The sequence below is a fragment of the Lysobacter helvus genome, assembly GCF_018406645.1.
GTDB lineage: Bacteria > Pseudomonadota > Gammaproteobacteria > Xanthomonadales > Xanthomonadaceae > Noviluteimonas > Noviluteimonas caseinilytica.
Genome location: NZ_AP024546.1, coordinates 1,399,257 through 1,844,719, shown reverse-complemented (window position 1 = coordinate 1,844,719; position 445,463 = coordinate 1,399,257). Strand labels below are relative to the sequence as shown.

422 protein-coding genes, 6 tRNA genes, 6 rRNA genes, 1 other RNA gene, 7 pseudogenes and 4 riboswitches (2 of these 446 cut by a window edge) are annotated in these 445,463 nt (G+C 67.7%); of the genes and pseudogenes, 201 read left to right on the top strand and 241 right to left on the bottom strand.

The features are described 5' to 3' along the window. The 4 genes from LYSHEL_RS09005 to LYSHEL_RS08990 form a co-directional block, all read right to left on the bottom strand. Positions 1-810, bottom strand: partial view of a sensor histidine kinase gene (locus LYSHEL_RS09005; protein ID WP_213433636.1) — the 5' portion only. 513 nt of this gene lie to the left of the window's left edge; 810 of the gene's 1,323 nt are visible here — the first part of the coding sequence; its start codon is at positions 808-810; its stop codon lies off the left edge, out of view. Then, positions 797-1,480, bottom strand: coding sequence for a response regulator transcription factor (locus LYSHEL_RS09000; RefSeq protein WP_213433634.1), 684 nt, complete (start codon positions 1,478-1,480; stop codon positions 797-799). The genes LYSHEL_RS09005 and LYSHEL_RS09000 overlap by 14 nt, the downstream gene beginning before the upstream one ends. A gap of 325 nt (positions 1,481-1,805) precedes the next feature. Then, entirely contained in the window at positions 1,806-2,723 is a 918-nt protein-coding gene (gene rimK / locus LYSHEL_RS08995) for a 30S ribosomal protein S6--L-glutamate ligase (RefSeq protein WP_213433632.1), read from the bottom strand. 10 nt (positions 2,724-2,733) lie between these two features. Next, positions 2,734-3,213, bottom strand: coding sequence for an ATP-dependent zinc protease family protein (locus LYSHEL_RS08990; protein WP_213433630.1), 480 nt, complete (start codon positions 3,211-3,213; stop codon positions 2,734-2,736). A 137-nt stretch (positions 3,214-3,350) separates the two neighbouring features. On the opposite strand from LYSHEL_RS08990, the gene LYSHEL_RS08985 reads away from it, so the two are divergent. Further along, positions 3,351-3,424 (top strand) — tRNA-Gly (locus LYSHEL_RS08985). A 72-nt stretch (positions 3,425-3,496) separates the two neighbouring features. On the opposite strand, the gene LYSHEL_RS08980 is transcribed toward LYSHEL_RS08985, so the two are convergent. Then, on the bottom strand, positions 3,497-5,332 hold the full coding sequence (locus tag LYSHEL_RS08980; RefSeq protein WP_213433628.1) for an autotransporter domain-containing protein: 1,836 nt from the start codon (positions 5,330-5,332) through the stop codon (positions 3,497-3,499). A gap of 160 nt (positions 5,333-5,492) precedes the next feature. On the opposite strand from LYSHEL_RS08980, the gene thiS reads away from it, so the two are divergent. From thiS to LYSHEL_RS08960, 4 genes are all read left to right on the top strand, one after another. After that, positions 5,493-5,693 carry a sulfur carrier protein ThiS gene (thiS, locus tag LYSHEL_RS08975; protein WP_213433626.1) on the top strand — a complete coding sequence of 67 codons (201 nt, stop codon included), beginning with the start codon at positions 5,493-5,495 and terminating at the stop codon, positions 5,691-5,693. A 39-nt stretch (positions 5,694-5,732) separates the two neighbouring features. Next, positions 5,733-5,823, bottom strand: a riboswitch (cyclic di-GMP riboswitch). A 217-nt stretch (positions 5,824-6,040) separates the two neighbouring features. After that, entirely contained in the window at positions 6,041-6,844 is an 804-nt protein-coding gene (locus tag LYSHEL_RS08970) for a thiazole synthase (RefSeq protein WP_213433624.1), read from the top strand. After that, positions 6,844-7,578, top strand: coding sequence for a tRNA (guanosine(46)-N7)-methyltransferase TrmB (gene trmB, locus LYSHEL_RS08965; protein ID WP_213433622.1), 735 nt, complete (start codon positions 6,844-6,846; stop codon positions 7,576-7,578). Before LYSHEL_RS08970 ends, trmB begins: the two co-directional genes overlap by 1 nt. A gap of 14 nt (positions 7,579-7,592) precedes the next feature. Continuing rightward, on the top strand, positions 7,593-9,419 hold the full coding sequence (locus LYSHEL_RS08960) for an SLC13 family permease (RefSeq protein WP_213437736.1): 1,827 nt from the start codon (positions 7,593-7,595) through the stop codon (positions 9,417-9,419). Here the strand turns inward: LYSHEL_RS08960 and LYSHEL_RS08955 are convergent. After that, on the bottom strand, positions 9,409-9,750 hold the full coding sequence (locus tag LYSHEL_RS08955) for a Rieske (2Fe-2S) protein (RefSeq protein WP_244858493.1): 342 nt from the start codon (positions 9,748-9,750) through the stop codon (positions 9,409-9,411). The two genes, LYSHEL_RS08960 and LYSHEL_RS08955, sit on opposite strands and share 11 nt — an antisense overlap. Positions 9,751-9,854: 104 nt before the next feature. On the opposite strand from LYSHEL_RS08955, the gene LYSHEL_RS08950 reads away from it, so the two are divergent. The 4 genes from LYSHEL_RS08950 (at position 9,855) to LYSHEL_RS08935 (ending at position 12,775) form a co-directional block, all read left to right on the top strand. After that, positions 9,855-10,136, top strand: a complete 282-nt coding sequence (locus LYSHEL_RS08950) for a hypothetical protein (RefSeq protein ID WP_213433618.1) — start codon at positions 9,855-9,857, stop codon at positions 10,134-10,136. Then, entirely contained in the window at positions 10,133-10,804 is a 672-nt protein-coding gene (locus tag LYSHEL_RS08945) for a fumarylacetoacetate hydrolase family protein (RefSeq protein ID WP_213433616.1), read from the top strand. The genes LYSHEL_RS08950 and LYSHEL_RS08945 overlap by 4 nt, the downstream gene beginning before the upstream one ends. A 41-nt stretch (positions 10,805-10,845) precedes the next feature. Then, positions 10,846-11,250, top strand: coding sequence for a large conductance mechanosensitive channel protein MscL (gene mscL, locus LYSHEL_RS08940; protein ID WP_213433614.1), 405 nt, complete (start codon positions 10,846-10,848; stop codon positions 11,248-11,250). Between the two features lie 94 nt (positions 11,251-11,344). Further along, complete coding sequence (locus tag LYSHEL_RS08935) at positions 11,345-12,775, top strand: M28 family peptidase (RefSeq protein ID WP_213433612.1); 1,431 nt, start codon at positions 11,345-11,347, stop codon at positions 12,773-12,775. 791 nt (positions 12,776-13,566) lie between these two features. On the opposite strand, the gene LYSHEL_RS08930 is transcribed toward LYSHEL_RS08935, so the two are convergent. Genes LYSHEL_RS08930 through nudE form a run of 4 tightly spaced genes read right to left on the bottom strand, consistent with a single transcriptional unit; the run spans position 13,567 to position 16,053 of the window. Next, a complete protein-coding gene (locus LYSHEL_RS08930) occupies positions 13,567-13,884 on the bottom strand; it encodes an Mpo1-like protein (RefSeq protein WP_213433611.1) in 318 nt (105 codons plus the stop codon). Next, positions 13,881-14,702 carry a nucleoside triphosphate pyrophosphohydrolase gene (mazG, locus tag LYSHEL_RS08925; protein WP_244858492.1) on the bottom strand — a complete coding sequence of 274 codons (822 nt, stop codon included), beginning with the start codon at positions 14,700-14,702 and terminating at the stop codon, positions 13,881-13,883. Before mazG ends, LYSHEL_RS08930 begins: the two co-directional genes overlap by 4 nt. Beyond that, the gene (gene cysQ / locus LYSHEL_RS08920; RefSeq protein WP_244858491.1) at positions 14,699-15,502 is read right to left on the bottom strand and encodes a 3'(2'),5'-bisphosphate nucleotidase CysQ; all 804 of its coding nucleotides are present in this window, start codon (positions 15,500-15,502) and stop codon (positions 14,699-14,701) included. The genes mazG and cysQ overlap by 4 nt, the downstream gene beginning before the upstream one ends. Next, positions 15,499-16,053 (bottom strand): ADP compounds hydrolase NudE, encoded by a 555-nt coding sequence (gene nudE, locus LYSHEL_RS08915; protein ID WP_213433608.1) that lies wholly within the window; start codon positions 16,051-16,053, stop codon positions 15,499-15,501. Before nudE ends, cysQ begins: the two co-directional genes overlap by 4 nt. 17 nt (positions 16,054-16,070) lie before the next feature. Here nudE and bioA point away from each other — a divergent pair, with 17 nt between their 5' ends. Next, on the top strand, positions 16,071-17,477 hold the full coding sequence (gene bioA / locus LYSHEL_RS08910) for an adenosylmethionine--8-amino-7-oxononanoate transaminase (RefSeq protein ID WP_213433606.1): 1,407 nt from the start codon (positions 16,071-16,073) through the stop codon (positions 17,475-17,477). Further along, entirely contained in the window at positions 17,477-18,211 is a 735-nt protein-coding gene (locus LYSHEL_RS08905; RefSeq protein WP_213433604.1) for a 16S rRNA (uracil(1498)-N(3))-methyltransferase, read from the top strand. The genes bioA and LYSHEL_RS08905 overlap by 1 nt, the downstream gene beginning before the upstream one ends. An 8-nt stretch (positions 18,212-18,219) precedes the next feature. Here the strand turns inward: LYSHEL_RS08905 and LYSHEL_RS08900 are convergent, their stop codons facing one another. The 3 genes from LYSHEL_RS08900 to gap form a co-directional block, all read right to left on the bottom strand. Next, positions 18,220-19,410, bottom strand: a complete 1,191-nt coding sequence (locus tag LYSHEL_RS08900) for a BaiN/RdsA family NAD(P)/FAD-dependent oxidoreductase (RefSeq protein ID WP_213433602.1) — start codon at positions 19,408-19,410, stop codon at positions 18,220-18,222. 59 nt (positions 19,411-19,469) lie between these two features. Next, entirely contained in the window at positions 19,470-21,110 is a 1,641-nt protein-coding gene (locus LYSHEL_RS08895; RefSeq protein WP_213433600.1) for a sensor domain-containing diguanylate cyclase, read from the bottom strand. Positions 21,111-21,380: 270 nt separating this feature from the next. Then, positions 21,381-22,385: a type I glyceraldehyde-3-phosphate dehydrogenase gene (gene gap, locus LYSHEL_RS08890; protein ID WP_213433598.1), complete on the bottom strand. Its 1,005-nt coding sequence runs from the start codon at positions 22,383-22,385 to the stop codon at positions 21,381-21,383. A 63-nt stretch (positions 22,386-22,448) separates the two neighbouring features. Between gap and LYSHEL_RS08885 the strand changes: the two genes are divergently transcribed. Genes LYSHEL_RS08885 through LYSHEL_RS08860 form a run of 6 tightly spaced genes read left to right on the top strand, consistent with a single transcriptional unit; the run spans position 22,449 to position 26,762 of the window. Further along, positions 22,449-23,339, top strand: a complete 891-nt coding sequence (locus LYSHEL_RS08885) for a S1/P1 nuclease (protein ID WP_213433596.1) — start codon at positions 22,449-22,451, stop codon at positions 23,337-23,339. Between the two features lie 9 nt (positions 23,340-23,348). Then, a complete protein-coding gene (locus LYSHEL_RS08880) occupies positions 23,349-24,212 on the top strand; it encodes an MBL fold metallo-hydrolase (protein ID WP_213433594.1) in 864 nt (287 codons plus the stop codon). Between the two features lie 3 nt (positions 24,213-24,215). Continuing rightward, positions 24,216-24,665 carry a molybdopterin-binding protein gene (locus LYSHEL_RS08875; protein WP_213433592.1) on the top strand — a complete coding sequence of 150 codons (450 nt, stop codon included), beginning with the start codon at positions 24,216-24,218 and terminating at the stop codon, positions 24,663-24,665. Between the two features lie 11 nt (positions 24,666-24,676). Continuing rightward, entirely contained in the window at positions 24,677-25,438 is a 762-nt protein-coding gene (modA, locus tag LYSHEL_RS08870; RefSeq protein WP_213437732.1) for a molybdate ABC transporter substrate-binding protein, read from the top strand. Positions 25,439-25,440: 2 nt separating this feature from the next. Continuing rightward, complete coding sequence (gene modB, locus LYSHEL_RS08865) at positions 25,441-26,133, top strand: molybdate ABC transporter permease subunit (protein ID WP_213433590.1); 693 nt, start codon at positions 25,441-25,443, stop codon at positions 26,131-26,133. After that, positions 26,130-26,762 carry an ATP-binding cassette domain-containing protein gene (locus tag LYSHEL_RS08860; protein WP_213433588.1) on the top strand — a complete coding sequence of 211 codons (633 nt, stop codon included), beginning with the start codon at positions 26,130-26,132 and terminating at the stop codon, positions 26,760-26,762. The genes modB and LYSHEL_RS08860 overlap by 4 nt, the downstream gene beginning before the upstream one ends. A gap of 3 nt (positions 26,763-26,765) precedes the next feature. Here LYSHEL_RS08860 and tkt read toward each other — a convergent pair whose 3' ends face one another. The 13 genes from tkt to LYSHEL_RS08795 form a co-directional block, all read right to left on the bottom strand. Continuing rightward, positions 26,766-28,757 carry a transketolase gene (tkt, locus tag LYSHEL_RS08855; protein ID WP_213437730.1) on the bottom strand — a complete coding sequence of 664 codons (1,992 nt, stop codon included), beginning with the start codon at positions 28,755-28,757 and terminating at the stop codon, positions 26,766-26,768. A 67-nt stretch (positions 28,758-28,824) separates the two neighbouring features. Then, a complete protein-coding gene (locus LYSHEL_RS08850; protein ID WP_213433581.1) occupies positions 28,825-30,132 on the bottom strand; it encodes a dicarboxylate/amino acid:cation symporter in 1,308 nt (435 codons plus the stop codon). Between the two features lie 68 nt (positions 30,133-30,200). After that, positions 30,201-31,850: a BatD family protein gene (locus tag LYSHEL_RS08845; protein ID WP_213433579.1), complete on the bottom strand. Its 1,650-nt coding sequence runs from the start codon at positions 31,848-31,850 to the stop codon at positions 30,201-30,203. Continuing rightward, positions 31,847-33,622, bottom strand: a complete 1,776-nt coding sequence (locus LYSHEL_RS08840; protein ID WP_213433577.1) for a VWA domain-containing protein — start codon at positions 33,620-33,622, stop codon at positions 31,847-31,849. Before LYSHEL_RS08840 ends, LYSHEL_RS08845 begins: the two co-directional genes overlap by 4 nt. Then, complete coding sequence (locus tag LYSHEL_RS08835; RefSeq protein ID WP_213433574.1) at positions 33,619-34,647, bottom strand: vWA domain-containing protein; 1,029 nt, start codon at positions 34,645-34,647, stop codon at positions 33,619-33,621. Before LYSHEL_RS08835 ends, LYSHEL_RS08840 begins: the two co-directional genes overlap by 4 nt. Then, complete coding sequence (locus tag LYSHEL_RS08830) at positions 34,644-35,096, bottom strand: DUF4381 domain-containing protein (RefSeq protein WP_213433573.1); 453 nt, start codon at positions 35,094-35,096, stop codon at positions 34,644-34,646. Before LYSHEL_RS08830 ends, LYSHEL_RS08835 begins: the two co-directional genes overlap by 4 nt. A gap of 7 nt (positions 35,097-35,103) precedes the next feature. After that, the gene (locus LYSHEL_RS08825; protein WP_213433572.1) at positions 35,104-36,027 is read right to left on the bottom strand and encodes a DUF58 domain-containing protein; all 924 of its coding nucleotides are present in this window, start codon (positions 36,025-36,027) and stop codon (positions 35,104-35,106) included. A gap of 18 nt (positions 36,028-36,045) precedes the next feature. Then, positions 36,046-37,038 carry an AAA family ATPase gene (locus LYSHEL_RS08820; protein ID WP_213433570.1) on the bottom strand — a complete coding sequence of 331 codons (993 nt, stop codon included), beginning with the start codon at positions 37,036-37,038 and terminating at the stop codon, positions 36,046-36,048. A 152-nt stretch (positions 37,039-37,190) separates the two neighbouring features. Beyond that, positions 37,191-39,152 carry a type IV pilus secretin PilQ gene (locus LYSHEL_RS08815; protein WP_213433568.1) on the bottom strand — a complete coding sequence of 654 codons (1,962 nt, stop codon included), beginning with the start codon at positions 39,150-39,152 and terminating at the stop codon, positions 37,191-37,193. A gap of 11 nt (positions 39,153-39,163) precedes the next feature. After that, positions 39,164-39,697 (bottom strand): pilus assembly protein PilP, encoded by a 534-nt coding sequence (locus tag LYSHEL_RS08810; RefSeq protein ID WP_213433566.1) that lies wholly within the window; start codon positions 39,695-39,697, stop codon positions 39,164-39,166. A gap of 1 nt (position 39,698) precedes the next feature. Then, positions 39,699-40,370: a type IV pilus inner membrane component PilO gene (locus LYSHEL_RS08805; protein ID WP_213433564.1), complete on the bottom strand. Its 672-nt coding sequence runs from the start codon at positions 40,368-40,370 to the stop codon at positions 39,699-39,701. Further along, positions 40,367-41,098 carry a PilN domain-containing protein gene (locus LYSHEL_RS08800; RefSeq protein ID WP_213433562.1) on the bottom strand — a complete coding sequence of 244 codons (732 nt, stop codon included), beginning with the start codon at positions 41,096-41,098 and terminating at the stop codon, positions 40,367-40,369. The genes LYSHEL_RS08805 and LYSHEL_RS08800 overlap by 4 nt, the downstream gene beginning before the upstream one ends. Further along, positions 41,098-42,156, bottom strand: coding sequence for a pilus assembly protein PilM (locus tag LYSHEL_RS08795; RefSeq protein ID WP_213433560.1), 1,059 nt, complete (start codon positions 42,154-42,156; stop codon positions 41,098-41,100). The genes LYSHEL_RS08800 and LYSHEL_RS08795 overlap by 1 nt, the downstream gene beginning before the upstream one ends. A 233-nt stretch (positions 42,157-42,389) precedes the next feature. Here LYSHEL_RS08795 and LYSHEL_RS08790 point away from each other — a divergent pair, with 233 nt between their 5' ends. Continuing rightward, positions 42,390-44,888: a penicillin-binding protein 1A gene (locus tag LYSHEL_RS08790; protein WP_213433558.1), complete on the top strand. Its 2,499-nt coding sequence runs from the start codon at positions 42,390-42,392 to the stop codon at positions 44,886-44,888. 61 nt (positions 44,889-44,949) lie between these two features. Beyond that, complete coding sequence (locus LYSHEL_RS08785) at positions 44,950-45,597, top strand: hypothetical protein (protein WP_213433556.1); 648 nt, start codon at positions 44,950-44,952, stop codon at positions 45,595-45,597. Positions 45,598-45,660: 63 nt separating this feature from the next. Here LYSHEL_RS08785 and LYSHEL_RS08780 read toward each other — a convergent pair whose 3' ends face one another. The 9 genes from LYSHEL_RS08780 to LYSHEL_RS08740 form a co-directional block, all read right to left on the bottom strand. Next, the gene (locus tag LYSHEL_RS08780; RefSeq protein WP_213433555.1) at positions 45,661-46,950 is read right to left on the bottom strand and encodes a citrate synthase; all 1,290 of its coding nucleotides are present in this window, start codon (positions 46,948-46,950) and stop codon (positions 45,661-45,663) included. Between the two features lie 254 nt (positions 46,951-47,204). Further along, positions 47,205-47,450 (bottom strand): type B 50S ribosomal protein L31, encoded by a 246-nt coding sequence (locus tag LYSHEL_RS08775; protein ID WP_213433554.1) that lies wholly within the window; start codon positions 47,448-47,450, stop codon positions 47,205-47,207. A 111-nt stretch (positions 47,451-47,561) separates the two neighbouring features. Beyond that, entirely contained in the window at positions 47,562-48,497 is a 936-nt protein-coding gene (locus LYSHEL_RS08770; protein WP_213433553.1) for a nucleoside hydrolase, read from the bottom strand. Positions 48,498-48,517: 20 nt separating this feature from the next. Continuing rightward, a complete protein-coding gene (recG, locus tag LYSHEL_RS08765; RefSeq protein ID WP_244858490.1) occupies positions 48,518-50,626 on the bottom strand; it encodes an ATP-dependent DNA helicase RecG in 2,109 nt (702 codons plus the stop codon). 19 nt (positions 50,627-50,645) lie between these two features. Further along, positions 50,646-51,029, bottom strand: a complete 384-nt coding sequence (locus tag LYSHEL_RS08760; RefSeq protein ID WP_213433551.1) for a RidA family protein — start codon at positions 51,027-51,029, stop codon at positions 50,646-50,648. Between the two features lie 45 nt (positions 51,030-51,074). After that, a complete protein-coding gene (locus LYSHEL_RS08755) occupies positions 51,075-53,264 on the bottom strand; it encodes a RelA/SpoT family protein (RefSeq protein ID WP_213433550.1) in 2,190 nt (729 codons plus the stop codon). 102 nt (positions 53,265-53,366) lie between these two features. Continuing rightward, entirely contained in the window at positions 53,367-53,666 is a 300-nt protein-coding gene (rpoZ, locus tag LYSHEL_RS08750; RefSeq protein WP_213433549.1) for a DNA-directed RNA polymerase subunit omega, read from the bottom strand. A 98-nt stretch (positions 53,667-53,764) separates the two neighbouring features. Further along, positions 53,765-54,391, bottom strand: coding sequence for a guanylate kinase (gene gmk / locus LYSHEL_RS08745; RefSeq protein ID WP_213433547.1), 627 nt, complete (start codon positions 54,389-54,391; stop codon positions 53,765-53,767). Positions 54,392-54,396: 5 nt separating this feature from the next. Beyond that, complete coding sequence (locus LYSHEL_RS08740) at positions 54,397-55,257, bottom strand: YicC/YloC family endoribonuclease (RefSeq protein ID WP_213433545.1); 861 nt, start codon at positions 55,255-55,257, stop codon at positions 54,397-54,399. 68 nt (positions 55,258-55,325) lie between these two features. Between LYSHEL_RS08740 and rph the strand changes: the two genes are divergently transcribed. The 6 genes from rph to pepQ all read left to right on the top strand — a co-directional run bounded on the left by rph (position 55,326) and on the right by pepQ (position 62,181). Beyond that, positions 55,326-56,060: a ribonuclease PH gene (gene rph / locus LYSHEL_RS08735; RefSeq protein ID WP_213433543.1), complete on the top strand. Its 735-nt coding sequence runs from the start codon at positions 55,326-55,328 to the stop codon at positions 56,058-56,060. After that, positions 56,057-56,656 (top strand): RdgB/HAM1 family non-canonical purine NTP pyrophosphatase, encoded by a 600-nt coding sequence (rdgB, locus tag LYSHEL_RS16010; protein ID WP_244858489.1) that lies wholly within the window; start codon positions 56,057-56,059, stop codon positions 56,654-56,656. Before rph ends, rdgB begins: the two co-directional genes overlap by 4 nt. Positions 56,657-56,663: 7 nt before the next feature. Then, a complete protein-coding gene (hemW, locus tag LYSHEL_RS08730; protein ID WP_244858487.1) occupies positions 56,664-57,824 on the top strand; it encodes a radical SAM family heme chaperone HemW in 1,161 nt (386 codons plus the stop codon). A gap of 99 nt (positions 57,825-57,923) precedes the next feature. Beyond that, positions 57,924-60,452, top strand: a complete 2,529-nt coding sequence (locus LYSHEL_RS08725; RefSeq protein WP_213433538.1) for a DUF1631 family protein — start codon at positions 57,924-57,926, stop codon at positions 60,450-60,452. Further along, a complete protein-coding gene (locus tag LYSHEL_RS08720; protein ID WP_213433536.1) occupies positions 60,449-60,799 on the top strand; it encodes a PilZ domain-containing protein in 351 nt (116 codons plus the stop codon). Before LYSHEL_RS08725 ends, LYSHEL_RS08720 begins: the two co-directional genes overlap by 4 nt. A 59-nt stretch (positions 60,800-60,858) precedes the next feature. Continuing rightward, positions 60,859-62,181 carry a Xaa-Pro dipeptidase gene (gene pepQ / locus LYSHEL_RS08715; RefSeq protein WP_213433534.1) on the top strand — a complete coding sequence of 441 codons (1,323 nt, stop codon included), beginning with the start codon at positions 60,859-60,861 and terminating at the stop codon, positions 62,179-62,181. A gap of 645 nt (positions 62,182-62,826) precedes the next feature. Here the strand turns inward: pepQ and LYSHEL_RS08710 are convergent. Next, entirely contained in the window at positions 62,827-64,164 is a 1,338-nt protein-coding gene (locus tag LYSHEL_RS08710; RefSeq protein WP_213433532.1) for an aminopeptidase P N-terminal domain-containing protein, read from the bottom strand. 1 nt (position 64,165) lies between these two features. Beyond that, entirely contained in the window at positions 64,166-64,714 is a 549-nt protein-coding gene (locus tag LYSHEL_RS08705; RefSeq protein WP_213433529.1) for a UPF0149 family protein, read from the bottom strand. 73 nt (positions 64,715-64,787) lie between these two features. Here LYSHEL_RS08705 and LYSHEL_RS08700 point away from each other — a divergent pair, with 73 nt between their 5' ends. From LYSHEL_RS08700 to LYSHEL_RS08655, 10 genes are all read left to right on the top strand, one after another. Next, complete coding sequence (locus tag LYSHEL_RS08700; protein WP_213433527.1) at positions 64,788-69,392, top strand: EAL domain-containing protein; 4,605 nt, start codon at positions 64,788-64,790, stop codon at positions 69,390-69,392. Positions 69,393-69,436: 44 nt separating this feature from the next. Next, complete coding sequence (locus tag LYSHEL_RS08695) at positions 69,437-69,658, top strand: TIGR02449 family protein (protein WP_213433525.1); 222 nt, start codon at positions 69,437-69,439, stop codon at positions 69,656-69,658. Continuing rightward, positions 69,655-69,963 carry a cell division protein ZapA gene (locus tag LYSHEL_RS08690; protein WP_213433523.1) on the top strand — a complete coding sequence of 103 codons (309 nt, stop codon included), beginning with the start codon at positions 69,655-69,657 and terminating at the stop codon, positions 69,961-69,963. The genes LYSHEL_RS08695 and LYSHEL_RS08690 overlap by 4 nt, the downstream gene beginning before the upstream one ends. Positions 69,964-70,102: 139 nt before the next feature. Further along, positions 70,103-70,286: non-coding RNA, 6S RNA (gene ssrS, locus LYSHEL_RS08685), on the top strand. Positions 70,287-70,295: 9 nt separating this feature from the next. Then, positions 70,296-70,892: a 5-formyltetrahydrofolate cyclo-ligase gene (locus tag LYSHEL_RS08680; protein WP_213433521.1), complete on the top strand. Its 597-nt coding sequence runs from the start codon at positions 70,296-70,298 to the stop codon at positions 70,890-70,892. Between the two features lies 1 nt (position 70,893). Further along, positions 70,894-71,370 (top strand): EVE domain-containing protein, encoded by a 477-nt coding sequence (locus LYSHEL_RS08675; protein WP_213433519.1) that lies wholly within the window; start codon positions 70,894-70,896, stop codon positions 71,368-71,370. Continuing rightward, on the top strand, positions 71,367-72,014 hold the full coding sequence (rpiA, locus tag LYSHEL_RS08670) for a ribose-5-phosphate isomerase RpiA (RefSeq protein ID WP_213433517.1): 648 nt from the start codon (positions 71,367-71,369) through the stop codon (positions 72,012-72,014). Before LYSHEL_RS08675 ends, rpiA begins: the two co-directional genes overlap by 4 nt. 145 nt (positions 72,015-72,159) lie before the next feature. Beyond that, entirely contained in the window at positions 72,160-72,789 is a 630-nt protein-coding gene (gene imuA / locus LYSHEL_RS08665; protein ID WP_213433512.1) for a translesion DNA synthesis-associated protein ImuA, read from the top strand. A 9-nt stretch (positions 72,790-72,798) separates the two neighbouring features. Continuing rightward, positions 72,799-74,205 (top strand): Y-family DNA polymerase, encoded by a 1,407-nt coding sequence (locus LYSHEL_RS08660; RefSeq protein ID WP_213433511.1) that lies wholly within the window; start codon positions 72,799-72,801, stop codon positions 74,203-74,205. Then, positions 74,202-77,318, top strand: a complete 3,117-nt coding sequence (locus LYSHEL_RS08655; RefSeq protein ID WP_213433510.1) for an error-prone DNA polymerase — start codon at positions 74,202-74,204, stop codon at positions 77,316-77,318. The genes LYSHEL_RS08660 and LYSHEL_RS08655 overlap by 4 nt, the downstream gene beginning before the upstream one ends. Before the next feature lie 133 nt (positions 77,319-77,451). On the opposite strand, the gene rrf (LYSHEL_RS08650) is transcribed toward LYSHEL_RS08655, so the two are convergent. The 5 genes from rrf (LYSHEL_RS08650) to LYSHEL_RS08630 form a co-directional block, all read right to left on the bottom strand. Continuing rightward, positions 77,452-77,564: ribosomal RNA gene (gene rrf / locus LYSHEL_RS08650) — 5S ribosomal RNA — on the bottom strand. 158 nt (positions 77,565-77,722) lie between these two features. Then, positions 77,723-80,601: ribosomal RNA gene (locus LYSHEL_RS08645) — 23S ribosomal RNA — on the bottom strand. Between the two features lie 218 nt (positions 80,602-80,819). Then, positions 80,820-80,896, bottom strand: a tRNA-Ile gene (locus LYSHEL_RS08640). A 22-nt stretch (positions 80,897-80,918) separates the two neighbouring features. Then, positions 80,919-80,994: transfer RNA gene (locus LYSHEL_RS08635), tRNA-Ala, on the bottom strand. Positions 80,995-81,067: 73 nt separating this feature from the next. Next, positions 81,068-82,612: ribosomal RNA gene (locus tag LYSHEL_RS08630) — 16S ribosomal RNA — on the bottom strand. The 16S, 23S and 5S rRNA genes sit together here with 2 tRNA genes alongside, the layout of an rRNA operon. 468 nt (positions 82,613-83,080) lie before the next feature. On the opposite strand from LYSHEL_RS08630, the gene LYSHEL_RS08625 reads away from it, so the two are divergent. Beyond that, a complete protein-coding gene (locus LYSHEL_RS08625) occupies positions 83,081-83,524 on the top strand; it encodes a DUF192 domain-containing protein (RefSeq protein WP_213433509.1) in 444 nt (147 codons plus the stop codon). A gap of 47 nt (positions 83,525-83,571) precedes the next feature. Further along, positions 83,572-84,417: a SirB1 family protein gene (locus LYSHEL_RS08620; protein ID WP_213433508.1), complete on the top strand. Its 846-nt coding sequence runs from the start codon at positions 83,572-83,574 to the stop codon at positions 84,415-84,417. A gap of 16 nt (positions 84,418-84,433) precedes the next feature. On the opposite strand, the gene LYSHEL_RS08615 is transcribed toward LYSHEL_RS08620, so the two are convergent. Then, positions 84,434-84,622 (bottom strand): rubredoxin, encoded by a 189-nt coding sequence (locus LYSHEL_RS08615; protein WP_213433507.1) that lies wholly within the window; start codon positions 84,620-84,622, stop codon positions 84,434-84,436. A gap of 82 nt (positions 84,623-84,704) precedes the next feature. Between LYSHEL_RS08615 and thiE the strand changes: the two genes are divergently transcribed. The 3 genes from thiE to LYSHEL_RS08600 are packed head-to-tail and all read left to right on the top strand — an operon-like array spanning position 84,705 to position 87,234. Beyond that, on the top strand, positions 84,705-85,343 hold the full coding sequence (gene thiE, locus LYSHEL_RS08610; RefSeq protein ID WP_213433506.1) for a thiamine phosphate synthase: 639 nt from the start codon (positions 84,705-84,707) through the stop codon (positions 85,341-85,343). After that, positions 85,343-86,626: a glutamate-1-semialdehyde 2,1-aminomutase gene (gene hemL, locus LYSHEL_RS08605; RefSeq protein WP_213433505.1), complete on the top strand. Its 1,284-nt coding sequence runs from the start codon at positions 85,343-85,345 to the stop codon at positions 86,624-86,626. Before thiE ends, hemL begins: the two co-directional genes overlap by 1 nt. Then, on the top strand, positions 86,623-87,234 hold the full coding sequence (locus LYSHEL_RS08600; protein WP_213433504.1) for an HAD-IA family hydrolase: 612 nt from the start codon (positions 86,623-86,625) through the stop codon (positions 87,232-87,234). Before hemL ends, LYSHEL_RS08600 begins: the two co-directional genes overlap by 4 nt. Positions 87,235-87,238: 4 nt before the next feature. Here LYSHEL_RS08600 and LYSHEL_RS08595 read toward each other — a convergent pair whose 3' ends face one another. Together LYSHEL_RS08595 and LYSHEL_RS08590 are read right to left on the bottom strand one after the other, a co-directional pair. Then, on the bottom strand, positions 87,239-87,658 hold the full coding sequence (locus LYSHEL_RS08595) for a VOC family protein (RefSeq protein WP_213433503.1): 420 nt from the start codon (positions 87,656-87,658) through the stop codon (positions 87,239-87,241). Positions 87,659-87,667: 9 nt separating this feature from the next. Further along, entirely contained in the window at positions 87,668-88,483 is an 816-nt protein-coding gene (locus tag LYSHEL_RS08590; RefSeq protein WP_213433502.1) for an SDR family oxidoreductase, read from the bottom strand. A 41-nt stretch (positions 88,484-88,524) separates the two neighbouring features. On the opposite strand from LYSHEL_RS08590, the gene LYSHEL_RS08585 reads away from it, so the two are divergent. Beyond that, on the top strand, positions 88,525-90,507 hold the full coding sequence (locus LYSHEL_RS08585; RefSeq protein ID WP_213433501.1) for a bifunctional DedA family/phosphatase PAP2 family protein: 1,983 nt from the start codon (positions 88,525-88,527) through the stop codon (positions 90,505-90,507). 4 nt (positions 90,508-90,511) lie between these two features. Here LYSHEL_RS08585 and LYSHEL_RS08580 read toward each other — a convergent pair whose 3' ends face one another. The 3 genes from LYSHEL_RS08580 to LYSHEL_RS08570 form a co-directional block, all read right to left on the bottom strand. After that, positions 90,512-91,096, bottom strand: coding sequence for an LON peptidase substrate-binding domain-containing protein (locus LYSHEL_RS08580; protein WP_213433500.1), 585 nt, complete (start codon positions 91,094-91,096; stop codon positions 90,512-90,514). Positions 91,097-91,109: 13 nt separating this feature from the next. Beyond that, on the bottom strand, positions 91,110-92,435 hold the full coding sequence (mpl, locus tag LYSHEL_RS08575; RefSeq protein ID WP_213437726.1) for a UDP-N-acetylmuramate:L-alanyl-gamma-D-glutamyl-meso-diaminopimelate ligase: 1,326 nt from the start codon (positions 92,433-92,435) through the stop codon (positions 91,110-91,112). Positions 92,436-92,505: 70 nt separating this feature from the next. Continuing rightward, positions 92,506-93,084 carry an adenylate kinase gene (locus tag LYSHEL_RS08570; protein ID WP_213433499.1) on the bottom strand — a complete coding sequence of 193 codons (579 nt, stop codon included), beginning with the start codon at positions 93,082-93,084 and terminating at the stop codon, positions 92,506-92,508. Between the two features lie 129 nt (positions 93,085-93,213). Here LYSHEL_RS08570 and LYSHEL_RS08565 point away from each other — a divergent pair, with 129 nt between their 5' ends. Both LYSHEL_RS08565 and LYSHEL_RS08560 read left to right on the top strand, forming a co-directional pair. Further along, entirely contained in the window at positions 93,214-94,464 is a 1,251-nt protein-coding gene (locus LYSHEL_RS08565; protein WP_213433498.1) for a 6-phosphofructokinase, read from the top strand. A 233-nt stretch (positions 94,465-94,697) separates the two neighbouring features. Further along, positions 94,698-95,147, top strand: a complete 450-nt coding sequence (locus LYSHEL_RS08560) for a hypothetical protein (RefSeq protein WP_213433496.1) — start codon at positions 94,698-94,700, stop codon at positions 95,145-95,147. A 4-nt stretch (positions 95,148-95,151) separates the two neighbouring features. Here LYSHEL_RS08560 and LYSHEL_RS08555 read toward each other — a convergent pair whose 3' ends face one another. Beyond that, complete coding sequence (locus tag LYSHEL_RS08555) at positions 95,152-95,661, bottom strand: hypothetical protein (RefSeq protein WP_213433494.1); 510 nt, start codon at positions 95,659-95,661, stop codon at positions 95,152-95,154. Between the two features lie 223 nt (positions 95,662-95,884). Here LYSHEL_RS08555 and LYSHEL_RS08550 point away from each other — a divergent pair, with 223 nt between their 5' ends. Then, the gene (locus tag LYSHEL_RS08550; RefSeq protein WP_213433492.1) at positions 95,885-97,948 is read left to right on the top strand and encodes a sodium-translocating pyrophosphatase; all 2,064 of its coding nucleotides are present in this window, start codon (positions 95,885-95,887) and stop codon (positions 97,946-97,948) included. A gap of 589 nt (positions 97,949-98,537) precedes the next feature. Here the strand turns inward: LYSHEL_RS08550 and LYSHEL_RS08545 are convergent. Genes LYSHEL_RS08545 through LYSHEL_RS08535 form a run of 3 tightly spaced genes read right to left on the bottom strand, consistent with a single transcriptional unit; the run spans position 98,538 to position 100,077 of the window. After that, positions 98,538-98,996, bottom strand: a complete 459-nt coding sequence (locus LYSHEL_RS08545; RefSeq protein ID WP_213433490.1) for a DUF2231 domain-containing protein — start codon at positions 98,994-98,996, stop codon at positions 98,538-98,540. Next, entirely contained in the window at positions 98,993-99,337 is a 345-nt protein-coding gene (locus LYSHEL_RS08540) for a hypothetical protein (RefSeq protein ID WP_213433489.1), read from the bottom strand. Before LYSHEL_RS08540 ends, LYSHEL_RS08545 begins: the two co-directional genes overlap by 4 nt. A gap of 44 nt (positions 99,338-99,381) precedes the next feature. Then, on the bottom strand, positions 99,382-100,077 hold the full coding sequence (locus tag LYSHEL_RS08535; protein WP_213433487.1) for an RNA polymerase sigma factor: 696 nt from the start codon (positions 100,075-100,077) through the stop codon (positions 99,382-99,384). Positions 100,078-100,202: 125 nt separating this feature from the next. Here LYSHEL_RS08535 and ppa point away from each other — a divergent pair, with 125 nt between their 5' ends. Continuing rightward, positions 100,203-100,751, top strand: a complete 549-nt coding sequence (gene ppa / locus LYSHEL_RS08530) for an inorganic diphosphatase (RefSeq protein ID WP_213433485.1) — start codon at positions 100,203-100,205, stop codon at positions 100,749-100,751. 36 nt (positions 100,752-100,787) lie between these two features. Here ppa and LYSHEL_RS08525 read toward each other — a convergent pair whose 3' ends face one another. From LYSHEL_RS08525 to thiC, 3 genes are read right to left on the bottom strand one after another with little or no spacing between them, the layout of a single operon-like run. Beyond that, positions 100,788-101,771: an aspartyl/asparaginyl beta-hydroxylase domain-containing protein gene (locus LYSHEL_RS08525; protein ID WP_213433483.1), complete on the bottom strand. Its 984-nt coding sequence runs from the start codon at positions 101,769-101,771 to the stop codon at positions 100,788-100,790. Further along, a complete protein-coding gene (locus LYSHEL_RS08520; RefSeq protein ID WP_213433481.1) occupies positions 101,771-102,433 on the bottom strand; it encodes an ion channel in 663 nt (220 codons plus the stop codon). Before LYSHEL_RS08520 ends, LYSHEL_RS08525 begins: the two co-directional genes overlap by 1 nt. 42 nt (positions 102,434-102,475) lie before the next feature. Continuing rightward, entirely contained in the window at positions 102,476-104,353 is a 1,878-nt protein-coding gene (gene thiC / locus LYSHEL_RS08515; RefSeq protein ID WP_213433480.1) for a phosphomethylpyrimidine synthase ThiC, read from the bottom strand. 52 nt (positions 104,354-104,405) lie between these two features. Continuing rightward, positions 104,406-104,501: riboswitch (TPP riboswitch) on the bottom strand. Positions 104,502-104,561: 60 nt separating this feature from the next. Here thiC and LYSHEL_RS08510 point away from each other — a divergent pair. Further along, on the top strand, positions 104,562-105,503 hold the full coding sequence (locus LYSHEL_RS08510) for a homoserine kinase (RefSeq protein WP_213433479.1): 942 nt from the start codon (positions 104,562-104,564) through the stop codon (positions 105,501-105,503). Here LYSHEL_RS08510 and LYSHEL_RS08505 read toward each other — a convergent pair. The 3 genes from LYSHEL_RS08505 to LYSHEL_RS08495 form a co-directional block, all read right to left on the bottom strand. Next, positions 105,475-106,146, bottom strand: coding sequence for a Mov34/MPN/PAD-1 family protein (locus LYSHEL_RS08505; protein WP_213433478.1), 672 nt, complete (start codon positions 106,144-106,146; stop codon positions 105,475-105,477). The genes LYSHEL_RS08510 and LYSHEL_RS08505 overlap by 29 nt on opposite strands. A gap of 110 nt (positions 106,147-106,256) precedes the next feature. Continuing rightward, the gene (locus LYSHEL_RS08500) at positions 106,257-109,319 is read right to left on the bottom strand and encodes an efflux RND transporter permease subunit (protein WP_213433477.1); all 3,063 of its coding nucleotides are present in this window, start codon (positions 109,317-109,319) and stop codon (positions 106,257-106,259) included. 1 nt (position 109,320) lies between these two features. After that, positions 109,321-110,442 carry an efflux RND transporter periplasmic adaptor subunit gene (locus tag LYSHEL_RS08495; RefSeq protein ID WP_407075181.1) on the bottom strand — a complete coding sequence of 374 codons (1,122 nt, stop codon included), beginning with the start codon at positions 110,440-110,442 and terminating at the stop codon, positions 109,321-109,323. Between the two features lie 143 nt (positions 110,443-110,585). Here LYSHEL_RS08495 and LYSHEL_RS08490 point away from each other — a divergent pair, with 143 nt between their 5' ends. From LYSHEL_RS08490 to LYSHEL_RS08480, 3 genes are all read left to right on the top strand, one after another. Then, positions 110,586-111,269, top strand: coding sequence for a TetR/AcrR family transcriptional regulator (locus LYSHEL_RS08490; RefSeq protein WP_213433475.1), 684 nt, complete (start codon positions 110,586-110,588; stop codon positions 111,267-111,269). A gap of 118 nt (positions 111,270-111,387) precedes the next feature. Further along, positions 111,388-112,044, top strand: a complete 657-nt coding sequence (locus tag LYSHEL_RS08485) for a protein-L-isoaspartate O-methyltransferase family protein (protein WP_213433474.1) — start codon at positions 111,388-111,390, stop codon at positions 112,042-112,044. A gap of 39 nt (positions 112,045-112,083) precedes the next feature. Continuing rightward, positions 112,084-113,484 (top strand): TolC family outer membrane protein, encoded by a 1,401-nt coding sequence (locus LYSHEL_RS08480; RefSeq protein WP_213433473.1) that lies wholly within the window; start codon positions 112,084-112,086, stop codon positions 113,482-113,484. 57 nt (positions 113,485-113,541) lie between these two features. Here the strand turns inward: LYSHEL_RS08480 and waaA are convergent, their stop codons facing one another. Next, positions 113,542-114,846 carry a lipid IV(A) 3-deoxy-D-manno-octulosonic acid transferase gene (gene waaA / locus LYSHEL_RS08475; RefSeq protein WP_213433472.1) on the bottom strand — a complete coding sequence of 435 codons (1,305 nt, stop codon included), beginning with the start codon at positions 114,844-114,846 and terminating at the stop codon, positions 113,542-113,544. A 43-nt stretch (positions 114,847-114,889) separates the two neighbouring features. Here waaA and lpxL point away from each other — a divergent pair, with 43 nt between their 5' ends. Next, entirely contained in the window at positions 114,890-115,816 is a 927-nt protein-coding gene (lpxL, locus tag LYSHEL_RS08470; protein ID WP_213433471.1) for an LpxL/LpxP family Kdo(2)-lipid IV(A) lauroyl/palmitoleoyl acyltransferase, read from the top strand. Here lpxL and LYSHEL_RS08465 read toward each other — a convergent pair. Genes LYSHEL_RS08465 through LYSHEL_RS08435 form a run of 7 tightly spaced genes read right to left on the bottom strand, consistent with a single transcriptional unit; the run spans position 115,804 to position 121,220 of the window. Beyond that, positions 115,804-116,571, bottom strand: coding sequence for a glycosyltransferase family 2 protein (locus LYSHEL_RS08465; protein ID WP_213433470.1), 768 nt, complete (start codon positions 116,569-116,571; stop codon positions 115,804-115,806). The genes lpxL and LYSHEL_RS08465 overlap by 13 nt on opposite strands. After that, positions 116,568-117,917 carry an O-antigen ligase family protein gene (locus LYSHEL_RS08460; RefSeq protein WP_213437724.1) on the bottom strand — a complete coding sequence of 450 codons (1,350 nt, stop codon included), beginning with the start codon at positions 117,915-117,917 and terminating at the stop codon, positions 116,568-116,570. The genes LYSHEL_RS08465 and LYSHEL_RS08460 overlap by 4 nt, the downstream gene beginning before the upstream one ends. After that, a complete protein-coding gene (locus LYSHEL_RS08455; protein ID WP_213433468.1) occupies positions 117,892-119,010 on the bottom strand; it encodes a glycosyltransferase in 1,119 nt (372 codons plus the stop codon). Before LYSHEL_RS08455 ends, LYSHEL_RS08460 begins: the two co-directional genes overlap by 26 nt. Positions 119,011-119,026: 16 nt before the next feature. Beyond that, positions 119,027-119,245, bottom strand: a complete 219-nt coding sequence (locus LYSHEL_RS08450; RefSeq protein WP_213433466.1) for a zinc-finger domain-containing protein — start codon at positions 119,243-119,245, stop codon at positions 119,027-119,029. Positions 119,246-119,293: 48 nt separating this feature from the next. Next, on the bottom strand, positions 119,294-120,004 hold the full coding sequence (locus LYSHEL_RS08445; protein ID WP_213433464.1) for a pirin family protein: 711 nt from the start codon (positions 120,002-120,004) through the stop codon (positions 119,294-119,296). Then, complete coding sequence (locus tag LYSHEL_RS08440) at positions 120,001-120,594, bottom strand: YceI family protein (RefSeq protein ID WP_213433462.1); 594 nt, start codon at positions 120,592-120,594, stop codon at positions 120,001-120,003. Before LYSHEL_RS08440 ends, LYSHEL_RS08445 begins: the two co-directional genes overlap by 4 nt. 23 nt (positions 120,595-120,617) lie before the next feature. Then, a complete protein-coding gene (locus LYSHEL_RS08435) occupies positions 120,618-121,220 on the bottom strand; it encodes a malonic semialdehyde reductase (protein ID WP_213433460.1) in 603 nt (200 codons plus the stop codon). Positions 121,221-121,312: 92 nt separating this feature from the next. Between LYSHEL_RS08435 and LYSHEL_RS08430 the strand changes: the two genes are divergently transcribed. After that, complete coding sequence (locus tag LYSHEL_RS08430; protein ID WP_213433459.1) at positions 121,313-122,296, top strand: mitochondrial fission ELM1 family protein; 984 nt, start codon at positions 121,313-121,315, stop codon at positions 122,294-122,296. Here the strand turns inward: LYSHEL_RS08430 and glnE are convergent. The 3 genes and pseudogenes from glnE to LYSHEL_RS16110 form a co-directional block, all read right to left on the bottom strand. Then, positions 122,293-125,070: a bifunctional [glutamate--ammonia ligase]-adenylyl-L-tyrosine phosphorylase/[glutamate--ammonia-ligase] adenylyltransferase gene (gene glnE, locus LYSHEL_RS08425; protein WP_213433457.1), complete on the bottom strand. Its 2,778-nt coding sequence runs from the start codon at positions 125,068-125,070 to the stop codon at positions 122,293-122,295. The two genes, LYSHEL_RS08430 and glnE, sit on opposite strands and share 4 nt — an antisense overlap. 149 nt (positions 125,071-125,219) lie before the next feature. Further along, positions 125,220-126,410 carry a flavin monoamine oxidase family protein gene (locus LYSHEL_RS08420; protein ID WP_244858485.1) on the bottom strand — a complete coding sequence of 397 codons (1,191 nt, stop codon included), beginning with the start codon at positions 126,408-126,410 and terminating at the stop codon, positions 125,220-125,222. A gap of 37 nt (positions 126,411-126,447) precedes the next feature. Next, positions 126,448-126,573 (bottom strand): annotated as a pseudogene (locus tag LYSHEL_RS16110) (FAD-dependent oxidoreductase); the annotation flags it as partial. Here LYSHEL_RS16110 and LYSHEL_RS16105 point away from each other — a divergent pair. Further along, the gene (locus tag LYSHEL_RS16105; protein WP_341868559.1) at positions 126,512-126,748 is read left to right on the top strand and encodes a hypothetical protein; all 237 of its coding nucleotides are present in this window, start codon (positions 126,512-126,514) and stop codon (positions 126,746-126,748) included. The pseudogene LYSHEL_RS16110 and the gene LYSHEL_RS16105 overlap by 62 nt on opposite strands. A 155-nt stretch (positions 126,749-126,903) precedes the next feature. On the opposite strand, the gene LYSHEL_RS08415 is transcribed toward LYSHEL_RS16105, so the two are convergent. The 4 genes from LYSHEL_RS08415 to LYSHEL_RS08400 all read right to left on the bottom strand — a co-directional run bounded on the left by LYSHEL_RS08415 (position 126,904) and on the right by LYSHEL_RS08400 (position 130,147). Beyond that, on the bottom strand, positions 126,904-127,545 hold the full coding sequence (locus tag LYSHEL_RS08415) for a TorF family putative porin (RefSeq protein WP_213433455.1): 642 nt from the start codon (positions 127,543-127,545) through the stop codon (positions 126,904-126,906). Between the two features lie 87 nt (positions 127,546-127,632). After that, positions 127,633-128,895, bottom strand: coding sequence for a S8 family peptidase (locus tag LYSHEL_RS08410; RefSeq protein WP_213433453.1), 1,263 nt, complete (start codon positions 128,893-128,895; stop codon positions 127,633-127,635). Next, positions 128,895-129,566 carry a zf-HC2 domain-containing protein gene (locus LYSHEL_RS08405; RefSeq protein ID WP_213433451.1) on the bottom strand — a complete coding sequence of 224 codons (672 nt, stop codon included), beginning with the start codon at positions 129,564-129,566 and terminating at the stop codon, positions 128,895-128,897. The genes LYSHEL_RS08410 and LYSHEL_RS08405 overlap by 1 nt, the downstream gene beginning before the upstream one ends. Beyond that, positions 129,563-130,147, bottom strand: a complete 585-nt coding sequence (locus tag LYSHEL_RS08400) for an RNA polymerase sigma factor (protein WP_213433449.1) — start codon at positions 130,145-130,147, stop codon at positions 129,563-129,565. Before LYSHEL_RS08400 ends, LYSHEL_RS08405 begins: the two co-directional genes overlap by 4 nt. A 216-nt stretch (positions 130,148-130,363) precedes the next feature. Between LYSHEL_RS08400 and LYSHEL_RS08395 the strand changes: the two genes are divergently transcribed. Then, positions 130,364-131,461 (top strand): TIGR03118 family protein, encoded by a 1,098-nt coding sequence (locus tag LYSHEL_RS08395; RefSeq protein ID WP_213433447.1) that lies wholly within the window; start codon positions 130,364-130,366, stop codon positions 131,459-131,461. 135 nt (positions 131,462-131,596) lie between these two features. On the opposite strand, the gene groL is transcribed toward LYSHEL_RS08395, so the two are convergent. Continuing rightward, complete coding sequence (gene groL / locus LYSHEL_RS08390; protein ID WP_213433445.1) at positions 131,597-133,234, bottom strand: chaperonin GroEL; 1,638 nt, start codon at positions 133,232-133,234, stop codon at positions 131,597-131,599. Positions 133,235-133,290: 56 nt separating this feature from the next. Beyond that, positions 133,291-133,578: a co-chaperone GroES gene (gene groES, locus LYSHEL_RS08385; protein ID WP_213433443.1), complete on the bottom strand. Its 288-nt coding sequence runs from the start codon at positions 133,576-133,578 to the stop codon at positions 133,291-133,293. 601 nt (positions 133,579-134,179) lie between these two features. On the opposite strand from groES, the gene LYSHEL_RS08380 reads away from it, so the two are divergent. The 15 genes and pseudogenes from LYSHEL_RS08380 to purD all read left to right on the top strand — a co-directional run bounded on the left by LYSHEL_RS08380 (position 134,180) and on the right by purD (position 148,354). Beyond that, positions 134,180-134,563, top strand: a complete 384-nt coding sequence (locus LYSHEL_RS08380) for a helix-turn-helix transcriptional regulator (RefSeq protein WP_244858483.1) — start codon at positions 134,180-134,182, stop codon at positions 134,561-134,563. Positions 134,564-134,642: 79 nt separating this feature from the next. Beyond that, on the top strand, positions 134,643-134,954 hold the full coding sequence (cutA, locus tag LYSHEL_RS08375; protein ID WP_213433440.1) for a divalent-cation tolerance protein CutA: 312 nt from the start codon (positions 134,643-134,645) through the stop codon (positions 134,952-134,954). After that, a complete protein-coding gene (locus LYSHEL_RS08370) occupies positions 134,951-137,155 on the top strand; it encodes a protein-disulfide reductase DsbD (protein WP_213433438.1) in 2,205 nt (734 codons plus the stop codon). The genes cutA and LYSHEL_RS08370 overlap by 4 nt, the downstream gene beginning before the upstream one ends. Further along, positions 137,155-137,751, top strand: a complete 597-nt coding sequence (locus LYSHEL_RS08365; protein ID WP_213433437.1) for a TlpA family protein disulfide reductase — start codon at positions 137,155-137,157, stop codon at positions 137,749-137,751. The genes LYSHEL_RS08370 and LYSHEL_RS08365 overlap by 1 nt, the downstream gene beginning before the upstream one ends. 118 nt (positions 137,752-137,869) lie before the next feature. Continuing rightward, complete coding sequence (aroQ, locus tag LYSHEL_RS08360) at positions 137,870-138,310, top strand: type II 3-dehydroquinate dehydratase (protein ID WP_213433436.1); 441 nt, start codon at positions 137,870-137,872, stop codon at positions 138,308-138,310. 58 nt (positions 138,311-138,368) lie between these two features. Continuing rightward, the gene (gene accB, locus LYSHEL_RS08355; protein WP_213433434.1) at positions 138,369-138,842 is read left to right on the top strand and encodes an acetyl-CoA carboxylase biotin carboxyl carrier protein; all 474 of its coding nucleotides are present in this window, start codon (positions 138,369-138,371) and stop codon (positions 138,840-138,842) included. 10 nt (positions 138,843-138,852) lie between these two features. Then, positions 138,853-140,220 (top strand): acetyl-CoA carboxylase biotin carboxylase subunit, encoded by a 1,368-nt coding sequence (gene accC, locus LYSHEL_RS08350; RefSeq protein WP_213433432.1) that lies wholly within the window; start codon positions 138,853-138,855, stop codon positions 140,218-140,220. A gap of 18 nt (positions 140,221-140,238) precedes the next feature. Beyond that, positions 140,239-140,940 (top strand): hypothetical protein, encoded by a 702-nt coding sequence (locus LYSHEL_RS08345; protein ID WP_213433431.1) that lies wholly within the window; start codon positions 140,239-140,241, stop codon positions 140,938-140,940. 119 nt (positions 140,941-141,059) lie between these two features. Then, positions 141,060-142,361 carry a hypothetical protein gene (locus tag LYSHEL_RS08340; RefSeq protein ID WP_213433429.1) on the top strand — a complete coding sequence of 434 codons (1,302 nt, stop codon included), beginning with the start codon at positions 141,060-141,062 and terminating at the stop codon, positions 142,359-142,361. A 42-nt stretch (positions 142,362-142,403) separates the two neighbouring features. Beyond that, positions 142,404-143,324, top strand: coding sequence for a 50S ribosomal protein L11 methyltransferase (prmA, locus tag LYSHEL_RS08335; protein WP_213433427.1), 921 nt, complete (start codon positions 142,404-142,406; stop codon positions 143,322-143,324). Between the two features lie 855 nt (positions 143,325-144,179). Beyond that, a pseudogene (locus LYSHEL_RS16145) lies at positions 144,180-144,284 on the top strand (hypothetical protein); the annotation flags it as partial. A gap of 173 nt (positions 144,285-144,457) precedes the next feature. Further along, positions 144,458-144,997, top strand: a complete 540-nt coding sequence (locus tag LYSHEL_RS16140) for a DUF3426 domain-containing protein (RefSeq protein WP_407075180.1) — start codon at positions 144,458-144,460, stop codon at positions 144,995-144,997. A gap of 97 nt (positions 144,998-145,094) precedes the next feature. Further along, positions 145,095-145,367 carry a DNA-binding transcriptional regulator Fis gene (gene fis / locus LYSHEL_RS08325; RefSeq protein WP_213437722.1) on the top strand — a complete coding sequence of 91 codons (273 nt, stop codon included), beginning with the start codon at positions 145,095-145,097 and terminating at the stop codon, positions 145,365-145,367. Positions 145,368-145,449: 82 nt separating this feature from the next. Continuing rightward, positions 145,450-147,021: a bifunctional phosphoribosylaminoimidazolecarboxamide formyltransferase/IMP cyclohydrolase gene (gene purH / locus LYSHEL_RS08320; RefSeq protein WP_213433424.1), complete on the top strand. Its 1,572-nt coding sequence runs from the start codon at positions 145,450-145,452 to the stop codon at positions 147,019-147,021. Between the two features lie 28 nt (positions 147,022-147,049). After that, a complete protein-coding gene (gene purD / locus LYSHEL_RS08315; protein ID WP_213433423.1) occupies positions 147,050-148,354 on the top strand; it encodes a phosphoribosylamine--glycine ligase in 1,305 nt (434 codons plus the stop codon). Positions 148,355-148,360: 6 nt separating this feature from the next. On the opposite strand, the gene LYSHEL_RS08310 is transcribed toward purD, so the two are convergent. Further along, the gene (locus LYSHEL_RS08310; protein ID WP_213433421.1) at positions 148,361-148,675 is read right to left on the bottom strand and encodes a helix-turn-helix domain-containing protein; all 315 of its coding nucleotides are present in this window, start codon (positions 148,673-148,675) and stop codon (positions 148,361-148,363) included. A gap of 14 nt (positions 148,676-148,689) precedes the next feature. Further along, complete coding sequence (locus tag LYSHEL_RS08305) at positions 148,690-149,022, bottom strand: type II toxin-antitoxin system RelE/ParE family toxin (RefSeq protein ID WP_244858481.1); 333 nt, start codon at positions 149,020-149,022, stop codon at positions 148,690-148,692. 238 nt (positions 149,023-149,260) lie between these two features. Here LYSHEL_RS08305 and LYSHEL_RS08300 point away from each other — a divergent pair, with 238 nt between their 5' ends. Beyond that, the gene (locus tag LYSHEL_RS08300) at positions 149,261-149,464 is read left to right on the top strand and encodes a hypothetical protein (RefSeq protein WP_213433419.1); all 204 of its coding nucleotides are present in this window, start codon (positions 149,261-149,263) and stop codon (positions 149,462-149,464) included. A gap of 9 nt (positions 149,465-149,473) precedes the next feature. Here the strand turns inward: LYSHEL_RS08300 and LYSHEL_RS08295 are convergent, their stop codons facing one another. Both LYSHEL_RS08295 and LYSHEL_RS08290 read right to left on the bottom strand, forming a co-directional pair. After that, positions 149,474-151,312 (bottom strand): MFS transporter, encoded by a 1,839-nt coding sequence (locus LYSHEL_RS08295; RefSeq protein WP_213433417.1) that lies wholly within the window; start codon positions 151,310-151,312, stop codon positions 149,474-149,476. Between the two features lie 28 nt (positions 151,313-151,340). Further along, positions 151,341-152,792, bottom strand: coding sequence for a hypothetical protein (locus LYSHEL_RS08290; RefSeq protein WP_213433415.1), 1,452 nt, complete (start codon positions 152,790-152,792; stop codon positions 151,341-151,343). Positions 152,793-152,881: 89 nt separating this feature from the next. On the opposite strand from LYSHEL_RS08290, the gene LYSHEL_RS08285 reads away from it, so the two are divergent. Next, positions 152,882-153,271 carry a hypothetical protein gene (locus LYSHEL_RS08285; RefSeq protein WP_213433413.1) on the top strand — a complete coding sequence of 130 codons (390 nt, stop codon included), beginning with the start codon at positions 152,882-152,884 and terminating at the stop codon, positions 153,269-153,271. 22 nt (positions 153,272-153,293) lie between these two features. Here LYSHEL_RS08285 and LYSHEL_RS08280 read toward each other — a convergent pair whose 3' ends face one another. The 5 genes from LYSHEL_RS08280 to LYSHEL_RS08260 all read right to left on the bottom strand — a co-directional run bounded on the left by LYSHEL_RS08280 (position 153,294) and on the right by LYSHEL_RS08260 (position 156,785). Next, positions 153,294-154,208: a cobalamin biosynthesis protein gene (locus tag LYSHEL_RS08280; RefSeq protein ID WP_213433411.1), complete on the bottom strand. Its 915-nt coding sequence runs from the start codon at positions 154,206-154,208 to the stop codon at positions 153,294-153,296. Positions 154,209-154,270: 62 nt separating this feature from the next. After that, positions 154,271-155,179, bottom strand: coding sequence for an NAD(+) diphosphatase (gene nudC / locus LYSHEL_RS08275; protein ID WP_213433409.1), 909 nt, complete (start codon positions 155,177-155,179; stop codon positions 154,271-154,273). A gap of 57 nt (positions 155,180-155,236) precedes the next feature. After that, positions 155,237-155,599 (bottom strand): iron-sulfur cluster insertion protein ErpA, encoded by a 363-nt coding sequence (erpA, locus tag LYSHEL_RS08270; RefSeq protein WP_213433407.1) that lies wholly within the window; start codon positions 155,597-155,599, stop codon positions 155,237-155,239. Positions 155,600-155,631: 32 nt separating this feature from the next. Further along, positions 155,632-156,060: a bactofilin family protein gene (locus tag LYSHEL_RS08265; RefSeq protein ID WP_213433405.1), complete on the bottom strand. Its 429-nt coding sequence runs from the start codon at positions 156,058-156,060 to the stop codon at positions 155,632-155,634. Next, entirely contained in the window at positions 156,060-156,785 is a 726-nt protein-coding gene (locus tag LYSHEL_RS08260) for a DUF6776 family protein (RefSeq protein WP_213433404.1), read from the bottom strand. The genes LYSHEL_RS08265 and LYSHEL_RS08260 overlap by 1 nt, the downstream gene beginning before the upstream one ends. Positions 156,786-156,883: 98 nt before the next feature. Between LYSHEL_RS08260 and LYSHEL_RS08255 the strand changes: the two genes are divergently transcribed. The 3 genes from LYSHEL_RS08255 to LYSHEL_RS08245 all read left to right on the top strand — a co-directional run bounded on the left by LYSHEL_RS08255 (position 156,884) and on the right by LYSHEL_RS08245 (position 162,243). Beyond that, positions 156,884-157,489 carry a DUF4126 domain-containing protein gene (locus tag LYSHEL_RS08255; protein WP_213433402.1) on the top strand — a complete coding sequence of 202 codons (606 nt, stop codon included), beginning with the start codon at positions 156,884-156,886 and terminating at the stop codon, positions 157,487-157,489. Positions 157,490-157,594: 105 nt separating this feature from the next. Continuing rightward, positions 157,595-159,742, top strand: a complete 2,148-nt coding sequence (locus tag LYSHEL_RS08250; RefSeq protein WP_244858478.1) for an EAL domain-containing protein — start codon at positions 157,595-157,597, stop codon at positions 159,740-159,742. Then, the gene (locus LYSHEL_RS08245) at positions 159,742-162,243 is read left to right on the top strand and encodes a hybrid sensor histidine kinase/response regulator (protein WP_244858477.1); all 2,502 of its coding nucleotides are present in this window, start codon (positions 159,742-159,744) and stop codon (positions 162,241-162,243) included. Before LYSHEL_RS08250 ends, LYSHEL_RS08245 begins: the two co-directional genes overlap by 1 nt. Before the next feature lie 18 nt (positions 162,244-162,261). Here the strand turns inward: LYSHEL_RS08245 and bfr are convergent, their stop codons facing one another. The 3 genes from bfr to LYSHEL_RS08230 all read right to left on the bottom strand — a co-directional run bounded on the left by bfr (position 162,262) and on the right by LYSHEL_RS08230 (position 163,718). Then, a complete protein-coding gene (gene bfr / locus LYSHEL_RS08240) occupies positions 162,262-162,732 on the bottom strand; it encodes a bacterioferritin (protein ID WP_213433401.1) in 471 nt (156 codons plus the stop codon). A gap of 115 nt (positions 162,733-162,847) precedes the next feature. After that, positions 162,848-163,051, bottom strand: coding sequence for a (2Fe-2S)-binding protein (locus LYSHEL_RS08235; protein ID WP_213433400.1), 204 nt, complete (start codon positions 163,049-163,051; stop codon positions 162,848-162,850). Between the two features lie 58 nt (positions 163,052-163,109). Further along, complete coding sequence (locus LYSHEL_RS08230; protein ID WP_213433399.1) at positions 163,110-163,718, bottom strand: RNA pyrophosphohydrolase; 609 nt, start codon at positions 163,716-163,718, stop codon at positions 163,110-163,112. 153 nt (positions 163,719-163,871) lie between these two features. Here LYSHEL_RS08230 and LYSHEL_RS08225 point away from each other — a divergent pair. Together LYSHEL_RS08225 and queD are read left to right on the top strand one after the other, a co-directional pair. Next, positions 163,872-163,948: transfer RNA gene (locus tag LYSHEL_RS08225), tRNA-Met, on the top strand. Positions 163,949-164,197: 249 nt separating this feature from the next. Next, entirely contained in the window at positions 164,198-164,551 is a 354-nt protein-coding gene (gene queD, locus LYSHEL_RS08220) for a 6-carboxytetrahydropterin synthase QueD (protein WP_213433397.1), read from the top strand. Between the two features lie 4 nt (positions 164,552-164,555). Here queD and LYSHEL_RS08215 read toward each other — a convergent pair whose 3' ends face one another. Next, positions 164,556-165,152: an RES family NAD+ phosphorylase gene (locus LYSHEL_RS08215; protein WP_213433395.1), complete on the bottom strand. Its 597-nt coding sequence runs from the start codon at positions 165,150-165,152 to the stop codon at positions 164,556-164,558. A 154-nt stretch (positions 165,153-165,306) separates the two neighbouring features. Here LYSHEL_RS08215 and LYSHEL_RS08210 point away from each other — a divergent pair, with 154 nt between their 5' ends. After that, a complete protein-coding gene (locus LYSHEL_RS08210) occupies positions 165,307-166,320 on the top strand; it encodes a CorA family divalent cation transporter (protein ID WP_213433393.1) in 1,014 nt (337 codons plus the stop codon). A 54-nt stretch (positions 166,321-166,374) separates the two neighbouring features. Here the strand turns inward: LYSHEL_RS08210 and LYSHEL_RS08205 are convergent, their stop codons facing one another. Beyond that, positions 166,375-166,692: a KGG domain-containing protein gene (locus tag LYSHEL_RS08205; protein ID WP_213433392.1), complete on the bottom strand. Its 318-nt coding sequence runs from the start codon at positions 166,690-166,692 to the stop codon at positions 166,375-166,377. Positions 166,693-166,739: 47 nt separating this feature from the next. Further along, the gene (locus tag LYSHEL_RS08200; protein ID WP_213433390.1) at positions 166,740-167,414 is read right to left on the bottom strand and encodes a DUF4142 domain-containing protein; all 675 of its coding nucleotides are present in this window, start codon (positions 167,412-167,414) and stop codon (positions 166,740-166,742) included. Positions 167,415-167,582: 168 nt separating this feature from the next. Here LYSHEL_RS08200 and LYSHEL_RS08195 point away from each other — a divergent pair, with 168 nt between their 5' ends. After that, positions 167,583-168,956, top strand: a complete 1,374-nt coding sequence (locus LYSHEL_RS08195; RefSeq protein ID WP_213433388.1) for a sigma-54-dependent transcriptional regulator — start codon at positions 167,583-167,585, stop codon at positions 168,954-168,956. Positions 168,957-168,995: 39 nt separating this feature from the next. Here LYSHEL_RS08195 and LYSHEL_RS08190 read toward each other — a convergent pair whose 3' ends face one another. After that, positions 168,996-169,742, bottom strand: coding sequence for a BON domain-containing protein (locus tag LYSHEL_RS08190; RefSeq protein ID WP_213433386.1), 747 nt, complete (start codon positions 169,740-169,742; stop codon positions 168,996-168,998). Positions 169,743-170,096: 354 nt separating this feature from the next. Between LYSHEL_RS08190 and LYSHEL_RS08185 the strand changes: the two genes are divergently transcribed. From LYSHEL_RS08185 to LYSHEL_RS08170, 4 genes are all read left to right on the top strand, one after another. Next, positions 170,097-175,508, top strand: a complete 5,412-nt coding sequence (locus LYSHEL_RS08185; RefSeq protein WP_213433384.1) for a HAMP domain-containing protein — start codon at positions 170,097-170,099, stop codon at positions 175,506-175,508. Between the two features lie 20 nt (positions 175,509-175,528). Continuing rightward, a complete protein-coding gene (locus LYSHEL_RS08180; protein ID WP_213433382.1) occupies positions 175,529-177,220 on the top strand; it encodes a response regulator in 1,692 nt (563 codons plus the stop codon). An 11-nt stretch (positions 177,221-177,231) separates the two neighbouring features. Beyond that, entirely contained in the window at positions 177,232-177,885 is a 654-nt protein-coding gene (locus LYSHEL_RS08175; RefSeq protein WP_213433380.1) for a sensor histidine kinase, read from the top strand. Between the two features lie 85 nt (positions 177,886-177,970). Beyond that, positions 177,971-178,153: a hypothetical protein gene (locus LYSHEL_RS08170; RefSeq protein ID WP_213433378.1), complete on the top strand. Its 183-nt coding sequence runs from the start codon at positions 177,971-177,973 to the stop codon at positions 178,151-178,153. A gap of 3 nt (positions 178,154-178,156) precedes the next feature. On the opposite strand, the gene ligD is transcribed toward LYSHEL_RS08170, so the two are convergent. Both ligD and ku read right to left on the bottom strand, forming a co-directional pair. After that, positions 178,157-179,029 carry a non-homologous end-joining DNA ligase gene (gene ligD / locus LYSHEL_RS08165; protein ID WP_213433375.1) on the bottom strand — a complete coding sequence of 291 codons (873 nt, stop codon included), beginning with the start codon at positions 179,027-179,029 and terminating at the stop codon, positions 178,157-178,159. Positions 179,030-179,032: 3 nt separating this feature from the next. Next, positions 179,033-179,935 (bottom strand): non-homologous end joining protein Ku, encoded by a 903-nt coding sequence (ku, locus tag LYSHEL_RS08160; protein WP_213433373.1) that lies wholly within the window; start codon positions 179,933-179,935, stop codon positions 179,033-179,035. Positions 179,936-180,148: 213 nt separating this feature from the next. Here ku and LYSHEL_RS08155 point away from each other — a divergent pair, with 213 nt between their 5' ends. Further along, complete coding sequence (locus LYSHEL_RS08155; RefSeq protein WP_213433371.1) at positions 180,149-180,544, top strand: phasin family protein; 396 nt, start codon at positions 180,149-180,151, stop codon at positions 180,542-180,544. Between the two features lie 78 nt (positions 180,545-180,622). Here LYSHEL_RS08155 and LYSHEL_RS08150 read toward each other — a convergent pair whose 3' ends face one another. The 4 genes from LYSHEL_RS08150 to LYSHEL_RS08135 form a co-directional block, all read right to left on the bottom strand. After that, the gene (locus LYSHEL_RS08150) at positions 180,623-183,760 is read right to left on the bottom strand and encodes a multidrug efflux RND transporter permease subunit (RefSeq protein WP_213433370.1); all 3,138 of its coding nucleotides are present in this window, start codon (positions 183,758-183,760) and stop codon (positions 180,623-180,625) included. A gap of 6 nt (positions 183,761-183,766) precedes the next feature. Further along, positions 183,767-184,936, bottom strand: coding sequence for an efflux RND transporter periplasmic adaptor subunit (locus tag LYSHEL_RS08145; RefSeq protein WP_213433369.1), 1,170 nt, complete (start codon positions 184,934-184,936; stop codon positions 183,767-183,769). Between the two features lie 185 nt (positions 184,937-185,121). Beyond that, positions 185,122-185,805, bottom strand: coding sequence for a dethiobiotin synthase (bioD, locus tag LYSHEL_RS08140; protein ID WP_213433368.1), 684 nt, complete (start codon positions 185,803-185,805; stop codon positions 185,122-185,124). Beyond that, on the bottom strand, positions 185,802-186,536 hold the full coding sequence (locus LYSHEL_RS08135; protein WP_213433367.1) for a TMEM175 family protein: 735 nt from the start codon (positions 186,534-186,536) through the stop codon (positions 185,802-185,804). Before LYSHEL_RS08135 ends, bioD begins: the two co-directional genes overlap by 4 nt. Before the next feature lie 75 nt (positions 186,537-186,611). Here LYSHEL_RS08135 and LYSHEL_RS08130 point away from each other — a divergent pair, with 75 nt between their 5' ends. From LYSHEL_RS08130 to LYSHEL_RS08105, 6 genes are all read left to right on the top strand, one after another. Next, positions 186,612-187,094 carry a GAF domain-containing protein gene (locus tag LYSHEL_RS08130; RefSeq protein WP_213433366.1) on the top strand — a complete coding sequence of 161 codons (483 nt, stop codon included), beginning with the start codon at positions 186,612-186,614 and terminating at the stop codon, positions 187,092-187,094. Further along, complete coding sequence (locus LYSHEL_RS08125) at positions 187,091-187,468, top strand: TfoX/Sxy family protein (RefSeq protein WP_213433364.1); 378 nt, start codon at positions 187,091-187,093, stop codon at positions 187,466-187,468. Before LYSHEL_RS08130 ends, LYSHEL_RS08125 begins: the two co-directional genes overlap by 4 nt. A gap of 31 nt (positions 187,469-187,499) precedes the next feature. Next, positions 187,500-187,742: riboswitch (cobalamin riboswitch) on the top strand. A 140-nt stretch (positions 187,743-187,882) separates the two neighbouring features. Next, on the top strand, positions 187,883-189,772 hold the full coding sequence (btuB, locus tag LYSHEL_RS08120) for a TonB-dependent vitamin B12 receptor (protein WP_213433362.1): 1,890 nt from the start codon (positions 187,883-187,885) through the stop codon (positions 189,770-189,772). A 234-nt stretch (positions 189,773-190,006) separates the two neighbouring features. After that, complete coding sequence (locus tag LYSHEL_RS08115; protein ID WP_213433360.1) at positions 190,007-190,735, top strand: hypothetical protein; 729 nt, start codon at positions 190,007-190,009, stop codon at positions 190,733-190,735. A gap of 59 nt (positions 190,736-190,794) precedes the next feature. Then, positions 190,795-191,832: a hypothetical protein gene (locus tag LYSHEL_RS08110; protein WP_213433358.1), complete on the top strand. Its 1,038-nt coding sequence runs from the start codon at positions 190,795-190,797 to the stop codon at positions 191,830-191,832. 4 nt (positions 191,833-191,836) lie between these two features. Further along, positions 191,837-194,161, top strand: coding sequence for a lanthionine synthetase LanC family protein (locus LYSHEL_RS08105; RefSeq protein ID WP_213433356.1), 2,325 nt, complete (start codon positions 191,837-191,839; stop codon positions 194,159-194,161). A 15-nt stretch (positions 194,162-194,176) separates the two neighbouring features. On the opposite strand, the gene glmS is transcribed toward LYSHEL_RS08105, so the two are convergent. Further along, entirely contained in the window at positions 194,177-196,015 is a 1,839-nt protein-coding gene (glmS, locus tag LYSHEL_RS08100; protein ID WP_213433354.1) for a glutamine--fructose-6-phosphate transaminase (isomerizing), read from the bottom strand. 201 nt (positions 196,016-196,216) lie between these two features. Here glmS and LYSHEL_RS08095 point away from each other — a divergent pair, with 201 nt between their 5' ends. The 6 genes from LYSHEL_RS08095 (at position 196,217) to LYSHEL_RS08070 (ending at position 203,679) form a co-directional block, all read left to right on the top strand. Next, complete coding sequence (locus tag LYSHEL_RS08095; RefSeq protein ID WP_213433352.1) at positions 196,217-197,515, top strand: efflux RND transporter periplasmic adaptor subunit; 1,299 nt, start codon at positions 196,217-196,219, stop codon at positions 197,513-197,515. Between the two features lie 78 nt (positions 197,516-197,593). Beyond that, on the top strand, positions 197,594-198,310 hold the full coding sequence (locus tag LYSHEL_RS08090) for an ABC transporter ATP-binding protein (RefSeq protein WP_213433350.1): 717 nt from the start codon (positions 197,594-197,596) through the stop codon (positions 198,308-198,310). 12 nt (positions 198,311-198,322) lie between these two features. Continuing rightward, entirely contained in the window at positions 198,323-199,642 is a 1,320-nt protein-coding gene (locus LYSHEL_RS08085) for an ABC transporter permease (RefSeq protein ID WP_213433348.1), read from the top strand. A gap of 11 nt (positions 199,643-199,653) precedes the next feature. Continuing rightward, the gene (locus LYSHEL_RS08080; RefSeq protein ID WP_213433346.1) at positions 199,654-200,883 is read left to right on the top strand and encodes an ABC transporter permease; all 1,230 of its coding nucleotides are present in this window, start codon (positions 199,654-199,656) and stop codon (positions 200,881-200,883) included. A gap of 83 nt (positions 200,884-200,966) precedes the next feature. Beyond that, positions 200,967-202,310: a sigma-54-dependent transcriptional regulator gene (locus tag LYSHEL_RS08075; RefSeq protein ID WP_213433344.1), complete on the top strand. Its 1,344-nt coding sequence runs from the start codon at positions 200,967-200,969 to the stop codon at positions 202,308-202,310. A 109-nt stretch (positions 202,311-202,419) separates the two neighbouring features. Beyond that, positions 202,420-203,679 carry a sensor histidine kinase gene (locus LYSHEL_RS08070; RefSeq protein ID WP_213437714.1) on the top strand — a complete coding sequence of 420 codons (1,260 nt, stop codon included), beginning with the start codon at positions 202,420-202,422 and terminating at the stop codon, positions 203,677-203,679. 4 nt (positions 203,680-203,683) lie between these two features. On the opposite strand, the gene glmU is transcribed toward LYSHEL_RS08070, so the two are convergent. Further along, positions 203,684-205,057 carry a bifunctional UDP-N-acetylglucosamine diphosphorylase/glucosamine-1-phosphate N-acetyltransferase GlmU gene (glmU, locus tag LYSHEL_RS08065; RefSeq protein ID WP_213433342.1) on the bottom strand — a complete coding sequence of 458 codons (1,374 nt, stop codon included), beginning with the start codon at positions 205,055-205,057 and terminating at the stop codon, positions 203,684-203,686. Positions 205,058-205,152: 95 nt separating this feature from the next. On the opposite strand from glmU, the gene LYSHEL_RS08060 reads away from it, so the two are divergent. Next, entirely contained in the window at positions 205,153-205,536 is a 384-nt protein-coding gene (locus LYSHEL_RS08060; RefSeq protein WP_213433340.1) for a GtrA family protein, read from the top strand. Between the two features lie 62 nt (positions 205,537-205,598). Here the strand turns inward: LYSHEL_RS08060 and LYSHEL_RS08055 are convergent, their stop codons facing one another. The 12 genes from LYSHEL_RS08055 to LYSHEL_RS08000 all read right to left on the bottom strand — a co-directional run bounded on the left by LYSHEL_RS08055 (position 205,599) and on the right by LYSHEL_RS08000 (position 217,190). Further along, positions 205,599-206,024 carry a F0F1 ATP synthase subunit epsilon gene (locus tag LYSHEL_RS08055; protein ID WP_213433338.1) on the bottom strand — a complete coding sequence of 142 codons (426 nt, stop codon included), beginning with the start codon at positions 206,022-206,024 and terminating at the stop codon, positions 205,599-205,601. A gap of 37 nt (positions 206,025-206,061) precedes the next feature. Next, positions 206,062-207,462: a F0F1 ATP synthase subunit beta gene (gene atpD / locus LYSHEL_RS08050; protein ID WP_213433337.1), complete on the bottom strand. Its 1,401-nt coding sequence runs from the start codon at positions 207,460-207,462 to the stop codon at positions 206,062-206,064. Between the two features lie 51 nt (positions 207,463-207,513). Continuing rightward, entirely contained in the window at positions 207,514-208,377 is an 864-nt protein-coding gene (gene atpG, locus LYSHEL_RS08045; protein ID WP_213433336.1) for a F0F1 ATP synthase subunit gamma, read from the bottom strand. A 29-nt stretch (positions 208,378-208,406) separates the two neighbouring features. Next, complete coding sequence (gene atpA / locus LYSHEL_RS08040) at positions 208,407-209,957, bottom strand: F0F1 ATP synthase subunit alpha (protein ID WP_213437445.1); 1,551 nt, start codon at positions 209,955-209,957, stop codon at positions 208,407-208,409. A gap of 49 nt (positions 209,958-210,006) precedes the next feature. After that, a complete protein-coding gene (locus tag LYSHEL_RS08035) occupies positions 210,007-210,543 on the bottom strand; it encodes a F0F1 ATP synthase subunit delta (RefSeq protein ID WP_213437444.1) in 537 nt (178 codons plus the stop codon). 10 nt (positions 210,544-210,553) lie between these two features. After that, positions 210,554-211,027: a F0F1 ATP synthase subunit B gene (locus LYSHEL_RS08030; RefSeq protein ID WP_213437442.1), complete on the bottom strand. Its 474-nt coding sequence runs from the start codon at positions 211,025-211,027 to the stop codon at positions 210,554-210,556. Positions 211,028-211,115: 88 nt separating this feature from the next. Continuing rightward, positions 211,116-211,385 carry a F0F1 ATP synthase subunit C gene (atpE, locus tag LYSHEL_RS08025; protein ID WP_213437440.1) on the bottom strand — a complete coding sequence of 90 codons (270 nt, stop codon included), beginning with the start codon at positions 211,383-211,385 and terminating at the stop codon, positions 211,116-211,118. Positions 211,386-211,464: 79 nt separating this feature from the next. After that, positions 211,465-212,292 carry a F0F1 ATP synthase subunit A gene (gene atpB, locus LYSHEL_RS08020; protein ID WP_213437438.1) on the bottom strand — a complete coding sequence of 276 codons (828 nt, stop codon included), beginning with the start codon at positions 212,290-212,292 and terminating at the stop codon, positions 211,465-211,467. A 10-nt stretch (positions 212,293-212,302) separates the two neighbouring features. Continuing rightward, on the bottom strand, positions 212,303-212,671 hold the full coding sequence (locus tag LYSHEL_RS08015) for an ATP synthase subunit I (RefSeq protein WP_213437436.1): 369 nt from the start codon (positions 212,669-212,671) through the stop codon (positions 212,303-212,305). Between the two features lie 291 nt (positions 212,672-212,962). Beyond that, positions 212,963-214,780 (bottom strand): dihydrolipoyl dehydrogenase, encoded by a 1,818-nt coding sequence (lpdA, locus tag LYSHEL_RS08010; protein WP_213437434.1) that lies wholly within the window; start codon positions 214,778-214,780, stop codon positions 212,963-212,965. Between the two features lie 40 nt (positions 214,781-214,820). Beyond that, a complete protein-coding gene (locus LYSHEL_RS08005) occupies positions 214,821-216,263 on the bottom strand; it encodes a dihydrolipoyllysine-residue acetyltransferase (RefSeq protein ID WP_213437432.1) in 1,443 nt (480 codons plus the stop codon). Positions 216,264-216,425: 162 nt separating this feature from the next. Then, positions 216,426-217,190, bottom strand: coding sequence for a DUF2884 family protein (locus LYSHEL_RS08000; RefSeq protein ID WP_213437712.1), 765 nt, complete (start codon positions 217,188-217,190; stop codon positions 216,426-216,428). 179 nt (positions 217,191-217,369) lie between these two features. Between LYSHEL_RS08000 and LYSHEL_RS07995 the strand changes: the two genes are divergently transcribed. Both LYSHEL_RS07995 and LYSHEL_RS07990 read left to right on the top strand, forming a co-directional pair. Further along, positions 217,370-217,624 (top strand): hypothetical protein, encoded by a 255-nt coding sequence (locus LYSHEL_RS07995; protein ID WP_213437431.1) that lies wholly within the window; start codon positions 217,370-217,372, stop codon positions 217,622-217,624. Positions 217,625-217,822: 198 nt separating this feature from the next. Then, complete coding sequence (locus LYSHEL_RS07990; RefSeq protein ID WP_213437429.1) at positions 217,823-218,464, top strand: OmpW/AlkL family protein; 642 nt, start codon at positions 217,823-217,825, stop codon at positions 218,462-218,464. 50 nt (positions 218,465-218,514) lie between these two features. Here the strand turns inward: LYSHEL_RS07990 and LYSHEL_RS07985 are convergent, their stop codons facing one another. Then, the gene (locus tag LYSHEL_RS07985) at positions 218,515-219,408 is read right to left on the bottom strand and encodes a DMT family transporter (RefSeq protein ID WP_244858708.1); all 894 of its coding nucleotides are present in this window, start codon (positions 219,406-219,408) and stop codon (positions 218,515-218,517) included. 77 nt (positions 219,409-219,485) lie between these two features. Here LYSHEL_RS07985 and LYSHEL_RS07980 point away from each other — a divergent pair, with 77 nt between their 5' ends. Then, positions 219,486-220,229 (top strand): DNA-formamidopyrimidine glycosylase family protein, encoded by a 744-nt coding sequence (locus LYSHEL_RS07980; RefSeq protein WP_213437427.1) that lies wholly within the window; start codon positions 219,486-219,488, stop codon positions 220,227-220,229. Between the two features lie 10 nt (positions 220,230-220,239). Continuing rightward, entirely contained in the window at positions 220,240-220,791 is a 552-nt protein-coding gene (locus tag LYSHEL_RS07975; protein WP_213437425.1) for a DUF1415 domain-containing protein, read from the top strand. Here LYSHEL_RS07975 and LYSHEL_RS07970 read toward each other — a convergent pair. The 4 genes from LYSHEL_RS07970 to LYSHEL_RS07955 are packed head-to-tail and all read right to left on the bottom strand — an operon-like array spanning position 220,788 to position 223,618. Continuing rightward, positions 220,788-221,489 (bottom strand): pseudouridine synthase, encoded by a 702-nt coding sequence (locus LYSHEL_RS07970; RefSeq protein ID WP_213437423.1) that lies wholly within the window; start codon positions 221,487-221,489, stop codon positions 220,788-220,790. The two genes, LYSHEL_RS07975 and LYSHEL_RS07970, sit on opposite strands and share 4 nt — an antisense overlap. Next, positions 221,486-222,529, bottom strand: a complete 1,044-nt coding sequence (locus LYSHEL_RS07965; RefSeq protein WP_213437421.1) for a class I SAM-dependent methyltransferase — start codon at positions 222,527-222,529, stop codon at positions 221,486-221,488. The genes LYSHEL_RS07970 and LYSHEL_RS07965 overlap by 4 nt, the downstream gene beginning before the upstream one ends. Positions 222,530-222,539: 10 nt before the next feature. Continuing rightward, on the bottom strand, positions 222,540-222,986 hold the full coding sequence (locus LYSHEL_RS07960) for a hypothetical protein (RefSeq protein WP_213437419.1): 447 nt from the start codon (positions 222,984-222,986) through the stop codon (positions 222,540-222,542). Then, a complete protein-coding gene (locus LYSHEL_RS07955; RefSeq protein ID WP_213437417.1) occupies positions 222,983-223,618 on the bottom strand; it encodes an RNA polymerase sigma factor in 636 nt (211 codons plus the stop codon). The genes LYSHEL_RS07960 and LYSHEL_RS07955 overlap by 4 nt, the downstream gene beginning before the upstream one ends. Before the next feature lie 192 nt (positions 223,619-223,810). Here LYSHEL_RS07955 and LYSHEL_RS07950 point away from each other — a divergent pair, with 192 nt between their 5' ends. After that, positions 223,811-224,140: a DUF6249 domain-containing protein gene (locus tag LYSHEL_RS07950; RefSeq protein ID WP_213437415.1), complete on the top strand. Its 330-nt coding sequence runs from the start codon at positions 223,811-223,813 to the stop codon at positions 224,138-224,140. Positions 224,141-224,251: 111 nt separating this feature from the next. Then, positions 224,252-224,509 carry a hypothetical protein gene (locus LYSHEL_RS07945; protein ID WP_213437413.1) on the top strand — a complete coding sequence of 86 codons (258 nt, stop codon included), beginning with the start codon at positions 224,252-224,254 and terminating at the stop codon, positions 224,507-224,509. A 25-nt stretch (positions 224,510-224,534) separates the two neighbouring features. On the opposite strand, the gene LYSHEL_RS07940 is transcribed toward LYSHEL_RS07945, so the two are convergent. Continuing rightward, a complete protein-coding gene (locus tag LYSHEL_RS07940) occupies positions 224,535-225,854 on the bottom strand; it encodes a PQQ-dependent sugar dehydrogenase (RefSeq protein WP_213437708.1) in 1,320 nt (439 codons plus the stop codon). A 203-nt stretch (positions 225,855-226,057) separates the two neighbouring features. Between LYSHEL_RS07940 and LYSHEL_RS07935 the strand changes: the two genes are divergently transcribed. Further along, positions 226,058-226,198 (top strand): hypothetical protein, encoded by a 141-nt coding sequence (locus LYSHEL_RS07935; protein ID WP_213437411.1) that lies wholly within the window; start codon positions 226,058-226,060, stop codon positions 226,196-226,198. 16 nt (positions 226,199-226,214) lie between these two features. Here LYSHEL_RS07935 and LYSHEL_RS07930 read toward each other — a convergent pair whose 3' ends face one another. From LYSHEL_RS07930 to LYSHEL_RS07915, 4 genes are all read right to left on the bottom strand, one after another. After that, positions 226,215-227,420: an EAL domain-containing protein gene (locus tag LYSHEL_RS07930; protein WP_213437409.1), complete on the bottom strand. Its 1,206-nt coding sequence runs from the start codon at positions 227,418-227,420 to the stop codon at positions 226,215-226,217. 126 nt (positions 227,421-227,546) lie between these two features. Next, positions 227,547-227,849: a carboxypeptidase-like regulatory domain-containing protein gene (locus LYSHEL_RS07925; RefSeq protein WP_213437407.1), complete on the bottom strand. Its 303-nt coding sequence runs from the start codon at positions 227,847-227,849 to the stop codon at positions 227,547-227,549. A 94-nt stretch (positions 227,850-227,943) separates the two neighbouring features. Continuing rightward, entirely contained in the window at positions 227,944-228,750 is an 807-nt protein-coding gene (locus tag LYSHEL_RS07920; RefSeq protein WP_213437405.1) for an NRDE family protein, read from the bottom strand. Between the two features lies 1 nt (position 228,751). After that, a complete protein-coding gene (locus LYSHEL_RS07915) occupies positions 228,752-230,683 on the bottom strand; it encodes an ABCB family ABC transporter ATP-binding protein/permease (RefSeq protein WP_213437403.1) in 1,932 nt (643 codons plus the stop codon). A gap of 57 nt (positions 230,684-230,740) precedes the next feature. Between LYSHEL_RS07915 and LYSHEL_RS07910 the strand changes: the two genes are divergently transcribed. The 3 genes from LYSHEL_RS07910 to LYSHEL_RS07900 all read left to right on the top strand — a co-directional run bounded on the left by LYSHEL_RS07910 (position 230,741) and on the right by LYSHEL_RS07900 (position 232,689). After that, positions 230,741-231,025 carry a DUF4031 domain-containing protein gene (locus LYSHEL_RS07910; RefSeq protein WP_213437401.1) on the top strand — a complete coding sequence of 95 codons (285 nt, stop codon included), beginning with the start codon at positions 230,741-230,743 and terminating at the stop codon, positions 231,023-231,025. A 38-nt stretch (positions 231,026-231,063) separates the two neighbouring features. Then, positions 231,064-231,327, top strand: a complete 264-nt coding sequence (locus LYSHEL_RS07905; RefSeq protein WP_213437399.1) for a DUF3297 family protein — start codon at positions 231,064-231,066, stop codon at positions 231,325-231,327. Between the two features lie 108 nt (positions 231,328-231,435). Continuing rightward, entirely contained in the window at positions 231,436-232,689 is a 1,254-nt protein-coding gene (locus tag LYSHEL_RS07900; protein WP_213437397.1) for a PilT/PilU family type 4a pilus ATPase, read from the top strand. Here LYSHEL_RS07900 and LYSHEL_RS07895 read toward each other — a convergent pair whose 3' ends face one another. Then, entirely contained in the window at positions 232,690-232,848 is a 159-nt protein-coding gene (locus LYSHEL_RS07895) for a hypothetical protein (protein WP_213437395.1), read from the bottom strand. An 84-nt stretch (positions 232,849-232,932) separates the two neighbouring features. Here LYSHEL_RS07895 and LYSHEL_RS07890 point away from each other — a divergent pair, with 84 nt between their 5' ends. From LYSHEL_RS07890 to LYSHEL_RS07880, 3 genes are read left to right on the top strand one after another with little or no spacing between them, the layout of a single operon-like run. After that, positions 232,933-233,313, top strand: a complete 381-nt coding sequence (locus LYSHEL_RS07890) for a YciI family protein (RefSeq protein WP_213437393.1) — start codon at positions 232,933-232,935, stop codon at positions 233,311-233,313. Further along, a complete protein-coding gene (locus LYSHEL_RS07885) occupies positions 233,310-233,750 on the top strand; it encodes a helix-turn-helix transcriptional regulator (RefSeq protein ID WP_244858706.1) in 441 nt (146 codons plus the stop codon). Before LYSHEL_RS07890 ends, LYSHEL_RS07885 begins: the two co-directional genes overlap by 4 nt. A 32-nt stretch (positions 233,751-233,782) precedes the next feature. Beyond that, positions 233,783-234,193: a VOC family protein gene (locus LYSHEL_RS07880; RefSeq protein WP_213437391.1), complete on the top strand. Its 411-nt coding sequence runs from the start codon at positions 233,783-233,785 to the stop codon at positions 234,191-234,193. Positions 234,194-234,433: 240 nt separating this feature from the next. Here LYSHEL_RS07880 and LYSHEL_RS07875 read toward each other — a convergent pair whose 3' ends face one another. The 4 genes from LYSHEL_RS07875 to LYSHEL_RS07860 form a co-directional block, all read right to left on the bottom strand. Further along, a complete protein-coding gene (locus tag LYSHEL_RS07875) occupies positions 234,434-235,195 on the bottom strand; it encodes an ABC transporter permease (RefSeq protein WP_213437389.1) in 762 nt (253 codons plus the stop codon). Beyond that, complete coding sequence (locus LYSHEL_RS07870; RefSeq protein ID WP_213437387.1) at positions 235,192-236,145, bottom strand: ABC transporter ATP-binding protein; 954 nt, start codon at positions 236,143-236,145, stop codon at positions 235,192-235,194. Before LYSHEL_RS07870 ends, LYSHEL_RS07875 begins: the two co-directional genes overlap by 4 nt. Before the next feature lie 86 nt (positions 236,146-236,231). Beyond that, complete coding sequence (locus LYSHEL_RS07865; protein ID WP_213437385.1) at positions 236,232-237,359, bottom strand: GGDEF domain-containing protein; 1,128 nt, start codon at positions 237,357-237,359, stop codon at positions 236,232-236,234. Between the two features lie 80 nt (positions 237,360-237,439). After that, complete coding sequence (locus LYSHEL_RS07860) at positions 237,440-237,919, bottom strand: PepSY domain-containing protein (RefSeq protein ID WP_213437383.1); 480 nt, start codon at positions 237,917-237,919, stop codon at positions 237,440-237,442. 152 nt (positions 237,920-238,071) lie between these two features. On the opposite strand from LYSHEL_RS07860, the gene LYSHEL_RS07855 reads away from it, so the two are divergent. From LYSHEL_RS07855 to LYSHEL_RS07845, 3 genes are all read left to right on the top strand, one after another. Next, positions 238,072-238,770 (top strand): glycosyltransferase, encoded by a 699-nt coding sequence (locus LYSHEL_RS07855; protein ID WP_213437381.1) that lies wholly within the window; start codon positions 238,072-238,074, stop codon positions 238,768-238,770. Between the two features lie 129 nt (positions 238,771-238,899). Then, positions 238,900-239,133, top strand: a complete 234-nt coding sequence (locus tag LYSHEL_RS07850; protein WP_213437379.1) for a hypothetical protein — start codon at positions 238,900-238,902, stop codon at positions 239,131-239,133. Positions 239,134-239,185: 52 nt separating this feature from the next. After that, the gene (locus tag LYSHEL_RS07845; protein WP_213437377.1) at positions 239,186-239,734 is read left to right on the top strand and encodes a DUF3016 domain-containing protein; all 549 of its coding nucleotides are present in this window, start codon (positions 239,186-239,188) and stop codon (positions 239,732-239,734) included. 9 nt (positions 239,735-239,743) lie between these two features. Here the strand turns inward: LYSHEL_RS07845 and LYSHEL_RS07840 are convergent, their stop codons facing one another. After that, positions 239,744-241,672: a PAS domain-containing hybrid sensor histidine kinase/response regulator gene (locus LYSHEL_RS07840; protein WP_213437375.1), complete on the bottom strand. Its 1,929-nt coding sequence runs from the start codon at positions 241,670-241,672 to the stop codon at positions 239,744-239,746. Between the two features lie 177 nt (positions 241,673-241,849). Beyond that, a complete protein-coding gene (locus LYSHEL_RS07835; RefSeq protein ID WP_213437373.1) occupies positions 241,850-242,431 on the bottom strand; it encodes an EF-hand domain-containing protein in 582 nt (193 codons plus the stop codon). A 183-nt stretch (positions 242,432-242,614) separates the two neighbouring features. Between LYSHEL_RS07835 and LYSHEL_RS07830 the strand changes: the two genes are divergently transcribed. Beyond that, a complete protein-coding gene (locus LYSHEL_RS07830; protein ID WP_213437371.1) occupies positions 242,615-243,382 on the top strand; it encodes a hypothetical protein in 768 nt (255 codons plus the stop codon). A 1-nt stretch (position 243,383) separates the two neighbouring features. Here the strand turns inward: LYSHEL_RS07830 and LYSHEL_RS07825 are convergent, their stop codons facing one another. Further along, a complete protein-coding gene (locus tag LYSHEL_RS07825; protein WP_213437369.1) occupies positions 243,384-243,854 on the bottom strand; it encodes a hypothetical protein in 471 nt (156 codons plus the stop codon). An 11-nt stretch (positions 243,855-243,865) separates the two neighbouring features. Next, positions 243,866-244,258, bottom strand: coding sequence for a hypothetical protein (locus tag LYSHEL_RS07820; protein ID WP_213437368.1), 393 nt, complete (start codon positions 244,256-244,258; stop codon positions 243,866-243,868). An 82-nt stretch (positions 244,259-244,340) separates the two neighbouring features. Between LYSHEL_RS07820 and LYSHEL_RS07815 the strand changes: the two genes are divergently transcribed. Genes LYSHEL_RS07815 through pdeM form a run of 4 tightly spaced genes read left to right on the top strand, consistent with a single transcriptional unit; the run spans position 244,341 to position 250,069 of the window. Beyond that, complete coding sequence (locus tag LYSHEL_RS07815; protein ID WP_213437366.1) at positions 244,341-245,342, top strand: ligase-associated DNA damage response exonuclease; 1,002 nt, start codon at positions 244,341-244,343, stop codon at positions 245,340-245,342. Continuing rightward, positions 245,342-246,946 (top strand): ATP-dependent DNA ligase, encoded by a 1,605-nt coding sequence (locus LYSHEL_RS07810; protein WP_213437364.1) that lies wholly within the window; start codon positions 245,342-245,344, stop codon positions 246,944-246,946. Before LYSHEL_RS07815 ends, LYSHEL_RS07810 begins: the two co-directional genes overlap by 1 nt. Positions 246,947-246,981: 35 nt before the next feature. Then, entirely contained in the window at positions 246,982-249,438 is a 2,457-nt protein-coding gene (locus tag LYSHEL_RS07805) for a ligase-associated DNA damage response DEXH box helicase (protein ID WP_213437362.1), read from the top strand. Further along, the gene (gene pdeM / locus LYSHEL_RS07800; RefSeq protein WP_213437360.1) at positions 249,431-250,069 is read left to right on the top strand and encodes a ligase-associated DNA damage response endonuclease PdeM; all 639 of its coding nucleotides are present in this window, start codon (positions 249,431-249,433) and stop codon (positions 250,067-250,069) included. The genes LYSHEL_RS07805 and pdeM overlap by 8 nt, the downstream gene beginning before the upstream one ends. Positions 250,070-250,188: 119 nt before the next feature. On the opposite strand, the gene LYSHEL_RS07795 is transcribed toward pdeM, so the two are convergent. The 4 genes from LYSHEL_RS07795 to LYSHEL_RS07780 all read right to left on the bottom strand — a co-directional run bounded on the left by LYSHEL_RS07795 (position 250,189) and on the right by LYSHEL_RS07780 (position 253,500). After that, positions 250,189-250,926, bottom strand: a complete 738-nt coding sequence (locus LYSHEL_RS07795; RefSeq protein WP_213437358.1) for a DUF3800 domain-containing protein — start codon at positions 250,924-250,926, stop codon at positions 250,189-250,191. A gap of 116 nt (positions 250,927-251,042) precedes the next feature. Next, complete coding sequence (locus LYSHEL_RS07790; RefSeq protein ID WP_213437356.1) at positions 251,043-251,378, bottom strand: PilZ domain-containing protein; 336 nt, start codon at positions 251,376-251,378, stop codon at positions 251,043-251,045. A 45-nt stretch (positions 251,379-251,423) separates the two neighbouring features. Continuing rightward, complete coding sequence (locus tag LYSHEL_RS07785; RefSeq protein WP_213437349.1) at positions 251,424-252,113, bottom strand: PIN domain-containing protein; 690 nt, start codon at positions 252,111-252,113, stop codon at positions 251,424-251,426. Between the two features lie 100 nt (positions 252,114-252,213). Next, positions 252,214-253,500 carry an aminopeptidase gene (locus LYSHEL_RS07780; protein WP_213437347.1) on the bottom strand — a complete coding sequence of 429 codons (1,287 nt, stop codon included), beginning with the start codon at positions 253,498-253,500 and terminating at the stop codon, positions 252,214-252,216. Between the two features lie 133 nt (positions 253,501-253,633). Between LYSHEL_RS07780 and LYSHEL_RS07775 the strand changes: the two genes are divergently transcribed. Together LYSHEL_RS07775 and LYSHEL_RS07770 are read left to right on the top strand one after the other, a co-directional pair. After that, positions 253,634-254,233 (top strand): DNA-3-methyladenine glycosylase, encoded by a 600-nt coding sequence (locus tag LYSHEL_RS07775; protein WP_213437345.1) that lies wholly within the window; start codon positions 253,634-253,636, stop codon positions 254,231-254,233. A 35-nt stretch (positions 254,234-254,268) separates the two neighbouring features. After that, positions 254,269-255,162: a DUF1570 domain-containing protein gene (locus LYSHEL_RS07770; RefSeq protein ID WP_244858735.1), complete on the top strand. Its 894-nt coding sequence runs from the start codon at positions 254,269-254,271 to the stop codon at positions 255,160-255,162. On the opposite strand, the gene ltaE is transcribed toward LYSHEL_RS07770, so the two are convergent. From ltaE to LYSHEL_RS07745, 5 genes are all read right to left on the bottom strand, one after another. Then, positions 255,163-256,173, bottom strand: a complete 1,011-nt coding sequence (ltaE, locus tag LYSHEL_RS07765; protein WP_213437340.1) for a low-specificity L-threonine aldolase — start codon at positions 256,171-256,173, stop codon at positions 255,163-255,165. Then, complete coding sequence (locus LYSHEL_RS07760; protein ID WP_213437338.1) at positions 256,170-256,508, bottom strand: helix-turn-helix domain-containing protein; 339 nt, start codon at positions 256,506-256,508, stop codon at positions 256,170-256,172. Before LYSHEL_RS07760 ends, ltaE begins: the two co-directional genes overlap by 4 nt. A 41-nt stretch (positions 256,509-256,549) precedes the next feature. Next, on the bottom strand, positions 256,550-256,846 hold the full coding sequence (locus LYSHEL_RS07755; RefSeq protein ID WP_213437336.1) for a type II toxin-antitoxin system RelE/ParE family toxin: 297 nt from the start codon (positions 256,844-256,846) through the stop codon (positions 256,550-256,552). Positions 256,847-257,051: 205 nt separating this feature from the next. Beyond that, positions 257,052-257,642, bottom strand: coding sequence for a hypothetical protein (locus LYSHEL_RS07750; RefSeq protein ID WP_213437334.1), 591 nt, complete (start codon positions 257,640-257,642; stop codon positions 257,052-257,054). 23 nt (positions 257,643-257,665) lie between these two features. Further along, on the bottom strand, positions 257,666-257,938 hold the full coding sequence (locus tag LYSHEL_RS07745) for a DUF4242 domain-containing protein (protein WP_213437332.1): 273 nt from the start codon (positions 257,936-257,938) through the stop codon (positions 257,666-257,668). A 165-nt stretch (positions 257,939-258,103) separates the two neighbouring features. Here LYSHEL_RS07745 and LYSHEL_RS07740 point away from each other — a divergent pair, with 165 nt between their 5' ends. Both LYSHEL_RS07740 and LYSHEL_RS07735 read left to right on the top strand, forming a co-directional pair. Continuing rightward, the gene (locus tag LYSHEL_RS07740) at positions 258,104-258,640 is read left to right on the top strand and encodes a DUF6630 family protein (RefSeq protein ID WP_213437330.1); all 537 of its coding nucleotides are present in this window, start codon (positions 258,104-258,106) and stop codon (positions 258,638-258,640) included. Continuing rightward, positions 258,637-259,398 carry a hypothetical protein gene (locus tag LYSHEL_RS07735; protein ID WP_213437328.1) on the top strand — a complete coding sequence of 254 codons (762 nt, stop codon included), beginning with the start codon at positions 258,637-258,639 and terminating at the stop codon, positions 259,396-259,398. Before LYSHEL_RS07740 ends, LYSHEL_RS07735 begins: the two co-directional genes overlap by 4 nt. A gap of 10 nt (positions 259,399-259,408) precedes the next feature. Here the strand turns inward: LYSHEL_RS07735 and LYSHEL_RS07730 are convergent, their stop codons facing one another. Both LYSHEL_RS07730 and LYSHEL_RS07725 read right to left on the bottom strand, forming a co-directional pair. Next, positions 259,409-260,938 (bottom strand): metallophosphoesterase, encoded by a 1,530-nt coding sequence (locus tag LYSHEL_RS07730; RefSeq protein WP_213437326.1) that lies wholly within the window; start codon positions 260,936-260,938, stop codon positions 259,409-259,411. A 170-nt stretch (positions 260,939-261,108) separates the two neighbouring features. Next, on the bottom strand, positions 261,109-261,630 hold the full coding sequence (locus tag LYSHEL_RS07725; protein WP_213437324.1) for a hemerythrin domain-containing protein: 522 nt from the start codon (positions 261,628-261,630) through the stop codon (positions 261,109-261,111). A 155-nt stretch (positions 261,631-261,785) separates the two neighbouring features. Here LYSHEL_RS07725 and LYSHEL_RS07720 point away from each other — a divergent pair, with 155 nt between their 5' ends. From LYSHEL_RS07720 to LYSHEL_RS07710, 3 genes are read left to right on the top strand one after another with little or no spacing between them, the layout of a single operon-like run. Next, on the top strand, positions 261,786-263,288 hold the full coding sequence (locus LYSHEL_RS07720) for a glycosyltransferase family 39 protein (RefSeq protein ID WP_213437322.1): 1,503 nt from the start codon (positions 261,786-261,788) through the stop codon (positions 263,286-263,288). Next, entirely contained in the window at positions 263,285-264,022 is a 738-nt protein-coding gene (locus LYSHEL_RS07715) for a phosphatase PAP2 family protein (protein WP_213437320.1), read from the top strand. The genes LYSHEL_RS07720 and LYSHEL_RS07715 overlap by 4 nt, the downstream gene beginning before the upstream one ends. Positions 264,023-264,054: 32 nt before the next feature. Further along, a complete protein-coding gene (locus LYSHEL_RS07710; protein WP_213437318.1) occupies positions 264,055-264,453 on the top strand; it encodes a hypothetical protein in 399 nt (132 codons plus the stop codon). Here LYSHEL_RS07710 and LYSHEL_RS07705 read toward each other — a convergent pair whose 3' ends face one another. Both LYSHEL_RS07705 and LYSHEL_RS07700 read right to left on the bottom strand, forming a co-directional pair. Further along, positions 264,454-265,011 carry a YaeQ family protein gene (locus tag LYSHEL_RS07705; RefSeq protein ID WP_213437316.1) on the bottom strand — a complete coding sequence of 186 codons (558 nt, stop codon included), beginning with the start codon at positions 265,009-265,011 and terminating at the stop codon, positions 264,454-264,456. It abuts the gene before it with no gap. A 542-nt stretch (positions 265,012-265,553) separates the two neighbouring features. Next, entirely contained in the window at positions 265,554-265,796 is a 243-nt protein-coding gene (locus LYSHEL_RS07700) for an XAC0095 family protein (protein WP_213437314.1), read from the bottom strand. Between the two features lie 724 nt (positions 265,797-266,520). On the opposite strand from LYSHEL_RS07700, the gene LYSHEL_RS07695 reads away from it, so the two are divergent. The 3 genes from LYSHEL_RS07695 to LYSHEL_RS07685 all read left to right on the top strand — a co-directional run bounded on the left by LYSHEL_RS07695 (position 266,521) and on the right by LYSHEL_RS07685 (position 269,503). Continuing rightward, entirely contained in the window at positions 266,521-267,414 is an 894-nt protein-coding gene (locus LYSHEL_RS07695; protein ID WP_213437312.1) for a nuclease-related domain-containing protein, read from the top strand. A 74-nt stretch (positions 267,415-267,488) separates the two neighbouring features. Further along, positions 267,489-268,628 (top strand): DNA/RNA helicase domain-containing protein, encoded by a 1,140-nt coding sequence (locus tag LYSHEL_RS16100; RefSeq protein WP_213437310.1) that lies wholly within the window; start codon positions 267,489-267,491, stop codon positions 268,626-268,628. Further along, on the top strand, positions 268,517-269,503 hold the full coding sequence (locus tag LYSHEL_RS07685) for a DNA/RNA helicase domain-containing protein (protein ID WP_213437308.1): 987 nt from the start codon (positions 268,517-268,519) through the stop codon (positions 269,501-269,503). The genes LYSHEL_RS16100 and LYSHEL_RS07685 overlap by 112 nt, the downstream gene beginning before the upstream one ends. Before the next feature lies 1 nt (position 269,504). Here the strand turns inward: LYSHEL_RS07685 and LYSHEL_RS07680 are convergent, their stop codons facing one another. Continuing rightward, positions 269,505-269,912 (bottom strand): hypothetical protein, encoded by a 408-nt coding sequence (locus tag LYSHEL_RS07680; protein WP_213437306.1) that lies wholly within the window; start codon positions 269,910-269,912, stop codon positions 269,505-269,507. A gap of 227 nt (positions 269,913-270,139) precedes the next feature. Between LYSHEL_RS07680 and LYSHEL_RS07675 the strand changes: the two genes are divergently transcribed. Both LYSHEL_RS07675 and LYSHEL_RS07670 read left to right on the top strand, forming a co-directional pair. After that, positions 270,140-270,526: a lysozyme inhibitor LprI family protein gene (locus tag LYSHEL_RS07675; RefSeq protein ID WP_213437305.1), complete on the top strand. Its 387-nt coding sequence runs from the start codon at positions 270,140-270,142 to the stop codon at positions 270,524-270,526. Positions 270,527-270,575: 49 nt separating this feature from the next. After that, the gene (locus LYSHEL_RS07670) at positions 270,576-270,716 is read left to right on the top strand and encodes a hypothetical protein (protein WP_213437303.1); all 141 of its coding nucleotides are present in this window, start codon (positions 270,576-270,578) and stop codon (positions 270,714-270,716) included. 34 nt (positions 270,717-270,750) lie between these two features. Here LYSHEL_RS07670 and LYSHEL_RS07665 read toward each other — a convergent pair whose 3' ends face one another. The 3 genes and pseudogenes from LYSHEL_RS07665 to LYSHEL_RS07655 all read right to left on the bottom strand — a co-directional run. After that, positions 270,751-271,275, bottom strand: coding sequence for an NMCC_0638 family (lipo)protein (locus LYSHEL_RS07665; protein WP_213437301.1), 525 nt, complete (start codon positions 271,273-271,275; stop codon positions 270,751-270,753). 69 nt (positions 271,276-271,344) lie between these two features. Continuing rightward, the gene (locus LYSHEL_RS07660) at positions 271,345-272,031 is read right to left on the bottom strand and encodes a response regulator (protein WP_213437299.1); all 687 of its coding nucleotides are present in this window, start codon (positions 272,029-272,031) and stop codon (positions 271,345-271,347) included. Then, a pseudogene (locus LYSHEL_RS07655) lies at positions 272,028-273,407 on the bottom strand (sensor histidine kinase); the annotation flags it as partial. The gene LYSHEL_RS07660 and the pseudogene LYSHEL_RS07655, both read right to left, overlap by 4 nt. 158 nt (positions 273,408-273,565) lie before the next feature. Here LYSHEL_RS07655 and LYSHEL_RS07650 point away from each other — a divergent pair. Together LYSHEL_RS07650 and LYSHEL_RS07645 are read left to right on the top strand one after the other, a co-directional pair. After that, a complete protein-coding gene (locus tag LYSHEL_RS07650; RefSeq protein WP_244858705.1) occupies positions 273,566-274,276 on the top strand; it encodes a TorF family putative porin in 711 nt (236 codons plus the stop codon). A gap of 12 nt (positions 274,277-274,288) precedes the next feature. Beyond that, positions 274,289-276,199, top strand: coding sequence for a potassium transporter Kup (locus LYSHEL_RS07645; RefSeq protein WP_213437293.1), 1,911 nt, complete (start codon positions 274,289-274,291; stop codon positions 276,197-276,199). Between the two features lie 4 nt (positions 276,200-276,203). On the opposite strand, the gene LYSHEL_RS07640 is transcribed toward LYSHEL_RS07645, so the two are convergent. From LYSHEL_RS07640 to LYSHEL_RS07625, 4 genes are read right to left on the bottom strand one after another with little or no spacing between them, the layout of a single operon-like run. After that, complete coding sequence (locus LYSHEL_RS07640; RefSeq protein WP_213437291.1) at positions 276,204-276,584, bottom strand: response regulator; 381 nt, start codon at positions 276,582-276,584, stop codon at positions 276,204-276,206. A 37-nt stretch (positions 276,585-276,621) separates the two neighbouring features. Next, positions 276,622-277,389, bottom strand: a complete 768-nt coding sequence (locus LYSHEL_RS07635) for a hypothetical protein (protein WP_213437289.1) — start codon at positions 277,387-277,389, stop codon at positions 276,622-276,624. Between the two features lie 17 nt (positions 277,390-277,406). Next, positions 277,407-278,207, bottom strand: coding sequence for a copper resistance protein B (locus tag LYSHEL_RS07630; protein WP_213437287.1), 801 nt, complete (start codon positions 278,205-278,207; stop codon positions 277,407-277,409). After that, positions 278,204-279,979, bottom strand: coding sequence for a copper resistance system multicopper oxidase (locus LYSHEL_RS07625; protein WP_407075169.1), 1,776 nt, complete (start codon positions 279,977-279,979; stop codon positions 278,204-278,206). The genes LYSHEL_RS07630 and LYSHEL_RS07625 overlap by 4 nt, the downstream gene beginning before the upstream one ends. 121 nt (positions 279,980-280,100) lie before the next feature. On the opposite strand from LYSHEL_RS07625, the gene LYSHEL_RS07620 reads away from it, so the two are divergent. After that, positions 280,101-280,472 carry a hypothetical protein gene (locus LYSHEL_RS07620; protein WP_213437285.1) on the top strand — a complete coding sequence of 124 codons (372 nt, stop codon included), beginning with the start codon at positions 280,101-280,103 and terminating at the stop codon, positions 280,470-280,472. A gap of 28 nt (positions 280,473-280,500) precedes the next feature. After that, complete coding sequence (locus tag LYSHEL_RS07615) at positions 280,501-280,806, top strand: hypothetical protein (RefSeq protein WP_213437283.1); 306 nt, start codon at positions 280,501-280,503, stop codon at positions 280,804-280,806. On the opposite strand, the gene LYSHEL_RS07610 is transcribed toward LYSHEL_RS07615, so the two are convergent. Both LYSHEL_RS07610 and LYSHEL_RS07605 read right to left on the bottom strand, forming a co-directional pair. After that, positions 280,803-281,297, bottom strand: coding sequence for an EF-hand domain-containing protein (locus tag LYSHEL_RS07610; protein WP_213437702.1), 495 nt, complete (start codon positions 281,295-281,297; stop codon positions 280,803-280,805). The two genes, LYSHEL_RS07615 and LYSHEL_RS07610, sit on opposite strands and share 4 nt — an antisense overlap. A 72-nt stretch (positions 281,298-281,369) precedes the next feature. Continuing rightward, positions 281,370-281,642, bottom strand: a complete 273-nt coding sequence (locus LYSHEL_RS07605) for a DUF3892 domain-containing protein (RefSeq protein ID WP_213437281.1) — start codon at positions 281,640-281,642, stop codon at positions 281,370-281,372. 108 nt (positions 281,643-281,750) lie between these two features. Here LYSHEL_RS07605 and hxpB point away from each other — a divergent pair, with 108 nt between their 5' ends. Together hxpB and LYSHEL_RS07595 are read left to right on the top strand one after the other, a co-directional pair. After that, positions 281,751-282,413 carry a hexitol phosphatase HxpB gene (gene hxpB / locus LYSHEL_RS07600; protein ID WP_213437279.1) on the top strand — a complete coding sequence of 221 codons (663 nt, stop codon included), beginning with the start codon at positions 281,751-281,753 and terminating at the stop codon, positions 282,411-282,413. A gap of 63 nt (positions 282,414-282,476) precedes the next feature. Then, positions 282,477-282,890: a hypothetical protein gene (locus tag LYSHEL_RS07595; protein ID WP_213437277.1), complete on the top strand. Its 414-nt coding sequence runs from the start codon at positions 282,477-282,479 to the stop codon at positions 282,888-282,890. Positions 282,891-282,908: 18 nt separating this feature from the next. Here the strand turns inward: LYSHEL_RS07595 and LYSHEL_RS07590 are convergent, their stop codons facing one another. After that, positions 282,909-283,238, bottom strand: a complete 330-nt coding sequence (locus LYSHEL_RS07590) for a hypothetical protein (protein WP_213437275.1) — start codon at positions 283,236-283,238, stop codon at positions 282,909-282,911. Between the two features lie 164 nt (positions 283,239-283,402). On the opposite strand from LYSHEL_RS07590, the gene LYSHEL_RS07585 reads away from it, so the two are divergent. From LYSHEL_RS07585 to LYSHEL_RS07560, 6 genes are all read left to right on the top strand, one after another. Further along, positions 283,403-285,217: a hypothetical protein gene (locus LYSHEL_RS07585; protein ID WP_213437273.1), complete on the top strand. Its 1,815-nt coding sequence runs from the start codon at positions 283,403-283,405 to the stop codon at positions 285,215-285,217. An 89-nt stretch (positions 285,218-285,306) separates the two neighbouring features. After that, entirely contained in the window at positions 285,307-285,786 is a 480-nt protein-coding gene (locus tag LYSHEL_RS07580; protein ID WP_213437271.1) for a hypothetical protein, read from the top strand. A 99-nt stretch (positions 285,787-285,885) separates the two neighbouring features. Beyond that, positions 285,886-286,359 (top strand): hypothetical protein, encoded by a 474-nt coding sequence (locus LYSHEL_RS07575; RefSeq protein ID WP_213437269.1) that lies wholly within the window; start codon positions 285,886-285,888, stop codon positions 286,357-286,359. Positions 286,360-286,470: 111 nt separating this feature from the next. Further along, the gene (locus LYSHEL_RS07570; protein WP_213437267.1) at positions 286,471-286,818 is read left to right on the top strand and encodes a hypothetical protein; all 348 of its coding nucleotides are present in this window, start codon (positions 286,471-286,473) and stop codon (positions 286,816-286,818) included. Positions 286,819-286,884: 66 nt separating this feature from the next. Then, a complete protein-coding gene (locus LYSHEL_RS07565) occupies positions 286,885-287,175 on the top strand; it encodes a hypothetical protein (RefSeq protein WP_213437265.1) in 291 nt (96 codons plus the stop codon). A gap of 17 nt (positions 287,176-287,192) precedes the next feature. Then, positions 287,193-287,417 (top strand): hypothetical protein, encoded by a 225-nt coding sequence (locus LYSHEL_RS07560; RefSeq protein WP_213437263.1) that lies wholly within the window; start codon positions 287,193-287,195, stop codon positions 287,415-287,417. Here the strand turns inward: LYSHEL_RS07560 and LYSHEL_RS07555 are convergent. From LYSHEL_RS07555 to aceE, 6 genes are all read right to left on the bottom strand, one after another. Further along, positions 287,384-287,656 (bottom strand): hypothetical protein, encoded by a 273-nt coding sequence (locus tag LYSHEL_RS07555; RefSeq protein ID WP_213437261.1) that lies wholly within the window; start codon positions 287,654-287,656, stop codon positions 287,384-287,386. The two genes, LYSHEL_RS07560 and LYSHEL_RS07555, sit on opposite strands and share 34 nt — an antisense overlap. A 93-nt stretch (positions 287,657-287,749) precedes the next feature. Beyond that, complete coding sequence (locus LYSHEL_RS07550; RefSeq protein WP_213437259.1) at positions 287,750-288,667, bottom strand: VOC family protein; 918 nt, start codon at positions 288,665-288,667, stop codon at positions 287,750-287,752. A 108-nt stretch (positions 288,668-288,775) separates the two neighbouring features. Then, complete coding sequence (locus LYSHEL_RS07545) at positions 288,776-289,981, bottom strand: phosphorylase family protein (protein WP_213437257.1); 1,206 nt, start codon at positions 289,979-289,981, stop codon at positions 288,776-288,778. Beyond that, a complete protein-coding gene (locus tag LYSHEL_RS07540) occupies positions 289,978-290,451 on the bottom strand; it encodes a hypothetical protein (RefSeq protein ID WP_213437255.1) in 474 nt (157 codons plus the stop codon). The genes LYSHEL_RS07545 and LYSHEL_RS07540 overlap by 4 nt, the downstream gene beginning before the upstream one ends. Continuing rightward, the gene (locus tag LYSHEL_RS07535) at positions 290,432-293,926 is read right to left on the bottom strand and encodes a hypothetical protein (protein WP_213437253.1); all 3,495 of its coding nucleotides are present in this window, start codon (positions 293,924-293,926) and stop codon (positions 290,432-290,434) included. The genes LYSHEL_RS07540 and LYSHEL_RS07535 overlap by 20 nt, the downstream gene beginning before the upstream one ends. 30 nt (positions 293,927-293,956) lie before the next feature. Next, the gene (aceE, locus tag LYSHEL_RS07530; protein WP_213437251.1) at positions 293,957-296,644 is read right to left on the bottom strand and encodes a pyruvate dehydrogenase (acetyl-transferring), homodimeric type; all 2,688 of its coding nucleotides are present in this window, start codon (positions 296,642-296,644) and stop codon (positions 293,957-293,959) included. 137 nt (positions 296,645-296,781) lie between these two features. Between aceE and LYSHEL_RS07525 the strand changes: the two genes are divergently transcribed. Then, positions 296,782-297,789, top strand: a complete 1,008-nt coding sequence (locus tag LYSHEL_RS07525) for a glycosyltransferase (protein WP_213437249.1) — start codon at positions 296,782-296,784, stop codon at positions 297,787-297,789. Here the strand turns inward: LYSHEL_RS07525 and LYSHEL_RS07520 are convergent. Beyond that, the gene (locus tag LYSHEL_RS07520) at positions 297,760-299,445 is read right to left on the bottom strand and encodes a glycosyltransferase family 2 protein (RefSeq protein ID WP_213437247.1); all 1,686 of its coding nucleotides are present in this window, start codon (positions 299,443-299,445) and stop codon (positions 297,760-297,762) included. The two genes, LYSHEL_RS07525 and LYSHEL_RS07520, sit on opposite strands and share 30 nt — an antisense overlap. A gap of 21 nt (positions 299,446-299,466) precedes the next feature. Next, a complete protein-coding gene (locus LYSHEL_RS07515; RefSeq protein ID WP_213437245.1) occupies positions 299,467-299,991 on the bottom strand; it encodes a hypothetical protein in 525 nt (174 codons plus the stop codon). Between the two features lie 279 nt (positions 299,992-300,270). Between LYSHEL_RS07515 and LYSHEL_RS07510 the strand changes: the two genes are divergently transcribed. Then, positions 300,271-301,338, top strand: a complete 1,068-nt coding sequence (locus LYSHEL_RS07510; RefSeq protein ID WP_213437243.1) for a glycosyltransferase — start codon at positions 300,271-300,273, stop codon at positions 301,336-301,338. Here LYSHEL_RS07510 and LYSHEL_RS07505 read toward each other — a convergent pair whose 3' ends face one another. Both LYSHEL_RS07505 and LYSHEL_RS07500 read right to left on the bottom strand, forming a co-directional pair. After that, entirely contained in the window at positions 301,339-302,316 is a 978-nt protein-coding gene (locus LYSHEL_RS07505; RefSeq protein WP_213437241.1) for a glycosyltransferase, read from the bottom strand. Beyond that, the gene (locus tag LYSHEL_RS07500) at positions 302,316-304,628 is read right to left on the bottom strand and encodes an NADP-dependent malic enzyme (RefSeq protein ID WP_213437239.1); all 2,313 of its coding nucleotides are present in this window, start codon (positions 304,626-304,628) and stop codon (positions 302,316-302,318) included. The genes LYSHEL_RS07505 and LYSHEL_RS07500 overlap by 1 nt, the downstream gene beginning before the upstream one ends. Positions 304,629-304,681: 53 nt before the next feature. Here LYSHEL_RS07500 and LYSHEL_RS07495 point away from each other — a divergent pair, with 53 nt between their 5' ends. Then, positions 304,682-306,019: a hypothetical protein gene (locus LYSHEL_RS07495; RefSeq protein ID WP_213437237.1), complete on the top strand. Its 1,338-nt coding sequence runs from the start codon at positions 304,682-304,684 to the stop codon at positions 306,017-306,019. Here the strand turns inward: LYSHEL_RS07495 and LYSHEL_RS07490 are convergent. After that, a complete protein-coding gene (locus tag LYSHEL_RS07490; protein ID WP_213437235.1) occupies positions 305,985-307,250 on the bottom strand; it encodes a flavohemoglobin expression-modulating QEGLA motif protein in 1,266 nt (421 codons plus the stop codon). The genes LYSHEL_RS07495 and LYSHEL_RS07490 overlap by 35 nt on opposite strands. A gap of 5 nt (positions 307,251-307,255) precedes the next feature. Then, complete coding sequence (rsgA, locus tag LYSHEL_RS07485) at positions 307,256-308,359, bottom strand: ribosome small subunit-dependent GTPase A (RefSeq protein WP_244858704.1); 1,104 nt, start codon at positions 308,357-308,359, stop codon at positions 307,256-307,258. A gap of 88 nt (positions 308,360-308,447) precedes the next feature. On the opposite strand from rsgA, the gene LYSHEL_RS07480 reads away from it, so the two are divergent. Genes LYSHEL_RS07480 through LYSHEL_RS07470 form a run of 3 tightly spaced genes read left to right on the top strand, consistent with a single transcriptional unit; the run spans position 308,448 to position 311,019 of the window. After that, positions 308,448-309,698 (top strand): aminotransferase class I/II-fold pyridoxal phosphate-dependent enzyme, encoded by a 1,251-nt coding sequence (locus tag LYSHEL_RS07480; protein WP_213437233.1) that lies wholly within the window; start codon positions 308,448-308,450, stop codon positions 309,696-309,698. After that, positions 309,695-310,339 carry an SGNH/GDSL hydrolase family protein gene (locus tag LYSHEL_RS07475; RefSeq protein WP_213437231.1) on the top strand — a complete coding sequence of 215 codons (645 nt, stop codon included), beginning with the start codon at positions 309,695-309,697 and terminating at the stop codon, positions 310,337-310,339. The genes LYSHEL_RS07480 and LYSHEL_RS07475 overlap by 4 nt, the downstream gene beginning before the upstream one ends. An 11-nt stretch (positions 310,340-310,350) precedes the next feature. Further along, positions 310,351-311,019, top strand: a complete 669-nt coding sequence (locus LYSHEL_RS07470; RefSeq protein WP_213437698.1) for a class I SAM-dependent methyltransferase — start codon at positions 310,351-310,353, stop codon at positions 311,017-311,019. Here the strand turns inward: LYSHEL_RS07470 and LYSHEL_RS07465 are convergent. Further along, positions 311,016-311,807: a polysaccharide deacetylase family protein gene (locus LYSHEL_RS07465; RefSeq protein WP_213437229.1), complete on the bottom strand. Its 792-nt coding sequence runs from the start codon at positions 311,805-311,807 to the stop codon at positions 311,016-311,018. The two genes, LYSHEL_RS07470 and LYSHEL_RS07465, sit on opposite strands and share 4 nt — an antisense overlap. Positions 311,808-311,961: 154 nt before the next feature. Between LYSHEL_RS07465 and grxD the strand changes: the two genes are divergently transcribed. The 3 genes from grxD to LYSHEL_RS07450 all read left to right on the top strand — a co-directional run bounded on the left by grxD (position 311,962) and on the right by LYSHEL_RS07450 (position 313,841). After that, positions 311,962-312,885: a Grx4 family monothiol glutaredoxin gene (gene grxD / locus LYSHEL_RS07460; protein ID WP_213437227.1), complete on the top strand. Its 924-nt coding sequence runs from the start codon at positions 311,962-311,964 to the stop codon at positions 312,883-312,885. Positions 312,886-312,901: 16 nt separating this feature from the next. Continuing rightward, positions 312,902-313,177 carry a DUF2277 domain-containing protein gene (locus LYSHEL_RS07455; protein WP_213437225.1) on the top strand — a complete coding sequence of 92 codons (276 nt, stop codon included), beginning with the start codon at positions 312,902-312,904 and terminating at the stop codon, positions 313,175-313,177. Positions 313,178-313,325: 148 nt separating this feature from the next. Beyond that, a complete protein-coding gene (locus LYSHEL_RS07450; RefSeq protein ID WP_213437223.1) occupies positions 313,326-313,841 on the top strand; it encodes a PEGA domain-containing protein in 516 nt (171 codons plus the stop codon). A gap of 36 nt (positions 313,842-313,877) precedes the next feature. Here LYSHEL_RS07450 and LYSHEL_RS07445 read toward each other — a convergent pair whose 3' ends face one another. From LYSHEL_RS07445 to LYSHEL_RS07430, 4 genes are read right to left on the bottom strand one after another with little or no spacing between them, the layout of a single operon-like run. Continuing rightward, entirely contained in the window at positions 313,878-314,051 is a 174-nt protein-coding gene (locus tag LYSHEL_RS07445; RefSeq protein ID WP_213437221.1) for a hypothetical protein, read from the bottom strand. Further along, positions 314,048-314,425: a hypothetical protein gene (locus tag LYSHEL_RS07440; RefSeq protein ID WP_213437219.1), complete on the bottom strand. Its 378-nt coding sequence runs from the start codon at positions 314,423-314,425 to the stop codon at positions 314,048-314,050. Before LYSHEL_RS07440 ends, LYSHEL_RS07445 begins: the two co-directional genes overlap by 4 nt. Positions 314,426-314,443: 18 nt before the next feature. Beyond that, positions 314,444-314,980, bottom strand: coding sequence for a DUF924 family protein (locus LYSHEL_RS07435; RefSeq protein WP_213437217.1), 537 nt, complete (start codon positions 314,978-314,980; stop codon positions 314,444-314,446). An 8-nt stretch (positions 314,981-314,988) separates the two neighbouring features. Then, positions 314,989-315,765, bottom strand: a complete 777-nt coding sequence (locus tag LYSHEL_RS07430) for an AMP nucleosidase (RefSeq protein ID WP_213437215.1) — start codon at positions 315,763-315,765, stop codon at positions 314,989-314,991. Positions 315,766-315,869: 104 nt separating this feature from the next. Between LYSHEL_RS07430 and LYSHEL_RS07425 the strand changes: the two genes are divergently transcribed. The 6 genes from LYSHEL_RS07425 to LYSHEL_RS07400 all read left to right on the top strand — a co-directional run bounded on the left by LYSHEL_RS07425 (position 315,870) and on the right by LYSHEL_RS07400 (position 321,089). Continuing rightward, on the top strand, positions 315,870-317,288 hold the full coding sequence (locus LYSHEL_RS07425; protein WP_213437213.1) for an amidohydrolase: 1,419 nt from the start codon (positions 315,870-315,872) through the stop codon (positions 317,286-317,288). After that, positions 317,285-318,568 (top strand): amidohydrolase family protein, encoded by a 1,284-nt coding sequence (locus LYSHEL_RS07420; RefSeq protein WP_213437211.1) that lies wholly within the window; start codon positions 317,285-317,287, stop codon positions 318,566-318,568. The genes LYSHEL_RS07425 and LYSHEL_RS07420 overlap by 4 nt, the downstream gene beginning before the upstream one ends. 73 nt (positions 318,569-318,641) lie before the next feature. Further along, positions 318,642-319,037, top strand: a complete 396-nt coding sequence (locus LYSHEL_RS07415; protein WP_213437209.1) for a DUF1761 domain-containing protein — start codon at positions 318,642-318,644, stop codon at positions 319,035-319,037. Further along, positions 319,037-319,672, top strand: coding sequence for a 2-hydroxychromene-2-carboxylate isomerase (locus LYSHEL_RS07410; protein WP_213437201.1), 636 nt, complete (start codon positions 319,037-319,039; stop codon positions 319,670-319,672). Before LYSHEL_RS07415 ends, LYSHEL_RS07410 begins: the two co-directional genes overlap by 1 nt. Before the next feature lie 63 nt (positions 319,673-319,735). Next, positions 319,736-320,680: a DegV family protein gene (locus LYSHEL_RS07405; RefSeq protein WP_213437199.1), complete on the top strand. Its 945-nt coding sequence runs from the start codon at positions 319,736-319,738 to the stop codon at positions 320,678-320,680. Between the two features lie 70 nt (positions 320,681-320,750). Continuing rightward, on the top strand, positions 320,751-321,089 hold the full coding sequence (locus tag LYSHEL_RS07400; RefSeq protein WP_213437197.1) for a hypothetical protein: 339 nt from the start codon (positions 320,751-320,753) through the stop codon (positions 321,087-321,089). A gap of 8 nt (positions 321,090-321,097) precedes the next feature. Here LYSHEL_RS07400 and LYSHEL_RS07395 read toward each other — a convergent pair whose 3' ends face one another. Further along, on the bottom strand, positions 321,098-321,763 hold the full coding sequence (locus LYSHEL_RS07395; protein ID WP_213437195.1) for a helix-turn-helix transcriptional regulator: 666 nt from the start codon (positions 321,761-321,763) through the stop codon (positions 321,098-321,100). A 255-nt stretch (positions 321,764-322,018) separates the two neighbouring features. Here LYSHEL_RS07395 and LYSHEL_RS07390 point away from each other — a divergent pair, with 255 nt between their 5' ends. Beyond that, positions 322,019-322,711 (top strand): Dph6-related ATP pyrophosphatase, encoded by a 693-nt coding sequence (locus LYSHEL_RS07390; RefSeq protein WP_213437193.1) that lies wholly within the window; start codon positions 322,019-322,021, stop codon positions 322,709-322,711. A 156-nt stretch (positions 322,712-322,867) separates the two neighbouring features. Further along, on the top strand, positions 322,868-324,805 hold the full coding sequence (locus LYSHEL_RS07385; protein ID WP_213437192.1) for a hypothetical protein: 1,938 nt from the start codon (positions 322,868-322,870) through the stop codon (positions 324,803-324,805). 82 nt (positions 324,806-324,887) lie between these two features. Here LYSHEL_RS07385 and LYSHEL_RS07380 read toward each other — a convergent pair whose 3' ends face one another. The 3 genes from LYSHEL_RS07380 to LYSHEL_RS07370 all read right to left on the bottom strand — a co-directional run bounded on the left by LYSHEL_RS07380 (position 324,888) and on the right by LYSHEL_RS07370 (position 328,095). After that, a complete protein-coding gene (locus LYSHEL_RS07380; RefSeq protein WP_213437190.1) occupies positions 324,888-326,024 on the bottom strand; it encodes a M12 family metallo-peptidase in 1,137 nt (378 codons plus the stop codon). A gap of 134 nt (positions 326,025-326,158) precedes the next feature. Further along, positions 326,159-326,986, bottom strand: a complete 828-nt coding sequence (gene fghA / locus LYSHEL_RS07375; protein WP_213437188.1) for an S-formylglutathione hydrolase — start codon at positions 326,984-326,986, stop codon at positions 326,159-326,161. Next, positions 326,986-328,095, bottom strand: a complete 1,110-nt coding sequence (locus LYSHEL_RS07370; RefSeq protein WP_213437186.1) for an S-(hydroxymethyl)glutathione dehydrogenase/class III alcohol dehydrogenase — start codon at positions 328,093-328,095, stop codon at positions 326,986-326,988. The genes fghA and LYSHEL_RS07370 overlap by 1 nt, the downstream gene beginning before the upstream one ends. Before the next feature lie 109 nt (positions 328,096-328,204). On the opposite strand from LYSHEL_RS07370, the gene LYSHEL_RS07365 reads away from it, so the two are divergent. Continuing rightward, on the top strand, positions 328,205-329,854 hold the full coding sequence (locus LYSHEL_RS07365) for a hypothetical protein (protein WP_213437184.1): 1,650 nt from the start codon (positions 328,205-328,207) through the stop codon (positions 329,852-329,854). A 63-nt stretch (positions 329,855-329,917) separates the two neighbouring features. Here the strand turns inward: LYSHEL_RS07365 and LYSHEL_RS07360 are convergent, their stop codons facing one another. Further along, positions 329,918-331,294 (bottom strand): glutamate--cysteine ligase, encoded by a 1,377-nt coding sequence (locus tag LYSHEL_RS07360; protein ID WP_213437182.1) that lies wholly within the window; start codon positions 331,292-331,294, stop codon positions 329,918-329,920. 212 nt (positions 331,295-331,506) lie between these two features. Next, positions 331,507-332,106: a ribosome biogenesis GTP-binding protein YihA/YsxC gene (yihA, locus tag LYSHEL_RS07355; protein ID WP_213437180.1), complete on the bottom strand. Its 600-nt coding sequence runs from the start codon at positions 332,104-332,106 to the stop codon at positions 331,507-331,509. A 153-nt stretch (positions 332,107-332,259) separates the two neighbouring features. On the opposite strand from yihA, the gene LYSHEL_RS07350 reads away from it, so the two are divergent. From LYSHEL_RS07350 to LYSHEL_RS07325, 6 genes are all read left to right on the top strand, one after another. Further along, positions 332,260-333,024, top strand: coding sequence for a c-type cytochrome (locus tag LYSHEL_RS07350; protein WP_213437178.1), 765 nt, complete (start codon positions 332,260-332,262; stop codon positions 333,022-333,024). A 134-nt stretch (positions 333,025-333,158) separates the two neighbouring features. Next, entirely contained in the window at positions 333,159-333,788 is a 630-nt protein-coding gene (locus LYSHEL_RS07345) for a thiol:disulfide interchange protein DsbA/DsbL (protein ID WP_213437176.1), read from the top strand. Between the two features lie 41 nt (positions 333,789-333,829). Then, positions 333,830-334,663 carry a thiol:disulfide interchange protein DsbA/DsbL gene (locus LYSHEL_RS07340; protein WP_213437174.1) on the top strand — a complete coding sequence of 278 codons (834 nt, stop codon included), beginning with the start codon at positions 333,830-333,832 and terminating at the stop codon, positions 334,661-334,663. A 32-nt stretch (positions 334,664-334,695) separates the two neighbouring features. Beyond that, the gene (locus tag LYSHEL_RS07335; RefSeq protein ID WP_213437696.1) at positions 334,696-335,433 is read left to right on the top strand and encodes an endonuclease/exonuclease/phosphatase family protein; all 738 of its coding nucleotides are present in this window, start codon (positions 334,696-334,698) and stop codon (positions 335,431-335,433) included. 43 nt (positions 335,434-335,476) lie between these two features. Then, a complete protein-coding gene (locus LYSHEL_RS07330) occupies positions 335,477-337,507 on the top strand; it encodes a lytic transglycosylase domain-containing protein (protein ID WP_213437172.1) in 2,031 nt (676 codons plus the stop codon). Between the two features lie 43 nt (positions 337,508-337,550). Then, on the top strand, positions 337,551-338,792 hold the full coding sequence (locus LYSHEL_RS07325) for a multifunctional CCA addition/repair protein (RefSeq protein WP_213437170.1): 1,242 nt from the start codon (positions 337,551-337,553) through the stop codon (positions 338,790-338,792). On the opposite strand, the gene LYSHEL_RS07320 is transcribed toward LYSHEL_RS07325, so the two are convergent. Together LYSHEL_RS07320 and LYSHEL_RS07315 are read right to left on the bottom strand one after the other, a co-directional pair. Beyond that, complete coding sequence (locus LYSHEL_RS07320) at positions 338,769-339,176, bottom strand: VanZ family protein (protein WP_407075168.1); 408 nt, start codon at positions 339,174-339,176, stop codon at positions 338,769-338,771. The genes LYSHEL_RS07325 and LYSHEL_RS07320 overlap by 24 nt on opposite strands. Next, on the bottom strand, positions 339,173-340,366 hold the full coding sequence (locus LYSHEL_RS07315; protein ID WP_213437168.1) for a class I SAM-dependent methyltransferase: 1,194 nt from the start codon (positions 340,364-340,366) through the stop codon (positions 339,173-339,175). The genes LYSHEL_RS07320 and LYSHEL_RS07315 overlap by 4 nt, the downstream gene beginning before the upstream one ends. Positions 340,367-340,423: 57 nt before the next feature. On the opposite strand from LYSHEL_RS07315, the gene LYSHEL_RS07310 reads away from it, so the two are divergent. Next, positions 340,424-341,164 (top strand): pteridine reductase, encoded by a 741-nt coding sequence (locus LYSHEL_RS07310; protein ID WP_213437166.1) that lies wholly within the window; start codon positions 340,424-340,426, stop codon positions 341,162-341,164. On the opposite strand, the gene folK is transcribed toward LYSHEL_RS07310, so the two are convergent. The 3 genes from folK to tsaD are packed head-to-tail and all read right to left on the bottom strand — an operon-like array spanning position 341,161 to position 343,039. After that, complete coding sequence (gene folK, locus LYSHEL_RS07305) at positions 341,161-341,646, bottom strand: 2-amino-4-hydroxy-6-hydroxymethyldihydropteridine diphosphokinase (protein ID WP_213437164.1); 486 nt, start codon at positions 341,644-341,646, stop codon at positions 341,161-341,163. The genes LYSHEL_RS07310 and folK overlap by 4 nt on opposite strands. Beyond that, complete coding sequence (folB, locus tag LYSHEL_RS07300; RefSeq protein WP_213437162.1) at positions 341,643-341,999, bottom strand: dihydroneopterin aldolase; 357 nt, start codon at positions 341,997-341,999, stop codon at positions 341,643-341,645. The genes folK and folB overlap by 4 nt, the downstream gene beginning before the upstream one ends. Continuing rightward, positions 341,996-343,039, bottom strand: a complete 1,044-nt coding sequence (gene tsaD / locus LYSHEL_RS07295; RefSeq protein WP_213437160.1) for a tRNA (adenosine(37)-N6)-threonylcarbamoyltransferase complex transferase subunit TsaD — start codon at positions 343,037-343,039, stop codon at positions 341,996-341,998. The genes folB and tsaD overlap by 4 nt, the downstream gene beginning before the upstream one ends. A gap of 115 nt (positions 343,040-343,154) precedes the next feature. On the opposite strand from tsaD, the gene rpsU reads away from it, so the two are divergent. From rpsU to dnaG, 3 genes are all read left to right on the top strand, one after another. Then, positions 343,155-343,370, top strand: a complete 216-nt coding sequence (rpsU, locus tag LYSHEL_RS07290; RefSeq protein WP_182823286.1) for a 30S ribosomal protein S21 — start codon at positions 343,155-343,157, stop codon at positions 343,368-343,370. 109 nt (positions 343,371-343,479) lie between these two features. Next, entirely contained in the window at positions 343,480-343,929 is a 450-nt protein-coding gene (locus LYSHEL_RS07285; protein WP_213437158.1) for a GatB/YqeY domain-containing protein, read from the top strand. A gap of 48 nt (positions 343,930-343,977) precedes the next feature. Then, positions 343,978-345,741 carry a DNA primase gene (gene dnaG / locus LYSHEL_RS07280; RefSeq protein WP_213437156.1) on the top strand — a complete coding sequence of 588 codons (1,764 nt, stop codon included), beginning with the start codon at positions 343,978-343,980 and terminating at the stop codon, positions 345,739-345,741. Between the two features lie 254 nt (positions 345,742-345,995). On the opposite strand, the gene cyoE is transcribed toward dnaG, so the two are convergent. From cyoE to LYSHEL_RS07260, 4 genes are read right to left on the bottom strand one after another with little or no spacing between them, the layout of a single operon-like run. Beyond that, positions 345,996-346,901: a heme o synthase gene (gene cyoE / locus LYSHEL_RS07275; protein ID WP_213437154.1), complete on the bottom strand. Its 906-nt coding sequence runs from the start codon at positions 346,899-346,901 to the stop codon at positions 345,996-345,998. A 6-nt stretch (positions 346,902-346,907) separates the two neighbouring features. Next, positions 346,908-348,059, bottom strand: a complete 1,152-nt coding sequence (locus LYSHEL_RS07270; protein WP_213437152.1) for a COX15/CtaA family protein — start codon at positions 348,057-348,059, stop codon at positions 346,908-346,910. 1 nt (position 348,060) lies between these two features. Beyond that, positions 348,061-348,648, bottom strand: a complete 588-nt coding sequence (locus LYSHEL_RS07265; protein WP_213437150.1) for a hypothetical protein — start codon at positions 348,646-348,648, stop codon at positions 348,061-348,063. Beyond that, a complete protein-coding gene (locus LYSHEL_RS07260) occupies positions 348,645-349,370 on the bottom strand; it encodes an SURF1 family protein (protein WP_213437148.1) in 726 nt (241 codons plus the stop codon). The genes LYSHEL_RS07265 and LYSHEL_RS07260 overlap by 4 nt, the downstream gene beginning before the upstream one ends. A 57-nt stretch (positions 349,371-349,427) precedes the next feature. Here LYSHEL_RS07260 and LYSHEL_RS07255 point away from each other — a divergent pair, with 57 nt between their 5' ends. Next, positions 349,428-349,652, top strand: a complete 225-nt coding sequence (locus LYSHEL_RS07255) for a twin transmembrane helix small protein (RefSeq protein WP_213437146.1) — start codon at positions 349,428-349,430, stop codon at positions 349,650-349,652. Positions 349,653-349,740: 88 nt separating this feature from the next. On the opposite strand, the gene LYSHEL_RS07250 is transcribed toward LYSHEL_RS07255, so the two are convergent. From LYSHEL_RS07250 to LYSHEL_RS07225, 6 genes are all read right to left on the bottom strand, one after another. Beyond that, a complete protein-coding gene (locus LYSHEL_RS07250) occupies positions 349,741-350,628 on the bottom strand; it encodes a cytochrome c oxidase subunit 3 (RefSeq protein WP_213437144.1) in 888 nt (295 codons plus the stop codon). Between the two features lie 25 nt (positions 350,629-350,653). Then, positions 350,654-351,196 (bottom strand): cytochrome c oxidase assembly protein, encoded by a 543-nt coding sequence (locus LYSHEL_RS07245; protein ID WP_244858731.1) that lies wholly within the window; start codon positions 351,194-351,196, stop codon positions 350,654-350,656. Positions 351,197-351,246: 50 nt separating this feature from the next. Then, complete coding sequence (locus tag LYSHEL_RS07240) at positions 351,247-351,387, bottom strand: hypothetical protein (RefSeq protein WP_213437901.1); 141 nt, start codon at positions 351,385-351,387, stop codon at positions 351,247-351,249. Positions 351,388-351,411: 24 nt separating this feature from the next. Further along, complete coding sequence (gene ctaD, locus LYSHEL_RS07235) at positions 351,412-353,037, bottom strand: cytochrome c oxidase subunit I (protein WP_213437140.1); 1,626 nt, start codon at positions 353,035-353,037, stop codon at positions 351,412-351,414. Positions 353,038-353,085: 48 nt separating this feature from the next. Further along, positions 353,086-354,027, bottom strand: a complete 942-nt coding sequence (gene coxB, locus LYSHEL_RS07230) for a cytochrome c oxidase subunit II (RefSeq protein WP_213437685.1) — start codon at positions 354,025-354,027, stop codon at positions 353,086-353,088. Positions 354,028-354,124: 97 nt separating this feature from the next. Next, on the bottom strand, positions 354,125-354,604 hold the full coding sequence (locus tag LYSHEL_RS07225; protein WP_213437138.1) for a DUF2244 domain-containing protein: 480 nt from the start codon (positions 354,602-354,604) through the stop codon (positions 354,125-354,127). Positions 354,605-354,752: 148 nt separating this feature from the next. Here LYSHEL_RS07225 and putA point away from each other — a divergent pair, with 148 nt between their 5' ends. Then, positions 354,753-357,971: a bifunctional proline dehydrogenase/L-glutamate gamma-semialdehyde dehydrogenase PutA gene (putA, locus tag LYSHEL_RS07220; RefSeq protein WP_213437136.1), complete on the top strand. Its 3,219-nt coding sequence runs from the start codon at positions 354,753-354,755 to the stop codon at positions 357,969-357,971. A gap of 178 nt (positions 357,972-358,149) precedes the next feature. Here the strand turns inward: putA and LYSHEL_RS07215 are convergent, their stop codons facing one another. Further along, positions 358,150-359,541: an OmpP1/FadL family transporter gene (locus LYSHEL_RS07215; RefSeq protein WP_213437134.1), complete on the bottom strand. Its 1,392-nt coding sequence runs from the start codon at positions 359,539-359,541 to the stop codon at positions 358,150-358,152. A gap of 190 nt (positions 359,542-359,731) precedes the next feature. Between LYSHEL_RS07215 and LYSHEL_RS07210 the strand changes: the two genes are divergently transcribed. Then, complete coding sequence (locus tag LYSHEL_RS07210; RefSeq protein WP_213437132.1) at positions 359,732-360,424, top strand: rhomboid family intramembrane serine protease; 693 nt, start codon at positions 359,732-359,734, stop codon at positions 360,422-360,424. 46 nt (positions 360,425-360,470) lie between these two features. Further along, positions 360,471-360,791, top strand: a complete 321-nt coding sequence (locus LYSHEL_RS07205) for a DUF1820 family protein (RefSeq protein ID WP_213437130.1) — start codon at positions 360,471-360,473, stop codon at positions 360,789-360,791. Here the strand turns inward: LYSHEL_RS07205 and LYSHEL_RS07200 are convergent. The 3 genes and pseudogenes from LYSHEL_RS07200 to gpmI form a co-directional block, all read right to left on the bottom strand. Beyond that, a pseudogene (locus LYSHEL_RS07200) lies at positions 360,697-362,228 on the bottom strand (S41 family peptidase); the annotation flags it as partial. The gene LYSHEL_RS07205 and the pseudogene LYSHEL_RS07200 overlap by 95 nt on opposite strands. Before the next feature lie 89 nt (positions 362,229-362,317). Further along, the gene (locus LYSHEL_RS07195; protein WP_213437122.1) at positions 362,318-363,541 is read right to left on the bottom strand and encodes a murein hydrolase activator EnvC family protein; all 1,224 of its coding nucleotides are present in this window, start codon (positions 363,539-363,541) and stop codon (positions 362,318-362,320) included. Beyond that, on the bottom strand, positions 363,538-365,079 hold the full coding sequence (gpmI, locus tag LYSHEL_RS07190) for a 2,3-bisphosphoglycerate-independent phosphoglycerate mutase (protein WP_213437120.1): 1,542 nt from the start codon (positions 365,077-365,079) through the stop codon (positions 363,538-363,540). Before gpmI ends, LYSHEL_RS07195 begins: the two co-directional genes overlap by 4 nt. Before the next feature lie 105 nt (positions 365,080-365,184). On the opposite strand from gpmI, the gene LYSHEL_RS07185 reads away from it, so the two are divergent. From LYSHEL_RS07185 to LYSHEL_RS07170, 4 genes are all read left to right on the top strand, one after another. Beyond that, a complete protein-coding gene (locus tag LYSHEL_RS07185; RefSeq protein ID WP_213437118.1) occupies positions 365,185-365,850 on the top strand; it encodes a DUF4097 family beta strand repeat-containing protein in 666 nt (221 codons plus the stop codon). 101 nt (positions 365,851-365,951) lie between these two features. After that, the gene (locus LYSHEL_RS07180; RefSeq protein WP_213437116.1) at positions 365,952-367,649 is read left to right on the top strand and encodes a M28 family metallopeptidase; all 1,698 of its coding nucleotides are present in this window, start codon (positions 365,952-365,954) and stop codon (positions 367,647-367,649) included. An 85-nt stretch (positions 367,650-367,734) separates the two neighbouring features. Beyond that, on the top strand, positions 367,735-368,142 hold the full coding sequence (locus tag LYSHEL_RS07175; RefSeq protein ID WP_213437114.1) for an MAPEG family protein: 408 nt from the start codon (positions 367,735-367,737) through the stop codon (positions 368,140-368,142). An 86-nt stretch (positions 368,143-368,228) separates the two neighbouring features. Further along, a complete protein-coding gene (locus LYSHEL_RS07170; RefSeq protein ID WP_213437683.1) occupies positions 368,229-368,873 on the top strand; it encodes a 2OG-Fe dioxygenase family protein in 645 nt (214 codons plus the stop codon). Positions 368,874-368,975: 102 nt separating this feature from the next. Here the strand turns inward: LYSHEL_RS07170 and rrf (LYSHEL_RS07165) are convergent. From rrf (LYSHEL_RS07165) to tyrS, 6 genes are all read right to left on the bottom strand, one after another. After that, positions 368,976-369,088, bottom strand: a 5S ribosomal RNA gene (gene rrf / locus LYSHEL_RS07165). A gap of 158 nt (positions 369,089-369,246) precedes the next feature. Beyond that, a 23S ribosomal RNA gene (locus tag LYSHEL_RS07160) occupies positions 369,247-372,125 on the bottom strand. A gap of 218 nt (positions 372,126-372,343) precedes the next feature. Beyond that, positions 372,344-372,420 (bottom strand) — tRNA-Ile (locus tag LYSHEL_RS07155). A 22-nt stretch (positions 372,421-372,442) separates the two neighbouring features. Next, a tRNA-Ala gene (locus LYSHEL_RS07150) sits at positions 372,443-372,518 on the bottom strand. Between the two features lie 73 nt (positions 372,519-372,591). Continuing rightward, positions 372,592-374,136, bottom strand: a 16S ribosomal RNA gene (locus LYSHEL_RS07145). Positions 374,137-374,599: 463 nt separating this feature from the next. Beyond that, complete coding sequence (tyrS, locus tag LYSHEL_RS07140) at positions 374,600-375,814, bottom strand: tyrosine--tRNA ligase (RefSeq protein ID WP_213437675.1); 1,215 nt, start codon at positions 375,812-375,814, stop codon at positions 374,600-374,602. 195 nt (positions 375,815-376,009) lie between these two features. Between tyrS and LYSHEL_RS07135 the strand changes: the two genes are divergently transcribed. Continuing rightward, positions 376,010-377,437, top strand: a complete 1,428-nt coding sequence (locus LYSHEL_RS07135; protein ID WP_213437112.1) for a peptidoglycan DD-metalloendopeptidase family protein — start codon at positions 376,010-376,012, stop codon at positions 377,435-377,437. Positions 377,438-377,494: 57 nt separating this feature from the next. After that, a complete protein-coding gene (locus LYSHEL_RS07130; RefSeq protein WP_213437110.1) occupies positions 377,495-378,613 on the top strand; it encodes an anhydro-N-acetylmuramic acid kinase in 1,119 nt (372 codons plus the stop codon). A gap of 94 nt (positions 378,614-378,707) precedes the next feature. Here the strand turns inward: LYSHEL_RS07130 and LYSHEL_RS07125 are convergent. From LYSHEL_RS07125 to LYSHEL_RS07115, 3 genes and pseudogenes are all read right to left on the bottom strand, one after another. Then, positions 378,708-378,914 (bottom strand): annotated as a pseudogene (locus tag LYSHEL_RS07125) (hypothetical protein); the annotation flags it as partial. Positions 378,915-378,999: 85 nt separating this feature from the next. Further along, positions 379,000-380,298, bottom strand: a complete 1,299-nt coding sequence (locus tag LYSHEL_RS07120; protein ID WP_244858703.1) for an AmpG family muropeptide MFS transporter — start codon at positions 380,296-380,298, stop codon at positions 379,000-379,002. Beyond that, the gene (locus LYSHEL_RS07115) at positions 380,295-381,068 is read right to left on the bottom strand and encodes an exodeoxyribonuclease III (protein ID WP_213437108.1); all 774 of its coding nucleotides are present in this window, start codon (positions 381,066-381,068) and stop codon (positions 380,295-380,297) included. Before LYSHEL_RS07115 ends, LYSHEL_RS07120 begins: the two co-directional genes overlap by 4 nt. Positions 381,069-381,178: 110 nt before the next feature. Between LYSHEL_RS07115 and pyrE the strand changes: the two genes are divergently transcribed. Continuing rightward, a complete protein-coding gene (gene pyrE / locus LYSHEL_RS07110; protein WP_213437106.1) occupies positions 381,179-381,835 on the top strand; it encodes an orotate phosphoribosyltransferase in 657 nt (218 codons plus the stop codon). A 21-nt stretch (positions 381,836-381,856) separates the two neighbouring features. Beyond that, positions 381,857-382,543, top strand: coding sequence for a hypothetical protein (locus tag LYSHEL_RS07105; protein ID WP_213437104.1), 687 nt, complete (start codon positions 381,857-381,859; stop codon positions 382,541-382,543). Positions 382,544-382,579: 36 nt separating this feature from the next. Here the strand turns inward: LYSHEL_RS07105 and LYSHEL_RS07100 are convergent, their stop codons facing one another. The 3 genes and pseudogenes from LYSHEL_RS07100 to coaBC all read right to left on the bottom strand — a co-directional run bounded on the left by LYSHEL_RS07100 (position 382,580) and on the right by coaBC (position 386,618). Next, the gene (locus LYSHEL_RS07100; RefSeq protein WP_244858702.1) at positions 382,580-384,913 is read right to left on the bottom strand and encodes a phosphomannomutase/phosphoglucomutase; all 2,334 of its coding nucleotides are present in this window, start codon (positions 384,911-384,913) and stop codon (positions 382,580-382,582) included. A gap of 24 nt (positions 384,914-384,937) precedes the next feature. Next, positions 384,938-385,402, bottom strand: coding sequence for a dUTP diphosphatase (dut, locus tag LYSHEL_RS07095; RefSeq protein WP_213437102.1), 465 nt, complete (start codon positions 385,400-385,402; stop codon positions 384,938-384,940). A gap of 5 nt (positions 385,403-385,407) precedes the next feature. Beyond that, positions 385,408-386,618, bottom strand: a pseudogene (gene coaBC, locus LYSHEL_RS07090) (bifunctional phosphopantothenoylcysteine decarboxylase/phosphopantothenate--cysteine ligase CoaBC). Positions 386,619-386,728: 110 nt separating this feature from the next. Here coaBC and radC point away from each other — a divergent pair. Genes radC through LYSHEL_RS07065 form a run of 5 tightly spaced genes read left to right on the top strand, consistent with a single transcriptional unit; the run spans position 386,729 to position 391,226 of the window. After that, positions 386,729-387,403, top strand: a complete 675-nt coding sequence (radC, locus tag LYSHEL_RS07085; protein ID WP_213437100.1) for a RadC family protein — start codon at positions 386,729-386,731, stop codon at positions 387,401-387,403. Between the two features lie 48 nt (positions 387,404-387,451). Continuing rightward, positions 387,452-389,143 (top strand): arginine--tRNA ligase, encoded by a 1,692-nt coding sequence (argS, locus tag LYSHEL_RS07080; RefSeq protein WP_213437098.1) that lies wholly within the window; start codon positions 387,452-387,454, stop codon positions 389,141-389,143. Further along, a complete protein-coding gene (locus LYSHEL_RS07075) occupies positions 389,143-389,880 on the top strand; it encodes an SPOR domain-containing protein (RefSeq protein WP_213437096.1) in 738 nt (245 codons plus the stop codon). The genes argS and LYSHEL_RS07075 overlap by 1 nt, the downstream gene beginning before the upstream one ends. Positions 389,881-389,896: 16 nt before the next feature. Then, a complete protein-coding gene (locus LYSHEL_RS07070; RefSeq protein WP_213437094.1) occupies positions 389,897-390,460 on the top strand; it encodes a methyltransferase family protein in 564 nt (187 codons plus the stop codon). A 7-nt stretch (positions 390,461-390,467) separates the two neighbouring features. Further along, entirely contained in the window at positions 390,468-391,226 is a 759-nt protein-coding gene (locus LYSHEL_RS07065; protein ID WP_213437092.1) for an SDR family NAD(P)-dependent oxidoreductase, read from the top strand. An 86-nt stretch (positions 391,227-391,312) separates the two neighbouring features. Here the strand turns inward: LYSHEL_RS07065 and speA are convergent, their stop codons facing one another. After that, positions 391,313-393,199 carry an arginine decarboxylase gene (gene speA / locus LYSHEL_RS07060; RefSeq protein ID WP_213437090.1) on the bottom strand — a complete coding sequence of 629 codons (1,887 nt, stop codon included), beginning with the start codon at positions 393,197-393,199 and terminating at the stop codon, positions 391,313-391,315. Between the two features lie 119 nt (positions 393,200-393,318). Here speA and speE point away from each other — a divergent pair, with 119 nt between their 5' ends. Beyond that, positions 393,319-394,167 (top strand): polyamine aminopropyltransferase, encoded by an 849-nt coding sequence (gene speE / locus LYSHEL_RS07055; protein WP_213437088.1) that lies wholly within the window; start codon positions 393,319-393,321, stop codon positions 394,165-394,167. Between the two features lie 4 nt (positions 394,168-394,171). Here the strand turns inward: speE and LYSHEL_RS07050 are convergent, their stop codons facing one another. Further along, positions 394,172-394,510, bottom strand: a complete 339-nt coding sequence (locus LYSHEL_RS07050) for a P-II family nitrogen regulator (protein ID WP_213437086.1) — start codon at positions 394,508-394,510, stop codon at positions 394,172-394,174. 159 nt (positions 394,511-394,669) lie between these two features. Here LYSHEL_RS07050 and ubiK point away from each other — a divergent pair, with 159 nt between their 5' ends. The 3 genes from ubiK (at position 394,670) to LYSHEL_RS07035 (ending at position 396,906) form a co-directional block, all read left to right on the top strand. After that, a complete protein-coding gene (gene ubiK, locus LYSHEL_RS07045) occupies positions 394,670-394,936 on the top strand; it encodes a ubiquinone biosynthesis accessory factor UbiK (RefSeq protein WP_213437669.1) in 267 nt (88 codons plus the stop codon). A gap of 14 nt (positions 394,937-394,950) precedes the next feature. Next, the gene (locus tag LYSHEL_RS07040; protein WP_213437084.1) at positions 394,951-396,453 is read left to right on the top strand and encodes a YifB family Mg chelatase-like AAA ATPase; all 1,503 of its coding nucleotides are present in this window, start codon (positions 394,951-394,953) and stop codon (positions 396,451-396,453) included. Between the two features lie 66 nt (positions 396,454-396,519). Further along, positions 396,520-396,906 carry a nuclear transport factor 2 family protein gene (locus tag LYSHEL_RS07035; protein WP_213437082.1) on the top strand — a complete coding sequence of 129 codons (387 nt, stop codon included), beginning with the start codon at positions 396,520-396,522 and terminating at the stop codon, positions 396,904-396,906. Between the two features lie 4 nt (positions 396,907-396,910). Here LYSHEL_RS07035 and LYSHEL_RS07030 read toward each other — a convergent pair whose 3' ends face one another. Together LYSHEL_RS07030 and LYSHEL_RS07025 are read right to left on the bottom strand one after the other, a co-directional pair. Next, the gene (locus LYSHEL_RS07030) at positions 396,911-397,870 is read right to left on the bottom strand and encodes a ribonucleotide-diphosphate reductase subunit beta (RefSeq protein WP_213437667.1); all 960 of its coding nucleotides are present in this window, start codon (positions 397,868-397,870) and stop codon (positions 396,911-396,913) included. A 44-nt stretch (positions 397,871-397,914) separates the two neighbouring features. After that, positions 397,915-400,320 carry a ribonucleoside-diphosphate reductase subunit alpha gene (locus LYSHEL_RS07025; RefSeq protein ID WP_213437080.1) on the bottom strand — a complete coding sequence of 802 codons (2,406 nt, stop codon included), beginning with the start codon at positions 400,318-400,320 and terminating at the stop codon, positions 397,915-397,917. Positions 400,321-400,502: 182 nt separating this feature from the next. Then, a riboswitch (cobalamin riboswitch) is annotated at positions 400,503-400,724 on the bottom strand. Positions 400,725-400,820: 96 nt separating this feature from the next. On the opposite strand from LYSHEL_RS07025, the gene LYSHEL_RS07020 reads away from it, so the two are divergent. Further along, complete coding sequence (locus LYSHEL_RS07020) at positions 400,821-402,560, top strand: potassium/proton antiporter (protein WP_213437078.1); 1,740 nt, start codon at positions 400,821-400,823, stop codon at positions 402,558-402,560. Here LYSHEL_RS07020 and LYSHEL_RS07015 read toward each other — a convergent pair whose 3' ends face one another. Continuing rightward, positions 402,561-403,745 (bottom strand): putative peptide maturation dehydrogenase, encoded by a 1,185-nt coding sequence (locus LYSHEL_RS07015; protein ID WP_213437076.1) that lies wholly within the window; start codon positions 403,743-403,745, stop codon positions 402,561-402,563. Positions 403,746-403,851: 106 nt separating this feature from the next. Between LYSHEL_RS07015 and LYSHEL_RS07010 the strand changes: the two genes are divergently transcribed. After that, positions 403,852-404,193, top strand: a complete 342-nt coding sequence (locus tag LYSHEL_RS07010) for an NHLP-related RiPP peptide (RefSeq protein WP_213437074.1) — start codon at positions 403,852-403,854, stop codon at positions 404,191-404,193. On the opposite strand, the gene LYSHEL_RS07005 is transcribed toward LYSHEL_RS07010, so the two are convergent. The 4 genes from LYSHEL_RS07005 to aceB form a co-directional block, all read right to left on the bottom strand. After that, entirely contained in the window at positions 404,178-406,859 is a 2,682-nt protein-coding gene (locus tag LYSHEL_RS07005; RefSeq protein ID WP_213437072.1) for a putative peptide modification system cyclase, read from the bottom strand. The two genes, LYSHEL_RS07010 and LYSHEL_RS07005, sit on opposite strands and share 16 nt — an antisense overlap. A gap of 26 nt (positions 406,860-406,885) precedes the next feature. Next, positions 406,886-407,932 carry a GGDEF domain-containing protein gene (locus LYSHEL_RS07000; RefSeq protein ID WP_407075167.1) on the bottom strand — a complete coding sequence of 349 codons (1,047 nt, stop codon included), beginning with the start codon at positions 407,930-407,932 and terminating at the stop codon, positions 406,886-406,888. Positions 407,933-408,051: 119 nt separating this feature from the next. Next, entirely contained in the window at positions 408,052-409,356 is a 1,305-nt protein-coding gene (aceA, locus tag LYSHEL_RS06995) for an isocitrate lyase (RefSeq protein ID WP_213437068.1), read from the bottom strand. Positions 409,357-409,376: 20 nt separating this feature from the next. Next, positions 409,377-411,014 (bottom strand): malate synthase A, encoded by a 1,638-nt coding sequence (aceB, locus tag LYSHEL_RS06990; RefSeq protein ID WP_213437066.1) that lies wholly within the window; start codon positions 411,012-411,014, stop codon positions 409,377-409,379. A gap of 108 nt (positions 411,015-411,122) precedes the next feature. On the opposite strand from aceB, the gene LYSHEL_RS06985 reads away from it, so the two are divergent. Continuing rightward, positions 411,123-412,070, top strand: a complete 948-nt coding sequence (locus LYSHEL_RS06985; RefSeq protein ID WP_213437064.1) for a LysR family transcriptional regulator — start codon at positions 411,123-411,125, stop codon at positions 412,068-412,070. A gap of 4 nt (positions 412,071-412,074) precedes the next feature. Here LYSHEL_RS06985 and LYSHEL_RS06980 read toward each other — a convergent pair whose 3' ends face one another. The 15 genes from LYSHEL_RS06980 to LYSHEL_RS06910 form a co-directional block, all read right to left on the bottom strand. Next, complete coding sequence (locus LYSHEL_RS06980; RefSeq protein WP_244858698.1) at positions 412,075-413,544, bottom strand: tetratricopeptide repeat protein; 1,470 nt, start codon at positions 413,542-413,544, stop codon at positions 412,075-412,077. Further along, on the bottom strand, positions 413,532-414,911 hold the full coding sequence (locus tag LYSHEL_RS06975; protein ID WP_213437062.1) for a glycosyltransferase family 2 protein: 1,380 nt from the start codon (positions 414,909-414,911) through the stop codon (positions 413,532-413,534). The genes LYSHEL_RS06980 and LYSHEL_RS06975 overlap by 13 nt, the downstream gene beginning before the upstream one ends. Next, complete coding sequence (locus LYSHEL_RS06970; RefSeq protein ID WP_213437060.1) at positions 414,865-415,893, bottom strand: NAD-dependent epimerase/dehydratase family protein; 1,029 nt, start codon at positions 415,891-415,893, stop codon at positions 414,865-414,867. Before LYSHEL_RS06970 ends, LYSHEL_RS06975 begins: the two co-directional genes overlap by 47 nt. 115 nt (positions 415,894-416,008) lie before the next feature. Further along, a complete protein-coding gene (locus tag LYSHEL_RS06965; RefSeq protein WP_213437058.1) occupies positions 416,009-416,623 on the bottom strand; it encodes a lysophospholipid acyltransferase family protein in 615 nt (204 codons plus the stop codon). Positions 416,624-416,651: 28 nt separating this feature from the next. Beyond that, complete coding sequence (gene arfB, locus LYSHEL_RS06960; protein ID WP_213437056.1) at positions 416,652-417,071, bottom strand: alternative ribosome rescue aminoacyl-tRNA hydrolase ArfB; 420 nt, start codon at positions 417,069-417,071, stop codon at positions 416,652-416,654. A gap of 27 nt (positions 417,072-417,098) precedes the next feature. After that, positions 417,099-417,797 carry a pseudouridine synthase gene (locus LYSHEL_RS06955; RefSeq protein WP_244858696.1) on the bottom strand — a complete coding sequence of 233 codons (699 nt, stop codon included), beginning with the start codon at positions 417,795-417,797 and terminating at the stop codon, positions 417,099-417,101. A gap of 52 nt (positions 417,798-417,849) precedes the next feature. Beyond that, on the bottom strand, positions 417,850-418,194 hold the full coding sequence (locus LYSHEL_RS06950; protein ID WP_213437052.1) for an endonuclease domain-containing protein: 345 nt from the start codon (positions 418,192-418,194) through the stop codon (positions 417,850-417,852). 123 nt (positions 418,195-418,317) lie between these two features. Next, the gene (gene ubiB / locus LYSHEL_RS06945) at positions 418,318-419,988 is read right to left on the bottom strand and encodes a ubiquinone biosynthesis regulatory protein kinase UbiB (protein WP_213437050.1); all 1,671 of its coding nucleotides are present in this window, start codon (positions 419,986-419,988) and stop codon (positions 418,318-418,320) included. Next, complete coding sequence (locus LYSHEL_RS06940; RefSeq protein ID WP_213437048.1) at positions 419,985-420,629, bottom strand: ubiquinone biosynthesis accessory factor UbiJ; 645 nt, start codon at positions 420,627-420,629, stop codon at positions 419,985-419,987. Before LYSHEL_RS06940 ends, ubiB begins: the two co-directional genes overlap by 4 nt. A gap of 38 nt (positions 420,630-420,667) precedes the next feature. Continuing rightward, entirely contained in the window at positions 420,668-421,660 is a 993-nt protein-coding gene (gene oleD / locus LYSHEL_RS06935; protein WP_213437046.1) for a 2-alkyl-3-oxoalkanoate reductase, read from the bottom strand. Beyond that, positions 421,657-423,312, bottom strand: coding sequence for an olefin beta-lactone synthetase (gene oleC / locus LYSHEL_RS06930; RefSeq protein WP_213437044.1), 1,656 nt, complete (start codon positions 423,310-423,312; stop codon positions 421,657-421,659). The genes oleD and oleC overlap by 4 nt, the downstream gene beginning before the upstream one ends. Before the next feature lie 3 nt (positions 423,313-423,315). Further along, positions 423,316-424,221, bottom strand: coding sequence for an alpha/beta fold hydrolase (locus tag LYSHEL_RS06925; protein ID WP_407075166.1), 906 nt, complete (start codon positions 424,219-424,221; stop codon positions 423,316-423,318). Next, complete coding sequence (locus LYSHEL_RS06920) at positions 424,215-425,231, bottom strand: 3-oxoacyl-ACP synthase III (RefSeq protein ID WP_213437042.1); 1,017 nt, start codon at positions 425,229-425,231, stop codon at positions 424,215-424,217. The genes LYSHEL_RS06925 and LYSHEL_RS06920 overlap by 7 nt, the downstream gene beginning before the upstream one ends. A 198-nt stretch (positions 425,232-425,429) precedes the next feature. Continuing rightward, positions 425,430-425,735 carry a DUF4156 domain-containing protein gene (locus tag LYSHEL_RS06915; RefSeq protein ID WP_213437040.1) on the bottom strand — a complete coding sequence of 102 codons (306 nt, stop codon included), beginning with the start codon at positions 425,733-425,735 and terminating at the stop codon, positions 425,430-425,432. Between the two features lie 2 nt (positions 425,736-425,737). Then, complete coding sequence (locus LYSHEL_RS06910) at positions 425,738-428,641, bottom strand: M16 family metallopeptidase (protein WP_407075178.1); 2,904 nt, start codon at positions 428,639-428,641, stop codon at positions 425,738-425,740. Positions 428,642-428,753: 112 nt separating this feature from the next. Between LYSHEL_RS06910 and LYSHEL_RS06905 the strand changes: the two genes are divergently transcribed. The 3 genes from LYSHEL_RS06905 to LYSHEL_RS06895 all read left to right on the top strand — a co-directional run bounded on the left by LYSHEL_RS06905 (position 428,754) and on the right by LYSHEL_RS06895 (position 430,307). After that, on the top strand, positions 428,754-429,464 hold the full coding sequence (locus LYSHEL_RS06905) for an SDR family oxidoreductase (protein ID WP_213437036.1): 711 nt from the start codon (positions 428,754-428,756) through the stop codon (positions 429,462-429,464). A 135-nt stretch (positions 429,465-429,599) separates the two neighbouring features. Beyond that, positions 429,600-429,818: a hypothetical protein gene (locus LYSHEL_RS06900; RefSeq protein ID WP_213437035.1), complete on the top strand. Its 219-nt coding sequence runs from the start codon at positions 429,600-429,602 to the stop codon at positions 429,816-429,818. Positions 429,819-429,842: 24 nt separating this feature from the next. Further along, positions 429,843-430,307, top strand: a complete 465-nt coding sequence (locus tag LYSHEL_RS06895; RefSeq protein ID WP_213437033.1) for a tRNA (cytidine(34)-2'-O)-methyltransferase — start codon at positions 429,843-429,845, stop codon at positions 430,305-430,307. Positions 430,308-430,313: 6 nt separating this feature from the next. On the opposite strand, the gene otsA is transcribed toward LYSHEL_RS06895, so the two are convergent. From otsA to LYSHEL_RS06875, 4 genes are all read right to left on the bottom strand, one after another. Continuing rightward, complete coding sequence (otsA, locus tag LYSHEL_RS06890; protein ID WP_213437031.1) at positions 430,314-431,681, bottom strand: alpha,alpha-trehalose-phosphate synthase (UDP-forming); 1,368 nt, start codon at positions 431,679-431,681, stop codon at positions 430,314-430,316. A 7-nt stretch (positions 431,682-431,688) separates the two neighbouring features. Next, complete coding sequence (locus tag LYSHEL_RS06885; RefSeq protein ID WP_213437029.1) at positions 431,689-433,473, bottom strand: glycoside hydrolase family 15 protein; 1,785 nt, start codon at positions 433,471-433,473, stop codon at positions 431,689-431,691. After that, complete coding sequence (gene otsB / locus LYSHEL_RS06880; RefSeq protein WP_213437027.1) at positions 433,470-434,264, bottom strand: trehalose-phosphatase; 795 nt, start codon at positions 434,262-434,264, stop codon at positions 433,470-433,472. Before otsB ends, LYSHEL_RS06885 begins: the two co-directional genes overlap by 4 nt. A 63-nt stretch (positions 434,265-434,327) precedes the next feature. Next, positions 434,328-434,660 carry a hypothetical protein gene (locus LYSHEL_RS06875; protein WP_213437020.1) on the bottom strand — a complete coding sequence of 111 codons (333 nt, stop codon included), beginning with the start codon at positions 434,658-434,660 and terminating at the stop codon, positions 434,328-434,330. A gap of 142 nt (positions 434,661-434,802) precedes the next feature. Between LYSHEL_RS06875 and LYSHEL_RS06870 the strand changes: the two genes are divergently transcribed. From LYSHEL_RS06870 to LYSHEL_RS06860, 3 genes are all read left to right on the top strand, one after another. Beyond that, positions 434,803-435,789, top strand: a complete 987-nt coding sequence (locus LYSHEL_RS06870) for an SDR family oxidoreductase (protein WP_213437018.1) — start codon at positions 434,803-434,805, stop codon at positions 435,787-435,789. A gap of 100 nt (positions 435,790-435,889) precedes the next feature. Next, positions 435,890-436,951 carry a glycosyltransferase family 4 protein gene (locus tag LYSHEL_RS06865; RefSeq protein WP_213437016.1) on the top strand — a complete coding sequence of 354 codons (1,062 nt, stop codon included), beginning with the start codon at positions 435,890-435,892 and terminating at the stop codon, positions 436,949-436,951. After that, a complete protein-coding gene (locus LYSHEL_RS06860) occupies positions 436,948-439,077 on the top strand; it encodes an amylo-alpha-1,6-glucosidase (RefSeq protein WP_244858694.1) in 2,130 nt (709 codons plus the stop codon). The genes LYSHEL_RS06865 and LYSHEL_RS06860 overlap by 4 nt, the downstream gene beginning before the upstream one ends. 4 nt (positions 439,078-439,081) lie before the next feature. Here LYSHEL_RS06860 and amt read toward each other — a convergent pair. Together amt and glnA are read right to left on the bottom strand one after the other, a co-directional pair. Continuing rightward, positions 439,082-440,371, bottom strand: a pseudogene (gene amt, locus LYSHEL_RS06855) (ammonium transporter); the annotation flags it as partial. 12 nt (positions 440,372-440,383) lie between these two features. Beyond that, positions 440,384-441,793, bottom strand: a complete 1,410-nt coding sequence (glnA, locus tag LYSHEL_RS06850; RefSeq protein WP_213437012.1) for a type I glutamate--ammonia ligase — start codon at positions 441,791-441,793, stop codon at positions 440,384-440,386. Positions 441,794-442,074: 281 nt separating this feature from the next. On the opposite strand from glnA, the gene LYSHEL_RS06845 reads away from it, so the two are divergent. The 3 genes from LYSHEL_RS06845 to LYSHEL_RS06835 are packed head-to-tail and all read left to right on the top strand — an operon-like array spanning position 442,075 to position 444,011. Next, complete coding sequence (locus tag LYSHEL_RS06845) at positions 442,075-442,461, top strand: antitoxin Xre-like helix-turn-helix domain-containing protein (RefSeq protein WP_213437010.1); 387 nt, start codon at positions 442,075-442,077, stop codon at positions 442,459-442,461. Beyond that, complete coding sequence (locus tag LYSHEL_RS06840; protein WP_213437008.1) at positions 442,421-443,131, top strand: RES family NAD+ phosphorylase; 711 nt, start codon at positions 442,421-442,423, stop codon at positions 443,129-443,131. Before LYSHEL_RS06845 ends, LYSHEL_RS06840 begins: the two co-directional genes overlap by 41 nt. Positions 443,132-443,180: 49 nt before the next feature. Beyond that, positions 443,181-444,011: an undecaprenyl-diphosphate phosphatase gene (locus LYSHEL_RS06835; protein ID WP_213437006.1), complete on the top strand. Its 831-nt coding sequence runs from the start codon at positions 443,181-443,183 to the stop codon at positions 444,009-444,011. A 1-nt stretch (position 444,012) separates the two neighbouring features. Here LYSHEL_RS06835 and LYSHEL_RS06830 read toward each other — a convergent pair whose 3' ends face one another. The 3 genes in view from LYSHEL_RS06830 to LYSHEL_RS06820 are tightly spaced (at most 11 nt apart) and all read right to left on the bottom strand, a layout consistent with a single transcriptional unit that may run on beyond the window. After that, positions 444,013-444,774 carry an SDR family oxidoreductase gene (locus LYSHEL_RS06830; RefSeq protein ID WP_213437004.1) on the bottom strand — a complete coding sequence of 254 codons (762 nt, stop codon included), beginning with the start codon at positions 444,772-444,774 and terminating at the stop codon, positions 444,013-444,015. After that, the gene (locus tag LYSHEL_RS06825; RefSeq protein ID WP_213437002.1) at positions 444,771-445,385 is read right to left on the bottom strand and encodes a YbhB/YbcL family Raf kinase inhibitor-like protein; all 615 of its coding nucleotides are present in this window, start codon (positions 445,383-445,385) and stop codon (positions 444,771-444,773) included. Before LYSHEL_RS06825 ends, LYSHEL_RS06830 begins: the two co-directional genes overlap by 4 nt. A gap of 11 nt (positions 445,386-445,396) precedes the next feature. Continuing rightward, positions 445,397-445,463, bottom strand: partial view of a YheT family hydrolase gene (locus LYSHEL_RS06820; protein ID WP_213437000.1) — the 3' portion only. 953 nt of this gene lie beyond the right edge of the window; only the last 67 of its 1,020 coding nucleotides appear in the window; the start codon falls outside the window, past its right edge — the gene reads right to left on this strand; the stop codon is at positions 445,397-445,399.

Genomic DNA, 445,463 nt, shown 5'->3' with positions numbered 1-445,463 from the left:
CAGGCGCGCCTGCATGCGTTCGTCGAGTTCGGGCCGCGACAGCAGCAGCTCCGTCGCGCCGCGGATCACGGCCAGCGGCGTGCGCAGTTCGTGGCTGACGTCGGCGTTGAACTCGCGGTCGCGCTGCACGACTTCGGTCAGGCGCGCGGCGTAGTCGTCGAGCGCGGCGGCGAGCTGGCCCACTTCGTCGTTCGGGAAATGCGCGGCCAGCGACACGGGTTCCGCGCTGCGGCCCGAATCCTTCAGGCGATTGGCGAGCTCCGACACCGGGCTCATGACGCGCGACGCCGCCCACCAGCCGACCAGCAACGACAACAGGGTGAACACGATCACCGCGCCGTAGATCGCGCGGTTGAACTGTTCCTGCCCGCGCATCGTCTGCGTCATGTCGTAGGCGAGGAAGAACCACACCTGCGGCGTCTTGCGCACCGCGAGCTTGTAGGAGAACGGCTGGCCGGTGTCGTCGGTGCCGCTCAGGCCGTGGATGCCGTCGGGCAGTTCGTACCACTGCGGTTGCTGCTCGCGCACGCTCTCGAACTTGTCGGGCGTGAACGCGAACGCGCGGATCTGGTCGACGGGCAGGCTCGGGTTCTGCGGATCGCGCGCGTACTGCTGCGCGTAGAGATCGATGTTGCGGTTCATCAGGTCGACGACGAGCTTGTCTTCGACCTGGTTGCGCACCTTGTCCACCGAATAGGCGAACAGCGCCGTCAGCCCGAACCCGAGCAGGACGAACGACAAGATGATGCGGCTGCGGAGTTGCCGCCGGTAGCGGCGTGCAGGCCGCCGGACAGGTTCAGCTGGTGGCATCGGGTGCGGCGATCCGGTAGCCGATGCCGTGGCGCGTCTGGATCAGCGGCGTTTCGAACGGCTTGTCGACGACCGAACGCAGGCCGTGGATGTGCACGCGCAGCGAATCCGAATCGGGCAGCTCCTCGCCCCACACGCGGGTCTCGAGTTCCTGGCGCGTCACCACCGCCGGGGAGGCTTCCATCAGCGACTGCAGGATCTTCAGCGCCGTGGGATTGAGTTGCAGCAGCTTGCCTTCGCGGCGCACTTCGAGCGTGTCGAGGTTGTATTCGAGGTCCCCGACATTGAGCACGCGCGTCTGCACGCCGCGGCCGCGACGGGCCAGCGCGTTGAGGCGCACTTCCACTTCCTGCAGCGCGAAGGGCTTGATGAGGTAGTCGTCGGCGCCCGAATCGAAGCCGGCGAGCTTGTTGTCCAGCGAATCGCGCGCGGTGAGCATCAGCACCGGCGTCTGCTTGCGCGCTTCGTTGCGCAACTTGCGGCAGACCTCCAGGCCATCGAGGCCCGGCAGGCTGAGGTCGAGCACGATGGCGTCGAAGTCGTGCACCACCGCCAGGTGCAGGCCCGTGACCCCGTCGGCGGCGAAGTCGACGGTGTGGCCGCGATCCTCGAGGTAGTCGCCGAGGTTGGCGGCGATGTCCTGGTTGTCTTCGATGACGAGGATGCGCATCCGTGGGTGTCCTGCAGGAGAGGGGTGGGTTCGACCCGGGGCTCGCGCCGGGGTTCAACGCACTGAACGCGGAAGCGGCCGCTGCGATTCTGCCAGAGCGGGAAGCGACGGCGGCGTGGTGGCCCAAAAAGAACAAAGGCCCAGGCACGTTGCCCGTGCCTGGGCCAAATCAAGCCCCGATGACCGTAATCTGGCTTCGTCCGTTGCGGTTTGCCAAGCGGCCTACAGACAGATCTGCGGTAGGCGACAGGCTACGGGCCGGGCGATTAAACCCTCGTTAAAACCGGCCGCGAATTGCCGTTAAAGATTCGTTTTCCGGCCGGCCTCACGCTTGGCGCAGGAGACCCCGGCCCGCGTGCGTTGTCGGCTTTTTGCCGCCGATCGCCACGCATTCGATGATGCTCCCTGCAATATCGACGCCGCTGGCGGCCTCGATGCCTTCCAGGCCCGGGGACGCGTTGACCTCCAGGATCAGCGGCCCGCGCTGGGACCGGATCAGGTCCACGCCCGCCACCCCCAGCCCGAGGAGCTTCGCCGCCCGGATGGCGGTGTCTTCCTCGGCCGCGGTTGCAGTCACCGCCTTCGCGGTGCCGCCGCGATGCAGGTTGGAACGGAAATCGCCCTTCGGTGCCTGGCGTTTCATCGTGGCGACGACCTTGCCGCCGACGACGAAGCACCGCAGGTCCGCGCCCTTCGCTTCGGCGACGAACTCCTGCACCAGGAAGTTGGCGTACAGGCCGCGCAACGCTTCGATCACGCTGCGCGACGCCGACAGTTTTTCCGTGAGCATCACGCCCGCGCCCTGCGTGCCTTCGTTGAGCTTGATGACGTGCGGCGTGGGGCCGAGCATCGCGAGCAGGTCGCTGGTGTCGTCGGGGTTGTCGCCGAACACCGTGGCCGGCAGGCCCAGGCCCTGCGCGGCGAGCAGCTGGTGGCAGCGCAGCTTGTCGCGCGCCTTGAGGATCGAATCGGACGGATTGGGCGTGAACGTACCCATCAGTTCGAACTGCCGCAGCACCGCCGTGCCGTAGCGCGTGACCGAGGCGCCGATGCGCGGGATCACCGCGTGGTAGCCGGTGAGCGGCCGCCCCTGGTGGTGCATCGCGAAGCCGTCGGAGGCGATGCGCATGTAGCAGCGCAGGGGATCGAGGACGCGCACGCTGTGGCCACGCTCGCGCGCGGCCTCGACGAGGCGGCGCGTCGAGTAGAGCTTGCCGTTGCGCGAGAGGATCGCGAGCTTCATGCGGGGGACTTCATGGGAATGGGCGGTCCGACATCGTGGAAGGGTGCGCGGTTCCGGGGAAAGCGCGACCGTGCAGGAAAGAACGTGCCGGATCGATGACGAACGCGCGCGCCAGCGAAGTACGGCCAACCAGCATCGGGAACAGCATGCCCCGCCGGTCGGCGAGGTTGATCTCCACGATGCGTTCCACGCCGGCCAGCCGCATCGGCGTGCGCAGGAACACGCGCCGGCTGCGGTTGCCGCTGGAATCGACCACGTCGCGCTCGTCGTGCACGGGCGCGGCCGATTCGATCACCTGGTCGCCGTGCACCCCGGTGCTGATGCGGAATCCGGTCCACGGCGCGCCGCCTTCGACGAAGCGCCACTGCGCGTCGACGTGCAGGCAACTGCTGCGCGCACCGGTGTCGAGCTTGGCGCGGATCGCGCTGATGCCCAGCGCGGGCAGCGCCAGCCATTCGCGCCAACCGAGGACGACTCGCGCGGCGGCCATCGCATCTCCTGGGTGCACGGGGTGCCGGGGGAAAACGCGCGCAGGATACGCGAGCGCGTGTTGCCGGAATGAAGGCGCTGGAATCGGCCGCGGGCCGCGTTGCCAGTGGCGGGCCCGCAGCATAGACTCCGGGCCGCGCGGGTGTAGTTCAATGGTAGAACTGCAGCTTCCCAAGCTGCTAGCGTGGGTTCGATTCCCATCACCCGCTCCACCTCATCCGGAAAACAGAACGCCGGTGCCTTGCAGCACCGGCGTTCTGCATTTCAGCAGGTCAGGGCGAGGATCAGAACTTCGCGCCCACCGTGACGAACACCGTCGCGAGGTTGCCGCCTTCCTGCGCCACGTTGGCGGTGGCGCCGATGTCGGCGTCCAGGCCGTAGAACTGCGTGCGCACGCCGACGGCCACGGTGCCGTAGTCGTCGTCGAGGTTCAGGCCCGGCACGCCGTAGTCCGGCAGGCCCGGCATGGAGTTGAGGCGTGCGAACGCCTGTTCCGGCGCGTCTTCGAACTCGTGTTCCCACGACAGTCGACCGTAGGGCACCACGGTGTCCTTGATCGCGTAGCTCGCCTGCCAGCCCGCGGTGGCGATCGTGGAATCGAAGTCCTGGTCGGCGAACGACAGCGCGGTGGAATCGGTGCCGTTCTCCGAATAGCCATCGACGCTGATCTTCTGCCACAGCACGCCGATGACCGGGCCGTGCGTGAGCTTGCCTGCGTGGAAATCCCAGCCGGCGTTGGCGCCGAAGGCCCAGTTGTCGCCGGCCGGCGAACCGGAATAGCTGCGCACCGCCGGGCCGAGGTGCACGTCGCGCTGCACGTCGTAATTCAAATTGGTCCAGCTGCCCTGCGCGTTGACCCACACGTCGCCGCTGTACCACGCGAGGAACCCGCCGAGCGTGGCGTCTTCCTGCTTGAAGTCGCCGCGGTTGCCGCCGAAGTCGAAGTCCTGCTTGCCCCAGCCGGCGAACGCGCCGTACACGAGCGTGCCGCTGGTCCAGTCGACGCCGAACGTGCCCGTCGGGCCGCCGCCGGTGTAGTTGACGTCGCCGTTGAAGCGCTGGCTGTCGCCGCGCAGGTTGCCCCACCAGCGCATGCCGTCTTCGCTCGGCTTGGCCGGGAGATGCGACGCCACGATGTTGGCGCGCGCCTTGCCGACCACCGATTCGGAGTACGGGAGGATCGCGATGTCGCGCGGCGCTTCGAGCACCGAGATCGCGTACTCGCCGAGGATGCGATGCGCGGCGCCCGAGGGATGCACGCCATCGGCGAACGCGTAGCTGTTGGGCGCATCCGGCGTGACGTACGTGCCCGGGTTGCAGGTGAGCGAGTTGGCGGTGATCTGCGGCTGGCACGCGGTGCCGGTGACGTTCGAGATGCCGTACGCGCCCGGGTTGCCGACGATTTCCTGCAACAGGTGGAACGTGTCGAGCGGGATCACGCGCAGGCCCTGCGCGGCGAGGCCCGAGAACAGCGCGTTGTTGTACGTGGTGGTCAGGCCCGTCGCGGTGGCCTGCGCCACCGGACCCTGCGCGCGGAACGACGGCGTGAGGCCGAGGTCCGGCACGGTGGGCACCATGATGTAGCGCGCGCCGGCGCCCTGCAGCGTGGCGACGTTGCCGATCTGCGAGGCGACCGCCGCAGGCAGCACGGTATTGGCGGGTGCGCCGCCGGCGATGGCGAACAGATCGTTCGCGCCGCCCCACACCGTGTACAGCGCATGCGGATCGGCGACGCCGCCGGTGCGCTGCAGGTACGTGGCGATCTGCGTGTTGATGCCCGGGATCGGGCCGAGCGCGCCGGCGGAATTGGTGCCGGTGCGCGCGCCGCCGACGGAGAAGTTGAGGCCGCCCTGGTTGGCGGCGCCGGCGTTGCCGCCGTAGTAGTCGGCGAGGTATTCGGTCCACACCTGCGTGGGGTTGGTGCTGAAGCGACCGAGGATGGCGCCGTTCGGGCCCGCCGCCTGGATCAGCGCGGGGCGGAACCAGCCCGAGTCGCTGAGGCTGTCGCCGAAGTTCACGGTCTGCGTATAGGTCTGCGCGGCGGCCGGCAGCGCTGCGATCGCGAGGGCGGCGGCAAGCAGGCTGCGGACGGGCCGCATGGCCCGGTGGTTGGACTTCATCGATTGCTCCCTTGGAATGAGCCCGACCTGCCGTCCATACCGATACGGATGGCCCCGGGGGTGGCCGGATGCTTTCACGAAGCTTCGTGCGGCTCAAGCGGCGGCGCGGCACTTCGGTGGCGTGCGGCAACTTCCCGCGCACCGCGCGACAATGCGCCCCATGGAAATCCGATTGAACGGCGAGCCCCGCTCGCTCGACCCCGGCGCCTCGATCGCCGACCTGCTCGTCCTCGAAGGCCTCGCCGAGCGCCGCGTCGCCGTGGAGGTCAACGGCGACATCGTGCCGCGCGGCAAGCACGCAGCGCATGCGCTGGCCGAGGGAGATCACGTGGAAGTGGTGCACGCGCTGGGTGGCGGCTGACCTGAGGCGATAAACCGCACGATGCACCCATCGTGCGGTCACGGGAACCCGGCTGTCCGCGGCAGGGGGAATGCCGGAGGACCCGTAGCTTTGCGACCCCGGCTTTCGCGCGGGTGTGCTCTTGGCGGACCACGCGATGGGGCATCGCGCGCAGTGGCATGTCGGGGAGGACCGGTCAGGGGTGTGCCGGTGCGACGCTTCGATGCCACTCCCAACTCCTTACGGGGCATCCGTTGACTACAGGTCACCGGGTGGTCGATTCGCACGCATGATCGGCGTGAGTCGCGACCACCGGATTGCTGCGACCGACGAACGGCCGGAGCGACCGACGCGGTACCATTGCGCCCATGTCTGATCCCACCGTCCTCGCGGCCGACGACAGCCTGGTCGTCGCGGGCCGCCGTTATCGTTCACGCCTGCTCACCGGCACCGGCAAGTTCCGGGATTTCGAAGAAACCCGCCTGGCCACCGAAGCCGCGGGCGCCGAAATCGTCACCGTCGCGATCCGCCGCACCAACCTGGGCCAGTCGCCCGGCGAGCCGAACCTGCTCGACGTGCTGCCGCCCGACCGCTACACGATCCTGCCCAACACCGCCGGCTGCTACACCGCCGACGATGCGGTGCGCACGTGTCGCCTGGCGCGCGAACTGCTCGACGGCCACAAGCTCGTCAAGCTCGAAGTGCTCGGCGACCAGCGCACCTTGTATCCCGACGTCGTGCAGACGCTCGTCGCCGCCGAGCGCCTCGTCGCCGACGGCTTCGACGTCATGGTCTACACCTCCGACGATCCGATCCTCGCGCGCCGCCTGGAAGAAATCGGCTGCGTCGCGGTGATGCCGCTCGCCGCGCCGATCGGTTCGGGCCTGGGCATCCAGAACAAGTACAACCTGCTCGAGATCATCGAGAACGCGAAGGTGCCGGTGCTCGTCGATGCCGGCGTCGGCACCGCGTCCGATGCCGCGATCGCGATGGAACTGGGCTGCGACGGCGTGCTGATGAACACCGCGATCGCCGGCGCGAAGCATCCGATCCTGATGGCGCATGCGATGAAGCTGGCGGTCGAAGCCGGCCGCGCCGCGTTCCTCGCCGGGCGCATCCCGCGCAAGCGTTTCGCGTCCGCCTCGAGCCCCGTGGACGGCCTGGTCGGGTGATGTCCGACCCGACCGACAAGAAGCCCTTCACCGCCGAACCCGGCCAGCGCAAGGTCCGCAGCTTCGTGCTGCGGCAGGGGCGCTTCACGCCCGCGCAGCAGCGCGCGTTCGACGAACAGTGGCCGCGCTTCGGCCTGGATTACACCGGCGCGCCGCGCGATTTCGACGCCGCCTTCGGCCGGCATGCGCCGCGCGTGCTGGAGATCGGCTTCGGCAACGGCGAGGCCCTGCGCTTCGCCGCAGCGCAGGATCCTTCGCGCGACATCATCGGCATCGAAGTGCATGCGCCCGGCGTCGGCCGCCTGCTCAACGCGCTCGCCGCCGACGATGCACGCAACGTCCGCCTGTTCCACCACGACGCGGTGGAAGTGCTTACCCACGAGATCGCCGATGCGAGCCTGGACGAGGTGCGCATCTACTTCCCGGATCCCTGGCACAAGAAGCGCCACAACAAGCGTCGCCTGGTGAACCCCGGGTTCGCCGCGTTGCTGGTGTCGAAACTCGCGCCCGGGGGGCGCTTGCACCTCGCCACCGATTGGCAGGACTATGCCGAGCAGATGTGGGACGTGCTGGATGCCACGCCGGGCCTGGTGAATCGCGCCGGTCCCCGCGGCACCGTACCGCGGCCCGAATGGCGTCCCCAGACGCATTTCGAGACGCGCGGCCAGAAGCTCGGGCACGGCGTGTGGGACCTTCTTTACGACACGGAACGCCAAGGGGATTCGGGCGCGTGAACGACACCGCGTTGATGCTCACCACCGACATGAAGCTCGTGCTCGGGCTGGTGGGCTTCACGATGGTGATGTTCCTGTTCGAGCGCATCCGCGCCGACGTCGTTGCCCTGGTCGTCCTGGTGTTGCTGGGGCTCACCGGCGTGGTCGCGCCGGAAGACCTGTTCGGCGGCTTCTCCGGCAACGCGGTCATGAGCGTCATCGCCACGATGATCCTGGGCGCGGGCCTGGACCGCACCGGCGCGCTCAACCGCCTCGCCGGCTGGCTGCTGCGCCGCGCGCACGGCATCGAATCGCGCCTGCTGCTGTTCACCTCCGCGGTGGCCGGCCTCAACTCCTCCTTCATGCAGAACCCGTCGGTGATGGCGCTGTACCTGCCCGTCGCCTCGCGCCTGAGTTCGCGCACCGGCCTGCCCTTGTCGCGCTTCCTGTTGCCGCTGGCGATCGCCATCGTGATGGGCGGTTCGCTGACGATGGTCGGTACGTCGCCGCTGATCCTGCTCAACGACTTGCTGGTGTCGTCCAACGCCAACCTGCCCTCGGGTGCGGCCACGCTCGAACCGCTGCACATGTTCGCGCCGATGCCGATCGGCCTGGCGCTGCTGGGCGCGGGCCTGCTGTATTTCCGCTTCTTCGGCGACAAGCAGCTCGAACGCTATGACGTGGACCGCGGCGTCACGCCGGCGCGCACGCAGAGTTATTTCGCGCAGGCCTACGGCATCGAAGGCGACGTGTACGAACTCACCGTGTCGGCCGACAGCCCGCTGGTGGGCATGTCGCTCGGCGAGGCCGAAGCGCTGCGCAACGCACCGCTCCTGCTCGCGCTGAAGACCGGCAACGAATCGCGCCTGGCGCCGCCCGCCGACGCGCGCATCTGGGTCGGCAGCGTGCTCGGTGCGATGGGCGGCAAGCAGCAGGTCGCCGATTTCGCGCAGAACAATTTCCTGCGCATGAGCACGCGCCTGCGCACGTTCGGCGACCTGTTCAACCCGAGCCGCGCGGGCATCGCCGAAGCGGTGGTGCCGCCGACCTCGCAATACCTCGGCAAGTCGCAGGCCGAGCTGCAATTGCGCAAGCAGTACGGCATCAGTCTCCTCGCAGTGAACCGCGACAAGACCGTGCACCGCGAGAACGTGCGCCAGCTCGCGCTGCGCGCCGGCGACATGCTGGTGCTGCACGGCATCTGGACGGATCTTGCGCAGGCGGCCGAGAACAAGGACTTCGTGGTCGTCACCGACTACCCGAAGGGCGAGCAGCGGCCGCACAAGTTCAAGCTCGCGCTGAGCATCTTCGTGGTGACGATGCTGCTGGCGCTCTCCACGCGCATCCCGGTGTCGATCGCGCTGATGACCGGCGTGGCCGGCATGCTGGTGGCCGGCGTGCTGCACATCGACGAGGCCTACGCGGCGATCAACTGGAAGACCGTGTTCGTCATGGCCTGCCTGATCCCGCTGGGCTGGGCGATGGATTCCAGCGGCGCGGCGGCGTGGATCGCGGGGCACACCATCGAGCGCTTGCCCGAAGGCGTGCCGCTGGTATTGCTGGAAATCGCGCTGGGCCTGCTGACGACGATCTTCTCGCTGGTGATCGGCCACGTCGGCGCCACGATCGTCATGGTGCCGATGGGCATCAACCTCGCGCTGGCCGCGGGCGGCAATCCGACGGGCTTCGCGCTGATGGTGGCGTTGTCGGCGTCGAACAACTTCATGACCGCGTCCAACCCGGTGATGTCGATGATCACCGGGCCAGGTGGTTACCAGTCGAAGGACCTGTGGCGGCTCGGTGCGCCGGTGTCGTTGATCTACCTGATCGTCGTGGTGATCGCGGTCAACATCATGTTCTGAGGTAGACGGCGCCGTCGCGCACGTCGATCTCGATCGCGCGCAACGACGCACCCCGACAGGGCCCGGCGATGCATTCGCCGGCGCGCAACTCGAACGTCGCACCGTGCACCGCGCACACCAGGTGCCCTTGCTTGTCGAACAGGAACTTGCCCGGCGCCCAGTCGAGGCGACGACCGGCATGCGGGCAGACATTGAGCCAGGCGCGAATCGTCTCGCCTGCGCGGTGCAGGATCACGGACTCCGAATCGCCGTCGATCGTGGCGTCGGTTTCCACCACCGCGCCGTCGGCGAGCTGGTCCAGGTGTGCAAGCAGCAAGACAGGGTTGGCCACGGTCACGGTTTGCACGCCTCTTAACGAAGTCCTCACACGCTGCCGGAAGACCCGCCGGATACTCGCCGCCCCGGCACTGCCGCATTGTGTCACGGCCCCTGACGATGACTGCATTCGCACACCGCTTCGACTTCGCTTCCTTCCGCCACGGCTTCGCGCCGCGCAAGCCGCGCCATCCGTTGACGCGCCTGCTGGTGGGGCTGCTCGGCGTCGCCGTGCTCGTCGTGCTGGTGTTCGTGAGCGTGTTCGTCGGCATCGCGATGTTGTCGGTCGGCCTGCTGCTGCGCATGTGGAAGCGCCGCAACGATCCGCAGGTGCGCCGCGATCCGCGCGTGGTCGACGGCGAATTCGAAGTCGTGCGCAAGCACGCCCTGCCCTCGGCGTGAGCGACGTCGTCCCGGCCCCCGCGCCGGTCCGCATCCCGGTACGTGGCGGCGGCACCTTCCCGGTGCGCCGCATCTATTGCGTCGGCCGCAACTTCGCCGACCACGCCAAGGAAATGGGCGCCGCGGTGCCCGCGTCCAAGGCCGACCGCGGCACGCCCGTGTTCTTCTGCAAGCCCGCCGACGCCGTCGTCCTCGATGGCGTCGTGCCGTATCCGCCGGGCACGCACGACCTGCACCACGAAGTGGAACTCGTCGTCGCCCTCGGCGCCGACGCGCAGGTGTTCGGCTACGCCATCGGCCTGGACCTGACGCGCCGCGACCTGCAATCGGCCGCGAAGGCGAAGGGCCTGCCGTGGGATACCGGCAAGGCCTTCGACCATTCGGCGCCGGTCAGCGAGATCGTCCGCTTCGATGCGATCGGCCCCCTCGCCCCGCGCACGCTGTCGCTGGCCGTGAACGGCCAGGCCCGCCAGCGCTCCACGCTCGACCAGCTGATCTGGGACGTGCCGGACATCCTCGACGAACTCGCCAAGCTCTTCACGCTGCAGGCCGGCGACCTGGTCTTCATGGGCACGCCCGCGGGCGTGGGTCCGCTGGTCCCCGGCGATGCGTACGAGGCCCGCCTGGACGACGTGCTGCGGCTGCAGGGCCACGTCGTCCCGCGCTAACCTCCGCCGACACCGGCGTCCGCCGGCAGGAGGAAGCCAGCATGGGCATGCTCTCGGAGTTCAAGGCGTTCATCGCGCGCGGCAGCGTCGTCGACCTGGCCGTGGCCGTGGTCATCGGCGGCGCGTTCGGCAAGATCGTCACCGCCATCGTGGATGGCTTCGTGATGCCGGTCGTCTCGCTCGTCACCGGCGGCGTGAGCGTCGCCGACTGGAAATACGTGGTCACGCCCGCCACGCTCGATGCGACGGGCAAGCAAGTGGCCGCCGAAGTCGCGATCAAGTACGGCCTGCTGTTCCAGGCCGCGATCGACTTCCTGCTGATCGCCTTCGTGATCTTCCTGTTCCTCAAGGCCTACAACCGCCTGCGCGAACCCGAGGCCGCCGCGGCCACGCCGGAAGACACGCTGCTGCTGCGCGAGATCCGCGACGCCCTCAAGTCGCGCTGACGCGACCGCGCGCACACCAGCCATGACCGACGACACCCCGGCCCGCCCGGGGTGGACTGCTACGCTCGACGCCTTCGTTCAAGGGGACCCCTGCATGCGCCTGACCACCACCCTGCTCGCCCTCGCGCTCACCACCGCGCTGTCCGCCGCGCACGCGCAGGCGCCCGTCGCGGCAACGGCCACCACGCGCATCGCGCCGGCCACCGTGCAGCACGCCGAACAACTGCGCGAGCGTGCGCTCGCCGACGACACCGCATGGAAGTTCGTCGAAGGCCTGACCACGGAAGTGGGCCCGCGCCTGGCCGGCAGCGAAGCCGATGCGCGCGCGGTGAAGTGGGCCGAAGCGAAGTTCAAGGCGCTCGGGTTCGACAAGGTGTGGACCGAGCCGGTGACGTTCCCGAAGTGGGAGCGCCGCAGTGAAAGCGCTTCGGTCGTCGGCGCGTCGTCGCAGAAGCTCACGCTGACCGCGCTCGGCGGCAGCCCGGGCGGCAAGGTCGAAGCGGAAGTCGTGCGCTTCCCCGATCTCGCGTCGCTGCAGGCGGTGCCCGCCGGTTCGCTCGCGGGCAAGATCGCCTTCATCGATTACCGGATGGAACGCGCGAAGGACGGCGGCGGCTACGGCATGGGCTCGCGCGTGCGCGGCGCCGGTCCGTCGGCCGCGATCCGCGCAGGCGCGGTCGCTTACCTGATGCGTTCGGCCGGCACCGATTCGCACCGCAACCCGCATACCGGCATCACGCGCTTCGACGAAGGCCTCACGCCGATCCCGTCCGCCGCGCTCGGCGCACCCGACGCCGACCAGCTGGCGCGCCTGGTCGCGCGCGGCCCGACGCGCGTGCACGTCGAACTCGATTGCGGCTGGGACGGCACGGCCACGTCCTACAACGTGATCGGCGAAATGCGCGGCCGCAGCAAGCCCGACGAAGTGGTGTTGATCGGCGGGCACCTGGATTCGTGGGACCTCGGCACCGGCGCGATCGACGACGGCGCGGGCGTGGCCATCGCGGTCGGCGCGGCGAAGATGATCGGCACGATGAAGCAGCGCCCGGCGCGCACCATCCGCGTCGTCGCGTTCGCGAACGAAGAACAGGGCCTGCACGGCGGGCGCGCGTACAACGACAAGCACGTGGGCGACGTGCGCAAGCACCTGATCGCCGCGGAAAGCGACTTCGGCGCGGGCCGCATCTATGCGTTCAACACGAGCGCACCGGACTACGCGAAGGCCGCCGCGCAGCAGATCGCCGACGTGCTGGCGCCGCTGGGCATCGCGTACACGCCGACCGAAGGCGGCCCGGGCCCGGACATCGGCCCGTTCGCCGGCAATGGCCTGGCGTGGGGCGCGTTGCGCCAGGACGGCACGGATTACTTCGACTACCACCACACGCCGGACGACACGCTCGACAAGATCGATCCGAAGGCGCTGGCGCAGAACGTGGCCGCCTATGCGGTGTTCGCGTACATGGCGGCCGATGCGGACGGCGACTTCGGCAGCAAGCCGGGCAAGGTGGTTCCGCCGAAGGAATGACCCTGTCATCCCTGCGAAAACAGGGATCCAGAAGCGCGGTGCATCAACCGCCTCCGGCACGGCGCTCCGCCGCGATGAGGGTGATAGGTCCTTGCCCGGTGCGTTCCGCTGTCCCTGCTCCAAGCACCGGCCGTGCGCCATCCATGGCGCACTCCAAGGACCTATCACCCTCATCACGTCGAAGCGCTTCGCGACCGGAACGTTGCGACGCTGCGTAGGAGTAGCGCCTTGCACTTCGTCGGATGGTTGCTGGCGAACAGCTGCACTCGGACGGACGGCGCACTGCACGCCCAGCCAATCCCGCTCCGCTGCCTCACCATCCATGGCTGCGAGCATCGGCGCCGTCCATCCATGGACGGCTGCGCGGGATTGGCTCGGCGTGCGGTGCGCCTCACCGAACCTTTGCTTTCTGCAATTTCCTTCTGCGAGAGCAGAAGCGCGGTGCCGCCGCTTTCCTTCCTAATGTGTGGAAGGCACAGACTTGGACTGGCGCATCGCTTGCCAGAGAGCAGTGAGGCATTTCAGATGCGAGGGCTCGAGGTGGGCGAGCGCCTCCAACCGGAGAAGGTGGGTTCGCCAGCGGCTGTCCGACGCGGTGCGGGGAACTACTACGACGTGTTGGCGAAAACCAGTCCGCGACGAGATCCGACGCGGCACGTCGCGTGTCTCTTTTTCGCTGTGGCAGCGGAAAAGAGACACGCGATGGGACGTGGCGGAGCGCCCTGATGGGTGTCCCCGCCTTCGCGGGGACAACTGAAACCTGGATCCCTGGTTTCGCAGGGATGACACGCTCAGAGCTTGACGCGGCCCCGCAGGACGTCGGCGAACATCACCCAGTCGCCGACGAACGAATACAGCGGATGCTTGAATGTCGCGGGCCGGTTGTGTTCGAAGAAGAAGTGGCCAACCCACGCGAAGCCATACCCGCACGCCAGCGCGCCCAGCAACCACCACGCGTTGCCGCGCACGACGGCCGTGGCCACCAACGCCAGCACGCCCAGGCTGCCGACGAAGTGCAGCCTGCGGCACACCACGTTGGCGTGTTCGCCGAGATAGAACGGATAGAACTCGCGGAAGCTCGCGAAGCGGCGCGGGGTTTCGGACGTCATCCCTTCTCCTCCGCCTTCGCGCGGTTCCAGTAAGCGTCCTGCGCGTCCAGCGACAGCGACGCCAGCGACACGCCTTCCGCCGCCGCCAGCGTTTCCATCCGGCGGAAGCGGCGTTCGAACTTGAGGTTCGCGCGCCGCAACGCGTTGCCGACGTCCACCTTCGCGTGCCGCGCCAGGTTGGCGCAGACGAACAGCAGGTCGCCGATTTCGTCCTCGAGGCGATGCTGCGCGGCGGAATCGCCCGCGTCGGCCGCCACGGCCGCGAACTCCGCGCGCACCTCGTCGATTTCCTCGTGCAGCTTCTCGATCACGGGCGCGGGGCCCGGCCAGTCGAAGCCGATCTTCGCGGCCTTGTGCTGCAGCTTCACCGCGCGCTGCCATTCCGGCATGCCACGCGCGATGCCGGCGAGTGCGGACGTGTCTTCGTGCCCGGCCGCATCGCGCTCGCGCCGCTTGTGTTCTTCCCACGCGACGGTCTGCGCGGTGGCATCGCCGACCTGCGCATCGCCGAACACGTGCGGATGCCGCCGCACCATCTTGTCGCAGATGGCCGCGATCACGCCGCTGAAATCGAACGCGCCCTGCTCTTCGGCCATGCGCGCGTGGAAGACAACTTGCAGCAGCAGGTCGCCGAGTTCGTCGCGCAGGCCCGGAAGGTCGTGGCGGTCGATCGCATCGGCGACTTCGTACGCCTCTTCGATCGTGTACGGCGCGATCGTGGCGAAGGTCTGTTCGATGTCCCACGGGCAACCGCCGTCGCGATCGCGCAGCTTCGCCATGATCGCGAGCAGATCGTGGATGGTCGGTGCGTCGCTCATGCGCCGCCCATCCAGTCGCGCCACGGCAGCGCGGGATCGCCGAGCGCCATGAAATCCCCGTTGAGCAGCGTGTCGCGCTGGTTGTAGCGCATCGGCCGGCCTTTCGAATCGAGCACGCAGCCACCGGCCGCTTCCAGCACGGCTTGCCCTGCCGCCGTGTCCCACTCGTTTGTGGGCCCGAAGCGCGGATACACGTCCATCCCGCCTTCGGCGAGCCTGCAGAACTTCAACGACGAGCCCAGGCCAATCGGTTCCACTTCGCCCATGCGCGCGATGAAGTCTTCGGTGCGCGTATCGCGATGCGAACGGCTCGCTGCCACGCGCAACGGCGCCGTTGCCGGACGCCGCGACTGGATGACGACTTCGCCATCGGCGTCGCGCCGCAACGCGGGCCCGCCGCGCGTGCCATGCCACAACTGCCCCGTCACCGGCGCCTGCACGACGCCGAAGATCACTTCGCCGTCTTCGATCAACGCCAGGTTCACGGTGAATTCGCCGTTGCGCTTCACGAACTCGCGCGTGCCATCCAGCGGATCGACCAGCCACAGCCGGCGCCAGTCGCGGCGCACGTTCCAGGGCGTGTCTTCGGCGGCTTCCTCGGACAGCACGGGGATGTCGGGCGTGAGGCGTTCGAGGCCTTCCACCAGGATGCGGTGCGCCGCGAGGTCCGCGGCGGTCAGCGGGCTTGCGTCCGCCTTGCGCTCCACTTCGAACGCGTGTTCGTAGATGGCGAGGATGGCGTCGGCAGCGGCATGCGCCAGCACGATCGCGCCTTCGCGCAGGGTGTCGTCGATCTTCACGTGCGGGGTTCCTTGCGCAGCCATTCGCGCACCATGAACAGCGCGGCGATCGAGCGTCCTTCCGAAAAATCCTCGCGCAGGATCAACTCGTCCAGCGCGTCCAGTTTCCACGGCACCACTTCGAGCTCTTCCGGTTCATCGCCGGCCAGGCGCTCCGGGTACAGGTCGCGCGCGAGCACGAGGTGCGTCTGGTGGCTCATGTACGTGGGCGCGATGGTGAGGCTGCGCAGCACCTGCAGCGAATGCGCGCCGTAGCCGATCTCTTCCTTCAGCTCGCGGTTGGCGGCCTCGATGGGCGTCTCGCCGGCATCGATGCGGCCCTTCACGAGGCCCAGTTCGTAGCGATGCACGCCCGCGGCGTACTCGTGCACGAGCAGCGCGGTGTCGGCATCGATCATGGGCACCACGATCACAGCGCCATGGCCGCGGCCGTGCAGGCGCTCGTAGCGGCGGCGTTCGCCGTTGCCGAACTCCAGGTCGAGGCGCTCCATGCGCCAGGGGCCGGCGTCGTGTTCGGTGATGCCGTGGATGGTGGGGAGGCGGCGTGTCATCGGCGGGTCGCGCCATAATGGCGCGCATGGACCAGGGTCATGAGCAAGGGATCATAACGGACGCCCGTTGGCGGGCGCGCGACCTGGCGGTGCTGTGGCACCCGTGCACGCAGATGCGCGAGCACCCCGACATCCTCCCGCTGGTGCCCATCGCGCGCGGCGAAGGCGCGTGGCTCATCGGCCACGACGGCCGCCGGTACCTCGACGCGGTGTCGAGCTGGTGGACCAACCTGTTCGGCCACGCCGAACCGCGCATCGCGCAGGCCATCGCCGCGCAGGCCGGGACGCTGGAACAGGTGATCCTCGCGGGCTTCTCGCATGCGCCGGCGGTCGAGCTGGCCGAGCGGTTGCTGGCGATCGCGCCGCGGCAAGCCGGCCGTGCGCCGCTGGCCAAGGTGTTCTATGCCGACAACGGCTCGGCCGGCGTGGAAGTGGCGCTGAAGATGGCGTTCCACTGGTTCCGCAACCGGGGCGAGGACAAGCGCACGAAGTTCGTGGCGCTGGAGAACGGTTACCACGGCGAAACGATCGGCGCGTTGTCGGTCGGTGACATTCCGCTGTATCGGCGCGTGTATGCACCGTTGCTGGCGGAAGGGATGTTCGCGCCTTCGCCGGATGCGTACATGGCGCGCGACGGCGAGACGGCGCGCGATTGCGCGGAACGTGCGGCGCTCGGCTTGCAGGCGGTGTTCGAAGCGCATCCCGGCGAGATCTGCGCGCTGATCCTGGAACCGCGCGTGCAATGCGCCGGCGGCATGCGCATGCACGATCCGCATTACCTCGCGCGCGCGCGCGAGCTGTGCGATGCGCACGGCGTGTTCCTGATCGCGGACGAGATCGCGGTGGGCTTCGGGCGCACCGGGACGCGCTTCGCGTGCGAACAGGCCGCGATCCAGCCGGACCTGATGTGCCTGTCGAAGGGCTTGACCGGCGGCTTCCTGCCGCTCGCCGCGGTGCTGGCCACGCAGGCGATCTACGACGGCTTCCTCGACGATTCGCGCGAGCGCGCGTTCCTGCATTCGCACAGCTACACCGGCAATCCGCTGGCGTGCGCGGCGGCGTTGCGATCGCTTTCGATCTTCGACGAAGACGACATCCTGGCGCGCAACGTGCGGACCGCAGCGCGGATGTCGGAACTCGCGGCAATCATCGGCGAGATGCCCCACGTCGCCGATGTGCGGCAGGCCGGAATGATCGTCGCGTTCGAACTCACGCGCGGCGGCGACCGTGCGACGCCGTTCGCGGCCGCATCGCGCGTCGGCCTGAAGGCCTATCGCGCGGCGCTGGAAGGAGGCGTCGTGCTCCGGCCGCTCGGCGACATCCTGTACTGGATGCCGCCGTATTGCGTCGACGACGACCAGTTGCGCCTGCTCGCGGAGACCACGCAGGCCGCCATTCTCGACGCCACCCGGGATGCCGCCTGATGCGCACGACGCGCGTGTTCGTCGATCTTCCCCTCGCTGCGGGCGTGCGCGTGGCGTTGCCGGACGACGCCGCCAACCACCTCGTGCGCGTGCTGCGCATGCAGGAAGGCGATGCGTGCGTCCTGTTCAATGGCGACGGGCGCGAATTCCCCGCCACGTTGCTGGCCGCGAACAAGCGCGGCGTGGAAGCCGAAGTCGGCGCGCCGCGCGACGTCGGGAACGAATCCCCGCTGCGGCTGGCGCTCGTGCAGGGCATCGCGCGCGGCGAAAAGATGGACCTGATCCTGCAGAAGGCCACCGAACTCGGCATCGCCGCCGTGCACCCCGTGCAGAGCGACCGCAGCGAAGTGAAGCTGGACGCCGAGCGCGCCGCCAAGCGCCTCGCGCATTGGCGCTGCGTGGTGGTGAGTGCGTGCGAACAGAGCGGGCGGGCGCGGGTGCCGGAGGTGTTCGCAGCGCAGCCGTTGCAGGCGGCGCTCACCGGGCTCGATGCGCAGGCGGCGAAGTTCCTGCTGGATCCGGAAGCGACGACGTCGATTGCGACGATCGAAGCGCTGCGTGGCGACGTGGTGCTGGCGATCGGGCCGGAAGGTGGATGGAGCGATCGCGATCGGCAAGCGCTGCACGGGGCGGGGTTCGTCGGTTTGCGACTGGGTCCGCGCATCCTGCGGACGGAAACGGCGGGCCTTGCCGCGATCGCCGCGATGCAGGCCAGGTTCGGCGATCTGCGCTAACGCCGCGCCTACACCGCGTTGCCTGCCGCGGTCCCCGACGCCCACGCCCACTGGAAGTTGTAACCACCCAGCCACCCGGTCACGTCGACCACCTCGCCGATGAAATACAACCCGGGCACGCGCCGGGACTGCATCGTGCTGGACGACAATTCATCCGTATCGACACCACCCAGGGTCACTTCGGCCGTGCGATACCCCTCGGTCCCGCTTGCCACCAGCGCCCAGTCACTGAGCACCTGGGCAATCTCGCGCAACTGCGGCGCATTGAATTGCTTCATCGGGCGATTCGGCAACCAGTGCTCGCACAGGCGTTGCGCGAAACGCTTCGGCATCACGTCGCCGAGCACGGTCTTCAGTTCCGCGGCCGGGCGCTCGCGCTGCCATTCCTGCAGCGCCTCCAGTGCGTCGCGGCCCGGCAACAGGTCCAGGCGCAATTCGTCGCCCGGCTGCCAGAACGACGAGACCTGCAGGATCGCCGGCCCGCTGATGCCGCGATGCGTGACCAGCATGTAATTACTGAAGCTGGCGCCGTTGCATTGCGCGGTGACCGGCAGCGCCACGCCGCTGAGATCCGCGAGGCGTTCCTGGTGCTTGCCGCTGAGCGTCAGCGGCACGAGCCCAGCGCGCGTGGGCAGCACCGCGTGGCCGAACTGCCGCGCGAGTTCATAGCCGAACCCCGTCGCGCCCATGCTCGGGATCGACAAGCCGCCGCACGCGACCACCAACGCTGGCGCGGAGAAATTCCCGTGCGTGGTGTGCACGCGGAATCGCGCCTCGTCGCTGTCGCCGTGACTGACGCGTTCGATGCTGCAACTGGTCTCCACCCGCACGCCGGCCGCGTCGCATTCGTCCAGCAGCATCTTCACGATGAGCTTGGACGAGACATCGCAGAACAGCTGGCCCAGTTCCTTCTCGTGGTAGGCGATGCCGTGCCGCTCGACCAGGTCGATGAAGTGCCGCGGCGTGTAGCGTGCCAGCGCCGACTTGCAGAAGTGCGGATTGGCCGACAGGTAGTGGGCGGGCGTGGCGCCGGTGTTGGTGAAATTGCAGCGCCCCCCGCCCGACATCAGGATCTTCTTGCCGACGCGGTTGGCGTGTTCGACGAGCAACACGCGTTTGCCGCGCTGCCCCGCGGTCAGCGCGCACATCAGGCCGGCGGCGCCGCCGCCGAGGACGATGGTGTCGTAGTGGCCGCTCATGGGGTCGGCGCGCGTCGTGTCATTTGCGCGAGTCTAACCGCCAGGCGTGCTGCACCACCTCACAACGAAACTCGGTTCCGCCCCGCATTCTTCGCGCGATACAGCGCCGCATCCGCGCGCGACAGCATCACCTCGGGGTCGTCGCCGTCCTCGGCGAGGTTGGTCGCCACGCCGATGCTCACCGTCAGCACGCCGCTCGGCGAACCGGCGTGCGCGATGTCGGCGTGCAGCACGCTGGCGCAGATGCGCTCGCCGACGCGCATCGCCTGTTCCAGCGTGGTGTCGGGCAGGAACACGATGAATTCTTCGCCGCCGGGGCGCACCACGACGTCTTCGCGGTGGTACAGCGCCGAACGCACCGCGCCGGCGAAACGCTTCAGCGCCTGGTCGCCACGCGGGTGGCCGTAGCGGTCGTTGTAGGACTTGAAGTAGTCGATGTCGAGCGCGAGCGCCGAGAGCAGCGTGCCGTTCTCGCGCGCGTCGCGCCACAGCACGGCGGCCACTTCGCGGAAGCCGCGGTAGTTGAGGCAGCCGGTGAGCGCGTCGGTGCGGCTCAGGCGATCGAGCTCCGACACCGCGTTGCGCAATTCCTGCGTGCGCTGCGCGATCTCGCGCTCGCGCGCGCCGACTTCCTGTTCCAGCGAGGCGCGCAGCTTGCGTTGTTCTTCCAGGCTGCGGCTGGTCAGCGAGTACGCATCGGACAGGCGCACGGTGAGCTGGTTCATCGCATCGGCCAGCGGCACGAGTTCCTGCGGCATCGAATCCGGCGAAATCGGCGCGGATGCATGGTCCAGCGCGAACCGCTGCATCTGCACGAGCAGCTTGTGCACGCTCATCGACAGGCGGCGCATCTGCCACCACGCAATGCCGAGCACGCCGGCCGCCACGGTGACCAGCAGGCCGAGCATCATCCCGATCGAGCGCCACAACTGGGCGTCCAGCGTGTCCTTCGGCAGCAGCACGTAGAGGTGCCAGCCGACCTGCAGCGGCACGGCGACGGCGTAGGCATCCGCGTCGTCGCGCAGCACGCCGGGGATGCGCTGCATGCCGTTGGCGGCATCGCCCACGCCCGCGAGCACGCGCCCGGGTGCGGACGCATCCAGCGCGCCGGTGGCGGCGACGCCCACGCCATCGCTGGCATAGGCGAGTTGCCCGCGACGGTCGACGAGCAGCGTTTCGAACCCGTGGCCCTGCAGCCAGGCCGCGCGCGCCGCGACGAACGCGGCCACCGGCATCGCCCCATCCACTACGCCGGCGAAGCGGCCGCCCACGCGCAGCGGCGCACCGACGCAGGCGCGCGCGGCCTCGCCGGGCGCGTTGTACACATCGGAGACGACGGCGCGATCGGCCACTTGCGTGGCGAGGAAGCACGGCGACGGCGCCACGCCGCTGTCGGATTCCACGCCCGGGTCGGCGGCGACCAGCACGCCGCGCGCATCGAACACGCGCAACGCGGCGAAGGCGGGGTAATGCGCGCGCAGGCGGCGCAGGTCTTCGGTCCAGCGCGCGCGGTCGGTGATGGTGCGTTCGCTGGTGCGGCGTTCGGCGATCACCGAGGTGACGGCGCCCTGCACGCGGAGGAAGTCATCGAGGTCGCTGCCCGCGGCTTCGGCCACGGCATGCAGCTGCGCGGCGGCGTTGGTGCGCTGGGTGTTGGCCTGGGCCCAGGCCAGGAGGGCGCAGAGGATCAGCGCGGGCAACACGACGGCGACGACAAGCAGGCGCGCAAAGTCGCGCCGCAGTGCCCAGTCAGGACCTGCCGACCGGATACCGATTGAGACCGCCGCCGCCATGTCCCGCAAGCTACCGGGGTGACCGCAAGCGGGCAACCGGAAAACGGTCGCAGTCGGTGGCACTGCGTCCCAAAAACAGACAGCCCCGCCAAAGCGGGGCTGCCGTGAAGACCCGGGCGTGACCCCGTCCGCAGCTTGTGCGCGGGACGGGGCGGCCTTCGCCGGGATGGGGCCGCCTTACTTGCCGGCGATGACCTTGACCATTTCGAGGCACTTGTTCGAGTAGCCCCACTCGTTGTCGTACCAGCTGACCACCTTGATGAAGGTGGGGTCGAGCGCGATGCCGGCGTCGGCGTCGAAGATCGAGGTGCGCGCATCGCCGCGGAAATCGGTGGCGACCACCTTGTCCTCGGTGTAGCCCAGCACGCCCTTCAACGCGCCCTGCGCCTGCGCCTTCATTTCCGCGCAGATCTCCGCGTACGTGGCCGGCTTCTCGAGTTCGACGGTGAGGTCGACCACCGAGACGTCCGAGGTGGGCACGCGGAACGACATGCCGGTGAGCTTCTTGTTCAATTCCGGGATCACCACGCCGACGGCCTTCGCCGCGCCCGTGCTGGACGGGATGATGTTCTCGAGGATGCCGCGGCCGCCGCGCCAGTCCTTGTTGGACGGACCGTCGACGGTCTTCTGCGTGGCGGTGGCCGCATGCACGGTGGTCATCAGGCCGCGCTTGATGCCCCACTTGTCGTGCAGGACCTTGGCGATCGGCGCCAGGCAGTTGGTGGTGCACGAGGCGTTGGAAACGATGGCCTCGCCCTTGTACGACGCGTGGTTGACGCCGTAGACGAACATCGGCGTGTCGTCCTTCGACGGCGCCGACAGCAGCACCTTCTTCGCGCCCGCATCCAGGTGCTTCTGCGCGGTGGCCTTGTCGAGGAACAGGCCGGTGGACTCGATGACGATGTCCGCGCCCACCTCGTTCCACTTCAGGTTGGCCGGATCGCGTTCCTGGGTCAGGCGGATCGTCTTGCCGTTGACCACCAGCGCGCCGTCGACGACGGCGACGTCGCCGTCGAAGCGGCCGTGCACGGAGTCGTAGCGGAGCATGTAGGCGAGGTAGTCGGGTTCCAGCAGATCGTTGATCGCCACGATCTCGATGCTGTCGCCGAAATTCTGCACGGCGGCGCGCAGCACGTTGCGGCCGATGCGGCCGAAGCCGTTGATGCCAACCTTGATCGCCATGGGGACTCCTGAGGGAACGAAAGCCCGGTATTTTAGCGGCACGCCCACCCCCAGACGACCGCGATGCCGACGATGCCCCGCCTGTTCGCCCTTTCCGCCGCCCTCGCCGCCCTGCTCGCGGCCCCCGCGGCCCAGGCCTGGAGCGCCCTGGGGCACCGGATGGTCGGTGCGCTGGCCGAGCGGCACCTCAACCCGGAGGCCGAAGCGCAGGTGAAACTGCTGCTGGCCGGCGAACCCGACCCCACCCTTGCCGGCGTGGCCACCTGGGCCGACGACCTGCGCAACACGGACGCCGACCGCTTCAAGGCCACCTCGCGCCAGCACTACGTGAACACCACCGACGGCACCTGCCACGTCGTGATGGAACGCGACTGTCCGGACGGCCAGTGCGTGATCGGCGCCATCGACACCCAGCGCGCGATCCTCGCCGACCGCACCCGGCCGATCGCCGCCCGCCGCGATGCGCTGAAGTTCCTGGTCCATTACGTCGGCGACGCGCACCAGCCGATGCACGCCAACAACCATCCCGACAAGGGCGGCAACGACTACCAGATCAGCCTGCGCACGAAGCTGGAACCCGAGGCCTACGCGAAGAAGAACTACGTGGACGGCGTGATGGGCACCAACCTGCATTCGGTCTGGGACTACTACATCCTCGGCGAGGTGGGCGTCGACAAGCCGGGCCATCCGGGCCTCGGGTTGAAGGGCTACACCGACAAGCTCGATGCCTTCCCGTGGCCGCCGGAATCCGGCGCGGTCAGCGATCCCAAGGCCTGGGCCGGCGAGTCCTGCCGCCTCGTCGATGCGCGTTCGCTGTATCCGGAAGGCCACGTGCTCGATCGCACGTACCTCGATGCCATGCGTCCGCTCGCCGAACAGCGCGTCCGCCAGGCCGCGTGGCGGCTGGCGAAGCTGCTCGACGACACGCTGGGCAGCCCCGCGCCCCAACCCTGAGGATTCGCCATGCGACCCGACGTCACCGGCTTCCACGATCCCGCCACGGGCACCTGGAGCTACGTCGTCGTGGACCCTGCGACGCGCGAGGCCGCGATCCTCGATCCCGTGCTGGATTTCGACAGCAAGTCGGCGCGCACCACGCACGCGTCGGCGCAACGGTTGGTGGATCACGTCCGCGCCAACGCCCTGCAGGTGCGCTGGCTGCTGGAAACGCACGCGCACGCCGACCACCTGAGCGCGGCGCAATGGTTGCGCGCCATCTTCCCGGAGGCGCGCGTCGCGATGGGCAGCGGGATCCGGCAGACACAACGCAGCTTCGCGCCGGTGTTCGAATTCGGCGCGGACGTGCCGACCGATGGCTCGCAGTTCGACCAGTTGTTCGAGGCCGGCGACCACGTCGCGATCGGGCGCATCGAAGCCGAAGTCATCGCGGCACCGGGGCACACCGCCGATTGCGTCGCGTACCTCGTCGGCGATGCGCTGTTCTGCGGCGACACCTTGTTCATGCCCGACGCCGGCACCGCGCGAACGGATTTCCCGAACGCCGATGCGGCGACGCTGTACCGCACCATCCAGCGCTTCTACGAATTGCCCGACGCAACCCGCGTGTTCGTCTGCCACGACTACGGCCCCGATGGCCGCGCGATCGCGGGCGAAACCACCATCGGCGCGCAGAAGCGCGAGAACATCCACCTGCGCGCGGACACGACGGAAGCCGACTTCGTCGCGATGCGCCAGGCGCGCGACGCCACGTTGCCGATGCCGGCATTGATCCTGCCGTCGCTGCAGGTCAACCTCCGCGCCGGACACCTGCCGCCGCCGTCGGCGAACGGCACGCGCTACCTGCGCATTCCCCTCGACCGGATCTGATCCATGCGACTTGCTTGCCTGTGCCTTGCGTTGACGACCAGCGGTGTCGCCTTCGCGGCCGATTCCACGAACGTGCCCCTCGATGCAACCACGCTCGCGACGCTGCCGCGCAAGCCCGTCGAAGCGCAGGTGCATGACGTCGCGCTGCATTGCGAAGGCGTCGCGTTGCGCGACGTGTTGCGCAAGGCGGGCGCGATGTCGGCCGAGCCGTCGCGTGGGAAGGACCTGTCACGCGTGGTGACGGTGCGCGCGCGCGACGGTTATCGCGTCGTGTTCTCCCTCGCCGAACTCGATGCCACGCTGGGCGATCGCGCGGTGTTCGTCGTCGATCGCTGCGGCGGGAAGCCGCTCGACGCCAAGGACGGGCCGCTGCGATTGCTCGTGCCCGCCGACAAGCGTCCGGCACGCGCCGTGCGCCAGGTCGAGACGATCACCGTCGGAGCTGCATCGTGACGCGGCGTTTCTTGCTCGCCTGCACGTTGTTGATCGCGAGCGGGCTCGCGTTCGCCGCCACCCCGCCGGCGAAGCCGACACCGCTCACCGTCTTCGCCGCCGCCAGCCTCAAGGAATCGCTCGACGAAGCCGCGACCGCCTACGAACACCGCACGCACGTGCCGGTGCGCGTGTCGTACGCCGCGAGCTCCGCGCTTGCGCGACAGATCGAACAGGGCGCGCCCGCCGATGTGTTCCTGTCCGCCGACCTCGACTGGATGGATGTGCTACAGGCGAAGAAGCTGATCGACGCCGGCACGCGCCGCAACCTGCTCGGCAACACGCTCGTGCTCGTCGCGCCACGCGACAGCAAGACCGCGCCGATCGCGTTGCGCCCCGGCCTGGACCTGCGGCCCGCGCTCGGCGAAGGCCGCCTCGCGGTCGCGCTCACCGCCAGCGTCCCCGCCGGCAAGTACGCGAAGCAATCCCTGGTGAAACTCGGCGCATGGCCGGGCGTCGCGAGCCGCACCGCCGAAGCCGAGAACGTGCGCGCCGCCCTGGTGCTGGTCGCGCGCGGCGAAGCCCCACTCGGCATCGTGTACGGCAGCGACGCGCTGGCCGAATCGGGCGTGCGCGTGCTCGGCACCTTCCCCGCCGATTCGCATGCGCCCATCGTGTATCCGGTCGCGCGCATCGCGGCGAGCACGCATGCGAACGGAGGCGATTTCGTCCGCTGGCTGCAGTCGCGCGAAGCGCGCGCGATCTTCGCCCGCCACGGTTTCGCGCCGCTCTGAGCGTGGAAGCCCTCTCGCCCGCCGAACGCGACGCCATCGCGCTGAGCCTGAAGGTCGCACTCACGGCCGTCGCGTGCAGCCTGCCGTTCGGCATCGCGTTCGGCTGGTTGCTCGCGCGCAAGCGCTTCCCCGGCAAGTTGCTGCTCGACACCTTGCTCGTGTTGCCGCTGGTGATGCCGCCGGTGGTCACCGGTTTCGTGTTGCTGGTGTGGTTCGGTGCGCGGGGGCCGATCGGGACCTTCCTGCGCGAGACCTTCGGCATCGTGTTCGCGTTCCGCTGGACGGGCGCGGCACTGGCGAGCGCGATCATGGGATTCCCGCTGATGGTGCGCGCGATCCGCCTGGCGATCGAAGCGGTGGACCTGCGCCTCGAACAGGCCGCCGCCACCCTCGGCGCGCCGCCGTGGCGCGTGTTCGCCACCGTGACGCTGCCGCTCGCGTGGCCCGGCATCGTCGCGGGCGCCGTGCTCGCGTTCGCGAAGGCGCTCGGCGAATTCGGCGCCACGATCACCTTCGTGTCCAACATCCCCGGCGAAACGCAAACGTTGTCGTCGGCGATCTACACGCTCATGCAAGTACCCGGTGGCGAAGCGGGCCTGTGGCGGCTGGCCGCGGTGGCGATCGCGATTTCGTTCGTCGCGGTGTTCGTGTCCGAGTGGCTGGTGCAACGCCAGCGGCGCAGGGAGCCGGCATGAAGCAGCCGGTCTTCTCGATCGACGTCGACCTGGTCCGCGGCACGTTCTGGAACACCGTGCGCGTGGAGAGCACGCACCGCGTGATCGCGCTCGTCGGCGCGTCGGGCACCGGCAAGACATCGGTACTGCACGCGATCGCCGGCCTCGTTCGTCCCACGCGCGGCCGCATCGTGATCGGCGGGCGCTGCCTGTTCGATTCCGCCATCGGCATCGACGAACCCGCGCACCTGCGCCGCATCGGCTACGTCTTCCAGGACGGCCGCCTGTTCCCGCACCTGGACGTGCGCGCGAACCTGCTCTACGGCGCACCGCGTCGCGCGTCGGGCGATGCGCGCTTCTCGCTCGAAGGCATCGTCGACCTGCTGGGCATCGCGCCGCTGCTGGCACGCCGCATCGACGGCCTGTCCGGCGGCGAACTGCAACGCGTCGCGATCGGCCGTGCGTTGCTGTCCGCGCCCGAATTGCTGCTGCTCGACGAACCGCTGTCGATGCTGGACCGCAAGCGCAAGGACGAACTGCTGCCGTGGCTGCAACGACTGCGCGACGAGGTCGCGCTGCCGATGGTCTACGTCAGTCATTCCCCGGAAGAAACCGCGCGGTTGGCCGACGCGGTGTACCGGGTGGATTGAACGTCAGCGCAGGCTCTTCGCCACCCGCACCACGTTCTCGACCGTGAACCCGAAGTGCGGGAACAGCGCTTCCGCCGGTGCGCTCGCACCGAAACGATCGATGCCGACCACCGCGCCGTCCAGGCCGACGTACTTGCGCCAGAAGTCGGTGACGCCGGCTTCGATGGCGACGCGGCGACGGCAGGCATCCGGCAGCACGGCGTCGCGATACGCGGCGTCCTGGCGGTCGAACACGTCGGTCGAAGGCATCGACACCACGCGCACGCCATCGCCGAGTTGCGCGGCGGCATCCATCGCCAGGCCCACTTCCGAACCCGTCGCGATGAGGATCAGCTGCGGCGCGCCCACGCTGTCGCGCAGGATGTAGCCACCGCGGCGGATGTCGGCGACCTGCTGCGGCGTGCGTTGCTGGTGCGCGAGGTTCTGGCGCGTGAACACCAGGCAGCTCGGGCCGTCGTGCTGTTCGATCGCGGCGCGCCAGCACACGGCCGATTCCACCGCGTCGCACGGGCGCCACACGTCGTTGCCGGGGATGTAGCGCAGCGTGGCGAGGTGCTCGATGGGCTGGTGCGTCGGGCCGTCTTCGCCCAGGCCGATCGAATCGTGCGTGTACACGTGGATCGCATGCGCGCCCATCAGCGCGCTCATGCGCACGGCGTTGCGCGCGTAGTCGCTGAAGACCAGGAACGTCGCGTCGTACGGGATGAAGCACTCGTGCAGGCCCATGCCGTTGCTGATCGCGGTCATCGCGAATTCGCGCACGCCGTAGTACACGTAGTTGGCGTCGGCGTCCGTGCTGGTGACCGACTTGCTGCCCTTCCACAACGTCAGGTTGGAATGCGCCAGGTCCGCCGAGCCGCCGATCAGTTCCGGCAGCAGCGGGCCGTAGGCTTCCAGCGCCATCTGCGAGGCCTTGCGCGAGGCGACGACCGGGCCTTCGGCCTGCAGCTTCGCGATGTACGCGTCGGCGGCGTCGTTCCAGTTTTCAGGCAACTGGTTGCGCGCGCGGCGCACGAGTTCGTCGGCGAGGTCCGGATAGCGCTTGGCATAGCCGTCGAACATCCGGTTCCACTGTTCTTCGCGCACGATGCCGGCGTTGCCCGCGCGCCAGCCGTCGCGGATCTCCTGCGGGATTTCGAACGGGCCGCTCGTCCAGCCCAGCTTTTCGCGCGTGAGGGCGATTTCGTCCTTGCCCAGCGGCGCGCCGTGCGACGACTCCTTGCCGGCCTTGTTCGGCGAACCGAACCCGATGGTGGTACGCGCGCAGATCAGCGTGGGCTTGTCCTGCGAGGCGAGCGCGCCTTCGATCGCCTGCTTGATCGCATCGGCGTCATGGCCGTCGACGCCGCGGATCACGTTCCAGCCATAGGCTTCGAAGCGCGCCGGCGTGTCGTCGGTGAACCAGCCGCGCACGTTGCCGTCGATCGAGATGTGGTTGTCGTCCCAGATGGCGATCAGCTTGTTCAGGCCCCACGTGCCGGCCAGCGACGCGGCTTCGTGCGAGATGCCTTCCATCAGGCAGCCATCGCCCATGAACACCCAGGTGTGGTGGTCGACGACTTCGAATTCCGGGCGGTTGAAGCGCTGCGCGAGCAGGCGCTCGGCGAGCGCCATGCCGACGGAATTCGCGAAGCCCTGGCCGAGCGGGCCGGTCGTGGTTTCGACGCCCGGCGTCATGAAGTTTTCCGGATGGCCCGGCGTCTTCGATTCGAGCTGGCGGAACTGCTTGAGGTCGTCGATCGTCAGGTCGTAGCCCGACAGGTGCAGCAGCGCGTAGTGCAGCATCGAGCCGTGGCCGTTGCTGAGCACGAAGCGGTCGCGGTTGAACCACGAGGGATTGTTGGGGTTGTGCCGGAGGAAGTCGTTCCACAGGACTTCGGCGATGTCGGCCATGCCCATCGGCATGCCCGGGTGGCCGGACTTCGCGGCCTCGACCGCATCGATGGCGAGGAATCGGATGGCGTTGGCGAGGTCGCGGCGGCTGGGCGTCGTCATGGGGGCGTCGAGGGGGGCGGCGGGCAAGGCGCGCATTCTCCCACGCCGGCGCCCGCCCGCGCCCCGATCAAGCGACCGTTGGCGCAGGCTCCGCGTCCGGCTCGCCCGCCGCCACCAGCGTGGCCAGCGTCAGGTCGCCCGTGACGTTGAGCGTGGTGCGGCACATGTCGAGGAAATGGTTGACGCCCAGGATCATGCCGATGCCGACCGGGTTCACGCCCACCATCGCGCAGATCAGCGCCACCACCGGCAGCGAGCCCGACGGCACGCCCGCGGTGCCGATGCCGCCGAGGATGCAGACCACCATCACCATCGCCTGCTGGCCAAGGCTGAGGTCCACGCCGAAGAACTGCGCGAGGAACAGCACGGTCACGCCCTCGAACAAGGCCGTGCCGTTCTGGTTGGCCGTGGCGCCCACCGTGAGCACGAAGCGCGACACGCGGCGCGGCAGGCCGAGGTTCTCTTCGGCCACGCGCAGCGCGGTCGGCAACGTCGCGTTGCTCGAGGCGGTGGAGAACGCCATCACCATCGCTTCCTGGCTGCCGCGGAAGAACTGCAGCGGCGACTTGCCCGCCAGCTTCAGCGCGATCGAATAGTTGACGAACAGGTGCAACGCGAGCGCCAGCACGACGACGCCGACGTACGCCCCGAGCTTCAGCAGCAGGTCCCAGCCGAAGATCGAGGTGAGGTTGAACATGAAGCAGAACACCGCGTACGGCGCCAGGCGGATCACGATGCCGATCAGGGTCATCGAGATCTCGAGGAGGCCTTCGATGCCGCGCTTGAGCACGTCGGTGTTGGGCGACGGGCTGAGCACCAGGCCCACGCCGAACATCACCGCGAAGAACATCAGTGCGAGGATCGAGCTGTTGTCGGACGCCGCGCCGATCACGTTGTCCGGCACGATCGACAGCAGCATGTCGATGCCCTTGGGCTGCGTGCCGACGCTGGCGACGATTTCCTGCGCACGGCCCGCGTTCTCCGCGAGCAGTTGCTGCGCCAGCGCCGGGTCCACGCCCGCGCCCGGCTGCAGCCAGTTGACCAGCACCAGGCCCAGCAAAACCGCCACCGCCGACAGCACGACCGTGTAGGCGAGCGTCTTCCAGCCGATGCGGCCCAGCGCGCGGATGTCGCCCATCTCCGCGATGCCGACCACCAGCGCCGAGAACAGCAGCGGGACGATCAGCATGAAGATCAGGTTGAGGAAGATCTTCGAGAACGGCGTGGTGACGTACTGCGTGAACGCCTGCACCCAGCCCGCTTCCATCAGCCCCGTGGCGTGCACGGCCAGCCCCGCGAGGATGCCGGCGGCGAAGCCGATCGCCATCTTCCAGTGGAACGGCATGCCCGTGCGGGCGGAAGGCGTGTTGGTCATCGCGTCGGATCCGGTGCCCGCGGACCGCCCGCGGAATCGCTCGCGACTTTAGCAGGCCGCGGTGCGCGTCAGGCGGGCGGGTACAGCGGCGGCAGCGGGTCTGCGCGCGGTGCGGGGGCATCGGTGCGCCAGCGCAGGCCGCGTGCGAAGGCCGCGCGCACGGCGTCGCGCGCGGCGCGCGGGTCGCCGCCGGCCCAGCGTGCGCGCTGCAACTGTTCGACTGCGTTGCGCTGCGCGGGATCGGCGAGGCGATCGCGCAACGCATCGAGGTCGTGCACGGGGGGCGTGGCGCTGGCGCGCAATGCATCGGCGATGGTGCCGAGGTCGCCGTCGGCGAGCGCGCGGCGCAGGTCGGGATGCGGTGCGGGCGATGGCGACGGGCCTTCCGTCGGCGCCGCGACGACGACGGGCCGGCGATGCAATCCCCACATCAGCGTGACGAACCACAACACCGCAAATAGCGCCGCCAGCGCGGCCCACGGCAGGATGCGGCCCTGGATGCCGGGGATGCGGATGCGGCCGTCTTCGCCGGCTTGCGTCGTGGTGGCGGTCGTGGCCGTCGCGTCGACAGCGGCGGGGGTGCCCGCGGCCCCCGGCGCGACATCGAGCGCGATCGGCGGCAACGTCGCGGTGCGCGGGACCGCACCGCGCACGTCCCACCATTCGATGCGTGGCGCGGCGATGCTCAGCGCACCGGCGCGCGCGGGCACGATCGAGAACTTGCGCGTGAGCGTGGTGCGCGGGCGCCCGTCTTCGAAGGTTTCGTCCGACTGCAACGGATCGGGGAATACCTGCGCGGCGCCGCCGGCATCGAGCACGAGTTCCGGCAACTGCGAGGCGACCGCACCGTCGGCGACCGCTTCCACCGTCACCGTCGTCGCTTCGCCCGCGCGCACGCGGCCGGGCATCGTCGAATAGCGCAGGCGCAGGTCGTTGAGCGGCAACCACGGTTGCGGTGCGTTGGCGGGGATCGGACGGATGTCGAGCGTGCGCGCCGGCGAATCGGCGGCGAGCGGACGCCGGCCATCGCCGAACAGATCGTCGAAGAAGCCACCGACGCCCTGCCCGCGGAAGCGCGCACCCGGCAGCAGCACCCGGCCGCTGTGTTCGCCGATCAAAAGGTAGCGACGCTCGACGACGTTGTAGCGGCGGCCCGCCATTTCCTGCGAGTACTGCAGGTCCTGGCCGACCTTGCGCAGCGTGGCGCCCTGCGGTTCGGGTTGGTCGAGCTGGCCGGAGACCAGCGGCACCGCGTAGAACAGACGCAGTTTCAAACCGACGGCCTGCTGCACGTACGGATGCGCGTCATCCAGTTGCGCATCGATGAACGCGACGTCACCCGCGCGCGCGGGCACGCTGCTGGCCGGCGTGACGGTGAGCGTGAGCGGCGGCGACATTCGGTTGCCGCCGACGCGCAGCGCGGGGATCGTGATCACGCCGTCGCGGCGCGGTTGCAGCACCACCGAGTACTGCGTGTGGATCGTGGTGGCGCCGTTGACGATCGAGACGCTGCGCTGGCTGCTGCGTTGCGACAGTTCGAAGTCGCGCTGCAGCGGCGCGTAATCGGGCGCGACGTCGAGCGCGGGCGCGGCGATGTTGAGCGTCGTGGTTTCGCCCGAGGCGATGCGATCGCGATCGAGCCACGCGCGCACCTGCGCCTGCGCGTTCATGCACAGCAAGGCGAGGAGCGCGAAGGCCACCCAACGACGCGTTGTCATTCGCCCCCCTGCTGTCGGCGTTCGTATTCGATCTGGAACTTGGCGCGCAGCAGGCCGCCCGGATCATCCGGCACGCGGCGCAGCCAGGCTTCGTTGGCGAGGCGGCGTTCGCGTTCGGCGGCGGTCTCGGGGCGCGCAGCCTGCGGCGTCTTCGACGGATCCTGCTGGCCGGGCTGCTTGCCCTGCAGCGCGCGTTGCATGCGTTCGCGTTGCGCGGCGTCGGCGGCGCGCTGGGCTTCGGGATCCGCGTTCTTCGGCGGCGGCGCAGGCTTCGACTGGCCCTGCGACTGCGATTCCGACGACGCAGGCTTCTGCTGCGGCTGCGATTGCGGCGTGCCCTGCCCTTGCGCCTTGCCGGGCTCGGGCGCCTCCGAATCGGTCTTGCCCGATCCCTTCTGCTTCTGGTCGCCCTGCTGGCCTTGCGACCGCGGATCTTCGTGCTTGCTCTTGCCGGACGGCGGCTTGCGTTGCTTCGCTTTCAGCACGGCGTTCCTGTTGGCGATCGCATCCGCCATGCCGGGGTGTTCGCGCAATGCAGCGTTGTAGGCGTCGATGGCTTCGTCGTAGCGGCCCTGCTTTGCCAGTGCGTTGCCGAGGTTGTAGTGCGCATCGGCGCCCGGGAGGCCGTCGTACACATGCTCCGCCGCGGTGAAATCGCCCTTGCGATAAGACTGTTCGCCGGCGTCCATGCGTTCTGCAGCCACCTGGTCCGCGCGTCGCCACAGCGAACCCTGCACCGCATCGCGCGCCTGTGCATGCACGAACCCCGGCGGCAGGCACAACACGACGAGGACGGCCGCAACGCCGGCGCCACGCCGGAATGCGAACAACGCGATCGCCATCAACGGCAACAACAACCAGTACCCCGCGTCTTCCCACGCCTTGCCCGCGCGGCCCTGCGTCGCGATCGCATCTTCGGCGCGCGGTTGCAGCACGTTGAGGGCGCGCAGATCCGAATCGTCGACGGCGATCGGCGCGTAGTTGCCGTCGCCCGCCGCGGCAAGCGCCTGCAGCGAACGCGAATCCAGCGCGACGCGTTCGAGCTCGCCGTCGCGCGTGCGCACGTCGCTGCCGGTTTTCGAACCGATGCCGAGCACCGAGACGCGCAGGCCCTTGCCTGCGGCTTCGCGGGCGGCTTCGTTCGCGTCGGTGTCGCCGTGGTCGGTGAGCACCAGGATGTCGCCGCGATCGAAGCCGGCCTGCTGCAGCAGGCGCGCGCCCTGCCGGATCGCGTGGCCGGGGCGATGGCCGTCGATCGGCATCACGCTGGGCTCGAGCGAATCGAGGAACAACGCGACGTTCGCCGCATCGTCGGTGAGCGGCGCAACGGTGTACGCGTCGTCGGCGAACGCGACGAGCCCGACCTGGCCGCCGTTGCGTTCGCGCAGCAACGTCGCGACTTTCGCGCGCGCCTGCAGCAAGCGCGACGGCGGAAGATCGGTGGCGGCGCTCGCGCTGGACAGGTCCATCGCGATCACCAGCGGCGTGCGGCTCTGCCACGACGGTTGCGGCACCTGGCGCCACGCGGGGCCGGCGAGCGCGAGGATCGCGAGCGCGTACGCGAGCAGCACGAAGACGATGGCGCTGCGGGCGCGCACGCCGCCCGCGGGTTCGAGCAGGTGCGGCAGCAGGTGCGGATCGACGACACCGCGCCATGCGTTCTCGCGACGACGACGCAGCCGCCAGAGCCACGCGATCAGCGGCAAGGCGAGCAGCGCCCACAACCACGCGGGACGCACGAAGTGGAGCAGCGCGAGCGAGAAGTCGTTCATACGCGCCGTCCGATGCGCCCGAACGGGAGCGCTGCGAGCACCGCGCACAACAGCGCGACACCGAGCGGCCAGGGATAGCGTTCGAGCCGCGGGCGCACGGCCTGGCCGGGACGTTTGACGGGTTCGAGGCGATCGATCTCGGCGTAGATGCCGGCGAGCGATTCGGTGTCGCGCGCGCGGAACGCACGGCCGCCGGTCGTATCGGCGATGCGCTTGAGGCCGGCCTCGTCGATCTCGTCGTCGCCGCCGGCGACCGGCAAGCGCAAGCCGAAGAACGACATGCCGCCGTCGCCGCCGAAGGCGACGGTGTGCACGCGCACGTGCGCATCGCGCGCGAGTTCGGCGGCCTTGTCGGGATCGAGCACGCCGGCGGTGTTCACGCCGTCGGTCAACAACACGACCACGCGTTGCGAGGCGGGCTGCGATTGCAGGCGCTTCACCGCGAGTGCGAGCGCATCGCCGAGTGCAGTCTCGCGACCGGCGAGGCCCACGACGCTGTCGTCGAGCTGCTGGCGCACCGTCGACAGGTCCAGCGTGAGCGGCGTGAGCGCGTACGCGCGTTGCCCGAACACGAGCAGGCCGACGCGATCGCCTGCGCGCCGGTCGAGGAAATCCGCGAGCACGGCTTTCGCCGCGGTGAGGCGATCGACGGGTTGTCCGCCGAGGTCCATGTCTTCCTGGCTCATGCTGCCGGACAGGTCGACGGCGAGCATCAGGTCGCGCCCGGCTTGCGGCGGCGCGACGGGCGGACCAAGTTCCTGCGGTCGCGCAGCGGCGACGCACAACGCAGCCCAGGCGATCCACGCGAGCAGGCCGGCGCCGCGACCGCGCAAGGCATGGCCACCCCCGGCGGCGGCCACGGCGTCGAGCCGTGCACCGAAGGGGACGCGCAATGCGGCCCCGATCGAACGGCGGCGCGGCAACACCCAGCGCGCAAGCAACGGCAACGGCAACGCGAGCAGCACCAGCGGCCACGCGAACGTGGACAGCGTGTCCAGCAGACCCGCAGGCAGCAGCGCGCTCATCGCATCCACTCGAGGTAGCGCTGGCGCGCGCGGCGTTGCAGCGCGTCGACGGCGGTGGCGTCGACGTCGCGGCGGAACGGGCCTTCGAGCAACAGCGCACCGACGTCGCCTTCGAACAGGCGTTGCTTCGCACCGGCATCCAGGTGCGCGCGCCAGCGTTCGCCTTCGTAGCGATCGGCGTCGGGATCGCGCAGGCGGGCAGCGCGACGCAACAGTTCGGAGATCGCCGCGACGCGGGCCACGGGCGTTGGTGCGTCGGCGAGCGTCGTGTCGAACACGCGCGCGAACGCACGGCGCCGCGCCCGCTTGCGCCACCACATCGCAAACACGATCGCGAACGTGGCCACGACCAGCGCGAGCAAGAGCCACCAGCCCGGCGCGAGCGGCCACCACGGCGTCGCGGCGGCGGCGTGCACGTCGCGCAGGACCAGGTCGGGCGTCGCGGCCATCGGCATCTCAGGCCACGCTGGCCTGCGGCCGGCCCCATGCGCCGAGCCAGGCATCGCTCGGCGCATCGGTGGACACGATCTGCACGCGCACGCCGCGCGCGGGCAAGGCCTGCAATGCGGCGTCGAGCGGCGCGACGAATTCCGTCCGCCAGCGCTGGCGTTGCGCGGGGCTGGCGAGGTCGAGCTCGACGCGATGCGCGGCTTCGCCGGCGGCGAAGAACGGCAGCGCGGCCTTCGGCGGATCGCGCTCGAGCGGATCCACCAGCAACAACACGGTGGTGTCGTGGTGCAGCGCGAACGCGGGCCAGCGATGCGCGGGAATCGCGGCGATGCTGGCGGGATCGGCGAGCACGACGAGACGGGAACCGGGGCGCAGCAATCGTGCCGCGTGGTCGAGCGCGACGCCGAGGCCCGCGTCGTCGGCGGGCGGCGCGGCGTACCAGCGCACGAGCGCATCGAGCACGCGCAATGCGCCACGCGGACCGGCGGCGGGCGGGATCGGCGCTTCGCGCGTGCTGCCGCGCAAGGCGGCGATGCGGTCGCCGTCGCGCAGGGCGGCCCACGTGGCGATCGCGCCGGCGCGCGCGGCCTGCACCGACTTGAAGCGCACGCGCGTGCCGAAATACATCGACGGCGCGGTGTCGGCGACGAGCAGCGTCAGGCGTTCGCGTTCGGCCTGGAACAACTTGGTGTGCGGGCGTCCGCTGCGCGCGGTGAGGCGCCAGTCGATGTGGCGCGCGTCGTCGCCGATCGCGTACTCGCGCGATTCGGCGTATTCCATGCCACGGCCGCGCAACGGCGACAGCGCCTGGCCGGACACACCGTGGCGTCCGCGCCGCGCAGCGCGACGGCCCAACGCAAGCGCTCGCAGGCCGACCAGTTCCTGCAGGGTCGGCGCGAGGCCTTCGCGCGGTTGCCGATCCTCGGCCATGTCAGAACGCGCGCAGCATCACGGCAGGGGGACCTTGTCGAGCAGCGCGTGCACGAGGCGATCGCCGTCCCAGCCTTCGGCGGTGGCTTCGTAGCTCGGCAGCACGCGATGGCGCAGCACGTCGGGGGCGATCGCGCGCACGTCTTCCGGCGTGACGAAATCGCGGCCCGCCAACCACGCACGGGCGCGTGCACAACGTTCGAGGGCGATCGACCCGCGCGGGCTCGCGCCCCACGCGATGCGGCGCGCGAGGGCGGGGTCGTAACGCCCGGCGTCGCGCGAGGCGAGGACGAGTTCGATGATGTAGCGCTCCACCGGCGGCGCCAGGTGCAGGTCGAGGACGGCGGCGCGCGCGGCGAACACGTCGTCGATCGGCATGCGGTCGATCGCGTCGCTGACCGGTTGCAGCACGGTGCGCGCGCGTTCGCGGGCCAGGCGCAGGATTTCGGTTTCCGCCGCGACGGCCGGATAGCCGATGCGCAGGTACATCAGGAAGCGGTCGAGCTGCGCTTCGGGCAACGGGAAGGTGCCTTCCTGTTCGATCGGGTTCTGCGTGGCCATCACCAGGAACAGCGGCGGCAGCGGATACGTCTGGCGACCGACGGTGACCTGCCGCTCGCCCATCGCTTCGAGCAGCGCGGACTGGACCTTCGCGGGCGCGCGGTTGATTTCGTCGGCCAGCAGCAGCGGATGGAAGATCGGGCCGGGCTGGAATTCGAAGCGGCCGTCCTGCGGCCGCCACACTTCGGTGCCGGTGAGGTCGGCCGGCAACAGGTCCGGCGTGAACTGCACGCGGGCGAAGGCCGCATCCAGGCGCGCGGCGAGCGCGCGGATGGCGGACGTCTTGGCCAGGCCGGGCGCGCCTTCGACAAGGAGGTGGCCGTCGGCGAGCAATGCGATGAGCAGGCGTTCGATCAGTTCGGCCTGGCCGACGATCTCCGCGGACAACTGGTCGCGCAACGTGCCGAAGGCGACGTGCAGGCGGGACGGCGGGTCGGTGCGAGCGTCCATCGACGAATTCGCCTCAGGGGGGAGGGCGCAGTTTGACTGGTTGCCGATGCGATGGTTCACCGACGAAGGTCATGGTTTCGTCGCGTTAAGGCCCGGAACGACAACGGGGCCTTTCGGCCCCGTTGGGATTGCGTGAAGCGGATGCGCTGGGATCAGCCGGGATTGCGCTGCGCCACCGACATCACCTTGGGCGTCACGAAGATCAGCAGCTCGGCCTTTTCCTTCGAGCGGCCCTTCTTCTTGAACAGGTTGCCGATGACGGGCAGGTCGGCGAGCCACGGCACCTTGGTGACGTCGGCGCGGTCGCGGAACTCGTACACGCCGCCGATCACCACGGTCTGGCCGTTGTCGATCAGGACCGCCGTGTTGATTTCGCGCTTGTTGATCTGCGGGACGTCGCCGATGCCGGAGGACACGAAGCCTTCGATCTCGTCCTTCTTGACGGCCATGTTGAGGAACACGCGGCCATCGTTGGTGATCGTCGGGGTGACCTTCAGCTCGAGCAGCACGTCCTTGAACTGGACGTTCGGGATGGCGGCGGCACCGGCGCCCTGCTGCGCGGAGACGGTGACGTAGCCGACTTCCTGGCCCTGGCGGATCACCGCTTCCTTCTGGTTGCTGGTGACGATGCGCGGGTTGGAGATCACTTCGCCGCGGCCTTCGGTCTGCAGCGCCGAGAGTTCGACGTCCAGCACGTAGCCCGCGTTGATGATCGACAGCGCCAGCGCACCGGCGGCGTTGACCGCGGGCAGGTTGACGTTGAGCGCCTTGGTCAGCGTGCCGACCTGCAGCGGGTTCGGCGGCGGCGTGGAGCTGTTGGCCTGCGCGGCCTTGGCGTACGAGTTGGCGGTCTCGGTGTTGGCCGCGACGTTGCCGTTGTAGAACACGTTGTCGGTGTTGCCGGCGATGCCGAACTTCGCACCCAGTTCGCGGGCGAAGGATTCGGTGGCGATCACGATGCGCGCTTCGATCAGCACCTGGTCGACCGGCTTGTCCAGCAGGCCCACGAGGCGACGCACTTCGGTGACCTTGGCCGGGATGTCGATGACCAGCAGCGTGTTGGTGCGACGGTCGAAGCTGATGCTGCCGCGGCCGGACAGGAAGCCGCGCGTGGCACCGGCGGCGCCACCGCCACCCGAGCCGCTCTTGCTCTCGTCGGTCAGCAGCTTGGCGATTTCCTCGGCGTTGCCGTAGTTGATCGGGATGTACTCCGTGACCATCTCGGCGCGGTTCTCGATCGCGATGCGGGCGTCTTCCTTGGCCTGCTCGTAGTCCGCGATTTCCTTCTGCGGCGCGACCCACACGACGTTGCCGTCGCGGCGCTTGTCCAGGCCCTTGGCGCGCAACACGATGTCGAGCGCCTGGTCCCACGGCACGTTGATCAGGCGCAGCGTCACGTTGCCCGACACGGTGTCGGAGGCGACGATGTTGAGGTTGGACTCTTCGGCGATCAGCTGCAGCACCGTGCGCACCGGCACGTCCTGGAAGTTGAACGTCACCGGGCGGCCACCGTAGGCGCGCACCGGCGTGCCGTTGGTGTTGGCCGCGCCCATCGCGGGGCCTGCGCCCGGCGCGGCGGCGACCTTGGCGGCCTTCGGCACGATCTCGACCACGTACTCGTTGCCCGTCTGGTAGGCGCGCGACTCGTAGTTGCCGTTGGTGCTGACCACCAGCTTGGTGCCGGCGCCGTTGGCGCGCGGTTCGATGCGCTCGACCGGCGTGGCGAAGTCGCCCACGTCGATGGACTTCTGCAGCGCGGCCGGCAGCTTGGCGTTACCGACATCGATGATCACGCGCGACCCTTCGGTGCGCATGTCGGGTACCGCGCCACCACCGGTGAAGCGCAGCGCGAGGCGACCGGAGCCGCCGTCGCCACGCTTGAAGTCGATGTTGGACACGCTGATCGCGCCCGGCAGGACCTTGGATGGATCCAGGCTGGAGGCCGGTGCGTTGGCGGGCGCGGCAGCCGCTGCCTGCGCCATCAGGACGCGTCCGGACTGCGCGGCGTCCACGGCGCCGAACGCCGTGAGCAGCCCGATGGCGAGCCCGATGGCGCTCGCCCTCAGGAACGGGCGCCGAGCAGGCCGCATGGGTTTGGCGTTGAGAACGGTCATCGTCTATCCCCTTATTGATCTTGTAGCGCGACCGAAGCGGGTCGCTCCAGCCAGCCGCCAGCGCCGTCCGGTACCAACTCCACCAGTTCGATGCGGTCTTCGTAAACGGCGGTCACCCGACCGTCGCTCTGCCCCATGTAAACGCCCGGGTGCACCCGGTAAGTCACCTTGTCCGGTGCCATGACCAACGCAGTCAGCCCGGGTCCCCGGCCGATCGTGCCAACCATGTCCATGCTGTCGAGCGGGAACTGCTCCAGCGTCTGCTTCGGACGGTTCGGGTCCGGACGCGGGCCGCTGCCACCGCTGACATCGGTGAAGGCTTCACTGAAAGGATCGCGCAGGGCCTGCGCGGCGTATTCGAAGGTCTCGAACTGCTGCATCACGGGCAGCGGGTCGAGCGGCGGCGCGGGACGCGCCTTCACTTCGGCGGCCCAGCTTTCCAGGTTGCCCGGGGGCGGACCGCTGGTCACGCTGCGGCCGCAACCGGCGAGCAGCAGGGCCATGGCGAGGGCGGCGGGCAGGCGTGCTTGTGCAAGGCGGGCCATCTCACTTCCCTCCCTGCGGCGCGGCGGCCGGCGTGGTCGTCGCATTCGCGGCGGTCTCGTCTTCGTCGAGGTAGCGGTAGGTCTTCACCGTGCCTGCGAGCTGCAGGACGCTGTTGGGACCGATCTTGCTGCCGGGCGTCGGGTTGCGCGGGGTGAGCGAGATGTCGTGCATGGTCATGATGACCACGCGCGGCAGCGAGGCCACGCCGCTGACGAACGCGCCGAACTGGTGGTAGGTGCCGACCATGCGCAGCGAGATGGGCTTCTCGGCGTAGAACTCCTTCGGGGCTTCGGGGCCCGGCTGGAAGAGTTCGTTGGAGATGCCGGTCGCGAGCGCGGTCTGCGAGATGTCGATGATCAGGTCCGGCATCTCGGTCTTGGAAGGCAGCTGGCGCAGCATCTGCTGCAACTGCTGTTCCATCTGCGTGAGCTGGAGCTTGAGCGGTTCGAGGTTGGCGGCGCGCCCCTGCTTGTTTTCGAACTCGGCGCGGAGGTCGGCTTCCTGGCGTTCCAGGCCGGCCAGCTCGTTGCGCTGGTCGGACACGAAGAAGTACCAGGCCAGGCCGACGATCACGAGGCCGATCAGGGCGCAGAACGCGATCTTGTACTGCTGCGGCCAGGCGGACGTGTTGTTGAGGCTGAGGTCCTTCAGCGCCATCGTTTTCTGGCTCACTGGGCGCCTCCGGTGGTCGGCTTTGCAGCGGTTGCGGCGGGCGCGGCCGGCGCGGCGGCGGCGGTGGCGGCCGGTGCGGGCGCGGCGGTGGCGAACGAAGCCGGGGCGGTCACGTCGACGGGCGTGGCGACCGGGGCGGTGGCCACCGTGTCGGGGATGCCGTCGCCGTTGGTGTCCTTCGGCGCGTTCGGGTTGGCCAGCTTGACCTGCAGGTTGAACTCGTACGGCAGGCCCTTGTTGTCGCCGCGCGCTTCGATGACCGACAGCTCGGGGTTGGTCATCCAGCCGGAGCCTTCGAGGTTGCGCATGTAGGTACTGACGCGCGCGTTGGACTGCGAGCGGCCCGACAGCGTGAGCACGTCGCCTTCCTGCTTGATTGCCGAGAGCGTGACGCCGTCGGGGATCGTGCGCACCAGCGAATCGAACAGATGCACCATCTGCGAGCGGTTGGCCTGCAGCTGCTCGATGACTTCCTTGCGCGCCAGCAGCTTCGCTTTCTTCTTGTCGAGTTCCTCGATCTCCTTGATCTTGGAATCGACCTGCGTGATCTGGTCCTTGACGAACGCGTTGCGCTCGTTCTGGCCGTCGATCTGGCGGTTGTAGAACATCACGATCCCGAAGGAGATCAGCGCCGCGGCGACCGCGGACGCGCCCAGCATCGCCAGGAATTCCTTCTGCCGGAGCCGGCGGCGTTCCGCGCGCCAGGGGAGGAGGTTGATCCGTGCCATCAGTCGAAGCTCCTCAGGGCGAGGCCGCAGGCGATCATCAGCGCGGGGGCGTCCTGCGCGAGGGCGTGTGCCTGCACGCGCGGGCCGAGCGTCATTTGCGCGAGCGGGTTGGCCACCACGGTCGGCACGCCGAGCTGTTCTTCCACCATCGCGGCGATGCCGGGGATGGAGGCGCAACCGCCGGCGAGGACGATCTGGTCGACACGGTTGAATTCGCTGCCCGCGTAGAAGAACTGCAACAGTCGGCTGACCTGCTGGACCATCGCTTCCTTGAAGGGCTCGAGCACTTCGATCTCGTAGCTTTCCGGCAGCCCGCCCTGGCGCTTGGCCAGGCCGGCTTCCTCGTAGCTCAGGCCGTAGCGGCGCATCACTTCGTCGGTGAGCTGCTTGCCGCCGAACACCTGTTCGCGGCTGTAGAGGCTGCGACCGTTGCGGAGGATGTTGAGCGTGGTCATCGTGGCGCCGGTGTCGACCATCGCGATGATCCCGTCGCGCGGCGCGGACAGGCCGTCGGCGAGCAGCGAGAACGCGTTCTCGATGGCGAAGGCTTCCACGTCCATCACCCGGGCCGAGAGGCCGCCGAGTTCCAGCGCGGACACGCGGGCATCGACGTTCTCGGTGCGCGAGGCCGCGAGCAGCACCTGCACCATTTCGACGTTGCCCGGCATGGCGCCCAGCACCTCGAAGTCGAGGTTCACTTCCTCGATCGGGTACGGGATGTAATTGACCGCTTCGAGTTCGACCTGGGATTCCAGTTCGTCCTCGTCCAGGTCGGCGGGCATCGGGATGATCTTGGTGATCACCGCCGACCCGGCGACGGCCGCGGCCGCATGGCGCGCGCGGGCGCCGGACCGTGCCACGGCACGCTTGATCGCTTCGCCCACCGCCTCGACTTCGACGATGTTCTTCTCGACGACGGCGTTCGGCGGCAGCGGCTCGACCGCGTAGTGCTCTACGCGATAGCGGTTCCCGGCACGGGAGAGCTGCAGCAACTTGACCGCAGTCGAACTGATGTCGACGCCGATCAAGGGCGGCTGACTATTTGTGATCAGACCCACGTTTTCTCCCCTATTGACGGGCGCTTACGCGCACATCGTGCCCCAGAGCATTAAATAACGGACTTTAAACGTTCTGGCAACCACCCCTTCCCCGGGTGGCGGTCACAAGTCGAGACATTCCCCCTTCCAACGTCGCCGGGCGTCGATTCCGGACGGTGTTCCCCAGTCGCTCGGGACGTCGGCGTGCTACCTCTATACTCCCGGGCCACGACACCCGCAATCGGATTGGTTTGATGTCACGTTTTCGTCGTTGGCTGCGCTGGACGCTCGTCGCGTTCCTGGGCGCGGTGGTCCTGGGCGTCCTGGGTCTGACCCTCCTGTATTTCCTGATCGCTCCCAAGCTGCCCGACGTGGACGCCCTGCGCCATGTCGAACTGCAGGAGCCCATGTACGTGTACGCGCGGGACGGGCGGCTCATGGCCCTGTTCGGCGAGACGCGCCGCTACCCGATCGACATCGAGCGCGTGCCGCCGAAGTTGAAGCAGTCCTTCATCGCGATCGAGGACGCGCGCTTCTACGAACACCACGGCGTGGACTACAAGGGCGTCGCCCGCGCGGTGTGGCTGCTCGCCACCACCAACGACAAGCGCGTGCCCGGCGGATCGACGATCACGCAGCAGGTGGCGCGCCAGTTCTTCCTGAGCTCCGAGTACAGCTACACGCGCAAGCTCGCGGAAATGATGCTGGCGATGCGCATGGAGAACGAGCTGACGAAGGACGAGATCTTCGAGCTCTATCTCAACAAGAGTTTCTTCGGCAACCGCGCCTACGGCGTGGCCGCGGCCTCGGAGTTCTATTACGGCAAGTCGCTCGACCAGCTCTCGCTGGACGAAATGGCCACGCTCGCGTCGATCCCGAAGTTCCCCTCCAGCGGCAACCCGATCACCAACCCCGAGCGCGCGAAGCTGCGTCGCGACTACGTGCTGCAGCGCATGCGCGAGCTGGGCTTCATCGGCGTGGCCGAGGAACGCGCCGCGGTGTCCGTGCCGATGCACGCCACGCCGCACGAGCGCCCGGTCGAGGTCTATGCGCCGTACGTGGCCGAGATGGTGCGCCAGGCGATGGTGGCGAAGTTCGGCGGCGACGTGCTGACCAAGGGCTACCACGTCACCACCACGATCGACCCCACCCTGCAGGTGGCGGCCGACCAGGCGATCCGCGATGGCCTGGCCACCTACGACCACCGCCATGGCTGGCGCGGCGCCGAAAAGCAGGTCGACCTCGGCACCGAGTCCTCGCCCGACGCCCTGCGCGCGCACCTGCGCGGCATGTCGGTCCAGGGCGACCTGTGGCCGGCGCTCGTGACCGGTACCGGCGCGGGCACCGCGACCGTGTTGCTCGGCGACGGCACGTCGCTCGAACTGGGCGCCTCCGCCAGCACGTGGACCGGCAAGAGCCCGTCCGCATTGGTGAAGCGCGGCGACATCGTGCGCGTGCGCCGCATCGTGCCGAAGCCCGCGCTCGACAAGGACGGCAAGCCCGTCGCGTTGGCCGCCGCCGATGCGAAGCCCAAGTTCGAACTCGACCAGCTGCCGCGCGCGCAGTCCACGCTGATCTCGCTCGATGCCGACACCGGTGCGCTGCGCGCGCTCGTCGGCGGTTTCAGCTTCGCGTCCAACAAGTTCAACCGCGCCACGCAGTCGCGTCGCCAGCCGGGGTCGAGCTTCAAGCCGTTCCTCTATGCAGCGGCGTTCGAGCGCGGATTCAATCCGGCGTCGATCGTCCTCGACGCACCGGTGGTGTTCAAGGATCGCGTCGGCCACACGTGGCGCCCGCAGAACGACACCGGCGACTTCAAGGGCCCGATGCGCCTGCGCGAAGCGCTGGTGCAGTCGCGCAACCTGGTGTCGGTGCGCCTGCTCGATGCGATCGGCGTGGATTACGCGCGGAAGTACATCAGCCACTTCGGCTTCCCGATCGACCAGCTGGTCCCCAACCTGTCGATGTCGCTCGGCGCCTCGTCGCTCAAGCCGATCGACGTCGCGCGCGGCTACGCGGTGTTCGCCAACGGCGGCTACCTCGTCAATCCGTGGTTCGTCGATGAAGTGAAGGACCGCAACGGCACGGTGATCTTCAAGGAGAAGCCGCCGATCGCCTGCCGCGGGTGCGGCCAGCGCGCGGGGCAGGAAACCGCGTCGAGCGTCGTCGATGGCTTCGACCTCGGCAACGCGCCCGCGCCGGTCGCCAAGCCCGCCGGCGACAAGGCGCAGGCCAAGCCGACGGCCCCGCCGCCGGACGCCGTCCTCGCGCCCCGCGCGATCGACGAGCGCGTGGCCTACCAGCTCGTCTCGATGATGCGCGACGTCGTGCAGCGCGGCACCGGCACGGCCGCCAAGGTGCTCGGCCGCGAAGACGTCGGCGGCAAGACCGGCTCCACCAACGACCACCGCGATGCGTGGTTCTCCGGCTTCGGCGGCAACATGGTGACCACCGTGTGGGTGGGCCGCGACAAGTTCGAGTCGCTGGGCTATCGCGAATACGGCGGCAAGGCCGCGTTGCCGATCTGGATCGACTACATGCGCGTCGCGCTGAAGGATCGTCCGATCATGGCCAACGATCCGCCCGACGGCATGGTCAAGGTCTCCGTCGGCGCCGGCGGCCAGCTGCTGCCGGAAGGCAACGGCGGCATCGTCGAGTGGGTGAAGAACGAAGACCTCGAGAAGATGGAGAACTACGTGGACTACGGTCCCGAGGACACGGCGCCGAGCGAAGAGGCGTTCGACATCTTCTGAGTCGACATCGCAACGACGGGCCGATGCTAGAGTCGGCCCGGGTCTCAACGGAGGACGCGCCATGCACCACGCCCGTCAGCACGCCGAGACCAGGACCCGCGAACGCCGCCACCGCCTCGCCCACGAGGCCGCGCGGCTGATGGCCGAAAGCGGCATCCGCGACTACCACCAGGCCAAGCTCAAGGCCGCCGAGCGCCTGGGCATCCACGACGACGCCTCCCTGCCCCGCAACCGCGAGATCGAAGACGCGTTGCGCGAATACCAGCGCCTGTTCCGCGGCGATGCGCAGGCCACGGGCCTGCGCCAGCGTCGCGACGCCGCACTGCGCGCGATGGATTTCTTCGCTGCCTTCGAACCGCGCCTCGTCGGCCCCGTGCTCGACGGCACCGCCGATCGCCATGCGCCCGTGGCGCTGCACTTGTACACCGACGACGCCGACGCCGTGCCGCGCGCGCTCGAACAACACGGCATCCCCGCCGAGTCGCGCGCGCGCCGCATCCGCCTGGATCGCGAACGCGCCGCCGACGTGCCGGTGTGGTTGTTCAGCGCCGAAGACCTGACGTTCGACCTCACGGTGCTGCCGCTCGATGCATTGCGCCAGGCGCCGCTGTCGTCGTTCGACGAGAAGCCGGTGAAGCGCGCGTCCGCCGTGCAGCTGCGCGCGTTGCTCGCAGACGAAGAGATCTCCGGGTACGAAGCCGGCGGTTGATCCCCTGAAACGCAAACGCCCCGCGCGAGGCGGGGCGTTGCGTGGATCGCTTGCGTTGCCGGATCAGCGCTTGTCGAGCGCCTTGTAATCGCGTTCGGCGTAACCGGTGTAGATCTGGCGCGGGCGGCCGATCTTCGCTTCCGGATCGGTCTGCTGCTCCAGCCAATGCGACACCCAGCCGGCGGTGCGCGCGATGGCGAACATCACGGTGAACATCTCGGTCGGGATGCCCAGCGCCTTGTAGATGATGCCGGAGTAGAAATCGACGTTCGGGTAGAGCTTGCGCTGCACGAAGTAATCGTCCTTCAGCGCGGCCTCTTCCAGCTTCACGGCCACGTCGAGCAGTGGATCGTTGACGCCGAGTTCGCCGAGCACCTTGTGCGTCATCTCGCGGATGATCTTCGCGCGCGGGTCGAAGTTCTTGTACACGCGATGGCCGAAGCCCATCAGGCGGAAGCCCGACTCCTTGTTCTTCGCCTTCTCCACCGCGGCGCCGACGTGTTCCGGACGCCCGATTTCCTCGAGCATCTTCAGCACGGCTTCGTTCGCACCGCCATGCGCCGGGCCCCACAGCGCGGCGACGCCGGCGGCGACGCACGCATACGGGTTGGCACCGGTGGAACCGACGAGGCGCACGGTGGACGTGGACGCGTTCTGCTCGTGGTCGGCGTGCAGGATGAAGAGCAGGTCCAGCGCCTTGGCGGCGGTGGGGCTGAGCTCCAGCGGCTCGCTCGGCACTTCCTTCATCATGTGCAGGAAGCGCGTGGTGTATTCGAGGTTGTTCTTCGGATAGCGGATCGGCCAGCCGATCGAATAGCGGTAGCACGCGGCGGCGATCGTCGGCACCTTGGCGATCAAACGGATCGCGGCGAGGCGGCGCTGTTCGGCGTCTTCCAGGTCCAGCGAGCCGTGGTAGAAGCTCGCCATCGAACCGAGCATGCCGACCATCATCGCCATCGGATGCGCGTCGTGGCGGAAGCCGTAGAGGAACGTGCGGAACGCCTCGTGCATCATCGTGTGATGCGTGACTTCGTGCTCGAAGCTTTCGAACTCGGTCTTGTTCGGCAACTCGCCGTGCATCAGCAGGTAGGCCACTTCGAGGAAGCTGGAGTTGTTGGCCAGCTGTTCGATCGGGTAACCGCGATACAGCAGCACGCCGGCATCGCCATCGATGTAGGTCACGGCGGACTTGCACGCGGCGGTGGCGGTGAAGCCCGGGTCGTAGGTGAAGCAACCGGTTTCCTTCGGCAGCTTCGCGATGTCGATGCACGGCTGGCCGAGCACCGGGTGCTGCACGGGCAACGCGACAGTCTTGTCGCCGGCGGTCAGCGTCACCTGGTCGAGTTTGGACACAACGCACTCCTGCGGAGATTTCGATGGCCGTCGATGGACGGCGGAAGAGCCGCGGGCCTGCCGCGGAAGGCCGGAATTATTGCATAGCGCCCAAGCGCGACACCCCGGACTTTCGACCCATGGCACGCAACGCGGCGTCATGGCGAAACCGATGGATTGCACTAAAAAAGCTGCGTCGCTCCTGCAAACGAAACGGCCGCCCTGGGGCGGCCGTCGTGTCGTGGTGCGCGTGCCGGGGCACGCCGCCGCGAGGATTACTTCTGCGCGTAGCGCTTGCGGAACTTGTCGACGCGACCGCTGGTGTCGATGCGGCTCGACTGGCCCGTGTAGAACGGGTGCGACATCGAGGACACTTCGATCTTCACGAGCGGGTATTCCTTACCGTCTTCCCACTTGGTCGTTTCCTTGCTGCCAAGGGTGGAGCGGGTCAGGATCTTGAAATCCGAGGTCACGTCCTGGAAAACGACGTCACGATATTCGGGATGGATGCCGGTCTTCATGGCGTGTTACCGAGTCTGTGCGAGGAAAGAGCGGCATTTTAGCCGTCCTGCAGAGCCCGGCGCAACCCGATCGGGGCGCGGAAGGCTGAACCGACGGCCCCGCTCCGGGCCTCAACCGGCCGCCAGGGCCGATGCCAGCAGGGTTTCGAAGCGGGCCTGGTCGTACCGGCGCAGGATGGCCACGTTGTCCGGCCGGCCCTCCTCGCGGCGCCAGTCCACGATCGTGGCCCCGCGCGCGTGCCGCCCTTCCAGCTCGACGGCCATCGGCCGCTCCACGACCTCCAGCGCCCCCTCCGGCCGCAGGGCCAGCGCCATCGCGAGGGCATCGGCCGAATGCCAGTCCTCGCCGCGGCGGCCGGCGGCCCAGGTCCGGGTCTTCCTCGAGATCGTGTCGTAGAAGCGGGCGCGCGGCGAATCGGCCTGCAGCCAGCGCTCGAAGGTCTCGTGCGCGAACCCATGGGCCATCGTGGCCTCCCAGTCCGCCAGTTCGATGCGCGGGAAGGACGAGAACACGATGTGCGCGGCTTCCGGGTCGAAGGCGACGTTGAACTCCGCCGCCGCGCTGATGTTGCCGTGCGCGGTGACCGCGCCGCCCATCACCACGCAGCGCGCGATACGTTGCGGCAGCGTCGGGTCCAGCTTCAGCGCGAGCGCGAGGTTGGTCAGCGGGCCGAGCGCGACGAGCAGCAGCTTGCCGGCGTGCGCGTGCGACAGGCGCAGGATCGCGAGGGCGGCGTGTTCCGGATGCGGCGTGCGCGTCGGGTGCGCGTAGGCCACGTCGCCGAACCCATCCAGGCCATGCACGTAACCGGCGTCGCGCGCGGGATGCAACAGCGGCGCTTCCGCGCCGGCGAACACCGGGGCATCGCTCTTCGCCACTTCGCACAGCTTCAGCGCGTTGCGCACCGTGTGCGCGAGGCCGACGTTGCCGGCCGCGATCGTCAAGCCGACGACCTCGTGGCGCGGATCGTCGAAGGCCATCAGGAGTGCGAGGGCGTCGTCGACGCCGGGATCGGTGTCGATGAGCAGGGGAATGCGATCGGTCATGGGATTGCAGGTCTCGAAAGTCAGGCGGAAGCGTAACGCGCCGCGCCACCGACCCAGCGGTGGACGATGCGATCGGCCAGCGCGGGGTCGTCGGCGAGCAGCGTGTCGGCGAGTTCGCGCACTTGCGGCAGCAACGCTGCATCGCGCGCGAGGTCGGCGACGCGGAACGCGGCCAGGCCGGTCTGGCGCGTGCCGAGCAGTTCACCCGGGCCGCGCAGCTGCAGGTCTTTTTCGGCGATGACGAAGCCATCGTTGGTTTCGCGCATCGTTTCCAGGCGTTGCCGCGCCATCTGCGACATCGGCGACTGGTACAGCAGCACGCAACTCGACGCCGCACTGCCCCGCCCCACCCGCCCGCGCAACTGGTGCAGCTGCGACAGGCCCAGGCGTTCGGCGTTCTCGATCACCATCAGCGAAGCGTTGGGCACGTCGACGCCCACTTCGATCACCGTGGTCGCGACGAGAAGATCCAGCGTGCCTTCCTTGAACGCGCGCATCGTCGCCTGCTTCTCCGACGCCTTCATGCGCCCGTGCACCAGGCCCACGCGTGCCTTCGGCAGTGCGGCGGACAGCGCGTCGAACGTGGACTGCGCGGCCTGCGCGATGACTTCGTCGCTGTCGTCGATCAGCGTGCACACCCAATAGGCCTGGCGGCCTTCGGCGCACGCGGCGCGGATGCGTTCGACGAGGTCGGGGCGTTTCTCCGCGCTCAGCGCGACGGTCTGCACCGGCGTGCGGCCGGGCGGGAGTTCGTCGATCGCCGAGACATCGAGGTCCGCATAGGCCGCCATCGCGAGCGTGCGCGGGATCGGCGTTGCCGTCATCACGAGCTGGTGCGGCACGCGATCGCCGCCGGCGCCCTTGTCGCGCAGCGCGAGGCGCTGGTGCACGCCGAAGCGGTGTTGTTCGTCGACGATCGCGAGCGCGAGGTCATCGAAGGCGACGGCGTCCTGCATCAGCGCGTGCGTACCGACGACGACTTGCGCCTCGCCCGACGCGACCGCCGCGAGCACGTCGCGCCGCGCGCGTCCGGTCACCTTTCCGGCGAGCCACGCCACGCGCACGCCGAGCGGCTCGAGCCACGCGCGCAGGTTGGCGAGGTGTTGTTCGGCGAGGAGTTCCGTGGGCGCCATCAACGCGGCCTGGCGTCCCGATTCGACGGCGAGCATCGCCGCTAGCGCCGCGACGACGGTCTTGCCGCTGCCGACATCGCCCTGCACCAGGCGCAGCATCGGATGCGGTTGCGCGAGGTCGTGGCGCAGTTGCGCGAACACGCGTTCCTGCGCACCGGTCAGCGCGAACGGCAACGCATCGCGCAGGCGTTGCGCGAGGGCGCCGGCGGTCGCGAGGGCGGGCGCGCGATGCCGCTGCAAGGCGATGCGCTGGCGACGCAGGCTCAAGTGATGCGCCAACAGTTCTTCGAGCGCCAGGCGCTGCTGCGACGGATGCGTGCCCGCCAGCAACGCGGGGACGTCGGCATCGCGCGGCGGCCGGTGCATCGTCAGCAACGCGTCGCGCAGCGAAGGCAGGTCGAGGGCCGCGCGCATGGGCTCGGGCAGCAGCTCCAGCGCTTCCGCATCCGGCAACCGATCCAGCGCCTGCCCGATCAACTTGCGCAATGCACCGGGCCCGATGCCTTCGATCGCGGGATACACCGGATCGAGGCGTTCACCGAGCGCATCGTCGCCGGCCTCGGCGACCACGCGATAACTCGGATGCACGATCTCCAGCCCGTTGCCGCCCGCGCGCGGCGTGCCGTAGCAGCGCACGCGCGCGCCGACGGCGAACTGCGCCACCTGCTGCGCGCGGAAATGGAAGAAGCGCAGGAGCAACGTGCCCTGCGACTCGTCGCTGATCGCCACGCGCAACGAAGGCCGATAGCGGAACCCGCGTTCGACCGCTTCCACCGTGCCTTCCACCTGCGCCGCGATGCCGGGGCGCAACAGGCGGATCGGCACGATCGTGGTGCGGTCTTCGTACTGGCGCGGCAGGTGCAGCCACAGGTCCTGCAGCGTCACCAATCCGCGGGCGGCCAGTTTTTCCGCCACGCGCGCGCCCACGCCGGACAGCGTCGACAACGGCGCATCGCCGACGGCGGCGAACGACAACGGAGCGGCGGCGCGCGCCACGCGGGTCAGGGCACCAGGATCAATCGAGCACGACGATCGCGTCGACCTCGAACGCCGCACCGCGCGGCAACGACGCCACGCCGATCGTCGAGCGCGCCGGATACGGCGCTTCGAAGTAATCGGCCATCACCGCGTTGACGCGGGCGAACTGGTCGAGGTCCGTCAGGTACAGGCCCAGGCGCACGACGTCGTCGAGCGAACCGCCCGCCGCTTCGCACACCGCGCGCAGGTTGTCGAAGGCGCGGCGCGCCTGCGCGTCGATGTCGCCTTCGATCAGCAGGCCGGTGCCGGGATCCAGCGCGATCTGGCCGGACAGGTACACGGTGTCGCCCTTGCGCACGGCCTGCGAATACGGGCCGATGGCGGCGGGGGCATGTTCGGAGTGGATGGGTTGGCGCGGCATGGGCGAAGCCCCCGGGAATGCGAGGCCGCCAGTGTAAGCGCGGCGCTAGAGGCGCTGCACGCCGTGCACCACGCCGAGGCGGCGCACGCGGCGGATCACGTCGGCCAGGTGCTTGCGGTCATGCACTTCGATCGAGAAGCGGATCGCGCTGATGTTGCTGTCGCGCTCCACGTATTCGACGCGGTCGATGTTGGATTCGGCCTGCGCGATCGCGGCGGCCACCTGCGCGAGCACGCCCGGGCGGTTGTCCACTTCGATCTTCAGCGCGGCCTGGTAGTCGCCGGTGACCTCGCGGTCCCAGCCCACGGGCACCCAGCGCTCCGGCGACTTGCGCAGCTCGGCGACGTTCGGGCATTCCAGGCGATGCACCACCAGTCCGCGGCCCGCGGTGTGGTAGCCCATGATGTCGTCGCCCGGGATCGGCAGGCAGCAGTTGGCGAAGGTGACCACGCCGCGTTCGCTGCCGGTGATCAGGATGAGGTCCGTCGGTTGCAGCGCGCGCGCGGCGGCGAGCAGGTCGTCGGTGTCCGCGTCGGTGCGGTCGGCGGCGGCGCGCGCCAGGACCTGGGCCACCTGCGACGGCATGCGGTTGCCGAGCGCGATGTCGGCGAGCAGCGCTTCCAGGCGCGGGTAACGGTGTTCGGAAAGATAGGTGTCGAGGCGTTGCTGCGGCAGGCGGTCGAGCGAGGTGTCCAGTGCTTCGAGTGCGCGATCGAGCATGCGATGGCCCAGCTGCACCGCGTCTTCGTGTTCCAGGTGCTTGAGCTGGTGCCGGATCGCGGTGCGCGCCTTGCCCGAGACCACGAACTCCAGCCACTGCGGTTTCGGCGCCGAGGACTTGGCGGTGATGATCTCCACCGTCTGCCCGCTCACCAGCTTCGTGCGCAGCGGCACCAGCGTGCGGTCCACGCGCGCGGCGACCGCCTTGTTGCCGACGTCGGTGTGCACCGCGTAGGCGAAGTCGAGCACGGTGGCGTTGCGCGGCAGCGAGAGGATCGCGCCCTTCGGCGTGAACAGGTACACCTCGTCCGGGAACAGGTCGACCTTGACGTTTTCCAGGAACTCCAGCGACGACCCGGTGGCGCGCTGCGATTCGACGAGGTTGGCGATCCACTGGTGCGCGCGGCTCTGCGCGCTGTTGGGCGCATCGCCGCCGTGCTTGTACGACCAGTGCGCCGCGATGCCGCGCTCGGCGATCAGGTCCATTTCTTCCGTGCGGATCTGCACTTCGATCGGCGAGCCGTACGGCCCGAACAACACGGTGTGCAGCGACTGGTATCCGTTGGCCTTCGGGATCGCGATGAAATCGCGGAAGCGCCCGTCGAGCGGCTTGAACGCGGTGTGGACGACGCCGAGTGCGTGGTAACACTCCGGCACGGTGCGCACCACGATGCGGAAGCCGAACACGTCCATCAGCTGGTCGAGCGTCTTGCCTTCCGCGCGCATCTTGCTGTAGATGCTCCACGGCGACTTGATGCGCCCGACCAGGCGATACGAGAAGCCTTCCTTCGTCAGGCGCTGCGCCATGCGCGCTTCGATTTGCGTGAGCGCTTCGCGCCGCACCACCGGCTGCATGCGGATGCGCTTTTCGATGACCGCGTGGCGCCACGGATGCAGGCCGCGGAAGCCGAGGTCCTGCAGTTCGGCCTTGATCAGGTTCATGCCGAGGCGCTGCGCGATGGGCGCGTAGATCTCCAGCGTCTCGGCGGCGATGCGGCGGCGCGCTTCGGGATTCTGCGCGCCCAGCGTGCGCATGTTGTGCAGGCGGTCGGCGAGCTTGATCAGGATCACGCGCAGGTCGCGCGCCATCGCCAGCAGCATCTTTCGGAAGCTTTCGGCGGCGGCTTCCTGGCGGTCGCGGAAGTGGAGCTTGTCCAGCTTGGTGACGCCGTCGACCAGGTCGGCCACGGTTTCGCCGAATTCGTTGGCGATCGCCGCGCGCGTGAGCGGCGTGTCTTCGATGGTGTCGTGGAGGATCGCGGCGATCAGCGTTTCGACGTCCAGCCGTTCCTCGGCCAGCACCGTCGCCACCGCCACCGGGTGGGTGATGTAGGGCTCGCCCGACTTGCGGGTCTGGCCGACGTGGGCCGCGGCCCCGACGGCCCAGGCGCGGCGCAACAACACGACCTGGTCGGCCGGCAGGTAGTTGGCGGCCTTCTCCAGCGCGAGCACGTACTCGGGCACCGCCGCGACGGGCGGTTCGGCGAGCAGGTGCGCGGGCTGCGACGGGGTCATGCGACTGAGCCTACGCGTGCGGGCCCGAAGCGGCAAACCACGGGCCCGGAACGAAAAAGGCCCCGCAAGCGGGGCCTTTCGATCTCGGGTGGAGCAGCGGCCTCAGTCGTCGCCCTTCGACATGTCGTCGTCGGCCACCACTTCGGCTGCGGCCCATTCCAGCGCCTCGCGTTCCTTGCGCTCCCGCTCGGACTTGTCGACGGCATCGATGAACTCGAGGTCGATCATGCGGGCGGCGATTTCGCGCAGGGCGAGGACCGTGGGCTTGTCGTTGGCTTCGGCGTTGTCGAGGCGGGGCTCGACGCCATTGGCGAGCTGGCGCGCGCGCTTGGCGGCCATCATCACGAGTTCGAAGCGGTTATCGACCACTTCCAGGCAATCTTCGACGGTAATGCGGGCCATGGGGCTCCGGGGCCTTGCGGCCTGGCTAGAACAGAAGGGGCGCGATTGTAGGGGCGCGCCTGCGCCGGGCGCAAGCGTGTCCTTGGAAAATCAAGCGCTTAGGCTGAACCGGCCTCGTCCAGGAGCGCCGCGATCAGGCCCTCGTGGCGCGCCTGCTGCAGCGGACGGCGCAGGCGGCTGGCCACGAAGATCGCGCCCATCTCGGCCACGGCGGTCGCGAAGTCCTCGTTGACGATGACGTAGTCGAACTCGTCGTAGTGCGACATCTCCTCGCGCGCGGCGGCGAGCCGGCGCTGGATGGTCTCTTCGCTGTCCTGCCCGCGCGCCCGCATCCGCTGCTCCAGCGCATCGCGCGACGGCGGCAGGATGAAGATGCTCACCGCGTCGGGCACCTGCTTCTGTACCTGCTGGGCGCCCTGCCAGTCGATTTCCAGCAGCACGTCCTTGCCGCTGGCCAACTGCGGTTCGACCGATTGCTTGGCCGTGCCCTTCCAGTCGCCGTGCACCAGCGCGTGCTCGAAGAAGTCGCCGTCGGCGACCATCTGCTTGAACTGCGCGGCATCGATGAAGTGATAGTGCTCGGCGTGCCGTTCGCCCGGGCGCGGCGCGCGCGAGGTGAACGAGATCGACAGGCAGATGTTCGGGTCGCGGGCCAGGCACGCGTTGACGATGCTGGATTTCCCCGCACCGGAAGGCGCCGCCACGATGAAGAGGGTGCCGCGCATGGTGGTCATTCGATGTTCTGGATCTGTTCGCGGACCTGGTCGATCAATACCTTCAGTTCCACCGCCGCGGCGGAGGTGCGGGCATCGACCGACTTGCTGCCCAGCGTGTTGGCTTCTCGGTTGAACTCCTGCAGCAGGAAGTCCAGGCGGCGGCCCACCGGCTCGCGCTGGCCCAGCACGCGGCGCAGTTCGGCGACGTGGCTTTCCAGGCGGTCCAGTTCTTCGTCGACGTCGAGCTTTTGCAGGCCGAGTACCAGTTCCTGTTCGAAGCGGCCCGGATCGACGGGCTGGGCGAGTTCGGACAGGCGCAGTTCGAGCTTCTGGCGCAGCGCGGCGCGGATGTCCGGCACCAGCGCGCGGACTTCGCCCGCGATGCGCGCGATGCCGTCCACGCGTTCGCTGATGGCGGCCGACAGCGCGGCGCCTTCACGTTCGCGGCCGGCGACGAAGTTGGCCAGCACCGTGTCCAGCAATTCGAGGGTAGCGGCGTGCAGCGCGGCCGGATCGGTCGCGCGCGTGCCGAGCACGCCCGGGAACGCCAGCAATTCGGTGAAACCCACCTGCATCGACGGGAAGCGCGCCTGCAGGTCCTGCGCCAGGGTGGACAGGCGCTCGACCACGGTAGCGTCGATCTGCAGGGCTTCGCCGCCTTCGGGCGCGCGCAGGCGCAGGCCCAGTTCGACCTTGCCGCGGGAAATCTTCGAGGAGACGCGTTCGCGCAGCTGGGGTTCCAGCACGCGCAGTTCGTCCGGCATGCGCACGCCGATCTCGAGGAAGCGGTGGTTCACCGACCGCACTTCGCACGACAGCGTGCCCCAGGGCGTGGTGCGTTCGCCGGAGGCGAAGGCGGTCATGCTGCGGATCACGTGCACGTCCAGGCGGGGCAACGGGAGGCGGATGGTAATCTAGCGGCCCCCATTTTTCCGGAATGCCCATGCCCGTCGTGCGCCCCAGCGGCCGCATGCCCGACCAGCTGCGCGCCGTCACCATCGAGCGCGGCTACACGCGGCATGCCGAGGGCTCCGTCCTCGTCTCCTTCGGCCAGACCCGCGTGCTCTGCACGGCCAGCGTCGACAACAAGGTCCCGCCGTTCCTCCGCGGCAAGGGCGAAGGCTGGGTCACGGCCGAGTACGGGATGCTCCCGCGCGCCACCCACACCCGGTCCGATCGTGAGGCTTCGCGCGGCAAGCAGGGCGGGCGCACGCTCGAGATCCAGCGGCTGATCGGCCGTGCGCTGCGCGCCTGCGTGGACCGCAATGCCCTCGGCGAACGCACCATCACGCTCGACTGCGATGTCCTGCAGGCCGACGGCGGCACGCGCACCGCCGCGATCACCGGCGCCTACGTCGCGCTGGTCGATGCCGTGCGCTGGATGCAGGCCCGCAAGGAACTCACGCGCGATCCGATCCACGGCGCGGTCGCCGCGGTCTCGGTGGGCATCTACCAGGGCGTGCCGGTGCTGGACCTGGATTACGCGGAAGACAGCGGCTGCGACACCGACATGAACGTCGTGATGAACGACGGCGGCGGTTTCATCGAGTTGCAGGGCACGGCGGAAGGCCACGCGTTCCGCCGCGACGAACTCGATGCGCTGCTCGGCCTGGCCGAAACGGGCATCGCCGAGCTGCTCGCCGCGCAGCGCGCGGCACTGGACGGACCGCGGCCGTGAGCGGCAAGCGCCTCGTCCTGGCGAGCGGCAACGCAGGCAAGCTGGTGGAACTGCGCGAACTGCTCGCCGACACCGGCTTGTCGTTGCACGCGCAATCGGAGTTCGGCGTCGACGACATCGACGAAACCGGACTGACCTTCGTCGAGAACGCGCTGCTGAAAGCACGCAATGCCGCGCGCGCCACCGGCCTGCCCGCGCTCGGCGATGACTCGGGGTTGTGCGTCGATGCGCTCGGCGGCGCACCGGGGTTGTATTCGGCACGCTACGCCGGCACACATGGCGATGCGCAGGCCAACATCGCCAAGTTGCTCGAAGCGCTGCGCGATGTGCCCGATGCCGCGCGCACCGCGCACTTCCACGCCGTCGTCGTGCTGCTGCGCCACGCGGACGATCCGCAACCGATCATCGCCGAAGGCCGCTGGCCGGGCCGCATCCTGCACGCGCCGCGCGGCGATGGCGGATTCGGGTACGACCCCGTGTTCCTCGACGCCGCGCTGGGACGCTCCGCCGCCGAACTCGACGCCGACACCAAGCACGCGCGCAGCCATCGCGGCCTCGCGCTGTCGGTGTTGCGGGCGCGCCTGCACGAACTCTGAGGCGCCGATGTCGCTCGCCACGCCTCCGCTGTCGTTGTACGTCCACTTGCCGTGGTGCGTGCGCAAGTGCCCGTACTGCGATTTCAATTCGCACCAGCAGCGCGGCGCGTTGCCGTTCGCCGCGTATGTCGATGCGTTGATCGCGGACCTCGACCAGGATTTGCCGCTCGCGTGGGGACGCGTCGTCAACTCGGTGTTCTTCGGCGGCGGCACGCCGTCGTTGTTCCCGCCCGAGGCGATCGATGCGTTCCTGCAGCAGGCCAGCGCGCGGCTGCGCTTTGCGCCGGGTCTGGAGATCACGCTCGAAACCAATCCCGGCACGGCCGAACACGGACGCTTCGAAGGCTATCGCGCCGCCGGCGTGAACCGATTGAGCTTCGGCATCCAGAGTTTCGACGACGGCTGCCTGCAACGCCTCGGCCGCATCCACGACAGCCGCGAAGCCGTCGCGGCGGTGAAGCTGGCGCAGGACGCGGGCTTCGACAACTTCAACCTCGACCTGATGTACGCGCTGCCTGGCCAGACGCTCGAGATGGCCGTGCACGATGTCGAACGCGCACTCGCGCTCGAACCCACGCACCTGTCGCATTACCAGCTCACGCTGGAACCCAACACCGTGTTCGCCGCCCGCCCGCCGCAGGGCCTGCCCGACGAAGACGCGAGCTGGGACATCCAGGAGGCCTGCCAGGCGCGCATCGCCGAAGCGGGCTTCGAGCATTACGAAGTGTCGGCGTACGCCAAGCCTGGCCGGCAGTGCGCGCACAACCTCAATTACTGGCGATTCGGCGATTACCTGGGCATCGGCGCCGGCGCGCACGGCAAGCTGACGCTGGGGGCGGAGCAATCGGTGCTGCGCCGGTGGAAGGTCAAGCATCCGACCGACTATCTCGTGCAGGCGGGCCATCCCGGCGCGATCGGCGGCGACGAACGCCTGTCGGCCGAACGCCTCCCGTTCGACTACATGCTCAATGCCTTGCGCTTGCACGAAGGCTTCGCGCTGGACGCCTTCGAAGCGCGCACGGGGCTGGCGCGCGCGGCGATCGCCCCGCAACTCGACGCCGCGGTAGACCGCGGCTGGCTGACGATCGACCCGTCCGGCCACGTGGCGCCGACCGAACTGGGGCGGCGCTTCAACAACGACGTGGTCGGGTTGTTCCTCGCCGACTGAGCCGATCGCCACCGCCATTCGCCTCCGAATGTGGACCGGGGCTGGCCGCGGGCCTCATGGGCGTGATAAGAAGCGAAGAACGTACCGCGCGAGCGTCCGATGCCCGTTTCATTCGACCTGCCCGGCGCCCACGCACCCCCCACCCTCGCCTCGGCCAATCTTCCGCGCCGGGTGCGTCGCGTGCTGGAGCACCTCCTCAGCCTCGTGTCCGACGAGATGGCACGCCATCTGTCGTCGATGCTCAACGAGATGGAACAGCAACTGTTCCGCCTCGCCGACCATGCGCGCAACCCGGGCATGCAGGCCGCGCACATGGAAACGCTGCGCACGCTGCGCCTGAATCGCGCGGACCTCGTGCCCCGTTACCTGATGGGCCTGGAAGCCGCGCTCGCCGGCATCCGCGATCCGCGCACGGCCAGCCGCCTCGGCGTCACCGGCGCGCAGGGCCCGTCGTTCCGCAACCTGGCGCTGGTCGACGACGAATCGATGGACGAGGACTCGGTGCTGCGCGATGTCGCGCTGCGGCACGAATCCCGCGCCAGCCTGCCCCTCCACCTGCTCGGCCAGCGCTTCGGCGTGCTGGCGGGCCAGCCGGCGTTCGACGCCGAGCGCCTGCCGGTGGGTCCGCAGATGCTCGGCCGCATCCTGCGCGAGGCCGCCGGTTCGCTGCAGATCGGCATGGAGGCGCGGCTGCTGCTGTATCGCACCTACGATCGCGTGGTGATGCAGCACTTCTCGCAGATCGCCGAGACGATGAACGCCCTGCTCGAGCGCGACGGCATCCTGCCCAGCCTGGCGTACGTGCCGATCCGGGTGCGGCCGGTGCTGCAGAACCCCGATCCTTCGCGCGCCAAGCCGCGCGACGAGCGCGGTCGCCCGCGCGGTGAAGCGCCCGCCAACATCGGGCTCGGCATGGGCGATGGCGGCAGCGGTGGCGGTCATTCGCACGGCGGCGGCCAAGGCGGAAGTGGTGGCGCGAGTGCTGGTGGCAGCGGAAGTGGTGGCGGTGGTGGTGGGTCCGGTGGCGGTGCCGTCGCGGGTGGCCGGCGTTCCGGCGATGCCGCGGACGGTGGCGATGGCGGCGACGGTCACGCGGGCGGTGGTGGCGGTGGATCCGCAGGCACGCGCCGCGGCGGCCACGCCTCGCAACGCGACGGCGGCCCGCGTCCGCACACGGCGTGGCTCGGCGAGACCGACGCCAACGACGAGCCCTACGACGAACAGGCCGCCTTCGCGCTGCTGCAGCAATTGCTGTCAGGCCGCCGCGACCTGATCGGCAAGCTGCGTCCGGCCCAGCCCGAACGCGTGCGCCAGGAACTCGATACCAAGGATCTGCTCGGCGCGCTCGACGGCATGCCGATCACCGCGGCCTCGCCCACGGGCAGCCCGCGCAGCCTGCTCGACATCAAGCAGACGCTGCTGGCGCAGTCGCGCCAGCTGCACGGCAAGGGCGCGCAGTTCGCGCGCGAAGACAACGACGCCTTCGAACTGCTCGGCATGCTGTATTCGCAGATCGAACGCGAAGTGCGGCGCGACACGCCCGCGGTCGGCCTGCTGGGCCGCCTGCAGGTACCGCTGCTGCGCGTGGCGCTGCAGGATCGCGCGTTCTTCGTGCGCCAGCAGCATCCGGCGCGCCAGTTGCTCAACGCGGTCGCCGAATCCGGCGCCAACTGGCTGAGCGACGAGGAAGTCGATCCGCAACTGGTGCATTCGCTGCGCAACGCGGTCGAACACGTCGTCCAGCATTTCAAGGAAGACCCGGCGGCGTTCGACACCGCCAACCGCGAACTGCAGACCAACCTGCAGCACCTGGCGCGCAAGGCCGAAGTCACCGAGCGCCGGCACGTGGAAGCCGCGCGCGGCAAGGAAAAGCTCGAACTCGCCAAGCGCCGCGCCAACGATGTCATCGAGGCGTCGGTCAAGGACCAGCGCCTGCCGAAGTTCGTGCGCGCGCTGCTCAACCAGGCCTGGTCCGACGTCCTCACGCTGACCTCGCTGCGCCATGGCGAAGAGTCGGAGGAGTGGCATCGCCAGGTCGAGGCGACGCAGCAGATCGTCGCGGCCACCGGCAAGGGCGGCACGCAGACCGACGGCAAGCTCGCCGAACAGATCGAAGGGTCGCTGGTGCAGGTCGGCTACCACGCCGACGAAGCCGCCGCGATCGCGCGCCGCCTGACCACGGGCATCGGCGAGGAAGAAGACGATCCGGCCTCGCGCACCGAACTGGCGATGAAGCTCAAGGCGCGTGCGCGCCTGGGCGAAGACACCGATGCACCGAAGCCCAAGCTCCCGCCGCGCACGAAGGACGAGCAGGCGGCCTACGACCACCTGCGCACGCTGCCCTTCGGCACGTGGTTCGAATTCGTCAGCAACCAGCAGGGCGATCGCGTGCGGCGGCGCCTGTCGTGGTTCAGCCCGGTCACCGACAACGCGTTGTTCGTCAACCAGCGCGGCCAGCGCGTGGGCGAACAGTCGCTCGACAGCCTCGCGCGCATGATGTCGATGGGCCAGGCGCACGTGGTCACCGCGGACAAGGGCCGCATGGTCGACCGCGCATGGCAGGCCGCGCTCGGCGCGCTGCGCAGCTTCGCCGGCAGTGGCCAGGCACCCCAGGAGGGCACCGCGTGATCGATGAATTCCGACGTGCGCGGCGCCGCAAGGTGCCCGATACGGTGATGGTGGTGGACACGATGGTCGACAGCGTGGTCGGCCGTCTCGGCAACCTGTCGGAGACCGGCATGCTGCTGATGGCCAACGCGGCGCTGGTCGAGGACGCGCTGTACCAGTTCCGCTTCAACCTCAACGATGCGCACGGGCGCGAGACGCCGCTGGAAGTGGGCGCGCACCTGCTGTGGCAGGACGCGGCGCACGCCTCGGGCCAGCGCTGGACGGGCTTCCGCTTCATCACGGTCCCGGAAGAGCACATGCGCCAGCTGCGCGACTGGATCGACGGGCCCGGCGGTCAGTTCGAATAAAGGCGGATTCCCCCGGCCTGCGGCACAATCGGCGTCCCCCGTGTCGCCGAGCCACGCACATGCGCCCCGACCTGCCCGCGCTCTACGCCGATCATCTCTACATGCTCAAGCGGCGCGCCGACGAGGCGCTGCACCGCGGCGGCTTCGACGCGCTCGTGGTGCCGAGCGGCCGCCTGCACTACCAGGTGTTCGACGATCGCGACTATCCCTTCGCGGTGAACCCGCAGTTCAAGGCGTGGGTGCCGCTGGTGCGCGTGACGGACAGCTGGCTGGTGTACGTGCCCGGCCATCGGCCGAAGGTGATCTACCACCAGCCGTTCGATTACTGGCACGTCGTGCCGGGCACGCCGACGGGTGCGTGGACGGAGCACATGGACGTCGTGGTGATCCGCACGCCGGAAGAAGCGCTGCAGCACCTGCCGAAGAATGCCGCGCGTTGCGCGATCCTCGGCGAGCCGCAGAGTGCGCTCGGCGAGTTCGTGCCGAACAATCCGCCGGCGGTGGTGGCGTACCTGGAATACGAGCGCGCGTTCAAGACCGCGTACGAAGTCGAGATGATGCGCGGCGCCAGCCGCATCGGCGTGCGCGCGCACCGCGCGGCCGAGCGTGCGTTCCGCGCCGGCGCCAGCGAGTTCGGCATCCACATGGCGTATTGCCAGGCCGCGGGCCAGGATGCCAACGACCTGCCCTACAGCAACATCGTCGCGCTCAACGAACACGGTGCGGTGCTGCACTACACCGATCGCGACAAGTTGCCGCCCAGGCCCGTGCGCAGCTTCCTCATCGACGCCGGCGCGAGCAACGCCGGCTATGCGTGCGACATCACGCGCACGTATTCGCAGGACACGTCGGATGAATTCCAGGCGCTGATCGACGCGGTGGACCGCGCGCAGCTGCGCATGTGCGACCAGGTGCGCAAGGACTTCGACTATCGCCAGCTGCACCTCGATGCGCACCTGTCGCTCGCGGGGATCCTGCGCGAGTTCGGGTTGATCACGGTGTCGCCGGAAGTGGCGGTGGAAACGGGCGTGAGCTCGGCGTTCTTCCCGCACGGCATCGGGCACGGCATCGGCCTGCAGGTGCACGACGTGGCGGGCTTCGCCGAATCCGACGCCGGCGGCACGCTGCCCAAGCCGGAAGGCCATCCCTATCTGCGCCTGACGCGCACGCTGCAACCCGGCATGGTGGTGACGATCGAGCCTGGCCTTTACTTCATCGACATGCTGCTGGAACAGCTGCGCGATCGCGGCCTGGGGCCGAGCGTGGATTGGGGCCGCGTGGATGCGTTCCGTCCGTTCGGCGGCATCCGCATCGAGGACGACGTGGTGTGCACCGACGATGCGCCGTTTAATTTGACGCGCGAGGCGTTTGCGGCGGGTTGATGCTTGTCATTCCCGCGAAGGCGGGGAGCCAGCAGCGAGGTCCAACCTCCTCCGGCCCGGCGCTCCGCCGCGATGAGGGCCTATAGGTCCTCCCCCGTCGTTTTGCGATGCGTCCAGCCGCAAGACGCCGGCCGTGCGCCATCCATGGCGCACTGTACGGACCTATAGGCCCTCATCACGTCGAAGCGCTTCGCGACCGGAGCGTTGCGACGCTGCGTAGGGGTAGCGCCTTGCACCGGATCGTCTGGGTTGCTGGCGAACACAACTGGTTCGGACGGACGGCGCACTGCACGCCCAGCCAATCCCGCTCCGCTGCCTCGCCATCCCTGGCTGCGAGCAACGGCGCCGCCCATCCATGGGCGGCTGGGCGGGATTGGCTCGGCGTGCGGTGCGCCTCACCGATACGTGCTGGCTACGGCTTCGGGTTGGGAAAGCAGAGCGTCTCTACTGGCATTTCGCTGCTCAAGCTTTGCTTGCGCAACAGAATTTGCGAAAGCGAAGTTGCGTCGATACCCATTGATGGAGAGCCCCCTTTGAGTCAAAGGGGGCGGCGCGACAGCGCGGGGGAATGTGGGTGCATAGGGTCGGGGCCCGAAGTTTGCGCAGCAAACTTTGGGAGCGCTTTGGCGCGCCCGCGTCAAAGCGCTATCCCATGAAGTCTTCGATGGCGTCGGCGTCGCGCACCAACGCGTCGGTCAGCACGCGGGGGCCGTTCGCCGTCACCAGCACGTCGTCTTCCGTGCGGATGCCGATGCCGCGCCACTTCGCCGCGACGCTCGTGTCGTCCGGCGCGACGTACAGGCCGGGTTCGATGGTGAAGACCATGCCCGGCTCGAGCAAACGCGATTCGCCATCGATGCGGTACTCGCCGACATCGTGCACGTCCAGGCCGATCCAGTGCCCCGTCTTGTGGCGATAGAACCGGCGATACGCGCCGTCGGCAATCGATTTTTCCAGGCGGCCTTTCAATAACCCCAGGCGCAGCAAGCCTTCGGTCAATGTTTCCACCGCCGCCTGGTGGCCCGCGTCGTACGCCACGCCCGGCATCGCCTTGGCCAGCGCGGCGCGTTGCGCATCGCCGACGAGATCGTGCAGCGCGCGCTGTTCCTTCGTGAAGCGCCCGTCCACCGGGAACGTGCGCGTGATGTCGGAGGCGTAGTTGCGGTATTCCGCGCCAGCGTCGATCAATACGAGGTCGCCTGCGCGCGCGGTCGCGTTGTTGGCGCGGTAATGCAGCACGCATGCGTTGGCGCCGGCGCCGACGATGCTGCCGTAGGCGGGCTCGGCGTCGTTGGCGCGGAACACGCGTTCGAGTTCGGCCTGCAGTTCGTACTCGCGCACGCCGGCCTTCGACATCCGCATCGCGGCCTGGTGCGCCTGCACGCTGATGTCGGCGGCGCGCTGCATCAGCTTGATTTCGTCGTTGGCCTTGAACAGGCGCATCTCGTCGAGCAGGTGCCCGAGTTCGAGGAATTCGTGCGGCGGCTGCGCGCCCATGCGCGCCTGCGCCCGCACGCGGTTGAGCCAGCCGATCAGCTTGAGGTCGAACTCCGCGTCGCGGCCGAAGTGGTAGTACACGCGGCTGCGGCCTTCGAGCAGGCCCGGCAGGATTTCGTCGAGGTCGGCGATGGGATACGCATCGTCCATCGCGAAGTCTTCGACCGCGCCTTCCTGGCCGGCGCGCGGGCCGTCCCAGGCTTCGCGGTCGGGATCGCGTTCGCGGCAGAACAGGATCGCTTCGCCATGCGCGCGGCCCGGCACGAGCACGAGCACCGCTTCGGGTTCCGGGAAACCGGTGAGGTACCAGAAGTCGGAATCCTGCCGGTACGGGTAATGCGTGTCGCGGCTGCGGATGCGTTCGGCGGCGGCGGGCAGGACGAGGATCGCGTCGTCGCCGGCCATGCGCATCAGTTGCTTGCGGCGGCGCGCGAACGCCGACACCGGGAGCGCAAGCGGTCGCGGGGACTTCGACGCCGCGGGCATGTCAGTTGAACTGCTGGCGATGGGCCGGCGCGAGGACGCAGTCGCCGTGGATCAGCAACACCGCGACGCGCACGAATTCCTCGATCTCCGACAACGCTTCTTCATCGTCGTCGTCGCCGTCGTCCTGCGCGGTGGCGGTGGCCAGGCGCGCGATGTCGGCCAGCGCTTCGCTGCCTTCTTCCGACAGCGGCGGGTTGGCGCCGCTGGCCAGGCCGAACGCGCCGAGGAAGCCCCGGCACCAGTCGAACAGCGCGCCGCTGCGTTCGCCGAGCGTGGCGTCGGCGGCGGGCAGCAGCAGTTCGAAGCCGAAGCCGCGATCGGACAATTGCGAAAGGCTGGCGGCGCGCAGCGTGTCGAGCGGGGTGTCGCGCGGGACCTGCGGGAGGTCGGGATCGGCCATCACCTGCGCGAGCCAGTCGGGCGCATCCGCGCCGCCGCCGGCGAACCAACCACTCAATGCGCCGTGCAGTTCGGCGGGCGTGACCGCCAGGCCGAGGCCTGCGACGGCGTCGTGGACGGCGGTCCAGCTCGGCAACTCGACATCGGACACTGCGCGACTCCTGGCGGGGCGCGCGCAGTGTATCAACGGGCACGTGCCGGCAGCTTGTTGCGCGAGGCCGGCCGTGGCCTACACTGCGGGCACGCCCTGGGATGCGGAGCCCGTGCGCCCCGACCGTCATCGACCCAACCGCCCTGCGGTGTTTTCCCGCGCGGCCGCTTTGCGCACGCTCGGCACGGGCCTGCTCGTCGCGGTGCTGTGCGCGGGTGCGGGTGCGACGGCGTTCGCGGCGACGCGTGATTTCTATTTCCGCTCGCTGGGCAGCGACCGGGGCCTGGCGCAGAAAAGCGTCACGGCGATGGTCCAGGATCCGCAGGGCTTCGTCTGGGTCGCCACGCAAGGCGGCCTGCACCGTTACGACGGCCAGCGCTTCCAGCTCTTCCGCCACGATCCCAGCGATCCGGCCAGCCTCCCCGACAGCTACGTGACCGCCCTCGCCCTCGAGGGCGGCGACGCAATGTGGGTGGGGACGTATTCCGAGTTCGTCGCGCGCCTGGACCTGCACGACGGGCACATCCGCCGCTTCCCCATCGCCGATGTCGGCGCGCGCAAGCGCGTGCTGTCGGTGCTGCCGGCGGGCGACCGGGTGTGGGTGGGCACCGGCGACAGCCTGGTGACGCTGGATCCGAAGACCGGCCGCATCCAGCCGGTCCTCGCGCTCGATGCCTCCGCCGTGGCCGCATCGCCGTGGCAGACCCTCCTCCGCGATCGCGACGGCACGATCTGGTTCGCCAGCGCGGCCGGCCTGCACCGCATCGGGCCGCGCGGCGGCATGGAGCGCATCGAGACGGCCGGCGAAGTGCGCGCGCTGGCCTTCGATCGCGATGGTCGCCTGTGGGCCGGCACGCCGCAGGGCCTGTTCCGCATGCAGGACGGCGGCCGCCGCCTCGTGCGCGCCTGGCCGGCGGCGGGCGATGCCAGCCCGTCCGACGTACGCGCGATCGCCGAAGCGCCCGACCATCGCCTGTGGGTGTCGGTCTACGGCGATGGCCTGCGTCGCTTCGATCCCGCGACGGGCCGCGCCGAAGCCGTGCGCGAATCCACGATGGAAGGCGCGCTGCCCGAGAGCGCGATCAACACGCTGATGCTCGATCGCAGCGGCGCGATGTGGATCGGCGGGCAGTTCCGCGGTCCGTCGGTGGTGGATCCGCTCGGCGCGCGCTTCCGCTACCTCGCCACCACGCCGGCCGACGACCGGGTGTCGGTCGCCGTCGGCAACAGCATCCGTTCGATTTACGAAGACCCGACCGGCGAGTGGTGGCTGGGCACGGACGGCGGCGCGCTGATCCGCGCCAGCGCGTCGGGCGACCGGTTCGAGGAAATGCCGGCGTTCCCCGCGGCGTTCCCCCCGAGCCCGGCCGGCGGCATCCTGCGCGCGATGGCCTTTGTGCCGGCCGATGCGCACCGCGTGTGGCTGGGTTCGACGCGCGGGCTGGCGACGCTGGATACCGAAACCGGCGACGTCACGCCGGTGCCGCTGCCGAAATACCCGGAACTGGCGGTGCGCACGATCGCGCGCGATCGCGACGGCACGCTGTGGCTCGGCACGCAGTCGGTCGGCCTGCTGCACTACGACCCGATGACGGGCGAAGTGCGCACCTTCAACGGCGCCACCACGCCCAACCACGTGCACGCGATCCGCATCGATCGGCGCGGCCGCGTGTGGGCGGGCACGAGCGACGGGCTCGACCTGGTCGAACCGGCGACGGGCCGCATCCGGCGCTTCCGGCATTCCCCGGATGCGCCCGACAGCCTCGCGGGCAACCTGGTGCGGGCGGTGCTCGAAGCGAGCGACGGCACCTTGTGGATCGGCTCGCATTCGGGCCTGAGCCGCGTGCGCGAGCACGGCGACACGATCGGCTTCGACCATCCGCTCGCCGCGGCGATGGGCAAGGCGCCGGTGCCGGTGGTGTTCTCGATCGCCGAATCGCCGCAGGGCCTGTTGTGGCTCGGCACCGACACGGGGCTGATGCGTTTCGATCCGGCGCGCGCGCAGGTGCGCAAGTTCGGGCTGGGCGACGGGCTGCAAGATCTCGAATTCAACGGCGGCGCGGCGCTGCGCCTGCGCGATGGGCGATTGCTGTTCGGCGGCGTGCGCGGCCTGAACCTGTTCGATCCGCGCCTCGTGCACGACAGCGCGTACCTGCCGCCGATCCGCTTGCTCGCGGCGCGCACCGATGCATCCGCGCCGGCCGATGCCGATGTGTTGTGGCAGGCCACGCGCGTCGACGTACCGCCCAGCGCCGGCATGCTGCGCCTGCGCGTCGGGGCGCTCGACAACGTCGGCGCCGGCATCCGCTATCGCTATCGCCTGGACGGCTTCGACCGCGGCTGGATCGACAACGGCGCGCAATCCGAAGTGACGTACACGCGCCTGCCGCCGGGCGATTACCTGTTCCGCGCGCAGGCCACCAATCGCGACGGTGTGTGGAATCCGCAGGAACTGCGCGTGCCGGTGCACGTCGCGCCGCCGCCGTGGCGGCATCCGCTGGCGATCGCGGCCTACGTGCTGTTCGGCGTGCTCGTGCTGGGTGCGCTCGCGTCGTTGCTGGTGCAGCGGCGCCGGCGCGAGCGCGAGTACTTCGCGCAGATCCGCGATCGCGAGGAACGCCTGAAGCTGGCGTTGTGGGCGTCGGGCGAATTGTTCTGGGACTACGACATGGCGCACGGCGAGCTGCGCAGCATGCGCACGCACGAAGGCGATGCGCGCGTGCCGGACATCGCGATCCAGACCGAAGTGGAACAGCGCCACGAGATCCACGAAGACGACCTGCCGCGCGTGCTGGATCGCCTGAAGCAGCACGTGCGCGGCGAGACGCCGCTGTTCCTGTCGGAGCATCGCGTGCGCGGGCCGAAGGGCGCCTGGACGTGGGTGCGTGCGCGCGGCCGCGTGGTGGAGCGTTCGCCGGAAGGGCGCGCGCTGCGCGTGGCCGGCACGGCGCGCGACATTTCCGGCAGCCGCACCGCCGAGCGCGAACGCCGCATCGCGAGCGAAGTGCTGCGCAGCATGAACGAGGCGGTCGCGGTGCTCGATCGCGAGTTCCACTTCGTGTCGGTCAACCCGGCCTTCAGCCGCATCAGCGGTTACGGCGACACCGAAGTGCTCGGCAAGTCGGCGAGCCTGCTGGACAGCGCGCAGCACGATCCGGACTTCTATCGCCAGATGCGGACCGAGCTGGTGCGCAACGGGCGCTGGTCCGGCGAGATGTGGCAGCAGCGCAAGGACGGCGAAGAGTTCCTGTGCTGGATCGAAAGCAGCGCGGTGCTCGACTCGGTGGGCCAGCGCAGCCATTACGTGGCGGTGCTGAGCGACATCACCGACAAGAAGCGCGCCGAGCAGGAACTGCGCTACCTCGCCAACTACGACACGCTGACCAGCCTGCCGAACCGCGCGCTGCTGTCCGAGCGCCTGTCGCGCGCGATCGTGCGCGCGCGCCGCCAGGAAAGCCGCATCGGCGTGCTGTTCCTGGACCTGGACCGGTTCAAGGACATCAACGATTCGCTCGGCCACGCGGCCGGCGACCGCATCCTGCGCGCGACCGCCGCGCGCCTGCAGCAGACGGTGGGGCCGCAGCACACCGTCGCACGCCTGGGCGGCGACGAGTTCACCGTCGTGCTGGAGAACATCGACACCGCGGACGAAGCGGAGAAGATCGCACGCGAGATCATCACTTCGTTCGAAGCGCCGCTCGACATCGACGACCACCAGGACGTCGCGATCACCCCGTCGATCGGCATCAGCCTGTATCCCGACAACGCGCAGGTGCCGACCGACCTGCTGAAGCACGCCGACACGGCGATGTACCAGGCGAAGGCCGCGGGACGTCGCATCTACATGCGTTACACCGAGTCGATGGAAGTGTCGATCCGGCGGCGCGCGACGATTTCCGCCGCGCTGCGCAAGGTGCTCGATCGCAATGAGCTGCGCCTGGTGTTCCAGCCCAAGCTGTCGCTACCGCAGGCGCGCATCACCGGCGTGGAAGCGCTGCTGCGCTGGACGAGCCCGGAATACGGCGAGATCCCGCCGACGCAGTTCATCCCGCTGGCGGAAGAAAGCGGGCTGATCCTGGAGATCGGCGAGTGGGCGCTGCGCGAGGCCTGCCACACCTTGAAGCGCTGGCGTGCGCACGGGCTGGATCGCCTGACGATGGCGGTCAACGTGTCTGCGTTGCAGTTGCTGCGCGGCGACCTGCCCAGCGTGGTCTCGCGCGTGCTGGAAGAAACCGACGTCCCGGCCGAATGCCTGGAACTGGAACTCACCGAGAGCGTGGTCATGGGCAACGCGGCGCAGACCGCGGCCACGCTGCAGGCCATCCGCGACCTGGGCGTGCAGCTGGCGATCGACGACTTCGGCACGGGCTATTCGTCGCTGGCCTACCTCAAGCGCCTGCCCATCACGACGCTGAAGATCGACAAGGAATTCATCGGCGACCTCACGCGCGACGCGGACGACGAGGCGATCACGAGCACGGTCATCACGATGGCGCACTCGCTGGGCCTGAACGTGGTGGCCGAGGGCGTGGAGGAAGAGGCGCAGGTGCTGTTCCTGCGCGCGCACCGCTGCGACGAGATCCAGGGCTACTGGCTTTCGCCCCCGCTGGACGCGCATCGCTGCCTCGGGTTGATCCGGACCTGGGCGCCGGACCTCAACGCCGCCGTCATTCCCTGAACGCGCGCCTTGACCCGCCCCGGACCCCTGCCTACCCTCCGCCCATGGATCCCGCCGACACCCTCGCCCAGCTGCAGGCCCTGGCCGCGCGCATCGACCAGCTCGCCGCGCTCGCGCAGCGGCTGACCGAGGAAAACCGCAGCCTGCGTGCGCAGCAGGAACAACTGGCGGGCGAACGCTCGCAGTTGCTGGCGAAGAACGAACAGGCGCGCTCGCGCGTGGAAGCGATGATCACGCGCCTGAAGTCGCTGGAGCAACACACGTGAGCAAGGCGACGAGCGAACCGGTCAACGTGCGCATCCTGGATCGCGAATACACCGTGGGGTGCGAGCCCGACGAACGCGACGACCTGCTGGCCGCGGCGAAACTGCTCGACGCGAAGATGCGCGAGATCCGCGGCGGCAACCGCATGGCGGCGCTCGATCGCGTCGCGGTGCTCGCCGCGCTCAACCTCGCGCACGAATTGCAATCGGCGCGCAGCGAAGGCAGCAAGCGCGATCGCGAGATGTCGCGCACCGTGGATGCGATGCAGCGTCGCCTCGACGACCTGTTCGAACCGCCGGCGGCCTGAACGCAACGCACGGCGCATGTCGAGACGGCGTGCACGTTCCAACGATTTCGGTGCGCACGCGCACAACGCTGAACTGCACGCATCCCTCCACCGACGAACGGACTTTCGATTTCCGGTCGCAGCGCTATACTTCCGCCCGCGTCCTCTGCTGTGTCGACGGCGCGCGCAAACATTCGCCTTGTCCCTTATTGACGACCACGGGGATGCAGCGGAGACCGGGTGTGCAGGTCCGCCATGAGCGGAAAGCCCGATGGTTTCCAAGTGTTCCCACTTGAACCCTGGGTTCAAGGTCGTTTCGCGCGCATCGTCACGGCGGAGGATGTTTTTTTTCGATGAGCACCCTCCTGCGCGACACCATGCGGCGTGAGTTGCGCGCACGTCGTCGCGCGATTCCCGCGCCCGCCCGCATCGCCGCCGCCGAACGCCTGGCGGAACGCCTGTCTTCCCTCCCCTTCGCACCACGGTCCGGCCACGTCGCCGGTTACTGGGCGATGGATGGCGAGATTGCATTGCATGTGTGGCAACTGCGCCTGCCGAAATCCTGCACGTATTGCCTGCCGGTGCTGCACGACGACGGGCGCCTGCGTTTCGGGCCGTGGCGCCCGGGCGATGCGCTGGTGTCCAACCGCCACGGCATCCCGGAACCCGACGTCGCGGAACGCGCGCTGCTCACTGCAGAGGCAATGCAGTTCGTGGTCGCGCCGCTGGTGGGGTTCGATGCCAACGGCCATCGCCTCGGCATGGGGGGTGGCTGGTACGATCGCAGCTTCGCGTTCCGCCGCACGCAGCCCGCACCGCCGTGGCTCGTGGGCGCGGCCTTCGCGGCGCAGCAGGTCGAGTCCGTGATGCCCGAAGCCTGGGACATGCCGCTCGATGCGTTGTGCAGCGAAGCCGATGCGCACCTCTTCGACCCAGCGCCCGCCGACTGACATGCCCACGCCCCGCCGCTACTGGCTGATGAAGTCCGAACCGGACAGCTTCTCGATCGACGACCTCGCGCGCGTCGGCACCGAACCCTGGAACGGCGTGCGCAACTACCAGGCGCGCAACCACATGCGGCAGATGAAGCCGGGCGACGGCGTGCTGTTCTACCACTCCAGTTGTCCGGTGCCCGGCATCGCGGGACTGGCGACGGTAGCGACCGAGGCGTATCCGGATCCGACGCAGTTCGATCGCAAGTCCGACTACTACGATCCCAAGAGCACGCGGGAAGACCCGCGCTGGTCGCTGGTGGACGTGAAGTTCGATCGCAAGTTCGCCAGCGTGCTCCCGCTGGAAGAAATCAAGCAGCATGCCGATGCGCTGGGCGACGAGTTCGCGCTCATCAAGCGCGGCACGCGCCTGTCCGTGCTGCCGGTGACCGCCGCGCAGTGGAAGACCCTCCTCAAGCTGGAACCCCGCGCATGACCGAAGCCAAGCGCCTCGCCGCCGAGAAGGCGATCGACTACGTCGAAGACGGGATGATCGTCGGCGTCGGCACCGGCTCCACCGTCGCGTATTTCATCGACGCCCTGGCGCGCATGCGCGATCGCATCGCGGGCGCGGTGTCGAGTTCGGACCAGAGCACGCAGCGGTTGCGCGCGCATGGCATCGAGGTGATGGAGCTCAATGCGACCGGGTCGCTGGCGTTGTACGTGGACGGCGCGGACGAATGCGATCCGCACAAGCGCCTGATCAAGGGCGGCGGCGCGGCGCTCACGCGCGAAAAGATCATCGCCGAGGCGAGCAAGCGCTTCGTGTGCATCGTGGATCCGGCCAAGCGCGTGGACGTGCTGGGCAAGTTCCCGCTGCCGGTGGAGGTGATCCCGATGGCGCGCAGCCTGGTGGCGCGCGAGATCGTGGCGATGACCGGCGGCCAGCCCGTGTGGCGCGATGGCGTGGTCACCGACAACGGCAACTGGATCCTCGACGTGCACGGGCTGTCGATCGTCGATCCCCTGGGCCTGGAACGCGACCTCTCGCAGGTGCCGGGCGTGGTGTGCGTGGGGCTGTTCGCGCGCCGGCCGGCGGACGTGGTGATCGTGGGTGGGGAACCGCCGCTGGTCTTGTGAGGCTTGCGTAAGCCATTGATTCACTGAGGAAGGGTCGCGCTTTCGGGTGCTTCCGTCTTCCTGTCGCGATGTTAGTATTGCTACTAACCATGCGACCTTTCCCTGCCCTGCTCCGTCTTCTGCCCGCCTGCCCGGGACCGTGCGCATGAGCGCGGTCGTGGCCCTCGATGGCTTGCTGGCGTCGCGTCGCCTGTGGCGCGGGAAGCCCTCGACGCAGGCGCCCGCCGATGCGGTCCCGACCGGCTGGGCTGCACTGGATGCCGCGTTGCCCGGCGGTGGCTGGCCGGCGGCGGCGTTGAGCGAAGTGTTGTTGCCCGCCGACGGCGTGGGCGAATTGCGCCTGGTGTGGCCGGCGTTGGCGCAACTGGCGCGCGGCGACGGCGTGATCGCGATCGTCGCGCCGCCGTATCGTCCGTATGCACCGGCGTGGGATGCCGCGGGGATTCGCGCGGACGCATTGCAGGTGCTCGATGCCTCGCCGCGCGATGCGTTGTGGGCGAGCGAGCAATGCTTGCGTTCGGGGGCGTGCCGCGCGGTGTTGTGCTGGCCGCAGAAGGCGGACGATCGCGCGTTGCGTCGCTTGCAAGTCGCTGCGGAAACGGGGCGCACGCCCGGCTTCGCGTTCCGTCCGATGCAGGCCTGTGCCAATCCATCGCCGGCGCCGTTGCGCATCGCGATCGAGACCGCGCCGCATCGCCTGCGCGTGTTGAAGTGCCGCGGCGCGCTGGTGCCGCCGGCGCCGATCGCCTTCCCCGCCCACGCGATGCACGGATGAGGCATTGCGATGCAGTGGGCTTGCATATTGCTGCCGCAATTGGCGATGGACGGCGTCCTCCGCCGCCTGGAAGCGCCCGACGGTGCGGCGATCGCGCTCGTCGAAGGGCCGGTGCAGCGGCGCACGCTGCATTCGGTGACGCCGGCCGCGCGCATGCTCGGCTTGCAGCCGGGGCAATCGCTGGCCGCGGCGCAGGCGTTGAGCACGCACTTCCGCACGTTCGAACACGATGCGGCCGAAGTCGAACGCTGGCGGGCGTTGCTTGCGGCGTGGGCGTATCGCTTCAGCTCGCAGGTGAGCACCGAACTGCCGCATGCGTTGCTGCTCGAGGTCGGGCATAGCCTGCAGTTGTTCGGGCCGTGGCCGCGGCTGGAAGCGCGGATGCGCGAGGAATTGCATGCGCTCGGGTTCCGGCATCGCATCGTCGCGGCGCCCAATCCGCATGCGGCGCGTGCATTGGCGAACGTGCACGACGGGCTCGCGGTCGACGAGCACGCATTGAATACGGCGCTGGGACAGTTGCCGCTGGAACGCAGCGGGTTGCCGCAACCGGTGGCGTTCGCGTTGTCGCGGATGGGGTTGCGCACGTTGCGGCAGGTGTTCGCGTTGCCGCGCGATGCATTGGCGCGGCGATTTCCGGCACACGTGCTGGCGTACCTGGACACGGTGCGCGGCGATGCGCCGGCGCCGTTGGCGTGTTATCGGCCGCCGGAGCATTTCGAAGGACGCATCGAGTTCGACAGCGAGGTGGAATCGAGCCAGGCGTTGCTGTTCCCGCTGCGGCGGCTGGCACAGGACCTGACGGCGTTCCTCGCCGGGCGCGATGGCGGTGTGCAGCGCTTCACGCTGGTGCTGGAACACGAGCGCTGCGCGCACAGCGAAGTGGAGGTGGGCTTGCTCACGCCGCAGCGCGATGCGGCGATGTTGTTCGAGCTGGGGCGCGGTCGCCTGGAACAGGCGCGCTTGCCGGCGCCGGTGCGCGGGTTCCAGCTGGTGGCGCGCGAGCTGCCGCCGTTCGTGCCCGCGGCGCTGGACCTGTTCGAAACGCGTGCGCAGCAGGACGTGCCGTGGCCGCAATTGCGCGAACGCCTGCGTGCGCGGCTGGGCGACGACGCGGTGCATGGCATCGGGCATTCGCCGGAACACCGGCCGGAACGCATCGCGATGGCGGGGCGTGCCACGTCCGATGCGCGGCCGCGGCCGGGCTGGTTGCTCGCGCATGCGATTCCGTTGCGCGACCACGCGGTGCAGGTGCTCGCGGGGCCGGAACGCATCGAGAGTGGCTGGTGGGATGGCGGCGATATTCGTCGCGACTACTACGTGGTGGAGACGTCGCTGGGCCAGCGCGCTTGGGCGTACGGGATCGCGGGCGATCCGTCGCCGGCGCACTTCATGCTGCACGGGTGGTTCGCATGAGCCGCCTGCCTGCCTACGCGGAACTGCATTGCCTGTCGAACTTCAGTTTCCAGCGCGGGGCGTCGAGTGCGCAGGAGTTGTTCGACCGCGCGAAGCAGCAGGGTTACGCAGCGCTGGCGATAACCGACGAGTGTTCGCTGGCGGGGATCGTGCGGGCGCTGGAAGCCTCGGAGGCGACGGAACTGCCGTTGATCGTCGGCAGCGAGATGGCGATCGAGGACGGGCCGAAGCTGGTGTTGCTGGTCGAAACGCAGGCGGGCTATCGCGCGTTGTGCGAATTGATCACGATGGCGCGGCGACGCGCGGGCAAGGGCACGTATCGCCTGCTGCGCGAGGATTTCGATCGCGCGCTCGACGGGGTGCTGGCGTTGTGGGTGCCGCGCGGGGCGGTGTCGGAAGCCGGCGCGGATCTGTCCGATGCAGCGTGGGTGCGGGCGCGGTTTCCCGACCGGGCGTGGGTGGCGGTGCAATTGCATCGCGGGCCCGATGATGCGGCCCGGTTGCGGCACCTGCTGGCGCTGGCGCAGCACGCGGGGATGCCGGCGGTGGCGTGCGGCGACGTGCACATGCACGTGCGCAAGCGACGCGCGTTGCAGGACACGATGACGGCGATCCGGTTGCGCAAGACGCTGGCCGAGGCGGGACGCGCGTTGTTTCCGAACGGCGAGCGGCACCTGCGCACGCGGCAGGCATTGCAGTCGATCTACCCCGTGGAATTGCTGGCCGAGTCGGTCGCGATCGCGGCGCGTTGCACGTTCGGGTTGCGGCAGATCGCGTACGAATACCCGCGCGAACTGGTGCCGGAAGGCCGCACGCCGGCGGACTGGTTGCGCGAGCTGGTGGAGCTCGGCATCCATGCGCGTTGGGCGAAGGCGCAATCGGGCGAGAAGGAACGCAGCAAGGCGCGGGAGTTGATCGAGAAGGAACTCAGGATCATCGGCCGGCTGGGATACGAGTCGTACTTCCTCACGGTGCACGACATCGTGCGCTTCGCGCGCAGTCGCGACATCCTGTGCCAGGGGCGTGGATCCGCTGCGAATTCGGCGGTGTGCTACGCGCTGGGCATCACCGAGCTGCAGCCGGGACAGATGGAGATGCTGTTCGAGCGCTTCGTGTCGGAGGAACGCAAGGAGCCGCCGGACATCGATGTCGACTTCGAGCATGAGCGGCGCGAGGAAGTGCTGCAGTACGTGTTCGAGCGTTACGGGCGCAGTCGCGCGGCGCTGGCGGCGGTGGTGATCCGCTATCGCGGCCGCAGCGCGGTGCGCGACGTGGCGCGCGTGCTCGGCTTGCCGCCGGACCAAGTGGACGAGCTGGCCAAGACGATGGAGCGCTGGAGCAGCGACATCCCGATGCCGCAGCATCTGCGGGAACACGGGTTCGATCCGGAGTCGCCGCTGCTGCGGCGCGTGCTGGCGCTGGCGGATGAATTGCTCGGGTTCCCGCGGCACCTGTCGCAGCATCCGGGCGGGTTCGTGATCTCCGAACATCCGCTGTCGACGCTGGTGCCGGTGGAGAACGCGGCGATGGACGATCGCACGGTGATCCAGTGGGACAAGGACGACCTGGACGTGCTGAAGCTGCTGAAGGTCGATTGCCTGGCGCTCGGCATGCTGACGTGCGTGCACAAGACGTTCGACCTGTTGCGCGCGAGCGGGCGGCGCGACATCGGGCTCGACGATATTCCGCCGCGCGACGATGCGACGTACGCGATGATCCGCAAGGCGGATACGGTCGGCACGTTCCAGATCGAATCGCGCGCGCAGATGGCGATGTTGCCGCGGCTGAAGCCGCGCGTGTTCTACGACCTCGTGGTGCAGGTCGCGATCGTGCGGCCTGGCCCGATCCAGGGCGACATGGTGCATCCGTACCTGCGGCGGCGGAACGGCGAGGAGCCGGTGAGGTATCCGTCGGAAGCGCTGCGCGAAGTATTCAAGCGCACGCTCGGCGTGCCGTTGTTCCAGGAGCAGGTGATGCAACTGGCGATCGTCGCGGCGGATTACACGCCGGGCGAGGCGGATCAGTTGCGACGTTCGATGGCGGCGTGGAAGCGCTACGGCGGGATGGAACACCATCGGCAGAAGATCATCGAGGGGATGCTGGGCAACGGCTATACGTCGGCGTTCGCCGAGCAGATCTTCGAGCAGATCAAGGGCTTCGGCAGCTACGGGTTTCCCGAGTCGCACGCGGCGAGCTTCGCGTTGATCGCGTACGCGAGCAGCTGGCTGAAGTGCCACGAGCCGGCGGCGTTCGCGGCAGCGCTCATCAATTCGCAGCCGATGGGGTTCTATGCGCCATCGCAGATCGTGCAGGACGTGCGGCGGCATGGCGTGGTCGTGCGGCCGGTGGATGTGCGTTACAGCGAATGGGATTGCACGCTGGAACCGATCGGCGACGGCAAGCAGCCGGCGGTCCGGTTGGGGCTGCGGATGGTGGATGGATTCCGGGAGGCGGATGCGACGCGGATTTCGGCGGCGCGTGCGCGATCGGCGTTCATCGACGTGACCGATCTTTGCGTGCGTGCGGAACTCGATCCGCGCGTGCGGGGGTTGCTCGCGGATGCCGGGGCGTTGCGCGCACTCGCCGGGCATCGGCACAAGGCGCGATGGGCGGCGGCGGGCGTGGAAGCGCAGCGGCCGTTGTTCGATGCAGTGGGGGCGACGGCGGAGCGGCAGATCGCCTTGCCAATGGCGACGGCGGAGGAAGAAGTCCGCATCGATTACGCGATGACCGGGCTGACGCTCGGGCGGCATCCGCTGCAGTTGCTGCGATCGCGGTTGCGGGCGCGGCGGTATCGGCGGTCTTCGGAGTTGCGGGCGATGCCGCAGGGGCGCGAGGTGGCGTTCGCGGGCCTGGTCACGCTGCGGCAGCGGCCGCAGACGGCCAGCGGGGTGACCTTCCTGACGCTCGAGGACGAGGACGGGCTGGTGAATGTCGTCGTGTGGCGACAGATCGCGGACGAACAGCGGCGGCCGTTGCTGGAGTCGCGGCTGCTGGCGGTGGAAGGAAAGCTGGAATCGCAGGACGGGGTGCAGCACCTGATCGCCAGGCGGTTGACCAATCTTTCGGGATTGCTGGGGCCGCTGGTGGCGGGGTCGCGGGATTTTCGATGACTCCCGACTGCCGAAACTTACCTGCTCGCGCGGACAAGCACTAACTTGCAGGACGTGCGAAACAAACCCCACTGCACTTTCCACCGCGCAAAGAAAAACCCCGCCGGGAGACCCGGCGGGGTTTGGTGTAAGGCCCTGGCGATGACCTACTCTTGCATGCGGATGCACACTACCATCGGCGCGGCTGCGTTTCACTTCCGAGTTCGGAATGGGATCGGGTGGTGCCACAGCGCTATTGTCACCAGGGAGAGGGTGGAGGGTCGCGGTTCAACCGGTCTTGTGGACGGATTGATCGCGCTCACGCTCTCAAGGGGTGGATGTAGCGAGCAGTTTGCATCCTTGTGGGATGCGATGAGGACGAATGCCTGCGACGTGTTGTCGAGGATAAGGCCACTTGAGGTGATATGGTCAAGCCACACGGATCATTAGTACAGGTTAGCTCAACGGATTGCTCCGCTTACACACCCTGCCTATCAACCACCTGGTCTTGATGGTTCCTTCAGGGGACTTGTGTCCCGGGAGATCTCATCTTGAGGCGCGCTTCCCGCTTAGATGCTTTCAGCGGTTATCGCTTCCGAACGTAGCTACCCGGCAATGCCACTGGCGTGACAACCGGAACACCAGGGGTTCGTCCACTCCGGTCCTCTCGTACTAGGAGCAGCCCCTCTCAAATCTCCAACGCCCACGACAGATAGGGACCGAACTGTCTCACGACGTTCTGAACCCAGCTCGCGTACCACTTTAAATGGCGAACAGCCATACCCTTGGGACCGACTACAGCCCCAGGATGTGATGAGCCGACATCGAGGTGCCAAACACCGCCGTCGATATGAACTCTTGGGCGGTATCAGCCTGTTATCCCCGGAGTACCTTTTATCCGTTGAGCGATGGCCCTTCCATACAGAACCACCGGATCACTAAGACCTACTTTCGTACCTGCTTGAGCCGTCGCTCTTGCAGTCAAGCACGCTTATGCCTTTGCACACAGTGCGCGATGTCCGACCGCGCTGAGCGTACCTTCGTGCTCCTCCGTTACTCTTTGGGAGGAGACCGCCCCAGTCAAACTACCCACCATACACGGTCCCCGACCCGGATCACGGGCCCAGGTTAGAACGTCAAGCACATCAGGGTGGTATTTCAAGGTTGCCTCCACCGAAGCTAGCGCCTCGGTTTCACAGGCTCCCACCTATCCTACACAGACGAACTCAACGTTCAGTGTAAAGCTGTAGTAAAGGTTCACGGGGTCTTTCCGTCTTGCCGCGGGAACGCTGCATCTTCACAGCGATTTCAATTTCACTGAGTCTCGGGTGGAGACAGCGCCGCTGTCGTTACGCCATTCGTGCAGGTCGGAACTTACCCGACAAGGAATTTCGCTACCTTAGGACCGTTATAGTTACGGCCGCCGTTTACTGGGGCTTCGATCAAGAGCTTCGCCTTGCGGCTGACCCCATCAATTAACCTTCCAGCACCGGGCAGGCGTCACACCCTATACGTCCACTTTCGTGTTTGCAGAGTGCTGTGTTTTTGATAAACAGTCGCAGCGGCCTGGTTTCTGCGACCGCTCCCAGCTATAGCCCGCATGGGCCACCAGAAGCGGTGCACCTTCTCCCGAAGTTACGGTGCCATGTTGCCTAGTTCCTTCACCCGAGTTCTCTCAAGCGCCTGAGAATTCTCATCCTGCCCACCTGTGTCGGTTTACGGTACGGTCTGCGTCAGCTGAAGCTTAGGGGCTTTTCCTGGAAGCGTGGGATCAGTGACTTCGGCCTAATGGCCTGGTCTCGCTGCTCGGCGTAATGACCCTCCGGATTTGCCAAGAGGATCCGCCTACCTGCTTTCCCCGGGACAACCAACGCCCGGTACACCTACCCTTCTCCGTCCCCCCATCGCACTGACGCGAGGTGCTGGAATATTAACCAGCTTTCCATCGACTACGCATTTCTGCCTCGCCTTAGGGGCCGACTCACCCTGCGCCGATGAACGTTGCGCAAGGAAACCTTGGGCTTTCGGCGTGGGGGCTTTTCACCCCCATTATCGTTACTCATGTCAGCATTCGCACTTCCGATACCTCCAGCAGACTTCTCAATCCACCTTCATCGGCTTACGGAACGCTCCTCTACCGCGCACGATTGCTCGTGCACCCCAAGCTTCGGTTTATCGCTTAGCCCCGTTAAATCTTCCGCGCAGACCGACTCGACCAGTGAGCTATTACGCTTTCTTTAAAGGGTGGCTGCTTCTAAGCCAACCTCCTGGCTGTCTGTGCCTTTCCACATCGTTCACCACTGAGCGATAAATTTGGGACCTTAGCTGTGGGTCTGGGTTGTTTCCCTTTTCACGACGAACGTTAGCACCCGCCGTGTGTCTCCCGGATAGTACGTACTGGTATTCGGAGTTTGCAATGGTTTGGTAAGTCGCAATGACCCCCTAGCCATAACAGTGCTCTACCCCCAGCAGTATTCGTCCGAGGCGCTACCTAAATAGCTTTCGAGGAGAACCAGCTATCTCCGGGTTCGATTAGCTTTTCACTCCTAATCACACCTCATCCCCTACCTTTGCAACGGGAGTGGGTTCGGGCCTCCAGTTGATGTTACTCAACCTTCACCCTGGGCATGACTAGATCACCCGGTTTCGGGTCTACTGCCTGCGACTATGCGCCCTTATCAGACTCGGTTTCCCTTCGCCTCCCCTATACGGTTAAGCTCGCCACAAACAGTAAGTCGCTGACCCATTATACAAAAGGTACGCCGTCACCCCACGAAGGGGCTCCGACTGCTTGTACGCACACGGTTTCAGGATCTATTTCACTCCCTTCACCAGGGTTCTTTTCGCCTTTCCCTCACGGTACTGGTTCACTATCGGTCGGTCAGGAGTATTTAGCCTTGGAGGATGGTCCCCCCATGTTCAGACAGGGTTTCACGTGCCCCGCCCTACTCAATTTCATCCGTACGGCCCTTTCGCATACTGGGCTGTCACCATCTACGGCCACCCTTCCCAAGGTGTTTTGCTAAAACCGTACGGACTTTTGGGCTAGTCCCCGTTCGCTCGTCGCTACTCAGGGAATCTCGGTTGATTTCTTTTCCTCCGGGTACTTAGATATTTCAGTTCCCCGGGTTCGCCTTGCATGGCTATGTATTCACCATGCAATACCCTTGCGGGTGGGTTTCCCCATTCGGACATTGCCGGATCAAAGCTTGTTGCCAGCTCCCCGACACTTTTCGCAGGCTGCCACGTCCTTCATCGCCTCTGACCGCCAAGGCATCCACCGTGTGCGCTTATTCGCTTGACCATATCACCCCAAGTCGCCTCGGGGCCGATACGTCGCATGCGAACATTACGACTATCACACTTCAATAAAGGTGCTCTCGCACCTCGCCTTAGCCTCTACGACACGTCATGGACATTCGTCTCAAAACGCTCGCTACATCCAATTTGTCAAAGAACACGCGGCCGGCTTCAGCGCCGTCCGCGTTTCAGATCTTCGTGTGCGCAGTAAACATTCAGAGTTGGTGGGTCTGGGAGGACTCGAACCACCGGCCTCACCCTTATCAGGGGTGCGCTCTAACCACCTGAGCTACAGACCCAAAAAGTCGAGCCAGGTAGAGGTGGTGGAGCCAGTCGGGATCGAACCGACGACCCCCTGCTTGCAAAGCAGGTGCTCTCCCAGCTGAGCTATGGCCCCGATGGTCGGGACGCTCTGAATGCAGGTCACTTGTGCGGACGCCTGACAGGCAATGCGCTGTCTTTTTGTCTCTAAAGGAGGTGATCCAGCCGCACCTTCCGATACGGCTACCTTGTTACGACTTCACCCCAGTCATCGGCCACACCGTGGCAAGCGCCCTCCCGAAGGTTAAGCTACCTGCTTCTGGTGCAACAAACTCCCATGGTGTGACGGGCGGTGTGTACAAGGCCCGGGAACGTATTCACCGCAGCAATGCTGATCTGCGATTACTAGCGATTCCGACTTCATGGAGTCGAGTTGCAGACTCCAATCCGGACTGAGAAAAGGTTTCTGGGATTGGCTCACCCTCGCGGGATTGCAGCCCTCTGTCCTTTCCATTGTAGTACGTGTGTAGCCCTGGCCGTAAGGGCCATGATGACTTGACGTCATCCCCACCTTCCTCCGGTTTGTCACCGGCGGTCTCCCTAGAGTTCCCACCATTACGTGCTGGCAACTAGGGACAAGGGTTGCGCTCGTTGCGGGACTTAACCCAACATCTCACGACACGAGCTGACGACAGCCATGCAGCACCTGTCTCACGGTTCCCGAAGGCACCAATCCATCTCTGGAAAGTTCCGTGGATGTCAAGGCCAGGTAAGGTTCTTCGCGTTGCATCGAATTAAACCACATACTCCACCGCTTGTGCGGGCCCCCGTCAATTCCTTTGAGTTTCAGTCTTGCGACCGTACTCCCCAGGCGGCGAACTTAACGCGTTAGCTTCGATACTGAGTGCCTAGTTGCACCCAACATCCAGTTCGCATCGTTTAGGGCGTGGACTACCAGGGTATCTAATCCTGTTTGCTCCCCACGCTTTCGTGCCTCAGTGTCAGTGCTGGTCCAGGCAGTCGCCTTCGCCACAGATGTTCCTCCCGATCTCTACGCATTTCACTGCTACACCGGGAATTCCACTGCCCTCTACCGCACTCTAGATCGCCAGTATCCAATGCCATTCCCAGGTTGAGCCCAGGGCTTTCACATCAGACTTAACGAACCACCTACGCACGCTTTACGCCCAGTAATTCCGAGTAACGCTTGCACCCTTCGTATTACCGCGGCTGCTGGCACGAAGTTAGCCGGTGCTTATTCTTCCGGTACCGTCAGAACCCCCGGGTATTAACCGAGAGCTTTTCTTTCCGGACAAAAGAGCTTTACAACCCGAAGGCCTTCTTCACTCACGCGGCATGGCTGGATCAGGCTTGCGCCCATTGTCCAATATTCCCCACTGCTGCCTCCCGTAGGAGTCTGGACCGTGTCTCAGTTCCAGTGTGGCTGATCATCCTCTCAGACCAGCTACGGATCGTCGCCTTGGTGGGCCTTTACCCCGCCAACTAGCTAATCCGACATGGGCTCATCCAGTCGCGCGACGCCTTGCGGTCCGCCGCTTTCACCTTCCGGTCGTATGCGGTATTAGCGTAAGTTTCCCTACGTTATCCCCCACGACAGGGCAGATTCCCATGTATTCCTCACCCGTCCGCCACTCGCCACCCACAGTATTGCTACTGCTGTGCTGCCGTTCGACTTGCATGTGTTAGGCCTGCCGCCAGCGTTCACTCTGAGCCAGGATCAAACTCTTCACTTAAGTATTGCGACTCCGGTCCGAAGACCTTCGCCTATGCTTTGAGTGCAGACTTCGCTCCAGGCAGAAATCACTCGCTGGCTCACAATTGCTTGTTTGCCATTTGAATTGACTTGTTGCTCTGTTACGAACGTCTGCAAGATGGACAACTTTCCACCCGCCAGACGCCCGCACAAGTCACCTGCGCACACTGTCAAAGATCATCGGAACCGGCCTCAGCGCCGCGTTCCGTGCCCGGCACCTAAGTGCCTGAGCGAGCCGCACATCATACAGCCCTTCTCCGGTACGTCAACACCTCGTGACGAGGTTTTTTCGGAGCCCCGGGACCGCGAACCGCCGGACCCGTTCGAAGGGGCGCGCATTGTGCCCGCCACCGATGGGCTTGGGAAGGGGGTCCGTGCACGTCCGAACGCTTGACGCCGCAACGGCCGCTCCCCGAATGTCTGTGGCCCCGGACCGAGACCCGCCCGCATGCGCCTGACCGCCACCCTCTTCGCCTGCTCCCTCGCCCTCACCGCCTGTGCCGGCACGCGAGGCCCGTGGGTGGAACTGGCGGGCCACCGCTATTCGGTGGAGATCGCGGACAACGACGAAGAGCGCGCACGCGGCCTGATGTTCCGCGATTCCATGGATGAATCGCACGGCATGCTCTTCATCCACGAACGCGAGGAACCGCAGGCGTACTGGATGAAGAACACGCGCATCCCGCTCGACATCCTCTACTTCGACGACAAGCACAAGCTGGTCACCCAGCAGCGCGACGTGCCGCCGTGTTCGCTCGGCGACCGTTGCCCGCCCTACGCCAGCAACGCGCCCGCCCGCTACGTGCTCGAACTCAACGCCGGGCAAGCCGCGAGCCTCAACCTGCAGGACGGTGCAGAACTGCAATTCGGGCCCGGCGTCACGCAGCCCTGACCGCGCCGGACTTGCCAACGCCCCGCACGCGGTTGCAGGCTTGACGCATGCACGACCGATTCGCGCTTCCCGAGTGGGGCCAGCTCGCCGCAACCGACGACGCAACGCTGCCGCTGCTCGCCACCGCCCTGCTGATCGCGCGCGATGAATATCCGCAGCTCGACGCCGCGCAATACGACGCCACGGTGCAGGCGCACGCCGACCACCTGCGCGAGCAAGTCGACCAGGTCGAACCCTGGCCGCAGAAAATGGCCGCGATCAACCGCCACCTGTTCGACGAACTCGGCTACGCGGGCGACAGCGAGCATTACTACGACCCGCGCAACAGCTACATCAACGAAGTCTTCGAACGCCGCCGCGGCAACCCGATTTCGCTGGCGCTGGTGCAGATCGAAGTCGCGCGGCGCCTGGGCGTGCCGCTCGATGGCGTGTCGTTTCCCGGCCATTTCCTGGTGCGCCTGCCGGTCGACGACGGCGTGCTGGTGATGGATCCGTTCAACCGCGGACGGCCGCTCGACGAAGACGAACTGCGCCAGCGCGCGCGCCCGCACCTCAACGGCGAAGCGCCCGACGACCGTGCGTTGTTCCAGATCCTCAACCCCGCCAGCCACCGCGCGATCCTGATGCGCGTGCTGCGCAACCTGCATGGCGTGTATTCCGAACGCGACGACTGGGAGCGCGCCTCGCGCAGCGCCGATCGCATCCTGCGCCTGTCGCCGGACAACGGCGATGCGCTGCGCGACCGCGGCCTGGCGTACCTGAAACTCGGCTACAAGCAGGGCGCCCGCGCAGACCTTGCGCGCTACCTGCAGCTCAATCCCGATGCGCAGGACAGCGGTCCGTTGCGCGAACGCCTCGTCGAACTCAGCAGTTGCGCGTCCAGGCCGAGCTGACGCGCCGCGTGGTGGCTCAGACCACCATCATCTCGAAATCGTCCTTGGTCACGCCGCAATCCGGGCAGGTCCACGTATCCGGGACGTCTTCCCAGCGCGTGCCCGGCGCGATGCCTTCTTCCGGCAAGCCCTGCGCTTCGTCGTAGATGAAGCCGCAGACGACGCACATCCAGGTGCGGTAAGCGGTGGCGACGGCTTCGGTCATCGGACTCTAGAATGCGTGGCGGGCGAAGGTGGGCATTGTCCCACCGCCGGGCCGCCAACACCAAGCGCCACCAGGAATTCGCATGCCGCGCGCGCCACGCCTTGCCCTTGAACGCGGGCTCTATCTCGTCACGCCCGACGATCCCGACCGTGATGCCCTGCTTGCCCGCGTGCAACCGCTGCTGCCTGCGTGCGCCTGCCTGCAGTACCGCAACAAGCAGGCCGATGCCGCGTTGCGTCGCGCGCAAGCGACGGCGCTCGCCGATGCGTGCCGCGCCGCCGGCGTGCCTTTCATCGTGAACGACGACGCGCGCCTCGCCGCGGACCTGGGCGCGGGCGTGCACCTGGGTGAACACGACGGCAGCCTCGCAGCGGCCCGCGCACTGGTCGGCGACGACGCCATCATCGGCGTCTCCTGCTACGACACGCTCGATCGCGCCCGCCAGGCGGCCGCCGCGGGCGCCGATTACATCGCCTTCGGGGCCTTCTTCCCGTCCACGACGAAGCCGAATGCGCGCCGCGCTTCCTTGTCGCTTTTGCGCGACGCCGCCCCGCTCGGCCTGCCGCGGGTGGCGATCGGCGGCATCACGCCCGACAATGCGCGCCCGCTCGTCGATGCCGGCGCGGACCTCATCGCCGTCGTCAGCGGCGTGTTCGACGCGCCCGATCCCCTTGCCGCCGCACGCGCCTGCCAGGCGCTTTTCGAAATCCCGGAGTCGTGATGGATACCCGCCGTTCGCAATCCCTGTTCCATCGCGCGCAGCAGCTGATGCCCGGCGGCGTGAACTCGCCCGTGCGCGCGTTCAAGTCCGTCGGCGGCGAACCGTTCTTCACGCAGCGCGCCGAAGGCGCGTACCTGGTCGACGCCGACGGCAACCGCTACATCGATTACGTCGGTTCCTGGGGCCCGATGATCGTCGGCCACAACCATCCCGACGTGCTCGCCGCCGTCATCGACACCGCGCGCGACGGCCTCAGCTTCGGCACGCCCAATCCGCTCGAAGTCACGATGGCCGAAGCCATCACCGCGCTCATCCCGAGCTGCGAAATGGTGCGCATGGTGAACTCCGGCACCGAAGCCACGCTGTCGGCGATCCGCCTGGCGCGCGGCGCGACGGGCCGCGCGCGCATCGTGAAATTCGAAGGCTGCTACCACGGCCACGGCGACAGCTTCCTGGTGAAGGCCGGCAGCGGCGCGCTCACGTTCGGCGTGCCCACCTCGCCCGGCGTGCCGAAAGCGCTCGCCGACCTCACGCTCACGCTGCCCTACAACGATTTCGATGCAGCGACCGCGTTGTTCGACGAATGCGGGCACGACATCGCGGGCCTGATCATCGAACCCGTCGTCGGCAACGCCAACTGCCTGCCGCCGCGCGATGGTTACCTGCAACACCTGCGCACGCTCTGCACGCAGTACGGCGCGTTGCTGATCTTCGACGAAGTGATGACCGGCTTCCGCGTCGCGTTGGGTGGCGCGCAGGCGCGTTACGGCGTGACGCCGGACCTGAGCACCTTCGGCAAGATCATCGGCGGCGGCATGCCCGTCGGTGCGTACGGCGGCCGTGCGGACCTGATGAAACAAATCGCACCGAGCGGCCCGATCTACCAGGCCGGCACGCTCAGCGGCAATCCGGTCGCGATGGCGGCGGGCCTGAAGATGCTCGCCCTCATCCAGGCGCCGGGGTTTCACGACGCGCTCGAAGCGAAGACGCACGCGCTGTGCGATGGCCTCGAAGCCGCCGCGCGCGACGCGAACATCCCGTTCACCACCACGCGCGTCGGCGGCATGTTCGGCATGTTCTTCAGCGCCGAACAGGTGGACACGTACGCGCAGGCCGTCGCGTGCGACACCGCCGCGTTCAATCGCTTCTTCCACGCGATGCTCGAGCGCGGCGTGTACCTGGCGCCGTCTGCGTTCGAAGCCGGCTTCATGTCGAGCGCGCATGGCGACGCGGAAATCGCCGCGACCATCGCCGCCGCGCGCGCCGCCTTCGCCACGCTGTGACGCACGCCGCGCCGTCGCTGGTGCTGTTCGACCTCGACGGCGTGCTGGTCGCCTACGACCGCCGCCGTCGCATGGAGCACCTCGGCGCCGCACTCGGCCGCGATCCCGATCGTGTGTACGCGGCGCTGTTCGAAAGCGGCCTCGAAGCGCGCTACGACGCCGGCGAGATCGACACCGCGCAGTACCTGGCCGCACTCGGCGAAGCGCTCGACCACCCCGTCGATCCCGCCGCGTGGCATGCCGCACGCGCCGCATCGATGGATTGCACGCCCGAGACCTGCGCGCGCGTCGCGACCCTCGCCACCCGCTGCGACATCGCGATCCTCACGAACAACGGCCCGCTCGTCATCGACGCGCTACCGCACGCGCTGGCATCGCTGTTCCAGCCCGACCGCATCTTCGGCAGCGGCGCATTACACCTCGCGAAACCTGCACCGGAAGTCTTCCGCAAGGTCGTCGCACACCTCGGCCACGCCCCGCACGCCGCCCTGTTCCTCGACGACAACCACGACAACGTCGAAGGCGCACGCGCCGCGGGCCTGCTCGCCGAACACGTCGCGCGCGCCGGCGAATTCGACGCGATCCTCGCCCGCTACGCGCTCGCCTGACGCGTCACCAGACGCCGGTATTCGGCATCGACGCCCACGGTTCCTGCGGCGGCAAATGCCCGGCCTGCAGCAACTCGACCGAGATCAAATCCGGCGACCGTACGAACGCCATGTGCCCGTCGCGCGGCGGGCGGCTGATGAGATAACCCATCGATTGCAGCCGCGCGCACGTCGCGTAGATGTCCTCCACGCGGAACGCCAGGTGCCCGAAATTGCGCGCGCTCCCGTAATCCTCCTCCGAGCCCCAGTTGTGCGTGAGTTCGATCTCCGCGTCGGGCGTCTCATCGGCGGCCAGGAACACGAGCGTGTACTTGCCCGATTCGTTGTCCATCCGTCGCGTCTCGCGCAGCCCCAGCCCGTCGCAGAAGAAGCGCAACGTCGCATCGAGGTCGCGCACGCGGATCATCGTGTGGAGGTATTTCATCTCGAACCCTCAGAGGAACAGGTCGGGCAGCGGCGATTGCGCAGGATCCATCGCATAGCCTGAAAAATCGGTGATGCCGGCGTCGCGCAGCACGTCCTCGTCGAGCAGGAACTGCCCGTGGAAACCCGCCGCGTCGCGCACCAGGGCAGCTTGCGCCGCATCGGCGACGATCGCCGGCTTGCGGCAGCGCGCGATGTCGATGCCCGGGATCATGTTGAGCGCATCCGTCGCGATGATCGTGCGCGGCCACAGCGCATTCACCGCCACGCCCTGCGGCCCGAACTCCGCCGCCAGCCCCAGCGTCACGAAGCTCATGCCCATCTTCGCCAGCGTGTACGCCGTGTGCGGGCCCCACCAGCGCGGGTCGAGGCTCGGCGGCGGCGCGAGCGCGAGGATGTGCGGGTTCGGCGCGCGCAACAGGTGCGGCAGGCAGGCCTGCGCGCACAGGAAGCTGCCGCGCGCGTTCACGTCCTGCATCAGGTCGTAGCGCTTCATCGGCGTGTCCAGCGCACCGCGCAGCCAGATGGCGCTCGCGTTGTTCACCAGGATGTCGATGCCGCCGAAGGCATCCACCGTGGCGGCGACCGCCGCGTTCACCTCGTCCTCCTCGCGGATGTCGCAGCGCAACGCCAGTGCGCGACCGCCCGCGGCTTCCACTTCCGCCGCCGCGGTATGGATGGTCCCGGGCAACCGCGGATTGGCGACCGCGGACTTCGCGGCGATGGCGATGTTCGCGCCATCGGCGGCGGCGCGTTTCGCGATCGCCAGCCCGATCCCTCGCGACGCACCGGTGATGAACAGCGTCTTTCCCGAAAGCGTGCCCATGGCGCGCGATCCTCCGTCATGCCGGTCCCTATAATCGCGCAATGCCGACCGCCTGGTTCGACGGGACCCTCGCCTGGATCACTGCGCACCCGCGCGCGGCCGGCGGACTGATCCTCCTCATCGCCTTTTGCGATGCCCTCGCGGTCGTCGGCATCATCGTGCCCGCGCTGCCGCTGCTGTTCGCGGTGGGCGTCCTCATCGGCCTCGGGCACATCGATGGCCCGTACGCGGTGGCCTGCACGGCCGCGGGCGCCTTCGCGGGCGATGCGCTGAGTTACTGGATCGGCCACCGCTGGGGCCCGACGATGCGCGGGCACTGGCCGTTCCGCCGCTATCCGCAATTGCTCGACCGCGGCGAACGCGTGTTCCGCCGCCACGGCAGTTCGGGCCTGGTGATCGCGCGCTTCGTCGGCGCGGTGCGTCCCTTCGTGCCCGCCATCGCCGGCATGCTCGGCATGCCGCTGCGCCGCTACGTGCCGGTCAGCCTGTTCGCGGCGTTCGCGTGGGCCGTGGCGTTCCTCGGGCCGGGCTGGCTCTTCGGCAAGTCCTACGACGCGGTGGCCGCGGTCGCCGACCGTCTCGCGCTGGTGCTGTGCGCGCTCGCCATCGCGGTCGCTTTGGCGTGGTCCGTCGTGCTGTACACGTGGCGCTGGTTCGCCGGCCACGCCGATCGCCTGCTCGCCAGCGCGCTGCGCTGGACGCGCGCGCATCCGCGCCTGGGCCGCTATGCCGGGGCGCTCATCGATCCCAACCGGCCGGAATCCGCCTCGCTGCTGATGCTCGCCGCGTGCCTGTTCCTGATCGCGTGGGCGTGGTTCGCGCTGCTCGCGGTGCTGTGGACGCGCGGCGGTCCGTTGCTGCTCGACCACAGCGTGCGCGATGCGATGGCGGCGTTGCGCAATCCGCTCGCCGATCGATTGATGGCGGCGCTCGCGACGCTCGGCGATCCCTCGGTGCTCGGGCCGGCAGCGATCGCAGTGTTGTTGTGGCTCGCCTGGCGTCGTCGTTTCGTCGCCGCCGCGCACTGGCTGGCCGCGCTCGCGTTCGGGTTCGCGCTGACCGGGGGCCTGCGCGCGTTGCTGCCCGCGCACGCTGCGTCGTTCGGCGTGCCGTCGCTCGAGGTCACGATGGCCACCATCACCTTCGGCTTCTTCGCCGTGCTCATCGCGCGCGAACTGCCGGGCCGCGATCGTGCCTGGCCGTATCTCGTGGGCGGCGCCATCGTCACGCTGCTCGGCTTCTCCGAGCTCTACCTAGGCGCGCACTGGCTGAGCGACGTGCTCGGCGGCGCGCTGTTCGGCATCGTGTGGCTGCTGGTGCTCGGCATTGCGTACCGCCGCCACGTGGCGCGATCGTTCTGGATGCGGCCGATCGCACTCGGCTTCTACGGCGTATTCGCGATCGCCGCGTTGTGGCACGCGCCGCGCAGCATCGAGATCACCCTTGCGCGCTACGCGCCCGCCGCGCCCGCCCGCACGCTCGACCTCGACCCGTGGTGGTCGAACGAATGGACGCGCCTCCCCGCGCAGCGCAACGAAACCATCGCCAGCGCGCGCGACGCCACGCCGCGTTGGGACCTCGACCTGCAATACGCCGGCAGCGTCGCCGCGTTGCAACGGCAACTCGCGGCGAAGGGCTGGCGCGTGCAGCCGCAGGCCGGCTGGGTCGCCACGCTTTCGTTGCTCGACGACGATCGCCCGCCTTCGCACCATCCCGTGCTGCCCGCCACGCTCGAAGGCCGCCCCGAATCGCTGCTGTTGCTGCGCGATACCGGACCGCAGGATGCAATCGCCCTGCGCCTGTGGCTGGCGCCGCAGCAGTTCCGTGCAGGCCCGCCATTGTGGATCGGCACCACGCAACGCCTGCGCCACGGTTCGGCGATGCGCGTTGCGTCGTTGTGGCGGCCGTTGCCCGACGATGGCCTCGCGCATGCGCGCCTGCGGCAGGACCTCGCGGGATGGACGCAGGCCGAAGCGCCGCATCCGGACACCGCACGCAACGTCCTGCGCGTGCGCGAACGCTGAGGCGTCAGTCGATCCAGTGCAGCATGCGATCGAGCCGCGCATGCGGATCGTCGAGTTGCAGCAGGGCCTGGCGTTGCGATTCCTGCAGCGGCAACAGTTCGGCTAGGCGCCAGCCCACCCACGAGGCTTCGTCGAAGCGCGCCGGCGGCGCCTTCGCGTGTTCGCCGCCCACCTGGTCGAGCATGTGCTGCAGCACGATGCCGAGCGTTGCGTGTTCCGGGCGCAGTTCGTCGTCCGGGTCGTACTCGCACCAGTCCACGTCGGCGAGCAGCAGGCCGTTGTCGCGCACGTGCGTGGTGGCCACGCGGAACCGCCGCCCGCCGCGGATGCGCAGGTGCAGCAGGCCGTCGGTGCCGGTGGTGAAATCTTCGATGCGCGCGTGCGTGCCGTACTTCGCCGGCGTTGCGGGCATGCCCACTTCGTCGCCGATCAGGATCAGGCACACGCCGCAGCCGCGCGATTCGCGCATGCATTCGCTCACCAAATCCAGGTAACGGCGTTCGAACACGCGCAGCGACAGCGTCGCGCCCGGCAGCAACACGCTGTGCAGCGGGAACAATCCGAGCGTCAGCGGCGCTTCGCGCAGCATGGGCGGTCGCGGCTCAGCGGCCCTGGCGCGCGGCCAGGAAACGGCGCGGCGCGCCGTCGAAGCCCCCGTTCGACATGAACACCACGTGGTCCCCGGGACGCACGCGTTCCGCCAGCGCGGCGAGCAACGCATCCGCATCCGGCGCGGTCACGCCTTCGCCGCGCAGCGCGCCGACGACCTTGCCCGCATCCCACGCAAGCTCGGGGCGATGCAGGAACACGACGACATCCGCGCCATCCAGCGACGGCGCCAAGGCATCCGAATGCGCACCCAGCCGCATCGAATTGCTGCGCGGCTCCATCGCCACCACGATGCGCGCATCGCCCACGCGTGCGCGCAAACCCGCGAGCGTGGTCGCGATTGCGGTGGGGTGGTGCGCGAAGTCGTCGTAGATCCGCACGCCGTCCGCATCGCCGATCACTTCGAGGCGGCGCTTGACGCTGCGGAAGGCCTGCAACGAGGCCAGCACCGTGGACGCCTCCACGCCCACCGCCTGCACCGCGGCCAGCGACGCCAGCGCGTTCATTACGTTGTGGCGCCCGAGCAGCGGCCAGTGCACTTCACCGATTTCGCGCCCGCGGTGCACGACGGCGAACGCACTGCCATCGTCGGCGAGCAAGCGCGCGGTCCAGTCGAACGTGCCATCGAGGCCGAAGGTTTCCACCGGCGTCCAGCAGCCCATCGCCAGCACTTCGGCGAGGTACTTGTCTTCGCCGTTGACGATCAGGCGCCCGCGCCGCGGCACGGTGCGGACGAGATGGTGGAACTGGCGCTGGATCGCGGCCACGTCGGGGAAGATGTCCGCGTGGTCGTATTCGAGATTGTTGAGGATCGCGACCGTCGGCCGGTAGTGCACGAACTTCGAACGCTTGTCGAAGAACGCCGTGTCGTATTCGTCGGCTTCCACCACGAATTCGCGGCCCGTGCCGATGCGCGCCGACACGCCGAAGTCCTCCGCCACGCCGCCGATCAAGAAGCCCGGCGAACGCCCGGCCGATTCGAGCAGCCAGGTGAGGATGGTCGTGGTCGTTGTCTTGCCGTGCGTGCCTGCCACCGCGATCGTCTCGCGGCCCGGCAGCACGTATTCGCTGAGCCACTGCGCGCCGGACGTGTAACGCCGGCCGTCGTCGAGCACCTGCTCCACCGCCGCGTTGCCGCGCGACAACGCATTGCCGACGACGATCTCGTCGCAGTCGGGCGAAATGTTGGCGGGGTCGTAGCCCTGGCGCAGCGCGATGCCGAGCTGTTCCAGCTGCGTCGACATCGGCGGATACACGGCCTGGTCGCTGCCTTCCACTTCGTGCCCGAGTTCGCGCGCGAGCGCAGCGACGCCGCCCATGAAGGTGCCGGCGATGCCGAGCACGTGCAGTTTGATGGCCTTCAAGCGGGTGTCCCGTGTTGCGTGGCGCTCAGCCGACTTCCTTCATCGGCGCGATCGCCTCGAGGATGCGGGTGAACACATCGTCCAGCGAGCCCACGCCGTCGACGACGGTGAGGTGCCCATGCTGGCGGTAGTAATCGATGACCGGCGCGGTGGAGGCCTCGTACACCTGCAGGCGCTTGCGCACCGCATCCGGGCTGTCGTCGGCGCGGCCTTCGGCCTTCGCGCGGCCGGCGATGCGCTCGACGAGGAGTTCCGTCGGGCATTCCAGCTGCACCGCGTAATCGAACGGCTGGCGCAGCTTGCCCAGCAACGCATCCAGCGCATCGGCCTGCGCCAGGTTGCGCGGATAGCCGTCGAGGATGAAACCGTTGGCGGTGTCGGGGCGCGAGAAGCGGTCCTCGAGCATGCCGAGCAGGATGGCGTCGGAGACCAGCTCGCCGCGCGCCATCACTTCCTTCGCTTCCAGGCCCAGCTTGCTGCCGGCCGCGACTTCGGCGCGCAGCAGGTCGCCGGTGGAGATGTGCGGCACCTGCAGGTGTTCCTTCAGGCGGGTCGCCTGCGTGCCCTTGCCCGAACCGGGCGCGCCCAACAAGACCAATCGCATCCAGGACTCCTGACCAATGCTCGGGACGGCGCGTCCACGGACCGCGGCGCTACACTCGCCCGCCCTACCCACGACTACGCCGATTTGCCGGGCACTTTACCCCAACCCGGCCCCGGCCCACGACCTCACATGGCCAACGGAACCCTGCTTTACGCCCAGTCGGGCGGCGTCACCGCCGTCATCAACGCCACCGCCTCGGCCGTCATCCAGACCGCGCGCGCCCGCAAGGTGAAGGTCCTGGCCGCGCGCAACGGCATCCTCGGCGCGCTGCGCGAGGACCTGATCGACACCTCGAAGGAATCCCTCGCCGCGATCCGGGCGCTGGCCCATACCCCCGGCGGCGCGTTCGGCTCGTGCCGCGTGAAGCTGAAGTCGCTGGAGGCCGACCGCGCGAAATACGAGCGCCTGCTCGACGTCCTGCGCGCGCACGACGTGCGCTGGTTCCTCTACAACGGCGGCAACGATTCGGCGGACACCGCGCTGAAGGTCTCGCGGCTGGCGCAGGAGTTCGGCTACCCGCTCACCTGCATCGGCGTGCCGAAGACCATCGACAACGACCTGGCCGTCACCGACTGCTGCCCGGGCTTCGGCTCGGCCGCGAAATACACCGCGGTGTCCGTGCGCGAAGCCGCGCTCGACGTCGCCGCGATGGCCGACACCTCGACGAAAGTCTTCGTGTACGAAGCGATGGGCCGCCACGCGGGCTGGCTGGCCGCCGCCGCGGGCCTGGCCGCGCAGCACGAAGGCGATGCGCCGCACCTCATCCTCTTCCCCGAGCGCGCGTACGACGAAGCGGCGTTCCTCGCGCAGGTCGACAAGGTGGTCAAGCGCGTGGGCTATTGCGTGGTGGTCGCGAGTGAAGGCATCCGCACCGCGGACGGTACGTTCGTCGCCGACGCCGGCGGCGGGAAGGATGCGTTCGGGCACACGCAGCTCGGCGGCGTCGCCTCGCACCTCGCCGGTCGCGTCAAGGACGTGCTCGGCTACAAGGTGCACTGGACGTTGCCGGATTACCTGCAGCGTTCCGCGCGCCACATCGCATCGAAGACCGACGTCGAACAGGCGATGGCCGTCGGCGTGGCCGCGGTGGAGTACGCACTGAAGGGGATGAATTCGATGATGCCGGTGATCGTGCGCACGTCCGATGCACCGTATCGCTGGAAGATCGCGCCGGCCTCGCTCGACAAGATCGCGAACCACGAAAAAACGATGCCGGCCAACTTCTTGCGCAAGGATGGTTACGGCATCACCGCAGCGGCGCGTCGTTATCTCGAACCGCTGATCCGCGGCGAAAATCCGCCGCCTTACGGCCGCGACGGGCTGCCCAGATACATTGCCCTGAAGAACGTGGCAATGAGAAAAAAACTCGCCCCGATGTGATTGCAAAACCCCGTTGCGGTCGGTAAGACTCGCCACGCCTCGACGCAACGAGGTTCCTCGGGGGAGGAGGATCGGCGTCGCGCGGCCAGCTGGGGAGGTGGCCGCGTCGACGTCGATGTTCGAGTGGATTTCGGCGGTCTCCGTACGAATGCCGACCCGCTTCACGCAGCGACTGAATGCGGGACGCTAGGCTCCACGACTGCCATGAGGCAGCCACGACACGGAGATCCCCCATGCGTTCCATCCTGTCCCGCAGTGCGTTGCTCGCGATGCTGGTGGCGTTGAGCCTGCCCGTCGCCGCCCAGAAGGTGAAGATCGAGAACCAGGGCGAAGCGTCCAACACCGCAGAAGCCAAGGCCCTCACGGCCGAAGCCGTCGAGAAGGCCGTGGGCAAGGCGCCGGATGGCAAGTCGCAGGTCGTGTTCTTCCGCAGCGCCAAGTCGCCGGGTGCGGCCATCACCGTCAACGAGAACGCCGATCCGCGCGTCGAACTCGACCCGGGCATGTACTACGTCGTGGCCACCACGCCGGGCGCCCATGCGTACAGCACGAGCGACGGCGGCAAGTTCGACGGCACGCTGGAAACCGGCAAGACGTATTACGTGCAGGTGATCCGCAACAAGGCGGGCCACGCGCAGCTGCTGCGTTCGAGCGCCGACAAGTTCCAGCGCGCCTCGCACTGAGGCATCAGCCGCCGCAGGCCTTGCCTTCCACGGCCATCGCGACGGCGTATTGCGGCAGGCTGGGCGCGCCCTTCGCGCGCGCCTGGTCGGTCGCATCCTTCAGGTAGATCCGCGAACGCCCCTGCGGATCCAGCGCCGGCGGCGCCGCCTCCGCGGCCTTGCGCCAGATGCGCACCACCGCCTGCTGCGACGGGCACGCCGCGCTCGGCACGCGGATCAGGTCGTTGAAGATCCAGCCCGACTTCGCATCCGGTTTCACCTTGGCCGCATCCACCAGGCGCGCACGCGCCTGGCAGGTCGCGCTCGTGCGCGCGAAGGTGAACTTGTAGGGCGGGTTCGCCTGGCCGGTGAACTGGCCTTCGATGCGCGCGCAGGCTTCGGGGATCGTGCGGAGCGTGTGGGCCACGCCGACCTGCTGCGGGGAAGACGCCGGGCGGTTGATCTCCGGCTTCGGGTCGGCCGCGATGGCAGCCAGGGGTGCGAGGACGCACAGGGTGGCGATGAGTCGGCGCATGGTCGGTGGCCTCGGGGGGCGGGACGAAGGCGCGCAGGCTGTCACGCAAGCGCTGAATCGTGCTTCACGCACGGTTGCACGGTTCCGCCGCGGGGCCGTGCCATGCCATAGTCGGGCCGTTGCCGCCCTGTAATTGATTTCTTGCCGCGGCGCAACAAAAACCTTCGCGTCATCCATTTCGCGTCATCCGTCATTCCCTAAAGCCACCCGGGGAGGGTTGTTCATGCTGGAGCAGTACGGTTTGATCCTGGCGCTGTCCTGCGCCGTCATCGCGATTCTCTATGGTGTGTGGTCCGCGTCCTGGATCAACAGCCGTCCCGCCGGCAACGAGCGCATGCAACAGATCGCGGGCGCGATCCAGGAAGGCGCGCGCGCCTACCTCAATCGCCAGTACGCGACGATCGGCGTCGCAGGCGCCGTGCTCTTCGTCCTCATCGGCTTCGCACTCACCTGGCCCACCGCGATCGGCTTCCTGATCGGCGCGGTGCTGTCCGGTGCCGCGGGCTACATCGGCATGAACGTGTCGGTGCGCGCCAACGTGCGCACCGCCGAAGCCGCGCGTTCGGGCATCGGCCCGGCGATGGACGTCGCGTTCCGCGGCGGCGCCATCACCGGCATGCTCGTCGTCGGCCTCGGCCTGCTCGGCGTGGCCGGGTACTGGCTCGTGCTCGGCAAGATGGGCCTCACCGGCGAACCGGCGCTGCACGCGCTGGTGGGCCTGGCGTTCGGTTCCTCGCTGATCTCGATCTTCGCGCGACTGGGCGGCGGCATCTTCACCAAGGGCGCCGACGTCGGCGCGGACCTGGTGGGCAAGGTCGAAGCCGGCATCCCGGAAGACGACCCGCGCAACCCGGCGGTCATCGCGGACAACGTGGGCGACAACGTGGGCGACTGCGCGGGCATGGCGGCCGACCTGTTCGAAACCTACGCCGTCACCGTGATCGCCACGATGCTGCTCGGCGGCCTGATGATGGACCAGGGCGCCGGCCACAACGCGGTGCTGTATCCGCTCGTGCTCGGCGGCGTGTCGATCCTCGCATCGATCATCGGTGCGTTCTTCGTCAAGGTGAAGGCGGGTGGTTCGATCATGGGCGCGCTGTACCGCGGCGTGATCGTGTCGGCCGTGCTCGCGGCCATCGCGTTCTTCCCGATCACGCAGAACCTGATGGGCGACTTCGGGCAGGGGTCGATGAACCTCTACCTGTGCTCGCTGATCGGCCTGGCGCTGACCGGCGCGATCGTGTGGATCACCGAGTACTACACCGGCACGCAGTTCAAGCCGGTGCGCCACATCGCGCAGGCATCCACCACGGGCCACGGCACCAACATCATCGCGGGCCTGGGCGTGTCGATGAAGTCGACCGCGCTGCCGGTCATCACGGTGTGCGCGGCCATCTACGCCGCGTTCGCGCTCGGTGGCCTGTACGGCATCGCGATCGCCGCCACGGCCATGCTGTCGATGGCGGGCATGATCGTCGCGCTCGATGCGTACGGCCCGATCACGGACAACGCCGGCGGCATCGCCGAGATGGCGGAACTCCCGCCGGAAGTGCGCGCCGTGACCGATCCGCTCGACGCCGTGGGCAACACGACGAAGGCGGTGACGAAGGGCTACGCGATCGGTTCGGCCGCGCTGGCCGCGCTGGTGCTGTTCGCCGACTACACGCACAACCTCAACACGGTGGGTGCGGCGAAGGCCGCCGCCGCGGGCGTGCCGTTCGAAGCGTTCCGCTTCGACCTGTCCGACCACATGGTGATCATCGGCCTGCTGATCGGTGGCCTCATCCCGTACCTGTTCGGCGCGATGGCGATGGAAGCCGTCGGCCGCGCGGCCGGTGCGGTGGTGGAGGAAGTGCGCCGCCAGTTCCGCGACATCCCGGGGATCATGGAAGGCACGGGCAAGCCGCAGTACGACAAGGCCGTGGACATGCTGACGAAGTCGGCGATCAAGGAAATGATCGTGCCGTCGTTGCTGCCCGTCGCGGTGCCTGTCGTCGTCGGCCTGCTGCTCGGTCCGAAGGCGCTGGGCGGCGTGCTGATCGGCACGATCGTCACCGGCCTGTTCGTCGCGATCTCGATGACGACCGGCGGCGGTGCGTGGGACAACGCGAAGAAGTACATCGAAGACGGCAACTTCGGCGGCAAGGGTTCCGAGGCCCACAAGGCCGCGGTCACCGGCGACACCGTGGGCGATCCCTACAAGGACACCGCGGGCCCGGCGGTCAATCCGCTGATCAAGATCATCAACATCGTGGCGCTGCTGATGGTGCCGCTGATCGTGCGCTGATCGGTTCCTGCTTCACGCAACACGAAAGACCCCGCTTCGGCGGGGTTTTTTTTTGCCCGTCCCAGGGGAAGCAGGGATCCATGGGTGCGCTGCAGAAGCCCGCCTGGGGTGAAGACCGCGTCGCCCGAACCCGCGGCGGGGTAAGAATTTCTCGCCGACGTGGCGGCGAAAATTCTCACCCCACCACGGGCTGGGGCATCACCTTGCGCGCCTTTTCGATCAAGGGGCCGACCGCAAGTTGAGTTCGCTGGCGTGCGTGTGACGCACGCGCAACCCAATCGTTTCTTTCGCGGCAATCAAGAGCCCGAAGCACCAGCTCTCCTGCCTGATGTGTGCGAGGCACAGACCTGGACTGGCGCCCCGCCTGCCAGAGAGCAGTGAGGCATTTCAGATGCGAGGGCTCGAGGTGGGCGAGCGCCTCCGTCCGGAGAAGTTGTGTTCGCCAGCGGCTATCCGACGCGGTGCGGGGAACTACTACGACGTGTTAGCGAAAACCAAACCGCGACGAGGTCCGACGCGTCACGTCGCGTGTCTCTTTTCTGCTGTGGCAGCGGAAAAGAGACATGCGGCGGGACGTGGCGGAACGCCCTCACTGGGTGTCCCCGCTTTCGCGGGGACAACTTGCAATTCCGGATTCGCGCACGCCGACGCCGTGGCGATAGACGAGATTCCCGCCCAACCATCCCGCGACGCACAGCAACACGAACCCCGCGACGCTCGTCGCGAGGCTGGCCGCCGCCGGTGCGTGGAGCGCCGAGTCGTGCACGCGCAACACCAGGCTCGTCGCGTACGCGAACCACGCCAGTAGCACGAAGACCATGTGGCGCGCGACGAATTTCGCCGCGGGGCTGTCGGCCGGCAACTTCACGAATTCGATCGCGCCTGTGGCCATCGCCGCGAGCGCGGTCGTCGTGCCGGCCACGTGCAACCAGCCCGCGCACGTCCACCAGCTCGGATCGATCCAGGCGCCCGCGAGATCCGCCGCGGTCGCGAACGACCACGCCGCGATCGGGAAGTGCACGAACGCCGGGTGCAGCGGATGCCTCACGCCGCCATGACCGCGCTGAGGAGCACGAGCACGCCGACGACCGCCAGGCCTGCGTGCATCAGCACGACGGCTTTCGGTGCCACCGTCTTCCGCGCGTGCAGCGACGCGAGATAGAAGCCACCGAGCGCCGCCGCGACCAGGATCCCGAGCGCACCGACCACGCGCCCACCTGCCGAACCCTGCACCACCTGCAGCAACAGGATCACCAGGCCCGTCGCGCCAAGCAGCGCATGCAGGATCGAAATGGCCCACGGCGCGAGTTTCCCGCGCAGCACGCTGGAAGCGAGGACGAGGCCGCCGAGGGCGGCGATGGCGAACACGATGAGCGCGTACATCAACATGGTGGAACTCCTTGTCTCGGGTGATGGATCGGGCGTACGGCGTTTCAGTCGTGCAGGTCGAGCCGCGCCAGCACCGCATTCGTCATGCGGTCGCAGCGCGCCCCGAGGAACGGGAAGGCATCGGTCATCGTGGTCGCAAGCTCGTCGTGCAACGCCGTGCGCAGCAGGCGACGCGCGCGATGCAGGCGCGTCTTCACCGTTTCGGGTTTCAGCGACAGGCACGTCGCCGTCTCCTCCACGCTGCATTCCTCGATCTCGCGCATGACGAACACGAGGCGATACGCCTCCGGCAATGCGTCGACCGCGCGTTCGAGCAAGCGCCGCACCTCGGCGCGCGCCGCGCCGGCGGCCGGGTCTTCGTGGCCGAACTTCGACGGGAACGCGATCACGCGACCTCCTTCCTGCTGCAGGGCTTCGACCAGCTCGATCCCGACGGTGGGCTTGCGCGCGCGCAGGCGCCCGTGCGCTTCGTTGAGCACGATGCGCGTGAGCCAGGTGGTGAGGGCGGCATCGCCGCGAAACGAATCCAGGTGCGCGAAGGCGTCCACGTAGGCCTGCTGGACCACGTCCTCCGCTTCCGCGTCGTCGTGGACCACCCCGCGCGCGGCGCGGAACAACCGCCGGTTGCAGCGCTGCATGATGTGGCGGAAGGCCTCCCGCTGGCCGGCGCGGGCCAGCGCCACGAGGGCGATGTCGTCGAGGGCGGCGTAATCCACCAGCGGGCGTTGCGTCGGAACCATGCGTTTCTCCCTGTCCTGCCCATCCGATGCGCCAGTGTGCGCCGGGTTCCCGCCTATAATCCGCGCCCTCCCCCCACCCCCACCGCGGCCCACGGGCCGCGGCCAGCACGTCGGAGCACCACGCAATGGGCCTGGAACTCGTCCCCACCGGCAAGAATCCGCCGGACGAAATCAACGTCATCATCGAGATCCCGAAGGACGCCGAACCCGTCAAGTACGAGGTCGACAAGGCCTCCGGCGCGATGTTCGTCGACCGCGTGCTGTCCACGCCGATGCGCTACCCCTGCAATTACGGCTACGTCCCCCACACGCTGTGCGGCGACGGCGACCCGGCCGACGTGCTGGTGCTGATGCCCCTGCAGCTCATCCCGGGTTCGGTGATCCGCGTGCGCCCGGTCGGCGTGCTGCGCATGCGCGACGAAGCCGGCGCCGACGAGAAGATCCTCGCCGTGCCGGTGACCAAGGTGTATCCGGGTTACGCCCACATGGTGGGCCTCAACGACGTGCCGCAGCACTGGCGCGACCGCATCGCCTACTTCTTCGAGCACTACAAGGACCTGGAAGAAGGCAAGTGGGTCAAGCTTGATGGGTGGGGCGACACCGAGGAAGCGCGGCAGATCCTGATCGAGTCGATCGCGCGCTACAACGCAACGGAAGACAAGCCGAACTTCTGAGGCACCCCGGTCCCTGCGTGCGCAGGGACCGCGGAATCAGGCGCGGTCCACCACGCCATACTCGCCGGTGTTCGACGTCGTCACCGGCGCATCCGCGTCCCGCACCGCGTTGCTCGCCACCAGCGTGAGCATCGCCGTGTACCAGTCCACGTCGTTGCGCAGCACGACGTCCAGGCCGGGATCGTGCACTTCGTCCATGAAGCGGTGCAGCGCGTCGCGGAACGCCGCGCGTCCTTCCGGCGCCTCGCCATGCTGCGCCCACAGGCCGCGCCACGCGCGCAGCAGCCGCTGCGCAGCACCGCGCAGCAACACGTTGTTCGGATGGTCCGGCGATTCGCCGAACAGCAGCCCGAAGTGCGTGTTGAGTTCCCACGGCGTCATCACCGCGGGCACGTTGTTCGATTCGCACGCGAAGTCCGCGCTGCCGCCGGGCGCGATGCGGTCCTGCGTCCAGCCCGGGATCGCCAGGTGGTGCGGCTTGCCGCGCGCGACCAGGTTCCAGAACTCCGCGCCGCCCACCGTGTCCACCACGAGGTGGATGCGCGATTCGCGCGCGTCATTGAGCACGCGATGCTGGCGCCACGTGTCGAAGATCCAGCACTCGCCTTCGCCCATGTTGATCGCCGCGTCGCCGCATTCGAAGCGCACCGTCGGCTGCGTCACGATCGGCACGTGCACGCGCGTGCGTTCGGCCCAGTAGTAACCGGTATCCACGTGGCGCGTGACCTCGGCCTGCCCCGCGAGCCGCATCAGGCGACTGCGACCGACCACGGCACCGAAGCTCGCGATCGTCTTGCGCAGGTACGGGCAGCGCTCGAGCGCCGGCGTCGGCAGCATCGGGCCCGCGAACGCTTCGTTGTCCGCATCCCCGCCCACCGACACCAGCGGCAACATCGAATTGCCCGGCAGGTGGTTCGGATGCGGTTTCCATGCGCCTTCGCCCAGCGCGGCGATTTCCGCGGCCAGCGCGGGCGCATCGAACGACAACGGCAACTGGATGAAGGGGAACTGCAGTTTCATTACGGCGGGTCGTTCTTGTGCTGGATGATGGTGAGGCCGATCAAACGCGAGACCACGGTGGCGATGTAACCCACGCCGGCCAATTGTTCCAGCATCACCAGCACGCGCGCCGGAGAATTGACCGGCAGCACGTCGCCCAGGCCGGTGGCCGACAGCGTGGTGAAACTGAGGAACAGCAGCTCCATCCAGGTGCGTTCGCGTTCGGGTTCGAAGCCCGTGAAGCTGCCCGGGTAAATCGCCTGGCACAGGAAGAACGCGTACGCGAAGCCCCACGCGAGCAGGGTGAACGTGGCGCCGGCCGCGAACAGTTCGTCGGCGCTGACGCGCGTGTCGCGCATCATGTAGGCGATCAGGCCCGCGGCGGCGTAGAAGTACAGCGCGGCTTCCAGCGCGGCCGCCAGGGGCAGCAACGCCTGGTGGTCCATCACGACGCCGAACACCGTCAGCACCAGTGCGGGCACGGCGAGGAACCAGCCGATCACGCTGAGCATGGGGCTCAGCTTCACCACCCACATCGCCAGCGGCACGACCACCAGCGCGACGGCGCCGAACAACACGCGCCCGGTCTGCGTGTTGTCCATCAACGGATACAGCAGCAGGCTCAGCAACTGCGCCGCCAGCAGGAACGCCGACGGCTGCCGCCGCGCGAGCACGCGCCACATGTCCCATCGCCAGAAGGCCACCATGCGCGCGACCGGCCGGGCTCAGCCCGGGCGGTAGACCTCGGCGCCCGCGGCGCGGAACTCTTCCGACTTCTCCGCCATGCCGGCGGCCAGCGCATCGGTTTCGCCCACGCCATGTTCGGCGGCGTAGTCGCGCACGTCCTGGGTGATCTTCATCGAGCAGAAATGCGGGCCGCACATCGAGCAGAAGTGCGCCAGCTTGTGCGCGTCCTTGGGCAGCGTTTCGTCGTGGAATTCCTTCGCCTTCTCCGGATCCAGGCCCAGGTGGAACTGGTCTTCCCAGCGGAATTCGAAGCGCGCCTTGCTCAGCGCGTTGTCCCGCACCTGCGCGCCGGGATGGCCCTTCGCCAGGTCGGCGGCATGCGCGGCGATCTTGTACGCCATGATGCCGTCGCGCACGTCGTCGCGATCCGGCAGGCCCAGGTGTTCCTTCGGCGTGACGTAGCAGAGCATCGCGGTGCCGAACCAACCGATCATCGCCGCGCCGATCGCGCTGGTGATGTGGTCGTAGCCCGGCGCGATGTCGGTGGTCAGCGGGCCGAGCGTGTAGAACGGCGCTTCGCCGCATTCGGCAAGCTGCTTGTCCATGTTTTCCTTGATCAGCTGCATCGGCACGTGGCCGGGGCCTTCGATCATGGTCTGCACGTCGTGCTTCCACGCGATCTTCGTCAGCTCGCCCAGCGTTTCGAGCTCACCGAACTGCGCAGCGTCGTTGGCGTCCGCGATGCACCCCGGGCGCAAGCCATCGCCCAGCGAGAAGGCGACGTCGTACGCCTTCATGATGTCGCAGATGTCTTCGAAGTGCGTGTAGAGGAAGTTTTCCTTGTGGTGCGCCAGGCACCACTTGGCGAGGATCGAACCGCCGCGCGACACGATGCCCGTCACGCGCTTGGCGGTGAGCGGCACGTAGCGCAGCAGCACGCCGGCGTGGATGGTGAAGTAGTCCACGCCCTGCTCGGCCTGTTCGACCAGCGTGTCGCGGAAGATTTCCCACGTGAGTTCTTCGGCGCGGCCGTCCACTTTTTCCAGCGCCTGGTAGATCGGCACCGTACCGATCGGCACCGGCGAATTGCGCACGATCCATTCGCGCGTTTCGTGGATGTGCTTGCCGGTGGACAGGTCCATCACCGTATCGGCGCCCCAGCGGATCGCCCACACCAGCTTTTCCACTTCCTCCGCGATGCCCGACGACACGGCGCTGTTGCCGATGTTGGCGTTGATCTTGGTGAGGAAGTTGCGGCCGATGATCATCGGCTCGCTCTCGGGATGGTTGATGTTGTTCGGCAGGATCGCGCGGCCGCGGGCGATTTCGTCGCGCACGAATTCCGGCGTGATGCGCGCCTGGATCGCCGCGCCGAAGGATTGGCCGCGATGCTGCGCGAGCAGGCCCGCGTCGCGCACCTGGTCGAGGCGCTGGTTTTCGCGGATGGCGACGTATTCCATTTCCGGCGTGACGATGCCGCGGCGCGCGTAATGCATCTGCGAGACGTTGGCGCCCGCGATGGCGCGGCGCGGCAGGATGCGGCCGGGGAAGCGCACGGACGACAGGCGCGGATCGTGTTCGCGCGCGCGGCCGAACTCGGACGTCAGGCCCGGCAGCGGTTCGGAATCGTTGCGCTCGGCGATCCACTGCGCGCGCAGCGGCGACAGGCCGGCGGCCAGGTCGATGTGCGTGTCGGGATCCGTGTACGGGCCCGAGGTGTCGTAGACGGTGACGGGCGGGTTGTCTTCGCCGCCGAACAGGGTGGGCGTGCGCTGCAGCGCGATCTCGCGCATGGGCACGCGCAGGTCGTCGCGCGACCCGGGCACGAAGACCTTGCGCGAACCGGGGATGGGGCGGACGACGGCTTCCGAGAGGCGTTCGGCGTCGCGGAGCAGTTCGGTGGGCACGGCGTTCATGGGATCGTCCAGGGGGAGCGGTGAGGACGAAGCAGGCGCGCGGCCACGCGCGAGCGCGATCCGCGAAGCTTCCCTACGGCGGTCTCAACCGCGTCAGGTTCGAAGGGACTCTCTCAACCGGCCAAGGCCGGTACCCCCGCTTCGGCGGGCATTTGAACACGGCCGGGCGTCGCCGGCCAATAATGCGCGCCTTGCCGAAGGAGCGACCATGCCGACCAGCGCCACCGCGACCGCACCCGCCGGCGTCGGCAACATCGGCGTGGGCTTCGACCTGCTCGGCCATTCGATCCTGGGCCCGTCGGACCGCGCCACCGTGCGGCGCATTGCTGAACGCGAAGTGCGCGTGGTCGCCGTGCGCGCGGTTGGCGACGTATCACCGGCCTCGATCGGCGTGATTCCGTTCGACACGGCGCGCAACACGGCCGGGCGTGCGTTGCATGCATTGCGTGAAGGGCTGGCGCTCGGGTTCGGCTTCGAGGTCGAACTCGACAAGGGGATTCCGATCGGGGCGGGGCTCGGCGGTTCGGCGGCCTCGTGCGTGGCGGCGCTGGTCGCCGCGAATGCCTTGCTCGACGCGCCGATGTCGCGGGAGGCGTTGTATCCCTTCGCGATGGAAGGCGAGTACGCCTCGAGCCGCAGCCACCAGGGCGACAACGTGGGGCCGATGCTCGTCGGCGGCGTGGTGCTGGCGACGGCGACGCGCTTGTTGTCGCTGCGCGCGCCGGCCGGGTTGCATTGCGTCGTCGTGCATCCGGACCAGGTGCTCGAAACGCGGCGCTCGCGCGAAGTGCTCGCCGAACCGTTCCCGTTGTCGACCGTCGTGGCGCATGGCGCGCGGCTGGCGCAGTTCATCGTGGGCCTGGAGCGCGGCGACCTGGCATTGCTGCGCGATGGCTTGCAGGACGTGCTGGTCGAACCGCGGCGCGCGGCGCTCGTGCCCGGGTTCGATGCAGTGAAGTCCGCGGCGATGGACCACGCCGCGATCGGCGCGAGCCTGTCGGGCGCGGGGCCGAGCGTGTTCGCGTGGTTCGCCAGCGAAGCCGATGCGCGCGTTGCGGCGCCGGCGATGCAGGCGGCCTTTGCCGACGCGGGATTCGCGTCGCGTGCGTACGTCTGCCCGGTCAACGGTCCGCGCGCCGAACTGGATTGACGACGGGTGCCACGGGCGTTCCGCGCCATCCCTCGCGCATGCCGGGCGCCGAGAACAAACGCGACACGCTGATCGTCGTCGACGGGAATCCACGGCGCTCGAGTTGCGATCGCACGTCTTCCGGCGCCAGGCGCCAGGTTTCGTTGCGCCAGTTGGTCAGGTACATCGGGCCGTTCGCGCGCAGGACGGTCGCGGCATCCGTCGCCGAGAAATACGGCATCCCGAACGGATGCGTGTGCGCGACGGCGAGCAGCGCATGCCCGGCATCGTTCGACGCGCGATGTAATGCCTCGGTGTGCACGCGTCGTGCATTGCGGGGACCCTTGCCGGGCGTCAGGTAAGCCCAGCCGTCTTCGGTATGCACGAGGAAGGTGACGAACTCCGCGCGCTTGTCGTCGTGGTAGCGGGCGCCGAAGCACGCTGCGGCGGCGTCGGCGGTCGCGAAGCCGCCTTGTTCGATGCGGATGTCGCGCGGGATGCGCGTGCGATCAGTGCGCGCGGTCTCGGGCGTGGCGTGTTCCGGCGAGAAGCGTGGCTGGTGCAGGTCGCAGGCGTTGGGGTGCGTGGCGGGGAGCGCGGCGATGGCGCACAGGAGCGCGCGCGTTCGTCGCCTGCGACGACGGCGATGGGAGTCGAGGGTCATGGGGAATGCGTGGCTGGAGCGGCCGCGCATTCCACCAACGTTTGCCCGGTCCCGGCAGGCGAAAGGGGCGACGTCCACCGACGTCGCCTCTTGCGAACGCCGGCGAAACCTCAGGCCGCGGGACCCGCCTCTTCGCGATTCACCTTGAACCACGCTGCGTACAACGCCGGCAGGAACAACAAGGTCAGCGCCGTCGCCACGATCAACCCGCCCATGATCGCCACCGCCATCGGCCCGAAGAATGCCGAACGCGACAACGGGATCATCGCCAGCACCGCGGCGAGCGCGGTCAGCACGATCGGCCGGAAGCGACGCACCGTCGCTTCGATGATCGCGTGCCAGCGGTCGTTGCCGTGGCGGATGTCCTGTTCGATCTGGTCCACCAGGATCACCGAGTTGCGCATGATCATGCCCGCCAGCGCGATCGTGCCCAGCATCGCGACGAAGCCGAACGGCACGCGGAACACCAGCAGGAACAAGGTCACGCCGATCAGGCCCAACGGCGCGGTGAGCAGCACCAGCGCCGTGCGCGAGAAGCTGCGCAACTGCAGCATCAGCAACGTCACCACGACGAACAGGAACAGCGGCAGGCCGGCCTTGATCGAGTTCTGCCCGCGCCCGGAGTCCTCCACCGTGCCGCCGGTTTCGAGCAGGTAGCCTTCCGGCAACGCGGCGCGGATGCCGTCGAGCGTCGGCAGGATCTGCGCCACCACCGTCGGCGGCGTGAGCTTGTTGCGGATGTCGGCGCGCACCGTGACGGTGGGCAGGCGGTCGCGATGCCACACGATGCCGTCCTCGAACACGTCGCGCAGCGTGGCGATCTGCGACAGCGGCACCGGCGTGCCGCTCTGCGTCGGCACCGCCAGGCTGCCGAGCAGGTCGAGCCGCGTGCGTTCGTCGCCCGTGCCGCGCAACAGGATCTCGACGAGTTCGTTGCCCTCGCGGTACGTGCTGACGTGCAGGCCCGACAGCGAGCCCGACAGGAACTTCGACAACTGGGACGAAGTGATGCCGAGCACGCGCGCACGGTCCTGGTCGATCTCCAGGCGCACGACCTTGCTGGGTTCGTCCCAGTCCAGGTTCACGTTGGAGACGTTCGGGTTCGCGAGCACCTTCGCCTGCACTTGCTTGGCGATGGCGCGCACGCGGTCGATATGTTCGCCGGAGACGCGGAACTGCAGCGGGTAGCCGACCGGCGGGCCGTTCTCCAGTCGCGTCACGCGCAATTGCAACGACGGGAAGCGCGGCGCGACCTCGTCGATCAGCCACGTGCGCACCGTTTCGCGCGCTTCGGTATCGCTGGCGCGCACGACGAACTGCGCGAAGTTGGCGGCGGGCAGCTGCTGGTCGAGCGGCAGGTAGAAGCGCGGCGAACCGGTGCCGACGTAGGCGACGTAGTTGTCGACGCCCGCGCGCTTCTGCAGCATCGCCTCCAGTTGCTTCGCCTGCGCTTCGGTCGCCTTCAACGACGAGCCTTCGGCGAGTTCCATGTCCACCATCAGCTCCGGCCGCGTCGAATCCGGGAAGAACTGCTGCGGCACGAACCGGAACAGCGCGATCGACGCGATGAACGCCGCGACGGTCAGCGTGATGACGAGCTTGCGATGACCCAGGCACCAGTCGAGCAAGCCGCGGAAGCGCTGGTAGAACTTCGTCGCGTGCGGGTCGTGCGCTTCGGCATGCTTCTTGTTCATGTCCGGCAACATCTTGTCGCCGAGGTACGGGATGAACAGCACCGCCGCGATCCACGACACCACCAGCGCGATGGTGACCACCTGGAACAGCGACCGCGTGTACTCGCCGGTCGACGAGGCCGCGGTCGCGATCGGCAGGAAGCCCGCCGCCGTCACCAGCGTGCCGGTGAGCATCGGGAACGCCGTGGTCTCCCACGCGAAGCTGGCCGCCTTCAACCGCGAGAAGCCCTGCTCCATCTTGATGGCCATCATCTCGACCGCGATGATCGCGTCGTCGACGAGCAAGCCCAGTGCGAGCACGAGCGCACCGAGCGAGATCTTGTGCAGGCCGATGCCGAAGTAATCCATCACCGCGAACGTCATCGCCAGCACCAGCGGGATCGTCACCGCCACCACCAGCCCCGTGCGGAACCCCAGCGAGAAGAAACTCACCAGCAGCACGATCGCCACCGCTTCGGTGAGTACCTTCATGAACTCGCCCACCGATTCGCGCACCGCGTGCGGCTGGTCGGAGACCTTGCGCAATTCCATGCCGGCGGGCAGCGAACGCTGCAGGCGCGCGAATTCGGACTCCAGCTTGTCACCGAGCCGCAGGATGTCGCCGCCGTCCTTCATCGCCACCGCGATGCCGATCGCGTCCTGGCCCATGAAGCGCATCCGCGGCGCGGCGGGATCGGCGAAGCCGCGCTTCACCGTCGCAAGGTCGCCGAGCCGCACCGTGCGATCGCCCGAACGGATCGGGAAATCGCGCAAGGCATCGACCGACTGGAACGCGCCGGTCACGCGGATCTGCACGCGGTCGGTGTTCGTTTCGAAGAAGCCGGACGGCACGACGGCGTTCTGTTCCGACAGCGCGGTCTGCACCGCCGCCAGCGGGATGCCCATCGTGGCGAGCTTGGTGTTCGACAGCTCGATCCAGACTTTCTCGTCCTGCAGGCCGACCAGTTCCACCTTGCCGACGTCCGGCAGGCGCTGCAGTTCGAGCTCGATGCGCTCGGCGTAGTCCTTCAGCACCGCGTAGTCGAAGCCCTGCCCCGTCAGCGCGTAGATGTTGCCGAACGTGTCGCCGAATTCATCGTTGAAGAACGGCCCGACCGTGCCTTCCGGCAACGTGGGCTTGATGTCGCCGATCTTCTTGCGCACCTGGTACCACAGCTCGGGCACGTCCTTCGACGGCAGCGAATCGCGCGCCATGAAGATCACCTGCGATTCGCCGGCGCGCGAATACGAGCGGATGAACTCGTACTTGCCGGTCGTCATCAGGCTCTTCTCGACGCGCTCGGTCACCTGGCGCGCGACCTCCTCCGCGGTGGCGCCCGGCCACAACGTGCGCACCACCATCGCCTTGAAGGTGAAGGGCGGATCTTCCGATTGCCCGAGGTTGCGCCAGCTCATCGCACCGAGCAGCGCGAGCACGACCATCGCGTAGAGGACGAGCGTGCGGTTGCGCAGCGCCCATTCCGAGAGGTTGAAGGACATGTCAGCGGGCCGCGGCAGGCGCGAGCGCGACGGGGCGGTTGTCGCGGTCGACGGGCGCGACCTTCTGCCCTTCGCGCAACAGGTGTCCTCCCGCGGCGACGACCCAATCGGTTGCGCGCACGCCCGACAGCACCGGCACCGTGTCTTCGCCGTACGCACCCGCGCGCACGGGCACCAGCGCCAGCGTGTGCGTGTCGGGCTTCACCACCCAGACCGAAGCCGTGCCGTTCGCGCCGCGCTGCAAGGCCGACAACGGCAGGCGCAACGTCGAGTCCCCGGCCTTCGCTGCACCGGGCACGTAGACGCGCGCGCTCTGCCCGAGGTCGACGGCCTTCGCCGCAGCGGCATCGAGCGCGATGCGCGCGGCATACGTGCGCGCCTGCGGATCGGCGGCGGCGGAAATCTCGCGGATGCGGCCCGGCAAGCGTTCGCCCGGCGCGCTCCACAATTCGACGAGCACGGGTTGGCCGACCGCGAAATCGCGGATGCGCGATTCCGGCAACGCGATCGCGACTTCGCGCCCCGCATCGCCCGCCAGCGTGTAGACAACCTGGCCCGACGTCACCGTCTGCCCCGCTTCCGCGCTGCGCGTCGCGATCACGCCGTCGCGCGGCGCGCGCAGTTGCGTGTAGTCGGCCTGGTTGCGCGCCACGTCGAGTTGCGCGCGCGCTGCACGCGCCTGCCCTTCGGCGGCGGCATAGGCGGCGTTCTGTGCATCCAGCGTGGAGCGGCTGACGAGTTGCTGGTCGGCGAGCGTGGCGTAGCGCTTGCGATCGGAGGCCGTGCGCGCGAGTTCGGCATTGGCCGCGGCCAGTTGCGCCTGCGCCGATTGCACCTGCAAGCGCAGGTCGCCCGGATCGAGTTCGGCGAGGACCTGCCCGCGACGCACGCTGTCGCCCGCATCGACGAAGCGCTTCACCAGTTGCCCGCCCACGCGGAACGACAAGGTGCTTTCTTCGCGTGCCCGCACTTCGCCGGCGAAGGCCGACAGCGACGGCGCGGCGTCATGCCCCGGATGGACCACGAGGACCGGGCGCGGGACCTCGGTGGCCGCCTCGTCCTTCCCGCACGCGGCCAGCAGGACCAGCACCGCGACGACCCCCGCATGGCGCGCGCGGCGCAAAAATAGGCGATCCGTGGGGGGGGCCTGCGGCATCCTGCGCTGCGTCTCCATGGGGGACTCTCTCGACGGCAATTAGTGGACCGGCCGGTAGAGTAAGAAATAGCAAACCCCGCAGTCCAGTATTTCCTTTATAGTCCGCCGCCATGCCAGATCGTTCCGCGCCAACGCCAGCCGTTACCCCTGCCGAAGCCGCGACAAAGCCGCGGCCCACGGGTCCGGGCCGGCCCAAGGACCTCGGCAAGCGCGCGGCGATCCTCGAAACGGCCAAGCGCTTGTTCACCACGCTGGGCTTCACGGGCGTGTCGATGGACCAGATCGCGGCCGAGGCCGGCGTCTCCAAGCTCACCGTCTACAGCCACTTCGGCGACAAGGAAGCGCTGTTCGCCGCGGCCGTGCAGGCGCACTGCGAACAGCAGTTGCCCGATTCCCTGTTCGCCGCCGCCGACGCCGCACCCCTGCGCGAAGGCCTGCTGCAGATCGCGCGCGCCTTCTTCGGGATGATCTGCGGCCCCGAAGCGCTCGCGGGCCACCGCACCCTGTGCACCCCGCAGGTCCTGGATACGCCGATGCCGCGCCTGTTCTGGGAAGCCGGCCCGCAACGCATCCAGGACGCCGTGGCGGTGGTGCTGCAACACCATGTCGCCACCGGCGAGCTGGCCATCGACGACGTGGCGCGCGCCGCCTCGCAGTTCCTGTGCCTGGCCAAGGGCGAACTGCATGCGCAACTGGTCTTCGGTTGCTGCACGGAAGTCCGCGCGCACGAGGTGGAAGCCCAGCTCGAAGCCGCCGTGGATCTGTTCCTCCGCGGCTACGGCACGGGGCGCTGACGATGGTCGCCCTGACTTCCGGCACTCAGTACGGGTGTGCTACCACAGCGATGCTGTCCCTCCGGAACGCGACCCGCCTGGGCGTAGAATTCCCGGTTTTCCGCGCGAGACCCCAATCATGACGATCGATTACGCCAAAGCCCGCGAGACCATGGTCGAACAACAGGTTCGCCCGTGGGACGTCCTCGATGCGCGCGTGCTCGATGCGTTGGTGATGGTGCCGCGCGATGCGTTCGTGCCGTCCGCGCATCGCGCGCTGGCCTATGCCGATGCCGCGCTCCCGCTCGGCCACGGCGAATCGATGATGAAGCCCGTCGTCGAAGGCCGCGTGCTGCAGGCGCTCGACGTGCAGGCCGGGGAAGACGTGCTGGAGATCGGCACGGGCAGCGGATTCCTCACGGCATGCCTCGGCCGCCTCGCGCGCGAAGTGCACAGCATCGAGCTGCACGCCGAATTCGCCGACGCCGCCCGCGCGCGCCTGGACACCATGGGCCTGGGCGGCAACGTCCGGATCGAGGCCGCCGATGCGTTCTCGTGGGACACCGACCGCCGCTACGACGCGATCTGCGTCACCGGCGCCGTCGAGGCGATCCCGCCGCGTTTCCTGCAATGGCTCCGCCCCGGCGGCCGCCTGTTCGTCGTGCGCGGCGTCGCACCCGCGATGGAAGCGGTGCTGGTGCGCAACGATGTCAACGGTCCCGGTATCGAATCGTTGTTCGAGACCGACCTGAATTACCTGGCGGGCGCTGCGCCCGTCGCCAAGTTCGATTTCTAAACTCCCCCTCGTCCCCATTTGAATCCGGAAGGAACCTGCATGAGCCGCCGTCCCCTCGTCCTGGCCCTCGCCTTCGCCATCGCGCCCATGGCGGCGCACGCCGAAGACCTGCTGCAGACCTACGAGCTGGCACGCGCCGGCGACCCGCAGTTCTCCGCCGCCGAATCCAGCCGCCTCGTCACCAAGGAAGGCTCGGTGCAGGCACGCGCCGCGCTGCTCCCGCAGTTGAACGGCAGCGCCTCGATCACCCGCACCAAGAACGACAGTTCCGGTTCGCAGGCGTTCGGCAGCGCGATCGTGCCGAGCGAAGGCACCAACGACAACACCAACAAGCAGTACGGCGTGAACCTGTCGCAGATGGTCTACGACCACAGCAACATCACGCGCCTGCGCAGCGCCAACCTGCTCAGCGAAGCCAGCGACTACCAGGTGGAATCGGCGGGCGACTCGCTCGTCACGCGCACCTCGGCCGCGTACTTCAACGTACTCGTGCAGGTCGAGACCCTGGCCGCGGCGGAAGCCTCGGAAACCGCGCTGAAGAAGCAGTTCGACTTCGCCAGCAAGCGCCTGGAAGTGGGCCTGGCGCCCATCACCGACGTGCACGAAGCGCGCGCGCAGTACGACTCGGCGCGCGCCAACACGATCACCGTGCGCAACCAGGTCGAAGACGCCTACCAGGCGCTCGCCGAAATCACCGGCAAGCCGATCGAACGCGTGAAGGGCCTGCCGGAAGACTTCCAGCCGCAGCTGCCCGCCTCCACCGGCGCCGACCAGTGGGTGCAGATGGCAATGGACAACAATCCCGCACTGAAGGCCAAGGAATACCAGGTCAAGTCGGCCGAGGAAGACATCAGCACGGCGCGCGCGGGCCACTACCCCACGCTGTACCTGTCGGGCAATTACGGCAGCAGCCGCACGGATGGTTCCTCGTCCGACACGCTGACCAACCTCACCACCGATTTCGAGAACCGCAACGACTCGCGCAGCCTCGGCCTGACCTTGCGCGTGCCGATCTTCGCCGGCGGCGCGACGCAGTCCGGCGTGCGCCAGGCGCTGTACACGCGCGACGTGCGCCAGGACGAACTGGAACAGCAGCGCCGCGCGCTCGAGCGCAACACGCGCAATGCCTACCAGGTGGTCGTGGCGGGCGTGAGCGAAGTCGAAGCACGCCGCCTCGCGCTGGTCTCGGCCCGCGCCGCGTACGAAGCCTCGCAGGTCGGCCTGGAAGTGGGCACGCGCACCGTGCTCGACGTGCTGATCAACCAGCGCAACCTGTTCCAGGCGCAGCAGGCCTACGCGCTGTCGCGCTACAACTTCCTGCAGAGCCGCCTCAACCTCGAGCAGGCCGCCGGCACGCTCGACGTCGATGACGTGCAGGACATCAATCGCCTGCTGACGGTCGACATCGCGGCGATCGCACCGACCAACGGCGCGCAGTAACCCGCTTTTGCTTCGAGCCCCTCTCCCGCCAGGGAGAGGGGTTGGGGTAAGGACGCTTCACCCCGCCGGCAACACCGGCGCAATCAACCCCAACGTCCGCGCCAGCGCACCGCGCCCTTCTTCGACCAGCCGATAGCCCGCCGCCACCATCCGCGCGCGCGCCGCTTCGTCGTCCAGCAATTCACCGATCGCGACGGTCGCTGCACCCGCATCCGGCACGATCCGCACGGCGCCCGCCTGTTCGAGCCGATGCGCGATCTCCGTGAAGTTGTGCAGGTGCGGCCCGGTCACCATCGCGGTGCCCACCGCCGCCGGCTCCAGCAGGTTGTGCCCGCCGATCGGCTGCAGGCTTCCGCCGACGAAAGCCACCTGCGCGCACGCATAGAACGCCATCAATTCCCCGAGCGTATCGACGACGAACACATCGTCGTCCGCGCCCGGCCAGCGCGTGAGCCGCCGCGTCGCGACGCGCCAGCCCGCCGCATGCGCGTGGTCCACCGCCGCGCGGAACCGTTCGGGATGCCGCGGCGCCCACACCAGCAACAACTCCGGGTGCGTCGCGCGCAGCGCGCGGTGCATCGCGACGACCGCGGCTTCTTCGCCATCGTGCGTGCTCGCCGCGATCCACGCATTGCGCGTGCCCAGGCGTTCGCGGAACTGCGCGACGAAGGCCGCGAGGTTGTCCGGCACCGGCGTATCGAACTTGAGGTTGCCGAGATCCTGCACCTGCTCTTCGCGCGCGCCGAGTTGCACGAAGCGTTCCGCATCCGCCTTCGACTGCGCGCCCACGCGCCGCACCGTGCGCAACGCGCGTCCCACCAGCGGCGCGAGCAGGCGATAGCCGCGCAGCGAACGTTCCGACAACCGCGCATTGAGGATGTAGGTCGGCACGCCTTGCTCGCGCGCGCCGAACAGCAGGTTGGGCCACAACTCGGTTTCGAGCACCAGGCCCGCGCGCGGGCGGAAATGCGTGAAGAAGCGGCGCACCGCGCCCGGCAGGTCGTACGGCAGATACACGTGCTGCACGTCCTCGCCCCACAGCGCGCGCACGCGCGCCGAGCCGGTGGGCGTGATCGTGGTGACCAGCAACGGCAGGTCCGGGTGCAACCGGCGCAGCGCGTTCACCAGCGGTGCGGCGGCATTCACTTCGCCCACCGAGACCGCGTGCACCCACAGCGTTTCGCGCGGCGCATCGTCGTCGACCGGGCTGCCGTACATCCCGTAGCGCTCCGGCCAGCGGCGGAAGTATTCGGCCTGGCGGAAGCCGCGCCAGATCAAGTGGTACACCGTGATGGGAAGGAGCAGGTACAGCGCGGCCGAATACAGGCCGCGCAGCACGCGCTCGAAGGGGTCCGTCCGCATCACGGGAGGATACCTGTCAGCGGACCCCCGTAGAATCGCGACGATGACGCCCGCGCCTGCCCCGACGGACCACGATCGCCCGCCCCTGGGCTCGCGCCATTGGCCGACGTGGCTGGGCATCGGTGCGATGGCCGCGCTCGCGCGCCTGCCCTGGTCGTTGCAGCGCGCGCTCGGCCGCGGCCTCGGTGCCTTGCTCCGCGTCGCGATGCCCGCGCGCCGCCGCATCGCTGCGCGGAACCTTGAACTATGTTTCCCCGAACTCGACGCCGCCGCGCGCGAAGCGCTGTTGCGCGAACACTTCGCCGCGCTCGGCATCGGCCTGTTCGAATTCGCGCGCGCGTGGTGGGGCTCGGTGGATCCGATGCGCCACGGCCTGGTCGTCGAAGGCCTCGACCTGATCGCGGCCGCGCGTGCGAGCGGCCGCGGCATCATCGTCGTGTCGGGCCACTTCACCACGCTGGAAATCTGCGGCCGCCTGATGTGCGACCACGTGCCGCTCGCCGGCATGTATCGCCCACACGCCGAGCCGGCGATGGAATGGGCCGTCAAGCGCGGCCGCCTGCGCTACGCCGCCGCGATGTTCACCAAGCAGGAATTGCGCCCTGCGGTGAAACACCTCAAGCAGGGCGGCGTGCTGTGGTACGCGCCGGACCAGGACCCGAGCCGCGGCGAAAGCGTATACGTGCCCTTCTTCGGCCGGCCTGCGAACAGCCTGTCGTCGACGCACCAGCTCGCGCGCCTGTCGGGGGCGTTGGTCGTGGCGTTCCAGCACGCGCGACGCGCCGATGGCGGTTACACGTTGCGGCTCGTGCCGGGACTGGAAAGCATTCCGTCGAAGGACGCGGTCGCGGATACCGCCGCGGTGATGGCGGCGATCGAAGCAATGGCGCGCGTCGCGCCCGACCAGTACCTGTGGATCCATCGCCGCTTCAAGCGGCAGCCGGATGGCACTTCGCCCTACGGCGATTGATCGCGTTCGCGTTGCGCTTCCAGCACCTTCGCGTACTTGAGGAAGGTGTAGAACGCATGCGTGCGCGCGGCGAAGAAGCCCGCCCAGCCGTTGAGGAAATACCGCTTGCCGATGTACAGCTTGAGGAAGGCGACGTAGGGCTGCAGCACGATGCGCAACCCGAGTCCGCGGATCGGCTTGCGGCGCTTGTTCACCACCATGCCGCTGGAATAGCGGTTCACCTTCTCGACGCGATCGGCCAGGTGCGGTTCGCCGTAATGGCGGAACGGGGCGTCCAGGTCCTGCGGCGCGCCCGTGTCGAGCGTCGGCGCGGCGTGCACCGGCACGGTATTCATGCGCGCGCGCGACTTGCGGAACAGGCGCAACTGCCAGTTCGCCCGCGCGCCGGCGTGCGACCAGCGCCAGAACAACCATTCCTGGCGCGGCAGGCGATAGCCGTCCGCGCGCGGCGCCTGCAGCGTGCGTTCGATCATCGCGCGGCCTGCGTCGGTCAGCGATTCGTCCGCGTCGAGCAGCAACACCCAATCGTGCGTGGCCAGGTCGATCGCGTGTTGTTTCTGCGGGCCATAGCCTTCGAACGGGCGCACGGAGACGCGCGCGCCGTAGCGTTCGGCGATGTCGCGCGTCGCATCGGTGGAGCCGGAATCGAGCACCACGCGTTCGTCGCAGAACGCCAGGCTCGCCAGGCACGCTTCCAGCGTCGCCGCGTTGTCGAACGTGGTGACGACGCCGCTGATCGGCGCCCGCGTGCTCATGCAGCCGCAGCCGCGGGGGCCGCCGCGGGTTCGGGGTCGCGCGACAGCAGGCTGCCCGCGTACAGCGCGGCCAGCATCAGCGCCAGCCCGCCCCAGAACGTCGAATAGAACGCCAGGTGCGTGTTGAACGGGAACAACGTGACGACGAGCGCGAGCATCGCCGGCCGTGCGCGATCGCGCGCCGTTTCGCTCGCATAGCGCCACGCGCGCCATCCCAGCGCGATGCCGGCCAGCCACAACACCAGGCCGATCGTGCCGGTTTCGCTGGCGACTTCCAGTACCCAGTGGTGCGCGTGCAATGCCGGTCCTTCACCCCAGGCCGCGAGCTTGCCCGCCTCTGCATCGCAGCCGTTGAACGCATCGCGGAAGCCGCGCGCCCCCACGCCGTTGATGGGGTGCGTGCGATACATGCACATCGCCGCGGACCAGATGCGGCCGCGGCCGGACAAGGCGTTGTCCACGCCGCCCGCATCGGCGGCCAGCAGCTGCGTCGTGCGCTGCAAGCGCGTTTCCACCTGCGGCACGAACAAGCCGAGCGCCGCGAGCGCGATCGCGCCGAACGCGAACACCGCGAGCAGTCGCTTCCAACCCAACAGGCGCCAACCCGACCACAGCAGCACCAGCGCATACGAAATCCACGCCGCGCGCGCACCACCGAGCAACACGATCGCGCCGACCACCGCCGAGGCGACGCACCACCCCGGCACGCCCCAGCGACGCGCGGCCGCATACAGCGCGAAGGGCGACATGCTCGCCAGCATCTGTCCGAACTTGAGGTTGCACGGCCCGAGGATGCCGCTCAGGCGATCCACCGCCAGCGCTTCCGCATCGGTGCACATGCCGTGCCCGCTGATCGCGTGCTTGATGGTGTCGATGCCGAAGAACAGCGGACTCGTGCCAGAGACGGCCTGCAGCACGGCGTCGATCGTCCAGATGGCGACGATGATGGCGAGCCCGCCGAACGTGATGCGGCGTCCGCGCGCATCCGCCACCGCCGAGGCGACGAGCCACAGGAACGGCAGGTAGCGCAGGTCGAACGCGGATTCACGCAACGCGAGGGCGCGATCCACCGCATCGATCGACGAGAACGCCTCGGGCAACCAGTAGGCGAAGAACAACACGCTCGTGAGCGCCCACGCCGGACCGGAGAGCAACGCGGCGCCGCCGCGGAAACGCGAGGCCAGCAGGACCACGATCGCCGCGATCGCACCGAGCGACATCACGCCTTCGGCATAGCCGGGCGCGGGCCACAACGCGACGAAGGCGAGCACCCAGGCGGGCGCCCAGCGCCAGCCGGCCGGCGGGCCGGGGGCGTGTGTGTCAGCGGTGGTCGACGAGTTCTGCATAGACCGCAAGCGTCTGATCCTGCATGGCGCGCAAGGTGTGCGGCATCGTAACCGGAGGCGTCGGCGGATGCGCCAATGTTTCGCGCGCGGCCCGCACCAGGGCGTCGCCGTCGAACGGGGGCACCGCGCCCGCGGGTTGCCAGGCGCGCAACAGTTCGCCGACGCCGCCGTGGTCCCAGCCGACGACGGGCCGGCCGACGCTGAGCGCTTCGAGCACCGTGCGGCCGAAGGCTTCGGGCTTGCGCGAGACCTGCAGCACGAGGTCGCTCGCCGCGTAGGCATCGGCGATCGCATCGGTGGGCGGCGCGAACGCGACGGCCGCGTCGATGCCGAGCACGGTGGCGTGCGCTTGCAGTTCGGACAGGTAACGATCGCGTCCATGTTCGCGACTGCCCGGCAACCACAGGCGCGCATCCACGCCGTCGCGGCGCAGCGCATGCAGCAGGTCGAGGGCGTCGACGTGGCCTTTCAACCGCGTGCCGCGCCCGGGCAACAGGAGCAACGGACCTTCACCCCCGAGCGCGGGATGCAGCGCGGCGGCGCGCGCGCGTGCTTCGCGATCGGGCGCAGGCATGCGCGGGAAGGCCTGCGGATCGATGCCGCGCGGGATCACGCGCAGGCGCGCCGGATCGGTCTTCGGATAGTGCGCAAGCAAGTACGCGCGCACCGTCTCCGACACGCAGATCACGCGTTCGCCGCGCGCCATGATCGCGCTGTAAGGCGACGGCGAATTGAGCCCGTGCATCGTCGTGACGAAACGCGGTCGCGCGGCTCGCATGCCTTGCAGCGCGCGCCACGCGATCCACGCCGGCATCCGCGAACGCGCGTGCACGATGTCGGCACCGCGGCGTTCGAACAGGCGACGCAACGGCGGCACGTGCTGCAACGTGAAGAGCGACTTGCGCCCGATGTCGAGCGTGATGTGTTCGGCGCCGAGCGCTTCCAGCCGCGGCACGAGCCGTCCGCCCGCCGACACGACCAGCGCGCGATGGCCCGCGCGCACGAGGGCGTCGGCGATCTCGAGGGTGGAACGTTCGACCCCGCCCGATTCGAGGGCGGGAAGCACTTGGACGATGGTGAGCGGCCGCGTCACGGTCGCGTGCGGCTGGTCAGTCGATCAGCACGAAGTGCGAACCGCAGTAGGGGCACTGGCATTCGCTCCCGTCGGCTTCGATCGGCAGGTACACGCGCGGATGCGAATTCCACAGCGCCATCGACGGCAGCGGGCAGCTGAGCGGCAGATCGGCCCGGCGCACGTCGTAGCGTTGCTGCGCGTTGGCGGGCGCGGTGGCGGTGGGCTGGGGATTGCTGGGCGACTGCGGGGCCATGGGCACGGGGGTTCGGCGATGCGCGGGCCGCGAGTTTAGCAGCCGCCGTCAGGCCGGCAGGTCGAAGAGCAGGACGTCGGCGATTTCCGCACCGCGGCCCGACAACGATCGCGTGCCGCCCTCGTCCACCAGGCCCAGCGCATCGCCGGCCGACAGCGCGCGGCCATCGAGCACCGCGCCGCCCTGCGCCACGTGCAGCCAGTAGCGGCGCGCGGGATCGAGCACGAGGTCCACCGATTCGCCATCGCCCAGCCGCACCCCGCGCAGGAACGCCTGCTGCCGGATCGCCAGGCTGCCGTCCGCGCCATCGGGCGAGGCCAGCGTGGCCCAGCGTCCGCGCCGGGCTTCCGGGTCGAACGCGCGCTGTTCATAGCCCGGCGCGGCGTTGAGCCGGTCCGGCTGGATCCAGATCTGCAGGAAATGCACCGGCTCGGATTCGGACGCATTGAACTCGCTGTGTTCGATGCCGTGCCCCGCGCTCATCCACTGCAGCTCGCCCGGGCGCAGCACGCCCTCGCTGCCGGTGTCGTCGCGGTGCGCGAGCGCACCGGACAACACGTAGCTGAGGATTTCCATGTTCGCGTGGCGATGCGGCGGGAAGCCGCCGCGCGGCGCCACGCGATCCTCGTTGATCACGCGCAGCGGGCCGAAGCCCATCCATTCGGGGTCGTAGTAGTGCCCGAACGAAAACGTGTGCTGGCTCTTCAGCCAACCGGCGGACACGTCACCGCGCGCACTCGAAGCACGTTGGACGATCACTTGGCCTCCGCGCCCTCGGGCTTCGGCACCGACGCTTCGGTGGTGATGCGCAGCTGCACGGCATCGGCGATGTTCGGCAGCATGGCGTCCACGCCGAACGCGCTGCGCTGGATCGTGCCCGTCGCATCGAAGCCGATCTTCGGCTGGCCGCGGCTCTCGCCGGCCTTGTTGAGCGTGACTTCGAGCACGACCGGGTTGGTCTTGTCGCGGATGGTCAGGTCACCGGTGACCTTGAGCTTGTTGCCGCCCAGCGATTCCACCTTGGTGCTCTTGAACGTGGCGGTCGGGTACTTCGCCATGTCGAAGAAATCCGGGCTCTGCAGGTGCGCGGTGAGCTTGGGCACCATCGCGTCCAGGCCCGACAGCGGCAGCGTCACGGTGACGCTGGAGTTGGCCACGTTGTCGGCGTCGTACACCAGCGTGCCGTCCACGTTGAGGAAGTTGGCCACGGGATGCGAGTAGCCGAAGTGATCCCACGAGGCCACGACCATCGTGTGGTTGGGATCGAGCTTGTACGTGGCTTGCTTGGCCTGTGCGAAACCGGCCACCAGCAGCAGCGAGGCAAGGGCAATGCGCGTGCGGATCATCATGCGGTTCAGTCCTGTGGTGGGGATCAATCGATGCGGCAGGCTTCGTCGAAGCCCAGCCGCGGCGAACGCGGGAAGATCGACGCGGGGTCGCCCTTGCCCAGGTTGACGAGGAAGTTGGAACGCCAGGACGTGCCCGGGAAGAACGCGGCATCGACCTTCGCGTTGTCGAAGCCCGACATCGGCCCGCAATCCAGGCCGAGCGCACGCGCGGCAAGCAGCAGGTACGCGCCCTGCAGGCTGCCGTTGCGCAGGCCGATCGTGCGCAGGTCGGGCTCGGGCTTGGTATCGAACCAGCCGCGCGCATCCGTGTGCGGGAACAGCACCGGCACCTTTTCGTAGAACGCCATGTCGTACGCGACGATCGCCGTGCACGGCGCGGCCATCGTTTTCTTGTAGTTGCCTTCGTCCAGCGCAGGGCCGAGCTTGGCCTTCGCTTCGGCCGAGCGCACGAACACGAAACGCGCGGGGCAGCTGTTGGACGTGGTGGGGCCCCACTTCAGCAAGTCGTAGAGGGCGTGCAGCGTGGCGTCGTCGACCTCACCGGTGAACCGGTTGTAGGTGCGAGCCTGGCGGAAGAGCTGGTCCAGCGATGCGTCGGGCAGCGTGGGCTTGAACGAATCTGTCATGGGGCTGCGGTTGCAATCCGGGCGAAGGCGCGCAGTGTAGAGTGTCGCGCGTCAAGCGGCCGAGACCGCAGCCGCAACGGACCTCCGCACGGATGGAACGCCCCGCCACCGAAACGTGCCTGCTGATCACCGACAACCGCGCCGGCAACGTGCGGCAGGCGCGGGCGCTCGCGGCGGCCATGGGCTTCGACGATGCACCGCACCTGGCGCTGGTCCCGCACCGGCCGTGGCGCTGGATCGCCCCGCGCATGGCGCCGGGCAGCGCGATGGCGTACGGCCGCGACTTCGCGCACGCCCTCGCGTCGCCGCCGGCGCTGGCGATCGGCTGCGGCCGGCAAGCGGCGCTGGCCACCCGGCAATTGCGCGCGCGCGGATCGCGCGTCGTGCAGATCCTCGACCCGCGCATGCCCACCACGCACTGGGATGTCGTGGTCGCACCCGAACACGATGCCTTGCAGGGCGACAACATCGTCACGCTCGTCGGCAGCCTCAATCCCGTCGACGATGCGTGGCTCGCCGACGCGCATGCCGCGTTCTCGATCCTCTCGCCGCTCGCGCAACCGCGCGTCGCGTTGCTGGTCGGTGGCGAAAGCGACTATGTGCCGGGCTACGACGGCCCGGTGCTCGCACGCGACCTGCATCGCCTCGCCGACGTGATCCGGCGCGACGGCGGCACGTTGCTCGCCACCACGTCGCGCCGCACGCCGCCCGCGTGGTGCGATGCGTTGCGTGCGCAATCGCGCGACATCCCCGGCCTGCGCTGGTTCGCGCCCGCGCACGCGAGCCTCGACGACAGCGAGAATCCGTACGCCGGCCTGCTCGCCTGGGCCGACCGCATCGTGTGCACGGCCGATTCGGTCAACATGCTGAGCGAAGCGTGCGCCACCCGCGTGCCGGTGTACGTGCTCGGGGGCGAACGCGTGCGCGGACGCCTGCAGCAGTTCCATGCGGCCTTGCAGGCACGCGGGCGCGTGCGCACCCTGGCGGAATACGACCTGCCCGACGACGCCATCGAACCGCTGCGCGAAACCGGTCGCGTCGCGGCCGAAGTCCTCGCCCGCCTCCAGTTGCGCTAGTCGAACGCGAGGCCCGCCGCGTGCGTGGCCGCGCGGATCGCGGCGCGCGCCTGCGCGATCGCATCGGTTTCGGCGGTGATGCGCGGACGACGATCGAGCGTGCAGCGCAAGCCGGCCTCCAGCAACGTGACGTGTGCCGCGCCGAGGGCGTCGCATGCGGCGCGATCGAGCACGTCGTCCGCGCAGGCCAGGCGCAGCAGGCCGGGCGTGTCGCGCGGACCGAGCCATTGCGGCTGCGTCGCCGAACGCGCGAGCACGCACCATTGCAGCAGGAACTCCAGGTCCACCAGCCCGCCTTCGCCCTGCTTGAGGTCGAAGCGCGCCGCGTCGCCGCGATCCAGTTCTGCGCGCATGCGCTGGCGCATCTGCACGACGTCGGTGCGCAGCGTGTCCGGGTCGCGTGCACGGCCCAGCGTTTCGGCACGCACGCGTTCGAAATCCTTGAGCAACGAAGGCTCGCCCGCGACCCCCCGTGCGCGCACCAGCGCCTGGTGCTCCCACGTCCACGCGCGTTCGCGCTGGTAGTCGGAGAAGCTGGCGAGGCTCGAGACCAGCAAGCCCTTCGCCCCATCGGGACGCAGGCGCACATCCACGTCGTACAGACGGCCGGCGCCGGTGACGGTGCCCAGCAGCGCAACGATCTTCTGCGCGAGGCGTGCGAACCAGCGCGTGGCATCCAGCGGACGCGCGCCGTCGGATTGTGCGTCGGGTGCGGCGTCGTACAGGAACACGAGGTCGAGGTCGGACCCGAAGCCAAGCTCCTCGCCGCCGAGGCTGCCGTAACCGAGCACGGCGAAGCGCGCTCCGGGCACGCGGCCATGCGGACGTTCGACTTCCCGCTGCGCGAGCACGAGGACTGCATCGATCACGCCGTCGGCGAGCCAGGCCAGCTGGCGCGCGCTTTCGTACGCGGTCTGGCGCGCATCCAGCGTCGCCAGCGCGATGCGGAAGCTCAGCGCCTGGCGCACTTCGTTGAGCGCCATCAACGCGGCTTCCGCGTCGTCGTCGTGCAGGGTTTCGTCGCACGCTTCGATCAGCGAAGCACGATCGGGCAACGCGCCGGCGCTGCGGCGGTCCAGCAATTCGTCGAGCAGGAGCGGATGCGCGGCGATGCGTTCGGCGAGCAAGGCACTGCCGGCCACGACGTCGACCAGGCGCGCGAGGGCCGCCGGTTGTTCGTCGAGGAGCGCGAGGTAGCTCGCGCGCCGCAGCAACGTATGCAACAGCGGCAGCAAGCGGCGCAGCGCGGCATCCGGTTGCGAGGAACGCGCCGCCGAGGTGAGCAACGCAGGCAGCACGCGATCCAGGCGCGCCCGCGTGGCGTCGGACAACGTGCGCACGCCGGGCGCGCGCGCGAAGTCGCGCAGGCTGCCGTCCAGCGTTTCGATGTCGCCGAAGCCGGCATCGGACAAGGCCTGCGCTTCACCTGCATCGGGCAACGCGCGCCAGTACGTCGCGAGGTCGCTCGGCGCCGCGGAACGGCCGCGTGGCGCGAGCAACGCTTCGAACTCGGTCGAAACCCGCGTCCGCTGCACATCAAGCGCGGCGCGCAAGGCGTCCCAATCGTCGTACCCGAGGCCACGTGCGATGCGGGCGCGATCGACCTGGCTTTCCGGCAGCGCGTGCGTCTGCGCATCGCGCAACATCTGCAGGCGGTTTTCCAATCGACGCAGGAAGCGATACGCCTCCGCGAGCGCCTCGCCAGCGGCGGGTGCGACGTGGCCCGCTTCCACCAACGCCGCAAGCGCTGGCAGCAAGCGTCGTTCGCGCAACGTCGGTTCGCGACCGCCGCGGATCAACTGCAGCGCCTGGACGAGGAATTCGATTTCGCGAATGCCACCGGGACCGCGCTTGATGTCGTCGGCCAGTTCCTTGCGCGCGACTTCCGCGGCGATCGCAGCCTTCATTTCGCGCAAGCCATCCAGCGCGCCGTAATCGAGATATCGCCGATAGACGAACGGCCGCAACGCATCGAGGAAGCGCAGTCCCGCATCTGCATCGCCCGCAACGGGCCGCGCCTTCTGCCACGCATAGCGTTCCCAGTCGCGTCCTTCGCGCTGGAAGTACGACTCCATCGCGGCGAACGGCAAGGCCACGCGGCCCGCGTTGCCGAACGGACGCAGGCGCAGGTCGACGCGATGCGAGAAGCCCTCCGCCGTCGCTTCGTCGAGCAGCTTCGCCAGTTGCTGCCCCAGGCGCGCGAAGTAATCCTCGGCCGCGAGCGAACGCGCGCCGTCGCTGTCGCCTTCCTGCGGATACGCGTAGACGAGGTCGACGTCGGACGAGAAATTCAGTTCGCCACCGCCCAGCTTGCCGAGGCCGAACACCACCAGGCGCTGCACGCTGCCATCTGCCGCGCGCACCTGGCCGTAGCGTTGGGCGAATTCGCCTTCGAGCGCCGACAGGCCGAGGCGCAGGCAGCGGTCGGCGAGTTGCGTGCTGCCGGCGAGCGTGGCGTCCACGTCGTCCAGGCCCGACACGTCGCGCCAGACCAGGCGCGCGGATTCGGCGGTGCGATAGCGGCGCAGGCGGGATTGCCAGTCGGTCCGCGCATCCGGCCCGAGCTCGGGCGGCGTTCCGAACGCGTCATCGCGCGCGAACGAGTCGAGCAGCGCCGGCAGGCGCACGAGCGTGTCGATCGCGAAGTCGCTCGCCAGGGCCAATGCGGCCAGGCGCTCCGCGAGCGCAGGGGTCCAATCGTCGGAGGCGATCGCGCGCAGGCGATCGAGCTGGCGTGCGACGTGGGTGTCGGTGGGGTCCGTCATCGCGCCCATGATGGCATCGGCAAATAAAAAGCCCGCCCCGGACGAACCGGTTGCGGGCCTGCTCCCTCCCCCACGTCGGGATGCGGGGCGATCGTGAAGGAATCGTTATTGGGTTTGCACGCTGCACTGCAAAACGATACCGGGCAGTACAGAAAGGCTCATTCAAGGGTGCCGAATCGTCGTTCGTGAATGCGATAAATCCCCGCGCCAACACGCATTCCGCGTGCCCGTTGCACGGCCTCCGCGGCGAGCTCGCCCGACTCGCAACCGCCCTCCATGAAGCCTTGCGTCTCCAGTGCGCAGTGCTCACCGGCAAAAAATAGCCGACCAACGGACTCCCCGACCGCGCCGCGCAGGGCCGACCAGTCGCCCGGCCCGAAGCACGCATAGCTGCCGAGGGTCCACGGATGGCTGGGCCAGTGGAAGCGTGCTTCGCGCGGTTGGGTGCGGGCCGCGGCCAGGCCGGGGAACACGCGATCCAGGTCCGCGGTCGCCGCATCGGCCTGCATGCGCGGCGTGCCCTGCCCGAGCGCCACGCCGTGCGCACCGCCGGTGAAGTTGGTCAGCACGCCCTGCGCGCCGGGTTGTTCGCGCGTGGTGTCCCACGTCGTCTGGTAGGACAGGTCGCTCATCGACGCACCGTTGGCCCCCTGCGCGCGCCACACGCGGCGGTCGTACCCGATCATCAGCTTCGCGTTGGTGCCGTACGGCAGGCGGTCGATGGCGTTGCGCTTGTGCGCAGGCATCGGCACGTCGATGGCGACCTTGCGCAGCAGCGTGAACGGCAATGCGAGGATCGCCTGCGCGGCGTGCACGTCCTGCGTCGCGCCGTTGCGGCGGAACGTCAGCACGAGATCGTCGCCGCGCGCGCGGATCGCTTCGAGCACCGCACCGGGTTCGATCGCGTCGTCGAGTCTGTCCGCAACGGCGTGCGGGATTCGGTCGTTGCCGCCGCGCACGTGGAAGCGTTCGTCGCTGGCGCCGAACACGCGGAACACATCGGGATCGTCGGTGCCGATGAAGGTGAGCAGGTTCAACGCGGACTGCCGGTCGATCTCCAGCCCCATTTCGGTGGTGTAGGCCACCGCGATCAGCTTGCGCAGCCAGCCGGACACGTGTTCCCGATCGAGCCACTGTGCGATGTTCATCGCATCGAGCGCCCGGAACGCGGGGTTGGCATCGGTGTAGTCGAGCGCGCCGTCGCCGAGCGACGCGACATCGCGCACGATCGCCGCCGCAACGGGGACGAAGGCCGCAACGATCTCGCGTTCGCTGATGCGGCGGCCGTCGAACCACCAGGTGTCGATGTCGGTGTCGTGCGCCAACAGGTCGTCGAGCTCGAGCCCCATTTTCCTTGGCCAGCGCGCGGATGCGCACGTGCCCGCTGTCGATCAGTTCGCCGCCGAGCTCGATCACCTGTCCCGGCCCGAAATGATCGCGCAGGCTGAACATGCGTCCGCCGACGCGCGACTGCGCTTCGTACACGCGCACCGGCACGCCCGCCTGGCGCAGGCGCCACGCCGCGGTGAGCCCCGCGATGCCCGCGCCCACGATCACGACGGGCGAACCCGAATCGCGCGCGAGCTGCGTCGCGGGGGCGCAGGCCGTCAACGCGAGCCCCGCCGCCGCGCCCTGCAACAAGCGGCGTCGTGCGGGATCCACGCGCATGGCGCGGCCGCGATCGTAGAACGCGTCGAAGGGTGCATCGCTGCGGGCCGTGGCGCGCGCGATGCGGGCGGCGCGCTGCAGCAGCGTGAACAACGGGGTGCGTCCCATGCGGATCCTTCGCGTGCGCGGCGTCGATGCCCAAGGCAACGCAAGACGCGCCCCGCGCGGGACAGTTCACCAGCGGTGCACGCAGCCCAGCACCCAGCCGCCGCGATCGTAGGGATCCCACGGCGGGTAGTACGGATACTCGGTTTCCCCGCGCGTGCCCTGCCAGGACAGCGAGACATCGCACACGCGCGTGGCCAGCGACACACCGGCGCGCACGTCGAAACGCGTGCCTGCGCCACCGGTCTCCACGTCGTGCGCCGCGCCCGCGTGCAGCAGCAACTGCCAGCGTTCGGCGAACGGCACGCCGCCATCGACTTCGACGTACACGCCCGGTGCATCGCCGAAGTAGTCCTGCGCGTAGTGCGCGCGGATCGTCACGCGGCGGAACGCCACGCCCACGTGCACTTCCGGATAGTCGTACGCCGACGCCGAATCGAAATGCGACCAGCGGATGCCGACATCCCAGCTGCGCCCGTGCCCGTCACGCTTCGCGAAGCCTGCATACGGGATCCACAACGCGCCGCTGGACTGGTATGCCGGGCGCACGGTGGACGCGAACAGGCCTGCGTAGAAGCCGCCGTTCGCGTTCCACTCGATGTCGCCCTGCACCGCCGGCCTGTCGTCGCTGAGCGAGTACCCGCGATAGCGATAGTCCGACACCACGCCGACGCTGCCCGACACCTGCGCCCAGGCAGGCGCGACGAACACGAACAGGCACGCGCAGATCCCCAGCGCAGCGCAGCGCGCGCCAACCGGGCGTGGAGTTGCAGTGGTGCCATGTCGCACCGCGCGCTCTCAGTGGCGCGACGACTCCTCCGCGATCGCACGGGACCCGCAACCGCAGGCGCAGGCGCGTTGCGCGCGCGCGACGGCGGCACAGGCGTCGACCGGGTGGGGACGCGCCGGCCCGGAGCCTAGCGCAGCCGGCGGTGCGACCGCGTCACGCAGGAAGGCGCTGCCGGCGCGGGGCGCACGCTGGCGCAGCAGCGCCACCAGGCCGCTGACCTGGGCCGCGGCGAACGATGCGCCGTCGACGAGGCCCCAGCCGCCGTCCGCCGTCGTCGTCGGCAGCGCGGTGGCCGGGGCCACGACGGCGGCGAAGGCGACCTCCTGTCGCGCATCGCCAGCGACCGCCAGCACATCCCGATGGGAAGCAGGAAACCCGCCGTCGGCCGCGCGCGCATCCACCGCCGCGACCACGTTGGCGCCGTTGCGCAGCGCCACGTCGATCAGGCGCGCGAGCAACACGTCGGGCGGCCCCGACAGGCTGAGGTTGAGGACGCGCACGCGCTGCTCGATCGAGAACTGCAACGCCTTGGCGAGCGTGAAGCTGCTGCAGTGCGCCACGCCCCGCGGTCCGTCTTCGCGACAGGCGCGCAACGCATACAGGCGCGCGCCGGGTGCCACGCCTGCGATGCCGAGGCGATTGTCGGCGCGGGCGGCGATGAGGCCGGCGACTTCGGTGCCGTGCGCTTCCGCGATGGTGTTCGTGGGCTTGTCGTTGATGAAATCCCGGGACACGACGACCTGGCCCTTCAGATCGGGATGCGTCGAAGCGACGCCCGTATCGATCACGGCAACCGACACGCCCTTGCCCGTCGTGAACGCATGCAGTTCCTGCAGGCGCCATTGGGCGATCACCGGTTGCGCGGGCGAGAGTGGATCACCGGGCGCCTTCGCACCCAGCACTTCGAAGCGTTGCATCGCCTGCACCGATTCCACCCGCGGGTCCTGCGCGAGTGCCGCGACGGCCGCGGCCACGGACGCGGCATCCGGCGCTTCGAGCACGAAGCAATCCAGACCGAGCGCCGGCATCGGCCAGTCGGTACGCATCGTGAGGCCATGCGCGGTGGCGAGGCGTTGCGCGATGCGGGCGCGCGCGGCGTGGCCCGGCGCGTTCCGGTAATCGCCTGCGTACGCGGTGTCCGGACGATCGTGGACGGCGGGCGCGCGCAGCATCACGAGGAGTTGCCGCGCTTCCACGTCGGGTGGACCCGCACGCGCGACGCTGCACAGCGCGAACGCGAGACCGAGCAGCAAGGCGGCAAGCGCGCGCATCACTCGCGTGTCTCCGCCGGCGCCAGCAGCTCGGCGATTTCCACGCCGGGCGAAGCACGCAACGCATCACGCACGCTCTGCGACTGGCCGGGGTCGGTCGCGATGAGGAAAGCGCCGGCTTCGTTCGGGCCGTCGACGATGCGGCCGTGCACCTGCGCCAGCAATGCGCGCAACTGCGCTTCCGTCAGGCGCGAATCGAAGACGACCAGCACGCGGTCGGCCTTGTTCGCCGCCACCGTGGGCGCGGACAGCGTGCGATAGGCGAACGGCGCGTCCGGCGCGGTTTCCCGCCGGAACGCGAACACGCCCAGCAGGACTAGCATCGCCGCCTGCGCGCCCAACGCGATGCGCGTCCACGGCAAGGTCCCGCGCCAGGCCGTGCGCAGGCGCGGCCAGCGAGCGCGCAAGACCGGCGCGCGTTGCGTGGCATGCAGGCGACCGCGCAGGCGCTGCCAGTCGCGATCGACATCGGGGGCCTCGACGTGCGCCGGACCGTCGTCGATCAGCGTGCGCATCGCCTCCACGTCCTGCCGGCATGCGGCGCATTCGGCGAGGTGCGCTTGCACGCGCAGGTGTTCGTCCTGCGACAACGTGCCGTTGGCGTACCACGGCAGCAGCAAGGCGATGGCGCGATGCCCGCGCCCTTCGAAGGAGAGCACGCGACCGTTCACAGTGCCTCCGCCCCGGCATCGCCGAGCAAGGTCTTCATGCGGCGGCGCGCGTAGAACATGCGCGTCTTCACCGTGGCCACGGGGCACCCGACGATCTCGGCGATCTCCTTGCAGCCATGCCCGTGGAAGTAGGTCAGCTCGATCACCGCGCGATGTTCCGGCGTGAGTTGCGCGATCGTCGCGTCCAGGCGCGCGCGCAACTGGTGGCGTTGCATCGTGCCGTCGGGTTCGGTGTCGCTCGGCGCGCGTGGTTCGTCGCGCGGATCGGGCAGCGGCATGTCGCTGCGCCGCACGGCCTTCATCGCCTGGCGGTACGCGATCGCGAACAGCCACGTCGACACCTGCGAACTCGCGTCGAACGTGTGCGCCTTGCGCCATGCGACCAGCATCGTGTCGTCGAGCACTTCGTCCACCAGCGCGTGCTGGCGCAGCACGCCGCGCAGGAAGCGGCGCAGGCGCGGCGCGTAGGCGCGATAGAGCGCTTCGAACGCGTGCATGTCCTCCATCGCCACGAGGCCGAGCAGGTCGACATCGTCCATCGCGATGCGGTGGGTTTCGCCTTCGGGCACGGGACGCGGCATGGGCAGACCTCCGGGATGCGCAGTGCATGCCTGCGCGCGGGTCGGTCGGTTCAATCGACGGCGGCGATTGCAGGCCCCGGCGCGTTGCGCGGGCGTGAGGGTGTCGTTGGGTTGAACCAAGCGGCGCCGCGACGGGATGCATGCGCGCGGCGAAACACGGGCCACGCCCCGGCGCCGCAGCCATTCCCAATCCCCCACTTCCGCAGGAGTCCTGCCATGTCCCTGCTCTTCCGACATCGCCGGCGCGCCGCATGCGCCGTCGGCCTCGCCCTGGTGCTTGCAGCGGCCGCGCCTTCCGCGCTGGCCGTGGATGGTTACTACAAGGTCCGCAACCTCGTGTCCGACGGCACCATCCCCGCCGCGCACGTCGATCCCAACCTGGTGAACGGGTGGGGGGTTGCGTTCAATCCGTTCGGCTTCGTGTGGGTGTCCGCCGCCGACGGGATGGTGTCCACGCTGTACGACGGCGACGGGGTCGTGCAGTCGCTCGTCGTCGCGATTCCTTCGCCCACGATGACGACCGGCGGCAATCCCACCGGCATCGTGTTCAACGGTTCGAATGCGTTCGTGGTGACGCAGGGGGCATTGAGCGGGCCCGCGCGCTTCCTGTTCGCCACCGAACAGGGCGTGATCGCCGCCTGGTCGCCCGCGGTGGATGTCACGCATGCGATCCGCATGATCAACCACTCGGCCGACGGCACGAACTACAAGGGCCTGGCGTTGAGCGGCGACGGCCTGACGCAGTTGATCTACGCCACCGACTTCTTCCACGCGCGCGTGGATGTGTTCGACAGCAACTTCAAACCGGTGACGCTGGCCACCGGCGCGTTCAAGGATCCGGGCATCCCGAAGGGCTATGCGCCGTTCGGCATCCAGGCGATCAACGGCGACATCTACGTCACCTATGCCAAGCAGGACGCGACGATGTCCGACGAAGTGCGCTGCGCCGGGTGCGGCTTCGTGAGCGTGTTCAAGCCGAACGGGAAGTTCGCGCGACGCATCGCCACGCGCGGTGCGCTCAATGCGCCGTGGGGCCTCGCGCTCGCGCCGGCGGCGTTCGGGACGTTCCACAACGCGCTGCTCGTCGGGAATTTCGGCGACGGGAAGATCAATGCGTACGGGGCGTCGTCGGGCACGTTGCTGGGCAACCTGCGGCATCGCGACGGTTCGTCGATCTACGTCGACGGGTTGTGGGGCATGCAGTTCGGCAACGGGCTGAGCGACCAGCCGGTGGATACGTTGTTCTTTGCGTCGGGGCCGAACGACGAGGAGCACGGGTTGTATGGGCGCATCGACTTTACGCATGCGCCTTGAGTGAGGTTACGGCGATCGGAGCGTCCCCTCCCCTGCCCTCCCCGCGGGGCGGGGAGGGGGACAACGAGAAAGGCCCGCTTGCGCGGGCCTTTCTGCGTTACCTGGACTGCCTGGATCTGGATGCGCTTTGCGCTCTTAGAAATCCATGCCGCCCATGCCGCCCATGCCGCCGCCCGGCATCGCCGGTTCGTCCTTCTTCGGCAGCTCGGCGACCATCGCTTCGGTCGTGATCATCAGGCCGGCGATCGACGCGGCGTTCTGCAGCGCGGTGCGCGTGACCTTGGTCGGGTCCAGGATGCCCATCGCGACCATGTCGCCGTACTCGCCGGTCTGCGCGTTGTAACCGAAGTTACCCGAGCCTTCCTTGACCTTGTTGAGCACGACCGACGGCTCTTCGCCGGCGTTGGTGACGATCTCGCGCAGCGGCGATTCCATCGCGCGCAGGGCGATCTGGATGCCGTGGTTCTGGTCTTCGTTGGCACCGGTGATCTTGCCGACCGAAGCCAGCGCACGGATCAGCGCAACGCCGCCGCCCGGGACCACGCCTTCTTCCACCGCCGCGCGCGTGGCGTGCAGGGCGTCTTCGACGCGGGCCTTCTTTTCCTTCATTTCGATTTCGGTCGAGGCACCGACCTTGATCACCGCAACGCCGCCGGCCAGCTTGGCGACGCGCTCCTGCAGCTTCTCGCGGTCGTAGTCCGAAGAGGTCTCTTCGATCTGCGCCTTGATCTGCTTGATGCGGCTTTCGATGGCGGAGGTCTCGCCGGCGCCGTCGATGATCGTGGTGTTTTCCTTGGTGACCTGGATCTTCTTCGCGCGGCCGAGGTCCTTGATGGTCGCCTTCTCGAGCGAGAGGCCGACTTCTTCGGAGATCACGGTGCCGCCGGTCAGGGTGGCCATGTCTTCCAGCATCGCCTTGCGACGGTCGCCGAAGCCCGGCGCCTTGACGGCGCAGACCTTGACGATGCCGCGGATCGTGTTGACCACCAGGGTGGCCAGCGCTTCGCCTTCGACTTCCTCGGCGACGATCAGCAACGGCTTGCCGGCCTTGGCCACGCCTTCGAGGACGGGCAGCAGGTCGCGGACGTTCGAGATCTTCTTGTCGTGCAGCAGGATGAAGGGATCATCCAGCTCGGCCGACATCGACTGCTGGTTGTTGATGAAGTACGGCGAGAGGTAGCCGCGGTCGAACTGCATGCCTTCGACGACGTCGAGCTCGTTCTCCAGGCCCGAGCCTTCTTCAACCGTGATCACGCCTTCCTTGCCGACCTTCTTCATCGCGTCGGCGATGATGTTGCCGATCGACTCGTCGGAGTTGGCGGAGATCGTGCCGACCTGCGCGATCGCCTTGTCGTCGGCCGTGGGCTTGCTGATGTTCTTCAGCTCGGCGACGGCGGCCACGACGGCCTTGTCGATGCCGCGCTTGAGGTCCATGGGGTTCATGCCGGCGGCGACCGCCTTCATGCCTTCGCGGATCAGCGCCTGCGCGAGCACGGTGGCGGTGGTGGTGCCGTCACCGGCGTTGTCGGAGGTCTTGGACGCGACTTCCTTCACCATCTGCGCGCCCATGTTCTCGAACTTGTCGGCGAGCTCGATCTCCTTGGCGACGGACACGCCGTCCTTGGTGATCGTGGGGGCGCCGTAGCTCTTCTCGAGCACGACGTTGCGGCCCTTCGGGCCCAGGGTGGCCTTGACGGCATTGGCGAGCACGTTGACGCCGCGCACCATCTTGGCGCGCGCGTCCTCACCGAAACGAATTTCCTTGGCAGCCATTGCGGATTACCTCAGTAGAAGAATTCTTGTGATTGCTTGTTGTGCGGAAACGACGCTCAGCCGAGGACGGCGAGGATGTCGTCTTCCTTCACGACCAGGTACTCGGTGCCATCCAGCTTCACTTCCGTGCCGCTGTACTTGCCGAACAGGACCTTGTCGCCGGCCTTGACCTTCGGCGCGCGGACGGAGCCGTTGTCGAGGACCTTGCCGTCGCCGACGGCGACGACTTCGCCCTTGATCGGCTTTTCGGTGGCGGAGTCGGGGATGACGATGCCGCCGGCGGAGATTTTTTCTTCTTCCATGCGCTTGATGACAACGCGGTCGTAGAGCGGCTTGATGTTCATTGACAACCCTCGCAAGTCGTTGAGTCGATTGGGGAAAGGGCGCGAAGCTTAGCAGTCCGGGGACCCGACTGCCAAAACCGCGACACGAAAAGGCCCGGCGCGCCGGGACGGGGAGGGAGTTGGGGAAAGCCCCTGGTGCTTTCAAGAGGCAAAAAGAAAGGGCGCACACGATGCCGTGCGCGCCCCCGGAGTGACGGGTGCCGATCCGTGGCTGGCGTTCCTTCGCCGCTCCCCCGCTCCCAGTCCCTTGCTGCCGAAATTCCGTTCGACGAGGGCGCAGCTTGCGGACGCCGTCGCAGGTTGTGAAGACTGGTGGCAGGCAAAAAGCGCTGTCGGATGGTAGCCAGAGCCGCGCCCCGCCTCGCGCCCGCCCCGGTGGTGACCGTGCCCGCTACCAAAAGTAGACAGGATGCGGCCATTATCATTCACGGGGTGACTATTGTTGGCTTCTTCGCTATCCCCACGACTGTTCCCGGGTTTAACGTGCCGATAACGCCTTCACAGCCGCTGAAACTTCCTTCCACCGTTACATCGCACAGAGTTGTCGACCCACCCAATGACGTCCCAACAACGCATCCGCCTGGCTCGCCGCCATGCCGCCATGTCCCAGACGCAGCTTGCGCAGGCCGTGGGCGTGCAACGCAGCGCGGTGAGCCATTGGGAAGCGCCGCAAGGCAAGAACCCGAGCGTCAAGCACCTGCGCGAAATCGCGATGGTGACCGGCGTGCAGTTCGAATGGCTCGCCACCGGACGCGGGCAGATGGCGCCATCGCGGGACACGGTGCTGGATTCGGTGTCGGCGGTGGACGCGCTGCTGGTCGACGATTCGCTCGAGCAGCGATTACTCATGGCCTTCCGCGAAGCGCCAGTGCGCGCGCGCCTCGCCCTGGTCGAGCTGATGGAAGAACTGGCGAGCCAGCGCACCGGCCGCCCGCGTACGCGTTCGCTGATGACCAGCGACGCGTATTACGAAACGCTGGACTGACGACTGCGCAGACCGCTGCGTCCCGCGGGCCGCCGTGCCCGCGCGGTTACCCTATGCGGCCCCCATCCGTGGCCGCCCCGTGACCGCCCTGCTCTGCCTCAGCACCTGCCCCGATGCCGACACCGCGCAACGCATCGCCGATGCGCTGGTGGGCGAACGCCTGGCCGCCTGCGTCAACGTGTTGCCGGGGTTGCGTTCGACATATCGCTGGCAAGGCCGGGTCGAGCGCGCCGATGAAGTGCTGCTGCTGGTCAAGACCACGCGCGAACGATTGCCGGACCTGCAGGCCCGGCTAGTGGCGCTGCATCCCTACGAACTGCCCGAGCTGATCGCGGTCGAAGCCGCCGGCCTGCCGGCCTACCTCCAGTGGATCGCCGGGGAAGTGCAATGACGCAATACCTTCGAAACGCATTGCTCGCGTTGTGCGCCCTGGCGTTGTCGGGCGTGGCGCGCGATGCGCGGGCGATCGATGAAAAGGACCTGCTGCCCGTCGACCAGGCCTTCGCGCTGTCGGTGGACGCGCCCGCGCGCGACCGCATCGAGCTGACGTGGAAGATTGCGCCCGGCTATTACCTGTATCGCCAGCGCATCGGCGTGCAGGGCATCGATGGCGGAACGCTCGCGATGCCGAAGGGGCATCCGAAGCACGACGAGTTCTTCGGCGACGTGGAGATCTACCGCGATGCGCTGATCGCGACGTATGGCGGCACGATCGCGCCGGAGGCGCAAGGCGTCGAGCTGAAGGTGAAGTACCAGGGCTGCGCGGACGCGGGCATCTGCTATCCACCGCAGGTGCGCACGATCAAGGTCGCATTGCCTTCGGCGTCGGTCGAACCGTTGCTCGGCGCGCGCGCGCCGGCCTCCTCCGCGTTGTTCGGCGATGCGGGCGGCGCGCAGGTCGATGCCGCACCGCTTCCGCCCGAGCAGGCGTTCAAGGTGGAAGCGATCGCCGACGGCGGCAACGCGCTGCTGCTGCGCTTCACGCCGGCGCGCGGGTATTACCTCTATCGCGACAAGACCACGCTGAAGCTCGATGGCCAGGGCCTGTCGCTCGGCGCGCCGCGCTGGCCGCAGGGCACGCAGCATCGCGACGAACATTTCGGCGACGTGGTCGTGTACTTCGACCAGGTGGAAGTGCCGGTGGCCGTGCAGCGCACGCACGTGAATGCCGTGGACGGCACGTTGCGCGTGTCGTTCCAGGGCTGCCAGACCGGAGGCATCTGCTATCCGGTGATGACGCGTTCGATCCAGGTGTCGCTGCCCGCTGGCACCGTGTCGGGTGCGACCGCTGCAACGCCTGCCGACAACCTCGCCGCCGACCAGCGCCTCGCGCGCGACCTGGGCGGCAAGCAGCGCGCGTGGACGTTGCTGCTGTTCTTCGCCTACGGGCTCGGCCTCGCGTTCACGCCCTGCGTGTTGCCGATGGTGCCGATCCTGTCGGGCCTCATCGCCGGCCGCGGCGAACGCATCGGTGCGACGCGCGCGTTCTCGCTGTCGCTGGTGTACGTACTTGCGAGCGCGGTGGTGTTCACGATTGCCGGCGTGCTCGCGGGATTGCTCGGCGCGGCGGCCAACCTGCAGGCGTGGATGCAGAACGCGTGGGTGCTCGGCGCCTTCGCGGCCTTGTTCGTGATCCTGTCGTTGTCGATGTTCGGTTTGTACGAACTGCAATTGCCCGCGGGATTGCGCGCGCGCCTGGGCGCGGTGAGCGATCGCCAGCGCGGTGGCTCGTGGGTGGGGGTGGCGGCGATGGGCGCGTTGTCGGCGCTGATCGTCGGGCCGTGCGTCGCGCCGCCGTTGATGGGCGCAGTGCTCTACATCGCGCAGGCGCGCGATCCGGTGCTCGGTGGCGCGGCATTGTTCCTGCTGGCGCTGGGCATGGGCGCGCCGTTGATCGCGTTCGGCATGGCCGCGGGCCGCGGGATGCCGACGAGCGGGCCGTGGATGATCGCGGTGCAACGCGTGTTCGGTTTCGTGTTCCTCGGGCTTGCGATCTGGATGCTGTCGCGCGTGTTGCCGGGGGCGGCGACGCTCGCGTTGTGGGGATTGCTGGCGCTCGGGGCGGCGGCGTGGGTGTTTTCGCAGGGCACGACATCGCGTGCACGGCTGGCGGCGCGCTTCGCGGCGCTCGTGCTCGGCGTCGTCGGTGCGGCGGAATTGCTTGGTGCATTCGCCGGCGGACACGATCCGCTGCAACCCCTTGCCGGCGTCACGGGCGCGCGGTCGGAAGCGATCGCGTTCAAGCGCATCAAGTCGGTCGAGGACCTGGATCGCGAGATCGCCGCCGCGCGCAGCGCGAACAAGCCGGTGATGCTCGACTTCTATGCGGACTGGTGCGTGAGCTGCAAGGAGATGGAGAAGTACGTCTTCACCCGGCCGGACGTGCATGCCGCGCTGTCCGATTACGTGTTGCTGCAGGCCGACGTCACCGCCAACGACGCGACCGACCAGGCGCTGATGCAGCGCTTCGGGATCATCGGCCCGCCGATGTCGCTGTTCTTCAAGGACGGGCAGGAACGTCGCGGCCTGCGCCTGACGGGCTTCGAAGACGCGGCAAAGTTCGTGCAACGCGCGCATCGCGGAGCGGAGTGATGGGATCGGGCACGAAAGTGGTGCTGGTTGCGTTGGTGGCTGGTGCGCTCGGGGTCGTTGCGGCCCTGCTGACGACGGGCCCCGGCCCGCTGCTGCGGACCGAACTGGGCCAGCGCGTGCTGGGCGAAGCGATGGACGCCAGCGCGCCCCCGGTGCCGGCCGGCGTAGCGGTGGCGCGCCGCGGGGAGAAACTCCCGGCGATCACGTTGCCGGACCTGGCGGGCCAGCGCATCGAACTTCCCGAGAAGTACGCCGGCCGCCCCGTCCTCATCAACCTCTGGGCCAGCTGGTGCGGGCCCTGCGTCACCGAGATGCCCGCGCTGCAGGCCTTCGCCACCGAACAGGGTGCCAACGGCGTGCAAGTCGTCGGCATCGCTCTGGATGACGTCGAGGCCGTGCGCGCCTTCGTGGCGAAAACGGGCGTGGACTATCCAATCCTGATCGAAACCCCCGGCCCGGCCGATGCGGGCGTCCGCCTGGGCAATCCGAAGGGCGTGCTGCCCTATTCGATCCTGGTCTCCGCCGACGGGCGGCTGCTGAAACAACGCATCGGCCCGTTCGAACACGGGGAAATCGCAGGCTGGGCAAGGGATTAGAGGCGCAACTCCAACCTCTGCATAAGTCCCGAGAACTTCCGCGATCGTGATGTGATCGTCTGGACACCCCGGAGCGCTTGGGCCAGACTGCGCGTCCTTAGGTCCCCCGACGCGCGCGATGGCGAAGCTGCTGGTCCTGCATGGCCCGAACCTCAACCTGCTCGGTACGCGCGAGCCGGAGGTCTATGGCCGCACGACCCTCGCCGAGATCGACGCCGAACTCGGGCGCCGCGCCCGCGAGGCCGGCCACGACCTGACCTCCCTGCAATCCAACGCCGAAGCCGCGCTGATCGACCGCGTGCAGGCCGCGCGCACCGATGGCACCGACTTCCTCCTGGTGAACCCCGCGGGCTTCACCCACACCTCGGTCGCGCTGCGCGATGCGCTGGCCGCGGTCGCGTTGCCCTTCATCGAAGTGCACCTGTCCAACCCGCATGCGCGGGAACCGTTCCGCCGCACCAGTTATTTCAGCGACCTCGCCGTCGGCGTGGTCGCGGGCTTCGGCGCCGCGAGCTATTCGCTCGCGCTCGACGCCGCCCTCCAGCGCCTCGGCGCCTGATCCCACCCATTCCGTTCCCACCGCCTCCGTTGCCGGAGGCTCCGACCAGAGGCCCGCCATGGACCTGCGCAAAATCAAGAAGCTGATCGATCTGCTGGAAGAGTCGAACCTCGCCGAGATCGAAATCAAGGAAGGCGAGGAATCCGTTCGCCTGGCCCGCGTGCCGCGCGGCGCGATGCAGGTCCAGCAGATGGCCCCGATGCAGGTCGAACAACGCCCGTCGCCGGTCATGCCCATGGCGGGCCCGACCGACGCCGCCAGCGGCGGCCAGCCCAAGCCGATGTCCGACCTGCCGGAAGGCCACATCGTCCGCGCACCGATGGTCGGGACGTTCTATGCCTCGCCCTCGCCGGACAAGCCGGCGTTCGTCAGCGTCGGCCAGGCGGTGAAGGCCGGCGAGACGCTGGGCATCATCGAGGCGATGAAGATGTTCAATCCGATCGAAGCCGACGTGTCCGGCACCGTGCTCAAGGTGCTGTGCGAGAGCGGCCAGCCGATCGAATTCGACGAACCCTTGTTCGTGATCGGCTGAGGCGGCGCAGATGCTCGATAAAGTCGTCATCGCCAATCGCGGGGAAATCGCGCTGCGCATCCTGCGCGCGTGCCACGCGCTCGGCATCCGCACGGTCGCGGTGCATTCCACCGTCGACCGCAACCTCAAGCACGTCGCCATGGCCGACGAATCGGTGTGCATCGGCCCCGCGCCGTCCACCGACAGTTACTTGAACATGGCCTCGATCATCGCCGCGGCCGAAGTCACCGACGCGCAGGCGATCCACCCGGGCTACGGCTTCCTCAGCGAGAACGCGGACTTCGCCGAACGCGTGGAGCAATCCGGCTTCATCTTCATCGGCCCGAAGGCCGACACGATCCGCCTGATGGGCGACAAGGTCGAAGCGATCCGCGCGATGAAGGCCGCCGGCGTGCCGTGCGTGCCCGGCAGCGGTGGACCGCTCGGCGACGACGCGGCCACCAACGTCAAGATCGCGCGCGAGATCGGCTATCCGGTGATCGTGAAGGCCGCCGGTGGCGGCGGCGGTCGCGGCATGCGCGTGGTGCACACCGAAGCGCACCTGCATAACGCCATCCAGACCACGAAGACCGAGGCGAAGGCCGCGTTCTCCAACGACATGGTCTACATGGAGAAATTCCTGGAGAACCCGCGCCACGTGGAGATCCAGGTGCTGGCCGACGGCCAGGGCAACGCGATCCACCTCGGCGAGCGCGATTGCTCCATGCAGCGCCGCCACCAGAAGGTCGTGGAAGAAGCGCCGGCCCCGGGCATCACGCCGGAGCAGCGCGCGGAGATCGGCAAGGTGTGCGTCGAAGCGTGCATCCGCATCGGCTATCGCGGCGCGGGCACGTTCGAGTTCCTGTACGAAAACGGGCGGTTCTATTTCATCGAAATGAACACCCGCATCCAGGTGGAGCATCCGGTCACCGAGATGGTCACCGGCATCGACCTGGTGCGCGAGCAGTTGATGATCGCCGCCGGCCACAAGCTGTCGCTCAAGCAGAGCGACATCGTGCTGGAAGGCCATGCGATCGAGTGCCGCATCAACGCGGAAGACCCGGACACGTTCATGCCCTGCCCCGGCCTGATCCAGCATTTCCATGCACCGGGCGGCCCGGGCGTGCGCGTGGACAGCCACATCTACGAGAGCTATCGCGTCCCCGCCAACTACGACTCGATGATCGGCAAGTTGATCGTGCACGGCCCCGATCGCGCGACCGCGATCGCGCGCATGCGCGTGGCGCTGAGCGAAATGGTCGTGGACGGCATCAAGACGAACATCCCGTTGCAGCAGCGGATCCTCGCCGACGGCGGGTTCCAGCAGGGTGGGCAGAACATCCACTACCTGGAAAAGCGGCTCGCCGAACGCAAAGAGAAGTCGCTCTCGATCGTGTAATCCGCAGCGGAGGCGTCAATGTCGGAACCCACCGCCACACGCCTCCGCCGCGAAGCGAAAACCGAGCTCGACAAGACCGTCGTCGGCATCGAGCTCACACTGATCTCCATCATCCAGGGCCTCGCCCTGGCGATGCTGGCCACCGCGGCCGTGCAGCCGATGCTCAAGCTGCAATGGGAAACCTGGCCCTACATCTTCACCGGGCTGCTGGTGATCCTGATCTTCTGGTCGCGCTCGCTCATCCATACGTTGAGCTTCATCGGGTGGCCGCTCGAGTTCGGGCACACGTTCGGGTATTTCGGCGCCACGCTGATCGAAGCCGCGGCGCTGACCGAAGTCGCCGATCCGCAGGCGTGGTTCGCGCTCAACGCGTGCTACGCGCTGGCGGTGTGGGGCCTGTACGCGTGGGACCTGCGCGTGGTGCAACGCCAGGCGGGCGACTTCACCACCGACGAAGAGCGCTTGCTGCACGCCGACATCGTGCGCGACCAGCGCGAGAACATCTTCGTGCTGATGCCGCTGGCGGTCGCGTTCCAGGGCGTGTCGTGGTGGCTGGTGCGCCACTATCCCGGCGCGATGCTGGGCCAGCGCTGGCACCTGGTGCTGATCGGGCTCACAGTGCTCTTCAACCTCAACTACCTCCACCAGGGCGTGCGCGTGCTGCGGCGCCGCAGGGACTGGATCCTCGCGCGCCAGGCGCAGGAACGCACCGAAGCCTGAACGAAGTCCGACACCGGCGCCCGCGCGACGTGGCCGGTTGCCCGCGGAGCCCGCGTTCCTTGGACTGCACCCGCCGATCTGCGGGTGTTTTCGTTCCCGCTGATTTCGTCGAGGTCGTCATGTCGCACCGCCCGCTCTTCCGCGCCCAGACCCGCAACGTGGCCCGCTTCCGCAACGCCAAGCGTGCGGTGATCGCGGTGCTCGTCGTCGCAGCCCTGCTCGCGCTCGCGCTGCCCGTGGCCAGCCAGCAGGCGAAGTCGCCGAAGACGCAGCTGTGGATGGATGTGTCGACGCATTCGATGGCGGGCATGCCCGACATGAGCAGCGGCATGGGCGGCATGGCGATGCGCATGTTCGGCGGCGACGCCGCGCAGAACCATTACGGCAACACGCGCTTCGGCGGCATGCCGGGGCAGTACCTGGATGTCGCGCTGCTCAACCAGCTCAATCCCGGCGTCGAAGCCGAAGACCAGATTCCCGCCGGCCTGCAGCTCGGCAAGGTGTTGCCGCTCGTGCCGCCGAAAGCCATCGTGCCGAGCGAACCGAGCGGCAAGTACAAGCCCGGCATGGCCGACGGCAATGCGAAGGCGCGCATCCTCATCTACTGGGGCTGCGGCACCGCGATCCGCCCGGGCCAGCCGCGCGAGATCAAGTTCGAGATGAAGGACGGCAAGGTCACCGGCAACGCGTCGCAATGGGGCAGCGCGATGCAGGGCCGCTACGCGCCGGATCGCACCGTCAACGTCGATCCGAAGTTCGCGCTGTGGCCGAACGACAAGATGCACAAGCTCGTGCCGAAGGGTGCGTCGCTCGTCGGCAACCACAAGATCGCGGGCGCGAAGGTGCCCGAGTCGCTGCAGTTCGACCTGACGCAGAAGCAGGACTTCATGCCGCAGATCGCACTCAGCAGCACCGGTTCGCTGGAAACCGGGCAGACCTGGAACTGGCGTCCCGTCGATCGCGCCACCGGCTACTTCCTGCACGCGATGGGCATGCAGGGCGATGCGATGGTGTTCTGGAGCAGTTCGGAAGTGGCCGACGCGGGCATGGGCATCTTCGATTACCTGCCGCCCACCACCGTCGACAAGTGGATCAAGGAAAAAGTGTTGCTGGCGCCGAGCGTGAGCCAGTGCGCGATGCCGAAGGGCATCTTCGCGGCCACGGGTGGCCAGGCCGGCGGCGGCGTGATGCAGATGATCGCGTTCGGCCCCGAATCCAACATCACGTATCCGCCGAAGCCCGCCGACCCGAAGGCGGCGTGGAATCCGGAATGGAACGTCCGCGTGCGCAACAAGTCCACGACCACGGCGATGCTCGGGATGTCGGTGGATGCGGCGCAAGCCGATCAGCAGGCCGACCAGCCTGCCAAGCCGGAAGAAAGCAAGACCAAGCGCCTGCTGCGCGGCTTGCTCGGCCATTGAGGCGTGACGTGATCCGAAGCGCGCCGGTTTAAACTCCGGCGCATGCCTTACCTCGAACTCACGCTGCGCTGCCGCGAAGCGGACCAGCCGCGCTACGAAAATGCGCTCGAAGACGTCGGCGCGCTCGCCGTCACGTTGCTCGATGCGGACGTGGACACGCCCAACGAACACGCGATCCTCGAACCCGGCGTCGGCGAAACGCCGTTGTGGGGCGAGATCGCGTTGTCGGCGTTGTTCGCGCACGAAACCGACGCGCTGGTGCTGCTGGCCGCGCTCGAATCCTTCGACCCCGGCCTGGACTGGACGCAGGCGCACTTCCGCAACGTCGAAGACCAGGATTGGGAACGCGCGTGGATGGACCAGTACGTGCCGCTCTCGTTCGGCGCGCGCACGTGGATCGTGCCTTGGAATCGCGACCTGCCCGACGGCGCGGACGTGCACGATGCCGCGATCGTGCGGCTCGATCCCGGCCTGGCCTTCGGTTCCGGCACGCATCCGACCACGTCGTTGTGCCTGCAATGGCTCGATGCGCTCGCCGAAGCCGGTGAACTGCAGGGGCGCGCGGTGCTCGATTTCGGGTGCGGCTCCGGGATCCTCGCGCTCGCCGCGCTGAAGCTCGGTGCGCAGCGCGCGGTGGGCGTGGACAACGATCCGCAGGCGCTGCTGGCCACGCACGACAACGCGGAGCGCAACGGCGTAGGGGAGCGGCTGTCCGTGTTCCTGCCGGCGGACGAACCCGTCTCGCAATACCCGATCGTCGTCGCCAACATCCTCGCGTCCGCGCTCGATGCGCTGGCCGACACGCTGGCCGCGCGCGTCGCGCCCGGCGGCCGGATCGCGCTGTCGGGCATCCTCGCGGGGCAGGAAGACGCGCTGCTGGATCGCTACGGCACATGGTTCGACGCCCTGGCCGTGCAGCAGGAAGGTGACTGGATTCGCATCGACGGCGTGCGCAGCGCCTGATTGCCGGACCGCGGCGGCGTGGTTGAATAGCCGCCATGTTCGTCCTGTGTCCCCATTGCCAGTTCCTGGTCGCCCTGGACCCGCGCACCGGCGCGCCGCCCGCGGCGTGCCCGAAATGTGGCGGCGCGATGGGCGATGTCGCGGAGGAAGCGGCCGCGCCCCCGGGACCGGATGCAAGCCCGGCGCCCGCACCTGATCCGGCGCCGGTCGAGGCAACGCCGCAGGACATCGCGGCGCCGCAGGAAGCCGCGCAGGAGGCACTGGCTGCGACGGACAGCGAATCCTTCAGCGCCGACGCGATGATCGCGGCGATGTCCGCGAAACCCGATCGTCGCCCGCGCGCGAAACCGCGCAGCGACGCCGAGCCCGCGAAGCCGCGTCGCACGACGCGCAAGTCGACGACGGACACCCCGGCACCGGAAGCGCCCGCACCGGCGCCGCCCGTGCGCAAGCCGCAAAGGCCGGGATTGGTCGAATGGATGCGTGGTGCGGTGGGCGGACTGCGGTCGAAGCCGGCCGTGCCCAAACCCGTCGAAGCCACGCCGCCGTCCCCCGCAGCGGAAACGCCGCCGGCGCCCACGCGCACGAAGGCATCGGTGAAACCCATCCCGTCATTGCGGGCACGCGCGAAGGCGAAGGCCGACGCGGAGGTCGCCGCCGCAGCGGTCGAGAGCGAAGCGCCGGCGCCCGCGTCGCCGCCGGTGGAGGCGCCGGCGGTCGAAACGCCCGTCGCCCTGGCGCCGAGCGAAGTCGCCCCGCTCGAAACACCGCACCTCGAACTCGTGCCGATGGACCTGGCGCCGGCGGAAGTCGACATCGTGGAAGACGCACCGATCGAGGACGTCGTCGCCGACGTTGCCACGATCGAACGGGAGATCGACGAAGCACCGCCGGTCGAGGCGATCGAAACTGCACCAGTCGAGGTTGCGCGGATCGAAGCTGCGCCAATCGAAGCTGCAGCGATCGAATCTGCACCGAACGAAGCTGCGCCGATCAAGGCTGCGCCAATCGAACCTGCTCCGATCCAATTCGCAGGAATCGAACCTGCACCCATCTCCCCCGAACGCCCCGACGTTTCCCACCGCGTCGACGCACCCGTTGCACCGAAACCCGCAAAAGCCCCCACGACCGCCGTGCCGCGCCGCCGTTCCGCTGCGCAGGCTCCCAGTTTCCTGCGCGATGAAGCCCGCGCCGCGCACACCGCGCTTCCGGCCAGCTGGCCGCGCATCGCGATCCTCGCCGCGCTCGCGCTGCTGCTCGCATTGCAACTGCTGCTGGCACAACGCGACGTGCTCGCGCGCGATGCGCGCTGGCGTCCCACCGTCGACCTTGCGTGTCGCGCTTTGCGTTGCACGTTGCCGCCGTGGCGCGATCCTGCTGCGTTCACGATGCTCGCGCGCGACGTGCGCCCGCATCCCATCGCGCCGGGCACGCTGCAGATCGCTGCGAGTTTCCGCAACGATGCGCGCTGGGCGCAGGCATGGCCGCGCCTGGTGCTGACGTTGTCCGACGTGGACGGGCGCGTGGTGGGCGCGCGGGCATTCACCGCGCGCGAATACCTGGGCGCGCCGCCTACGCAAAACACCCTCGCCCCCGGCCAGACCGCGGCCATTTCCCTGTCGGTGGTCGAGCCCGCGCCCGGCGTGGTGTCATTCGGTTTCGAATTCCGCTGAGCGGCGCATTGCAAGCCGTGCACGGCGGGGATCGGCGCGCTAGACTCGCCGTCCCGTCCGCCAGGGCGGTGCGCCACACGTGCCAGGGGATGCTGTTCTGAACGCCGCCGCCGATCGACAAGACAGCCCCCGTACCGGCCAGCGTCCGCCGTTGCGCGACCACGTCGCGAATTCGGTGCGTCGCTACCTGCGCGACCTCGACGGTTGCGAAACGCAGGAGCTGTACAACATCGCGCTGCGCGAACTCGAGATCCCGCTGTTCGCCGAAGTGCTGAAGTATTGCGACGGCAACCAGAGCCGCGCCGCCACGATGCTCGGTATCCATCGCGCCACGCTGCGCAAGAAGCTGCGGGACTACGGGCTCGGTTGATCCCTGCCCGGCGGCACCGCGCCACCGGCCGGTTCCGTCCGCCCCGCTATAATTCGCGGCCTCCCCCCGCTGCGATGCCCGCATGACCGCCGACCGACTGCCCGTGCGCCGGGCCTTGCTGTCCGTTTCCGACAAGACCGGCCTCGTGGATTTCGCGCGCGCGCTGTCGGCGCTGGGCGTCGAGCTGGTGTCCACCGGCGGCACCGCCAAAGCCTTGCGCGACGCGGGTTTGCCGGCGAAGGACGTCAGCGACCTCACGGGTTTCCCCGAAATGATGGACGGCCGCGTCAAGACGCTGCATCCGATGGTGCACGGCGGCCTGCTGGGCCGCAGCGGCACGGATGACGCAGTGATGGCGCAGCACGGCATCGGCGCGATCGACCTGCTGGTGCTCAACCTGTATCCGTTCGAGAAGGTGTCCGCCGATCCTGCGAGCACGATGGACGAGATCGTCGAGAACATCGACATCGGCGGTCCGGCCATGCTGCGGTCGGCGGCGAAGAATTTCGCGCGCGTCGCGGTGGCCACCGATCCGGCGCAGTACGCCGCGCTGCTCGACGAATTGCAGGGCAACGCCGGCACGCTGTCGGCGCGCACGCGCTTCGCGTTGTCGGTGGCGGCGTTCAATCGCGTCGCGCAGTACGACGCGTGCATCAGCGATTACCTGTCGTCCATCGGCGACGACGGCGCGCGTGGCTTGTTCCCCGCGCAGCAGAACAGCAACTTCGTGAAGGTGATGGACCTGCGCTACGGCGAGAACCCGCACCAGCACGGCGCGTTCTACCGCGATCTGTACCCGGTGCCCGGCACGCTCGCCACGTTCACGCAGCTGCAGGGCAAGGAACTGTCGTTCAACAACCTCGCCGACGCCGATGCGGCGTGGGAATGCGTGCGCCAGTTCGAAGGCACCGCGTGCGTGATCGTCAAGCACGCCAATCCCTGCGGCGTAGCCGAGGCCGCGGACAACGCGGCGGCCTACGAAGCGGCGTATTCGACGGATCCGACGTCGGCCTTCGGCGGCATCATCGCGTTCAACCGCACGCTGGATGCGGCCACGGCGAAGACGATCCTGGACCGGCAGTTCGTCGAAGTGCTGATCGCGCCGGACTACGAGTCCGGTGCGCTCGATTACGCGAAGAAGAAGGCCAACGTGCGCGTGCTGCGCATCCCGCACGGCGAAGGCCGCAACAATTTCGACGTCAAGCGCGTGGGCTCGGGCCTGCTGATGCAGACGAGCGACATCCGCGAAGTGACGCGCGACGAACTCAAGGTGGTCACGCAGCGCGCGCCGACGCCGGCCGAACTCGCCGACATGCTGTTCGCCTGGCGCGTGGCGAAGTACGTGAAGTCCAACGCCATCGTCTATGCGCGCGACGGCCGCACCGTGGGCATCGGCGCGGGCCAGATGAGCCGCGTGGTGTCGGCGAAGATCGCGGCGCTGAAGGCCGAGGAAGCGGGCATCGCGGTGCCGGGCTCGGCGATGGCGAGCGATGCGTTCTTCCCGTTCCGCGACGGCATCGATGCCGCGGCGGCCGCGGGGATCCGCGCGGTGATCCAGCCGGGCGGTTCGATGCGCGACAACGAGACGATCGCGGCGGCCGACGAACACGGCATCGCGATGGTGTTCACCGGCATCCGCCATTTCCGCCACTGACGTTCGTTCCATTCGCAAGGAGTCGCGCATGAAGGTCCTGGTCCTCGGTTCCGGCGGTCGCGAACATGCGCTGGCCTGGAAGCTCGCGCAGTCCAAGCGCGTCGAGGCCGTCATCGTCGCCCCGGGCAACGCGGGCACGGCCAGCGAAACCAAGTGCCGCAACGCGGGCGTGAGCGCGACGGACATCGACGGCCTGCTCGCGCTGGTGGAGCGCGAAGGCATCGCGTTGACGGTGGTGGGGCCGGAGCAGCCGCTGGTCGCGGGCGTCGTGGATCGTTTTCGCGCCGCGGGGTTGCGCGTGTTCGGCCCCACGGCCGCGGCGGCGCAACTGGAAGGCAGCAAGGCGTTCGCGAAGGAATTCCTCGCGCGCCACGGGATCCCGACGGCGCACTACGCCGTGCACACGGACGTGGACGAAGCGCTCGCGTACGTGCGCGCGCAGGGCGCACCGATCGTCGTCAAGGCCGATGGCCTCGCCGCGGGCAAGGGCGTGATCGTGGCGATGACGCTGCCCGAGGCCGAAGCCGCGATCACCGACATGCTCGCCGGCAACGCGTTCGGCGCGGCGGGCGCGCGCGTGGTGATCGAGGAGTTCCTCGACGGCGAAGAGGCGAGCTTCATCTCGATGGTCGACGGCACGCATGCGCTGCCGATGGCGACGTCGCAGGACCACAAGCGCGCGCACGACGGCGACACCGGGCCCAACACCGGCGGCATGGGTGCGTATTCGCCCGCGCCCGTCGTGACGCCAGAAGTGCATGCGCGCGTGATGCGCGAGGTGGTCGAGCCCACCGTGCGCGGCATGATCGCCGACGGCGTGCCGTTCACCGGCTTCCTCTACGCGGGGCTGATGATCGACAAGGCGGGCGCGCCGAAGGTGATCGAATTCAACGTGCGCTTCGGCGATCCGGAAACGCAGCCGGTGATGATGCGGTTGCGTTCCGACCTGGTGGTCCTGGTGGAAGCCGCGATCGACGGCACGCTGGACCGCGCGCACGTGGAGTGGGACCAGCGCCCGTCCCTCGGCGTGGTGATGGCGGCGGAGCACTACCCGGGCACGCCGACGCTGGGCGACATCATCGGCGGGTGGGATGTGCCCGATGTGCGCGGCACGAAGGTGTTCCATGCCGGCACGCGCGTGGAGGGCGACCACGTGGTCACCAGCGGCGGCCGCGTGTTGTGCGTGTGCGCGCTGGGCGAGACGGTGGAGGCGGCGCAGAAGCGCGCGTACGCAGAGATCGCGGGGATTTCGTGGCGCGGGGAGTTCCACCGCCACGACATCGGCTGGCGCGCGATCGAGCGCGAGCGCGAACACGCCGGCCCGGCGCGCTGACGGCGCCTACCAGGCGAACTCCAGCCGCGCGGGCTTGCCCAGCTTCGCGGCGAACAGCACCAGCGTGTCGAGGCTGAACTTCTCGACCTTCCCGCGCGACAGGTCCGACACGCGCCCCTGGCTGACGCCGAGGATCTTCGACGCCGCGACCTGCGTCATGCGGTTGGCCTTGATGTGTTTTTCGAGCGCGGCCATGAGCTCGACGCGCAGGGCGAGCACCTGCGCTTCGGCTTCGACGAAGCCGAGGTCGATGAAGACGTTGCCGCTGGAGGGGCGGATGGTGGCGTCATCGATCGCGTGGTCGGTGGCGGGTTTGCGCATGGGAGTCTCCTGCGTCATTGGATCGAACGGTAACGGGCGCGACCGCGGGTGATGTCGGCCTGCGAGGTCTTCTGCGTTGTCTTCCGGAAGGCGTGCAGCACGTAGACCGCGGTCTCGTTTTCGACGACGTAGAACACGCGCCACGTGCCGCCGGCGGTGCGGACGCGGATCTCGCGGACACCGCGCCCCACGACCGGCATCGGCTTCCAGTCGCGCGGCTCGACGCCGTGCTGCACCAGCCCGAGGTCGATCCCGGCTTCCGCCCGCGCCAGGGGCGTAAATGCACGGAGGTCCTCGAGCGCGGAACCCATCCAGAACAAGCGCTTCAGGGTGGCGGGAGTATGCATGTGGTTGTATTTTTTATGCAAGTGGTTGGGTAGGACGGCGCACGGGGGCGCGGCCGCCGTCGGCAGCTTCCGGATGGCGCACGGGGGTGGATGCGACGTCGGTCGGGAAGCGCGGCGCGCGCGAAACGACGGCGGGCGCCGCGCGAAGCCGGCACGCGCGCGGCTGCGAATTTGTCCCGGTTCGCGGGCCGCATCGCATGCGGCACCATGGGGCCCTCGCCCTGTCACCGGACGCGCCATGCATCGACGAAACGCGTGTGGCGCGCTGGCGAGTGTCTTCCTGCTCCCCGGGATCGCCTGCCTGGGCGCGGTGTTCGTGCCGTCCCTCCACGGCACCGGCTTCTGGAACTTCGCCGTGCAGCATTGGTGGCAACTGTTTCTTGTCGGCGGCGTGCTGTTCTACGCGGCCAGGATCGCGTGCGCGTTCTTCTTCCGACGCTAGCGCGATTGCTTACGCGGCGTCGCCGCGCAATTCCCGCACCTTCGCTTCCATCAGTTCCGCCGTCACCACGTGTCCGTCCACCGGCGCGGCCGCCACCACTTCGACGTGCGCGCGGAAGCGCCGCGGCACGCGCATGCGCTTGAGCTTGCCGTCGCGACGGCTCCACATGCTCGACCACATGCCACGCAGCGCCATCGGCACCACCGGCACGCTGCGGCGCACCAGCACGCGCTCGATGCCCGACTTGAACGGGGCGATGTCGCCGTCCTTCGTCAGCGCGCCTTCGGGGAAGATGCCGACGAGCTCGCCTTCGGCCAGGGCTGCATCGATCTCGTCGAACGCGCGTTGCATCAGCTCCGGATTCTCGCGCGCGCCCGCGATCGGGATCGCCTTCGCGGTGCGGAAGATCCAGCGCATCACCGGGATGTCGAAGATCTTGTAGTACATGACGAAGCGCACCGGGCGCGGGATGCTGGCGGCCAGGATCAGCGCGTCCATGTAGCTGACGTGGTTGCACACGATCAGCGCGGGGCCTTCGTCCGGCACGAATTCCTCCACGCCTTGCACGCGCAACCGGTACAGCGTGCGCACGAACACCCAGCTCAGGAAGCGCATCAGGAATTCGGGGACGATCGTGAAGATCCACAGCGCGACCAGCGTGTGGACGATCGCCAGCGCGAGGAACACCTGCGGGATCGTCCAGCCGAGCCAGCGCTGCGTGGCGATGCCCGCGATCGCGGCGCCCACGATGAAGGCCGCGTTCTGGATGTTCATGCCGGCGATCACGCGCGACAGTTCGGCCTTCGGCGTGCGGCTCTGGATCAGCGCGAACAGCGGCACCACGAAGAAGCCCGCGAACACGCCGATGCCCGACAGCGCCACCAGCACGTGCGTGCGCGAGCCGACCGGCGCGAAGGACAGCACGAACAGGAACACGCTCATCCCGAACGCACCCAGCGGCACGAGGCCGATTTCCACCGTGCGCGCAGACAGTTTTTCGCACAGCAGCGAGCCCACGCCCGTCGCCACCGAGAACACCGCAAGCAACTGCAGGTACGCGGTTTCATCGCCGCCCAGCTGCACCTGCGCATAGGTGGGGAATTGCGCGGTCAGCACCGTGCCGACGAACCAGAACCACGACACGCCCAGCACCGAATTCCGCACCGCGGGTTGCTTGCGCAGCATGCGCAGGATGTGGATCGACTCGGGGATGGGGTTCCAGCGGATCTTCAGGTCCGGCGCCGCGGCGGGCACCGGCGGGATCGCGCGGCTCACCAGGTTGCCGAGGATCGCGAGTGCGATGATCGTGCCGCCCGCGATGAGCGGCCCGTGCGCGCCCCCCAGCTTGAACAGCAACCCGCCCAGCAACATGCCGGCGAGGATGAACACCGACGTGCCCATTTCGACCAGGCCGTTGCCGCCCGTGAGTTCCTCCGGCTTGAGCACCGAGGGCAGGATCGAATACTTCACGGGCCCGAACAGCGTGGACTGCACGCCGGTGCAGAACAGCGCGACCAGCAACACGACCATGTCCTGCAACATGAAGCCGATGGCGGCGATCGACATGATCACGATCTCCATCATCGTGGTGATGCGGATCAGCTTCGACTTCTCCAGCTTCTCCGCGATCTGCCCGGCGGGCGCGGAGAACAGGAAGTACGGCAGGATGAAGATCGCGGGCGCGAGGTTGGTGTAGAGCGTGCGCTGCGCATCGGCGACGGCCAGCCACCCGAGCAGGCCGATGATGGCCTGGCGGTACACGTTGTCGTTGAACGCGCCGAGCGATTGCGTGAGGAAGAACGGCAGGAAGCGCCGTTGCCGCAACAGTTCGAACTGGTTGTGCGCCATGCCGCTCCCCTTCGGATGCGGCGGCAGACTAGCAGAGCGCTTCGTGTCGCGGCGGCTCCGGGCGGCGGGCCCGAGGGGCATGCACGTGGACGTCCGGGGCGTGGCGCACGACGTGCACGATGTCCGCGATGCGACCCGAAGCGTCCGTGATTCGCAGGCACACGCGGCGCGCGCCGTTCCGCCAGGGCACGCGCAGGCGCACGCTGCGCACCGGGAGGGCCGCGCCCTCGCGTGCGGCGTGCCAGGCACCGCGGAAGATGTCGTCGGTGAAGTCGGGATCGATCGACCAATCCAGCGGCGCCTCGTCGCCGCGCGCCCATTCGACGTCGAGCCACTCGTGGTCCTTCGCACCGGCGGGATGCCGGGTCACGGTGGCCTCCGGCATGGCCGCCACGTGCTTGAATCCCGCGGGGTCGATGCGCACCAGTCCGCCGTTCACGCGCGGGAGTACGCGGATGGTGTGCAGGGAGATCGCCGGTGCATGGCGCGATGCGATCGCTTGCGGCAGCGTCGGGGCGACGTGCCACGCCAGCAGCACGATGCGGTCGCAGCCTTCCGTGCGGGCGTGCCGGGACAACACGCGGCACAGGCTCGCTTCGGTGGTGCAGCGATCCGGGCTGTCGACCCACACCAGCGTGCGGCCACGCGCGTGGTCCATGAAACCGATGGCGTGATCGGGGGCGCGCGCGCGTCCGCGCGTCGATCTGTCTTCGGGCGCGGCGACGTCCGGCGTGGCACCGAACGCCCACAGTGCGGCATGCATGGCGACGAGATGCCCCGCGCCGACGTGGCGGCGCGCCCATTCGATCGGCGCGGCGCCCACCGCTTCGTGCGAGAACGCGGGCGCGTTGCGCGCGATCAACAGGCGGCGGAAACGCGCGGCCTGCGCAGCGGACGCGATGCATGCAATCCAGCGGCCTTCGCACGCGCCCACGGCATTGGCGAGCCAATCGGCGTCGTCGGAACAGAAGACGACCGCGCTGCGCGGGGACGTGGCGGAGAGTTTCGGTGCGACCGCGTCGGCCGCCAGCGGGATCGCGCTCCAGAACGCTTCGAACACGAGGCGCATCGTCGGGGATTCGCCATCGATGAAGCGCGCGAACAACGGTTGCGTGTCGCCCATCAGTTTGCGGATGAGTTCGAACACGGGGATGCTCGCGGACAGGCGCCGGGCGGCATCGTCCTGGCCGGTGTCGCCGACGTCGACGGGCGGGACGTCGATCACCGCGGCAACGATGTCCACCGGCGCGTCGCTCGCCTGTTCCGCGAGGAGCGCCGCGAGGGCGCTGGCGGGATCTCCGCACAACATTCGAGAACATTCGCCCTCGGGCGTTGAAACGGAAGATTCAACGGGCCGGATCAACTCTTTCAGCACGGCGCGTTCGCGATTCCTGCCCTTGCGGGCATCGAACAACCGCTGCGCAACGCGGCGGCCGGGTTGGATGAGCTTGGGGAGCTGTTCGAGGAACTCGGCTGGCATGTCGTCCCGCCTCCGCTGAAAGTGGTTCAGGCGACGAGCATAAAAGAATATTTGCATGGCGTTCGCAGGCCCCCGCCTACCTTCCGGCCATGAAAAGTGAACAGACGTTGTTCGGTGAGCGACTGCGTGCATGCCTCAAGCAAGCAGGCTATGCAGAGAGCCCTTCGGAGCTTGCCAGGCTGCTTCCGCGCTTCGGTGGGGACTCGCCGACACCGCAGGCCATCTCCAGCTGGTTGCATGGAAAAAGCATGCCGAGGCACCGGAATCTGTTGGCTTTGGCGAGTTTGCTGCGCATTGATCCCAACGTTCTGCAGTACGGCGCAGACAAATCAACGCGCGTGCGAGAACCGCAAGGCGTCTTTCGCATCGCCGCGCAGGACCAGCACGCGATGGATGCGTTCTTCGCGTTGCATGTGCGCAAGCGCAAGCTGGTGCGCGAATTGATCGAGTTGCTCTCGGATTACGAGAAGAAGCGCTGACGCAAGCCGCGGGTGCGCAGACTCACGCCACCCAACCCGCGATCACGAACAACGCCAGCACCGCCAGCCACAACAGCAGGATGCGCCACACCAGGCTCATCGCATCGCGCAGTTCCGGCAGGCCGGGGATCACGCGCGCGACGGTGCTGCCGCCATCGGCGGTGTATTCGGCATCCACGTCGTCGAGGGCTTCGTCCGCCAGTTCGCTGCGCACGCTCGCGCGCGCGGCGGCGGCGAGGAACCGCGTGTCGCCCGTCCAGCCTGCGCCGCCGGATTCCTTCCACGCGGAAAACACGCTGTCGAAGTTGCCGACCAGCGCGAGCGAGAGCGTCATCAGTTGCGCCACGGGCCAGTCGAGGATCGCAAGCGTCGCGCGCGCGGTCTGCGATGCCCCTTCGGGCATGCGCTTGCGGGCTTCGCCCTGCGCGCACAGCGAGACGAGGCGATACAGCAACGCGCCGAACGGGCCGAGCAGCAGGAACCAGAACAACACGCCGAACCAGCGCCATAGCGCGCAGCGGAACACGGCCTCGACGAGGGAGCCGCCATCCATCGACGGCGCGTCGCGTTCCGGGAACAGGCGGCCGGCGGCGGCGCGGCGCGCGTCGGGATCGGCGGCTTCGACGACGGCTTCGACGTCATGGTCGAGATCGCGCGGACCCCACGCGTAGAACAGGATCGCCAGCGAGAACAGGAACGACAGCAAGCCCAGCGGTTCGTGGTGCAGCGCCGCCTGCAGGAGCGCGACCAGCACCAGCGGCGGCGCGATCGCGAACACCAGGCCAAGGCCACCGCGCCAGCCGGTGTTCTCGCCGAGCTGCGCGCCCAGCCATTCGAGCCAGCGGATGAACCAGTCGTAGCGCCGCAACGCGACGAGCGCGGGCATCGTGTGGCCCACGACGAGGGCGATGACTACGGCAATCAAGGTGACGGACATCGGGCACTCCGCGGCGCCTTCCCGGGCGTCGCCTGCATTCTACGGAATCATCCGCCCGGCAATCAGGATGTGACGGTGGCCAACCAGGTCTCGATCAACCAGCGCGCAATGGAAATGGGTGGGGACAGGCCGATGCCTTCTTCGTCTTCACCGGGCGGCACCATCCAGTCGCGCGCAAGGCCGGCCCGGATGGTCGCGGCGTCGAACCAGCGCACGTCCTCGAGTTCGTCGCCCGCCTGCGGGACGTCGGGCTCGCCATCGGCGAGGAAGCCCAGCATCAGCGATCCGGGAAAGGCCCACGGTTGCGAGGCCACGTAACGGCTCGCGCGCACGCGCACGCCGGTTTCTTCCATCACTTCGCGCGCGACCGTCTGCTCGAGCGATTCGCCCGGTTCGACGAAGCCGGCGATCACCGACCACCGTCGCGCGGGCCAGGCGCGCTGGCGACCGAGCAACAACCGTTGCCCGTCGCTCACCGCGACGATGATGGCCTGGTCGGTGCGCGGGTAATGTTCGCTGCCGCAGCGCGCGCAGCGGCCAAGCCAGCCGGCGCGCACGAACGCGATCTCGCCACCGCATGCGCCGCAGAACTTGTGGCGGTCGTGCCAGTGCTGCATCGCGCGTGCCTGCGCGAACACGGTGCTGTCGAAGGCGGGCCATTGCGCCGCGGCGCTGCGCAGGTCGAGGCGTCCGGGGGCGTCGAACGCGGTCGTGGCGAGGCGTTGCGAAAACCACGCGGTGCCGTCGTTGCGCAATCCAAGGAAGGTTGCGGTGCCGGGGCCGCCACCGAGCGTGGCGCCTTCGGGCGCGAGCAGCGCGCCGCGATCGTCGGCGACGGCGCGTGCGTCGTCATCGAGCAGCAACACGCGTGCGCCGGGCCACCGTTGCGCGAGCGCGTCGGGATCGTCGCGGAGGGCGTCGGCGCGATCGAGCGCGTCGTCGACGAAGGCGAAGGGCGAATTCGGAGACATGGACCGCCGTCGACGGGGAAGCCGGCGGCGATTATCGGTCAGTCGATGAAACTTCGGTCAGACGGTGAAGCTGCTGCCGCACCCGCAGGTGGTCTTCGCGTTGGGGTTGCGGATGACGAACTGCGCGCCCTGCAGGGATTCGCTGTAGTCGACCTCGGCGCCCATCAGGTACTGGAGGCTCAGCGGATCGACGAGCAACGTGACGCCGTCGGTTTCCACGGCCACGTCGTCTTCGCCCCGCGTCTCGTCGAATTCGAAGCCGTACTGGAAGCCCGAGCACCCGCCGCCCTGGATGTAGACGCGCAGCTTGAGGTCGGCATTGCCCTCCCCCGCGATCAGTTCACGCACCTTGGCCGCGGCCGAGGGCGAGAACTGCACGGGGGTATCGAGGGTCTGGTAGGTCGGGAGGAGCGTGGTCATGCGCGACAAGATGCGGGCGGGGCCCGCCCCGATCAAGCGGCGTTTGCTGCGGCGAGGGCAGGCATTGCGTCGAGGACGTTGTCGCCGGCCGGGGATTCCATGTGAACGAGGCGACCCGTCACCTGGGCACCGGCGTGCATTTCCACCACGCGGTAATGGACATTGCCCTGCACGCGGGCCTTGGCGGCCAGTTCGACGCGATCGGTGGCGTGGACGTCGCCTTCCAGGCGCCCGTCGATCATCACGACCGGGGCGTGGACTTCGCCTTCGATGACGCCCGATTCGGCCAGCATCAGCACGGCGCGCCCACCCGGCGTGGCCGTGACGCTGCCGATGATGCGGCCCTCGACGTACAGGCCGCCGCTGAATTCGATATCGCCGCGGAAGGTGACCTGCGCGCCGATGAGGGTGTCGACGGCCTGGCCGTCGCGCGAAGAAGGCTTGCTCTGTTGCTTGAACATCAGGATTCCCCGGGGGTCGACATCAATGTCCACGCGAACGCCTGGTCGACGTTGGCGCCATTGCCGCGCAGCGCGACCTTGACGCGCTGCGGGGTGAAGCCGGGCGGGAGCACGATGCTGCCGCCCAAACGCTGGAAATAACGGAAGTCGTAGTGTTGCGCCGGCGCGCCCGGCTTTGTTTGCAACGCGTCCCACTTCACCGTCGCAAGCTTCCCGTCCCGCATGCCTTCCACGTCGAAGCGCATGTCGCCCTGGCTCACCGCGCCGCGGTTGAGGCTCTGGGTGAGGACGACCTGGTAGCGCCAGCTGCCGCCGGCTTCCTTCGCGAATTCGGCCGAATGCACCGACAGGCCGCGGCGTTCGCCGCCCCCGCCCACGAAGCGTTCGTAGAAGGCCACGTCGGCGCGCAGGCTGGCGATCTGTTCGTCCTTCTCGGCCAGCGTGTCCTGGACGTCGCGGTTGGCATCGCGGCTGATCTGGTCGGACCGGCCCAGCGTGGCGACCCGCTGCTGGAGTTCGCCGATGACCTGCTGCTGGGCGGCGAGGCGACGCTCGGCGTCGGCCATCTTCGCTTCGGGCGAACCCGCCGCCGGGGCGTGCAGCCACCAGGCCAGCCCGGCGCCGAGCGCCAGCCCCAGCACGAGGCCACCCACGGCCATCGCCCAACCGGGAACACGGCTGGCGGCGCGGGGGACGATCTCGAATCTGGGCGGGGGCGTGGCCATGGTCGGCGGCGAACTCCACGGGACGGTCGCGGGGCGGCGCGTATAGTCGGGCGGCGAGTGTAAAGCCATCACAGCGCGCGGAACGGAGGAATTGCCCCATGTCGCAGGCCCACCTTTTCGCTATCGGAATCCTGCTGGCGTGGATGGCGGGGATCCGGGTGTACCTGACGGTCTTCGGCCTCGGCCTGGCCGGCGTGATGGGCTGGCTGGACCTGCCCCCGGCGCTGGACGTGGCCACCTCGCCGTGGGTGCTCGGCGTGTCCGGGCTGCTCGCGACCGTCGAATTCTTCGCGGACAAGATCCCGGGCGTGGACTCGGGCTGGGATTTCCTGCACACGCTGCTGCGCGTCCCCGTCGGGGCGTTCCTCGCCGCGGCGACGCTGTCCCCCAACGGCGACCTGGGCGCCGGCATGCTGGCTACCGGCGCCGGCGTGGCGTTGTCCAGCCACCTGCTGAAGGCCGGCACCCGCGCCCTGCTGAACACCTCGCCCGAACCGGTCAGCAACTGGACCGCCTCGGTGACCGAAGACGTCGCGGTCGTGGGCGGACTTGCGCTCGCGTTCGCGCATCCTTTCCTCGCGCTCGCAATCGTCGTGGCCGTGAGCGCCCTGCTGGCGATGGCGGTGTGGTGGGTGTGGCGGCGCGTGCGACGCGCGCTGTTCGCGCCGCGCCCGCCGGCGCCGGCGACCGAACTTCGCCATTGAGGCCCGCGTCACGTTAATCCGCATCTGGCCGCCCAAGCGGCCGTATTACGTGCGAAACGTTGATGGGGAGAACGCAATAATGGCGGCCTTACGCCGGGGGAACGAATGCCCGCCACCAGATCCAAACGCACCAGCGCGCCCAACGATCCGGGCACGACGTTCCGCAATGGCATCGACGGACTCGCACTGAACCTGCGCAATCGTCGTGGCCAGGGCTGGGACGCGACCAGCTTCGAACAGATCGCGCACGAGATCGACCGCCTGCAGGGCCTCGCCACGCAGGTGGATCCGCAGTGGGCGAGCACGCTGTCACAACTGCGCGGGCCGATGACGGCCGCGCGCAACGCGCAACACTTCCCGGATGCCAGCGCCACCGCGTCGCTGATCGCCACCGTCGAAGGCCTGTTGCTGAAGATGACCGCGCACGGCGCCAAGCACGACGATGCGCATCCCGCGCGCAGCGAAACGCCGCCGGCCAATTACTGGCGCCGCTGGAGCGGGGATGCACCGCCCGCCGATGCCCCCGACGTGCCCGCTGCCGCGCCGTCGACCATGGAATCCTCGTCGCCTGCCGTGGCGTTGCCTCCGCTCGGCACCGGCGACGAACCGCCCTACCGCGTGCTGATCGTGGAAGACGACCGCGCCCAGGCGCTGTTCGCCGAAGGCGTGCTCAACGGCGCCGGCATCGAAGCGCTGGTGGCCTCCGAACCGCGCGACGTCATCGAAACGATGATGCGCACGCGCCCGGACCTCGTGCTGATGGACCTGCACATGCCGGGCCTGAGCGGCACCGAACTCACCGCGCTCATCCGCGAACACGAAATCTTCCTGCACACGCCGATCGTGTTCCTCACCGGCGACACCGATCCGGAAAAGCAGTACGAAGTGCTGGAATGCGGCGCGGACGACTTCCTGCAGAAGCCCATCCGCCCGCGCCACCTGGTGGCCGCGATCGAAAGCCGCGTCAAGCGCGCGCGCGCGCTCGGCAAGTCGCGCATGACCGAAGCCAGCCGCCACCCGGCGACCGGCCTGATGGCGCGTTCCCACCTGCTGCAGCGCCTCGGCGCCAGCCTGCCTTCGCCGCTGGGCGGTGGCGTGTACTTCATCGAGATCGAAGGTTCCGCCACGCTGCGCGACCGCTACGGTTACGCCAACCTCGAACGCCTGATGACGGACGCAGGCCGCCGCATCGGCGACCTCGCCGGCGCCAGCCTCGCGACGCGCCTCAACGACAACGCATTCCTCGTGTTCACGCCGGACGTGGACGACACGCGCCTGGAATCGCAGGCCCGCGTGTGGCGCGACGGCATCGCGCAACACACCTTCGACGTCGACGGCCACCCGCTGCGCCTGCGTGCGACGGTGGGTTACGCCGCCATGCGCCACGGCTTCACCGATGCGGGCACCGCGCTGGAAGCGGCGGAACTCGCCGCGCGCCAGGCGCGTTCGACGCCGATCGGCATCGCCGCGTTCGATCCGCCGGACATCGCGGCCACCAGCGATCTGTCGGATTTCCTGCGCGATGCGCTCGCCGACGATCGTTTCGAACTCATCTACCAGCCGATCGTCGCGGTCGCCGGCGGCGACGAAGCGCAATACCAGACGTTGCTGCGCATGCATGCCCCGGACGGCACGCTGCACAACGCCGCGGAAATCGTGCCGGCCGCCGAAGCCTCCGGCACCATCCACGACATCGACCGCTGGGTGCTCGAGCGCGCGCTCGACGTGCTGCAGCAACGCCGCGCCCAAGGACGCCCGGTGCGCCTGTTCGTGCCGCAATCGCCGCGCACGCTGGCGCGGGATGCCTACGCGGACTGGCTGGCCTCGGCGATCGCCGTGCGCGGGCTCGAAGGCCCCTCGCTCGTCATCGACGTGCGCCTGGGCGATGCCTTGATCCATTCGGTCACGCTGCGCCAGTTCTGCGAAGCGATGGTGCCGGCCGGCGTGCAGTTCTGCCTGAGCCAGTACGAACACAGCCCCGACGCCGATTCGCTGCTCTCGCAGTTGCCGCTCGGCTACCTGCGCCTGTCCTCGCGCTACGCGCTGGGCCAGGAAGCGGGCGCGATGCGCGATGCGATGCGCACCTCCATCGACCGCGCGCATCGCCAGGGCCTGCAGGTGATCGGGCACAGCGTCGAGGATCCGCAGGCGGCGGCGACGCTGTGGATGAGCGGCATCGACTTCATCCAGGGGAACCTCGTGCAGCAAGCGGCGAGCGAACTCGATTTCGACTTCAAGAACGCGGTGCTCTGATGCCAGATCGTGAAACGCCCAGTCGCTGGCTGACCGTCCGCTGGCTCGCCCTCGGTGCGGCCGCCGGCGCCGCGTTCTCGCTCGGCATGGACGCCTCCGGCATCCAGGGGCCCTGGCAGAACGCCGCGTTGCTGTTCGTGATCACCGCGCTCGTGGCGCTGGTCGTCGTGGTGTGGGTGATGCACCGCCGCGAAGCGCAGATGGAATTGATCGCGCAGCGCGCGCAGCGCGGGCAGGTCGAGGTCAACGCGCTGCAGCGCGAGATCCAGCGCCACCACGAACTCGAGCTCCAGCTCACCAAGGCCAAGCAGGCCGCGGAGTCGGCGGTCCTGGCGAAGGGCGAATTCCTCGCCACGATGAGCCACGAAATCCGCACGCCGCTCAACGGCATCGTGCCGATGCTCGACCTGCTGCTGCACGCGCGCCTGCTGCCCGACCAGCACGAACTGGTGCGCACCGCGTATACCTCGTCGCAGCAGTTGCTGCGCATCGTCGACGACATCCTCGACTACTCCAAGCTCGAAGCGAACAAGCTCGAACTGGAAACCACCAACTTCAACCTGCGCGACCTGCTCGAAGCGGTCATGCAGCTGATGGAACGCCCCGCCGAAGCGAAGGGCCTGCGCTTGCACCTGCACCTGGATCCCGGCGTGCGCCTGCCGGTGCGCGGCGATCCGGTCCGCCTGCGCCAGGTGCTGACCAACCTGATCAGCAATGCGGTGAAGTTCACCGAGCGCGGTTCGATTTCCATCACCGTGCGCCGCGTGGGCGAATCCACTGCGCAGCACCAGTTGCGCTTCGAAGTGCGCGACACCGGGATCGGCATCCCGGCCGATGCACAGGGGCGGTTGTTCCATGCATTCACGCAGGCCGACGCGTCCACCACGCGCCTGTACGGCGGCACGGGCCTGGGCCTTGCGATCTGCCAGCGCATCGTCGACCTGATGGGCGGCCGCATCGGCGTGCAATCCGAATCCGGCCACGGCGCCACGTTCCATTTCGAAGTGCCGCTGCTGAAAGTCCTGGGCGACATGCCCACGCGCGAAGCGGACCTCAGCGGGCAGCGCCTGTTGTTGCTGTCCACCGATGCGCGCCTGCGCAGCCGCCTGAGCATGCTGTTGCCGAACTGGGGCCTGCGCGTGACCACGGTGGAGACGACGCAGGAAGCGCTGGACCGCCTGCGCGCCGCCGCGACGCAAGGCCCGCCGTGGACCTACGGCGTGGTGCTGGCGGACCTGTCGAGCATGCGCACCACCGCGATCGCATTGCATCGCAACGTGGCGCGCACCGCGAGCTTCGGCGACGTGCGCATGGTGTACCTGGCCGGCGACGAAGAAGTGCCGCAGGAACTGCGCACCGGCGCAACGCTGCTGCCGCGCCAGGCGCCCGACGCCGAATTGCGCGCCGCGCTGTCGCGTCCCGCCTCGCGCGGCGCGGAGATCACGCAGGAAACCGCTGCGCGCTCGGATGCCCCGTCGTCGCAGAAGCATTTCCAGGCGCGCGTGCTGCTGGTCGAGGACAACCCGGTCAACCTGCTCGTCGCGCAACGCCTGCTCAGCGTGCTCGGCCTGGATTGCGATACCGCGACCAACGGCGAAGCCGCGCTCATGCGCATGCGCGATGGCCACTACGACCTGGTGCTGATGGATTGCCAGATGCCGGTGCTGGATGGTTACAGCGCCGCGCGCCGCTGGCGCGAGATCGAAAGCGCGGATCCGATGGGCCCGCACTTGCCGATCGTCGCGATGACGGCCAACGCGATGGCCGGCGATCGCCAGCGCTGCCTCGACGCAGGCATGGACGACTACCTCGCCAAGCCGGTCACGCGCGGACAACTCGAACATTGCCTGCGCCGCTGGCTGCAGGACGCCGGGAAGACGCGCGCGCCGTCGGCGGCCGCGTTCGAACGTGCGAACGCGATGGGCGATGCATTGCGCGGTGCGCCGACGCACGACACGCCCGCGATGCGTCCCTCGCAGATCAGCGCGCCGGTGGATCCGATCGACAGCATGCTCGTGAACAGCATGCCGACGCGCGCGACGAGTGCGCCCGCCGCGTCGATGCCGGATGCGATGCCGCCTTCGATGCCCTCGCCCGCCGCCGGAGCGCCCGCCATGTCGATGCCGTCCGCCAGCAAAGCCGATCCGGTCCTCGACGACAGCGCGCTCGACGAGCTCTACGCGGTCATCGGCGCCGACGCCACGCGCATCGTCAACGTGTTCCTGGAGGACGCGCCGCAGTTGCTGGCGCAGCTCGAACGCGCGGCGCTGGCGCCGGACTTCAGCGCGTTGCGCGAAGCCTCGCATTCGCTGAAGTCCTCGAGTGCCAACCTCGGCGCGATGGCATTGTCCGCCGCGGCAAAGCGCGTCGAACTCGGCGCGCGCATGGAAACGCTGGACCGCCCCGCGGTGGCGGTGGCGATCGTGACGGATGAATTCGAGAAAGCGCGCGCCGCATTGCAGGCGCGGCTGCGCGGGACGCGCCGGACGGCCGAAGCCTGAGCCGGCGCGCGTCGGGGATCATTCCTCGATCTTGGTGAGCAGGTAGTTCTGCTCGCCCAGGCGCGCGATGAGGTCGAGCTGCGTCTCGATCCAGTCGATGTGCTCTTCTTCCGAATCCAGGATGTCGGTGAACAGACGGCGGCTCACCGAGTCGCGGATGCTCTCGCAGTAGGCGATGGCTTCGCGCAGGGTAGGCAGCGCTTCCAGTTCCAGCGCGAGGTCGGCTTCCAGCAATTCCTTCGGGTTCTCGCCGATGCGCAGCTTGCCGAGCGCCTGGAAGTTCGGCAGGCCTTCGAGGAAGAGGATGCGATCGGCGAGGCGATCGGCATGCTTCATCTCGTCGATCGACTCCTTGTACTCGTGCTCGGCCAGTTCCTTCAGGCCCCAGTTCTTCAGCATCTTGCTGTGCAGGAAATACTGGTTGATCGCGGTGAGCTCGTTGAAGAGCGCCCGGTTGAGATGTTCGATGACCTTGGGGTCGCCCTTCATGCCAGTGCTCCGTGCGGGAATGCGCGGATGCTAGCGCCGACGATGCGGGCGCGACGAAACGCGATGCGTTCGCATCGGTGTCGGCAACGAGGGATGCGGCCGAGGCCGCGGAAGATCAGGCCGCTTGCAGGATCGGCAGTTCGCGGGCGTCGTCGTGCGGACGCGCGGAAGCCAGCAGTTCGGACGCGAAGTCCAGGCACGTGCCGCAGGTGGCGCCGCAGCCGGTGCGCATCGTGAGTTCGGTGATCGTCCGCACGCCCGCTTCCGCCGCTTGGCGGATGTCGCGGTCGGTGACGCCGTTGCAGATGCACACGTACATGCGGGTTCGAACCTGGAGCCGGAAGACGTGGCCTATTGTCCCCAGATGCGAATGATTGTCAATTGGCGCCGGGTTCGGAGCCCCCGCTCCGTTCAACCGTCGGGGTCCGCCGGCGCGGCCGCAGGCGGCTGCGGGGGGCGACGGGTTCCAGGCGCGGATCCTTGGCAGGCTGGGGCACCGCGGCGGCGCCCGCGATCTGGCGCGCGAACGGCGCCAGGTGCCCTAGGGCGCTGGCGTAGACGCTGCGCTTGAAGTTCACCACGTGGTCCACCGGGTACCAGAAGTCCACCCAGCGCCAGAGGTCGAATTCCGGCTTCTCGGTGAGGTCCAGCTTGAGGTCGGCTTCCTCGCCCGTGAACTGCAGCAGGTACCAGACCTGCTTCTGCCCGATGCAGACCAGCCGGTCGTTGCGGCGCACCGCGCGCTGCGGCAACCGATAACGAAGCCAGCCGGGGGTCACGCCGAGGACGGCCACGTGCTCGGGGAGCAGGCCGGTCTCTTCGCGCAGCTCGCGATACATCGCCTCCAGCGGCGTCTCGTCGGTGTTCATCCCGCCCTGCGGGAACTGCCAACCGTCGCGATGGATGCGTCGCGCCCAGAACACCCTGCCGTCGGGGTGCATGAGCACGATCCCGACATTGGGCCGATAACCGTCCGGATCGATCACGATGCGGACTCCAGAAATGCACTGCGACCGACTCTGCCACGGGGCAAGCGGAGCCACAAGCGTGGCGATCGTGCAGAGGGGGATGTCGACGGACACGGACGGCGGCATTGACGCCGCGGGTGCCGGACGGGAATAATTCGCGGCTCTCCGCGTGGCTATGTAGCTCAGCCGGTTAGAGCACAGCACTCATAATGCTGGGGTCGGTGGTTCGAGTCCACCCATAGCCACCACTACCGATACATCGAAAGGCCCGCCCCCAACCTGGGCGCGGGCGCCAGCGATCAAGTCGGCGCGAAGCCCTTGTTGGCCTTCTTTTCGTTCTTCTCCGCGCGCTTTTCCTTGATCGTCTTCGTCGGTTTCTTCTTCGTCTCTTTCTTCTTGTCCAGGCCCTTGCTCATTGCCGTGTCCTCGCTGGTTGATCGACGCGCGGGAGCATCGCACGGGGCCCCAGCCATCGCCAGCCCACGCCCCTGACGCCCATGGATATCTTCAAGACCTTCACCCTGGAAGCCGCGCACCGGTTGCCCAACGTGCCGCCCGGCCACAAGTGCGCGCGCCTGCACGGGCATTCCTTCCGCGTGGAGCTCCACGTGTCGGGCGAACCCGGCGAGCACACCGGCTGGGTGATGGATTTCGCGGACATCAAGGCCGCGTTCCGCCCGCTGTACGACCAGCTGGACCACCACTACCTCAACGACATCGACGGCCTCGACAACCCCACCAGCGAACGCCTGGCGCAGTGGATCTGGCAGCGCCTGAAGCCGTCGTTGCCGCAATTGTCGGAAGTGGTCGTGCACGAAACCTGCACCTCGGGCTGCCGCTACCGCGGCTGACGCGTCACAGCCGCAGGCGCGGGTCGATCTTCATCGGGCACAACTGGTCGATCCGCAGCTTCGCGAAGTCCGCGTGGTCCGGGTTGAGCAGCACGTTGCACTCGCCCTCGCACACCGCGCTCGGCACGCGCAGCGCCATCGACTTCTTCGAACGCGACCACGCATCGCCGATCTGCCGCACCGTGTCGCGATACGGACGATCCCGCCACTCGCTCGGCAACTCCAGTTGCGCCAGCACCGTATCGATCGGCACCGACGCGCTCGCCAGCAACAGCTGGCCCGGCGTTTCACCCTCCAGGTGCACGAGGTATTCGAGCAGCGCGGCGGCCGGCGACAGCGACACGTAGACGCCCATCGTGCGCGGCGACGTCCAGCGCCCGCCGCGATCGCTGCCGGCGCCGGAAAACGGCGTCGACGCCTGCCGCGGTTCGATCACCCGGTACACGCGCAATTCGTCCCCCGCATGCCCGGCGTGGCTGGCCGGCACCTGGGGCTGGGTGGATGTCGCCGTGATCGGGCTGGTCTGCGAAGGCGGATCGCTCGCGGGGAAGCTCTCGGCGATGGCCTCGTCGAGGCGGGCTTCTTCTTTGTCGTCGACCATGGGGTGCGCTCCTGCTGAGGGCAGAGCGTCGATCCGCGCCCGTTGCGCACGCGTGAACACCGTCGTGCACGGAAAAACGCGACCGACCCGGAAACTTTTTCCGCCACCCGCCGGCCTTGATGGGACCTACACGCCCCACTGCTACAAGCGGCCTATGAAGCACGAAAAGCTCCCCGCCGACGTCCCCGAATCTCCGCAGACGCGGATCCTGCTGTTCGACGCCGAAGGCGAAGACCGCGAGATCAAGCCCGGCGAGCTCGACCTGGCGCGCGTCTCGCAGAACGAACTGGCCTGGATCGACATCCGCGTGCACGACGCCTCGCAGATCGCCGAAGCGCTGTGCCAGTTCGGCATCGAAGGCCTGCCGCTCGCGTCGCTGATGGACCATCAAAACGGCGCGTGGTTCACGCAGCGCGACTGGTTCGGCGCGCGCGCCATCGCGCCGACGTGGGATGCCACGCACGAAACCTTTTCCGGCGCCGCGTGGCTGCTGGCCGTCGGGCCGAACGTCGTCGTCACCGTGCATCGCAGGCGCATCGCGTTCCTCGAGGATGTGTTCGCGAACGAAGACCCCGACTCGCGCGTCGGCAAGATCAGCGCCGACAGCTTCGCCGCCGCCTTGCTCGACCGGTTGCTGACGACATATTTCGACGCGGTCGATGCGTTCGAAGAACGCGTGGATCGCCTGGAAGTCGAGATCCTCGAACCGACGCTGCGCTACACCCACCTGCCTTCGCTGCGGCGCCTGCGCCGCGCGGTGTCGATCCTGCGCCGCCAGCTCAGCGCGCATCGCGAAGTCTTCGACACGTTCTCGCGCCCGGACTTCCAGCCCGACCAGGACGACAAGGTCGAGAAGCAATTCCGCTCGGTGAGCCTGCGCTACGAGCGCGCGGTGGATGCGGTGGAGAACGCGCGCGACCTGGTGGTCGGCAGTTACGAACTCCTCTCCACGCGCCTGTCGCAGCGCACGAACGAAACGATGCGCCTGCTCACGTTCGTCACCGTGCTGCTCGGCAGCCTGGCGGTGATCGCCGGCATGCTGGGCATGAACTTCCGCGCAGGCATCTTCGACACCGGCAGCGAAGGCTTCTGGACCGCGGCGGGACTGATGGCGTTGCTGGTGCTGGTGGCGCTGCTGATCGCGCGCTGGCGCGGCTGGTGGAAGTGATCCCCGCGCCCTGATGCAGCGCGGGCGGCGCACGAAGCACCGCCCGCGTTCGACTCAGGAATTGTTCGGCCCGCTGCGATCCGGCGACATCGGACCCGACGGCGTGCGCATCCCGCCCATGCCATCGCCATGCGCGATGTCGGCGCCCTGCACGTCGCGATCGCTGGCCTGCATGTTGGCCGCACTGCGCTGGCTGCGCGCCTGGCCACCCTTGCGGCCCGCTTCGCGCGCTTCCTCGGAATCGAATTCGTGCGCCACGCCCTGCGCGTGCGCCGCACGCCCGCCTTCGGCCGCGATCGCCCGCTGCCTGGCCGGATCCATCGAAGCGAAGCCGCGATTGCTGGTGCCACCACCCTGGTTGCGCTGTGCCATGTGTGTCTCTCCTTGGGGGATTGGAACGGGGTCGTCCACTGCGGTTGTTACGTGCGTTGCGCGTCCTTCACGGCCTGCAGGTGCTGCTGCAGTTTCGGTAGCGTGTTCGTGGCGAGCGAACGCACCGGTTCGCTGAGCGCGGTGTTCTTGCTCGCCGCCGTGAACGCGGCGATCGCCTTCTGGTGCTGGTCGATGTACGTGGCGAACAAGCGTCCGTCGAACGCACCGGCCTTCATGCCGGCCAACGACGCGGGTGCCTTGCCCGGCGGCGCAGGGATCGCAGGCGCGAGCGTGGCGATTTCGGTACGCAAGCCCATGTGGTCCGCATTCAACATCTGCGATACCGCCTTCGCCTTCGTGCCGCCCTGCGCCATCGCCAGCTCCGTGGTTGCGATCTCTTCTTCGTTCGAACGCACGACGTCGGCCAGGAAGGCCTTGTCCGCATCGGTGAGCATCGCGCCCGCGGCGGGCGGCATGCCGGTGGTGGTGGCCGGCGGCATGATCGCGGTCGTGGCCGGCGGCATCGTGGTCGTCACGGCCGGTGGCATCGCGGTGGTGGTTTCCATCGGGGGCGGTGTCGCCACGGCGGGCGGCAGCGCGGTGCTGGTGGCGGCGACGCCCGTGTCTTCGGGCGTGGTGCGGTTGCAGCCGCCTAGTGCGAGCCCGAGGGCGACGGCGAGCGCGGCTTGCGTGATGTGAAGACCGGTGTGGTTCCTGTCCATGCGAAATCCTCCTTTGATGGATGCATCCGACCTATCGATGCAATTGCCGTGCCGCGACCGTCCATCGCCGGAATGGGTTTCCCAGGCGGGAAACATGAACCGCCTTCACTACCGCTTTGCTTACTGCGGAGTACATCCCGCGTGGCCGCACCGCAGAGCCATCCCCCAATGCCTTCCGAGTTCACCCCCGCGCCGCCGCTTCGCTCGCCGTCGCTGCTGATCGTCGACGACGACGTCGGCTTCGTGCACGCCGCGGCGGAGATCGCGCGCCTGCAGGGCTACGAGATCACGGTGGCCGGCGAACTCGCGCAAGCGGTGAACCGCGTGAAGCAGCGCGACTTCGACATGGCGCTGGTCGACCTCGACCTCCCCGACGGCTGCGGCCTGTCGTTGCTGCGCGACGTCGACATGCTGCGCACCGATGCGGTGGTGGTGACCGGCAGCCCGAGTGTCGCGACCGCGGTGGATTCGTTCCGCAATTCGGTCGTCGATTACCTGGTCAAGCCGATTGCGCCGGACCGCCTGCGCGAACTCTTCGAAGACTGCGCCACGCGCCGTCGCGCGGAACCGCCCGCCCCGGCGCGCGCCTGGCACGACATGGTCGGCGCGTCCGATGCCTTCGTCGCCACGCGCCGCATGATCGAGAAAGTCGCGCCGAGCGATGTCTCCGTGCTCGTGCACGGCGAAAGCGGGTGCGGCAAGGAACTCATCGCGCGCGCCATCCATGCGGCGAGCGGACGCACGGGCCCCTTCGTCGCGGTGAATTGCGGCGCGGTGTCCGGCGACCTTCTGGCGAGCCAGTTGTTCGGCCACGAGAAAGGCAGCTTCACCGGCGCGGTGTCGCGCCACGGCGGTTTCCTCGAACAGGCCGCGCACGGCACGTTGTTCCTCGACGAAATCTCGGAGATGGCACCGGCGTTGCAGACGCACTTGCTGCGCGTGCTCGACTTCGGCTGTTATCGCCGGCTCGGCGGGCACGTCGATCTCCCGGTCGAAGTGCGCATCGTCTCCGCCACCAATCGCGATCCGCTCCAGGCCGTCGCCAGTGGCCGCCTGCGCGAAGACCTCTATTACCGCCTGTGCGGCTTCGCGATCCCGGTGGCGCCGTTGCGCGAACGCGGCGACGACGCACGCCTGCTCGCCGATGCCTTCCTCGCCGACCTCAACGCGCGCGGCAACACGCAATTCGCGTTCACGCCCGAATCGCGCACGCTGATCCGCGACGCGCCCTGGCCCGGCAACGTGCGCGAGTTGCGCAACGCCGTGCAGCGCGCCTACATCCTCGCCGAGGACGGACAAGTGCGCATGCCGGCACCCCAACCGATGCCGCAGCGCGCGGTGGGCGAATCCTCCGACACGATCACTTTCGCGGTCGGCACCACGTTCGAGGAAATGGAGCGCCGCATCCTGCGCAAGACGCTGCAGCACTTCGGCAACAACCGCCGTCGCGCCGCGGCGGCGCTGGGCATCACCGCGCGCACCATCCGCAATCGCCTGGCACGCGAGCGCGACTGCGCCGCCAACGAAGACGACGACAGCTGACCTCGCGGGCGCGGCGATCGCCACGCCCGCGGTACGCCTTCAGTGCGGGTCGTCCGGCCTGGACGCCAGCCCGTTCTGCACCTGCAGCTGGTTGTCGATGTTGGCCACGCCCGTCACGCCTTCGACGAGGTCTTCCGCGAGATACCGCATGCGGCGCTCGATCACCGTGCCGGTCAGCGTGACGTTGCCTGCGTTCACGTCGACCTGGATCTTGCGTGCATCGATGTCGTGGCTCTGGGTGAGCCGCTCGTGGATGTCTTCGCGGATGCGTTCGTCCGGACGCGTGTAGTCCTGCGGCCCCATGCCGCGGAACGAACGCCCGATGTCGCGCTGGTGCGTGCCGAGGTCCCAGCCGCCGCGGCTTCCGTACCCGTAACCCGGCGAGCCCGTGCCCAGGCCCATGCCGGTGCCGACGTGGAAGGGCTGGTAGCGCTGGCCGCCACCGAGGTCGAGATCGTCGTCCCAGCCGCTGGCCTCGTAGCCACGACTGTGTTCTTCCCACGTGCCGGCGCGTCGCCGCAGTTCGCGTTCGTCGCGCTCATCGCGTGCGCCGGCGTACGGCGCGCGGCCGCGTTCATCGGTGCGGTAGGCGTCGTCGTAACGCGCCGGTCCACCGCGCTGGGCCTGGCGGTCCGCATCCGGGCCCGCGCGTTGTTCGCGTTCGTTGCGCAGCCACTGCGGTTCGGAATTCCACGTATCCGGATTCTGCGCGCCGCGCAGTCCTTCCCCGCGCTGGCCTTCGCCGCGCTCCCGTTCACCCCTGCCCCATGGTTCTCGATGCTTCATGCGTTGCGCTCCTGGTCCTGGTTGCAAGCACTGCCAATGCGGAAATCCCGCACCTGCAACCACGCAATCGGCATGCCAGAACACGCGTGCGCATGCGTCCCGGAAACGCATTCCGCCTCACGCGTGGCAAACGCGGCATCCCCGAAAGTACGTCTTCCTCGGCGGCCGCCTCGCCCGACGAACCGTGCGCGTGCGCCGTCCTCACATGAATTCAACTTTCCTGAAGCTAGCGTTCCCAGCAATTTGCCCATGGGGATGGGCAACGGAGACCCACCCGTGAACAACGAAAGCCAGCCCGCCCGGCGCACACGCCGCGGCGTTTCTTCGACGCCTGTCACAGAAAGCCAGGTCGCGGTGCTCGAACCGACCGGCCTGGATCCATTGCAGCAGTTGCTTGCCGCGATGACGCAGGTGCGCGACGGCGATTTCTCCGTGCAGCTTCCCGTCCACTGGGAAGGCATCGAGGGCAAGCTCGCCGATGCGTTCAACGACATCGTGGCGCAGAACCGGCGGCTGGCGAACGACATGGCCGGCGTGGCGCGCAAGGTCGGCGGCGAAGGCCGCACGCGCCAGCGCATGCCCGCCGCCAACCGGCAGGGGCAATGGGCCGAGATGGAAGCCTCGGTCAACGGGCTGATCCGCGACATGGCGCGCCCGATCGAAACGATGACCGAAGCGATGGCGGCCGTGGCGAAGGGCGACCTCACCAAGACCGTGCCGCTCGACAGCGACGGCCGGCCGCTGCAGGGCGAGTTCCTGCGCGCCGCGCAGATCGTGAACCGCATGCTCGAGCAGATGAGCGAGTTCAGCTCGGAAGTGACGCGCGTGGCGATCGAAGTGGGTACGGCCGGCCGCCTCGGTGGCCAGGCGAAGGTGAAAGGCGTGTCGGGCGTGTGGAAGGACCTCACCGACTCGGTGAACCAGATGGCCTCCAACCTCACCGCGCAGGTGCGCAACATTTCCGAAGTGACCATCGCCGTGGCGAACGGCGACTTGTCGCGCAAGATCACCGTGGACGTGCGCGGCGAAATCCTGCAGCTGAAGGAAGCCATCAACACGATGGTGGACCAGCTGCGCGGCTTCGCCTCGGAAGTGACGCGCGTGGCGCGCGAAGTGGGTACCGAAGGCAAGCTCGGTGGCCAGGCGATCGTGCCGGGCGTGGCGGGCACGTGGAAGGACTTGACCGACTCGGTCAACGCGATGGCGTCCAACCTGACATCGCAGGTGCGCAACATCGCCGAAGTGACCACCGCGGTGGCGAAGGGCGACCTCTCGCGCAAGATCACGGTGGACGTGCGCGGCGAAATCCTGGAACTGAAGAACACCATCAACACGATGGTCGACCAGCTCAACGGCTTCGCGGCCGAAGTGGTGCGCGTGGCGCGCGAAGTGGGTACCGAAGGCAAGCTGGGTGGCCAGGCCGCGGTGCCGGACGTCGCGGGCACGTGGAAGGACCTCACCGATTCGGTGAATTCCATGGCGTCCAACCTCACCTCGCAGGTGCGCAACATCGCCGAGGTGACCACCGCGGTGGCGAAGGGCGACTTGTCGCGCAAGATCACGGTGGACGTGCGCGGCGAAATCCTGGAACTGAAGGACACCATCAACACGATGGTCGACCAGCTCAACGGCTTCGCGGCGGAAGTGACGCGCGTGGCCCGCGAAGTGGGTTCGGAAGGCCGCCTCGGTGGCCAGGCCGTCGTGCCGGGCGTCGCGGGTACGTGGGCGGACTTGACCGACTCGGTGAACGCGATGGCGTCCAACCTGACGTCGCAGGTGCGCAACATCGCCGAAGTGACGACCGCGGTGGCGAAGGGCGACTTGTCGCGCAAGATCACGGTGGACGTGCGCGGCGAAATCCTCGAGCTGAAGAACACCATCAACACGATGGTCGACCAGCTCAACGGCTTCGCGGCGGAAGTGACGCGCGTGGCGCGCGAAGTCGGTACCGAGGGCCGCCTCGGCGGCCAGGCCGTCGTGCCCGGCATCGCCGGTACGTGGAAGGACTTGACCGACAACGTCAACTCGATGGCGTCCAACCTCACCGCGCAGGTGCGCAACATCGCCGAAGTCACCACCGCGGTGGCCAAGGGCGACTTGTCGCGCAAGATCGCGGTGGACGTGCGCGGCGAGATCCTGCAGCTGAAGGAGACCTTCAACACGATGGTCGACCAGCTCAACGGCTTCGCGGCGGAAGTGACGCGCGTGGCCCGCGAGGTGGGCACCGAAGGCAAGCTCGGTGGCCAGGCGCAGGTGCCGGGCGTCGCCGGTACGTGGAAGGACTTGACCGACAACGTCAACTCGATGGCGTCCAACCTCACCACGCAGGTGCGCAACATCGCCGAAGTCGCGACCGCGGTGGCGAAGGGCGACTTGTCGCGCAAGATCGCGGTGGATGCGCAGGGCGAAATCCTGCAGCTGAAGTCCACGATCAACGTGATGGTGGACCAGCTCAACGGCTTCGCCGCGGAAGTGACGCGCGTGGCCCGCGAAGTGGGCACCGAAGGCAAGCTCGGTGGCCAGGCGCAGGTGCCGGGCGTCGCCGGTACGTGGAAGGACTTGACCGACAACGTCAACTCCATGGCGACCAACCTCACCACGCAGGTGCGCGGCATCGCGAAGGTCGTGACCGCGGTGGCCAACGGCGACCTGCACCAGAAGCTGACGGTGGAAGCGAAGGGCGAAATCGCCGAACTCGCCGACACCATCAACTCGATGACCGAGACGCTGGAAATCTTCGCCGACCAGGTGACCACCGTGGCGCGCGAAGTGGGCGTCGAAGGCCGCCTCGGCGGCCAGGCCAACGTGCCGGGCACCGCGGGCATCTGGAAGGACCTCACGGCCAACGTGAACCAGCTGGCGGCCAACCTCACCACGCAGGTGCGCGCGATCGCGGAAGTGGCCACGTCGGTGACGCAGGGCAACCTGACGCGATCGATCCAGGTGGACGTGCGCGGCGAACTCGCCGACCTGAAGGACAACATCAACGCGATGATCGGCACGTTGCGCGCAACGACCGAATCCAACCGCGAGCAGGACTGGCTGAAGACCAACCTCGCCAAGTTCTCGGGAATGATGCAGGGCCAGCGCGACCTGATCACGCTGGGCCACATGCTGCTCGGCGAACTCGCCCCGCTCGTGTACGCGCAACAGGGCGTGATGTACGTGGTGGAGACCGACGAGCGCCGCGGCCGCAACCGCCTGCGCCAGCTCGCCGGCTACGCCGATTCCGGCGAATCCGATGACGAAGCCCGCACGGTCGAATTCGGCCAGGGTCTGATCGGCCAGTGCGCCGCGCAGGCCGAGATGATCGTGCTCGACGACGTGCCCGCCGGCACCGTGCAGATCGAATCGGGATTGATCAGCGCCGTGCCGCGCAGCGTCGTGGTGCTGCCGGTGCTGTTCGAAGACCAGATCAAGGCCGTGATCGAACTGGCCTCGCTCACCGAGTTCACCCCGTCGCAGCGCGCCTTCCTCGAACAGCTGTCCGGGTCGATCGGCATCGTGCTCAACACGATCGAAGCGACGATGCGCACCGAGCGCCTGCTCTCGCAGTCGCAGCAGCTCGCCGGCGAACTCCAGTCGCAGCAGAAGGAACTGCAGCAGACCAACGAGGAAATCGCGCTCAAGGCGCAATTGCTCGCCGAGCAGAAGACCGAGGTGGAACGCAAGAACCAGGAAATCGAACAGGCCCGCCGCGCGCTGGAAGAAAAGGCGGCGGAGCTGGCGCTCACCTCGCGCTACAAGTCCGAGTTCCTCGCCAACATGTCGCACGAGCTGCGCACGCCGCTCAACTCGATCCTGATCCTCGGCCAGCAGCTGGCGGAAAACCCGGACGAGAACCTCAGCGACCGCCAGGTCGAATTCGCCAAGACCATCCACGCCGCGGGCTCCGACCTGCTGCACCTGATCAGCGACATCCTCGACCTGTCGAAGATCGAGTCGGGCACGGTCACGGTGGACAGCGAGGAGATGACCTTCTCGCACCTGCGCGAAAACATGGAACGCGGCTTCCGCCACGAAGCCGAACGCCGGCGCCTGGATTTCTCCGTCGACTTCCCGTCGGACATCGGCCGTGCGATGCACACCGATCCCAAGCGCCTGCAGCAGATCCTCAAGAACCTGCTGTCCAACGCGCTGAAGTTCACCGAGCGCGGCAGCGTGCGCCTCTCCGCGCACGTGGCCACGCATGGCTGGACCGAAGGCCACAAGGTGCTCGACAACTCGCCCACGGTCGTCGCGTTCGAAGTGACGGATACCGGCATCGGCATCTCCACCGAGAAGCAGCGCATCGTGTTCGAAGCGTTCCAGCAGGCCGACGCCGGCACGTCGCGCAAGTACGGCGGCACGGGCCTCGGCCTTGCCATCTCGCGCGAAATCGCGGGCCTGCTCGGCGGCGAACTGCGCCTGCAGAGCGCGCCCGGCAAGGGCTCGACGTTCACGCTGTACCTGCCGCTGGATTACGTCGGCTCGGGCGAGCCGATCAGCACGGTGCTGGGCAACAAGCAGTTGCAATCGGCCGCCGCGCACGCCGAGCGCGCCTTCGCCGACGTGCAGGACATCGCCGACGACCGCGACCGCCTGGATCCGCTGAAGCCCACGCTGATGGTGATCGAGGACGATCCCACCTACGCGGAGATCCTCCGCGACCTCGCGCGCTCGCGCGGCTTCCAGGTGATCGCGGCCAACCGCGGCGCCGAGGCGCTGCGGCTGGTGCGCGAGTTCCAGGTCAACGCGATCACGCTCGACATCTTCCTGCCCGACATGCTCGGCTGGACGGTGCTGGCGCGCCTGAAACAGGATTCGGCCACGCGCCACATCCCGGTGCAGATCGTCACGATCGAAGAGGAGCGCCACCACAGCATCGAACGCGGTGCGTTCTCCTACCTCGCCAAGCCGGGCTCGGCCGAGTCGATCGAACACGCGCTCGAACGCATCCGCCAGTACACGCTGCCGCGCACCAAGAAGCTGCTGATCGTGGAAGACGACGATCGCGAACGCATGAGCATCGAAGAGCTGCTGCGCCACGACGACATCGAGATCGACACCGCGCAGACCGGCGAACAGGCCATGCAGCGCCTGCTCGAAGCCGACTTCGACTGCGTGGTGCTCGACCTGCGCCTGCCCGACATGACCGGCCTGGACCTGCTGGACCGCATCCAGGACCAGCCGCGCCTGCACGAAGTGCCGATCGTGGTGTTCACCGGCAAGGAGCTCACCGCGCAGGAAGACGCACAGCTGCGCAAGGCTGCGCGCAGCGTGGTGATCAAGGGCGTCGAATCGCCGGAGCGCCTGCTCGACGAGACGTCGCTGTTCCTGCACCGCGTGATCGCCGACCTGCCGCCGCTGAAGCAGAAGATGGTGCAGCGCCTGCACGAGACCGACGATGCGCTGAAGAACAAGCGCGTGCTGGTGGTCGACGACGACGTGCGCAACATCTTCGCGCTGTCCAGCGTGCTCGAGCGCCACGGCATGAGCGTCATCACGGCCGGCACGGGCCACGAAGCCATCGAGAAAGTGGCAGAGGATCCCGATATCGACCTGGTCCTCATGGATATCATGATGCCCGGCATGGATGGATACGACACGATGCGCGCGATCCGCGGGATGCCCGATGCACGTGCGCTGCCCATCGTGGCCCTCACCGCCAAGGCGATGAAGGGCGACCGCGAGAAGTGCCTCGAGGCCGGTGCGTCCGATTACCTCGCCAAGCCCGTCGTCACGGATCAATTGCTCGGAGTGCTGCGTCAATGGCTGCACCGCTGACGCCCGTGCCCGGATCCGGCATGCAACCCGCCGGATCCGCGCCCGCCCCGGTCAACATCCTCCTCGTCGACGACCAGCCGGGGCGGCTGCTCACGTACCGCGCCATCCTCGAACCGCTCGGGGAGCGGCTCGTGGACGCCAGTTCCGGCCAGGAAGCGCTGCAGAAACTGATGCAGGAAGAGTTCGCGCTCATCCTGCTCGACGTGAACATGCCGGGCATGGACGGCTTCGAAACCGCCAGCCTGATCCACCAGCATCCCCGCTTCGAACGCACGCCGATCATCTTCGTCACCGCCGTCAACGTGTCCGACCTCGACCGCATGCGCGGTTACAAGCTCGGCGCCGTCGATTACGTGATGGTGCCGGTGATCCCGGAGATCCTGCGTTCCAAGGTGGTCGTGCTGGCGGAACTGTTCCGCAAGCGTCGCGAACTGCAGCTGGCCAACGAACGCCTGGCCGCGGCCAACGAAGCATTGCGCACCGAGAAGGCGCGCGAACTCGAACAACTCAACGAATCCCTGCGCCTGGCGAACGTCGAACTCGCCCAGCGCAACGTCGACCTGCAATCGCAGATCGGCGAACGCGCGCGCGCCGAAGCGCAGCTGCGCGAGCTGGACCGGCGCAAGGATGAATTCCTCGCCACGCTCGCGCACGAACTGCGCAATCCGCTGGCCCCGCTGCGCAATGCCGTGAGCATCCGCAAGCTCACCGGCGGCGACGATCCGCTGCAGGAAATGATGGAGCGCCAGCTTGGCCTGCTCGTGCGCCTGATCGACGACCTGCTGGACGTCGCGCGCATCAGCCGCGGCAAGCTCACGCTGAAGCCGGAGCCCACGACGTTGCAGCAGATCCTGCATGCGGCGATCGAGACGGCCTCCCCGGTGCTCGAAGCGGGCGCGCATCCCTTGCAGGTCGCGCTGCCGGAAATCGACCTGCCGATGCTCGCCGACGGCGAACGCCTGTCGCAGGTGTTCTCCAACCTGCTCAGCAACGCGGCCAAGTATTCCGACACCGGCCGGCCGATCGAGATCGAAGCGCATCGCGATGGCCGCATGGTGAGCGTGTGCGTGCACGACCGCGGCATCGGCCTGACGGCGCAGCAGACGGGTGACATCTTCGAACTGTTCGCGCAGGTGGATACGTCGATCGAACGCGCGCGCGGCGGCCTCGGCATCGGGCTGACGCTGGTGAAGCAGCTCGTCGAGATGCACGGCGGCGTCATCTCCGTGGAAAGCCCCGGCCTCGAGCAGGGGAGTACATTCCGCGTCAACCTGCCGCTCCGCGACGCCCCCGTGCTTCCCTCCCCCGCGCCCGTCGTTCCTTCCCGCCACGCGCCCGCCGGCACGCGCCGCATCCTGGTGCTCGACGACAACCGCGACGCGGCCGACACGCTGGCGATGATGCTGGAGCTGCTGGGCCACGACGTGCGCCGCCTCTACGATCCGCAGGAAGCCGTGGCGGAAGTCGAGCGCTTCAACCCCGACCTCGTGTTCCTCGACATCGGCATGCCCAACCTCAGCGGTTACGAACTTGCGCGGCGCCTGCGCGCGCAACCCGGCGGCGAAGAGCGCGTGCTCGTGGCCGTCACCGGCTGGGGCCAGCCCGACGACCGGCGTCGCACGGCAGAAGCCGGCTTCGACCACCACCTGGTCAAGCCGCCGGACCTCGATATCGTGCGCACCATCTGCGACGACGCCGTGCGGCTCAGCTGATGGGAGACGCCATGCAATCGCCGACGCAGCGGCCGTGGTTCGACCGGCTCGCGCACGACCTGCGCAGTCCGCTGACGTCCTTGCAGACCGCCGCTTACCTGATGCGCAGCGATCCGGGCGGCAGCAACACGAAGGAACTCGCCGACATCGTCGTGCGCCAGGCGCAGCGCCTGGGCAAGATGATCGAGGAACTCGACGACTGGTCGCGCGCCGAACAGGGTCGCCTGGTCGACGCGACCGAAAAGCTCGACCTCGACGGCGCGCTCGACATGGCGCTGGCCGGCGTGCAGGGCTGCATGGTGGAACCAATGCACGTCGGTGACGACGCGAAGGGCCTCACCGTACGCGCCGACGGCACGCGCTTGCCGCAGTTGTTCCGCACGATGCTGGAGCAGGTGATGGCGCGCGATGCGGATAGCGCGCGCATCACCATTGCGCGGGAAGGCGATCGCGCACTCGTGACCGTGATGGACAACGGGCCGGCGATCGCCGGCGAGGTGCGCGCCACGTTGCTGGACGGGCCGCAGATCCCGCCGCCGGACAACGGGCTGGGCCTGCGCCTGCTCATCGCGCGCGCGATCACCGAAGGCCATGGCGGCGAACTGCGCGTCATCGACGATAGCCAGTCGTCGTTCTGCCTGCGTTGCAGTTTGCCGCTCGCCTGAATGCGCGCGCGGTGACGCCGCGTCGACCACACCTTTTCTAGCCTCGGGCCTCCCCCACCACGCGCACGAGCGCAGCGAGGTCGCCATGCCGCAGGGCAGCAAAGAGGCCTACACCGACAAGCAGAAGCGCCAGGCCCAGCACATCGAAGAGGGCTACGAGAAGAAGGGCGTGCCGGACAAGGAAGCCGAGGCCCGCGCCTGGGCCACCGTCAACAAGCAGGACGGCGGCGGCAAGAAGAGCGGCTCGGGCCGCAAGACGCACCACTGACGATCATTCAAGCTTCGGCAGGCGCTGCGTCTTCGCCGAAGCGTCGTCCCAGATGCGCGCGTCGATCCGCTTCAGCGCATCGCGCAGCTTGAAGCGGTCCGGCGCGCGCAACGTCGTGAATTCATCCCACGTCACCGGCATCGCCACCGGCGCCCCGGGGCGCGCGCGCAGCGACCAGCTCGCCACCGCGGTCGCCCCGCGGCCGTTGCGCAACCAGTCGATGAAGATGCGCCCTTCGCGCTTCGCCTTGCTGGCGGTGGCGACGTAGCGCGTGGGGAAGCGCGCTTCGAAGTCGTGCGCGAAGCGATCGCAGAACGTGCGCGCCTGGTCCCACGAATAGCGCTTCGCGATCGGCACCACGAGGTGCACGCCCTTGCCGCCGGTCATGCGCGCGAAGGATTGCAGGCCGCGTTCGGCGAGCGCGTCGCGCATTTCCTTCGCGGCGGTCTTCACCTTCGGCCATGTGACGCCGGGGTCCGGGTCGAGGTCGAAGATCACGCGGTCGGGTTTTTCCAGCGACGCCACGCGCGAACCCCACGGATGGAATTCGATCACGTTCATCTGCGCGAGCGAGAGCACGCCGGCGAGGTCGTCGATCCAGGCGTACTCCGCGCGCTTGCCATCGTTCTCCGCGATTTCGACCCGATGCACGGCGGCGCCGAAGCTCGCCCCCAGGTGTTTCTGGAAGAAGCGCTCGCCTTCGATGCCGTCCGGGCAACGCACGACCGACACCAGGCGTTCGCCGGTGTCTTCGAGCAGGCGATCGGCCACGGCTTCGTAGTACGCGAAGACATCGCGCTTGGTGATCCCCACGTCGGGAAACACCACGCGATCGGGCGAGCTGAGCGTGGGCAGCGATGCGCCCTTGCGCGCCACGCGTCAGGCGCTCTTCTTGCTCTTCGACGACGGCGTCTTGGTGGCGGCCTTCTTCGTCGCGGGTTTCTTGGCCGCCTTGCGCGCGGTGGCCTTGGCCGGCGCGTCGCCCTTCTTCTCCAGGCTCTTTTTCAGCAGCGCCATGAAGTCGACCACGTTCGTCGTCGCGTCGTGCGCCGGGCCTTCCTCCTCTTCCACCGTCGTCGTCGCACCCTTCTGCTTCAAGCGCTTCTTGATCACGGCGGACAGGCGTTCCTTGAATTCGTCCTTGTACTGCTCCGGATCGAAATCGGCCGCCATCGACTCGAGCAGCGTCGTGGCCATCTCCAGTTCCTTGGGGCTGATCTTCCACTTCGCCACGCCGCCCTCGGGGATGTTGTATTCGGCGATGTCGACGATCTCCTGCGGAAAGCGCAGCAGGATCATCATCAGCGCGTCGTCCTGCGGCGTCACCATCGTCAGGTATTCCTTCGTGCGGATCACCACGCGGCCGATGCCGACCTTGCCGGTCTTCTTCAGCACTTCGCGCAGCAGCACGTAGCCCTTCTCGGCTTTCTTGCCGGGCACGAGGATGTAGGGCTTCTCCAGGTACGACGGCGCGATCTGCTCGCGATCGACGAACGCTTCCATCTCGATCACTTCCCGGTTCTCGCTCGCCGCGGCGGCAAGGTCCTCGGGTTCGAGCACCACGTAGTTGCCCTTCGAGTATTCGAAGGCCTTGACGATTTCCTTCCAGGGCACTTCTTCGCCGGTCTCGGCGTTGACGCGCTCGTACTTCACCGGCGCCTTGTTGCGCGCATCCATCATCCGGAAGTGCAGTTCGTTCCTGCGCTCGCCCGTCATCAGCTGGATCGGGATGTTCAGCAGGCCGAACGACAAAGTGCCGTTCCAGATGGGGCGGGCAGCCATGGCCGGGGCTCCGGGAGTGGGCCTTGCAGCGTCCCTCCGGCCGAGTTGTGGCCGCGTGAATGGCCGGTTTCAGGGCCAAGCCCTTGAATTCAGGCGCCTTGCTGCTTCCCCAACGACGCGACGAACGGTTGTTGCACTGCAACATCCCGAGGTCTATGCTGCACCGCACCATCAGGCATCCCGCCCGGTGGACCCCCGTGGAGTCTCCCTGCCATGTACCAGCAGTTCAACGAACAGTTCGCCGCCGCCTCGCGCCAGTTCGCCGACACCGCGGCGCAGATCAACCGCCTCGCGCTCGACAACGCCACCAAGGTCTTCGGCCTGCAGCTGGCCGCGATCGAAGCCGGCGCCACCGCCACGTTCGCGTTCCTCGGTGAAGTCGCCGAAGTCCGCACCCCCGACCAGTTCAAGACCGTCATGCCGAAGGGCCTGCAGGTCGTCCGCGAGACCGCCGAGCGCAACCTCGCCACCGGCCAGGAAGTCCTCGGCACCACGCTGAAGACCAACGAAGCCATCGGCCAGATCGCCAAGTCGCAGTTCGAAGCCGCCACCGCGCAGGCCAAGAGCAACGTCGAGACGGTCGTGCAGCAGGCGTCGAAGGCGAAGTAAGCCTTCCGCGGCAAGCACCGCAAAACAAAAACCCCGGCAGCGATGCCGGGGTTTTTTTGTGCGCGATGACGGAGGCGATCAGTCGTCTTCGTGGACGATCTTCGGCGCGACGTCCAGCTTGTCGCCCAGCATCCTGCGCACGATCGCGTAGAACACCGGGATGAACAGCAGGCCGAGGAACGTGGCGGCCAGCATGCCGCCGATGACGCCCGTGCCGATCGCATGCCGCGCGTTCGCGCCGGCGCCGGTGGAGATCGCCAGCGGCAGCACGCCCATGATGAAGGCGAGCGACGTCATGAGGATCGGGCGCAGTCGCAGCTTGGCGGCTTCGACCACCGCCTGGCCCAGCGGCTTGCCTTCCTTGCGTTCCTGGATCGCGAACTCGACGATCAGGATCGCGTTCTTCGCCGCCAGGCCGATCACCGTGATCAGGCCGATCTTGAAGTAGATGTCGTTGGGCAATCCGCGCGCCATCGACAACAACACCGCGCCCAGCACGCCCACCGGCACCACCAGCAGCACCGCGACGGGCACCGACCAGCTTTCGTACAACGCGGCCAGGCACAGGAACACGACGATGATCGACAGGATCATCAGCATCGTGGTCTGGCTGCCGGACAGGATTTCCTGGTGCGACTGCCCCGCCCAGTCGTATCCGAAGCCCGCGGGCAGGTCCTTCTCGACGATCGCCTGCATCGCGTTCATCGCCTCACCCGAGCTGTGCCCCGGCGCCTGCGAACCCACGATCTCCACCGCCGCGAACCCGTTGTAGCGCGTGAGCGAGGGCGAGGCGACTTCCCACTTCGCCTTCACCACGTTCGACAACGGGATCATCGTCGGCAGGCCGTCCGCATCCTTGGTGTTGGAGGGCGTGTAGTAATGCGCGAGCGATTCGGGCCCCGTTCGGAACGGACCATCGGCCTGCATGTTCACGCGCTTGACGCGCCCGCCCTGCACGAAGTCGTTGACGTAGATCGGCGCCAGCATCAACTGGATGGCGCTGTAGATGTCACCGACTTCCAGGCCCATCGCCTGCGCCTGCAAGCGATCGACATCGAGCTTCAACTGCGGCGAAGGCTCCAGCGTGTTCGGTCGCACGCCCACCAGCGCCTTGTTTTCGCCCGCCTTGCCGAGCAGCGTGCCCATCGCACCCATCAGCGCGTCGCGTCCCTGGCCGGTGCGGTCCTGCAGGTACATGTCGAAGCCGCCGAACTGGCCCAGGCCATTCACCGTCGGCAGGTTGGCCACGAAGATCTGCGCATCGCGGATCGGGAACAACGCACCGTTGGCGTTCTGGATGAACTCGGTCGCGGTGATCTTGCGCTGGTCCCACGGCTTGAGCTTGATGAAGGCCATGCCGACGTTCTCGCCCTGGCCGATGAAGCTGAAGCCGGACACCTGCATCATCCCGTCGAAGCCTTCCATCTTGTCGACCTTCGCGCGGATCTGTTCGAACACGGCGTTGGTACGACGCAGGGTGGCGCCCGGCGGCAGCTGCACGATGGCGAATGCGTAGCCCTGGTCTTCTTCCGGCAGGAAGCTGCCCGGCATCTTCCAGAACAGGAAGCCGCACCCGATCGCCAACGCCGCGAACACCGCCATCCAGCGCGGCGCATGCCGCACGGCGCTGCCGATGTGCCCGACGTAGATCGTGCTCATCTTCCCGTAGAACTTGTTGAAGGCGCGGAAGATCGGGTTGCGCGCTTCGTGGTGCGCCGAGGGCTTGAGCAGGCTGGCGCACAGGGCCGGCGTGAAGCCCAGCGCGAGGAACGCGGAGAACAACATCGCCATGGCGATGGTGAGCGCGAACTGCTTGTACACCGCGCCCGCGCTGCCCGCTTGCAGGGCGCTGGGGATGAACACCGCCGCCAGCACCAGCGTGATCGCGATGACCGCACCGGTGATCTGGTGCATCGCCTTGCGCGTGGCCTCCTTCGGCGACAAACCTTCCTCGGTCATGATGCGTTCGACGTTCTCGATCACCACGATCGCGTCATCGACCACGATGCCGATCGCCAGCACCATGCCGAACAGGCTGAGCTGGTTGATGGTGAAGCCGAGCACGTACATGCCCAGGAACGTGCCGAGCAGCGCGACGGGGATGACGAGCGTCGGGATGAGCGTGGCGCGCAGGTTCTGCAGGAACAGCAGCATCACCAGGAACACCAGCACCATCGCTTCGCCGAGCGTCTTGATCACCTCGTCGACCGAGATGCGCACGAAGTCCGATGTGTCGTAGGGCGCGAACCACTCCACGCCCTTCGGGAAGCTCGGCTGCAACTGCGCCATGCGCGCCTTGACCGCCGCCGCCACTTCCAGCGCGTTCTCGCCCGGGCCGAGCGACACCGCGAAACCCGCGGCCGGCTGACCGTTCCACTGCAGGTCGAAGCCGTGCGCGGAACCGGAGATCTCCACGCGCGCAACGTCGCGCAGGCGCACCGCGGCACCGCTGGCGTTGGCGCGCAGCAGGATGTTCTCGAACTCCTCGGGCTTGGTGAAACGCCCTTCGGCCGCGACCGACGCGGTGAACATCTGCGTTTCCGGCGACGGTTCGCCGCCCACCTGGCCCGCGGAGAACTGCACGTTCTGCGCGCGCACCGCGGACAGCACGTCGCTGGCCGACAGCCCGTACGCGTGCAGCTTGTCCGGGTTGAGCCAGATGTTCATCGAGTACTGGCCGCCGAACAGCTGCGTGCTGCCCACGCCCGGCACGCGCGCGACCTGGTCGAGCACGTTGGAGGCGAGCAAGTCGGACAGCTCGTCCTTCCCGATCGCCGGATCGCTGGACTTCAGCGCGATGACGAGCAGGAAGCCGCTGTTGGACTTCGACACCGTGACGCCCTGCTGCACCACGTCGCCGGGCAGGCGCGGCGTGGCCTGCGACACCTTGTTCTGCACCTGCATCTGCGCGATGTCGGGATCGGTGCCGGGCTTGAAGGTGAGGTTGAGCGAGGCGCTGCCATCGGAGCCCGACGACGCGCTGAAGTAATCCAGGTTGTCGATGCCGGTGAGCTGCTGCTCGATGATCTGCGTGACCGCGCGTTCGACGGTTTCCGCATTCGCGCCGGGATAGGCGGCGAACACGCCGACCTGCGGCGGGGCGATGTTCGGATACGACTCCACGCCGAGCCCGCGGATCGCGAGCACGCCGGAGATCACGATCATGATCGCGATGACCCAGGCGAAGACCGGGTGGTTGATGAAGTAACGGGACATGGCGGCTCAGCCCTGCTTGGCGGCGGGGGCGGCACCAGTGCCCGCGGGCTTCTCCGGCACGTACGGCACGGCCTTCGCCGGCGCACCCGGTTGCACGCGCTGCAATCCCGACACCACCACCTTGTCGCCCGGCGCCACGCCGGCGCTGACCACCCAGTCCGCGCCGTCCTGGCGTTCCGTCGTGACGTTCTTGCGCGCCACCTTGCCGTCGGCGCCCACGACCATCACGTACGGGCCGGTCACGTCGCGCTGCACGGCGAGTGCGGGCACGCGATACGCGCCGCGCTGTTCGCCCATCGTGGCGCGCACGGTGACGAACGTGCCCGGCAGCAGCATGTGGTCGGGATTCTTCACGCGTGCGCGGATCGCGATCGCGCCGGTGGACGGATCGACCACGTCACCGGAGAAATCGACCGCGCCCGCCTGCTTGTAGACGCTGCCGTCCGACAACAGGATCTGCACGCTGCGCTGGCCGCCGTCGCTGGCCTTGCGCACCTGGTCGAGTTCATCGACGCCGATGGAGAGGTTGACGTACATCTCGTCGATCTGGTCGACGGTGGTGAGCAGCGTGGCGTCGCCCTGCCCGACCAGCGCGCCTTCGGTGACCTGCTGCTTGCCGGCGCGGCCGCTGATCGGCGCGCGCACGGAGGCATATCCGAGGTTGATGCGCGCGGCATCCACCGCGGCCTTGCCCGACAGGCGCGCCGCGGACGCGGAACGTTCCGCGGCGAGCGCGTTGTCGAGGTCCGCCTGCGAGATGAACTTCTGCGGCGCCAGCGTGCGTGCGCGTTCCGCCGCGGCGTGCGCGTTGGCGTAGTTGGCGTTCGCGGTGGCGAGCGCGGCTTCGGCCTGGCCGAGCGCGGCCTGCAACGGCGCGGGATCGATCACGAACAACAACTGGCCCTTCGCCACGTCGCTGCCTTCTTCGTACGCGCGACGCTGGAGCACGCCCGGCACGCGCGCGCGCACATCGGCGCTGCGATACGCGGACAAGCGCCCGACGAGTTCCTTCACCAGTGGCACCGAGGCCGGTTGCACGGTGACGACGCCGACTTCCGGCGGCGGCATGGCACCACCGGGTCCGCCGGGACCTGCGTTGTTGCCTTCCTTGGAGCAGCCTGCGCCGAACGCGGCGATGCAGGCGAGCGTGAGCAGTGCGACATGGGGGGTGCGCATGCGGGTCCTCGAGGGATCGGTTGGAATTTTTGTACCGCGCAGTTTAGCCTCGCCCGCGTTCAGCGGACACCCTGCTGGAAGTCAGGTTGCTTCCGCGTCGTCGCAACGGTTGCGATTGAAACGGCTGCGATGTCGCATCGCGGCATTGGCGCCCTCGACGCAAGGATGCGAAGGAACCAAACGGCTCAGGTCGACGTCTCCGGCCAGCGCAGCAGCCTGGCCATGCGCGCGGGATCGGGCCCTGCCTCGAAGGGCAGCCGCCCCAGGCAAGGCGCACGCAGCCGCTCCGTCAGCAATGCGACGTTGTCGTCGGCGCGCGCCATGTCGGGATCGATGCCGGTCGCGATCCAGCCGGCGAAACGGCCGCCGTCCTCGGCGATCGCCCGCTGCGTGAGATACGCGTGGTTGAGGCAGCCGAGTCGCAGCCCGACCACCAGCACCACCGGCAGGTGCAGCGCGCGCACGAGATCGGCCTGGTGCAGTTGCGTGGACAGCGGCGCGGCCCAGCCGCCGACGCCTTCCACCACCACCACGTCCGCCTGCGCCTGCAGGCGCGCGTGCGCGGCGAGGATCGGCGCCAGCGTGACCGCCACGCCTGCATCGCGCGCGGCGAGTTCGGGCGCGAGTGGATGCGCCAGCGCGAACGGATTGACGTCGGCGTAGTCGGGGCGCGGATCGCTCGCGGCCTGCAACGCCAGCGCATCTTCGTTGTGCCATGCACCGTCGACGAGGTCGCATCCGCTCGCGACGGGCTTCATGCCGACCGCGCGCAATCCTTGCGCGCGCGCCACGTGCAGCAACGCGCACGACACCAGCGTCTTGCCGACGCCCGTGTCGGTGCCGGTGACGAAAAGGCCGCGCCGTGTCATGCGCGCGCCATGCGGTCGCGCCGCGCGCGATACGCCCAGAGCCCGAAGCCCATGATCGAGTACAGCCACATCGGCCCGCCGACGGTGAGGTTGTTGAGGAACCACGGCGGCGCCACGAGCAGGAACATGCTGAGTACCACGCTCGCCGCCGCGCTCGCGGTCATCAACGCATACGCGCCGATCTCGCTCTGCGTGCGGAAGCGCTCGCCTGCATCCAGCTCGAGGAAATCCGCGCGCCGCAGCGCGTGCGCATTGAGCCGCCACAGGATCCACGACAACGCCGCGAACCCCGCGCCGTACACCATGAAGGCCGTCTGCAGGTCGAGCATCCAGTGCGCGTGGTCGATGCCCAGCTCGCTCGGCACGAAGCCGTGCGTGAGCAGCGACAGGCCGCTCGACGTCACCATGCGCAACGGATACACGTACACCAGCACGACGAGGACGAACGACAGGCTCAGCACCGTCGACTTCGCATCCTCGAGCCCGAACCGCCGGCTCCACCGGTTGTGCGCCGTCCAGAACAACGCCAGCAACGCGAAGCACGCGGCGAACGTCGGCACGCGCCGCAGCGCCTCGCGCAATTCGGCGACCGTGTCGGGCAGTTCGTTGTAGAAGATCACCAGCAGCGTCAGCGAGAACGCGAAGGCCGCATCGACGAAGGTTTCGAGCCGCGTGACGCTCTGTCCGCGCAGGCGGAAGCCGTCTTCGACCGGCAGTGGCGACAAGTCCATGGACGCTCCCCTTGCATGCTGCGCGCGGGGGCATGGTAACGAGGTCCGAAGGACCCCGCTGCTACACTCCCGCGCATGTTCACGACCTCCACGCTGTCCGGCGACAAGCCGGCGCAATACGCCCAGCTGGCCGAACAGGCCGCCGCCCTGGTGTACGGCGAGCGCGACCGCATCGCCAACGCCGCCAACCTGTCCGCGCTGGTCTTCAACGCGCTGCCCGACCTCAACTGGGTGGGCTTCTATTTCTTCGACGGCACCGAGCTCGTGGTCGGCCCGTTCCAGGGCCTGCCCGCCTGCATCCGCATCCCGCTCGACAAGGGCGTGTGCGGCAAGGCGGCCACCACGCGCACCACGCAGCGCATCGACGACGTGCACGCCTTCCCGGGCCACATCGCCTGCGACTCGGCCTCGATGTCGGAACTGGTGGTGCCGCTCGTGAAGGACGGCGCGCTGGTCGGCGTGTTCGACATCGACAGTCCGGTTCCCGCGCGTTTCAGCGTTGAAGACCAGGCAGGGTTGGAAACAATCGCCCGTCTTTTCCTGGAGTCGATGGCGTGAGCACGGTCAAATTGCGGAACATCGGTCCCAAGAGCGCGGCGTGGCTGCGCCAGGTCGGCCTGCGTTCGCGCGAAGACCTCGAAGCCGTCGGCGCGGTGGATGCCTTCATGCGCGTCAAGCGCGCGGGCTTCAAGCCGAGCCTCAACCTGCTCTACGCGCTCGAAGGCGCGTTGCTCGACTGCCACTGGCAGGAAGTCCCCGAGGCGCGCCGCAGCGAGCTCGTGCAGGCCGCCGAAGCCGCCATCGCCCTGCTCCCGCCGCCGCGCAACCGCCCGGCCGCCTCGCCCGTCACGACCACGCAGGTCGCCGACAATCACATGGATTCGGCGCCCGCGTTCGAGCTGCTGGACGAACCGGTCGGCGACGCCGACTGACCCGCGGCGCCCGCGCGCCCCACGCTGCAGTACACTGCGCCCGCTTCGTGGTGACCCGACGGCTGTCGTCGAAGGGTTGAAACGGGAAGCCGGTGACGGATCGCACAGCGATCCCATTCCGGCGCTGCCCCCGCAACGGTAGGCACGCAAAGGCCCAGGCATCCGCCACTGTGCATCGCACGGGAAGGCGCCCGGGCCGGGACCGCCCCGCATCGATCGATGCACGGCGGTCCGGCGCGCAAGCCCGGAGACCGGCCACGGAGTCGACTGGTTGCGATGCGGAGGGCATCGCGGCGGCCACGCCGTCGCTGGTTTCGCTGTCCCCCGGCCCCGCGTATCCGCTTCGCTCCCTCCGTCCGCGACTTTCCTTGCTGACCCAAGGCGCGCGGGCGTGCGCGCCGGAGAGCTGAATCCATGTTCCGTACTTCCCTGGCCACTGCGATCGCGTTGGCCGTGTTCCTTCCCTCTTCCCCCGTGCATGCGCAGGACGCGAGCGACGCCGATGCGCTCGACCGCGTCGTCGTCACCGGCACGCGCACCGCGGTCACCGTCGATGATTCGCTCGCGCCGGTCGAAGTGATCGATCGCGCGGAGATCGAGCGCGCGCAGGCGCGTTCGCTCGCCGACCTGCTGCGCGGCCGCGCCGGCGTCAACCTCGTCAACCAGGGCGGCCTGGGCAAGCTCACGACGGTGTTCATGCGCGGCACCGAATCCGACCACACGCTGTTCCTCGTCGATGGCGTGCGCGTGGGCTCGTCGACGTCGGGCCTCACGTCGATCCAGGATTTGCCGGTCGAAATGATCGACCGCATCGAAATCGTGCGCGGCCCGCGTTCGAGCCTGTACGGCTCCGAGGCGATCGGCGGCGTCATCCAGGTGTTCACGCGCCATCCGCAGTCGGGCGTGCGCACGCGCTTCAAGCTCGGCGGCGGCAGCCACAACCTGCGCGAAGCGAGCGCGGGCCTGGACGTGGGCTTCGATCGCGCGTGGTTCGGCGCGGATTACGCGCACCAGTCCAGCGATGGCTTCCAGTCGTGCACGGGGGCGGTTTCGCCCGTGTTCGCGGGTTGCTTCATGGAAAACCCGGATCCGGACAACGACGGCTACGAAAACAATTCCGTCTCGCTGCGCGCCGGCATCAAGCCGGTCGATGCACTCACGCTGGACGCGAACGTGCTGCGCGCCGAAGGCCGCAACGAATACGACGCGGAACCTGCGTTCGGCTTGCCCGACCTGTCCAGGACGCTGCAGCAGGTCGTCGGCGGCAAGGCGAAGTACGAACTGGCGCGCAGCACGTGGACCTTGTCCGCCGGCCGCAACGTCGATCGCTCGGTGCAGTCGCGCGACAACGATCCGCTGGGCAGCTTCGAGAGCAAGCGCGACGGCGCGTCGCTGCAGGGTGACATCCGCGTGGCCGAGGGACACCTGGTCACCGCAGGCTTCGACTGGGCGCGCGATGCGGCGGTGATCCTGGATGCGTTCGATCCCTTCAGCAACGTGGTGCGGTCGCGCAACAACCGTGCGGTGTTCCTGCAATACCAAGGCGACCTGGGCCGAAACGACGTGCAGGCAAGCGTGCGCCACGACGACAACGAACAGTTCGGCGGGCATTCGACCGGCAGCCTCGCGTGGGGCATCGACCTGTCGCACGGCTTGCGCGTCTCCGCCAGCGCCGGCAACGCATTCAAGGCCCCGACCTTCAACGAGTTGTACTTCCCGTTCTACGGCAACCCGGACCTGTCGCCGGAAACCTCGGACAGCTTCGACATCGGCCTGGGGCAGCGCCACGACGCATGGCATTGGCAGCTCGATGCCTACCAGACGCGCATCGACGACCTGATCGTCTACGACAGCACCTTGTTCATGGCGAACAACCTCGAACAGGCGCGCATTCGCGGCGCCGAACTCACGGCCGGCACGACGCTGGGCGGCTGGGACATCACCGGCGCGGCGAGCTGGCTCGACCCGCGCAACCGCAGCCGGACCAACGACAGCGAGAACTACGACAAGCTCCTGCCGCGTCGTGCGCAGAAGACCGCGCGCCTGGACGTCGATCGCGCATTCGGTGATTGGCGCATCGGGGCCACGGTGATCGGCGAAGGCCGTCGCTTCGACGACGTCGCCAACACGCTCGAAGTCGCCGGCTTCTCCACGCTCGACCTGCGCGCCGAGTGGCGCGTGGCCGATGCCTGGACGCTGCAGGCGCGCGCGAGCAACGTGTTCGACCACGACTACGAGACGTCTGCGTATTACGCGCAGGCTGGTCGCGAATACGGGTTGACCTTGCGGTATTCGCCTGATTGAACAAGACCGTGGGCGCGGCAATAAGGCCGCGCCCACGGCCGTTCACGACGTGAGTCAGATTCACGTCAATCCGCCACTTGCGGTCTCCCCGACGGGCCGAACCCTCTTTGCGGCGCCGTCCAGTCGCATCGAGGGTAGCGTTCCGATACCGACGTTCACTGCCACCCGCTGACCGGCCCGCGCGCCGCGAGCCGTGCTCCTTTGCATGCGAGATCACTCGCACGCGAGGGCGCCATGTTCAAGGTCAACAATCTCATCGTCAGCCTGATCCCCGGCGCGAAGCTCGACATCAACGAGTGCGGCAATTGTTCGCCCGACACGCACTGCAACGGGTGTACGAACCAGTACAGCGATTGTCCCGGAGGCTGCAGCAACCAACGCTCCGACTTCAGCGAACACTGCCCGCCGCAGTTCGAGGATCCCGCCGAACTCGTGAAACTCGAAGCTCTCCTCGAGCAGGCGCTCGTTCGGGTTCGCGCGCGCCACCGTGAACGCGCCACCCTGCGGCCGCGTTCGCTCCAGGAATCCGATGCCCTCATCGAGCGGCTGCAGGCAACACTGAAGGAAGTCGACGCCCTCAAGCCCGTGCAGGCCGACAAGCCTGAGGTAACGGTGATTCCGCCCGCCGGCATGTTCCGCGTCCGCGATCTGTTGATCAGCGTCCTGAAACCTTTCGACACAGCCGCCGACTCGGGTTGCCCGGGCTGTACGTGCGTCGCGGGCTGCTCGGGGGCGACCGGTTGCACAAACGCGTCGACCAGGGAAGATTTCGATCCAATGGAAGAGCGCGAGCGCTTCGAGCTCCAGGCGTTGCTCGGCCACGTCACCATCGCCACCGGTGTGAATGGCGCGGCGCGCGCGCCGACCACGAGCGCGGAGATCACCGCGTTGCGAGCGGCGCTGCAGGATGCGATCGCCCGGCTTGAGCGCGTCCGTGCACTGTCAGGCGAACAGAAGCGTTGAATCTGCTGGACGCCACGTTCCGCACGAGCGCCGCCTTCGAACTCGTGCAGTTCGAGCGCATGGCGACGACCGAGCAGCGCACCCTCGCAGGGTTGCGCAATGATCCTGAGTGTTTCGGTGTCCTGAAGCCAGCGCGCGACGGCGAAGACATGAAGGCCGTCTGCCTGCGCACCGCACTGCTGTGGCTGTCGCTACGCACGCCCGGCGCGCTGCCGCGATGCCTGCTCGATCCGGACGAAGGTGTCGCCAACGCCGCAGTCGCACGCCTCGTGCTGGACCACATCATCGAGATCGAGACCGAGCGCGGGTTCGTTGGTGGTGCCGCGTGGTGTCCCATCGAACGCCCGGACGCAAATCTCGTCGGCGAAGGCGTCATCGGGCGCCTGTCGCTGGATGCGCTTCGATACGCGGCCGCGTTGCGCCTGCACGATCCGCTGGTGTTGTCCTCCCGCCTGTACGACTACTTCCGGCTGCCGCAGACGCCGGAGATCGTTTCGTCGCTCGGCGAGGCAGCCGAACGCGCGGGAATCTGGCGACTCGCGCCGCCGCTGGAGTGGTCCACGTCGACGACCGAATACTGGCGCTATTTCTCACGCCGAGGGGCCCCGCCCGCGCGCTGCAAAGCATATGTCAGCCCGATGCCGTCTGCTTTCGTCGAGGTCTTCGAACGATTGATGAAGGTGTTCGATGCGCTGCCGGTGTGTGGCTTCAAGATCGGGTCGGACACCGAGCAGCTACTTAGGCCCGACAAATGCGTGGTCTATCTCCCGGATCGAAAGGCGCTCGAGGAGTTGTGCGCCGCGTTGTCGCCGATCGTTGCAACGCTGCCTGCGCATGGCGTTCCCTTCACGGCGGCGCTGGAATCGCGTGGCGTTCTGTCCTGGGGAGCAGACCCACCCCGGGATGACGCGCGCCTTCCTTGGCAAGGTCCCAGCTGGCGTCGATGGATCACCGATCGTCTTGCCGTGACCTTGTGCGGTGGCGCCCGCCTGGCCGAATCGCCGCTGCAATTCGCGCTGGAGCGCCTGCGGCTCGAGGGCGTCGACACGACCACGTGGGCGCCCCTCGACCCGGGGGTCCATCCCGCTCATGCGTGAGTCGTTGGCCGAAGCGCTGGTCCTTCACCCCGACGTCCGGGTCACGCCGGTGTCCGCGCTCGACCCCAGCGTGCGCGACCAACTGGCCGAGGACGCACACAGCGTGCAGAGCCGAGTCCGGAGCCGCGCGACATCCCGAACGCTCGATGCGGCGGGCGCCGAACTGCTCAATGCGTTCGGCACCCCAACCACGGTGGCGGATGCCATTGTCGACTTCGCGCTGCGCCACGCGCTCGATCCGAGGCAAGTCCTGATGGAGGCCTATCCCCTGCTTCGGCAGTGCAGGCGAGAGGGGGTGCTGGTTGCCCCCGGAGAGTCCGGTGCCAACGCACTCGCTCCGACCCTGTCGCGCGGCGGTGCATTCGACGTGTTGCATTGCGTGCAGTCGCTGGAAGACGTTGAGGTTTATTGCACGGGATCGGACGGGGGCGGCACGGCAGCATTGAAGATCGCCCGTCCAGGCGTAGATCGGAATGCGGCATTCGACCGCGAGCGCGCAATGCTGGCGCATGCCGACGGCTGCTGCGTGCCGAGACTGATCGAAGCGGGCACTTGGGAGGGTCGCGACTTCCTGCGACTGGAATGGATCGAGGGCCGAGATCCGCTGCACTGGGCAAAGGAGGCCTCGCTGCCTGCGCGCGTCACCTTAGGCGTTGCGATCCTCCGCGCCTGCGCCGCGTTGCACGATCGAGACATCGTCCATGGCGACATTCATGCGGGCAACGTCCTGGTCGATGCTGATGGCATGGCGACCATTCTCGATTTCGGACTGGCGCGCGTGGTGTCGGCGCACGCCGGAACAGTCCCTCGCGGAGGAAATGCGCTCTATTTCGAACCGGAGTACGCGCAGGCCAAGCTAGCCGGTGCGCCGCCACCGGCCGCCACATTTCGTAGCGAACAATATGCCTTGGCCGTGCTCGTGTACCGTTTGCTCTTCGACAAATTCCCGATCGCGTTGTCGATCGACCAGCAGCGCGCCTGGGAGGAAATCGCGACGACGCCGCCGATCGGGGTGGGCTTGGGCGGGGTCGATTTTCGACGAGACGCCGATGCGATATTCGCGCGAGCACTGAACAAGGATCCGGCTGAGCGCTTCGACGACCTGCATGCATTCGCATGCGCGCTGGAAGGCTTGGCGACATGCGCGGGCGAATCGGCCCTGACCGATGCCGCCGTCACGGGGGACGACGAATCGCGTGCGTTCATCGACAGCATCCTGAAACGATACGACTGGGACAGTCCGCTGCTGGAAGGACCGTGGCCTCGCGACGCCACGGCCTCGGTAGCGTTTGGCGCCGCCGGGATTGCGCTGATGCACTTGCGCGTTGCGTTGCGTCGCGAAGATCCGCGCTTGTTGGCGCTCGCCGATGCGTGGGCGTGCCGGGCCGTGCGGGAATCGCATACGCCCACCGCCTTCGAAAGCGCGGACCTCGATCTCACGCAGCGCACGGTGGGCCTTGCATCGCCGCTACATGCGCATGGCGGTCCGCACACCGTCGCTGCGTACGTGGCGATCGCGCGACGGGATCGCAATGCACTCCGCGTGGCGATCGAAGCGTTCATCGCGTCCACCCACCAGCCGGCTCAGGGACTTGACGCTACCGTGGGGATTGCAAGTGTCCTTCTAGGCTGCGCGAATTTGCGCGAACAGCTCGTGCGCAACGCATTGCCCGTACCCACCACGCTAGATGGCCGAGGTGGCGAATTGCGTAGATCGCTCTGGCGCGCCCTGCGCGACGCGCTTCCCGGTGACTCCAAGGGACCTTCCTACTTCGGCATCGCACACGGTTGGGCGGGAATCCTTTACGCCACGCTCCGCTGGGATACGGCACAGGATCAATGTTCGCTCGCTGGCGTGCGCGAGGCGTGCGATGCATTGGCGGGCTACGCGCAGCCCTGGGGGCTAAACGCTTTGCGCTGGCCGCGGGGCGCCGGATCTGCGGAACGCTCGGCCTTCTGGACGGGCTGGTGTCATGGATCGGCTGGCTACGTGCACCTCTGGCTCGCCGCATGGCGCGCATTCGGCGATGAGGACTACAAGGCGCTGGCGCGCGGCGCGGCGCGCCATGCCGCTTCCGATCCGCATGCCGTCGGGCAGTTGTGCTGCGGGACGACCGGCCAAGCCTACGCGTTGCTGGACATGCACCGCAGCGAGCCGTCCGCGGAATGGCGCGATGCGGCGCGCGATCTTGCAAACCGTGCCATCGCAGCGTCCGGATCGGCAAAGTTGACGGCTCACAGCCTGTACAAGGGCGAGATCGGGACTGCGATCCTCGCCGCCGAACTGGACGACCCTTCCGGCGCCCATTTCCCCTTTTTCACCGCGTGAGCAAACGCGCTCGCGTCATTCCACCGTCACCGACTTGGCGAGGTTGCGCGGCTTGTCCACGTCCGTGCCGCGCGCGAGCGCCGCGTGGTACGCCAGCAACTGCACCGGGATCGCATGCACGATCGGCGAGAGCACGCCGACGTGGCGCGGGGTGCGGATCACGTGCACCGCTTCGGATTCGCCGAACTGGCTGTCGGCGTCGGCGAACACGAACATCTCGCCGCCGCGCGCGCGCACCTCCTGGATGTTCGACTTCACCTTTTCCAGCAGCTTGTCGTTCGGCGCGATCACCACCACCGGCATGTCGCTGTCCACCAGCGCGAGCGGGCCGTGCTTGAGTTCGCCCGCCGGATACGCCTCGGCGTGGATGTACGAGATTTCCTTGAGCTTGAGCGCACCCTCGAGCGCGATCGGATAGTGCATGCCGCGGCCGAGGAACAGCGCGTGCTGCTTGCCCGCGAATTTCTCGGCCCACGCCACGATCTGCGGTTCCAGGTTCAGCGCGTGCTGCACGCTGCCCGGCAACTGGCGCAGACATTCGAGATGCCCCTGCTCCAGTTCGGCATCCATCGCGCCGCGCAGCTTGGCGAGCGTGCAGGTCAGCGTGAACAACGCGACGAGCTGCGTGGTGAAGGCCTTGGTCGAGGCCACGCCGATTTCCGCACCGGCGCGCGTGTAGTACACCAGCTTGCTGGCGCGCGGGATGGCGCTCTCGGGCACGTTGCAGATCGACAGCGTGCGTTCGTGGCCCAGCGACTTGGCGTACTTCAGCGCTTCCATCGTGTCGAGCGTTTCGCCCGACTGCGAGATGGTGACGACCAGCTGCTTCGGGTTGGCGACGACCTGGCGATAGCGATACTCGCTGGCGATGTCGACCGCGCACGGGATGCCGACGATCGATTCGATCCAGTAACGCGCCACCAGCCCGGCGTAGTAGCTCGTGCCGCACGCGAGGATCTGCACGGCTTCCACGTCGCGCATCAACGCATCGGCGCCGTCGCCGAACAGCGAGGCCGAGAAACCGTTGTTGTCGATCACCGCTTCGATGGTGTCGGCCACGGCGCGGGGCTGCTCGTGGATTTCCTTCTGCATGAAGTGGCGGTACGGGCCGAGTTCCAGCGAGGCCAGCGACACGTCGGAGACGTGCACTTCGCGCTCGATCGGCTGGCCGTCGGCGTCGAACACGCGCACGCTGTCGCGCGTGAGTTCGGCGGTGTCGCCTTCTTCCAGGAAGATTACCCGGCGCGTGGACGTCACGATGGCCGAGACGTCGGACGCGACGAAGTTCTCGCCGTCGCCCAGGCCCACCAGCAGCGGGCAGCCCATGCGCGCGGCGACCATGCGGTCGGGATCGCGCTTGTCGATCACCGCGATCGCGTACGCGCCGTGCAGTTCGCGCACGGCCTTCTGCAGCGCGCCCAGCAGGTTTTCGCCCTGCGCGCGGTAGTAGTGGATCAGGTGCGCGATGACTTCGGTATCGGTCTGCGATTCGAACTCGTACCCGAGCGCGCGCAGGCGATCGCGCTGCTGCTCGTGGTTCTCGATGATGCCGTTGTGCACCAGCGCCAGTTCGTTGTGGCTCACGTGCGGGTGCGCGTTGCCTTCGGTGACGCCGCCGTGCGTGGCCCAGCGCGTGTGGCCGATGCCCAGGCGCGAGGCGAAGTGTTCGGCCTGCGCGGCCGCTTCCATTTCCGACACGCGCCCGGTGCGGCGCACGCGACGCACGTCGTGCGAGTTGGCGTCGACCACGGCGATGCCGGCCGAGTCATAGCCGCGGTATTCCAGCCGCTTGAGCCCTTCGATCAGGACCGGGACCACATCGCGATTCGCGATCGCACCAACGATGCCGCACATGTAGGGGGACACTCCTGGAAGTCGTTCGTAGTTTACGGGGCCCGCGACGCGCCAAGCTCTGCAGGCACTGTCCGCCGTCCGCCGTCGTGTCCGCGTGGACACCCGGACAGATGCGGACGTGCCCTTGCAAATCAAGGCCTTGCAGCTGGCACGAACCGTGCTTCCTTGTGGGTAGTGCCCTTTGCGAGCCCGACCCGCCCCATGAGCATCCGCGACACCTCCGGACAGGATCGTCCCCTCTCCCCGCCCCCCGCGTCGTCGTCCACCGGCCGCCGCCTGCCGCCGCTGAAGAAGTCGTGGCTCATCGGCGGCGCCGCCGGCGTCGGCCTGCTGCTGATGATCGGCTGGGTCGCCACCGGCTGGAGCGCCGGCAACCGCTCGGTCGATTCGTCACGCGTGCGCATCGCGGAAGTCACGCGCGGCGACCTCGTGCGCGACATCTCCGCCGACGGTCGCGTCATCGCCGCCAACAGCCCGGTGCTGTACGCGATCGCGGGCGGCACGGTCACGCTGAAAGTCGTTGCCGGCGACAAGGTCACCAAGGACCAGCCGCTCGCCGAGATCGACAGCCCCGAATTGCGGAGCCAGCTCGCGCAGGAAGAAGCCACGCTCGCCAGCCTGGAAGCCGAAGCCAGCCGCGCCGGCCTGGATGCGGAACTCGCGCGCGCCAACGCCCGCAAGCTGCTCGACCAGGCCAACATCGATCGCCAGGCCGCGGTGCGCGACCTCGAGCGCAACCAGAAGGCCTACGAAGGCGGCGCCGTCGCGCAGGTCGACGTGGCGCGCGCGCAGGACTCGCTGAAGAAGGCCGACATCGGCCTGTCGCATGCGAAGAGCGATCTCTCGCTGACGGGCCAGGGCGCGGGCCTGGATACGCGCAACAAGAAGCTGCTCGCCGATCGCCAGCGCGCGGTCGTGGTGGAACTGCAGCGCCAGGTCGCGCGCCTCACGCTGCGTGCGCCGTTCGATGGCCAGGTGGGCCAGGTGCAGGTGGCGCAGCGCGCCAACGTCGCGCAGAACGCGCCGGTGCTGAGCGTCGTCGACCTGTCCGAGTTCGAAGTCGAGATCAAGGTGCCGGAAAGCTTCGCGCGCGACCTCGGCATCGGCATGCCCGCGCAGATCCGCAACGCGGGCGGCGATCCGTTCGCCGCGCAGGTAGCCGCCGTGTCGCCGGAAGTCGTGAATGGCGAAGTCACTGCGCGCCTGCGCTTCGCCGGCAAGCAGCCGCCGGGCCTGCGCCAGAACCAGCGCCTGTCCGCGCGCATCGTGATGGACACGCGCAAGAACGTGCTGCAGGTCGAACGCGGTCCGTTCGTCGACGAAGGCGGCGGCCGCAGCGCATGGGTCATGGACGGCGACACCGCCATCAAGCGTCCGGTGCGCGTCGGCACCAGCAGCCTGAGCGCGGTGGAACTGCTCGACGGCGTCAAGGAAGGCGACCGCATCGTGGTCTCCGGCAGCGACCAGTTCGGCGACGCGGAACGCATCTCCATCCACTAACGACGCAACGTTTTTCCTCCCCCAAGCATCCCGATCCCCGCTTCCACCAAATCCGAATCCGTCAGAAGGAACACCGTCATGCTCGACATGCGCCAGGTCACCAAGGTCTACCGCACCGAACTCGTCGAAACCCACGCGCTGCGTTCGCTCGACCTGCATGTGCGCGAAGGCGAGTTCGTCGCCGTCACCGGCCCCTCGGGCTCGGGCAAGACGACGTTCCTCAACATCGCCGGCCTGCTGGAATCCTTCACCGGCGGCGAATACCACCTGGATGGCGAAGACGTGAGCGGCCTGTCGGACGACGCGCGCTCCAAGCTGCGCAACCAGAAGATCGGCTTCATCTTCCAGAGCTTCAACCTCATCCCCGACCTCAACCTGTTCGACAACGTCGACGTCCCGCTGCGCTACCGCGGCATGAACGCCGCCGAGCGCAAGAAGCGCATCGAAGATGCGCTGGGCCGCGTGGGCCTGGGGTCGCGCATGAAGCACTTCCCCGCCGAACTCTCGGGCGGCCAGCAGCAGCGCGCGGCCATCGCGCGTGCGCTCGCCGGCACGCCGCGCCTGCTGCTCGCCGACGAACCCACGGGCAACCTGGATTCGCAGATGGCGCGCGGCGTGCTCGAGCTGCTCGAGGAAATCAACGCCGCCGGCACCACGATCGTGATGGTCACGCACGATCCGGAACTGGCCGCGCGCGCGCAGCGCAACGTGCACATCGTCGACGGCATGGCCACCGACCTGTCGGTCGAACCGAGCCTGATCCGCGTGGCCGCGGCCTCGCTCGCCGAATCCTGAGGAGGCAACGCCATGTTCGCCTACTACTTCGACCTCGCGTTGCGCAGTTTCCGGCGCAATCGCGTGCTCACCGCGCTGATGGTGCTGGCGATCGCGCTGGGCATCGGCGCCAGCATGACCACGCTCACCGTCTTCCACGTGCTGTCGGGCGATCCGATCCCGCAGAAGAGCGCGAAGCTCTTCATCCCGCAGCTGGATCCGCAAAGCATGGACGGCTACACCCCGGGCGAGGAACCCGACGACCAGGTGACGCGCTACGACGCCGAACAGCTGCTGCGCGAAGCCAAGGGCGATCGCCAGGCGCTGATGACCGGCGGCGGCGTGGCCGTGCAACCCGAGCGCGCGGGCCTGGAACCCTTCGCGCTCGATGCGCGCTACACCTCGGCGGACTTCTTCCCGATGTTCGAGCCGCCCTTCCTCGCCGGCAGCGGCTGGAACAAGGCGCAGGACGACGCGCACGACCGCGTGGCGGTGATCACGCGCAAGCTCGCCGAAAAGCTGTACGGCACCGTGCAGGCGGTTGGCAAGACCCTGCGCATGGACGGCACCGACTTCCGCGTCGTCGGCGTGATGGAGGACTTCCGCCCGAAGCCGAAGTTCTACGACCTCAACTCCGATCGCTACGGCGAAGCCGAACAGATCTACCTGCCCTTCACCACGTCGCGCGACCTCAAGATGGGCCGCAACGGTTCGATGGACTGCTGGGACGACCACAAGGATGGCGAGGACGATCCGGAAGGCGAAACCGGCGTCAACGCACCGTGCACCTGGATGCAGTACTGGGTGCAGCTGGACACGCCGGAAAAGGCCGAGGCGTACAAGCGCTACCTCACCAACTATTCCGACAACCAGCACGCCGCGGGCCGCTACGCGCGTCCGACCAACGTGCGCCTGCGCAACGTGATGGAGTGGCTGGACTTCAGGAATGTCGTCCCGAGCGACGTGCGCCTGCAGGTGTGGCTCGCCTTCGGCTTCCTTGCGGTGTGCCTGCTCAACACGGTCGGCCTGCTGCTCGCCAAGTTCCTGCGTCGCTCCGGTGAAATCGGCGTGCGTCGCGCGCTCGGTGCCTCGCGCCGCGCGATCTTCGCGCAGTGCCTGGTGGAAGCCGGCACGGTCGGTCTTGCCGGCGGCGTGCTGGGCCTGGGCCTTGCGATGCTCGGCCTGTGGGCCGTGCGCCAGCAGCCGGTCGGTTACGCGGACCTCGCGCACCTGGATCCGACCATGTTCCTCGCTACGTTCGCGCTGGCCGTCATCGCCAGCGTGCTCGCCGGGCTCGTGCCCGCCTGGCATGCGTGCCAGGTGACGCCCGCCGTCCAACTCAAGTCGCAGTAAGGGAGCCCGCCATGGAACTCCGCCCCATCCTTTCCACGCTCCGCCGGCACAAGACCGCGGCCTCCCTCATCGTGCTGGAGATCGCCCTGAGCTGCGCGATCATCTGCAACGCGTTGTTCCTGATCAGCCAACGCCTGGAGGCGATCAACCGCACCAGCGGCTTCGACGAGACGCACATCGTGCGCGTGCAGGCCGGTGGCATCGGCACGAACGACAACGCCGGCGCGCTCACGCAGAGCGACCTGGCGGCCCTGCGCGCGCTGCCCGGCGTCAAGGACGCCACGGTGACCAACCAGGTGCCCTTCAACAACAGTTCCTGGAACAGCAGCGTCAACCTGACGAAGGAACAGACGCACCAGAACCTCAACGCCACCGTCTACATGGGCGACGTGCAGTTCGTCGGCACGATGGGCCTGAAGATCGTCGCCGGCCGCAACTTCACGCCCGAAGACGTCGTGACGTGGGAGGACATGGACAAGCCGAACAGCAAGGTCCAGCCGCACGTGGCGATCCTGACGCGCGCGACGGCCGACAAGCTGTGGCCCGGCGAAAACCCGATCGGCAAGCAGTACTACAGCTGGGGCGACGAACCCACGCGCGTGGTCGGGATCATCGAGCACATGGTGCGCCCCAACAACAACGGCGGTTTCGGCGAGTTCGAATACGCGCAGCTGTTGCCGGTGCGCGTGCCCTACACGGTCGGCGGCAACTACGTGCTCCGCGTGGACGATCCGGGCCAGCGCCAGGCCACGCTCGCCGCGGCGGAAAAGACGTTGCTCGGCAACGCCAACAACCGCCTGGTCACCGAGAAGCAGACGATGGAAGAGATGCGTTCCGATTTCTTCCGCGGCGATCGTTCGATGGCGTGGATGCTGTCGGCGGTGATCGTGGCGCTGCTGATCGTCACCGCGCTCGGCATCGTGGGCCTGGCCAGCTTCTGGGTGCAGCAGCGCACGCGGCAGATCGGCGTGCGGCGCGCGCTGGGCGCGACGAAGGGCCAGATCCTGCGCTACTTCCAGACCGAGAACTTCCTGCTCGCCACGCTCGGCATCGTGCTCGGCATGGTCCTGGCCTTCGGCATCAACCAGATGCTGATGGGCAAGTACGAACTGCCGCGCCTGCCGATCCTGTACCTGCCGATCGGCGCGGTGGTGCTGTGGCTGCTGGGCCAGGTGTCGGTGTTCGGTCCCGCGCGGCGCGCCGCCGCGGTGCCGCCGGCCGTGGCCACGCGTTCCGTCTGACACACCTCCCCCACGGGGTGTCTCCTGCGCCGCCTCCGGGCGGCGCAGTCCTTTCACGATCGCCCAGCCTGTACGCTTCGCACATGCCCACGATCCTCGTCATCGACGACAACCCCGCGGTCGCCACGGCGCTCGAAACGCTGTTCTCGCTGCACGACCTGGACACGCGGTCGGTCACCACGCCGGACGACGGCCTGGCGCTGCTCGCGCGCGAAGCCATCGACCTCGTCGTGCAGGACATGAACTTCCACGCCGACACGACGTCGGGCGAGGAAGGCGTGGCGTTGTTCAGCGCGATCCGCGAGCGCCATCCGGACTTGCCGGTCATCCTGCTCACCGCGTGGACGCACCTGGAATCCGCGGTCGACCTGGTGAAGGCCGGCGCCGCCGATTACCTGGCCAAGCCGTGGGACGACCGCAAGCTGCTGGCCACGGTCAACAACCTGCTGGAACTCGCGCAGACGCGCGACGAACTGCAACGCCACAAGCGTGGCGAACGCCGGCGTCGCGATGCGTTGCTGCGCGAGTACGACCTGCGCGGTCTCGTGTTCGCCGACGCGGCAAGCGAAGCGTTGCTGACGCTGGCGTGCCAGGTCGCGCGTTCCGATCTTCCCGTGCTGGTCAGCGGACCGAACGGCACCGGCAAGGAAAAGTACGCCGAGATCATCCACGCCAACTCCGCCGTGCGGAACGGCCCCTTCGTCGCGGTGAACTGCGGCGCGTTGCCGGGCGAGCTGATCGAAGCGGAATTGTTCGGTGCCGAAGCCGGCGCCTATACCGGTGCGAACAAGGCGCGCGAAGGCAAGTTCGAAGCCGCCGACGGCGGCACGCTGTTCCTCGACGAGATCGGCACGCTGCCGCTCGCAGGGCAAGTGAAGTTGCTGCGCGTGCTGGAGACCGGCCGCTTCCAGCGCTTGGGCAGCAACCGCGAGCGCGAAGTCAAAGTGCGCGTGGTCAGCGCGACCAACGCGGACCTGCCGGCGTGCATCGCCGCCGGGCAATTCCGCGAAGACCTGTTCTACCGCCTCAATGCGATCGAACTGAAACTGCTCCCGCTCGCGCAGCGGCCCGACGACATCCTGCCGCTCGCGCGCCATTTCCTGCCGCAGGGCAAGCGCCTGGGCGACGGTGCGGAGCGTGCGTTGCTCGCGCATGCGTGGCCGGGCAACGTGCGCGAATTGCGCAACACGCTGCAACGCGCGGCGTTGCTGGCGCGCGGCGACGAGATCACCGCGAACGAACTCGGCCTGCCGGTGCCGGCGGATTCGACCAACAATGTCGCCGCCGCCGACGAACCCGACCGCGCCGCGATCGAATCGGCGCTGGATCGCGCGAACGGCGTGCTCGCGCAGGCGGCCGCAGAACTCGGCATGTCGCGGCAGGCGCTGTACCGCAGGCTCGACCGCCTCGGGATCAAGCGTGACTGACGACGCGCGCCCCGCGGCCAGCAAACCGGTCACGCACCTGCGTGAACACCGGGGCTGGGCGCGGCGCCTGCCGTTGGCGACCACGGTGACGGTGCTCGCCGCCGCGTACATGGTCGCGGCCGCATCGCTGGCGTTGTGGTTCCTCACGGTGCTCGACAATCCGTGGCAGGCGATCGCGCTGGCTGCGCTCGTGTTGCTGCCGGTGCTCTGGTACCACGTGCGGCGCGCGTTCGGGCCGATGCATGCGTTGTTCCGCGCGCTGAGCGGCACCGTCGCCAGTTATCGCGACGGCGACTTCGGGTTCGGCCTGTCGTGGAAGGGCTCGGTGGACCTGGAGGAGCTGGTCGCCGCGCACAACCACCTCGGCGATGCGTTGCGCGACCAGCGCCTGGCGCTCGTGCAGCGCGAGCTGCTGCTCGACACGATGGTGCAGCACACGCCGGTGGCCATGATGCTGGTCGACCCGCATCGCCGCATCGTCCACGCCAACCTCGCCGCGCGGAAGTTGCTGGGCGAAGGACGCAAGCTCGAAGGCCAGTCGTTCGAAGACCTGCTGGCGCGCTCGCCGGAGGCCTTGCGCGAAGCCTTGCAGCGCGGCGGTGACGGCATGTTCACCGTCGGCGAGGACGACAGCGAAGAGATCTACCACCTCGCGCGCCGCGCGTTCCGGTTGAACGGCCGCAAGCACGAACTCATCCTGCTGCGCCAGCTCACCGCGGAATTGCGGCGCCAGGAAGTGCAGACGTGGAAGAAGGTCATCCGCGTCATCAGCCACGAGTTGAACAACTCGCTGGCGCCGATCGCCTCGCTCGCGCATTCCGGCGCGGAACTGCTCAAGCGCGGCCAGCTGGAACGGCTGCCGAATGCACTGGCCACGATCGAGGATCGCGCACGGCATCTCGAAGGCTTCATCCGCGACTACGCACGGTTCGCCAAGTTGCCGGCGCCGCGCCTGGAAGCCGTGGACTGGAAGCGCTTCGTCGCGCAGCTGCGTTCGCAGGTGGAATTCGTGTACGACGGCCCGGCCGAAGCGGGCATCGGCCGCTTCGATGCGGCGCAGCTGGAGCAGTGCCTGCTCAACCTGCTCAAGAACGCGCACGAATCAGGATCGTCCCCGCGTGAAGTGGTGCTGGGGCTGAAGCACCTTCCGGGCTCGTGGCGCATCGAAGTGCTCGATCGCGGCACCGGCATGAACGAAGCGGTGCTCGCGAATGCGTTGTTGCCGTTCTATTCGACGAAGCGCCACGGTACCGGGCTGGGCCTCGCGCTTGCACGCGAGATCGCGGAAGCGCATGGCGGCCGCATCGCGCTGTTGAATCGCGACGGCGGCGGCCTGTGCGTGGCGATGGTGTTGCCCGACGCGGTCTGACGCGTCAGTCCTTCGGCTTCTTCACCGGCCGCTGCCACGCCTCGATCGTTTCCTGCTTGCCGCGCGCGATCGTCAGCTTGCCGTCGGGGGCGCGCTTGGTGATCACGGAGCCCGCACCGATCGTCGCGTCCTTGCCGATCGTCACCGGCGCGACGAGCGCGCTGTTGGATCCGATGAAGGCGCCGTCCTCGATCGTGGTCGTCGACTTGTTCACGCCGTCGTAGTTGCAGGTGATCGTGCCGGCGCCGATGTTCACCGCGCTGCCGACGACCGCATCGCCGAGGTAGGTCAGATGATTGGCCTTGCTGCCGACGCCGAGCTTCGCGTTCTTGGTCTCGACGAAGTTGCCCACGTGCACGCCGTCGGCCAGCACGGTGCCGGGGCGCAGGCGCGCGAACGGGCCGATGGTGACCGCGCCTTCCGTGCGCGCGCCGTCGAGGTCGCAATGCGCGCGCACTTCGGTGCCCGAGGCCAGCACGACGTCCTTGATGCGGCAGAACGGGCCGATGCGCACGCCGTCGCCCAGCATCACGCGGCCTTCGAACACCACGTCGACATCGATCTCGACATCCTGGCCCACGTACACCTCGCCGCGGATGTCCACGCGCGCCGGGTCGGCGAACCGCGCGCCTTCCACGCACAGCGCGCGCACCTGGCGCAACTGGAACGCGCGTTCGAGCTGGGCGAGCTGCCAGGGATCGTTGGCGCCTTCGGTTTCCAGCGGGTCGGTGGCAATCACGATTTCCGCGGCGCTGAATTCCTGCGCGGCTTCGCGGAACACATCGGTGAGGTAGTACTCGCCCTGCGCGTTGTCGTTGGACACGCGCGCCAGCCAGCGCTTGAGCGCGGTGGATTCGGCGGCGATGACGCCGGTGTTGACCAGGCGGATCGCACGCTGGTCGTCGTCGGCGTCCTTGTGTTCGATGATCGAGGCGACGCGGCCTTCGGCGTCGCGCAGGATGCGGCCGTAGCCGGCGGGATCGGGGAGTTCGGCGGCGAGCACGGACAGGCGCCCCGGCGCTTCGAGCAGGCGACGCAAGGTCTGCGCGGTGATCAGCGGCACGTCGGCGTACAGCACGAGGACGTGCGCACCATCGGGCACGTTGGCCATCGCCTGCTGCACCGCGTGCGCGGTGCCGAGTTGCTGCGCCTGTTCGGCCCACACGAGGTCCGGCTGGTCGGCGAAGACCTTGAGCACCTGGTCGCCGCGATGCCCGTACACCACGTGCACGCCGGCGGGCGACAGGCTGCGCGCGGTGGCGATCACCTGCGCGAGCATCGGCTTGCCGCCGATCTTCTGCAGCACCTTGGGCAGGCTCGATTTCATGCGCTTGCCTTCGCCGGCAGCGAGGATGACAACGTGCAGGGGAGCGCTCATCGGGCGTGCAGGTCCTTGGGGCATGGCGGTCGCGTTGCCGGATTCTAGCGGCGCGCGCTGCTAGGATGCGTCGCCTTCCCATCACGCGGTGCCCGATGACCCTGGGTCGACACGCACGCCACTACCTGTTGATCGGCGGGCTCCAATGGCTCGTCGACTGGGGCGTGATGGTGCTCCTGAGCAACTGGGGCATGGCGGTGGAACTGGCCAACATCCTCGGCCGCGTGGCCGGCGCGATGCTCGGCTACTGGCTCAATGGCAAGCTCACCTTCGCCGGCGACGAGACCGAGGTCGGCCGCACGCAGCTGGTGCGCTTCATCGTGATGTGGATCGGCACGACGACGGTCAGCACGCTCTCCATGGGCGTGATCGACGACCACCTGGGCTTGAAGTGGGCGCAGCTGGCAAAGCCGGCGGTCGAGGGCGTGCTGGGAGTGGTGGGGTTCCTGCTCTCGCGGCACTGGGTCTACAAGAAGTAACCGCGCAAACGAAAAACGCCGGCGCGAGGCCGGCGTCGTTCGATGTCGCATGCAGCGTGCGATCAGTGCTTGAGCGTCTTGCGCAACCGCTCCAGCGCCTGCATCTGCACCGTGGCTTCCACCAGGCGCTGCTGCGCCTCGGCGAGTTCCATCGGTTCGCCGCGGCGGGCGAGGATGCGTTCGGCTTCTTCCTTCGCGGTGCGCACGGCGGCTTCGTCGATGTCCGTCGCGCGGATCGCGGTGTCGGCCAGGACCGTCACCACCTGCGGCTGCACCTCGAGGATGCCGCCGGAGATCGCGAAGTCCAGCTTCTCGCCGCCCGGCAGGGTCACGACGACCTTGCCCGGCTTCAGGCGCGTGATCAGCGGGGCGTGCTTCGGCGCGATGCCGAGCTCGCCCAGCTCGCCGGTGGCGACGATCAGTTCGGCTTCGCCGTGGAAGATCTCGGCTTCGGCGCTGACGATGTCGCAGCGGATCGTGGATGCCATCGGGTGTTCCTTCGTTCGTTACAGGGAAGACCGTCGCTTACGCGGCGATCTTCTTCGCCTTCTCGACGGCTTCTTCGATGCCACCGACCATGTAGAACGCCTGTTCCGGCAGGTGGTCCATCTCGCCGTCCACGATCGCCTTGAAGCCGCGGATCGTGTCCTTCAGCGGGACGTACTTGCCCGGCGAACCGGTGAACACTTCGGCGACGTGGAAGGGCTGCGAGAAGAAGCGCTCGATCTTGCGGGCGCGCGACACGGCCTGCTTGTCTTCTTCGGACAGTTCGTCCATGCCGAGGATCGCGATGATGTCCTTGAGCTCCTTGTACTTCTGGAGCGTGGACTGCACGCGGCGCGCGGTGTCGTAGTGTTCGTTGCCGATCACGTTGGGATCGAGCTGGCGCGAGGTGGAGTCGAGCGGATCGACCGCCGGGTAGATGCCCAGCGAGGCGATGTTGCGCGACAGCACGACGGTGGCGTCGAGATGCGCGAACGTGGTGGCCGGCGACGGGTCGGTCAGGTCGTCCGCGGGGACGTACACGGCCTGGATGGACGTGATCGAACCGGTCTTGGTGGAGGTGATGCGTTCCTGCAGCACGCCCATTTCCTCGGCGAGCGTGGGCTGGTAGCCCACCGCCGACGGCATGCGGCCGAGCAGCGCCGACACTTCCGTACCGGCCAGCGTGTAGCGGTAGATGTTGTCGACGAACAGCAGCACGTCCTTGCCCTTGCCCGACGCGTCCTTCTCGTCGCGGAAGTACTCGGCCATCGTCAGGCCGGTGAGCGCGACGCGCAGGCGGTTGCCCGGCGGCTCGTTCATCTGGCCGTACACCATCGCCACCTTGTCGAGGACGTTGGAGTCCTTCATCTCGTGGTAGAAGTCGTTGCCCTCGCGGGTACGCTCGCCCACGCCGGCGAACACGGACAGGCCCGCGTGCGCCTTGGCGATGTTGTTGATCAGTTCCATCATGTTGACGGTCTTGCCGACGCCGGCGCCGCCGAACAGGCCGACCTTGCCGCCCTTGGCGAAGGGGCACATCAGGTCGATGACCTTGATGCCCGTTTCCAGCAGCTCGTTGGCCGCGGCCTGGTCTTCATACGACGGGGCGGCGCGGTGGATTTCCCAATGGTCCGACGCCTGCACGGGGCCGGCTTCGTCGATCGGCGAACCGAGCACGTCCATGATGCGGCCCAGCGTGCCGGCGCCGACCGGCACCGAGATGGCGCGGCCGGTGTTGTCGGCGATCAGGTTGCGCTTCAGGCCGTCGGTCGAACCGAGCGCGATGGTGCGCACGATGCCGTCGCCGAGCTGCTGCTGGACTTCCAGCGTGATCGCGGTGTTCTGCACCTTCAGCGCGTCGTACACGCGCGGCACGCTTTCGCGGGGGAATTCGACGTCGACGACCGCGCCGATGATCTGAACGATCTTGCCCTGGTTCATAGCCTAAGCCTCAGTAGTAACTCGTAATGTCTCTCGGGAAGCGCGCGCGGATCAGACCGCGGCGGCGCCGCCCACGATTTCGGAAATCTCTTGCGTGATCGCTGCCTGGCGCGCCTTGTTGTAGACGAGGTTCAGCGTGCCGATCAGCTTGGTGGCGTTGTCGGACGCGGCCTTCATCGCGACCATGCGCGCGGCATGTTCGGAGGCCACGTTTTCGAGCACCGCCTGGTACACCAGCGATTCGATGTAACGCGTGAGCACGTGCTCCAGCACGGTCTCGGCGTCGGGTTCGTACAGGTAGTCCCAGTCGTGCTTGGCGACCTGCGTCTCCGACGCCTGCAGCGGCAGCAACGCATCGAACGTCGCCTTCTGCGTCATCGTGTTGACGAAGTCGTTGTACGCCAGGAACACCTTGTCGACCGAACCGTCGGTGTAGTGGTCCAGCATCACCTTGATGACGCCCACCAGCTGCTCGACGTGCGGCTGGTCGCCCAGGTGCGTGACCGAGGCCAGCATGCCGACCTTGAGGCGACGGAAGAACACCGACGCCTTCTGGCCGATCGTGACCACGTCGACCTCGACGCCCTGGTCCTGCCACTGGCGGAACTCGCCCAGCAACTTGCGGAACAGGTTGTTGTTCAGGCCGCCGGCCAGGCCGCGGTCGGACGAGACGACGATGTAGCCCACGCGCTTCACGTTCGGGCGCTGCACCAGGTACGGATGGCGGTACTCGGAGTTCGCCTGGGCGAGATGGCCGATCACCTGCTTCATCGCGCGCGCATACGGGCGCGAGGCCTTCATGCGTTCCTGCGCCTTGCGGATCTTGGACGCCGAGACCATTTCGAGCGCGCGCGTCACCTTGCGGGTGTTCTGCACGCTCTTGATCTTGGTTTTGATTTCGCGACCGCCTGCCATCTCTCTCTCCTGCGTCTACGTGCGACCGCTTACCAGGTGCCCGTCGACTTGAAGTCTTCGATGCCCTTCTTGAACGACGCTTCCAGCGTGTCGTTCCAGTCGCCCGAGGCGTTGATCTGCGACAGCGTGTCGCCGAGGGTGTTGGCGAAGTGCGCGTGCAGCGCGGCTTCGAACGCACCGATCTTGTGGATCGCCACGTCGTCCATGTAGCCCTTGTCGACCGCGTAGATCGACAGCGACTGCTCGGCCACCGACATCGGCGCGTACTGCTTCTGCTTCATCAGTTCGGTCACGCGCTGGCCGCGCTCGAGCTGCTTGCGCGTGGCGTCGTCCAGGTCGGAGGCGAACTGCGCGAACGCAGCCAGCTCGCGGTACTGGGCGAGCGCGATGCGGATGCCGCCCGAGAGCTTCTTCATGATCTTGGTCTGCGCCGCGCCACCCACGCGCGACACCGAGATGCCGGCGTTCACGGCCGGGCGGATGCCGGCGTTGAACAGGTCGGTCTCGAGGAAGATCTGGCCGTCGGTGATCGAGATCACGTTGGTCGGCACGAACGCGGACACGTCGCCGGCCTGGGTTTCGATGATCGGCAGCGCGGTGAGCGAACCGGTCTTGCCCTTGACGGCGCCGTTGGTGAACTTTTCCACGTACTCCTCGGACACGCGCGCGGCGCGCTCGAGCAGGCGGGAGTGCAGGTAGAACACGTCGCCCGGGTACGCTTCGCGGCCCGGCGGGCGGCGCAGCAGCAGCGAGATCTGGCGGTAGGCCACGGCCTGCTTCGACAGGTCGTCGTACACGATCAGCGCGTCTTCACCGCGGTCGCGGAAGTATTCGCCCATCGTGCAGCCCGAGTACGGCGCGATGTACTGCATCGCGGCCGATTCGGACGCCGAGGCGGCGACGACGGTGGTGTACGCCATCGCGCCGAACTCTTCGAGCTTGCGCACGATGTTGGCGATGGTGGAGTTCTTCTGGCCGATCGCGACGTAGATGCACTTCACGCCGGAATGCTTCTGGTTGATGATCGCGTCGATCGCCACCGCGGTCTTGCCGGTCTGGCGGTCGCCGATGATCAGCTCGCGCTGGCCGCGGCCGATCGGGATCATGGCGTCGATGGACTTGTAGCCCGTCTGCACCGGCTGCGACACCGACTTGCGCCAGATCACGCCCGGGGCGATGGTTTCCACCGGCGAGGACGTCTTGTTGTCGATCGGGCCCTTGCCGTCGATCGGCTCGCCCAGCGCGTTGACCACGCGGCCCAGCATCTCCGGGCCGGTCGGCACTTCGAGGATGCGGCCGGTCGTCTTGGCGACGTCGCCTTCGCGCAGGTGTTCGTAGTCACCCAGGACCACGGCGCCGACGGAGTCGCGCTCGAGGTTGAGGGCGAGCGCGAACGTGGCGTTCGGCAGCTCGATCATTTCGCCCTGCATCACGTCGGCCAGGCCGTGGATGCGCACGATGCCGTCGGACACCGAGGTGACGGTGCCTTCGTTGCGCGCTTCGGCAGCGAGCTTGACCTTCTCGATGCGGGTCTTGATCAGTTCGCTGATTTCGGACGGGTTGAGCTGCGTGGTTGCCATGTCGGTTTCCCTGGTTGCCCGCGTTGCCGCGGGCTGAGCAAATGAATTCTTAGTTGGACAGTGCGGCTTGCAGGCGGCCGAGCTGGCCGCGCAACGAACCGTCGATGACCACGTCGCCGGCGTCGATGACGGCGCCGCCGATCAGGTCGGCGTCGACCGCGGTCTCGACATCCACTTCGCGGCCGAAGCGCTTGCGCAGCGCGACCTTGATGGTTTCGAGCTCGGCGGCCGGCAGTGCCGTGGCCGAGGTGATGCGTGCCTTGACGACGCGTTCGGCCTCGAAGCGCAGTTCGTCGAACAGCCCGGCGATTTCCGGCAGCAACGGCAGGCGGCGGTTGTCGGCCAGCAGGCCGATGAAGCGCGAGAACGCGTCGTTGTCGATCGTGGACTGCGCCGGCTGCAGCAGCCCGATCGCGTCGTCGGTCGTCAGGCCCGGGTGGCCCAGCAACGCGGCAACCTGCGGATCGGCGGCCACGCGCGCGGCGAAGCCGAGCGCGTCGGACCAGCCGGCGAGCGCACCGCCATCGCGCGCGAGCGAGAACGCTGCGCGGGCGTAGGGACGGGCGAGGGTCAGGGCCTGGGTCATCGTGCGTTCCTTACAGCTGCGCGGCGAGGTCGTCGATCAGCGCCTTGTGGGCACTGGCGTCGATTTCGCGCTTGAGCAGCTTTTCCGCGCCGGAGACGGCGAGCGCGGACACCTGCTTGCGCAGGTCTTCCTTCGCGCGGTTGGCGGCGGCGGAGATCTCCGAGTCGGCGAGCGCCTTCTGGCGGCCGGCTTCGGCGATCGCGTCGTTCTTCGCCTGGTCGACGATCTGGTTGGCGCGCGCGTGGGCCTGGTCGATGATCTCGTTGGCCTGCGTGCGTGCCTTCTTCAGCTCTTCGTTGACCTTGTCCTGCGCCTGCGCAAGGTCCTTCTGGCTGCGATCGGCGGCGGCGAGACCTTCGGCGATCTTCTGCTGGCGGTCTTCGATCGCCTTCATCATCGGCGGCCAGATGAACTTGACCGTGAACCAGATGAGGATCGCGAACGTGAACATCTGGCCGAGCAAGGTGGTGTAGGTCGGATTCATTTCATGCCCTGCGAATCGTTTAGGCGCCGCGGCACGATGCCGCGACACCCGTTGCACATCGACGCGGGCACGAGGCCCGCGCGATGGATCAGCCCTGCTGCAGCGCCGCGAGCAGCGGGTTGGCGAACGCGAACATCATCGCCACGCCGACGCCGATCAGGAACGCCGCGTCGATCAGGCCGGCGAGCAGGAACATGCGGCCCTGGAGCATCGGGACGAGTTCCGGCTGGCGCGCGGCGGATTCGAGGAACTTCGAACCCATGATGCCGATGCCGAGGGCGGCGCCGAGGGCACCCAGGCCGACGATGATGCCGATGGCGACGGCGGTGAGGCCCTGGACGTTGGCGATGAATTCCATGGTGGATCTCCGGATGACAGTACTTGAGGAAGGTTGAAGCGAAAGCGGTGTGGTGTTGCGAGTGGAGCGTGGTGCGAAATCAGTGGTGCTCGTGGGCCATCGCGAGGTACACGACGGTCAGGACCATGAAGATGAAGGCCTGCAGCGCGATGATCAGGATGTGGAAGATCGCCCAGGCGGTGTTGAACGCCACGCCGAACGGGAAGGTGATCCACGACAGGAACAACCCCGAGATCAGCATGAACACGAGCTCGCCCGCGTACATGTTGCCGAACAGTCGCATGCCCAGGCTCACCGGCTTGGACAGGTATTCGACGAGGTTGAGGAAGAGGTTGGGCAGCGCGAGGACGATCTTCGCGATCGTGCCGTGCGCATGGAACGGCGCGGTGAACAGTTCCTTCGTCAGGCCCCAGCCGCCCTTCGCCTTGATCGAATAGAAGATGATCAGGAAGAACACGGTGATCGACAGCGCGAACGTCGTGTTGACGTCGGCCGTGGGGACCATGCGGAACTTGAAGTGGTGCGCGGCCTCGGGGCCGGCGGTTGCCGTGACGGCGCCGCTGATGAGATCCAGCGGCAGCAGGTCCATGGCGTTCATGAAGAACACCCAGACGAAGATGGTGAGCGCGAGCGGCGCGATGAAGCGGCGATCGCCGTGGAAGGTGTCCTTGACCTGGCTGTCGACGAACTCGACGACGATCTCGACCAGCGCCTGCGCCTTGGACGGCACGCCCGACGTCGCCTTGCGCGCCTGCGACCACAGCAGGAAGCAGCCGAGCAGGCCCACGGCCAGCGCGATGAGCCACGAGTCGAAATGGAAGCCGTCGCCATTCACCGGCACCACGTTGTGCGTGAGGTGATGGACGATGTATTCGGTCAGGCCACCGCTGCTCTTTTCAGGACTCACGCCGCTTCCTCTATGCCCAAAGTTTCGTTGCCACCAGCAAGGCCACCGCGGCGGATGCCGCGCCGGCCAGCACCGCCAATGGCGGGAGGTGCCAGACGCCAATCGCCAGGAACAACCCGGCGAACACCACGACCCACTTCGCGGCCATCCCCACCAGGAGGCGACCGAGCGCCAGCCCCGCGGTGGACACGCCGCCGCCGAACGCACCCAGCGCCGCCACGAGGCTGCCCAGGGTCATCGCTGCACCGCCGACACCGGCTCCGAGCGCGGCCTCGCGGCCGGACAGCAGGCAGGCCAGCGCTGTCGCGAGCGTGACGGCGCCTTGCAGGGCGGCCGTACGCTGCGCCAGCCGGCGGCCCGCGGCGACGGAATTCAGCACGCGCGTGGATCCGGGGGAGGTGGCGAAGATGCCGCGGACAGCAAACGGCTCCGCGAAGCCGCGAAAGTATAGCGGTCGGCCCGCACCCCCGGCAACCGCCGGAACCGCGCGAAAACATGGGGTTAGGTAGCGGATTGCGCCCCCGGGCGCGAAAGCGGCCGGTGCGGCTTGAACCTTTCGGCACCGGCCCGGTCAGTTTCCGTCGAGCCCGTCGCTACTTCCTCGTCGGTCCTCGCGGCAGGCTCCCGGAGCCCCGGCGCTCGAAGCGTCGGGGCTTCGCCTTGTCCGGGGTTACTTCTTCTTCGGCACGTACAGGTCGGTGACGGTGCCTTCGTAGACCTCGGCCGCCATGCCGACGGATTCGCTCAGCGTCGGATGCGGATGGATGGTCGCGCCGATGTCCGCCGCTTCGCAGCCCATCTCGATCGCCAGCGCGACTTCGCTGATGAGGTCGCCTGCATGCACGCCGACGATGCCGCCGCCGATCACGCGATGCGTGGCCTCGTCGAACACGAGCTTGGTGAAACCTTCGGTGCGATCGATGCCGATCGCGCGCCCGCTCGCGGCCCACGGGAACTTGCCCGTGCCCACGTGCAGGCCCTTCGCCGCGGCTTCCGCTTCGGTGACGCCGACCCACGCGATTTCCGGATCGGTGTACGCCACCGACGGAATCACGCGCGCGACCCACTCGCGCTTCATGCCGCTGGCGACTTCCGCGGCCAGGCGCCCTTCGTGCGACGCCTTGTGCGCGAGCATCGGGTTACCGACGAGGTCGCCGATCGCGAAGATGTGCGGCACGTTCGTGCGCATCTGCTTGTCGACGGGAATGAAGCCGCGCTCGGTGACCTGCACGCCGGCCTTCGCCGCATCGAGCTTGTTGCCGTTCGCGCTGCGGCCCACGGCGACGAGCACGCGGTCGAACGTCGTGCGCGCGGGCTTGCCCTCGCCTTCGAACGTGACCGAGATGCCGTCCTTCTTCGCCTCGCTCGCCGTGACCTTCGTCTTGAGGTGCACGTTGACGCCCTGCTTCTTCAGGCGCGCGGCGAGCGGCTTGACGAGATCCAGGTCCGCGCCCGGCATCAGTTGATCGAGCAATTCGACGACGGTGACTTCGCTGCCGAGCGCGCGGAACACCGTCGCCATTTCCAGGCCGATGATGCCGCCGCCCACGACGAGCAGCGTCTTCGGGATTTCCGCCAGTTCCAGCGCGTCGGTGGAATCCATCACGCGCTTGTCGTTCCAGTCGAAGCCCGGCAGCTTCACCGGCTGCGATCCGGCCGCGATGATGCAGTGCTGGAAGCGCAGCAGCTGCGTGCCGCCCTCGCCCGTGATTTCCAGTTCGTTGGGCGAGACGAATTTCGCCGTGCCCTGCACCGTGCGCACCTTGCGCTGCTTCGCCATGCCGGCCAGGCCCTTCGTGAGCTGGCCGACCACTTTGTCCTTGTACTTGCGCAGCGTGTCGAGCGTGATTTTCGGCGCACCGAATTCGATGCCGAAATCCTTCGCGTGCGCCGCTTCGTCGATCACGGCCGCGGCATGCAGCAACGCCTTCGACGGAATGCAGCCCACGTTGAGGCACACGCCGCCGAGCGCGGCATAGCGTTCGACGAGCACGGTGTCCATGTCGAGGTCGGCCGCGCGGAACGCGGCGTTGTAACCGCCGGGGCCCGCGCCGATCACGACCATCGCGCATTCGATGTCGGCCTTGCGGCCCGACGCGGCGGCGGGTGCCGGGCCGGCGGGTTGCGTGGGCGCGGCAGGCGACGGCGTCACCGGCGGTGCGGCGGCGGGTGCGGGCTTCGCGGGCGCGGGCGCCGCAGCCTTCGCGGGCGCGTCGGCCTTCGCAGCCACCGGCGCTTCGCTCGCGCCTTCCGCTTCCACGATCGCCACGACGCTGCCTTCCGACAGCTTGTCGCCGACCTTCACCTTCAACTCGACGATCTTCCCCGCCACCGACGAGGGCACTTCCATCGTCGCCTTGTCGGATTCGAGCGTGACCAAACCTTGGTCCTGCTTCACCACGTCGCCGACGGCAACGAGCAATTCGATCACGGGGACGTCGTCGTAACCGCCGATGTCGGGGACCTTCACTTCGGTGCGGGTGGCCATCAACGTTCCTTATTCAACAGCAGTGGGGTCTGGCGATGGATCACAACATCGCGCGGCGCATGTCGCCGAGCAGTTGCGCCAGGTACGCCGTGAAGCGCGCGGCCGCCGCGCCGTCGATCACGCGATGGTCGTAGCTCAGCGACAGCGGGAGGATGAGGCGCGGCGCGAACTGCTTGCCGTCCCACACCGGCTTCATCGCGGACTTCGACACGCCGAGGATCGCGACCTCCGGTGCGTTGACGATCGGCGTGAAGCTGGTGCCGCCGATGCCGCCCAGCGAGCTGATCGAGAAACACCCGCCGCTCATCTCCGCCGGGCCCAGCTTGCCGTCGCGCGCCTTGGCGGCGAGTTCGCTGGTTTCCTTCGCGATCTGCAGCACGCCCTTCTTGTCGACGTCGCGCACCACGGGCACCACGAGGCCGTTCGGCGTATCGGCCGCGAAGCCGATGTTGAAGTACTTCTTCAGCGTGAGGTTCTCGCCGGCCGCATCGAGCGACGCGTTGAAGTTCGGGTACTTCTGCAGCGCGGACACGCTGGCCTTCATCAGGAAGGCGAGCATCGTGAGCTTGAGGCCCGCCTTCTCGTTTTCCTTGTTGAGCGCGACGCGCAGCGCTTCGAGGTCCGTGATGTCCGCATCGTCGTGCTGCGTGACGTGCGGGATCATCGCCCAGTTGCGCGCGAGGTTGGCGCCGGAGATCTTCTGGATGCGCGTGAGCGGCTTGACTTCGGTCTCGCCGAACTTCGAGAAGTCCACGTGCGGCCACGGCAGCAGGTTCAAGCCACCGCCGGCATGCGCAGCGCCCGCGGCCGGTGCACCACCGCCGGCCAACGCACGCTTCACGTATTGCTGCACGTCTTCCTTGAGCAGGCGGCCGTTCGGGCCCGTGCCCTGCAGTTGCAACAAGTCGACGCCGAGTTCGCGCGCGAACAACCGCACCGCGGGACTGGCGAACGGCACCTTGCCCGGCATCAGGCCTTCGGCATCGAACGCCACCGGCGGCGAACGCGGCGGCAGCGCTTCGGCATCGATGCCGGGCTTGTCGTCGAGCGCGGCGCGCGCGATCGTCGTGGACGGCGCGGCGGCGATGCTTTGCTTCGCGATGTTGTCGGGTTGCGTGGAAGCGGCCACGGGTTCGACGCGTTCGCCGGTTTCGGCAGCGGGCTTCGATGCCGGCGGCGTCGGCGCAGCGGCCGGTGCGGCTTTCGTTTCCGCGGCGGGCTTTGCATCCGCGGCCGCTTCACCGGCCGGTTCGATCAACGCGACCACGCTGCCTTCCGACAACTTGTCGCCCACCTTGACCTTCAGCTCGACGATCTTGCCCGCGAACGGCGCCGGCACTTCCATCGTCGCCTTGTCCGATTCGAGCGTGACCAGGCCCTGGTCCTGCTTCACCACGTCGCCGACGGCAACGAGCAATTCGATCACGGGGACGTCGTCGTAACCGCCGATGTCGGGGACGCGCGCTTCCTTGGGGTCGGCCATGGCGATTCCGCGGGGGTGGAGAAAGGACGGCTATTGTGGCCGCCAAGGCGCGGTGCGCCAACCGCAGTGCTTCACGCCGAGGATTTCACGCCCATAAAAAAACTCCCGCGTGGGGGCACGGGAGTTGAAGGCGCCGCGTGGGGCGGCGCCGGGGGTTCGGGATCAGCGCTTGGCTTCGCGGATGTCCACCTTGGCGTCCAGCAGGTCCAGGCGATCGCCACCGGGGAGGCGGAAGGCCAGCGCATCGTCGATCTCGTCGAGTGCTTCCATGCGGCGGCAGAGCTGTTCCGCGCGGGCTTCCAGCAGCTTGGCGCGCGGTTCGACGCGGCGCTCGACCTCCTTGTCGATCGAGTTCAGCCGGTCGATGCGCGCGGTGTCGCCGCTGAAGGCCGCGCCGATCGCGCCGCCCACGATGTCGCCGATGACGACCGGCAGCGCTTCGCCGATGGCGTCGGCGATGCCCTTGCCGAGATCGTTGCCGTTGAAACGATTTGCGGTGACCGAGCGCGCGAGGCGCACGTCGATCTGCGCGCGGGCCTTCGCGAGGTGCGCGCGGGTCTCGTCCGGCGTGGCGCTCAAGCCGGCGGCCACTTCGCCCAGCGTAGTGAATGCGATATCGGCGGCATCGCGGCCGATGGCCTGCGCCAGCGGCATGGTGGCGCGCGCCTGCTTCTCGTATTCGGCGATGCGGGCGCTGTCCTGGCTGGAGAGCGTCACCCACTTGTCATCGATGAACAGGCGGCCGTTGCGCATGACGATCGCTTTCGGCGTGCCGATGTTGCGGGTGAGGATGACGGACTTCGGGGTGATGCTGAGGTCGTAGTCGCTGTCGACCTTGCACTCGAAATCCTTCGCGCTGGCCGCCAGGCTGGCGGCGGACAGGCCAATGGCCGCTGCAACGCACAACGCTTTCTTCGTGCCGGGCATCTTCATCCGTGCAACCTCTTTTCCCTTCGTGGGACGCATCATGCAACCCGCGTGCCGGATCGGCACGTGCCGGTGGGTGGCATGACTCTCGTCATGGTCACTTCCACCACTGCAACCAAGCGTCGCATCGGCGCATCTTCCATGGCGTGGCAACCCCCCAGCCACGCAGAGGTGCCGTCATGTATTCCATCCAACATGTCCTGTGGCGCGGCGTGATGGCAGTCAGCCTGCTGGTCGTCGGCGGATTCGGTGCGTATTCGGCCCCGGCGAACGCGCCTGCCTACATCGCCTGCGAAGACACCGCCCTCGTCGCCAACGCGATGCAGCCGGTGGCCGAGCTGGCCGCGATCGAAGTGCACGCGCACGTGGCATCGTTCCGCCACGTGCAGTTCGACACGATCGTGGTGAAAGGCATTCCGCCCGAGGATGCGTGATCGATAGCGGCGTGAAGCGCGCGTCCATGCACGCGCCCCGCGCTGAACGATGCGTCATCCACTTCATGGCGCGGTGAAAATCCGCGCCGCATCCGCAACACGCTGCACGCATCACCCGTTGGTGTTCATGCGCCGTCCCCGAGGATGGCGCCGCCCCATCTCCCCGGGGCTCCAAAGAACACTTACGAGGAGAACGCAATGCAGCACCACTTCTTCAATACCCGAACCCTTGCCATCGCCGCGGCGCTTGCCATCGCACCGGCCGCCTTCGCGCAGGATGCGACCACCACCGCGCCGAAGCGCTTCAACGCGACGGTCGGCTATTCGCACATGATCCCGAAGTCCAACCCCGGCAACGTGGGTGGCAGCGCCGTCGACCTCGACGGCAAGGGCGCCGCGACGTTGAGCGGTACGTGGATGGTCAACGACAACGTCGGCGTCGAACTGTGGGGCACGCCCGACAAGTACGCGCACGACGTGAATCTTTCCACCGGCCACGGCACCATCAAGCAGCAGCCCATCGCGGTGAGCGGCCAGTACCACTTCGGCAACGCCGCGCAGCCGATCCGTCCGTTCGTGGGCCTGGGCTACTACCAGGCGAACATCGACAGCGAGACGTTCGACCCCACCGTCGCGGGCGGCCAGCACGTCGGCTTCGATACGCCGAAGGGCGCGATCGCGACCGTGGGTGCTGACTTCAACATCACCGACACGTGGTTCGCGCGTGCCGATGCGCGTTACATGAAGGGCGATTCGGACGTGACGGTCAACGGCGCCAAGGTGGGCCAGTTGCAGCTGGATCCGATCGTGGTGGGCGTGGGCGTGGGTGCGCGCTTCTAAAAGCCCGCACACGCAGTGACACGGGAACGGGCCTTCGGGCCCGTTCTCTTTTACGGATGCTCCGATTCCACGTGCACCGCTTCGCGTCGCAGCAGGTAGAGGCCGCTAGCGACGATGATGCCCGCGCCGATCCACGTGACCTTGTCCGGGAGCACGCCCCACAGCGCGAGATCCAGCGCGACGCCCCACACGAGGGCGGTGTATTCCAGCGGCGCGATCAACGACGCCTCGCCCCACTTGAACGCGAGCGTGATCGCGTACTGCCCCAGCGCACCGGCCACGCCCAGGCCCGCGATCAGCGGCCAGTGTTCGCGCTGCACCGGTTGCCAGTCGGGAATCGCCAGCACGCCTGCACCGAGCGCCATCAGCGCGAGCAGCCAGACCATCATGGCCTGGATGGTGTCGGTCTTCGCCAGCAGGCGCACGGTGATCGCGGACACCGCGTACGACAACGCCGCGAACAGCACGGCCACGCCGGCCATGCTCAACACGCCCTCGCCCGTCGGTCGCAACACCACCAGCACGCCGACCAGGCCGATCGCGATCGCGGTCCAGCGCCGCGGGCCGACGTGTTCGCCGAGGAACGGCACGGACAACGCGGTGATCAGCAATGGGGCGACGAAGAAGATCGAATACGCCGTCGACAACGGCAGGGAGCGCAGCGCGTAGACGAAGCTCGCCATCATCGCGATGCCGAGCACGCCGCGCAGCAGGTGCAACGACCAGCGCACCTGGAACAACGGGCGCAGGCCCGTGGTGGCCGCCGCCCACGCCAGCACCAGCGGCAACGACGAGGCACCGCGCAGCGTCGCCACCTGGAACGCCGGGTAGTGCGCCGAAAGCAGCTTGAGCATCGAGTCCATCACCGCGAACAGCGCGACGGCGGCGAGCATCAGGCCCACCGCGCGCAGGCGGCGGGTGTCGTGGGGGAGCGACGCGTCCATGCGCGACAGCTTGCGGCATCGACGCCCCGCCCGCCACCTGCACGCGGCCGCCACGCGCGAATCGGCAGCCTGCGGCGATGCCCGAAGGTCCCTCCATCGTCATCCTGCGCGAGCAGGCCGCGGACTTCGCCGGCCGAAAGGTGCTGCGCGTGGAAGGCAACACCCGCGTCATCGACATCGCGCGCATGCAAGGCAAGACGCTGCTGGCCGTGTGCAGCTGGGGCAAGCATTTCCTGCTCGTGTTCCCGGGCTTCGCGCTGCGCGTGCACTTCCTGCTGTTCGGCAGCTACCGCATCGACGAGCGCAAGGAGAACGCCAACCCGCGCCTGAGCCTCGGGTTCGCCAAGGGGCGGGAGCTGAACTTCTACGCGTGTTCGTGCAAGTACATCGAGGGCGACCTCGACGACGTATACGACTGGAGCGGCGACGTGATGGCCGACGCCTGGAACCCGCGCGCCGCACGCCGCAAGCTCGCGCTGCGCCCGGACACGCTGGCCGCCGACGCGCTGCTCGACCAGGACGTCTTCGCCGGCGTGGGCAACATCATCAAGAACGAAGTGCTGCATCGCATCCGCGTGCACCCCGAGAGCGAGATCGGCGCCCTGCCCTCGCGCAAGCTCGGCGAACTCATCCGGGAAGCGCGCGACTACAGCTTCGACTTCTACGAATGGAAGAAGGCCTTCGTGCTGCGCAAGCACTACCAGGTGCACACGAAGAAGACCTGCCCGCGCGACGGCACGCCGCTGAGCTACCGCAAGCACCTCGGCCGCGCCCGCCGGCGCGCGTTCTGGTGCGACACGTGCCAGCGCCTGTATCGCTAGACTGCGCGGCATGACCGACGCCACGCCCCCGCAAGACCCGATCGCCGACACCCGCCGCTGGCTCGAACGCGCCGTCATCGGTTTGAACCTCTGCCCGTTCGCGAAAGCGGTGTACGTGAAGGACCAGGTGCGCTTCGTGCTGAGCGATGCGACGACCGAATCCGCGCTGCTCGCCGAACTGGGCGAAGAACTCGCGCTGCTGCGCGACACCGACCCGTCGCAGATCGACACGACGCTGATCGTGCATCCCGACGTGCTGCGCGATTTCCTGGACTACAACGACTTCCTCGAAGTCGCCGACGGCCTGGTCGAAGAGATGGACCTGGACGGCGTGCTGCAGGTGGCGAGCTTCCATCCCGACTATCGCTTCGCCGACAGCGGCGAGGACGACGTGGAGAATTTCACCAACCGTTCGCCGTATCCCACGCTGCACCTGCTGCGCGAGGACAGCGTGTCGAAGGCGGTGGCCGCGTTCCCGGATCCGGACGTGATCGTGGCGCGGAACGTGGAGACGTTGCGCGAACTCGGCGTGGCAGGCTGGAAGCAGTTGCTCGCCGACTAGGGAGTGAACAGGCGCACGCGATCCGCGTCGTCCAGCGCGATCCATTCGCCTTCCGGCAAGTCGCCGAGCGTCAGTCCGCCCACCGCGCTGCGGTGCAGCGCTTCGACGTGGTTGCCCACGGCCGCGAACATGCGCCGTACCTGGTGGTAGCGGCCTTCGGTCAGCACCAGGCTCGCATGCCTGGCATCGCGCACTTCGAGCGTCGCGGGCGCCAACGGTGTGTTCTCCGCCTCCAGCATCAACGTACCGCTGGCGAACAATTCGGCTTCATCGCCGCGCAGGTCCTGCGCGAGCGTGGCTTCGTAGCGCTTGGGCAAATGCGCCTTCGGCGACACGATGCGATGCAGCAGGCCGCCGTCGTCCGTCATCAGCAGCAAGCCGCTGGTATCGCGATCCAGGCGCCCCACCGTCGACAGCAACGGCGCGCGCAACCGGAAACGCGGCGGCAACAGGTCGTAGACGATGCGGCCCTTGTCCTTCGTCGAGCACGTGTAGCCGGTCGGCTTGTGCAGCATCAGCAGGATGCCGGGTGGCAGATCGAGCGGTTCGCCGTCCACGCGCACGTCGTCGTGCGCCGGTTGGTCGTCCGCGTACAACACTTCGCCTTGCGCATCGGTGATGCGTCCCTCGCGGAACATCCACGCCACTTCCTTGCGGCTGCCGTAGCCCAGGTTCGCCAGGTGCTTGACCAGTTTCATTTGCCGCGCACCGCTTCGACCACCTTGAAACCGCCGGCTTGCGCCAGCGTGCGCGTCGTGCCGAAGCGCGCGTCGAGCACCGATTCGTACGGCAAGTGCCGATTGGCGACGAGGAACAACCGCCCGCCGGGACGCAACGCATCGGCGGCCGCGGTGATGAAGCGTCGCCCGATGTCGGGCCGGTCCGCGCGCCCGTGCGCATGGAACGGCGGATTGCTTACGATGAAGTCGTAATTGCGACGCGGCAGGCCTTCGCCCACGTCGGACCAATGGAACGTGGCGCGCGGTTCGCCGGCGAGATTGGTGCGCGCCAGGTCCAGCGCGCGCGCCTCGGCTTCGTACAGGTCGAGCGCGGTGACCTTCGGTGCACGGGCGAAGACTTCCGTCGCGAGATAGCCCCAGCCTGCACCGAGATCCGCACCCCGCCCCGCGAGGTCGGCGGGCAAATGCTTCACGAGCAAGGCGGACGCCGGATCGATGCGGTCCCACGCGAACAGCCCGGGCCGGCTGGTGTAACGCCCATCGACGATCGCACGCGGTGCGTCGAGGTCGCGCCATTCCGCGCGCAACGTTTCGTCGATCGCCAGCGCCGTCGTCCAGAACACGCGGCAATGCTGCTTCGACAACACCGACACCGGGCCGGCCAGTTTCGCCAGGTCCGACTGTCCCGTCTTCGCGCCTTCGTCGTTCTGCATGCAGGCCAGCACCACGCCATCGTCCGTGCATTGCGACACCGCGCGCGCGAACAACGCACGCGCTTCATCGCGCTGTCGCGGCGGCAGCACCAGCACCAGCGGGAAGCGATCGGTCACCGGATCGGCCTGCACCATCAGTTGCGATCGCTGCAATGCATCGAATGCGGGCTTGAACGTCTGTTCGCACACCAGGCCCGTGCGGCCGGCGGCATGCAGCGGCCAACCGTCGCGCGCGCGCAGGAACAAGGCGCCGCCGGTGCGCGGCCAGGGCAGCGCGCCGGTGTCGATGGCGTGGAAGAGGACTTCGAGCGCGGGGTCGTGGTCGCGCGTGGCGGGCAAGGTCATGCCGCGCAGTTTACGCGGCGTGCGGTGCGTGCCAGTGCTTGCGGAGCTGGTCGGTGAGCCACGACGCCCCGATGCAGGCGCCGAGCGCGAGCGCCCAGTTCACCGCCACGGCCGAGTCCAGCTTCAGCGCCTCGAGGATCGGCGCGACCCATGCATGGCCGTACACCGCCACCACCACGGCGGCCGAAAGCCCGAATACCGCGAGGATCGTCCGCATGAGGATGCTTTCGAAACGCGCATCGGCCTGCGCGCCCATCGAGGCGCGACGCGCGACCTGTGCAGCGAAATCGACCGGCAACGCATCCGGCAACGGCCCGCGCAATACCTCCGCCATGACGCGATAACGATCGGCCAGCGGATCGTCGGTGGCGGGCATGCCGGCGCGCGCGGCGAGGCGTGCGCGTTCCTGCGCCTGCCATTCCAGTTCGTCGCGGGGATCGAAGTGTTCGGTGTTCATGCGGTGGCTCCCATCCGCGCTTCCAGGGCCTGGCGCAGGCGCTGTCGGCTGCGGAACAGATGACTCTTGATGGTGCCTTCGGCGAGACCGGTCATCGCGGCGATCTCGGCGATCGGGACTTCATCCAGGTGATACAGGGTGAGCAGCGTGCGCTGCATGGGCGGCAGCTTCTCGATTTCCGCGTGGAGGCAGCGTGCGGATTCCTCGTCGGCGGTCGCGCCTTCCAGGTCGAAGCCATCGCCCACGTTTTCGAGCAGCGCCTGGTGCGCTTCCGGGTCGGCCGCATCCTGCAGCGGGATGCGCTTGCGCTCCAGGTGCCGCTTGGCGACCGAATAGGCGACCTGCCCGATCCAGCCCTGCAGCGAGCTCTCGCCGCGGTACTGGTGCAAATACTTGTGCACGCGCAGGAACGCGTCCTGGCACAGCTCCCGCGTGTCGTCCGGCTGCCGGACCATGCGCTGGATGATGTGGAAGCACAGGCCCTGGTATTGCTTGACCAGGCGCTCGAAGGCCCCGCGCTCGCCGGCCTGCACCGCGTCCACGAGCGCCCGGTCGGCCGCCAGGGAAGCCAGGCGGTCGGGGGCGGCGTCCGGGGCGGGCGCGACGGAATTCAGGCGGGGACCTCCATCCATGAAAGGTCTGGATACGCCTTCGGCGTGATCGGTTGCAACGGGACCGGGGACCGGGGACCAGGGACCAGGGAACGGCCGAAGCGATCCGCTCTGCTTTTGGTCCCCGGTCCCTGGTCCCCGGTCCCGGCTTCTGCAACCACGACGCCCCACGCTGTATCTCCCGTTCCGTACCCACCAGCCAGAGCGGCCCACATGAACTTCGAAATCCTGATTCCCATCACCCTGTTCCTCGCCATCGCCTACGTCATCAAGGTGATCGTGGACGCCCGCGTCCGCAAAGCGCTCATCGGTGCCAATGGCTCGGAAGACCTCGTCCGCTCGATCATGGCCGGCGAAGACATGCGCCAGAAGCACAGCTCGCTGCGCTGGGGCGTCACGCTGGTCGCGGTCGGCATCGGGTTCGGCCTGATCGAAGTCGGCGGCTGGGAAGAAATCACCCCCGGCGTGATCGCGGTCCTGGCGCTCGCCACGGGCGTGGGCAACCTCGCCTACTACTTCCTGACGCGCCGCCTCGCGAACTGATCCATCGCGCTTCCCGAACCGGCGTTGGGCGCACCCCGCTTAACGCCGGTTTGATCCCACCGCAACGCCGCTTGCCAGAGGATGCGTCACTGACCTCATCTGGAGTGACGAATGCGAGCCCTCTTCGTCGGTGGCGCGGTGGACAACAGCGAACTGGACATGGACGGCGCACAGCCGCCCACGCACTACCCTCCGAACACCGGCGGTGGATCACCGCGATACACGCTGCACCACGTGGGCCAGCGCAACGGGTCCATTGCCTACGCGGTCTATGCCGCGCCCAACCTGGCGGATTCGGAAGTGGAACGCGTCGCGAACGAACGCGACTACGCCCGCCGGTTCGAAGCGACGCCGCAAGCCGCGCGTTGAATGTCCGGAACGGAAACGCCCGCGCTCAATGCGCGGGCGTGATCCGCCAGATCGTGTTGCCGACGTCGTCGGCTACCAGCACCGCCCCATCCTTCGCCACGACCACGCCCACCGGGCGACCGCGCGCGTTGCCTTGTGCATCGAGGAAGCCCGTGAGCACGTCCTCCTCCGCGCCCGCGGGCTTGCCGTTGGCGAACGGCACGAAGATCACTTTGTAGCCGCTCTGCGGATCGCGGTTCCAGGAGCCGTGCAAGCCGACGAAGGCGCCGTCGCGGTAATGCGCAGGCAACGCGGTGCCGGTGTAGAACGCCAGGCCCAGCGATGCAACGTGCGGGCCCAGTGCGTAATCCGGTGCGATCGCTTTGGCCACCATGTCGGGACGCGCCGGTTCCACCCGCGTGTCGACGTGCGCACCGTAATAACTCCACGGCCAGCCGTAGAACGCGCCGTCCTGCACCGACGTCAGGTAATCGGGTACGAGGTCGCTGCCCAGTTCGTCGCGTTCGTTGACGACGACCCACAACGCCTTCGTTTGCGGATTCCAGTCCAGGCCGACCGGATTGCGCAGCCCGCTGGCGAACACGCGGCCCTTGCCGGTGCCAAGGTCGATCTCGTGGATCGCGGCGCGTTCGAACTCGATGTCCATGCCGTGTTCGGCGGCGTTGCTGTTGGAGCCCACGCCGACATAGAGCTTCGTGCCGTCCGCGTTGGCGAGCAGGCTCTTGGTCCAGTGGTGGTTGCGTGGCGCGCCCGGCAGGTCGGCGAGTTTCACCGGCGTGGCGGTGATCGTCGTTTCGCCCGCCTTGTACGGCACGTGCACGATCGAATCGGCGTTCGCGACATAGAACGTGCCGCCGACGAGCGCCATGCCGAACGGCGAGGTGAGGTGCTGCAGGAACGTCGTCTTCGTTTCCGCCACGCCGTCGCCATCGGTGTCGCGCAACAGCGAAATGCGCTCGGGGCTCGGCACCGCGGCGCCGGCTTTTTCGAACGCCTGGTTCATCAGGGCATCGCGGATCGGATTGCCGGAGGGATCCTCCGTCGCGGGGCGATTGGTTTCCGCCACCAGCACGTCGCCGTTGGGCAGCACGTACAGCCAGCGCGGATGGGTCAGGCCCGTCGCGAAGGCCTGCACCTGCAGGCCCTGGGCGGCCGTCGGCATCGTCCCGGCCGGCCAGCCCGTCGCGGGCGCGATCTTCACGGTGGGCACCAGGGCCTTGTCGGGGGCCGGGATCACCGGCGTCGGGCCGCTGGTCTGCGCCGTGGTGAGCTTCGCGCTGGGCGCGCAGGCCGCGGCCAGCAGCGCCGCGATGGCGACCGAAAGCCCCGAAAACGCCAACCGCATCCGCATGTCCCGCTCCCTCTCCGCGTCGGGGGCGAGCCTGGAACGGAAACCGTGAGAGCAACGCGAATGGAGCCGGCCCCCCCGGCCCGGGGCGTGTGAATTCGAAAAATGTGACGTCGTCCGCACTGCCAGACCCGGGCCCGGGCAGAGACTGGCCACCGTTCAGACGGGACCAGCCCGCCTGGCACCAGGGGATCACCGCCATGTCCGCCATGCCGCAAGACGCTTTCGAAACGACCTATGTCGCCCCGACGCGCGAAGAGCGCCAGGAAGCCGCCACGCAGTGGGTCGTCGCCGTCGTCATGATCGTCGCCGCCACGCTGGCCTGGACCGCGCTGACGTAAGCGCGGTTCGCGGCGCTCAACCGGTCGCCGATGCGCGGGCCTGGAGCCCGCGCCCTGCTTCGCCCGACAACACCGACGACGCCGGCTGCGCCTGCCCGATCAGGTATCCCTGCGCATAGCGCACGCCCAGCGCACGCAGGCGCTGCAGTTGATCGTGCGTCTCCACCCCTTCCACCACCACGTACGCGCCGATGCCGTGCGCCATCGCGACGATCGCGTTGACGATCGCCATCGCGCGCGGTGAATCGAACATGTGGCGCGCGAACGCCTGGTCGACCTTGATGAATTCGAAGTCGAGCTTGTGCAGGTGCGTGAGGTTGGAATAGCCGGTGCCGAAATCGTCGAGCGCGAACGGGATGCCGTGTTCGCGGCAATGCGCCATGACGGCCGCGACCGGCGTGTAGTCGAGCATGCGGCTCTCGGTGATCTCCAGCTTCAGCGCACCGGGCGGCAAGTGCGCGCGTTGCGTGCGCGCGACGATCTGGCTCGCCATTCCCGGTTCCACCAATTGCCGCGCCGACAGGTTGACCGCGATGCTCGGCAGCGGCGTGGTGCCGGCGTCGCGCAGCGCCGTCAGCACTTCCAGCACGCGATCGAGCACGTATTCGCCCACCGGCACGATCAGCGAGGTCTCTTCGGCGAGCTTGATGAATTCCGCCGGCGACACCGCGCCGCGATCCGGCAACTGCCAGCGCACGAGCGCCTCGTACCCGCTGACGCGGCCTTCGGCGATGTCGTAGATCGGCTGGTAGCGCACGTCGAGCGTGTGGTTGTCGATCGCATCGCGCAGGCGCGCTTCGAGGCGGATCTTGTCCAGGCCCGCGCGCTCGTCGCGCGACTCGCTGACCATGTCTTCGGGCGGCACCACGTGGTCGGCCGGCAGGCTGGCGAGGATGCTGCGCGTGCGGCGCAGCAGGCTGAGCACGAGCGTGCGGACGATCGAATCGCCGCTTTCCAGGCGTTCGAGGAACTGGTCGTGGTCGATCGCCAGCAATTGCGTCGGTCCGCGCGCGGTGGCGGTGGCGCTGCGCGGCTGCCCATCGAGCATGCCGAGCTCGCCGATCAGTTCGCCCGGGCCCAGCGTGGCGTGCACGATCGTGCGGCGGCCTTGTTCGCTGTGGAGTTCGACCGCGCCGCGTTCGATCAGCCACGCGCAATCGGACGGATCGCCCTGGCGATACAGCACTTCGCCGGAAAACAGTTCGCGGATCACGTTGCCCATGTCATCCCCCCGAAAGACATGCGGATTGAATGCTAGGGAACGCAGGTTGCGCCGCGGACCGGCCGGCTGCAACGCAAAAGGGCGGCCCGGAGGCCGCCCCTTGGTGCAACGATTGGAGCGCGTTGCTTACTTGACGCGAGCGGTCGAACCGGCGCGCACGGCGACGCCCTTCGGCGTCTCGGCGGTGCCGTCGGCGTGCGTGACGCTGACCACGTACTCGCCCAGCGGCACGGAACGCAGCTGGTACTTGCCGTCCTTCTCGATCTTCAGCTCGCGGTGGAAACCGGTGCCGGTGCCCGTGACCAGGACGGTGTCGCCGGTGACGGCGGTGCCGGCGATGTTGCCCGACGCCTGCTGCGCGTTGGCGCCGAAGGCCACCAGGGCGGTGGCGGCGAAGGCGAAGGCGATGCGCTTGATGCTGTTCGACATGGTGTGCGTGGTCTCGTGGGGTGTGTGCGGCGCGCAGTCTAGGAGCGGGTATTCGCCGCTGCCCGTGCCGAAGGTCACCAGATCCAACGTCAGGTCACGTGTTGTTCGGGATGCTGCGTCCCGCGCGTGGCAGGCGCGCGACGGTGGTGCCCTGTGGCAGGGCGTCGGGCCCGAAGCGCCGTTCTGCGAACACGATCACATCTTCGTCCACCAGCACCACCGTGCTGCACCGCGTGCCGTAACGCGCGCCGCGCACGAAGGGCGGCGACAGCACGCGTTCGAGGTCCAGGCCCACGCCGGTGTCGGGCAGGCGCGCGTCGGGCGCGGGCGTGGTGTCGGCGAGCGCGTCGAACAACGACGCCAGCTGCGCTTCGTCCACCGGCGCATCGGTGGCTTGCGCCAGCCATTGTTCCAGCGCATGCGTGGCGCGCCCGCTCTTCGGCCACGGCGCATCGAACGCGCCGTTCGACATCGCATGTACGCCTTCGGTCACGGCGTGACTGGCGTGGGCCGGATGGTTGGTGGCGAACGCGAGCGCGTCGCCGTCCCAGCACAACAGGTTGTAGCGACCGAAGCGCGGGGCGTCCGGTGCGAGCGATGCCATGTATGCGTCGGCGGTCATGTTGCCGGTCGCGAATCCGCGCACCAGCGTGCCGCGCGACAACGGCGCCACTTCGGGATCGCCGCCCACGCGCACGTTGGTCACTGCGGCGAGGCGCCCGCGCGTGGACGCGAGCAACCAGCTTCCCCCGTGTTCGAGATCGCGTCCGCCGAACACGTCGGCGTGCTCCGGATCCGGCCCCGCCGGCGCCGTGGGCCGCCCGTGGAATTCGTCGCGGTTGGCGATGAGCGCCAGCCGATACCGCGGATGCGCACGCCAGGCGACGGCGATCAGGCACATGTCAGGCGCCCGCTTCCTGCGGCGCGGGTTGCGGTACCTGCGCGGCTTCGCGCAGTTCTTCCATGCGCTCCTGCTGCTGCAGCTTCCACATCGCCGCGTACACGCCCTGCCGCGCGATGAGGTCCAGGTGCGTGCCGCGCTCGACGATGCGCCCGGCATCCATCACCAGGATTTCGTCCGCGCCCATCACGGTGGACAGGCGATGCGCGATGGTCAGCGTGGTGCGGCCCAATGCGATGCGGTCCAGTTCGCCCTGGATCGCCTGCTCCGAGCGCGTATCCAGCGCCGACGTCGCCTCGTCGAAGATCAGGATCGCCGGGTTCTTGAGCAGCGCGCGCGCGATGGCGACGCGTTGCTTCTCGCCGCCGGAAAGCTTCAGCCCGCGCTCGCCCACTTCCGTGTCGTAACCATCCGGCAGGGCCGCGATCTGTTCGTGGATGTGCGCGGCGCGCGCGGCGTGCTCGACTTCTTCGCGCGTGGCGCCGGGGCGGCCGTACTCGATGTTGTAGTAGATGGTGTCGTTGAACAGCACCGTGTCCTGCGGGACGATCGCGATCGTGGCGCGCACCGAGTGCTGCGTGTAGTCGCGGATGTCGTGCTCGGTGCCGCTGGCGTCGGTGATCGTGATGCGGCCGCCGTCGATGTCGTAGAAGCGGTACAGCAAGCGCGCCAGCGTGGACTTGCCCGACCCCGAATGCCCGACCACCGCCACGGTGGCGCCCGGCGCGATCGTGAAGTCGACATCGCGCAGGATCTGCCGGCGCGGGTCGTAGGCGAACCGCACGGCTTCGAAGCGCACCTGCGGCTGCGTGGCATGCAGCGGCACCGCGCCGGGGCGGTCCTGCACGTCCTGGCGCTCGTCCAGCAGGCCGAACAGGCGTTCCAGGTTGGTCATCGCCTGCTTCACCTCGCGATACATCATGCCGAGCATGTTCAGCGGCGCGGACAGCTGCAGCAGGTAGGCGTTGACCAGCACCAGGTCGCCGACCGTCATCTCGCCCGACACCACGCCCGCCGCCGCGCGCCACATCATCGCGGACACGCCCAGCGCCACGATCGCGGTCTGCCCGAGGTTGAGCACCGCCAGGGTCTTGCGGCTCATCACCTGCGCGTTCTCGAGGCGCTGCAGGTTTTCGTCGTAGCGGCGCGCTTCGTGCTCTTCGTTGCCGAAGTACTTGACGGTCTCGTAGTTGAGCAACGAATCCACCGCGCGCTCGTTGGCCTTGGTGTCGGCCTCCACCGCGGCGCGGTAGTAGCGCGTGCGCCACTCGGTGATCGACACGGTGAAGGCGACGTACGCCACCAGCGTGGCGAAGGTGATCCCGACGAAGCCCCAGTCGTAGTAGTACGCGAGCACGCCGGTGACGAGCAGGATTTCGAACGCGGTGGGGACGATCGTGTAGAGCGTCCAGTCCAGCAGGTCGGAGATCGCGGTGCCGCCGCGCTCGACGTCGCGCGCCACGCCGCCCGTGCGCCGCGCCAGGTGGAAGCGCAGCGACAACGCGTGGAGATGCCGGAAGACCTGCAACGTCACGCGGCGCGACACCCGCGCCATCACGCGCGCGAACACGACCTGCCGCAGTTCGGTGAACATCGTGACCGCCACGCGCGACGCACCGTAGGCCAGCAGCAAGCCCACCGGCAGCACGATCAGCGACGGGGCGACGTTGAGCCCGTCGACCAGCCGCTTGAGCACCATCGGCACCGCCAGGTTGGCGAGCTTGCCGAGAATCACCAGCAGCAGCGCCAGGGAGATGCGGCCGGCGAAGGGCTTCAGGTACGGGACCAGCGTCGAGAGCACCTGCCAGTCGGCGCGGGTGTTGCTGGCGCGCGCGACGGGTTCGGCGCCCGCGGAGGCGTCCGGGGCGGCGACGAGGTCGTCGGACGGCGGGGCCGGGCTCGCGGGAGCCACGGGGTCGTTGGGGGTCTGCATGGGGGTCCAGATGGTGCCGCGGTGGACAGGATGCAACGCCGGGCCCACCCTGCGCGAATGACCGTGTACGTGGACGACGCCGTCACCCTGTGGCGCGACCGCCGCTGGGCGCACCTGATGGCGGACACGCTGGATGAGTTGCACGCGATGGCCGCAGCGCTGGGCATGCCCCGCCGCGCTTTCCAGGACAAGACCAGCGGCGCCCACTACGACGTGGATTCGGACCTGCGTGATCGGGCCATCGCGCTGGGCGCCGTACCGATCTCGCGCCACGCCGACCGCGCCCTAGTCCGCCGCGTCATCGCACGCGCGAAAGCACAGGGCCGCGGCGAAGCCCCTTAGACTGTGCGCCACCCTTCACCCGTCGACCGAAACGCACCATGTCCGACACGCCCCCCGATCATCTCTCCAACGATCCCCGCAGCAAGTTCTACGACGAGGCTGCGCTCGAGCGCGGCATCGGCATCAAGTTCAACGGCGTGGAACGCACCAACGTCGAGGAGTACTGCATCAGCGAAGGCTGGGTGCGCCTGCCGGTGGGCAAGTCGCTCGATCGCCGCGGCCAGCCGATGACGATGAAGATGCAGGGCAAGGTGGAAGCCTGGTATCGCAGCGGCGACGACGCGGACGCTGAACAGGTTTAACCCGCGCGGGTAAGAATTTTTCTTGGAGCGCGGACCGTGATCGCGTCCGCGACGCCAGCGTGCGCCGAATCCGTAGACTGCCGCACCCACGTGCAGGAAGCGGTTTCGATGTTGAGCGACGAACAAGCCAAGGACTACATGCACAAGCTGCTGGCGGCGATGGCCAAGGCCGGCGGCTCCGACTTGTTCATCGCGCACGACTACCCGCCGAGCATGAAGGCGCACGGGTCGATGACGCCGCTCACGCAGCAGAAGCTCACCAGCGAAGTCACCGCGTCCCTCGCCCGCTGCCTGATGAACGAGAAGCAGCGCGCCGAGTTCGCCGAGCAGATGGAGTGCAACTTCGCCATCGTGGTGCCCGGCGTGTCGCGCTTCCGCGTCAACGTGTTCGTGCAGCAGGGCAACGTGGGCATGGTGCTGCGCACGATCGCCGCGGAAATCCCGAATTTCGAAAAGCTGCGCCTCCCCGAGGTCCTGAAGGACGTCGTGATGGAGAAGCGCGGCCTGGTGCTGCTGGTCGGCGGCACGGGCTCGGGCAAGTCCACGTCGCTGGCGGCGATGATCGACCACCGCAACCGCACCTCGGCCGGCCACATCATCACGGTCGAGGATCCGGTCGAATACGCGCACGTCTCGCAGAAGTCGCTGGTCACGCACCGCGAAGTCGGCGTCGACACGCATTCGTGGCACCACGCGCTGAAGAACACCCTGCGCCAGGCGCCGGACGTGATCCTGGTCGGCGAGATCCGCGACGCGGAAACGATGGAGCACGCGATCTCCTTCGCCGAGACCGGCCACCTGTGCCTGAGCACCCTGCACGCCAACAGCGCGTCGCAGACGATGGAACGCATCATCAACTTCTTCCCGGAAGAACGCCGCACGCAGCTGCTGATGGACCTGTCGGCCAACCTGCGCGCGATCGTCTCGCAGCGCCTGGTGCGCACCGAGGACGGCAAGGGCCGCGTCGCCGCGATCGAAATCCTGCTCAACACGCCCACCATCGCCGAGAAGATCTTCAAGGGCGAGTTCAACGAGCTCAAGGGCGTGATGACCAAGTCGCGCGAACTGGGCATGCGCACGTTCGACTGGGCGTTGTTCGAGCTCTACAACGACGGGCTGATCTCGTACGAAGAAGCCATCCGCAACGCGGACTCGGCGAACGAGCTGCGCCTGAACATCAAGTTGAAGAGCAAGCGCGGCGAGCCGTCGAACGCCGCCGGGACGTCGCTGGAGCTCCACCACCAGCCCACGCCGGCGGAACTGGAAGCGATGCGCCAGGAAGAACTGCGCAAGCAGCAGTTCAAGCGCGACGAGATCGAACTGCAGCGCCTGATGGCGGCCAAGCAGGCCGCGGCGGGCTGATCAGCCGACAGGGGCGGGCGGCTGCGGGTCCACGGCCGGCGGTTGCTGCGGCGACGGCGTTTCCGGCTGCGGCACTTCCTGCGGCGCGGGTTGCGGCGGGGAGGCCGGCGTCGGATCCGGCGTCTGGTTGGGATTCGGATTGGGATTGGTCGTCTGCATGGGCCGACCGTAACGGGGCCATCGGCAGGGGCGCGTGATGCCCGGCTGGCTTACGATCCGCCGACGTCCACGGCCGGAGCGCCCATGCAATTCCTGTTGCTCGTCTACACGGATGCCGAACTGCTCGAGGCGCTGCCCGAGGGCCGGTACGACACGATGATGAAGGGCTGCTTCGAGCACGCCGACGACCTGAAGCGCGACGGGAAGCTGTTGGAGTCGCAACAGCTCGAAGACGCGAAGACCGCGCGCTCGGTGCGCATCCGCGACGGGAAGACGCGGGTGATCGATGGGCCGTTCGCGGAGACGAAGGAACTGCTCGGCGGGTTCAACCTGATCGAAGCCGACAGCATGGAGGAGGCGGTGCGCATCGCCGAATCGCTGCCGTGGGCCACGATGGGGTGCATCGAGGTGCGGCCGGTGCGCGACATCAACGCCGTGCGCACGCGCGTCGGAGCGCCTGCGTGACCGTTCGCGACGAGGCCCACGCGCTCCGCGACCTCGCCCGCCTGCGCCGCGCACGCGACCGCATGGACCGCGAGTACGCGCAGCCGCTGGACGTCGAAGCCCTGGCGCGCGACGCGCACATGTCGGCCGGGCATTTCAGCCGCCAGTTCCGCCTGGCCTACGGCGAATCGCCCTACAGCTACTTGATGACGCGCCGCATCGAGCGCGCGATGGCGCTCCTGCGCCGCGGCGACACCAGCGTCACCGATGCGTGCTTCGCCGTCGGCTGTGCGTCGCTGGGCACGTTCAGCACGCGCTTCACCGAACTGGTCGGCGTGACCCCCGGTGCCTATCGCCGCGAAGCACGGCAATCGACCGCGGGCATCCCGTCGTGCGTGGCGAAGCAGGTCACGCGACCGGTCAGGAATCGAGAAGCGCCGTCGGCGGCGCGCGGCTAGCCTGTTCGCACACCCCCCAACGAGCACGCGCCATGGACATCGCCATCCACGCCAGTTTCCTCCCGCACAACGACGCCGATGCGTCCCTTGCCTTCTATCGCGACTTGCTGGGCTTCGAGGTTCGCAACGATGTGGGCTACAAGGGGATGCGCTGGATCACGGTCGGGCCTGCCGGCCAGCCGGGCACGTCGATCGTGCTGTATCCGCCGGGCGCGAGCCCGGGCGTCACGGACGATGAGCGCCGCACCATCGCGGAGATGATGGCGAAGGGGACGTTCGCGACGATCCTGTTGGCGACGCACGATCTCGATGGGGTGTTTGCGCGGTTGCAGGCCAGCGATGCGGAGATCGTGCAGGAGCCTACGGACCAGCCTTACGGGGTGCGGGACTGTGCGGTGCGGGATCCGGCCAGCAACATGGTGCGGATACAGGCGATTGGTTGATTCCTGCAGAAGCCCGCCTGGGGTGAAGTCCGCGTCGCCCGAACCCGCGGCGGGGTAAGAATTTCTCGCCGACGTGGCGGCGAAAATTCTCACCCCACCACGGGCTGGGGCATCACCTTTCGAGCCTTTTCGATCAAGGGGCCGACCTTTACTCAGGTTCGCTGGCGTGCGTGGTGACGCACGCGCAACCCAATCACTGCTTTCGCGACAAGCAAGAGCGCTTGCGGCCTGTGGGCCGTATCAGGACTTGAGCTTGTAGCCGGTCTTGAAGATCCACCACACGCCGAACAGGCAGGCGAGCAGGAAGCCGACGATCGCGGTGGCGCTCAGGGTGACGTCGACGTCGGAGATGCCGTAGAAGCTCCAGCGCATGCCGCTCACCAGGTACACGACGGGGTTGAACAGGGTGAAGGTGCGCCAGGGTTCGGGGAGCATGTCGATGGAATAGAACGCGCCGCCCAGGAACGTCAGGGGCGTGATGATGAGCAGCGGGATCACCTGCAGGCGCTGGAAGCTGTCCGCCCAGATGCCGATGATGAAACCGAACAGGCTGAAGGTGACGGCCGTCAGCACCAGGAACGCGAGCATCCAGAACGGATGCGCGATGTGGTACGGCACGAAGGCGCGTGCGGTCACGAGGATCAGTACGCCCAGCATCAGCGACTTCGTCGCCGCCGCGCCCACGTAGCCGATGACTGCTTCGAAGTACGACACCGGCGCCGACAGCAATTCGAAGATCGTCCCGGACCACTTCGGCAAATAGATGCCGAACGAGGCGTTCGAAATGCTCTCGTTGAGCAGCGACAGCATGATCAGGCCGGGAATGATGAAAGCGCCGTAGCTCACGCCGCCCAGGTCGCCCATGCGCGAGCCGATCGCCGCGCCGAACACGATGAAGTACAGCGACGTCGACAACACCGGCGACAGGATGCTTTCGAGCATCGTGCGGAAGGTGCGCGCCATTTCGAAGCGGTAGATCGCGCGGATCGCGTGCACGTTCATGCCGGCGCCCTCACCAGGCGGACGAAGATGTCCTCGAGCGAGGTCTCGCTGGAATGCAGGTCCTTGAAGTCGATGCCCTGGTCGTGCAGCCGGCGCAGCAGCGGTGCGATGCCGGTATCGTCGGCCTGCGTGTCGAAGGAATACACCAGCGACAACCCATCCTCCGACAACGCGAGCGGCAGGTCGGCCAGCGACTCCGGCAGCTTCTCGATCGGCGACATCAGCTGGATCGCGAGCTGCTTGCTCCCGAGCTTGCGCATCAGCGTCTGCTTGTCCTCCACCAGGATCAGCTCGCCCTTGCGGATCACGCCGATGCGGTCGGCCATCTCCTCCGCTTCCTCGATGTAGTGCGTGGTGAGGATGATCGTGGTGCCGCGCTCGCGCAGGGCGCGCACCATGCGCCACATGTCGTGGCGCAGTTCGACGTCGACACCGGCGGTGGGTTCGTCGAGGAACAGGATGCTCGGTTCGTGCGCCAGCGCCTTGGCGATCAGCACGCGACGCTTCATGCCGCCGGACAGCGTCATGATCTTCGCGTCCTTCTTGTCCCACAGCGAGAGATCGCGCAGCACCTGTTCCAGGTGCGCCGGATCCGGCGCCTTGCCGAACAGGCCGCGGCTGAACTTCAGCGTCGACCACACCGTCTCGAACGTATCGGTCGAGAGTTCCTGCGGCACCAATCCGATCTTGCTGCGCGTGGCGCGGTACTCGCGCACGATGTCGTGGCCGTCGGCCAGCACGGTGCCTGAGCTCGCGTTGACGATGCCGCACACGATGCTGATGAGCGTCGTCTTGCCCGCGCCGTTGGGCCCGAGCAGCGCGAAGATCTCGCCGCGGCGGATGTCCAGGTTGACGTGCTTGAGCGCCTCGAAGCCCGAGGCGTAGGTCTTGCCGACATCGCGGATGGAGACGGCGATGTCGTTGGCGGCGTCGTGCGCGGGGTTTGGCATGCGGGGGATCCTACCCCCTCGGCGTGGACGCGGATAAGACGGCCAGGCGCGGAGGCTGCATCCCGCGTGGGGGCCAATCGCCCCGGTCAGGCGTCCTTCGGATCGGCCTCGAGCGCGATCACGCGATTGCGGCCGCGCGCCTTCGCCATGTACAGCGCGCGATCGGCGGCGGCGATGAGGTGATCGGGCGACATGGCCTTCGACGGGCGCACCGCGCTCACGCCGACGCTCACGGTGACATGCGGGGCCACCTGCGACTGCGCGTGCGGCATCGCGGCCGCTTCCACGTCGCGGCGCAGGCGTTCGCCGAGTTCCTGCGCGGCCGCCAGGTCGCGGCCCGGCAGCAGCAACACGAGTTCCTCGCCGCCGAAGCGCGCGACGAGATCGTCGGTGCCGTCGGCCAGGCGCATGCAGATGCGTGCGAGTTCGCGCAGGCATTCGTCGCCGTAGAGATGGCCGTGCGCATCGTTGAGCGGCTTGAACGCGTCGGCGTCGGCGAGTACCAGCGCCAGTTCGCGGCCCTCGCCCGCCAGCCATTCCCATTCGGCGGACAGGCGCTGGTCGAAGCAGCGGCGGTTGGCGATGCCGGTGAGGCCATCGCTCATCGAGAGTTGCTCGAGCTTGCGGTTGGCCGATTCCAGTTCGCCGACCACCCGCGCAAGGTGGATCGCGCCCGCGACTTGCCCGGCGATCGCATCGAACACCGACCGCGTTTCTTCGCTGAAGAAATCCGCGCGCGTGCTCTCGATGTTGAGCACGCCGTGCAGGCGCGTGCGGTGGCGGATCGGCACGAGGTATTCGGAGCGCACCGCGCTGTTGCCGGAGATGTAATCCGGATCGGTGTCGACGTCGTTGATCAGTTGCGCCTCGCCGGTGCGCGCGCAGCGGCCGGCGGCGCCGACGCTGACGGGCCAGCCGTGCGCGAGTTCCTGCGGGAACAACTCCACGTCCCCGGCCCAGACTTCCTGCATGAAGTGCGTGCCTTCGTCGTCGAGCAGGATGATGCTGGCGATGGCCACCGGCAGGTTGCGCACCAGGCATTCCACGATGCGGCGCAGCACGGCCTCGAGGTCTTCGCCTTCGAGGGCTTCGCGCGAAACTTCGGCCAGCAGCCCGGTGAGGCGGGCCTGCCACGCGCTCGCCCCGGCGCCCGCTGCTGCAGGCGTCGTGACCGGGTCGTGGTCGTGCTGGTTGCCGTCCCCCTCAGGACTCATGGCCGCCTCCGGGCGTGTCCGGGGCGGAGCATAACGCGGGGCCGCCGCGCCTCGTCACGCGGCGGCCCCGGGACTATTTCTCAGTCCTTTTCCTTGCCGATGACCTCGCCGGTCTTCGGGTCGATCTTGATCTCCACATCCTTGCCCTGCGGATCGTCCGCCTCGGCGTTCCAGATGCCGTCTTCGAAGTCGACGTCGTGCACCTTCAGGTAGCCGGCCGCGGCCAGCTTGGCGCGCACGTCCTTCTCGCTGAGGTTGGCGACCTGTTCGTCCGGATAGACCTCGCCGGTCTTCGCATCGATGCGCACGTCGACGCGGTTGCCGTCCGCGCTGCGCGCATCGGCCTTCCACACGCCGTCCTTGAACTTGACGTCGTTGACCTTGGTGTAGCCATCGGCGGCGAGCTTCGCGCGCACCTGGGCTTCGGTCAGCGCGACCGGCGCGGCGACGCTGGCGGAGGCCGTCGTGCTGGTCGAGGCGGCGGGCTGCGCCTGCTGCGCGAAGCCGGTGCCGCTGGCGGCGAGGGCGAGCGTGAGGATCGCGAGGGATTTGTAGCGCATCGTGTACTCCTTGGATGGACCGGCGCGCAGTGTTGGTGCCGGCGCGCGAATCGCGGATGAAACGCGGGGCCGTGCACGGATCGCGATCACCGCGCGTTCGGCGAAGTCGATGCGGGGTGAAGCTTTGATTGCGTGCATGCGATGATCGCCGCATGTGGTCCTTCATCGTTCCAGCGCACGACGAGGCGCCGTTGCTCGGCGCCACGCTGGACGCCCTCCATGCCGCCGCGCGCGACGCAGGCTTCGATTACGAATGCGTCGTGGTCGACGACGCATCGACGGACGCCACCGCGGAGGTCGCACGCGCGCACGGCGCACGCGTGGTGTCCGTCGCGTTCCGCCACATCGCCGCCACGCGCAACGCCGGCGCGGCGGCCAGCACGGGCGAACGCCTGTGCTTCGTCGATGCCGACACGCTGGTCAACGCGGCGCTGCTGCGCGCCGCCAACGCTGCGCTGGACGCGGGCGCCGCCGGCGGCGGCTGCGCGGTGCGCCTGTCCGGCAACGTCGCCTGGCCGGTCCGCGCGTTCACCGCGCTGCTGATGCAGGCCTTCCGCTGGACGCACGTGACACCGGGCTGCTTCGTGTTCTGCACGCGCGCGGCGTTCCATGCCACCGGCGGGTTCGACGAAAGCTACTACGCTGCCGAAGACGTCGTCTTCAGCCGCGCGCTCGCACGCATCGGGCGCATCGCGATCCTGCGCGAAGCGGTGCACACGTCCGACCGCAAGTTGCGCACCTTCGGCGTGCTGGATCACTTCCGCCTGATGTTGCGCTTCGCGCTGGGCGGGCGCCGCGTGCTGCGCTCGCGCGATGCGCTCGCGCTCTGGTACGCACGACGCCGGCACTGATTCAGCGCGCGTTTCGCGTGCGATGGCGTTCAGCCTCGCGAGCCGTTTTTCACGCGATGGCGAAGCGGCTTTGGAGAGCATCGCGGCCGGTTTCGACTTGGCGCAAGAGCGCGCAGGAGCTGTCCGTACATGGTGCGAAGTACCTTGCTCTTCGTAGGCGGCATCCTGGTGGGCGCGGCGGGCGTGGGCGGCGTGGTGCTGCATCGCGCATCGGCCGAGCCCGTGGCCGAATGCAACGACGTCGCGCACCGCGCGCCGGATGCCTCGCTGTTGCCGCCCGATCCGCTGCCGCCGCTCGACCCCGCAGACGCGTCGCGCGATCCCTCGCCGGCCGCGCCGACGACCGGTGTCCAGCCGCGTTGAACCGGGACGCGCGCGGACGCACACTGACTGTGTGACTCCGCAGGACACCCCCATGAAACGCCTCGTTGCCGTCGCCTTCCTTGCCGCCGCCCTCGCAGGCTGCGCGTCCACCGGGCCGGCGCTGGTCACCGATCCCGCCCTCCCCCGCGCGTTGCCCACGGGCTCGGCGGTGGCGGTGCGCTGGAACGACCCGGCGGAATTCACCGAGATCCGCCACAGCCAGAACCGCTACCTGGCCGCGCAGGGTGATTGGGTCGAGAAGCTCGCGCGCTACGTGCAGGAAAGCACGCAACGCGCGCTGCCCGCCGGCGAGCGCGTCGACATCGACATCCTCGACATCACGCGCGCGGGCCAGTACGAGTGGATGTTCAGCAACGCGCAGGACATCCGCGTGATGCGCGACCTGTACCCGCCGCGCATGGACGTCCAGTTCAAGCACTACGACGCCAATGGCACCGTCATCGCGGAAGGCGAACGGCGCATCTCGGACCTGGCGTACCTCAACGGGCCGCAACCGCTGTCCAGCAGCGATCCGCTGCGCTACGAGAAGCGGATGATCGATCGCTGGGTCTATCGCGAGTTCGGCACGCGCACGCGCTGAAGCGACGGGTCAGGCGACCTGCGTGTCGCCCGGGAACAACTGCGCCATCGCCTTGATCAGCATGTCGGCGCTCAATGGCTTGACGAGATGGTCGACGAAGCCGGCCTGCCGCGTCTGTTCGCGATCGCTGGGCTGGCCGTAGCCGGTCAGCGCGACGAGCGCCGGCGGTTCCGGGAATTCCTCGCGGATGCGTTGCGCGAGCGTCGCGCCGTCCATGTCCGGCAAGCCGATGTCGAGGAACGCCACGTCCGGCATGAGCACGCGCAAGGCCGCCAGCGCACCACGTGCGTCATAGGCCGTCTGCGCATGGAAGCCCAGGCCCTGCAGTAAGGCCGCGAGCGTATCGGCCGCATCCTGGTTGTCGTCGACCACCAGCACGTGCCGCGCGCGCGGCAATGACGGGTGCGCCGCATCGCGGGTGACACCGCTGGGCGCCGCGGTCGCCGGCAGGCGCACGACGAATTCCGCGCCCTTGCCCAACCCCGCGCTGTACGCGCTGACTTCGCCGCCATGCAGCGTCACCAGCTGCTGCACCAGGCTCAGGCCGAGGCCCAGGCCGCCTTGCGTGCGCGCCGTGTCCTGGTCGCCCTGCACGAACAGGTTGAAGATGTCGGCGAGCCGGTGCTCGGCGATGCCGGGCCCGTTGTCGCGCACCGCCACCTCGATCTTGTCGTCCACGCGGCGCAGGTGGACGTCGATGCGGCCGCCGCGCCCGGTGAACTTCACCGCGTTGTTGAGCAGGTTGCTCACGATCTGCAGCAGGCGCGCGCGATCGCCGCGGACCCAGGCGGGCGACACCTCCCGTCCAAATCGGATGGTGTGTTCGCGGCTGCGCGCGAAGGGATCCATCGCTTCGATCGCTTCGTCGATCACGCCGCCCAGTTCGACCGCGGCCGATTCCAGGTGGATCTTGCCCGCGGTGATGCGGCCGACATCGAGCAGGTCGTCCACCAGGCGCGTCATCTGCACGACCTGGCGCGCGATGACGTCGCGGCACATGCGCAGGCGCTCGGACGCCAGCGGCTCCAGCTGCATGATCGAGACGGCGTTGGAAATCGGCGCAAGCGGATTGCGCAGTTCGTGGCCCAGCATCGCCAGGAACGTGGTGATGCGGCGGCCTTCGTCTTCCAGCGCCAGCACGCGGCGCTTCTCGCTCATGTCGCGCGTGACCTTGGCGAAGCCGATGTGGCGGCCCGAGTCGTCGCGCAACGCGGTGATCACCACGTTGGCCCAGAAGCGCGAGCCGTCCTTGCGCAGGCGCCAGCTTTCGTCTTCCACGCGGCCCTGTTCGAGGGCGATCTGGAGTTCGCGCTCCGGCCAGCCGCTCGCGATCACTTCCGGCGGATAGAACACGGAGAAATGGCGGCCGATGATTTCCTCGGCCGAGTATCCCTTCGCCTGTTGCGCGCCCGCGTTCCAGCTGGCGATGTTGCCGTCGGGATCGAGCATGAAGATCGCATAGTCGCGCACGCCTTCCACCAGCAGGCGGAAGCGTTCCTCGCTGCGGCGCAGGAGTTCGTCCTGCTTGCGCTTGGCGGTGAGGTCGCGGGTGATCTTGGAGAAGCCGACGAGGTGCCCGTCGTCGCCGAGGATGCGGGAGATGACGACGTTCGCCCAGAACTGCGTGCCGTCCTTGCGCACGCGCCAGCCTTCGTCTTCGAAGCGGCCGGTCTCGCGCGCAACGCGCAGCTCATGGTCCGGCCAATGCGCTTCGATCTGCTCGGGCAGGTAGAACGCGGAGAAATGGCGGCCGATGATCTCGCCCGCCGAGTAGCCCTTGATGTTTTCGGCGCCCGCATTCCAGGTGCGCACGATGCCGTCGGGATCGAGCAGGAAGATCCCGTAGTCGGGCACGTCTTCCACCAGCCGGCGGAAGAGCGCGTTGTCGTGCTGCCAGTCCGGCAATCCCGCCGGCGGCTTGCTGGTGTTGCGCCACATGTTCGACTCATCCCCCCGCGCCGGGCGTGGCCCGATGCGCATCGCTCCCGGGAGCCAGACCCCTGGACTCCGCGCGGGATTGGACCATCGCACACGTTAATCCGTCTTCACAACGCAGGCGGCGCCGACATCCCGTCCTGGAATGCGGCGCCGTCGTCGATCACGCTTCAGCAATCGTTACTTGTTGCCGTCCGCCGGGGTCGCGGCTGCGGCCGGCGGCTTGGACGCGTCGGCCGGCTTGCTGGCCTTGTCCATGTGGTCCATGTGGTCCATGCCGGCGTGGTCGCCCATCATCATCTTCATGCCGGCTTCCATTTCGGCGTGCGTGACGTTGCCGTCCTTGTCGGCATCCATCTCGCCGAACATCTTCGCGGCGCCCGCGTCGTGTTCCGCGGCGGAGAGCTTGCCGTCACCGTCGGTGTCCATCGAGGCGATCTTGTCGGCCGACGACATCATGTGGCCGTGGTCGGCCATCTTCGCGTCCTTGCCCTTGTCGGCGCCCATCTTGTCGCCCTTGCCCTTCCACATGTCGGCCGAATAGGCGTCCATCTCGGCGGCGGTGACGAAGCCGTCCTTGTCCTTGTCCATGCCGGCGAACATCTTGGTGGCGCCCGCTGCATGTTCCGACGCACTGATCTTGCCGTCGTTGTTGGTGTCCATCATCTTGAACTTCGCATCGTCCTTGGCCAGCGCGTTGCCGGAAAGCGCGGCGCCGCCGAGCATGGAGATCAGGATCAACGTAAGGGTCTTGCGGGTCATCGTTTTGACTCCAGCCTTGAAAGAGCGGCGAGGGTGCGCCGCATTCGGTAAGGGGGGCGTCAATTCCGGGGGCCAAGCTCTGCAGCCGTGGTCGGGACATTCACGTTCACCGGTTTGAATGCGCAAACGCCACGATCACGGCTGCTTGGTACGTTCAGGGATCTTCCAACGCGGAGCCCCGCCATGCGCCTGCTGGTCCTGCTGCTGTCGCTCGCGATGCCGATCGTCGCGTTCTTCTCGCAACGCGGGGCGTTCGGGCCCGACAACGGGGCGATCTCGGGGCAATACCCCACGCTGGTCGTCGCCGCAGGTTTCGCCTTCGCGATCTGGGGCGTGATCTTCCTCCTCGATGTGCTCTACGGGATCTGGCAGGCCACCGGCGAACGCCGCGGCGATGCCACGCTCGATCGCATCGCACCGTTGACCGCGGCGGGCTTCGCGTTGACCGCGGTCTGGATGCCGCTGTTCTCGATGGGCCACTTCGGCGTGTGCCTGGTCGTGATCATCGCGGCGCTCGTCTGCCTGCTGCGCGCGGCGATCGTGCTGACCGACGACGCCACCCGCCTGCCGCGCCAGTGGTTGTGGGCGTGGACGCCGGTGTCGTTGCACGCGGGCTGGCTGTCGGTCGCGGCGTTCCTGGATCTCGCGCAGACCATCGTCGCGTACGGCTGGCTGCCGACGACGCACATGCTGCCGTGGAGCATCGCGCTCTTCGTCGGCCTGGCTGCGTTGCTGTTGTGGGCGAATGCGCGCATGCGCGGCAACGTGGACTACGCGGGCGCCGCGGCGTGGGGCCTGGTGGCCGTGTACGTGAAGCAATCGGGCTGGGACCTGCCGGGCGCGAGCACGGCGGCATGGATCGCGTTGCTGCTCGCGATCGTGCTGATCGCGCAGACGATCTGGTTGCGGATGAAGTGGCGCGGCGGCGTGGTGGCCGACGCCGCCACGTGACTCAGTGCGGCTCGCCGTAGTCCGCCAATGGCGGCGCGGCGGGCAGCGCCTTGTCGTCGACGCGGTGCGCGTCGACGTTGCGCGCGAGCGCCCCGCCCGGATCGTCCTTCAGCGTGCCGGTGAGCGTGGTGTCCGCCGTCATCGTGTACGCCCAGGTGCCGGTGCCGCGTCCCCACGTGAAATGCGCGCCCGCACTGCGATCGTCCGCACCGAGCTGCATGCGCAGCGCGCCCATCGGTTCGCGCTTGCCCGCGAGGATCTTGTCGGCGTAGAGGATCGCGACGTGCGGCGCGCTGCGCACGAAGCGATACACGATCGTTTCATCCTTGCACGCGGGATGGCGCACCTTGTCCACGCAGGTCGAATGCCCGGTCCAGGGACCGGACAGCAACGTGGCCTTCGCGCTGGATTGCGGCGGTGCGGCCGCAGCGGCGGTTGCGACGAACCACAACACAACGAGTGCGATGCGCATCGAAGCCCTCCTCAGGCGACGTTGTCGTCCACCCCGTACCGCAGCCAGCGTTCGGCGACGCCGGTGTCGGCGAATGCGCGCGCATCGATGCCCGCTTCGCGCGCGAAGATTTCGCAATACTCCAGGTGATCCATGCCGCTCGGCTTGACGTGCGCGATGCGGATGCCTTCCAGGCCCTGGCCCGTCATGCGTTCGACGAGGCTGCGCCACTCGTCGATCGCCAGTTCGTGGCCCTGCAGCCGGTCGCACACGAACAGCCACTTGGGTCTGTGCTTCGCGACTTCCGCCACGATGCTGGTCCAGTAGGCGATCGTGTTGGCCAGCGTGCGCTTGCCGGCGACCGTCGCCCGGAGGCCGTCGCCCTGGCGCCGCAGGTCCAATGCGTAGTCATCGTCCTTGTGCATGCCGCCGAGCATAGGCAGGCGCGGGCCTCGCGTCGAGCGCGTACTGACGCCCGGCACACCGCCCGCCCCGGACACTGCGGCGATGCCCCACCCCACCCGCGACCTCGTCGTCATGCGCCCGGAAGGCCTGTACTGCCCGGCCGGCCGCTTCCACATCGACCCTTGGCGGCCGGTGCCGCGCGCCGTCATCACGCACGGCCACGGCGACCACGCGCGCGGCGGCATGGGCGAGTACCACGCCACCGCCGCCGGCCTGCCGATCCTGCGCTGGCGCCTGGGCGACGAGCGCATCGATGCGCACGAATACGGCGAAACGTTCGTGCTCGACGATGCGCGCGTGTCCTTCCATTCGGCGGGCCACGTGCTCGGGTCGGCGCAGGTGCGCATCGAGGTCGACGGCGAAACCTGGGTGGCGTCGGGCGACTACAAGCGCCAGCCGGATCCGACGTGCGCGCCGTTCGAAGTGGTGCCGTGCGACACGTTCATCACCGAAGCGACGTTCGGGTTGCCGGTGTATCGCTGGCCGCACACGCCGGACGTCGCGCGCGAGATCGTCGAATGGCGCGAGGAATGCGCAGAACGCGGCGAGGCGGCGGTGTTGTTCTGCTACGCGCTGGGCAAGGCGCAGCGCGTGCTCGCGGAACTGATGGCGTTCACCGATCGGCCGGCGTGGCTGCATGGTGCGATCGCGGCGGGCGTGCAGGTGTATCGCGAATGCGGGATCCCGTTGCTCGAGACGCGGCTGGTGTCGGACGAACAACGAGGTGCGGACTTCGCAGGCGAACTGGTGCTCGCACCGCCGTCCGCCGCGGGCAGTGCATGGATGCGACGCTTCAAGCACGCACAGACCGGGTTCGCGTCGGGCTGGATGCGGTTGCGCGGCAACCGGCGGCGACGCAACCACGATCGCGGCTTCGTCGTCTCCGACCACGCCGACTGGCCCGACTTGCTGCGCACGATCCGGGATACCGGCGCCAGCCGCGTGATCGCCACGCATGGCAACACCGATGCGATCGTGCGCGCGCTGAACGAAGCCGGCATCGCCACCGGTGTGTTCGATACGCAGTTCGGTGGCGAAGACTGATGCGCCGCTTCGCGGCCCTGTACCGGCGCCTGGATCGCAGCACCGCGACCGGCGACAAGCGCGCGGCGCTGGTGGATTACTTCCGCGATGCGCCGCCGCAGGACGCCGCGTGGGCCTTGTGGTTGCTGGCCGGCGGCAAGATCGGCGGGGCGCGCGCGAAGATCGCGGGCACGAACGAACTGCGCGACTGGGTCGCCAGTGCGAGCGGCAATCCGGCGTGGCTGGTGGAAAAAAGTTACCACCATGTGGGCGATCTCGCCGAAACGCTGACGTTGTTGCTGGACGATCCCCCGCCGTCGTTGCAGGACGACACGCCGCTGCACGTGTGGATCGAACAACGCTTGCTCGGCGTCGCGGGCCAGGACGAAGCGACCCGGCGCGCACTGGTGACATCGGCGTGGTCGACGCTCGCGTTCGACGAACGGCTCGCCTTCAACAAGCTGCTGACGGGGGCGTTGCGCGTCGGTGTCTCGCAGCGCCTCGTGCAACAGGCGCTGGCCGAATTGAGCGGCGTGGATATCGCGCGCATCGCACAGCGCATGCTGGGTACCTGGGCGCCCTCGCCTGCCTTCCTGCGCGACCTGCTTACGCCCGGCGAACTGCCCGGCGATCGCGCGCAACCGTATCCGTTCTTCCTCGCCTCGCCGCTGGAGGCCGAGCCCGACACGCTCGGGCCGATCGAGGATTGGTTGCTCGAATGGAAGTGGGACGGCATCCGCGTGCAGCTGATCCGCCGCGGCAGCGACATCGCGTTGTGGTCGCGCGGCGAGGAGCGCCTGGATGGGCGTTTCCCGGAGATCGAACACGCGCTCGCCTCGCTCCCCGGCGATGCGGTCCTCGATGGCGAGCTGCTCGGCTGGCGCGAAGGCGATGCGCCGCTGCCGTTCACCGCGCTGCAGACACGCATCCAGCGGCGCAAGCCGGGGCCGAAGATCCTCGCCGATACGCCGGCGCGGGTGCTGGTGTACGACTTGCTCGAACGCGATGGCGAAGACCTGCGCGAACGGCCGCTCGCGGAGCGACGCGCGATGCTGGAAGCCTTGCTCGCCTCCCACGCCGATCCGCGCATGGTGTTGTCGCCGCGCGTCGCGACGCCGGACTGGGCCGAGGCCGCGCGCCTGCGCGACGACGCGCGCGAGCGCGGCGTTGAAGGCCTGATGCTGAAGCGCCTCGCTTCGCCCTACCAGGTGGGCCGCAAGCGCGGCGACTGGTGGAAGTGGAAGATCGCGCCGCTCACGATCGACGCCGTGCTGCTGTATGCGCAGTCGGGACATGGCCGGCGCAGCGCGCTCTACACCGATTACACGTTCGGGCTGTGGGACGGCGATGCGCTGGTGCCCGTCGCCAAGGCGTACTCGGGGCTCGACGACAAGGAAATCCTGCAACTGGATCGCTGGATCCGCGCGAACACGCTCGAGCGCTTCGGGCCCGTGCGGTCGGTGACGCCGCTGCACGTGTTCGAGCTGGGCTTCGAAGCGGTGAATCGTTCGACGCGCCACAAGTCCGGCATAGCGGTGCGTTTCCCGCGCATCCTGCGGTGGCGGCACGACAAGCCTGCAGCGGAAGCGGATCGCCTCGACACGTTGCGGACGCTCGCCCGGTGACGGCCGCGCGGCGACCGGACGTCACGCCGCGCCGCATGGCGCCGTTGAAGGCGTGGTTCGATGCGCAGGGATGGCGTGCGCTGCCGTTCCAGCGCGAGGTGTGGGCGCGGTGGCTCGCCGGGGAATCGGGGTTGCTGCACACGCCGACAGGGAGCGGGAAGACGCTTGCGGCCTTCGGCGGTCCGTTGCTGGATGTACTGGAGACCGCGCGCGCCGACGGACCGGTGAAGCGCAAGAAGAACGCGCCGCGTACGTTGCGCCTGCTGTGGATCACGCCGCTGCGCGCGCTGGCGACCGACACGGTGCGCGCGTTGCGCGAGCCGGTCGATGCGCTGGGCCTGGATTGGCGCATCGGCCTGCGCACCGGCGATGCGAGCGCGCGCGACAAGCGCCTGGCGCGCGCGGGGCAACTGGATGCCCTGGTGACGACACCGGAATCGTTGGCGTTGCTGCTGTCGTATCCGGAGACCGCGGCGCAGTTCGCCGGCCTGCGCACCGTGGTCGTCGACGAGTGGCACGAGTTGCTCGGCAACAAGCGGGGCGTGTTGTTGCAGCTGGCCTTGGCGCGCCTGCGTGCGCTTGCGCCGTCGCTGCGCACGTGGGGCTTGTCGGCGACGCTGGGCAACCTCGGGGAAGCGCGCGATGTGTTGCTGCCGCACGCGCCGGATGCCGCGCTGGTCTCCGGATTGCCGCCGCGCGCGTTGACGCTCGAAACCTTGCTGCCGGACGCGGGCGAACGCTTCCCGTGGGCCGGTCACCTGGGCCTCGTGCAACTCTCGCGCGTCATCGACCGCCTGCTGTCGCAACGCACGAGCCTGCTGTTCACCAACACGCGTTCGCAAGCCGAGCTGTGGCATCGCGCATTGTCCGCGGTGTGGCCCGAGGACCAGGGCACGCTGGCGCTGCATCACGGCTCGCTGGACCCGAAGTTGCGCAGCGCCGCCGAACAGGGGTTGCGCGAAGGCACGGTGCGTTGCGTGGTCGCGACGTCGAGCCTCGATCTCGGCGTGGATTTCCCGGCCGTCGACCAGGTGCTGCAACTCGGCAGCCCGAAAGGCATGGCGCGCCTGCTGCAACGCGCGGGGCGCGCGCGCCATCGCCCGGGCGAACCGGCGCACGTCGTGTGCGTGCCGACGCATGCGCTGGAACTGATGGAGTACGCCGCGGCGCGCGATGCGCTCGCCCACGGCCGCATCGAGCCGCGCACGCCGCCGCGCCTGTCGCTCGACGTCCTCGCGCAGCATTGCGTGACGCTGGCGTTGGGGGGCGGCTTCCATGCCGACGCGCTGTACGACGAAGTCCGCGGCACGCATGCGTTCGCCGAACTCGATCCGCGCACGTGGTCAGCCGTCATCGAGTTCATTGTGCAGGGCGGCAGCGCGCTCGCGCACTACCCCGACTATCGGCGCGTGGTGCGCGGCGACGACGGGCGTTACATCGTCGAGGACCGCAAGGTCGCGTTCCGCCATCGTTTGTCCATCGGCACGATCACCAGCGATGGGAGCGTGGCGGTGAAGTTCCTGCGCGGCGGCGCCCTGGGCTCGGTGGAGGAAAACTTCATCGGCAGGCTGCGGCCGGGCGATCGCTTCCAGTTCGCGGGGCGCACGCTCGAACTCGTGCGCCTGCACGAAATGACCGCGCAGGTGCGCATGGCGAAGCGTGCCGACGGCATGGTGCCGAAGTGGCAGGGCGGCCGCATGCCGTTGTCGGGGGAATTGGGGCGCGAGGTGGAGCGCGTGTTCGCGCGCGTGGCGGCCGGTGAAAGCGACGCCCCCGAAGTGCGCGCCCTCGCGCCGCTGCTGCGCCTGCAACACGCGTTGTCCGCCCTGCCCGGCCCGGATCACCTGCTGGCGGAATGGGTGCGGGCGCGCGACGGCAAGCACCTGTTCCTGTATCCGTTCGCGGGGCGCGCCGTGCATGAAGGCCTCGCCGCGCTGCTCGCATTGCGCTGGGGCCGGCGCGCGCCGAACTCGTTTTCGTTCACGGCCAACGACTACGGCCTGGTGTTGTCCGTGCAGGCCGACGCGGACGTCGACGCCGCGCTGATCCATGCATTGCTGCAACCCGACGCGCTCGTGGAAGACCTCACCGACAGCTTCAACCTCACGGAGCTCGCGCGCCGCCAGTTTCGCGAGATCGCGCGCGTGTCCGGCTTGCTGCCGCCATCGCTGCCGGGGCGTGCGCCGCGCTCGCTGCGGCAGTTGCAGGCATCGAGTGGCTTGCTCTACGACGTGCTCGCGCGGCACGACCCCGATCACCTGCTGCTTGCGCAGGCGCAACGCGAAGTGTTCGCGCAGCAACTGGACGTCGTGCACCTGGCACACGTGCTCGCCGATTGCGCGCGGCGGCCGGTGGCGCTGCATCGCCCGAAGTCGCTGACGCCGCTATCGTTCCCGCTGTGGGCCGAAAGCCAGCGCGCACACCTGAGCACGGAGGACTGGCGCGCCCGCGTCGCCCGCGTGGCGGAGCAACTGGAAAAACGCCATGGCTGAGTCGATGGCCCTCGATGTCGCAGGCGAAACCCTCCTGCTGCTCGCCGACCGCGCGGTGTATCGCCCCGCGCGCGAACGCCTCTATCTCGCCGACCTGCACCTGGGCAAGGCCGACATCTTCCGCCAGGCCGGCATCGCGATGCCAAGTGGCGGCACGCAGCACGACCTAGGACGCATCGCGGCGCTCGTCGACGCCACGCAGGCGCGCAGCGTGTGGGTGCTGGGCGACTTCCTCCATGGCGCGATCGATTCGCCGCAATGGCGCCGCGGGTGGGAGGCGTTCCGCGATGCCTGGCCCGCGCTGGAATTCGGCGTGCTTGCCGGCAACCACGACCGCGCGTTGGCGCGCGCGGGCCTCGATTTGCAATTGCTGGGCGACGCGGTCGAAGACGGCGCCTTGTCGTTGCGGCACGCACCAGATCCGCATGCGCCCGGGCACGTGCTGTGCGGGCATTTGCATCCGACATTGAAAGTGGAAGGCTTGCCGGGGCGATGGCCTGCGTTCTGGTTGCAGGCGCGGACGTTGGTGCTGCCCGCGTTCTCGGCATTCACGGGTGGGCGCACGCCGAGGGTTGCGACAGGGGAGTCGCTGGTGGCGTGCATCCACGACTCGTTGCTGCGGGTGACATGATTCGATCTGCGCGACAATTCGCTCTTGATCCTGTGGGCCGATCGCGCTAATTTCCGCGCCGGACTGGGGATTCTCGGTCGGCAACTGGCCCTGGCGCGCGCGTCGGGGCCTTTTGTTATCTACGGAAACACCTTCAAGCCCCAGCCCTTCGATTCACCGCGCCGATTGCGGTGGAATTTGCCTGCCAACGCGTCGAATGCGCGATTGGCTTGCGTGGGCCGCAAGGTACGCATTCCGACAGGCCTTGCCACCAGGTCGGCCATCTGCAGGCCAGTGGCGTTGGCTTGCTTCCCGGCGAAAACGAGCCTGAGCGGGAGGTGTGCTCCATTGAAGTTGCTCCCGGCGCAAATGCGATCGAACTCCGCTTGCAGTTCGGCGTCTTCCCGCTTGCCACGTCGTTCGACGACGACGTGTGTCACCGCCGACTGTCCTCGCGCCGCGAGATATCCATGCACGCGCTCCAGGCCAAAAGCCAATGCGACGTGATAAGGGTTGCGTGGAGCGGCATACCGTCGTTTGAGGCGCTGTTTGTCGATGACCGAACAGACGAGCCCGAATTCCGCATCTCGCATGATGCCGGTAAGTTCTTCCAGGAACGCTGCCTTCGCGTCGGCCCTTTTGAGCGCCTTGAAGTGGCCCAGGTCCCTGCGGATGTCGCGCTCGTGCAGGACTACCTGGTCATGGCCGAAATAGCGCAACTTGAAGCGCTGGATGGCCGGAACCACACGCTCCACGTACTGGGTCTTCTGGAAGATGCAGAACGACAGGACGAAGACCGGATATTGCGGATTAACGCGCTCCAGTCCGTGGTCACCGCTTTCGTCGGCAAAGACGATGTAGTCGGAGAATGGGGGCACGCGCAAGCCAAGCGGCGGACGGGCGTGCAGTCTGCTCGTCGACGCGTCGTATATGCCTTGACTTCGACCTCAAGCAGACGATTCCTGCAAAACTCGCGAAATGCAATGTGCCGGCGCTACTGCCTCGGCCCCAACGACGCAAACAGCTCGCGGATGTGCGCTTCCTGCGAGGCGTCGAATTCCACGCCCATGTCGTCCAGGCCCACGCGCGTGACGTGGCCGCGCAAGGTGATCGATTCGTGCTGGTCGCCGTTCTCGAAGTACAAGCGCAGCGCGGCGCCGTTCACCGGTGCCCAGTGCTGCGGCAGCGACACGCGCGCGCCGCCCAGCGAGAGGTCCAGCACCTGCGCGTCGTGGCGGTGGCCGTTGGGCCGCACCATTATCGCCCGCACCACTTGCTGGCGCGGGAACTGGCGGCGTTCTTCGTGTTCGTGCTCGTGGTCGTCGGCCATGGGGCGCACCCTAGCGCCGCGGGCGTGAAAACCGCCTTTGCGGGCTCAGGCGGCGGGCAACGCGTAGGTGACCTTGGTGCCGGCGATGGCGATGGCGCCGTGTGCCTGCAGCGCGGCGAGGATGCCGTCGAGTTCGTCCTCGGCGAACGGCGGCGCGAAACTCTTCAGCGTCGAACGCAGCGACTTCAACGTGGCCGGGCGCGCGGTCTTCATGCCGGCGAGGCGTTCGAGCACCTTCGCCAGGCGCGGATGCGGGGCAGCCTTCGCGACTTTCGTGGTTTTCTTCGTTGCCTTGGCGGGCTTCGCGGGTTTGGCGGTCTTCGTGGCGGCGACGACCGGCGCAGCGTCCGCCTTCGCACTCGGCAGCTTCGGCACGTTCGCGCCGGGGATCGTTGCGACGCGCTTGCATGCGATGCCGAGTTTCGCCGTGTGCTTCACCAGCGGGTCGAAGCCCGTGTCGCGCGACACGATGGTGAACGTGGCGCCCGGATGTTCCGCCGACAACCGTCCGATGTAGAACGCGATGTGGAAGTCGAGCGCGTCCTTCCCGCTGCCGGTGATCTGGATGTATTCGGCGTGCGTGCCGAACGGTTGCAGTGCTTGCGCGAGCCCGAGGTCGACGCGCGTCTGGTGCTGGCCCGCGAATACCTTGATGTACGCATCGCCGGCTTTCAGCGCGCCGAGGCTCGCGGGCTGCACGTTTTCGAAGTCGACGAGGATGTAGTGGCGGGGCATGGCGTAGCTCCGGTAGCGGCCGGCGGAGTTTACGCGCGTGATGCGTACCCTCTCCCCAACCCCTCTCCCGGAGGGAGAGGGGCTTTGAAACGTGAAGCGATCAAAGCTTCAACGTGCCGCCTTCGATCACCGGCTTCCCATCCAGCGTCACCGTCGCGCCCATCAGCGACACCGTCTGCCCGTACGGCACGCTGTTCGTGCCGCCGGCCCAGGTGTTGCCGCCCGTGCCGACGGTGATCGTGCCCGCAGGCACCCAGTTGCCGACCGTCGCGTTGGCCGGCAGCTTCACGTTGGGATTGATGCCGAAGTCGACGTATGCGAAATCATCCTTGCGCGGATCGCTGACCGCGTCGTATTCGGCTTTCAGGTCGGCGAAGCCCGGGCCGCTGCCCGACATCGACACCATCTTGCCGTCCTTGAATTCCATCGTCAGGCCGTCGACGGCCTTGCCGCGATAGAACGACTTCGGATTGACGAGCTTGCCGTTCGCCGTGCCGGCCACCGGCGTGGTGTAGACCTCGCCCGCGGGCAGGTACACCGCGTTCGCGGCGCCGCCGGCCTTCATGTCTTCGGCGGAAATCACGCCATCGCTCACGCCCACCGGGCGGCCCTTCACCTTGACGGTGAGGTCGGTGCCATTGGGATGCGTGATGTGGATTTCGTCACCCGCGGCGAGCATCGCCTTGACGTCGCTGCCGCGCTTCACCAGGTCGGTGTAATCCAGGTTCACGCCGCTCCAGAACATCTTCGACAGCTCGTCTTCGCTCATGCCGTAGCGTTCGGCGCGCCACGGCGTGGGATACAGGTTGTTGCCGATCTCGACGGTACGCACGTTGTTCTTGAGGAACGCCATGCTCACCGGTTCGTCGGCCTTGCCGCGCGCGGCCATGCGCTTGGGATCGGCGCCTTCGAACAAGGCTTCCTGCGCCTGGTTGCCGATCGAGATGACGACGTTGACGATGCCCGCGAGCTTCATGCCCAGCGCGTCGGTCTGCGAATCGTATTTTTCGGGGATGTCGAAGAACATGCGCTTGGCGAGGCGATCGCTGCTGTAGCTGATCATCGGCGACGCGCCGAGCTTGCGCGCGGCCACCGCGATGTCTTCGAGCAGTTCGGCATCGCTCGAACGCCCGGTGACCATCACGATGTCGCCTTCCTTCACGCCGGCGTTGGCGACCACGCGGTCGGCGAGCTGGTCGAAGTCGGTGGGGGCGGGCTTGGTGGCCGCGGTATCGGTGCCGGCGGCCGGCGCGGTCGTGGCCGGGGCGGTGGTCGCGGTGCTGGTGCCGGCGGGGGCGGCGGGTGCGCTGGTCGAGGGCTGGTTGCAGCCACCCAGGAACGTACAAGTCGCGGCCGCCAGCGCGGCCACAAGGAACGGACGAGTCATGGCGTGATCCTCAGGGCCCGGGGGCGGGCCAATGGAGCAACGGGTCGCCCTGCCATCGGCGGTCACCGCCGGTCGGCGCGGTCGCGCGCGCCGACGGCCGGTCGCTCACCGGACGCGCCCTACACTGCCCGGCATGCCCCGTCGCAAACGATTGCCCCGCGCTTTCTATCGCCGCGACACCCTCCTGGTCGCGCGCGACCTGCTCAACAAAGTGCTCGCGATGCCTGACGGGCGCGCGGGCCGCATCGTGGAAGTGGAGGCGTATTGCGCGGGCCTGGATCCCGCCGCGCACACGTATCGCGGCAAGACTGCGCGCAACGCGACGATGTTCGGCGAGCCCGGGCACCTGTATGTCTACTTCACCTACGGCATGCATTGGTGCGCGAATGCGGTGGCGTGGGACAAGACGCCGGGTGCGGGGATCCTGATCCGTGCGCTCGAACCGATCGATGGCTTGCCGGAGATGTTCGCCGCGCGCGGTGGCGTGTCGGAACGCTTGCTCTGCAGCGGACCGGCGCGACTGACGCAGGCGCTCGGCATCACCGGTGCGCTCGATGGCGCCGACCTGGTGAAAGGCGACGGCCCGCGCATCCTCGACGACGGCACGCCGCCGCCGTTGCATCCGGTGGCGACGCCGCGGATCGGCATTCGCGTCGGGCTCGAACATCTGTGGCGCTTCTACGTGCCGAACAATCCGCACGTCTCGCCCGCGCGGGTCCGCCACGTGCAGTAGGCTGTGCGCATGCTCCGCGGAGATCGCACGTGCGCATGAAGCCGCCCTGGTTGTTGCTGATCGCGATGGTCGCGCTGGTGGCGGCGGTGCACGGGTGGATGCTGGATCGGCCGGGGAAGGCGGCCGTGCCGGTGGTGCAGAAGCACGCGCCGCGCGACGGGCAAGTCATCGAGACGACGCATTACCTGGTGCGTTCGAACGCAACGATGGAACAGACGCGCGCGACCGGGGAAGCCGTCGAGAAACTGCACGCCGCCTACCTCGCGCAATTCGCGCACCTGCCGCACACCACGCCACCGGCGAAACTGCAGCTGGTGCTGTACGGCACGCGCAGCGAGTTCAAGGCATGGAACAGCGCGATCCCGTGGGCGGAAGCGCGTTACGTGCCGCCCGAATGTCGCGCGTATGTCGCCGACGGTGCCAACCCGTATCACTGGATGCTGCACGAAGCCGCGCACCAGCTGGCGCAGGAAGTCATGCATTTCCAGCGCGCGAAGTGGATCGATGAAGGGCTGGCCGGTTATTTCGGTGCGAGCCGGATCGATGCGACGGGCTTGCATCCGGGCGATGCGGATCGCAACGCGTATCCGATCTGGTGGCTGCCGCAGCTGCGCTTCAGCGGCAACCTGGCGTCGGACGTGCAGACGGGGCGCGTCATCCCGTTGAAGGCGTTGATCGATGGCAGTGGGCCGCCGATCGCATCGTACGTCAACCTGTATTACGTCGAGTGGTGGAGCCTGGTGCACTTCCTGCTGCACCACGACGGCGGGAAGTACGCGCCGGGATTCGAGCGCTTGTTGCAGCACGGTGCGAGCGTCGCGGATTTCGAGCGCGAGATCGGGCCGCTGTGGGCGGTGCAGGTGGAGTGGTATGCCTACCTGCTGGCGCAGCAGGAAGCGCTGCGCACTCCGGCGCTCGTCGCGCGCTGATCAGCCGGCGAAGGCGCGGAACGCTTCCAGCGTCCGCGCGATCGCTGCATCGTCGATGTCCAGGTGCGTGACCATGCGGATGCGCGGCGTGTAGCCGATCGACATGCGGATGCCGGCGGTGTCCATGTGCTTGCGGAACGCGTCGAGGCGTTCGTTCGGGATGTCGATGAACACCATGTTGGTGTGCTGCGCGGCCACCGCGATGCCGAGGGCGCGCAGGCCGTCGGCCAGTTGCGCCGCGCGGCGGTGATCATCGGCGAGGCGTTCGACGTGGTGGTCGAGCGCATGCAGGCACGCCGCGGCGAGGATGCCCGCCTGGCGCATGCCGCCGCCGGCGACCTTGCGCCAGCGCTTCGCGCTTTCGATCAGCGCGTGCGAGCCGAGCAGCACGGAACCGACCGGTGCGCCGAGGCCCTTCGACAGACACACCGACACGCTGTCGAAATCGCGTGCGAGCTCACGCGGCGCCACGCCATCCGCGACGGCGGCGTTGTACAGGCGCGCGCCATCGAGGTGGAACGCGAGCCCGCGCCGGTCGCACAGCGCGCGCGCATCGCGCAGGTAGGCGTGCGGCATCGGGCGGCCGTGCCAGGTGTTTTCGAGGCACAGCAGCTTGGTGCGTGCGAAGTGCGGATCGACCGGCTTGATGGCGGCCTCGACGGCTTCGAGCGACATGCGCCCGTCCTCGCCCTGCGGCAATGGCTGCGGCTGGATCGAGCCGAACACCGCCGCACCGCCGCCTTCGTAGCGATACGTGTGCGCGTCCATGCCGACGATGTATTCGTCGCCGCGCTGGCAATGCGCGAGCAGCGCCAGCAGGTTGGCCTGCGTGCCGCTGGGCGCGAACAGGCCCGCGTCGAAGCCGAGGTCGGTCGCCATGCGCTGCTGCAATGCGTTGACCGTCGGGTCTTCGCCATAGACGTCGTCGCCGACTTCCGCGCGGAGCATCGCCTCGCGCATGGCGGGCGTGGGGCGTGTGACGGTGTCGGAGCGGAGGTCGATGGGGTTCATGCTTTGCGTCGCTGGATGCGGGTGGCGGCGTGGCGCGTGCGCTTGGCGGCGGCGCGGCGCGAGGGGGCGCGAGGGACCGGGGCTTCCAACGTCGCGACGTCGAAGTCATATCCCAGCGCGTGAATGATGCGAACCACGTTCTCGAGCGAGACGGTTGGAAAGTCGCGCATCGTCTTCTCGATGCGCTTGAGGGTCATTGGCCTGTCGCGCACACCTTCGTGTTCCTTGCGCGAGCGTTGGACGTCGTCTACGGCGTGGGCAAAAAACGCGTCGTCGCGTGGCGCTTCTTCGAGGCACGCGAACAGGTAGCAGAGCCGATCGAGTTCGGTCTTCATGTCCTCTGTCGCGCTCCAGAGCCTGAACCCTTGCGGCAATGTCATGACCTCAACTCCCTGGCGGCGCGACGTGCCGCTTCGATGTCCCGCTGCTGTGTCTGCTTGTTACCGCCACGCAGAACGTAGAAGCGCGCTTGGGTGACGCGCGCGTAGTAAACCCGGTATCCCGGCCCGATGTCGATCTTGAGCTCGACGATACCGCCGTCAAGGACGCGATGCGCGCCAGGGTTGCCAAACGCAAGCCGTCCCAGACGCGTCCGGATCTGGTTCCGCACACGCTGGCTCGGCAACGCGCCGCGCCATGCCCGGAATTCCTCGGATTCGACGACCTCGATCATTCTCCAAAGGTCGCCAACCCCTGACAAGCACGACATCAGGGTTTGCCGCACGCTTGCGTCGGCGTTGACCGATCTTCGGGACGCGTCCCATTCGGTTCGCCGACGCGTTCCCCGGATCGCGCCGTTGCACTGCGCTGCTACCTACGCGCGCGCCTTCCTGTCCGCAGCCAAGACTGTTCCAAGGGCCCACGAACCGCACCGAGCCTCAAGCGCTCGCCATCTCCTGCTGGATCCCCATCAACCGCTTGTGCACCGGCTTCCCGTGGTCGGTGACCAGCAGCACGCCGCAGAACCGCAAGTCTTCCGCCAGCGCCGCGAGGTGCTGGTCCACGTCGCCCAGGAGCGCGGCGATCTCCTCTTCCTCCGCGTTCCGATGCTGCGTCGCCAATTGCGCCTGCAGGTTGGTGCGGAAATCCACGAACGCACTGAGCCGCCGCACGTCGTCGAAGAACTGGCTGAAGATCACGCGCTGGTCCACGTTGCGGCACAGCGCGGTGAAGTGGCCCTGGCTCGCGTACCACACGGCGGTTTCAAGATCCGCATGCAAGAGCCGCGGGCAGCGCGTGCCATGCAACAGGTGCAGCACGCGCTTGGCTTCCGCAACGTTCTTCACCACGCTTCCCAGGATGCTGTCGGTGGCGCGTTCGTATTCGGCCTGCTGCAGGGCTTCGCGCTCGCTCGCGTCTTCGGTGCGGCGGCGGCGCTCGACGACGAGCGCGAGCCAGATGCCGATGAACACCGCAACGACGCCCGAGAGCGTCTGGACGATGAACGACCAGGCCATCTCGTTGAACATCGCGGATCCTTTGGCTTGCGCGCCTACTCGGCCGTCGTGGGGTCGATCACGCGTCCGATCTGCGTGACCTTGTTGACCGGGAACCCGGTGAGGCGGCCGTGTTCGCGCACCATCTCTTCGTCGGGCGCCACGTACACGCAATAGAGGTTGTTGCCGGTGATGTAGCTCTCGACCCACTGGATGTCGGGGCCGAGCTGGCGCAGCACGCCGACGGAACGCCGGGCCATGCTCTGCATTTCGGACTCCGTCAGCTTGCCGACGCCGGGGACTTCGCGCTCGATGAGGAACTTGGGCATTACGGGGGGACCTGTTGTTGCGCAGCCCGCCCGGGGGACGGCGGCCTGTCTTCCTTTTCGTACGCGATGCGAACGGGACGCAGGCCACGGGGGCTCGGGGACCGTTCACGGCCGGTCCCCCGCCCGGGGGATGGGCCGACTTCAAGCGGCGTAAGCTTTCGCCCCATGACGCCCCACGACTTCGACCCCGACGACAACTTCGACCAGGCCTTCCACGCCTCGGCCGACCTCGACGACGACGCCGCGCTGGAAACCGTCGCGTGGCAACTGCTGCTGCTGATCAATCCCGGCGACGACGACGCGGCGCTGCAGCAGTTCGCGCCCGTGCAGGAGGCGATGGCCGAAGGCGGCGACCCCGTCGAAGCGATCCGCGATGCGATCGACTGGAAGGCGGGCTTCTTCCTCGGCGAGGAAGATAGCGAAGGCCTCGTGCAGGTGCTCGACGAACTGGCCGCGCGCTTCGGGTTGCAGATTGAATGGGGCGTGGAAGATCCGACGGATGCGGAGTTCCTTACCGACACGGATACCTCCGCCCTCCTGCAGACCGCGTTCGACCGCCTGCGCGAACACCACTACACGCTGTGGACCTACGAGACCGGCAGTGAACACATCGCCGGCTGGATCTCCCTGCAGCGCGACGAAGAAGTGCTGCCGACGATCGCGGGTGCGCTGGGATTCCACGTGCGCGCGGGCTTCGCGTGACACGCGGCGCGGCGTGGCATGCACTGCTGGCGGTGATGGCGTGCGCACTCGCGTTCGCCGTTCCGCGCCAGGCGCATGCGCAGGCCGGACCGCCGATGATCACCAACGACCCGGGCACGCCGGGCGACGCCAAGTGGGAGATCAACCTCGCGGCCACCGGCGGCCATGCAGGCGCCGGATGGGAAGTCACCGCGCCGAACCTCGACATCAACCGCGGCGTCGGCGAACACGTCCAGCTCTCCGTGCAGGGCGGATGGGCGCACGCCCGCGACGATGACGGCGCGTGGCGTTCGGGCTGGAGCGACCTGGAATTCGGCCTGCGCTGGCGCTTCCTGGACGATGAGAAAGCGGGCATTGCGATGGCCGTGCAGCCGGTGTGGAGCAAGGGCTGGTCGGCGTCCGCGCGACGGCGCGGCCTGGCATCGGAACACCCGGACTTCTTCCTGCCCGTGCAGGCGTCGCACGATTTCGGCGACTTCGCCGCGGGCGTGGAGATCGGCAGGCACTTCGTGTCCGTGGATCCGGATGCGTGGCAGGGCGGCGCGTACCTCGCGCATGCGTGCTGGTCGCGCGCGTCGTGCATCGCCGAGGTCAACCTCTCGCAGACCGATGGCGAACGCGTCGTGCCGACGATCAATGTCGGCACGCGCGCACCCCTCGGCGACACGTGCAACCTGCTCGCCTCGCTGGGCAGCGAACTGCGCGGCGAGAACCGCCAGAAGGTGATCTTCTACCTCGGCGTGCAGTTCGTGCCCTGAGCGGGCGCGATTACTTCACCGTCAGCGTGAAGCTCGTCTTGCGCACGCGTTCGTCCGGCGTGCCGGCGGCGTTGGTGCCCGTGATCGCGATCGGATAGGTGCCCTTCTCCGCGCTGTTCGACACCTTCAGCGTGACGCGGCCGGTGGCGCTGCCATCGCCCGGCGGCGTGACGTTGTAGGGCGACCAGGTCGCGGTGACGCCGCTGGGCAGCGTGCCGTTCGCCAGCTTCACCAATTCGTTGAACGCGCCGTAGCTGGCCACGGTGATCACCTTCGCGCCGCTGCTGCCGCGCGTGACCGAAATCGTGGGCGAAGCCGTCAGGATGTAATCGCCGACGAGCCCGTCTTCCGCGCGGTGGCACTGCCCGTTGAAGCTGTCGGTCCAGGTCTTGCCCGCGATCGGCACGAAGGCCCCGTCGTAACCGACGCCCGTGAGGTCGACGCGCAGGATGCCGAACGTGCTGCCCTGCCCCGTGACATACAGCGGATGCGTGCCGACCACGGTGTACTTGTCGCCGCCGCCGGTGCCGGTGATGACTTCGCGCACGCCGTCGTCCTGCGCCACCTGCTCGCCATCCATCTTCTGGAAGCGCTGGTAGTCGTGGTCGTGGCCCGTCAGCAGCAAGTCCACCTTCGCGGCATACAGGCGATCCATGATCGGCTTGATGTTCGGGAACGTGGTGTAGCGCCCGCTGCTGATGAAGGGGTAATGCATGTACGCGGCGGTGCACGGCTTGGTGTTCGCGCGCAGGTCGGCGTCGAGCCATGCCAGTTGCGTCGCCGACACCGCACCGCCCGACTTGCTGTTGAGCGCGATGAAGTGCCATTCGCCCACATCGAAACTGTAGTAGCCCTTCGTGCGCTCGCCGGCCGGGCCGTCGTTCTGGCCGACGCCGTTGAAGTAATCGAAATAGCCCGCGGCGTTCGTCGTCAGGTATTCGTGGTTGCCCGCCACGGGCGCGGTGATGTCCTTGAAGCGGCCCCAGTTGGGGTCGTAGCGCGACATGAACTCGGCCAGCGTGCCGTTGGTGTACGCGTTGTCGCCGAGCGCCAGCACCATCGTGGGATCGGCGGCGATCACCAGGTCGGACGTCTTCCTGCAATCCAGCGGCGTGCTGTCGCACAGGTCGCCGGCGGCGGCGATGCGCGCGTGCGTGTCGGCCAATGCGTCCAGGCCCGCCTGGTAATCGGACAACGCGAATGCGCTGTCGGCGTCGTTGAAGGCCTTCTCGATGGTGATGCAGTCGCCGCGCAGCGCGCGGGTGTGGAAGACGCGGCCGTTCCAGCGCGTGCCGAAGAGCTTGAGTTCATCGCCGTCTGAGCTGGTGAGCACGAGCTTGTCGGTGCCGTGCAGGTCGATCGACGCGAAGCCGAGGCGGATCCACTCGGCATCCGGATGGCAGACCTGGGTGGGCGTCTCGTCGTCCAGCTGCACGACGACCGTGTCGTCTTCCGGGTATTGCGGCGTTCGCAGCTGCGCGTTCGATGGAAGCGCCGTCAGTGCGGCGCACAGCAAAAATATCGTGCCAATGGCCTTCATCGTTCCCTGTTCCTGCACCTGTGCAGAAATGGAAACGGCCGCGTTGTTACGCGACCGGACAGGGAAAATGTGTGGCCTGCATCCTTCGCGCGGGCTTCATTGCGCTGAATGCAGTAAAGCCGGTGTCGCGGCGCATCGGCCTCCGGCCGACGCGCCGCACCGGCACACCCTTACTGGATGAGCGACTTCACCGCACCCTTCAACCCGGCCTTCGCCTGCTCGGCAAAGACGAGGTTGGCGGCGGCGTCGGAGGCCTTCCAGGTCTCGTAGTCTTCGTCCATCTGCGCAAGCTCGTCCGCGCTGAACAGCTCGCGGACCATCTTGAACATGGTCTTCTCTTCTTCCTTGGCGTGGTGGTCGATGAACTCGCCGAACACCTTGACGCGCCCCGCGAACTCCGGCGTTTCCACGTCGGCCGCGTGCACTTCCGGGATCACGCTGTGCTCCACCGCGTGGTGCTCGGCGATGGCCTCGGCCAGCGTCTGCAGGCCGTCGCGGTCGCAGCGTTCCTTGAATGCGGGATAGAACACCTGCTCTTCCCACTTGGCGTGCGGCAACAGGTTCTGCTCGATCGTCTCCAGCAGGTCGGCGCGGCCCTTCTTGGCGCGGTCGGTCGTCTCTTTCATCTGGTCGAACAGCGAACGCAGCGTTGCGTGCTCTTCCTTGAGGGTCTTGAGGATGTCGCGTGCCATGGGGTCGTGCTCCGCTGTTCTGGGTGGGGTGGACGCAGGATGCCGGTGTGCCGGTGACAGCCGCGTGCCGGATCGCTTAACAGGCGCCTCAGGCTGGCCTGAGGTTCGCTTACAGCGGCCGCAGTCACGCTGGGCGCGCCCGCGTGGAGCCCGCGATGACAACGGTTCGCATGCAACGGACGCTCGTCGTGCTCGTCGTGCTGACGCTCGCGTTCGCGTTCCTCGGCAGCCGCGGGTTGTGGGATCCGGACGAAGGTCGCTACACCAACGTGGCGGCCAACATGCTGTCGAGCGGCGACTGGCTGGTGCCGCATCGCACGCACGACGTGGGGCACTGGACGAAGCCGCCGCTGACGTACTGGGCCGTCGCCGCGAGCCTGGCGGTGTTCGGCATGAACACGTGGGCGGCGCGCATCCCCGTGGCGCTCGCGTACCTGTTGAGCACGTGGTGCGTGTGGCGGATCGCGTTGCGCCTGGTGCCCGAGCGCGCGCGCTTCGCCGCGATCGCGTACGCGACGATGTTGGCGCCGGCCATCGCCTCGCAACTGGTGACTACAGACTTCCTGCTCGCCGCGTGGGAGACGCTCGCGATGTGGGCCTACGTCGAGTTGCGATGGGGCAGCGGGCGGTTGGGATGGGACGCCTTGCTATGGACCGCGTTCGCGCTCGCGTTCCTCACGAAGGGGCCGCCGGGGTTGTTGCCGTTGCTCGCGATCGTGTTCGTCGAGTTCGCGGTGACGCCGCGGCGGCGCGTGTTCCATCCGCTCGGCTTGTTCGTGTTCGCGGCGCTGGCGTTGTGGTGGTTCGTGGTGGTGGTGACGCGCAATCCGGCGTTGCTGCACTACTTCCTGGGGATGGAAGTGGTGGATCGGTTCGCGACCGACGAGTTCCGGCGCAACGGGCAGTGGTACGGGTGGCTCGCGGTGTACGGGCCGACGCTGGTGCTGGGGGCGTTGCCGTGGACGGTGTTGTGGTTCGGGTGGTTGCGTGGATTGCCGGCGCACGTGCGGAAGTGGCGCAAGCCCGAAGGGCGCGCGAATGATCCGGTCGATCTGTTGCTCGCGGCGTGGACGTTCCTGCCGTTGCTCGTGTTCTGCATCGCGCGGTCGCGCTTGCCGTTGTATGTGTTGCCGTTGTTCGCGCCGGTGGCGTTGGCGGTCGCGGTGCGCAGCGCGGAGATCGGCGGGCCGATGCCGTGGCGCCGCCTGGTCGCGTGGGTGCCGCTGCTGATCGGTCTGCGTCTCGTCAGCGCGACGATCGATTCGCCGCAGGATGCCCGCGCGTGGGCCGACGCGATCCGCGCACGGGTGCCGGGCGCGATCGACCAGGTGGTGTTCGTCGACGACCGCATGCGCTACGGGCTGCGGCTGCACCTGAACGCGGATGTCGAAGACGTCACGCTGGCCCGCGTGCCGAAGGCCGACGGCACATCGATCAACCCGCACTACGACGAAGACGCGGCAACGGAACTGGTCGAGGACCACGACGACGGCGCCAGCGTCTGGATCTGCAAGGCCGAGGCCTGGCACGACGTGCAGCGTTACATGGCGGCGCGGCAGCACCGGGCGCAGGCGTTGGGTGCGCCGTACCGGGGTAGCATCGTGTTCCGCGTCGCGCCCGACGGCGCCGAGGCGGCGCACGCCGGCACGAGTCCTTGAAGCCCAGCCCGCGATTCCCCGCGCGCTTCTACGCCTTGCAGACCGCGTGTCTCGCGGTGGCCGCGATCGCCTTATTGTGGATCTTCCACGCCACGCGCCTCGACCTGGCCCTCGCCGCGCCGTACTACGACGCGCAGACGCGCGTGTTCCCCTGGCGCCACGACTGGGTGATGACGGACTTCCTGCATCGCTACATGAAGTACGTGCTGATCGGCGCGGGGCTTGCGACGTGGGCGGTCGCGTTGGCGACGTTGCGGGCGCGCGACGGGTTCTTCGCGACGCATCGACGTCGGTGGTGGTGCGTGGCCCTGGCGTTCGTCGTCGTGCCGACGTGCATCTGGGTGCTGCAACGCTTCTACGGGCCGATGCATTGCCCGTGGGATGTCGACGCGTTCGGTGGCCATGCGCCGTACCAGGACTTGTGGACGACGATCACCTCGCCGCGCGCGGACGTGGCCTTGGGGCGCTGCATCCCCGCGGCCTTCGTGACGTCGGGCTCGTGGGCGATGGCGTTCGCGTTGTTGTGGTGGCCCGAGCGCAAGCGCGCGAGCGTGGCGTGGTGGCTGGGGTTGTTCGCCGCGAGCCTGGCGTGGGGCTGGATCCAGCAATTCCGCGGCGCGCACTTCCTCTCGCAGACCTTGTGGTCGTTGTGGATCACGTGGGCGATCGTGCTGGTGCTGCACGCGGCGACGGGGGCGTGGCGCGAAGGCGCAGGGCGCAGCGATCCGCGATAGAGTCGCGCCTCATCCGCTTTGGGGGAAGCGCTTTGGATTCGGTCGCGTTGCGGTTCTGGTGTTTCGTGCTGGTGTCGCTGGTCGTGTTCGTCGCGATCCTGCGCTTCGTGACGCGCCATCGTGCGCACCCGCTGCACCTCAAGCCGGTGGTCGGCGTGGCGGCGATCGTCGTGGTCGGCGGGATGATGTTCGCGAAGTTCGGCAACAATTCCGGCTTGCCGTGGTGGATCTACTACACGGTGCCGGCGCTGGCGACGTTGTTGCTGCCGCCTTTCGCGTTCAAGTTCTCGCGGCGCGAACTGGCGTGGTACCTGGTGCTGGCGTTTTTGTCGTCGCCCGCGATCCACGCCGTATTTTCGTTCGTGCTGGGGTGGCATGAGTACATGCCGTTCCTGCCGGTGCCGTATTGGCGCGACGTGCTGGCGGGTTGATCAGGCCGCGGTCGACGCCGAGGCCATGCGCACCACGGGGCGCAGCGCGACGTTCGCATCGGCGGACATCAACTGCACTTCGCCGTCCTGGATCATCGCGGTGAGGCGCATGCCGCGGCCGAACAGGCGCGCCATCGCATCGACGGCGTTCGCGTCGATGTCGAGCACGGTGAGGTTGCGCAGGCGGGCCAGGCCCACCGCATTCTTCGTCCACCACAGTTCGCTGGCGCGGCCGCCGTACGTGAGCACGACGACTTCCTCGGACTTCGCGCTCGCCTTGCGCAGGCGGGATTCGTCGGGCTGGCCGAGTTCGATCCAGAGTTCGATTTCGCCGGAATAGTTGCGGCGCCACAGGGTGGGTTCGTCTTCGTCGCTGAGGCCGCGGCCGAACTCGAGGCGATCGTCCGCGTACAGGGCGAAGCCCAGCAGGCGGACCATCAGGCGCTCGACGGTTTCGGACGGGTGCTGCGCCAACGTGAGGTTGTGCGCGGCGTAATAGTGGCGGTCCATGTCGGTGACCTGGAGCTCGGCCTTGATGATGGTGGCCTTGGTGGCCATGGCGTTTCTCGGGAGCGGGCCGCCGGAGGGGCGGCGGCGGAGTATGGGGCTTCGGGGTGCGACGGGGGAGCGAGGGTCGTTCAGATTGGTGGCTTGCGGCTTGTCATCCCCGCGAAGGCGGGATCCAGAAGCGAGGTTGTTGAACCTCCTCCGGCACGGCGCTCCGCCGCGATGAGGGCCAAGGGTCCTTGCCCGGCGCGTTCCGCTGTCCAGCTCCAAGCACCGGCCGTGCGCCATCCATGGCGCACTTCAAGGACCCTTGGCCCTCATCACGTCGGCGCGCTTCGCGATCGGATCGTTGCGACGCTGCGTAGGGGTAGCGCCTTGCACCGGATCGTTGGGTCGCTGGCGAACAGCTGCACTCGGACCGACGGCGCACTGCACGCCCAGCCAATCCCGCTCCGCTGCCTCGCCATCCCTGGCTGCGAGCATCGGCGCCGTCCATCCATGGACGGCTGCGCGGGATTGGCTCGGCGTGCGGTGCGCCTCACCGGAGCGTTGGGTAATGTCGTTCCTTCGGTTGAAAGCGAAAGCAGAAGCCATCAACCGTTCGCGACGTCCGCCGACCAATAGGTCGCTTCGACGATGCCGTCGATGTCGCGCGCCAGGCGCGTGAACCACCAGGCGAGTGCGTGCGGGCGGAGTTCCGCATCGTGGCGGCTGGCGTTGGAACCGGTATCCGCGAGGAAGGCCAGCAGGCGCAGGTGATCGCGAATCTGGATCAGTTCGACGTGGGCGGTTTCGGGGAGCGCGTAGACGGTGGGCGCTCGGGCGGAAGGTTGCATGTGTGACCTCCGACGATTTGGGGAAGAGCTTTGCGCCGCGGTGCGCGGCGCAAAGGTGTCGGGAGGCCAAACCGCTCTAGGGCGGTGAACGTATTCCCCCTCGCGAGGTGTTGTATTAGGTCCCCTCCCGACGCAGGGGCCATGCGGTACCGCGTGATGTTGACGCGCCTAGAGGAGTGTTGGACTCCGTCGAGAAGACTGCGCCCGATATTGGTGTCCGCCAATTGGACGGAAACGCGACAACGCACAGACGCGTCTGACGCGTGGACTCAACTTGTCCACGAGACACGCGTCTTCATGACGAAAGACGACAAGCACAGAGTCGGAGACGTTGTGATTGGCCTCCGTAGCTTTGCGATCAGGGCACGACCGGTTGAGATCAGATCGCGACTGCTTGAGACCAACTGGCACTTGCTTGAGATCAGCTCGCGCTAGCTTGAGATCATCTCGCGATTGCGTGGGATCAGCTTCCGATGACTTGAGATCAGCGCAAAACTGCTTGCGCTCGGCTTCCATTTGGCTGAATCCAGGTTTCGATAGCTTGAGATAAGCGCCCCGATCGCTGCGATCAGCTTCCCCCGCTTTGCGATAAGCGCCCCGCTTTGCGCGCCCAAGGCCATCGGCGCTGGCACCCCGCGCCACCACCGCCTCTCCGCACCACGTCCATGTCTGGACGAGTCGTTGTGGTTCAATCTACTTAACACGCAGCCCGACCAGACAAGCCATGCCCCTATACGTCGTCATCGTTTGCGCATCTGTACTCCTGCCTACATTCCTAGCGGTCGCCTTCATCTTTTTGCATCGAAAATGGCAGGATCGCGATGGGCGCAGGTCACCTATCGAAGGCAAGGCGATTTACGGGGCTGGTGAGCAGCTGAGAAAGCGAATCGAGGATCACACCGATAGCGCGCAAGCTGCTCTGCTAATGCTGTTTTGGCTTGGTCCTTACTTTCTCGCTGTATGGGCCCTTTCAAAGGTCGAGTGGGGCCACGTCCGCTGGGGGGTTGGCGAATGGATCTTCCTGATCGCGTTCATAGCGCTCGTTGCTTGGTCAATCCGCCACATCGTTCACCATGGCAGACTTCGCCGGCGCGCGAACGAAGGGCTGAAGGCCGAACTATTCACAGCACAGCAACTAAACCGTTTGATCGCTTCAGGCTGCACGGTCATCCACGACGTCCCGGGCGACAAGTTCAACCTCGACCACGTTGTGATTGGCCCGCGCGCCGTTTACATGGTTGAAACCAAGTCGGTCCGCAAGCCTGCGAAGACACATCCCGACGCCCACAAAGTCAGCTTTGATGGTGAGGTTCTCCGATTCCCCCATTTCGCGAGCAGGGGGCCTATCGAACAGGCTCGGCGCCAGGCGGAATGGCTTCGAACCTATCTGCGGGACACGTTAAAGGCTTCCATCAACGTGGTTCCGGTTGTTGCGCTTCCTGGATGGTGGATCGATTCCACAGGCCGTAACCCCGACCTGGTCCGCGTGTTCAATCCCGCTGGACGGGGCGCATCCTTCATGGCTGACGGTGCCGCCAGAAGCATTCCGCACGAGATGGCCGGCCTCATTGCGCAGGCACTCGTCATCCGGTACCCGACCGACGACACCAAGAAATAATCTGGCTTCTCCGCGCAGGAGACCATGCCGTCATTGGCGTAAGATTTCTCCAGACAGGGCTGGGGAAAACTCGCATGGATCTGCCGATCACGGCCCATCGCCGCGTGCGATGGGCGTACAGCGCTTCCATCGAGGACTTCTTGATCGCCGATCCGCGCACCATTTTGGGCGCTCTCGTCGAGAGAAGCTCGGCGGATGTGACATTGCTCGATCGCGGCGCGTGGACCGGACAGATTGTCGCCCTGCAACGAGAGCTAGCCGGCTTTAGGGGTCGCGGATCCGTCTATTTGGAATATGACATCCCTCGACTGGGCAAGCGTGTCGACACCATTCTGGTTCTCGATCACGCGTTGTTTGTTATCGAGTTCAAGGTCGGCGCGACAGCCTTCGATCGCGCAGCAATTAATCAGGTGTGGGACTACGCGCTGGACCTGAAGTACTTCCACAGCGCGAGCCATCTCCTACCTATCGTGCCGGTCCTAGTAGCGACTGAGTCCAGCGCCATTCGGCAACTTGAGCATCCATCTGTGGAAGACGGCGTGGTACCTCCTATCGGTTGCGCCGGGTCGACCTTGCGCGAAGCCCTGGAGATGGGACTACGCCTCACGTCGGGAAACAAGATCGAACCTGGTGACTGGGAAGTCGGTCGATACCAACCAACGCCGACGATCATTGAGGCAGCTCGACACCTGTACTTGAATCACGACGTCGCCGAGATTACCCGGAGCGATGCCGGTGCAGAAAACCTGTCTGCTACGACGGCATGCGTCATGCAGATCATCGACGCTGCCAGAGCCAAGAGAGAAAAGGTCATTTGCTTTGTAACTGGCGTGCCTGGAGCTGGAAAAACGCTGGTGGGCCTAGATGTGGCCACGAAGCAATCCGACGGCACCGATCACTCTCACAGCGTCTTTCTTTCCGGAAACGGCCCTTTGGTAGCAGTCCTCCAGGCCGCGCTAACACACGACGAAGTTAAACGCGCCAGCGAACGGGGATCCAAAGTCACAAAAGGTGAGGCCGCGCGAAAGGTCAAAACGTTTGTCCAAAACGTCCACCATTTCCGAGATGAGTACCTAGCGGACAAGGGCCCGCCGCGAACCACGTGGCACTTTTTGACGAAGCCCAGCGTGCTTGGGACCTTCCGCAAACGTCCGCGTTTATGCGCACGAAAAAGGGCGAGCCAGACTTCAACCAGTCGGAGCCAGCGTTTCTGATCTCCTGCATGGATCGTCACAACTGGGCTGTTGTTGTTTGCCTGGTCGGAAATGGTCAGGAGATTAATAGGGGAGAAGCCGGCATTCGGGAATGGCTGTCTGCGGTGTCAACTCAATTCCCAAATTGGGTAGTTCATCTATCACCTGAATTGGCCAATGCCGGAGCGGTTGAGTCGGAAGCGATCTCCGCTCTCGAGGGAAAAGTTGTACTTCGCTACGATCCTGCACTGCATCTAGCGACCTCAGTTCGATCATTTCGATCTGAGCATGTTTCGAGCTTCGTGAACGACCTCTTAGATCTGCGGCTCGAGCAGGCTAAACACTCGCTCAAAAGTGTCCTGGCGACCTATCCGATTCGGCTAACGCGTGATCTCGCCGCTGCAAAGCACTGGGTTCGAACGCGCGCGAGGGGAAGCGAGCGCTTCGGTATGGTGGTGTCCTCAGGCGCACAGCGCCTTCGCCCGCTTGGCGTTGATGTTCGAGTGAAGACCGATCCGGTGCAGTGGTTTCTTCAAGGTCACGAGGACGTTCGGTCCTCGTACTACATGGAAGACCCTGCAACAGAATTTCAAGTGCAAGGTCTTGAGCTCGATTGGGCCTGCGTCGTTTGGGATGCAGACCTTCGAGCGGAAGGCGGGTCTTGGGGATTTCACAAATTCTCAGGAAGCAGCTGGAAGAAGGTGAACGACGAATCGCGGCGTCGCTACCTTCTGAACGCATATCGCGTACTGCTGACTCGTGCTCGCCAGGGCATGGTGATTGTCATCCCCACCGGCTCCGACCAAGACAAGACGAGACCGCCAAAGCACTACGACGGCGTTTTTGATCTTCTCAAAAACCTTGGGATTCCATTGCTAACCGAGGAAAACGGCTAGATCAGCAAGTCCCATCCTGCACCCACCCATTCTGAACCCGCTTCATCCGCTGCCCATCCACGCACCGGATGTCGTTGCTCGGCGAGGCCTTCGCCGCCTTCTCCGCATTCTGCTTGGCGCGCAACTCGCCCTGGATCCGGATCGCTTCCTTCCGCGAGGCGAGCCACGAGGCTTCCCGCGCTTCCGGGCTCTCCACGCTCCCCAACGGCACCGTCGTCGTCGCTGGTGCGGGTTGCACGGTCGTCGCGGGTGCCACGTCCGTCGCGGGCGCACTGGCCGGCACGGGGATCGTGATCACCGAGGTCACCGCCGGGGCCACGCCGGTCGCGCCCGTTGCGGGCTCGGCGTGCCTGCCGCGCATGTACAGCCACGCGCCCACCAGCGCGAGGATCACCAGCACCGCGATCACCAGGATCCGGCGCGAACGCGCTTGCCTCTGCCTCTGTCGACGGCTACGTCGCATTGCCCTGCTCCATCCATACCCCTGCTGGCCGAAGGATAGCCGCGTTGCGCGACCCGGGGGTGTGCGCGGGTCGACACCGTCGGTTCGGCCGTGAAGGGCGCGCCGGTCCGCCGCCTTGACCCCCTGCCGGCCGTCGCGGACGATCCGGCCGGGGATTCCTTCGAGCGCCCGCCATGCTGAAACGCTTCGCTGCCTTCGCGTTGTTCGCCGTCGCTGCGCCGGCGATTGCGGGCGATGTGTGCGAGTCGGGGAACACGCAGGACATCAACGAATGCGGTCGCCAGGGCGTCGAGCGGGCCGACAAGGCGTTGAACGCCGCTTACCAATCGCTGCTTGCCGGCCTGAAGGCGGACGCGGAGGACTACCCCGAGATGGCGCGCGCGCGTGAGCAGCTCATCGTCGCGCAACGCCTGTGGGTCAAGTTCCGCGAGGCGGACTGCGATGCGATCTTCACGGTGCACAGCGGCGGCACGATCCGCACGGCGATGTACTTCGCGTGCATGCAGGATCGCGCGGAGAAGCGGACGGCGGAGTTGAAGGCGTACAACGAAAGCTTCTGAGGGAGGCGCGCGTGGACCGTCGCATGCAGACCGTGGCCGTTGCGTTGGTGTGGACCGGCCTGGCCTGGACCTGGCCGCGTTCGGTCTCGCGCTCACGTCGTTGCCGTATGTCTACGCGCTGCTGACTGCGCTCGCAGGGATCACGCTGCTGCTGGCCGGCGCGGGAATCGGCCGCGTGCGAAAGGGCTAGGCGCGTTACCGGAGGCGCAACGCGACCCGCGCCCCTACTTCGCCACGAACGCCCGCGACAACATCACCCCTTCCACGCCATCGGCCGACGCCTTCGACAACCGCACGCGCATTGCCAGTTCCGGCGACCAGTCGATCTCCCACGCGTCCAGCACCTGTTCGCCGTCGAACATCGGTTTGTCCTGCCGCTGCGTCGCGGGCCTGGTCTGCTGCATCTGCGCCATGAACGCGGCGAGGTGCGCTTCCAGCTCGGCCGCTTCCGCGCCGTCGGCCATCACGGCGCAGTAGCCGCGCTCGTTGAGGGTGATCAACACCTGCGGGGTGCCTTCGACCAGCCAGGTCTTGCTGGCGTGGTAGCCGGCGTTGGGGTCGGCGGGCATTGCGACGGCGTTGCGCGCCTTCACCGCTTCGGCGGCCTTGTCGTAGCTGGTGCCGCTGGCGATGCACGTGTCGCCGAAGGTGGCGAAGACGTCCTTCGCGAACACCTGCCCACTTGCAAGCAGCAGTAAGGACGCGAGCACGATGGTACGTGCGCGGCGATGCGAGTTGGTGTGTTGCATGGATCCCCCTGAATGCGATGCGCGCCATCCCCATGGCGTGCGTGCAGCGTACAACGTGCGCGACGCAAATTATTGCGACAGGAACCGCAAGCCGACGCCCGGTTCGGTGGCGATCCATTTCGGCGCGGCGGCATCGTCGCCGAGCTTCTGCCGCAGTTTGGCCACGAGGATCCGCAGGTAGTGCGTGTCCTGGTCGTGCGTGGGTCCCCACAGTTCGCGCAGCAGCTGGGGCTGCGTCACCACGCGGCCCGCGTTCTGCACCAGCAGGGCGAGCAAGGCGTATTCCTTGCGGGCGAGGACGATCGGGTTGCCGTCCAGCGTGACTTCGCGCCGCGCGAGGTCCACGCGCAAGCGGCCGTCGTCGTGCACCGGCGGTGTGTCTGCCGGTGCGGCGTGTGCGCGGAGCAACGCCCGGACGCGCGCCATCAGTTCCTGCACGCCGAAGGGTTTGGTCACGTAATCGTTGGCGCCGGCGTCGAGGGCGGCGACCTTGCCGGTTTCGTCGCTGCGCACGGTCAGCACGATCACGGGCACGTTCGACCATTCGCGCAACGCGCGCAGCACTTCGTGGCCGTCGCGATCGGGCAGGCCGAGGTCCAGGATCACGAGGTCGGCGCCTTGCGTCGCCAGCAGGTCGAGGCCGCCCTGCCCCGTTTCGGCCAGCAGCACCTGGTAGCCCTGCGCGCGCAGGCCGATGTCGAGGAACTTGCGGATCTGCGGTTCGTCGTCGATGACCAGCAGGCGCGCGGTGGTCATGGCGTGGGCTCGATGCGCGGGAGCGTGATGCGGATGGTGGTGCCGCGGCCGCTCGGCGCAGGCAACGCTTCCACCTCGCCGCCATGCGCGCCGATCATGCCGCGGCAGATCGCGAGGCCGAGGCCCGTACCGCCGCGGCCGCGATCGCCGCGCGCGACGCTGTAGAAGCGGTCGAAGATGCGGGCGCGTTCGTCTTCCGGGATGCCGGGGCCGTGGTCGGTGATGTCGAGTTGCACGGCGTTGCCGATGGCGTGCGCGTCGATTTCGACCGGCGCATCGGGTGGTGAAAACTTCACCGCATTCTCGAGCACGTTGAACAGCGCTTGCTCGATGAGCGCCGGGTGCACCCAGAGCGGTTCCATCTCCTGCGGGACGCGTGCGACGAAACGTGCAGCGGGATGTTGCCGCTGCAGTCGTCCGACCGCTGCGCCCACCAGCTCATCCACGCCGATCCAGTCGCGATGCAACACCAGCTCGCCGTGGCCGAGGCGCGTCATGTCGAGCAGGTTCTGGATGTAGCGGTCGAGGCGCTCGCCTTCGGTACGGATGGCGTCCAGCAGGCTGCGGCGGTCGGCGTCGTTCATCGCGTCGCCGTAATTCTCCAGGCTGCCGGCGGCGCCGATGATCGACGCGAGTGGCGTTCGAAGGTCGTGCGACACCGACGACAGCAACGCGGACCGCAGGCGTTCGGTTTCATTCGCCATGCGCGTGGTTTCGAGTTCGCCGGCCAGGCGCGTGCGTTGCAGCGCCTGCGAGATGTCGCCGGCCATCGCCTTGGCGGTCATCTGCTGCATCGCGTCCAGGCGCGTCGAGGACGGCGGCAGCTTCAGGCCGATCACGCCCAACGGGCCGCTCGGCGCGCGCAACGGCAGGAACCACCAGCCGTGTTCTTCCACACCGCCGCCCTGGTCGGTCGCGCAGTCGTCGCCCAATCGCACCCACGCATCCGCGCCGAGGCCTTCGCGGAAGACGCTCTCGGCGGCATCGACCACACCGGAGGCATCCGTCGCCACCGACAACTTCCCCGCCAACGCCTGCCGCGCGTTCGCATGCAGGTTGGCGATGCGCAGTGCCTGCACCTGCATCGCGAGTTGCGACGCGAGACGCCCCGCGATCAACGCCGCTGCGAGGAACAACGCGACCGTCGCCACCCCATGCCGCGCGTGGATGTAGAACGAGTAGCGCGGTTCGATGAAGAAGAAGTTGAACGCGAGGAAGCACAACACCGCCGTCAGCAACGCGGGCCCGGTGTGCGTGCGCACCGCGACCACGAGCACCGCGAGCATGAAGACGAGCGACAGATCGGCGAGGCCGAGCCAGCGTTCGGCGGCGGCGGCCACGATGACCGCAACGGCGGTCGCAACGAAGGCAAGCACGTAGCCGGCGGCGGGCGACGCGTTGGCGGCGATCGGCAGGGCGGGACGCATGCGCGCATTGTGCGCGATTCGCGCGGGGCTGGAATTTACGCCGAATTTACGCAACGGGCCGGTGCCGGGAATGGAGGCTTTGCGCGCCCGGTGACGAGAATTTGGCCGTGGCCGATGGGGCCGCGCGTTGGATGATCGCGATGCAACGGATGTGGACCTGGTGTGCCCTCGCCTGCCTCGGCCTGGCGGTCGATGCGCGGGCGGCCGACATCACCGGTTCGGCGGCGCTGACCTCCGACTACGTCTGGCGCGGCACAACGCAGACGCGTGGCGAGCCGGCGGTGCAGGCGGGCGTGAAAGTGGCAGGCGCATCAGGCGTGTACGCCTCGCTCTGGGGCACGAACGTCGATTACGGTCCGGCGGCGGATGCGAGCACCGAGTTCGACGCGACCGTCGGCTGGGGCACGGCGCTGTCGGACGATTGGTCCGTCGACGTGAACCTGCTGCGTTACGTGTATCCGTCGACCCGCATCGACCTGGACTGGACCGAGGCGAACGGCACTCTGATGTTCCGCGATCGCGCGTGGCTCTCGCTCGGCTACTCGCGCGAAGCACTCGGCGGCGATGATGCGGGACTCTATGCGTTGGTCGGTGGTCGCCTACCGGTGAACGATCGCCTGAATCTCGAACTCGCCGTCGGCCACTACTTCCTGCAACAACGCGATTACACGCACGCGCAACTGAGCGCGGTGTTCGCCCTCGCCGGCCCGCTTTCCCTGCGTTTCACCGCGCACACCACCGACAGCAACGCGAAACGGATCTTCGGCGACAACGCCGCCGGCCCGCGCATCGAAGCCGCATTGCAAGCCACGTTCTGATTGGAACCCGCCATGTCCGCCACCACCGCTCCCATCGCCGTGCCGCAACCGCACGCGCCGTCCGCCAGCTTCCGCACCCTGATGCTCGGCGCGATCGGCGTCGTGTTCGGCGACATCGGCACCAGTCCGCTGTACACGATCAAGGAAGCCTTCACCCCGCACTACGGGCTCACGCCGGATGCGGCCACCGTGCTCGGCGTGTTGTCGCTGGTGTTCTGGACGTTGATGGTGATCATCACGGTGAAGTACGTCGCGGTGATCATGCGCGCGGACAACGCGGGCGAAGGCGGGATCATGGCGCTGACGTCGCTCGCGCAACGCACGATGCCGGGCGGTTCGCGTGGTGCGTACATCGTCGGCTTGCTGGGCGTGTTCGGCGCGGCGTTGTTCTTCGGCGACGGCGTGCTGACCCCGGCGATCTCGGTGTTGTCGGCGGTGGAAGGCCTGGAAGTGGCGGCCCCCACGCTCGAACACATGGTGTTGCCGCTGACGATCGGCGTGCTGGTGGTGTTGTTCGCCACGCAGCGCTTCGGCACCGATCGCGTGGGCAAGGCGTTCGGACCGGTGATCGTGGTGTGGTTCGCCGCGATCGCGGTGCTGGGCATCCACAACATCGTCGGCAACCCGGAAGTGCTGCATGCGCTGAATCCGTGGTGGGGCCTGCGCTTCTTCCTCGACCACGGCTGGCACGGGATTTTCATCCTCGGCGCAGTGGTGCTGGCGGTGACGGGCGGCGAAGCCTTGTACGCAGACATGGGGCACTTCGGACGGCGGCCGATCCAGGTGGCCTGGAACGTGCTGGTGCTGCCGGCGCTCACGCTCAACTACCTCGGCCAGGGCGCGCTGCTGCTCGCGAACCCGAAGGCCATCGACAATCCCTTCTATCTCGGCGTGCCGGCGTGGGCGCTGTATCCGATGATCGCGCTCGCGACGGCGGCGACCGTCATCGCTTCGCAGGCCGTCATCAGCGGCGGTTACTCCGCGGCGCGCCAGGCGATCCAGCTGGGCTACCTGCCGCGCATGCACATCAAGCACACGTCGCAGGCGACGATCGGGCAGATCTACATCCCGACGATCAACTGGGTGTTGATGATCGGCACGATCGCGACCGTCGTGGGCTTCGGCAGCTCGACGGCGCTTGCGACGGCCTACGGCGTGTCCGTCGTCGGCACGATGCTGATCACGAGCGTGTTGTTCATCGTGGCGATGCGCCAGCGCCGGACCTTGCCGCCGATGGTGTTCTGGCCGCTGGCGACGCTGTTCGTGCTGGTGGACGTGGCGTTCCTGTCGGCCAACCTGGCGAAGTTCATGGATGGCGCGTGGTTCCCGATCGCGCTGGGCGTCGGTGTGTTCATCCTGTTGCGCACGTGGGGCCGTGGGCGCCAGCTGTTGCAGGCGGAGATCCTGAAGGACGGCCTGCGCCTCGATACGTTCCTGCCCGGCCTGATGCTGGCGCCGCCGACGCGCGTGGAAGGCACCGCCGTGTTCCTCACCGCGCAGCACGGCATCGTGCCGAAGGCGCTGCTGCATAACCTCAAGCACAACAAGGTGCTGCACGCGCGCAACGTGCTGCTGACGGTGGAGACGAGCGCGGTGCCCTACCTGTCCGATGCGACGCGCCTGAGCATCGAACCGATCGCCGACGATTTCTACCGCGCGACCGTGCGCTACGGCTTCATGGAATCGCCCGACGTCCCGCTGGCCTTGATGCGCGCGGGCGACCAGGGCGAGCTGTGCTTCGATCCGATGGAGACGACGTACTTCGCCAGCCGCGAAACCATCGTCGCGCGTCCGCGCGGGGGCATGGCCTTGTGGCGCGACAAGCTGTTCGGCGCGATGCATCGCAACGCGGCGCCTGCGACGGACTTCTTCCGCATCCCGAGCACGCGCCTGGTGGAGCTGGGCGCGCCGGTGGAAATCTGATGCGCTACAACGCGATCGGCGTGCGCTCGAGCAGTTCCTGCACGGTCTTGATCTGCAGCGGCTTGGTGCAGTGCTTGTCAAAGCCGACGGCGTGCGACTTCTCGCGATCGCTGTCCTGGCCGTAACCGGACACCGCAACGATCCAGGCCTTCGCACCCCAGTCGGTCGCACGGATCTGGCGGCACACTTCCCACCCGTCCAGCTCCGGCATGCCGATGTCGAGGAAGACCACGCCCGGATGCAGTTCCATCGCCAGGTCGAGGGCCTGCTGCCCGTCGCGCGCCAATGCGACGCGATGCCCCAGCAATTCGAGCAAGGCCGCCAGTGTTTGCCCAGCATCGAGGTTGTCGTCGGCGACGAGCGCCGTGGGAGCTGGGGTGGGCATCGCAGGATCATACGCGCCCGGGATGTGACAGCCCTCGTCAGGGGGTGGCCGCGGGGATCAGGCTCATCTCCGGGCGATACCGCCAGATTTCGCTGGTCACGCTGTCCACGCACGCGGCATATGCGGCAAGCAACTCGCGGCGCGTGGTGGCGTCGTCGACGCTTGCCATCACGCGTTCGAGGTCGCCGGGTGCGTTCTCGTAACTTGCCCAATCGTTGCGCGCAACCATCAGCATGAATTCCGGCGACGCGGTGCCGCCCACGCCTTCGTACCACGTGTGCGTGCCCTGCCCGCCCGTGGCTTCCACGGTGGCGCGCATGCGCTTGACGATTTGTTCGAACTGCGCGGCCTTGCCCAGCTTCAACTTGTACACGTGCACTTCCACCATCGCGGTGGGTTGCCACTGTTCGAGCGGCGTGCCGGTGCTGAGGTCGCGACGCACGCGATACACGGCGCGGAACGCGGGCTCGCCGAACGCCATGAACGTGCGGTCCGCATCCTTCGCATCGTCGGCGGGCGCGACGCGATGGTCGAACGCGGAGAACGGCGCGCCGAATGTGCCGTCGATGAACATCCCCATGCGCGGGCCGTGCGTGATCGTCCAGCCGTACCAGACGAGCGGATCGTTGTGCGTGCGATGCCACGCGAGGTGCTTCTGGTAGCCGGCGTCGAACTGCGCGTCCATGCCGGGCTTCGGCGTGTAGGCGAACACGTGTGCGGCGTCGCCGGTATTTCGCAGGGGCGCCGCGGCATTGGCGGTGGTGGCCAGGAGCAACAGCAGCATTGCGAGTCGCGAACGGGACATGGGGGAAGTCTCGTCAGTCAGAACCAGATCCGGAACCCTGCGACCACGCGCGTATCGCTTGCGTCGTGCCGCAGGTCCGCAGTGTCGCCGAACGCGCGCTCGTACACCACGCCGATGTACGGCGCGAACTGGCGCGTCACTTCGTAACGCAACCGCAGGCCGGCTTCGGCGGTGCTCAACCCCGCGCCCACATGGCGCGCGGGATCGTCCTTGCCGTTGAGGTTGAGTTCGACGAGCGGCTGCAGGATGAGGCGATTGGTGAGCAGCGCTTCGTATTCGGCTTCGATGCGCGCGGCGGTGCGGCCGGAGGCGCCGATGTACGCCGTCGCTTCCAGTTCGATCTTGTACGGCGTGGTGCCCGTGACGCCGATGGCGGCCCAATCCTGCGACGCGCCGGGTTTGAAATCGTGGCGCACGCCCGCGACGAGATCCCACCAGCGCGCGATCGGCTTGCCGTACAGCACTTCCAGGTCGGCGGCTTCGGTGCGTTCGTCGATGCGCTCGCCTTCGCTGCGCAGCCAGAGCTTGTCGGTGTCGGTGCCGATCCACGCCTGGCCTTGCCATTCGAGGCCGCCGTCGAAGCCTTCGAGGCGGTTGAACTGGACGAAGGACTGGATCGCGTTGTCATGCTCCGGGTGGTCGGCCATCGGCGGTTTGGCCGCGGCGCGATCGGCGTCCGTCAATGCGGGGATCGGCGTCTTCGGTTGCTCGCCCGTCGTGGGTGCAGGCATCGGCATCGGCATCATGTGATGCGAATGGTCCTGCGCCATCGCATCGAGCGCGACGCAACACAGGAGCGCCAGCGCGAGCCGCTTCATTCGTCCACCCGCACTTCGCGCATCATCCCGGCTTCCATGTGGAACAGCAGGTGGCAGTGATATGCCCAGCCACCGAGCGCATCGGCGCGAACGCGATAGCTGCGCCTGCTGCCGGGCGGCATGTCGATGGTGTGCTTGCGCACGTGGAAGTTGCCGTCGGCGTCTTCCAGGTCGCTCCACATGCCGTGCAGGTGGATCGGGTGCGTCATCATCGTGTCGTTGACCAACACGATGCGCAGGCGTTCGCCGTAGTTGAACCGCAGCGGTTCCGCCTGCGAGAACTTCTGCCCGTTGAAGCCCCACGTGAAGCGTTCCATGTGGCCGGTGAGGTGCAGCTCGATGTCGCGGCCGGGATCGCGGCCGTCTGGATCGTCGAACACGCTGCGCAGCATCGAATACGTGAGCACCGTGCGGCCGTTGTCGCGCAGGCCGATGCCGGGGTCGTCGAGCTTCGGCGTCGGCGAAGCCGCCTGCATGTCGACGAACGGGTTGTGCGATTCGCTGGCGGGATGGTGTTGCGCGGCAGGCATTGCGTGGCCCATCGCGGCGTGGCCCATCGCGGCGTGGTCCATGCCGGCCATGTCCATGCCGGCCATGTCGTGCGCCGCCGCACCGTGCCCCATGTCCGCCATCGACAGGATCTGCCGTGCCTCCACCGCCGGCACCGGCGCGCGCAAGCCTTCGCGCACGGCGAGCGTGCCGCTGACGTAACCGGTGCGGCCCATGTCCTGCGCGAAGATGGTGAACGCGTCCTGCCCGCTGGGCTCCACGATCACGTCGAAGGTTTCCGCGGTCGCGATGCGGAATTCGTCGACCGTCACCGGGTGCACGTACTGGCCATCGGCGGCGACCACCGTCATCTTCAAGCCGGGGATGCGCACGTCGAAGTACGTCATCGATGCGCCGTTGATGAAACGCAGGCGCACCTTCTCGCCGGAACGGAACAGGCCCGTCCAGTTGCCGAGCGACGTGGTGCCGTTCAACAGGTAGGTGTAGGTGTTCGCGTTGACGTCGGCGAGGTCGGTGGGCGTCATGCGCATCGCGCCCCAGAGCTTGCGGTCTTCGATGGTTTCCGCGAGGCCATCGCGGCGCGCATCGCGCATGAAGTCGCCGAGCGTGCGCTTGTAGTAGTTGTCGTAGCCCGGCATCTTCTTGAGGCGCGCGAACAACGCCGCCGGATCCAGGTCCGTCCAGTCCGTCAGCATCACCACGTAATCGCGGTCGAATGCGAACGGTGCGGGTTCGATCGGATCGATGATCAGCGGGCCGTACAGCCCCACCTGTTCCTGGTACGCCGAATGGCTGTGGTACCAGTACGTGCCGGATTGCTTCACGTCGAAGCGATACGCGTACGTCTCGCCGCGATGGATGCCGTCGAAGCTGATGCCCGGCACGCCGTCCATGTTGGCGGGCAGCAGGATGCCGTGCCAGTGGATCGAGGTCTCGTGGCCATGCACGGAATGCATCGGCAGCGCGTTCGACACGCGCAAGTCCACCGTGGTGCCTTCGCGCCAGCGCAGCAGCGGCGCGGGCAACGATCCGTTGACGGTGATCGCCGTGCGCGTGCGGCCGGTGAAGTTCATCGGCGTTTCGCCGATCGACAGGTCGAACTGCGTGCCGGACAGGACGGAAGGCAGGCCCGCGCCTTGCAGCGCGTAACTCGCGCGTGGCCACAGGCCGAGGCCGGCCACGGCGCCGCCGGCGGCCAGGCCTTGCACGAAGCGGCGACGCGCGGGTTGGGCGGGGCCGCCGTTGGGAGTTCGCAACGTCAAGTTCCTGGGGGATCGCGACGGCGCTACTTTACGCCCGGCCCCTGTACCGAGCCATGCGCAGCGCGGCGCCGGGCGTTAGGCTAGCCGCCGACGAGACGGATCACGGGATCGAGGAACTGCGATGGACTGCTTCCAACACGCCGGCACGGCCGCCATCGGCCTATGCAAGCATTGCGCGAAGGGCCTGTGCCCGGCGTGCGCGGCCGATCTCGGATTCGGGCTTGCCTGCCGCGGATCGCATGAAGCGGAGGTCAGCGATGCGCACGCGTTGTGGCTCCACTGCCAACGGATGCAAGGGACACAGCGCTCGCTGCGGTCGCTCACCCCGATGTACTTCCTGGTGATCGGCGCGATCATGATCGGCTACGACCTGCATGCCGGCGCACGGACGCTGACCTCCAGCATCGCGCTGGGCCTGGTGTTCGCGTTCGTCGGTGTCGTCGTTGCACTCAAGATGTGGCGCGCGCCCCAGATACCGGCCACGCGGCATTAAGCTAGCCGCCTCCGGGAGGATCACGACCATGAAAGTGAACTTCGCGCACCTGCGCGACAAGAATACGGAAGGCGGCTGGATCGACTACGTGGTGTTCGATGCGCACGCCGATTCCAACACCAACGCCGACAATGGGCTGCTGCTGCAGAAGCTGACGAAGCAGGCGCGCGCGAACGGCCTGAAGGTGGACCAGTCCGCGCTGGCGTACATGCAGCCCAACGGCAAGGTCACGTATTACGGCGTCGAAGCGCTCGTGAAATACCTGGCGAAGGTGGGGCTGCCGGGCTGGACGCACACGCTCGAGATCGGTGCGCCCGACGAACCCGCCGCTTAATGCAGCATCGGTACGCCGAAGCCTGCCTTCAGTTCGTCCAGGTCCACGTTGCCGTCCTTGTTGGCGTCGAGCCAGTCGAAGCGGATCTTCAGGCCGCGGCGCAGCTCGGCGTCCGATAACTTCCCGTCGCCATCGGTGTCCGCGATGCTGATGCGGTAGGCCGCATCCGGCGCGCCCTGCGCCTTGTCGCCCAGGAACACCTGGAACTCGTCGGCGGAAATCAGATCGTCGTGGTTGGTGTCGAGCGCTTCGAGCACCGCGTCGCTGTCGTATTCGTACTGGCTGAGCACGCCGTCGTGATTGGCGTCGAGGATGGCGAAGCGACTGGCGGCGGTTGGCGGCGCCGGTGCGGCCGCGGGCGCGGCGGCTGCGGCGGGTGCCTCGGCCGGCTTGGCGGACATGGGCGTGGCCTGCTGCGCCATGCACGCGCCGGCCGGGAGCAAGGCGCAGGCGAGCAGCGCGGCGGACAGGCGGGCGATGGACGTGGACATGGGGCGGGCCTTGGCGGGAGGGGTGTTCCTCACGCAACGGCGGCGGGCCCGGGGATCGGACAGCCGCTTGGCCTACGCGGGGCACTCCGGCAGGTTGAGGAGCGCGTTGGAGTCCTCGTCGTCGATCTCGGTCCGCAGGTATTTCCGCCCGTTGCGCGTGGCCACCACGATCCAGACGTCCTCGCCGAGCACGTTGATGTAGCAGCGCAGGCGCCCGGTCTCGATGTGGTCGATGGTTTCTTCCTGGGTGAACTTCCACCCCCAGCCGCCGACATGCGAGATGCGCCCGTCGGCGCTGCCGAACTCGCGCGTGTTGATGCAGGTGACCTTGACGGTGTCGGGCACGCGGCTCCCCTTGCCTTGCGGACACCCGTTGTAACGTAGGGAGCATGCTGCGTCGGGCGCGATCGGCGTAGGAATAATTCTCGGAAAGTCATGCAACGGGGAGCGCAAATGCTGCGAGCCGCCATCTTCGACCTGGACGGACTGCTCATCGACTCGGAGGCGATCTGGTTCGAGACCGAGTGCGAGGTGTTCGGGTCGGTCGGTATCAAGCTGACGCCGGAGATGGGGGCGAGTACGCAAGGCTTCCGGTTGGATGAAGTCGTTGCGCACTGGTGGCAGTACCAACCTTGGGAAGGCCCCACGCGCGACGAGATCGCGCAACGCCTCGGCACGTTGGTGGCCGAACGCGTGGCGTCGCGTGCGAAAGCATTGCCGGGTGCGGTCGACGCGGTGCGCTTCGCGCGATCACGCGTCGAAGGTTTGGCGATCGCATCGGCGACGTCCGACGCGATCATCCACGCGGCGTTGCAAAGGCTCGGGATCGCCGCGTTGTTCGACGTCGTGCATTCGGCGGAATCGGAAGCGCGCGGGAAACCGGATCCCGCGGTGTTCCTCAGCGCGGCGCGGATGTTGGGCATCGTGCCCGGCGACTGCGTGGTCTTCGAGGATTCGGTGAACGGCGTGATCGCGGCGAAGGCGGCGGGCATGCGCTGCATCGCCGTGCCGGAGGCGGCGCAGGCCGCAGATCCGCGCTACGCCATCGCCGACATGCGGCTGCGTACGCTGGAAGCGCTGGATGCGCGCGCGTGGGACGCAGTCACGGGCGCCTGACCGACCGAGGGGGCATACTCCCGTCCACGCCCTCAGGGGGGGCGGGACCAGGGGGTCGCCAGCATGGACGAACAGGACACGGGCGCGTTGCCGCCCGCGCGCAGTCGTACGATCAAGTACCTGCCGAACAGCGACATCATCGAAGTGCGCTACGCGGGCGAAGTCAGCTACGACTTCCGCATCGGCACGATCGATGCGCTGGGGCGGATGACGCCGGCCGGTGGGTTCCGGCGCTTGCTGATCAATTACACGTCGGCGTGGCCGATCGCGACGCCGGAGCCGAAGGCCGTCGCGGAATTCGGCGCGCGCATGGGGCGGCTGGCATTCACCACCGATGCGCGCGTGGCGTTGGTCAATGCGCCGACCGACGTGCAGGTGCAGACGAATGAAGTGCTGACGCAGGGTGGATTCGTGTTCCGGCAGTTCGATGACCGGGTGCAGGCGGTGGCGTGGTTGCTGGCCGAACGTACGGCGTAGCAGGCGTCACGCACACCCTTACTGCCGCGTCCCCCGCGCCGAATCCCCCACCATCGCCCGCACCAGGCGCCGCACCTTCGACACGAAGCGCGCATCCGCGGCGCGCTTTTCCATGTCCGGTGCAAATGCCGCCGCACCCACGCCGCCGTTGATCCGCAACGCCAGCGCATACAACTGGTCCTCCAGCGCGCGCCCGCGTTCGCGGATGGAATGCACGCGTTCGAACGTCACCATCGGGCCCGCGCGCTTCGCGTCGGCCATCGCGGCGTCGTATTCGGCCTCGAGGGCGTCGAGGGACTGGTGGAAATTCAGGACGAACTGGTCCATCGCATCGTTGGCATCCGACATGGCACTCCTCCGGCTTCGAGTGCGCGAAAGCCTGTCACTGGCCGGCGGCGCGCCGCATCGTCCCGGTGGGCAAAACGCGGTGCCGTCGGGCCGATCCTCACGCCATGGCCGTTGCCGGCCGGCTCTGGCGTAACCACAGGGACGGACCGGGGACGAACGGACGCATGAGCGGCAATCTGTTCGCCGAACTGAAGCGGCGCAAGGTCATCAAGGTCGGCGCCGTCTACCTGGTGTCGGCATGGGTGGCCGTGCAGGCGGCTAGCATCGTCCTCCCCGCGTTCGACGCCCCGCCTTGGGCGCTGCGCGTCTTCATCCTCATGGCGTTGCTCGGCTTCCCGATCGCCCTCGTGCTGACGTGGGTGCTCGACCTCACGCCCGAGGGCATGCGGCTGGATGCGTCGCCGGTGGGGAACAAGCGCGTCATCGCCGTCGCGCTCGGGCTCGCGGCGCTGGCTGTGGGCTGGTACTTCGTCGGGCAGCCCAGCGTGCGGCCGGGGCAAGCGGTGGTCGACGCCAAGCCCGCGCCGATCGTCGACGACAAGTCGATCGCGGTGCTCGCCTTCACCGACCTCAGCCCGAAGCACGACCAGGAATATTTCTCCGACGGCATGTCGGAGGAGATCCTCAACGCGCTCGCGCAGATCCGTGACTTGCGCGTCGCGGGGCGGACGTCGTCGTTCTCGTACAAGGGACGCAACGTGGACCTGCGCACGATCGGCCAGGCGCTGGGTGTCGCGCATGTGCTGGAGGGATCGGTGCGCACGCAGGGCAATCGCGTGCGCATCACCGCGCAACTCGTGCGCAGCAAGGACGGCATGCACCTGTGGTCGAAGCAGTTCGACGGCGACCTGTCGGATGTCTTCAAGTTGCAGGACCAGATCGCGCATGCGATCGCGGACGCACTGCAGGTGACGTTGATCGGGGAGCAGAAGTCGCAGTTGGTGGCCGAATCGACCACCAGCCCCGAGGCCTACCAGCTGTACCTGCGCGCCACCGACGTCATGAACAAGCGTGACTACGCGCATGCGAAGGAGGCGATCGCGTGGCTGGAGCAGGCCATCGCGCTGGATCCGAAATTCGCGCGCGCGCATGCACGGCTGGCGCTGGCGCAGATGACGGTGAACGTCCGTGACCCGGATCGCGGTCGGCAAGCCGAGCAACACGCGCGTGCGGCCATGGCGATGGACCCGACGCTGGCCGAACCGGTGTACGCGCTGGGCCTGGAACTGTGGCGCATGGAACGGCGCTTCACCGAGGCACGCACTTATCTCGATCGCGCGGTGCAGATGCAACCGCAGGACGCGTCGGCGCACATGTACCTGGGGCAATGGTTCATCGTCACCGGTTACACGAAGCAAGGCATCGCGGAGCTGGACCGCGCGATCGCCATCGATCCGATGTTGCCGAATGCGGTCAACTGGCGTGCCTCGCAGTCCATGTATGCGGGCGACCTGGACAAGGCGGAGATGTTGTTCACGCAGTCCGATGCGCTCGGACTGTCGTTCGCCAAGGCCGGCCTGGGGGAAGTCATGCGCGCGCGCGGCGATGTCGCTGCGGCGCGGCAACTGGTGGCGGCGACGTGGAAGCAGAATCCGACGCCGTGCGGCACTGCGGGCCCGGTGGACTTCGACACGCTGCTGGCGGGCACCATCGGCGGCGATGCCAATGCGCAGGCGCGCGCGCTGAAGATCATCGACGACTGCCTGGCGACGAAACCTGACGTCGTGCCTGCGTGGGCCGTCGTCTCGCTGATGCGATTGCACCAGTATTCGCGCGCGCTGGCGTTGTTCGGCGGGCGCGTGTCGCAGGACGATGCCGGCATCGTGTTCCGCATCTGGTCGCCGGAGGATGCCCCGATGCGGCAGCTGCCGGAATTTCCCGAACTCGCGCGCAACATCGGGTGGGTGGATGCCTGGGAGCGGTTTGGGCCGCCGGATGCATGCACGCGGGTTGCAGTTCGTGACTATCGGTGCCGCTGAGTGACGAAGCCTGGTGCGCATTCGCACGATCTGAACGATGCGGGGTCAATGCTGTGGCCGCTTGCACCCCCCGGTGCAGAGGACGACCCATGAGCAACCCCATCGAAAGCCTGCTCCAGCAGATCACCGGCCAGGGCGGCGCACCGTTGCCGCCGGAAGCGCGCGACCAGTTCCAGCAGATCGCGCAGAACGCCTCGCCCGACGAACTCAGCCAGGGCATGAACGCGGCGTTCCAGTCCGACCAGACCCCGCCGTTCGCGCAGATGGTCGCGCAGCTGTTCGGCCACGCGGACAACCAGCAGAAGACCGGGATGCTGAGTACGTTGCTCGGCGCGTTGGGCGGCGGCGCCACGCATCCGGCGCTGACGCAGGCGGGCATTTCCAGCCCGGAACAAGCGACGCAACTGTCCACCGACCAGGTGCAGCAGATCGCGACGCAGGCCGAACAAGCCAACCCCGGCATCGTGCAGCAGATGAGCGACTTCTACGCCAAGCATCCGCAGCTGGTGCAGTCGCTGGGTGCGGCGGCGATGGCGATCGTGTTGGGGCGGATGCGGTCGCGTCACTGACGGCGTTGGCGCTTCGATAGGAGCAGCTCACCCTGACTTCATGTTTCCGACATTGCCCGCGCACATGGCGCGGGCAACCTGGGCGCCCTCTTCCACCTGATGGGCACCATGACGAAAAGACGAACGCATGCTGGCAAGGCGCTGGCGGCCGCACTCGTGATTCCGTGCGCCTCGGAAGCCTGGCTGCTGTGCACGTATGACTATTTCAGTGCCGACGGGACTCCGGATAACGCGCTGATTCACAGCTTGCCGTTCATGGCGATCTTCGCGTCGGTGCTGAGTTGCGTGGCGCTGATTGGGTTCCAGGCATTCGGCAAGTACCTCCTGGGTCAGAGTGCGCCGTCGATCGCGTCGCCCATGGTGTTTGCTGCACTGGCGGCGTTACCGGTCCCGGCGTGGATGTTCTGGGCGATGTCCGGGTGGTCAGACCCGCCGCCCAGCACGGGCGCGACGGCGGGATTCGTTTGGGTGTTTCTGTTCGTCAGCTCGGTGCCGGGCGCGCTCACACAATGGGTGCTGATTGGTCGCGATCGGATTACTTCGGCGGCGGACGGCAGTCCTTCGGCTTGCTGATGTTCCGCGTTTTTTTGGCCCGTCCCGCCGATCGCTGGGAACGCCACCTTGCTTGCGGGACCACACACGGGATGCATAAGCTCGACGCATCCCGCGACTGGTGGTGAACGGATGCCCTGCGCTGCCGACCGTTTCAAGGCGCTGATCGAGGCCAACGCGCAGGAGATTGTCCGGCTGAACGCGCGCATCAAGGACACATTCGCGCATCGCGGCGAGAGCGCGGAGCAGGAAAGCGCGTGGCGGTCCGCGTGTGCTGACTTCCACGCCCGCTATGACGCACTCGCGTTTCCAGGCGGACTCGACGGCGCGTTCGACCGCCTGCTGGCGGGCGATCCGGACACGATGGAAGCAACCGTCTGTTTCCTTGGAAGTGCGGCCGTATTTCTTTCGCTCGGGTTACATGTTCGATGCGTTCTTGCGCACGGCGAAGCGCGCGCCGCTCACCGAGGACCAGCGTGATCGGCTGGCGCTGGTCGCCCGGGCGGCCGCTGCGTGGAAGGCGCGCGATCGGATAGGCTGAGGCCCATGATCTGCATTCGCGCGAATCTCGTCTCTGGCCCGGCGCATGCACGCTTTCCACCCGGCACCAAGGTCGGGGCCCTGCTGTTTGTCCAAGCCGACGATGACGCCACGGCCGAGGACATCGCGGGCAAATCCCTCGCCGCACTCGGCTGGGCCAGCCTGGAGACCGAGCGCCTCAAGACCATCACGGACTACGCGCAGTTCGACGCGCGCGACGACGTTGTCGGGGAAGCCTTTCGTGACGCAAGGTCATCCGGCTTCGGCCACATCCTCTTTCCGGAACCGGGCGCCTGACCCGGGAGGGCTCGCACATGCGCATGGGACTGGCCGGATTCTTGATGCTCGCGATTGGCGCGGCACTCGGCGCGGCCGGCTACTTCTATCTCGAGAATCCACTTTGGCTATGGGTGCCGGGTGGCCTCATGGTGCTGGTCGGATTGGCGCTGTTGAGCGGTGCGCGGGAATCGGCCTTGTCGCGTTTCAGGCATCGCATCTCGGACAGCTATGACCGCACCGGCGATGGCCGCGAAAAATAGAAGACGACGATCGCGACGCACATTGCGTACAGGAACGCGATGGGCAGCCCGATGCCCACGTACAGCGGGTCGAGATAGCCCGACTGCAGCCAGCCCTGGCCGGTGAGCACGACACAGAAGCCCACCACCGCGCCGAGCAGCGACAGCATATGAAAGCCGAACGCGGCCCGGAAGGCGATCGCCATCGCGACGACCGACAGGGTGCCGATGATCGCCACCGTCAAATCGCCGGCACCCATCAGGGGCGTCCAAAGCAGCCCTGCGGATAGCGTTGCAGCGCCGACTGCGAGGCTCCACCGCAGCGCTGGATGGCGAGCAGCGGGCGTCATGTCTCAGTTGCCCCGCGCCGCCGCTTCGATCTTCGCAACATCCAACTTGCACATCGGCAGGAACGCCTGCGTCACACGATCGATCACCGCGCGATCCCCCGATGCCATGATCGCGTTCATCGACGCCGGCACGATCTGCCACGACACGCCGAAGCGATCCTTGCACCAGCCGCACTGCTCGGCCTCCGGCACGCTCGACAGCTGCGCCCAATATCGATCGATCTCCGCCTGGTCGCGGCAGGGAACGACGAACGAAATCGCTTCGTTGAACCCGAACCCGTGCGCGTGCCCGCTGTCCATCGCGGCGAACCAGTTGCGCTCGCCCAGGCGGAAGTCGGAATACATCACCGTGCCCGCGCGGTCCGGGTCCATGCCGGCGGGATACGGGATCAACAGGCCGGCCTGCGAAACGTCGAACACCGAACGATAGAACGCGCCCGCCGCCTCCGCCTGGCCGTACGCAGCGCCGGTGAACAACAGCGACGGCACGATCATCGGCCTGGGCGCCGCGGCCGCATCCACGAGCATCAACTGCCACGACACGCCGAAGCGATCCTGCACCCAGCCGTAGCGCGCGCTGAAGGGATACGCGTCCAGCGCCATCAACGCCTGCCCGCCGTCGACCAGCTGCGCCCACAACGCATCGAGGTGCGCGCGCGCATCGGCATCGCGCGAAGGATCGAAGTGCACGAAGAACGAGATCGACGGATTCAGCGGGAAGAGCGGACCGGCGCTGATGGCCATGAAGGGCTGGCCGGCGAGCGTGAACGAGACGATGTCGCAATCGCCGGACGGCGTGTCATGCAGGGTGGTGACGGAATCGATTGACGCGTCCGGGAAGACGCGGCAGTAGAACTCGGCCGCTTCGCGCGCCTGGGTGTCGAACCACAGGTGGGGGGTGATGGGGTGGGCCAGGGGCATGGGAGGTGCTCCGTGGGGTGGATGCGGGGTTTAGCTTGCAGGTGATTTGTTGGGTGTTGGTGCTGATTTTTGTGGTCGTCACCAAACCAAGCCGGGTCCCGGCCCCAACTACAGCGGCAACTTGCCAATCAGGTGCGAAAAAAACATTGCGCTCGTGTAGGCCGCATATTTCTGCCAGTCGTCAGACTTGCTTGCATCTGCGTAGTCGCAAACTGATTTCAGAACGATTGCGCCGCATTTACAGGATTCCGCTGCCGCCATCACGGCATAAGCTTCCATCTCAATTCCAAGAACATCTCTGTTCTGATCAACGATTCCCTCCACGAGCCCTTCGTGCGCAAGAACGCTCGCCCCCGTTGCCATCGGGCCAGCGTGCACCGAGAACTCACCTGCGGGCATTGCTGCCGTCCAGCCTGCTCGGATCTTCTGCCGAACTTCCAGCTCCTCACCAACATCCCGCGCAATCTCGAGCAACGTTGGGTCGAGAGTGCTTTGAAGTGCCCCTGTCTTGAAGACAACAGATCCGGACTCATCCTGCGTGTGCTTGCCACTTCCCCAATCCCATGTCGAGCTCGCGACAATTACATCACCAAGATTGGTCTTCCCAGGAATTCCTGCGCAAATACCAAGCATCACCAGATATTTCGGTTTTAGCTTAGTTGCGACTTTTGCCGCTACTGCCGCGGAAGCCGACATCCCCTTTCGACTTGCAGCTACAGCGACGACTTTAATGGACCTGCCGTCAGTGGTCGCAACCCCAAAGTGATACGTAGATGGATCGCCCGGGAATCTTTTACGTTGCCACCCATAGTCAAGGGCAAGCACCTCGCTGAGCTCGGGAGTTCTCATTGCGGTAATCACCGCAACGTCAACGTCTGTTGATCCCTCTGACTTCACGTGCCTATACACGAGCCGCGCCCTGGCCGCGAGGAAGGGCCGCCAGATCTCTGACGCTGGATGAACCTCGCAGAGCTCAACTCCTCGCGCATTTGCCTCTGCACGAGATTCTTCCAACTTATCTTCCTTCGCAGTAATAAACAAAATACTGCGTGGGATGTAAATCTGATCATCGATGCTGATCAGGTCATAGAAATCAAAGCCGGCCATCGGCGACGGGCCAGTATCCAGCGCATCTGGCAAGCTCACATCGATCAACACCAGGTCAAACCGTTCGGATTGCAGGAGTCTGCGAGCAGAGGCGGCGTCCGTCCGGCTCTCAATGTGTATTGGAAGGCCCAACTTATTGAGCTCCGTCGAGATGGCAACGACTTTTTCGTGCTCGTCATCGACCACCAATACTCGCAAAGTCGTCATCGTTTGATCTTCCCAATCATCGACCGAAGCGTTGATCTCCAGCCTTCCTTTGCTTGGCTGTATTGCACGAGTCCAACAAAGGTCTTGGAGAAGTCCCTTTGAAGTTGTTTTGCCAAGTCCCCGACCGACATGCGGCCAGCACCTTCGCCAAGAATGTCAAACATGGTGATCACAATCGTTGGCACGGTGATCGCCCTCAACTTCATCTGCGCTAATAGATCTCGGCCCGCAAAATGTTCAGGTGCACCGCCCTCCGGTTCATCTTCGGCCGCGTCAAAAGTCGGCATTGTCATGTCCAACAACATTACGTCGAACGAAGACGACTCCTTACTGGAAATCTGCATCAGTTGAGAGAGTGCCGCATCGAACGACTTAGCAACGATCACCTCTTGCGCCAAGCGCTCCTTAAAAAGGAAATCCTCAAGGCGCCGCGCCTTCTCTGGGTCGTCCTCAACTAACAGGATTCTCATCAGCGTAGTCCTCTAGCTCGAACGCAAAGAAAACTTCAAATCCAGCCCCGGAGAAACCGAAGTCAAGCTCAGGCCTTCTATAGAAAGGCGAATTGATCGTCCGCCACAATTTGTGCATACCGCTTCCCCCTTCGGCCTGAGCTTTGCTTCGGGAGTCCGCCTCACCAAGTACAGCTTTGATTTTCGCGAGCCTTGCAATGTCATTAGGCGCGGGCAGGTCAGCTGCCACATTGTTCGAAACTCGCGCGGCAAATGATGGTCCTTGCAGGCGAATTTCAACTCGAATATTGAGCTCTTCAGGTACTAGCCCAGAATGCGCGAGTGCGTTGCTTAGCAGCCCATAGAAGGCATCAACCATTCCATCAAGCGTTCTTCCCGGCATCACCTGGCCAAAGGATTCACACTGAACGTCGACGTCGGGAACGCCGGCATGCTCGGGTAGAGTCTTCTTCGTGATGTTCGAAGCCACTTCAACGGCGAACGATGGAAAATAGTCCTCTCGGTAGTAAACCGTGCTTCGCTTGAACCACCCGGATACCTCGTGCAACTTCAATTGCGAGGCGGTGTTCGCCCGAAGTATGGCGTTCCTGAGTTCCAGAACCCCCTGAACCTGAGGAACTCCATCCAACGAATGAGAAAGGCGATCGAATGCGTCAGCGAATTGATCCTTGACGGAACTCTCAAGCGTTTGCTGCACGCGAAGGAGGTTCTGATCTGTCTTGGCCCACAGAGTGTCGATGCACACGTCAATGAAGTCATCGATGTTGTCAAGCTGTCTAAGCTGATGCCTTAGAAACATTCGCTCGGTATTTGAAGATCGATAGACCAACAACGCCTCGCTCTTTTCCCCGCGCGCGGTTCCGTGCATAACGCGCACTTGGACGAGGTCGTTTCTTATATGCCCGATGATGCTGTCATATGTACGTGTGAATTGGTCCAGCGCGCCCAGGACAGCCTCGCGCTCAGTCGCATTCAGTCCGTCAAGTTTGTCCTCCCAGTAGCTATTGGGGTAATAGCCCTCTCCGGACTCTTTCTTTGTTGAGACTAAGTGCTCATCTGCGACGGGCTTTCGGAGTGCATTGCTGAGTCTTCCGTGCCGAACGCGCGTACTCAAGTATGCGTTCAGTCCGTGATCTCCCTTCACGAACTCATTGGTGATATCGGTGTAAAGCGAATCAAACTGAGCGTCGACTTCAGCGTTAGATTCGTCACTCATGATGTGAATCGAGGAGAGGAGATCTCCAACCGAGCGCTTCGAACTGAGACTAATTTCTTCTAGTGACTCGCCGAGGTCGGCGATAAATCGATCTGCCGGAGAAGGGCTCGGTCGCTCGAGTGAGCGAAACCGCGCATAGGCGCCACCCAAGCGTGCCCTCAGCGTAGTCTTGATTGCCTCAATATCCACGTACACCTTGGATTGCTCGACGAGGGTTGTCCCCTTTGCAATTTCCTGGCGCTTTACCCGATCCTTGATTTCACCGTTGTAGTCCGCCGCATTCTCGGCATCAATTGACGCCAAGTATCGACAGACTTGGATTCTTGCTTCCTCGATCTGAGCAGAGCTTCTGTAGATCGTGGTCTGTCTCATTACTTCCGGCAGCCATACATGGCGCAGATACGCAATCTCCCGATCCTTTCCGATCGGAGGTTGCAACTCGGAGAGGTCCGAAGCAATTTTGATCGAGTTGTCTTCTTGGAAGTTCTCAAACGCAAATCGCAGGTGCGAGAGCTTCGCGCCCGGATACAAGGTGTTGTGTATTCCGAACAGAATTGGAAGGTCGATTGATTGCGGCCACGTAGACGGTTCTTCGAGCCTGTCAACGAGCTTTCCGACCGGTATGACGGAGGGAACAGAGTCGTTCGCCAAGTACGCATCAACCGCCGCCTTGGTGGCTCGCTCCAGATCGCCAAGTTGCTCTGCCGCTAGCGCTTGTAGCGACGATACCCGAGACTGAATTTCTCTGGACTTGATCGCGACCTGCATCAACGCCGATTCGGCAGAGGTGGCGTCATTTGCCGCCAACGAATGTCTTGCTAAATACGTGAGGCGGCGGTTTGGACTCAATCCGCCTTCCGACGCGACCCCCAACAGGAGAGCGTCCATCGCATTCCCAGTCCACCCATACAGCTCCTTAAATTCGTTTCTGAGTGCGTCGCTTGATTTTCCCCTGGCTCCGATTCGTGCGAGAGGGGAAGGGCGAACATCCATTAGGAAAACGCGCCTCAAGCTTGGAACCGTTACAGTCGCCGTCTCTTCGCGCAGACAGTCCACGGCAATTTGCCTTACCTGCAAGGCCCAGTCGTGGGAATAAAACTGCAGGGACATGGCGATAATGTCCGCAGCACTCGCATATGCCTTCTCGCTGAGCTTGAAGACTTCTATCAGGCTCGCTTTTGCGCGGTCGAGTATCGGATACCCGAGTTCTGTGGAAGTCCCAGCCCTCACATCCGACTTCGCCAGCACCGCCAGCGCAATCATGTCCAACGGATCGGAATTGAGATGACGAACTGCAGCTTCAGAAACGGCCGAATAGTCCGACTTAAAAAACAGCTCTAGAACGCGTGCTCGGCTTTCCGAGCTAACGCTGCTGGCGACAACAACTCCCACAGCGCGAAGCAAGGGAACAATGCGCTGATCGCGTGTCCGCTTATAGAGAACATCCAGGGATTGACGAAGCGCAAATCCTGCCAGCTCAACGAACGAGTCGATCGCACACAGCCACACCAGAGATTTCAGCAACGTCTCATAGTGATCAATGACGCTCGAGTTTGCCTCGAAATTTAAGGTTGGCGCGATTGCGTCATATTCCGGGCTCGGAAGGTCCAGAATCTTGGTGATTAGGTATTTGTCGACGTCGTGGCCACCGACGGGATCTAACAGTCTTGAGAGTTCATCTCTGACCTTGACGGACTCGCCCTTTGCCTTGACCCTGGCCGCGGCGAAATGAAAGATCACTTGAGCGAGAGAGCGCGCCTCGAGCTCATCGTAGATTTGCGCCTCCATCGAGCGGAGTTGTTCAGTCCCCTCTAGGTCCGCAACCAATATCCGATTTTCAAGTAACCACTGGGAGTATCCGAAGTCCTGCTGGATACTTGAGAGCGATGCTTGTGCCGATTCAAAGTCGGAACTTACGACTTGATGCTCGAACTGCAGCCTATTGGCAACGAACCGACTGAGGTCCGCGCCGTAGAATGCGCAACGGTTTATAGCCCAAATTACCTCGGAAACAGTTGAGGTCGCGGGAGCCCGGACTTTTGTTGAAAATATCTGAGCCGGACCAGATGGAAATGCTGGCCCATGGATCGATTCCAAAACTTGGCGCGATCCAAATATCGACTGGAAATTTCTAACTTGCTCTGCCGGCGAGTGAAAGCGCTTGAAATTGTGGACTGCCAGTACGCGACGATCCGGTCCGCTTCTTGCCTCCGCAATGAGCTGATGTACTGAAACCTTCCCCGACGTCCTTTTCGCCATCTCTTGCCCCTGATCCGTTGCTCGAGCCCGTCACGCGTTTACGGGATTTCCTCTATTCACGTCCAACTTATAGAGGTTAATTGCCCGAGCCACATCCTTCCCCGCCATCTTGCCTTCTTGTGCAAGCGCAGCAATCGCAGCGTGGGCGATGTAATACCGGTCGACCTCAAAGTGCCTACGCAAATTGGCACGCGTATCGGACCGGCCGAATCCATCCGTGCCCAGGACCGTGTAATGCCCCGGCACAAACGCACGGATCTGATCCGCAAACGCTCGCACGTAATCCGTCGCAGCAATCGCGGGACCTTGGCGCCCCTGCAGTAGCGAGGTGACATACGGTGTCCGAGAATTTTTCTCGGGGTTCAATCGATTCCACCGCTCGGCATCGAACCCATCCCGACGCAATTCATTGAAGCTCGGGCAACTCCAGATATCACTCGTCACCCCGAAGTCCTTATCCAGCAACTCCGCCGCCGCAATCGCTTCGCGCAAGATCGTGCCGCTGCCCAACAACTGCACCCGCAACTCGCCCTTCTTCGGCTTGCCGGCGTCCTTCAGCAGATACATCCCCTTGATGATCCCTTCAGCGGCTCCCTCGGGCATTTCCGGGTGCGCGTAGTTTTCATTCATCAGGGTGAGATAGAAGTACTCGTCGCGCTGCTCTTCCAGCATGCGCTGCATGCCGTACTGCAGGATCACGGCGACTTCGTAGCCGAACGTGGGGTCGTAGCTGCGGCAATTCGGCACGGCGCCCGCGAGCAAATGCGAGTGGCCATCTTCGTGCTGCAGGCCTTCGCCGTTGAGCGTGGTGCGCCCCGCGGTGGCGCCCAGCAGGAAGCCGCGCGCGCGCATGTCCGCGGCCTGCCACGCGCTGTCGCCGATGCGCTGGAAGCCGAACATCGAGTAGTAGATGTAGAACGGCAGCATCGGCAGATCGTTGGTGCTGTAGCTCGTCGCGGCGGCCATCCAGCTGGAGAACGCGCCGGCTTCCGTGATGCCTTCTTCCAGCACCTGGCCGGCGGAGTCTTCGCGGTAGTACATCAACTGGTCGCGGTCGACGGGCTTGTACTTCTGCCCGTGCGGGGCGTAGATGCCCAGCTGGCGGAACATGCCTTCCATGCCGAAGGTGCGCGCTTCGTCTGCCACGATCGGCACGCAACGCGGGCCCACCTGCTTGTCGCGCAGGATGATCGCCAGGCTCTGCACGAACGCCATCGTGGTGCTGATCTCGCGCTCGCCGCTGCTCTTCAGCAGGCGGTCGAACACTTCCAGCTTCGGAGCAATGAGCGTTTCGGTGCTCTTGCGGCGGCGCTGCGGGAGGTAACCGTGCAGCGCCTTGCGGCGTTCGCGCAGGTATTCCACTTCCGGGCTGTTCGCGCCGGGGTGGAAGAACGGGACGGCGCTGTCCTTCAGCTGTGCGTCGGTGACCGGGATGTTGAAGCGGTCGCGGAAGATGCGGACTTCTTCGTCGTCGAGCTTCTTGGTCTGGTGCGTGGGGTTGAGCGCTTCACCCGCCGCGCCCATGCCGTAGCCCTTCACGGTCTTGGCGAGGATGACGGTGGGCATGCCCGTGGTCTTCATCGCAGCGTCGTAGGCGGCGTACACCTTGTGCGGGTCGTGGCCGCCGCGGTTGAGGCGCCAGATGTCGTCGTCGGAGAGGTTGGCCACCATCGCCGCCGTCTCCGGGTACTTGCCGAAGAAATGTTCGCGCGTGTACGCGCCGCCGAAGGCCTTGCAGTTCTGGTACTCGCCGTCGACGGTTTCCATCATCAGCTTCTTCAGCACGCCATGCGTGTCGCGCGCCAGGAGCGGATCCCAGTAGCTGCCCCAGATCAGCTTGATGACGTTCCAGCCGGCGCCGCGGAAGCTGCCTTCCAGTTCCTGGATGATCTTGCCGTTGCCGCGCACCGGGCCGTCCAGGCGCTGCAGGTTGCAGTTGATGACGAACACCAGGTTGTCGAGGCCTTCACGGCCGGCGACGGAGATCGCGCCCAGCGATTCGGGTTCGTCCGTTTCGCCATCGCCCAGGAAGCACCACACCTTGCGGTCGCTCTTGGGCATCAGGCCGCGGCCTTCCAGGTACTTCCAGTAACGCGCCTGGTAGATGGCGGCCAGCGGGCCGAGGCCCATCGACACGGTGGGCGTCTGCCAGTAATCGGGCATCAGCCACGGATGCGGATAGCTGCTGATGCCGCGGCCGTCCACTTCCATGCGGAAGTTGTCGAGCTGCGATTCGGTGATGCGGCCTTCCAGGAACGAACGCGCGTAGATGCCCGGCGAGCTGTGGCCCTGGATGTAGAGCAAGTCACCCGGATGGTCTTCGCTCGGCGCGCGCCAGAAATGGTTGAAGCCCACGTCGTACAACGTGGCGGCCGACGCGAAGGAGGCGATGTGGCCGCCCAGGTCGCCGGGCTTGCGGTTGGCGCGCACGACCATCGCGAGCGCGTTCCAGCGGATGATCGAACGGATGCGCCATTCCATCGCGGCATCGCCCGGGCTCTTGGCCTCGAGCTGCGGCGGGATGGTGTTGATGTATTCGGTGGTGGGCGCGAAGGGCAGGTGCGCGCCGGCGCGGCGCGTCATCTCCACCATGTGGTCCAGCAACTGGTGGGCGCGCTCGGCGCCTTCGTGGTCGATGACCGCCTTGAGCGACTCGACCCATTCGCGGGTCTCGGTGGGGTCGGGGTCGTTCTGCAGCAGGTCGTTCAGCCAGTTCATCGCGTGGGGGCTCCGCCCGGGGCGTGTCGCGCCTCGGTGCTTGGGGGTCGTAAATAGAGCCGGGATTCTAGCAAGCGGGTCCGGGGTGGGCCGCGACGCTTTCCTTCGAAACTAACGGCCGAGCTAGGATGCGGCCGATGGAACCCTTCGACGCCACCGCCGACGCGTCACTGCCCCGGATTTCCGTGGCCTTGTGCACGTACGACGGCGAGCGCCACCTGGCCCAGCTGCTCGACTCGGTGCTGGCGCAGACCGGGGTGGTGCTGGAGGTGGTGGCGCTGGATGACGCGTCGAGCGACGGCACGGTCGCCCTCCTCCAGGACTACGCGGCGCGCGATCCGCGGGTGCGCGTGGTGGTGAACGCGGAGAACCTCGGGCACCTGCGCAGTTTCGAAAAATGCATGGGGCTGTGCGAGTACGAGCTCATCGCGCCGTGCGACCAGGACGATGTGTGGGCGCCGGGCAAGCTGGCGCGGCTCGCGCGCGCGATCGCGATCGCGGACATGGCGTACTGCGATTCGGCGTACATCGATGAAGACGGACGGCCGCTGGGTCGGCGCGTGTCGGACGATCTGCGCGTGATGCATTCGGGGCACGATCCGCTGCGCTTCGCCTTCCAGAACACGGCCAGCGGGCACGCGATGCTGGTGCGCCGCGAGGTGTTCGAACGTGCGCGGCCGTTCCCGGCGCAGCTGTACCACGACTGGTGGCTGGCGTTGATCGCGGCGAGCGGGCGCGGCGTGGCGTATGTCGATGAAGCGCTGGTGCAGTTCCGCCGGCATGCGGACGCGGCGTCGCCGATGGGCAAGGCGCACAAGGGCGACGGGGCGCATCGCAAGGTGAAGCGGTTCCGTTCGCGCAATCGCAAGTGGGTGGAGCAGCGGTTGTATGTGTTCGATGCGCTGGCGCAGCGCGACGAGCCGGTGCAGGAACGCGCGCTCGCCTGGCACCTCGCGTTGCGCGAAGCGATGTCCGGCCGGATGTTGGCGTTGTGGCGGGTGACGTGGCGCACGCGCGCGTCGGTGCCGCCCTGGAGCGGGCCGCGCTGGCTGGCGGCGATCCGCTGTTACCTGCGCTGCGTGCGCAAGGTGTTGGGCGCGCGGCGCGAGAAAGGCTCAGCCGCCATCGGCGGTGTACGGCACTGACCAGCTGACGCGGGGCGGATCGGCGTAGGCCACGCGGTGGTGGTGCCAGCGCAGGTTGGGGTTGCCGGCGTCGGGGGCATCGGGGGCGTCGGACTTGGGTTTCTGGCCGGGATGCGTGCAGGTGACGCTGGGCACCCAGCGGTTGCGGCGCGTGCCGGTGGCCATGCGTAACGTCGTATCGACGATGGCGGTGTCGAAATCATCGCCACCCGACGTGAAGCCGCCGACGCTTTCGAACACGCGCCGCTGGAAGACGACGCACCCGCGGCCCAGGGCTTCGACATCCTGCGAGAGCGCGGCACGCCCGAAGTAACCGCCGGAGCGCGCGCGTCCGCCCTCCCCCCACGGCACCAGGCCGCCGTCGCTGCCGACCATCGCGGTGCCCACGACGTACTTCCCCGACACCACGCGCGGGCCCGCAGCGGCCACGCCGGGTTGCACCGCGTGCGCGATGAGCGGGTGCAGCGCGTTCCAGCTTTCGGGGAGGCAATCGGAATCGAGGAGCACGATCACGTCGGCGCGCAGCGATGCGATCAACGCATTGCATGCGCGCGGACGCACGCCGCCATGGGCGCGGTGCCAGCCGATGTGGGGCCAGCCGTGCGCGCGGGCGCGGGTGGAGATCACGTGGAGGTCGGCGGCGCCGGCGATGCGGCGCAATGCGCGGCGCAAGGTCCAGCGCCCGCCGACATCCAGCAGCACCATCGCGATCGACGGCCAGGGCATCGGCAGGTGGTACAGCACGTGGTAACTGCCATCGCGCAGGAACGCATCACCGCGCGCGTGCGTGCGGTTGAGGTGGTCCTGCAGCGCGCGCACGCCGGCATCCGGCGCGTACGGTTTGGCGGCGACATCGCTTGCGGTGCTTTGCGCATGCACGCGCCAGTGATAGAGCACGTGCGGGATGTGGACGATGCGCGCTGGCGTGCTGCGTTCGGTGCAGCGCAACGCGAGGTCGTAATCCTGCGAGCCTTCGAAGCCTGCGCGGAAGCCGCCGACTTCACGCACGAGCTGCGTGCGGTACACGCCCAGGTGCGAGATGTAGTTCTGGCCGCGCAGCAGTTCCGCGTTCCAGTTGCGCTTGAAATACGGGCCATGGCGGCGGCCGCGCGCGTCGATCTTGTCTTCGTCGGAATACAGCACGTCGGCGTCGGGCGTGCGCAGGATGGCTTCGGCGACGCAGAGCAGGGCGTGTTCGGGCAGGACGTCGTCGTGGTCCAGCAGCGCGATGTACGGTCCGGTCGCGAGGGCGAGCGCGGCATTCGACGACGCGCAGATGTGGCCGTTGCGCGCGCGCCAGTGCACGCGGATGCGCGCGTCCTGCGTCGCCGCTTGCGCGAGGATGTCGCGCACGCGCGGATCGGTAGACGCATCGTCCGCGATGCACAGTTCCCAGTTGACGTAGAGCTGCGCGCGCACCGAGTCGATGGCTTCCGCGAGCCACGCGGGGTTCGGGTCGAACACCGGCATCAGGATCGAAATGCGCGGCCCGTGCGTGATGCGCCGTGCGCGCTGCAGCAATCCCACGCGCGCGGCCTCGGTGATGGTGTCGTGCTTGCGCACCCATTGCGCGTATTCGGCATCGGTGCCCGCCGAGCGTTGGCCGCGGCGGGCATCGATGCGCGCGCGGTTCCACTCGCGCAATCGTTGGAGCATTCGGGTGTGGCCTTGCGGCCCTCAGAGGATCACGAAACCCAAGATGCCGATGGTGCGTTTGCCCTCGCAATTGGTATCGAGGGTATCGAAGTGGTTCTGCATCCTGCCGCCGTCATCGAAGCACCGGAACAACGGGGCAGTCCCCGCGACATGCACGGTGCTGATGTAGCCGATGAAGTGCGGGTTGTCGGCGGCGAAGCCTTCGCAACCCGGGTCGGTGGAGGTGAAGCGGTCCTCTGCAGTGTTCGAGGAGTAGTACTTGTAGACACGACCGCAGCTGTAGAGCGGGCGCGAATTCGGGAACGGGCCGTGCGCCACCTTGCCGAGTGGGCCTTCGTTGACGAAGTCGTAGTAGTGCGGCCCCGGCCCGGTGCGATGGTCGAGGGGTTCCTTGTGCCTGGCCCAACGGCGCAGCTCGAACACCTGGTTGCCGGTCGGCAACGCATACGTCCCCGGCACCGGGTCTTCGGCCGCCCGCACCGGCGCAGCGTTCGTGAGGGAAAAGGCCAGTGCCGCGATCGCGGCGAGGATGGTCAGTCGGGTCATGCGAATCCTTTCGGGGCGGCCCAGTGCCGCCCGTGCACGCTAGGAATCCCGCGCTGGACGCGATAGCCGCGCTGTCCCGATCAGGCGTGGAATTTTCCAGCAAGGCGCGTGCCAACCTCTTTGGTGCCGAAATTAAATTTCCGGCATTTCCTGAACGGCGGTCACGTCCGCTGCACCAGTGGGCACCGACAGTGAGAAACGTCCGCTAGCATTTAGCGAACTTTCGCCATTGACGGCAGGTTTCGCATGCAGCTTGGAAGCGCCTCGTTTGCGCCTGGGGTGTCGGTCCCCCCGCCGCGTGCGTCCATCGCGACGCCCGTGGTGGTGTTGCCGCGCGTCTCCGTCGCCTTGTGCGTCTACAACGGCGAACATTTCCTGCGCGAACAGCTCGACTCATTGCTGGCGCAGGAAGACGTCGATCTCGAAGTGGTGGCCGTCGACGATTGTTCGACCGACGGCTCGCTCGCGTTGCTGCGCGAGTACGCAGCGCGCGATGCACGCATTCGCGTGGTCGCGAACGAGCGCAACCTCGGGCACCTCGACAGCTTCGCCAAATGCATGGGCCTGTGTTCGCACGCGCTCATCGCGCCGTGCGACCAGGACGACGTGTGGCATCCGCGCAAGCTCGCCACGCTGGCGGCCGCGATCGGCGATGCGGACATGGCGTATTGCAACTCCGCTTACATCGATGGCGCGGGCGTGCCGATGGGGCGCAGCATCTCCGACGACCTGAAGACGATGCATTCGGGCCGCGACCCGTTCAAATACCTGTTCCAGAACACCGTGTCGGGGCATGCGCTGCTGGTGCGGCGCGAAGTATTCGACGAAGCGCTGCCCTTCCCCGAGTTGCTGTACCACGACTGGTGGATGGCGATCCGCGCGGCGGCGGGCAAGGGCGTGGTGTACGTCGACGAACCGCTCGTGCAGTTCCGCCGGCACGTGAGCGCGTTTTCGCCGTTGGGCAAGAAGAAGCTGCAGACGCGCAAGGAACGCAAGGCCGAGCGCAAGCAGAAGGCCGCCGAGTCCAAGGTGGTCAACAAGGTCGACTACTGGCCGGGCTCGCCGGACCGGAAGTGGACGGAAGAGCGCTTGTACCTGTTCCATGCCCTGGGTGCGACCGACTGGCGCGGCAGTGCACAGGCGCGTGCGTGGGAACGTGCGCTGCTTGCGTCGATCGATGGCGAGTACAAGGGGTTGTTCCGCGTCGCGTGGCACGAGCGTCGTTCGCTGCCGCCGTTCAAGGGCATGGCGTGGTTCAACGCGCTGCAGTTCTACAAGCGCGCGCGACGCAAGTTGCGGCGGGCGATGCACCAGGAGCCCGTGCCGGGCAGGCTCTTCCGCGCGTAACTAGCCCGTCCTGCCGAACACGCTGCGCGGCAACACCAGCTTGAACGCACGCTCCAGGCTCTTGCGACGCAGGCCCGGATGCTTCAGTCCGCGCCACAACGGTTCGAGCCATTCGCGGCGCGGCTTGTCGAGCACGGCTTCGCGCATGTCGGCTTCGATCGCGTACATGTCGGCGAGGTGCGCGCCCATGCGGCGCTTGTCTTCCGGAAGATCCGGGCGTGCGGCCAGGCACTTGCGCTGGTCCGCGGCGATCTCGCGATACATCGCCAGCACGCGCCGGTTGCGGCGTTCGTACGCGGCGTAATCCTTCCCGCTGCGATCGAACACCCAGTCGCCCAGGTTGCTGTCGTGCCGGCGATAGCCCAGCAGCGGTGCCTGCACGCAGAAGCAGCGGCCCGCGAGCACGGCGCGCAACGTCAGCATGTTGTCTTCGACGCGGCCTTCGAGCGGCGGGAAGTCGGTGAGCAGCGTGCGCCGGATCGCCATCGACGCCCCCAGCACCGCCGCGAGCTTCCCGCGACGCAACAGCCAGCGCTGGTCGATTTCGTACGGCGTGCCGCGTGCGTTGGGATCGATGACGTTGTTGGTCGCATCGATGTCGTCGACCTGCGAGCCGACGATCTGCGCGTCCGGGTGTTGCGCGAATTCCTGCAGCAACCGCTCGGTGCGGCGTGCGTACGCCACGTCGTCGCCGCCGATGCAGACGAGGATGTCGCCGGTGGCGAGCGACGCAAGCTCGGTGAGATGCGGGCACAGGCCGAGGTTGCGCGGCGTCTGCCGCACCGTGACGCGATGCGGGCCGGTATAGCCTTCGACGGCCTTCTGCGCTTCGACGAACGTGTTGTCCGGCGAACAGTCGTCGCTGACGATAATCTCGCACGGCACCGTCTGCGCCAGCGCCGATCGCACGGCGTCGCCGATCATCGACTCCATCTTGTAGGCGATGACCAGGACGGTGGCGGTGGGCGTTGCTCCCATCACTCGCTCAGCTGCTGCTCCATCTCGCGCACGCCCGACTGCTTCAGGCCTGCGCGGATCTGCGCTTCCACCGCCACGATCGCGGTCATGTTCACCACGCGGCGCGGCGTGCTGGCCGGCGTGAGCACGTGCGCGGGCTGGTCCACGCCCATCAGGATCGGGCCGATCGCCACGCCGTCCGTCATCATCCGCACCATGTTGTAGGTGATGCTGGCGGCGTCGAGGTTCGGCATCACGTAGAGGTTGGCGCGGCCCTTCAACGTGGTGTTGGGCATGATGCGCAGGCGCAGGTCTTCGTCCCACGCGGTGTCGGCCATCATTTCGCCGTCCACTTCCAGGCGCGGCACGCGGGCCTTCAGGATCTCGCGCACCTGGCGCATCTTGCGCGCGCTGGCGTCGTCGTGGCTGCCGAAGTTGGAATGCGACAGCAGGGCTACCTTCGGCTCGATGCCGAACAGCTTCAGGCGATACGTGGCCTGCAGCGTGCTCTCGGCGATCTGCTCGGCGGTGGGGTCCAGCTGCACGTGTGTATCGAGGAAGAACCACACGCCCTGCTCGTTGATCACGCCCGTCATCGCCGACGTGCTGGTCACGCCGGGATCCAGGCCGAACACGCTGCGGATGTACCCGAGCTTCTTGTGGAAGCGGCCGACAAGGCCGCTGATCATCGCGTCGGCTTCGCCGCGTTCCACCATCAGCGCGGCGATCAGCGTGGGGCGCGAACGCAGCAGGTTCTTCGCCGCCGCCGGCGTGACGCCGCGACGTTCGGTCAGCGCGTGGTACTGCTGCCAGTACTCGTTGAAGCGCGGATCGTCGTTGATATTGGTCAGTTCGAAATCCACGCCCGGGCGCATGCGCAGCCCGAGGCGCTTGATGCGCGTGTCGATGACGTCCGGGCGGCCGATCAGGATCGGCGAGGCCAGGCCTTCGTCGATCACCGTCTGCACGGCGCGCAGCACGGTCTCTTCTTCGCCTTCGGCGTACACCACGCGCTTCACGTCGGCGCGCGCGCGGTCGTACACCGGCTTCATCACCAGGCCGGTGCGATAGATGAACTGGCCGAGCTTTTCTTCGTACGCGGCGAAGTCCGCGATCGGGCGCGTCGCCATGCCCGATTCCATCGCGGCCTTCGCGACCGCGGGCGCCAGCATCACCAGCAAGCGCGGATCGAACGGACGCGGGATCAGGTATTCCGGGCCGAACGACGGAATCTCGCCGCCGTACGCCGCCGCAAGATCCGAGGCTTCACGGCGCGCGAGCGCAGCAATCGCGCGCACGCAGGCCAGCTTCATCGCTTCGTTGATTTCCGTCGCGCCCACGTCGAGCGCACCGCGGAAGATGTAGGGGAAGCACAACGCGTTGTTGACCTGGTTCGGATAGTCCGAGCGGCCCGTCGCGATGATGCAATCCGGCCGCACGCGCCTGGCGTCTTCCGGCAGGATCTCGGGATTGGGGTTGGCGAGGGCGAGGATGATCGGGCGATCGGCCATCGTCGCCACCATCTCGGGCTTGAGCACGCCGCCGGCGGACAGGCCCAGGAAGATGTCGGCGCCGTTGCAGATGTCGGCCAGCGTGCGCTTGTCGGTGTCGCGCGCGTAGCGCAGCTTGTCCGGGTCCATGTGGCCGCGGCCGGTGTACAGCACGCCTTCGCGGTCGAACGCCAGGATGTTTTCCGGCTTCATCCCCAGCGCCACCAGCATGTCGAGGCACGCGATGCCCGCCGCGCCCGCGCCGGACGTCGCCAGCTTCACGTCTTCGATCTTCTTGCCGACGATTTCCAGCGCGTTGTACACGGCGGCGCCGACGATGATCGCGGTGCCGTGCTGGTCGTCGTGGAAGACCGGGATGTTCATCCGCTCGCGCAGCTTGCGCTCGACGATGAAGCACTCCGGCGCCTTGATGTCTTCCAGGTTGATGCCGCCGAAGGTGGGTTCGAGCGAGGCGATGATCTCGACCAGCTTGTCGGGGTCGCGCTCGTCGATCTCGATGTCGAACACGTCGATGCCCGCGAACTTCTGGAACAGCACGCCCTTGCCTTCCATCACCGGCTTGCCCGCCAGCGGGCCGATGTCGCCCAGGCCGAGCACGGCGGTGCCGTTGGTGATCACGGCGACGAGGTTGCCGCGCGCGGTCATTTCGCTGGCGGCGTTCGGGTCGGCGACGATCGCTTCGCACGCGTAGGCCACGCCCGGCGAATAGGCCAGCGACAGGTCGCGCTGGGTCACCATCGGCTTGGTGGGGACGACCTTGATCTTGCCGCGCGGTTCGACGCGGTGGTAATCGAGCGCGGATTGCTTGAGGTCGTCGGTCATCGTGGGCGGTATCGCGGGCGGGGCCGTCGATTCTACCTACTAGAATCGACGGCATGCCCTCGCCTTCACCCCCTCGCGCCCTGCCCGCCCCCGGCCCGTGGGCCCTCGTGCTGCTGGCGCTGCTGGTGTCGCTCCCGCTGGCCCTGGCGCCCGGGTACTTCAGCCACGACGAACTGCAATGGGCCGCGCGCGCCGAATCGCTGCGGCACGTGCCGTGGTGGCCGGCGGCCGATCAGTTCCAGTTCCGTCCCCTCACTTTCAACCTGTGGATGGCCTTGTCGCGGGCCTTGTTCGCGCAGCCGCAGGCCTTCCACGCGGTGCTGGTGGCGTGGGGCGCGTTGAATGCGGGGCTGGTGTGCGCGGTCGGGCGGCGGTTCGGGATGACAGCGTGGGGCGCGGCGATCGGCGCGTTGCTGTTCGTGCTCAGTCCGTACGCGGTGTACGTGCATGGATGGGTGGGGACGATCGCGGACCTGATCTGGGTGTCCGCGGCGCTCGTGGTGGCGTGGTGCGCGTTGCGGATGACGGTGGCGTGGCAGATCGGCGTGCTGGCGTTCGTCGTGACGGCGATTGCGTTGCTCGGGAAGGAAGCGGCGGTGTCGATTCCGTTGCTTGCGTGCGTCGGCGTCGTGTTCGATCGCGCGCGGCGCGTGCGCTGGGGCGCGGTGGTCATCGGATCGGGCCTCGCCGCGACGGCCTTCGTCCTGTGGCGCTTGCCGGCGTTGCTGCATGCGCCGCGCGACGGCGTTGCGTACGTGCCCAGCCTGGCGAACGTGCCGATGCGCTGGATCGAATACCAACTGTTCACGCCGATCATCGGCCGCATGGAAGCGAGCACGGTGTTCCTCGATGGCGTGCTGCGGTGGCCGGTGCTGGTCGCGATCGTGGTGTGCATCGCGGTGTTCGCCGCGCTGTGGCGTGCGCGGCCCGTGCTGGCGTGGGTGTGGCTGGCGGCGGGCGTTGCGTCGCTGGCGCCGGTGTTGCTGCTGGGCCAGGCGTGGAATCACTACGCGTATGCGTACGCGATCGTGACGGCGCTGTGCCTCGCGACGGCGTGGCCGATGACGTCAGGCTGGCGGCGCTGTGCGCTGCTGGCGTTCGGCGTGCTGTCGGTGTTGCACGGCGGGTTCGTGATGTACCGCATGGTGTACGTCGCGAAGGTGCAGGCGGTGTTTTCGCCGGCGCTGGTGCGCGCGGTGGACGGGCACACGGCGGTGGATCCGTTGCGCCTGCGCGTGGGCGATGGCGCGAAGCCGTGGATCTTCGAGCGATTGACGCACGAAATCCCGGGCATCGGGACGCGCGTGGTGCTGGTCGAGACGGCGCCGGACTACGTGATCCAGCCCGACGGCACGCTCACTGCAGCTCGAACAAGCCTTCCGACGCAATGACCTGATCCAGGCGGATGCGGTTGGCGAACAACGAGAACGCCAGCATCCCCGCCAGGCCATTCGCGCGCGACACCCAGTGCGGCAGGTACTTCGGCGGCACCAGTGCGCCGCAATCGAACATCGGTTCGAAGCGCTGCACGTCCGCCAGCGTCATCTTCCCGGCGAACAACATCCGGCACAGCCGCAACTTGCGCTGGCGCAACGCCCAGCGGAAGAACGTGTGCACGCCGATCAGGCCGCGCACGTACACGGTGTCCTTCGTGAACGCGCAGCCGCCGTTGGTCGGCACGCCGCGAAACACGCGCTGCGCCGAGACGAAGCTTTCGTTCGGCGGCTGCCCCGCGTCCAGGAAGTAGCGGAACACCTCGACGAAGTCCGCGCCTTCCATCGCCTTCGCCACCGCTTCGATGCGCAGGCTGATGCGCTTCATGCGCTCGATGTCGATGCTGCCGGTGATCTGTTCGGCGAAGGTGGCCAGGCCTTCCTGCGTGGCGGTGGTGCGCGGCGACGACAGCGACAGGCTCTGCAGCTGCGGCTGCTCCTTGCCGTTGAGCGCCGTGAGCGAATGCACCATCGCTTCGTGTTCGATCAGCTGGTGCCTGTCGTAGTCGCTGAAGGCCGCGCCCGTGCGCAGGCGGATGCGATGCGCGCCGGCGGCGGCCTTCGCGATCAGCTCCGGATCCAGCACCACTTCGATCTCGCGCTTGTCGAAGAAATCATCCAGCGACGCCTGCAACTGCAACTGCAGCGCGGTGGCGGAAATCTGCACCTGTTCCGATGGCGCCAGCAGTTCCTTGTCGAGTTCGTTGGCGATCTCGATGAAGTGGTGCGCGGCTTCGCGCGTGGTCGGGCCACCGCCCGGCAGCGGCTCGTCCGGCCGGCCGAACAGGCGGATCGAATGCTTCATCACGTCGGGCGTGCCGAGCGACTCCAGCAACTCGCACGCGATCGCCCAGCTGCGTGCCGAATCGCACACGTAGTGGCCGAGCGGATGGTCGGCGTCGGCTTCCTTCTCCACCGCGGCCAGCTCGCGGCGCGCTTCGGTGAAGTCGTACTTCGGGTACTGGTGGTTGGGCAGCGTGTAGTCGCCCTTGGCGTAGCCGGCGAGGAAGTTCTGCTGCTCGCTCGCCGCCCAGCTGATCATGTTGAGCAGCTTGATGCTGCGCGCCACGCGCACCATGCGGGCATCGAGGGCCGCGTGATGGAGGATGTCGTCCGCGAGTTCGACCATGGCCTTCAGTGCTTCCCGTATTTCTCGTCGATCCGCTTGTAGAGCGCCTTGCCCTGCACGCGATCGTTGGCTTTCTGCGCCATCCGCGTGGCGAGCTGGTTGGCGGCGCCGGCGACTTCATCGCGCAGCTTCATGTAGTTGGCGAAGCGATGCGCGTCCAGCGTGCCCGCTTCGATGGCGGCGCGCACGGCGCAGCCGGGTTCCTTCGCATGCTTGCAGTCGCGGAAGCGGCACTGCTCCGCGATCGCTTCGATGTCGCTGAAATTCTCCGCCACGTCCTCTTCGCCCGTGGGCTTGAGTTCGCGCATGCCGGGCGTATCGATGAGGCATGCGCCGGTCGGCAGCGGGATCAGCGCCCGGTGCGTCGTGGTGTGGCGGCCGCGCGAATCGCTTTCGCGCACTTCGTTGGTCTTCATCTTCTCGATGCCGAGCAACGTGTTGGTGAGCGTGGACTTCCCGGCGCCGGACGAACCGACGAGCACGGCGCTCTGCCCTTCCTGCAACCACGCATGCAAGCCGGCGACGCTGTCGCGGTCCTTCGCGTTCACCGCGACCACGGGGACGTCCTGGCCGAGGTCGATGAGCGCGGAGCGCGCGGCTTCCACCGCGTTCGCATCGGCTTCGAGCGCCTTGTCCGCCTTGGTCAGCACGACCACCGGCGCCACGCCGCTGCCGCTGACGAGCACGAGGTAGCGTTCGATGCGGCGCGGATTGAAGTCCGCGTCCAGGCCGCACACCACGAACACCGTGTCGATGTTGGCCGCGATCAATTGCTGCTTGTAGTGCTCGCCCGCCGCACCGCGCTTGATGGCCGAGTAGCGCGGCAGCAGTGCGACGATCTTCTTCCCGTCCAGCAGCACCCAGTCGCCCACGGCCGCGCGGTCTTCGGGCGCGATGCCGCCCTTGCGATAGCTGGAGGCGCGCTGCCACTCGGGCGGGGACTCGGCGGCGAAGCCTTCGCCCGGGCCCTCGGCCACGATGTAGCCGGAGCGGTGCTGTTCGATCACGCGGCCGGGCCGGGTGCCGGGATGGGATGAAATCGTTTCCCGCCATGCGGGTGCATCGACCTCGCCGGCGAAAGGCCAGCCGATGGCGCGCAGGGGGGTCACTGGGTAGGGGCGATCGTCATTGCGACCGATTCTAGCCCTCTCCTTTCTCTTGTAGGCTTGCGTGCCCCCGTCGCTTGCAAGATTTCCGATGTCGATCCCCAGCCTCAAGACCCGTGAACGCCTGTCCGAAGTCCGCTACGAGATCCGCGGCGAACTCGCCCGCCGGGCCCGCGAACTGGAAGGCCAGGGCCGGTCGCTGATCAAGTTGAACATCGGTAACCCGGGCGCCTTCGGCTTCCGCGCGCCGGAACACCTGCAGCGCGCCATCGCCGACCACATCGCCAGCACCGATCCCTACACGCACCAGCAGGGCCTGCCCGCCGCGCGCGAGGCCATCGCCGAGTTCCATCGGAAACGCGGCACGCCCAATGCGTCGCCCGAACGGGTGTTCGTGGGCAACGGCGTGAGCGAACTCATCGACCTCAGCCTGCGCGCGCTGCTCAACCCGGGCGACGAAGTGCTGCTGCCCTCGCCCGACTACCCGCTGTGGTCGGCGGCCACCATCCTCAACGACGGGCGGCCGGTGTATTACCGCTGCCTGCCGGAAAACGGGTTCCTGCCCGATCCGGACGAGATCGCCTCGCTCGTGTCCCCGCGCACGCGCGCGATCGTGCTGATCAATCCGAACAACCCGACGGGCGCGACGTACCCGCGCGAATTGCTCGAACGCATCGTCGCCATCGCCGCCAAGCATCACCTGCTGCTGATGTCGGACGAGATCTACGATGAAATCCTCTACGACGACGCGCGCTTCGAACCGCTCGCGCCCATCGCCGGCGACCTGCCCTGCCTGTCGTTCGGCGGCCTGTCGAAGGTGCATCGCGCGTGTGGCTGGCGCGTGGGCTGGGCAGTGCTGAGCGGCGATCCGCTGGCCAGCGGCGATTTCCACCACGCGATGGATTTGCTGGGTGCGTTGCGCCTGTGCGCGAACGTGCCGGGGCAATTCGCGATCCACCAGGCGCTGCACGGCGAAGACACGATCCGGCCGCTCACGGCGCCGGGCGGCCGCTTGTACGAAACGCGGCGTGCGCTGATCGAAGCATGCGAAGCGAGCGAGAACCTGCAACTCGTCGAACCGAAGGGCGCGTTGTACGGCTTCCCGGCAGTGGTCGGCGATGCGGCGGTCGGGTTCGACGATCACGCTTTCGCCCTCGAGATGCTCGAACACGAAGACGTGCTGATCGTGCCGGGCTCGAGCTTCAACGTGCCGTTCCGCAATCATTTCCGCGTGACGTTGCTGCCGGAGGCGCCGGTGTTGCGCGAAGTGTTCGCGCGCATCGAGCGCGTCCTGTCGCGGCGGGCCGACGCGGCCTCCGCGCGCGAGACCGCGGTCGCATGAGCAAGAAGACGCCCGCGAAGACGCTTCCGCCGGGCTTGCGTTACCTCGCGCTCGGCGACAGCTACACCATCGGCGAAGGCGTGCCCGCCGCGGAACGCTGGCCGGTGCAACTGGCGACGACCTTGCGCGCGGAAGGCATCGCGCTGAAGGACCCGCGCATCATCGCGACGACCGGCTGGACGACGGACGAACTCGCGTCCGCGATCGACGCCGCCGAACCGCTCGGCCAGTGGGACCTCGTCTCGCTGCTGATCGGCGTGAACAACCAGTATCGCGGGCGCACGGTGGTCGGCTTCCGCAGCGAGTTCGGCGAATTGCTGGATCGCGCGATCGCCTTCGCGCGCGGCCGCGCCGATCGCGTGCTGGTGTTGAGCATCCCGGACTGGGGCGTCACGCCGTTCGCCATCCACGAAGCCGGCAACCGCGGCAACATCGCGGCGGAGATCGATGCGTTCAACCAGGCCAAGCGCGAGGTGTGCGAAGCGCGCGGCGTGGCGTTCGTCGACATCACGCAGGCCAGCCGCACGCGCGGCGGCGAGGCGGACCAGGTCGCGGAGGACGGGCTGCATCCGTCGGGCGCGATGTACACCACGTGGACGCAGCTCGCGTTGCCGGTCGCCCGCACGTTGATGGCGAAGTGACCGACGCCACCCTGCCGCCGGCCGACGCACTGCGCATCGCGCGGGCGTTCCTGCCGCCGCGCTGGTACGGCAATCGCTACCACTACTACTACAGCCGCGCGAAGTTGCGCAGCGATCCGCTGTATCCCGGCGTCGTGGAGGCGCTGCGTGGGTCGCGCGCGGCGGTGCTGGACCTCGGGTGCGGCATCGGGTTGCTGGCGCATGCGTTGCGCGCGGCGGGCGTCGAGGTCGCGTATCGCGGCGTGGACAACGACGCGCCGAAGATCGCGCAGGCGCGGCAGGCGGCGGCGCGTGCGGGGTTGCGCGACGTGGCGTTCGAAGTCATCGACCTGGCGGACGCCATGCCCGCGCATTCGGGCAGCGTCACGGTGCTCGACGTGTTGCAGTTCGTGCCGCCCGAGGCGCAGGACGCGATCCTCGATGCCGCGATCGCGCGCATCGCCGACGACGGCATCCTCGTGATCCGCACGGGCCTGGACGACGGCAGCACGCGCGCGCGCACCACGCGGCGCATCGATGCGTTCTCGCGCGTGATGGGGTGGATGAACACCGGGCCGAAGCGCTATCCGGATGCGGACGCGTTGCGCGCGCGTTTCGAAGCCGCGGGCCTGCGTTCGACGTTCACGCCGCTCTACGGCAACACGCCCTTCAACAACTGGCGCATCGTCGCCGCGCGCTAGCCGGGCAACACCGTGCGATAGCCGCGCGCCTGCAGGCGTTCGAGCACGGCGCGGAGCGATTCCACGTTGCGGCCGTGCTTCGCGCCTTCGTGCAGCAGGATGATCGCGCCGGGCGAGAGCTGGCGTTCGATGCGCGCCGCCACCACCGACGGATCCGACGCGAACGCGTCGAACGCGCGCGCACTCCACGCCACGCGCGTGAGGTGGTGGCGCTTCAATACCGGCGCGACGAACGGGTTCGCCATCCCCACCACCGCGCGGAACCACGTGGGCGCGATGCCGGTGAGTTCGTGCAGCGTGGCTTGCGTGCGTTCGATTTCGTCGCGCATGCGGTGCGGCGGCAGCGCCCAGAACCAGGCCTGCGGATGCGTGGCGCTGTGGTTGCCGAAGCCGTGGCCGCGGCGCGCGATCTCGTGCACCAGCTCGGGCCGCGCGCGGGCGCGGTCGCCGACCAGGAAGAAGGTGGCCTTCGCGTCGTGCGCGTCGAGCAGGTCGAGGATCGCCCGCGTGTCGTCGGACGGGCCGTCGTCGATCGTGAGCCAGGCGACCTGCGCCTCGACCGGCAGGCGCCGCAGCACGGGGCTGAACAGCGCGGAGTCCGGCACAAGGGTGGCCCACCAGAAGGGCGCGTGCGACAGGAAAATCGCGGGCAGGCCGACCTGCCAGCCGAACCGCACCCAGAGCGCGACCACCAGCGCCTGCGAGAGCAGGAAGAACCCGATCCAGGCGTTGGGGTGGCGCGGGACGCGGTGGATCGCTTCGGGATGCATGCGGCGATGATCCTTCATTCGTTGCATTTTTGCGGGACCGGGGACCGGGGACCAGAGACCAGGGGAAAGCAAACGCTTCAGGCTCTTCCCTGGTCCCCGGTCCCTGGTCCCCTGTCCCGCCCCGACGACAGGACTAGAATTGCGCCCTCCCCGCCTCCCCCGGCCACCTGCCATGTCCCTCGACCCCACCCTCCGCACCCGCATCGACACCCTGTTGTCGGACAACCGCGTCGTCCTGTTCATGAAGGGCCACCCGGGCGCGCCGCAATGCGGCTTCTCCGCGAAGGCCGCGGGCGCGCTGAATTCGCTCGGCGTGCACTACGCGCACGTCGACGTGCTGGCCGATCCGGAAATCCGCGAAGGCATCAAGGCCTACGGCGACTGGCCGACGATCCCCCAGCTGTACATCGGCGGCGAACTGGTTGGCGGCAGCGACATCATCGAGCAGATGGCGAACTCCGGCGAACTGCACGGCGCGCTCGGCCTGCCGCCGCCGGACCGCACGCCGCCGGCCATCGAAATCACCCCGGCCGCCGTGCAGATGCTGCGCAAGGCCGTGACCGATGCGGGCGGCGACGTCGTCGTGCGCGTCGACATCGATCCGCAGTTCCGCACGCGCCTGCACCTCGCGCAGCCGGATGCGAATGCCGTGACGGCGGAAGCGGAAGGCATCCGCGTGCAGTTCGACCTCGCCGGCGCGCGTCGCGCCGAAGGCCTGCGCATCGACTGGGCCGACGACACGCGCGGCCGCGGCCTGGTCATCGAGAATCCGAATGCACCGCAACCGGTGAAGGGCATGACGCCGGCGGAAGCGATCGAACGCCTGAAGGCCGGCACGTTGAAGCTGGTGGACGTGCGTCCCGCCGAAGAACGCGCGATTGCCTCCGTGCCGCAGCAGGTGCTGACGTTCGACAACGGCCTGGAAGCGATCGAAGCGTTGCCGAAGGACACCGCGCTCGCGTTCCTGTGCCACCACGGCGGCCGCAGCACGCAGGCCGCGGAACATTTCCGCCAGCTCGGTTTCCGGCAGGTCTACAACGTCACCGGCGGCATCGACGCGTGGGCCAACGTGGACAGCGCCATCGCGCGGTACTGATCGCTTCGGAGGCCCCATGTGCCGGAACATCAAGACCCTCTACAACTTCGACCCGCCCGCCACGCACGATGAGATCCGTGCGTCGGCGTTGCAGTTCGTCCGCAAGTTGAGCGGCTTCAACACGCCGTCGAAGGCCAACGAGGCCGCGTTCGAACTGGCGGTGCAACAAGTGAGCGACGCCGCGCGCACGCTCATCGATTCGCTCACCACCATCAGCCCGCCGAAGAATCGCGAAACCGAACGCAGCAAGGCCGCCCTCGTGTCGGCGAAGCGCTTCGGTCGGCCGGCTTGATCCCGGCGCGTCGCGCTTGCAGCGCTGGTGAAAAAAACGCCACCGAGAAATTTTCCCGGTCACGCGGCGTTCGTCCGATCCCCCACGCAATCTATATTCCGGTCGCCGCCTGAAACCTCAGCCGGCGTGATCCCAAGGGGGGAGTTGAATGAAGATTTTCAGCCGGCTGATGCTGGCAGTTGTCCTGTGCGCGGCGTTTGGCCTGACCGGTTGCGCGACGGTCACGCGCGGATCCACGCAAGCCTTCACCGTCGACAGCGTGCCGCTGGGCGCGACGGTGTCGATGTCCAATGGCGAACGCTGCACGACGCCGTGCACGCTGAAGCTCAAGCGCAAGCATCCGGTGTCGGTGGAAGTGTGCAAGGCAGGCTTCTCCGCGGTGAACACCACCGTGCAGAGCCAGATGTCGGGCGCCGGTGGCACGGCCCTGGCCGGCAACGTGCTCATCGGCGGCCTGATCGGCGCCGGCGTCGATGCCGCCACCGGCGCCACCAAGGACCTGCGTCCGAATCCGCTGATGCTGACGCTCGTGGCGGATGCGCCGGGATGCATCGCACCCAGCTTCCCGGCGGTGCCCGAAGGCGGCCAGACGCCCGAGGAATACGCGAAGGGCAGGAAGGGCAAGAAGGCTGTCGCGGTGCCTGCCGCCGTCGCCGGAACCTGATGGCATCGTGCCGCCGCACTCGCCTGCGGCGGCACGCTACTTCCTGAGTTGTCGATCCGATGCACGCACGAGATCGACGAGGCAGATCACGACACCCTTGAACGCGCCCACCCAGTACACCCACGGCGCATCGAACGCGACCGACAACCCTTTCGCCACCGCGATGAGCCCGAGGCCCAGCACCAGGGCGGGCCGGATGCGCAGCTTCACTTCGTGAACGTGACTTCGAAGGACACGTGGAAGGGCGCGCGCGGCGGGACGTAGAACACCTGGCGCGACAGCTTGTCTTCCATGCATTGCGCGAGCTTGGTGTCCGCGTCGCGCCAATGGTTGACGGGCTTGCCCTTGGCGTCGAGTTCGACGACGACGGTGAAACCCTTGATCGGTTCGTCGGTCTTGCAGGCCTGCGTGGCGCGTTCGAGCACGCCCGATTGCGCGGTGCGCAGCGTGTCCAGGCCGAGCTTCGGGAGGGAGGCTTCGTCCTGGTCGGCCATCGCCTTGGCGGTGGCGTAGTCGGCTTGCGGTGCGGCGGGAACGGGGACGGTGGTGGCCGTGGCGGCGAGGAACAGGAGCGTGGTGAGCATGGTGTTTTCCAGGAAAGGTCAGAAACCGCCGCCGTCGTCCAGGTACTTCAGCTCCGCCGCCGTGCTCGACCGCCCCAGCGCATGGTTCCGGTGCGGGAAGCGCCCGAAGCGGCGGATCACTTCGTAATGCTTCTTCGCCCACATGTCGCCATTGGGGGCGGGCAGCGCGCCGTGCAGCTGCAGCGAGTACTCCTGGTCGTCCAGGTCTTCGCTGTGTTCGAACGGCAGGTAGAAGAACAGGCGCATGTCGGCGTCCGTCTGCATGTCGTAGCCGGCGTGGATCGCCTGGCGCGCGAAGTCGCGCGCCAGCGGATCGGTGGCATAGCAATGCGCGGTGCCGCGGAAGATGTTGCGCGGCACCTGGTCGAGCAGGATCTGCAGCGCGAGCGCGCCTTCGGCGTTGTCCATCCACGAATCCAGCGCGCGCAACGCGGCGGCGAAATGCGCGTCGTACATCTTCGCTTCGCACTCGCGGTCGAACGCGGCGCCGCCGCCGAACCATTTCTTCGGGCCGGCATCGCGCCAGAAGTCGACGATGTCGTGTGCACCAAGCATGGGCGTGTCTACTCGTCGAAGCGGAGGTGGCGCACGGACTTGCCGTGGCGGCGGATGAGGCGCAACGCTTCGATGCCGATCTGGATGTGGCGTTCGACGAACTCGCCGCTCACCTTCGCATCCGACGCTTCGGTCTTCACGCCTTCCGGGATCATCGGCTGGTCGCTCACCAGCAGCAACGCGCCCACGGGAATGCGGTTGGCGAAGCCGGCGGCGAACACCGTGGCGGTTTCCATGTCGATCGCCATGCAGCGCATCGCGCGCAGGCGTTCCTTGAAGGCTTCGTCGTGCTCCCAGACGCGGCGGTTGGTGGTGTAGACCGTGCCGGTCCAGTAGTCGTGGCCGAGGTCGCGGATCATCGTGGACACCGCGCGCTGCAGGGCGAACGCGGGCAACGCCGGGACTTCGGGCAGCAGGTAATCGTTGGACGTACCCTCGCCGCGGATCGCCGCGATCGGCAACACGAGATCGCCGAGCTGGTTCTTGCGCTTGAGCCCGCCGCACTTGCCGAGGAAGAGCACCGACTTCGGCATGATCGCCGACAGCAGGTCCATCATCGTCGCGGCGTTGGGGCTGCCCATGCCGAAGTTGATCATCGTGATGCCGTCGGCCGTGGCGCTGGGCATCGGGCGGTCCAGGCCGACGATCTGCGCACCCGTCAGGCGCGCGAAATGGCCGAGGTAGCCACCGAAGTTGGTGAGCAGCACGTGGTCGCCGAAGCCGTCCAGCGGCACGCCCGTGTAGCGCGGCAGCCAGTTGTCGACGATCTGGGTCTTTTCCTTCATGCGCCGCATTCTGCCACCGCATGCGACCGCACCGGATGACCAATGGCAGGTTGGACAACCCGGGTCACCGGGGCTAGCGTTCGACGGTCCACCGGGGAGCCACCATGACCAAGCCACTGACCGCAGTCATTGCGGCCGCCGTACTGCTCGCCGGCTGCGCCGCGCCGGGCAACGTGAAGGAGGCGGGTCCGTCCGCGTCCGCGTCGACCAAGCCGAGCTGGCTCGACGATCCCTATCCCAGCACCTACCAGCGCGTGGCCTCGCCGCCCGTGCTGATCACCGGCGCCACCGTGCTCACCGGCACCGGCACGCGCATCGAGAATGCCGACGTGCTGATGCAGGACGGGCGCATCGTCGCGGTGGGCACCGGCCTGCAGGCGCCCGCCGGCGCGACGCACGTGGATGGCAAGGGCAAGTGGGTCACGCCCGGCATCATCGACATCCACTCGCACCTGGGCGTGTATGCCAGCCCCGGCGTCAACGCGACCAGCGACGGCAACGAAGCCACCGGCCCGGTCACGCCCAACGTGTGGGCCGAGCATTCGATCTGGCCGCAGGACCCGGGCTTCGACACCGCGCGCGCGGGCGGCATCACCAGCCTGCAGATCCTGCCGGGCTCGGCCAACCTCATCGGTGGCCGCGGCGTCACGCTGAAGAACGTGCCGTCCACCACCTACCAGGGCATGAAATTCCCGGGCGCGCCGTGGGGCCTGAAGATGGCCTGCGGCGAAAACCCCAAGCGCGTGTACGGCCAGAAAGGCGGGCCCGCGACGCGCATGGCGAACGTCGCCGGTTACCGCGCCGCGTTCATCGAAGCCGCCGAATACATGAAGAAGCACAAGCCGAAGGACGGCAAGGACGGCAAGAAGGACGACGACGAGAAGCGCGATCTCAAGAACGACACCCTCGCCGGCGCGATCAACGGCGACATCCGCGTGCACATCCACTGCTACCGCGCGGACGAGATGGCCACGATGCTGGATCTGGCGAAGGAATTCGGCTTCCACATCAGCGCGTTCCACCACGCGGTGGAGGCCTACAAGATCGCCGACAAGCTCGGCGCGGCCGGCACGTGCGGCGCGATGTGGGCCGACTGGTGGGGCTTCAAGATGGAAGCCTTCGACGGCATCCAGGAAAACATCGCGCTGGTGGACCGCGCGCCGGGCGGCTGCGCGATCGTGCATTCGGATTCGGAGGAAGGCATCCAGCGCCTCAACCAGGAAGCGGCGAAGGTGATGGCGCACGCCGCGCAGGTCGGCATCGTGATCACGCCGGAGCATGCGATGCAGTGGCTCTCGCAGAATCCCGCGAAGGCGATGGGCATCCTCGACCAGACCGGCACGCTGGAGGCCGGCAAGATGGGCGACGTGGTGGTGTGGAACGGCAATCCCTTCAGCGTGTACGCGAAGGCCGAGCAGGTGTACGTGGACGGTGCGCGCGTGTACGACCGCAACGATCCGATGCGCCAGCCGAAGTCGGACTTCATGCTCGGGCAGGACCAGGTGCGCGGAGGTGTGCGATGAGCCGTTCGATCCTCAAGGGACTCGTCGTCGCCTGCGCGCTGGCGTTGTCGGGCCACGCCCTCGCGCAGGACCTGCTGATCCGCAACGCCACCGTGCACACCGCAACCGCGAAGGGCACGTTGAAGGGCACCGATGTGCTCGTGCGCAACGGGCGCATCAGTGCGGTCGGGTCAAACCTCGCCGCGGGCAACGCCACCGTCGTCGAAGCGAATGGCCGCGAACTCACGCCGGCGTTGTTCGGCGGCATCACCGACATCGGGCTGGAAGAAGTCTCGGGCGAAGAGTCGACCGTCGACAGCCAGCAATCGCTGGGCGAAGGCGCGCACGACATGGCGGTGCGCCCGGAGTTCGATGTGACGCTGGCCTACAACCCCGCGTCGGTGCTGATCCCGGTCGCGCGCGTCGAAGGCATCGGCTGGACCACGCTGGCCGCCAACTCGGGCAGCGGCGGTTCGATCATCGGCGGCCAGGGCGGCGTGGTGCGACTGGACGGCAGCATCGATCCCGTCGGCCCGCGCGTGTTGTTCGTCTCGCTCGGTTCCGGTGCGGCGGGCCTGACCGGCAAGTCGCGCGCGGCGCAGTGGATGATCCTCGACCAGCTGGTGTCCGAGGCGCGCGGGCGCATGGCGTCGGATTCGAAGTTCGCGCTGCTCACGCCGATGGGTCGCACCGCGCTGGCGAAGTTCCTCGATCGCCGCGGCTTGATGGTGGTCGGCGTGCATCGCGCGTCCGACATCCACCAGCTGCTGAAGTGGGCGAAGCGCAACAACGTGCGCATCGCGGTGTCGGGTGGTGCGGAAGCGTGGAAGGTGGCGGACGAACTGGCGGCGGCGAAGGTGCCGGTGTTCCTCGACAGCCTCGCGGACCTCCCGGCCGACTTCGACCAGATCGGTTCGACGCTCGAGAACGCCGCGCGCCTGCGTGCGGCCGGCGTGGACGTCGCGATCCAGAGCGCGGGCTCGCACCACGCGCGCAAGGTGCGGCAGATGGCCGGCATCGCGGTCGCCAACGGCTTGCCGTGGGAAGACGGGCTGGCGGCGCTGACGCGCGTGCCGGCGGAGACCTTCGGCGTCGCCAACGACTTCGGCACCATCGCGGTCGGCAAGCGGGCGGACCTCGTGTTGTGGAGCGGCGATCCGCTGGAGGTCAGCACGGTGGCCGAACAGGTGTGGCTGGGCGGCGCGATGATCCCCATGCGTTCGCGCCAGACCGACCTGCGCGATCGCTACCTGCATCCGGACAACGGCCTGCCGCGTTCGTATCCCGTCGGCGCGCAGTGACCGCGCCCGCCATCGCGGAGTAGCATCGGACGGCCCGCACATCGCGGGCCGTTCGCTTTCCCGGGGAGGGAACATGGCTGCATTGAACTGGCTTGCGATCTTCGCCGCGGCCGTGTCCGCGTTCGTGCTCGGTGGCCTGTGGTACGGCCCGTTGTTCAAGAACGCCTGGTGCCGCGAAGCCGGCGTGGATCCGACGGCGCCGCGCAAGCGCCATCCGGCGAGCGTGTTCGGCATCGCCTTCCTTGCCTCGCTGGTCGCCGCGACCGGGTTCGCGTTCTACGTCGGCCCCGATCCGGAACCCGTCAACGCCGTGCACGCGGGCCTGATGATCGGCTTCTTCTGGGTGGCGATGAGTTTCGGCATCAACTATTCCTTCGCCGGGCGCAGCCTGAAGCTGTGGCTGATCGATTCGGGCTACCACCTGCTGCAGTTCGCGCTCTACGGCGTGATCCTGGGGCTGTTCGCCTGATGGACGCGCGCACGCCGCTGCGCTGGTACTTCGATTTCCTGTCGCCGTTCTCGTACCTGCACTGGCAGAAGGTCAAGGCGCTGCGCGCGACGCACGCGATCGAACCGGTGCCCGTGCTGTTCGGCGTGATCCTGGACGCGCACGGGCAGAAGGGCCCGGCGGAGATCCCGGGCAAGCGCGAGTTCACCTACCGGCACGTGCTGTGGCAGGCGCGCCAGGAAGGGGTGCCGCTGGTGTTCCCGCCGCGGCATCCGTTCAACCCGCTCGGTGCGTTGCGCGCGTGCATCGCAGCGGGCAGCACGTTCGAAGCGGTCGACGCGATCTTCGACTGGATCTGGCGCGACGGCCGCGCGGTGGATTCCCCCGAGGCGATCGCGCCCTTGCTCGCACGCCTGGGCGTGGACGCCGACGCGCTGGGCAGTGCGCCGGTCAAGGAAGCCCTGCGCGCAAACACCGAGGCCGCGGTGGCCGCCGGCGTGTTCGGCGTGCCGACCTTGCAGGTGGGCGGGCAGTTGTTCTGGGGCAACGACGCGCACCCGTTCGCGCTTGCTGCACTGCAAGATGCCGGCGTGCTCGACGACCCGGAAATGCAGCGCGTCTCCGCCCTGCCGGTCGGCATTTCACGCCGGCCCTGAAGTTGCGGTAGGGTCGCGTTCCGCGCGGATCTCCGCGACGACGATCACGGACACGGGGTGAGCATGCGTATCGGACTGGTGGTGGATTCGGCCTGCGACCTGCCCGGCGACTACCTGCGCCGCAACGGGTTCACGATCCTGCCCATCTCGGTGCGCATCGGCGACGAGGTTCGCGAGGACCAGCGCGACGACAAGGTCACGCTCGACTTCCTGCATTCGCACGTCACCGAGCGCGGCGCCGAAGCGGAGACCATGCCCTTCACCGTCGAGCAGATCACCGAGTTGTTCCTGCGCAAGCTGGTGATCGACTACGACTACGTGTTCTGCATGACGATCACGCGCACGCGCAGCCCGATCTACGACAACGCGCTGCAGGCCAGCTACGCGATCCTCAACGAATACCGCCCCATCCGCGCCGCGGCCGGCCACGACACGCCGTTCGCGCTGCGCGTGATCGATACGCAGACGTTGTTCGCCGCGCAGGGCATCACCGCGGTGGAAGCGGTGCGCCTGATCGAAGCGGGCGAAGGCGCGCCGAAGATCCGCGCGCGCCTGGAAAACCTCGCGCTGCACACCTACGGCTACATGATCCCGCGCGACCTGCATTACCTCCGCGCGCGCGCCCGCACCAAGGGCGACCGCAGCGTGTCGATCGTCAGCGCGGTGCTCGGCACGGCGCTCGACATCAAGCCCGTGCTGCGCGGCTATCGCGGCGAGACGGCGCCGATCGGCAAGGTCAAGGGCTTCGAGAACGGGGCGCAGCGCCTGTTCGCCCACACCGCCGATCGCGTGCGCAAGGGCCTGATGACGCCCACCGTTTGCCTGAGCTACGGCGGCGACCTGGACGAAATGCGCGCCCTGCCCGGCTACGACGACCTGCGCGTGACCTGCCAGAGCTACAACGTCGAACTGTTCGAAAGCGTCATGAGCCTCACGGGCATGGTCAACGTGGGCAAGGGCGCGCTGGTGGTGGGCTTCGCCTCCGAGCCGCATTCCTTCGCCGGCTGACGCCGCGTTGACACGGCGCTTGCACGCGCCGGGCGAGGATGTGCACCGCATTCACCTGGAGTCCTCGCCCATGGCGACGCGTTACTACCTGAGCCTTCCCGATCCGCAGGCCGCCCGGGGCGGCGAACTCGGATTCACCGCGCACGGGCCGGACGAATTCGCCGCGCAGCTGCAGGACGCCTTGCGCACGCGCAGCCTGTTCGAACGCTGGCGCGCGACGCAGGAAGACCCGGAGGACCTCGACGACGCGATGGCCGAGACCGACCCGCAGGCCACCGTGACGGCCGGCCAGCGCAATATGGGCATCGACCTGGTGGCCACGACGACGTTGTCGGGCAACATCCTGAAGCACCGGTTGCGGTTGCTGGCAGGCAATGGGTGGGAGTTGCGGGACGTGACGGCGGGCTGAGCCCGCGCTCAATGCTTCTCGTCGCCCAGGTGCGCGGCGAGCAACGCCATCCGCCCATGCACCCCTTCGCGTTCGAACACGTGGTGCAGGTGCGTCTTCACCGTTTCCGGGCTGATGCCGAGTTGCCGCGCGATCTGCTTGTTGCTCATGCCGCGCGCGGCCCAGCCCACGATCTCGCGCTGGCGCACCGTCAGCGTGGACCAGTCGCCGGGCAACGATCCCGCTGATCCGTGCAGCGGCGGCTCCGGCAGCGCGGCCGGCGCCGGCACGTCGGTGCCGTCGTGCAGCGCTTCCAGCAACAACGCGGGCGCGACCACGAACAAACCCGACTCCGCGGCCTGGATCGCACGCAGCACCGTGTCGGGCGAATCGTGCTTGTCCAGGCACGCGTGCGCCTGCGTCTCGATGCAGTGGTGCAAGGCCGCGATGTTGGGGCTGCGATAGAAGTACAGGCGCCGCGGCGCGGGCAGTTGCGGCTTGCGGCGCGCCCGATCCACCTGCGGATCGTCGCCATCGAGCAACAGCAACGCGGCCTGCTCGCGACGTGTCGCGCGCGGTTCGGCGGGCGCGTAGGCGCCCAGCCAATCCAGTTCGTTCCGCATCGCGAGCAAGCGTTGCATGCGCTGGCGCCAGGCGGCGTCCAGACCGATCACGAGCACGGGCATCGCAGCCATCGAGAATGGGCTCCATTCGGAAGATGGGCGGCGTCCCTGATCGCCGACGTCCCGGGCCAACGCGCTGGGCCCCGGAAAGCGGACAAACGCCCCGTCCCCCGGACGCGCGATTCCGCCGTGGCGTGGTTGCGCGGATGCTCGGTCCACCGCCGGAACGGCGGACTCTCCCGTTGCGTGTCCCCCCTTCATGCAACGCACCTGGGCGACGGTCCACGACCGCCGCCCCTTTTTTGCCGGCGACGGCACAATGCATGCATGAAAACGCCGACCCTGCTGTCCTGGAGCGGTGGCAAGGATGCTGCATGGACCCTCGCCACCTTGCGCAACGATCCCGCGCGCGAGGTCGTCGGCCTCGTCACCACGGTCACCTCCGGCTACGAGCGCGTCGCGATGCACGGCATCCGGCGCGCGTTGCTGCACGCGCAGGCCGACGCCGCGGGCCTGCCGGTGATCGAGGCCACGATCCCGCCGCAATGCGACAACGCGACGTACGAGGCCGCATTCGCGGCGGCGCTGGACGACGCGCGCCTGCGCTGGCCCGGCATCACCGACATCGCATTCGGCGATCTGTTCCTCGAAGACGTGAAGGCGTGGCGTGAGGCGCTGTGCGCGAAATTGGGCTGGAAACCCGTGTTTCCCCTGTTCGGGGGAGACACCGCCACGTTGGCGCAGCAGATGCTCGATGGCGGATTGCAGGCCGTGCTGTGTTGCGTGGACACGCAACAACTGGATGCATCCTTCAGCGGACGCGCCTTCGACGCGGCGCTGTTGCGCGATCTGCCGGCCAGCTGCGATCCCTGCGGCGAGCGCGGCGAATTCCACACGCTCGTGCATGCCGGCCCGATGTTCGCGCGGCCCCTCACGATCGAACGCGGGGAAGCGGTGCTGCGCGACGAACGGTTCGCCTACGTCGACTTCCACGAACGCGACGCACGCGAGCCTCGCTGAAAGCAACGCCTCCGCACCGATCGTCCGGACACCTCCGGCATCACCCGGTTGCGCGATTCCGCACTGTCCAGTGCAAGCAGATGCTGCCGCGGCTGCAACGGCCGGGGGGTCGGGGACCGTTGCCGCATCCCCACACCTTGCTCAAGGACTACGGACATGGCGACCCACAAGCACTCCGGCTGGATTCGTCCGGCCTGGATGACCGCGACGCTGGCCTGTTCGATCGGCGCCGTGATTGCCGCGGCGGCGCTCTTCGCGCCGCAACCGGCACAAGCCATCCATGACGATGCCAACACGCCGTTCGCGCTGGACGGCGATCCCACGGACACCAGCGCATTGCTCGACGACTGGGACAGCGTGTTTGCACTGGGCAGTCCGCCCTATGCCACGCCGCGCCTGCTGCCCACCGTGGCCGCGGGCGACACGTTCGTGGTCGATTCGCAGGACCCCGACGTCACGGCGTTCACCTCGAGCAACAAGGACATCGACCAGGTCAACACGTGGAACTGGGGCACAAAGGGATTGAGCCCGCCGAAGGACGACATCACCAACGCGTACGCGAAGGCGTACCACGTGGCCGGCTTCCCGGCGAACGACATCCCGGGCCATCCCAACGTGCCGCACGAACACCTCGTGGTGTATTTCGGCGCGGACCGTTTCGCCGACGATGGCGATGCGGCGATGGGATTCTGGTTTTTCCGCAACGACGTCGGCCTGGGCGGCAACGGCAAGTTCACCGGCACGCATGCGGTGGGCGACGTGCTGATCCAGATCGACTACCGCGGCGCGGGCAGCAACGAGATCGAAGTGTTCAAGTGGGTCGGCACCGGTGGCAACGCCGGCGGCGGCAAGCTGCAACGCCTCGCGATCGGCACGTCCAACAACCCGGCCGATACGATCTGCACCGCGTCCAACGGTGCGCAGAACATCCCGGCGGATTCGGCGTGCATCACGACCAACATCGTGCAGCGCTCCTCGCCGTGGGCGTATACGCCGAAGGGCTCCGACAGCGTGGGCCCGAACACCTTCCCGCCGCGCGTCTTCATGGAAGGCGGATTCGACGTGACGTCATTGGTGGGCAACGTGTGCTTCTCGGACTTCATGGCCGAGACGCGCTCGTCGCACTCCGAGACGGCCTCGCTGAAGGATTTCGCGCTGGGTGCGTTCGACCTGTGCTCGATCAACGTGGAGAAGATCTGCGTTGCCGATTCGCAGACGGTCGATCCCGCGACCGCGAAGTTCACCACCACGCACACCGTCACCATCACCAATGATGGCTTCGGCGGCTCGCTGCGCGATGTTGAAATCGCCGATCCGCTGGCGGTGTCCGGCAACACGTGCGAGATCAAGTCGCTGGCGGTCAACCCCGCGGTGCCGGGAGGCGCCACGTTGAACGGGTCTGCCGTCGGGTTCAAGTTCGATTCCGCGGGCGACTCGGTCGAGGTGGCCGATGTGCTCGGCGGCGAGATCTCGGTCGAACTGGAATGCGTCAGCGGTGAGAACCCGTTCCGCAACTCCGTCGACGTGAAGGCGCGCGCCGCAGTGGGCGCTCCGCAGGACATCACCGACACGGATCTCGAGACCACGGTGGAAGCCGGCGTGTGCGAACTCGCGCTCGACTCGGGCCTTGCCCTCAAGAAGTGGTGCCAGGGCGACGATGGCCAGGCGGTCGGACACCCGATGGGACCGAACCCGTACTACGGCGTGCCCGACAGTGAAAACCCGCTGGAGCTCGGTGTCTTCCTGAAGCCGCCGAATTACATCCCGCAGGTGTGCGTGGACATCCAGCTGTCGAACACGAGCAGCAACCAGTCGATGGTCGTCGATACCTTCAGCGACAGCGACCTGGGCAACCTCGTCCCGGCCGGCGGCATCACGCTGGGGCCGTTGAACAGTGCCACCGACAGCTACGTCGTCAGTCGTTGCTACACGCCGAGTGCCCCGGATGGCGCCGTCGGCGATCCGATCGATCCGAGTACGGCGACGTACTCCGACACGGTCAGTGCAACGGGCCACGGCAAGATCGACAACGCGACGGCCAACGCAGGCCCGGTGACGGCCACCTGCGAACTGTGCCCGCCGCACGCGCACTGAGCGGTCAACCCTCCGCTGCACGCTCCCCGCATGCAGCGCACCTGGGCGACGGTGGCAACACCGTCGCCCTTTTCGTTGCGTGTTACTTGCGACCCTTCGGCGGCTTGGTGCTGCCACCGGTGGTGCCGCCCGTGGTGTCGGTCGGCGGCGGTTGCGTCGGCGGCGGCGCCGCGGCGGGCACGGTGACGTCGATCGTCGCACCAGTCGTGTCGGCGGCAACGACGGTGAAGGCGATGCCCTTCGCGTCGTCGCGATACGTGCGGCCCACGGCGAGCGCGCTGTCGTTGATGTCGTCGAACTGCGCGGCCGCGCTGCCGGGCGTGGCGTCGAGCAGCACGCTGTACTGGTTCACGCCGCCCAGGTGCAGCAGCACGCCCTTCGTGAGGTTGCCGGTGGTGCCGAGCACCGCGTCGAAGCCGACGGGCTGGCGGTATTCCAGCGTGTAGTACGTCATCTCGCCGGTGAGCGCATCGAGGCCGCGCGCGACCTTCAAGGCCTTCGTGCCCGTGCCGTCTTCGAGGCGTTCGATGCGATAGCGGCCCGACGCGGCGACGGTGGTCACCGGCGGCGCGCCCGTCGCGCCCAGCCAGCCGAGCTGCAACTTCTGCAATGCGTTGAAGTGCGGCGTGCTACCGCTGCCCATCGTGTCGGCGGCGTCGCCGTAGCTCTTGATCGTGCAGGTGTCGCCGTACGCCACGTTGCCGCATTCCAGCGCCTGCGAATGCGACAGGCCGAAGTTGTGGCCCATCTCGTGCGCGACCAGGCGTGCGGTCATCGCGTCGGCGAAGATCCACGTGCGCGTGGGCAACGCCATGCCGGCGTTGTAGCCCGTGCCGGTGCACGCGTTCTTCGGCGCGAGGTACACGCGATGCGCGTACTTCGACAGGTCGATGCCCGCGGCGGCCGCGGCCTTGTCGGCTTCCTGCGCGACCAGCGCGGTGTCGCACGAGGCCTTCGACACGGGCACGGTGAACCAGCCGAACGTGTCGCCGGACAGGAACATGCGGTGGTACGAGGCTTCCCAGTAGAAGTCGCTCGCCTGGCCGAAGACCAGCGAATGCGCGGTGGTCTTCGTATAGGGCTGCGTGGGGCTGTCGCTGTAGTTCACCAGCAGGACGACGGTGGACTGTTCGCCGGTGGTCGTGGTGTTGGCGGCGTGCGCGGTGTGCGCGCCGGCCAGCAGGAGCAGCGGCGCGATGAAGCGGAACGGATGTCGCATCGGCGGGGGGACCTTTTCGCGGACAAGGCCCCGCATGCTCCGGATGAGCTTCCTGCCGCTGTGCGGACCAATGCACGTTCCGGGCCAACCTCACGTGAGGTTGGTGAGGATCGTGATGCGAAGCGACGGTGCGCTTACGCCTTCAACGCACTCGCGTGATACGCGACGTGGTCGCCGATGAAGGAGGCGACGAAGTAGAACCCGTGGTCGTAACCGGGGCGCAGGTGCAGGTCGAGCGTGTGGCCGCCGGCGGTGCAGGCTTTCTGCAACAGGTCCGGTTGCAGGCGTTCGGCGAGGAATGGATCGGCGTCGCCCTGGTCGACGAGCAGCGAGAGCCGGTCGTGCGATCCGCGCAACAGATCGCAGGCATCCCATTCGCGCCACGCGTCCGGGTCGTCGCCGAGATACGCGGGGAACGCCTTGCGCCCCCAGCCGCGCGACGCCGAACAGATCGGCGCGAGCGCGGAGACGCTGCGATAGCGGCCGGGATGACGCAGCGCGCAGATCAACGCGCCGTGGCCGCCCATCGAATGGCCCGCGATGCTGCGCGCATCGGTGACGGGGAAGTGCTGTTCGACCAGCGCGGGCAGTTCCTGCACCACGTACGCGTGCATGCGGTATTGCGCGGACCACGGCGCCTGCGTGGCATCAACGTAGAAGCTTGCGCTCAGGCCGATGTCATCGCCTTCGGCATCGGGCACGCCGTCGCCGCGCGGGCTGGTGTCCGGCGAGACGATCACGAGGCCGTGCTCCGCTGCGTAACGCTGCACGCCGGACTTCTGGATGAAGTTCTGCTCGGTGCACGTCAGGCCCGAGAGGAAATACAGCACGGGGCACGGACCGGCCTGCACCTGCGGCGGCAAGTACACGCCGAAGCGCATCTCGCACGCCGTCGACGTCGCATCGTGCGCCCACACTTCCTGCGTGCCGCCGAAGCACGCGTGCGATTCCAGGCGCCGCATCAGAATTCGATCACTGTGCGGATGGACTTGCCTTCGTGCATCAAATCGAACGCTTCGTTGATGCGCTCCAGCGGCAACACGTGCGTGATGAAGGGATCGAGCTGGATCTCGCCGCGCATCGCCTGTTGCACCATGCCGGGCAATTGCGTGCGGCCCTTGACGCCGCCGAACGCCGAGCCGCGCCACACGCGCCCGGTGACCAGCTGGAATGGCCGCGTGCGGATTTCCTGCCCCGCGCCCGCCACGCCGATGATGATGCTTTCGCCCCAGCCCTTGTGGCAGCACTCCAGCGCGCTGCGCATGACATCGACGTTGCCGATGCATTCGAAGCTGAACTCCACGCCGCCGTCGGTCATCTCCACGATCACGTCCTGGATCGGGCGATCGAAGTCCTTCGGGTTGATGCAATCGGTGGCGCCCATCGATTGCGCGAGCGCGAACTTCGACGGATTGGTGTCGATGCCGATGATCCGCGCCGCGCCCGCCTGGCGCGCGCCCTGGATCACCGCCAGGCCGATGCCGCCGAGGCCGAACACCGCGACGTTGTCGCCGCGCTGCACCTTCGCGGTGTTGTGCACGGCGCCGAGGCCCGTGGTGACGCCGCAGCCGAGCAGGCACACCTGCTCCAGCGGCGCGGCGGGATCGATCTTCGCCAGCGACACTTCGGCGACCACGGTGTATTCGCTGAAGGTGCTCGTGCCCATGTAGTGGTGGATCGGCTTGCCTTCGTAGCTGAAACGCGACGTGCCGTCGGGCATCACGCCCTTGCCTTGCGTGGCGCGCACGGCCTGGCAGAGGTTGGTCTTGCCGGACAAACAGAATTTGCACTTCCGGCATTCCGCCGTGTACAGCGGGATGACGTGGTCGCCGGGCGCCACGCTGGTCACGCCTTCGCCCACTTCCACGACGATGCCGCCGCCTTCATGGCCGAGCACCGCGGGGAACAGGCCTTCGGGATCGTCGCCGCTCAGCGTGAACGCATCGGTGTGGCACACGCCGGTATGCGTGATGCGCACGAGCACTTCGCCCGCGCGCGGCGGTGCGACGTCGATTTCGACGACCTGCAAGGGCTTGCCGGGGGCGAAGGCGACGGCGGCGCGGGATTTCATCGAGGGCAGGTTCCGGGACGGGGATGGGGAAGGCTAAACGACTGCGGCCGGGGATGGCGTCGAGACCCGTTCTCCTGTGGGTTCCCGTGATCCCCGCCGGAGTTCAACGATGCGCCTGTCGCCTGCCCTGCTCGCCGCCGCCACCGTCCTGCTTGCCGCCTGCGAAGCGCCCGCCCCGCGCGCCACGGCAGAGATTCCCGCGCCGCCGCTGTTCGAAACCTTCGGCGCGCTCCACCGCGACATCGGCAGCAGCGTCCCCGGCGCACAGCGGTACTTCGACCAGGGCCTGCGGCTGACCTACGGGTTCAACCACGAGACCGCGGGCAATGCGTTCGCCGAAGCGGCGCGCCTGGATCCGGCGTGCGCGATCTGCGTGTGGGGCCAGGCGCTGGTGCTGGGCCCGAACATCAACCTGCCGATGGATCCGGCCAATGCAGCGAAGGCGACGGCCCTGGCGAAGAAGGCGCAGTCGCTCGCGGGCAATGCGAAGCCGGTGGATCGCGCGCTGATCGATGCGCTGGTCGCGCGTTACGCCGATCCGGCGCCGGCCGATCGCGCGGCGCTCGACAAGGCGTACGCCGACGCGATGGCCAAAGTCGTTGCGCAATTCCCGGAAGACGACGACGCGCAGGCGATGTACGCCGAAGCGTTGATGGACCTCACGCCGTGGAATTACTGGTCGCCCGCGGGCAAGCCGAACGCGGACACGCCGAAGATCGTGGGCGCGATCGAAACGGTGCTCAAGCGCAATCCGCAGCACATCGGCGCGATCCATTACTACATCCACGCGGTGGAGGCCTCCGATGATCCGGCGCGCGCGGAGAAACTGGCCGACACGCTGGGCAACCTCGCGCCGGGCTCGGGCCACCTCGTGCACATGCCCGCGCACATCTACATCCGCACCGGGCGCTACAACGACGCAACCCTCGTGAACTTCCGCGCGTCCACCGCCGACAAGGAGTTCCTGGCGGTGTGCAAGGGCAGCAACGGGATGTATCCGCTCGGCTACGTGCCGCACAACTGGCATTTCGCGACGCTGAGCGCGGGCCTGATGGGCGCGCACACGCTGGCCGAGCAGGCCTCGCAGCAGACGTCGCAGCGCGCGGACCTGGCGAAGCTGGACGCGCTGAACTTCATGCAGAACTTCGTGATCGTGCCGATGTATACCGAGGTGCGATTCGGGCGTTGGGACGAGATCCTGGCACGCACGCAGCCGCCGGCGACGCAGCCGTATCCGACGGGGATGTGGCACTTCGCGCGCGGGATGGCGCAGTTGCGCAAGGGCAACGCGGTCGAGGCGCAGAAGGAACTGGCGGCGCTGGACACGATCGCGAAGTCGCCGGAGATGGGCGCGTTGCTGATCGGCAACACCAATTACGCGGGGCAGTTGCTCACGGTGTCGAGCGGCGTGCTGCGCGGCGAGATCCTGTCATCGCAAGGGAAGCACGACCAGGCGATTGCCTCGTTGCGCGCGGCGGCGGCGATCGAGGACAAGCTCACCTACAACGAACCCGCGGACTGGCCGTTGCCGGTGAGCAACTATCTCGGCAATGCCCTGTTGAAGGCGAAGCGGCCGAAGGAAGCGGCGGCGGCGTTCAACGAAGACCTGAAGATGTTCCCGAAGAACGGATGGGGCTTGTACGGGCTCGCGCAGGCGCAGGACGCGATGGGCGACAAGGCGGCGGCCGCGGACACGTGGAAGCAGCAGAAGGCGGCGTGGCAGTGGGCGGATACGCAGCTCACTGCGGCGGTGTTCTGACAGCTACGCAGCGATCGGGCCGTCCCCTCCCGGCCTCCCCGCGAGCGGGGAGGAGCACGGCATTCAGTACGCGAACTCGGCGAAGACGCGGTTGATGTCGCCGGCCCACGGGCCTTCGAACAGCGCGATCTTGCGTTCGGCCGGCGTCTGGTTCGCTTCGGCGGATTCGATCAGCGGATCGAGGAACACGCTTTCGTCGTGGCCGCTGCGATTGCGACGCGCGCGGCGCTGCAGGCCGGCGGCGGAAATCTTCAGCGCTTCGATCGACAACTCGCGCAGCGTGGCCTGCGTGCCGCCGACGCGCGCCGGCAGCTTGAACGCGTGCTTCGGCACGCCGTCGCGCAAGGCGTGGCGTTCTTCGCGCGAGAAATCCTTCACCAGGTCCCAGGCCGCATCGAGCGACGCATCGTCGTACAACAGGCCGACCCAGAACGCGGGCAGCGCGCAGATGCGATTCCACGGACCGGAATCGGCGCCGCGCATTTCCAGGTATTTCTTCAGGCGCACTTCGGGGAACGCGGTGGTCATGTGGTCCGACCAGTCGCGCAGCGTGGGCAGGCCGCCGGGCACGACGTCGAGCTTGCCTTCCATGAACTTGCGGAACGACTTGCCCGACGCATCCAGGTATTCGCCGTTGCGGTAGGCGAAGTACATCGGCACGTCGAGCAGGTAATCGGTGTAGCGCTCGAAGCCGAAGCCGTCCTCGAACACGAAGTCGAGCATGCCGGTGCGATCGGGATCCGTGTCGGTCCAGATATGCGAGCGGTACGACATGAAGCCGTTGAGCTTGCCTTCGGTGAACGGCGAATCGGCGAACAACGCAGTGGCCACCGGCTGCAACGCCAGCGACACGCGGAACTTCTTCACCATGTCGGCTTCGCTGGCGAAGTCGAGGTTGACCTGCACGGTGCAGGTGCGCGTCATCATGTCCAGGCCGAGGTCGCCGCGCTTGGGCATGTACTCGCGCATGATCTTGTAGCGGCCCTTGGGCATCCACGGCATTTCGTCGCGGCGCCACTTCGGCTGGAAGCCCATGCCGAGGAAGCCGAGGCCGAGTTCGTTGCCGACCGTCTTGACTTCCGCCAGGTGGCCGTTGGTTTCGCGGCACGTGTCGTGCACGGATTCGAGCGGGGCACCGGAGAGTTCGAACTGGCCCGCCGGTTCCAGCGTGACCGACGCACCGTCGCGGGTGAGCGCGATCGTGCGTCCGTGTTCCTGCACCGGCACCCAGCCGAAGCGCACCAGGCCGTTGAGCATCGCTTCGATGCCGCGGTCGCCGTCGAAGGTGGGCGCGCGGAAGTCGTCGTTGCGGAAACCGAACTTCTCGTGCTCGGTGCCGATGCGCCAGTCTTCGCGCGGCTTGCTGCCCGACGCGAGGTACTCGACCAGTTCGCGCCGGTCGGTGATGGGAAGTTCTGCGACGTTGCTGAGGCTCGACATCCGACGACTCGTTGCGATGGGGGGCGGCGAGTGGGACACGGCCCGGACTGTCGCTGGCCGGGGACTATAGTCCCGGCAAGGCGGCCGAATCGTCACGCAATCAGGACACTGGCGTTCCGCGGCTGGGGTTGTGTTCCAGCGACGCGATGATGTTCAGGTCCGTTGCTTCCCCCTGCCCCAAGGCAAACGGGAAGCCGTCGGCATGCAGGCCGCTAGATCTGCAGCCAGAACGAAACCACCTTGCGCAGTTCGTCGACGCCCTGCTTGGATTCGGCGGAAAAGGTCTGCACCGACACCGTGTCGGCCCACAGGCGTTGCAACTCCATCCGCACCGCTTGCAGCGTGTTGGCCGCGGCACCGCGCGAGAGCTTGTCGGCCTTGGTCAGCACCGCGTGCGCGGGCAGGCCGCGGCTGGCGGCGTAGCCGAGCATCTGGCGGTCGTAGTCCTTCAGCGGGTGGCGGATGTCCATGATGACCACCAGCCCCTGCAGCGCATCGCGCGTGGAGAAGTAGCCATCGAGGAACTGCTGCCAGTGCGCCTGCAGGTCCTGCGGCACCTTGGCGTAGCCGTAGCCGGGCAGGTCGACGAGGTGCTTCTGCGGTGCGACGTCGAAGAAGACGAGCTGCTGCGTGCGGCCCGGCGTCTTGGAGACGCGGGCCAGGGCGTTCTGCTGCACGAGCGCGTTGAGGCAGCTGGACTTGCCGGCGTTGGAGCGGCCGGCGAAGGCCACCTCGGCGCCGGCATCGGGCGGCAGCTGGCGGAAGTTGTGCGCCGAGAGGGCGTACTTGGCGCGGGCAAAGGGGTTCGACATGGCGCAAGGATCGCACGCCGGCCCCGCCGGGGCCCCTGATGATCCGAATCCCATCCGTTGTCCGGTTTGACCCGATCAGGCGCGGCCGACGATAATCCCGCGCCTCTGCGGGCCTTTCCCGGCGCCGCATTCCCAGCACTCCCGGAGCTTTGCATGCGCCACGCACGCGTCCTCGGCTACGCCGGCATCGCCGCTTTTGCGGTCGCCGCCGTGGCTTTCGCCCAGACCACCGTGCAGCCGGTGCCCGCCGATGCGGCCGCGAAGACCGCGCCGCTGGTCGAGGCCAAGGCCACCTGGGGCGACGTGAAGCGCGGCGCCGCCAAGGCCGGCACCTGTGCGGCCTGCCACGGCCTGGACGGCAACCCGTCCGATCCGCAGTACCCGCGCCTGGCCGGCATGCCGGAGCGCTACGTGGCCCACCAGATCACGCTCATCAAGAGCGGCGAGCGCAACTCGGGCATGGCCGCGGTGATGAAGCCCTACGCCGATGCGCTGAGCGCGCAGGACATGCGCGACCTCGGTGCGTACTTCGCGACGCAGAAGGCCGGTGCGGGCGTGGCCGACGACACCGTGATCGCGGACGGCCCGAACAAGGGCATGAAGTTCTACCAGGTCGGCGAACGCCTGTTCCACCAGGGCGACGCGGCGCGCGGCATCCCGGCATGCATGGCGTGCCACGGCCCCGCCGGCGCCGGCAACCCGGGCCCGGCGTATCCCGCCATCGCCGGCCAGCAGAGCGCGTATGCGCAGCGTCGCCTCGAGGAATACCGCGCGGGCACGACCACGCAGGCCGATCCGCACCTGTTCAATGTGATGGCCTCGGTGGCCAAGCCGCTGACGGACGAAGAGATCCAGTCGCTCGCCAGCTACCTGCAGGGCCTGCACGCGCGCGGCGACGAAGCCGTCGCGGCGGACTGACGGCACGCGGAACTTCGCCGCGTGCTGCGTGTCGGAGCAAGCGTTCACAACCTTGATCGGTGCGCCGGCCCCACACTGAGGCCGGCTTTTTTTTGTCCGCGTCCCGTCACGGGCCGCGCAACGGAAGGATGGGCATGGTTCGGTCGCTGATGGTGTTGCTGCTCGCGTTGCTGTTGCCCGCCGTCGCGCTCGCGGCCGACGCGCCCGTGGAAGGCGTGGATTACCAGCGCATTGAAGACGGCGCGCCGTTCCGTCCGTTGAAGCCGGGCCAGGTCGAAGTCGTCGAGATCTTCGCCTACACCTGCATCCACTGCGCGCACTTCGCGCCGGCCGTGGAAACGTGGAGGGCCACGCTGCCGAAGAACGTGCGCTTCAACTACGTGCCCGCCGCGTACGAGGTGGACGATTCGCTGGGCCGCGCGTTCTTCGCGGCCGAATCGATGAACCTGTTGCCGCGCACGCACGCGATGACGTTCCGCGCGATCCACAACGACAGCCTGCTGGCGATGAACCCCACCGACGGCGAGATCGCGAGCTACTACCAGACGCTCGGCGTGAACCCGACCAAGTTCCTCGCCGCGATGGCCAGCCCCGCGGTCGCCGTGCGCATGCAGGCCGCGCACGATTTCTCGCTGCGCAGCAAGATCGAAGGCACGCCCACCCTGATCGTCAACGGGCAGTATCGCGTCGCGGGCAATTCCGCCGAAGCGCAGCTGGCCAATGCACGCCGGATCGTCGACATGCTGCTGTCGGCGAAGCCCTGACCCTTTTGCACGACCTCCACACGAATCCCAGAGGACCGACCATGAAGCTCCGCGCCCTCCTTCCGTTGCTGCTCGTTGCGCTGGCCGCGTGCAGCGCCCCGACGCCGCCCGCCACCAACACCCCTGCGCCGGCGTCCACCGCCGAAACGCCGGCCAGCGCCGACGAACCGGCCGGCACCACCCCCGCGCCCGCCAGCACCACCGCCGCCGCGCCCAGCGCGTCGGCCGACGCCGCCGCCGACAAGGCGCTCGCCGCCAACCCGAACGGCCTGCAGGTCGGTCGCGACTACGTCGAGATCAAGGATCCGCAGCCGTGGATGCCGCTCAACGGCAAGATCGAAGTCGTCGAAGTGTTCGGCTACGTCTGCCCGGCGTGCGCCGCGTTCAATCCGCTGGTCGAAGCGTGGAAGGCCAAGCTGCCGGCGGACGTGCGCTTCAGCTACGTGCCCGCGCCGTTCGGCCCGGAATGGAATCCCTACGCGAAGGCGTTCTACGTCGCCGACTCGATGGGCCTGGTGAACCGTTCGCACGACGCGCTGATCCGCGCGATCCACGTCGAGCAGACGATGCCCGGCGAAGGCGACCCGGTGGACGAACAGGCCATCGCCAACTTCTACGGCAAGTACGGCGCCAACCCGAAGGAATTCCTCAGCACGATGAACAGCTTCACCGTCGCGGCGCAGGTCAACCGCGGCAAGCAGTTCATGCAGCGCACGAACGCCAACAGCACGCCCACGCTGATCGTCAACGGCAAGTACAAGGTCACCGGCACCAGCTTCGAGGACATGCTGCGCATCGCCAGCGCCTTGATCGCGCAGGAACGCGCCGCAGGCGCCGCGCCCGCCGCCCCCGCCACCACCGCAGCGCAGGGCTGATCACCGACGCGATGGCGAAACGCCGGCTCAAGCTGCTCAGCGCGAACATCCAGGCCGGGTCGAGCACCCGGCGCTTCAGCGATTACGCCACGCGCAGCTGGTCGCACGTGCTGCCCGCCGGCAACAAGCGCGGGATGCTGGACCAGATCGCGCACCTGGCCGGGCAGCACGACATCGTCGGATTGCAGGAAAGCGACCCCGGCAGCTTGCGGTCGGGGTTCACCAACCAGACGCACTACCTCGCGCAACGCGGGGGCTTCGCGTACTGGAGCCACCAGCCCAACCGTCGCGTCGGCGGGCTGGCGTCCAGCGCCAACGGCTTGTTGTCGAAGCTGGAACCCACCGACGTGCACGACCACCCCCTGCCCGGCCGCGTGCGCGGGCGGGGCGTGTTGCTGGCGCATTTCGGCGAAGGGCGCGACGGACTGGCGGTGGCGATCGCGCACTTGTCGCTCGGTGCGAGTTCACGCGAATCGCAGCTGTCCTTCATCGCCGAACTCCTGCACGACCATCCGCACGCGATCCTGATGGGCGACTTCAACTGCGATCCGGACCGGCCTGAGATGCAGCAGTTGTACAAGCGCACGCAACTGCAGCCGCCGGCGTCGTGCGTGCCCACGTTCCCCAGCTGGCGACCGCAGCGCGCGATCGACCACATCCTCACCACCGGCGACCTGCAGGTGGCGAACATGGCCGCGTTCGCGGCCGCTTTCTCGGACCATCTCGCGCTCGCGGCGGAAATCGACGTGCCCGAACGGGCGTTGCGCTGACCGTAAACACGACAGCAAGCGTGGCTCTGCTATCGTCCGTGGCATGTCGCTGCGCCCCCTGATTCCAGCGTTCTTCGTCGTCGCCTGCTGTGGTTCCGCGCAGGTGCCCGCCCAGCAACGCGCGCCCACGCCGGCCCCCGCCGCCTCGGTGTCGCCCGCGCCCGTGCAATTGCGCAGCGATCCGCGCCGCGAAGACGTACGCGCCGCGCTCGATGCCGCCGAACGCGGGCAGCTGACCGGCGCGCAGCGTGATTCGCTCGCCACGCATCCCCTCGCCGGCTGGATCGAATTCGCCGAGCTCAAGCGCAGCATGGACCTCGTGCCGAATGCACGTGCGCAGGCGTTCCTCGCGAAGTACCGCGGCCAGGCGGTGGGTGCCGCGTTCCGCGACCTGTGGCTCGCGTCCACCGCGCGCCGCGAAGACTGGCCTGCATTCCGCGCCGCGTGGAATGCGGACAACAAGAGCGTCGACCTGCGCTGCGCCGAACTCAACGAACGCCAGGCGCTCGGCACCACCGATGCACAATGGGTCAGCGACGCGCAGGCGATCTGGCGCATCAACGGCAAGCCGTTGCCGTCCAGCTGCGATGCACCGATGGCGATCCTCGCGGCGAAGGGCGGCCTGCCCCCGGCGCTGCGCTGGGAACGCATCGACAAGGCCGCGGCGGAATGGGATCCGGCGACGATGCGCAACGCCGCCCGCGGATTGCCCGCGGACGACCTGGCGCTGGCCAACGATTACGCCGCGTTCTTCGATGCGGTGCACGACCGCGCGCTCACGTGGCCGAAGACCGCGCGCAGCCGGATGATGGCGTCGCAGGGCCTCGCGCGCCTGGCGAAGTCGGTGCCGATGACGGTCGACACGCAGTTGCCGAAGTACGGCGATGCGTTGCAGTTCACCGAAGCCGATCGCGCACGCGTGCTGTACCAGGCCGCGCTGTGGACGGTGGCCTCGTACGAACCGGATTCGGCGAAGCGGCTCAACGCCGTGCCGGCGTCCGCGTACGACGAGCGCCTGCACGAATGGCGCGTGCGCGAAGCGATGTCGCGCAGCGACTGGCCGGCGGCGCTGGCGGCGATCAACAAGATGGGCGAGAAGCAGCGCAGCGATTCGCGCTGGTTGTACTTCGCCGCGCGCTTGAACGAGATCGCCGGCGACAAGGCCGCCGCACCTGCGCTGTACCGGCAGGCCGCGATGAAGCCGGAATTCCACGGCTTCCTCGCCGCGGACAAGCTCAACCTGCCCTACGCGTTGTGCCCGATCGAGTTGTCCGCCAATTCGCCGGTGGAAGCGACGATCGCGCGCGATCCGGCGCTCGTGCGCGCGCTGGCGCTGCACCAGCTCGATCGCGACGGCTGGGCGCAGCGCGAGTGGGACGACGCGCTGTCGCGTTTCAGCGACGAGCAGCGGCGCTATGCGGTGAAGGTGGCCCAGCAATACGGGTGGTTCGACCGCGCGGTGTTTTCGCTCGGCAAGCAGCCGGAGGAAACGCGGCTGTACACCTTGCGCTTCCCGCTGCACCACGACGCGACGATCCGCCGCGAGGCCGCGAAGAACGGGCTCGATCCTGCATGGGTGGCCGCGGAGATCCGCGCGGAGAGCGTGTTCGATACGAACGCACGCTCGGGCGCGAACGCGATGGGCCTGATGCAGGTGGTGCCGGCGACGGGCCTGGCGGTCGCGCGCCGCATCGGCGTGCCGTGGAATGGCGTGGCCACGCTGTACGACCCCGACGCCAACATCGCGATCGGTACCGCGTACCTGCGACAGCTCTACGACCGTTACGGCCCGCCGTACATGGTGCTGGCCGGCTACAACGCGGGGCCGGCGCCGCTGGCGCGCTGGCAGGCGCAGCGGCCAGGGATGGATCCGGAATTCTGGATCGAGACCATCAGCTACAAGGAAACGCGCGAGTACGTGGCGCGCGTGCTGGCCTTCAGCGTGTTGTACGACTGGCGCCTCAATGGCGATGCGGCACCGGTGAGCAACCGGATGCGCGGGCAGGCCGGCGGGGCGCGGAAGAAATTCACGTGCCCGGTGGCGACCCCGGCACCGACCGTCACCAAGTCCTGAGCCTGCTTCCGCGGCGTGCCGGAAAACCGGCATGATCCCGCGCATGCAAACCTTCCTCGTCGGCGGCGCCGTGCGCGATGCCCTCCTCGGCCTGCCGGCCGGGGATCGCGACTACGTGGTCGTGGGCGAAACACAGGAAGCAATGCTCTCGCGCGGGTTCAAGCCGGTGGGCCGCGACTTCCCGGTGTTCCTGCATCCGAAGACCGGCGAGGAATACGCGCTCGCGCGCACCGAGCGCAAATCCGGGCGCGGGTATCGTGGGTTCGTCGTCGATGCCGATCCGTCGGTGACGCTCGACGAAGACCTGCAGCGGCGCGACTTCACCATCAACGCGATTGCGCAGGCGGCGGACGGCACGCTCGTCGATCCGTGGGGTGGCGCGCGCGATCTGGAAGCACGCGTGCTGCGGCACGTCGGACCGGCGTTCGTGGAGGATCCGTTGCGCGTGTTGCGCGCGGCGCGGTTCATGGCGCGGTTTGCGCCACTCGGGTTCGAAGTCGCGCCGGAAACGATGGCGCTGATGCGCGAGATGGTGGCGGGCGGCGAACTCTCCGACCTGGTGCCGGAACGCGTGTGGCAGGAGTTGTCGCGGGCGTTGGCCTCGGCGGCGCCGGCCGCGTTCCTGCGGACGTTGCGTGCGTGCGGTGCGCTCGCGGTGGTGTTGCCGGAAGTGGATGCGCTCTACGGCGTACCGCAGCGCGCGGAGTACCACCCGGAAGTCGACACGGGCGTGCACATCGAACTCGTCTGCGACATGGCCGCGCAACTCGCGCCCGGCGATGCAGTGGTGGGCTTTGCAGCGCTCGCGCATGACCTCGGCAAGGCGCTCACGCCCGAAGACGTGCTGCCGAAACACATCGGACACGAACACGCAGGCCTCGCCCCGTTGCGCGTGCTGTGCGAGCGGATGAAGGTGCCGGCGCAACATCGCGACCTCGCGAAGCTGGCCTGCCGCGAACACCTCAACGTGCATCGCCTGTTCGAATTGCGCGATCGCACGGTGCACGAACTGCTGGCGCGCTGCGATGCCTTCCGCCAGCCGGCGCGCATCGCGCAGCTGGCACTCGTGTGCGAAGCGGACAAGCGCGGCCGCGCGGGATTGCAGGACGAGGCCTATCCGCAGGGCGCCGAGCTGCTGCGTTTGCTCGACGCCACCCTGCAGGTGAAGTCTGCGGACGTGATGCGCGAAGGCCTCGAAGGCCCGGCGCTCGGTGAAGCGCTGGCGCAGGCGCGGATCCGCGCGATCGGTGCGGCGCGCGCGTCAGGCGCGTCGGTCGACGCCTAGCAGCCAGTCGCGCATCGGCGTCAGCAGCGTCGACAGGCCCAGGCACACGCCCAGCGTGTTGGCGATCGCGTCGTGGACATCCATCGAACGCGTCGTGGTCAACGTGCCCTGCGCGATTTCGATCGCCACGCCCAGTGCGACGAGGAACAGGCCAGCGCGCAATATCGACACACGCGTCGCGAACAGCTGCACCGCGGTCGCCGCCAGCGTGGCGTAACCGAGCAAGTGTTCGAGCTTGTCGCTGCCCGGCGGCAGGTCCGGCAACAACAACGCGGGCAGCAACGAACCGACGATGACCGCCGTGATCATCACCCACCACGCGCCGAGCCAGCGTTGCGGTCGTGCGAACGGTTTGAGCGCGCCCGTCCCCGGCCAGCGGATCACAGGCGCCAGCTCAGGTCGCCGGTGAGGAAGGCGACGTCGAAGCCCACGTCGCGCTGGAAGCCCATCGCCTGGAAGCGTTCGCCCATTTCGCCCGGGAGCGTGAGGCGCTTGGCTTCCTGGCGCAGCTTGTAGCGTGCGGCTTCGTCGTGCGCGCGCGCTTCGGCGGCGGCAAGGTTGCCTTCGAGGCCATTGCCGATGAGGAAGCTCGCCTGCGAGCAATAGCCCGCGAGATCGAAGCCCGCACCCGTGCCTGCTTCCGCGAGCGCGGTGAAATCCACCGACGCGGTGATGTCCTGCAGGCCGGGCAACGCGTACACGTCGTTGGTCATGCGATGGCGATGGAACGCGCGCAAGGTGCCGTCGTTGCGCTGCGCCGAGTAGTACTCGTGGCGCGGATAGCCGTAGTCCACGAACAACATCGCACCGCTGCGCAGGCCGCCGATCACCGCCTGGATCCAGTACGGCAATTGCGGCAGCAACTCGGAGCGATAGCCGTCCGGGAAGGGTTCCTCGCGCTGGCGTTCGACATGCCGCACCGCGGCGGCGAGCAGCGCGTCGGCGGGACGGTCCGCGCGCACGAAGCGACCATCGCCGTCGAGCGCGACGTGCTCTTCGAACACTTCGCCATCGCGCAGCGTGAAGCGCGGCGTCGGCAAGGCATCGATCACTTCGTTCGCGAACAGCACGCCGTCCCACGGTTGCTGCGGCGGCGCGTCGAGCCAGTCGACCAGGTCGTACAGCAACGGGTTGAGGCGTTCGCGCAGGCGCTCCTGCTGGCGGGCGCGCAGGTCGGCGCTGGGTTCGAGGATCGCGTAACGCGCGGGGAGCGCGTCGTGCGCGAGGAGTTTCTTGAGCGCGACTTCGGCGAACACGCCGCTGCCGCCGCCGAGCTCGACGATGTCGGCCGCCGGCCCCAGCTGCCGCAGCACCGGCGCCAGGCTGTCGGCGACGCAGGCGGCGAACAAGGGGCCGAGCTCCGGCGCGGTCGTGAAGTCCCCCGCCGCGCCGAACTTGGTCGCGCCCGCGCTGTAGTAGCCCAGGCCCGGTGCGTAAAGGCAGAGCTCCATGAACCGCGAGAACGGAAGTGCGCCCCCGGACGCGAGGATCTGCTCCTGCAGGCGGACGCGGAGGCGTTCGCTGTGGGCCAGGGCGTCGGGGTCGATCGGGGGAAGGGACTGCGGTGCGGACATGGACAGGGAATGCGGCAACAATGCGGCGCAGGATAGCCGGACTCTCGGAAAGCGCCCATGACGAACGCCCGCCCCGTCGCCTTCATCACCGGCAGCGCCCGACGCCTGGGCGCCGCGATCGCACGTCGCCTGCACGCCGCGGGTTACGACGTCGCGATGCATTGCGGACGCTCGCGCATCGAATGCAACGCGATGGCGGCCTCGCTCGAAGCGCAGCGCGCGAACAGCACGCACGTGTTGCAGGCGGACCTTTCGGAGTTCGATCGCTTGCCGGAATTGCTCGCGCACACGATCGGGCGCTTCGGGCGCCTCGATGCGCTGGTCAACAACGCCTCGGCGTTCTTCCCGACGCCGATCGGCGAAGCGACGCCGGCGCAGTGGGACACCTTGTTCGCCGCGAACGTGCGCGCACCGTTCTTCCTCTCGCAGGCCGCCGCACCGCACCTGCGCGCCACGCGCGGCGCGATCGTCAGCCTCACCGACATCCACGCCGAACGCCCGCTGCGCGCGCACGCGCTGTACGGCATGAGCAAGGCGGCGCTGGCGTACATGACGCGCGCGTTGGCGCTGGAGTTGTCGCCCGAAGTCCGCGTCAACGCGATCGCACCGGGCGCGATCCTGTGGCCGGAATCCGGCAAGGACGATGCGATGAAGCAGGCGATGCTCGAACGCACGCCGCTCGGGCGCACCGGCACGCCGGAAGAAGTGGCCGAAGCCGTGCGCTGGTTGCTGCAGGATGCGACGTACACGACCGGCCAGGTGCTGCGCCTCGACGGCGGCCGGTTGCTCGAAGGCTAGAGCGCGACGATGTCCAGGTGCGCGCCGTGCTCGGCGTGCGCGGACCACAGGTCGGATAACGTTACCTGCCGCACGGGATCGACGAACGCCGGCGCGATGTCCGCCAGCGGACGCAGCACGAAGGCATGCCGCAATTCGGGGCGCGGCAGTTGCAGCTCGGGCGTTTCGAGCACGAGGTCGCCGAAATACACGAGGTCGACGTCCAGCGTGCGGTCGCTGAATTTCACGTGCCCGCGGATGCGCCCGTTGTCGCGTTCCAGGTCCTGCAGCCAGCGCACGAGCGCGAAGGGATCCAGGTCGCTGTCGATGATCGCGGCGGCGTTGAGGAAATCCGGCCCGTCGAAGCCGACCGCGGGCACGCGATACACCGGCGAGACCACGACGTCGCCGAAGCGCGCGCGCAATGCGTCGATGGCCGCGCGTATATGGCGCTCGGGCTCGACGTTGCTGCCGAGGCTGAGGTAGGCGCGCGTCGTGCTCACGCGCGCGAGCGTTCGATGATCACACCCACGGCGGTCGCGCCGCGCACGGCGCCGGGCTTGCTGAGTTTCAAACGCACGTGGGACACGTTGAATTCGTCGAGGATCAGCTTCGCGCACTGTTCGGCCAGCTTCTCGACCAGTCCGAAATCCGACGCGGACACGAACGCGATCAGGCGCTTGCTCACCGCCTTGTAGTCCAGCGTGTCTTCGATCGCGTCGCTCGCGGCGGGCACGCGGTTGTCGAAGGCCATCTCGATGTCGAAGCGCAGCGGCTGGCGGATGCGCCGCTCCCAGTCGTAGATGCCGATCAGGGTGTCGATCTGCAGGCCTTCGATGAAAACCTTGTCGCTCATGCGTTCGCGGTGTCCGGCACGGCGGGCAACGATGCCATATCCCAGCGCGGCTGCACCGACACGGCGGTGTCCGAATGCTGGCCGGCTTGCAGGCGCAGCGCGCCGGCGAAGGCGATCATCGCGCCGTTGTCGGTGCACAGCGCCGGGCGCGGGAAGCGCACGCGGCCGCCGCGCTTCGTGGCGATGGCATCGAGCTTGGCGCGCAGGCGCTTGTTGGCGCCCACGCCGCCGGCGACCACCAGGGTGTCGCAGCCGGCCGCATCCAGCGCGCGTTCGCACTTGATGGCCAGCGTGTCGACCACGGCGTCCTCGAAGCCGCGCGCGATGTCGGCACGGGTGGTTTCGGACTGGTCGCTGTCGCGCCAGGCCAGCAGCACTTGGGTCTTCAGGCCGCTGAAGCTGAAATCCAGGCCGGGGCGATCGGTCATCGGCCGGGAAAACTTGTAGGCGCCGGGCCGGCCCTGCTCCGCCAGCGCGGCCAGCTGCGGCCCGCCCGGGTACGGCAGGCCCATCAGCTTGGCGGTCTTGTCGAAGGCCTCGCCCGCGGCGTCGTCGAGGGTTTCGCCCAGCAGGCGATAGCGCCCGATGGCGTCGACTTCGATCAGCTGGGTGTGGCCGCCGGACACCAGCAGGGCCACGAACGGGGGCTTGAGGTCCGGATCCTCGAGCAGGGGCGCCAGCAGGTGCCCCTCCATGTGATGGACCGCGATGGCCGGGACATCCAGCGCCCAGGCCAGCGAACGGGCCACGCCGGCCCCCACGAGGAGCGCGCCGACCAGGCCCGGACCGGCCGTATAGGCCACGCCATCGATGTCCCGCATGGCGATGCCGGCCTCGGCCAGGGTCTGTCGGACGAGCGGCAGGAGCTTGCGCACGTGGTCGCGGCTGGCGAGTTCAGGCACCACGCCGCCGTACTCGGCGTGCAGGGCGATCTGGCTGTAGACCGCGTGGGCGCGCAGTCCATCGGGGCCGGGGCGGTCCGTGTCGTACACGGCCACGCCGGTTTCGTCGCAGGAGGTTTCGATGCCTAGGACGCGCATGGGGGTTCGGATCTGCAGTCGGCGGGGCATTTGAGGTTGCGCCCCGGAAAACCGTGCGGCTATCATACGCGGCTCGCCGGGCGTGACCCGGCCGATCCCCGAACAGAGAAACCGTATGCCGAGCGTCAAAGTCCGCGAAAACGAGCCTTTCGAGTTTGCCCTGCGCCGCTTCAAGCGCACTTGCGAGAAGGCCGGCGTCCTCGCCGAGACCCGCAAGCGCGAGTTCTACGAGAAGCCCACGCAGGAACGCAAGCGCAAGGCCGCCGCCGCGGTGAAGCGCCAGTCCCGTCGCACCTCGCGCGACGTGACCAAGCGCCAGCGCCTGTATTGATCGACCGGCGTCCGGCCCCCGTGCCGGACTCCATTGATCCCGCGAAGCCGGCCGCGCGCAAGCGCGCCGGCTTTTCGCATTTGTGCCAATCGATCGCCAAGGATCCCGCATGAGCCTCAAGACCCAGCTCACCGACGACATGAAGACCGCGATGAAGGCCGGCGAGAAGGAACGCCTCGGCGTCATCCGCCTCATCAACGCGGCCATCAAGCAGAAGGAAGTCGACGAGCGCATCGAGCTGGACGACGCCCAGGTGCTGGCCGTGCTCGAGAAGATGGTCAAGCAGCGCCGCGACTCGGTGTCGCAGTACGACGCCGCCAACCGCGAAGACCTGGCCGGCATCGAGCGCGCGGAGATCGCGGTGATCGAGCACTACCTCCCGGCCAAGCTGTCCGAGGCCGAGATCGAGGACATCGTCGACGGCGCGATCCGCGACAGCGGCGCCGCGGGCGCGGCCGACATGGGCAAGCTGATGGGCGTGCTCAAGCCGCGCCTGGCCGGCAAGGCCGACATGGGCGACGTCTCGAAGATCGTGAAGCGCCGCCTCGCCGGCGGTTGATCGCGCGCGCCTTCCGCCGCGCCGTCGGCGTGGCATCCTGAGCTTCTGATGGCCCGCATCCCCGACGCTTTCATCGACGACCTGCTCGCGCGCACCGACATCGTCGAGGTGATCGCCTCGCGCGTGCCGTTGAAACGCCAGGGCAAGGAATTCGCGGCGCGCTGCCCCTTCCACGACGAACGCTCGGCCAGCTTCACCGTCTCGCCCACCAAGCAGTTCTATCACTGCTTCGGCTGCCAGGCGCACGGCACCGCGATTTCGTTCCTGATGAACTACGACCGCCTCGAGTTCCTCGACGCGGTGGACGAACTCGCCAAGCGCGTCGGCATGGAAGTGCCGCGCGACACGCGCCAGCGCAACGAAGACGGCGACACGCACGAGTTGTTCGCGGCGCTCGATGCCGCGGCCAAGTTTTTCCGCAAGCACCTTTCCGGCAGCGACAAGGCGCAGGCCTACGTCGAACGCCGCGGCATCGCGCCCGAGATCGCCGAACGCTACGCGATCGGTTACGCGCCCGATGGCTTCAACGCACTGCGCGATGCGCTCGGCACCGACCAGCGCCGCATGCAATTGCTCGAGCGCGCGGGCCTGTTCTCGAAGAACGACAAGGGCAACATCTACGACAAGTTCCGCGACCGGTTGATGTTCCCGATCGCCGACCGGCGCGGGCGCACCATCGCCTTCGGCGGGCGCGTGCTGGATGCCGAGGATTCGCCGAAGTACCTCAACTCGCCCGAGACCGCCCTCTTCCACAAGGGCCGCGAGTTGTATGGGCTGTGGCAGGCGCGGCAGGTCAACAGCAAGCTCGAACGGCTGATCGTGGTCGAGGGCTACATGGATGTCGTGGCGCTCGCGCAGTACGGCGTGTCGCAGGCGGTGGCCACGCTGGGCACCGCGACCACGTCCGACCACGCGGAGTTGCTGTTCCGCAACGCGGCGGATGTGTATTTCTGTTTCGACGGCGATCGCGCGGGCCGCAGCGCGGCGTGGAAGGCGCTCGAATCCGTGCTGCCGCGCATGAAGGACGGCCGTCAGGCGTTCTTCCTGTTCCTGCCCGATGGCGAGGATCCCGACACGATCGTGCGCAAGGAAGGCGCCGACGGCTTCGACGTGCGCCTGAAGCAGGCGATGCCGTTGTCGGAGTTCTTCTATTCGCACATGGCTACCGACGTGAACCTGTCCAACCTGGACGGCAAGGCGCGGCTGGCCGAACGCTGCAAGCCGTTGCTGGCGCAGATTCCCGATGGTGCGTTCGGCGACCTGATGAAGCAGCGCCTGGTGGAACTCACCGGCGTGGGGGCGCGGGCCAGCACGCCGGACACGCACGTGCCGGTGCAGCGCGCGCGCTCGGCGCCGATCACGCCGCCGGCGAAGAAGAGCCTGGTGCGCGGTGCGATCGCGTTGCTGCTGCAGCAACCGGCGCTGGCGTTGTCGTTGTCGCCGCCCTATCGGTTCGCGGCCTTGCAGTTGCCGGGCGTGGATCTGCTGGTCGACATGATCGCCGCGGCGAAGGAGCGCCCCGCCATCACCACGGGCGGGCTGCTCGAACACTTTTCCGAACGCGATGAGTCCGCCGCGCTGCAGAAGCTCGCGATGGAATCCAACCTGTACGAGCACGGCGAGGCCGAGCCGGAATTCCGCGGCATCCTGCGCATGCTGGAGCTGCAGTACCTGGAGCAGCGCATCGCGGAGTTGAACCGCGAGATCAACGAGCGCGGGCTGTCGGCGCTCAGCGATGCGGAGAAGCTGGAGCTGCGCGAACTCCCCGTGCAGATCGGCGCGCTGAAGCGCGAGCTGGCGCCCGCGCAGTAACCCCGGTTACGCCGGCGCGCTGGCCAACGCCCACATCACGGCCCCGCACAGGGCGAAGAACAGCAGCACGCGCGCCCCGCGCTCGCTGCGATCGGACTGGTCGACTCGGTTCATGGTGCGTCCCCCCTCTGGGAGACCGATGAAACGCCGATCGGCGTCATCGCTCTGCGAAACGCATCACAGCCCCGCAGGCCTGTAACAAGCGCGCCCTGTTACAGCGCCGAACTGCGGAACAGGCCGCGGTTTGCGGGGCCTCAGGTGGCCTGCAGCTGCATCGCGGGCGCCGCCTGCAGCCACGGCATCAGCCAGTGGTCGAGCAGCAGGAAGGCGAACAGCGCCATCAGGTACACGATCGAGTACTGGAACGTGCGCATGGCGAAGAACTCGTCCGGCGGATCCAGCAGGCGCCAGGCGTACCAGAGGAACACCACGCCCAGCACCAGCGCCCCGCCCAGGTAGAACAGGCCGCTCATGCCGGTGGCCCACGGCAGGATCGTCGCCAGCACCAGCAGCACCGTGTAGAGCAGGATCTGCCAGCGCGTGTAGGTGACGCCGTGGGTGACGGGCAGCATCGGGATCATGGCGCGCGCGTAATCCTCGCGGCGGAAGATCGCCAGCGCCCAGAAGTGCGGCGGCGTCCAGACGAAGATGATCAGCACCAGCAGCAGCGCATGCGGATCCAGCGTGCCGGTGATCGCGCTCCAGCCGAGCGCCGGCGGTGCGGCGCCGGCGATGCCGCCGATCACGATGTTCTGCGGCGTCGCGCGCTTGAGCCAGCCGGTGTAGACGATCGCGTAACCGATCAGCGACGCGAAGGTGAGCACCGCGCACAGCGGATTGACGAGGAACACCAGGATCGCCATCGAGGCGACGCCCAGCGTGATCGCGAAGACAACGGCCTGCGTGGTGCGCAGGCCACCGGTGGGCAACGGACGATCGTGCGTGCGTGCCATCACTGCGTCGATGCGCTGGTCGAGCACGTGGTTGATCGCCGCGGCGGACGCGGCCGCGAGCCAGATGCCCAGCAGGCCGAGCACCGTTTCCTTCAGCGGCGGCAGGCCGGGCACGGCGAGGAACATGCCCACCAGCGCGGTGAACACGATCAGCGCCACCACGCGCGGCTTGGTGAGCGTCCAGTACTGGGCGGCCGTGGAGCGCATGGGGCGTCAGGCCTCCGGCCGGCGCACGCGCGCGATCAGCGAGACCAGCACGAACAGCAGCAGCGCCGCGCCGGCGTTGTGCGCCACCGCGATCTGCAGCGGCAGGCCGAGCTTCACGTTCGCGATGCCCAGTGCGACCTGCGCGCACACCAGCACCGCCAGCGTCACGCCCCACGCGAGCATGCCCGGCGTGCGGATCAGTCGGTAACCGAGGCCGAGCAGGTACACGAACACGACGCCCGCCACGATGCGGTGCGCCATCTGGATCGCGATGCGCGAGGCGCCGTCGAGCACGCCGCCTTCGTAGTCCACGCCGATGCCGCGCCAGAGCACGAAGCCTTCGCGGAAATTCGTCGGCGGCCACCACTGGCCCACGCACTTCGGGAAATCGTTGGCGCACGCGAGCGCGGCATAGTTGGCGCTGGTCCAGCCGCCGAGCGCAATCTGCAGCGTGAGCAGCGCCAGCCCGATGCCGAGCAGCAGGCGCACGCGCTTCGCATCGGCGAGGCGGATCGGGATGTCGGTGGCTTTCCACGCCATCCACGTGAGCAGCGAGAACGTGAGCAGGCCGCCGAGCAAATGCCCCATCACCACGATGGGTTTGAGCAGCCACGTGACCGTCCACATGCCCAGCAACGCCTGGAACACGATGACGGCGAGCGTGAGTGCAGCGGCGCGCGCAAGGTCCAGGTTCGACCAGCGCAAGGCGGCGAAAAGCAGCAGTCCTTCCCCGAGGATCGCGAACACCGAGGCCGCCGCGTGCTGGCCGTGCATGTAGAGCGGAATGCCGATGCCCACCAGCACCGCGGCGCCGATCACCTGCACGAGGCCATGGCGACGCTTGCGCGCGGCGAGCAACGCGAGCGACAACACGAGCACGCCGAGCGAACCGGCCAGCATGCGATGCAGCTGTTCGCGCCAGGCCTTGTGCGGTTCGACCGCGCGGATCGCGGTGGCGGCGTGGTCGGCGGCGTCGTTGGCGTGCGTCGGCCATGCGGCGCGGCCGTAGCACGTGGGCCAATCGGGGCAGCTCAGGCCCGCGTTCGACAAGCGCACGAACGCACCGAACACGATCACGCCGAAGGCCAGCGCGACGGCGAGCCACGCGAGGCGGTGGAAGTGGCGGTACGGCACCACCGGCGTCGGGCGCATCGTCATCTCAGTTCACCTTGAGCAGGCGGGACAGGTCGGTGCGCAGGTCGCCGGGGTCGAAGCCCGGAGCGTAGCGCAGAACCACGAACCCGTTCGGATCGAGGATGTAGACGACGACCGGACCGCGTGCATCGGACGAACGCGGCAGGCCGTCGCGCAACGCGTCGCTGGCGCGCACGGCGCGCAGCGTGCCCGGGCGCGTGCCATTCGCGGGGACGGCGCCGACCCACAGCACGTCGACGCGATCGGCGTCGCGGCCCATCAGCTGCCACACGGTGTCGAGCTGCGAGAGCACGTCGGCGCAGGCGGCGGCGTTGGTGGTGTCGCAATCGCGCGCCATCGCGGCGATGCGCCACGTGCGCGTGGCCGGGTTCCATGCGTACTGCGTGCCATCGGCGAGCACCGGCGCCACGCGGCGCAGGTCCGCGGGCGGCTGCAGCAGTTCGCCGCGCGCCTTCAGGCCCGCGGGGCGCCAGCCGGAGAAACGCAGGAAACCCGCCACGGCGAGCGCACCGAAGAACAGCAACGCGATCGCGACCAGCGTCATCCGGTTGCGGTTGCGCGTGGCCTGCGCGGGGTCGACGGGACGATTCATGCACGGACCTTCTTTTTCTTGCGGAACGTCAGGAGCAACGCGGTGACGAACACCGTGATGGCCATGGCCCACCACTGCACGGCGTAACCCAGGTGCCGTTCGGGCGGGAGCGTGTTGGGGAGGATGTCGAGGTCGCGCACGTAGCCGATGGGCAGCGCGGGATCCAGGCGCACCACGTGCGAGGCGAGGCGCGCATGCAGCGCGGTATCGATCGCGCCGAAATCCACGCGCATCATCAGCCAGCGCGACGGGCCGACCTGCTGCATCGCCGCGCCGATCGGGAAGCCGCTCGACGGCGGCGGCGCCGACAGGCCGCGCACGTGCAGCGGCCCCTGCGCGCAGCTGGCATCGGGCAGCTTGCGATCGCCCGCCACGGGCAGCCAGCCGAAATCGACGAGGCGCGCCGCGCCGGTGGCGGGCTGCAGCACGCAGTACAGGCGCACGCCGGCTTGGCCTTCGCGCAGCTGGTTGTCGAGCAGCAGCGTGGGCGCGAGGACGTGGCCGTCGCCTTCGACCCAGCGCACGTCGAGGCCCTGGTCGGGCTGTGCGTCGGCGGCATCGAGCGGGTGCGGCTTGCGGTCGTGCAGCGCCTGCGCCGCGCGCTCCAGCATCGCCTGCTTCTCGTGCATCCGCCCGTACTGCCAGAAGCCCAGGCGCGCGAAGCCCGCCATCGCCAGCAGCGCCAGCGTCCAGCCGAACACGAGCGTCCCGCGACGGGTCACGCGATGCCCCGCGCGCGGCGCGATAATGCCGGCAACAACGCGCCGGGAGACGCCGCCATGAGCGATTCGCTGAAGACCCTGTTGATCGTCGGCTTCCTGATACTCATCCTCTGGAACCTCGGCGCCGGGCTGTACTACATGCTGGTCGACAAGGGGACCACCAACCGGACGGTCAATGCGCTCACCAAGCGCATCGCGCTGTCGGTGGTGCTCATCCTGATCGTGGCGCTCAGCATCAAGATGGGCTGGATCGTGCCGCACGGCATCGGCCGCGCGCCCTGATTCCATCGAGTATGTCGCCGGAGACGACGCGGGCCGGCAACGCCGGCCCGTGTCGGGTCACGCAGTCACTCTGGGTCGCGTAACGCCCTTACAGGACGTACACGAACAGGAACAGGCCCAGCCACACCACGTCGACGAAGTGCCAGTACCAGGCCACCGCTTCGAACGCGAAGTGGTTGTCGCGATCGAAATGGCCGGCGAAGCAGCGCATCCAGATGATCGCCAGCATGATCGTGCCCAGCGTGACGTGCGCGCCGTGGAAACCGGTGAGCATGAAGAACGTGGAGCCGTAGATGCCCGAACCCAGCGTCAGGTTGAGCTCCTTGTAGGCGTGCATGTATTCCTCGGCCTGGAAGGTGAGGAACAGCGCGCCCAGCAACACCGTCATGCCGAGGAACAACAACAGCTGCTTGCGGTGGCCGGCCTTCAGCGCGTGGTGCGCGATGGTGACCGTGACGCCCGAGGTCAGCAGGATCAGCGTGTTGAGCAGCGGCAGGCCCCACGGCGGGATCGTCTGGTACGTACCGCCGATCGCGCCCGGGCCGTTGCTCGGCCAGCCACCGGTGAAGTCCGACCACAGCACCGCGTGCGTGGCGAGCTTGTGGCCTTCGCCCTGCAGCCACGGCAACGCGAACTGGCGCGCGTAGAACAGCGCACCGAAGAACGCGGCGAAGAACATCACCTCGGAGAAGATGAACCACACCATCCCCATGCGGAAGGAGGTGTCGACCTGCTTGTTGTAGAAGCCGCGCAGCGATTCGCGGATGACGTCCGTGAACCACTTGAACAGGATCGCGGCGAGGAACGCGATGCCGAGGAAGAACACGGTCTTGCCCCAGCTGACGTCGTTGAGCCAGTTGGCGAAGCCCAGCATCGTGGTGAACAGCGCGACCGACGCGACCACCGGCCAGCGGCTGCCATGCGGCACGTAATAGGCGTTCGTGTCGTGCGTCTCGTGGGCGTGGGCGTCTGCCATGGTCGTTTCCGGTGGTTCGTTGGGCTCAGGGTGCCGCGTGCGGCTGGGACGACACACCCGTCGGCGCGTCGATCTGCGACGTCAGGGCATCGTTCTTGAAGAAGGTATAGGACAGCGTGATCGTGGTGACGTCGTCCGGCAACGCCGGGTCGACGATGAAGCGCACCGGCATCGCGCGGCCTTCGCCGGCGGCCAGGGTCTGCGCGGTGAAGCAGAAGCATTCGGTCTTGCTGAAGTACCCCGAGGCGCGCGCCGGTGCGACCGACGGCACCGCGTTGCCCACGATCGCGCGCGTGCTTTCGTTGCGCGCGAAGTAGCTGGCTTCGTACTGCTGGCCCGGATGCACCTGCATCGTGGCCTGCTCCGGCTTGAACGCCCACGGCAACTTGGAATTGACGCCGCCATCGAACAGCACGGTGACCGTGCGCTCGGTGTTGGCCTTCCTGCCCGTCGGCGCGGTGACGGCCTGGCGCTCCAGGCGCACGCCGAACACCTTCTCGCACGCGATGCGATACAGCGGCACCAGCGCGAAGGTGAAGGCGAACGCGGCCAGCGCGACGAGCACCATCTTGCCGATGCCGAAGCGGCGCTGTGCCGGGGTGGTGGCCTGCGGATCGTTCACTTCGCCAGGACCCCGGACAACACGAACGCGACGTAGATCGCCAGCGCGACCAGGCCGATCGCCCACGCCGTGCGCCGCACGCCCTTGCGGCGCGCGGCAAGCTGGTCGGCAGTCATCGGCGTGTCTTGCTCGTTCATGGCGTCAGTGACCGGCAATGCCGATCAGTCGAAATCCATGTGCGCGAAGTCGCCGTGCGCGAGGTCGCCATCCTTGATGACCGGCGGCGTGGCGAAGGTGTGGTGCGGGGCCGGCGACGGCACCGTCCACTCCAGGCCGCGCGCGGTTTCCCACGAACGGGCTTCGGCCTTGGCGCCGTTGCGCAGCGAGGCGTACAGCACGGCGAACATGATGAACGGCGTGGCGAACATGCCGAACGCGCCGATGGAGCTGACGAAGTTCCAGTCCGCGAACACGACGTTGTAGTCCGGGATGCGGCGCGGCATGCCGGCCAGGCCCAGGAAGTGCTGCGGGAAGAACAGCACGTTGACGAAGATCACCGACCACCAGAAGTGGAACTTGGCGGCGGTCTGGTTGTACATGCGGCCCGTCCACTTCGGCCACCAGTAGTACACGGCGGCGATGATCGCGAACACCGCGCCGGTCACCAGCACGTAGTGGAAGTGCGCCACGACGAAATACGTGTCGTGGTACTGGAAGTCCGCCGGCACGATCGCGAGCATCAGGCCCGAGAAGCCGCCGATGGTGAACAGGATGACGAACGCGACGGCCCACAGCATGGGCGCTTCGAAGGAGATCGACCCCTTCCACATCGTCGTGACCCAGTTGAACACCTTCACGCCGGTAGGCACCGCGATCAGCATCGTCGCGAACATGAAGTACAGCTCGCCACCGAGCGGCATGCCGACGGTGAACATGTGGTGCGCCCACACGATGAACGACAGGAACGCGATCGACGCGGTGGCGTACACCATCGCCTGGTAGCCGAACAGCGGCTTGCGCGAGAAGGTGGGGATGATCTCCGAGGCGATGCCGAACGCCGGGAGGATCATGATGTAGACCTCCGGGTGCCCGAAGAACCAGAAGATGTGCTGGAACATCACCGGGTCGCCGCCGCCGGCGGCGGAGAAGAAGCTGGTGGCGAAGAACTTGTCGGTGAGCAGCATGGTCACCGCGCCCGCCAGCACCGGCATGACCGCGATCAGCAGGAACGCCGTGATCAGCCAGGTCCAGCAGAAGATCGGCATCTTCAGCAGGTCGACGCCCGGGGCGCGCATGTTGAGGATGGTGGCGATGATGTTGATCGCGCCCATGATCGAGCTGATGCCCATCATGTGGATGGCGAAGATCGCGAAGGCGACGTTGCTGCCGCCCTGGATCGACAGCGGCGGGTACAGCGTCCAGCCGCCGGCGGGTGCGCCGCCGTCGAGGAACAGCGTGACCAGCAGCATCGTGAAGGCGAACGGCATGATCCAGAAGGACCAGTTGTTCATGCGCGGCAGCGCCATGTCGGGCGCGCCGATCTGCAGCGGCACCATCCAGTTGGCCAGGCCCACGAAGGCCGGCATCACGCCGCCGAAGATCATGACCAGCGCATGCACCGTGGTCATCTGGTTGAAGAACTCGGGCTTCATGTGCTGCAGGCCCGGGGTCATCAGCTCCCACCGGATGATCACCGACATCGCGGCGCCGATGATGAACATGATGAAGGAGAACACCAGGTACAGCGTGCCGATGTCCTTGTGGTTGGTCGAGAAGAACCAACGCTCAAGGAAGGACTGCTTGTGCCCGTGGTCGTCGTGATAACCGGCGGCGTCTTGCGTGGCCATGGCCTACCTCAGGTAATGCTTGTTCGGATGGAGTAAGCGCAACGCAGGTCAGTGCGTGATCGGCTCGGCGGGTTCGGGCGTGGGCGTGTTGCTGGCGTCCGGCGCGGCCGGCTGGGCCGGGCCGATGCCCGCGGGCGTGGCGTTGATGGCTTCGGCCGCGGTCGCGGCGGCGGCGGCCGGCTTGGCGGGGGCGTTCTTCGCCTTCTGCGCGGCCAGCCACTGCTTGAATTCTTCCTTCGAGACGGCCTTCACCACGATCGGCATGAAGCCGTGGTCCTTGCCGCACAGCTCCGCGCACTGGCCGCGGTAGATGCCCGGCGTGGAGATGTCGGTCCAGGCTTCGTTGACGATGCCCGGGATGGCGTCCTGCTTCCAGCCCAGCGCCGGCACCCACCAGGCGTGGATGACGTCGTCGGCGGTGATCACGAAGCGGATCTTGGTGTCGACCGGCACGACCAGCATGTTGTCCACTTCCAGCAGGTAGTGGCGCTGGTCGGGGTTGTCGTACTTCGGGATGACGTGCGACTGGCGGATCTGGTCGCTGTTCTTCGCCAGGCGGCTGGTGAATTCCACGCCCTCGCCCAGGTACTCGTACTTCCACATCCACTGGTAGCCGGTGATCTTGACGGTCATCGCGGCGTTGCGGGTGTCGTACATCGCGATGAGCTTGGCGGTGGCCGGCCACGCCATGCCGACGAGCAGGATGACCGGGACCAGCGTCCAGACGATCTCGAGCTTGGTGCTGTGCGTGAAGTTGACCGCGGGCACCGCGCCCTTGGAATGGCGGAACTTGAACATCGCGTAGGCCATCGCGCCGAACACGATGATGCCGATGACCACGCAGACCCACAGCGCGACCATGTGCGCTTCCCACGCCATCTGCGAGGAGTGGGTGACGCCCTTGCCCATGTTGAGCTGCCAGGGATGCGGGGCGGCCGGTTCGGCGGTGGCCGGCGCGGCGAACGCACTGACCGAGGCGGCCAGCGACATCGCGCCGAAGAGGCCCGCGGCAAGCGTGCGCCGAGCGATCGTGTTGAAGCCTGCTTTCATCAGTTCGAGCCCCGCGGGTGAATGCAATTGTTGCTTGTCAGTGGATGGGCGGCGACCGGCTTGCCTCCAGCAGCGCGCGAATGCGCTGCGCCAGTTGCCGTCTTTCGGCCGGGCCGAGGAAAGCACCGATTTCGCAGTGCCTGCCGCTGCTCGACAGCACGATCCGCTCCCCGTCGCCGTCGACGTCCAGCCGCACCCAGGCAGGGTGCGCGCGGAACGACGGCGCCAGTTGGGCCGACCGCCAGACCTCGACCGCTTCCGGCCCGATCGAAATGACTTCGCGACGCTCGCCGAGCCGCCACAGCCACCGCAGCGCCGCCGCCACCATCGCACTGTCGAGCAGTGCGAACGCTGGCGCGAAGACGTTGCCTCCCCACCAACCGAGCAGGGCCACCAGCCACATCGCGGCGGCCAGCGTGGCGAACAGGGCGACGAACTGGCGGGCCGTCAGCGCCCGCGGGGGACGCAACCGGAGTTGCGCGCCCGACCCGGGACCCGATGACACCATTTCGATCATGCCGGACCGTCCCCGGCGTGACGCAAACCGGGTGCGGAAAACCGCGAAATGGTAGCCCCCGGTGCCGTGTTGCGGCAAGCCGCGCGGGGTTTGGTCACCACACCGCGACGGCTACACTACGCAGCTCGACACGGTTCGACACGGCCCGATGACCCTCCAAACGCCCCACGCGTCAGGCGCAGCGCCCATGCTGTCGCCGGAACTGCCGCCTGCGCCCGGCCCGCTCCGCGCGGCGATCACCGCCGCGTGGGTGCGCGACGAAACCGACCATGTGCGCGAGCTGCTCGCCCAGGCCCGCCAGCCCGACGCCGATCGCGCCGCGATCCAGGCCACCGCGGCGGACCTGGTCCGGCGCGTGCGCGCCCGTGCGAAGGACCAGGGCGCCATCGAAGCCTTCATGCGCCAGTACGACCTCGGCAGCGAGGAAGGCGTGCTGCTGATGTGCGTGGCCGAGGCGCTGCTGCGCATCCCGGACCAGGACACGGCCGACAAGCTCATCCGCGACAAGCTGGGCGAGGCGGACTGGAAGAAGCACATGGGCCAGTCCGATTCGGTGCTGGTGAATGCGTCCACGTGGGGCCTGATGCTCACCGGGCACCTGGTGGACCTGGCCGACGACACCAAGCGCGACGTGCACAACGCCTTCAAGCGGCTGGTCGGGCGCGTGGGCGAGCCGGTCGTGCGCCTGGCCGTGCGCCAGGCGATGCGGATCATGGGGCACCAGTTCGTCATGGGCCGCACGATCGGCGAGGCGCTGGCGCGTTCGCGCAAGGGCGCCAACGCGGCGTACCGCTATTCATTCGACATGCTGGGCGAAGGCGCGCTGACCACCAAGGATGCGCTGCGCTACCTGCAGGCGTACCGCGATGCGATCGAAGCGATCGGCCGCAGCGGGTCGTTCAAGGGCACGGATGTGTTCGCGGCGCCGTCGATCTCGGTGAAGCTGTCCGCGCTGCATCCGCGCTACGAGCACGCCAAGCGCGCGCGCGTGATGGCCGAACTCGTGCCGCGCGTGCTGGAGCTCGCCCGCCTCGCCAAGTCGCACGGCATCGGCTTCACGATCGATGCGGAGGAAGCCGATCGCCTGGAGCTGTCGCTCGACGTCATCGCCGGTGCGTATTCCGACGCCTCGCTGGATGGCTGGGAAGGCTACGGCCTCGCCGTGCAGGCGTACCAGAAGCGCGCGCCGTACGTGATCGACTTCCTCGCCGACCTGGCACGCCGCACCGGCCGCCGCATTCCCGTGCGCCTGGTCAAGGGCGCGTACTGGGACAGCGAAGTGAAGCGCGCGCAGGTGGATGGCCAGGCGGGCTACCCGGTGTTCACGCGCAAGCCGAACACCGACGTGAGCTACCTCGCCAACGCGCGGCGCATGCTGGACGCATCGGATGCGATCTATCCGATGTTCGCCACGCACAACGCGCACACGATCGCGGCGATCCATCGCCTCGCGCGCGGTGGTGCGGAGAAGAAGCAGTTCGAATTCCAGAAGCTGCACGGCATGGGCGACGACCTGTACGCCGAAGTCGTGCCGGCCGACCGCCTCGACGTGGCCTGCCGCGTGTACGCGCCGGTGGGGTCGCACGAAGACCTGCTGCCGTACCTGGTGCGCCGCCTGCTCGAGAACGGCGCCAACTCCAGCTTCGTCAACCGCATCACGGACGAATCGGTGGCGATCGAGGACCTGGTGCGCGATCCGGTGGACACCGTCGACGGGTTCGCCGAAATCCCGCATCCGCGCATCCCGCTGCCGCGCGATGTTTACCGCAGCCAGGCGACCAGCGTCGCCGACGAACGAGACAACTCCATGGGCATCAACCTCGCCAACGACGCGCAGCTGCGCGCCCTCGCCGAACAGGTCAACGCCGCGAAGGTCGGCGACTGGCGCGCCACGCCGCTCGTGCCGGGCGTGACCGCCAACGGTGCGGACATCGCGGTCACCAATCCGGCCGATCGTCGCGAACAGGTCGGCACCTGGCGCGCGGCCGATGCGGCCACCGTCGAGCAGGCGCTGCGCAATGCCGTCGCCGCGCAGCCCGCGTGGGATGCGATGCCGGCCGCCTCGCGCGCGACCATCCTCGAACACGCCGCCACGCTGCTCGAACAGCGCATGCCGCAGTACATCGCGCTGTGCACGAAGGAAGCGGGCAAGACGATCCCCGACGGCGTCGCCGAAGTGCGCGAATGCGTCGATTTCCTGCGCTACTACGCGGGCCAGGCGCGCAAGTTGTTCGCGCATCCGGAAAAACTGCCGGGCCCGACCGGCGAATCCAACGAACTGCGCATGCAGGGCCGCGGCGTGTTCGTGTGCATCTCGCCGTGGAATTTCCCGCTCGCGATCTTCGGCGGGCAGATCGCCGCGGCGCTGGCCGCGGGCAACAGCGTGATCGCCAAGCCTGCGGAACAGACCAACCTCATCGGCTACGCGGCCGTGAAGCTGCTGCACGAAGCCGGCGTGCCGGAAGCGGTGCTGCAGTTCGTGCCGGGCGACGGCGCGACCGTCGGCGCGGCGCTGACGTCGGATCCGCGCGTGGCGGGCGTGGCGTTCACCGGCTCCACCGACACCGCGCGCGCGATCAACCGCGCGATGGCGGCGCGCGATGCGGCGATCGGCGTGCTCATCGCCGAGACCGGCGGACAGAACGCGCTGATCGGCGATTCGTCGGCGCTGCCGGAACAATTGATCAAGGATGCGTTGTCGTCGGCGTTCACCTCGGCGGGCCAGCGGTGTTCGGCGGCGCGCGTGCTGTTCGTGCAGGACGACATCGCCGACAAGACGATCGCGATGCTCGCCGGTGCGATGGCGGAACTGCAGGTCGGCGATCCGGGCCTGCTGTCGACCGACGTCGGCCCGGTGATCGACCACGACGCACTCGCGATGCTGGAAGCGCACGCCAAGCGCATGCAGGGCGAAGCCAAGCCGATCGCGCAGGCGACGATGGGCGAATCCACCGCGCACGGCAGCTTCTTCGCGCCGCGCGCGTGGGAAATCGACTCGATCGACCGCCTGCACAAGGAAGTCTTCGGCCCCGCGCTGCACGTGGTGCGCTGGAAGGGCAACGAACTGGACAAGGTGATCGATGCGATCAACGCGACGGGTTACGGCCTGACGCTCGGCATCCATTCGCGCATCGACGAGACCATCGAACACATCGTGTCGCGGGTGAAGGTGGGCAACGCCTACGTCAACCGCAACCAGATCGGCGCGGTGGTCGGCGTGCAGCCGTTCGGTGGCCAGGGGCTCAGCGGCACGGGACCGAAGGCCGGCGGCCCGCATTACGTGCCGCGCTTTGCGACGGAGAAGACGGTCACCGTCAATACGACGGCAGCCGGCGGCAATGCCTCGCTTTTGACGTTGGGCGAGTAATAGATCGAAGTTGCGCTGGCACTAGCCCCCAAGTTGGGGGCGGTTTCCGCCGAAGGCGGAAAAGTGCGGGGATGGCCTGCAACCGCCAGCCAGAAGTTTTCGAAGAAAACTTCGGAATCGAAGCGAAAAAAAGCCCCGCTTTCGCGGGGCTTTTTCGGTCAGATCACCGCGTCAACAATCAGAAGCGGTACTGCGCCGAAATGCCCCACAGGTTCACGTTGGCGTCGTACTTGCCCTGGAGCGTGCTGCCGCTGGTGGCCAGCGACGGCTGCAGGTTGATGGACGGATCGTCCGTGTTGATGCGCGTGTAGCCACCGCTGACTTCCCACGTTTCGCTCGGCGACCAGGTCAGGCCGACCGACCACCAGGTGCGGTCCGCGTCAGGCAGGCGCGGGGTACGCGTGGTGTTGTTGGTCGGCGACTGGTCCTGCGCATAACCGCCGCGCAGCGTGAACTGGTCGTTGAACTTCCACTCGGCGCCGATCGCGCTGAAGGTGGTGTCCTTCCACGAGAAGTCTTCCGTGGCCGGGTTCGGCTGCTGGCGCGGGTTGCCGAAGTTGATCGCCACTTCCTGCAGCGAGCTCCAGTCGGTCTGCGAGACTTCGCCCATCAGGGTGAAGTTTTCGGTGATGCCGTAGGTGACGCTGATGGTGGTGACGGCCGGCGTGGTGAGCGCGGCGCCGCCGGTGGTGTCGACGAACTGGCCCGGGGCACCGATGGCGAGCAGCGGCGAGACGTTGGCGGGCACGGTGAAGTCGGCGGTGCCGGCGATGTCGTGCGCGATCTCGGAGCGGTGCACGAAGCCCAGCGCGACCTTGTCGGACGGATGGATGTGCATGCCGACGATCCAGCCGATGCCGGTGTCGTCGCCTTCGACCTTCACTTCACCGTCGTTCTTCTGCGGGCCGAACGGTGCGGCGACCGGGTTCGGCGTGACGCAGAGGGCGACGTTGATCTGGCAGATGCGCGAACCGAAGTCGATCGACTTCGACAGCGTGGCTTCGGCGCGCTCGTAGACCAGGCCGAGGCCGAACGAGACCTTGTTGCCGAAATCGAACGCGGCGGAGAGCGTCATGTCGACGGTCTTCACTTCCGATTCCAGCGCGGTGTAACGGCCGATCCAGCCGGGTTCGTACTCGGTCTTCAGGCCGAACGGCGCCGAGACCATCGCACCGATGGTCACGCCGGAGTCGCCCATCGGGAAGATGGCGGACAGCGCCGGGACGGCGGTCTGGTCGCCGGCATCGCCACCCTGGCTGCCGCGCAGCGGCTGCTGCAGCGGGGTGCCGGCAGCGGCGAAGCCGGAGCCGTTGAAGTTGGCGGACAGGTCGATCAGGGTGACGTCGGCCTGCAGCGTGGTCTTCTTGAAGGTCGACATCGCGGCCGGGTTGTTGACCACGACGGACGCGTCGCCGGTCGCCGTGGCGCTGCCCGCGAACGCGCGGCCCATCGCCTTGACGCTGTTTTCCTTGAGCTGGAAGCCCGACGCATGTGCCTGGCCGACCGCGAGCACGCCGGCGATGCCGAGCGCGAGGGCGGAATAACGGGTGATGCTGCTGACGTGATGCATTGCGTGTTGTCTCCGGTGACGAAATTGGATGCGTGCGGGCGGCTTGCGAGGCCTGCGCCAGCGCGTGCCGGAACCCCTCCCGACCTACTGCGCCGTACGGAATATACGCGAGCATTTAACCCGTTGCTAACGTAGTCATCCCAAGGGGTTAACGGCCGCTGGAACGGCCGGCCCCGTTAGGATGGTCCGCATGTTCGTGTCCCTCCCCACCCGTTCGAAGCCGGGCCTGCGCTGGGCCACGCCGCTGCTCGCGGCGCTGCTGTTCGCCGCCTTCGTGGTGGCGAACATGGGCTCGGGCCCGGACCAGCGGGCTCTGATCGTGAGCTGGGGCGCGCTGTCCGGCGGCCTGCTCGCCCCGGATGCGTGGCTGGCCGCGTTGCAGGACGGGCGGGCGCTGCGCCTGGTCACGGCCCTGTTCCTGCACGCCGACTGGGCCCACCTGATGGGCAACCTGGTGTTCCTGCTGATCTTCGGGCTGCCGGCCGAACGGGCGATGGGGCCGTGGCGGTTCCTCGGGCTGTTCCTCTTCGGGGGCGCGGTGGCCAACCTCGCGGCGGCCCTGAGCATCGGTGCGCCGGACCGGATCATCATCGGGTCGAGCGGCGCGGTGTCGGCGGTGATCGGGGCGTACCTGGCCCTGTTCCCCCGCGCGAAGCTGGGCGTGGTGGTGCCGCTGGGGCTGTTCCTGGAATTCGTGCGCGCGCCGGCATCGTTGCTGATCGGGATCTGGGCCCTGCTGCAGCTCGCGTTCGCGTACATCGGGCCGACGCTGGGCGCGGTGGCGTGGTGGGCGCACCTGGCGGGGTTCGCGTTCGGGATCGTGTTCGCGGTGCTGGTGCGCGCGGCGATCGCGCGGCGCATGCGGCGGCAGCGCGGGTTCTGACCCGCTGACGCGGCGCGTGCAGGGCCCGCGCCTATACTCCGCGCCCATGGCGAAGACGCTCTACAAAGTCACCTTCCTCAACGCGGGGCGCATCTACGAGCTGTATGCGCAGCGCGTGGCGTCCAGTGCGCTGTGGGGATTCACCGAAGTGGCCGAGCTGGTGTTCGACGTGCACACGGGCGTCGTCGTGGATCCGACCGAGGAACGCCTGCGCGACGAGTTCGGCGGCACGCGCGTGCTGCACCTGCCGATGCAGAGCATCGTGCGCATCGAGGAAGTGGAGAAGAAGGGGCAGTCGGCGATCCGGGATGCGGCGACGGGGGAGGCGGTGGTGACGCCGTTTCCGATGCCGGCGAAGCCTCGATAGGGCGCCCCTCCCCGGCCCTCCCCAGCGTTGCCGGGGAGGGAGCAAAGCACATCAGCCCTTGGGTGCTGCGGGCTTCGCGACTGCGACGGGCTTCTTGAGTTCGGCCAGTGCGGCCGTGATCGGCGCTTCGCCGTCCAGGACTTCGCCGGCGTTTTCGCCCGCCATGCCTTCTTCGTCGCCGTGCAGGTGGCCCGGCAGCGTGGCTTCGCTGTAGTCGGGCTTGCCGCCGTTGGCGGCGTCCTTCGGCGCGTGCAGCACGACGTCCGGCTCGATGCCGCGCGCCTGGATCGACTTGCCGCTCGGCGTGAAATAACGGGCGGTGGTGAGCTTCACCGAATCGCCGTTGTCGAGCGGCAACAACGTCTGCACCGAGCCCTTGCCGAACGTGCGGCTGCCGACGACGCGCGCACGCTTGTTGTCGTGCAACGCGCCGGCGAGGACTTCCGAGGCGCTCGCCGAACCCGCGTCGACCAGCACCACCACCGGCGCACCCGACAGGCGATCGCCCGGCGTTGCGCTGAATTCCGCATCGCTGATCGCGACGCGGCCGCGCGTGCTGACGATCTTCCCCTTGTCGAGCAGTTCGTCGGCGATCTGCACGGCAGCGGTGAGCAGGCCGCCCGGGTTGCTGCGCAGGTCGAGCACCAGGCCGCGCAACTTGCCGTTGGCCTGGAGCTTGTCGAGCGCGCGCGAGAAGTCCGCGGCGGTGTCGGCCTGGAACGTGGCGACGCGCACGTAGCCGTAACCCGGTTCGAGCATGCGCGAACGCACGCTGGCGACGCGGATGCGCTCGCGCACGAGGGTGACGTCGAACGGCTTGTCCTTGCCTTCGCGCACGATGGTGAGCACGACCTTCGAGCCGGCCGCGCCGCGCAACGGGCCGGAGCCCGCGTCGTCGCCGTCTTCGCCGGCGTCGCTGATCGGCTTGCCGTCGATCGCGATCACCAGGTCGCCGGCCTTGATGCCGGCACGCGCGGCGGGCGTGTCGTCGATCGGCGAGACCACTTTCAAGGTGCGGTCGGGCATCGACATGAGTTCGACGCCGACGCCGATGTAGGCGCCCTGCGTCTGTTCGTCGAATTCGCGCGCGTCGCGGCGTTCGAGGTAGGCGCTGTGCGGATCGAGGTCGAGCAGCAGGCCGCGCACGGCCGACTGCATCAGCTTCTTGTCGTCGACGGGATCGACGTAGGCTTCCTTGACCGCGTTGTAGACCGACACGTAACGGCGGATCTCTTCGAGCGGGACTTTCGACGTCGTGCTTTCGGCGGCATCCGGATCGTCGCTGGAGGCGACCGCGCGATCTTCGTCCGTGCCGGCCTGCGGCGCCTGCGCGGGCTTGGCTTCGGGCTGCGGCGGCGATTGCGGCGCGGGGGCCTGCTGCGCGAACGCGGCGCCGGCGGTCAGCAACAGCAAGGAGAGTGCGGCGGGCTTGCGCATGGGGGGCGGGATCCTGGTGCGTCGGACGCGGGAGGTGCAGCGATTATGCAAGCGTGCCGCGCGGCTGCGTTAACGCAGCGTGGGCTCGGTCAGCGTCGCTGCAGCCACGTGCCCGGATCCACCGGCTGGCCGTCGCGGCGCAGTTCGAAATACAGGCCGGCCCGGTCCTGGCCACCGGACTTGCCGACGCTGGCGAGCGCGTCGCCGCGCTTGACCGCATCGCCGGCGTCCCGCAGCAGCGCGTCGTTGTGCGCGTACAGGCTCATGTAGCCGTTGCCGTGGTCGACGATCAGGATCAGGCCGTAACCATTCATCCAGTCGGAGAACACGACGCGTCCATCGGCGACGGCCCGCACGGTGGTGCCGGGCGCGGCGGCGATCAGCACGCCGGTGCTGCGGCGGCCATCGGGCAGCGTGCCGCCGTAGCTGGCGACCAGCGTGCCGGCGACGGGCCAGCTCAATCCGCCGACCTGCAGGGCCGGGCCGGTGGGCACGGGCTTCTTCGGTTTCTCGACCACGGCGGTGCCGGTGGCCTTCGCCTTCCTGGCGCGCGCGGCGGCGGCGCGGTCGGCGGCGGCTTTTTCGGCGGCGGCCTGCGCGGCGGCGGCGCGCAACTTCGCGAGCAACTGTTGCAACGACTTCGCGTCTTCGCCGAGCGCGCGTTCGCGCACCGCGCGGTCCTGGTAACGGCGATCGAGCTGGCTGACGAGGTCGGCGCGATCGCGGCGCGCGGCTTCGAGCGCGGCGAGTTGCTGGCGCTGCGTGCGGCGCGAATCGTCGAGCGCGGTGCGGCGCTGGGTGATCTGTTGTTCGAGGGTGTCGAGTTCGGTCAGCTGCGCGGTGAGCTCGCGGATGCGCGCGGCGCGGTCGCGCTGGAGGTAACGGTGGTAGGCGAGCGTGCGTTGCGCTTCGTCCAGGCGATCCTGCGAGAGGAAGGCCTTCAACGGCGCGTCGCCACCGACGGTGTACGCGGCGCGCAGCAGCATGCGCAGTTCGTCGCGCTTGCCGGCGAGCGTGGCGTTGAGTGCGTCGCGACGGGACTGGAGGTCGGCGAGCGCGACGGTTTCGCTCGCCAATGCACGCTCGGTGTCCTGCACGTTGCGGCCGACCTTGCCGACCTGTTCGTCGGCCGCGCGGAGTTGTTTCGATGCGTCGCCACGCTTGCCTTCGAGTTCGCGGCGTTCGGCGGCGACGTGCTTGAGTTCGTTGCGGATGCGCTGCAGGCGCTGTTCGGCCTCGCGGCTGTTCTGCGCGGTCGACGTCCCCGTCGTCAGCGACAGCAGGCAGCCCAGTGCGAGCGCGACGAACCTCAAGCGGGCGCGAACAGGCTGCGGCCGGTCATTTCGGCGGGCTGCGGGACGCCGAGCAGGTCGAGCATCGTCGGTGCGACGTCGCGCAACGCGCCGCCTGCGCGCAATGCGGCAGGACGTGCGCCGACATAGACGAACGGCACCGGGCCCACGGTATGGGCGGTGTGCGGCTGGCCGGTTTCGGGATCGCGCATCTGCTCGAGGTTGCCGTGGTCTGCGGTGATCAGCAAGGCACCGCCGACGCGGCGCACGGCGGCTTCGATCTGGCCGACGGCGTCGTCGACGACTTCCGCCGCGCGGATCGCCGCGGCGAGGTTGCCGGTGTGGCCGACCATGTCGGGGTTGGCGATGTTGCACACGACGACGTCGAATCGTTGGGCGTCGATCGCTTCGACGAGTTTCGCGGTGACTTCCGGGCAGCTCATTTCCGGCTGCAGGTCGTACGTGGCCACCTTGGGGCTCGGCACGAGGATGCGGGTTTCGCCGGCATAGGGATCTTCGCGGCCGCCGCTGAAGAAGAACGTCACGTGCGCGTACTTCTCGGTTTCGGCGATGCGCAGTTGGGTCATGCCCTGCTCGGCCAGCAATTCGCCGAGCGTGTGGCGCAGGTCGTCGGGCGCGAAGGCGACGGGTGCGGGCAGCTTGGCGTCGTATTCGGTGAGGCAGGTGAAGCGCGACAGCGCAGGACGGCGCGTGGCGAAGCCATCGAAGTTCGGCGCGACGAACGCGGCGGTGAGCTGGCGGGCGCGGTCGGCGCGGAAGTTCATGAAGACCACCGCGTCGCCGTCGTGCATCGGCGCGGCGCCGGCGAGCACGGTGGGCGCGACGAATTCGTCGGTTTCGCCGCGCTCGTACGCGGCGGACAACGCGGCCAGGGCATTCGGCGCGCGATGGTCGGATTGCGCTTCGACGATGGCATCCCACGCGCGTCGCACGCGGTCCCAGCGGTGGTCACGGTCCATCGCGAAGTAGCGGCCGCCGACGGTGGCGATGCGCGCGTTGCCGAGCTGGTCGCAGTGCGATTGCAAGGCGTGGAGGCTGGCTTCGGCGGATTGCGGGGCGGTGTCGCGGCCGTCGAGGAAGGCGTGCACGCGGACGCGTTCGACGCCGGCGCGCTTCGCCAGGTCCAGCATCGCGAAGATGTGCGATTCGTGACTGTGCACGCCGCCCGGCGAGAGCAGGCCCATGACGTGCAGCGTGCCGTTGGCGGCGCGCGCGGCGTCGCAGGCGGCGAGCAGTTCGTGGTTGGCGAAGAACGTGCCGTCTTCGATCGCCGCGTCGATGCGGGTGAGGTCCTGGAACACGATGCGGCCCGCGCCGAGGTTCATGTGGCCGACTTCGGAATTGCCCATCTGCCCGTCCGGCAGGCCGACGTGGCGGCCTTCGGTGTGGATCAGCGTGTGCGGTTCGCTCCGCCACAGCCGCTGCCAGTTCGGCAGGCGGGCCTGCGCGAGGGCGTTGTCGGCGGGATCGTCGCGATGGCCCCAACCGTCGAGGATCAGCAGGACGACGGGCTTCGGGCGGCGATCGGATGCGGGCACTGGGGGCGGCCATGACCAGGGACAGGGGCGGATTGTAGCGAAGGGGGTTAAACCGGACGGGCACTCGACGCATCCATCCACGGACCTTCCACGGAATTCCACCCCATGACGCGTACCCGCCTCACCTTCGCCCTCACGCTCGCGCTCGCCGCCTCGCCGGCATTCGCCCAAAGCCACGGCGACATCGACCACGTCAACGGCAGCATCACCGCCGAGGCCGGCCAGGAATACGGTGACCTCGAGACGGTCAACGGCAGCATCAAGCTCGAATCGAACTCGCGTTCCGATGAAGTTTCGACCGTCAACGGCAGCATCCAGGCCGGCGATGGCATCAAGGCGCGCTCCCTGACCACGGTGAACGGCGGGATCCGCATCGGCGAGAAGGTCGAGGTGACGAAGGGCCTGGAGACGGTCAACGGCAGCATCTTCGTGGATCGCGGCGGCCGCATCGGCGATGGCATCGACACGGTGAACGGGTCGATCGGCCTGGTCGACACCGATCTCGGCGGCGGCATCGAAACGGTCAACAGCGACATCACGGTCGGCGTCGGCTCGCACCTGAAGGGCGGGATCCACGTCGACAAGCCGGGCAACAGCTGGTTCTCGCGCAAGCCCAGGCCGCCGCGCATCGTGATCGGCCCGAACGCGCAGGTGGACGGCGCGATGGTGTTCGAGCGCGAGGTGGTGCTGTACGTGCACACGTCCGCGAAGGTGGGGTCGATCACCGGCGCCAAGGCGATCCCGTTCAGCGGCAACACGCCGCCGGAGTAAGCGTCTCGTCGAGCGCGGGCCGCGTCGTTCGTTGGCGGCGCGGCCCGCGTGTTGTTCGGCATCTGCTTAGAATCGCCGGGTTACCCACCGGAGACCCGCGGATGCAACGACCTGTCCTGCTTTGCCTGGCCGGCGCATTCGCGCTGGCTGCCTGCGACCGCGGCCCGCCCGCCGCGCCCGATGCGCCGGCCGCGCCGTCGACGGTGTCCGACACCGCGCATGTCTTTTCCCCCGAGCTCGCGCCGGGCGATTTCGCCGAACACGTGCGCGTGCTGGCGTCGGACGCATTCGAAGGGCGCGCGCCCGGCAGTCCCGGCGAGGACAAGACCGTCGCCTACATCCAGTCGCAGTTCGAACGCATCGGTTTGAAGCCGGGCAACGCAGGCAGCTGGGTGCAGCAGGTGCCGATGACGGAAACGACGGCGGACGAAAGCGCCATCATGACGGTGACCGTGAAGGGCAAGCCGCATGCGCTGAAGTTCGGCGACGACATGGTGATCGGCACGCGCAGCGGGCAGGAGCAGGTCTCGTTGAAGGACAGCGACGTGGTGTTCGTCGGCTACGGCGTGGATGCGCCGGAGCAGAAGTGGAACGACTACGCGGGCCTGGACGTGAAGGGCAAGACGGTCGTGATGCTGGTGAACGACCCGGGCTTCCACGTCGGCGACGAGTCGCTCTTCGAAGGGCGCCGCATGACGTACTACGGGCGCTGGACGTACAAGTTCGAAGAGGCCGCGCGCCAGGGCGCGGCGGCCGCGCTGATCGTGCACGACGATGCGGGTGCGTCGTACGGCTGGGACGTGGTGAAGAGTTCCTGGTCCGGCGCGCAGTTCGACCTGCGTGCGAGCGACGATCCGGCGCCGCGCTTGCCGATGCAGGGCTGGATCACGGGCGCGCAGGCTACGGCGTTGTTCGCCGATGCGGGGCTGGATTTCGCGGCGCTGCGCAAGGCGGCCAACCAGCGCGGGTTCAAGGCCGTGCCGCTGGATGCGAAGGCGTCGGTGACGTTGAACAGCACGATCGTCGAGAAGTCGTCGCGCAACGTGGTGGGCCTGCTGCCGGGCACGGAGACGCCGGACGAGGCGATCGTCTACATGGCGCACTGGGACCACCTCGGCAAGCATCCGGACGAGCCGGGCGACAACATCTACAACGGCGCGATCGACAACGCGACCGGCGTGGCGGGAATCATGGAGATCGCGGAGCGGTTCAAGCAGCATCCGCCGAAGCGGTCGGTGTTGTTCCTCGCGGTGACGTTGGAAGAGTCCGGGCTGCTGGGGTCGAAGTACTACGTCGCGCATCCGGTGATTCCGCTCGCGAAGACGGTGGCGGCGATCAACATCGATGCGATGTCCACGGCCGGGTTGTCGAAGGACATGGTGGTGACCGGGCTCGGCAATTCGGAGCTCGACGATGTGCTGAAGGCGATCACCGACAAGCAGGGCCGCGTGCTGCACGCCGAGGCCACGCCGGAAAGCGGGTTCTACTTCCGCTCGGATCACTTCAACTTCGCCAAGGCCGGCGTGCCGGCGTTGTATGCCGAGGGTGGCGAAGACCTGGCGGCTGGCGGGTCGGAAGCCGGGCGCAAGGCGTCGGAGGAATACACGGCGATGCGTTACCACAAGCCGGCGGACCAGTTCGATCCGAACTGGAACCTCGCGGGCGTGATGCAGGACCTGGATACGTTGTTCCAGGTGGGCCAGGTGCTGGCCGACGGCACGACGTGGCCGAACTGGCGGGCGGGCAATCCGTTCCGCGCGGCGCGGGATGCGTCGCGCGCGGCAGGCGCGAAACCCTGACATTGCGTGGCGGAATCGCGGCCGGGACGCTCCCGGTCGCGGTTTCGGGCTAGGCTTCGCGCATTCCCGCGAACTGGAGCCCGGCATGACGATCGCAGTGGCGTATTGGTGCGTGCTGGTGGCGGCGCTCCTTCCGTACGTGTGGACCACCGTGGCGAAGGGCAGCGGCGAGCGTTACGACAACCGCGATCCGCGCGGATGGATCGCGCGACAGACCAATCCCCGCGTGCAACGCGCCAACTCGGCGCAGCTCAATGCCTTCGAAGCGTTTGCGCCGTTCGCGGCGGGCGTGGTGTTCGCGCAGCTGGCCGGTGTGCCGGAGGCGCGCATCGCGATGCTGTCCGTGGTGTTCGTCGTGTGCCGGCTGTTGCATGGCGTCGTCTATACGCAGGGGATGAAGCATTCGCTGCGGAGCCTGGTGTGGTTCGTGGGGTTCGCCTGCGTGGTCGCGTTGTTCATTCTGGCGGCGCTGCGGGTGGGCCACGCGGGGTGAGCGTGGACGAGCCTGGGCCGGTGGAGGCATCGCAGTGCGTCGCGGTCGTGCGCGAGGCGGGGTTCTGCTTCGTGCATGCGGAGACGATGCGGCCGGCGCTCGAGCGCTTCGCGACGTTGTCCGATTGGGCGATGTTCGCGGCGAGTTGGGATGCGTTGGGGCCGGATCCGTACCTCGAACGTACCGGGCGTGCGCGACGTCGCCGGCACGGCGTGTTTCGCTGGGCCGAGGGCACGCTGACGCGTGAGCCGCATCAACCGCATTTCCAGAGCCTGGCGTACAACCGCCTGCAGGGGGATGTCGATCGCTGGTTCGATCCGATCGTGCCCGAAGTGGGCGACAGCGCGTCGCTGCGGGCGGTGCTGGGGTTCTCGTGCGAGTTCTTCGGGGCGCTGGCGCCTGAGGTGTCGGCGTGGCGCATCGAGGTGCATCAATTCCGGATCGAGGCGCGGAGCGACGCGGCCGGGGAACCGACGCCGGAAGGCGTGCACCGGGATGGCGTGGATTACGTGCTGGTGCTGATGGTCGACCGGGCCAACATCGCCAGCGGGACCACGACGATCCATTCGGCGGACGGCACGCTGCTGGGCAGCTTTACCTTGCACGATCCCCTGGACGCGGCGCTTGTCGACGATGCGCGCGTCTTCCATGGGGTGACCCCAGTGACGCCTGTGGATGCAGCGAAGCCGGCGCATCGGGATGTGCTGGTGGTGACATTGAAGCGGGAGTAGTTAGTTCCGCACGGCTGTCGAGCCACTGCAACTAACCCTGCCCGTCATTCCGCCGCGCAAAGAAAAACCCCGCCGGGAGACCCGGCGGGGTTTGGTGTAAGGCCCTGGCGATGACCTACTCTTGCATGCGGATGCACACTACCATCGGCGCGGCTGCGTTTCACTTCCGAGTTCGGAATGGGATCGGGTGGTGCCACAGCGCTATTGTCACCAGGGAGAGGGTGGAGGGTCGCGGTTCAACCGGTCTTGTGGACGGATTGATCGCGCTCACGCTCTCAAGGGGTGGATGTAGCGAGCAGTTTGCATCCTTGTGGGATGCGATGAGGACGAATGCCTGCGACGTGTTGTCGAGGATAAGGCCACTTGAGGTGATATGGTCAAGCCACACGGATCATTAGTACAGGTTAGCTCAACGGATTGCTCCGCTTACACACCCTGCCTATCAACCACCTGGTCTTGATGGTTCCTTCAGGGGACTTGTGTCCCGGGAGATCTCATCTTGAGGCGCGCTTCCCGCTTAGATGCTTTCAGCGGTTATCGCTTCCGAACGTAGCTACCCGGCAATGCCACTGGCGTGACAACCGGAACACCAGGGGTTCGTCCACTCCGGTCCTCTCGTACTAGGAGCAGCCCCTCTCAAATCTCCAACGCCCACGACAGATAGGGACCGAACTGTCTCACGACGTTCTGAACCCAGCTCGCGTACCACTTTAAATGGCGAACAGCCATACCCTTGGGACCGACTACAGCCCCAGGATGTGATGAGCCGACATCGAGGTGCCAAACACCGCCGTCGATATGAACTCTTGGGCGGTATCAGCCTGTTATCCCCGGAGTACCTTTTATCCGTTGAGCGATGGCCCTTCCATACAGAACCACCGGATCACTAAGACCTACTTTCGTACCTGCTTGAGCCGTCGCTCTTGCAGTCAAGCACGCTTATGCCTTTGCACACAGTGCGCGATGTCCGACCGCGCTGAGCGTACCTTCGTGCTCCTCCGTTACTCTTTGGGAGGAGACCGCCCCAGTCAAACTACCCACCATACACGGTCCCCGACCCGGATCACGGGCCCAGGTTAGAACGTCAAGCACATCAGGGTGGTATTTCAAGGTTGCCTCCACCGAAGCTAGCGCCTCGGTTTCACAGGCTCCCACCTATCCTACACAGACGAACTCAACGTTCAGTGTAAAGCTGTAGTAAAGGTTCACGGGGTCTTTCCGTCTTGCCGCGGGAACGCTGCATCTTCACAGCGATTTCAATTTCACTGAGTCTCGGGTGGAGACAGCGCCGCTGTCGTTACGCCATTCGTGCAGGTCGGAACTTACCCGACAAGGAATTTCGCTACCTTAGGACCGTTATAGTTACGGCCGCCGTTTACTGGGGCTTCGATCAAGAGCTTCGCCTTGCGGCTGACCCCATCAATTAACCTTCCAGCACCGGGCAGGCGTCACACCCTATACGTCCACTTTCGTGTTTGCAGAGTGCTGTGTTTTTGATAAACAGTCGCAGCGGCCTGGTTTCTGCGACCGCTCCCAGCTATAGCCCGCATGGGCCACCAGAAGCGGTGCACCTTCTCCCGAAGTTACGGTGCCATGTTGCCTAGTTCCTTCACCCGAGTTCTCTCAAGCGCCTGAGAATTCTCATCCTGCCCACCTGTGTCGGTTTACGGTACGGTCTGCGTCAGCTGAAGCTTAGGGGCTTTTCCTGGAAGCGTGGGATCAGTGACTTCGGCCTAATGGCCTGGTCTCGCTGCTCGGCGTAATGACCCTCCGGATTTGCCAAGAGGATCCGCCTACCTGCTTTCCCCGGGACAACCAACGCCCGGTACACCTACCCTTCTCCGTCCCCCCATCGCACTGACGCGAGGTGCTGGAATATTAACCAGCTTTCCATCGACTACGCATTTCTGCCTCGCCTTAGGGGCCGACTCACCCTGCGCCGATGAACGTTGCGCAAGGAAACCTTGGGCTTTCGGCGTGGGGGCTTTTCACCCCCATTATCGTTACTCATGTCAGCATTCGCACTTCCGATACCTCCAGCAGACTTCTCAATCCACCTTCATCGGCTTACGGAACGCTCCTCTACCGCGCACGATTGCTCGTGCACCCCAAGCTTCGGTTTATCGCTTAGCCCCGTTAAATCTTCCGCGCAGACCGACTCGACCAGTGAGCTATTACGCTTTCTTTAAAGGGTGGCTGCTTCTAAGCCAACCTCCTGGCTGTCTGTGCCTTTCCACATCGTTCACCACTGAGCGATAAATTTGGGACCTTAGCTGTGGGTCTGGGTTGTTTCCCTTTTCACGACGAACGTTAGCACCCGCCGTGTGTCTCCCGGATAGTACGTACTGGTATTCGGAGTTTGCAATGGTTTGGTAAGTCGCAATGACCCCCTAGCCATAACAGTGCTCTACCCCCAGCAGTATTCGTCCGAGGCGCTACCTAAATAGCTTTCGAGGAGAACCAGCTATCTCCGGGTTCGATTAGCTTTTCACTCCTAATCACACCTCATCCCCTACCTTTGCAACGGGAGTGGGTTCGGGCCTCCAGTTGATGTTACTCAACCTTCACCCTGGGCATGACTAGATCACCCGGTTTCGGGTCTACTGCCTGCGACTATGCGCCCTTATCAGACTCGGTTTCCCTTCGCCTCCCCTATACGGTTAAGCTCGCCACAAACAGTAAGTCGCTGACCCATTATACAAAAGGTACGCCGTCACCCCACGAAGGGGCTCCGACTGCTTGTACGCACACGGTTTCAGGATCTATTTCACTCCCTTCACCAGGGTTCTTTTCGCCTTTCCCTCACGGTACTGGTTCACTATCGGTCGGTCAGGAGTATTTAGCCTTGGAGGATGGTCCCCCCATGTTCAGACAGGGTTTCACGTGCCCCGCCCTACTCAATTTCATCCGTACGGCCCTTTCGCATACTGGGCTGTCACCATCTACGGCCACCCTTCCCAAGGTGTTTTGCTAAAACCGTACGGACTTTTGGGCTAGTCCCCGTTCGCTCGTCGCTACTCAGGGAATCTCGGTTGATTTCTTTTCCTCCGGGTACTTAGATATTTCAGTTCCCCGGGTTCGCCTTGCATGGCTATGTATTCACCATGCAATACCCTTGCGGGTGGGTTTCCCCATTCGGACATTGCCGGATCAAAGCTTGTTGCCAGCTCCCCGACACTTTTCGCAGGCTGCCACGTCCTTCATCGCCTCTGACCGCCAAGGCATCCACCGTGTGCGCTTATTCGCTTGACCATATCACCCCAAGTCGCCTCGGGGCCGATACGTCGCATGCGAACATTACGACTATCACACTTCAATAAAGGTGCTCTCGCACCTCGCCTTAGCCTCTACGACACGTCATGGACATTCGTCTCAAAACGCTCGCTACATCCAATTTGTCAAAGAACACGCGGCCGGCTTCAGCGCCGTCCGCGTTTCAGATCTTCGTGTGCGCAGTAAACATTCAGAGTTGGTGGGTCTGGGAGGACTCGAACCACCGGCCTCACCCTTATCAGGGGTGCGCTCTAACCACCTGAGCTACAGACCCAAAAAGTCGAGCCAGGTAGAGGTGGTGGAGCCAGTCGGGATCGAACCGACGACCCCCTGCTTGCAAAGCAGGTGCTCTCCCAGCTGAGCTATGGCCCCGATGGTCGGGACGCTCTGAATGCAGGTCACTTGTGCGGACGCCTGACAGGCAATGCGCTGTCTTTTTGTCTCTAAAGGAGGTGATCCAGCCGCACCTTCCGATACGGCTACCTTGTTACGACTTCACCCCAGTCATCGGCCACACCGTGGCAAGCGCCCTCCCGAAGGTTAAGCTACCTGCTTCTGGTGCAACAAACTCCCATGGTGTGACGGGCGGTGTGTACAAGGCCCGGGAACGTATTCACCGCAGCAATGCTGATCTGCGATTACTAGCGATTCCGACTTCATGGAGTCGAGTTGCAGACTCCAATCCGGACTGAGAAAAGGTTTCTGGGATTGGCTCACCCTCGCGGGATTGCAGCCCTCTGTCCTTTCCATTGTAGTACGTGTGTAGCCCTGGCCGTAAGGGCCATGATGACTTGACGTCATCCCCACCTTCCTCCGGTTTGTCACCGGCGGTCTCCCTAGAGTTCCCACCATTACGTGCTGGCAACTAGGGACAAGGGTTGCGCTCGTTGCGGGACTTAACCCAACATCTCACGACACGAGCTGACGACAGCCATGCAGCACCTGTCTCACGGTTCCCGAAGGCACCAATCCATCTCTGGAAAGTTCCGTGGATGTCAAGGCCAGGTAAGGTTCTTCGCGTTGCATCGAATTAAACCACATACTCCACCGCTTGTGCGGGCCCCCGTCAATTCCTTTGAGTTTCAGTCTTGCGACCGTACTCCCCAGGCGGCGAACTTAACGCGTTAGCTTCGATACTGAGTGCCTAGTTGCACCCAACATCCAGTTCGCATCGTTTAGGGCGTGGACTACCAGGGTATCTAATCCTGTTTGCTCCCCACGCTTTCGTGCCTCAGTGTCAGTGCTGGTCCAGGCAGTCGCCTTCGCCACAGATGTTCCTCCCGATCTCTACGCATTTCACTGCTACACCGGGAATTCCACTGCCCTCTACCGCACTCTAGATCGCCAGTATCCAATGCCATTCCCAGGTTGAGCCCAGGGCTTTCACATCAGACTTAACGAACCACCTACGCACGCTTTACGCCCAGTAATTCCGAGTAACGCTTGCACCCTTCGTATTACCGCGGCTGCTGGCACGAAGTTAGCCGGTGCTTATTCTTCCGGTACCGTCAGAACCCCCGGGTATTAACCGAGAGCTTTTCTTTCCGGACAAAAGAGCTTTACAACCCGAAGGCCTTCTTCACTCACGCGGCATGGCTGGATCAGGCTTGCGCCCATTGTCCAATATTCCCCACTGCTGCCTCCCGTAGGAGTCTGGACCGTGTCTCAGTTCCAGTGTGGCTGATCATCCTCTCAGACCAGCTACGGATCGTCGCCTTGGTGGGCCTTTACCCCGCCAACTAGCTAATCCGACATGGGCTCATCCAGTCGCGCGACGCCTTGCGGTCCGCCGCTTTCACCTTCCGGTCGTATGCGGTATTAGCGTAAGTTTCCCTACGTTATCCCCCACGACAGGGCAGATTCCCATGTATTCCTCACCCGTCCGCCACTCGCCACCCACAGTATTGCTACTGCTGTGCTGCCGTTCGACTTGCATGTGTTAGGCCTGCCGCCAGCGTTCACTCTGAGCCAGGATCAAACTCTTCACTTAAGTATTGCGACTCCGGTCCGAAGACCTTCGCCTATGCTTTGAGTGCAGACTTCGCTCCAGGCAGAAATCACTCGCTGGCTCACAATTGCTTGTTTGCCATTTGAATTGACTTGTTGCTCTGTTACGAACGTCTGCAAGATGGACAACTTTCCACCCGCCAGACGCCCGCACAAGTCACCTGCGCACACTGTCAAAGATCATCGGAACCGGCCTCAGCGCCGCGTTCCGTGCCCGAGCACCTAAGTGCCTGAGCGAGCCGCACATCATACAGGCGTTCCGAAGAACGTCAACACCGGATGATGAAAATTTCCGGGTCCGGGGCGCTTGGTTCAGCGTCTCGAATCGCACCGCGCCGGCGTTGGATGCCGTGGGCGATGCGGGGCGCGCACTGTACGCATTCCGATGCGCGAGTGGAAGCCCTTGCACGACAAAAATTCGTGCGGTTGCAACAACGACGCCCGCTTCAATCCGCAGCGCGCAAACGCACTCGCGCGAAATTGCGCTTGCCGATCGCAATCACCCCTTCGAATCCCGGCGAAAACACGCGCTGCGCATCTTCGAACACGTCGCCGTCCACGCGCACCGCGCGCTCTTTCAATTTGCGATTGGCTTCGGAATTGCTTGGCGCAAGTCCAGCGGCCGTAAGCAACGCCGCGATGCGCACGCCTTCCGAGGGAACCACAACGTCCGTCAACGGCAGCGTGCCGATGTCGCCTTCGCCGCGCACTGCCGCATTCCAACCCGCGATCGCGGTTTCCGCGGCAGCGGCGCCGTGGAAACGCGTGGCGAGTTCGCGCGCCAGGCGCAGCTTGACGTCGCGCGGATTCAGCACGCCACTGGCCACTTCCTCGCGCAAACGCACAGCTTCTGCAGCGCCGATGTCGAAACTCAATAGTTCGATCCAGCGCCACATCAACGCATCGCCGACCTTCATCGTCTTGGTGACGACGTCGATCGCCGGCTCGTCGATGCCGATGTAATTCCCGAGCGACTTGCTCATCTTCTGCACGCCGTCGAGCCCTTCGAGCAGCGGCATCGTCAGCACGATCTGCGGCGGCTGCCCGAAATGTTCCTGCAGCCCGCGCCCCATCAACAGATTGAACTTCTGGTCGGTGCCGCCCAGCTCCACGTCGCTCTTCAACGCAACGGAGTCGTAGCCCTGCACGAGGGGATAGAGGAATTCGTGGATCGCGATGGACTGCTGCGCGGCGTAGCGCTTCGCGAAGTCGTCGCGTTCCAGCATGCGCGCCACGGTGTGCTGGCCCGCGAGGCGGATCATGTCCGCCGCGCCCATCGCCCCGAACCACTCGCTGTTGAAGCGCAATTCGGTGCGCTCGCGATCCAGCACCTTGAACACCTGGTCGGCGTAGGTGCGGGCGTTGGCCTCCACGTCCTCGCGGGTGAGGGGCTTGCGGGTGGCGTTCTTGCCCGACGGGTCGCCGATCATCCCGGTGAAGTCCCCGATCAGGAAGATCACCTGGTGCCCGAGATCCTGGAACTGCCGCATCTTGTTGAGCAGGACCGTATGGCCCAGGTGCAGGTCCGGCGCGGTGGGGTCGAAGCCCGCCTTGATCCGCAGCGGACGGCCGAGCTGGAGGCGGGCCTCGAGTTCGTCGCGCTTGAGGATTTCGTCGGCGCCGCGGCCGATGAGTTCGAGGGCTGCCTGGATCGACACGATGGATGACGCTCTTGAAAGGGGACGCTGGTGGGAATGTCCCGATCCGTGACCGGGTCCGTGAAGGTACCGTTAAAGCGGGGTTAAAACAAAAAAACCATCCCGCTCAAGGGTTTGACGCATGTTGCTTCGGTGACTATGGTAGCGCCGTTACGTCTTCCTCACGGGGTCGTAATCCGTTTTTTAGGGGACAACACCATGGGCAAGTCCGGCATCGGCAATGCGCGTCGCGCGCGTCTCGACAACCTGCGCGAGGCCGCGCTCCATAAAGACGTGGTCGCGCGTCGCGTCCCGGCCGGTTTCAACGGCCGCTGGACCCGCCGCCAATGGGCCCACGCCAGCCTGGTCGCCACCCTTGCCGCGCTCGTCGCCGCCATTGTCCCGGGCTTCCCGGCCAATTCGCAGGCCGCAGCCGCGCCCGTCCCCACCCGCACCACGCTCGCCCTCACCCTGCCGCCGCTGCCGCTCGCCAAGCTGCGTGGCCAGACCGGCGACAGCTGGCAGATCGTCCGCGTCGAGCGCGGCCAGACCCTGGGCTCGCTGTTCGAAGACCTCGACCTGCCCGCCGCCACCATGCACGCGATGCTCGACCAGCCCGGCGCGAAGCAGGCGCTGACGCGCATGAAGCCCGGCACCGAGCTCGCCTTCGACCTGCCGGTCGGTGGCGGCCTGCGCGCCTTCCGTTACGACCGCGACGACACGCACCGCGTCGAACTCACCTTCGACGGCGACAAGATCACCCAGCAGGTGATCGAGCGTCCCACGCAGTCGCGCACCGTCGTGATCAGCGGCAACGTCGGCAAGTCGCTCTACCACTCCGCCCGCAAGCTGGGCCTGTCGCCGGGCGCGATCAACACGCTGACCGACGACATCTTCAAGTACGACATCGACTTCAACGACGACGTCGCCGCCAGCGACCGCTTCAGCGTCGTCGTCGAGCAGACCTGGCGCGACGGCGAACTGATCCGCACCGGCCCGGTGCAGGCCGCCACGTTCACCGTCGGCGGCACGCTCCATTCGGGCTTCCGTTTCGAGCGCAGCGGCAAGGCCGAGTACTTCACCGCCGACGGCCGTCCGCTGAAGAAAACCTTCATCCGCATGCCGATCCCGTACGCGCGCCTCACCTCGAGCTTCGGCTCGCGGCGCCATCCGGTGCTCGGCACGGTGCGCCAGCACCAGGGCGTGGATTACGCCGCGTCCACCGGCACGCCGATCATGGCCGCCGGCGATGCACGCGTGCAGTTCGTCGGCTGGAAGGGCGGCTACGGCCGCGCCGTCATCCTCGACCACGGCCGCGGCTACACCACGCTGTACGGCCACATGTCGCGCTTCGGCGACATCAAGCAGGGCCAGAAGATCCCGCAGGGCCGCGTGATCGGCTACGTCGGCATGACGGGCCTGGCCACCGGCCCGCACCTGCACTACGAATTCCGCATCAACGGCGTGCACCGCAATCCGCTGTCGATCACCATGCCGCCGCCGGAACCGCTCAACGGCGCCGCGCTCGCGCAGTTCCGTTCGCAGACGTCCAATGCCCTCGCCCGCATCCAGCGCGTGGAGAAGGTGATCTACGCCGACGCCGAACCCGCGCCGGCCCCCAAGCCCGCGAAGCAGAAGAAAGCCTGACCGGCTGATCGACGCTATCCTCGCCGCGCGCGGCTCCCGCGCGCCCAGCAGCACGCCATGGCGAGCGACGCAGCAGAACTCCATCTCGGCCTGATCTCCGGCACCAGCGCCGACGGCATCGACGTCGCGCTCGTCCGGTTCGAGGGCGCGCATTGCGCGCTGGTGAAAGGCCACACGTTTCCCTGGGATGCCGCGCTGCGCGAACGCCTCGTCGCGCTCGGACAAGGCGGCCACGCCAATTCCCTCGACGAACTCGGCGGCCTCGACGTGCAGATCGCGCACGCCTTCGCCGATGCCGCACTCGCCTTGCTCGAACGCGCCCACGCCGCCCCGCGCGACGTCCGTTCCCTCGGCTCGCACGGGCAGACCGTGCGCCATCGCCCGCAGGCCGCGCATCCGTTCACCTGGCAACTCGGCGACGGCAACGTCATCGCCGAACGCACCGGCATCGACACCGTCGCCGATTTCCGCCGGCGCGACGTCGCCGCCGGCGGCCAGGGCGCACCGCTCGTGCCCGCCTTCCACGCCGCGATGCTGCACGACGCGCACGAAGACCGCGCTGTCCTCAACCTCGGCGGCATCGCCAATTTCACCTTGTTGCCTGCGGTTGGCGACGTCCGCGGTTTCGACACGGGTCCCGCGAATGCGTTGATGGACGCCTGGTGCGATCGCCACCTCGGCACGCCGTACGACGCGCACGGCGCGTTCGCCGCACGCGGCACCGTCGATGCCGCACTGCTCGCACGCCTGCGCGACGAACCGTGGTTCGCAACGCCGCCGCCGAAGAGCAGCGGCCGCGAACAATTCCATCTCGCGTGGGTGGAAGCCCGCCTGTCCGGCGACGAATCCCCCGAAGACGTCCAAGCCACGCTCCTCGAACTCACCGCCACCACCGTCGTCGACGCGTTGCGCGCCACCCAACCTGCGACGCGTCGCGTGCTCGCCTGCGGCGGCGGCGTGCACAACCCGCACCTGCTCGCGCGCATCGCCGCGCACCTGCCGGGTGTGCACGTGGAATCCACTGCCGCGCACGGCCTGGATCCGGATTTCGTCGAAGCGATGGCGTTCGCGTGGCTCGCGCGCGAAGCGCTGGCCGGGCGTCCAGGCAACGTGCCTGCGGTGACCGGCGCACGCGGCCCGCGTGTGCTCGGCGTGGTGTATCCGCGCCAGGACTAGCGGCGGATCAGTCCTCGGCCCAACGATCGAGGATGTGTTGCGGCGGCGGCGGTGCCGGCGCGCGGCCGATCAATCCGAAGCCCTGGTCGTCGGCGACCGTTTCGAGCGCCTTGATCGCTTCCAGCAACGCGTTCGCTTCGGGATCGCTGAAGTGCACGTCCATGCCTGCCTCGCAGGCATACAGCCCCTGCTCCATGAGGATGCGCAACGTGTCGTGCATCGCCCAGCCACGGGCCGAGGACAACCGCTTGATGCGATCGGCGAGCTCCGGATCGATGTCGCGCAACACCAGGTCGGTCATGCGTCCTCCTCTAGGCGAAGAACGAAAAACGGCACCAACAGCGGGACGAGCGGCACCCACCGCTCGTCGCCGACGGCCGGCTGGCTCAGCGGTCCGGCGGCACGTCGATGTGCCGGAACCTGGGCCACAGGTACAGGAACAGGAACGTCGCCGGCAACACGGCCAGCGTCGCGATGATGAAGTACGTGGAATAGCTGGTCGCTTCGACGATGCCGCCGGCGAACACCCCGAGCACCTTGCCCGGCAGGTTCACCATCGAACTCAACAGCGCGTATTGCGTCGCCGTGTGCTGCCGGTTCACCAGCGCCGACAGGAACGCCACGGCGGCGGTGCCGAGGAAGCCCAGCGTCAGGTTTTCGGCGGAGATCACCAGGGTCAGCGCCGCGAGGCTCCCCTTGTGCCCGATCAGCCAGACGTAGAGCAGGTTGCAGCTCGCGCACAACACGATCGAAGCCAGCAGCGGCCGCCGCACGCCCCAGCGCGCGATCGCCATGCCGCCGAGGAACACGCCGAGGATCCCCATCCAGATCCCGTAGATCTTGGTGATCGCACCGATCTGGGTCTTGGTGAAATCCATCGCCAGGTAGAACGGGCTCATGATCCCGCCCACCAGCGCCTGCTCGGGGATCTTGAACAGCAGGATGAAGGCGAGCGTCAGCAGCGCCGTCTGCGCGCCGTAACGGCGGAAGAAATCGGTGAACGGCTCGATGATGCTCACGCGCATCGCTTCGTTCCAGTCCGCGGGCGCCTTGCGAATCACGTCGGGTTCGCGCGCCAGCAGCGTCACGACGACCGGCAGCAGCATCAATCCCGCGAGCACCTGGTACACGGCCGCCCACGGCATGTGGTCGGCCATGAACAGCGCGAACGCGCCGGTCACGATCAGCGCGATGCGATAACCGAGCGAATACGTCGCCACGAGCGCGCCCTGCACCGCCGGCGGCCCGATCTCGATGCGGTAAGCATCCACCGCGATGTCCTGCGTCGCGCCGAAGAACGCCACCACCAGGGTGAACACGACGAAGATCCCGAGCTGCGCAGGCGTCACCAGCGACATGCCCAGCAAGCCCGCGATCACCGCCAGCTGCGCGAACAGCAGCCACCCGCGCCGCTGCCCCAGCCGCGAGAACAGCGGCAGTTGCGTGTGGTCGAGCAACGGCGCCCACAGGAACTTGAGCGCATACGTCATGCCCGCGCTCGCGATGATCGTGATTTCCTTCAGCTCGATGTTGTTTTCCTTCAACCAGTACGCCAGCGTGCCGGCGACCAGCAGGAACGGCAGCCCCGAGGCGAACCCGAAGAAAAACATCGTCCACGCGGCAGGCTGCGTGAACGCTTTCCAGACCGAAGGCTTCGCGGGTTTCGCCGCTCCGGCCACGCTCACAACGCGTAATCCACGACGAACGGCGCGTGGTCCGAGAACCGCGGCGACGGATGGATCGCGCACGCCCGCAACTTGTCCCGCAGCGACGGCGTGCAGAACTGGTAATCGATGCGCCACCCCACGTTCTTCGCGCGCGCCGCGCCGCGGTTGCTCCACCAGGTGTAGTCCTGGCCGTCGGCGTGCAGCGCGCGGTACGCGTCCACCCAGCCGTGGGTGTCGGCGCACAGGTCGTTGAGCCAGTCGCGTTCGCGCGGCAGGCAGCCGGAATTCTTCTGGTTGGACTTCCAGTTCCGGATGTCCAGTTCGCTGCGCACGATGTTCCAGTCGCCGCACAGCACGTAGTCGCGGCCGCTGTGCAGCCAGTGGTGGAGGATCGGCCGCAGCCACTCCATCACTTCGAATTTGAAGCCCTGGCGCAGTTCGCCCGACGATCCCGAAGGGATGTAGAACGACACCACGCTCAAGTTCCCGAAGCGTGCCTCGATGTAGCGCCCTTCATCGTCGAACGGCGCCCAGCCCAGGCCCGTGCGCACCTCGTCGGGCTGGCGGCGCGCATAGATCGCCACGCCGCTGTAGCCCTTCTTCGTCGAGGCGTCGCGGTACCACGCACGATAGCCCTCGGGCACGAAGTCGGGCCCGGAGATCTGGTGCTCCTGCGCCTTGGTTTCCTGCAGGCACAGGACATCCGCGTCCTGGCCGGCGAACCAATCGAAGAACCCCTTGCTGGCGGCCGAGCGGACGCCGTTGGCGTTGAAGCTGACGATGCGCATCTGGATCCGGGTGGAAGCGACTCGCCCAAGCGTAGCGGATTCACACAATCGGGAGGCGTGCGCGCCGCGGGTCTTATCATGCGCGGCATTCCCGCCGCCGGACCCCGCCCGTGACCGACCACCGCGCCCGCTTCCTCGCCCTGGCCCTGCGCGTCCAGGCACTGCGCTTCGGCGAATTCACGCTCAAGTCCGGCCGCGTCAGTCCCTATTTCTTCAACGCCGGCCGCTTCGACGGCGGCGCGGCCCTCGCGGAACTGGCGGCCTGCTACGCCGACGCCCTGGACGAGGCCGGCCTCGAATTCGACGTCCTCTTCGGCCCCGCCTACAAAGGCATCCCGCTCGCCACCGCCCTGGCCTGCGAATTCGCCCGCCGCGGCCGCGACGTGCCCCTCGCCTTCAACCGGAAGGAAGCCAAGGCGCACGGCGAAGGCGGCACGCTCATCGGCGCATCGATGACGGGGCGCCGCGTGCTGATCGTCGACGACGTGATCACCGCCGGCACCGCCATCCGCGAAGCGCTCGGCATCATCGGCGAAGTGGGCGGCCTGCCCGCCGGCATCGTGATCGCACTGGACCGGCAGGAACGCGCCAGCGAAGAGCACGCCCAGTCCGCCGCGCAGGCGGTTTCCGACGAACACGGACTGCCCGTCGTGGCGGTGGCCACGCTCGCCGACCTGCTTGCGTTCGCGGGCGAAAGCGCGGACCTTGTCGGCCACCGCGACGCGCTGCTGGCTTACCGGGCGCGCTACGGCACCACCGCTGGTTGACTGCAGAACAGGGGCTGCACCATGCCTGCCAACATCAGGATCAACGCTTCACTCATCGCCGTTGCATTGCTCGCCACCTCGGGCGGCGCGCACGCACAGGCTGCGTCGTCCGGCAAGAAGCTCTATTGCTGGGACGACAACGGCCGCAAGGTCTGCGGCGATGCGCTGCCCGCCGAAGCGGCCGGCAACCATCGCGCCGAATACAGCGAACGCAGCGGCCGCCGCGTCGGCGAAGTCGCCCGCGCGCTGACGCCGGAAGAACAAGCCGCCGCCGATGCCGCCAAGGCCGCCGCCGCCACGCAGGCGGAGACCGACGCCGCGCGCATGCGCCGCGAAATGGCGATCGTCGAGTCGTATGCCACCGAGAACGACCTGCGCAAGGCGTTCCAGGAACGCATCGACCTGCTGGACGAAACCTTGAAGGCCTCCAGCATCGGCGTGTCGGCCCTGCGCCAGACGCTGGTCGGCCTGCTGCGCCAGGCCGGCGAACTCGAACTGGCCGGCAAGCCCGTGCCCGAGATCATGCGCAACAACATCGCCACGCAGCACGCCGAACTGGGCCGCCGCGAACGCATGTACACGCAGCAGCAAGGCGACCGCGCCAAGCTGGACGACGAACTGGAACAGGTGCTCGCGCGCTATCGCGAGATCAAGCAGGGCCAGGCGGCTTCCGCACAGCCCGCCACCGCCGCGCCGACCGGCGGCTGATCGCGACACCCCGCGATCAACCGCGCTGCCGTTCGGTCAGAACGGCAGCTTGAGGTCCGGCTTCATCGCAAGCAGCTGCTCGCGGAACGCGTTCTGGATGCGCGTGAGCGCATCGCGCGAATCGCCGTCGAAACGCATCACCAGCACCGGCGTGGTGTTGGACGCGCGCACCAGGCCCCAACCGTCCGGCCAGTCCACGCGCAGGCCATCGATCGTCGACAGGCGCGCGCCCTCGAACTTCGCGCGCGCACGGAACGCTTCGACGAACGCATGCGGATCGCCTTCCGGCGCATCCACCTTGATCTCCGGCGTCGACACGCCGTCGGGCAGCGCGTCGAGCGTTTCGCTCGGCGACTGGCTGCGGCTGGCGAGGATTTCCAGCAGGCGCGCCGCGGCATAGATGCCGTCGTCGAACCCGAACCAGCGCTCCTTGAAGAAGAAGTGCCCGCTCATCTCGCCCGCGAGCTCGGCATCGGTCTCGCGCATCTTGGCCTTGATCAGCGAATGGCCCGTCTTCCACATCAGCGGGCTGCCGCCGTGGCGCAGGATCTGGCCCGGCAGGCGGCCGGTGCACTTCACGTCGTACACGATCACCGCGCCGGGATTGCGCTCCAGCACGTCGGCCGCGAACAGCATCAACAGGCGGTCCGGGAAGATGTTGTGGCCATCCTTCGTCACCACGCCCAGGCGATCGCCGTCGCCGTCGAAGGCGATGCCCACGTCCGCGTCCAGGCGCTTGACCATCTGGATGAGGCTTTCGAGGTTGTGCGCTTCGCTCGGATCGGGATGGTGGTTGGGGAACGTGCCGTCCACTTCGCAGAACAGCGGCGTGACTTCGGCGCCGATGGACGTGAGCACCTGCGGCGCGATCGCACCGGCGACGCCGTTGCCCGCGTCCACCACCACTTTGAGGCGGCGATCCAGCTGCACGTCGGACGTGATGCGTTCGATGTAATCGGCCGACACGTCGCGCTGCTGCCAGTTGCCCTGGCTCGCTGCTTCGTGCAGGCGGTCTTCGGCGATGCGCGCGTAGAGGTCGGTGATCGCGTTGCCCGACAGCGTTTCGCCGCCGATGACGATCTTGAAGCCGTTGTAGTCCGGCGGATTGTGGCTGCCGGTGACGGCCACGCAGCAACCGGTGCGCAGCTGGTAGGCGGCGAAGTACACGACCGGCGTGGCCGCCATGCCGATGTCGATGACGTTGCGGCCCGCCTTGCGCAAACCTTCCGCCAGGCCGCCGACCATGTCCGGTCCCGACAGGCGACCGTCGCGGCCGACCACGATGTCGGACAGGCCCTTGTCCGCCATCAGCGAACCGATCGCCTGGCCGATGAGCTCGGCGACGCCGATGTCGAGCGTCTTCCCGACGATGCCGCGGATGTCGTACGCGCGGAAGATGCCCTTGTCGATCAGCACCGGCGCGCCCTTGATCGGCACCACCACGTCCTTGACCTTCGCCATCGGCACGACGGCCGCCGGCGCCTGGTGCAGGTGATCGGCGAGCGTCGGCGCGGCGACGTGCACGTCGTCCGCGACCACGGCGGCACCGGGACGCTTGCTGGCGCGCCATGCGAGCAACGACAAGGCCAGCAGCACGATGGCGACGGCGAAGCACGGGATCGCGCCGAGGCCGAACGGCGCGGCGCCCGCATCGGGCAGGCCCGCGGCGAGGCGCCACTGCGTGCCGCGGATCGGCGTTGCGCGGACTTCGGCGCCCGACGCGAGCGTCTTGTCGCCGCGCTCCACGACGCTGAAGCTGCCCTGGCGCAGCGCGAGGTAACTCGCATCGTCCACGTTCGCCGAATCCAGCGCACCGGTGGCGAGCGCCAGCGGCATGCGCACGTAGGCCACGGCCGTCGTCTTGCCGCCCTGGAACATCGGCGCGGCCAGGCCCAGCTTCGGCCCGCCCGCATCGCGCACCAGCGCCGCGATCGGCTTGTTCTCGGACATCGCCGATTCGACGAGGCCGAGCTTGCCGTAACCGGCGTCAGGCAACCCGGCATACGCCGCGTCGAAATCCCCGCCCAGCACTTCCACCTTTTCAACGCCCGCCCAGCCGTCGCCGATCACCTTGCCCGCCGCGGCGAGATCGCCCGACGCCAGCGCGGCCGTCGCCGGCGCGGAGGCCGCGCGCGTGGACAGTTGTTCGAGATCCTTGCCGACCGCCGCGGCGATCGTCATCGCCGTCGCATCGCGCGTGCGCAGCAACGAGGATTCGCGCTGCTCGGCGCGGAAGGCGACGAACCCGCTCCACGCCAGCCACGCGGCGATCAGCAGGGCGACCAGCGCGATCGCGGGCAACATCGGCCGCATGGCGTTGGTGACGTCGAATTTGCGCTTCGCCGGTTCGGCGTGGTCGTGCTCGGTCATCGTTGTATTCCCATCCCCTTTGGGTCAGCGCACGCCGGTGTGGCCGAAGCCACCTTCGCCGCGCACGCTTGCCTCGAAAGTATCCACCACCTGCAGCGTCGCGCGCACGATGGGCAAGACCACCAGCTGCGCGATGCGATCGCCCGGCTGGATCGTGAAGGCCTCGCGGCCGCGGTTCCATGTACTGATCATCAGCGGGCCCTGGTAGTCCGCATCGATCAACCCGGTGCCGTTGCCGAGCACGATCCCGTGCCGGTGGCCCAGGCCCGACCGCGGCAGGACCACCGCGCACAGCGCCGGATCGGCGAGATGGATGGCCAGGCCCGACGGGATCAGCGCGGCATCGCCCGGCGCCAGCAGCAGCGGGGCGTCGAGCGCGGCGCGCAGGTCCAGGCCCGCGCTGGATTCGGTCGCGTAGGCCGGCATCGGCCATTCGTCGCCGAAGCGCGGATCGAGGATCTTGACTTCAAGCGTTTTCACGTGGGTCATAAGCGTCACGATGCCAGTCGTTCCTCGATGAAATCCATGAGCGCGTCGGCGATGGTCGTTTTCGGCGCGGGGCCGAGCGCGATCTCACCGCCACGCCAGTAAATGGTGAGCGCGTTGTCGTCGCTCTCGAACCCGCTGCCTGCAACGCCGACGCGATTGGCCGCGATGGCGTCCACCCGCTTCGAATCCAGCTTGCCGCGCGCGTTGTGCGCGACATCGTCGGTCTCGGCCGCGAAGCCGACGACCAGGCGCGGCCGGCGCAGGTGCGTCGCGACGTCCGCGAGGATGTCGGGCGTGCGCACCAGTTCGAGCGTCAGCGTGTCGTGCCCCGGCTGCTTCTTGATCTTTGCCGGTGCGACGTTGCGTGGCGTGAAATCGGCGACGGCCGCGGCGCCGATGTAGACATCCGCCGGCAGCGCACCGAGCACCGTGGCGTGCATCTGCGCGGCGGAACGCACGTCGATGCGGCGCACGCCATCGGGTGTCTTCAGGTGAACGGGCCCGGCGACGAGCACCGCGTCCGCGCCGCGTCGCGCCGCTGCTGCGGCGATCGCGAACCCCATCTTGCCGCTGCTGCGGTTGCCGATGAAACGCACGGGATCGAGGTCCTCGTACGTCGGCCCGGCGCTGACCAGCACGCGGGTGCCGGCCAGGCTCAAGCCGTCGCCCCGGACAGCGCGGCCACGATTTCCAGCGGTTCGGCCATGCGGCCCGGGCCGGATTCGCCTTCGGCGAGCGGGCCGTCGTTCGGTCCGACGACGCGCACGCCGCGTTCGCGCAACACCGCCACGTTCGCCTGCGTGGCCGCGTGCAGCCACATGCGGTGGTTCATCGCGGGCGCGATCGTGACAGGCGCGGTGGTGGCCAGGCACAAGGTGCTGACGAGGTCGTCGGCGAACCCGTGGGCGAGCTTCGCGATCGTGTTGGCGGTGGCGGGGGCGATCACGACGAAATCGGCCCAGTGCGCGAGTTCGAGGTGGCCCATGGCCGCTTCGGCCGCGGCATCCCACAGCGACGTGCGCACCGGGCTGCCGGACAAGGCCTGGAAGGTCTGCGCGCCGACGAAGCGCTGCGCGTTCTCGGTCATCGCCACCTGGACGGTCGCCCCCGCATCGCGCAGGCGGCGGACCAAGTCGGCCGACTTGTAGGCAGCGATGCCGCCGCACACGCACAACAACACGCGGCGCGACTGCAGCGGGGCGATCGGTTCCTGCATGACGGACGACGCCCCTCGGGGATTTCCCACACTGGAATCGGGCGACAGCTTACCCGATGCCCTCCGGTCCCCCGATACGCCTCCCGCGGCCGTCCCGCGATGCTGGGCCCATGCGAATCCGCGACTGGTCCCCCGACGATCGACCCCGTGAAAAACTCTCCGCGCAAGGCGCCGGCGCGTTGTCCGACGCCGAATTGCTCGCCGTCTTCCTCGGCTCCGGCCTGCGCGGCCGGGACGCGGTGGCCATCGCGCGCGACCTGCTGAATGCGCACGGCCCGCTGCGCACCCTGCTCGAACGCACGCCGCTGGAACTGGCGGAACTGCCCGGCATCGGCCCGGCGCGGGCCTGCCTGCTGGTCGGCGCGCTGGAACTGGGCCACCGGCACTTCGCCGCCACCCAGCTGCGCGGCCAGTCGATCGGCGACACCGCCATCGCCGGCGACTACTTCGCCCGCCGGCTGCGCCACCACCCATCGGAAACCTTCGCCGCGCTGTTCCTGGACACCAAGCACCGCACGCTGGCCTTCGAGGAACTGTTCCGCGGCACCGTGGACCGCGCGGAGATCTACCCGCGCGAAGTCGCGCGCCGCGCCCTGGCCTACAACGCCTCGGCCGTGATCGTCGGCCACAACCATCCCAGCGGGAATCCCGAACCCAGCGGCAGCGACCAGGCCATCACGCGCCGCCTGCGTGCCGCGCTGGAACTGGTGGACGTGCGGCTGCTCGACCATTTCATCGTCGCCGACGGTCCACCCGTCTCGATGGCCGCACGAGGGAAGCTGTGATGCGTGGCTTAGACTATGCGGCCGTCGCACCCGCCTCTGGCATCCGCAGTGAAATCCTCCCTCCGCGCCCTCATCGACCAGGGCATCGCCGCCCTGCGCACCGCGGGCACGCTTCCGCCCGACGCCGACGCCCCCGCCTTCGTGGTGGAGCGCCCGAAGGACCGCACGCACGGCGACTTCTCCACCAATGCCGCGATGGTCCTCGCCAAGGCCGCGCGCACCAACCCGCGCGCGCTCGCGCAGGCCCTGGTCGCCGCGTTGCCCGCCTCGGACGACGTGGCGAAGGTCGAGATCGCCGGCCCCGGCTTCATCAATTTCCACCTCGCGCCCGAGGCGTATGCGCGCGAGCTGCGCGAGATCGTCGCGCGCGGCAACGCCTATGGCCGCAACGAAAGCGGCGCGGGCCACACCGTCGGCGTCGAATACGTGTCGGCCAATCCCACCGGCCCGCTGCATGTCGGCCACGGCCGCGCGGCGGCCATCGGCGATTGCATCGCGCGCGTGCTGGATGCCAACGGCTGGCGCGTGATGCGCGAGTTCTACTACAACGATGCCGGCGTGCAGATCGACAACCTCGCCCGCTCGGTGCAGGCGCGCGCGCAAGGCAAGGGTCCGGATGACGCCGGCTGGCCGGAAGACGGCTACCGCGGCGACTACATCAACGACGTGGCGCAGGCGTACCTGCGCGGCGAGACGGTGGAGTTCGAAGACCACATCGTCCACGGCGCGAAGGATCCGGCCGACCTCGACGCCATCCGCGCGTTCGCCGTCGCCTACCTGCGCCGCGAACAGAACGCCGACCTCGCCGCCTACGGCGTGGCGTTCGACGTGTATTTCCTGGAGTCCTCGCTGTACACGCAGGGCCGCGTCGAAGAGACGGTGCGCGAACTCGTCGCGCACGGCCACACGTACGAGGAAGGCGGCGCGCTGTGGCTGCGCACCACCGACTTCGGCGACGACAAGGACCGCGTGATGCGCAAGTCCGACGGCACGTACACGTACTTCGTGCCCGACGTCGCCTACCACCGCTCCAAGTGGCAGCGCGGCTACGAGCGCGCCATCACCGAGCTCGGCGCGGACCACCACGGTTCGCTGCAACGCGTGCTTGCGGGCCTGCAGGCGCTGGACGCCGGCATCCCGAAGGGCTGGCCGGAATACGTGCTGCACCAGATGGTCACCGTCATGCGCGGCGGCGAAGAAGTGAAGCTCTCCAAGCGCGCCGGCAGTTACCTGACGCTGCGCGACCTGGTGGAGGAAGTGGGCCGCGATGCCACGCGCTGGTTCCTGATCGCGCGCAAGCACGACTCGCAGCTCACCTTCGACATCGACCTGGCGCGCTCGCAGAGCAACGACAACCCGGTGTTCTACGTGCAGTACGCGCACGCCCGCGTCTGCAGCCTGCAGCGCCAGGCGAAGGAGAAGGGTTACACCCTCGACCTCGCCAACGGCCTGACGCACCTGCACGTGCTGGCCGAAGACGCCCACGCGCAGGCGCTGCTGGTCGCGCTGGCGCGTTACCCGGAAGAAGTGGCCTCGGCGGCCGAGACGCTGGAACCGCACGCCATCGCGCAATACCTGCGTGAATTGGCGAATGCCTTCCACGGTTGGTACCACGCGCAGGCCATCCTGGTGGAAGATGGCGGCACGCGCGATGCTCGACTCGCGTTGTGCGTCGGCACCGGACAGGTGCTGAAGAACGGGTTGGACCTGCTGGGCGTTTCCGCCCCGGAGAAGATGTGATGGCGGCAAGACGCGGCAAGTCGCAGGCGAAGCGCAACGGCGGCAATTCCAATCCCCCGTGGCTCTGGCTCGGCATCGGCCTGGTGCTCGGCGTGGTGCTGATCGTCGGCGTGCCCAAGCTCATGCACGGGAATGCGGACGACGGTTTCTTCCGTCCCAAGCCCAATCCCGATGCGCGGCCGGTGGCCAACGCAAGCGCGGACGACGATGACGCCATCGTCCCCGAAGACGCACAACCGGCCGCGGCGCAGACCGCCAAGCCCAAGCTGACGACGTACGACTTCTACACGCTGCTGCCGTCGAACGAAGTCGCGCTGTCCGATGCGGAGCTGGCGGCCACCGAGCGCGCCGAAGCCGCGCGCGCCGACAAGGCCGCCTTGCCGGTCGACGCCGCGAAGCCCGCCGACGTCGCCACGCCCGTCGCCGTGAATGCGCAGCAGCCCGCCACCGCGGCCGCCGTGCCTGCCACCGCAACCGTTTCCGCCGACAAGCCGAAGGACGACGGCGCGCATTACCTGCTGCAGGCCGGTGCATTCCAGGCCAGCGGCGACGCCGAAGCCGTCAAGGCGAAGATCGCGTTGCTCGGTCTGTCCGCGCGCGTCGAATCCGCGCAGATCGCCGACAAGACCGTCTTCCGCGTGCGCATGGGCCCGTACGGCAGCGCGTCGGAACTCGCCGACGCCAAGCGTCGCCTCGGCAGCGGCGGCTTGCCCGCGCTGGCGATCAAGGCACGCTGACGCGCGCGCACCGCCCATGACGCTCGCGCACGCCTTCACCGCGTTGTGCATCGTCTGGGCGGTCAGCCAGGCCTGGATCGGGCGGCGTCGTTCCGGCGACGCGAACAAAACCCGCGACCGCGGCACCCTCGACCTCCTCATCGTCGTCATCGGCGCGAGCATCGCGCTGTCCGTGTGGCTGGCGATGCGCGACGACGGCCAGCTCGCCTCGCGCGACTGGCGCTACGTCGTCGTCGGCATGCTGCTGATGATCGATGGCCTCGTGTTGCGCTGGTGGTCGGTGCATACGCTCGCGCAGTACTTCACCGTCGACATCGCGATCCAGCCCGGGCAGTCGCTCATCCGGCGCGGGCCGTATCGCCTGCTGCGGCATCCTTCGTACACCGGCGCGTTGCTGACGGTCGTCGGCTTCGGTTTCGGTGTCGGTGCATGGTTGCCGGCGCTCGTCGCGATCGTGCCGATCATCGCTGCGTTCCTGTGGCGCATCCACGTCGAGGAACGCATGCTCGCCGACGCCTTCCCCGACGCGTGGCCCGATTACGCGCGCGACACCAAGCGCCTCATTCCCCACCTCTGGTAACCCCGGCATGACGACGACGCAACGCACCGCCTTCATCACCGGCGCGACTTCCGGTTTCGGCCTGGCCGCCACGCGTCGCTTCGTCGCCGATGGCTGGCGCGTCGTCGCCACGGGCCGTCGCGCGGAACGCCTGCAGGCGCTGGTCGACGAACTCGGCGCCGCGCACGTGCATCCCGCCGTCTTCGATGTCCGCGACGAACCCGCCATGCGCGCCGCGCTCGAGGCCCTGCCGGCGGACTTCCGCGACATCGACCTGCTGGTGAACAACGCCGGCCTCGCACAAGGCACCCTGCCCGCGCAGCGCGCGGACCTGCAGGACTGGCGGGTGATGATCGACACCAACGTGCGCGCGCTCGTCGTGCTCACGCATGCGTTGTTGCCGACACTGATCGAGCGCAAGGGCACGATCATCAACGTGAGCTCCACCGCGGCCACGTATCCCTACGCCGGCGGCAACGTCTACGGGGGCACGAAAGCGTTCGTCTCGCAGTTCTCGCTGGGCCTGCGCGCGGACCTGCACGGCACCGGCGTGCGCGTGACGGCGCTGGAGCCCGGCATGGCGGAAACCGAATTCACGCTGGTGCGCACGCACGGCGACCAGGCCGCGTCCGACACGCTCTACAAGGGCGCGCAGCCGATGACGGCGGACGACATCGCCGCGACGATCCACTGGATCGCCACGCAGCCGCCGCACATCAACATCAACCGCCTGGAAATGATGCCGACGAGCCAATCCTTCGCCGGCTTCCAGATCGCGCGCAATTAGGTCGTCATTCCCGCGAAGGCGGGAATCCACCTGTCGGATCGCCGCACCGGCCTGGATTCCCGCTTTCGCGGGAATGACGGCAGGGCTCAGACCGGCTCGTCGCTCAGGTAGGTATACGCCGTCAGCCCCGACTCGAGCGCGTCCTTCATCCGCGCGCTTTCGTCGGCCGGCAACTTCGCGGCATCCACCTTCTTCGCATATTCCGCGCGCAGCACGTCGAGCTTGTAGCCGACGTAATCCAGCATCACGTCCGTCGTGTCGCCGCGGCGCTGCTGGCTCATCGCATACCCGTTGCCGTCCAGATGCACTTCCACCGCATCGGTGTCGCCGAACAGGTTGTGGATGTCGCCCAGGATTTCCTGGTACGCACCGACCAGGAAGAAGCCCAGCCGGTACACCTCGCCATGCTTCAGCGCATGCAGCGGCAACGAAGAATCGAGGCCTTCGTTTTCCACGTAGGTATCGATCTTGCCGTCGCTGTCGCACGTCATGTCCGCGATCACGCCGCGGCGCGACGGCGCTTCGTCCAGGCGCTCGATCGGCACGATCGGGAACACCTGGTCGATCGCCCACACGTCCGGCATCGATTCGAACACGCTGAAGTTGACGAAGTACTTGTCGACGAGGCGCTCGTTCAACTCATCGAGCAGGTCGCGGTGCGACTTCTCGCCCACGTCCAGCCGCGCACGCACGGCATGCGCGATCGCATAGAACAGGTCGTCGATGCGCGCGCGATGCGTCAGGTCGATCTGCCCGAGCGCATACAGCGACAGGCCTTCGCCATGGTGGTGCTGCGCGTCGTGGAAGAGTTCCACCGCCGGGCGCTGGTCCAGTTCGTCGTGGATCTCGCGCAGGTGGCGGATCACCGCGGGTTCGTCGTCGTGCGCGGGCGGGACGCGGCCTTCCGGCGCTTCCTCCACTTCCGCCACGTTGGCCACCAGCACCGCGTGGTGCGCCGTCATCGCGCGGCCGCATTCGGTCACGATGCGCGGCGGCGCCAGGCCGTTGGCTTCGCAGGCTTCGGCGAGCGGCTGCACGATGTTGTTCGCGTACTGCGCCACGCCGTAGTTGATCGAGCAGTAGCTGCGCGAACGCGTGCCTTCGTAATCGATGCCCAGCCCGCCGCCCACGTCCATGTACTGGACCTGCGCGCCGAGCTTCGACAGTTCGATGAAATACCGCACCGCCTCGCGCATGCCGTTGGCGATGTCGCGCACGTTGGAGATCTGCGAGCCCATGTGGAAATGCAGCAGGCCGAGGCAATCGCCGTAGCCGTTGTCGCGCAGCGTCTTCCACAGGTCCAGCACCTGGCGCGGCGACAATCCGAACTTCGCCTTGTCGCCACCGCTGTTCTGCCACTTGCCCGCGCCCAGCGAGGCCAGGCGCATGCGCACGCCGATGCCCGGCCGCACGCCCAGCGCCTGCGCTTCCTCGATGATCAGCTTCAGCTCGCTGGGCTTCTCGACCACGATGAAGGTCTGCAGGCCGAGCTTGCGACCGATCAAAGCCAAACGAATGTATTCGCGATCCTTGTAGCCGTTGCAGACGATCAGCCCGCCCGGCCGGCTCAGCGCCAGCACCGCCATCAGTTCCGGCTTGCTGCCCGCTTCCAGGCCGAAGCCTTCGCCCGCGTGTGAGGCCAGCGTGCCGGCGACGCCCTGGTGCTGGTTGACCTTGATCGGATAGACGGCGGTGTAGCCGCCCTTGTAGTCCCAGTCGGCCTGCGCCTGCGCGAACGCAGCCTGCAGCTTGCCCAGGCGGTCGCCGAGGATGTCGGGGAAGCGCACCAGCAGCGGCAGCTTGGCGCCGTTGGCCTTGGCCTTGTCCACGACCTCGGCCAGCGCGATCGCCGGGCCCTGCGCGCCGCGCGGGCTCACCGTCACGCGGCCGGCGCCGTCGATGTCGAAATACCCTTCCGACCAATGCGGGATCGAATAGGTCTTGCGGGCGTGGTCGAGGGACCAGGCGCTCATCGGCAGCGTTCCGTCTGGGAAAAAAGGGCGCGCAGTGTACCGCCCGGGGGCCGAAGGCAGCGCCACGACGGCGAGCGCCCTACAATGCGCGCCCCCAACGCCCTGCCGGACTTGCCGCGATGACCGAGCCCACCTGGATGTACGAGAACTTCGAGCCCGCCGGCTCGGCCATCGGCTACCGCATCACGCGCAAGCTGGACGAGGTGCAGTCGCCCTTCCAGAAGATCGAGATCTACGAGAGCACCGACTGGGGCAACCTCATGCTCATCGATGGCGCAATGATGCTGACCACGCGCGACAACTTCCTCTACCACGAGATGATGTCGCACCCGGCGCTGTTCACGCATGCCGCGCCGAAGCGCGTGGTGATCATCGGCGGCGGCGACTGCGGCACGCTGCGCGAAGTGCTCAAGCACCCGGGCGTGGAATCCGCCACGCAGTGCGACATCGACGAGCAGGTCACGCGCATGGCCGAGAAGTGGTTCCCGGAGCTGTGCGACGCCAACAACGACGCGCGCGCCGAACTGCTGTTCGACGACGGCATCGCGTACATGGCCAACTGCCCGGAAGGCAGCGTGGACATCGTGATCGTGGATTCCACCGATCCGGTCGGCCCGGCCGAGGGCCTGTTCAACAAGGCCTTCTATGCGTCCTGCTTCAAGGCGCTGAAGGACGACGGCATCCTGGTGCAGCAGTCCGAATCGCCGCTGGTGCTGCTGGACCTCATCAAGGAAATGCGCACCGAGATGGGCAAGGCCGGCTTCACCACGTTCAAGACGCTGCCGTTCCCGCAGCCCTGCTACCCGACCGGGTGGTGGAGCTGCACGCTGGCACGCAAGTCGGGGGGCTTCGATTACCGGGCGGTGGATGCGCGCGAGAAGACGTTCGCGACGAAGTACTACACCGCCGATATCCACCAGGGGGCGATGGCGTCGATCCCGTTCGTGGCGGCGGCGCTGGGGGAGTGACGCGCTAGAGCGCGTCCCCGTCCAGTTCGCCCGTGCGGATCCGGACCACCTTGTCCAGTTCCCACACGAAGATCTTCCCGTCCCCGATCTTGCCCGTGCCGGCGGCCTGCATGATGGCCTCGACCACGGCATCGGCCTGGTCGTCGGTGACGGCGACCTCCAGCTTGATCTTGGGCAGGAAATCCACGACGTACTCGGCGCCGCGGTACAACTCGGTGTGGCCCTTCTGCCGCCCGAACCCCTTGACCTCGGTGGCCGTGATGCCCGCCACGCCCGCCTCGGACAAGGCCTCGCGGACGTCATCCAGCTTGAAGGGCTTGATGATCGCCATGACCATCTTCATCACGTCGTCTCCATGTCGGCAGCCGGCAGCATACCGCCGGTCGTGGCTGCCGTTCGTAGGTTTCCACCGACCCCCGCGCGCGGCGCCGTCCGATGGCGCGCCGGGTGTCTCCCAAGCAAGCTGCAGATCCTCCAGGAAGGAGCTCAGGTGATGAGTGCCATGATCGATTTCGAGAAGCTCGACGAACTCGCCCGCCGGCTCAGCAGCCTCGTGCCTCCGTCCCTGCGCGACAGCCGCGAGGAACTGCAGGAAAACTTCAAATCCGTGCTGCAGTCGGGCCTGGCCAAGCTGGACCTGGTGACTCGCGAGGAATTCGAAGTGCAGCGCGCCGTGCTGTTGCGCACGCGCGAGAAGCTGGACGAACTCCAGCGCACCGTCGCGGATCTCGAATCGCAGATCGACGCGCCGGCGCCGCCGCGCCACTGACCTGAGCCACCCCCATGGGTCTGTCGCTCGTGCACAGCCGTGCACGCGCCGGCGTGCGCGCGCCCGACGTGCAGGTGGAAACGCACCTCGGGTCCGGATTGCCGGCGCTGCACATCGTGGGATTGCCGGGCACGGCCGTGCGCGAGGCGCGCGATCGCGTGCGTGCCGCCATCCAGTGCGCGCAACTCGAATTCCCCAACGGCCGCATCACCATCAACCTCGCGCCGGCGGACTTGCCGAAGGGCGGCGGGCGGTTTGACCTGCCCATCGCGCTCGGGATCCTGGCGGCGAGCGGCCAGGTGCCGCAGCAGGCGATGCGCGATGTGGAGTTCATCGGCGAGCTCGGGCTGACGGGGGAACTGCGCCCCGTCGATGGCGTGCTGCCCGCGGTGATGGCCGCGACGGCGGCGAAGCGACGGTTGATCGTGCCGGCGGAGAACGGCGCGGAGGCGGCGCTGGTGCGCGATGCGGATGTACGCACGGCGCGCACGTTGCTCGAAGTGTGTGCGGCGTTGTCGGGGACGAAGACGTTGCCCGTGCCGGAGGTGCGCGAGGTCGAAGACGTGCGAGTCGCCGACCTGAGTGACGTGCGGGGACAGGCGCATGCGCGGCGTGCGTTGGAAGTCGCGGCGGCCGGTGGGCATCACCTGTTGTTCGTCGGACCGCCAGGGTGCGGCAAGACGTTGCTTGCCTCGCGCTTGCCCGGCCTGCTGCCGGAAGCGACGGAAGCCGAAGCACTCGAAGCCGCGGCGGTCGCCTCGGTCAGCGGCCGCGGCATCGATGCATCGACGTGGCGCACACGCCCCTTCCGCGCCCCGCACCACAGCGCGAGCGCGATCGCCCTCGTCGGCGGCGGCACCGAACCACGTCCCGGCGAAATCTCCCTCGCCCACCACGGCGTGCTGTTCCTCGACGAACTGCCCGAATGGGATCGCCACGCCTTGCAGATGCTGCGCGAACCGCTGGAATCCGGCGTCGCCACGATCGCCCGCGCCGCGCGCCATTGCACGTTTCCCGCGCGCTTCCAGCTCGTCGCCGCGATGAATCCGTGTCCGTGCGGCTGGGCCGGCGATCCGTCGGGCCGCTGTCGTTGTTCGCCCGAGATGCTGCAGCGCTACACCGCGCGCGTGTCGGGGCCGTTGATGGATCGCATCGACCTGCACGTCGAAGTCCCGCGCCTGCCGCCGAGCGCATTGCGCGACGATGCCGCGCCCGGCGAATCCAGCGCCGTCGTGCGCACGCGCGTCATCGCCGCACGCGATCGCCAACTCGAACGCATCGGGTGCCACAACGCGCGGCTCGATGTGCCGCAGACCCAAGCCACGTGTCGTCTCGCCCCCGACGATCGCCGCCTGCTCGAACACGCCATCGAAATGCTGCAACTCTCCGCGCGTTCGATGCATCGCATCCTGCGCGTCGCGCGCACCATCGCCGACCTGGAAGGCAGCGAATCCATCGCCACCGCGCATCTCACCGAAGCCATCGGCTACCGCCGCCTGGATCGCGGAACCGGCTGACCGATTCACCCGCTCTTGTCGCGGGCCTTGCTAAAGCAAACGCCCCCACGACAGGAGGCGAAGCAGATGGCCGACAACGACAAGGACGAGATCATCGCGCTGGAAAAGCGCTTCTGGCAGACGATGGTGGACGGCAATACCGATGTCGCGCTCGGCCTGCTCGCCGAGCCCGCGCTGATGGTGTCGCAGCACGGCGCGATGCAGTTCGACCATGCGGGCTACCGCAAGATGGCGGACAACCCGGACTACAAGCTGGTCAAGTACGAACTGTCGAACCTCTCGGTGCTGCATCCGTCCGACGACGTGGCGATCCTGACGTACGAAGTCGACCAGACCACGAACGAGAAGGGCAAGGACGTCCGCATGAAGGTGTCCGACTCGTCGACCTGGGTGCGGCAGGATGGCGCGTGGCGCTGCGCCATCCATACCGAGTCCCCGATGCAGGCGCGTTGAAGCGTCAGAACGCGTGGTCGAACTCGACCTCGCCCTGCACGCCCACCTGGTAGGCCGACACGCGGCGTTCGAAGAAGTTGGTCAGCTCCTGCACGTCCTGCAGGTCCATGAACGGGAACGGGTTGCGCGCGCCGAAATGGCGCGGCATCCCGAGCTGCACCAGCCGCTGGTCCGCGCAGTACTGCAGGTACTCGCGCATGTCGCGCAACGACAACCCGGCCACGCCGCCGGACAACGTGTCTTCGGCGAACGCGTACTCGCATTCCACCGCTTCCACCATCATCTGGACGACTTGCGCCTGCAGGTCGGCGTCGAACAGGTCGGGTTCTTCCTCGCGCGCCGTGCGGATGACTTCGAACGCGAACGCCATGTGCGCGCTCTCGTCGCGGAAGACCCAGTTTGTGCCGGATGCCAAGCCGTGCAGTAGCCCACGCGAACGCAGGTAGTACACGTACGCGAACGCGCCGAAGAAGAACAAGCCTTCGATGCACGCCGCGAAGCAGATCATGTTCAACAGGAACTGCCGCCGGTGCGCCTGCGTCTCCAGCCGCGCCGTGTCCTGCAGCGAGGCCATCCACTTGAAGCAGAACGCCGCCTTGCGCTGGATCGACGGGATGTTCTCCACGGCCGCGAACGCGCGCGCCCGCTCGCGCGGATCCGGCAGGTAGGTGTCCAGCAGCGTGAGGTAGAACTGCACGTGCAGCGCTTCCTCGTACAACTGCCGCGACAGGTACATGCGCGCTTCCGGCGCATTGGTGTGCTGGTAGAGGTTGAGCACCAGGTTGTTGGCCACGATCGAATCGCCGGTGGCGAAGAACGCCACCAGCCGCTCGATCAGGTGCCGCTCCGCCGGCCCGAACTTGTGCTTGAGATCATTGACGTCGCCGGAGAAGTCCACCTCCTCCACCGTCCACGTGTTGCGGATCGCGTTGCGGTACATCTCGTAGAACTGCGGATAGCGCATCGGGCGCAGGGTGAGTTCGAATCCCGGGTCGAGCAGGCGCGCGGTCACTGGCAGGCCTCGCAGGATTCCGGGTTCTCGAGCGAGCACGCGATCGCCTCCATCGGCGCGGGTTGTGCTGCACCATCGGACAGCGTCGCCTTCGCGATCTTCGTCGCCGGGCGCGAACGCAGGTAGTACGTGGTCTTGATGCCGCGCTTCCACGCGTACATGTACATCGACGACAGCGCACCGATGTTCGGGCTGTCCATGAACAGGTTGAGCGAGGCCGACTGATCGATGAAAGCGCCGCGGTCGGCCGCCATGTCGATCAGCGCGCGCATCGGGATTTCCCACGTCGTGCGATACACCTCGCGCAGCGCCTCAGGAATCTGCGGAATGCCCTGGATCGAGCCTTCGGCCTGCTTGATCGCATCGCGCATCTCCGGCGTCCATTGCCCGAGCTTCTTCAGCTCTTCCACCAGGTAACGATTGACCTGCAGGAAGTCGCCCGACAGCGTCTCGCGCTTGAACAGGTTGCTGGTCTGCGGTTCGACGCATTCGTAGCAACCGGCGATGGCGGCGATCGTGGCCGTCGGCGCGATCGCGATCAGCAGCGAATTGCGCAGCCCGTGTTCGCGGATGCGCGCACGCAGCGCGTCCCAGCGTTCCGCGTTCTCCGGCACCACGCCCCACGCGTCGAACTGCAATTCGCCTTCCGCCGCGCGCGTATCCGCGAAGCCCGGATGCCGGCCCTGCTCGATCGCCAGCTCGCACGAGGCTTCGAGCGCATGGAAGTAGATCGCCTCCGCGATCCGCGCCGACAGCGCGCGCGCCGCGTCGCTGTCGAACGGCAGCCGCAAGCGGAAGAACACATCCTGCAAGCCCATCACGCCCAGGCCCACCGGGCGCCAGCGCAGGTTGCCGCGGCGCGCGGAATCGATCGGATAGAAGTTCAGGTCAATCACGCGATCCAGCTGCCGCACCGCCAACTGCACGGTTTCCGCCAGCGTGTCGAAATCGAACTGTCCGTCCTCGTCGAAATGCCGCGACAGGTTGATCGACCCGAGGTTGCACACCGCCGTCTCCTCCGACGAGGTGATCTCCAGGATCTCCGTGCACAGGTTGGACAGGTGGATCACGTTGCCGCGCCGCAGCGTCTGGTTGCTCGCGCGGTTGCACTTGTCCTTGAACGTCATCCAGCCGTTGCCGGTCTGCGCCAGCGTGCGCATCATCCGCGCGTACAACTCGCGTGCCCGCACCGTGCGCACGGCCTTGCCCTGGCGTTCGGCCTGTTCGTAAGCCTCTTCGAAATCGCTGCCGTACAGATCGGTGAATTCCGGCACCACGCGCGGATCGAACAGCGACCACGCCGCGTCCGCCTCCACGCGCCGCATGAAGATGTCCGGCACCCAGTTCGCGAGGTTGAGGTTATGCGTGCGGCGCGCTTCGTCGCCCGTGTTGTCGCGCAGCTCCAGGAATTCTTCGACGTCCGCATGCCACGGCTCGAGGTACACGCACGCCGCGCCCTTGCGCTTGCCGCCCTGGTTGACCGCCGCCACCGACGAATCCAGCGTCTTCAGCCACGGCACGATGCCGTTGGAATGCCCGTTGGTCGACCGGATCAGCGAGCCGCGCGAACGCACGCGCGTGAAGCTGACGCCGATGCCGCCGCTGAATTTCGACAACTGCGCGATGTCGCCGTACTTCTGGTAGATCGACTCCAGCGTGTCCTGCGGCGAATCCAGCAGGAAGCACGACGACAACTGCTCGTGCGTGGTGCCGCTGTTGAACAGCGTGGGCGAGCTCGGCAGGTATTCCAGGTTGGCCATGCGGCCGTACAGCGCAAGCGCACCCGGCACGTCGTCGCTCAGCGCGCAGGCGATGCGCAGGTAGAACTGCTGCGGCGTTTCGATCACCTTGCGCGAGTGCGGGTGGCGCAGCAGGTAACGGTCGTACAGCGTGCGCAGGCCGAAGTAATCGAAGTGCCGGTCGTGCGCCACGTCCAGCGCTTCGTTCAACTTGCGCGCGTTGGCCTGCACGAAACCGAGCAGGCGGTCGTTGATCAAGCCCACTTCGTGCCCGCGCGACACCGACTGCGAGAACGCGTGGATTTCCTGGCTCGCGACTTCCTTGCCGATCACGCGCGCCAGCAGGCGCGCGGCCAGGCGTCCGTATTCCGGCTCTTCGCCGGTCAGCAGCGCGGCGGTGCGGATGGACAGCTCGTCGAGTTCGCGCGTGGTCGCGCCGTCGTACAGGCCGGAGATCGTGCGCGTCGCCACGCGCATCGGTTCCACCGCGTGCAGCCCTTCGGCCGCGCGCGTCACCGCGCGCACGATCTTGTTGAGGTCGACCGCTTCGCTGCTGCCATTGCGCTTGGTCACGCACATGGTGGTCGCGGTGGGCGGCGGGGTGAGGTCGAAACGGGGGGCATCGTCGACGGGCGACGACGGGTCGAGCGTGGCGTGGGTCATGGTGGCTCCGTGGTGGCGCACCGGTCCGATCGCTCCCTCGGCGAGTCGGTGGCATGCGGTCCCCGGGACATTGGACGGGCGGCGTCGCATCGGCCGCGACGCATCCGCGATTGGCGGACGCCCGGCGTTTGCGTCACCAGCCATCTCCCCCCGGAGATTCCGCGGCCGGCACCGCGCGGCGTGCAGGCGCGCGGCTGTCGGCAGGTCTTCGGACTCGTGGACGCGGCGCGGGCGAACCCGTGCCTCCTACTCGTCGCTGCTTCCCGGGGCCACCGCCCCAGTGCAATGCGCGACTTCGTTTCCACTTACCGCTGCGGGGCAGTGCCGGATTCGACTGATAAGTCCCACCGGCTTCCCTTTTCATCCGGCGCTCGCGCGTCGAAACCGACGGGCCACAACATAGTGGGGGTCGCGCGGATCGTCAACACAAGATGCACGGTGCGCGACGGCCGCTTGCAGGGCACCGCGTTACACTCGGTCCGAACCCCGAGGAGCCACGGTTGGAGCATCTCCACGACATCGACGTGCGCCTGCTCGGTGGTGCGCTGCTGATCCTGGCGGGCATTGCCTCGTCGCTGCTCGCGCGCCGGTTCGGTGCGCCGTTGCTGCTGGTGTTCCTGCTGCTCGGCCTGGTGCTCGGCGAGGACGGCATCGGGCACATCCAGTATTCGGATACGCGCTTCACCTACTTCGTCGGCTCGCTCGCACTGGCGGTGATCCTGTTCGACGGCGGCCTGCGCACGCGCGCGGCGCACGTGCGCGGCAGCGTGTTGCCCTCGGTGGTGCTCGCGACGCTGGGCGTGGTGATCACCGCGGCGCTCACCGCGTTCGCGTCGATGTACCTGCTGCACCTGCCCCTGCTGGAGGCGCTGCTGCTCGGCGTGATCGTCGCTTCCACCGATGCGGCCGCGGTGTTCTTCCTGCTGCGCGCCGGCGGCCTGCACCTGGAGCGCCGCACCAACGCGACGCTGGAAGTGGAATCGGGCAGCAACGATCCGATGGCGGTGTTCCTCACCATCGCGCTGACGACGTGGATCGCGGGCGAGCAATCCGCGGGGCCGGTGATGCTGGCGATGCGCCTGGTGTGGGCGGTGGGCTTCGGCCTGGTCGCGGGCTATCTCGGCGGGCGGCTGATGGTATGGACGCTCAACAAGTTCATCCTGCCGTCGGGCTTGCCGCCGTGGCTCGCGTTGTCCGGTGCCGTCGCGCTGTTCGGCTTCACCAACCTCGCGGGCGGCAGCGGGTATCTGGCGGTGTACCTGGCCGGCATCGTCGTCGCCAATCGCCCGATCCGCGCGCGCACCGACGTGCTGTCGGTGCAGGACGCGGCCACGTGGTTCGCGCAGCTGATCATGTTCCTGCTGCTCGGCCTGCTGGCGTCGCCGCACAAGTTGCTTGGCGTTTTCTGGCCGGCGCTGGGCGTGGCGGCGTTCCTGATGTTCGTCGCGCGGCCGATCGCGGTGGCGGCGTGTTTGTTCCCGTTCCGCTACCGGCCCGCGGAAGTGGGCTTCATCGCGTGGACCGGCTTGCGCGGGGCGGTCGGCATCTTCCTCGCGTCCATTCCGCTGCTGATGAACCTGCCGAATGCGACGCTGTACTTCAACGTCGCCTTCGTCGTGGTGTTCGCTTCGCTGGTGGTGCAGGGCTGGACGCTGGCACGCGCGGCGCACTGGTTCGACGTTGCGGTGCCGCGCGCGGATCCCAACACGCGCCGCATCCAGCTCGACCTGCCGGGCCAGCTGGAATACGACATGGTCGGCTATCGCATCGCGCCCGGCAGCGCGGTGTTGCGCGGCGATGCCCTGCCCGGCCGCGTGCGCCTGGCGATGGTGGTGCGCGATGGCCGCGTGCTGTTGCCCGAAGACGCGGAAGCGCTGAAGGCAAACGACTACGCGTACTTCCTTGCGCCCACCGGACAGGCGCCGCGCCTGGACTGGCTGTTCGCCGAAGGCAGCGATGCGCGGCTGGCGGAGCAGGACCTGTTCGGCAGCTTCGCGCTGCCGGGCGACGTGCCGCTGGGCGAACTGGCCGCGTTCTACAACCTCAGCATCCCGTCGCGCTTCTCGGCGACGACGGCCTCGCAGCTGTTCGACGAACGCTTCGACGAACAGCCCCAGGTCGGCGACCGCCTCGCGCTCGGCAAGGCGGTGCTGGTCGTGCGCACGCTGAAGGACGATCGCGTGGCGCAGGTGGGCCTGAAATTCACCGGCGTGGGCGAGCGCCTGATCGGCGGCCGCTGATCACTTCGGTTTGCGCGGCCAGATCTTGCGGTTGGGATCGAACTCCGAGGTCGTCATCGTGTCCGCGCGGAGGCCGAAGCCGCAGACCGCCAGTGGGCTTTCCACGTAGCTTGTCAGGCCGAAGGCCTGTTCGATGTCGACCTCGTTGATGGCCGCTGTGATGTAGGCGCCAAGTCCAAGCTCGGTCGCCGTGACCAGCAGCGTCTGGGAGAGGTGCCCGATGTCCAGGATCGCAACGCGATACGCCTTGGGATGGTTCTGGTATTTCCAGTAGTTGCGCGCGAAACGCGGCACCAGCGCAACCTGGACTGGCGAGTCCGAAAACCAGTGCTGACCTCCGACGGCCAGGCGCGCGAAGGCGCGCAACGCTTCAGGGGTGCCTTCCCACGGCAATGGTTGCAGCGCATGTTCGACCGAGTGGTAGTGATATAGCCCGGGAGCAAGTCCTTCGACGCGATGCACGATGAAATACGCTTCCGTCGGATGCATTGCGCCGCCAGACGGGCTGGTTTTCTTCAGCATGTTGAAATCGTCGGCGCCATGCACCTGCCCGCGTGCGGAAAAGACACGTTCGACGACATGTGCGAACTGCACCTGCGACAGAACGGCTTCGGTATCGAAGTTGCGACAGGTGCTCCTTTGGTCGAAGAGTGCATCAAGCGCGGTCGGGACCGCGCGCGGCAAGCGCACGCGTTCGTCGGCGGGGCCGCGCTCCATGAGCGTCGGGGGCGGCGGTCCGTAGTGTTTGCGCAGGCCGGCCGCCGTATCCATGCCGGCTTCGGCCACTTCCCGGGCCGCGTCCAACCCGACCCATCGAGACCTGGCGTGGGCTACGGCCGACAAGCCGTACCAATGCTGGGCACGCAATTCGTCATCGGCGAGTCGCTGGGCGCGCCACGCCTTCCCCTGGCCGATCAACAGGCCGGCACGCAGCAAGGTGCGCAGCCTGGCGGCGCCGTGTTTTGCGCGCAGGGGACCATCGTCGATCCAATCCACGGGACTGAGCCGGCCGAGCAACAGCACGTCGTCCTCGTCCACCGGCAATGCTTCGTCGAACTGCGGTGCGTGCGCTCGCCAGCCGACTTGGCTCACGATGCCAGTGCCTCCGGAAAGCAGGTCCTCCAGTTGGAACTGTGCTGTCTCCCTCGGCTCGAGCCACAACACCGCACAGCGCCGCACGCGCATCGAACGCTCCTGAGCGTAAAACGGCAACGTTAGAGCTTGTGAACACCACGAGACAAGGGTAGCGTCGCCACCCGGGGTATTGACTTGCTCAAATGGGGAGACACGCATGGCAATGAAGAAAGGCCCGGGCCCGACCGAACCACTCGACCCGAAAGTCGTCCGCACCTTGCTCGATCGGCTGTCTAGCGATGACGATTTCCGCGACTTGTTCAAGCGCGATGCGCATGCGGCGCTCGTGGAAGCAGGCTGGAAGGCCCCGGACTCTGCCGGCGCCAAGCTTGCGACGTCAGACCAGGCCGCAATGTCCGGCGGCAGCTGCCTGCAACTTGCCGCCGGAACGCAGCTGGCTTCGAAGGAAAAGATCGCGCAGCAGCGCGGGAAGCTCGAGCAGACGTTGAACGCGATCGTGAACTACGGCGCGCCGATGGAACTTCAGGCAGACGATTGATCCTGCAGGCGGGCGACACGTTGCCTGAGAAACTCGGGCAACGTGTTCGCCGGCCAGGACGACAGGAAGCGCGCCAGCCGCGCCTTTGCGGCCACCTGCTGGCCCGATCGCGCCAGGAGCTCCGCCGCTTCAAGGTGCGCCAGGGTGGTCTGCGCGACGTTGGATGGCGTGAGCGCACCTTCCGCCGCCCATTCCATGTACGCCCGACCCCGATGCGCGACCAGCCAATCCAGTTGGCGCAGCGCCAACGCATCCTGCTTCGCTTCTCCCGCCGCGCGCGCCAGCGCGACATGCACCGCGACCAGCGCTTCATCCCGCGACGCGATGGGCGCCAACCTGGCGGACGCTGCGTTGGCCTTGCCGGAGAGTCGATCCTGCTCGGCGAGCAGGACCTCGTGCATCTGCGCCATCAGCGGAAAACCTTGCCAATCCTTTGAATTCTCGATCGCCGCCAATGCTGCGCGTACGGTCGGCAGGGAATCGATGGATCCACCAAGGTCACCGAGCGCGAGGAGCAGGATCTCGCTGTAGTTCGACGCGACAACGTCCGTTTCCGCAGACCGCGCGCGCACGTGATCGATTTCAGCCAGCAACGCCCGCTCGAGGTCCGCTTTCGGCATGGCGCGCTCGATCGTCTGGAGCGTCAGCGCCTGCAGGCGCCACTGCGCAAGCGCAAACAACGGCTCGGCCGACTGTGCGTTGTGCGTGCCACGCTGGGCCTGCGCCCTCGCCGTGTCGAAATCGCCTTGGTCCAGTGCGAACAACATCTCCTGCATCGGGTGCCTCAGGTCGCCGACGGTCGTGCCCGAGGCGGCCTTCCTTCCCAGGACACGCTGCGCACTGGCGAAATCGCGTTTCGCTGCATAGGCACGCGCATAGTCGTCCGCACCGCCCTTGAAGCCGAACTTGTACGCCGCCTGGAACATCTTCAGGCCATCATCGATACGATCCATGCCGGTCAGCAGCATGCCCTGCAGGGTGACGGCGTTGTCTCGATACGGGTTCTGCGATGTCGACGCAGCTTTTGCATGCTGCAGGCCGGCTTCGAACTGATTCGCACGAAGCATCAGCTCCACGGCGAGGACGAAATGCGCGTCCTGGTTATCCGGATACATCGCAATCAACTGTTGCCAGCGCTGCAGCATCGGCTCGACGGGCCCAAAACGTGCAAGCTGCGCGTCAAGCGTCAGCAGCTCCCTCGGCGCCAGGTGATCCCGGTGCTTGTTCGCCTTGTCGAACTCGCGACGAATGCCGGGCACATCCCCAATTCGGCCATACGTCCGGCCCGCAGCGATGTACGCGAGGGCGAAGTTGGGATCGATTTCCGTGGCGCGAGCGAAGTACGCCAGCGCGTCCTTTGGCTTGAAATCGAAGTGCGCCTTGAGCCCCAACGCATACGCCTTCAATGCGTCGAGGTTGTTCGTGCTGACCTTCGGCAACGGCGCCGAATCCCGCTCGATGCTGGCAATCGCCTCACCCAGCTTTTCGCGCAGCTCCCCCGTCACCTTGTCTATTGAACCCAGCGCTGAAGACGCCCCGGTCCCATCCGCCGACTCCGCATACACCGTCGTCTGCGTATGCGGATCAATGACCTCCGCACTCACCCGCACCCGCCCACCCACTTCCGCCACCGTCGGCAAGATCACCGCGCGCGCGCCATCGCGCAGCGCGATCTCGCTCGCCACCCCACGATCCAGCGGCGTCGCCGGCCCGCGCTTCATCAGCTGCAAGGTGTCGCGCACCTTCAGGTCGCTCAGCACGTTGACGTAGCGCGACTGTTCCAGGCTGATGCGGAACGCCTGCTCCAGCGATTCGTCCAGCACCGGTTGGCCGGTGAGGTTGCGCAGGTCGCCCACCACCACCCAGTCGCGTTCGTTGAAGGCGATGGCGGGCGTGGGACGCGTGAGGAACCACGCGCCGGTGCCGATGCCGATCACCAGCATCAGTTCGGCGGCCAATGCGGTCGGGCGGCGCCACACGGGGATGTCGCGCCATGCCTTGCCGCCGTTCTGCTTCGGGGCGCGCAGCGGGGCGTAGCCGGGTTCGCCGACTTCGAAGATTTCCTGGCCGTCGGGCACGCCCTTCAAACGCCAGCGCCCGTGCGATTTCCAGATCAGGTGTTCGCTGCGTTCGCCCAGTTCGCGCGCGGCGCGGCGCGCCAGCGGTTCGGCGGTGGCGGACAGCAACACCTGGCCGGGGCGCGCGAGCGTCATCAGCCGACCGGCGAGCGGCTTGGCGAGGCCTTCCACTTCCAGCGGCTTGGCGCCCGCCTGCACGGCGGCTTCGCTGTTGCGCCACGTGAGCACTTCGCCCACGTGCAAGCCGGCGCGCGCCTGCAGCACGAGCTTGCGCGCGCGCACTTCGGGCCGGTCGGAGAGTTCACGCAAACCACGCGTGTAATCGAGCGCAAAACCCAAACCATCGATCGGGCGTTCGAACAACAGCAGCAAACCGTCGGAACGATCGATCAACCGCCCGCGCCACCGTTGCTGCAATTCCAGCACCAGCCGGTCGTGCGCGCGGAACAGTTCGGCCGCGGGCGCGTCTCCCAGGCGTTCGACCAGCAACGTCGAATCGCACAGGTCCGTCAGCAGCAGCGTGCGGACCTGCGGGCTGGTGGTGGCGGCGCTATGCGCAGGCGCGCTGTCCGTGGGGAGATCGATCATGGGCGAATCCTTGCTGCGGTCGCCCTTCAGGCGGGGGCGAGGGCGGCGTCCTGCCACTCGACACGATTGCCACCCAGTCGCTTCGCCCGGTACAGCGCGGCGTCGGCGAGCGCATACCAGTCGTCCCATTCGCCTTCGGCGGTGACGAGGCAGGCGCCGACGCTGAGCGTGGCGATCTGCGGCGGCGCGGGTTGCAGTTCGTGCAACGCATGCGCGGTGGTGGTGATGAATTCGGCCACGCGCACGATGTCGTCGGGCGTTTCGGCCTTGATCATCAGGCAGAACTCGTCGCCGCCCAGGCGGCAGGCGATGTCGTCGGGGCCGGCGGCCGAACGCAGGATGTTGGCGACGCCCTGCAACACGCGATCGCCCACCAGGTGCCCGTATTCGTCGTTGATGCCCTTGAAGCGGTCGCAGTCGATCAGCAACAGGCCGCGGCCTTGCGTGATGTCGGTGCGGCGACGCTGCTGCAGGTGCAGGTGGAAACCGCGGCGATTGGCGAGGCCCGTGAGTTCGTCGGTGCGCGTGAGCTCTTCGGTCTGCGTGAGGCGATGGTTGGTCGCACGCAGCGTGTCGAGCGCGGTCTGCAAATCCAGGTTCCGACGGCGCAGGCGGCCGATGAGGCTTTGTTCGTTCAGCACCACGCGCATGATCGCGCGGCGCAGGAAGTGGGCCAGCAGACGCGGGTCGCGTTCGACCAGCTGGTCGAATTCTTCCTGGCGCAATTCGACCAGCATGCCGGGGCTGGACACGGTGGCGTCGGCGCTGCGGGCGTGGTCGCCGATCAGCAGGCCGAGTTCGCCGAAGAATTCGCGCGCACCGAGGCGCTTGGCGACCAGGTCGTCGCCGAAATCCAGGTCGACCGAACCCTGCGCGATGACGAACATCGTGGTGCCGAGGTCGCCGCGCCGGAAGAGTTTTTCGCCCGGCTCCACGCGCCGCTGGCGACCGATCTGCGCGAACAGCGCGTACTCCTCCGCCGTGAGCGAAGCCGCTGGTTCGAGCACTTCGATGTCCGCGTGGCGCCGGAGGGGCGGCCCGCTATCACGATTCACGCTGCGATCCCCCGTCACGACCGGCGACCGAGGATACCACCGGAAAGGATTCATTCCGGGGAGTACGAAAAGGGGCGTCCCGACCGGACGCCCCGCGCCTTTTCAGGGGCCTGCAACCGCCTGTTTTGAGACAACCCTCACGCGGCGGCGGCGGGGGCCGTCGGATGGAATTGTTCCTCTTCCGTGGAGCCCTTCAGCGCGACCGTGGAGGACTGCGCGCCCTGGATGGTCTGCGTCACCGCATCGAAGTAACCCGTGCCCACTTCGCGCTGGTGCTTGACCGCCGTGAAGCCCTTGTCGGCGGCCGCGAACTCGGCCTGCTGCAGCTCCACGAACGCGCTCATCTGCTTGCGCGCATACCCGTGGGCGAGGTTGAACATCGAATAGTTGAGCGCGTGGAAACCGGCCAGGGTGATGAACTGGAACTTGTACCCGTAGCTCGCCAGTTCCTTCTGGAATTTCGCGATGGTCGCGTCGTCCAGGTGCTGCTTCCAGTTGAACGACGGCGAGCAGTTGTAGGCCAGCAGCTTGCCGGGGAACTTGGCATGGATGGCTTCGGCGAAGGCCTTCGCGAACGCAAGGTCCGGCTTGCCGGTTTCGCACCACACCAGGTCCGCGTACGGCGCGTAGGCCAGGCCGCGCGAAACCGCCTGGTCCAGGCCCTTGCGCGTCTTGTAGAAGCCTTCGACGGTGCGCTCGCCCGTGCAGAACGGGGCGTCGTTGTCGTCGACGTCGCTGGTGAGCAGGTCCGCGGCTTCGGCGTCGGTGCGCGCCACGATCAGCGTCGGCACGCCCATGACATCGCTGGCCAGGCGCGCGGCGACCAGTTTTTCCACCGCTTCGCGCGTGGGCACCAGGACCTTGCCGCCCATGTGGCCGCACTTCTTCACCGACGCGAGCTGGTCTTCGAAATGCACGCCGGCCGCGCCCGCTTCGATCATCGCTTTCATCAGCTCGAACGCGTTGAGGATGCCGCCGAAGCCGGCCTCGGCGTCCGCCACGATCGGCTGCAGGAAATCGATGGCGTCGTCGCCTTCGGCGTGGTGCAGCTGGTCGGCGCGCAGCAGCGTGTTGTTGATGCGCTTGACCACCTGCGGCACGGAGTTGGCCGGATACAGCGATTGATCCGGATACATCTCGCCGGCGAGGTTCGCATCCGCGGCCACCTGCCAGCCGGACAAGTAGATCGCCTTCAGCCCGGCCTTGACCTGCTGCATCGCCTGGTTGCCGGTGAGCGCGCCGAGCGCGTTGACGAAATCCTCGGTCTGCAGCGAACGCCACAACTTGTCGGCGCCGATGCGCGCGAGCGAGTGTTCGATGGCGACGGTGCCGCGCAGGCGCACCACGTCTTCGGCGGTATACGGGCGCTCGATGCCGGCCCAGCGCGGGTTGTTGGACCAGTCGAGGCGGAGTTGTTCGGCGGTGGGCAGCGTCTGCTTCATGGTGGAACTCCTTGTCGGGATCAATCGATCCGCGTGTAGGCCGGCAGGGTGAGGAAGTCTTCGAGCGTGTCTTGTTCCGTGAGCGTTTCGAGCAGGGCGATGGCTTCGGCGATGCGCGTTGCCCCGGGCAACTGCATGCGGTCGGCGAACTTGCTGGGGAGGCCGATGAGGGCGCGTTCGAGCAGGGCGAAATCGATGGGCGTGCCGTCGTCCAGGTGCAGGCCGGGGTCTGCGTGCAGCCATTGCCACAGCTGCGAACGCGAGATCTCTGCAGTCGCTGCGTCTTCCATCAGCCAGTGGATCGGCACGCAGCCGTTGCCGTCGAGCCACGCGGCGAGATAGCGCACGCAGACTTCCACGTTGCCTTCGAAGCCGGCGCGCGTGATGGTGCCGAACGAGGGCTTGAGCAGGGCGTCGCGCAGTTCCGCGTCGGATTTGGCGCGTACGTCGTTGCGCATCACGAACTGCTGGTGCGCGCCGAGCATCCAGGTGTCGAACACTTCGCGCGCCAGCGGGATCAGCGCCGGATGCGCGACCCAGGTGCCGTCGTGGCCGGCGCCGACTTCGCGCACCTTGTCGGCGCGGACGCGATCGAGCGCGCGCTGGTTGGCGGCGTCGTCGCCGGCGATCGGCACCTGCGCGGCCATGCCGCCCATCGCATGCGCGCCGCGGCGGTGGCAGGTGTGGATGAGGAGTTCGGAATACGTCTTGAGGAAGGGCTGCGTCATCGTGACCTGCGCGCGTTCGGGCAACACGCGATCGCGATGGCGGCGGAAGGTCTTGATGTACGAAAAGATGTAATCCCAGCGGCCGCAGTTGAGGCCGGCGATGCGCGTGCGCAACGCGTGCAGGATCTCGTCCATCTCGAATGCGGCGGGCAGCGTTTCGATCAGCACCGTCACTTTCATCTGGCCGACGGGCAGCCCGAGCGTGGTTTCGACGTGCGCGAGCACCGCGTCCCACAGCTGCGCTTCTTCCATCGCCTGCAGCTTCGGCAAATAGAAGTACGGGCCGCGGTTTTTCGCGGCGAGCGCCACCGCGTTGTGGAAGGCGAACAGGCCGAGGTCGCACAACGACGCGGACATCGGCGCGCCATCGATGAGCACGTGCTTCTCGTCGAGGTGCCAGCCGCGCGGGCGGACCATCAGCACGGCTTGTTCGGAGAAAGGCTTGAGGACGTAGTGCTTCGCGCCGTCGGGCGCCATCCAGTCGAGCGTGCCCGCGACCGCCTTGCCCAGCGCGCGCTGGCCGGTGAGCAGGTTGTCCCAGGTGGGCGAGGTGGAATCCTCGAAGTCGGCCATGTAGCAGTTCGCGCCGGAGTTGAGCGCGTTGATGACCATCTTCGGATCGGTGGGGCCGGTGATCTCGACGCGGCGATCGAGCAGCGCGCCCGGGAGTTCGGCCACGCGCCAGTCGGCGGCGCGGATCGCGGCGGTGTCGGCGCGGAAGTCCGGGAGCGCGCCGGCATCGAACTCGGCCTGGCGCACCTGCCGTGCGGCGAGGCGTTGCTGGCGGATCGGATCGAAGCGGCGCTGCAGGTCGGCGAGGAACGCCAGGGCCGCGGGGGTCAGCAATTGCTCCTGCCCGGGGAGGCTGCGGGTGACCGCGATACCCGCGGGGCGAACGACGTCCTGGTCCGGGTGCAGCACTGCCGACATGGTCGAATCCCTGATGAGGCGGAAGCCGACCGTACGAGCGGGTACTGTATTGCGCAAAACAGTTTTATCTATGCATATGATTAGGTGCGCTTATATGAAGGCCGTGTCATGACCGAAAACCGCACGCCGCCGCCCCGTTTCGCCTACAAAGCGGACAAATTGAAGCCGTTGCGTGCCTTTTGCCAGACCGCGCGCCTGGGCTCGGTGTCCCGCGCGGCCGAAGCGCTCTACGTCAGCCAGCCCGCGATCACCCTCCAATTGCAGGCGCTCGAGCGCGAACTGGGGGTCAAGCTGTTCGAACGCGTGGGCCGGCGGCTCACCCCGAGCCGCGAAGGACAGGTCCTCTACGAGCTGGCCAAGCCCCTGGTCGAAGGCCTCGACGGGCTGGATGCGGTGTTCCGCGACAAGGTGCAGGGGCTGGATGCCGGCGAACTCAACGTCGCGGCCGGCAGCTCGACCATCCTCTATCTGTTGCCCGGGATCGTCGAAGCCTTCCGCCAGCGCCGCTCCGATGTGCGCCTGACGCTGCACAACGTCACCGGCGCGGGCGGGCTGGACCTATTGCGTACGGACGCAGTCGACCTGGCCGTGGGCTCGATGCTCGATGTGCCCGCGGACCTGCGCTACATGCCGGTCTATCGCTTCGAGCCGATGCTGATCACCCCGCCCGACCATCCGCTCGCGCACAAGGCGGACCTCAAGCTCGAGGATCTCTCGCCCTACGGCTTGATCCTGCCGCCAAAGCGCCTGACGACGTACCGCCTCGTCGACCTGGTGTTCCAGCAGAACCGCGTGCCTTACACCGTCGCGCTGGAAGTCGGCGGCTGGGAAGTGATCAAACAATACGTCGCGATGGGCCTGGGCATCAGCATCGTCACCGCGATCTGCCTGACCGACGCCGATCGCACGCGATTGGCGGCGCGCTCGCTCGCGCAGTACTTCCCCTCGCGCAGCTACGGCGTGGTGATCCGCAAGGGGAAGTTCCTGTCGCCGCAGGCGCGCGCCTTCATCGAACTCATCCAGCCCGACGGGGGCATCGAGCACTCGGAACGCTGACGCCTTACGGGCAGCGGTCCGCGCGGAATTCGCAGAAGCGATAGCGCAACTGCAGGCCGAACGACGTGCCTTCGTAACGCCCGAACTGGTTGAGGCGTTCGCTGTAGCCCGCGGACGCCACGAGCTGCCAGTGCGTGAAGATGCCGAGCGTCAGGCTCGCGCTGATGTCGCTGGCGCGCTTCCAGTTGTCGAAGGTTTCGTCGCGTTGCACGCCCAGCGCGGCACCGATGTACAGGCCGGCCTCCGGGCCCAGCGCGATGTACGTCGAGGCGACCGGCGCGATGCGGCGGTAGTTGTTCGGCGCGTAATAGCCCGTGCCGGGATTGTCGGTGTAACGCTGCCATTCGCCCTGCAGGCCGACGTCGACGTTGGCGTTGCCGCTGCGATGCACCGCGTGGCGCCAGTCGGCGCTGACCGCGCGATGGTCGTTGTCGTCGCTGAAGTGGTCGGCGCCCGCGTGCACGGCGATGGTGTCGCGCAGCGTGGGCGTGAACACCATGTCCAGCACGGCGCCGTTGCGCATCACGCCCTGCGACAGGATGCGCGGCGAGTAGGCGACACGGTCGCGTTCGAAGGCGATCGCGTAGAAGACGTCGTCCGTCGCGCGTTGCGAGAAGCGCAGGCGGCCGATCGTGGCGGTGTCGTGGCCGCCGTTGACGAAGTCCAGCTTCGACTGGCCGCCGCGGAGTTCGAACGCGATGTCCGGCGTGGCGGCGAACTGTGCGCCGACTTCGACGCGCGATTCGTCGACGTGGTCGCCGCCGAACAACGGCGCGAACGGACCGGTGGCCGTCGCCTCGTGCGTGCGATCGGCGACCTCGGCAAGCAGGCGCGTCGTATCGGAGATGCGCAGGTTGGCGTCGAGGCCCCAGCCGCGGATCTCGATGTCGTCGGAGTCGGAATACACCGAGGCCGGCGCGCCGATCCACGAATACATCGGCAGGCGGATGACCTTCGCGATGTCCTTCGTGTCCTTCGAATCGGGTTGCAGCTGTTGCACGCGGGCGAGTGCGGGGAGCGCGAGGTCCGCGCGTTCGCCGAGGCGTTGAGCCAGGGCCTGGGTCCACGCGACGTCGTAGTTGTCCGGGTGTGCGTCGTACAACGGCTGGTTCAACGCCAGCGCCGCATCACGACGCCCCGCCCACGCCTGCACGCGAGCACGCAGCGCGCGCGCTTCGTCGTCGTCGCCACCGAGCGCGTCCAGTGCTTCGATCGATGCCGCGTAATCGCCGGACCACGCCAGCCAGCGCGCGCGATCCAGCCGCGCGGCGCGATCGTCCGGATGTTCGGCGAGGTGCTTGTCGAGGATGTGCAGCGCTTCGGCGGTGCGCCCCGCCCACGCGGCTTCGCGCGCCTGCTGGTCGAGGCGCGCGGGATCCTGCGCGAATACCGGCCCTGCGGCCATGCCGACCGCGAGCACGATCGCCGCGGCCATCGCGTTGCGGCGCAGCCCCCTGGACATCACTTGCGCCATTTCCGATTCCCCGTGATCCACAAATCGATCGCGAACCGCGCCGTGGTGAACAGGTCGGACACCATCAGCACATAACGCATCGGCGTCACCGCGATGCCCTTGGCCAGCATCGCCAGGCGCCGGCCCTTGCTCACGATCACCAGGACCGTCAGCGACACCGCCAACTCGGCGACCACCGTCACCGCCAGCGCTTCCCACATGCGCAGCACGAGCATGCAGATCAGCGCCGTGGGGAAGCCGATCTTCTCCACCGCGCCGAGGAACATGGTCCAGCCGATCGGCCGGCCGTATTCGCGCGTGGCCTGCTCGCCGAAGGGCTGGCGATATTGTTCCTTGATCACGCGCAGGTCTTCGACGCCGCTGGACTTGTCGCGGCGGCGCTTGCGCCAGGCCTTGCCCGCCTTGAACGGCGTGCGCAGCAGCGCATCGAAGTAGTAGCAGCTTTGCAGGAACGACGACGACCACAGGTACACCTGCCGCGGCAGCCGCTGCACTTCGGGTTCTTCCGAGCGCGCCAGCACATCCTGCAGCTGGATGTTGCGGTAGCCCTCGTGGTTGAGCGCGAAGCCGATGAAGATGTCCTCGGAGTTGGTGAGGTCGTCGCCGAAGATCGGTTCGTAGCGGTCGAACAGGTCGGCGATGTACTTTCGCCGATACGCCACCGCGCAGCCCACCGGGTTGGTGATGCTGCCGAAGAACACCATCTGCCCCTTGTAGATGAAGCGCTGCAGGAACGTGTAGAGCACTTCGCGATACGTGTTGGTGATCCACCACCACAGGCCGTGCAGCATGCCGCGCTTCGCGTGGGGATCGTCGTACGCCTTCGCGCCGTGCCACTGCTGGAATTCGGGCGATTGGGCGAGCGCATGCCGGTCCTTCGGCCGCATCGGCAGGATGTTGCCGCACGCGCTCGCGATGCCGACGCCCTGGTAGAGCTCCTGCACGCAGCGTTCGATGTAGTTCGGCGATTCGAGGAACGTGTCGCCGTCGAGGATGAACTCGACGTCGCAGTCGAACTCGCGCGCCTGGCGCTTGATCGTCGGCGTCTTGCCGATCGACGACGCGCGCTCGATCACGATCAGGTTCAGCGCCGCGGCCGCTGCATATTCGCGCGCGCGCGGCACGGTGCGGTCCTTGCCGCCGTCGTCCACCAGGATGATGTTGCGGATGGGGAACGTCTGCCGGGCGAGCGACGCCAGGCAATGCACGATGTTGTCTTCTTCCTTGAAGGCCGGGATGACGACGTCGACGATCGCCGTCTGCCAGTCGACCGCGGGGGTGGGGACGGTCTTGTCGGGCCCGCGCAGCAGGCCGATCGCGCTAAGCAGCGCGTTCGGACTGAGGACGAACCAGGGTGCAGTAGCCATCGTGACTCTCTTCCAGTTTGTTGCGTTCGATGGCGACGAGATCGTCGATCGTGCGCTCGAGCGTGAAGCGGTGCTCGAACCCGGTGAGCGAGCGCAGGCGGGCCAGGCTCGGGCGACGGCGGCGGATGTCTTCGAAATCCTCGCCGTAGGCTTCGCGCAGGCCGACGTGCTGGATGACCGAACGGCTGTTCGCGCGTTCGATCACCAGCTCGGCGAGTTCCAGGATGCTGATCTCGCGGTCGTTGCCGACGTTGGCCACCAGCGTGTTGCGGGCGGCGCGTTCGGCGAGCGCATCGAGCGCCACGACGGTGTCGCGGGCGTCGCAGAACGAACGCGTCTGCAACCCGCCGCCGAACACCGTGATCGGTTCGTTGCGCACGGCGGCCGCGACGAAGCGCGGCACGACCATGCCGTAACGCCCCACCTGGCGCGGGCCGACGGTGTTGAAGAAGCGCGCGATCACGGCGGGGATGCCGTAACGCTGCGCGTACGACAGGCCGAGCGCTTCGTCGGCGATCTTGCTCACCGAGTAGCCCCAGCGCGTGCCGGCGCGCGTGCTGACCGACAGGTCCTGGTCTTCGCGCAGGATCTCTTCGTCGTTGTGGCCGTAGACCTCCGACGACGATGCCAGCACCACCTGCGGCTTCCAGCCACCCGAATGCGCGGCGCGCAGCAGGCGCTCGCACCCGGCGATGTTGATCGCCAGCACCTTGGTGGGTTCGGCGAGCACGCGGTACACGCCGACGACGGCGGCCAGGTGGTAGATGCGGTCGGCCCAACCGACGCAGCGTTCCAGCCGGTCCCAGGTCAGGATGTCGGCTTCGTCGAAGCGGAAGTTGGGATCGTCTTCATGCGCGGCGAGGTTGGCGCGCACGCCGGTCGACAGATCGTCGACGACGTGGACCTGGTCACCGCGCGCAAGATGAAGATCGACAAGGTGGGAGCCGATGAAACCGGCACCCCCGGTCACGAGGATGTGCATTGGGAGCTCTCCCCCTGGTGAGAGCTGATGACGCTGCGTCACGCGATGTGACGCCTTTCTCACTTCTGACGCAATAGCTGTGCCAATCCGGCCGACGACCGGAAAGTTTTTCTGCTCAGGCGGTTCCGTGGTGCTTGCCCTGCCACGGGCGGTACCAGGCGCGGATGCGGGCGATGTCCGCAGACATGTCGGAAGTGAGGTGAAATACGGGCCCAATCCCGATGATGCGGTCCGGATAGTGGAAGTACGCCGGCAATACCGGCACGTTCGCAGCCTTGGCGATCTTCCAGAAGCCGGTCTTCCAGCGCTCGACCGGTTTGCGCGTCCCTTCCGGCGCCAGGCCGAACCAGAACTGCCCAGCTTGGGTAATCAGTGACGCCGCCTGCTCGACGACCCCATGCGCGGCACTCCGGTCCACCGCGATCACGCCGAGCCGGCGGAGGATCGGGCCGAGCGGCCACCAGAACAGCTGGTGCTTCCCGAGGATCTTGATGTCCAGGCCGAGCGCCAGCTTCGCGCCGAAGCCCCACACCCCGTCCCAGTTGGACGAATGCGGCGCGCCGATCAGCACGACGCGCGGCAGGTCGGGGAATTCGCCGACCATGCGCCAGCCGCCGAGCCGCAGCAGGGTGCGGCCGAACCAGCGACCGAACGCATTCGGCCGCACGCGCGGTGCGTTGGGCGGCAACGGCAGGATGTAGCCGGCCTCGTCTGGTTTGGGTGTCGCCATCCCCGTCCTTGTGTCGTGTCCTGCCGCGTCAGTCCCAGGTCCTGACCGTGCGTCCGCGCTTGATCGTACCGCTGCGTTTCTTTTCGTCCAGCCTGCGCTGCTTCGAGGCGCGCGTGGGCTTGGTGGCCACCCGCGCCTTCGGCACGTGGAGCCCCGCGACGATGAAGGCCACCAGGCGATCGCGCGCGTCTTCGCGATTGCGGTCCTGCGTGCGGAAGCGCTGGGCGTTGAGCACCAGCACGCCCTCGTCGGTCAGGCGCCGGTCGCGCCGCGCCAGCAGGCGCGCACGCAGGGGCTCGGGCAACGACGGCGAGCCCGCGACATCGAAGCGCAGTTCCACCGCGGTGGCCACCTTGTTGACGTTCTGTCCGCCCGGGCCCGACGCACGCACGAAGCGTTCGGTCAGTTCTTCGTCGGGGATGGACAGGTCGGGGGCGATCTCGAGCATGGCGGGACTTTAGCAGCGGGCCCGCGATCAGCGGATGTCGGGAAACGCCGCGCCGTCGAACAGCGCCCGCGCCTTCGCGAACTCCGCATCCAGCGGCGCACGCACTTCGATGCGCTCGCCGCTGGCCGGATGCGCGAACGCCAGGCGCTCGGCGTGCAGCAGCATGCGATGGATGCCGAGCATGCGGAACGCGCGGTTGTGGCGCCCGTCGCCGTGGCTCGTGTCGCCGATCAGGTGATGCGAGAGGTGCTTGAGGTGGCGGCGGATCTGGCGGAAGCGGCCCGTGAGCGGCGTGGCGCGCAGGAGCGCGTAGCGTGACGTCGGGAAGCCTGCGGACGGGAAGTTGAGTTCGCACGTGGCGAGGCGCTCGAACTCAGTGACCGCTGGTTTCTTGACCGGTTTGCCGGGGCCGCCGTCGAGGTCGTGGTCGACGGTGAACCGTTCCTCCGGCCAGCCGCGGCAGACCGCGAGGTAATCCTTTTCGACATCGCGCGCCATCAGCGTCTTGCCGAGCGTGGACGCCGTCTCGCGATCGAAGGCGAGCAGCAGGCAGCCGCTGGTCGCCCGATCGAGGCGATGCACGAGGAAGATGGGGCGGCCGAATTGCTCGCGCAGCCGATCGGCCGCGAAGTCGGTTTCGCCGCGCGCGAGCGCGGAGTCGTGGACCATCAGCCCGGCGGGTTTGTCGACGACGCCGAGGAAATCGTCGACGAACAGAACGCGCAACGCTTCTGCCCCCTCCCCTGCGCCAGCAGGGGAGGGTTGGGGAGGGGCGCTCTCACCGAGCTCGTTCATCACACACCTTCAGGATCACTTCGAGCACCGCATTCGTCTGCTTCATCGCATCGTTGTCCCAGAACCGCAGCACACGATAGCCCTTCTCCTCGATCTTCCTCGTCCGCGCCGCATCGTAGGCAACGGCCTCCGCATGCTGGCCGCCGTCGAGTTCGATCGCGATGTGCGCTTCGACGCACGCGAAGTCCACGATGAAGCCGGCGATCGGGAACTGGCGGCGGAACTTGTAACCGCCGAGGTTGCGTCGTCGCAGGTAACGCCACACGTGGCGCTCGGCGAGGGTCGAATTGTTGCGGAGGGCGCGGGCTCGCTTCCAGATGGTGCGCATGTCGATCCTTCGACGGTGGGGTCGAGGGAGCGTGTTGTGCGCGAACGTTGCGTTGAAGCCGAACGGTCTGCGGAGTCGGTTGACCCCTCCCCAACCCTCCCCTGCTTTCGCAGGGAGGGAGCTTTATTTACGACGCGGCCACGCGGCGAGCAGCGCCCACGCCCCACCCAGTCCCGCGATCCACACCGACGCTGGCAACCCGAAGAACCGCGGGCCGCCGGCTTCCAGGCTGTACATCACCGCAGCGGCGATCAGCAGGCCCGTGCCCAGGATCGCGGAGATGACGCGCCGCTGTGCGCCGCGGATCATCTGCGTGAGGTCGCGGATGTCCTGCGACTGCATCTTCAGCGAATGCCCGCCTTCCACCTGCTGCGTCAGCCAGCTGTGCAACAGGCGCGGCATGTCCGGCGCGCGCGTCACCATTTCCGGCAGGCGCTTGCGGAACTCGGTGAGCAGCTGCTGCGGGCTGTAGCGATCGAGCAGGATGCGCTCGAGCACGGGGCGCGCGACCGCCCAGATGTCGATGTCCGGATCCAGCTGCCGGCCGACGCCCTCGATGTTCAGCAGCGTCTTCTGCAACAGAATCAACTGCGGCTGCAGCGTGAGTTCGTAACGCTGCGCGGTGCGGAACAGCTTGATCAGCACCTCGGCCAGCGAGATCTCCGACAGCGGCCGCGTGAAGTACGGCTCGCACACCGAACGCGCCGCGGCTTCCAGCTCGTCGATGCGGATGTGCGACGGCATCCAGCCGGCCTGCACGTGCAGCTCGGCGATGCGGCGGTAATCGCGGTTGAAGATCGCCATGAAATTCTCCGCGAGGTAGTACTGATCCTCGCTGGAGAGCTGGCCCATGATGCCGAAGTCGAGCGCGATGAACTTCGGGTCCTGCTGGCGCTGCGCATCCACCCAGATGTTGCCGGCGTGCGCATCGGCGTGGAAGAAGTTGTCGCGGAACACCTGCTGGTAGAACACGCGCACGCCCTTCGCGGCGAGCGCCTTGCGATCGATGCCGGCGGCATCGAGCGCGGCGATGTCGTCGCTCGGGATGCCGTGCACGCGCTCCATCGTCAGCGCGCGCTGCGCGGTGTGCGACCAGATCGGCTCGGGCACGTACAGGTCGTTGGAGCCCTGCCAGAAGCGACGCAGCACGGAGGCGTTCGCGGCTTCGCGCTGCAGGTCGAGTTCGGCGGCCAGCGTGTTCTCGATCTCCGCGACGATCTCGCGCGGGCGGATCTTGTCGGCGGACGGATGCGTGCGATCCACCAGCGCGGCAATCGACTTCAGCAGCGCGATGTCGCCCGCGATCTGCTTCTCGATGCCTGGGCGCAGCACCTTCACCACGACCTCGCGCGGCGGCTGGTCGCCCACCGGGTGCATCTGCGCCGCGTGCACCTGCGCGATGGACGCGGATGCGAGCGGCGTGGTGTCGAACGAGGCGAAGGCCACATCGATCGGCTGGCCCAGCGCTTCTTCGACCAGCACGCGCGCCGTGTTGCCGTCGAACGGCGCGACGCGATCCTGCAGCAGCGTGAGTTCGATCGCGATGTCGGGCGGCACCAGGTCGCGGCGCGTCGACAGGATCTGCCCGAACTTCACGAAGATCGGCCCGAGCTCCTGCAACGCCAGGCGCAGGCGCGCACCGCGCGATTGCGCGGCCACTTCGGCCGACGCGCTCGGCACGAACGGGCGCATCAGGCGCAGCCAGCGTTCGGCGGGCGTGTCGTCGAGGAGATCATCGAGGCGGTAACGCACCAGCACGCGGCCGATGCGCGCGGCGCGCAGCACCGGCGTCATGCGGCGCTCCCGCGACGCAGGCGTTGCACGCGCGCGGCGAGGCGTTCGACGTCGTCGCGCACCGCGTCGACGTCGTCGAAGAACGCGTGCAGTTCATCCTTCGCCACCACGTCGCGCGATTCCTCGGTCAGGTATTCGGCCGTGCTGCCCGCGAAGCCCGCACCGGCGGATTTCGCTTCGCGCAACGCGGCGCCGAACGCCTTGGCGACCTGCACGCCGACGACATCGCCGAACACGGTGGTGAAGGGTTGCTGCCAATCCGGATCGAAGCGTTCGGCCAGGCGCTGCAGGCGACGCGCGAGGTCGGCGTCGCCGGACACGCGCACGCGGCCCACGGGCGGCGCGTCGTCGCGCTTGAAGAACGGAAGCTGCGAGACCAGGCCGCCGAGCGTGGCGCGGATGCCGAGGTCGGGTTCGTTCGCATCGTCGACCGGGCCGACGCGGAGGTGTTCGCCGTCGACGGTGACCTGCAACGCGAGCGGCGGTGCTTCGATCGCGAGCGCGACGCGGCGGCCGTCCAGTGCGCGCAACGACGCGCGCGTGTCCGGGTCGAGCGCGAGCGCGCGGTCGAGCGCCATCTCGAGCGCGCGGCCGGCGTGGCGGCGCCAGTTCAACGGGGAGCGGTCGGGGGTCGCGGTCATGGCCGGGGATTCTAGACGGTCTGCCCCCGACGCCAGGGTCAAGGCCGGTTCGCTTCGGCGAGGCGCCGCAAGCCTTCCTCGATCGACACGCCGGGCACGTAGCCGAAGTCGTCCGTCGCCGGTCCCATGTCGTACCAGTGCGTCGTGCTCAGCTGCTCGGCGAGGAAACGCGTGATCGGCGGCTCGCCGCGCAGGGGCAGCGCGGTCCACAGGCCTTCGCACACCGCGCCGATCGCGAACGCGGCGCGGAACGGCAGGTGCTTCGTCACGGGCGGCGCGCCGACGGCACCGAGCAGCGCGTTGACGATCTCGCGCACGGGCCGCGGATCGCCGTTGCTGATGAAGTACGCACGGCCCGCGCAGGCGGCGCCCGGCACGAGATGGTGGAACGCATCGACGTGCGCCTGCGCGGCGTTGTCGATGTACGTGGTGTCGATGAGGTTGTCGCCGCTGCCCACCAGGCGGAGGCGACCGGCGCGTGCGCGCTGCGCCAGGCGCGGCAGCAACTGGTTGTCGCCCGGGCCCCAGATCAGGCGCGGACGCAAGGCGATGGTGGCCAGCGTGGCGTCGTTCGCCGCGAGCACTTCCTGTTCGGCGATCAGCTTGGTCGTCGCATAGGGCGCCTTGAACCCGCTGCCGTACGGCACGCTGTCGGCGGTGCCGCCTTCCACCGGATGCGTCGCGCGATGCGTGACGCTCGGCGTGGACGTGTACACGAGACGCGCGATGCCATGCGCGCGGCACGCGGCCAGCACGTTGCGCGTGCCGAGCACGTTGGCGCGGAAGTAGTCGTCGTACGGACCCCACGCGCCGGCCTTCGCGGCGTTGTGGAAGATCGCGCCGATGCCTTGCGTGGCGGCCAGCACGGCGTCGCGATCGGCGAGGTCGCCCTGGTGTTGTTCGACGCCCAGCGCATCGAGTGCGGCGTAATGGCCACGATTGAAGCTGGCGACTTCGAAGCCGCGCTCCACCAGGTTGCGGCACAGCGCCTGGCCGAGGAAGCCGCCTCCACCGGTGACGAGGATCTTCATGGCGCGGGCATCTTGCGCTTCGCCAGTTCGCGTGTCGCCCACACGGCGAGTTTTTCGCGGCCGATCTTGGCGTTGTGGCGGATGTCGACGGGGAAGCCGGGGTGGCGCAGGAAATACCGGATCTTCGCGGTGTGGACATGGCCATCGGCGAGATGGCGCAGCCTGTCCTGGACATCGAAGACACCGGTGCTGATGTGGTTCGTTTCCTCGTAGCAGAGGACCGGCACTTGCGCGCCCTTCGGACCGACACCGACCAGTGCGCTACGCACGACCCATGGATGCGTGTTGAAGATTGGCTCGACCTGCTCGGTGCACAGCGTCGTCAGGTCATCGACGATCACGCGCTGCGTCTTCCGCCCGCAGAACCACAGGCGACCGTCCCCATCGATCCAGCCGAGATCGCCCATGCGATGCACGATGCGTTCGCTGCCATCCGCGAGACGTTCGCGGATCTTCGCGAGCGCGGTCGCAGCATCGCGACGGAAATACGAATCGGTGGCCGACGGCCCGGCGACGGTGATCTCGCCCACCTGTCCCGGCGAAACACACAGCGCGTCCGACCACTCGGCGATCGCGTTGTCGTCGATGCGGATGATGCGGACGTCGTTCGGCGGCACGGGACGGCCGACGCAGGTGCCGGCGCCACGCTCGGTGGCTTCGCGGGTGCCCTGCAGCTCGCGCCCTTCGATCACGCTGACGGGCAGGCATTCAGTGGCGCCGTACGGCGTCCAGAGTTGCGCATCACCGGGCAACAGCGCACGCATCTTCGCGACAACATCCGGCGGCACCGGCGCACCCGCCGATGTCACGCGCTTCACCGTCGGCATCGCCACGCCATGACGCGCAAGCACCGCCACCAACGCAGGCGAGCCGAACAACTGCGTCACGCCGAAGCGCTCGATCGCCGCCAGCAGCTTGCGCGGATCCGCTTTCGCGGGCCGCGTGGGATCCATGTCGGGAATGATCGAAGTGACGCCGAGCGCCGGATCGAACAACGCGAACGGCGGGAACGTCGGCAAGTCCACGCCACCGGGCGCGAGGCCGAACGCTTCGCGCAACATGTCGATCTGGGCGGCGAAGTGGCGATGGCGATACACCACGCCCTTCGGCACGCCGGTGGAGCCGCTGGTGAACAGGATCGCGGCGACATCGTCGGGTTGCGTGTCGGCGAGTTGCGGGCCGGCATTCGCGCCGTCGCGTTCGACGTCCGCAAGCGTCGCGTCCGCGAAGAACGCGCGCGATCCCGTGGTGATGCGGATGTACGCCGAGCGTGCCCAGCGCAACACCACGCGCGCCACATGCGCCAGCGGGATGCCGATGAAGGCATCCGGCGCGGCTTCGTCGAGGCATTGCTTCAGCGCGCGCTTGTCGATGCCCGGATCCACCAGCACCGGCACGGCGCCCGCCTTGAACAGCGCGAACATCAGCAGGAAGAACTCCGGCGTCGGCCGCACCATCACCACGGTGCGCGTGCCGCGCACGATGCCGCGCAGGGCCAGACCCGCGGCGATCGCATCGCTGCGGGCGTCGAGCTGCGCGTAAGTGATCGCGGTTGCGTAGCGGCCATCGCGGCCCGGGCAACGCATCGCCACCTGGTCGCCGCGTTCGCGGGCCAGGCGCGGGAGGGCGGCGGCGATGTTGGAATCGCGCATGGCTCAGGCCAGCAGCGCGTGGCGATCCAGGAAGGCGCGGATCGCCGGCACCAGCACGGCGTGCTTGTCTTCCAGCACGTAGTGGTTGGCGTCGTCGAATGCGTGCGTCTCCGCCTGTGGCCACGCGCGGCGGAATGCATCGAGGCAATGGCCGTCGAACACGAAATCGCGCAGGCCCCAGCCGAGGAACGCGGGCCGGTCGGCGAACGTCGGCAACGCGCGACCCGCCGCATCGACCAACGCCCACGCCGGATCGCCTTCGCGCAGCGGAATGTCCTGCACGAAGCGCAGCGTGGCGATGCGGTTGCGCCAGGTGTCGTACGGCGCGACATACGCGCGGCGCACGGCGTCGGGCATGCGGCGTTCGACGCCCACATGCGAGGCGATGCCGGAGAACGCATTGAACCCGCGGATCATCAGCGCGCCGAGCTTCGAATCGCGCCCGAGCGACAACTGCCACGGCATCGGCTTGGCTTCGGGCAGCGGGAACATCGCGGTGTTGAGCACCACCCAGCGCCGCACGCGGGCGGGATGCGCCATCGCCCAGCCCATGCCGATCATGCCGCCCCAGTCGTGCACGACCAGCGTGACCGGGCCATCGATGCCGAGCGTGTCGAGCAGCGTGGCCAGGTCATCGACGCGCGACTGCAACGTGTAGCGATACGCCGCATCGTCCGGCTTGTCGCTCAGGCCCATGCCGACATGGTCGGGCACGATCACGCGATAGCGATCGCGCAGGCCGGTGACAAGGTGGCGCCAGTAATAGCTCCACGACGGATTGCCGTGGAGCATGACGACGACTTCGCCGTCGCGCGGGCCTTCGTCGAGGTACGACAGTTCGATGCCCGGGCGGATCGCGATCCGCTTCGGTTCGAACGGGTAGTCGGGCAGCGCTTGCGCGTTTACCAAACGACTTCGGCCATCGAGCAGTTGAGGCCCGAGCCGATGCCGAGCAACGCGATGCGGTTGCCCTTCTTCAGGCGGCCCATTTCGCGCAGCTTGGACAACACGATCGGCACCGAGGCCGGGCCGATGTTGCCGTGCTCGTTGAAGATGGTGAGCACTTTCTTCGGGTTGATGCCGAAGGCCTTCACGAACGCGGCGGTGTGCACCTGGCTGACCTGGTGGATGACGAACTCGTCCATCTCCTCGGCCACCCAGCCCAGCGCCAGGCGCGCGGCGATCCAGGTCTTCTGCGCGAGCTTCAGGCCTTCGATCAGCAGCATGCGGGTGTCGGTGACCATGCGGTCCAGGTTGCCGCGGCACAGCTTGTTCCACTCGGTGGCCGCGCGCGTCACGCCGCCCTTGTAGCGCGGGGCGCCCGGGGCGAGTTCGGCACGCGCGAGCACCATCGCGGCGGCGCCGGACCCCAGCGTCAGCGTGGCGAGTTCGTTCTTGAATTCTTCTTCCGTCGTTTCCACGCGCAGCAGGCGCTCGAGCGTCTTCTCGTACGCCAGGTCGGCGGTTTCGCCGTCGACGACCAGCGCGTAGTCGATCTCGCCGCGCTCGATCATGCGGCTGGCGATGTCCATGCCGTTGAGGAACGCCAGGCACGCGTTGGCCACGTCGAAGTTCTGGCACATGTCGGACAGGCCGAGGTTGCCGCTGACGATCGACGCCGTGGACGGCTCGAGGAAGTCGCGGCTCACCGACGTGTTGACCAGCAGGCCCACCTTGTCGGGATCGATGCCGGCATCGGCCAGCGCCTTCACCGCCGCGAGCGTCGCCGCGTCGGAGGCCTGCATGCCTTCATCCCACAAGCGTCGCGCATGGATTCCCGCCACGTCCTGCAGCACGTCGGTCTTGATGCCGAGGCGATCCAGCGTGGGCTTGAGGCGCGCGTTGATTTCGTCCGAGCTCAAGCGGCGCGGCGCGTCGATATGAGCGAGGCCGGCAATGGCGACGTGTTGGAACAACATGATGGGGGACTGCCTGCGAAGTGACGGATCCCGCGAGCGGGGGCCGAAGCGGCCGGGCCCGGGGGCGCGACAGGATACCGGCTTCACCGCCGCCGCACAGGTCTTGAAAATGGAAACGGGTCCCGCAGGACCCGTGGATTCATGAAGATGTGGACGATCCCGCTGTTCAGGCGGGCCGGAATGTCCGCTTCCGGTGGCTCAACGGCACTTCCACGCGGCGTAGCGCTGCGAACCTTCCTTGGGCGGCGCCAGCGGCTGCACCGTGTTGGCGCCGAGGCCCGGGGCCTCGTTGCGGGCCAGCGTTTCCAGTTCTTCCTGCACGCGCAGTGCGTTCCGGTCGTAGAAGGCGACGCTGTCCTTCACGGACACCTCGACTTCGCCGCGGTTCTGGCAACCGGCCGGCGGGCCGGTCACCACTTTGACCGCGCTCGCACCCGGGGCCATGTGGACCCAGGTGCAGGACGACAGCACGACGGCGAGCACGAGCCCGATCGCGGGACGCATCATCACTTCGTGCCGTTGGCGGCGGGCGCCTTCGCCGGTGCGACGGCGGCGCGCGTCACCGGCTTGCCGTCGGCGTCGATGATGGAGACCTGGCCGAGGTCGAGCTTGCGCACCTTCTGCTCGATCTGCGACAGGTCGCCGACGATCACCCACGTCAGCGCCTTCGGCTTGATGATTTCCGTCGCCGCGGCGCGCACCGCGTCGTCGGTCTGCGCTTCGGTGCGGGCCTTCAGCGTGGACACGTAGTCGTCGGGACGCCCGTACAGCGCGTTGCTGGTCAGCGCCGAGAGCACCGCGCTCGCGGTTTCGTAGCTGCCCGGCAGGCCGCGCACGTCGTTGGCCTTGATCTTGGCGATCTCGTCCGTCGACAGCGGGCGCTTGCCGATCACGTCGTTCACTTCCATGCGAATTTCGTTCGCCGACTCGGCGGTCTTGTCGGTCTGCACCGGCGCGTAAAGCATGTACGGGCGCTGGCCGAGGGCGTCGCGATAGAAGCTGTACGCGCCGTAGGCCCAGTGCTTGTTCTCGCGCAGGTTCATGTTGAGGCGCGCGGTGAACGCACCACCGAACGCGCCGTTCATCGTCTGGATTTCCAGGTCGTTCGGCACGGTGGTGGGCGGTGCGAGCAGGCCGGCGAGGATCAGCGACTGCTGCGCACCGGGCTTGTCGACCAGGAACACGCGCGGCGCGGTCTGCTCGGCGACCTTCGGCAGCGTCTTGGTGCCCTTGGCCACCGACGGCGCCTTCCAGTCACCGAAGGCCGCGTCGAGCTGCTTGGTGATTTCCGCGAGCGTGGTGTCGCCGGCGACGAAGATGCGCACGTTGTCCGGGCGCAGCCACGCGGCCTGCCAGCCGCGCATGTCGGTGGTGGTGAGCGCCTGGATGTCGGCTTCGGTGCCGCTGCCGGTGAACGGGATCGCGTACGGATGGCCCGCGCCGTACAGCAGCGGCGGCAGCGTGCGCAGCGCGAGGCTGGTGGGCTGCGTCTTTTCCTGCGCGATGCCGGCCAGCCACTGCGCGCGGATGCGTTCGACGTCCGCATCGCGGAACGCCGGGTTGCGCACGACGTCGGAGAACAGCGCCAGCGACGGCGCGAGTTCGGCCTTCAGCACGTTGGCCGACGCGCTGCAGCTGTCGAGGTTGCAGCCGGTGGAGAGGTTCATGCCGAGGCGTTCGCGACGCTGCGCGATCTCGACCGAATCCAGCGACTGCGTGCCTTCATCCAGCATCGCCGAGGTGAAGCTGGCGGTGCCGAGCTTGCGGCCGGCATCGCTGGCGTAACCGCCGTCGAACTGCAGCGTGATGCCTACGGTCGGGACCGTGTGGCGTTCGGCAAGCACGACTTCGATGCCGTTCTTCAGCTTGCCGCGCTGGACCTGCGGGAACTTGATGTCGGGGAAGCTGGTGACTTCGGGCACGCCCTTGCTGCGATCGACGGTGCCGGGCGTCGCCTTGAGCGAGGCGGTGGACGTCCCGGGGATGTCGGCGGGCTTGTCCTTGCTGGCGGGCAGGCCGGCGACGTCTTCGATCTTCGGCGCTTCCTTCACCGGCACGACGGTGAGCGTGTAATCGCCCTGCGACAGCCACTTCTTCGCGGCGGCCTGCACGTCGGCGGGCGTGGCTTCCTGGTTCCAGGCGTAGAGCTTCTTCCACGCATCCGGGCTGCCGAGGTACAGCGCGCTTTCGCCCAGGCGCGAGGCCTTGCCGAGGGCGCGCTCGAGGCCGCGGATGGTGCCGGCGCGATCCTGCGCCTGCAGGCGCGCGAGTTCGTCCTGCGTCGGGCCTTCCGCGAGGAAGCGCTGCCATTCTTCGGCGATCGCGGCCTCGACTTTCTTCGGATCCACGCCCTGCTTGACATCGGCGGTGAGCACGAACTGGCTGGCGAGCTCGAACGGCGTGACATCCACCTGCACGTCGTCGACCAGCTTGTCCTTGTAGACGAGGCGCTGGTACAGGCGCGAGGTCTTGCCGCCGCCCATCACGCCGGCCGCGTGGTAGAGCATCACGAAGTCGCGCTGGTCGCGCGCCGGGATGTTCCATTCGCGATAGATACGCGTCTGCGCGACCGTGTCTTCCATCTGGTCGCGCGTGGACGTGGTGCGCGGTGCGACCCACTGCGCCTGGCGTGCGACGGCCGGTCCCGGTGCGATGTCGCCGAAGTACTGCTGCACCTTCGCCTTCGCGGTGGCGGCATCGATGTCGCCGCTGAGCACGAGCACGGTGTTGGCCGCGCCGTAGTACGTGCGGAACCACGTCTTCACGTCATCGAGCGAGGCGGCGTTGAGGTCCGCCATCGAGCCGATGGTGTCGTGGTGGTAGGGATGGTTGGCCGGGAAGGTCTGGGCCAGCATGCGTTCGTCGACGCGGCCGTAGGGTTCGTTCTCGCCCTGGCGCTTTTCGTTCTGCACCACGCCGCGCTGTTCGTCGAGCGTGGCCTGGTCGATCGCGCCGAGCAGGTGGCCCATGCGGTCGGATTCCATCCAAAGCGCCATGTCGAGGGCGGTGGTGGGCACCGTTTCGAAGTACATCGTGCGGTCGAGCCAGGTGTTGCCGTTGATGTCCGACACGCCGGCCATTTCGAACGGGCCGAAGTACTCGCCCTTGTGGTTCTCCGAGCCGTTGAACATCAGGTGCTCGAACAGGTGCGCGAAGCCCGTGCGACCGGTCGGCTCGTCCTTCGAACCCACGTGGTACCAGATGGCCACCGACACCACCGGCGCCTTGCGGTCGGTGTGCACGATCACGCGCAGGCCGTTGGAGAGGGTGAACGCCTCGTACGGGATGTCCAGCTCTGCCTTGGGCGACGCGGCGTGCGCGATCGAAGGCACGAAAGCGGTGCCGCCGATGGCGAAGGACAGCGCGAGCGACAGCGCACACGTGGCCAGGGCGGAATGCGGCCTGCGGATCGGGTTCATTCGGTGGAAGCTCCGGGTCGTTTGACCGGCGATCCTAGCCCGCCGCCGCGGTGGATACACTAGGTCGGACGGCACACCCGCCGCGGTCGCAAGGAACGCAGGCATGGCAAGCGCCCCGAAGCACAGCCTGGTCACCGGCGCCAACCGCGGATTGGGGCTCGCCTTCACGCGGCAACTGCTCGCGCGTGGAGATCGCGTCGTCGCCACTGCCCGCCACCCCGGCAAGGCCACCGCGCTCAACACGCTCGCGGGCGAATACCCGGGCCGCCTGCACGTGCTGCCCCTCGACGTGGCCACCGACAAATCGCGAGACGAACTCGCGCGCGAACTCCCGCTGGTCCTCGACGGCGCACCGATCGACTTGCTCGTGAACAACGCCGGCGTGCTGCATTCCGGCGAACGCTGGGGAAAGCTGGATCCGGCGATCCTCGAAGACAGCCTGCGCGTGAACGCGATCGGCCCGCTGCTGCTGGTGCAGGCGCTCGCGTCGCTGCTCGCCGACGGCGCGACGGTGGCCAACATTTCCACGCAGATGGCCAGCCTCGCCACGCGCACGGAATTCCGCTCGCCGAGTTATTCGATGAGCAAGGCCGCGCAGAACATGGCCACCGTGCAACTCGCGCTGGCACTCGCATCGCGCAACATCCTGGTGGTGGCGCTCAGTCCCGGATGGGTGCGCACCGACATGGGCGGCACCGGTGGCGAGATCTCGCCGGAGGAATCGGCAGCCGGGTTGCTGCAGGTGATCGGCGGCTTGAAGGCCAAGGACAGCGGCCGCTTCCTCGACTGGCGCGGCGAGCAGATGGCCTGGTAACCACGTCCGGACGTCCGCGGACACGCGAACGTCGCACCGTCATTCCTTGCGAATCAATGCGTTAGGCATTGGCACGTTCCGTGCGTGAGTACTGGTCAACCAAGTGCTCCGTCCGGCACGCCAAGGAGGTCTCCCATGTCGATGCACACCCAACTGCTCCGCGGCCTGCTGGCGCTACCCGTCGCCGCGCTGCTCCTCGCCGCCGGCGTCGCTGCCCGGGATCCGGGCGAACCGGCCACCGCGCAGGCCGAAGCGAACGCCACCGCGACCGCCGCCGCCCTGCCCCGCGTCGATTTCCATTCGATGATCCCGGGCGCGCTGCACATCGTGCGCAAGGTGAAGCTGGAAGGTTGAGCGGCTTGTGTCGATGATGGCGGCATGTTCGATGTCGTCCTCTTCCAGCCCGAGATCCCGCCCAACACCGGCAACGCGATCCGCTTGTGCGCCAACACCGGGGCGCGCCTGCACCTGGTCCGGCCGTTGGGCTTCACGCTCGAGGATGCGCAGCTGCGACGCGCCGGCCTCGACTACCACGAATACGCGACGCTGCAGGTCCACGATTCGCTCGATGCAGCGCTCGCCGCGATCGCACCCCAACGCCTCTTCGCACTGAGCACCCGCGGCAGCGTGCGCTTCGATACGCCGTCCTACACGCAAGGCGATGCGTTTCTCTTCGGGCCCGAGACGCGCGGCTTGCCGGACGATGTGCTCTCGCATGTCCCGGAATCGCAGCGCCTGCGCCTGCCGATGCGGCCGGGCAATCGCAGCCTCAACCTGTCCAATGCGATCGCGGTGGTCGTGTTCGAAGCGTGGCGCCAGCAGGGCTTCAACGGCGGCGCATGACGCGGCTCAGGCCGCGAGCGCCTCAAGGAATTTCCGCCGCCACAACGTGATGTCGTGTTTCTGCAGGCGCTTGTGCAGCGCGTGCCAGCGTTCCTTGCGTTCATCCATCGGCATGGCGTGCGCCTGCGCGAGGGCGTCGGCGACGCCGTCGAGGTCGTACGGATTCACGATGAGGGCTTCGTGCATCTCCGCCGCCGCGCCGGCGAAGCGCGACAGCACGAGCACGCCGGGCTTCTCCGGATCCTGCGACGCCACGAACTCCTTCGCCACCAGGTTCATGCCATCGCGCAACGGCGTGACCAGGCCGATGTCCGCGCTGCGATAGAAGCCCGTGAGCACGCCGTGCGAGAAATCGCGGTTGACGTAGCGCACCGGCGTCCATTCCGGCGCGGCGTGGCGGCCGTTGATGTGGCCGGCCAGGCCTTCCAGTTCGCGGCGCAACGCCTGGTATTCCGGCACTTCGACGCGCGAGACGGGCGCGAGCTGCAGGTAGGTGATTTGCCCGTGTAGTTCGGGATAACTCTCCAGCAAGCGTTCGAAGGCGCGGAAGCGATCCGGCAAGCCCTTCGAGTAATCGAGCCGGTCCACGCCGATCGCGAGCACGCGGCTGCCGAGGCTGTCCCGCAGGCGCTGCACCGATGCGCGCGACACGGCAGCGGCGGCCTGGCGCGCGATCATCCCGGTGTCGATGCTGATCGGGAATGCGCCGGCGCGGAATTCGCGCCCGTCCTGCATGCGCAACCGACCATCGGCGTACACCTTGCCGCCGCGATACAGGCGCACGTAGCTCTGGAAGCGGTCCAGGTCGCGCTCGGTCTGGAAGCCGACGAGGTCATACGCGGCCAGCGACGAAAACAATTGTTCGTGGTTCGGCATCGCCGCCAGCAGGTCCGACGACGGCATCGGCACGTGCAGGAAGAAGCCGATGCGATTGGCGACGCCGAGTTCGCGCAGGCGCTGGGCGAGCGGAATCATGTGGTAGTCGTGCACCCACACCACGTCGTCCGGGCGCAATTGCTTCGCCAGCTTCTCGGCGAACAGCGAATTCACGCGGCGATAGTCGTCGTAGGTATCGCGCCGGTAGTCCACCAGGTCGAGGCGGAAGTGCAGCAGCGGCCAGAGCGTGCGGTTGGAGAAGCCGTTGTAGTAGCCGTCGAAATCTTCGTACGACAGGTCCATCGTCGCGTACGTGGTGTTGCCGTCCTTGATCTCGTGCATGCGGCCCGAGGGTTCGTCGCGCACGCGCTTGCCGCTCCAGCCGAACCACAGCCCGCCGAATTCCTTCAGCGCCGCGCGCATCGCCACCGCGAGCCCGCCGGCACGCTGTTCGTGCGGCAACGCGACGCGATTGGAGACGATGACGAGGCGACTCATGCGCGACTCACGTGGCGTCCTGCCACGGGCGCGACAGGTGCATCGCAGCGCTGATCAGGCCCACGTGCGAATACGTCTGCGGGAAGTTGCCCCACGCCTCGCCATCTTCGAAGCCCAGGTCTTCCGACAGCAGGCCCAGCGGATTGCGCCGCGCGAGCACGGTTTCGAACAACGCGCGCGCTTCGTCATGGCGGCCGATCGCGGCGAGCGCTTCGACGTACCAGAACGTGCAGATGGTGAAGCTGGTTTCCGGTGCGCCGAAGTCGTCCGGCGCGATGTAGCGATACAGGCCGTGGCCGCGGCGCAGGCCCTTGCCGATCGCCTCCACCGTGGCGATGTAGCGCGGATCCTTCGCTTCGATGAAACCCGTGTCCGCGAGCAGCAGCAGGCTCGCATCGAGGCGATCGCCGCCAAAGGCATCGACGAAGTGGCCGAGCTCGGCATTCCACGCCGCTTCCATCACCTTGGCGCGGATGCGATCCGCGCGCCCGCGCCAATGCTGCACGCGCTCGACCAGGCCGAAGCGCGCCGCGACTTTCGCCAGGCGATCGCACGCGGCCCAGCACATCACCGACGAATACGTGTGCACGGACGCGCGTCCGCGGAATTCCCACAGGCCCGCATCCGGCTGGTCGTGCATGCGCCAGGCCTGTTCGCCCAGCGGCTCCAGGCGCGCGAACGTCGCCGCATCGCCCGGATGTTGCAGGCGCTGGTCGAAGAACAACTGCGTCGAGGCGAGCATGACGCTGCCGTACACATCGTGCTGCACCTGCTTCCACGCCAGGTTGCCGACGCGCACGGGGCCCATGCCGCGATAGCCCGCCAGGCCTTCGGCTTCGTCTTCGTGCAGTTGCGCTTCGAAGCCGATGCCGAACACCGGCTGGATGTCCGCGGGTTCGGCGGTGACGATGTTGAAGATGTAGCGGATGTACTCCTCCATCGTCGCCGTCGCGCCGAGCCGGTTGAGCGCGCGCACGACGAACGCCGCATCGCGCAGCCAGCAGTAGCGGTAATCCCAGTTGCGCGTGGTGTGCGGCGCTTCGGGGATGGACGTGGTCATCGCCGCGATGATCGCGCCGGTGTCCTCGTACTGGCACAGCTTCAGCGTGATGGCGCTGCGGATCACGGCCTCCTGCCATTCCAGCGGGATCGACAGGTAACGCACCCATTCGCGCCAGTAGTTCGTCGTGCGCTCTTCGGCGTCGCGGACGAACGCGCCGATCGGCTGCGTCAGCGTTTCATCAGGGCCGAGCACGAAGTGCAGTTCGCGATCGAGCACGAAGGGCAGTTCGTCGCGCAGCAGGCGCAGCGACAGGTCGGTGGTGAGGCGCAGCACGTGGCCGGGCAACAGCCAGCGCATGTGGTTGCTGCCCCACGTGCGTTCGGGTTCGCGCGCGCCCCAGTCGGCGAGCGGTTGCAGGCGCACGCGGATGCGCGGCGAACCGGCGAGCGGACGCACGCGGCGGAACAGGCCGACCGGGCGATAGAGGCGATCGTAATGCCGCCAGCGCGGTGCGAAGTCGGTGATCTCCAGCGCGCCGCCGTGGCGGTCGTGCAGCACCGTGATGAGGATGGCGGTGTTCGGGAGATAGCGTTGTTCGGTGTGCGCCTGGTCTTCGAGCTCGATCTCCCACGCACCGCCCGGGCGCTTGGGCGAGAGCAGCGAACAGAACGCAGGATCGCCATCGAACGCGGGCAGGCAGCACCACACGACGCTGCCGTCGGGATCGATCAGGGCGCCGAACGTGCCGTTGCCGATGACGCCGAGATCGAGGCTGGCCTGGCGCGTCATGCGTGCACTCCTGTGGCGGTGGCGGTGGCGAGCGCATGCAACCAGGCACGCACCGCGGTGGGATTGGCCAACTGCCAGCGCGCGACGCTGGCATCGCGATCGCCGACGAGGATGCTGATGCCGTCGCGCGCGTTGACGACGGCGAAGGCGTGTTCGTCGGTCAGGTCGTCGCCGACGAACACCGGGCGGCGACCGCGGAACGGGGCTTGCTGCAGGAACGCTTCCACCGCGGTGCCCTTGTCGGCGGATTCGCCGCCGGGACGCAGTTCGAGCACGTGGTCGCCGGCCTGCACGCGATACTCCGGCAGCAATCGCAACGCCGCTGCAGCGAATGCACGGAAGGCATCCTGCGCTTCCGGTGCGGCGCGCCAATGCAGCGCGAGGTTCGGTCCCTTGCGTTCGGCGACGGCACCGGGGAACGCCACGGCGACGTGTTGCGCTTCTGCATGCACGGCATCGAGTGCGTCGGGCGCGGGCGGTGGCGCGAAGTACGCGCCGCCCGCTTCACGGCGTTCGAGTCCGTGCAGGCCAGCAGCTGGCACTTGTCGCAATGCACCGAGCACATCGTCGATCGCATCGATCGCGCGCCCGCTCACCAAGGCAACGGCGCCATCGAGCGCAACGTGGAGCGTGGCGATGTCGCGCTGCAATCCCTCGGGCGTCACGACGCCATTGGGATCCAGCGCGAAATCGAGCAGCGAGCCATCGACGTCGAGGAACAACGCCCATGTATCGGTCCATCCAGGCGCGGGCGGCGGCGGCGATGGACGCGGGCGTTCACTCGTTTCCATCCGATCGATTGTGCTCACGCCGTCGTGAGCATCGGGTGGACGGCGCGTCAACGCGCGCCGTGCTCAATCGCTGAGATGGCGATCGTCCATCGCGGTGTCGTCGGAACTGGAGAAGCCGCTGCCTTGCTGGTCGTGGCCGCTGCGCACCGCTTCGCCGGGAATGCCCATGCCGTCGGGATCCTCGTCGTGGATCGCCTTGGCGGACTTGCCATGGCCCTCGGCGGCCGGATCGACGCTGCCGGTGCCGCGGTTGGTGATGGACGGCATGTCGTGCAGCAGCACCTGGTCGCGGCGATCGATGTGCACGTCTTCGTCGCGCGGCCGCGTTTCGACGCGCGGGTCGCGGCGTTCGAGTTCGCCGTCGGCGGGGAGCTTGGTCGGAATATCGCGTGGCATGGGCGTCTCCCTGCGGGCTGGTGAGCGCGAACCTAGCGCGCGTGCGCGGTGCGGCGCGTGATGGAAAAACGCGACGCCCCTTCCACGTCGCTTCAACGCGCGCATCGCTAGGTTCGGGGCTTTCCCGCGCCCGGAGTTCCGCATGGCAAGCAAGAAACAGACCGGCGCGTCCACCGCGAAGAAGCAACGGGCGCTGCAATCGGTGATCGAGGCGAAGGACGCCAAGGCGAAACCGCAGAGTTCGCAGGCGAAGAAGAAACCCGTGCAGGCCGGCGCGCGCAAGGAACCCACGCAACTGCCGAAGCAGCACCTCGATAAACCGGGCAACGAACACGACCTCGCCCTCGCCCCGCGCTTCCTCGCGCCCGACTACATCGGCAGCGAAAAGCTCGCCGACATGGTGGCGATCGTGACGGGCGGCGATTCCGGCATCGGGCGCGCGGTCGCGGTGCTCTATGCACGCGAAGGCGCCGACGTGGCGATCGTCTACCTGTCGGAACACGAGGATGCGAAAGAGACCAAGCGCCTGGTGGAAGCCGAAGGCCAGCGTTGCCTGCTGCTCCCCGGCGACGTGAAATCCGTGCGCTTCTGCGAAGAAGCGGTGGAAAAGACGGTCAAGCAATTCGGGCGCCTCGACATCCTGGTGAACAACGCGGCCTTCCAGTTGCACGCCGCATCGCTGGCGGACATCAGCGAAGAACACTTCCAGGAAACGCTCCAGACCAACATCGGCGGCTACTTCCACATGGCGCGCGCGGCGTTGCCGTACTTGCCCGAAGGCGGGTCGATCATCAACTGCGGCTCGGAGACGGCGTTGTTCGGCAGCAAGGAACTGCTGGACTACTCCGCGACGAAGGGCGCGATCCATGCGTTCACCAAGTCGCTCGCCAGCAACCTGCTGGAACGCGGCATCCGCGTGAACGCGGTGGCGCCCGGACCAGTGTGGACGCCGTTGAATCCGTCGGATCGTCCCGCAGAGGCCGTCGCCGAATTCGGCAAGCAGAGCGACATGGGACGTCCCGCGCAACCGGAAGAGATCTCGCCCGCGTTCGTCTTCCTCGCCTCGAAAGTGACCGCGTCGTACATCAACGGCGCGATCCTGCCGGTGATGGGCGGCCCGCGCGGCTGAGCATCTGAATGGGGCGCAGCCTCGCTCTCGCGTGCTCCAGACGTCGTTTTTACGGCCTTTCGCCTACGGTGCGGCACTGACCGCCGCGTGGGGAACTGTCTTGAGGATTGCGCAAATTTCGCCGCTGTACGAAGCGGTTCCGCCGAAACTCTACGGTGGCACCGAACGCGTGGTGGCCTGGCTGACCGATGCTCTCGTGGATGCAGGACATGAGGTCACCCTGTTTGCGTCGGCCGAAGCGAAGACGCGCGCCACGCTGCATGCTTCGCGCGACCAGGCGATCCGGCTGGATCCCGCGCCGCTGAAATCCGACCTTGCCTCGCACATGAGCATGCTGCACGAGCTGCGCGAGCGCATGGACGATTTCGACGTGCTGCATTTCCACACCGACATGATCCACTTCCCGTTCTTCGAGCAGTTCGCGGATCGCACGCTGACGACGTTGCACGGCCGGTTGGACCTCAAGGACCTGCCGGGCGTGTACCGGCAGTGGGATCAGTTCCCGCTCGTATCGATCTCGGAGAACCAGCGCAAGCCGCTGGCGAGTGCCAACTGGCTCGGCACGGTGCACCACGGCATGCCGGATACGCTGTGCCCGTTCAACGGCGAGCCGCAGGGCGATTACCTCGCCTTCCTCGGCCGCATCTCGCCGGAGAAGCGCGTGGATCGCGCCATCACCATCGCACGCCGCGTCGGCATGCCGTTGAAGGTGGCCGCGAAGATCGACGCGCAGGACAAGGCGTACTACGAGCGCGCGATCGAGCCGCTGCTGCGCGGCGCGGACGTGGAATTCATCGGCGAGATCGGCGATGCGCAGAAGCCGGAGTTCCTCGGCAATGCCGCCGCGCTGCTGTTCCCGATCAACTGGCCGGAGCCCTTCGGCATCGTGATGATCGAAGCGATGTCCTGCGGTACGCCGGTGGTCGCGTGGCGTTGCGGCTCGGTGCCCGAAGTGATCGACGACGGCGTGACCGGCCGCATCGTGTCCAGCGAAGACGATGCGGTGGCCGCCACGCGCGAAGTGCTGGGCTACGACCGACGTGCGGTGCGCGATGTGTTCGAGCGCCGCTTCACCGCGCGCGGGATGGCCGAGCACTACGTGGACCTGTACCGACAACTGGCGCGAGGTCGCGAACCCGATCGCGGCCTGCGCCTGGCATGAGCATGGATCCGGCGGCGACTGCCGCGTTGTATGCGAGCCATGTCCTCAAGGACGGGGACAGCTTCCTCGTGGCCAACGGGTACGGCGACATCGAGGAAGGCAGCACGGGGATGTTCCGCGACGACACGCGGCTGCTGTCGATCTACCGCCTGCGCCTCGGCGAAACGGTGCCCGCGCTGCTGAGCGCCGCGGTCACGGAAGACAACGTCTTCTTCCTCGCGCACCTCACCAATCGCCAGTTGCCGCCGCTCGGTGGCAGCGAGGCCCCGCAAGGGCTCGTGCACATCCTGCGCTCGCGCTTCCTGCACGACGAGCGCATGTACGAGCGCCTCGCCTTCATGAACTACGGCAACGCCCCGCTGACGCTGCCGGTGCGCATCGAACTCGGCGCGGACTTCCGCGACATGTTCGAAGTGCGCGGCATGGTGCGTCCGGCGCGCGGCGAGTTGCTGTCGACGCCGCACACGGCGGGCAGCCACACGGTGGAGTTCCGCTATCGCGGGCTGGACCAGGTGATGCGCGCGTCGGTCGTGGCGTTCTCGCGCGAGGCGCATCGCGTGGAAGGCCGGATGCTGGAATTCCTGTTCCCGCTGGTGCCGGGCGAAGAAGTGGAACTGTTCGTCGAAGTCGGCAGCGAAGCGGGCCCCGTGCCTTCGCGCGCCACGCATCGCACAGCGGCGGCGCAGGCGCGTCGCCGCATGCGGTCGCGCGGGCGTCGCGGTGCGCGCGTGCGCAGCAACGGGCCGTTGTTCGATGCGTGGATGCAACGATCGCGCGCGGACCTCGCGCTGCTGACGAGCGAACTGGAAACCGGGCCGTATCCCTACGCGGGCATCCCGTGGTTCTCGACGCCGTTCGGGCGCGATGCGGTGATCACCGCGCTGCAGACCTTGTGGCTCGATCCGGGCATCGCGCGCGGCGTGCTGGGCTTCCTCGCGGCGCACCAGGCGCAGGAGGAGTCGTCGTTCCTGGATTCGGCGCCCGGCAAGATCATGCACGAGACGCGCAAGGGCGAGATGGCGGCGATGAAGGAGCTGCCGTTCGGGCGTTATTACGGTGGCGTGGATACGACGCCGCTGTTCGTGATGCTGGCGGGCGCCTACGCGCGCCGCACGGGCGAGATGGCCTTCGTCGATCGCCTGTGGCCTGCGTTGCGCGCGGCAACGGGCTGGATCGAGCGCGTCTGCGATGCCAACGCGAACGGCTTCCTCGATTATGCGCGCGGCGAATCCACCGGCTTGTCCAACCAGGGCTGGAAGGACAGCGAGGATTCGGTGTTCCATGCCGACGGGAAATTCCCGCCCGGCCCCATCGCGCTCGTCGAAGTGCAGGGCTATGCGTACGCCGCGTTCCGCGCGATGTCGGAGCTGGCCGGGCTGCGCGGCGAGATCGAGGACGCGCAACGTTGGGACGCGCGCGCCAATCGATTGCGCGAGACGGTGGAAGCGCGCTACTGGATGGAGGATCGCGGCTTCTACGGCATCGCGGTCGATGGCAAGGGCGCACTGTGCGAAGTGCGCGCCAGCAATCCGGGGCATCTGTTGTTCTGCGGCTTGCCCGATCCCGCGCGCGCTGCATCGGTGGCCGCGCAATTGATGCTGCCGGAATTCCACACGGGCTGGGGCGTGCGCACGCTCGCGCTTGGCGAAGCGCGCTACAACCCGATGTCGTACCACAACGGATCGATCTGGCCGCACGACACGGCGCTATGCGCCGCGGGCATCGCGCGCTACGGGCATCGCGATGCGGCGGTCACGTTGCTGCGCAGTGCGTTCGAGTCCGCGGTGAACTTCGACATGCGCCTGCCGGAACTGTTCTGCGGCTTCCCGCGCGTGCAGGGCGCGCCACCGATCGCCTACCCCGTCGCCTGCCTGCCGCAGGCGTGGGCCGCGGGCGCGCCTTTCATGTTGCTGCAGGCGTGCCTGGGCGTGGAGATCGATGGCTTGCGTGGCGAGATCTCGGTCGATCGTCCGCGCCTGCCGATCGGCATCGACGAAGTGCGGTTGCTCGATGTCGCGCTGGGCAACGATCGCGTCGACCTGCGCTTCCGGCGCATCGACGGGCGCGTGGCGATGTTCGTCGACGGCCGGGGCGATCGCGTGCCGCCGGTGCGGTTGCGCAACTGAGGCGTCAGATTTCGTACGCCGACTCACCGTGCGCGCTGATGTCCAGGCCTTCGCGTTCCGCGTCGTGGTCCACGCGCAGGCCGCGCAGGCGGCGTGCGACCTGGAAGGCCAGCAGCGCGACCACGCCGGACCAGGCGATGGTGATCACGACGCCGACGGCCTGCACGCCCAGCTGGTGCGCGATCGAGAAGTCGCGGCTGCCCGCACCGCCCAGCGCGGGCGCAGTGAACACGCCGGTCGACAGCGCGCCGACGATGCCGCACACGCCGTGGATGCCGAACACGTCGAGTGAGTCGTCCGCGCGCAGGTAACGCTTCAACGCATTGACGCCCCAGAACCCCGCCGCGCCGCCAAGCGCGCCGATGACCAGCGCGCCCCCGATGCCCACCGTGCCGCATGCGGGCGTGATCGCCACGAGGCCGGACACCGCACCCGACGCCGCGCCCAGCATCGACGCGCGCCCGCGCAGCGTGGCTTCCACGGTGCTCCACGCGAGCACCGCGGCTGCCGCGGCCACCAGGGTGTTGAGGAACGCGAGCGCCGCGACGCCGTTGGCTTCCAGCGCCGAGCCCGCGTTGAAGCCGAACCAGCCGACCCACAGCATCGCTGCGCCGGTGAACGTGAGCGGCAGGTTGTGCGGCGACAAACGCTCGCGCCCGAAGCCGACGCGCGGCCCGAGCATGTACGCACCGACCAGGCCCGCGACCCCCGCGTTGATGTGCACCACGGTGCCACCCGCGAAATCCAGCGCGCCCATGCGGAACAGCAATCCATCGGACGCCCACACCATGTGCGCGAGCGGGAGATAGGCGAAGGTGAACCAGAGCGCGGCGAACAGCAGCACCGCGGCGAACTTCGCGCGTTCGGCGATCGCGCCGACGACCAGCGCGCAACTGATGGCGGCGAACGCGCCCTGGAACGCGACGTAGGCCAGTTCGGGAATGCGCACGCCCGGCGTGAACGTGGCGATGGTGGACGTCGGCCCGATGCCGTACAGCATCAACTTGCCGAAGCCCCCGATCCACGCGCTGCCGCCTTCGAAGGCGAGCGAGTAGCCGTACACCACCCACAGCACGATCGCGAGCGAGGCGACGACGAGCACCTGCATCAACACCGAGAGGATGTTCTTCGCGCGGACGAGGCCGCCGTAGAACAGCGCGAGGCCGGGGACGATCATCAGCATCACGAGGACGGTGGAAACCAGCATCCACGCGGTGTCGCCCTTGTCGACCATGCCGTCTCCCGTTCGCGAAGCCCCTCCCCTGCGTGCAGGGGAAGGGTTTGGGGTGGGGTCCCGCGGTAACGCTTACAGCGTGTAGTACAGCTGGTACTCCAGCGGATGCGTGGCCGCACGGAAGCGCGTCACTTCCTGCATCTTCAGGCCGATGTACGCATCGATGAAGTCGTCGGTGAACACGCCGCCGGCCTTGAGGAAGTCGCGATCCTTGTCGAGCGCTTCCAGCGCCTGGTCGAGCGAATGGCAGACGGTGGGGATGTTCTTCTCTTCTTCCGGCGGCAGGTCGTACAGGTCCTTGTCGCTCGGCGCGCCCGGGTCGATCTGGTTCTTGATGCCGTCCAGGCCGGCCATCATCAGCGCGGCGAAGATCAGGTAGCCGGAGTTCATCGGATCGGGGAAGCGGATCTCGATGCGGCGCGCCTTCGGGTTGGCCACGTACGGGATGCGGCAAGACGCCGAACGATTGCGCGCCGAGTACGCCAGCATCACCGGGGCTTCGAAGCCCGGCACCAGGCGCTTGTACGAGTTGGTCGTCGAATTGGCGAACCCGTTGATCGCGCGCGCGTGCTTGAAGATGCCGCCGATGTACCACAGCGCCATCTGCGACAGGCCGCCGTAGCCGTCGCCGGAGAACAGGTTGACGCCGCCCTTGGCGAGCGACTGGTGCACGTGCATGCCGCTGCCGTTGTCGCCGACGATGGGCTTGGGCATGAAGGTCGCCGTCTTGCCGTTGCGGTGCGCGACCTGCTTGATGACGTACTTCATCGTCAGCAGTTCGTCGGCCTTCTTCACCATCGAGTTGAACTTGGTACCGATCTCGCACTGGCCGGCGTTGGCCACTTCGTGGTGGTGCACTTCGACTTCGATGCCCACCTGCTCGAGCGTCTTGCACATCTCGGCGCGGATGTCGTGCAGCGTGTCCAGCGGCGCGACGGGGAAGTAGCCGCCCTTCACCATCGGGCGGTAACCGGTGTTGCCGCCTTCGTATTCGCGGCCGGAGTTCCAGTGCGCTTCTTCCGAATCGATGTGGAAGAAGGTGTGGCCCATGTCGTTCGCGAAGCGGACGCTGTCGAAGATGAAGAATTCCGGTTCCGGGCCGAAGAACGCCTGGTCGGCGATGCCGCTGGACTTGAGGAAGGCTTCGGCGCGCTTGGCGATGCCGCGCGGGTCGCGCGAGTAGGCCTGCATGGTGGCCGGGTCGAGGATGTCGCAGGTCAGGACCAGCGTCGGGTCGGCGGTGAAGGGATCCAGGAACGCGGTGGTCGGATCCGGCAGCAGCACCATGTCGGATTCGTTGATGCCCTTCCAGCCGCTGATCGAGCTGCCGTCGAACATCTTGCCGTCCTCGAACAGCGAGGCGTCGACGATCGACTTCGGGAAGGTCACGTGGTGCTGCACGCCGCGCATGTCGGCGAAACGCAGGTCGACGAATTCAACCTTGTGGTCCTTGATGAGTTTCTCGACGTGTTCCAAAGACATGGCGGGCTCCGATGGGTGAGATGGGGCGGAAATCGAGGGCCGGGACGACCCGGATCGCAACGTCAGTCATAGCAGCAAGGCGCATGCCAAGGACGGCCGTGGTGCAACCCATTGATTCGCAACGCAGCACGCGATCTCGATCGGCATCGCTGCACCGGATTGGTGCGGCGCCGGTTCCAGTTCGCACCAGCGTGGTTGCGCCGCCAGCGGCGCAGCCCGTTCTGCCAGGTGTTTCCACGGAAACGAATTGCGGGTACGATTTCCATGGAAGGAGGGACGCCATGGCACGTCGATCGCTGCAGCAGGTTCCCGGGGCCGCCACCACCCAGGCCGCGGTGCTGGGCAAGGCCGTGGTGCGCGCAGCCGCGCAGCTCGGGGTCACGCAGGACACCCTCGCCGGGGTGCTCGGGCTCAGCACCGCCACGGTGAGTCGCCTGGTCGCCGGCGATTACCCGCTCAAGGCCGGCCGCAAGGAATGGGAGCTCGCGCTGCTGTTCGTGCGCCTGTTCCGTTCGCTCGATTCCATCGTCGGCACCACCGAGGCCGCCCGCGCATGGTTGCGCGGCGACAACCTCGCGCTCGGCGCCGCCCCCGCCGCCCTGATCACCGACCTGCAAGGACTCGTGCGTGTCGTCGACTACCTGGACCACCACCGCGGTCGCATCTGAGCGTCGGCCCTGGAAGGGCCGCGCGTGGCGGATGGTCGAGGCGCAGCACGTCGCGAGCACGATGAAGCTCGTGGACGATGCGGACGAGCAGGCGCTGCTCGAAACCTTGATCGACGCGTCCAAGCCCCGCGCGCCCGCGGGCACCGCGCACCTGCATTACCTGCTCGCCACGCCCTTCCGGTATTCGCCGCGGCGCGGCGGCTCGCGCTTCCGCGATCGCGACGATCCCGGCGTCTTCTACGGCGCGCAGGGCGTGCGCACCGCCTGCATGGAAATGGGCTACTGGCGCTGGCGCTTCCTGATGGACGCGCCCGCGCTGGACGGCCTCGCCCCGCTCGCCTTCACCGCCTTCGCCACGCGCCTGCGCACCGAGGCGATCGACCTGCAGCGCGCGCCCTTCGATCGCGACGCCGCGGCATGGACGCATCCGGTCGACTACGCGCCCACCCAGGCCTTCGCCCGCATCGCTCGCGACGCCGGCGTGGGCGCGCTCCTGTATCGCTCGGTGCGCGATCCGACGCCGGCCTGGTGCGTCGCCCTGCTCACGCCCGCAGGCTTCGATGCGCCACGGCCGGAACCGGGCGAACAGACCTGGTGGCTCCGCGTGACGCGCACGCAGGCGCAATGGAAGCGGGATCGCGAAGCGTGGACATGGACGCCGCCATCATGAAACGCGACCATCCGGCGTTGCCGTCCCTTCCCTCTTCCGCGAATCCCCAATGACCGATCTCCTGGCCGCGCTGCTGCTCGGCATCATCGAAGGCATCACCGAATTCCTGCCGATCTCCAGCACCGGTCACCTGCTCATCGCCGAGCGCTGGCTCGGGCATCGCAGCGACCTGTTCAACATCGCGATCCAGGCCGGCGCGATCCTCGCGGTGGTGGTGATCTACCGGCAGCGTTTGTGGCAACTCGCCGACAGCTTCCTGCATCCGGCGCAGGCCGCACCGGTGCACGGACAGGCGCCGCGCGATTACGCGTTCAAGCTGGCCGTCGCATTCGGCGTGACCGCGGTGCTCGGCCTGGTGGTGAAGAAGCTCGGCTTCGAGTTGCCGGAAGACGTGGCGCCGGTGGCGTGGGCGCTGGTGCTGGGCGCGGCGTGGATGCTGCTCGCGGAGCACTTCGCGGCCAAGCGCGCGGTGGTGCTGGGCGAACGTTCCAACATCACGTGGACCGTCGCGATCCTGGTCGGCGTGGCGCAGGTCGTTGCGGGCGTCTTCCCCGGCACGTCGCGCTCGGCGGCGACGATCTTCGTCGCGCTGCTGTTCGGCGTGACCAGCCGCGCGGCGGCGACGGAATTCGCGTTCCTGGTCGGCATCCCGACGATGTTCGCGGCCACCGGCTACGAACTGCTGCACGTCGCGCGCGAAGGCGGCCTGGCGGGCGAAGACTGGAACGCGCTCGCGGTGGCCTTCGTCGCCTCCGCGGTCACCGCCTTCATCGCGGTGAAGTGGCTGCTGCGCTACATCCAGACGCACCGCTTCACGGCGTTCGCGGTGTATCGCTTCGTGGTGGGCGCGGCGTTGCTGCTGCTGGTGCCCGCGCGCTGATCTACAGCGTGCGGGTCTGCCCGCCGTCGACGTCGACGATTGCGCCCTGCATGTAGCTGGCGCGATCCGAGGCGAGGAACGCCACGACGGACGCGATTTCCGCCGGCGTGCCGAAGCGTGCGACGCGCAGGTCGCGCGCGAGTTCGGACGACGCGGCGTCCGGCGCGATGCCGCGTTCCGCCGCCAGCTTGTCGATGCGCACCTGCGTGCGTTCCGTTGCGATGCTGCTCGGATTCACCGCGTTGACGCGCACGCCGTCGCGTACGCCCCGATCGGCCAGCGCCTTCGTCAGGTTGAGCAGCGCTGCGTTGACGCTGCCGCCGATGGTGAAGTCCGCGTTGCCCGTGCGCCCGCCGATGCCAGCGATGTTCACGATGCAGCCCTGTTGCGCGACCAGCTGCGGCCACGCAGCGCGACACAAACGCACGGCGCCGAAGAACTTGAGCGCGAAACCCGCCTCCCACGCCGCATCGTCGAACGCGAGGAAATCCCCGCGCGGCGTCGCGCCGGCGTTGTTCACCACCACATCGATGCGACCGAAGGCCTGCATCGCGGCGTCGACCAGTTGCGTCGCCGCCTCCGGCGCCGCGAGATCGCACGGCACGGCCAATCCGCGCACCGAGAACGCCTCGACCACGCCACGCAAGGCGTCATCCGAACGCGCGGCCGCCACCACGTGGCACCCGTCTTCCGCGAGCGCCCGTGCGATCGCCGCGCCGATGCCGCGACTGGCGCCGGTGACGATCGCAACGCGCGCGCTCAACCCTTGACCTGCGGATTGAGCGTGTACGTGCCGTAGATCGCGGCCTCGGTGATTTCGTGCGGCTGGAGCGCATGGAAGACATCGGCGGCGGTGAAATCCTCCGGGACGTCGAGCTTCGGCACGCGCAGCGCGAACAGGCGGAAGAAGTAGCGATGCACGCGCAGGTCGTTGGCCGGCGGATACGGACCGTCGTAACCGCGCCACTGGCCGCGCATGTCGGCATCGCCCGCGAACCAGCCGGTGTAATCGTTCAAGCCCTGGCGCGCGCCGGGCGGGCACGGCGGCGACTGCTTGCCGTGCTTGGTCACGCCGTCGCTGCAGCTGCCGGCCGCGATCGCATGCACGTTGGCGGGAATGTCCACCATCGCCCAGTGCACGAAGTCCGCGCGCGGTTGCTCGACGGGAATCTGCAGGTCGTCGCGGCCCACGGTCGACGGATCGGTCGGCGCGTCGGTGTCGATGCACAGCAGCACGAAGGATTGCGTGTCGGCCGGCGCGTCGTCCCACGCCAGGTGCGGATTGCGATTGCCGCCGAAGCCGTCCGGCGTGCCCATCGCGAACTCGGCGGGGATGGGCCCGCGGTGTTCGAAACTCTCGCTCCAGATGCGCATGCGCGTTCCTCTCAGGCCAGGGCGGGCGATGTTGCCACGGACAGGTCGACGGCGGCGTCCAGTCGTTCGGCGACCCAG

Excerpts from the sequence above, each read along its gene's own strand:
- LYSHEL_RS08880 (WP_213433594.1), top strand. The coding sequence starts at position 23,349 with ATGCGACCCGACGTCACCGGCTTCCACGATCCCGCCACGGGCACCTGG.
- LYSHEL_RS07390 (WP_213437193.1), top strand. The coding sequence starts at position 322,019 with ATGAAAACGCCGACCCTGCTGTCCTGGAGCGGTGGCAAGGATGCTGCA.
- LYSHEL_RS08300 (WP_213433419.1), top strand. The coding sequence starts at position 149,261 with ATGCATCGACGAAACGCGTGTGGCGCGCTGGCGAGTGTCTTCCTGCTC.
- purD (WP_213433423.1), top strand. The coding sequence starts at position 147,050 with ATGAAGGTCCTGGTCCTCGGTTCCGGCGGTCGCGAACATGCGCTGGCC.
- LYSHEL_RS06975 (WP_213437062.1), bottom strand. The coding sequence starts at position 414,911 with ATGGCTACTGCACCCTGGTTCGTCCTCAGTCCGAACGCGCTGCTTAGC.
- LYSHEL_RS08970 (WP_213433624.1), top strand. The coding sequence starts at position 6,041 with ATGTCTGATCCCACCGTCCTCGCGGCCGACGACAGCCTGGTCGTCGCG.
- LYSHEL_RS08135 (WP_213433367.1), bottom strand. The coding sequence starts at position 186,536 with ATGGACTTGTCGCCACTGCCGGTCGAAGACGGCTTCCGCCTGCGCGGA.
- LYSHEL_RS09000 (WP_213433634.1), bottom strand. The coding sequence starts at position 1,480 with ATGCGCATCCTCGTCATCGAAGACAACCAGGACATCGCCGCCAACCTC.
- LYSHEL_RS07310 (WP_213437166.1), top strand. The coding sequence starts at position 340,424 with ATGACGAACGCCCGCCCCGTCGCCTTCATCACCGGCAGCGCCCGACGC.
- LYSHEL_RS08675 (WP_213433519.1), top strand. The coding sequence starts at position 70,894 with ATGCCCACGCCCCGCCGCTACTGGCTGATGAAGTCCGAACCGGACAGC.
- LYSHEL_RS07910 (WP_213437401.1), top strand. The coding sequence starts at position 230,741 with ATGACCGTGTACGTGGACGACGCCGTCACCCTGTGGCGCGACCGCCGC.
- LYSHEL_RS08295 (WP_213433417.1), bottom strand. The coding sequence starts at position 151,312 with ATGGCGCACAACCAGTTCGAACTGTTGCGGCAACGGCGCTTCCTGCCG.
- LYSHEL_RS08090 (WP_213433350.1), top strand. The coding sequence starts at position 197,594 with ATGCTCGACATGCGCCAGGTCACCAAGGTCTACCGCACCGAACTCGTC.
- mscL (WP_213433614.1), top strand. The coding sequence starts at position 10,846 with ATGGGCATGCTCTCGGAGTTCAAGGCGTTCATCGCGCGCGGCAGCGTC.
- LYSHEL_RS08130 (WP_213433366.1), top strand. The coding sequence starts at position 186,612 with ATGTTCACGACCTCCACGCTGTCCGGCGACAAGCCGGCGCAATACGCC.
- LYSHEL_RS07245 (WP_244858731.1), bottom strand. The coding sequence starts at position 351,196 with ATGGTGCTCGTCGCGCTGGCCGCGTTCGCCTTCACCTTCGCGCTGGTG.
- LYSHEL_RS08960 (WP_213437736.1), top strand. The coding sequence starts at position 7,593 with ATGCTCACCACCGACATGAAGCTCGTGCTCGGGCTGGTGGGCTTCACG.
- speE (WP_213437088.1), top strand. The coding sequence starts at position 393,319 with ATGACCGAGCCCACCTGGATGTACGAGAACTTCGAGCCCGCCGGCTCG.
- fghA (WP_213437188.1), bottom strand. The coding sequence starts at position 326,986 with ATGCGGCGCCTGGAATCGCACGCGTGCTTCGGCGGCACGCAGGAAGTG.
- gmk (WP_213433547.1), bottom strand. The coding sequence starts at position 54,391 with ATGCGCGGCACCCTCTTCATCGTGGCGGCGCCTTCCGGTGCGGGGAAA.
- glnE (WP_213433457.1), bottom strand. The coding sequence starts at position 125,070 with ATGGGCGCGATGACGGACCCCACCGACACCCACGTCGCACGCCAGCTC.
- LYSHEL_RS08550 (WP_213433492.1), top strand. The coding sequence starts at position 95,885 with ATGCTGGAGCAGTACGGTTTGATCCTGGCGCTGTCCTGCGCCGTCATC.
- LYSHEL_RS07505 (WP_213437241.1), bottom strand. The coding sequence starts at position 302,316 with ATGGGAGCAACGCCCACCGCCACCGTCCTGGTCATCGCCTACAAGATG.
- LYSHEL_RS07615 (WP_213437283.1), top strand. The coding sequence starts at position 280,501 with ATGAAAGTGAACTTCGCGCACCTGCGCGACAAGAATACGGAAGGCGGC.
- LYSHEL_RS08285 (WP_213433413.1), top strand. The coding sequence starts at position 152,882 with ATGAAAAGTGAACAGACGTTGTTCGGTGAGCGACTGCGTGCATGCCTC.
- otsA (WP_213437031.1), bottom strand. The coding sequence starts at position 431,681 with ATGAGTCGCCTCGTCATCGTCTCCAATCGCGTCGCGTTGCCGCACGAA.
- LYSHEL_RS07050 (WP_213437086.1), bottom strand. The coding sequence starts at position 394,510 with ATGAAGATGGTCATGGCGATCATCAAGCCCTTCAAGCTGGATGACGTC.
- LYSHEL_RS07810 (WP_213437364.1), top strand. The coding sequence starts at position 245,342 with ATGCGCCGCTTCGCGGCCCTGTACCGGCGCCTGGATCGCAGCACCGCG.
- LYSHEL_RS07130 (WP_213437110.1), top strand. The coding sequence starts at position 377,495 with ATGGCGAGCGACGCAGCAGAACTCCATCTCGGCCTGATCTCCGGCACC.
- LYSHEL_RS08030 (WP_213437442.1), bottom strand. The coding sequence starts at position 211,027 with ATGAATCCGACCTACACCACCTTGCTCGGCCAGATGTTCACGTTCGCG.
- LYSHEL_RS08595 (WP_213433503.1), bottom strand. The coding sequence starts at position 87,658 with ATGAAATACCTCCACACGATGATCCGCGTGCGCGACCTCGATGCGACG.
- LYSHEL_RS06825 (WP_213437002.1), bottom strand. The coding sequence starts at position 445,385 with ATGCGCATCTGGAGCGAGAGTTTCGAACACCGCGGGCCCATCCCCGCC.
- LYSHEL_RS07070 (WP_213437094.1), top strand. The coding sequence starts at position 389,897 with ATGACGCTCGCGCACGCCTTCACCGCGTTGTGCATCGTCTGGGCGGTC.
- LYSHEL_RS08825 (WP_213433572.1), bottom strand. The coding sequence starts at position 36,027 with ATGGCCGAGGATCGGCAACCGCGCGAAGGCCTCGCGCCGACCCTGCAG.
- hemL (WP_213433505.1), top strand. The coding sequence starts at position 85,343 with ATGGATACCCGCCGTTCGCAATCCCTGTTCCATCGCGCGCAGCAGCTG.
- LYSHEL_RS07935 (WP_213437411.1), top strand. The coding sequence starts at position 226,058 with ATGTCCGCCATGCCGCAAGACGCTTTCGAAACGACCTATGTCGCCCCG.
- LYSHEL_RS08785 (WP_213433556.1), top strand. The coding sequence starts at position 44,950 with ATGCACCACGCCCGTCAGCACGCCGAGACCAGGACCCGCGAACGCCGC.
- LYSHEL_RS07750 (WP_213437334.1), bottom strand. The coding sequence starts at position 257,642 with ATGTTCAACGAGATGGCCTGGTCGTTCATCGTCCAGACGCTCTCGGGC.
- LYSHEL_RS07350 (WP_213437178.1), top strand. The coding sequence starts at position 332,260 with ATGCGCCACGCACGCGTCCTCGGCTACGCCGGCATCGCCGCTTTTGCG.
- LYSHEL_RS07585 (WP_213437273.1), top strand. The coding sequence starts at position 283,403 with ATGAGCGGCAATCTGTTCGCCGAACTGAAGCGGCGCAAGGTCATCAAG.
- LYSHEL_RS07100 (WP_244858702.1), bottom strand. The coding sequence starts at position 384,913 with ATGACCGAGCACGACCACGCCGAACCGGCGAAGCGCAAATTCGACGTC.
- LYSHEL_RS08210 (WP_213433393.1), top strand. The coding sequence starts at position 165,307 with ATGAAGCACGAAAAGCTCCCCGCCGACGTCCCCGAATCTCCGCAGACG.
- LYSHEL_RS08290 (WP_213433415.1), bottom strand. The coding sequence starts at position 152,792 with ATGCCAGCCGAGTTCCTCGAACAGCTCCCCAAGCTCATCCAACCCGGC.
- LYSHEL_RS08465 (WP_213433470.1), bottom strand. The coding sequence starts at position 116,571 with ATGAGCACGCGGGCGCCGATCAGCGGCGTCGTCACCACGTTCGACAAC.
- LYSHEL_RS07520 (WP_213437247.1), bottom strand. The coding sequence starts at position 299,445 with ATGCTCCAACGATTGCGCGAGTGGAACCGCGCGCGCATCGATGCCCGC.
- LYSHEL_RS08620 (WP_213433508.1), top strand. The coding sequence starts at position 83,572 with ATGCACGACCGATTCGCGCTTCCCGAGTGGGGCCAGCTCGCCGCAACC.
- LYSHEL_RS07535 (WP_213437253.1), bottom strand. The coding sequence starts at position 293,926 with ATGGCGAAAAGGACGTCGGGGAAGGTTTCAGTACATCAGCTCATTGCG.
- LYSHEL_RS07755 (WP_213437336.1), bottom strand. The coding sequence starts at position 256,846 with ATGATCGAGGTCGTCGAATCCGAGGAATTCCGGGCATGGCGCGGCGCG.
- LYSHEL_RS06970 (WP_213437060.1), bottom strand. The coding sequence starts at position 415,893 with ATGCACATCCTCGTGACCGGGGGTGCCGGTTTCATCGGCTCCCACCTT.
- LYSHEL_RS07440 (WP_213437219.1), bottom strand. The coding sequence starts at position 314,425 with ATGCTCACCACGCTCCTGTTCCTCGCCGCCACGGCCACCACCGTCCCC.
- LYSHEL_RS07415 (WP_213437209.1), top strand. The coding sequence starts at position 318,642 with ATGGCTGCATTGAACTGGCTTGCGATCTTCGCCGCGGCCGTGTCCGCG.
- trmB (WP_213433622.1), top strand. The coding sequence starts at position 6,844 with ATGTCCGACCCGACCGACAAGAAGCCCTTCACCGCCGAACCCGGCCAG.
- aceB (WP_213437066.1), bottom strand. The coding sequence starts at position 411,014 with ATGTCGGCAGTGCTGCACCCGGACCAGGACGTCGTTCGCCCCGCGGGT.
- LYSHEL_RS07875 (WP_213437389.1), bottom strand. The coding sequence starts at position 235,195 with ATGAACGTGCACGCGATCCGCGCGATCTACCGCTTCGAAATGGCGCGC.
- LYSHEL_RS07830 (WP_213437371.1), top strand. The coding sequence starts at position 242,615 with ATGCGCCTGCTGGTCCTGCTGCTGTCGCTCGCGATGCCGATCGTCGCG.
- LYSHEL_RS08710 (WP_213433532.1), bottom strand. The coding sequence starts at position 64,164 with ATGCCCGCGGCGTCGAAGTCCCCGCGACCGCTTGCGCTCCCGGTGTCG.
- speA (WP_213437090.1), bottom strand. The coding sequence starts at position 393,199 with ATGAGCGCCTGGTCCCTCGACCACGCCCGCAAGACCTATTCGATCCCG.
- LYSHEL_RS06845 (WP_213437010.1), top strand. The coding sequence starts at position 442,075 with ATGGCACGTCGATCGCTGCAGCAGGTTCCCGGGGCCGCCACCACCCAG.
- LYSHEL_RS07385 (WP_213437192.1), top strand. The coding sequence starts at position 322,868 with ATGGCGACCCACAAGCACTCCGGCTGGATTCGTCCGGCCTGGATGACC.
- LYSHEL_RS07410 (WP_213437201.1), top strand. The coding sequence starts at position 319,037 with ATGGACGCGCGCACGCCGCTGCGCTGGTACTTCGATTTCCTGTCGCCG.
- LYSHEL_RS07215 (WP_213437134.1), bottom strand. The coding sequence starts at position 359,541 with ATGCATCACGTCAGCAGCATCACCCGTTATTCCGCCCTCGCGCTCGGC.
- LYSHEL_RS08840 (WP_213433577.1), bottom strand. The coding sequence starts at position 33,622 with ATGAACGACTTCTCGCTCGCGCTGCTCCACTTCGTGCGTCCCGCGTGG.
- LYSHEL_RS08480 (WP_213433473.1), top strand. The coding sequence starts at position 112,084 with ATGAGCCGCCGTCCCCTCGTCCTGGCCCTCGCCTTCGCCATCGCGCCC.
- LYSHEL_RS08435 (WP_213433460.1), bottom strand. The coding sequence starts at position 121,220 with ATGACAGATTCGTTCAAGCCCACGCTGCCCGACGCATCGCTGGACCAG.
- LYSHEL_RS07970 (WP_213437423.1), bottom strand. The coding sequence starts at position 221,489 with ATGAAACTGGTCAAGCACCTGGCGAACCTGGGCTACGGCAGCCGCAAG.
- LYSHEL_RS08080 (WP_213433346.1), top strand. The coding sequence starts at position 199,654 with ATGGAACTCCGCCCCATCCTTTCCACGCTCCGCCGGCACAAGACCGCG.
- LYSHEL_RS08180 (WP_213433382.1), top strand. The coding sequence starts at position 175,529 with ATGCAACCCGCCGGATCCGCGCCCGCCCCGGTCAACATCCTCCTCGTC.
- LYSHEL_RS08625 (WP_213433509.1), top strand. The coding sequence starts at position 83,081 with ATGCGCCTGACCGCCACCCTCTTCGCCTGCTCCCTCGCCCTCACCGCC.
- LYSHEL_RS07180 (WP_213437116.1), top strand. The coding sequence starts at position 365,952 with ATGCAACGACCTGTCCTGCTTTGCCTGGCCGGCGCATTCGCGCTGGCT.
- bioD (WP_213433368.1), bottom strand. The coding sequence starts at position 185,805 with ATGACACGGCGCGGCCTTTTCGTCACCGGCACCGACACGGGCGTCGGC.
- LYSHEL_RS07030 (WP_213437667.1), bottom strand. The coding sequence starts at position 397,870 with ATGCGCTATCCGCAGTTCTACGAGATGTACCGCAACGCGATCCGCAAC.
- LYSHEL_RS08830 (WP_213433573.1), bottom strand. The coding sequence starts at position 35,096 with ATGGCCGCGACGCCCGACCTGGTCCTGCGCGACGTGCACGCCGCCGCC.
- LYSHEL_RS08980 (WP_213433628.1), bottom strand. The coding sequence starts at position 5,332 with ATGAAGTCCAACCACCGGGCCATGCGGCCCGTCCGCAGCCTGCTTGCC.
- LYSHEL_RS07135 (WP_213437112.1), top strand. The coding sequence starts at position 376,010 with ATGGGCAAGTCCGGCATCGGCAATGCGCGTCGCGCGCGTCTCGACAAC.
- LYSHEL_RS06875 (WP_213437020.1), bottom strand. The coding sequence starts at position 434,660 with ATGCCACGCGATATTCCGACCAAGCTCCCCGCCGACGGCGAACTCGAA.
- LYSHEL_RS07480 (WP_213437233.1), top strand. The coding sequence starts at position 308,448 with ATGTCGATCCCCAGCCTCAAGACCCGTGAACGCCTGTCCGAAGTCCGC.
- LYSHEL_RS08170 (WP_213433378.1), top strand. The coding sequence starts at position 177,971 with ATGCCGCAGGGCAGCAAAGAGGCCTACACCGACAAGCAGAAGCGCCAG.
- LYSHEL_RS07940 (WP_213437708.1), bottom strand. The coding sequence starts at position 225,854 with ATGCGGTTGGCGTTTTCGGGGCTTTCGGTCGCCATCGCGGCGCTGCTG.
- rpiA (WP_213433517.1), top strand. The coding sequence starts at position 71,367 with ATGACCGAAGCCAAGCGCCTCGCCGCCGAGAAGGCGATCGACTACGTC.
- LYSHEL_RS08820 (WP_213433570.1), bottom strand. The coding sequence starts at position 37,038 with ATGGACGCTCGCACCGACCCGCCGTCCCGCCTGCACGTCGCCTTCGGC.
- LYSHEL_RS07105 (WP_213437104.1), top strand. The coding sequence starts at position 381,857 with ATGCCTGCCAACATCAGGATCAACGCTTCACTCATCGCCGTTGCATTG.
- LYSHEL_RS07015 (WP_213437076.1), bottom strand. The coding sequence starts at position 403,745 with ATGCGCGTGCGGCGCTGTGCGGTGTTGTGGCTCGAGCCGAGGGAGACA.
- LYSHEL_RS07475 (WP_213437231.1), top strand. The coding sequence starts at position 309,695 with ATGAGCAAGAAGACGCCCGCGAAGACGCTTCCGCCGGGCTTGCGTTAC.
- LYSHEL_RS07845 (WP_213437377.1), top strand. The coding sequence starts at position 239,186 with ATGAAACGCCTCGTTGCCGTCGCCTTCCTTGCCGCCGCCCTCGCAGGC.
- LYSHEL_RS08340 (WP_213433429.1), top strand. The coding sequence starts at position 141,060 with ATGTCGCACCGCCCGCTCTTCCGCGCCCAGACCCGCAACGTGGCCCGC.
- dut (WP_213437102.1), bottom strand. The coding sequence starts at position 385,402 with ATGACCCACGTGAAAACGCTTGAAGTCAAGATCCTCGATCCGCGCTTC.
- LYSHEL_RS07980 (WP_213437427.1), top strand. The coding sequence starts at position 219,486 with ATGCCCGAAGGTCCCTCCATCGTCATCCTGCGCGAGCAGGCCGCGGAC.
- LYSHEL_RS07610 (WP_213437702.1), bottom strand. The coding sequence starts at position 281,297 with ATGTCCACGTCCATCGCCCGCCTGTCCGCCGCGCTGCTCGCCTGCGCC.
- LYSHEL_RS07645 (WP_213437293.1), top strand. The coding sequence starts at position 274,289 with ATGTCCGCCACCACCGCTCCCATCGCCGTGCCGCAACCGCACGCGCCG.
- waaA (WP_213433472.1), bottom strand. The coding sequence starts at position 114,846 with ATGCGGACGGACCCCTTCGAGCGCGTGCTGCGCGGCCTGTATTCGGCC.
- arfB (WP_213437056.1), bottom strand. The coding sequence starts at position 417,071 with ATGCTCGAGATCGCCCCCGACCTGTCCATCCCCGACGAAGAACTGACC.
- dnaG (WP_213437156.1), top strand. The coding sequence starts at position 343,978 with ATGGCCCGCATCCCCGACGCTTTCATCGACGACCTGCTCGCGCGCACC.
- LYSHEL_RS07450 (WP_213437223.1), top strand. The coding sequence starts at position 313,326 with ATGAAGATTTTCAGCCGGCTGATGCTGGCAGTTGTCCTGTGCGCGGCG.
- LYSHEL_RS07525 (WP_213437249.1), top strand. The coding sequence starts at position 296,782 with ATGGAACCCTTCGACGCCACCGCCGACGCGTCACTGCCCCGGATTTCC.
- LYSHEL_RS08450 (WP_213433466.1), bottom strand. The coding sequence starts at position 119,245 with ATGGCCCCGCAGTCGCCCAGCAATCCCCAGCCCACCGCCACCGCGCCC.
- cyoE (WP_213437154.1), bottom strand. The coding sequence starts at position 346,901 with ATGCGCTCCACGGCCGCCCAGTACTGGACGCTCACCAAGCCGCGCGTG.
- LYSHEL_RS07705 (WP_213437316.1), bottom strand. The coding sequence starts at position 265,011 with ATGGCCACCAAGGCCACCATCATCAAGGCCGAGCTCCAGGTCACCGAC.
- glnA (WP_213437012.1), bottom strand. The coding sequence starts at position 441,793 with ATGTCTTTGGAACACGTCGAGAAACTCATCAAGGACCACAAGGTTGAA.
- LYSHEL_RS07075 (WP_213437096.1), top strand. The coding sequence starts at position 389,143 with ATGGCGGCAAGACGCGGCAAGTCGCAGGCGAAGCGCAACGGCGGCAAT.
- purH (WP_213433424.1), top strand. The coding sequence starts at position 145,450 with ATGACCGCCGACCGACTGCCCGTGCGCCGGGCCTTGCTGTCCGTTTCC.
- tkt (WP_213437730.1), bottom strand. The coding sequence starts at position 28,757 with ATGACGACGCCCAGCCGCCGCGACCTCGCCAACGCCATCCGATTCCTC.
- LYSHEL_RS08615 (WP_213433507.1), bottom strand. The coding sequence starts at position 84,622 with ATGACCGAAGCCGTCGCCACCGCTTACCGCACCTGGATGTGCGTCGTC.
- LYSHEL_RS07170 (WP_213437683.1), top strand. The coding sequence starts at position 368,229 with ATGCGGCCGGCGCTCGAGCGCTTCGCGACGTTGTCCGATTGGGCGATG.
- LYSHEL_RS07780 (WP_213437347.1), bottom strand. The coding sequence starts at position 253,500 with ATGACTCGTCCGTTCCTTGTGGCCGCGCTGGCGGCCGCGACTTGTACG.
- LYSHEL_RS08280 (WP_213433411.1), bottom strand. The coding sequence starts at position 154,208 with ATGTCCGTCACCTTGATTGCCGTAGTCATCGCCCTCGTCGTGGGCCAC.
- atpD (WP_213433337.1), bottom strand. The coding sequence starts at position 207,462 with ATGAACCAGGGCAAGATCGTTCAGATCATCGGCGCGGTCGTCGACGTC.
- LYSHEL_RS07790 (WP_213437356.1), bottom strand. The coding sequence starts at position 251,378 with ATGGCCGACGACCACGAGCACGAACACGAAGAACGCCGCCAGTTCCCG.
- LYSHEL_RS07175 (WP_213437114.1), top strand. The coding sequence starts at position 367,735 with ATGACGATCGCAGTGGCGTATTGGTGCGTGCTGGTGGCGGCGCTCCTT.
- LYSHEL_RS07745 (WP_213437332.1), bottom strand. The coding sequence starts at position 257,938 with ATGCCCAAGTTCCTCATCGAGCGCGAAGTCCCCGGCGTCGGCAAGCTG.
- LYSHEL_RS07035 (WP_213437082.1), top strand. The coding sequence starts at position 396,520 with ATGGCCGACAACGACAAGGACGAGATCATCGCGCTGGAAAAGCGCTTC.
- LYSHEL_RS08490 (WP_213433475.1), top strand. The coding sequence starts at position 110,586 with ATGCCAGATCGTTCCGCGCCAACGCCAGCCGTTACCCCTGCCGAAGCC.
- LYSHEL_RS08900 (WP_213433602.1), bottom strand. The coding sequence starts at position 19,410 with ATGAGCGGCCACTACGACACCATCGTCCTCGGCGGCGGCGCCGCCGGC.
- LYSHEL_RS08500 (WP_213433477.1), bottom strand. The coding sequence starts at position 109,319 with ATGTCCTTCAACCTCTCGGAATGGGCGCTGCGCAACCGCACGCTCGTC.
- LYSHEL_RS07185 (WP_213437118.1), top strand. The coding sequence starts at position 365,185 with ATGACGCGTACCCGCCTCACCTTCGCCCTCACGCTCGCGCTCGCCGCC.
- LYSHEL_RS06885 (WP_213437029.1), bottom strand. The coding sequence starts at position 433,473 with ATGACGCGCCAGGCCAGCCTCGATCTCGGCGTCATCGGCAACGGCACG.
- aceA (WP_213437068.1), bottom strand. The coding sequence starts at position 409,356 with ATGAAGCAGACGCTGCCCACCGCCGAACAACTCCGCCTCGACTGGTCC.
- accB (WP_213433434.1), top strand. The coding sequence starts at position 138,369 with ATGGACCTGCGCAAAATCAAGAAGCTGATCGATCTGCTGGAAGAGTCG.
- imuA (WP_213433512.1), top strand. The coding sequence starts at position 72,160 with ATGAGCGCGGTCGTGGCCCTCGATGGCTTGCTGGCGTCGCGTCGCCTG.
- LYSHEL_RS08680 (WP_213433521.1), top strand. The coding sequence starts at position 70,296 with ATGAGCACCCTCCTGCGCGACACCATGCGGCGTGAGTTGCGCGCACGT.
- LYSHEL_RS07255 (WP_213437146.1), top strand. The coding sequence starts at position 349,428 with ATGAGCGATTCGCTGAAGACCCTGTTGATCGTCGGCTTCCTGATACTC.
- otsB (WP_213437027.1), bottom strand. The coding sequence starts at position 434,264 with ATGGAAACGAGTGAACGCCCGCGTCCATCGCCGCCGCCGCCCGCGCCT.
- LYSHEL_RS07945 (WP_213437413.1), top strand. The coding sequence starts at position 224,252 with ATGCGAGCCCTCTTCGTCGGTGGCGCGGTGGACAACAGCGAACTGGAC.
- LYSHEL_RS07730 (WP_213437326.1), bottom strand. The coding sequence starts at position 260,938 with ATGAAGGCCATTGGCACGATATTTTTGCTGTGCGCCGCACTGACGGCG.
- LYSHEL_RS07895 (WP_213437395.1), bottom strand. The coding sequence starts at position 232,848 with ATGCAGACGACCAATCCCAATCCGAATCCCAACCAGACGCCGGATCCG.
- LYSHEL_RS07395 (WP_213437195.1), bottom strand. The coding sequence starts at position 321,763 with ATGGCTGCGATGCCCGTGCTCGTGATCGGTCTGGACGCCGCCTGGCGC.
- LYSHEL_RS07285 (WP_213437158.1), top strand. The coding sequence starts at position 343,480 with ATGAGCCTCAAGACCCAGCTCACCGACGACATGAAGACCGCGATGAAG.
- LYSHEL_RS08815 (WP_213433568.1), bottom strand. The coding sequence starts at position 39,152 with ATGACCGTTCTCAACGCCAAACCCATGCGGCCTGCTCGGCGCCCGTTC.
- groL (WP_213433445.1), bottom strand. The coding sequence starts at position 133,234 with ATGGCTGCCAAGGAAATTCGTTTCGGTGAGGACGCGCGCGCCAAGATG.
- LYSHEL_RS08265 (WP_213433405.1), bottom strand. The coding sequence starts at position 156,060 with ATGTTCAAGCAACAGAGCAAGCCTTCTTCGCGCGACGGCCAGGCCGTC.
- nudC (WP_213433409.1), bottom strand. The coding sequence starts at position 155,179 with ATGTCTCCGAATTCGCCCTTCGCCTTCGTCGACGACGCGCTCGATCGC.
- LYSHEL_RS06985 (WP_213437064.1), top strand. The coding sequence starts at position 411,123 with ATGACCGAAAACCGCACGCCGCCGCCCCGTTTCGCCTACAAAGCGGAC.
- LYSHEL_RS08560 (WP_213433496.1), top strand. The coding sequence starts at position 94,698 with ATGCGTTCCATCCTGTCCCGCAGTGCGTTGCTCGCGATGCTGGTGGCG.
- LYSHEL_RS07630 (WP_213437287.1), bottom strand. The coding sequence starts at position 278,207 with ATGAAGCGGCTCGCGCTGGCGCTCCTGTGTTGCGTCGCGCTCGATGCG.
- ltaE (WP_213437340.1), bottom strand. The coding sequence starts at position 256,173 with ATGAACCCCATCGACCTCCGCTCCGACACCGTCACACGCCCCACGCCC.
- rpsU (WP_182823286.1), top strand. The coding sequence starts at position 343,155 with ATGCCGAGCGTCAAAGTCCGCGAAAACGAGCCTTTCGAGTTTGCCCTG.
- LYSHEL_RS08510 (WP_213433479.1), top strand. The coding sequence starts at position 104,562 with ATGCCGACCAGCGCCACCGCGACCGCACCCGCCGGCGTCGGCAACATC.
- LYSHEL_RS07545 (WP_213437257.1), bottom strand. The coding sequence starts at position 289,981 with ATGACGACTTTGCGAGTATTGGTGGTCGATGACGAGCACGAAAAAGTC.
- LYSHEL_RS07595 (WP_213437277.1), top strand. The coding sequence starts at position 282,477 with ATGGACGAACAGGACACGGGCGCGTTGCCGCCCGCGCGCAGTCGTACG.
- aroQ (WP_213433436.1), top strand. The coding sequence starts at position 137,870 with ATGGCGAAGCTGCTGGTCCTGCATGGCCCGAACCTCAACCTGCTCGGT.
- btuB (WP_213433362.1), top strand. The coding sequence starts at position 187,883 with ATGTTCCGTACTTCCCTGGCCACTGCGATCGCGTTGGCCGTGTTCCTT.
- LYSHEL_RS07380 (WP_213437190.1), bottom strand. The coding sequence starts at position 326,024 with ATGCGACATCCGTTCCGCTTCATCGCGCCGCTGCTCCTGCTGGCCGGC.
- LYSHEL_RS07465 (WP_213437229.1), bottom strand. The coding sequence starts at position 311,807 with ATGAAGGATCATCGCCGCATGCATCCCGAAGCGATCCACCGCGTCCCG.
- LYSHEL_RS08760 (WP_213433551.1), bottom strand. The coding sequence starts at position 51,029 with ATGCCGCGCCAACCCATCCACTCCGAACATGCCCCCGCCGCCATCGGC.
- thiS (WP_213433626.1), top strand. The coding sequence starts at position 5,493 with ATGGAAATCCGATTGAACGGCGAGCCCCGCTCGCTCGACCCCGGCGCC.
- LYSHEL_RS08150 (WP_213433370.1), bottom strand. The coding sequence starts at position 183,760 with ATGTCCCGTTACTTCATCAACCACCCGGTCTTCGCCTGGGTCATCGCG.
- LYSHEL_RS08770 (WP_213433553.1), bottom strand. The coding sequence starts at position 48,497 with ATGACCGATCGCATTCCCCTGCTCATCGACACCGATCCCGGCGTCGAC.
- LYSHEL_RS07405 (WP_213437199.1), top strand. The coding sequence starts at position 319,736 with ATGCGTATCGGACTGGTGGTGGATTCGGCCTGCGACCTGCCCGGCGAC.
- LYSHEL_RS08410 (WP_213433453.1), bottom strand. The coding sequence starts at position 128,895 with ATGCGCGCGCTTGCCGCCTTGCTGCTCGGTCTCGCGTTCGCGCTGTGC.
- LYSHEL_RS07620 (WP_213437285.1), top strand. The coding sequence starts at position 280,101 with ATGGACTGCTTCCAACACGCCGGCACGGCCGCCATCGGCCTATGCAAG.
- folB (WP_213437162.1), bottom strand. The coding sequence starts at position 341,999 with ATGAGCGACAAGGTTTTCATCGAAGGCCTGCAGATCGACACCCTGATC.
- LYSHEL_RS07005 (WP_213437072.1), bottom strand. The coding sequence starts at position 406,859 with ATGATCGATCTCCCCACGGACAGCGCGCCTGCGCATAGCGCCGCCACC.
- LYSHEL_RS07990 (WP_213437429.1), top strand. The coding sequence starts at position 217,823 with ATGCAGCACCACTTCTTCAATACCCGAACCCTTGCCATCGCCGCGGCG.
- LYSHEL_RS08540 (WP_213433489.1), bottom strand. The coding sequence starts at position 99,337 with ATGTTGATGTACGCGCTCATCGTGTTCGCCATCGCCGCCCTCGGCGGC.
- LYSHEL_RS07865 (WP_213437385.1), bottom strand. The coding sequence starts at position 237,359 with ATGAGTCCTGAGGGGGACGGCAACCAGCACGACCACGACCCGGTCACG.
- hxpB (WP_213437279.1), top strand. The coding sequence starts at position 281,751 with ATGCTGCGAGCCGCCATCTTCGACCTGGACGGACTGCTCATCGACTCG.
- pepQ (WP_213433534.1), top strand. The coding sequence starts at position 60,859 with ATGCGCCCCGACCTGCCCGCGCTCTACGCCGATCATCTCTACATGCTC.
- yihA (WP_213437180.1), bottom strand. The coding sequence starts at position 332,106 with ATGTCGAACCCCTTTGCCCGCGCCAAGTACGCCCTCTCGGCGCACAAC.
- LYSHEL_RS07900 (WP_213437397.1), top strand. The coding sequence starts at position 231,436 with ATGTTGAGCGACGAACAAGCCAAGGACTACATGCACAAGCTGCTGGCG.
- putA (WP_213437136.1), top strand. The coding sequence starts at position 354,753 with ATGACCCTCCAAACGCCCCACGCGTCAGGCGCAGCGCCCATGCTGTCG.
- LYSHEL_RS07925 (WP_213437407.1), bottom strand. The coding sequence starts at position 227,849 with ATGTCGAACAGCATCAAGCGCATCGCCTTCGCCTTCGCCGCCACCGCC.
- LYSHEL_RS08200 (WP_213433390.1), bottom strand. The coding sequence starts at position 167,414 with ATGGACAGGAACCACACCGGTCTTCACATCACGCAAGCCGCGCTCGCC.
- grxD (WP_213437227.1), top strand. The coding sequence starts at position 311,962 with ATGTCCCTCGACCCCACCCTCCGCACCCGCATCGACACCCTGTTGTCG.
- LYSHEL_RS07815 (WP_213437366.1), top strand. The coding sequence starts at position 244,341 with ATGCCCCACCCCACCCGCGACCTCGTCGTCATGCGCCCGGAAGGCCTG.
- LYSHEL_RS07955 (WP_213437417.1), bottom strand. The coding sequence starts at position 223,618 with ATGGATGGAGGTCCCCGCCTGAATTCCGTCGCGCCCGCCCCGGACGCC.
- LYSHEL_RS07570 (WP_213437267.1), top strand. The coding sequence starts at position 286,471 with ATGCCCTGCGCTGCCGACCGTTTCAAGGCGCTGATCGAGGCCAACGCG.
- LYSHEL_RS08860 (WP_213433588.1), top strand. The coding sequence starts at position 26,130 with ATGAAGCAGCCGGTCTTCTCGATCGACGTCGACCTGGTCCGCGGCACG.
- LYSHEL_RS06980 (WP_244858698.1), bottom strand. The coding sequence starts at position 413,544 with ATGGCGCAAGTGATGTCCAGGGGGCTGCGCCGCAACGCGATGGCCGCG.
- LYSHEL_RS08245 (WP_244858477.1), top strand. The coding sequence starts at position 159,742 with ATGCCAGATCGTGAAACGCCCAGTCGCTGGCTGACCGTCCGCTGGCTC.
- LYSHEL_RS07435 (WP_213437217.1), bottom strand. The coding sequence starts at position 314,980 with ATGCTTGGTGCACACGACATCGTCGACTTCTGGCGCGATGCCGGCCCG.
- LYSHEL_RS08085 (WP_213433348.1), top strand. The coding sequence starts at position 198,323 with ATGTTCGCCTACTACTTCGACCTCGCGTTGCGCAGTTTCCGGCGCAAT.
- LYSHEL_RS07495 (WP_213437237.1), top strand. The coding sequence starts at position 304,682 with ATGCCCTCGCCTTCACCCCCTCGCGCCCTGCCCGCCCCCGGCCCGTGG.
- atpG (WP_213433336.1), bottom strand. The coding sequence starts at position 208,377 with ATGGCAGGCGGTCGCGAAATCAAAACCAAGATCAAGAGCGTGCAGAAC.
- LYSHEL_RS08850 (WP_213433581.1), bottom strand. The coding sequence starts at position 30,132 with ATGACCAACACGCCTTCCGCCCGCACGGGCATGCCGTTCCACTGGAAG.
- LYSHEL_RS08155 (WP_213433371.1), top strand. The coding sequence starts at position 180,149 with ATGTACCAGCAGTTCAACGAACAGTTCGCCGCCGCCTCGCGCCAGTTC.
- LYSHEL_RS08110 (WP_213433358.1), top strand. The coding sequence starts at position 190,795 with ATGGCGACGACCGAGCAGCGCACCCTCGCAGGGTTGCGCAATGATCCT.
- LYSHEL_RS07040 (WP_213437084.1), top strand. The coding sequence starts at position 394,951 with ATGGGTCTGTCGCTCGTGCACAGCCGTGCACGCGCCGGCGTGCGCGCG.
- LYSHEL_RS07635 (WP_213437289.1), bottom strand. The coding sequence starts at position 277,389 with ATGTCCCGTTCGCGACTCGCAATGCTGCTGTTGCTCCTGGCCACCACC.
- LYSHEL_RS07540 (WP_213437255.1), bottom strand. The coding sequence starts at position 290,451 with ATGAGAATCCTGTTAGTTGAGGACGACCCAGAGAAGGCGCGGCGCCTT.
- LYSHEL_RS07720 (WP_213437322.1), top strand. The coding sequence starts at position 261,786 with ATGACAACGGTTCGCATGCAACGGACGCTCGTCGTGCTCGTCGTGCTG.
- LYSHEL_RS07740 (WP_213437330.1), top strand. The coding sequence starts at position 258,104 with ATGACGCCCCACGACTTCGACCCCGACGACAACTTCGACCAGGCCTTC.
- LYSHEL_RS08075 (WP_213433344.1), top strand. The coding sequence starts at position 200,967 with ATGCCCACGATCCTCGTCATCGACGACAACCCCGCGGTCGCCACGGCG.
- LYSHEL_RS08005 (WP_213437432.1), bottom strand. The coding sequence starts at position 216,263 with ATGGCCGACCCCAAGGAAGCGCGCGTCCCCGACATCGGCGGTTACGAC.
- LYSHEL_RS08875 (WP_213433592.1), top strand. The coding sequence starts at position 24,216 with ATGCGACTTGCTTGCCTGTGCCTTGCGTTGACGACCAGCGGTGTCGCC.
- LYSHEL_RS07855 (WP_213437381.1), top strand. The coding sequence starts at position 238,072 with ATGTGGTCCTTCATCGTTCCAGCGCACGACGAGGCGCCGTTGCTCGGC.
- LYSHEL_RS07930 (WP_213437409.1), bottom strand. The coding sequence starts at position 227,420 with ATGGGCAACGTGATCCGCGAACTGTTTTCCGGCGAAGTGCTGTATCGC.
- LYSHEL_RS07265 (WP_213437150.1), bottom strand. The coding sequence starts at position 348,648 with ATGAATCGTCCCGTCGACCCCGCGCAGGCCACGCGCAACCGCAACCGG.
- LYSHEL_RS08370 (WP_213433438.1), top strand. The coding sequence starts at position 134,951 with ATGACGCAATACCTTCGAAACGCATTGCTCGCGTTGTGCGCCCTGGCG.
- thiC (WP_213433480.1), bottom strand. The coding sequence starts at position 104,353 with ATGAACGCCGTGCCCACCGAACTGCTCCGCGACGCCGAACGCCTCTCG.
- LYSHEL_RS07905 (WP_213437399.1), top strand. The coding sequence starts at position 231,064 with ATGTCCGACACGCCCCCCGATCATCTCTCCAACGATCCCCGCAGCAAG.
- LYSHEL_RS07330 (WP_213437172.1), top strand. The coding sequence starts at position 335,477 with ATGTCGCTGCGCCCCCTGATTCCAGCGTTCTTCGTCGTCGCCTGCTGT.
- LYSHEL_RS07270 (WP_213437152.1), bottom strand. The coding sequence starts at position 348,059 with ATGACGATGCGCCCGACGCCGGTGGTGCCGTACCGCCACTTCCACCGC.
- LYSHEL_RS06870 (WP_213437018.1), top strand. The coding sequence starts at position 434,803 with ATGGCAAGCAAGAAACAGACCGGCGCGTCCACCGCGAAGAAGCAACGG.
- LYSHEL_RS08590 (WP_213433502.1), bottom strand. The coding sequence starts at position 88,483 with ATGGGCACGCTTTCGGGAAAGACGCTGTTCATCACCGGTGCGTCGCGA.
- LYSHEL_RS08555 (WP_213433494.1), bottom strand. The coding sequence starts at position 95,661 with ATGCGCCGACTCATCGCCACCCTGTGCGTCCTCGCACCCCTGGCTGCC.
- LYSHEL_RS08000 (WP_213437712.1), bottom strand. The coding sequence starts at position 217,190 with ATGCCCGGCACGAAGAAAGCGTTGTGCGTTGCAGCGGCCATTGGCCTG.
- LYSHEL_RS06920 (WP_213437042.1), bottom strand. The coding sequence starts at position 425,231 with ATGTTGTTCCAACACGTCGCCATTGCCGGCCTCGCTCATATCGACGCG.
- LYSHEL_RS07210 (WP_213437132.1), top strand. The coding sequence starts at position 359,732 with ATGTTCGTGTCCCTCCCCACCCGTTCGAAGCCGGGCCTGCGCTGGGCC.
- mazG (WP_244858492.1), bottom strand. The coding sequence starts at position 14,702 with ATGAGCGACGCACCGACCATCCACGATCTGCTCGCGATCATGGCGAAG.
- LYSHEL_RS07950 (WP_213437415.1), top strand. The coding sequence starts at position 223,811 with ATGAACTTCGAAATCCTGATTCCCATCACCCTGTTCCTCGCCATCGCC.
- LYSHEL_RS08930 (WP_213433611.1), bottom strand. The coding sequence starts at position 13,884 with ATGACGTCCGAAACCCCGCGCCGCTTCGCGAGCTTCCGCGAGTTCTAT.
- LYSHEL_RS07985 (WP_244858708.1), bottom strand. The coding sequence starts at position 219,408 with ATGGACGCGTCGCTCCCCCACGACACCCGCCGCCTGCGCGCGGTGGGC.
- LYSHEL_RS07695 (WP_213437312.1), top strand. The coding sequence starts at position 266,521 with ATGCCCCTATACGTCGTCATCGTTTGCGCATCTGTACTCCTGCCTACA.
- LYSHEL_RS08215 (WP_213433395.1), bottom strand. The coding sequence starts at position 165,152 with ATGGTCGACGACAAAGAAGAAGCCCGCCTCGACGAGGCCATCGCCGAG.
- LYSHEL_RS07880 (WP_213437391.1), top strand. The coding sequence starts at position 233,783 with ATGGACATCGCCATCCACGCCAGTTTCCTCCCGCACAACGACGCCGAT.
- LYSHEL_RS07825 (WP_213437369.1), bottom strand. The coding sequence starts at position 243,854 with ATGCGCATCGCACTCGTTGTGTTGTGGTTCGTCGCAACCGCCGCTGCG.
- LYSHEL_RS07025 (WP_213437080.1), bottom strand. The coding sequence starts at position 400,320 with ATGACCCACGCCACGCTCGACCCGTCGTCGCCCGTCGACGATGCCCCC.
- LYSHEL_RS07805 (WP_213437362.1), top strand. The coding sequence starts at position 246,982 with ATGGCGCCGTTGAAGGCGTGGTTCGATGCGCAGGGATGGCGTGCGCTG.
- LYSHEL_RS08345 (WP_213433431.1), top strand. The coding sequence starts at position 140,239 with ATGTCGGAACCCACCGCCACACGCCTCCGCCGCGAAGCGAAAACCGAG.
- LYSHEL_RS07550 (WP_213437259.1), bottom strand. The coding sequence starts at position 288,667 with ATGCCCCTGGCCCACCCCATCACCCCCCACCTGTGGTTCGACACCCAG.
- LYSHEL_RS08525 (WP_213433483.1), bottom strand. The coding sequence starts at position 101,771 with ATGAAACTGCAGTTCCCCTTCATCCAGTTGCCGTTGTCGTTCGATGCG.
- LYSHEL_RS07995 (WP_213437431.1), top strand. The coding sequence starts at position 217,370 with ATGTATTCCATCCAACATGTCCTGTGGCGCGGCGTGATGGCAGTCAGC.
- LYSHEL_RS07340 (WP_213437174.1), top strand. The coding sequence starts at position 333,830 with ATGAAGCTCCGCGCCCTCCTTCCGTTGCTGCTCGTTGCGCTGGCCGCG.
- LYSHEL_RS08365 (WP_213433437.1), top strand. The coding sequence starts at position 137,155 with ATGGGATCGGGCACGAAAGTGGTGCTGGTTGCGTTGGTGGCTGGTGCG.
- LYSHEL_RS07515 (WP_213437245.1), bottom strand. The coding sequence starts at position 299,991 with ATGACCCGACTGACCATCCTCGCCGCGATCGCGGCACTGGCCTTTTCC.
- aceE (WP_213437251.1), bottom strand. The coding sequence starts at position 296,644 with ATGAACTGGCTGAACGACCTGCTGCAGAACGACCCCGACCCCACCGAG.
- LYSHEL_RS08430 (WP_213433459.1), top strand. The coding sequence starts at position 121,313 with ATGGAACGCCCCGCCACCGAAACGTGCCTGCTGATCACCGACAACCGC.
- LYSHEL_RS07700 (WP_213437314.1), bottom strand. The coding sequence starts at position 265,796 with ATGCAACCTTCCGCCCGAGCGCCCACCGTCTACGCGCTCCCCGAAACC.
- LYSHEL_RS07725 (WP_213437324.1), bottom strand. The coding sequence starts at position 261,630 with ATGGCACGCGACATCCTCAAGACCCTCAAGGAAGAGCACGCAACGCTG.
- LYSHEL_RS08790 (WP_213433558.1), top strand. The coding sequence starts at position 42,390 with ATGTCACGTTTTCGTCGTTGGCTGCGCTGGACGCTCGTCGCGTTCCTG.
- thiE (WP_213433506.1), top strand. The coding sequence starts at position 84,705 with ATGCCGCGCGCGCCACGCCTTGCCCTTGAACGCGGGCTCTATCTCGTC.
- LYSHEL_RS08175 (WP_213433380.1), top strand. The coding sequence starts at position 177,232 with ATGCAATCGCCGACGCAGCGGCCGTGGTTCGACCGGCTCGCGCACGAC.
- LYSHEL_RS07890 (WP_213437393.1), top strand. The coding sequence starts at position 232,933 with ATGCAATTCCTGTTGCTCGTCTACACGGATGCCGAACTGCTCGAGGCG.
- LYSHEL_RS07115 (WP_213437108.1), bottom strand. The coding sequence starts at position 381,068 with ATGCGCATCGTCAGCTTCAACGCCAACGGCGTCCGCTCGGCCGCCAGC.
- LYSHEL_RS07835 (WP_213437373.1), bottom strand. The coding sequence starts at position 242,431 with ATGACCCGCAAGACCCTTACGTTGATCCTGATCTCCATGCTCGGCGGC.
- mpl (WP_213437726.1), bottom strand. The coding sequence starts at position 92,435 with ATGGGCGGCGTCGCTGCGCTCGCGCGCGAACTCGGGCACGAAGTGGAA.
- LYSHEL_RS07225 (WP_213437138.1), bottom strand. The coding sequence starts at position 354,604 with ATGATCGAAATGGTGTCATCGGGTCCCGGGTCGGGCGCGCAACTCCGG.
- hemW (WP_244858487.1), top strand. The coding sequence starts at position 56,664 with ATGTCGCTCGCCACGCCTCCGCTGTCGTTGTACGTCCACTTGCCGTGG.
- LYSHEL_RS08990 (WP_213433630.1), bottom strand. The coding sequence starts at position 3,213 with ATGGCCGCCGCGCGAGTCGTCCTCGGTTGGCGCGAATGGCTGGCGCTG.
- LYSHEL_RS06900 (WP_213437035.1), top strand. The coding sequence starts at position 429,600 with ATGTCGATGCACACCCAACTGCTCCGCGGCCTGCTGGCGCTACCCGTC.
- LYSHEL_RS07240 (WP_213437901.1), bottom strand. The coding sequence starts at position 351,387 with ATGAACGAGCAAGACACGCCGATGACTGCCGACCAGCTTGCCGCGCGC.
- LYSHEL_RS08055 (WP_213433338.1), bottom strand. The coding sequence starts at position 206,024 with ATGGCATCCACGATCCGCTGCGACATCGTCAGCGCCGAAGCCGAGATC.
- LYSHEL_RS07360 (WP_213437182.1), bottom strand. The coding sequence starts at position 331,294 with ATGTCGAGCCTCAGCAACGTCGCAGAACTTCCCATCACCGACCGGCGC.
- LYSHEL_RS16105 (WP_341868559.1), top strand. The coding sequence starts at position 126,512 with ATGCGTCCGCCGACGCGCGACTGCGCTTCGTACACGCGCACCGGCACG.
- oleC (WP_213437044.1), bottom strand. The coding sequence starts at position 423,312 with ATGCGCGATTCCAACATCGCCGCCGCCCTCCCGCGCCTGGCCCGCGAA.
- LYSHEL_RS07565 (WP_213437265.1), top strand. The coding sequence starts at position 286,885 with ATGATCTGCATTCGCGCGAATCTCGTCTCTGGCCCGGCGCATGCACGC.
- LYSHEL_RS07420 (WP_213437211.1), top strand. The coding sequence starts at position 317,285 with ATGAGCCGTTCGATCCTCAAGGGACTCGTCGTCGCCTGCGCGCTGGCG.
- LYSHEL_RS08755 (WP_213433550.1), bottom strand. The coding sequence starts at position 53,264 with ATGACCCCGTCGCAGCCCGCGCACCTGCTCGCCGAACCGCCCGTCGCG.
- bioA (WP_213433606.1), top strand. The coding sequence starts at position 16,071 with ATGGCGCGCATGGACCAGGGTCATGAGCAAGGGATCATAACGGACGCC.
- LYSHEL_RS07315 (WP_213437168.1), bottom strand. The coding sequence starts at position 340,366 with ATGTCCGCACCGCAGTCCCTTCCCCCGATCGACCCCGACGCCCTGGCC.
- LYSHEL_RS07580 (WP_213437271.1), top strand. The coding sequence starts at position 285,307 with ATGAGCAACCCCATCGAAAGCCTGCTCCAGCAGATCACCGGCCAGGGC.
- glmS (WP_213433354.1), bottom strand. The coding sequence starts at position 196,015 with ATGTGCGGCATCGTTGGTGCGATCGCGAATCGCGATGTGGTCCCGGTC.
- LYSHEL_RS08725 (WP_213433538.1), top strand. The coding sequence starts at position 57,924 with ATGCCCGTTTCATTCGACCTGCCCGGCGCCCACGCACCCCCCACCCTC.
- LYSHEL_RS07560 (WP_213437263.1), top strand. The coding sequence starts at position 287,193 with ATGCGCATGGGACTGGCCGGATTCTTGATGCTCGCGATTGGCGCGGCA.
- LYSHEL_RS07325 (WP_213437170.1), top strand. The coding sequence starts at position 337,551 with ATGCAAACCTTCCTCGTCGGCGGCGCCGTGCGCGATGCCCTCCTCGGC.
- LYSHEL_RS08775 (WP_213433554.1), bottom strand. The coding sequence starts at position 47,450 with ATGAAGACCGGCATCCATCCCGAATATCGTGACGTCGTTTTCCAGGAC.
- LYSHEL_RS07250 (WP_213437144.1), bottom strand. The coding sequence starts at position 350,628 with ATGGCAGACGCCCACGCCCACGAGACGCACGACACGAACGCCTATTAC.
- LYSHEL_RS07965 (WP_213437421.1), bottom strand. The coding sequence starts at position 222,529 with ATGACCTTGCCCGCCACGCGCGACCACGACCCCGCGCTCGAAGTCCTC.
- accC (WP_213433432.1), top strand. The coding sequence starts at position 138,853 with ATGCTCGATAAAGTCGTCATCGCCAATCGCGGGGAAATCGCGCTGCGC.
- LYSHEL_RS08845 (WP_213433579.1), bottom strand. The coding sequence starts at position 31,850 with ATGACAACGCGTCGTTGGGTGGCCTTCGCGCTCCTCGCCTTGCTGTGC.
- ppa (WP_213433485.1), top strand. The coding sequence starts at position 100,203 with ATGGGCCTGGAACTCGTCCCCACCGGCAAGAATCCGCCGGACGAAATC.
- ku (WP_213433373.1), bottom strand. The coding sequence starts at position 179,935 with ATGGCTGCCCGCCCCATCTGGAACGGCACTTTGTCGTTCGGCCTGCTG.
- LYSHEL_RS07455 (WP_213437225.1), top strand. The coding sequence starts at position 312,902 with ATGTGCCGGAACATCAAGACCCTCTACAACTTCGACCCGCCCGCCACG.
- LYSHEL_RS07840 (WP_213437375.1), bottom strand. The coding sequence starts at position 241,672 with ATGTGGCGCAACACCAGCAAGCCGCCGGCGGGATTGCCGGACTGGCAG.
- LYSHEL_RS08310 (WP_213433421.1), bottom strand. The coding sequence starts at position 148,675 with ATGCGCAAACCCGCCACCGACCACGCGATCGATGACGCCACCATCCGC.
- rimK (WP_213433632.1), bottom strand. The coding sequence starts at position 2,723 with ATGAAGCTCGCGATCCTCTCGCGCAACGGCAAGCTCTACTCGACGCGC.
- LYSHEL_RS08580 (WP_213433500.1), bottom strand. The coding sequence starts at position 91,096 with ATGCTGCGCGAAGCGCCGCTGACGCTCGGATTGTTCCCGCTGCACAGC.
- rph (WP_213433543.1), top strand. The coding sequence starts at position 55,326 with ATGCCCGTCGTGCGCCCCAGCGGCCGCATGCCCGACCAGCTGCGCGCC.
- LYSHEL_RS08190 (WP_213433386.1), bottom strand. The coding sequence starts at position 169,742 with ATGAAGCATCGAGAACCATGGGGCAGGGGTGAACGGGAGCGCGGCGAA.
- LYSHEL_RS06950 (WP_213437052.1), bottom strand. The coding sequence starts at position 418,194 with ATGCGCACCATCTGGAAGCGAGCCCGCGCCCTCCGCAACAATTCGACC.
- LYSHEL_RS06895 (WP_213437033.1), top strand. The coding sequence starts at position 429,843 with ATGTTCGATGTCGTCCTCTTCCAGCCCGAGATCCCGCCCAACACCGGC.
- LYSHEL_RS08420 (WP_244858485.1), bottom strand. The coding sequence starts at position 126,410 with ATGGGGCTCGAGCTCGACGACCTGTTGGCGCACGACACCGACATCGAC.
- lpxL (WP_213433471.1), top strand. The coding sequence starts at position 114,890 with ATGACGCCCGCGCCTGCCCCGACGGACCACGATCGCCCGCCCCTGGGC.
- LYSHEL_RS07370 (WP_213437186.1), bottom strand. The coding sequence starts at position 328,095 with ATGAAATCCCGCGCCGCCGTCGCCTTCGCCCCCGGCAAGCCCTTGCAG.
- nudE (WP_213433608.1), bottom strand. The coding sequence starts at position 16,053 with ATGACACGCCGCCTCCCCACCATCCACGGCATCACCGAACACGACGCC.
- LYSHEL_RS08585 (WP_213433501.1), top strand. The coding sequence starts at position 88,525 with ATGCCGACCGCCTGGTTCGACGGGACCCTCGCCTGGATCACTGCGCAC.
- ctaD (WP_213437140.1), bottom strand. The coding sequence starts at position 353,037 with ATGGCCACGCAAGACGCCGCCGGTTATCACGACGACCACGGGCACAAG.
- LYSHEL_RS08565 (WP_213433498.1), top strand. The coding sequence starts at position 93,214 with ATGGCCAACGGAACCCTGCTTTACGCCCAGTCGGGCGGCGTCACCGCC.
- LYSHEL_RS08655 (WP_213433510.1), top strand. The coding sequence starts at position 74,202 with ATGAGCCGCCTGCCTGCCTACGCGGAACTGCATTGCCTGTCGAACTTC.
- LYSHEL_RS06835 (WP_213437006.1), top strand. The coding sequence starts at position 443,181 with ATGACCGATCTCCTGGCCGCGCTGCTGCTCGGCATCATCGAAGGCATC.
- LYSHEL_RS08395 (WP_213433447.1), top strand. The coding sequence starts at position 130,364 with ATGTCCCTGCTCTTCCGACATCGCCGGCGCGCCGCATGCGCCGTCGGC.
- LYSHEL_RS08485 (WP_213433474.1), top strand. The coding sequence starts at position 111,388 with ATGACGATCGATTACGCCAAAGCCCGCGAGACCATGGTCGAACAACAG.
- LYSHEL_RS08205 (WP_213433392.1), bottom strand. The coding sequence starts at position 166,692 with ATGGCACAGCGCAACCAGGGTGGTGGCACCAGCAATCGCGGCTTCGCT.
- gap (WP_213433598.1), bottom strand. The coding sequence starts at position 22,385 with ATGGCGATCAAGGTTGGCATCAACGGCTTCGGCCGCATCGGCCGCAAC.
- LYSHEL_RS07960 (WP_213437419.1), bottom strand. The coding sequence starts at position 222,986 with ATGAACACCGAACACTTCGATCCCCGCGACGAACTGGAATGGCAGGCG.
- LYSHEL_RS08035 (WP_213437444.1), bottom strand. The coding sequence starts at position 210,543 with ATGACCCAGGCCCTGACCCTCGCCCGTCCCTACGCCCGCGCAGCGTTC.
- LYSHEL_RS08305 (WP_244858481.1), bottom strand. The coding sequence starts at position 149,022 with ATGCATACTCCCGCCACCCTGAAGCGCTTGTTCTGGATGGGTTCCGCG.
- atpA (WP_213437445.1), bottom strand. The coding sequence starts at position 209,957 with ATGGCAACCACGCAGCTCAACCCGTCCGAAATCAGCGAACTGATCAAG.
- LYSHEL_RS08660 (WP_213433511.1), top strand. The coding sequence starts at position 72,799 with ATGCAGTGGGCTTGCATATTGCTGCCGCAATTGGCGATGGACGGCGTC.
- LYSHEL_RS07555 (WP_213437261.1), bottom strand. The coding sequence starts at position 287,656 with ATGGGTGCCGGCGATTTGACGGTGGCGATCATCGGCACCCTGTCGGTC.
- glmU (WP_213433342.1), bottom strand. The coding sequence starts at position 205,057 with ATGAGCGCTCCCCTGCACGTTGTCATCCTCGCTGCCGGCGAAGGCAAG.
- LYSHEL_RS08950 (WP_213433618.1), top strand. The coding sequence starts at position 9,855 with ATGACTGCATTCGCACACCGCTTCGACTTCGCTTCCTTCCGCCACGGC.
- LYSHEL_RS07010 (WP_213437074.1), top strand. The coding sequence starts at position 403,852 with ATGGCAATGAAGAAAGGCCCGGGCCCGACCGAACCACTCGACCCGAAA.
- LYSHEL_RS08695 (WP_213433525.1), top strand. The coding sequence starts at position 69,437 with ATGGATCCCGCCGACACCCTCGCCCAGCTGCAGGCCCTGGCCGCGCGC.
- LYSHEL_RS07490 (WP_213437235.1), bottom strand. The coding sequence starts at position 307,250 with ATGGTCGAACTCGCGGACGACATCCTCCATCACGCGGCCCTCGATGCC.
- LYSHEL_RS07870 (WP_213437387.1), bottom strand. The coding sequence starts at position 236,145 with ATGCCAAACCCCGCGCACGACGCCGCCAACGACATCGCCGTCTCCATC.
- LYSHEL_RS08935 (WP_213433612.1), top strand. The coding sequence starts at position 11,345 with ATGCGCCTGACCACCACCCTGCTCGCCCTCGCGCTCACCACCGCGCTG.
- LYSHEL_RS07785 (WP_213437349.1), bottom strand. The coding sequence starts at position 252,113 with ATGCCCCGCCACTACATCCTCGTCGACTTCGAAAACGTGCAGCCCGCG.
- LYSHEL_RS08400 (WP_213433449.1), bottom strand. The coding sequence starts at position 130,147 with ATGCCGCGTCCCGTGCCCGAAGGCGAAACCCACCGCATCGCGATGGAC.
- LYSHEL_RS06905 (WP_213437036.1), top strand. The coding sequence starts at position 428,754 with ATGGCAAGCGCCCCGAAGCACAGCCTGGTCACCGGCGCCAACCGCGGA.
- LYSHEL_RS07775 (WP_213437345.1), top strand. The coding sequence starts at position 253,634 with ATGCCCCGTCGCAAACGATTGCCCCGCGCTTTCTATCGCCGCGACACC.
- groES (WP_213433443.1), bottom strand. The coding sequence starts at position 133,578 with ATGAACATCAAGCCGCTCTACGACCGCGTTGTCATCAAGCGCATGGAA.
- LYSHEL_RS07860 (WP_213437383.1), bottom strand. The coding sequence starts at position 237,919 with ATGCGCTACAAATCCCTCGCGATCCTCACGCTCGCCCTCGCCGCCAGC.
- lpdA (WP_213437434.1), bottom strand. The coding sequence starts at position 214,780 with ATGGCCACCCGCACCGAAGTGAAGGTCCCCGACATCGGCGGTTACGAC.
- LYSHEL_RS08260 (WP_213433404.1), bottom strand. The coding sequence starts at position 156,785 with ATGGCCACGCCCCCGCCCAGATTCGAGATCGTCCCCCGCGCCGCCAGC.
- LYSHEL_RS08520 (WP_213433481.1), bottom strand. The coding sequence starts at position 102,433 with ATGTGGCGCGTGCTCGCGCGGCGGCAGCCGTCGGCGTTCCTGCTGGCG.
- LYSHEL_RS07575 (WP_213437269.1), top strand. The coding sequence starts at position 285,886 with ATGGGCACCATGACGAAAAGACGAACGCATGCTGGCAAGGCGCTGGCG.
- atpE (WP_213437440.1), bottom strand. The coding sequence starts at position 211,385 with ATGGAATTCATCGCCAACGTCCAGGGCCTCACCGCCGTCGCCATCGGC.
- LYSHEL_RS06965 (WP_213437058.1), bottom strand. The coding sequence starts at position 416,623 with ATGGCGACACCCAAACCAGACGAGGCCGGCTACATCCTGCCGTTGCCG.
- LYSHEL_RS07400 (WP_213437197.1), top strand. The coding sequence starts at position 320,751 with ATGGCGACGCGTTACTACCTGAGCCTTCCCGATCCGCAGGCCGCCCGG.
- LYSHEL_RS08060 (WP_213433340.1), top strand. The coding sequence starts at position 205,153 with ATGACCCTGGGTCGACACGCACGCCACTACCTGTTGATCGGCGGGCTC.
- LYSHEL_RS08115 (WP_213433360.1), top strand. The coding sequence starts at position 190,007 with ATGTTCAAGGTCAACAATCTCATCGTCAGCCTGATCCCCGGCGCGAAG.
- LYSHEL_RS06860 (WP_244858694.1), top strand. The coding sequence starts at position 436,948 with ATGAGCATGGATCCGGCGGCGACTGCCGCGTTGTATGCGAGCCATGTC.
- ubiK (WP_213437669.1), top strand. The coding sequence starts at position 394,670 with ATGATCGATTTCGAGAAGCTCGACGAACTCGCCCGCCGGCTCAGCAGC.
- bfr (WP_213433401.1), bottom strand. The coding sequence starts at position 162,732 with ATGAAGGGCGACCCCAAGGTCATCGAACATCTCAACCGGGCGCTCTTC.
- queD (WP_213433397.1), top strand. The coding sequence starts at position 164,198 with ATGGATATCTTCAAGACCTTCACCCTGGAAGCCGCGCACCGGTTGCCC.
- LYSHEL_RS07425 (WP_213437213.1), top strand. The coding sequence starts at position 315,870 with ATGACCAAGCCACTGACCGCAGTCATTGCGGCCGCCGTACTGCTCGCC.
- LYSHEL_RS07920 (WP_213437405.1), bottom strand. The coding sequence starts at position 228,750 with ATGTGCCTGATCGCCGTCGCCTGGCGTGCGCATCCGCGGTATCGGCTG.
- LYSHEL_RS07640 (WP_213437291.1), bottom strand. The coding sequence starts at position 276,584 with ATGCCCACCCCAGCTCCCACGGCGCTCGTCGCCGACGACAACCTCGAT.
- pdeM (WP_213437360.1), top strand. The coding sequence starts at position 249,431 with ATGGCTGAGTCGATGGCCCTCGATGTCGCAGGCGAAACCCTCCTGCTG.
- LYSHEL_RS07660 (WP_213437299.1), bottom strand. The coding sequence starts at position 272,031 with ATGACCACCGCGCGCCTGCTGGTCATCGACGACGAACCGCAGATCCGC.
- LYSHEL_RS08800 (WP_213433562.1), bottom strand. The coding sequence starts at position 41,098 with ATGGCACGGATCAACCTCCTCCCCTGGCGCGCGGAACGCCGCCGGCTC.
- erpA (WP_213433407.1), bottom strand. The coding sequence starts at position 155,599 with ATGACCACGCTCCTCCCGACCTACCAGACCCTCGATACCCCCGTGCAG.
- LYSHEL_RS07675 (WP_213437305.1), top strand. The coding sequence starts at position 270,140 with ATGCTGAAACGCTTCGCTGCCTTCGCGTTGTTCGCCGTCGCTGCGCCG.
- LYSHEL_RS07975 (WP_213437425.1), top strand. The coding sequence starts at position 220,240 with ATGACCGACGCCACGCCCCCGCAAGACCCGATCGCCGACACCCGCCGC.
- LYSHEL_RS08145 (WP_213433369.1), bottom strand. The coding sequence starts at position 184,936 with ATGCGCACCCCCCATGTCGCACTGCTCACGCTCGCCTGCATCGCCGCG.
- LYSHEL_RS06940 (WP_213437048.1), bottom strand. The coding sequence starts at position 420,629 with ATGACCGCGACCCCCGACCGCTCCCCGTTGAACTGGCGCCGCCACGCC.
- LYSHEL_RS07760 (WP_213437338.1), bottom strand. The coding sequence starts at position 256,508 with ATGAAGACCGAACTCGATCGGCTCTGCTACCTGTTCGCGTGCCTCGAA.
- rpoZ (WP_213433549.1), bottom strand. The coding sequence starts at position 53,666 with ATGGCCCGCATTACCGTCGAAGATTGCCTGGAAGTGGTCGATAACCGC.
- LYSHEL_RS07665 (WP_213437301.1), bottom strand. The coding sequence starts at position 271,275 with ATGCAACACACCAACTCGCATCGCCGCGCACGTACCATCGTGCTCGCG.
- LYSHEL_RS07590 (WP_213437275.1), bottom strand. The coding sequence starts at position 283,238 with ATGTCGGATGCCAACGATGCGATGGACCAGTTCGTCCTGAATTTCCAC.
- tsaD (WP_213437160.1), bottom strand. The coding sequence starts at position 343,039 with ATGCGCGTCCTAGGCATCGAAACCTCCTGCGACGAAACCGGCGTGGCC.
- LYSHEL_RS08195 (WP_213433388.1), top strand. The coding sequence starts at position 167,583 with ATGCCTTCCGAGTTCACCCCCGCGCCGCCGCTTCGCTCGCCGTCGCTG.
- LYSHEL_RS08095 (WP_213433352.1), top strand. The coding sequence starts at position 196,217 with ATGAGCATCCGCGACACCTCCGGACAGGATCGTCCCCTCTCCCCGCCC.
- LYSHEL_RS08835 (WP_213433574.1), bottom strand. The coding sequence starts at position 34,647 with ATGAGCGCGCTGCTGCCTGCGGGTCTGCTGGACACGCTGTCCACGTTC.
- LYSHEL_RS16100 (WP_213437310.1), top strand. The coding sequence starts at position 267,489 with ATGGATCTGCCGATCACGGCCCATCGCCGCGTGCGATGGGCGTACAGC.
- LYSHEL_RS08885 (WP_213433596.1), top strand. The coding sequence starts at position 22,449 with ATGCCGACGATGCCCCGCCTGTTCGCCCTTTCCGCCGCCCTCGCCGCC.
- LYSHEL_RS07500 (WP_213437239.1), bottom strand. The coding sequence starts at position 304,628 with ATGACCGACGACCTCAAGCAATCCGCGCTCGATTACCACCGCGTCGAA.
- prmA (WP_213433427.1), top strand. The coding sequence starts at position 142,404 with ATGCCTTACCTCGAACTCACGCTGCGCTGCCGCGAAGCGGACCAGCCG.
- LYSHEL_RS08235 (WP_213433400.1), bottom strand. The coding sequence starts at position 163,051 with ATGTACGTGTGCATCTGCAACGGCGTCACCGACCGCGACATCCGCCAA.
- LYSHEL_RS07205 (WP_213437130.1), top strand. The coding sequence starts at position 360,471 with ATGGCGAAGACGCTCTACAAAGTCACCTTCCTCAACGCGGGGCGCATC.
- LYSHEL_RS07345 (WP_213437176.1), top strand. The coding sequence starts at position 333,159 with ATGGTTCGGTCGCTGATGGTGTTGCTGCTCGCGTTGCTGTTGCCCGCC.
- LYSHEL_RS08380 (WP_244858483.1), top strand. The coding sequence starts at position 134,180 with ATGTCCCAGACGCAGCTTGCGCAGGCCGTGGGCGTGCAACGCAGCGCG.
- oleD (WP_213437046.1), bottom strand. The coding sequence starts at position 421,660 with ATGAAGATCCTCGTCACCGGTGGAGGCGGCTTCCTCGGCCAGGCGCTG.
- LYSHEL_RS07430 (WP_213437215.1), bottom strand. The coding sequence starts at position 315,765 with ATGAAGGAAAAGACCCAGATCGTCGACAACTGGCTGCCGCGCTACACG.
- LYSHEL_RS08255 (WP_213433402.1), top strand. The coding sequence starts at position 156,884 with ATGTCGCAGGCCCACCTTTTCGCTATCGGAATCCTGCTGGCGTGGATG.
- LYSHEL_RS08070 (WP_213437714.1), top strand. The coding sequence starts at position 202,420 with ATGGTCGCGGCCGCATCGCTGGCGTTGTGGTTCCTCACGGTGCTCGAC.
- radC (WP_213437100.1), top strand. The coding sequence starts at position 386,729 with ATGCGAATCCGCGACTGGTCCCCCGACGATCGACCCCGTGAAAAACTC.
- LYSHEL_RS08810 (WP_213433566.1), bottom strand. The coding sequence starts at position 39,697 with ATGGCCCGCCTTGCACAAGCACGCCTGCCCGCCGCCCTCGCCATGGCC.
- LYSHEL_RS08460 (WP_213437724.1), bottom strand. The coding sequence starts at position 117,917 with ATGCAGAACTCGTCGACCACCGCTGACACACACGCCCCCGGCCCGCCG.
- LYSHEL_RS08535 (WP_213433487.1), bottom strand. The coding sequence starts at position 100,077 with ATGGTTCCGACGCAACGCCCGCTGGTGGATTACGCCGCCCTCGACGAC.
- coxB (WP_213437685.1), bottom strand. The coding sequence starts at position 354,027 with ATGTCGCTGGCCGCCTCGGTCAGTGCGTTCGCCGCGCCGGCCACCGCC.
- LYSHEL_RS07850 (WP_213437379.1), top strand. The coding sequence starts at position 238,900 with ATGGTGCGAAGTACCTTGCTCTTCGTAGGCGGCATCCTGGTGGGCGCG.
- LYSHEL_RS07065 (WP_213437092.1), top strand. The coding sequence starts at position 390,468 with ATGACGACGACGCAACGCACCGCCTTCATCACCGGCGCGACTTCCGGT.
- LYSHEL_RS06915 (WP_213437040.1), bottom strand. The coding sequence starts at position 425,735 with ATGCGTCCCGCGATCGGGCTCGTGCTCGCCGTCGTGCTGTCGTCCTGC.
- LYSHEL_RS08250 (WP_244858478.1), top strand. The coding sequence starts at position 157,595 with ATGCCCGCCACCAGATCCAAACGCACCAGCGCGCCCAACGATCCGGGC.
- LYSHEL_RS07770 (WP_244858735.1), top strand. The coding sequence starts at position 254,269 with ATGAAGCCGCCCTGGTTGTTGCTGATCGCGATGGTCGCGCTGGTGGCG.
- ubiB (WP_213437050.1), bottom strand. The coding sequence starts at position 419,988 with ATGACGCCGGTGCTGCGCGCCGCGCGCATCGGCCGCGTGCTGGTGCGT.
- LYSHEL_RS08505 (WP_213433478.1), bottom strand. The coding sequence starts at position 106,146 with ATGACCCTCGACTCCCATCGCCGTCGTCGCAGGCGACGAACGCGCGCG.
- LYSHEL_RS07915 (WP_213437403.1), bottom strand. The coding sequence starts at position 230,683 with ATGCAGACCCCCAACGACCCCGTGGCTCCCGCGAGCCCGGCCCCGCCG.
- LYSHEL_RS07820 (WP_213437368.1), bottom strand. The coding sequence starts at position 244,258 with ATGCACAAGGACGATGACTACGCATTGGACCTGCGGCGCCAGGGCGAC.
- LYSHEL_RS08905 (WP_213433604.1), top strand. The coding sequence starts at position 17,477 with ATGCGCACGACGCGCGTGTTCGTCGATCTTCCCCTCGCTGCGGGCGTG.
- LYSHEL_RS08440 (WP_213433462.1), bottom strand. The coding sequence starts at position 120,594 with ATGATGATCCGCACGCGCATTGCCCTTGCCTCGCTGCTGCTGGTGGCC.
- LYSHEL_RS07365 (WP_213437184.1), top strand. The coding sequence starts at position 328,205 with ATGCGCCTGTCGCCTGCCCTGCTCGCCGCCGCCACCGTCCTGCTTGCC.
- LYSHEL_RS08570 (WP_213433499.1), bottom strand. The coding sequence starts at position 93,084 with ATGCGATTGGTCTTGTTGGGCGCGCCCGGTTCGGGCAAGGGCACGCAG.